At 71.1% G+C, this 453,853-nt stretch carries 438 protein-coding genes, 3 tRNA genes, 1 rRNA gene and 2 pseudogenes (1 of these 444 cut by a window edge); 180 read left to right on the top strand and 264 right to left on the bottom strand.

Going from position 1 to position 453,853, the window contains the following annotated elements; all coding sequences use genetic code 11:
• Together IEX69_RS02200 and IEX69_RS02195 are read left to right on the top strand one after the other, a co-directional pair.
• Positions 1-403, top strand: partial view of a 5-oxoprolinase subunit B family protein gene (locus IEX69_RS02200; RefSeq protein WP_085019503.1) — the 3' portion only. The gene continues 218 nt to the left of window position 1, outside the view; the window shows 403 of its 621 coding nt (coding positions 219-621); its start codon lies off the left edge, out of view; the stop codon is at positions 401-403.
• Positions 396-1,298 (top strand): 5-oxoprolinase subunit C family protein, encoded by a 903-nt coding sequence (locus IEX69_RS02195; RefSeq protein ID WP_085019502.1) that lies wholly within the window; start codon positions 396-398, stop codon positions 1,296-1,298. The genes IEX69_RS02200 and IEX69_RS02195 overlap by 8 nt, the downstream gene beginning before the upstream one ends.
• Positions 1,299-1,667: 369 nt before the next feature.
• On the opposite strand, the gene IEX69_RS02190 is transcribed toward IEX69_RS02195, so the two are convergent.
• Positions 1,668-2,693 (bottom strand): ATP-dependent 6-phosphofructokinase, encoded by a 1,026-nt coding sequence (locus IEX69_RS02190; RefSeq protein ID WP_085021435.1) that lies wholly within the window; start codon positions 2,691-2,693, stop codon positions 1,668-1,670.
• A gap of 141 nt (positions 2,694-2,834) precedes the next feature.
• On the opposite strand from IEX69_RS02190, the gene uvrB reads away from it, so the two are divergent.
• From uvrB to IEX69_RS02135, 11 genes are all read left to right on the top strand, one after another.
• On the top strand, positions 2,835-4,904 hold the full coding sequence (uvrB, locus tag IEX69_RS02185; protein WP_085019501.1) for an excinuclease ABC subunit UvrB: 2,070 nt from the start codon (positions 2,835-2,837) through the stop codon (positions 4,902-4,904).
• Positions 4,905-5,242: 338 nt separating this feature from the next.
• Complete coding sequence (gene uvrA, locus IEX69_RS02180; protein WP_085019500.1) at positions 5,243-8,134, top strand: excinuclease ABC subunit UvrA; 2,892 nt, start codon at positions 5,243-5,245, stop codon at positions 8,132-8,134.
• 3 nt (positions 8,135-8,137) lie between these two features.
• The gene (gene uvrC / locus IEX69_RS02175; RefSeq protein WP_085019499.1) at positions 8,138-10,027 is read left to right on the top strand and encodes an excinuclease ABC subunit UvrC; all 1,890 of its coding nucleotides are present in this window, start codon (positions 8,138-8,140) and stop codon (positions 10,025-10,027) included.
• Positions 10,028-10,168: 141 nt separating this feature from the next.
• Positions 10,169-11,044: an RNase adapter RapZ gene (rapZ, locus tag IEX69_RS02170; protein ID WP_085019498.1), complete on the top strand. Its 876-nt coding sequence runs from the start codon at positions 10,169-10,171 to the stop codon at positions 11,042-11,044.
• Positions 11,045-11,091: 47 nt separating this feature from the next.
• A complete protein-coding gene (gene whiA / locus IEX69_RS02165; RefSeq protein ID WP_085019497.1) occupies positions 11,092-12,069 on the top strand; it encodes a DNA-binding protein WhiA in 978 nt (325 codons plus the stop codon).
• 164 nt (positions 12,070-12,233) lie between these two features.
• Complete coding sequence (locus tag IEX69_RS02160; protein ID WP_085019496.1) at positions 12,234-12,860, top strand: superoxide dismutase; 627 nt, start codon at positions 12,234-12,236, stop codon at positions 12,858-12,860.
• Between the two features lie 97 nt (positions 12,861-12,957).
• Entirely contained in the window at positions 12,958-13,965 is a 1,008-nt protein-coding gene (gene gap, locus IEX69_RS02155; protein WP_085019495.1) for a type I glyceraldehyde-3-phosphate dehydrogenase, read from the top strand.
• Positions 13,966-13,978: 13 nt separating this feature from the next.
• Positions 13,979-15,190 (top strand): phosphoglycerate kinase, encoded by a 1,212-nt coding sequence (locus IEX69_RS02150; protein WP_085019494.1) that lies wholly within the window; start codon positions 13,979-13,981, stop codon positions 15,188-15,190.
• Complete coding sequence (tpiA, locus tag IEX69_RS02145) at positions 15,184-15,972, top strand: triose-phosphate isomerase (RefSeq protein ID WP_085019493.1); 789 nt, start codon at positions 15,184-15,186, stop codon at positions 15,970-15,972. The genes IEX69_RS02150 and tpiA overlap by 7 nt, the downstream gene beginning before the upstream one ends.
• A 97-nt stretch (positions 15,973-16,069) precedes the next feature.
• Positions 16,070-16,321: a preprotein translocase subunit SecG gene (gene secG / locus IEX69_RS02140; protein ID WP_085019492.1), complete on the top strand. Its 252-nt coding sequence runs from the start codon at positions 16,070-16,072 to the stop codon at positions 16,319-16,321.
• A gap of 58 nt (positions 16,322-16,379) precedes the next feature.
• Positions 16,380-16,742 carry an RNA polymerase-binding protein RbpA gene (locus tag IEX69_RS02135; protein WP_085019491.1) on the top strand — a complete coding sequence of 121 codons (363 nt, stop codon included), beginning with the start codon at positions 16,380-16,382 and terminating at the stop codon, positions 16,740-16,742.
• Between the two features lie 160 nt (positions 16,743-16,902).
• Here the strand turns inward: IEX69_RS02135 and pgl are convergent, their stop codons facing one another.
• Genes pgl through tkt form a run of 6 tightly spaced genes read right to left on the bottom strand, consistent with a single transcriptional unit; the run spans position 16,903 to position 25,068 of the window.
• Positions 16,903-17,676 carry a 6-phosphogluconolactonase gene (pgl, locus tag IEX69_RS02130; RefSeq protein WP_085019490.1) on the bottom strand — a complete coding sequence of 258 codons (774 nt, stop codon included), beginning with the start codon at positions 17,674-17,676 and terminating at the stop codon, positions 16,903-16,905.
• A 10-nt stretch (positions 17,677-17,686) separates the two neighbouring features.
• Positions 17,687-18,658 (bottom strand): glucose-6-phosphate dehydrogenase assembly protein OpcA, encoded by a 972-nt coding sequence (locus IEX69_RS02125; RefSeq protein ID WP_085021434.1) that lies wholly within the window; start codon positions 18,656-18,658, stop codon positions 17,687-17,689.
• Positions 18,655-20,196 (bottom strand): glucose-6-phosphate dehydrogenase, encoded by a 1,542-nt coding sequence (zwf, locus tag IEX69_RS02120; protein WP_085019489.1) that lies wholly within the window; start codon positions 20,194-20,196, stop codon positions 18,655-18,657. Before zwf ends, IEX69_RS02125 begins: the two co-directional genes overlap by 4 nt.
• 35 nt (positions 20,197-20,231) lie before the next feature.
• Positions 20,232-21,833 carry a phosphoglucose isomerase-related protein gene (locus IEX69_RS02115; protein ID WP_085019488.1) on the bottom strand — a complete coding sequence of 534 codons (1,602 nt, stop codon included), beginning with the start codon at positions 21,831-21,833 and terminating at the stop codon, positions 20,232-20,234.
• Positions 21,830-22,942 carry a transaldolase gene (gene tal / locus IEX69_RS02110; protein WP_085019487.1) on the bottom strand — a complete coding sequence of 371 codons (1,113 nt, stop codon included), beginning with the start codon at positions 22,940-22,942 and terminating at the stop codon, positions 21,830-21,832. Before tal ends, IEX69_RS02115 begins: the two co-directional genes overlap by 4 nt.
• 32 nt (positions 22,943-22,974) lie before the next feature.
• Positions 22,975-25,068: a transketolase gene (gene tkt / locus IEX69_RS02105; RefSeq protein ID WP_085021433.1), complete on the bottom strand. Its 2,094-nt coding sequence runs from the start codon at positions 25,066-25,068 to the stop codon at positions 22,975-22,977.
• Positions 25,069-25,386: 318 nt separating this feature from the next.
• Between tkt and IEX69_RS02100 the strand changes: the two genes are divergently transcribed.
• The 7 genes from IEX69_RS02100 to IEX69_RS02070 all read left to right on the top strand — a co-directional run bounded on the left by IEX69_RS02100 (position 25,387) and on the right by IEX69_RS02070 (position 31,538).
• A complete protein-coding gene (locus IEX69_RS02100) occupies positions 25,387-26,316 on the top strand; it encodes a heme o synthase (RefSeq protein ID WP_085021432.1) in 930 nt (309 codons plus the stop codon).
• Entirely contained in the window at positions 26,316-27,281 is a 966-nt protein-coding gene (locus tag IEX69_RS02095; protein ID WP_085019486.1) for a COX15/CtaA family protein, read from the top strand. The genes IEX69_RS02100 and IEX69_RS02095 overlap by 1 nt, the downstream gene beginning before the upstream one ends.
• Before the next feature lie 192 nt (positions 27,282-27,473).
• The gene (gene sufB, locus IEX69_RS02090) at positions 27,474-28,892 is read left to right on the top strand and encodes a Fe-S cluster assembly protein SufB (protein ID WP_085019485.1); all 1,419 of its coding nucleotides are present in this window, start codon (positions 27,474-27,476) and stop codon (positions 28,890-28,892) included.
• A 2-nt stretch (positions 28,893-28,894) separates the two neighbouring features.
• Positions 28,895-30,112: a Fe-S cluster assembly protein SufD gene (gene sufD, locus IEX69_RS02085; protein WP_085019484.1), complete on the top strand. Its 1,218-nt coding sequence runs from the start codon at positions 28,895-28,897 to the stop codon at positions 30,110-30,112.
• A complete protein-coding gene (locus IEX69_RS02080; RefSeq protein WP_085019483.1) occupies positions 30,109-30,438 on the top strand; it encodes a non-heme iron oxygenase ferredoxin subunit in 330 nt (109 codons plus the stop codon). Before sufD ends, IEX69_RS02080 begins: the two co-directional genes overlap by 4 nt.
• 1 nt (position 30,439) lies before the next feature.
• Positions 30,440-31,204 (top strand): Fe-S cluster assembly ATPase SufC, encoded by a 765-nt coding sequence (gene sufC / locus IEX69_RS02075; protein WP_085019482.1) that lies wholly within the window; start codon positions 30,440-30,442, stop codon positions 31,202-31,204.
• 4 nt (positions 31,205-31,208) lie between these two features.
• Entirely contained in the window at positions 31,209-31,538 is a 330-nt protein-coding gene (locus IEX69_RS02070; protein ID WP_085019481.1) for a metal-sulfur cluster assembly factor, read from the top strand.
• Between the two features lie 108 nt (positions 31,539-31,646).
• On the opposite strand, the gene IEX69_RS02065 is transcribed toward IEX69_RS02070, so the two are convergent.
• Positions 31,647-32,360, bottom strand: coding sequence for a beta-ketoacyl-ACP reductase (locus tag IEX69_RS02065; protein WP_157127444.1), 714 nt, complete (start codon positions 32,358-32,360; stop codon positions 31,647-31,649).
• Positions 32,361-32,491: 131 nt separating this feature from the next.
• Between IEX69_RS02065 and IEX69_RS02060 the strand changes: the two genes are divergently transcribed.
• Genes IEX69_RS02060 through IEX69_RS02050 form a run of 3 tightly spaced genes read left to right on the top strand, consistent with a single transcriptional unit; the run spans position 32,492 to position 33,917 of the window.
• Positions 32,492-32,830 (top strand): DUF3099 domain-containing protein, encoded by a 339-nt coding sequence (locus tag IEX69_RS02060; RefSeq protein WP_085019479.1) that lies wholly within the window; start codon positions 32,492-32,494, stop codon positions 32,828-32,830.
• Entirely contained in the window at positions 32,827-33,081 is a 255-nt protein-coding gene (locus IEX69_RS02055) for a hypothetical protein (RefSeq protein WP_085019478.1), read from the top strand. Before IEX69_RS02060 ends, IEX69_RS02055 begins: the two co-directional genes overlap by 4 nt.
• A complete protein-coding gene (locus IEX69_RS02050; protein WP_085019477.1) occupies positions 33,078-33,917 on the top strand; it encodes an SURF1 family cytochrome oxidase biogenesis protein in 840 nt (279 codons plus the stop codon). The genes IEX69_RS02055 and IEX69_RS02050 overlap by 4 nt, the downstream gene beginning before the upstream one ends.
• Before the next feature lie 23 nt (positions 33,918-33,940).
• On the opposite strand, the gene IEX69_RS02045 is transcribed toward IEX69_RS02050, so the two are convergent.
• Positions 33,941-35,539 carry an ABC-F family ATP-binding cassette domain-containing protein gene (locus IEX69_RS02045; protein ID WP_085019476.1) on the bottom strand — a complete coding sequence of 533 codons (1,599 nt, stop codon included), beginning with the start codon at positions 35,537-35,539 and terminating at the stop codon, positions 33,941-33,943.
• A 177-nt stretch (positions 35,540-35,716) separates the two neighbouring features.
• Between IEX69_RS02045 and IEX69_RS02040 the strand changes: the two genes are divergently transcribed.
• Positions 35,717-36,307, top strand: a complete 591-nt coding sequence (locus tag IEX69_RS02040; RefSeq protein WP_085019475.1) for a biotin transporter BioY — start codon at positions 35,717-35,719, stop codon at positions 36,305-36,307.
• An 81-nt stretch (positions 36,308-36,388) separates the two neighbouring features.
• Here IEX69_RS02040 and IEX69_RS02035 read toward each other — a convergent pair whose 3' ends face one another.
• From IEX69_RS02035 to glgC, 3 genes are all read right to left on the bottom strand, one after another.
• The gene (locus IEX69_RS02035; RefSeq protein WP_174604433.1) at positions 36,389-37,210 is read right to left on the bottom strand and encodes an endonuclease domain-containing protein; all 822 of its coding nucleotides are present in this window, start codon (positions 37,208-37,210) and stop codon (positions 36,389-36,391) included.
• Positions 37,211-37,487: 277 nt separating this feature from the next.
• Positions 37,488-38,120, bottom strand: a complete 633-nt coding sequence (gene serB / locus IEX69_RS02030; RefSeq protein WP_085019473.1) for a phosphoserine phosphatase SerB — start codon at positions 38,118-38,120, stop codon at positions 37,488-37,490.
• Complete coding sequence (glgC, locus tag IEX69_RS02025) at positions 38,117-39,361, bottom strand: glucose-1-phosphate adenylyltransferase (RefSeq protein ID WP_085019472.1); 1,245 nt, start codon at positions 39,359-39,361, stop codon at positions 38,117-38,119. Before glgC ends, serB begins: the two co-directional genes overlap by 4 nt.
• A gap of 50 nt (positions 39,362-39,411) precedes the next feature.
• Here glgC and glgA point away from each other — a divergent pair, with 50 nt between their 5' ends.
• The 3 genes from glgA (at position 39,412) to IEX69_RS02010 (ending at position 41,949) form a co-directional block, all read left to right on the top strand.
• Positions 39,412-40,596, top strand: a complete 1,185-nt coding sequence (glgA, locus tag IEX69_RS02020) for a glycogen synthase (RefSeq protein ID WP_085019471.1) — start codon at positions 39,412-39,414, stop codon at positions 40,594-40,596.
• 146 nt (positions 40,597-40,742) lie between these two features.
• A complete protein-coding gene (locus IEX69_RS02015) occupies positions 40,743-41,525 on the top strand; it encodes an ABC transporter ATP-binding protein (protein WP_085019470.1) in 783 nt (260 codons plus the stop codon).
• 172 nt (positions 41,526-41,697) lie between these two features.
• On the top strand, positions 41,698-41,949 hold the full coding sequence (locus IEX69_RS02010) for a type B 50S ribosomal protein L31 (RefSeq protein ID WP_085019469.1): 252 nt from the start codon (positions 41,698-41,700) through the stop codon (positions 41,947-41,949).
• A gap of 66 nt (positions 41,950-42,015) precedes the next feature.
• Here the strand turns inward: IEX69_RS02010 and IEX69_RS02005 are convergent, their stop codons facing one another.
• From IEX69_RS02005 to treS, 3 genes are read right to left on the bottom strand one after another with little or no spacing between them, the layout of a single operon-like run.
• Entirely contained in the window at positions 42,016-42,642 is a 627-nt protein-coding gene (locus IEX69_RS02005) for a hypothetical protein (protein ID WP_157127160.1), read from the bottom strand.
• Between the two features lie 22 nt (positions 42,643-42,664).
• On the bottom strand, positions 42,665-43,405 hold the full coding sequence (locus IEX69_RS02000; protein WP_085019467.1) for a 3'-5' exonuclease: 741 nt from the start codon (positions 43,403-43,405) through the stop codon (positions 42,665-42,667).
• 3 nt (positions 43,406-43,408) lie between these two features.
• Positions 43,409-45,127, bottom strand: coding sequence for a maltose alpha-D-glucosyltransferase (treS, locus tag IEX69_RS01995; protein ID WP_085019466.1), 1,719 nt, complete (start codon positions 45,125-45,127; stop codon positions 43,409-43,411).
• A gap of 141 nt (positions 45,128-45,268) precedes the next feature.
• On the opposite strand from treS, the gene IEX69_RS01990 reads away from it, so the two are divergent.
• Complete coding sequence (locus IEX69_RS01990; RefSeq protein WP_085021431.1) at positions 45,269-46,243, top strand: alpha/beta fold hydrolase; 975 nt, start codon at positions 45,269-45,271, stop codon at positions 46,241-46,243.
• Positions 46,240-47,331 (top strand): glycosyltransferase family 4 protein, encoded by a 1,092-nt coding sequence (locus IEX69_RS01985; protein WP_085019465.1) that lies wholly within the window; start codon positions 46,240-46,242, stop codon positions 47,329-47,331. Before IEX69_RS01990 ends, IEX69_RS01985 begins: the two co-directional genes overlap by 4 nt.
• Here the strand turns inward: IEX69_RS01985 and IEX69_RS01980 are convergent.
• Together IEX69_RS01980 and IEX69_RS01975 are read right to left on the bottom strand one after the other, a co-directional pair.
• Positions 47,258-47,884: a histidine phosphatase family protein gene (locus IEX69_RS01980; protein ID WP_085019464.1), complete on the bottom strand. Its 627-nt coding sequence runs from the start codon at positions 47,882-47,884 to the stop codon at positions 47,258-47,260. The two genes, IEX69_RS01985 and IEX69_RS01980, sit on opposite strands and share 74 nt — an antisense overlap.
• A 60-nt stretch (positions 47,885-47,944) precedes the next feature.
• The gene (locus IEX69_RS01975; protein ID WP_085019463.1) at positions 47,945-48,793 is read right to left on the bottom strand and encodes a Sir2 family NAD-dependent protein deacetylase; all 849 of its coding nucleotides are present in this window, start codon (positions 48,791-48,793) and stop codon (positions 47,945-47,947) included.
• A gap of 190 nt (positions 48,794-48,983) precedes the next feature.
• On the opposite strand from IEX69_RS01975, the gene IEX69_RS01970 reads away from it, so the two are divergent.
• The 3 genes from IEX69_RS01970 (at position 48,984) to IEX69_RS01960 (ending at position 52,741) form a co-directional block, all read left to right on the top strand.
• A complete protein-coding gene (locus IEX69_RS01970) occupies positions 48,984-49,802 on the top strand; it encodes a TrmH family RNA methyltransferase (protein WP_085019462.1) in 819 nt (272 codons plus the stop codon).
• A gap of 113 nt (positions 49,803-49,915) precedes the next feature.
• Entirely contained in the window at positions 49,916-51,460 is a 1,545-nt protein-coding gene (locus IEX69_RS01965) for an APC family permease (RefSeq protein ID WP_229756207.1), read from the top strand.
• Positions 51,461-51,481: 21 nt separating this feature from the next.
• Positions 51,482-52,741, top strand: coding sequence for a D-alanyl-D-alanine carboxypeptidase family protein (locus tag IEX69_RS01960; RefSeq protein WP_085019460.1), 1,260 nt, complete (start codon positions 51,482-51,484; stop codon positions 52,739-52,741).
• 10 nt (positions 52,742-52,751) lie between these two features.
• Here IEX69_RS01960 and IEX69_RS01955 read toward each other — a convergent pair whose 3' ends face one another.
• Entirely contained in the window at positions 52,752-53,555 is an 804-nt protein-coding gene (locus IEX69_RS01955) for an SGNH/GDSL hydrolase family protein (protein ID WP_085019459.1), read from the bottom strand.
• Between the two features lie 219 nt (positions 53,556-53,774).
• Between IEX69_RS01955 and IEX69_RS01950 the strand changes: the two genes are divergently transcribed.
• Positions 53,775-55,610: a DEAD/DEAH box helicase gene (locus IEX69_RS01950; protein WP_085019458.1), complete on the top strand. Its 1,836-nt coding sequence runs from the start codon at positions 53,775-53,777 to the stop codon at positions 55,608-55,610.
• A gap of 93 nt (positions 55,611-55,703) precedes the next feature.
• Positions 55,704-57,185: a peptide MFS transporter gene (locus IEX69_RS01945; protein WP_085019457.1), complete on the top strand. Its 1,482-nt coding sequence runs from the start codon at positions 55,704-55,706 to the stop codon at positions 57,183-57,185.
• A gap of 106 nt (positions 57,186-57,291) precedes the next feature.
• Here IEX69_RS01945 and IEX69_RS01940 read toward each other — a convergent pair whose 3' ends face one another.
• Together IEX69_RS01940 and IEX69_RS01935 are read right to left on the bottom strand one after the other, a co-directional pair.
• A complete protein-coding gene (locus IEX69_RS01940) occupies positions 57,292-57,813 on the bottom strand; it encodes a DUF1269 domain-containing protein (protein ID WP_085019456.1) in 522 nt (173 codons plus the stop codon).
• Positions 57,814-57,949: 136 nt separating this feature from the next.
• Positions 57,950-58,034, bottom strand: a tRNA-Leu gene (locus IEX69_RS01935).
• 94 nt (positions 58,035-58,128) lie between these two features.
• On the opposite strand from IEX69_RS01935, the gene IEX69_RS01930 reads away from it, so the two are divergent.
• From IEX69_RS01930 to mshC, 3 genes are read left to right on the top strand one after another with little or no spacing between them, the layout of a single operon-like run.
• Positions 58,129-59,439, top strand: coding sequence for a M20/M25/M40 family metallo-hydrolase (locus IEX69_RS01930; RefSeq protein ID WP_085019455.1), 1,311 nt, complete (start codon positions 58,129-58,131; stop codon positions 59,437-59,439).
• A gap of 57 nt (positions 59,440-59,496) precedes the next feature.
• Positions 59,497-60,351 (top strand): undecaprenyl-diphosphate phosphatase, encoded by an 855-nt coding sequence (locus IEX69_RS01925; RefSeq protein ID WP_085019454.1) that lies wholly within the window; start codon positions 59,497-59,499, stop codon positions 60,349-60,351.
• A gap of 35 nt (positions 60,352-60,386) precedes the next feature.
• On the top strand, positions 60,387-61,682 hold the full coding sequence (mshC, locus tag IEX69_RS01920; RefSeq protein WP_085019453.1) for a cysteine--1-D-myo-inosityl 2-amino-2-deoxy-alpha-D-glucopyranoside ligase: 1,296 nt from the start codon (positions 60,387-60,389) through the stop codon (positions 61,680-61,682).
• A 99-nt stretch (positions 61,683-61,781) separates the two neighbouring features.
• Here the strand turns inward: mshC and IEX69_RS01915 are convergent, their stop codons facing one another.
• Positions 61,782-62,675 (bottom strand): proteasome assembly chaperone family protein, encoded by an 894-nt coding sequence (locus IEX69_RS01915; RefSeq protein ID WP_085019452.1) that lies wholly within the window; start codon positions 62,673-62,675, stop codon positions 61,782-61,784.
• Between the two features lie 112 nt (positions 62,676-62,787).
• On the opposite strand from IEX69_RS01915, the gene IEX69_RS01910 reads away from it, so the two are divergent.
• The 10 genes from IEX69_RS01910 to lnt all read left to right on the top strand — a co-directional run bounded on the left by IEX69_RS01910 (position 62,788) and on the right by lnt (position 73,250).
• On the top strand, positions 62,788-63,516 hold the full coding sequence (locus IEX69_RS01910) for an HAD family hydrolase (RefSeq protein ID WP_085019451.1): 729 nt from the start codon (positions 62,788-62,790) through the stop codon (positions 63,514-63,516).
• On the top strand, positions 63,513-64,559 hold the full coding sequence (locus IEX69_RS01905) for a tRNA (adenine-N1)-methyltransferase (protein ID WP_085019450.1): 1,047 nt from the start codon (positions 63,513-63,515) through the stop codon (positions 64,557-64,559). The genes IEX69_RS01910 and IEX69_RS01905 overlap by 4 nt, the downstream gene beginning before the upstream one ends.
• Positions 64,560-64,627: 68 nt before the next feature.
• Complete coding sequence (locus IEX69_RS20775) at positions 64,628-65,575, top strand: FKBP-type peptidyl-prolyl cis-trans isomerase (RefSeq protein ID WP_229756206.1); 948 nt, start codon at positions 64,628-64,630, stop codon at positions 65,573-65,575.
• A 25-nt stretch (positions 65,576-65,600) separates the two neighbouring features.
• Positions 65,601-66,683 (top strand): helix-turn-helix transcriptional regulator, encoded by a 1,083-nt coding sequence (locus tag IEX69_RS01900; protein WP_229756205.1) that lies wholly within the window; start codon positions 65,601-65,603, stop codon positions 66,681-66,683.
• Positions 66,683-67,702, top strand: coding sequence for a helix-turn-helix transcriptional regulator (locus IEX69_RS01895; RefSeq protein WP_085019448.1), 1,020 nt, complete (start codon positions 66,683-66,685; stop codon positions 67,700-67,702). Before IEX69_RS01900 ends, IEX69_RS01895 begins: the two co-directional genes overlap by 1 nt.
• A 4-nt stretch (positions 67,703-67,706) precedes the next feature.
• Positions 67,707-68,063 (top strand): hypothetical protein, encoded by a 357-nt coding sequence (locus IEX69_RS01890; protein ID WP_085019447.1) that lies wholly within the window; start codon positions 67,707-67,709, stop codon positions 68,061-68,063.
• On the top strand, positions 68,053-68,325 hold the full coding sequence (tatA, locus tag IEX69_RS01885; protein WP_085019446.1) for a Sec-independent protein translocase subunit TatA: 273 nt from the start codon (positions 68,053-68,055) through the stop codon (positions 68,323-68,325). The genes IEX69_RS01890 and tatA (IEX69_RS01885) overlap by 11 nt, the downstream gene beginning before the upstream one ends.
• Before the next feature lie 45 nt (positions 68,326-68,370).
• Positions 68,371-69,126, top strand: a complete 756-nt coding sequence (gene tatC, locus IEX69_RS01880) for a twin-arginine translocase subunit TatC (protein WP_085019445.1) — start codon at positions 68,371-68,373, stop codon at positions 69,124-69,126.
• Positions 69,123-71,609 carry a DEAD/DEAH box helicase gene (locus tag IEX69_RS01875; RefSeq protein WP_085019444.1) on the top strand — a complete coding sequence of 829 codons (2,487 nt, stop codon included), beginning with the start codon at positions 69,123-69,125 and terminating at the stop codon, positions 71,607-71,609. Before tatC (IEX69_RS01880) ends, IEX69_RS01875 begins: the two co-directional genes overlap by 4 nt.
• Positions 71,610-71,630: 21 nt before the next feature.
• The gene (lnt, locus tag IEX69_RS01870) at positions 71,631-73,250 is read left to right on the top strand and encodes an apolipoprotein N-acyltransferase (RefSeq protein WP_085019443.1); all 1,620 of its coding nucleotides are present in this window, start codon (positions 71,631-71,633) and stop codon (positions 73,248-73,250) included.
• A gap of 88 nt (positions 73,251-73,338) precedes the next feature.
• Here lnt and IEX69_RS01865 read toward each other — a convergent pair whose 3' ends face one another.
• From IEX69_RS01865 to IEX69_RS01850, 4 genes are all read right to left on the bottom strand, one after another.
• On the bottom strand, positions 73,339-73,716 hold the full coding sequence (locus IEX69_RS01865) for an RNA polymerase-binding protein RbpA (protein WP_085019442.1): 378 nt from the start codon (positions 73,714-73,716) through the stop codon (positions 73,339-73,341).
• 88 nt (positions 73,717-73,804) lie between these two features.
• Positions 73,805-74,593 (bottom strand): glycerophosphodiester phosphodiesterase family protein, encoded by a 789-nt coding sequence (locus IEX69_RS01860; protein ID WP_229756204.1) that lies wholly within the window; start codon positions 74,591-74,593, stop codon positions 73,805-73,807.
• The gene (locus tag IEX69_RS01855; protein ID WP_085019440.1) at positions 74,571-75,770 is read right to left on the bottom strand and encodes an SPFH domain-containing protein; all 1,200 of its coding nucleotides are present in this window, start codon (positions 75,768-75,770) and stop codon (positions 74,571-74,573) included. Before IEX69_RS01855 ends, IEX69_RS01860 begins: the two co-directional genes overlap by 23 nt.
• The gene (locus tag IEX69_RS01850) at positions 75,767-76,243 is read right to left on the bottom strand and encodes an NfeD family protein (RefSeq protein WP_085019439.1); all 477 of its coding nucleotides are present in this window, start codon (positions 76,241-76,243) and stop codon (positions 75,767-75,769) included. The genes IEX69_RS01855 and IEX69_RS01850 overlap by 4 nt, the downstream gene beginning before the upstream one ends.
• Before the next feature lie 119 nt (positions 76,244-76,362).
• Here IEX69_RS01850 and IEX69_RS01845 point away from each other — a divergent pair, with 119 nt between their 5' ends.
• Positions 76,363-77,133 carry an SDR family oxidoreductase gene (locus IEX69_RS01845; RefSeq protein WP_085019438.1) on the top strand — a complete coding sequence of 257 codons (771 nt, stop codon included), beginning with the start codon at positions 76,363-76,365 and terminating at the stop codon, positions 77,131-77,133.
• Between the two features lie 7 nt (positions 77,134-77,140).
• Entirely contained in the window at positions 77,141-77,602 is a 462-nt protein-coding gene (locus IEX69_RS01840) for an NUDIX hydrolase (RefSeq protein ID WP_085019437.1), read from the top strand.
• 34 nt (positions 77,603-77,636) lie between these two features.
• Here the strand turns inward: IEX69_RS01840 and IEX69_RS01835 are convergent, their stop codons facing one another.
• Positions 77,637-78,245 (bottom strand): HdeD family acid-resistance protein, encoded by a 609-nt coding sequence (locus IEX69_RS01835; protein WP_085019436.1) that lies wholly within the window; start codon positions 78,243-78,245, stop codon positions 77,637-77,639.
• Between the two features lie 144 nt (positions 78,246-78,389).
• Between IEX69_RS01835 and IEX69_RS01830 the strand changes: the two genes are divergently transcribed.
• Both IEX69_RS01830 and IEX69_RS21180 read left to right on the top strand, forming a co-directional pair.
• The gene (locus IEX69_RS01830) at positions 78,390-79,424 is read left to right on the top strand and encodes a zinc-dependent alcohol dehydrogenase (protein WP_085019435.1); all 1,035 of its coding nucleotides are present in this window, start codon (positions 78,390-78,392) and stop codon (positions 79,422-79,424) included.
• Positions 79,425-79,444: 20 nt separating this feature from the next.
• Entirely contained in the window at positions 79,445-79,834 is a 390-nt protein-coding gene (locus tag IEX69_RS21180) for a pyridoxamine 5'-phosphate oxidase family protein (protein WP_188760930.1), read from the top strand.
• Here the strand turns inward: IEX69_RS21180 and IEX69_RS01820 are convergent.
• Both IEX69_RS01820 and IEX69_RS01815 read right to left on the bottom strand, forming a co-directional pair.
• On the bottom strand, positions 79,741-80,382 hold the full coding sequence (locus IEX69_RS01820; protein ID WP_085019433.1) for a response regulator: 642 nt from the start codon (positions 80,380-80,382) through the stop codon (positions 79,741-79,743). The two genes, IEX69_RS21180 and IEX69_RS01820, sit on opposite strands and share 94 nt — an antisense overlap.
• 72 nt (positions 80,383-80,454) lie before the next feature.
• Positions 80,455-82,197: a sensor histidine kinase gene (locus tag IEX69_RS01815; RefSeq protein WP_085019432.1), complete on the bottom strand. Its 1,743-nt coding sequence runs from the start codon at positions 82,195-82,197 to the stop codon at positions 80,455-80,457.
• Positions 82,198-82,342: 145 nt separating this feature from the next.
• Here IEX69_RS01815 and IEX69_RS01810 point away from each other — a divergent pair, with 145 nt between their 5' ends.
• Complete coding sequence (locus IEX69_RS01810) at positions 82,343-83,161, top strand: universal stress protein (protein ID WP_085019431.1); 819 nt, start codon at positions 82,343-82,345, stop codon at positions 83,159-83,161.
• A gap of 7 nt (positions 83,162-83,168) precedes the next feature.
• Here IEX69_RS01810 and IEX69_RS01805 read toward each other — a convergent pair whose 3' ends face one another.
• Positions 83,169-83,699, bottom strand: coding sequence for a hypothetical protein (locus tag IEX69_RS01805; RefSeq protein WP_085019430.1), 531 nt, complete (start codon positions 83,697-83,699; stop codon positions 83,169-83,171).
• Between the two features lie 110 nt (positions 83,700-83,809).
• Here IEX69_RS01805 and IEX69_RS01800 point away from each other — a divergent pair, with 110 nt between their 5' ends.
• Both IEX69_RS01800 and cydB read left to right on the top strand, forming a co-directional pair.
• On the top strand, positions 83,810-85,225 hold the full coding sequence (locus IEX69_RS01800; protein WP_085019429.1) for a cytochrome ubiquinol oxidase subunit I: 1,416 nt from the start codon (positions 83,810-83,812) through the stop codon (positions 85,223-85,225).
• Positions 85,226-85,234: 9 nt separating this feature from the next.
• Positions 85,235-86,233, top strand: coding sequence for a cytochrome d ubiquinol oxidase subunit II (cydB, locus tag IEX69_RS01795; RefSeq protein ID WP_085019428.1), 999 nt, complete (start codon positions 85,235-85,237; stop codon positions 86,231-86,233).
• A gap of 28 nt (positions 86,234-86,261) precedes the next feature.
• Here cydB and IEX69_RS20770 read toward each other — a convergent pair whose 3' ends face one another.
• Positions 86,262-86,567, bottom strand: coding sequence for a hypothetical protein (locus IEX69_RS20770; protein ID WP_229756203.1), 306 nt, complete (start codon positions 86,565-86,567; stop codon positions 86,262-86,264).
• A gap of 223 nt (positions 86,568-86,790) precedes the next feature.
• Between IEX69_RS20770 and IEX69_RS20765 the strand changes: the two genes are divergently transcribed.
• Together IEX69_RS20765 and IEX69_RS01785 are read left to right on the top strand one after the other, a co-directional pair.
• A complete protein-coding gene (locus tag IEX69_RS20765) occupies positions 86,791-87,222 on the top strand; it encodes a hypothetical protein (protein ID WP_229756202.1) in 432 nt (143 codons plus the stop codon).
• A gap of 31 nt (positions 87,223-87,253) precedes the next feature.
• A complete protein-coding gene (locus tag IEX69_RS01785; RefSeq protein ID WP_085019427.1) occupies positions 87,254-87,697 on the top strand; it encodes a MarR family winged helix-turn-helix transcriptional regulator in 444 nt (147 codons plus the stop codon).
• Between the two features lie 377 nt (positions 87,698-88,074).
• Here the strand turns inward: IEX69_RS01785 and IEX69_RS01780 are convergent, their stop codons facing one another.
• Together IEX69_RS01780 and IEX69_RS01775 are read right to left on the bottom strand one after the other, a co-directional pair.
• Positions 88,075-88,230: a hypothetical protein gene (locus IEX69_RS01780; protein WP_157127159.1), complete on the bottom strand. Its 156-nt coding sequence runs from the start codon at positions 88,228-88,230 to the stop codon at positions 88,075-88,077.
• A gap of 268 nt (positions 88,231-88,498) precedes the next feature.
• Positions 88,499-89,068 carry a hypothetical protein gene (locus tag IEX69_RS01775; protein WP_157127158.1) on the bottom strand — a complete coding sequence of 190 codons (570 nt, stop codon included), beginning with the start codon at positions 89,066-89,068 and terminating at the stop codon, positions 88,499-88,501.
• A gap of 370 nt (positions 89,069-89,438) precedes the next feature.
• On the opposite strand from IEX69_RS01775, the gene IEX69_RS01770 reads away from it, so the two are divergent.
• Positions 89,439-89,744: an SDR family oxidoreductase gene (locus IEX69_RS01770; RefSeq protein WP_085019425.1), complete on the top strand. Its 306-nt coding sequence runs from the start codon at positions 89,439-89,441 to the stop codon at positions 89,742-89,744.
• A complete protein-coding gene (locus IEX69_RS21040; protein WP_268235372.1) occupies positions 89,741-89,866 on the top strand; it encodes a hypothetical protein in 126 nt (41 codons plus the stop codon). Before IEX69_RS01770 ends, IEX69_RS21040 begins: the two co-directional genes overlap by 4 nt.
• A gap of 93 nt (positions 89,867-89,959) precedes the next feature.
• Here IEX69_RS21040 and IEX69_RS01765 read toward each other — a convergent pair whose 3' ends face one another.
• The 10 genes from IEX69_RS01765 to IEX69_RS01720 all read right to left on the bottom strand — a co-directional run bounded on the left by IEX69_RS01765 (position 89,960) and on the right by IEX69_RS01720 (position 100,725).
• The gene (locus IEX69_RS01765) at positions 89,960-90,499 is read right to left on the bottom strand and encodes an MOSC domain-containing protein (RefSeq protein ID WP_085019424.1); all 540 of its coding nucleotides are present in this window, start codon (positions 90,497-90,499) and stop codon (positions 89,960-89,962) included.
• A gap of 90 nt (positions 90,500-90,589) precedes the next feature.
• Positions 90,590-94,363 (bottom strand): GH92 family glycosyl hydrolase, encoded by a 3,774-nt coding sequence (locus IEX69_RS01760; RefSeq protein WP_217348686.1) that lies wholly within the window; start codon positions 94,361-94,363, stop codon positions 90,590-90,592.
• 163 nt (positions 94,364-94,526) lie between these two features.
• Complete coding sequence (locus tag IEX69_RS01755; RefSeq protein ID WP_085019423.1) at positions 94,527-95,396, bottom strand: CPBP family intramembrane glutamic endopeptidase; 870 nt, start codon at positions 95,394-95,396, stop codon at positions 94,527-94,529.
• Between the two features lie 92 nt (positions 95,397-95,488).
• A complete protein-coding gene (locus IEX69_RS01750; protein WP_085019422.1) occupies positions 95,489-96,145 on the bottom strand; it encodes a response regulator in 657 nt (218 codons plus the stop codon).
• Positions 96,142-97,347, bottom strand: a complete 1,206-nt coding sequence (locus IEX69_RS01745) for a sensor histidine kinase (protein WP_217348685.1) — start codon at positions 97,345-97,347, stop codon at positions 96,142-96,144. The genes IEX69_RS01750 and IEX69_RS01745 overlap by 4 nt, the downstream gene beginning before the upstream one ends.
• 87 nt (positions 97,348-97,434) lie before the next feature.
• Positions 97,435-98,013: a hypothetical protein gene (locus IEX69_RS01740; RefSeq protein WP_085019421.1), complete on the bottom strand. Its 579-nt coding sequence runs from the start codon at positions 98,011-98,013 to the stop codon at positions 97,435-97,437.
• A 44-nt stretch (positions 98,014-98,057) separates the two neighbouring features.
• Positions 98,058-98,447, bottom strand: a complete 390-nt coding sequence (locus IEX69_RS01735; protein ID WP_085019420.1) for a twin-arginine translocase TatA/TatE family subunit — start codon at positions 98,445-98,447, stop codon at positions 98,058-98,060.
• Between the two features lie 24 nt (positions 98,448-98,471).
• Positions 98,472-99,260 carry a twin-arginine translocase subunit TatC gene (tatC, locus tag IEX69_RS01730; RefSeq protein ID WP_174604432.1) on the bottom strand — a complete coding sequence of 263 codons (789 nt, stop codon included), beginning with the start codon at positions 99,258-99,260 and terminating at the stop codon, positions 98,472-98,474.
• Positions 99,257-99,547: a twin-arginine translocase TatA/TatE family subunit gene (gene tatA / locus IEX69_RS21140; RefSeq protein ID WP_085019419.1), complete on the bottom strand. Its 291-nt coding sequence runs from the start codon at positions 99,545-99,547 to the stop codon at positions 99,257-99,259. Before tatA (IEX69_RS21140) ends, tatC (IEX69_RS01730) begins: the two co-directional genes overlap by 4 nt.
• A gap of 170 nt (positions 99,548-99,717) precedes the next feature.
• Positions 99,718-100,725 (bottom strand): intradiol ring-cleavage dioxygenase, encoded by a 1,008-nt coding sequence (locus tag IEX69_RS01720; RefSeq protein WP_085019418.1) that lies wholly within the window; start codon positions 100,723-100,725, stop codon positions 99,718-99,720.
• Between the two features lie 203 nt (positions 100,726-100,928).
• Between IEX69_RS01720 and IEX69_RS01715 the strand changes: the two genes are divergently transcribed.
• Positions 100,929-103,493 (top strand): helix-turn-helix transcriptional regulator, encoded by a 2,565-nt coding sequence (locus IEX69_RS01715; protein WP_085019417.1) that lies wholly within the window; start codon positions 100,929-100,931, stop codon positions 103,491-103,493.
• Here IEX69_RS01715 and IEX69_RS01710 read toward each other — a convergent pair.
• Entirely contained in the window at positions 103,490-103,900 is a 411-nt protein-coding gene (locus IEX69_RS01710) for an arsenate reductase ArsC (RefSeq protein WP_085019416.1), read from the bottom strand. The two genes, IEX69_RS01715 and IEX69_RS01710, sit on opposite strands and share 4 nt — an antisense overlap.
• A gap of 202 nt (positions 103,901-104,102) precedes the next feature.
• On the opposite strand from IEX69_RS01710, the gene IEX69_RS01705 reads away from it, so the two are divergent.
• On the top strand, positions 104,103-105,305 hold the full coding sequence (locus tag IEX69_RS01705; RefSeq protein ID WP_085019415.1) for a serine hydrolase domain-containing protein: 1,203 nt from the start codon (positions 104,103-104,105) through the stop codon (positions 105,303-105,305).
• 11 nt (positions 105,306-105,316) lie between these two features.
• Positions 105,317-106,561, top strand: a complete 1,245-nt coding sequence (locus IEX69_RS01700; RefSeq protein WP_085019414.1) for a serine hydrolase domain-containing protein — start codon at positions 105,317-105,319, stop codon at positions 106,559-106,561.
• Here the strand turns inward: IEX69_RS01700 and IEX69_RS01695 are convergent.
• The 3 genes from IEX69_RS01695 to IEX69_RS01685 form a co-directional block, all read right to left on the bottom strand.
• Positions 106,555-107,229 (bottom strand): response regulator transcription factor, encoded by a 675-nt coding sequence (locus IEX69_RS01695; RefSeq protein WP_085019413.1) that lies wholly within the window; start codon positions 107,227-107,229, stop codon positions 106,555-106,557. The genes IEX69_RS01700 and IEX69_RS01695 overlap by 7 nt on opposite strands.
• On the bottom strand, positions 107,217-108,998 hold the full coding sequence (locus tag IEX69_RS01690) for a sensor histidine kinase (RefSeq protein ID WP_085019412.1): 1,782 nt from the start codon (positions 108,996-108,998) through the stop codon (positions 107,217-107,219). The genes IEX69_RS01695 and IEX69_RS01690 overlap by 13 nt, the downstream gene beginning before the upstream one ends.
• 76 nt (positions 108,999-109,074) lie before the next feature.
• Positions 109,075-109,494, bottom strand: coding sequence for a hypothetical protein (locus tag IEX69_RS01685; RefSeq protein ID WP_157127157.1), 420 nt, complete (start codon positions 109,492-109,494; stop codon positions 109,075-109,077).
• A gap of 36 nt (positions 109,495-109,530) precedes the next feature.
• Between IEX69_RS01685 and IEX69_RS01680 the strand changes: the two are divergent.
• Positions 109,531-109,860: pseudogene (locus IEX69_RS01680) on the top strand (alpha/beta fold hydrolase); the annotation flags it as partial.
• 50 nt (positions 109,861-109,910) lie between these two features.
• Here IEX69_RS01680 and IEX69_RS01675 read toward each other — a convergent pair.
• On the bottom strand, positions 109,911-110,582 hold the full coding sequence (locus IEX69_RS01675; RefSeq protein WP_085019409.1) for a GntR family transcriptional regulator: 672 nt from the start codon (positions 110,580-110,582) through the stop codon (positions 109,911-109,913).
• 147 nt (positions 110,583-110,729) lie between these two features.
• Here IEX69_RS01675 and IEX69_RS01670 point away from each other — a divergent pair, with 147 nt between their 5' ends.
• The 6 genes from IEX69_RS01670 (at position 110,730) to IEX69_RS01645 (ending at position 117,626) form a co-directional block, all read left to right on the top strand.
• Positions 110,730-111,779 (top strand): sugar ABC transporter substrate-binding protein, encoded by a 1,050-nt coding sequence (locus tag IEX69_RS01670; protein WP_085019408.1) that lies wholly within the window; start codon positions 110,730-110,732, stop codon positions 111,777-111,779.
• A 43-nt stretch (positions 111,780-111,822) separates the two neighbouring features.
• A complete protein-coding gene (locus IEX69_RS01665) occupies positions 111,823-112,911 on the top strand; it encodes a mandelate racemase/muconate lactonizing enzyme family protein (RefSeq protein WP_085019407.1) in 1,089 nt (362 codons plus the stop codon).
• 140 nt (positions 112,912-113,051) lie between these two features.
• Positions 113,052-114,089 (top strand): ABC transporter permease, encoded by a 1,038-nt coding sequence (locus IEX69_RS01660; protein ID WP_188760928.1) that lies wholly within the window; start codon positions 113,052-113,054, stop codon positions 114,087-114,089.
• On the top strand, positions 114,086-115,138 hold the full coding sequence (locus tag IEX69_RS01655) for an ABC transporter permease (RefSeq protein WP_085019405.1): 1,053 nt from the start codon (positions 114,086-114,088) through the stop codon (positions 115,136-115,138). The genes IEX69_RS01660 and IEX69_RS01655 overlap by 4 nt, the downstream gene beginning before the upstream one ends.
• Positions 115,135-116,655, top strand: a complete 1,521-nt coding sequence (locus IEX69_RS01650) for a sugar ABC transporter ATP-binding protein (protein ID WP_085019404.1) — start codon at positions 115,135-115,137, stop codon at positions 116,653-116,655. The genes IEX69_RS01655 and IEX69_RS01650 overlap by 4 nt, the downstream gene beginning before the upstream one ends.
• Positions 116,652-117,626, top strand: a complete 975-nt coding sequence (locus IEX69_RS01645; RefSeq protein ID WP_085019403.1) for an aldo/keto reductase — start codon at positions 116,652-116,654, stop codon at positions 117,624-117,626. The genes IEX69_RS01650 and IEX69_RS01645 overlap by 4 nt, the downstream gene beginning before the upstream one ends.
• A 75-nt stretch (positions 117,627-117,701) precedes the next feature.
• Here IEX69_RS01645 and IEX69_RS01640 read toward each other — a convergent pair whose 3' ends face one another.
• Positions 117,702-118,538, bottom strand: coding sequence for an alpha/beta fold hydrolase (locus IEX69_RS01640; protein ID WP_085019402.1), 837 nt, complete (start codon positions 118,536-118,538; stop codon positions 117,702-117,704).
• A 191-nt stretch (positions 118,539-118,729) separates the two neighbouring features.
• Between IEX69_RS01640 and IEX69_RS01635 the strand changes: the two genes are divergently transcribed.
• The 3 genes from IEX69_RS01635 to IEX69_RS01625 all read left to right on the top strand — a co-directional run bounded on the left by IEX69_RS01635 (position 118,730) and on the right by IEX69_RS01625 (position 121,473).
• On the top strand, positions 118,730-119,221 hold the full coding sequence (locus tag IEX69_RS01635; protein WP_174604431.1) for a MarR family winged helix-turn-helix transcriptional regulator: 492 nt from the start codon (positions 118,730-118,732) through the stop codon (positions 119,219-119,221).
• Between the two features lie 202 nt (positions 119,222-119,423).
• The gene (locus IEX69_RS01630) at positions 119,424-120,131 is read left to right on the top strand and encodes a VOC family protein (RefSeq protein ID WP_174604430.1); all 708 of its coding nucleotides are present in this window, start codon (positions 119,424-119,426) and stop codon (positions 120,129-120,131) included.
• 31 nt (positions 120,132-120,162) lie between these two features.
• Entirely contained in the window at positions 120,163-121,473 is a 1,311-nt protein-coding gene (locus IEX69_RS01625) for an MFS transporter (RefSeq protein ID WP_085019399.1), read from the top strand.
• 81 nt (positions 121,474-121,554) lie between these two features.
• Here the strand turns inward: IEX69_RS01625 and IEX69_RS01620 are convergent, their stop codons facing one another.
• The 6 genes from IEX69_RS01620 to IEX69_RS01595 form a co-directional block, all read right to left on the bottom strand.
• Complete coding sequence (locus tag IEX69_RS01620) at positions 121,555-122,766, bottom strand: cupin domain-containing protein (RefSeq protein ID WP_085019398.1); 1,212 nt, start codon at positions 122,764-122,766, stop codon at positions 121,555-121,557.
• 130 nt (positions 122,767-122,896) lie between these two features.
• Positions 122,897-123,868 carry an amidohydrolase family protein gene (locus tag IEX69_RS01615; RefSeq protein ID WP_085019397.1) on the bottom strand — a complete coding sequence of 324 codons (972 nt, stop codon included), beginning with the start codon at positions 123,866-123,868 and terminating at the stop codon, positions 122,897-122,899.
• A complete protein-coding gene (locus tag IEX69_RS01610) occupies positions 123,865-124,299 on the bottom strand; it encodes a cupin domain-containing protein (protein ID WP_085019396.1) in 435 nt (144 codons plus the stop codon). Before IEX69_RS01610 ends, IEX69_RS01615 begins: the two co-directional genes overlap by 4 nt.
• A gap of 50 nt (positions 124,300-124,349) precedes the next feature.
• Positions 124,350-125,645: an FAD binding domain-containing protein gene (locus tag IEX69_RS01605; RefSeq protein WP_085021428.1), complete on the bottom strand. Its 1,296-nt coding sequence runs from the start codon at positions 125,643-125,645 to the stop codon at positions 124,350-124,352.
• Between the two features lie 43 nt (positions 125,646-125,688).
• A complete protein-coding gene (locus tag IEX69_RS01600) occupies positions 125,689-127,056 on the bottom strand; it encodes an MFS transporter (RefSeq protein WP_085019395.1) in 1,368 nt (455 codons plus the stop codon).
• 37 nt (positions 127,057-127,093) lie between these two features.
• Complete coding sequence (locus IEX69_RS01595) at positions 127,094-128,590, bottom strand: aldehyde dehydrogenase (RefSeq protein ID WP_085019394.1); 1,497 nt, start codon at positions 128,588-128,590, stop codon at positions 127,094-127,096.
• A 158-nt stretch (positions 128,591-128,748) separates the two neighbouring features.
• On the opposite strand from IEX69_RS01595, the gene IEX69_RS01590 reads away from it, so the two are divergent.
• On the top strand, positions 128,749-130,494 hold the full coding sequence (locus IEX69_RS01590; protein WP_085019393.1) for a helix-turn-helix domain-containing protein: 1,746 nt from the start codon (positions 128,749-128,751) through the stop codon (positions 130,492-130,494).
• A 431-nt stretch (positions 130,495-130,925) separates the two neighbouring features.
• On the opposite strand, the gene IEX69_RS01585 is transcribed toward IEX69_RS01590, so the two are convergent.
• Positions 130,926-131,465 carry an MmyB family transcriptional regulator gene (locus IEX69_RS01585; protein ID WP_085019392.1) on the bottom strand — a complete coding sequence of 180 codons (540 nt, stop codon included), beginning with the start codon at positions 131,463-131,465 and terminating at the stop codon, positions 130,926-130,928.
• 214 nt (positions 131,466-131,679) lie between these two features.
• Here IEX69_RS01585 and IEX69_RS01580 point away from each other — a divergent pair, with 214 nt between their 5' ends.
• Both IEX69_RS01580 and IEX69_RS01575 read left to right on the top strand, forming a co-directional pair.
• Positions 131,680-132,732, top strand: coding sequence for a helix-turn-helix domain-containing protein (locus IEX69_RS01580; protein ID WP_085019391.1), 1,053 nt, complete (start codon positions 131,680-131,682; stop codon positions 132,730-132,732).
• 213 nt (positions 132,733-132,945) lie between these two features.
• On the top strand, positions 132,946-133,926 hold the full coding sequence (locus IEX69_RS01575; RefSeq protein WP_174604429.1) for a helix-turn-helix transcriptional regulator: 981 nt from the start codon (positions 132,946-132,948) through the stop codon (positions 133,924-133,926).
• Here IEX69_RS01575 and IEX69_RS01570 read toward each other — a convergent pair.
• From IEX69_RS01570 to IEX69_RS01560, 3 genes are all read right to left on the bottom strand, one after another.
• Entirely contained in the window at positions 133,818-134,369 is a 552-nt protein-coding gene (locus IEX69_RS01570; protein ID WP_085019389.1) for an MmyB family transcriptional regulator, read from the bottom strand. The two genes, IEX69_RS01575 and IEX69_RS01570, sit on opposite strands and share 109 nt — an antisense overlap.
• Positions 134,370-134,422: 53 nt before the next feature.
• Positions 134,423-135,403, bottom strand: a complete 981-nt coding sequence (locus IEX69_RS01565; protein WP_085019388.1) for a GlxA family transcriptional regulator — start codon at positions 135,401-135,403, stop codon at positions 134,423-134,425.
• A gap of 89 nt (positions 135,404-135,492) precedes the next feature.
• A complete protein-coding gene (locus IEX69_RS01560) occupies positions 135,493-136,296 on the bottom strand; it encodes a helix-turn-helix domain-containing protein (RefSeq protein ID WP_085019387.1) in 804 nt (267 codons plus the stop codon).
• 173 nt (positions 136,297-136,469) lie between these two features.
• Between IEX69_RS01560 and IEX69_RS01555 the strand changes: the two genes are divergently transcribed.
• Positions 136,470-136,736 carry a hypothetical protein gene (locus IEX69_RS01555; protein WP_085019386.1) on the top strand — a complete coding sequence of 89 codons (267 nt, stop codon included), beginning with the start codon at positions 136,470-136,472 and terminating at the stop codon, positions 136,734-136,736.
• A gap of 31 nt (positions 136,737-136,767) precedes the next feature.
• Positions 136,768-136,941 (top strand): hypothetical protein, encoded by a 174-nt coding sequence (locus IEX69_RS01550; RefSeq protein WP_157127155.1) that lies wholly within the window; start codon positions 136,768-136,770, stop codon positions 136,939-136,941.
• A 75-nt stretch (positions 136,942-137,016) separates the two neighbouring features.
• On the opposite strand, the gene IEX69_RS01545 is transcribed toward IEX69_RS01550, so the two are convergent.
• Together IEX69_RS01545 and dinB are read right to left on the bottom strand one after the other, a co-directional pair.
• The gene (locus tag IEX69_RS01545; protein WP_085019384.1) at positions 137,017-137,460 is read right to left on the bottom strand and encodes a hypothetical protein; all 444 of its coding nucleotides are present in this window, start codon (positions 137,458-137,460) and stop codon (positions 137,017-137,019) included.
• Positions 137,461-137,490: 30 nt separating this feature from the next.
• Entirely contained in the window at positions 137,491-138,684 is a 1,194-nt protein-coding gene (gene dinB / locus IEX69_RS01540) for a DNA polymerase IV (RefSeq protein ID WP_085021427.1), read from the bottom strand.
• Between the two features lie 158 nt (positions 138,685-138,842).
• Between dinB and IEX69_RS01535 the strand changes: the two genes are divergently transcribed.
• The 3 genes from IEX69_RS01535 to IEX69_RS01525 all read left to right on the top strand — a co-directional run bounded on the left by IEX69_RS01535 (position 138,843) and on the right by IEX69_RS01525 (position 142,142).
• Positions 138,843-139,745, top strand: a complete 903-nt coding sequence (locus tag IEX69_RS01535; protein WP_085019383.1) for a DUF808 domain-containing protein — start codon at positions 138,843-138,845, stop codon at positions 139,743-139,745.
• Positions 139,746-139,841: 96 nt separating this feature from the next.
• A complete protein-coding gene (locus IEX69_RS01530; RefSeq protein WP_174604428.1) occupies positions 139,842-141,230 on the top strand; it encodes an HNH endonuclease signature motif containing protein in 1,389 nt (462 codons plus the stop codon).
• 315 nt (positions 141,231-141,545) lie between these two features.
• A complete protein-coding gene (locus IEX69_RS01525; RefSeq protein WP_085019381.1) occupies positions 141,546-142,142 on the top strand; it encodes a GrpB family protein in 597 nt (198 codons plus the stop codon).
• Positions 142,143-142,218: 76 nt separating this feature from the next.
• Here IEX69_RS01525 and IEX69_RS01520 read toward each other — a convergent pair whose 3' ends face one another.
• A complete protein-coding gene (locus tag IEX69_RS01520; RefSeq protein ID WP_085019380.1) occupies positions 142,219-142,677 on the bottom strand; it encodes a MarR family winged helix-turn-helix transcriptional regulator in 459 nt (152 codons plus the stop codon).
• A gap of 72 nt (positions 142,678-142,749) precedes the next feature.
• Between IEX69_RS01520 and IEX69_RS01515 the strand changes: the two genes are divergently transcribed.
• Both IEX69_RS01515 and IEX69_RS01510 read left to right on the top strand, forming a co-directional pair.
• On the top strand, positions 142,750-143,118 hold the full coding sequence (locus IEX69_RS01515) for a VOC family protein (protein ID WP_085019379.1): 369 nt from the start codon (positions 142,750-142,752) through the stop codon (positions 143,116-143,118).
• 83 nt (positions 143,119-143,201) lie between these two features.
• Entirely contained in the window at positions 143,202-143,498 is a 297-nt protein-coding gene (locus tag IEX69_RS01510; protein WP_085019378.1) for a DUF2277 domain-containing protein, read from the top strand.
• Positions 143,499-143,531: 33 nt separating this feature from the next.
• Here the strand turns inward: IEX69_RS01510 and IEX69_RS01505 are convergent, their stop codons facing one another.
• The 6 genes and pseudogenes from IEX69_RS01505 to IEX69_RS01480 all read right to left on the bottom strand — a co-directional run bounded on the left by IEX69_RS01505 (position 143,532) and on the right by IEX69_RS01480 (position 148,973).
• On the bottom strand, positions 143,532-143,825 hold the full coding sequence (locus IEX69_RS01505; protein ID WP_085019377.1) for a hypothetical protein: 294 nt from the start codon (positions 143,823-143,825) through the stop codon (positions 143,532-143,534).
• 99 nt (positions 143,826-143,924) lie between these two features.
• Positions 143,925-144,725: pseudogene (locus tag IEX69_RS01500) on the bottom strand (SDR family NAD(P)-dependent oxidoreductase).
• A gap of 12 nt (positions 144,726-144,737) precedes the next feature.
• Positions 144,738-145,628, bottom strand: coding sequence for an SDR family oxidoreductase (locus IEX69_RS01495; RefSeq protein ID WP_276328904.1), 891 nt, complete (start codon positions 145,626-145,628; stop codon positions 144,738-144,740).
• 135 nt (positions 145,629-145,763) lie between these two features.
• Positions 145,764-146,891, bottom strand: a complete 1,128-nt coding sequence (locus IEX69_RS01490) for an ArsB/NhaD family transporter (RefSeq protein ID WP_085019375.1) — start codon at positions 146,889-146,891, stop codon at positions 145,764-145,766.
• Positions 146,892-147,024: 133 nt separating this feature from the next.
• A complete protein-coding gene (locus IEX69_RS01485) occupies positions 147,025-148,200 on the bottom strand; it encodes a zinc-dependent alcohol dehydrogenase (protein WP_085019374.1) in 1,176 nt (391 codons plus the stop codon).
• A gap of 71 nt (positions 148,201-148,271) precedes the next feature.
• Complete coding sequence (locus tag IEX69_RS01480) at positions 148,272-148,973, bottom strand: SDR family oxidoreductase (RefSeq protein ID WP_308420475.1); 702 nt, start codon at positions 148,971-148,973, stop codon at positions 148,272-148,274.
• A gap of 112 nt (positions 148,974-149,085) precedes the next feature.
• Here IEX69_RS01480 and IEX69_RS01475 point away from each other — a divergent pair, with 112 nt between their 5' ends.
• The 3 genes from IEX69_RS01475 to IEX69_RS01465 all read left to right on the top strand — a co-directional run bounded on the left by IEX69_RS01475 (position 149,086) and on the right by IEX69_RS01465 (position 151,477).
• On the top strand, positions 149,086-149,553 hold the full coding sequence (locus tag IEX69_RS01475; protein ID WP_085021426.1) for a winged helix-turn-helix transcriptional regulator: 468 nt from the start codon (positions 149,086-149,088) through the stop codon (positions 149,551-149,553).
• Positions 149,550-150,947, top strand: coding sequence for a dihydrolipoyl dehydrogenase (gene lpdA / locus IEX69_RS01470; RefSeq protein ID WP_085019372.1), 1,398 nt, complete (start codon positions 149,550-149,552; stop codon positions 150,945-150,947). The genes IEX69_RS01475 and lpdA overlap by 4 nt, the downstream gene beginning before the upstream one ends.
• A 68-nt stretch (positions 150,948-151,015) precedes the next feature.
• Complete coding sequence (locus IEX69_RS01465; RefSeq protein WP_085021425.1) at positions 151,016-151,477, top strand: DUF8821 family protein; 462 nt, start codon at positions 151,016-151,018, stop codon at positions 151,475-151,477.
• 17 nt (positions 151,478-151,494) lie between these two features.
• On the opposite strand, the gene IEX69_RS01460 is transcribed toward IEX69_RS01465, so the two are convergent.
• Positions 151,495-152,022 carry a DUF6790 family protein gene (locus IEX69_RS01460; RefSeq protein ID WP_085019371.1) on the bottom strand — a complete coding sequence of 176 codons (528 nt, stop codon included), beginning with the start codon at positions 152,020-152,022 and terminating at the stop codon, positions 151,495-151,497.
• 136 nt (positions 152,023-152,158) lie between these two features.
• On the opposite strand from IEX69_RS01460, the gene IEX69_RS01455 reads away from it, so the two are divergent.
• A complete protein-coding gene (locus tag IEX69_RS01455) occupies positions 152,159-153,250 on the top strand; it encodes an alpha/beta hydrolase (RefSeq protein ID WP_085019370.1) in 1,092 nt (363 codons plus the stop codon).
• A gap of 33 nt (positions 153,251-153,283) precedes the next feature.
• Here the strand turns inward: IEX69_RS01455 and IEX69_RS01450 are convergent, their stop codons facing one another.
• Positions 153,284-154,372, bottom strand: a complete 1,089-nt coding sequence (locus IEX69_RS01450; RefSeq protein WP_229756200.1) for a fatty acid desaturase family protein — start codon at positions 154,370-154,372, stop codon at positions 153,284-153,286.
• Between the two features lie 220 nt (positions 154,373-154,592).
• On the opposite strand from IEX69_RS01450, the gene IEX69_RS01445 reads away from it, so the two are divergent.
• Genes IEX69_RS01445 through IEX69_RS01430 form a run of 4 tightly spaced genes read left to right on the top strand, consistent with a single transcriptional unit; the run spans position 154,593 to position 156,815 of the window.
• On the top strand, positions 154,593-154,925 hold the full coding sequence (locus IEX69_RS01445) for a PadR family transcriptional regulator (RefSeq protein ID WP_085019368.1): 333 nt from the start codon (positions 154,593-154,595) through the stop codon (positions 154,923-154,925).
• The gene (locus tag IEX69_RS01440) at positions 154,925-155,287 is read left to right on the top strand and encodes a DUF1048 domain-containing protein (RefSeq protein WP_085019367.1); all 363 of its coding nucleotides are present in this window, start codon (positions 154,925-154,927) and stop codon (positions 155,285-155,287) included. Before IEX69_RS01445 ends, IEX69_RS01440 begins: the two co-directional genes overlap by 1 nt.
• The gene (locus IEX69_RS01435) at positions 155,284-156,045 is read left to right on the top strand and encodes an ABC transporter ATP-binding protein (protein ID WP_085019366.1); all 762 of its coding nucleotides are present in this window, start codon (positions 155,284-155,286) and stop codon (positions 156,043-156,045) included. The genes IEX69_RS01440 and IEX69_RS01435 overlap by 4 nt, the downstream gene beginning before the upstream one ends.
• Positions 156,042-156,815, top strand: coding sequence for an ABC transporter permease (locus tag IEX69_RS01430; RefSeq protein WP_085019365.1), 774 nt, complete (start codon positions 156,042-156,044; stop codon positions 156,813-156,815). Before IEX69_RS01435 ends, IEX69_RS01430 begins: the two co-directional genes overlap by 4 nt.
• A gap of 9 nt (positions 156,816-156,824) precedes the next feature.
• Here the strand turns inward: IEX69_RS01430 and IEX69_RS01425 are convergent, their stop codons facing one another.
• The 7 genes from IEX69_RS01425 to IEX69_RS01395 all read right to left on the bottom strand — a co-directional run bounded on the left by IEX69_RS01425 (position 156,825) and on the right by IEX69_RS01395 (position 162,437).
• Positions 156,825-157,124, bottom strand: a complete 300-nt coding sequence (locus tag IEX69_RS01425; RefSeq protein WP_085019364.1) for a hypothetical protein — start codon at positions 157,122-157,124, stop codon at positions 156,825-156,827.
• Positions 157,121-157,714, bottom strand: a complete 594-nt coding sequence (locus IEX69_RS01420) for a hypothetical protein (protein ID WP_085021424.1) — start codon at positions 157,712-157,714, stop codon at positions 157,121-157,123. The genes IEX69_RS01425 and IEX69_RS01420 overlap by 4 nt, the downstream gene beginning before the upstream one ends.
• Positions 157,711-158,268, bottom strand: coding sequence for an RNA polymerase sigma factor (locus tag IEX69_RS01415; protein WP_157127154.1), 558 nt, complete (start codon positions 158,266-158,268; stop codon positions 157,711-157,713). Before IEX69_RS01415 ends, IEX69_RS01420 begins: the two co-directional genes overlap by 4 nt.
• A gap of 140 nt (positions 158,269-158,408) precedes the next feature.
• Positions 158,409-158,915 (bottom strand): type II toxin-antitoxin system PemK/MazF family toxin, encoded by a 507-nt coding sequence (locus IEX69_RS01410; protein WP_085019362.1) that lies wholly within the window; start codon positions 158,913-158,915, stop codon positions 158,409-158,411.
• A gap of 23 nt (positions 158,916-158,938) precedes the next feature.
• A complete protein-coding gene (locus tag IEX69_RS01405; RefSeq protein WP_229756199.1) occupies positions 158,939-160,054 on the bottom strand; it encodes a thiamine pyrophosphate-dependent dehydrogenase E1 component subunit alpha in 1,116 nt (371 codons plus the stop codon).
• Positions 160,055-160,128: 74 nt separating this feature from the next.
• Positions 160,129-161,631 carry a glycosyltransferase 87 family protein gene (locus IEX69_RS01400; RefSeq protein WP_085019360.1) on the bottom strand — a complete coding sequence of 501 codons (1,503 nt, stop codon included), beginning with the start codon at positions 161,629-161,631 and terminating at the stop codon, positions 160,129-160,131.
• Positions 161,632-161,765: 134 nt separating this feature from the next.
• Positions 161,766-162,437 carry a hypothetical protein gene (locus IEX69_RS01395; RefSeq protein ID WP_085019359.1) on the bottom strand — a complete coding sequence of 224 codons (672 nt, stop codon included), beginning with the start codon at positions 162,435-162,437 and terminating at the stop codon, positions 161,766-161,768.
• Positions 162,438-162,588: 151 nt separating this feature from the next.
• On the opposite strand from IEX69_RS01395, the gene IEX69_RS01390 reads away from it, so the two are divergent.
• Both IEX69_RS01390 and IEX69_RS01385 read left to right on the top strand, forming a co-directional pair.
• Positions 162,589-163,803 (top strand): molybdopterin-dependent oxidoreductase, encoded by a 1,215-nt coding sequence (locus IEX69_RS01390; protein ID WP_085019358.1) that lies wholly within the window; start codon positions 162,589-162,591, stop codon positions 163,801-163,803.
• The gene (locus IEX69_RS01385) at positions 163,800-164,237 is read left to right on the top strand and encodes a hypothetical protein (RefSeq protein WP_085019357.1); all 438 of its coding nucleotides are present in this window, start codon (positions 163,800-163,802) and stop codon (positions 164,235-164,237) included. Before IEX69_RS01390 ends, IEX69_RS01385 begins: the two co-directional genes overlap by 4 nt.
• A gap of 95 nt (positions 164,238-164,332) precedes the next feature.
• Here the strand turns inward: IEX69_RS01385 and IEX69_RS01380 are convergent, their stop codons facing one another.
• The 7 genes from IEX69_RS01380 to IEX69_RS01350 form a co-directional block, all read right to left on the bottom strand.
• Positions 164,333-164,980, bottom strand: a complete 648-nt coding sequence (locus IEX69_RS01380; RefSeq protein WP_085019356.1) for a TIGR04282 family arsenosugar biosynthesis glycosyltransferase — start codon at positions 164,978-164,980, stop codon at positions 164,333-164,335.
• 201 nt (positions 164,981-165,181) lie between these two features.
• Positions 165,182-165,844 (bottom strand): glycosyltransferase family 2 protein, encoded by a 663-nt coding sequence (locus IEX69_RS01375; protein WP_085019355.1) that lies wholly within the window; start codon positions 165,842-165,844, stop codon positions 165,182-165,184.
• Positions 165,844-166,908 carry an NAD-dependent epimerase/dehydratase family protein gene (locus tag IEX69_RS01370; RefSeq protein ID WP_085019354.1) on the bottom strand — a complete coding sequence of 355 codons (1,065 nt, stop codon included), beginning with the start codon at positions 166,906-166,908 and terminating at the stop codon, positions 165,844-165,846. The genes IEX69_RS01375 and IEX69_RS01370 overlap by 1 nt, the downstream gene beginning before the upstream one ends.
• Positions 166,905-167,888 carry an anti-sigma factor gene (locus tag IEX69_RS01365; RefSeq protein ID WP_085019353.1) on the bottom strand — a complete coding sequence of 328 codons (984 nt, stop codon included), beginning with the start codon at positions 167,886-167,888 and terminating at the stop codon, positions 166,905-166,907. Before IEX69_RS01365 ends, IEX69_RS01370 begins: the two co-directional genes overlap by 4 nt.
• Complete coding sequence (locus IEX69_RS01360) at positions 167,885-168,487, bottom strand: sigma-70 family RNA polymerase sigma factor (protein ID WP_085019352.1); 603 nt, start codon at positions 168,485-168,487, stop codon at positions 167,885-167,887. The genes IEX69_RS01365 and IEX69_RS01360 overlap by 4 nt, the downstream gene beginning before the upstream one ends.
• A 193-nt stretch (positions 168,488-168,680) precedes the next feature.
• Positions 168,681-169,901: a chromate efflux transporter gene (chrA, locus tag IEX69_RS01355; protein WP_085019351.1), complete on the bottom strand. Its 1,221-nt coding sequence runs from the start codon at positions 169,899-169,901 to the stop codon at positions 168,681-168,683.
• A gap of 175 nt (positions 169,902-170,076) precedes the next feature.
• Complete coding sequence (locus tag IEX69_RS01350) at positions 170,077-170,856, bottom strand: alpha/beta fold hydrolase (protein WP_085019350.1); 780 nt, start codon at positions 170,854-170,856, stop codon at positions 170,077-170,079.
• A gap of 49 nt (positions 170,857-170,905) precedes the next feature.
• Here IEX69_RS01350 and IEX69_RS01345 point away from each other — a divergent pair, with 49 nt between their 5' ends.
• A complete protein-coding gene (locus IEX69_RS01345) occupies positions 170,906-172,255 on the top strand; it encodes a condensation domain-containing protein (protein ID WP_085019349.1) in 1,350 nt (449 codons plus the stop codon).
• 67 nt (positions 172,256-172,322) lie between these two features.
• Positions 172,323-173,291 (top strand): D-erythronate dehydrogenase, encoded by a 969-nt coding sequence (denD, locus tag IEX69_RS01340; RefSeq protein WP_085019348.1) that lies wholly within the window; start codon positions 172,323-172,325, stop codon positions 173,289-173,291.
• A 131-nt stretch (positions 173,292-173,422) separates the two neighbouring features.
• On the opposite strand, the gene IEX69_RS01335 is transcribed toward denD, so the two are convergent.
• A complete protein-coding gene (locus IEX69_RS01335; RefSeq protein ID WP_085019347.1) occupies positions 173,423-173,728 on the bottom strand; it encodes a hypothetical protein in 306 nt (101 codons plus the stop codon).
• 119 nt (positions 173,729-173,847) lie between these two features.
• On the opposite strand from IEX69_RS01335, the gene IEX69_RS01330 reads away from it, so the two are divergent.
• The 7 genes from IEX69_RS01330 (at position 173,848) to IEX69_RS01300 (ending at position 180,883) form a co-directional block, all read left to right on the top strand.
• Positions 173,848-174,894: a permease gene (locus IEX69_RS01330; protein WP_085019346.1), complete on the top strand. Its 1,047-nt coding sequence runs from the start codon at positions 173,848-173,850 to the stop codon at positions 174,892-174,894.
• Positions 174,887-175,657, top strand: coding sequence for a TIGR03943 family putative permease subunit (locus IEX69_RS01325; RefSeq protein WP_085019345.1), 771 nt, complete (start codon positions 174,887-174,889; stop codon positions 175,655-175,657). Before IEX69_RS01330 ends, IEX69_RS01325 begins: the two co-directional genes overlap by 8 nt.
• 87 nt (positions 175,658-175,744) lie before the next feature.
• Complete coding sequence (locus IEX69_RS01320; protein ID WP_085019344.1) at positions 175,745-177,181, top strand: hypothetical protein; 1,437 nt, start codon at positions 175,745-175,747, stop codon at positions 177,179-177,181.
• A gap of 50 nt (positions 177,182-177,231) precedes the next feature.
• Positions 177,232-178,254, top strand: a complete 1,023-nt coding sequence (locus IEX69_RS01315) for a metal ABC transporter substrate-binding protein (RefSeq protein WP_085019343.1) — start codon at positions 177,232-177,234, stop codon at positions 178,252-178,254.
• Between the two features lie 215 nt (positions 178,255-178,469).
• Positions 178,470-178,958 carry an FBP domain-containing protein gene (locus IEX69_RS01310; RefSeq protein ID WP_085019342.1) on the top strand — a complete coding sequence of 163 codons (489 nt, stop codon included), beginning with the start codon at positions 178,470-178,472 and terminating at the stop codon, positions 178,956-178,958.
• A 66-nt stretch (positions 178,959-179,024) separates the two neighbouring features.
• Entirely contained in the window at positions 179,025-180,314 is a 1,290-nt protein-coding gene (locus IEX69_RS01305) for an MFS transporter (RefSeq protein WP_085019341.1), read from the top strand.
• A gap of 92 nt (positions 180,315-180,406) precedes the next feature.
• The gene (locus IEX69_RS01300; RefSeq protein ID WP_085019340.1) at positions 180,407-180,883 is read left to right on the top strand and encodes a hypothetical protein; all 477 of its coding nucleotides are present in this window, start codon (positions 180,407-180,409) and stop codon (positions 180,881-180,883) included.
• Positions 180,884-180,949: 66 nt separating this feature from the next.
• Here IEX69_RS01300 and rlmN read toward each other — a convergent pair whose 3' ends face one another.
• Positions 180,950-182,149, bottom strand: a complete 1,200-nt coding sequence (rlmN, locus tag IEX69_RS01295; protein WP_085019339.1) for a dual-specificity RNA methyltransferase RlmN — start codon at positions 182,147-182,149, stop codon at positions 180,950-180,952.
• Positions 182,150-182,241: 92 nt separating this feature from the next.
• Between rlmN and IEX69_RS01290 the strand changes: the two genes are divergently transcribed.
• Both IEX69_RS01290 and IEX69_RS01285 read left to right on the top strand, forming a co-directional pair.
• Positions 182,242-182,841 carry an ArsR/SmtB family transcription factor gene (locus IEX69_RS01290; RefSeq protein ID WP_085019338.1) on the top strand — a complete coding sequence of 200 codons (600 nt, stop codon included), beginning with the start codon at positions 182,242-182,244 and terminating at the stop codon, positions 182,839-182,841.
• Positions 182,838-184,100, top strand: a complete 1,263-nt coding sequence (locus IEX69_RS01285; protein WP_085019337.1) for an MFS transporter — start codon at positions 182,838-182,840, stop codon at positions 184,098-184,100. The genes IEX69_RS01290 and IEX69_RS01285 overlap by 4 nt, the downstream gene beginning before the upstream one ends.
• A gap of 61 nt (positions 184,101-184,161) precedes the next feature.
• On the opposite strand, the gene IEX69_RS01280 is transcribed toward IEX69_RS01285, so the two are convergent.
• The 4 genes from IEX69_RS01280 to IEX69_RS01265 are packed head-to-tail and all read right to left on the bottom strand — an operon-like array spanning position 184,162 to position 187,961.
• Positions 184,162-185,928 (bottom strand): choice-of-anchor G family protein, encoded by a 1,767-nt coding sequence (locus IEX69_RS01280; protein WP_085019336.1) that lies wholly within the window; start codon positions 185,926-185,928, stop codon positions 184,162-184,164.
• Entirely contained in the window at positions 185,925-186,662 is a 738-nt protein-coding gene (locus IEX69_RS01275; protein WP_085019335.1) for an LPXTG cell wall anchor domain-containing protein, read from the bottom strand. Before IEX69_RS01275 ends, IEX69_RS01280 begins: the two co-directional genes overlap by 4 nt.
• Positions 186,663-186,673: 11 nt before the next feature.
• On the bottom strand, positions 186,674-187,261 hold the full coding sequence (locus IEX69_RS01270; protein ID WP_085019334.1) for a signal peptidase I: 588 nt from the start codon (positions 187,259-187,261) through the stop codon (positions 186,674-186,676).
• Between the two features lie 22 nt (positions 187,262-187,283).
• Positions 187,284-187,961, bottom strand: a complete 678-nt coding sequence (locus IEX69_RS01265; RefSeq protein WP_085019333.1) for a SipW-dependent-type signal peptide-containing protein — start codon at positions 187,959-187,961, stop codon at positions 187,284-187,286.
• Positions 187,962-188,367: 406 nt separating this feature from the next.
• On the opposite strand from IEX69_RS01265, the gene IEX69_RS01260 reads away from it, so the two are divergent.
• Positions 188,368-190,731 carry a helix-turn-helix transcriptional regulator gene (locus IEX69_RS01260; protein ID WP_157127151.1) on the top strand — a complete coding sequence of 788 codons (2,364 nt, stop codon included), beginning with the start codon at positions 188,368-188,370 and terminating at the stop codon, positions 190,729-190,731.
• Positions 190,732-190,810: 79 nt separating this feature from the next.
• Here the strand turns inward: IEX69_RS01260 and IEX69_RS01255 are convergent, their stop codons facing one another.
• From IEX69_RS01255 to IEX69_RS01235, 5 genes are read right to left on the bottom strand one after another with little or no spacing between them, the layout of a single operon-like run.
• A complete protein-coding gene (locus tag IEX69_RS01255; protein WP_085019331.1) occupies positions 190,811-191,791 on the bottom strand; it encodes a nucleoside hydrolase in 981 nt (326 codons plus the stop codon).
• A gap of 14 nt (positions 191,792-191,805) precedes the next feature.
• Positions 191,806-192,711 (bottom strand): ABC transporter permease, encoded by a 906-nt coding sequence (locus tag IEX69_RS01250; RefSeq protein ID WP_085019330.1) that lies wholly within the window; start codon positions 192,709-192,711, stop codon positions 191,806-191,808.
• A complete protein-coding gene (locus IEX69_RS01245) occupies positions 192,711-193,820 on the bottom strand; it encodes an ABC transporter permease (RefSeq protein ID WP_085019329.1) in 1,110 nt (369 codons plus the stop codon). Before IEX69_RS01245 ends, IEX69_RS01250 begins: the two co-directional genes overlap by 1 nt.
• Positions 193,817-195,376, bottom strand: coding sequence for an ABC transporter ATP-binding protein (locus IEX69_RS01240; protein ID WP_085019328.1), 1,560 nt, complete (start codon positions 195,374-195,376; stop codon positions 193,817-193,819). Before IEX69_RS01240 ends, IEX69_RS01245 begins: the two co-directional genes overlap by 4 nt.
• A complete protein-coding gene (locus tag IEX69_RS01235; RefSeq protein WP_085019327.1) occupies positions 195,373-196,425 on the bottom strand; it encodes a BMP family ABC transporter substrate-binding protein in 1,053 nt (350 codons plus the stop codon). Before IEX69_RS01235 ends, IEX69_RS01240 begins: the two co-directional genes overlap by 4 nt.
• A 160-nt stretch (positions 196,426-196,585) precedes the next feature.
• Between IEX69_RS01235 and IEX69_RS01230 the strand changes: the two genes are divergently transcribed.
• The 4 genes from IEX69_RS01230 (at position 196,586) to IEX69_RS01215 (ending at position 203,039) form a co-directional block, all read left to right on the top strand.
• The gene (locus tag IEX69_RS01230; RefSeq protein ID WP_085019326.1) at positions 196,586-197,491 is read left to right on the top strand and encodes a MetQ/NlpA family ABC transporter substrate-binding protein; all 906 of its coding nucleotides are present in this window, start codon (positions 196,586-196,588) and stop codon (positions 197,489-197,491) included.
• A 4-nt stretch (positions 197,492-197,495) separates the two neighbouring features.
• On the top strand, positions 197,496-198,539 hold the full coding sequence (locus IEX69_RS01225) for a methionine ABC transporter ATP-binding protein (protein ID WP_085019325.1): 1,044 nt from the start codon (positions 197,496-197,498) through the stop codon (positions 198,537-198,539).
• Complete coding sequence (locus tag IEX69_RS01220) at positions 198,539-199,198, top strand: methionine ABC transporter permease (protein WP_085019324.1); 660 nt, start codon at positions 198,539-198,541, stop codon at positions 199,196-199,198. The genes IEX69_RS01225 and IEX69_RS01220 overlap by 1 nt, the downstream gene beginning before the upstream one ends.
• A gap of 85 nt (positions 199,199-199,283) precedes the next feature.
• Positions 199,284-203,039: an SCO7613 C-terminal domain-containing membrane protein gene (locus IEX69_RS01215; protein WP_157127150.1), complete on the top strand. Its 3,756-nt coding sequence runs from the start codon at positions 199,284-199,286 to the stop codon at positions 203,037-203,039.
• Positions 203,040-203,138: 99 nt separating this feature from the next.
• Here IEX69_RS01215 and IEX69_RS01210 read toward each other — a convergent pair whose 3' ends face one another.
• From IEX69_RS01210 to IEX69_RS01190, 5 genes are all read right to left on the bottom strand, one after another.
• Positions 203,139-204,158, bottom strand: a complete 1,020-nt coding sequence (locus IEX69_RS01210; RefSeq protein ID WP_085019322.1) for an LLM class flavin-dependent oxidoreductase — start codon at positions 204,156-204,158, stop codon at positions 203,139-203,141.
• Positions 204,155-205,192, bottom strand: coding sequence for an ATP-grasp domain-containing protein (locus tag IEX69_RS01205; RefSeq protein ID WP_085019321.1), 1,038 nt, complete (start codon positions 205,190-205,192; stop codon positions 204,155-204,157). The genes IEX69_RS01210 and IEX69_RS01205 overlap by 4 nt, the downstream gene beginning before the upstream one ends.
• Before the next feature lie 219 nt (positions 205,193-205,411).
• Complete coding sequence (locus IEX69_RS01200) at positions 205,412-206,659, bottom strand: acyl-CoA dehydrogenase family protein (protein WP_085019320.1); 1,248 nt, start codon at positions 206,657-206,659, stop codon at positions 205,412-205,414.
• Positions 206,656-208,023, bottom strand: coding sequence for an O-acetylhomoserine aminocarboxypropyltransferase/cysteine synthase family protein (locus IEX69_RS01195; protein WP_229756198.1), 1,368 nt, complete (start codon positions 208,021-208,023; stop codon positions 206,656-206,658). The genes IEX69_RS01200 and IEX69_RS01195 overlap by 4 nt, the downstream gene beginning before the upstream one ends.
• Positions 208,020-208,985 (bottom strand): LLM class flavin-dependent oxidoreductase, encoded by a 966-nt coding sequence (locus IEX69_RS01190; protein ID WP_085019319.1) that lies wholly within the window; start codon positions 208,983-208,985, stop codon positions 208,020-208,022. The genes IEX69_RS01195 and IEX69_RS01190 overlap by 4 nt, the downstream gene beginning before the upstream one ends.
• 188 nt (positions 208,986-209,173) lie before the next feature.
• Here IEX69_RS01190 and IEX69_RS01185 point away from each other — a divergent pair, with 188 nt between their 5' ends.
• Complete coding sequence (locus tag IEX69_RS01185) at positions 209,174-210,466, top strand: LLM class flavin-dependent oxidoreductase (protein WP_085019318.1); 1,293 nt, start codon at positions 209,174-209,176, stop codon at positions 210,464-210,466.
• Positions 210,466-211,506, top strand: coding sequence for an LLM class flavin-dependent oxidoreductase (locus IEX69_RS01180; protein ID WP_085019317.1), 1,041 nt, complete (start codon positions 210,466-210,468; stop codon positions 211,504-211,506). The genes IEX69_RS01185 and IEX69_RS01180 overlap by 1 nt, the downstream gene beginning before the upstream one ends.
• Before the next feature lie 100 nt (positions 211,507-211,606).
• Here IEX69_RS01180 and nikE read toward each other — a convergent pair whose 3' ends face one another.
• The 6 genes from nikE to IEX69_RS01150 all read right to left on the bottom strand — a co-directional run bounded on the left by nikE (position 211,607) and on the right by IEX69_RS01150 (position 218,861).
• The gene (nikE, locus tag IEX69_RS01175; protein ID WP_157127149.1) at positions 211,607-213,349 is read right to left on the bottom strand and encodes a nickel ABC transporter ATP-binding protein NikE; all 1,743 of its coding nucleotides are present in this window, start codon (positions 213,347-213,349) and stop codon (positions 211,607-211,609) included.
• A complete protein-coding gene (locus IEX69_RS01170) occupies positions 213,346-214,251 on the bottom strand; it encodes an ABC transporter permease (RefSeq protein ID WP_085019316.1) in 906 nt (301 codons plus the stop codon). Before IEX69_RS01170 ends, nikE begins: the two co-directional genes overlap by 4 nt.
• Positions 214,251-215,204, bottom strand: a complete 954-nt coding sequence (locus IEX69_RS01165; protein WP_085019315.1) for an ABC transporter permease — start codon at positions 215,202-215,204, stop codon at positions 214,251-214,253. The genes IEX69_RS01170 and IEX69_RS01165 overlap by 1 nt, the downstream gene beginning before the upstream one ends.
• A 5-nt stretch (positions 215,205-215,209) precedes the next feature.
• Positions 215,210-216,799 carry an ABC transporter substrate-binding protein gene (locus IEX69_RS01160; protein ID WP_085019314.1) on the bottom strand — a complete coding sequence of 530 codons (1,590 nt, stop codon included), beginning with the start codon at positions 216,797-216,799 and terminating at the stop codon, positions 215,210-215,212.
• A 193-nt stretch (positions 216,800-216,992) separates the two neighbouring features.
• Positions 216,993-218,147, bottom strand: a complete 1,155-nt coding sequence (locus tag IEX69_RS01155; RefSeq protein WP_085019313.1) for an FAD-dependent oxidoreductase — start codon at positions 218,145-218,147, stop codon at positions 216,993-216,995.
• 117 nt (positions 218,148-218,264) lie between these two features.
• The gene (locus tag IEX69_RS01150; protein ID WP_085019312.1) at positions 218,265-218,861 is read right to left on the bottom strand and encodes a CDP-alcohol phosphatidyltransferase family protein; all 597 of its coding nucleotides are present in this window, start codon (positions 218,859-218,861) and stop codon (positions 218,265-218,267) included.
• Between the two features lie 132 nt (positions 218,862-218,993).
• On the opposite strand from IEX69_RS01150, the gene IEX69_RS01145 reads away from it, so the two are divergent.
• On the top strand, positions 218,994-219,173 hold the full coding sequence (locus IEX69_RS01145; protein WP_085019311.1) for a hypothetical protein: 180 nt from the start codon (positions 218,994-218,996) through the stop codon (positions 219,171-219,173).
• A gap of 72 nt (positions 219,174-219,245) precedes the next feature.
• On the opposite strand, the gene IEX69_RS01140 is transcribed toward IEX69_RS01145, so the two are convergent.
• From IEX69_RS01140 to dhaK, 4 genes are all read right to left on the bottom strand, one after another.
• Positions 219,246-219,554 (bottom strand): hypothetical protein, encoded by a 309-nt coding sequence (locus tag IEX69_RS01140; RefSeq protein ID WP_085019310.1) that lies wholly within the window; start codon positions 219,552-219,554, stop codon positions 219,246-219,248.
• A 132-nt stretch (positions 219,555-219,686) separates the two neighbouring features.
• Positions 219,687-220,403 carry a dihydroxyacetone kinase phosphoryl donor subunit DhaM gene (dhaM, locus tag IEX69_RS01135; protein ID WP_085019309.1) on the bottom strand — a complete coding sequence of 239 codons (717 nt, stop codon included), beginning with the start codon at positions 220,401-220,403 and terminating at the stop codon, positions 219,687-219,689.
• Positions 220,404-221,042, bottom strand: coding sequence for a dihydroxyacetone kinase subunit DhaL (gene dhaL / locus IEX69_RS01130; protein WP_085019308.1), 639 nt, complete (start codon positions 221,040-221,042; stop codon positions 220,404-220,406).
• Between the two features lie 4 nt (positions 221,043-221,046).
• Positions 221,047-222,048 (bottom strand): dihydroxyacetone kinase subunit DhaK, encoded by a 1,002-nt coding sequence (gene dhaK, locus IEX69_RS01125; RefSeq protein ID WP_085019307.1) that lies wholly within the window; start codon positions 222,046-222,048, stop codon positions 221,047-221,049.
• 306 nt (positions 222,049-222,354) lie between these two features.
• Between dhaK and IEX69_RS01120 the strand changes: the two genes are divergently transcribed.
• Positions 222,355-223,077 carry an MIP/aquaporin family protein gene (locus IEX69_RS01120; protein WP_229756399.1) on the top strand — a complete coding sequence of 241 codons (723 nt, stop codon included), beginning with the start codon at positions 222,355-222,357 and terminating at the stop codon, positions 223,075-223,077.
• Between the two features lie 119 nt (positions 223,078-223,196).
• Here IEX69_RS01120 and trpD read toward each other — a convergent pair whose 3' ends face one another.
• Positions 223,197-224,249 carry an anthranilate phosphoribosyltransferase gene (gene trpD / locus IEX69_RS01115; protein WP_085019306.1) on the bottom strand — a complete coding sequence of 351 codons (1,053 nt, stop codon included), beginning with the start codon at positions 224,247-224,249 and terminating at the stop codon, positions 223,197-223,199.
• A 123-nt stretch (positions 224,250-224,372) separates the two neighbouring features.
• Between trpD and ctaE the strand changes: the two genes are divergently transcribed.
• Genes ctaE through qcrB form a run of 4 tightly spaced genes read left to right on the top strand, consistent with a single transcriptional unit; the run spans position 224,373 to position 228,612 of the window.
• Entirely contained in the window at positions 224,373-224,987 is a 615-nt protein-coding gene (ctaE, locus tag IEX69_RS01110; RefSeq protein ID WP_085019305.1) for an aa3-type cytochrome oxidase subunit III, read from the top strand.
• 54 nt (positions 224,988-225,041) lie between these two features.
• Positions 225,042-225,836 (top strand): cytochrome bc1 complex diheme cytochrome c subunit, encoded by a 795-nt coding sequence (gene qcrC / locus IEX69_RS01105; RefSeq protein WP_085019304.1) that lies wholly within the window; start codon positions 225,042-225,044, stop codon positions 225,834-225,836.
• Positions 225,837-225,883: 47 nt separating this feature from the next.
• Positions 225,884-226,951 carry a cytochrome bc1 complex Rieske iron-sulfur subunit gene (gene qcrA / locus IEX69_RS01100; RefSeq protein WP_085019303.1) on the top strand — a complete coding sequence of 356 codons (1,068 nt, stop codon included), beginning with the start codon at positions 225,884-225,886 and terminating at the stop codon, positions 226,949-226,951.
• The gene (gene qcrB, locus IEX69_RS01095) at positions 226,948-228,612 is read left to right on the top strand and encodes a cytochrome bc1 complex cytochrome b subunit (protein WP_085019302.1); all 1,665 of its coding nucleotides are present in this window, start codon (positions 226,948-226,950) and stop codon (positions 228,610-228,612) included. The genes qcrA and qcrB overlap by 4 nt, the downstream gene beginning before the upstream one ends.
• A gap of 842 nt (positions 228,613-229,454) precedes the next feature.
• Here the strand turns inward: qcrB and IEX69_RS01090 are convergent.
• From IEX69_RS01090 to IEX69_RS01070, 5 genes are all read right to left on the bottom strand, one after another.
• Positions 229,455-229,871: a cytochrome c oxidase subunit 4 gene (locus tag IEX69_RS01090; protein ID WP_085019301.1), complete on the bottom strand. Its 417-nt coding sequence runs from the start codon at positions 229,869-229,871 to the stop codon at positions 229,455-229,457.
• 4 nt (positions 229,872-229,875) lie between these two features.
• Complete coding sequence (ctaD, locus tag IEX69_RS01085) at positions 229,876-231,600, bottom strand: aa3-type cytochrome oxidase subunit I (protein WP_085019300.1); 1,725 nt, start codon at positions 231,598-231,600, stop codon at positions 229,876-229,878.
• Between the two features lie 11 nt (positions 231,601-231,611).
• Entirely contained in the window at positions 231,612-232,514 is a 903-nt protein-coding gene (gene ctaC, locus IEX69_RS01080; RefSeq protein ID WP_085019299.1) for an aa3-type cytochrome oxidase subunit II, read from the bottom strand.
• 204 nt (positions 232,515-232,718) lie between these two features.
• Positions 232,719-233,084, bottom strand: a complete 366-nt coding sequence (gene erpA / locus IEX69_RS01075) for an iron-sulfur cluster insertion protein ErpA (RefSeq protein WP_085019298.1) — start codon at positions 233,082-233,084, stop codon at positions 232,719-232,721.
• A gap of 100 nt (positions 233,085-233,184) precedes the next feature.
• Entirely contained in the window at positions 233,185-234,606 is a 1,422-nt protein-coding gene (locus IEX69_RS01070; RefSeq protein ID WP_085019297.1) for a dipeptidase, read from the bottom strand.
• A gap of 40 nt (positions 234,607-234,646) precedes the next feature.
• Between IEX69_RS01070 and IEX69_RS01065 the strand changes: the two genes are divergently transcribed.
• Positions 234,647-235,222: a DUF3043 domain-containing protein gene (locus IEX69_RS01065; protein ID WP_085019296.1), complete on the top strand. Its 576-nt coding sequence runs from the start codon at positions 234,647-234,649 to the stop codon at positions 235,220-235,222.
• 101 nt (positions 235,223-235,323) lie between these two features.
• On the opposite strand, the gene IEX69_RS01060 is transcribed toward IEX69_RS01065, so the two are convergent.
• The 24 genes from IEX69_RS01060 to IEX69_RS00945 all read right to left on the bottom strand — a co-directional run bounded on the left by IEX69_RS01060 (position 235,324) and on the right by IEX69_RS00945 (position 262,090).
• Entirely contained in the window at positions 235,324-236,370 is a 1,047-nt protein-coding gene (locus IEX69_RS01060) for a quinone-dependent dihydroorotate dehydrogenase (protein WP_085019295.1), read from the bottom strand.
• A gap of 5 nt (positions 236,371-236,375) precedes the next feature.
• Positions 236,376-236,858 (bottom strand): transcriptional regulator NrdR, encoded by a 483-nt coding sequence (gene nrdR / locus IEX69_RS01055; RefSeq protein ID WP_085019294.1) that lies wholly within the window; start codon positions 236,856-236,858, stop codon positions 236,376-236,378.
• A gap of 43 nt (positions 236,859-236,901) precedes the next feature.
• Positions 236,902-238,212, bottom strand: coding sequence for a histidinol dehydrogenase (gene hisD / locus IEX69_RS01050; protein ID WP_085019293.1), 1,311 nt, complete (start codon positions 238,210-238,212; stop codon positions 236,902-236,904).
• Between the two features lie 68 nt (positions 238,213-238,280).
• Complete coding sequence (gene dnaE / locus IEX69_RS01045; protein ID WP_085019292.1) at positions 238,281-241,826, bottom strand: DNA polymerase III subunit alpha; 3,546 nt, start codon at positions 241,824-241,826, stop codon at positions 238,281-238,283.
• Positions 241,827-241,888: 62 nt separating this feature from the next.
• Positions 241,889-242,809, bottom strand: a complete 921-nt coding sequence (locus tag IEX69_RS01040) for an RluA family pseudouridine synthase (RefSeq protein WP_085019291.1) — start codon at positions 242,807-242,809, stop codon at positions 241,889-241,891.
• Positions 242,809-243,369, bottom strand: a complete 561-nt coding sequence (gene lspA, locus IEX69_RS01035; RefSeq protein ID WP_229756197.1) for a signal peptidase II — start codon at positions 243,367-243,369, stop codon at positions 242,809-242,811. Before lspA ends, IEX69_RS01040 begins: the two co-directional genes overlap by 1 nt.
• Positions 243,359-243,994, bottom strand: coding sequence for a DivIVA domain-containing protein (locus tag IEX69_RS01030; protein WP_085019290.1), 636 nt, complete (start codon positions 243,992-243,994; stop codon positions 243,359-243,361). Before IEX69_RS01030 ends, lspA begins: the two co-directional genes overlap by 11 nt.
• Positions 243,995-244,156: 162 nt before the next feature.
• Positions 244,157-244,462 carry a YggT family protein gene (locus IEX69_RS01025; protein WP_259422958.1) on the bottom strand — a complete coding sequence of 102 codons (306 nt, stop codon included), beginning with the start codon at positions 244,460-244,462 and terminating at the stop codon, positions 244,157-244,159.
• 48 nt (positions 244,463-244,510) lie between these two features.
• Positions 244,511-245,026 carry a cell division protein SepF gene (locus tag IEX69_RS01020; RefSeq protein ID WP_085019289.1) on the bottom strand — a complete coding sequence of 172 codons (516 nt, stop codon included), beginning with the start codon at positions 245,024-245,026 and terminating at the stop codon, positions 244,511-244,513.
• A 38-nt stretch (positions 245,027-245,064) separates the two neighbouring features.
• On the bottom strand, positions 245,065-245,739 hold the full coding sequence (locus IEX69_RS01015; protein WP_229756196.1) for a YggS family pyridoxal phosphate-dependent enzyme: 675 nt from the start codon (positions 245,737-245,739) through the stop codon (positions 245,065-245,067).
• A gap of 16 nt (positions 245,740-245,755) precedes the next feature.
• Positions 245,756-246,946, bottom strand: coding sequence for a cell division protein FtsZ (gene ftsZ / locus IEX69_RS01010; protein ID WP_085019288.1), 1,191 nt, complete (start codon positions 246,944-246,946; stop codon positions 245,756-245,758).
• A 127-nt stretch (positions 246,947-247,073) separates the two neighbouring features.
• Entirely contained in the window at positions 247,074-248,243 is a 1,170-nt protein-coding gene (locus IEX69_RS01005) for an FtsQ-type POTRA domain-containing protein (RefSeq protein ID WP_157127148.1), read from the bottom strand.
• Positions 248,240-249,643: a UDP-N-acetylmuramate--L-alanine ligase gene (murC, locus tag IEX69_RS01000; RefSeq protein WP_085019286.1), complete on the bottom strand. Its 1,404-nt coding sequence runs from the start codon at positions 249,641-249,643 to the stop codon at positions 248,240-248,242. The genes IEX69_RS01005 and murC overlap by 4 nt, the downstream gene beginning before the upstream one ends.
• A 31-nt stretch (positions 249,644-249,674) precedes the next feature.
• The gene (locus IEX69_RS00995) at positions 249,675-250,763 is read right to left on the bottom strand and encodes a UDP-N-acetylglucosamine--N-acetylmuramyl-(pentapeptide) pyrophosphoryl-undecaprenol N-acetylglucosamine transferase (protein ID WP_085019285.1); all 1,089 of its coding nucleotides are present in this window, start codon (positions 250,761-250,763) and stop codon (positions 249,675-249,677) included.
• Positions 250,760-251,959: a putative lipid II flippase FtsW gene (ftsW, locus tag IEX69_RS00990; protein ID WP_085019284.1), complete on the bottom strand. Its 1,200-nt coding sequence runs from the start codon at positions 251,957-251,959 to the stop codon at positions 250,760-250,762. The genes IEX69_RS00995 and ftsW overlap by 4 nt, the downstream gene beginning before the upstream one ends.
• Complete coding sequence (gene murD, locus IEX69_RS00985; protein WP_085019283.1) at positions 251,931-253,439, bottom strand: UDP-N-acetylmuramoyl-L-alanine--D-glutamate ligase; 1,509 nt, start codon at positions 253,437-253,439, stop codon at positions 251,931-251,933. The genes ftsW and murD overlap by 29 nt, the downstream gene beginning before the upstream one ends.
• Complete coding sequence (gene mraY / locus IEX69_RS00980) at positions 253,439-254,533, bottom strand: phospho-N-acetylmuramoyl-pentapeptide-transferase (RefSeq protein WP_085019282.1); 1,095 nt, start codon at positions 254,531-254,533, stop codon at positions 253,439-253,441. The genes murD and mraY overlap by 1 nt, the downstream gene beginning before the upstream one ends.
• Positions 254,530-255,954, bottom strand: coding sequence for a UDP-N-acetylmuramoyl-tripeptide--D-alanyl-D-alanine ligase (locus IEX69_RS00975; RefSeq protein ID WP_085019281.1), 1,425 nt, complete (start codon positions 255,952-255,954; stop codon positions 254,530-254,532). The genes mraY and IEX69_RS00975 overlap by 4 nt, the downstream gene beginning before the upstream one ends.
• Before the next feature lies 1 nt (position 255,955).
• A complete protein-coding gene (locus tag IEX69_RS00970; RefSeq protein ID WP_085019280.1) occupies positions 255,956-257,500 on the bottom strand; it encodes a UDP-N-acetylmuramoyl-L-alanyl-D-glutamate--2,6-diaminopimelate ligase in 1,545 nt (514 codons plus the stop codon).
• Between the two features lie 20 nt (positions 257,501-257,520).
• Positions 257,521-259,296, bottom strand: a complete 1,776-nt coding sequence (locus IEX69_RS00965; protein ID WP_229756195.1) for a peptidoglycan D,D-transpeptidase FtsI family protein — start codon at positions 259,294-259,296, stop codon at positions 257,521-257,523.
• Between the two features lie 35 nt (positions 259,297-259,331).
• Positions 259,332-259,967, bottom strand: a complete 636-nt coding sequence (gene ftsL, locus IEX69_RS00960) for a cell division protein FtsL (protein ID WP_157127147.1) — start codon at positions 259,965-259,967, stop codon at positions 259,332-259,334.
• A complete protein-coding gene (rsmH, locus tag IEX69_RS00955) occupies positions 259,964-260,920 on the bottom strand; it encodes a 16S rRNA (cytosine(1402)-N(4))-methyltransferase RsmH (RefSeq protein WP_188760926.1) in 957 nt (318 codons plus the stop codon). Before rsmH ends, ftsL begins: the two co-directional genes overlap by 4 nt.
• Before the next feature lie 106 nt (positions 260,921-261,026).
• Positions 261,027-261,458 carry a division/cell wall cluster transcriptional repressor MraZ gene (gene mraZ, locus IEX69_RS00950; protein WP_085019277.1) on the bottom strand — a complete coding sequence of 144 codons (432 nt, stop codon included), beginning with the start codon at positions 261,456-261,458 and terminating at the stop codon, positions 261,027-261,029.
• Between the two features lie 242 nt (positions 261,459-261,700).
• Entirely contained in the window at positions 261,701-262,090 is a 390-nt protein-coding gene (locus tag IEX69_RS00945; protein WP_085019276.1) for an SCO2097 family morphological protein, read from the bottom strand.
• 78 nt (positions 262,091-262,168) lie between these two features.
• Here IEX69_RS00945 and IEX69_RS00940 point away from each other — a divergent pair, with 78 nt between their 5' ends.
• Entirely contained in the window at positions 262,169-263,254 is a 1,086-nt protein-coding gene (locus IEX69_RS00940; RefSeq protein ID WP_085019275.1) for a polyprenyl synthetase family protein, read from the top strand.
• Between the two features lie 54 nt (positions 263,255-263,308).
• Here the strand turns inward: IEX69_RS00940 and IEX69_RS00935 are convergent, their stop codons facing one another.
• Positions 263,309-263,650, bottom strand: a complete 342-nt coding sequence (locus IEX69_RS00935; protein WP_085019274.1) for an Rv2175c family DNA-binding protein — start codon at positions 263,648-263,650, stop codon at positions 263,309-263,311.
• Between the two features lie 145 nt (positions 263,651-263,795).
• Here IEX69_RS00935 and pknB point away from each other — a divergent pair, with 145 nt between their 5' ends.
• A complete protein-coding gene (gene pknB, locus IEX69_RS00930) occupies positions 263,796-265,730 on the top strand; it encodes a Stk1 family PASTA domain-containing Ser/Thr kinase (RefSeq protein WP_085019273.1) in 1,935 nt (644 codons plus the stop codon).
• Positions 265,731-265,809: 79 nt separating this feature from the next.
• Here the strand turns inward: pknB and IEX69_RS00925 are convergent, their stop codons facing one another.
• The 3 genes from IEX69_RS00925 to IEX69_RS00915 are packed head-to-tail and all read right to left on the bottom strand — an operon-like array spanning position 265,810 to position 268,863.
• Positions 265,810-267,192: a class II 3-deoxy-7-phosphoheptulonate synthase gene (locus tag IEX69_RS00925; RefSeq protein WP_085019272.1), complete on the bottom strand. Its 1,383-nt coding sequence runs from the start codon at positions 267,190-267,192 to the stop codon at positions 265,810-265,812.
• A gap of 31 nt (positions 267,193-267,223) precedes the next feature.
• Positions 267,224-267,910 (bottom strand): lysophospholipid acyltransferase family protein, encoded by a 687-nt coding sequence (locus IEX69_RS00920; protein ID WP_085019271.1) that lies wholly within the window; start codon positions 267,908-267,910, stop codon positions 267,224-267,226.
• Positions 267,911-267,915: 5 nt separating this feature from the next.
• Positions 267,916-268,863 carry an ROK family glucokinase gene (locus IEX69_RS00915; protein WP_085019270.1) on the bottom strand — a complete coding sequence of 316 codons (948 nt, stop codon included), beginning with the start codon at positions 268,861-268,863 and terminating at the stop codon, positions 267,916-267,918.
• Positions 268,864-269,004: 141 nt separating this feature from the next.
• Here IEX69_RS00915 and IEX69_RS00910 point away from each other — a divergent pair, with 141 nt between their 5' ends.
• Positions 269,005-270,828: an AMP-dependent synthetase/ligase gene (locus IEX69_RS00910; protein ID WP_085019269.1), complete on the top strand. Its 1,824-nt coding sequence runs from the start codon at positions 269,005-269,007 to the stop codon at positions 270,826-270,828.
• Between the two features lie 97 nt (positions 270,829-270,925).
• Here IEX69_RS00910 and def read toward each other — a convergent pair whose 3' ends face one another.
• Together def and IEX69_RS00900 are read right to left on the bottom strand one after the other, a co-directional pair.
• Positions 270,926-271,417: a peptide deformylase gene (def, locus tag IEX69_RS00905; RefSeq protein ID WP_085019268.1), complete on the bottom strand. Its 492-nt coding sequence runs from the start codon at positions 271,415-271,417 to the stop codon at positions 270,926-270,928.
• Between the two features lie 31 nt (positions 271,418-271,448).
• Positions 271,449-274,862, bottom strand: coding sequence for a pyruvate carboxylase (locus tag IEX69_RS00900; RefSeq protein ID WP_085019267.1), 3,414 nt, complete (start codon positions 274,860-274,862; stop codon positions 271,449-271,451).
• 132 nt (positions 274,863-274,994) lie between these two features.
• On the opposite strand from IEX69_RS00900, the gene IEX69_RS00895 reads away from it, so the two are divergent.
• Complete coding sequence (locus IEX69_RS00895) at positions 274,995-275,804, top strand: ParA family protein (protein ID WP_085019266.1); 810 nt, start codon at positions 274,995-274,997, stop codon at positions 275,802-275,804.
• A 134-nt stretch (positions 275,805-275,938) separates the two neighbouring features.
• On the opposite strand, the gene IEX69_RS00890 is transcribed toward IEX69_RS00895, so the two are convergent.
• The 3 genes from IEX69_RS00890 to IEX69_RS00880 all read right to left on the bottom strand — a co-directional run bounded on the left by IEX69_RS00890 (position 275,939) and on the right by IEX69_RS00880 (position 277,837).
• On the bottom strand, positions 275,939-276,487 hold the full coding sequence (locus IEX69_RS00890) for a MerR family transcriptional regulator (RefSeq protein WP_085019265.1): 549 nt from the start codon (positions 276,485-276,487) through the stop codon (positions 275,939-275,941).
• A gap of 148 nt (positions 276,488-276,635) precedes the next feature.
• Positions 276,636-277,310: a transcriptional regulator FtsR gene (ftsR, locus tag IEX69_RS00885; RefSeq protein WP_229756193.1), complete on the bottom strand. Its 675-nt coding sequence runs from the start codon at positions 277,308-277,310 to the stop codon at positions 276,636-276,638.
• 44 nt (positions 277,311-277,354) lie between these two features.
• Positions 277,355-277,837: an FHA domain-containing protein gene (locus IEX69_RS00880; protein ID WP_085019263.1), complete on the bottom strand. Its 483-nt coding sequence runs from the start codon at positions 277,835-277,837 to the stop codon at positions 277,355-277,357.
• Between the two features lie 105 nt (positions 277,838-277,942).
• On the opposite strand from IEX69_RS00880, the gene IEX69_RS00875 reads away from it, so the two are divergent.
• Positions 277,943-278,770, top strand: coding sequence for a DUF1295 domain-containing protein (locus IEX69_RS00875; protein ID WP_085019262.1), 828 nt, complete (start codon positions 277,943-277,945; stop codon positions 278,768-278,770).
• A gap of 37 nt (positions 278,771-278,807) precedes the next feature.
• Here the strand turns inward: IEX69_RS00875 and IEX69_RS00870 are convergent, their stop codons facing one another.
• The 5 genes from IEX69_RS00870 to IEX69_RS00850 all read right to left on the bottom strand — a co-directional run bounded on the left by IEX69_RS00870 (position 278,808) and on the right by IEX69_RS00850 (position 284,035).
• The gene (locus tag IEX69_RS00870) at positions 278,808-279,638 is read right to left on the bottom strand and encodes an aldo/keto reductase (RefSeq protein WP_085019261.1); all 831 of its coding nucleotides are present in this window, start codon (positions 279,636-279,638) and stop codon (positions 278,808-278,810) included.
• Entirely contained in the window at positions 279,635-280,108 is a 474-nt protein-coding gene (locus tag IEX69_RS00865; protein ID WP_085019260.1) for a hypothetical protein, read from the bottom strand. Before IEX69_RS00865 ends, IEX69_RS00870 begins: the two co-directional genes overlap by 4 nt.
• Positions 280,109-280,161: 53 nt before the next feature.
• Positions 280,162-283,053: a helix-turn-helix transcriptional regulator gene (locus IEX69_RS21135; protein ID WP_085019259.1), complete on the bottom strand. Its 2,892-nt coding sequence runs from the start codon at positions 283,051-283,053 to the stop codon at positions 280,162-280,164.
• A 2-nt stretch (positions 283,054-283,055) separates the two neighbouring features.
• Positions 283,056-283,256 (bottom strand): hypothetical protein, encoded by a 201-nt coding sequence (locus tag IEX69_RS00855; RefSeq protein ID WP_085019258.1) that lies wholly within the window; start codon positions 283,254-283,256, stop codon positions 283,056-283,058.
• Positions 283,257-283,399: 143 nt separating this feature from the next.
• Positions 283,400-284,035: a PadR family transcriptional regulator gene (locus tag IEX69_RS00850; protein WP_085019257.1), complete on the bottom strand. Its 636-nt coding sequence runs from the start codon at positions 284,033-284,035 to the stop codon at positions 283,400-283,402.
• A gap of 151 nt (positions 284,036-284,186) precedes the next feature.
• Here IEX69_RS00850 and IEX69_RS00845 point away from each other — a divergent pair, with 151 nt between their 5' ends.
• The 3 genes from IEX69_RS00845 to IEX69_RS00835 are packed head-to-tail and all read left to right on the top strand — an operon-like array spanning position 284,187 to position 285,853.
• On the top strand, positions 284,187-284,723 hold the full coding sequence (locus tag IEX69_RS00845) for a hypothetical protein (RefSeq protein ID WP_085019256.1): 537 nt from the start codon (positions 284,187-284,189) through the stop codon (positions 284,721-284,723).
• A gap of 4 nt (positions 284,724-284,727) precedes the next feature.
• Positions 284,728-285,318, top strand: a complete 591-nt coding sequence (locus IEX69_RS00840; RefSeq protein WP_085019255.1) for a TetR/AcrR family transcriptional regulator — start codon at positions 284,728-284,730, stop codon at positions 285,316-285,318.
• Between the two features lie 10 nt (positions 285,319-285,328).
• Positions 285,329-285,853 carry a hypothetical protein gene (locus tag IEX69_RS00835; protein WP_157127146.1) on the top strand — a complete coding sequence of 175 codons (525 nt, stop codon included), beginning with the start codon at positions 285,329-285,331 and terminating at the stop codon, positions 285,851-285,853.
• Positions 285,854-286,021: 168 nt separating this feature from the next.
• Here IEX69_RS00835 and IEX69_RS00830 read toward each other — a convergent pair.
• The 10 genes from IEX69_RS00830 to rplU all read right to left on the bottom strand — a co-directional run bounded on the left by IEX69_RS00830 (position 286,022) and on the right by rplU (position 292,890).
• Positions 286,022-286,097, bottom strand: a tRNA-Ala gene (locus IEX69_RS00830).
• A 41-nt stretch (positions 286,098-286,138) separates the two neighbouring features.
• On the bottom strand, positions 286,139-286,525 hold the full coding sequence (rsfS, locus tag IEX69_RS00825) for a ribosome silencing factor (RefSeq protein WP_085019253.1): 387 nt from the start codon (positions 286,523-286,525) through the stop codon (positions 286,139-286,141).
• 5 nt (positions 286,526-286,530) lie between these two features.
• Positions 286,531-287,577 (bottom strand): hypothetical protein, encoded by a 1,047-nt coding sequence (locus IEX69_RS00820; RefSeq protein ID WP_157127145.1) that lies wholly within the window; start codon positions 287,575-287,577, stop codon positions 286,531-286,533.
• Complete coding sequence (gene nadD, locus IEX69_RS00815) at positions 287,574-288,167, bottom strand: nicotinate-nucleotide adenylyltransferase (protein WP_085019251.1); 594 nt, start codon at positions 288,165-288,167, stop codon at positions 287,574-287,576. Before nadD ends, IEX69_RS00820 begins: the two co-directional genes overlap by 4 nt.
• A gap of 12 nt (positions 288,168-288,179) precedes the next feature.
• Complete coding sequence (locus IEX69_RS00810) at positions 288,180-288,401, bottom strand: hypothetical protein (protein WP_085019250.1); 222 nt, start codon at positions 288,399-288,401, stop codon at positions 288,180-288,182.
• Between the two features lie 105 nt (positions 288,402-288,506).
• Entirely contained in the window at positions 288,507-289,787 is a 1,281-nt protein-coding gene (locus tag IEX69_RS00805) for a glutamate-5-semialdehyde dehydrogenase (RefSeq protein WP_085019249.1), read from the bottom strand.
• Positions 289,788-289,840: 53 nt separating this feature from the next.
• Positions 289,841-290,674, bottom strand: coding sequence for a glutamate 5-kinase (proB, locus tag IEX69_RS00800; protein ID WP_085019248.1), 834 nt, complete (start codon positions 290,672-290,674; stop codon positions 289,841-289,843).
• The gene (gene obgE, locus IEX69_RS00795; protein WP_085019247.1) at positions 290,671-292,206 is read right to left on the bottom strand and encodes a GTPase ObgE; all 1,536 of its coding nucleotides are present in this window, start codon (positions 292,204-292,206) and stop codon (positions 290,671-290,673) included. The genes proB and obgE overlap by 4 nt, the downstream gene beginning before the upstream one ends.
• Positions 292,207-292,311: 105 nt before the next feature.
• The gene (rpmA, locus tag IEX69_RS00790; RefSeq protein WP_085019246.1) at positions 292,312-292,569 is read right to left on the bottom strand and encodes a 50S ribosomal protein L27; all 258 of its coding nucleotides are present in this window, start codon (positions 292,567-292,569) and stop codon (positions 292,312-292,314) included.
• A 12-nt stretch (positions 292,570-292,581) separates the two neighbouring features.
• On the bottom strand, positions 292,582-292,890 hold the full coding sequence (rplU, locus tag IEX69_RS00785; protein ID WP_085019245.1) for a 50S ribosomal protein L21: 309 nt from the start codon (positions 292,888-292,890) through the stop codon (positions 292,582-292,584).
• Positions 292,891-293,048: 158 nt separating this feature from the next.
• Here rplU and IEX69_RS00780 point away from each other — a divergent pair, with 158 nt between their 5' ends.
• On the top strand, positions 293,049-293,348 hold the full coding sequence (locus tag IEX69_RS00780; RefSeq protein ID WP_085019244.1) for a DUF4031 domain-containing protein: 300 nt from the start codon (positions 293,049-293,051) through the stop codon (positions 293,346-293,348).
• A 139-nt stretch (positions 293,349-293,487) separates the two neighbouring features.
• On the opposite strand, the gene IEX69_RS00775 is transcribed toward IEX69_RS00780, so the two are convergent.
• Positions 293,488-296,274 (bottom strand): Rne/Rng family ribonuclease, encoded by a 2,787-nt coding sequence (locus IEX69_RS00775; protein ID WP_085019243.1) that lies wholly within the window; start codon positions 296,272-296,274, stop codon positions 293,488-293,490.
• 293 nt (positions 296,275-296,567) lie between these two features.
• On the opposite strand from IEX69_RS00775, the gene IEX69_RS00770 reads away from it, so the two are divergent.
• Positions 296,568-297,182 (top strand): vitamin K epoxide reductase family protein, encoded by a 615-nt coding sequence (locus tag IEX69_RS00770; RefSeq protein WP_085019242.1) that lies wholly within the window; start codon positions 296,568-296,570, stop codon positions 297,180-297,182.
• A gap of 33 nt (positions 297,183-297,215) precedes the next feature.
• Here the strand turns inward: IEX69_RS00770 and IEX69_RS00765 are convergent, their stop codons facing one another.
• From IEX69_RS00765 to IEX69_RS00740, 6 genes are all read right to left on the bottom strand, one after another.
• Complete coding sequence (locus IEX69_RS00765) at positions 297,216-298,457, bottom strand: alpha/beta hydrolase family protein (protein ID WP_085019241.1); 1,242 nt, start codon at positions 298,455-298,457, stop codon at positions 297,216-297,218.
• Between the two features lie 52 nt (positions 298,458-298,509).
• Positions 298,510-298,929, bottom strand: a complete 420-nt coding sequence (gene ndk, locus IEX69_RS00760; RefSeq protein WP_373284393.1) for a nucleoside-diphosphate kinase — start codon at positions 298,927-298,929, stop codon at positions 298,510-298,512.
• Between the two features lie 2 nt (positions 298,930-298,931).
• Positions 298,932-299,309 carry a DUF4233 domain-containing protein gene (locus tag IEX69_RS00755; RefSeq protein WP_217348684.1) on the bottom strand — a complete coding sequence of 126 codons (378 nt, stop codon included), beginning with the start codon at positions 299,307-299,309 and terminating at the stop codon, positions 298,932-298,934.
• On the bottom strand, positions 299,306-300,835 hold the full coding sequence (locus IEX69_RS00750; protein WP_085019239.1) for a bifunctional folylpolyglutamate synthase/dihydrofolate synthase: 1,530 nt from the start codon (positions 300,833-300,835) through the stop codon (positions 299,306-299,308). Before IEX69_RS00750 ends, IEX69_RS00755 begins: the two co-directional genes overlap by 4 nt.
• Positions 300,828-304,331: an isoleucine--tRNA ligase gene (locus IEX69_RS00745; protein ID WP_085019238.1), complete on the bottom strand. Its 3,504-nt coding sequence runs from the start codon at positions 304,329-304,331 to the stop codon at positions 300,828-300,830. Before IEX69_RS00745 ends, IEX69_RS00750 begins: the two co-directional genes overlap by 8 nt.
• A 243-nt stretch (positions 304,332-304,574) precedes the next feature.
• Positions 304,575-305,234, bottom strand: a complete 660-nt coding sequence (locus IEX69_RS00740; protein WP_229756192.1) for a TetR/AcrR family transcriptional regulator — start codon at positions 305,232-305,234, stop codon at positions 304,575-304,577.
• Positions 305,235-305,450: 216 nt separating this feature from the next.
• Here IEX69_RS00740 and IEX69_RS00735 point away from each other — a divergent pair, with 216 nt between their 5' ends.
• From IEX69_RS00735 to IEX69_RS00725, 3 genes are all read left to right on the top strand, one after another.
• Entirely contained in the window at positions 305,451-305,756 is a 306-nt protein-coding gene (locus IEX69_RS00735) for a hypothetical protein (protein WP_085019237.1), read from the top strand.
• A gap of 25 nt (positions 305,757-305,781) precedes the next feature.
• Positions 305,782-306,087 carry a hypothetical protein gene (locus IEX69_RS00730; protein WP_085019236.1) on the top strand — a complete coding sequence of 102 codons (306 nt, stop codon included), beginning with the start codon at positions 305,782-305,784 and terminating at the stop codon, positions 306,085-306,087.
• Between the two features lie 547 nt (positions 306,088-306,634).
• Positions 306,635-307,033, top strand: coding sequence for an endonuclease domain-containing protein (locus IEX69_RS00725; protein ID WP_174604426.1), 399 nt, complete (start codon positions 306,635-306,637; stop codon positions 307,031-307,033).
• A 1,189-nt stretch (positions 307,034-308,222) separates the two neighbouring features.
• Here IEX69_RS00725 and ispG read toward each other — a convergent pair.
• From ispG to IEX69_RS00680, 9 genes are all read right to left on the bottom strand, one after another.
• Entirely contained in the window at positions 308,223-309,371 is a 1,149-nt protein-coding gene (gene ispG, locus IEX69_RS00720; protein WP_174604425.1) for a flavodoxin-dependent (E)-4-hydroxy-3-methylbut-2-enyl-diphosphate synthase, read from the bottom strand.
• A 110-nt stretch (positions 309,372-309,481) separates the two neighbouring features.
• Entirely contained in the window at positions 309,482-309,817 is a 336-nt protein-coding gene (locus tag IEX69_RS00715) for an SHOCT domain-containing protein (protein WP_085019233.1), read from the bottom strand.
• A 93-nt stretch (positions 309,818-309,910) separates the two neighbouring features.
• Positions 309,911-310,579 (bottom strand): response regulator transcription factor, encoded by a 669-nt coding sequence (locus tag IEX69_RS00710; protein WP_085019232.1) that lies wholly within the window; start codon positions 310,577-310,579, stop codon positions 309,911-309,913.
• Positions 310,576-311,802 carry a sensor histidine kinase gene (locus tag IEX69_RS00705; RefSeq protein WP_085019231.1) on the bottom strand — a complete coding sequence of 409 codons (1,227 nt, stop codon included), beginning with the start codon at positions 311,800-311,802 and terminating at the stop codon, positions 310,576-310,578. Before IEX69_RS00705 ends, IEX69_RS00710 begins: the two co-directional genes overlap by 4 nt.
• A gap of 115 nt (positions 311,803-311,917) precedes the next feature.
• The gene (locus IEX69_RS00700; RefSeq protein ID WP_085019230.1) at positions 311,918-313,243 is read right to left on the bottom strand and encodes a M50 family metallopeptidase; all 1,326 of its coding nucleotides are present in this window, start codon (positions 313,241-313,243) and stop codon (positions 311,918-311,920) included.
• Positions 313,244-313,343: 100 nt separating this feature from the next.
• Positions 313,344-314,432 carry a 1-deoxy-D-xylulose-5-phosphate reductoisomerase gene (locus IEX69_RS00695; protein ID WP_174604424.1) on the bottom strand — a complete coding sequence of 363 codons (1,089 nt, stop codon included), beginning with the start codon at positions 314,430-314,432 and terminating at the stop codon, positions 313,344-313,346.
• A gap of 99 nt (positions 314,433-314,531) precedes the next feature.
• Positions 314,532-315,521 carry an FKBP-type peptidyl-prolyl cis-trans isomerase gene (locus IEX69_RS00690; RefSeq protein ID WP_229756191.1) on the bottom strand — a complete coding sequence of 330 codons (990 nt, stop codon included), beginning with the start codon at positions 315,519-315,521 and terminating at the stop codon, positions 314,532-314,534.
• 98 nt (positions 315,522-315,619) lie between these two features.
• Positions 315,620-316,993: a DHA2 family efflux MFS transporter permease subunit gene (locus IEX69_RS00685; RefSeq protein WP_085019227.1), complete on the bottom strand. Its 1,374-nt coding sequence runs from the start codon at positions 316,991-316,993 to the stop codon at positions 315,620-315,622.
• Positions 316,994-317,021: 28 nt separating this feature from the next.
• Positions 317,022-317,489 carry an OsmC family protein gene (locus IEX69_RS00680; protein WP_085019226.1) on the bottom strand — a complete coding sequence of 156 codons (468 nt, stop codon included), beginning with the start codon at positions 317,487-317,489 and terminating at the stop codon, positions 317,022-317,024.
• A gap of 51 nt (positions 317,490-317,540) precedes the next feature.
• Between IEX69_RS00680 and gabT the strand changes: the two genes are divergently transcribed.
• Positions 317,541-318,905, top strand: coding sequence for a 4-aminobutyrate--2-oxoglutarate transaminase (gabT, locus tag IEX69_RS00675; protein ID WP_085019225.1), 1,365 nt, complete (start codon positions 317,541-317,543; stop codon positions 318,903-318,905).
• On the top strand, positions 318,902-319,921 hold the full coding sequence (locus IEX69_RS00670) for an asparaginase (RefSeq protein ID WP_085019224.1): 1,020 nt from the start codon (positions 318,902-318,904) through the stop codon (positions 319,919-319,921). Before gabT ends, IEX69_RS00670 begins: the two co-directional genes overlap by 4 nt.
• 600 nt (positions 319,922-320,521) lie before the next feature.
• Here the strand turns inward: IEX69_RS00670 and IEX69_RS00665 are convergent.
• The 8 genes from IEX69_RS00665 to IEX69_RS00630 are packed head-to-tail and all read right to left on the bottom strand — an operon-like array spanning position 320,522 to position 334,892.
• Positions 320,522-321,133: an FHA domain-containing protein gene (locus IEX69_RS00665; protein ID WP_085019222.1), complete on the bottom strand. Its 612-nt coding sequence runs from the start codon at positions 321,131-321,133 to the stop codon at positions 320,522-320,524.
• Between the two features lie 17 nt (positions 321,134-321,150).
• The gene (locus IEX69_RS00660) at positions 321,151-323,559 is read right to left on the bottom strand and encodes a transglutaminase domain-containing protein (RefSeq protein ID WP_085019221.1); all 2,409 of its coding nucleotides are present in this window, start codon (positions 323,557-323,559) and stop codon (positions 321,151-321,153) included.
• Positions 323,556-324,731, bottom strand: coding sequence for a DUF58 domain-containing protein (locus tag IEX69_RS00655; protein ID WP_085019220.1), 1,176 nt, complete (start codon positions 324,729-324,731; stop codon positions 323,556-323,558). The genes IEX69_RS00660 and IEX69_RS00655 overlap by 4 nt, the downstream gene beginning before the upstream one ends.
• Positions 324,728-325,699, bottom strand: a complete 972-nt coding sequence (locus tag IEX69_RS00650; RefSeq protein WP_085019219.1) for an AAA family ATPase — start codon at positions 325,697-325,699, stop codon at positions 324,728-324,730. The genes IEX69_RS00655 and IEX69_RS00650 overlap by 4 nt, the downstream gene beginning before the upstream one ends.
• A gap of 2 nt (positions 325,700-325,701) precedes the next feature.
• The gene (locus IEX69_RS00645; RefSeq protein ID WP_085019218.1) at positions 325,702-331,602 is read right to left on the bottom strand and encodes an Ig-like domain-containing protein; all 5,901 of its coding nucleotides are present in this window, start codon (positions 331,600-331,602) and stop codon (positions 325,702-325,704) included.
• Positions 331,603-331,621: 19 nt separating this feature from the next.
• Positions 331,622-333,028 carry a serine/threonine-protein kinase gene (locus tag IEX69_RS00640; RefSeq protein WP_174604423.1) on the bottom strand — a complete coding sequence of 469 codons (1,407 nt, stop codon included), beginning with the start codon at positions 333,026-333,028 and terminating at the stop codon, positions 331,622-331,624.
• A gap of 2 nt (positions 333,029-333,030) precedes the next feature.
• A complete protein-coding gene (locus IEX69_RS00635; protein WP_229756190.1) occupies positions 333,031-333,813 on the bottom strand; it encodes a PP2C family protein-serine/threonine phosphatase in 783 nt (260 codons plus the stop codon).
• 26 nt (positions 333,814-333,839) lie between these two features.
• Positions 333,840-334,892 (bottom strand): FHA domain-containing protein, encoded by a 1,053-nt coding sequence (locus tag IEX69_RS00630; protein ID WP_085019216.1) that lies wholly within the window; start codon positions 334,890-334,892, stop codon positions 333,840-333,842.
• Positions 334,893-334,980: 88 nt separating this feature from the next.
• Here IEX69_RS00630 and IEX69_RS00625 point away from each other — a divergent pair, with 88 nt between their 5' ends.
• Positions 334,981-336,369: an aspartate aminotransferase family protein gene (locus IEX69_RS00625; RefSeq protein WP_085019215.1), complete on the top strand. Its 1,389-nt coding sequence runs from the start codon at positions 334,981-334,983 to the stop codon at positions 336,367-336,369.
• On the opposite strand, the gene IEX69_RS00620 is transcribed toward IEX69_RS00625, so the two are convergent.
• From IEX69_RS00620 to IEX69_RS00610, 3 genes are all read right to left on the bottom strand, one after another.
• Entirely contained in the window at positions 336,269-337,354 is a 1,086-nt protein-coding gene (locus IEX69_RS00620) for a DUF4192 family protein (RefSeq protein ID WP_157127143.1), read from the bottom strand. The genes IEX69_RS00625 and IEX69_RS00620 overlap by 101 nt on opposite strands.
• A gap of 139 nt (positions 337,355-337,493) precedes the next feature.
• A complete protein-coding gene (locus tag IEX69_RS00615; RefSeq protein ID WP_085019213.1) occupies positions 337,494-338,048 on the bottom strand; it encodes a YceI family protein in 555 nt (184 codons plus the stop codon).
• Positions 338,049-338,190: 142 nt separating this feature from the next.
• Entirely contained in the window at positions 338,191-338,688 is a 498-nt protein-coding gene (locus IEX69_RS00610; protein ID WP_085019212.1) for a hypothetical protein, read from the bottom strand.
• Positions 338,689-338,760: 72 nt separating this feature from the next.
• On the opposite strand from IEX69_RS00610, the gene IEX69_RS00605 reads away from it, so the two are divergent.
• Complete coding sequence (locus tag IEX69_RS00605) at positions 338,761-339,927, top strand: coiled-coil domain-containing protein (RefSeq protein ID WP_085019211.1); 1,167 nt, start codon at positions 338,761-338,763, stop codon at positions 339,925-339,927.
• Positions 339,928-340,006: 79 nt separating this feature from the next.
• Here the strand turns inward: IEX69_RS00605 and IEX69_RS00600 are convergent, their stop codons facing one another.
• Positions 340,007-340,972: a DNA-3-methyladenine glycosylase family protein gene (locus tag IEX69_RS00600; RefSeq protein WP_085019210.1), complete on the bottom strand. Its 966-nt coding sequence runs from the start codon at positions 340,970-340,972 to the stop codon at positions 340,007-340,009.
• Between the two features lie 146 nt (positions 340,973-341,118).
• The gene (locus tag IEX69_RS00595) at positions 341,119-342,024 is read right to left on the bottom strand and encodes an NUDIX domain-containing protein (protein ID WP_085019209.1); all 906 of its coding nucleotides are present in this window, start codon (positions 342,022-342,024) and stop codon (positions 341,119-341,121) included.
• Between the two features lie 80 nt (positions 342,025-342,104).
• Here IEX69_RS00595 and folP point away from each other — a divergent pair, with 80 nt between their 5' ends.
• The 3 genes from folP (at position 342,105) to IEX69_RS00580 (ending at position 344,510) form a co-directional block, all read left to right on the top strand.
• Positions 342,105-342,986, top strand: coding sequence for a dihydropteroate synthase (gene folP / locus IEX69_RS00590; RefSeq protein WP_085019208.1), 882 nt, complete (start codon positions 342,105-342,107; stop codon positions 342,984-342,986).
• 106 nt (positions 342,987-343,092) lie between these two features.
• Entirely contained in the window at positions 343,093-343,830 is a 738-nt protein-coding gene (locus IEX69_RS00585; protein WP_085019207.1) for a pyrimidine reductase family protein, read from the top strand.
• An 83-nt stretch (positions 343,831-343,913) separates the two neighbouring features.
• Positions 343,914-344,510: a trimeric intracellular cation channel family protein gene (locus IEX69_RS00580; protein WP_174604422.1), complete on the top strand. Its 597-nt coding sequence runs from the start codon at positions 343,914-343,916 to the stop codon at positions 344,508-344,510.
• A gap of 184 nt (positions 344,511-344,694) precedes the next feature.
• Here IEX69_RS00580 and IEX69_RS00575 read toward each other — a convergent pair whose 3' ends face one another.
• Together IEX69_RS00575 and IEX69_RS00570 are read right to left on the bottom strand one after the other, a co-directional pair.
• Positions 344,695-347,220: a DEAD/DEAH box helicase gene (locus IEX69_RS00575; protein WP_085019205.1), complete on the bottom strand. Its 2,526-nt coding sequence runs from the start codon at positions 347,218-347,220 to the stop codon at positions 344,695-344,697.
• Between the two features lie 18 nt (positions 347,221-347,238).
• The gene (locus IEX69_RS00570; RefSeq protein ID WP_085019204.1) at positions 347,239-348,210 is read right to left on the bottom strand and encodes a cation diffusion facilitator family transporter; all 972 of its coding nucleotides are present in this window, start codon (positions 348,208-348,210) and stop codon (positions 347,239-347,241) included.
• Positions 348,211-348,262: 52 nt separating this feature from the next.
• Between IEX69_RS00570 and IEX69_RS00565 the strand changes: the two genes are divergently transcribed.
• The 4 genes from IEX69_RS00565 to IEX69_RS00550 all read left to right on the top strand — a co-directional run bounded on the left by IEX69_RS00565 (position 348,263) and on the right by IEX69_RS00550 (position 351,848).
• On the top strand, positions 348,263-348,646 hold the full coding sequence (locus tag IEX69_RS00565) for an RNA-binding S4 domain-containing protein (RefSeq protein ID WP_085021413.1): 384 nt from the start codon (positions 348,263-348,265) through the stop codon (positions 348,644-348,646).
• A gap of 40 nt (positions 348,647-348,686) precedes the next feature.
• Positions 348,687-350,438 (top strand): coiled-coil domain-containing protein, encoded by a 1,752-nt coding sequence (locus IEX69_RS00560; protein ID WP_085019203.1) that lies wholly within the window; start codon positions 348,687-348,689, stop codon positions 350,436-350,438.
• 40 nt (positions 350,439-350,478) lie between these two features.
• The gene (locus tag IEX69_RS00555; protein WP_085019202.1) at positions 350,479-351,147 is read left to right on the top strand and encodes a TetR/AcrR family transcriptional regulator; all 669 of its coding nucleotides are present in this window, start codon (positions 350,479-350,481) and stop codon (positions 351,145-351,147) included.
• A gap of 71 nt (positions 351,148-351,218) precedes the next feature.
• The gene (locus tag IEX69_RS00550) at positions 351,219-351,848 is read left to right on the top strand and encodes a TetR/AcrR family transcriptional regulator (RefSeq protein WP_085019201.1); all 630 of its coding nucleotides are present in this window, start codon (positions 351,219-351,221) and stop codon (positions 351,846-351,848) included.
• Here IEX69_RS00550 and IEX69_RS00545 read toward each other — a convergent pair.
• The 3 genes from IEX69_RS00545 to IEX69_RS00535 are packed head-to-tail and all read right to left on the bottom strand — an operon-like array spanning position 351,739 to position 355,088.
• Complete coding sequence (locus IEX69_RS00545; protein ID WP_085019200.1) at positions 351,739-353,577, bottom strand: FAD-binding oxidoreductase; 1,839 nt, start codon at positions 353,575-353,577, stop codon at positions 351,739-351,741. The two genes, IEX69_RS00550 and IEX69_RS00545, sit on opposite strands and share 110 nt — an antisense overlap.
• A complete protein-coding gene (locus IEX69_RS00540) occupies positions 353,574-354,302 on the bottom strand; it encodes a lysophospholipid acyltransferase family protein (protein ID WP_085019199.1) in 729 nt (242 codons plus the stop codon). The genes IEX69_RS00545 and IEX69_RS00540 overlap by 4 nt, the downstream gene beginning before the upstream one ends.
• A gap of 6 nt (positions 354,303-354,308) precedes the next feature.
• On the bottom strand, positions 354,309-355,088 hold the full coding sequence (locus IEX69_RS00535; RefSeq protein ID WP_085019198.1) for an SDR family NAD(P)-dependent oxidoreductase: 780 nt from the start codon (positions 355,086-355,088) through the stop codon (positions 354,309-354,311).
• Between the two features lie 87 nt (positions 355,089-355,175).
• Here IEX69_RS00535 and IEX69_RS00530 point away from each other — a divergent pair, with 87 nt between their 5' ends.
• The 3 genes from IEX69_RS00530 to IEX69_RS00520 are packed head-to-tail and all read left to right on the top strand — an operon-like array spanning position 355,176 to position 359,224.
• Positions 355,176-356,081 (top strand): hypothetical protein, encoded by a 906-nt coding sequence (locus IEX69_RS00530; RefSeq protein ID WP_157127142.1) that lies wholly within the window; start codon positions 355,176-355,178, stop codon positions 356,079-356,081.
• Positions 356,078-358,405, top strand: a complete 2,328-nt coding sequence (locus IEX69_RS00525) for an SDR family oxidoreductase (protein ID WP_085019196.1) — start codon at positions 356,078-356,080, stop codon at positions 358,403-358,405. The genes IEX69_RS00530 and IEX69_RS00525 overlap by 4 nt, the downstream gene beginning before the upstream one ends.
• 24 nt (positions 358,406-358,429) lie before the next feature.
• Complete coding sequence (locus IEX69_RS00520) at positions 358,430-359,224, top strand: ferritin family protein (protein ID WP_085019195.1); 795 nt, start codon at positions 358,430-358,432, stop codon at positions 359,222-359,224.
• Between the two features lie 38 nt (positions 359,225-359,262).
• Here IEX69_RS00520 and IEX69_RS00515 read toward each other — a convergent pair whose 3' ends face one another.
• A complete protein-coding gene (locus IEX69_RS00515) occupies positions 359,263-359,640 on the bottom strand; it encodes a MerR family transcriptional regulator (RefSeq protein WP_085019194.1) in 378 nt (125 codons plus the stop codon).
• A 62-nt stretch (positions 359,641-359,702) separates the two neighbouring features.
• Positions 359,703-359,876 (bottom strand): hypothetical protein, encoded by a 174-nt coding sequence (locus tag IEX69_RS00510; protein ID WP_157127141.1) that lies wholly within the window; start codon positions 359,874-359,876, stop codon positions 359,703-359,705.
• Positions 359,877-359,916: 40 nt separating this feature from the next.
• Here IEX69_RS00510 and IEX69_RS00505 point away from each other — a divergent pair, with 40 nt between their 5' ends.
• The gene (locus IEX69_RS00505; protein ID WP_085019193.1) at positions 359,917-360,549 is read left to right on the top strand and encodes a DNA-3-methyladenine glycosylase I; all 633 of its coding nucleotides are present in this window, start codon (positions 359,917-359,919) and stop codon (positions 360,547-360,549) included.
• Positions 360,550-360,553: 4 nt separating this feature from the next.
• The gene (locus tag IEX69_RS00500; RefSeq protein WP_085019192.1) at positions 360,554-360,844 is read left to right on the top strand and encodes a GNAT family N-acetyltransferase; all 291 of its coding nucleotides are present in this window, start codon (positions 360,554-360,556) and stop codon (positions 360,842-360,844) included.
• A gap of 121 nt (positions 360,845-360,965) precedes the next feature.
• On the opposite strand, the gene IEX69_RS00495 is transcribed toward IEX69_RS00500, so the two are convergent.
• Both IEX69_RS00495 and IEX69_RS00490 read right to left on the bottom strand, forming a co-directional pair.
• The gene (locus IEX69_RS00495) at positions 360,966-361,346 is read right to left on the bottom strand and encodes a VOC family protein (RefSeq protein WP_085019191.1); all 381 of its coding nucleotides are present in this window, start codon (positions 361,344-361,346) and stop codon (positions 360,966-360,968) included.
• A 76-nt stretch (positions 361,347-361,422) separates the two neighbouring features.
• A complete protein-coding gene (locus IEX69_RS00490; RefSeq protein ID WP_229756189.1) occupies positions 361,423-362,184 on the bottom strand; it encodes a dienelactone hydrolase family protein in 762 nt (253 codons plus the stop codon).
• A gap of 84 nt (positions 362,185-362,268) precedes the next feature.
• Between IEX69_RS00490 and IEX69_RS00485 the strand changes: the two genes are divergently transcribed.
• Positions 362,269-363,234, top strand: coding sequence for an NAD(P)H-quinone oxidoreductase (locus IEX69_RS00485; RefSeq protein WP_085019189.1), 966 nt, complete (start codon positions 362,269-362,271; stop codon positions 363,232-363,234).
• A gap of 28 nt (positions 363,235-363,262) precedes the next feature.
• Here IEX69_RS00485 and IEX69_RS00480 read toward each other — a convergent pair whose 3' ends face one another.
• Together IEX69_RS00480 and IEX69_RS00475 are read right to left on the bottom strand one after the other, a co-directional pair.
• Positions 363,263-364,213: a DnaJ domain-containing protein gene (locus IEX69_RS00480; RefSeq protein ID WP_085019188.1), complete on the bottom strand. Its 951-nt coding sequence runs from the start codon at positions 364,211-364,213 to the stop codon at positions 363,263-363,265.
• Between the two features lie 35 nt (positions 364,214-364,248).
• On the bottom strand, positions 364,249-365,112 hold the full coding sequence (locus IEX69_RS00475; protein ID WP_174604421.1) for a universal stress protein: 864 nt from the start codon (positions 365,110-365,112) through the stop codon (positions 364,249-364,251).
• A gap of 124 nt (positions 365,113-365,236) precedes the next feature.
• On the opposite strand from IEX69_RS00475, the gene IEX69_RS00470 reads away from it, so the two are divergent.
• On the top strand, positions 365,237-366,232 hold the full coding sequence (locus IEX69_RS00470; protein WP_085019186.1) for an LLM class flavin-dependent oxidoreductase: 996 nt from the start codon (positions 365,237-365,239) through the stop codon (positions 366,230-366,232).
• A 984-nt stretch (positions 366,233-367,216) separates the two neighbouring features.
• Here the strand turns inward: IEX69_RS00470 and IEX69_RS00465 are convergent.
• Both IEX69_RS00465 and IEX69_RS00460 read right to left on the bottom strand, forming a co-directional pair.
• Entirely contained in the window at positions 367,217-367,726 is a 510-nt protein-coding gene (locus IEX69_RS00465; RefSeq protein WP_085019185.1) for a methylated-DNA--[protein]-cysteine S-methyltransferase, read from the bottom strand.
• The gene (locus tag IEX69_RS00460; RefSeq protein ID WP_157127138.1) at positions 367,723-369,633 is read right to left on the bottom strand and encodes an Ada metal-binding domain-containing protein; all 1,911 of its coding nucleotides are present in this window, start codon (positions 369,631-369,633) and stop codon (positions 367,723-367,725) included. The genes IEX69_RS00465 and IEX69_RS00460 overlap by 4 nt, the downstream gene beginning before the upstream one ends.
• A gap of 164 nt (positions 369,634-369,797) precedes the next feature.
• On the opposite strand from IEX69_RS00460, the gene IEX69_RS00455 reads away from it, so the two are divergent.
• From IEX69_RS00455 to IEX69_RS00435, 5 genes are all read left to right on the top strand, one after another.
• Positions 369,798-370,850: an NYN domain-containing protein gene (locus tag IEX69_RS00455; RefSeq protein ID WP_115364227.1), complete on the top strand. Its 1,053-nt coding sequence runs from the start codon at positions 369,798-369,800 to the stop codon at positions 370,848-370,850.
• Positions 370,851-370,894: 44 nt separating this feature from the next.
• The gene (locus tag IEX69_RS00450; protein WP_085019183.1) at positions 370,895-371,344 is read left to right on the top strand and encodes a nitroreductase family deazaflavin-dependent oxidoreductase; all 450 of its coding nucleotides are present in this window, start codon (positions 370,895-370,897) and stop codon (positions 371,342-371,344) included.
• Positions 371,345-371,353: 9 nt separating this feature from the next.
• Positions 371,354-371,701 carry a biopolymer transporter Tol gene (locus IEX69_RS00445; RefSeq protein WP_085019182.1) on the top strand — a complete coding sequence of 116 codons (348 nt, stop codon included), beginning with the start codon at positions 371,354-371,356 and terminating at the stop codon, positions 371,699-371,701.
• 10 nt (positions 371,702-371,711) lie between these two features.
• Positions 371,712-372,815, top strand: coding sequence for a spore photoproduct lyase family protein (locus IEX69_RS00440; protein ID WP_229756188.1), 1,104 nt, complete (start codon positions 371,712-371,714; stop codon positions 372,813-372,815).
• A 66-nt stretch (positions 372,816-372,881) separates the two neighbouring features.
• Positions 372,882-374,066, top strand: a complete 1,185-nt coding sequence (locus IEX69_RS00435; RefSeq protein ID WP_085019180.1) for an EAL domain-containing protein — start codon at positions 372,882-372,884, stop codon at positions 374,064-374,066.
• 39 nt (positions 374,067-374,105) lie between these two features.
• On the opposite strand, the gene IEX69_RS00430 is transcribed toward IEX69_RS00435, so the two are convergent.
• Positions 374,106-374,447, bottom strand: coding sequence for a YciI family protein (locus IEX69_RS00430; RefSeq protein WP_085019179.1), 342 nt, complete (start codon positions 374,445-374,447; stop codon positions 374,106-374,108).
• 42 nt (positions 374,448-374,489) lie between these two features.
• Here IEX69_RS00430 and IEX69_RS00425 point away from each other — a divergent pair, with 42 nt between their 5' ends.
• From IEX69_RS00425 to IEX69_RS00410, 4 genes are all read left to right on the top strand, one after another.
• A complete protein-coding gene (locus tag IEX69_RS00425; RefSeq protein ID WP_157127137.1) occupies positions 374,490-374,975 on the top strand; it encodes a GNAT family N-acetyltransferase in 486 nt (161 codons plus the stop codon).
• 62 nt (positions 374,976-375,037) lie between these two features.
• Positions 375,038-376,096 carry a M4 family metallopeptidase gene (locus IEX69_RS00420; protein WP_085019178.1) on the top strand — a complete coding sequence of 353 codons (1,059 nt, stop codon included), beginning with the start codon at positions 375,038-375,040 and terminating at the stop codon, positions 376,094-376,096.
• Complete coding sequence (locus IEX69_RS00415; RefSeq protein WP_229756187.1) at positions 376,083-376,391, top strand: protealysin inhibitor emfourin; 309 nt, start codon at positions 376,083-376,085, stop codon at positions 376,389-376,391. The genes IEX69_RS00420 and IEX69_RS00415 overlap by 14 nt, the downstream gene beginning before the upstream one ends.
• Complete coding sequence (locus IEX69_RS00410; protein WP_085019176.1) at positions 376,388-377,203, top strand: ABC transporter ATP-binding protein; 816 nt, start codon at positions 376,388-376,390, stop codon at positions 377,201-377,203. The genes IEX69_RS00415 and IEX69_RS00410 overlap by 4 nt, the downstream gene beginning before the upstream one ends.
• Here IEX69_RS00410 and IEX69_RS00405 read toward each other — a convergent pair.
• Positions 377,097-377,957 (bottom strand): oxygenase MpaB family protein, encoded by an 861-nt coding sequence (locus tag IEX69_RS00405; RefSeq protein WP_229756186.1) that lies wholly within the window; start codon positions 377,955-377,957, stop codon positions 377,097-377,099. The two genes, IEX69_RS00410 and IEX69_RS00405, sit on opposite strands and share 107 nt — an antisense overlap.
• A 22-nt stretch (positions 377,958-377,979) precedes the next feature.
• On the opposite strand from IEX69_RS00405, the gene IEX69_RS00400 reads away from it, so the two are divergent.
• Positions 377,980-379,122 (top strand): geranylgeranyl reductase family protein, encoded by a 1,143-nt coding sequence (locus tag IEX69_RS00400; RefSeq protein ID WP_085019174.1) that lies wholly within the window; start codon positions 377,980-377,982, stop codon positions 379,120-379,122.
• A 56-nt stretch (positions 379,123-379,178) separates the two neighbouring features.
• Here IEX69_RS00400 and IEX69_RS00395 read toward each other — a convergent pair whose 3' ends face one another.
• The 4 genes from IEX69_RS00395 to IEX69_RS20740 form a co-directional block, all read right to left on the bottom strand.
• Positions 379,179-379,808: a response regulator transcription factor gene (locus tag IEX69_RS00395; protein WP_085019173.1), complete on the bottom strand. Its 630-nt coding sequence runs from the start codon at positions 379,806-379,808 to the stop codon at positions 379,179-379,181.
• Positions 379,805-380,977, bottom strand: coding sequence for a sensor histidine kinase (locus tag IEX69_RS00390; protein ID WP_085019172.1), 1,173 nt, complete (start codon positions 380,975-380,977; stop codon positions 379,805-379,807). The genes IEX69_RS00395 and IEX69_RS00390 overlap by 4 nt, the downstream gene beginning before the upstream one ends.
• A gap of 7 nt (positions 380,978-380,984) precedes the next feature.
• Entirely contained in the window at positions 380,985-381,527 is a 543-nt protein-coding gene (locus IEX69_RS20745) for a hypothetical protein (RefSeq protein WP_229756185.1), read from the bottom strand.
• A gap of 101 nt (positions 381,528-381,628) precedes the next feature.
• A complete protein-coding gene (locus IEX69_RS20740; protein ID WP_229756184.1) occupies positions 381,629-382,885 on the bottom strand; it encodes a glycoside hydrolase family 5 protein in 1,257 nt (418 codons plus the stop codon).
• Between the two features lie 91 nt (positions 382,886-382,976).
• Between IEX69_RS20740 and IEX69_RS00380 the strand changes: the two genes are divergently transcribed.
• Positions 382,977-383,750 carry a hypothetical protein gene (locus IEX69_RS00380; protein ID WP_085019171.1) on the top strand — a complete coding sequence of 258 codons (774 nt, stop codon included), beginning with the start codon at positions 382,977-382,979 and terminating at the stop codon, positions 383,748-383,750.
• On the opposite strand, the gene mftF is transcribed toward IEX69_RS00380, so the two are convergent.
• The 12 genes from mftF to mftA form a co-directional block, all read right to left on the bottom strand.
• A complete protein-coding gene (gene mftF, locus IEX69_RS00375; RefSeq protein ID WP_085019170.1) occupies positions 383,751-385,166 on the bottom strand; it encodes a mycofactocin biosynthesis glycosyltransferase MftF in 1,416 nt (471 codons plus the stop codon).
• The gene (mftE, locus tag IEX69_RS00370) at positions 385,163-385,858 is read right to left on the bottom strand and encodes a mycofactocin biosynthesis peptidyl-dipeptidase MftE (RefSeq protein WP_085019169.1); all 696 of its coding nucleotides are present in this window, start codon (positions 385,856-385,858) and stop codon (positions 385,163-385,165) included. Before mftE ends, mftF begins: the two co-directional genes overlap by 4 nt.
• Before the next feature lie 5 nt (positions 385,859-385,863).
• Entirely contained in the window at positions 385,864-387,138 is a 1,275-nt protein-coding gene (mftD, locus tag IEX69_RS00365) for a pre-mycofactocin synthase MftD (RefSeq protein ID WP_085019168.1), read from the bottom strand.
• Between the two features lie 97 nt (positions 387,139-387,235).
• Positions 387,236-387,994: a vWA domain-containing protein gene (locus tag IEX69_RS00360; protein WP_217348683.1), complete on the bottom strand. Its 759-nt coding sequence runs from the start codon at positions 387,992-387,994 to the stop codon at positions 387,236-387,238.
• Between the two features lie 231 nt (positions 387,995-388,225).
• The gene (locus tag IEX69_RS00355; RefSeq protein WP_085021411.1) at positions 388,226-389,140 is read right to left on the bottom strand and encodes an AAA family ATPase; all 915 of its coding nucleotides are present in this window, start codon (positions 389,138-389,140) and stop codon (positions 388,226-388,228) included.
• Positions 389,141-389,161: 21 nt separating this feature from the next.
• Positions 389,162-390,004 (bottom strand): mycofactocin-coupled SDR family oxidoreductase, encoded by an 843-nt coding sequence (locus IEX69_RS00350; protein WP_085019166.1) that lies wholly within the window; start codon positions 390,002-390,004, stop codon positions 389,162-389,164.
• 1 nt (position 390,005) lies between these two features.
• Entirely contained in the window at positions 390,006-390,845 is an 840-nt protein-coding gene (locus IEX69_RS00345; RefSeq protein WP_085019165.1) for a mycofactocin-coupled SDR family oxidoreductase, read from the bottom strand.
• A 13-nt stretch (positions 390,846-390,858) separates the two neighbouring features.
• The gene (locus IEX69_RS00340) at positions 390,859-391,695 is read right to left on the bottom strand and encodes a mycofactocin-coupled SDR family oxidoreductase (RefSeq protein WP_085019164.1); all 837 of its coding nucleotides are present in this window, start codon (positions 391,693-391,695) and stop codon (positions 390,859-390,861) included.
• Between the two features lie 58 nt (positions 391,696-391,753).
• Positions 391,754-392,566 carry a mycofactocin-coupled SDR family oxidoreductase gene (locus tag IEX69_RS00335; RefSeq protein ID WP_085019163.1) on the bottom strand — a complete coding sequence of 271 codons (813 nt, stop codon included), beginning with the start codon at positions 392,564-392,566 and terminating at the stop codon, positions 391,754-391,756.
• Positions 392,567-392,578: 12 nt separating this feature from the next.
• The gene (gene mftC, locus IEX69_RS00330; protein WP_085019162.1) at positions 392,579-393,868 is read right to left on the bottom strand and encodes a mycofactocin radical SAM maturase; all 1,290 of its coding nucleotides are present in this window, start codon (positions 393,866-393,868) and stop codon (positions 392,579-392,581) included.
• A complete protein-coding gene (gene mftB, locus IEX69_RS00325) occupies positions 393,865-394,140 on the bottom strand; it encodes a mycofactocin biosynthesis chaperone MftB (RefSeq protein ID WP_085019161.1) in 276 nt (91 codons plus the stop codon). The genes mftC and mftB overlap by 4 nt, the downstream gene beginning before the upstream one ends.
• A gap of 6 nt (positions 394,141-394,146) precedes the next feature.
• Entirely contained in the window at positions 394,147-394,245 is a 99-nt protein-coding gene (gene mftA / locus IEX69_RS00320) for a mycofactocin precursor MftA (RefSeq protein ID WP_115364246.1), read from the bottom strand.
• Between the two features lie 92 nt (positions 394,246-394,337).
• Between mftA and mftR the strand changes: the two genes are divergently transcribed.
• The 5 genes from mftR (at position 394,338) to IEX69_RS00295 (ending at position 400,151) form a co-directional block, all read left to right on the top strand.
• The gene (gene mftR, locus IEX69_RS00315; RefSeq protein ID WP_217348681.1) at positions 394,338-394,994 is read left to right on the top strand and encodes a mycofactocin system transcriptional regulator MftR; all 657 of its coding nucleotides are present in this window, start codon (positions 394,338-394,340) and stop codon (positions 394,992-394,994) included.
• Positions 394,991-396,511, top strand: a complete 1,521-nt coding sequence (locus tag IEX69_RS00310; RefSeq protein WP_085019159.1) for a GMC family oxidoreductase N-terminal domain-containing protein — start codon at positions 394,991-394,993, stop codon at positions 396,509-396,511. Before mftR ends, IEX69_RS00310 begins: the two co-directional genes overlap by 4 nt.
• Positions 396,512-396,546: 35 nt before the next feature.
• The gene (locus IEX69_RS00305; RefSeq protein ID WP_085019158.1) at positions 396,547-397,299 is read left to right on the top strand and encodes a class I SAM-dependent methyltransferase; all 753 of its coding nucleotides are present in this window, start codon (positions 396,547-396,549) and stop codon (positions 397,297-397,299) included.
• Positions 397,296-398,711 (top strand): MFS transporter, encoded by a 1,416-nt coding sequence (locus IEX69_RS00300; RefSeq protein WP_229756183.1) that lies wholly within the window; start codon positions 397,296-397,298, stop codon positions 398,709-398,711. Before IEX69_RS00305 ends, IEX69_RS00300 begins: the two co-directional genes overlap by 4 nt.
• A gap of 66 nt (positions 398,712-398,777) precedes the next feature.
• The gene (locus IEX69_RS00295; RefSeq protein WP_085019157.1) at positions 398,778-400,151 is read left to right on the top strand and encodes an LssY C-terminal domain-containing protein; all 1,374 of its coding nucleotides are present in this window, start codon (positions 398,778-398,780) and stop codon (positions 400,149-400,151) included.
• Between the two features lie 32 nt (positions 400,152-400,183).
• Here the strand turns inward: IEX69_RS00295 and IEX69_RS00290 are convergent, their stop codons facing one another.
• Positions 400,184-400,396, bottom strand: coding sequence for a hypothetical protein (locus IEX69_RS00290; RefSeq protein ID WP_085019156.1), 213 nt, complete (start codon positions 400,394-400,396; stop codon positions 400,184-400,186).
• A gap of 53 nt (positions 400,397-400,449) precedes the next feature.
• Here IEX69_RS00290 and IEX69_RS00285 point away from each other — a divergent pair, with 53 nt between their 5' ends.
• Both IEX69_RS00285 and IEX69_RS00280 read left to right on the top strand, forming a co-directional pair.
• A complete protein-coding gene (locus IEX69_RS00285; protein WP_085019155.1) occupies positions 400,450-400,782 on the top strand; it encodes an STAS domain-containing protein in 333 nt (110 codons plus the stop codon).
• The gene (locus tag IEX69_RS00280) at positions 400,775-401,188 is read left to right on the top strand and encodes an ATP-binding protein (RefSeq protein ID WP_085019154.1); all 414 of its coding nucleotides are present in this window, start codon (positions 400,775-400,777) and stop codon (positions 401,186-401,188) included. Before IEX69_RS00285 ends, IEX69_RS00280 begins: the two co-directional genes overlap by 8 nt.
• A gap of 33 nt (positions 401,189-401,221) precedes the next feature.
• On the opposite strand, the gene IEX69_RS00275 is transcribed toward IEX69_RS00280, so the two are convergent.
• From IEX69_RS00275 to IEX69_RS00265, 3 genes are all read right to left on the bottom strand, one after another.
• Positions 401,222-402,388 carry a PP2C family protein-serine/threonine phosphatase gene (locus IEX69_RS00275; RefSeq protein ID WP_157127136.1) on the bottom strand — a complete coding sequence of 389 codons (1,167 nt, stop codon included), beginning with the start codon at positions 402,386-402,388 and terminating at the stop codon, positions 401,222-401,224.
• A gap of 18 nt (positions 402,389-402,406) precedes the next feature.
• Complete coding sequence (locus tag IEX69_RS00270; RefSeq protein WP_229756182.1) at positions 402,407-402,892, bottom strand: nitroreductase family deazaflavin-dependent oxidoreductase; 486 nt, start codon at positions 402,890-402,892, stop codon at positions 402,407-402,409.
• Between the two features lie 73 nt (positions 402,893-402,965).
• The gene (locus IEX69_RS00265; RefSeq protein ID WP_229756181.1) at positions 402,966-403,826 is read right to left on the bottom strand and encodes an aggregation-promoting factor C-terminal-like domain-containing protein; all 861 of its coding nucleotides are present in this window, start codon (positions 403,824-403,826) and stop codon (positions 402,966-402,968) included.
• Between the two features lie 244 nt (positions 403,827-404,070).
• Here IEX69_RS00265 and IEX69_RS00260 point away from each other — a divergent pair, with 244 nt between their 5' ends.
• Positions 404,071-404,775 carry an NAD(P)H-hydrate epimerase gene (locus IEX69_RS00260; RefSeq protein ID WP_229756180.1) on the top strand — a complete coding sequence of 235 codons (705 nt, stop codon included), beginning with the start codon at positions 404,071-404,073 and terminating at the stop codon, positions 404,773-404,775.
• On the opposite strand, the gene IEX69_RS00255 is transcribed toward IEX69_RS00260, so the two are convergent.
• Positions 404,753-405,247: an Lrp/AsnC family transcriptional regulator gene (locus tag IEX69_RS00255; RefSeq protein WP_174604420.1), complete on the bottom strand. Its 495-nt coding sequence runs from the start codon at positions 405,245-405,247 to the stop codon at positions 404,753-404,755. The genes IEX69_RS00260 and IEX69_RS00255 overlap by 23 nt on opposite strands.
• A gap of 89 nt (positions 405,248-405,336) precedes the next feature.
• Here IEX69_RS00255 and IEX69_RS00250 point away from each other — a divergent pair, with 89 nt between their 5' ends.
• Entirely contained in the window at positions 405,337-405,798 is a 462-nt protein-coding gene (locus IEX69_RS00250) for a DUF2000 domain-containing protein (protein ID WP_085019152.1), read from the top strand.
• Positions 405,799-405,803: 5 nt separating this feature from the next.
• Here the strand turns inward: IEX69_RS00250 and IEX69_RS00245 are convergent, their stop codons facing one another.
• Together IEX69_RS00245 and IEX69_RS00240 are read right to left on the bottom strand one after the other, a co-directional pair.
• A complete protein-coding gene (locus IEX69_RS00245) occupies positions 405,804-407,120 on the bottom strand; it encodes an LLM class flavin-dependent oxidoreductase (protein ID WP_085019151.1) in 1,317 nt (438 codons plus the stop codon).
• Complete coding sequence (locus tag IEX69_RS00240) at positions 407,120-408,430, bottom strand: O-acetylhomoserine aminocarboxypropyltransferase/cysteine synthase family protein (protein ID WP_085019150.1); 1,311 nt, start codon at positions 408,428-408,430, stop codon at positions 407,120-407,122. The genes IEX69_RS00245 and IEX69_RS00240 overlap by 1 nt, the downstream gene beginning before the upstream one ends.
• 114 nt (positions 408,431-408,544) lie before the next feature.
• Here IEX69_RS00240 and IEX69_RS00235 point away from each other — a divergent pair, with 114 nt between their 5' ends.
• Positions 408,545-409,609 (top strand): ATP-dependent DNA ligase, encoded by a 1,065-nt coding sequence (locus IEX69_RS00235; protein WP_085019149.1) that lies wholly within the window; start codon positions 408,545-408,547, stop codon positions 409,607-409,609.
• 16 nt (positions 409,610-409,625) lie between these two features.
• On the opposite strand, the gene ligD is transcribed toward IEX69_RS00235, so the two are convergent.
• Positions 409,626-410,654 carry a non-homologous end-joining DNA ligase gene (ligD, locus tag IEX69_RS00230; RefSeq protein ID WP_174604419.1) on the bottom strand — a complete coding sequence of 343 codons (1,029 nt, stop codon included), beginning with the start codon at positions 410,652-410,654 and terminating at the stop codon, positions 409,626-409,628.
• A 136-nt stretch (positions 410,655-410,790) separates the two neighbouring features.
• On the opposite strand from ligD, the gene IEX69_RS00225 reads away from it, so the two are divergent.
• A complete protein-coding gene (locus tag IEX69_RS00225) occupies positions 410,791-410,949 on the top strand; it encodes a hypothetical protein (RefSeq protein ID WP_157127135.1) in 159 nt (52 codons plus the stop codon).
• 2 nt (positions 410,950-410,951) lie between these two features.
• Here the strand turns inward: IEX69_RS00225 and IEX69_RS00220 are convergent, their stop codons facing one another.
• Positions 410,952-412,637 (bottom strand): cellulase family glycosylhydrolase, encoded by a 1,686-nt coding sequence (locus tag IEX69_RS00220; RefSeq protein ID WP_085019148.1) that lies wholly within the window; start codon positions 412,635-412,637, stop codon positions 410,952-410,954.
• Between the two features lie 175 nt (positions 412,638-412,812).
• Between IEX69_RS00220 and IEX69_RS00215 the strand changes: the two genes are divergently transcribed.
• On the top strand, positions 412,813-413,031 hold the full coding sequence (locus IEX69_RS00215; protein ID WP_085019147.1) for a hypothetical protein: 219 nt from the start codon (positions 412,813-412,815) through the stop codon (positions 413,029-413,031).
• 543 nt (positions 413,032-413,574) lie between these two features.
• On the opposite strand, the gene IEX69_RS00210 is transcribed toward IEX69_RS00215, so the two are convergent.
• A complete protein-coding gene (locus IEX69_RS00210; protein ID WP_085019146.1) occupies positions 413,575-415,185 on the bottom strand; it encodes an ABC-F family ATP-binding cassette domain-containing protein in 1,611 nt (536 codons plus the stop codon).
• A 276-nt stretch (positions 415,186-415,461) separates the two neighbouring features.
• Positions 415,462-416,424 carry an aldo/keto reductase gene (locus IEX69_RS00205; protein WP_085019145.1) on the bottom strand — a complete coding sequence of 321 codons (963 nt, stop codon included), beginning with the start codon at positions 416,422-416,424 and terminating at the stop codon, positions 415,462-415,464.
• 64 nt (positions 416,425-416,488) lie between these two features.
• On the opposite strand from IEX69_RS00205, the gene IEX69_RS00200 reads away from it, so the two are divergent.
• Both IEX69_RS00200 and IEX69_RS00195 read left to right on the top strand, forming a co-directional pair.
• Positions 416,489-416,644, top strand: coding sequence for a hypothetical protein (locus IEX69_RS00200; protein ID WP_157127134.1), 156 nt, complete (start codon positions 416,489-416,491; stop codon positions 416,642-416,644).
• Between the two features lie 32 nt (positions 416,645-416,676).
• A complete protein-coding gene (locus IEX69_RS00195; RefSeq protein ID WP_085019144.1) occupies positions 416,677-416,979 on the top strand; it encodes a hypothetical protein in 303 nt (100 codons plus the stop codon).
• Between the two features lie 46 nt (positions 416,980-417,025).
• On the opposite strand, the gene IEX69_RS00190 is transcribed toward IEX69_RS00195, so the two are convergent.
• From IEX69_RS00190 to IEX69_RS00160, 7 genes are all read right to left on the bottom strand, one after another.
• Entirely contained in the window at positions 417,026-417,760 is a 735-nt protein-coding gene (locus tag IEX69_RS00190; protein ID WP_157127133.1) for a hypothetical protein, read from the bottom strand.
• A 117-nt stretch (positions 417,761-417,877) separates the two neighbouring features.
• Complete coding sequence (locus IEX69_RS00185; protein ID WP_085021405.1) at positions 417,878-418,897, bottom strand: LLM class flavin-dependent oxidoreductase; 1,020 nt, start codon at positions 418,895-418,897, stop codon at positions 417,878-417,880.
• A complete protein-coding gene (locus IEX69_RS00180) occupies positions 418,890-419,816 on the bottom strand; it encodes a 5'-3' exonuclease (protein WP_085021404.1) in 927 nt (308 codons plus the stop codon). Before IEX69_RS00180 ends, IEX69_RS00185 begins: the two co-directional genes overlap by 8 nt.
• A 90-nt stretch (positions 419,817-419,906) precedes the next feature.
• The gene (locus IEX69_RS00175; RefSeq protein WP_085019142.1) at positions 419,907-421,193 is read right to left on the bottom strand and encodes a hypothetical protein; all 1,287 of its coding nucleotides are present in this window, start codon (positions 421,191-421,193) and stop codon (positions 419,907-419,909) included.
• Complete coding sequence (locus IEX69_RS00170) at positions 421,190-421,993, bottom strand: TIGR03943 family putative permease subunit (protein ID WP_085019141.1); 804 nt, start codon at positions 421,991-421,993, stop codon at positions 421,190-421,192. The genes IEX69_RS00175 and IEX69_RS00170 overlap by 4 nt, the downstream gene beginning before the upstream one ends.
• Entirely contained in the window at positions 421,983-423,062 is a 1,080-nt protein-coding gene (locus tag IEX69_RS00165) for a permease (RefSeq protein ID WP_229756179.1), read from the bottom strand. Before IEX69_RS00165 ends, IEX69_RS00170 begins: the two co-directional genes overlap by 11 nt.
• 145 nt (positions 423,063-423,207) lie before the next feature.
• Positions 423,208-424,134 (bottom strand): LysR family transcriptional regulator, encoded by a 927-nt coding sequence (locus IEX69_RS00160; protein ID WP_085021402.1) that lies wholly within the window; start codon positions 424,132-424,134, stop codon positions 423,208-423,210.
• A 78-nt stretch (positions 424,135-424,212) separates the two neighbouring features.
• On the opposite strand from IEX69_RS00160, the gene IEX69_RS00155 reads away from it, so the two are divergent.
• Positions 424,213-425,946, top strand: a complete 1,734-nt coding sequence (locus tag IEX69_RS00155) for an L-aspartate oxidase (protein WP_085019140.1) — start codon at positions 424,213-424,215, stop codon at positions 425,944-425,946.
• A 106-nt stretch (positions 425,947-426,052) separates the two neighbouring features.
• Complete coding sequence (locus IEX69_RS00150) at positions 426,053-426,538, top strand: YbaK/EbsC family protein (RefSeq protein WP_085019139.1); 486 nt, start codon at positions 426,053-426,055, stop codon at positions 426,536-426,538.
• A 24-nt stretch (positions 426,539-426,562) separates the two neighbouring features.
• Here the strand turns inward: IEX69_RS00150 and IEX69_RS00145 are convergent, their stop codons facing one another.
• A complete protein-coding gene (locus tag IEX69_RS00145) occupies positions 426,563-427,003 on the bottom strand; it encodes a MerR family transcriptional regulator (RefSeq protein WP_085019138.1) in 441 nt (146 codons plus the stop codon).
• Between the two features lie 85 nt (positions 427,004-427,088).
• On the opposite strand from IEX69_RS00145, the gene IEX69_RS00140 reads away from it, so the two are divergent.
• Positions 427,089-427,811, top strand: a complete 723-nt coding sequence (locus IEX69_RS00140) for an SDR family oxidoreductase (RefSeq protein WP_085019137.1) — start codon at positions 427,089-427,091, stop codon at positions 427,809-427,811.
• 90 nt (positions 427,812-427,901) lie between these two features.
• On the opposite strand, the gene IEX69_RS00135 is transcribed toward IEX69_RS00140, so the two are convergent.
• A complete protein-coding gene (locus IEX69_RS00135; RefSeq protein WP_085019136.1) occupies positions 427,902-428,372 on the bottom strand; it encodes a GNAT family N-acetyltransferase in 471 nt (156 codons plus the stop codon).
• Between the two features lie 51 nt (positions 428,373-428,423).
• On the opposite strand from IEX69_RS00135, the gene IEX69_RS00130 reads away from it, so the two are divergent.
• On the top strand, positions 428,424-429,029 hold the full coding sequence (locus IEX69_RS00130) for a TetR/AcrR family transcriptional regulator (protein ID WP_085019135.1): 606 nt from the start codon (positions 428,424-428,426) through the stop codon (positions 429,027-429,029).
• On the opposite strand, the gene IEX69_RS00125 is transcribed toward IEX69_RS00130, so the two are convergent.
• On the bottom strand, positions 429,026-429,703 hold the full coding sequence (locus tag IEX69_RS00125) for a FadR/GntR family transcriptional regulator (protein WP_085019134.1): 678 nt from the start codon (positions 429,701-429,703) through the stop codon (positions 429,026-429,028). The genes IEX69_RS00130 and IEX69_RS00125 overlap by 4 nt on opposite strands.
• Before the next feature lie 180 nt (positions 429,704-429,883).
• Here IEX69_RS00125 and IEX69_RS00120 point away from each other — a divergent pair, with 180 nt between their 5' ends.
• On the top strand, positions 429,884-431,626 hold the full coding sequence (locus IEX69_RS00120) for a 2-isopropylmalate synthase (protein WP_085019133.1): 1,743 nt from the start codon (positions 429,884-429,886) through the stop codon (positions 431,624-431,626).
• A gap of 157 nt (positions 431,627-431,783) precedes the next feature.
• On the opposite strand, the gene IEX69_RS00115 is transcribed toward IEX69_RS00120, so the two are convergent.
• Together IEX69_RS00115 and IEX69_RS00110 are read right to left on the bottom strand one after the other, a co-directional pair.
• Positions 431,784-432,704: an NAD(P)-dependent oxidoreductase gene (locus IEX69_RS00115; RefSeq protein WP_085019132.1), complete on the bottom strand. Its 921-nt coding sequence runs from the start codon at positions 432,702-432,704 to the stop codon at positions 431,784-431,786.
• Between the two features lie 225 nt (positions 432,705-432,929).
• A tRNA-Pro gene (locus IEX69_RS00110) sits at positions 432,930-433,003 on the bottom strand.
• Positions 433,004-433,280: 277 nt separating this feature from the next.
• Here IEX69_RS00110 and IEX69_RS00105 point away from each other — a divergent pair.
• The 3 genes from IEX69_RS00105 (at position 433,281) to IEX69_RS00095 (ending at position 436,361) form a co-directional block, all read left to right on the top strand.
• Positions 433,281-434,228, top strand: coding sequence for an ROK family protein (locus IEX69_RS00105; protein ID WP_085019131.1), 948 nt, complete (start codon positions 433,281-433,283; stop codon positions 434,226-434,228).
• Between the two features lie 191 nt (positions 434,229-434,419).
• Positions 434,420-435,031, top strand: coding sequence for a TetR/AcrR family transcriptional regulator (locus IEX69_RS00100; RefSeq protein ID WP_174604418.1), 612 nt, complete (start codon positions 434,420-434,422; stop codon positions 435,029-435,031).
• A 112-nt stretch (positions 435,032-435,143) separates the two neighbouring features.
• Entirely contained in the window at positions 435,144-436,361 is a 1,218-nt protein-coding gene (locus IEX69_RS00095) for an LLM class flavin-dependent oxidoreductase (RefSeq protein ID WP_085019129.1), read from the top strand.
• 246 nt (positions 436,362-436,607) lie between these two features.
• Here the strand turns inward: IEX69_RS00095 and der are convergent, their stop codons facing one another.
• The 18 genes from der to rrf form a co-directional block, all read right to left on the bottom strand.
• A complete protein-coding gene (der, locus tag IEX69_RS00090) occupies positions 436,608-438,158 on the bottom strand; it encodes a ribosome biogenesis GTPase Der (protein WP_085019128.1) in 1,551 nt (516 codons plus the stop codon).
• Positions 438,151-438,957, bottom strand: a complete 807-nt coding sequence (gene cmk, locus IEX69_RS00085; RefSeq protein WP_085019127.1) for a (d)CMP kinase — start codon at positions 438,955-438,957, stop codon at positions 438,151-438,153. The genes der and cmk overlap by 8 nt, the downstream gene beginning before the upstream one ends.
• Positions 438,954-440,036 carry a prephenate dehydrogenase gene (locus tag IEX69_RS00080; RefSeq protein WP_188760923.1) on the bottom strand — a complete coding sequence of 361 codons (1,083 nt, stop codon included), beginning with the start codon at positions 440,034-440,036 and terminating at the stop codon, positions 438,954-438,956. The genes cmk and IEX69_RS00080 overlap by 4 nt, the downstream gene beginning before the upstream one ends.
• Positions 440,037-440,038: 2 nt before the next feature.
• On the bottom strand, positions 440,039-440,836 hold the full coding sequence (locus IEX69_RS00075; protein ID WP_085019126.1) for a pseudouridine synthase: 798 nt from the start codon (positions 440,834-440,836) through the stop codon (positions 440,039-440,041).
• Positions 440,833-441,450, bottom strand: a complete 618-nt coding sequence (gene scpB / locus IEX69_RS00070; RefSeq protein ID WP_085019125.1) for an SMC-Scp complex subunit ScpB — start codon at positions 441,448-441,450, stop codon at positions 440,833-440,835. Before scpB ends, IEX69_RS00075 begins: the two co-directional genes overlap by 4 nt.
• The gene (locus IEX69_RS00065; protein ID WP_373284391.1) at positions 441,440-442,273 is read right to left on the bottom strand and encodes a segregation and condensation protein A; all 834 of its coding nucleotides are present in this window, start codon (positions 442,271-442,273) and stop codon (positions 441,440-441,442) included. The genes scpB and IEX69_RS00065 overlap by 11 nt, the downstream gene beginning before the upstream one ends.
• Positions 442,257-443,090 (bottom strand): ParA family protein, encoded by an 834-nt coding sequence (locus IEX69_RS00060; protein ID WP_085021401.1) that lies wholly within the window; start codon positions 443,088-443,090, stop codon positions 442,257-442,259. Before IEX69_RS00060 ends, IEX69_RS00065 begins: the two co-directional genes overlap by 17 nt.
• Before the next feature lie 183 nt (positions 443,091-443,273).
• Entirely contained in the window at positions 443,274-443,945 is a 672-nt protein-coding gene (deoC, locus tag IEX69_RS00055; RefSeq protein WP_085021400.1) for a deoxyribose-phosphate aldolase, read from the bottom strand.
• 74 nt (positions 443,946-444,019) lie between these two features.
• Positions 444,020-444,958: a site-specific tyrosine recombinase XerD gene (gene xerD, locus IEX69_RS00050; protein ID WP_229756178.1), complete on the bottom strand. Its 939-nt coding sequence runs from the start codon at positions 444,956-444,958 to the stop codon at positions 444,020-444,022.
• Position 444,959: 1 nt separating this feature from the next.
• Complete coding sequence (locus IEX69_RS00045; RefSeq protein ID WP_085021399.1) at positions 444,960-445,589, bottom strand: NUDIX domain-containing protein; 630 nt, start codon at positions 445,587-445,589, stop codon at positions 444,960-444,962.
• Entirely contained in the window at positions 445,586-447,283 is a 1,698-nt protein-coding gene (gene pyrG, locus IEX69_RS00040) for a CTP synthase (protein WP_085019122.1), read from the bottom strand. Before pyrG ends, IEX69_RS00045 begins: the two co-directional genes overlap by 4 nt.
• A 55-nt stretch (positions 447,284-447,338) precedes the next feature.
• Complete coding sequence (gene recN, locus IEX69_RS00035) at positions 447,339-449,051, bottom strand: DNA repair protein RecN (protein ID WP_085019121.1); 1,713 nt, start codon at positions 449,049-449,051, stop codon at positions 447,339-447,341.
• Positions 449,044-449,958 carry an NAD kinase gene (locus IEX69_RS00030; RefSeq protein ID WP_085019120.1) on the bottom strand — a complete coding sequence of 305 codons (915 nt, stop codon included), beginning with the start codon at positions 449,956-449,958 and terminating at the stop codon, positions 449,044-449,046. Before IEX69_RS00030 ends, recN begins: the two co-directional genes overlap by 8 nt.
• The gene (locus IEX69_RS00025; RefSeq protein WP_085021398.1) at positions 449,951-450,751 is read right to left on the bottom strand and encodes a TlyA family RNA methyltransferase; all 801 of its coding nucleotides are present in this window, start codon (positions 450,749-450,751) and stop codon (positions 449,951-449,953) included. Before IEX69_RS00025 ends, IEX69_RS00030 begins: the two co-directional genes overlap by 8 nt.
• An 11-nt stretch (positions 450,752-450,762) precedes the next feature.
• Positions 450,763-450,918: a hypothetical protein gene (locus IEX69_RS00020; protein ID WP_157127130.1), complete on the bottom strand. Its 156-nt coding sequence runs from the start codon at positions 450,916-450,918 to the stop codon at positions 450,763-450,765.
• A 43-nt stretch (positions 450,919-450,961) separates the two neighbouring features.
• Positions 450,962-451,978 carry an HAD-IIA family hydrolase gene (locus tag IEX69_RS00015; protein WP_085019119.1) on the bottom strand — a complete coding sequence of 339 codons (1,017 nt, stop codon included), beginning with the start codon at positions 451,976-451,978 and terminating at the stop codon, positions 450,962-450,964.
• Complete coding sequence (locus IEX69_RS20735; protein ID WP_174604417.1) at positions 451,947-453,674, bottom strand: hypothetical protein; 1,728 nt, start codon at positions 453,672-453,674, stop codon at positions 451,947-451,949. Before IEX69_RS20735 ends, IEX69_RS00015 begins: the two co-directional genes overlap by 32 nt.
• Positions 453,675-453,755: 81 nt before the next feature.
• Positions 453,756-453,853: ribosomal RNA gene (rrf, locus tag IEX69_RS00005) — 5S ribosomal RNA — on the bottom strand; the annotation flags it as partial.

Below are 453,853 nucleotides of genomic sequence, written 5' to 3'. Positions count from 1 at the left end.
GGCGCACGACCCGACCGCCGAGAGCGACGAGGTGGTGATCCCGGCGCACTACGACGGCCCGGACGTCGCCGTCGCTGCCGCCCTCCTCGACGTCAGCGTCGACGAGCTCGTGTCCCGCCACACGTCGCTGCTCTTCACCACCGCCTTCCTCGGCTTCGCGCCGGGCTTCGCCTATCTCGCCGCCCCCGGCGATCCCCTCGCGCTACCGCGCCGCGACACTCCTCGCACCTCCGTGCCGGCGGGCTCGGTCGCCCTCGGCGGACGCTACTGCGGCGTCTACCCGCGCGAGTCGCCGGGCGGCTGGCACCTCATCGGCCGGACCGACGCGGTCCTCTGGGACGAGAGTCGCCCCGAGCCCGCGCTCCTCGCTCCCGGCACTCGTGTGAGGTTCCGCCGTGCCTGACGACGCGGGAACGCCCGCACTCGAGGTGCTCACACCCGGGCCCCTCGCTCTCCTCCAGGACCACGGGCGGCCCGGGTACGCCCACCTCGGCGTCACCGGATCCGGCGCCGCCGACCGGGCCGCCTTCGACGCCGCGAACCGCCTGGTCGGCAACCTCCCGGGCGCGGTGGGCATCGAGACGCTGCTCGGAGGCTGGCGGATGCACGCTCTCCGCACGCTCCGGATCGCCGTCACCGGGGCGCCGGTCGCCGTCCGCGTCCGCCGCGGAGGACGCACCGTCGAGCATCCGATCGGATGCGCCCTGACCCTCGCTCGCGGAGACGAGCTCGAGTTCGGTCCTCCACCCCATCAGCTGCGGAGCTACCTCGCCGTCAGGGGCGGGATCGCCGCGCCCCACGTGTTGGGCAGCGGATCCACCGACACGCTGAGCGGCCTCGGCCCCGCGCCCCTGGAGGCGGGGGATGTGCTGAGTCTGGCCGCGCAGGCGGGGGAGTGGCCCGCGGCCGACGCCATCCCCACCCTCATCGGGAGGGAGCACCCGGAGGTCGTGGTCCTTCCCGTCGTGCTCGGTCCTCGCGATCGCCTTCTGCGGGGCGAGCCTCGCGCGGTGCTCGCCGCGGCGAGGTGGACGGTCAGCCCGGACTCGAACCGCGTGGGGGTCCGGCTGGCCGGGCCGCCGCTCCCCGCGGCCGAGGGCACGGCCCAGCTGCCGAGCGAGGGCGTCGTCGCCGGGAGCGTGCAGCTCCCGCCCGACGGCCGGCCCGTCCTCTTCCTCCGCGACCACCCCGTCACGGGCGGCTACCCCGTCGTCGCCGTGCTCACCGCCGCAGCCCTCGACGCCGCCGCCCAGCTGCGCCCCGGAGACCCCGTCCGCCTCGCTCCGCTCCGCCGCTGACGCACCACCTCCGCAGCAGGACGCACGGGCGCCGCCCTCGCGCCAGGACCGCTTTCGACGGCCATCCCCGCGCCGACCCCTCCGAGCTCACGCCCCGACGCCACCGCCACCCAGCGCTCACGCGCGGCGGACGCAGAAAGGTCGCCCCAGGGCCGACGCGCGCCCGTATAGGCGCCACGTCCGCTCTGAGGCGACCTTCCGACGGTCGCACCCGCGCCGGCCCCTCAGAGCCCGCGCCCCTGACGCCACCGGGCGACCCGGCGCTCAGGCGCGGCGGACGCAGAAAGGTCGCCTCAGAGCCCACGCACGCTCGTATGCGCGCCACGTCCGCTCTGAGGCGACCTTTCGACGGTCGCACCCCCGCAGGGCTCAGCCGAAGAGCATCGCCGCTTCGTCGTAGCGGTGCTGCGGTACGGTCTTCAGCGCGGTGAGCGCCTCCTCGAAGCCCACCCGCTCGATCTCCGTGCCGCGCAGCGACACCATGTTGCCCCACGCCTCGTCCTGCGCGAGGTCGCTGGAGGCCATGCCGAGACGGGTGGCGAGCACGCGGTCGTACGCGGTGGGCACGCCGCCGCGCTGGATGTGGCCGAGCGTCGTCGCGCGCGTCTCGATCCCGGTGAGCTCCTCGATCATCGGCGCGAGGCGCTCGCCGATCCCACCCAGGCGGGGGCGCCCGAACGCGTCGAGCCCGCGCTCGGAGTGCGCGTCGTCGGCGTGGTTCGGCACCCAGCCCTCCGCCACCACGACGAGCGGCGCGCGCCCGCGGTCGGCCGCGCTGCGCACCCAGGCGCCGATCTGCTCGAGGCTGGTCTTCTGCTCGGGGATGAGGATGGCGTGCGCTCCTGCCGCCATGCCGGAGTGCAGCGCGATCCAGCCCACGTGCCGGCCCATGACCTCCGCGACCATGCAGCGGCTGTGCGAGTCGCCCGTGGTGCGCAGCCGGTCCATCGCCTCGGTGGCGATCTCGATGGCGGTGTCGAACCCGAACGTGTAGTCGGTGCCGTTGAGGTCGTTGTCGATCGTCTTGGGCACGCCCACGATCTTGAGTCCCGCATCCGTCAACCGCTTGGCCGCCGCCAGGGTCCCCTCGCCGCCGATGGCGATGACCGCGTCGATGCCGAGGCGGTCGAGGGTGGCCTGGATGCGCTCCGGCCCGCCCTCGCCCTCGAACGGGTTGGTGCGGCTGGTGCCGATGATGGTGCCGCCCTCCTTCGCGATGCCGCGCACGGCGAGGCGGGGGAGGTCGATGATGTCGCCGGCGACGACGCCGCGCCAGCCGTCGCGGAAGCCCACGAACTCCTGGCCGTTGATCTCGGTGCCCTTGAGGACTGCGCCGCGGATGACCGCGTTGAGCCCCGGGCAGTCGCCGCCCGAGGTGAGGATGCCGATTCGCATGTGTGTGGTCACGCCCCTGTGGTGGTGGTCACGGGGTGTCGTCCGCTCGTGCGGCGTCGACCCCGCGGTGGTGGATGTGGCCGGGCTGAGTGGTCCACTGGCCCCCGGCCCGATGTCGGTGGCCCGACCTAAACTTATTGCATGGAACCGACCCGCTCCGTTCGGCCCTTCGAGGTCATCAGCGAATACGAGCCGAGCGGCGACCAGCCCAACGCGATCGCGGAGCTCGCCGGCCGCATCAACGCGGGTGAGACCGACGTGGTGCTGCTCGGCGCCACCGGTACCGGCAAGTCCGCCACGACGGCCTGGCTCGTCGAGGCCGTGCAGCGCCCCACCCTCGTGCTGGCCCACAACAAGACCCTCGCCGCGCAGCTCGCCAACGAGTTCCGCGAGCTGCTGCCCAACAACGCCGTCGAGTACTTCGTCTCGTACTACGACTACTACCAGCCCGAGGCGTACGTCCCGCAGACCGACACCTTCATCGAGAAGGACAGCTCGATCAACGCGGAGGTGGAGCGGCTTCGCCACTCCACCACGAACTCGCTGCTGTCGCGCCGCGACGTGGTCGTGGTCTCCACGGTGTCCTGCATCTACGGTCTGGGCACGCCCGAGCAGTACATGAACGCGATGGTGGCGCTGCAGGTCGGGCAGCGGGTCGACCGCGACTGGCTCATCCGCCGATTCGTGTCGATGCAGTACCAGCGCAACGACGTCGACTTCTCCCGCGGCAACTTCCGCGTACGGGGCGACACGATCGAGATCATCCCGGTCTACGAGGAGCTGGCCATCCGCATCGAGATGTTCGGCGACGAGATCGAGGCGCTGTACAGCCTGCATCCGCTCACGGGAGACGTGGTGCAGAAGCTCGATGCCGTCTCGGTCTTCCCCGGGTCGCACTACGTGGCCGACACCAACGTCATGCATCGGGCCATCGAGACCATCCAGGTCGAGCTGGAGGAGCGTCTCACCGAGCTCGAGCGGCAGGGCAAGCTGCTCGAGGCGCAGCGACTGCGCATGCGCACCACGTTCGACCTCGAGATGATGCAGCAGATCGGCTTCTGCTCGGGCATCGAGAACTACTCGCGCCACATCGACGGGCGGATGCCGGGGGAGGCCCCGCACTGCCTGCTCGACTACTTCCCCGACGACTTCCTCGTCGTGATCGACGAGTCGCACGTCACCGTGCCGCAGATCGGCGCGATGTACGAGGGCGACGCGTCGCGCAAGCGGACGCTGGTCGAGCACGGCTTCCGCCTTCCGAGCGCGCTCGACAACCGGCCGCTCAAGTGGGACGAGTTCAAGGATCGTGTCGGGCAGACGGTCTACCTGTCCGCGACTCCCGGCCGCTACGAGATGGGCATCGCGGATGGGGTGGTCGAGCAGATCATCCGCCCCACGGGCCTGGTCGACCCCGAGCTGATCATCAAGCCCTCGAAGGGTCAGATCGACGACCTGCTCGAGGAGATCCGCCTCCGCGCCGAGCGCGACGAGCGCGTGCTCGTCACCACGCTCACGAAGAAGATGGCGGAGGAGCTCACCGACTTCCTCACCGAGGCCGGGGTGCGTGTGCGCTATCTGCACTCGGATGTCGACACCCTCCGTCGGGTCGAGCTGCTGACCGAGCTGCGCGCGGGCGTCTACGACGTCCTCGTCGGCATCAACCTCCTCCGCGAGGGGCTCGACCTCCCGGAGGTGTCGCTGGTCGCGATCCTCGACGCCGACAAGGAGGGCTTCCTCCGCTCGTCGACGTCGCTCATCCAGACGATCGGTCGCGCCGCTCGCAACGTGTCGGGTCAGGTGCACATGTACGCCGACAAGATGACCGACTCCATGCAGCTCGCCATCGAGGAGACCGACCGTCGTCGCGAGAAGCAGATCGCGTACAACACGGCGAACGGGATCGATCCTCAGCCGCTGCGGAAGCGGATCGCCGACATCACCGAGGCGCTCGCCCGCGAGGGCGCCGACACCGCCGACCTCCTGCGCGAGCGCGCCGGCCGGGGCAAGAAGAGCCCCACGCCGAGCCTGCGCCGCGAGGGCCTCGCGGCGTCCGGCGCCAACGAGCTCGAGTCGATCATCGCCGACCTCAACTCACAGATGCTCGAGGCCGCCGCCGAGCTCAAGTTCGAGCTCGCCGCGCGCCTGCGCGACGAGGTCTCCGAGCTCAAGCGCGAGCTCCGCCAGATGGAGCGCGCCGGCCACGTCGCCTGACCTGGCGTGGGCGCTCGCCCGGAGCGATCAGTAGGGGATCGGAGTCGACGTCGAGCTTCACATCGGGGAGGTCGCCCGGATTCAGGAGCCGAAGCCGTTCTCAGGACGGATCGTCCTGAGAACGGTCGCTTCCGCCGTCGGATCCTGAGTCCGGCCGCCGCGTGGAGCCAACTCCGGATTCTCGAGGGGACACGCCGGGAGAAGTCCGGAGTCACCGCCGTCGGACGCGAATCTCCGGAGTTGGCCCCACCCATGGGCGACGCGCGGGACACCCCGCGGGAGGTGCGCCGGGGGCGAACGGCGGCGGCGGTGTCGGTGGTGGAACGTAGACTTTCGGGGTGTCGATTACGAGCGTGAACGCAGGCCAGAAGCTCACCGTCAGCGGTGCCCGGGTGCACAACCTCAAGGACGTCGACATCGAGATCCCGCGCGACTCGCTGGTCGTCTTCACGGGGCTGTCCGGGTCCGGGAAGTCGAGCCTGGCGTTCGACACGATCTTCGCCGAGGGGCAGCGTCGCTACGTCGAGAGCCTCTCCGCGTACGCGCGTCAGTTCCTCGGCCAGGTCGACCGGCCGGACGTCGACTTCATCGAGGGCCTGAGCCCGGCGGTGAGCATTGACCAGAAGTCCACGAACCGCAACCCGCGGTCCACGGTCGGCACGATCACCGAGATCTTCGACTACATGCGTCTGCTCTGGGCGCGCATCGGCATCCCGCACTGTCCCATCTGCGGTGAGCGCATCGCCGCCCAGACGGTGCAGCAGATCGCCGATCAGCTGATGGAGCTGCCGGAGCGCACCCGCTTCATGGTGCTGAGCCCGGTGGTGAGCCAGAAGAAGGGCGAGTTCGTCGACCTCTTCAAGGAGCTGTCCGGTCAGGGCTACTCGCGCGCCATCGTGGATGGCGAGATGATCCAGCTCACCGACGCGCCGAAGCTCAAGAAGCAGTACAAGCACGACATCTCGGTCGTCATCGACCGTCTGGTGGCCGGCCCCGACATCCTCACCCGCCTCACCGACTCGCTCGAGACGGCGCTGCGCCTCACCGACGGCATCGTGCAGGTCAACTACGTCGACGAGAACGGGCCGGAGGCGTGGCAGACCTTCTCCGAGAAGCTGAGCTGCCCCAACCAGCACCCGATCCAGCTCACCGAGATCGAGCCGCGCACCTTCTCGTTCAACGCGCCCTTCGGCGCCTGCCCCGAGTGCTCCGGGCTCGGCACGCGCATGTCGGTCGACCAGGACCTCCTCCTCGGCGACGAGGACCTCAGCATCCAGGACGGCGTCATCATCCCCTGGACCACCCAGGGCAAGGGCCTGTTCCAGTACTACGAGAAGCTGCTCGCCGGCCTCGCCCGCGACCTCGACTTCTCGCTCAAGACCCCGTGGAAGGACCTCACCCCGGAGGTGCGCGAGGCGATCCTCCGCGGCAACGACTTCGAGGTGAAGGTCCGCTGGAAGAACCGGTGGGGCCGCGAGATGAGCTACTCGTCGGGCTTCGAGGGCGTCATGCCCTACATCGAGCGTCAGTTCGCGCAGGCCGAGTCCGACTCCCAGCGCGCCCGCTGGGGCGAGTACCTCCGCGAGGTGCCGTGCCCGGTCTGCGACGGCAAGCGCCTCAAGCCCGAGGTCCTCGCGGTCACCGTCGCCGGCGCGAGCATCGCCGACGTCACGCAGTACTCGCTGACCGACGCCCAGGACTTCATGGCCGAGCTGACGCTGAACGACCGCGAGGCCATGATCGCGGCGCAGGTCCTCCGCGAGATCCGCGCCCGACTCGACTTCCTCATCGAGGTCGGTCTCGGCTACCTCGACCTGGCCCGCAGCGCCGGCAGTCTCTCCGGCGGCGAGGCGCAGCGCATCCGTCTGGCCACCCAGATCGGATCGGGCCTCACCGGCGTGCTCTACGTGCTCGACGAGCCGAGCATCGGCCTCCACCAGCGCGACAACCGTCGCCTCATCGACACGCTCGTCAAGCTCAAGAACCTCGGCAACACGCTGATCGTCGTCGAGCACGACGAGGACACCATCCGCACCGCCGACTGGATCGTCGACATCGGCCCCGGCGCGGGCGTCAACGGCGGCACGGTCGTGCACTCGGGCGGATACGAGGCGCTCCTCCGCAACACGAAGTCGCTCACCGGCGACTACCTCGCGGGTCGCCGCGAGATCGCCACCCCCACGAAGCGCCGCAAGATCGACAAGAAGCGCATGATCTCGGTCGTGGATGCGCAGGCCAACAACCTCAAGAGCGTCACGGCCGACTTCCCGCTCGGTGTGCTCACCGCGGTCACGGGCGTGAGCGGATCGGGCAAGTCCAGCCTCGTGAACGACATCCTCTACCGGGTGCTCGCCAACCGGCTGAACGGCGCCCGCAAGCTCCCGGGCAAGCACAAGCGCGTCACCGGCCTCGACCAGCTCGACAAGGTCGTGCACGTCGACCAGGCGCCCATCGGCCGCACCCCGCGGTCGAACCCGGCGACCTACACGGGCGTCTTCGACCGCATCCGCAACCTCTTCGCCGACACGGCCGAGGCGAAGGCGCGCGGCTACCTCGCCGGGCGGTTCAGCTTCAACGTCAAGGGCGGCCGCTGCGAGGCGTGCGCGGGCGACGGCACGATCAAGATCGAGATGAACTTCCTGCCCGACGTGTACGTCGCGTGCGAGGTCTGCGGCGGTGCGCGCTACAACCGCGACACCCTCGCGGTGCACTACAAGGGCAAGAACATCGCCGAGGTGCTCGACATGCCGATCAGCGAGGCCGCCGAGTTCTTCGAGCCGATCTCCGCGATCCACCGCTACCTCAAGACGCTCGTCGAGGTGGGCCTCGGCTACGTCCGCCTGGGGCAGAGCGCCACCACGCTCTCCGGTGGCGAGGCGCAGCGCGTGAAGCTCGCCACCGAGCTGCAGCGCCGCTCCAACGGCCGCAGCGTGTACGTGCTCGACGAGCCGACGACGGGCCTCCACTTCGAGGATGTGCGGAAGCTCCTGCAGGTGCTGGGCGGCCTCACCGACAAGGGCAACACGGTCATCGTCATCGAGCACAACCTCGACGTCATCAAGAGCGCCGACTGGATCATCGACATGGGCCCCGAGGGCGGCTCCGGCGGCGGCACGATCGTCGCCGTCGGCACCCCGGAGCAGGTCGCGAAGAACCCCGCGAGCCACACCGGGATGTTCCTCGACGAGATCCTGAACGGAGACCCGCAGCAGGCGAAGCGAGCATCCTGACCCATGGCAGACACCGTCCCGTACCGGCCGAAGGCGGGGGAGATCCCCACCCAGCCGGGTGTCTACCGGTTCAAGGATGCGCAGGGCAGGGTGCTCTACGTCGGCAAGGCGAAGAACCTGCGCGCGCGTCTGAGCAACTACTTCCAGCCGCTGCGGAACCTCCACGAGCGCACGCGCCGCATGGTGACCACCGCGTCGAGCGTGGAGTGGACGGTCGTCGGCACCGACATCGAGTCGCTGCAGCTGGAGTACACGTGGATCAAGGAGTTCAACCCTCCGTTCAACGTCAAGTTCCGCGACGACAAGACCTACCCGTTCATGGCGATCACCCTGGGCGACGAGGCGCCGCGGGTGATGGTGACACGCAACCGGCGCATCCCGGGGGCGAAGTACTTCGGGCCGTACCCGAAGATCTGGGCGGTCCGCGACACGATCGACCTCATGATCAAGGCGTTCCCCATCCGCACCTGCTCCGACTCGAGCTACAAGCAGGCCATGCAGTCGGGCCGGCCGTGCTTCCCCGGGCAGATCGGCCGATGCGGCGGGCCGTGCTCGGGCAGGGTCACGATCGAGGAGCACCGGGCGATCGTCGACGACTTCGTCTCGTTCATGAACGGGGGAGACCGGCGCTTCGTCACGCAGGCGACGAAGCGGATGAAGGATGCCGCCGAGCGCCAGGACTACGAGGCCGCGGCGAAGTACCGCGATCAGCTGCAGGCGCTGGAGGCCGTGCTCGAGAAGAGTGCGGTCGTGCTGCGCGAGGGCGTCGACGCCGACCTGTTCGCGGTCGAGCACGACGAGCTCGCGGCGAGCGTGCAGCAGTTCATCGTGCGGGGCGGCCGCATCCGCGGAGAGCGCGCGTGGACCGTCGACAAGGAGCTCGACCTCGACACCGGTGAGCTGGTCGACTCGATCCTGCAGGCGGCGTACGAGGGTCAGGATCCGCCTCGACGCATCCTCGTGCCCGCCCTCCCCGACGACGTCGACGAGCTCGAGTCGTGGCTGGCCGAGAGGCGGGGGCCGGGCCGCAAGGTGACGATCCAGACCCCGCAGCGCGGCGAGAAGGCCTCGCTCATGCAGACGGCGTCGATGAACGCGAAGAACAACCTCACGCTCTACAAGATGCGGCGGTCGTCCGACTTCGTGGCCCGGTCGCAGGCGCTCACCGACATCCAGGACGCCCTCGGCATGGACGAGGCTCCGCTGCGGATGGAGTGCTACGACGTCTCGCACCTGTCGGGGACCAACATCGTCGCCTCGATGGTCGTCTTCGAGGATGGTCTGCCCCGCAAGGACCAGTACCGTCGCTTCACGATCGCCGACTCCACCGACGACACCGAATCGCTGTACCAGGTGCTCACCAGGCGCCTCGCCTACCTCAAGGAGGACCGCGACGCGCCGCTCGAGCAGCCCGATCCCACGGCCGAGGGCGAGCAGCAGTCGCAGCGCCGACGGAAGTTCTCCTACCCACCGCAGCTGCTCATCGTCGATGGCGGCCAGCCTCAGGTCGCGGCGGCCAAGCGCGCGCTCGACGAGTCGGGGGTGGAGGGCATCACGCTCGCCGGCATCGCGAAGCGTCTGGAAGAAGTGTGGCTCGCCGACAGCGACTACCCGGTCATCCTCCCGAGGTCGAGCGAGGCGCTGTTCATGATCCAGCGCATCCGCGACGAGGCCCACCGGTTCGCCATCACCCACCAGCGCACGAGACGGAAGCGCGACATCACGAGCGTGCTCAGCGAGATCCCGGGGCTCGGCCCGTCGCGGGTGAAGGAGCTGCTGAAGCACTTCGGCTCGGTCACCGAGCTGAAGAAGGCGGATGCGGCGGCCATCGCCGAGGTGAAGGGGATCGGTCCGGCCCTCGCGTCCACGATCGAGACCACCCTCGCCGGGTAGGCCCACCCCCGCCGGCCAGAGCCCGCTCACCCAGTGGTGCCCAGCCACGCCGGGTAGGCTTAGCAGGACAGCACCCCGGCGCGGTGCCAGACCCGCCCGCGGCGGGCGCAGAACCGTCCGGGACCGAACGAGAATCGAGAGATGTCAGACGCCCCCCAGCAGCAGGAAGTCCTGATCGTCACGGGGATGTCGGGCGCGGGCCGGTCGACGGCGGCGAACGCCCTCGAGGACCTCGACTGGTACGTCGTCGACAACCTCCCGCCGCAGATGCTGCGGCCGCTCGTCGATCTGGCCGAGCACGCCGGCTCGACGCTGCCGCGCATCGCCGCCGTGGTGGACGTGCGCGGCCGCGACTTCTTCTCCGACCTGCAGGGCATGATCCAGTCGCTCCGCGAGGGCACCCAGCTGCGTGTGCTCTTCCTGGAGGCCACGGACGCCGCGCTGGTCCGCCGCTTCGAGGCGGTGCGTCGCCCGCATCCGCTGCAGGGCGACGGCACGCTCCTCGACGGGATCACCGCGGAGCGGGCGCGGCTGCGCCCCATCCGCGAGTCGAGCGACATCATCATCGACACCTCCGACCTCAACAACCACCAGCTCGCCACGGCGGTGCAGGAGCGGTTCCGGACCGCCTCCACCGCGGGCGTGCAGGTCACGGTCATGAGCTTCGGGTTCAAGTACGGCGCGCCGGCCGACGCCGACCTGATCGCCGACGGTCGCTTCCTGCCGAACCCGTTCTGGATCCCCGAGCTGCGACCGCACACCGGGCTCGACGACGATGTCAGCGAGTACGTCCTGGGGCAGAACGGCGCCCGGGAGTTCCTCGACCTCTACGCGCACGCGCTCGAGCCGGTGCTCGCGGGCTACCAGCGCGAGAACAAGCGGCACGCGACCGTCGCGATCGGATGCACGGGTGGCAAGCACCGCTCGGTGGCGCTCGTGCGGGAGCTGGCCGATCGGCTGGCGTCGTACCCTGGAGTGGTCGTCAGCGTGAAGCACCGCGATCTCGGGCGGGAGTGACCGGCGCTCCGCGCCGCCCCGCCAGCAACAGTTAGGAAGAACATCCCGTGGCCCTCACCGCCGAAGTCAAGGACGAGCTCGCCAAGGTCGTGGTCGGGAAGACCACCGTCCGAGCCGCCGAGCTCGCGACCGTCCTGCGATTCGCCGGGGGACTGCACATCATCTCGTCGCGCATCGCGATCGAGGCCGAGCTCGACACCCCCGACATCGCGCGCCGCGTCGTCCGGGACCTGGTCGAGCTCTACGGCGTGAAGGCCGACGTCTCGCGGCTCGCGCCGTCCGGGTCGCGTCGCGAGCCGTACTTCCTCGTGCGCGTGCTCGACGGCGGCGAGACGCTCGCCCGCCAGACCGGGCTCCTCGATGCGCGCCGTCGCCCGATCCGCGGCCTCCCCAACCGCCTCACGACCGGCGGCCGCGACGATCTCGCGGCCATCTGGCGTGGCGCGTTCCTCGCCACCGGCACCCTCACCGATCCCGGCCGGTCGGCCTCCCTCGAGGTGGCCGCGCCCGGCAACGAGGCCGCGATGGCGCTGGTCGGCGCCGCGGCCCGGCTCGGTGTACCCGCGAAGGCGCGCGAGGTCCGAGGAGTCCACCGCGTCGTCATCCGCGACGGTGAGGCGATCGCCGCCATGCTCACCGTCATGGGGGCGACCGAGACGGTGCGGGCGTGGGAGGAGATGCGTCAGCGCCGCGAGGTGCGGGCCACCGCGAACCGTCTCGTGAACTTCGACGACGCGAACCTCCGCCGGTCCGCGCAGGCCGCCGTGGCCGCCTGTGCGCGGGTCGAGCGGGCGATGGAGATCCTCGGGCCGGAGATCCCCGACCACCTCAAGTACGCCGGCGAGCTGCGCCTGTCGCACCGCAACGCGAGCCTCGACGAGCTGGGGCACTTCGCCGACCCGCCGATGACGAAGGACGCGATCGCCGGGCGCATCCGCCGTCTGCTGGCCATGGCCGACAAGCAGGCCGTCGACCGCGGCATCCCCGGCACCGACGCGAACCTCCCGCCCGACCTCGACGACTGAGCCTCGACGACTGGGCCTCGACGACTGAGCGCTCCCTGGCAGCGGGCTTCGCGAGACGTCATTCTTCGGTCCGGTCCCCGGCGCACCTCGATAGACTGTAGAGGTCACTCACAGCCGCCGTTCGGCTCTCGGTCGGCGGCCTCTACCACGAGGAGATCGATTTCATGGCTGAGTACACTCTGCCGGACCTGCCGTACGACTACGCGGCTCTCGAGCCGCACATCAGTGCGACGATCATGCAGCTCCACCACGACAAGCACCACCAGACGTACGTCACCGGTGCCAACACCGCCATCGCCCAGCTGGCCGAGGCTCGTGAGTCCGGCAACCTCGCCGCCGTGAACAAGCTCGAGAAGGACCTCGCGTTCAACCTCGGCGGTCACGTCAACCACTCGATCTTCTGGACGAACCTCTCGCCCGAGGGCGGCGACAAGCCGACCGGCGAGCTCGCGGCCGCGATCGACGACTCGTTCGGCTCGTTCGACAAGTTCAAGGACCACTTCACCGCCGTCGCGCTGGGCGTGCAGGGCTCCGGCTGGTCCGTCCTCGCGTGGGACGTCCTCGGTCAGCAGCTCACCGTGTTCCAGCTCTTCGACCAGCAGGGCAACGTGCCGTTCGGTCTCGTGCCGCTGCTCATGCTCGACGTCTGGGAGCACGCGTACTACCTCGACTACAAGAACGTGCGCGCCGACTACGTCAAGGCGTTCTGGAACATCGCGAACTGGGCCAACGTCCAGGCGCGCTTCGACGCCGCCCGTGAGAAGACCTCGGGCCTGCTGGTACTGTCGTAACGACGCCGGAGGGCGGGCCGTGCGCTCGCTCGGCTCGCCCTCTCTCCCTGGTCACCCACCACCTGCCCAGTCGGGCTGAAAAAACAGGAGCATCACGTTGTCCGTAAAGATCGGCATCAACGGGTTCGGCCGCATCGGTCGCAACTTCTTCCGCGCAGCACTCGCGAAGGGGAGTGACCTCGAGATCGTCGCGGTCAACGACCTGACCGACAACAAGGCACTCGCCCACCTCCTCAAGTACGACTCGATCACCGGCCGCCTCGACGCGACCGTGGAGCTCGACGGCGACAAGATCGTCGTCAACGGGAAGCCGATCATCGTGCTCGCCGAGCGCAACCCGTCCGACCTCCCCTGGGGCGAGCTGGGCGTCGACATCGTCATCGAGTCGACCGGCCGCTTCACCAAGTCGGAGGATGCGCGCAAGCACATCGAGGCCGGCGCGAAGAAGGTCATCGTGTCCGCCCCCGCCACCGGCAGCGACGTCGCGACCCTGGTGCTCGGCGTCAACGAGGGCACCTACGACCCGGCGACCCACGACATCATCTCGAACGCGTCCTGCACCACGAACTGCCTCGCCCCGCTGGCGAAGGTCCTCCTCGACAACTTCGGCATCGAGCGCGGTCTCATGACCACGGTCCACGCCTACACCGCCGACCAGAACCTGCAGGACGGCCCGCACAGCGACCTCCGCCGTGCCCGTGCCGCCGCGCTCAACATCATCCCCACCTCGACCGGTGCGGCGAAGGCCCTCGGCCTCGTCATCCCCGAGCTCGTGGGCAAGCTCGACGGCTACGCCCTGCGCGTGCCGGTGCCGACCGGTTCGATCACCGACCTCACGGTCGAGCTCACCAACCCCGCCACGGTCGAGGAGATCAACGAGGCGTACAAGAACGCCGCGGAGGGCGACCTCAAGGGCATCCTCAGCTACACCGAGGACCCGATCGTCTCGAGCGACATCGTCTCCGACCCGCACTCGTCGATCTTCGACGCGGGCCTGACCAAGGTGATCGGCAACCAGGTGAAGGTCGCCTCGTGGTACGACAACGAGTGGGGCTACTCGAACCGTCTCGTCGACATCACCGAGTACGTCGCCGAGCGTCTCTGATCCTCGTCGCCTCGTGACTCTGCGCACCCTCGATTCGCTCGGATCGCTGGCGGGCAAGCGGGTCGTCGTCCGGTGTGACCTCAACGTCCCTGTGAAGGACGGAGCGATCACCGACGACGGCCGCGCCCGCGCATCCGTACCGACCCTGTCCGCCCTGCTCGAGCAGGGCGCCCGTGTCGTCGTGATCAGCCACCTCGGCCGGCCCGACGGCGCTCCCGACGCGAAGTACACCCTCGAGCCGGTCGCGACGCGCCTGGGCGAGCTGCTCGATCGGGAGGTCGCGTTCGCGACCGACACGGTCGGCTCCTCGGCCGAGGAGACCGTCGCCGCCCTCGGCGACGGCGAGATCGCCGCCCTCGAGAACCTCCGGTTCAACGCGGGCGAGACCAGCAAGGACGCAGGGGAGCGGAAGGCGTTCGCCGAGAAGCTCGCCGCGTTCGGCGACGCGTTCGTCTCCGACGGGTTCGGCGTCGTGCACCGCAAGCAGGCGAGCGTCTACGAGCTCGCCGAGCTCCTGCCGAGCGCCGCGGGCCTCCTGATCGCCGAGGAGCTCGGCGTCCTGGAGCGCCTCACGGAGAGCCCCGAGCGGCCCTACACGGTGGTGCTGGGCGGCTCGAAGGTCTCCGACAAGCTCGGCGTCATCGGGCACCTGCTGCCGCGCGTCGACACCCTCCTGATCGGCGGGGGTATGCTCTTCACCTTCCTCGCCGCGAAGGGCTACCCAGTCGGCTCGAGCCTGCTCGAGAAGGACCAGATCGACACGGTCACCGGGTACATGGCCAAGGCGGAGGAGCTGGGCGTGAAGCTCGTGCTCCCCACCGACGTCGTGGTCGCCTCGAAGTTCGGTGCGGATGCGGAGACCGCCGTCACCGCGGCCGACGCCATCGAGGACACGCCGTTCGGCGCATCCGGACTCGGGCTCGACATCGGACCCGACACCGCGCAGGCATTCGCCGAGGCCATCGCCGGGTCGAAGACGGTGTTCTGGAACGGGCCCATGGGCGTGTTCGAGCTGGAGCCGTTCGCGGCCGGCACCCGCGCCGTGGCACAGGCGCTCACCGAGGTCGACGGCCTGTCGGTCGTCGGTGGGGGAGACTCCGCCGCCGCCGTCCGTGCACTCGGCTTCTCGGACGATCAGTTCGGCCACATCTCGACCGGAGGCGGTGCCAGTCTCGAGTTCCTCGAGGGCAAGCGTCTCCCCGGACTGGAGGTACTCGGATGGTGAGCACCCGTACCCCGCTGATCGCGGGCAACTGGAAGATGAACCTCGACCACCTGCAGGCGATCGCCTTCGTGCAGAAGCTCGCCTGGACCCTGGGCGACGCCAAGCACGACTTCGGCGACGTCGAGGTCGCGGTCTTCCCGCCCTTCACCGACCTGCGGAGCGTCCAGACGCTCATCGCGGCCGACAAGCTCGAGCTCGCCTACGGCGGGCAGGACGTCTCGGCCCATGAGTCCGGCGCGTACACCGGCGAGATCTCGGCGTCCTTCCTCAAGGCCCTCGACACCGGCTACGTGATCATCGGGCACTCGGAGCGTCGCCAGTACCACGCCGAGTCCGACGAGATCGTCGCGGCCAAGGTGAAGGCCGCCGTTGGCAAGGGGATCGTCCCGATCATCTGCGTCGGCGAGACCAGCGACGACCTCGAGAAGCACGGCGCCAGTGCGGTTCCCGTCGCCCAGCTCCGGGCCGCGCTCGAGGGCCTGCCGAAGGGCACCGACGTGGTCGTGGCCTACGAGCCGGTCTGGGCGATCGGCTCCGGGCAGGCGGCGACCGCCGAGCAGGCGGAGCAGGTCTGCGCCGCGCTGCGCGAGGTGGTCAAGGAGTCGCTCGGCGACGACGCGGCCGCGGCCACGCGCATCCTCTACGGCGGATCGGTGAAGTCGGGCAACATCGCCGGCTTCATGCGCGAGCCCAACGTCGACGGCGCGCTCGTCGGCGGGGCGAGCCTCGACGTCGACGAGTTCGCCGCGATCGTCCGCTACAAGAAGCACGTCGGGGTCTGACACCCGGCGAACGGGTTCGGGTTTCCCCGCGGCCGCGGGTTATACTGTTTCGGCTGCGGGGGCCCGTGCCCTCCTCTGCTCTCGAAAGGCCTCTTCTGTGGAAATACTCCAGGTCGTCCTCCAGGTGGTCCTCGCCATCACGAGCCTCCTGCTGACCCTGCTGATCCTCCTGCACAAGGGCCGCGGTGGTGGGCTGTCCGACATGTTCGGCGGCGGCATCACCTCGAACCTGGGCGCATCCGGTGTCGCTGAGCGAAACCTCAACCGCATCACGATCGTCCTCGCGCTGGTCTGGGTCGCGTGCATCGTCGTGCTCGGCCTGATCACGAAGTTCTCGGCCGGCATCTGAGCGTGACCGCACGACCTGAGCTCGCTCCGAGCTCGTTCTCGAAGGATTAGGGGATCCCATGGCTTCTGGTGGCAGTGCAATCCGCGGCTCGCGCGTCGGCGCGGGGCCGATGGGCGAGCAGGACCGCGGCTATCACGCCGAGCGTGTCGCCGTCTCGTACTGGGACGCTCTCGGCAACGAGACGGTCCGATACTTCGCGGCCAACGTGCCCGACGAGGAGATCCCCGAGACGATCGACTGCCCGGCCTCGGGCCTCCCGGCCGGCCGCGACAAGGCGAACCCGCCGTCGGTGGCCAAGCTCGAGCCCTACAAGACCCACCTCGCGTACGTGAAGGAGCGCCGCTCGCCCGAGGAGGCCGAGCAGCTCCTCGACGACGCTCTCCAGCAGCTCCGTGCCCGCCGCGGCACGGTCGCCAGCTGATCCAGCTTCGCTGAAACCCGAAGGGCCAGTCACACAACGGCGTGTGGCTGGCCCTTCGGCGTTCCCGGCGAGTCTCATCGTCGCTTCGACACCGGAAAGCGGAAAGCCCCGCTCAGGGAGCGGGGCTTTCGCGGATTCGGTGTCGAAGCGACACGAGAACTCAGTACGACGGCGCGATGAGGTTCTCGGGGACCTCGGCGGCGGCCTCGCGGTCGACGAAGAAGACCGTGCGACGACGGCCCTCGGCGCCCGCCACGGGGACCTCGTCGACGCTCGCGCCGGCCAGGGCCAGGCCGATCGCGGAGGCCTTGTCGGAACCGGCCAGCACCATCCACACCCGATCGGCCGACTGGATGACCGGGAGCGTCAGCGAGAGGCGCTCCGGCGGCGGCTTGGGGGAGTTGCGGACCGGCACGACCGTCGCATCCTTGATGCGGATCTCGGGGTGTCCGGGGAAGAGCGAGGCGATGTGCCCGTCGGGTCCGACGCCCAGGAACAGGATGTCGAACCGCGGATGCGTGGCGCCCTCCGGCGCCGCGGCAGCCAGCTCGTCGGAGTACGCCACGGCGGCCTCGTCGAGCGAGGCGATCTCGTCGGAGGACGGGAACGGGTGCACCTTCGCCGGGTCGACCGGCACATGATCGAGCAGCGCGTCGAAGGCCTGTTGATCGTTGCGATCCGGGTCGCCCTTGGGGACGAACCGCTCGTCACCCCACCAGAAGTGGATGCGGCCCCAGTCGATCGTGTCGGAGGCGGCGGAGGTGCGGATCTCGGTGAGGACCGCACCTCCCATGCCGCCGCCGGTGAGGACGACGTGCGCTTCGTCGTGCTCATCGAGGATGTCGATGATCTTCGTGATGAAGCGCGCAGCGACCGAACCGGCCAGGGCCTCCTTGTCGGGGTGGACCAGTACGCGGCGGTCGTTCGTCGTCATTGTCGCTCTCTCAGCTCGCGTCGCTGTCGACGCTCGTGTCGGTCTCGAGCATCTCCACGAGGCCCTGGGTGATCACTTCACCGTAGAGCACATCGGGGTCGAGTCGACGCAACTCCTCCGCGAGGCAGTCACGCAGGTTCCTGCGCGGAAGCGCGAGGGTGTGCGTGGGCTGGTTCGGCTCGGAGAGCGTGGCGACGTTCGGGATGTCGCGTACGAGCTCGATGGGGCCGCTGGCGCGCGTGAGGATCACGCCGTGGATCCCGCTCGAGCCGTTCGCCCGCGACCGCAGTCCGTACTTCACCGGCACCTTGAGCTGGTGACGGAGCCAGGCCGCGAGCAGGAGCGTCGACGGTGAATCGGAAGCGCCCGACACCTCGATGTCGGTCACCGGCTCGTAGGGCGGCTGGTCGAGCGCCGCGGCGAGCTGCGCACGCCACAGCGTGAGCCGCGTCCACGCGAAGTCGGTGTCGCCGGGGGAGTAGGAGCGCGACCGCGCCAGCAGGGACTCGACGGGGTTCGACTCGCTGGACGAGTCGGTGATGCGTCGCGTCGCGATGCGACCGAGGCTCGAGGCGGAGACGTCCTCCGGCGCGTGCATGGGCCACCACACGACCACCGGGGCGTCGGGCAGCAGGAGACCGGTGACGAGGCTCTCCTCGTCGCTCGCGACGGCTCCGTAGGCGCGGAGGAGGATGACCTCGCTCGCGCCCGCGTCGCCGCCGACGCGAATCTGGGCGTCGAGCCGCGCACCGCGACCGGTGCGACCGTTCTCGCCGGGCTCGGTCGAGAGCACGATGACGCGCATCGGGTGCTCGCGCGACGCGTCGTTGGCGGCCTCGATGGCGACCTCCTCCTCGCCCTGCGCCGTCACGATGATGAGGGTCAGCACGCGGCCGAGGGCCACGGCGCCGCCCTCCTCACGGATCTTGACCAGCGACTTCGAGATCTTGCTGGTGGTGGTGTCGGGAAGATCGACGATCACGGCCGCCTCCAGGTCCGGCCGTCGCGGGCGAGCAGGGCGTCGGCGGATGCCGGGCCCCACGTGCCGGGACGGTACTGCTCAGGCTGGCCGAGGGTCGACCAGTACTCTTCGATCGGGTCGAGGATCATCCACGACAGCTCCACCTCGCGCTGACGCGGGAAGAGCGGCGGGTCTCCGAGGAGCACGTCGAGGATGAGTCGCTCGTAGGCCTCGGGGCTGGCCTCGGTGAAGGCGTGCCCGTATCCGAAGTCCATCGTCACGTCGCGCACCTGCATGCCCGCTCCCGGCACCTTGGAGCCGAACCGGATCGTGACGCCCTCATCGGGCTGCACACGGATCACCAGCGCGTTCTGGCCGAGCTCGGCCGTCTGGCTCTCGGCGAAGAGGTATTGCGGGGCGCGCTTGAACACCACGGCGATCTCCGTCACCCGTCGGCCGAGACGCTTGCCCGCGCGAAGGTAGAACGGGACGCCGGCCCAGCGGCGCGTGCCGATGTCGAGACGGACCGCGGCGTAGGTCTCCGTGGTGGACTCCGGGTTCATCCCGTCCTCCTCCAGGAAGCCGAGCACCTTCTCGCCGCCCTGCCAGCCGCCCGAGTACTGCCCGCGCGCCGTGATGGTCGAGAGGTCGTCGGGCAGCTTCACCGCGGCGAGGACCTTCTCCTTCTCGGCGCGGAGGTCGGCCGCGTCGAACGAGATCGGCTCCTCCATCGCGGTCAGCGCCAGGAGCTGCAGCAGATGATTCTGAATGACGTCGCGCGCCGCGCCGATGCCGTCGTAGTAGCCGGCACGGCCGCCGACGCCGATGTCCTCCGCCATGGTGATCTGCACGTGATCGACGTAGTTCGCGTTCCAGATGGGCTCGTAGAGCTGGTTCGCGAAGCGGAGCGCCAGGATGTTCTGGACCGTCTCCTTGCCGAGGTAGTGGTCGATGCGGAACACCGAGTCGGGCGGGAAGACGCTCTCGACGACGTCGTTCAGCTCGCGGGCGGTCTTGAGGTCGCTACCGAAGGGCTTCTCGATGACGACGCGACGCCAGTAGCCGTCCTTCTGCTCCGCGAGCCCGGTGCGACGCAGCTGCTCGGTGACGAGCGGGAACGCCTTCGGCGGGATCGAGAGGTAGAAGGCGTAGTTGCCGTTCGTCCCGCGGTCGCGGTCGAGCTCCTCGATGGTCTGGCCGAGCTGCTCGAACGCAGCGTCGTCGCCGAACTCACCGGAGACGAACCGGATGCCCTCGGAGAGCTGACGCCACACGTCCTCGTCGAACGGGGTGCGGGCGTGATCGCGCACGGAGTCGTGCACGACGCGCTCGAAGTCCTGGTCCTCCCAGTCGCGGCGTGCGAACCCGATCAGGGAGAACCCCGGCGGGAGCAGGCCGCGACTGGCGAGGTCGTAGACCGCGGGCATGAGCTTCTTGCGGGAGAGGTCGCCGGTGACCCCGAAGATGACCAGACCGCTGGGACCGGCGATGCGGTTCAGCCTGCGATCGATGGGAAGCCGGAGTGGATTGGACTCCGGCGTGATGTCGACGGGGGGCATGCGAGATCTCCTTGCTTCAGCTCTCGTGCTGTCGGTCAGCGGACGACGTTCAGGAGCGCCTCGACCGCACCGCTGTCGGTGAGGTTGAGTCGCAGCACCGGGCGGCCGTGCTCGTGGAGCACGTTCGCGTCGCCGGCGGCCTGAGCCTGGATCAGCTGACCGTAGGTGAACGGGCGGTCGGGGATCTCGAGGTCCTCGCGCGGAACGCTCGTGATCTGGAGGAACACGCCGATGGCGGGCCCGCCCTTGTGGTACTGGCCGGTGGAGTGGAGGAAGCGGGGCCCCCATCCGAACGTCACCGGGCGCTTCGAGGTGGCCGCGAGAGCGTCGCGGGTCTCGGCCAGCTGGGGCAGCTCGAGACGGTCGACGTAGGCCTGCACGGCGATGTACCCGTCGGCGGGCACCAGCTCGATGAGACGGGCGATGGCACCGTCGAGCGTGGTGACGCCCTCGAGCACCTCGTCGGTGCCGCGCACCTCGATGCCGTCGGCGACGAACGCCGGGGCGACGGGCTCAGGACGCTGGTCGAGGAGACCGCGAGCGGCCGCCTTCGCCGACTCCACGTCGGGCTGGTCGAACGGGTTGATGCCGATCAGGCGACCGGCCACCGCCACCGCGTACTCCCACGTGAGCATCATGGCGCCGAGAGAGCCGCTGATGAGGATCTCGCCCGGGTGCTGCTCGCGCAGGTGGTGGTGGTTCGCGTCGTCGACCAGGCGGACGATCTGCACGTCGGGCAGGTTCTCCGTGAGCTCGGGGGAGTGCGTGTCGAGCACGACCGGCAGGATGCCCTTGCCGTCCTTGCCGGTGGACTCCGCGATGAGCTGCTCGGCCCAGTCGGCGAAGCCCTTGATGTGGGTGCCGTCGGACACGATGCCGAGCTTGTCGCGGAACGGGGAGGTGCCGCCGATGGCCGCGCCGAGGATGAGACCGAAGTTCTCGTCGTCGTCGGCAGACAGGTTGAGCTGGATGGCCTCGGCCTCGTCCAGCAGCTCGTCGATGTCGACGCCGGCGAGGCCGGACGGCACGAGTCCGAAGGCGGTGAGCGCCGAGTAGCGTCCACCGACGTTCGGGTCGGCGTTGAACACCGTGTACCCGGCCTCCCGAGCGGAGGCCTCGAGCGGCGAACCCGGGTCGGTCACGACCACGATGCGCTCGGCGGGGTCGATCCCGGCCTCGCGGAACGCGTGCTCGTAGGTGCGGCGCTGGCTGTCGGTCTCCAGCGTCGAGCCCGACTTCGACGACACCACGAGGGCGCTGGTCTCGAGCCGGTCGGAGACCGCCGCGCGGACCTGGTCCGGGTCGGTCGAGTCGAGGATGGTCAGCTCGACGCCGGCCGTGTTCGTGATGACCTCGGGAGCCAGGGACGATCCGCCCATGCCCGCGAGCACGAAGTGGTTCACACCCTTGGCCAGGAGCTGCTCGCGCAGCTCGTGGATGCGGGGGACCAGCGGACGCGAGACGGCGACCGCCTCGGTCCAGCCCAGACGCTTCGACGCCTCGGACTCGGCCTCGGGGCCCCAGAGGGCCGGGTCGAGCCCGGTGATGCCCGACGCGACCAGGTCGCGGACGAGCTGGGGGACGTGGGTCTCGACGGCCGTCTTGGCGTCGCCGGAGACGTGGATCGCGATGGTCACTTCGCCGCCTCCAGCTGCCCGGTGATCGCCTCGAGGAGCTCGTTCCACGACACGACGAACTTCTCGACGCCCTCGCGCTCGAGCTGCTCGGTGACGTCGGCGTACGACACTCCCTGCGCGGCCACCGCGTCGAGGACCTTGTTGGCCTCGAGGTAGGTGCCGGAGATGGTGTCGCCCTTGATCTCGCCGTGGTCGAAGGTGGCGTCGAGCGTCTTCTCCGGCATGGTGTTGACCACCTCGGGAGCGGCCAGCTCGACGACGTAGAACGTGTCGGGGATCGACGGGTCCTTCACGCCGGTGGACGCCCAGAGCGGACGCTGCTTGTTCGCGCCGGCGTCGAGGAGGTACTGGGCGCGCTCGGTAGTGAACGCCTGCTCGTAGACCTCGTAGGCGAGACGGGCGTTGGCCACGCCGGCCTTGCCCTTGAGCGCGGCGGCCTCGTCGGTGCCCACCGCATCCAGCCGCTTGTCGATCTCGGTGTCGACGCGCGACACGAAGAAGGAGGCGACCGAGTGGATCTTCGACAGGTCGTGACCCGCCTCCTTGGCCTTCTCGAGCCCGGTGAGGTAGGCGTTGATCACGTCGCGGTAGCGCTCGAGCGAGAAGATCAGGGTCACGTTGACGCTGATGCCCGCCGCGATGGTCTCGGTGATGGCCGCGAGGCCCTCGATGGTGGCCGGGATCTTGATGAGCACGTTCTCGCGGGCGACGCGGTCGTGCAGCTGCTTGGCCTGCGCGATCGTGCCCTCGGTGTCGTGCGCGAGACCCGGCTCGACCTCGATCGACACACGGCCGTCGAAGCCCTTCGACGACTCGTAGATCGGCAGGAACAGGTCGCAGGCGTTCGCGACGTCGTCCGTGGTGATCTCGAAGACGGCGCCGGTCGCGTCCTTGCCCGCCTTGGCGAGCTCGGCGACCTGTGCGTCGTACGCGTTGCCCTTGGACAGGGCGCCCGCGAAGATCGTCGGGTTCGTGGTCACGCCGACCACGTTCTTCTCGTCGATCAGCTTCTGCAGGCCGCCCGAGGTGATGCGGTCGCGGGACAGGTCGTCCAGCCAGATGCTGACGCCGACCTTCGACAGCTCGGCGGTGGGGGTGTTCTCCGTCATGGTCTACTCCTCTTGATTCGTCTTCGGCCGGCCTAGAGGGAGGCCAGGGAGGTCTTGGCGGCCTCGAGGGCCGCCTCGGTGGTGATGCCGAACTCGCGGAACAGCGTCTTGTAGTCGGCGGAGGCGCCGAAGTGCTCGATCGACACCGCGCGCCCGTGGTCGCCGATGTACTTGCGCCAGCCGAGCTCGAGTCCGGCCTCGATCGAGACGCGGGCCTTGACGGAGGCGGGGAGCACGTGCTCCTTGTACTCCGCGGGCTGCTCCTCGAACCACTCCAGGCACGGCACCGAGACGACGCGGGCGTTCACGCCCTCCTTCGCCAGCTCCTGGCGGGCCTCGACCGCGATCTGCACCTCGGATCCGGTGGCGAGGAAGATCACGTCCGGCGTTCCGTTCGGCGCCTCGGCGAGGATGTACGCCCCCTTCGAGACGTTCGAGGCGCTGGCGAAGGTGTCGCCCGATGCCTCGCCCTCGCCGCGCGGGAAGACGGGGATGTTCTGGCGGGTCAGCGCGATGCCGGCCGGGTCGCGGTGACGACGCAGCAGCTCGAGCCAGGCGTAGGCGACCTCGTTGGCGTCGCCGGGGCGGACCACCTCGAGGTTCGGGATGGCGCGGAGCGCCCAGAGCTGCTCGATCGGCTGGTGCGTCGGGCCGTCCTCGCCGAGCGCGACGGAGTCGTGCGTCCAGACGAAGATCGACGGCACGCGCATGAGGGCGGCCAGACGGACGGCGGGACGCATGTAGTCGCTGAAGATGAGGAAGGTGCCGCCGTAGGGGCGGGTCTTCCCGTGCAGCGTGATGCCGTTGATGATCGAGCCCATGGCGTGCTCGCGGATGCCGAAGTGCAGCACGCGGCCGTACTCGTTGCCGGTCCACTCGTGGGTGGAGTGCTCGCTGGGCACGAACGACGCCGCCGACTCGATGGTGGTGTTGTTCGACTCGGCGAGGTCGGCCGAGCCGCCCCACAGCTCCGGGAGCTTCTCGGCGAGGGCGTTGAGCACCTTGCCGGAGGCCGAACGAGTGGAGGAGTCCTTCCCCGCCTCGAACACCGGGAGCGCGCTCTCGATGTCGTCGGGCAGCTCACCGGCCTCGAGACGGTCGAACAGGGCCTTCTTCTCGGGCTTGGCCGCGGCCCAGGCGTCGAAGCCCTTCTGCCACTCGGCCTTGAGCTCGGAGCCGCGGGCGATGGCGCCGCGGGTGTGCTCGATGACGTCCTCGGCGACGACGAACGACTGCTCGGGGTCGAAGCCGACGACCTCCTTGAGGCCCTTCAGCTCGTCACCGCCCAGCGCCGAGCCGTGGATCTTGCCGGTGTTCTGCTTCTTCGGGCTCGGCCAGCCGATGATCGTCTTGAGGATGATGAGCGACGGCTTGCTGGTCTCGGCCTTCGCGGCCTCGATCGCCTCGTAGAGCGCCTGGACGTCCTCGACGTACTGGCCGGTCTTCTTCCAGTCGACGACCTGCACGTGCCAGTGGTACGCCTCGTAGCGAGCGCGGACGTCCTCGGTGAAGGCGATGTTGGTGTCGTCCTCGATCGAGATCTGGTTGGAGTCGTAGATGGCGATGAGGTTGCCCAGCTGCTGGTGGCCGGCGAGCGAGGAGGCCTCGCTCGTCACACCCTCCTGCATGTCGCCGTCGCCGCAGATGACGTAGGTGTGGTGGTCGAACGGGCTGGTGCCGGGCTCGGCGTTCGGGTCGAACAGGCCGCGCTCGTAGCGCTGCGCGTAGGCGAAGCCGACCGAGGACGCCAGGCCCTGGCCGAGCGGACCGGTCGTGATCTCGACGCCCTTGGTGTGGCCGTACTCCGGGTGCCCCGGCGTGAGGGAGCCCCAGGTGCGGAGCGCCTTGAGGTCGTCGAGCTCGAGGCCGTAGCCGGCGAGGTAGAGCTGCACGTACTGGGTGAGCGAGGAGTGGCCCACCGAGAGGATGAAGCGGTCGGCGCCGATCCACGTCGGGTCGGCCGGATCCTTCCGCATGACCTTCTGGAAGAGGAGGTAGGCGGCGGGAGCGAGACTGATCGCGGTACCCGGATGCCCGTTCCCGACCTTCTCCACGGCGTCCGCCGCGAGGATCTTGGCCGTCGTTACTGCCTTGTCGTCAATGGAGTCCCATTGCAGTGCTGCCACGAGTTCGTGCACCCTTCTGCGTCGCGGCCGGCAACGTGCGGGCCGCATCCTTGTCTACACAGCGAGACGATCCCGTCGAGGGCGAGGCCACTGCCTCCTGGGCCCCCGACGCGAAGCACGTGGGCTCACGAATCACCACGCCTGTGTCGCTGCTGACAAGTATATGGACGCATAACGTGCGGACTGCGTGAACATTCCCACAATGGCGGGGGATTGACTGCCCTCTCAGGGACACCCTCGAGATCCGGTCGGACCGGAGCACGTGTATACATCCCATAGACTGGGTTCCCGGGGACGATGAAGGACGGGATGAGGTCGATGGACGTAGCGGCACCCAGCCGGGTGGAGCGTCCCCCCGTCCGACCCGTCGACAAGGTCAAGGCCTACTTCGAGCTGACGAAGCCGCGGGTCATCGAGCTCCTGCTCGTGACGACCGTCCCGGTCATGATCCTCGCCCAGCGCGGGATCCCCGACCTGTGGCTGATCCTCTGGACGCTCGTCGGCGGCGCGCTCAGCGCGGGCAGCGCCGGCGCGTTCAACTGCTACATCGACCGCGACATCGATCGCGTCATGAACCGCACGTCGAAGCGCCCCCTCGTCACGGGAGTGCTCAGCGACCGCGAGGCGCTCGTCTTCGCCTGGACCATCGGCGTGCTGTCGATCGTGGTCCTCGGCGTGTTCGTCAACCTGCTCAGCGCTGCGCTCTCGCTCGGCGCGATGCTCATCTACGTCTTCGTCTACACGCTCTGGCTGAAGCGCCGCACGCCTCAGAACATCGTGTGGGGCGGTACCGCGGGCTGCATGCCCGTGCTCATCGGCTGGGCGGCCGTCACCGACTCGCTGTCGTGGGAGGCGCTGATCCTCTTCGGCGTGATCTTCCTCTGGACGCCGCCGCACTACTGGCCGCTGTCGATGAAGTACCGCGTCGACTACAAGGCCGCCGGGGTCCCGATGCTCGCGGTCGTGCGCGGCCGTGTGGTCGTGGGCCTCCAGATCATCCTGTACGCCTGGGCGATGGTGGCCTGCTCGCTGCTGCTGATCCCGGTGGGGCACATGGGCCTCATCTACAGCGCGACGGCGATCATCGCGGGCGCCTGGTTCCTCTACGAGTCGCACCGCCTCTACAATCGGTCGATCCGCGACCTCGAGGTGAAGCCGATGCGCGTCTTCCACGGGTCGATCACCTACCTCACCCTGCTCTTCCTCGCGGTCGCCATCGACCCGCTCGTGCCCTTCCTGCAGTTCTGATGACGACCCCCTTCGGCTGGCTCGCCGCGCGCGTCACGCTCGGCCCCCGTGCGCTCCGCTGGGGCACGACGGCGTCGCTGCTCGTGAGCATCCTGATCATCGTCACCGGTGGTGTGGTGCGCGTCACCGGATCCGGCCTCGGCTGCCCCACCTGGCCCGCCTGCGACACCGGCTCCCTGGCCACGACGCCCGAGCTCGGCATCCACGGCGTCATCGAGTTCACGAACCGTGCTCTGACGGGGGTGCTGATCCTCGCCGTGGGCTGGGCGATCGTGGCGGCACGGCTGCAGAAGCCGCGCGACCGCAGCATGACCCGGCTCGCCTGGTCGCAGTTCTGGCTCGTCATCGCGAACGCGATCGTCGGCGGCATCTCCGTGCTGGTCGAGCTCAACCCCTACGTCGTCGCGTTCCACTTCATCATGGCGACCGCCCTGCTGACCACGACCACGCTCACCTGGCACCGGGCGCATCGCGGCCAGTCGGCCGCCGTGCGCTTCCCCCGGCCGATCGGCTCCCTGTCCTGGATCCTCGTGGCCGTGACCGCCGTCCTCATCATCGTCGGGACCACGGTGACCGGATCCGGGCCTCACTCCGGCGACTCCGCCGACGTGCCCAGGATGGCGTTCGTCTGGGAGCAGGTGACGATCGTCCACGGCGTCCTCGGCGTGGCCACCCTGGTGCTCGGCATCGCGGTGCTCGTGCTGTGCCTCCGGGTGCCCGACGCCCAGCTGGCGGTGCGCCGGTCGGCGACGTTCGTCGCGATCGTGGTGCTCCAGGCGGGGCTCGGACTGGCGCAGTCGCTGCTCGGACTGCCCGAGTGGATGGTCGTGCTGCATCTCCTGGGGTCCGCCCTGGTCTGGGTGGGCGCGCTGCGCGTGCTGCTCGACACGCATCCGACCCTGTTCGCGCCGACGTCGCCGAGCGGGTCCCCGCTCCCTGAGACCCGGGTCACGGTTTCGCGCTGAGCGTCCGCTCGCCCCGCTTTCCCCTGTAGAATCATGGGGTTCTTCCAGGCCGTCTTGGCCAGGAGGACGATCGCCACCGATACCCGAATCGGCGCGGAAACCTCCGCAGACCCTGGGTTCGGCGGGCCTTCCCCGGCACGATGGAATGACCGACGCCTGCCGGCGGTTGAAGGCCAAGGAAGGGAGTCACTCATGTCAGACGTGCTCATCGACCGACCGGAGCTCGAGAACCTCGGGGTGTACGAGTTCGGCTGGTCGGACCCCGACGCCGCAGGTGCGGCGGCTGAACGTGGACTCTCCGAACAGGTCGTCACGCGCATCTCGAAGCTCAAGAACGAGCCCGAGTGGATGCTCAAGAACCGCCTGAAGGCGATGAGCATCTTCGAGCGGAAGCCGATGCCCACCTGGGGCGCCGACCTCTCGGGCATCGACTTCGACAACATCAAGTACTTCGTCCGCTCCACCGAGAAGCAGGCGACCTCGTGGGAGGACCTGCCCGAGGACATCAAGAACACCTACGAGAAGCTCGGCATCCCGGAGGCGGAGCGCCAGCGCCTCGTCGCCGGCGTCGCCGCCCAGTACGAGTCCGAGGTGGTGTACCACCAGATCCGCGAGGACCTCGAGGCCCAGGGCGTCATCTTCATGGACACCGACACCGCTCTCCGCGAGCACCCGGAGTTCTTCGAGGAGTACTTCGGCAGCGTGATCCCGTCGGGCGACAACAAGTTCGCCGCGCTGAACACCGCCGTGTGGTCGGGCGGCTCGTTCGTCTACGTGCCGAAGGGCGTGCACGTCGAGATCCCGCTGCAGGCCTACTTCCGGATCAACACCGAGAACATGGGCCAGTTCGAGCGCACGCTGATCATCGCCGACGAGGATAGCTACGTCCACTACATCGAGGGCTGCACCGCCCCGATCTACAAGAGCGACTCGCTGCACTCGGCCGTGGTCGAGATCATCGTGAAGAAGAACGCCCGCGTGCGCTACACCACGATCCAGAACTGGTCGAACAACGTCTACAACCTCGTCACCAAGCGCGCGATCGCGCACGAGGGCGCGACGATGGAGTGGATCGACGGCAACATCGGCTCGAAGGTCACGATGAAGTACCCGTCGATCTACCTGGCGGGCGAGCACGCCAAGGGCGAGACGCTCTCCGTCGCGTTCGCCGGTCCTGGCCAGCACCAGGACGCCGGCGCGAAGATGATCCACATGGCGCCGTACACCCAGTCGTCGATCGTCTCGAAGTCGATCGCCCGGGGCGGTGGCCGTGCCGGCTACCGCGGTGAGGTCCGCGTCGACGCCAAGGCGCACCACTCTGCGAACACCGTCCGCTGCGACGCGCTCCTCGTCGACACGATCTCCCGGTCCGACACGTATCCGGCCATCGACATCCGCGTCGACGACGTCCAGCTCGGTCACGAGGCCACCGTCTCGAAGGTCTCCGAGGAGCAGCTCTTCTACCTGATGAGCCGTGGCATGCCGGAGGACGAGGCCATGGCCATGATCGTCCGCGGCTTCATCGAGCCCATCGCCCGCGAGCTGCCCATGGAGTACGCGCTCGAGCTCAACAAGCTCATCGAGATGGGCATGGAAGGATCCGTCGGCTGACCATGGCTGAGGCAACACCCGCTACCCCCGCCCAGCACGGCGCTCAGGCGCACTCCGACGGAGGCTGGGCCCTGGTCCCCGTCCAGACGCGCTCCGAGCGCTTCACGTCGACCTCGGTCGACGACTTCGGAGCGGTCTCGGGCCTCGAGTTCGAGTGGAAGTTCGCGCCCGTCGCGCGCTTCTCGCAGCTGCTGTCGGGCACGCTCGACGGTTCCGAGCTCTCGGAGCAGATCACCAGCGAGCTCGCCGACGGCGTGACGCTGTCCTGGATCGACCGCGACGACGCCGCGATCGGCGGGGCAGGGGTCCCCGAGGAGCGCGCCTCGGCCAACGCCTGGTCGTCGTTCTCCCGTGCCCTGCACATCCGCGTGTCCGGGTCCGTCTCCGGCGACTCCGTCGTCCGGGTCTCCGGGCTGGGCACCGAGGCACGGGCGGCGCACACCGTCATCACCGCCGAGCCGCAGTCGTCCGGGATCGTGATCCTCGAGCACACCGGCGAGGCGAACCTCAGCGAGAACGTCGAGATCGTCGTCGGCGACGGCGCGAACCTCACCGTCGTGACCGTGCAGGAGTGGGACGACTCGGCGGTGCACCTCGCCAGCCACTTCGCTCGCATCGGCCGCGACGCCAGGCTGAAGCACGCGATCGTGTCGCTCGGCGGGGGCGTCGTGCGGGTCAACCCGTCGCTCCAGCTCGTCGAGCAGGGCGGGTCGGTCGAGTCGCTCGGCCTCTACTTCGCCGATGGCGGTCAGTACATCGAGCAGCGCCCCTACGTGAACCACGTCGCCGCCGACACCCGCAGCCGCGTCACCTTCAAGGGTGCGCTGCACGGCGCCGGCGCCCACACCGTGTGGGTCGGCGACGTTCTCATCGGCCCGCACGCCGACGGCACCGACTCGTACGAGCAGAACCGCAACCTCGTGCTCTCCGACGGCACCCGTGCCGACAGCATCCCGAACCTCGAGATCGAGACCGGGAACATCCAGGGTGCGGGGCACGCGTCGTCCACCGGTCGGTTCGACGACGAGCAGCTGTTCTACCTGCAGTCGCGCGGCATCTCCGAGGAGGAGGCGCGCCGTCTGGTCGTGCAGGGCTTCCTCGCCGAGATCGTGCAGCAGCTGGGCTCCGAGGCGCTCGAGCTGCGGCTGACCGCGGCCATCGAGCACGAGCTCGCCGCGATCCGCGCCGAGTCCGCCACTGCAGCGGAGAGTGCCGAGTGAGCGCCGAGAAGGTCTGCTCGCTCGACGACGTCCCCGTGAACCAGGCGCTGCGCGTCGTCGTCGGCGGCGCACCCATCGCGCTCGTGAAGGACAGCGCGGGGCAGTGCCACGCCATCGGCGACACCTGCACGCACGGCGACATCTCGCTCGCCGAGGGCTTCGTCGAGGACGACACCCTCGAATGCTGGGCCCACGGCTCCAAGTTCTCGCTCGAGACCGGCGTGCCGCTCACGCTGCCGGCCTACGAGCCCGTCCCCGTCTACGAGATCTCCATCGTCGACGGCGACGTCTACATCGACCCGACCAAGACGAAGGTGATCAACTGACATGTCCACTCTGAAGATCGAAGACCTGCACGTCAGCGTCGAGACCGACCAGGGGACCAAGCAGATCCTCCGCGGTGTCGACCTGACCGTGGGCGAGGGCGAGACCCACGCCATCATGGGCCCCAACGGCTCCGGCAAGTCGACGCTCGCCTACGCCATCGCGGGTCACCCGAAGTACCACGTCGAGTCCGGCTCCGTCACCCTCGACGGTCAGGAGCTGCTCGACATGAGCGTCGACGAGCGCGCTCGCGCGGGCCTCTTCCTCGCCATGCAGTACCCGGTCGAGATCCCTGGGGTGTCCAACGCGAACTTCCTCCGCACCGCCAAGACCGCGATCGACGGCCAGGCGCCGGCGATGCGTCCCTGGCTCAAGGAGGTCGACGCCGCGATGACCGGGCTCCGGATGGACAAGTCCTTCCGGGAGCGCAACGTCAACGAGGGCTTCTCCGGCGGCGAGAAGAAGCGCAACGAGATCCTGCAGCTCGAGCTCCTCAAGCCCAAGTTCGCGGTGCTCGACGAGACCGACTCCGGTCTCGACGTCGATGCGCTCAAGATCGTCTCCGAGGGCGTCAACCGCGCCAAGGAGAACACCGGCGCGGGCGTCCTGCTCATCACGCACTACAACCGCATCCTGCGCTACGTGAAGCCCGACTTCGTCCACGTGTTCGTGGCCGGCCGCGTCGCCGAGCAGGGTGGGCCGGAGCTCGCCGTCCAGCTCGAGAACGAGGGCTACGATCGCTTCCTCGCGGGCTCGAACGTAGGCTGACGTCATGGTCACCACACTCGAGCCCGCCCTCTTCGACAAGGTCGAAGAGGCCCTGAAGGATGTGATGGACCCGGAGCTCGGCGTCAACGTCGTCGACCTCGGGCTCATCTACGACCTGGGTTGGGATGACGAGCTCGACGCTCTCGTCATCAGCATGACCCTCACCTCGGCCGGCTGCCCGCTCACCGACGTGCTGGAGGAGCAGACCGGCGAGGCCCTCGACGGCATCGTCGAGCGCTTCCGCATCAACTGGGTGTGGATGCCGCCGTGGGGCCCCGACCGCATCACCGACGACGGCCGCGACATGATGCGCGCCCTCGGCTTCGCCATCTGAGGCCGAACGTCGGTCGCTTCGACACCGAATACAGGCAAGCCCCGCGAATATCGCGGGGCTTGCCGTGTTTCGGTGTCGAGGCGACGGTGTGTGTGGCCCTGTCAGGCCTCAGTGGCCCATGCCGAGCCCGCCGTCGACGGGGATCACCGCGCCGGTGATGTACGCGGCGTCGTCGCTCGCGAGCCACACGACCGCCTTCGCGACCTCCTCGGCCTGCCCGAAGCGGGCGACCGGGATGCTCTTCCTGTAGTCCTGCTGCTGCTCCTCGGGCAGGACGGCGGTCATCTCCGTCTCGATGAACCCGGGGGCGACGACGTTCGCGGTGATGCCGCGGCCGCCCAGCTCCCGCGAGAGCGAGCGGGCGAAGCCGACGAGGGCGCTCTTCGACGACGAGTAGTTGATCTGTCCGGGGGAGCCGTACAGGCCGACCACGCTCGAGATGAGGATCACGCGGCCGAAGCGCTGCTTCAGCATCCCCTTCGACGCGCGCTTCACCGTGCGGAAGGCGCCCGTGAGGTTCGTGTCGATCACGTCGGTGAAGTCGTCCTCCGTCATGCGGAGCAGGAGCGTGTCCTTCGTGATCCCCGCGTTCGCGACCACGACCTCGACCGGCCCGAGCTCCTGCTCCACCTGCGTGAACGCCGCGTCGAGCGAGGCCGCATCGGTCACGTCGGCGGCCACGGTGAGCGCGCCCTCCGGTCCGCCCGAGCCCGAGCGGGAGGTCACGGCGACCCGGTGGCCCTGGGCCACGAACTCCTCGGCGATGGCGTATCCGATGCCTCGGTTTCCTCCGGTGATGAGCACTGTCCTGGGGGTCACGATGACGCCTTTCGTTCGTTCGGGGTGATGCCGGTCGGCTCGCATCCGCGCGTCGGGGGCGACCGAGCCGCATACCAGCTTAGGAGCAGTGGAGCAGGCGTACTCTTGAAGGGATCCACTGACGAGAAGCGAGCATGAAGAAGCAGCAGCAGTCGGTGACGAGCCTTCCTCGCTCCCCGGAGGATGAGCGCCGCACCCGAATGATCAAGTACCTCATCGTGATGGGCATCCGCATCGTGTGCCTCATCGCGGTGTTCTTCGTGCTGCAGTGGTGGTGGGCGGTCGCGCTCTGCGCGGCCGGCGCCATCGTGCTGCCCTACATCGCGGTCATCATCGCGAACCAGACGATGAACACCGGCGTCGCAGGTCCGGAGCGGCCGGGTGCCATCCAGGTCTATCGGATGCCGCCGGCCGGCTTCACGCCCCCTCCCGCCGACGGCGGGCGGGACGATGACGAGCGGACGGCCTCGTGATCGGTCTCGGGGCGCCCCAGGCTACCCAGTGCTCCAGGGCTGGCTGCTCGGCGGATGCGTCGTGGCGTGTGGAGTGGCGCAATCCGCGCATCCACACCGAGGACCGCCGCAAGGTGTGGCTGGCGTGCGACGAGCACGTCGAGTACCTCCGGGGCTTCCTCTCGTCGAGGTCGTTCCCCGTCGAGGTCCTCGCGCTCGAGGCCCCCGCGTCGACGGCGCCGATCGGTGCCGCTGCGAGAGGGACGACGTGATCGGCTGGAGGTTCCTGCTCAGCAGGCGCTGGGCCGGCTATCTCGCGATCGCCCTGATCTTCGCGTCGGTCTGCGTCAGCCTCGGCTTCTGGCAGCTCGCACGGCGGGCGGAGGCGCTCACCGAGATCGATCGTGTCGCCTCGAACTTCGACGCCGACCCCACACCGCTGGCTGAGGCCCTGCCCGAGCTCGACACCTGGGACGACTCGCAGAAGTGGCTGACCGTGAGCATGACGGGCACCTACCTGGTCGATGACCAGCTGCTGGTGCGCAACCGTCCCCTCAACGGGAACCCGGGCTTCGAGGTCCTGACGCCGCTGCAGCTGTCCAACGGCGACGTGTTCGTCGTCGACCGCGGATGGCTGCCGACGGGACAGGACCAGGACGCCCCGGATGCGGTCCCCGCGCCTCCGTCCGGCACCGTCACGGTCGTGGTGCGCCTCAAGGCGGGGGAGCCGCACCTCGACTCCCGCGGGGCGACCCCCGGGCAGATCGCCACGATCGAGCTGCCCCTGATCGAGCAGCAGGTGGGGGAGCCCACGTACACGGGCGCGTACGGTCTCCTGGCCTCCGAGGATCCGGCGCCCGCCACCCGTCCCGTGGCCGTGGAGAAGCCCGTCCCCGACGAGGGGCCGCACCTGTCCTACGCGTTCCAGTGGTTCGTGTTCGCGCTGCTCGGCTTCGTCGCGCTCGGCTACATCGCGCGCCAGGAGTACCGGCAGCTCAACTCCGACGATCCCGACGAGCAGGAGCGCGCGGCCGAGCGGGCGCGGAAGCGCGCGAGCAGGCGCAGCGACGCCGACATCGAGGACGACATCCTGGACGGGCGGGGCTAGACCTCGGCGCCCGCGGGCCGGGCTCAGGCCAGGCTGATCAGGTCGGCGTAGTCCTTGTTCCAGTGGTCCTCGACGCCGTCGGGGAGGATGAGGACACGCTCAGGGTTGAGTGCCTCGACCGCGCCCTCGTCGTGGCTCACCAGGACGACCGCGCCCTCGTAGTGGGCCAGTGCATCCAGGATCTCGTCGCGGCTCGCCGGATCGAGGTTGTTCGTCGGCTCGTCGAGCAGCAGCACGTTCGCACCCGACACGACGATCATGGCCAGGGCCAGTCGGGTCTTCTCACCGCCGGAGAGCACCCCGGCCGGCTTGTGCGAGTCGTCGCCCGTGAACAGGAACGAGCCGAGGACGCGGCGCGCCTCCGTCTCGGTGAGGTTCGGCGAGGCCGACATCATGTTCTCGAGCACCGAGCGCTTGACGTCGATCGTCTCGTGCTCCTGCGCGTAGTAGCCGATCCGGAGACCGTGGCCCGGCTCGAGCTGCCCGGTGTCGGGCTTGTCGACGCCGCCCAGGATGCGCAGCAGCGTGGTCTTGCCCGCGCCGTTCAGCCCGAGCACGACGACCTTCGAGCCGCGGTCGATCGCGAGGTCGACCGCGGTGAAGATCTCGAGCGACCCGTAGCTCTTCGACAGGTTCGACGCCATGAGCGGCGTGCGACCGCAGGGGACCGGCGTCGGGAAGCGCAGCTTCGCGACACGGTCGACGGCGCGCACCTCCTCGAGCCCGGAGAGCATCTTCTCGGCACGGGCGACCATCTGGTGCGCGGCGGCGGCCTTCGAGGCCTTGGCGCCGAAGCGGGCGGCCTGCAGCTGGAGCTGGCTCGCCTTCTTCTCGACGTTGACGCGCTCCTTCTTGCGGCGCTCCTCGTCGGCCTCGCGCTGCTTGAGATAGTTCTTCCAGCCCATGTTGTAGACGTCGATGACCTGGCGGTTCGCGTCGAGGTAGAACACGCGGTTGACCGTCTCGCCCACCAGCTCGATGTCGTGGCTGATCACGATGAAGCCGCCGTTGTACCCCTTGAGGAACTCGCGGAGCCAGACGACGGAGTCGGCGTCGAGGTGGTTCGTGGGCTCGTCGAGGATCAGCGTCTCCGCATCCGAGAAGAGGATGCGGGCCAGCTCGATGCGGCGGCGCTGGCCGCCCGAGAGGGTCTTGAGCGGCTGGTCGAGGATGCGGTCGGGCAGGCTGAGGTTCGACGCGATCGACGCCGCCTCCGCCTCGGCCGCGTAGCCGCCGAGGGCCGTGAAGCGGTCGGTGAGGTTGCCGTACCGGCGCATGGCGCGCTCGCTCACGTCGGGATCGTCGGACGCCATCTCGAGCGACGCCTCCTGCATCCCGAGCACGAGGGACCCCAGCCCGCGGGCGTCGAGGATGCGCGTGCGGGCGAGCTCCTCCGGGTCGCCTGACCGCGGGTCCTGGGGGAGGTAGCCGAGCTCGCCGCTGCGCTGGACCTGCCCCTCGTTCGGCAGCAGGTCGCCCGCCAGCACCTTGGTCAGCGTGGTCTTCCCCGCGCCGTTGCGGCCGACGAGACCGATCTTGTCTCCGCCCGCGACGCGGAACGACACATCCTCCATCAGGGTGCGCGCACCCACTCTGATGGTGAGATCGGTGACGGCGAGCACAGGCGAAGTCCATTTCTTTCGTTGCGTTGCCACAACGGTGGGGAGGGGGATGCGCTCTAGTATATTTCGCAGGGCCGGCGCCACCGTGGATGCTCGCTCTCCGCGCAATCGACGCGCACCCGCTGCAGCTCGGCATCCCGGTCGCAGCGCCGCCGAATCTCGACGACAGGAGACCGCATGTCGACCGTCTCGCTCGCCTCCGGGCGTCCGACCATCGCCGACCGCCTCATCCGCCGCTCGCTGGCCACAGACATCGTGCTGGTCGCCGCCGGAGCCGGCCTGACCGGACTCCTCGCGCAGTGGGTGATCCCGATGTGGCCGGTGCCCTTCTCGGGCCAGACCCTCGCGGTGCTGCTCGTCGGCGCCTCGCTCGGAGCCGCGCGCGGCGCGATCTCGCTGGCGCTCTACGCCCTCCTCGGCGTGATCGGCGTCCCGTGGTTCAGCGACTGGTCGCACGGCCCCTCGGTCGTCTTCGGCCCCACGGGCGGCTACATCGTCGGCTTCATCGCCGCCGCTGCGCTCGTGGGCTGGCTCGCCCAGCGCCAGTGGGACCGCAAGGTCGTGGGCGCGGTCGTCGCGTTCCTCGCCGGCAGCGTCACCATCTACGCGATCGCCCTGCCCTGGCTCGCCGTCGTCACCGGCTTCGACCTCGCCACCACGCTGCAGCGCGGTCTCTACCCCTTCATTGTCGGAGACGTGCTCAAGGCCCTCGTCGCCGGCGCCGCCCTCCCGCTCTCCTGGAAGCTCGTCGCCCGCGCGAAGCGCTGACGTTGTCACCTGGACACCGATTCTCGGGAAGCCCCGCCCTATTGGCGGGGCTTCCCCCGTTTCGGTGCCGAAGTGACGCCCTTACAGCTCGACCAGCCCAGCGCGCCGGTGCCGCGCCGCCCAACGATGCTCCTGTCGAGCGACGAGTGATCGGAGAAGCGCCGCCACGCGGGGCCACTCGTACATCACCTGCGCGTACGTGAGCCGCAGCACGAGGTATCCCCGTTCCTTCAGCGCGAGGTCGCGGCGTCGGTCCGCTGCGAAGGCGGTGGCCGGCGCGTGGGTCTCACGGCCGTCGACCTCCACGACGAGTCGGTCACCGATGACGAAGTCGACTCGCCCCACGCCGCCGATCGGCACCTGGCTGCGCAGCGGGAGGTTGAGCGCTCTGCACCCCAGTCGAAAGCGCGTCTCGATCCCGGATTGGGCCCCGCCGTCGATGAGGCCCGCGTAGTCGCGGTAGCACTGCGGCAGCTCGGCGAGCACGTCGACCACCTCGCTGCGCCGCAGCAGCCGGAGGTTGACGACCGAGTCGAGCACGGCGACCGCATCGTCCCGCGACAGACAGCGCACCGCGATCGAGAGGGCCACGTCGATGCCGTCGACGATCGGGTCCTCCGGTCGCCCGACGTCGGAGCGGTGGATCGTCGCTGGGGTCGACGGCAGCCGGCGGGCGGTCGTGGGCACCCGGAGATGGGTGACGGGGCTGCCGGGCGTGTGCACCATCATCAGCGCCAGAGCACTGACGCAGGTGACTCGTCCACCCGAACGGGCCGCCGAGACGAGCATCGGATCCGCCTCGGGCAGAGCGATCCATCCGCGTCTCGGGTGGAAGACCTGCCCGCGACGAACGGCGCCGCGCACCTGCGCCGAGCTGCACCCCCGGGCAGCGAGCAGCGCCACCGGGGCCACACCTCCGTGACGTACGAGAGTCTCCACGACATCCATTCCGGTAGCCTCCCCGACGTCGGGGCGCGCCCGGCCGCCGCCACGAGATCTGTGGAGGAAGTCGGTTCACCCCGCGCTGTGCAGGAACCGGGGTCCAGGCTCCCGACGTCTATGTCCGTCGCCTCGACACCGATTCAGCGGAAGTGCGGCGAATAGCGCGGAGGTGCGCCGAATTCGGTGTCGAAGTGGCGGCGGCCGGGCGACGCGCGGGGCGCGGACGCCAGGGGGCGGGTCAGGCGCGGAGGCCGAGGAGGGGGAGGAGCTGGGAGAGGTCGCGGGTGTCGAGGCAGACGTCGGCGTGGGCGCGGACGAGGGGCTTCGCGCAGAAGGCGACGGCGAGGCCGGCCTCGTCCATCATGCGGAGGTCGTTCGCCCCGTCGCCGACGGCGATGGTGCGCGAGAGGGGGGTGCCGGACTCGGAGGCCCAGGTGCGGAGCGCCGCGGCCTTCGCCTCGGCGTCGACGATCGGGCCCGAGACGCGGCCGGTAAGCCGCCCGTCGGCGACCTCGAGGCGGTTGGCGCTCCAGTGGTCGAGCCCGAGCGAGGCGGCGAGCGGGTCGACGAGCTCGTGGAAGCCGCCCGACACCACGCCGATCCTGCCGCCCAACGAGTGCACGCCGTCGACGAGCTCCGGCACGCCGGCGGTCACGGTGATCCGGTCGCCCGCCTCCGCGAGGCACGACACGGGCAGACCCTGGAGGGTGGCGACGCGCTCACGCAGGCTCTCGGCGAAGTCGATCTCGCCGCTCATGGCGCGGTGCGTGATCGCCGCCACCTCGTCGAGGGAGCCCGCCGCCTCGGCGAGGAGCTCGATCACCTCGTTCTCGATCAGGGTCGAGTCGACATCGAGGACGACGAGGGTCATGGGACGACGCGAACTCCCTTTCCGACCACGGTGATGCCGGACTCGGTGACCGTGAAACCCCGTTCACGGTCGCGCTCGGGATCGACGCCGATCTGCGCCCCGGCGGACACGACGACGTTCTTGTCCAGGATAGCGCGGCGGATGACGGCGTCCGGCTCGACGTGGACGCGGTCGAAGAACACCGAGTTCTCGACCAGCGCGCCCGAGTCGACGGTGCACCAGGGGCCGAGGACGCTGCGCTCCACCCGCGCACCGGAGATGAGGCAGCCGAGCGACACGATCGACTCCACCGTCATGCCCGGGTTGCCCTTGGCGTCGCGCACGAACTTCGCCGGGGGCGAGTTGAGCTGCTGCGTGTAGATCGGCCACTCGTTGTTGTACAGGTTGAACACCGGCAGCGCGGAGATGAGGTCCTGGTGGGCGTCGAAGAAGGACTCGATCGTCCCCACGTCGCGCCAGTAGTAGCGGTCGCGATCGGTCGAACCGGGCACCTCGTTGCGGCTGAGGTCGTACACGGCGGCGTTCTGTCGCGACACGAAGTCGGGGATGATGTCGCCGCCCATGTCGTGGTTCGACTCGGGCCGCTCGCCGTCGCGGATCACGGCCTCGATCAGCTGGTCGGCGTCGAAGATGTAGTTGCCCATCGAGGCCAGGACCTCGCCCGGGGAGTCGGCGAGCCCGATCGGGTCCTTCGGCTTCTCGAGGAACTCGGAGATCCGGCGGGGATCGGAGTCGGAGAGCTGGATGACGCCGAACTGGTCGGCGAGCGAGATGGGCTGGCGGATCGCGGCCACCGTCGCCCCGGCACCCGACTCGATGTGGGCCTCGATCATCTGGCTGAAGTCCATCCGGTACACGTGGTCGGCGCCGACCACGACCACGATGTCGGGATCCTCGTCGCGGATGAGGTTGAGGCTCTGCAGGATGGCGTCGGCCGATCCGCTGAACCACCGCTTGCCGAGGCGCTGCTGCGCCGGCACGGAGGCGACGTACGAGTTCAGCAGCCCGTCGAGCTTCCAGGTCTGCGACACATGACGGTCGAGGCTGTGCGACTTGTACTGCGTGAGCACCACGATCTGCCGCAGCCCCGAGTTGACGAGGTTCGACAGCGCGAAGTCGATGAGACGGTAACCGCCTCCGAACGGGACGCCCGGCTTGGCCCGGTCGGCGGTGAGGGGCATCAGCCGCTTCCCTTCGCCACCCGCGAGGACGATGCCGAAGATCTTCTTCGATGCTGCCATGAGACCCACCCTAATGGTGTGCTGTACACCGGCGTACTAACGTTCGGGGTATGCGAGTCGACGTGCTGACCAAGGAGTATCCGCCCGCGATCTACGGGGGTGCGGGAGTGCACGTCACGGAGCTGGTGAAGGAGCTCCGCAGCCGGATGGACGTCGCGGTCCGCTGCTTCGGCGAGCCCCGCGACGAGCCCGGCGTCTTCGCCTACCGCACGCCGGCCGAGCTGGCGGGGGCGAACGGCAGCCTCGAGACGCTCGGCGTCGACCTGCAGATCGCGCAGGCGGTCGAGGGCACCGATCTCGTGCACTCGCACACCTGGTACGCCAATGCGGCCGGGCGTCTGGCACAGCTCCTCCACGGCGTGCCGCACGTCGTCACGGCGCACTCCCTCGAGCCGCTCCGCCCGTGGAAGGCCGAGCAGCTCGGCGGCGGGTACCGCGTCTCGTCGTGGATCGAACGCGAGGCGTACGAGTCCGCCGACCACGTCATCGCGGTCAGCGGCGGCATGCGCCGCGACATCCTGCGCTCGTACCCGGCGCTCGACGAGGAGAAGGTGTCCGTCGTCTACAACGGGATCGACCTCGAGAGGTGGCGTCCGGTCCATGACGCCGAGGTGCTCGCCCGCCACGGCATCGACGCCGACCGCCCGACCGTGGTGTTCGTCGGCCGGATCACCCGGCAGAAGGGGCTGCCCTACCTGCTCCGCGCCATCGACCGTCTGCCCGCGGACGTCCAGGTCGTGCTCTGCGCCGGTGCGCCCGACACCCCCGAGATCATGGCCGAGGTGACGAACGCCGTGCGTGCGCTCCAGGAGACGCGGACGGGCATCATCTGGATCGAGGAGATCCTCCCGCAGCCCGAGCTCGCAGCCGTGCTCACCGCCGCGACGGTCTTCGTCTGCCCCTCCGTGTACGAGCCGCTCGGGATCGTGAACCTCGAGGCGATGGCGTGCGAGCTGCCCGTCGTCGGCACGGCGACCGGCGGCATCCCGGAGGTCGTCGTCGACGGCGTGACGGGTGTGCTCGTCCCGATCGAGCAGGAGCAGGACGGGACGGGCACCCCGCTCGATCCCGACCGCTTCGTCGCCGACATGGCGGATGCGCTGACCCGCGTCGTCTCCGACCCCGAGTCGGCGAGGCGCATGGGCCTGGCCGGGCGCGCCCGCGCGGAGGCCGAGTTCAGCTGGTCGACGATCGCCGACCAGACGGCCGCCATCTACCGCTCACTCATCGGCTGAACGCGGGCGACCGCGACCGGTCGGACGCCTCATGAGGCGGCCGGTGCGGCCGTGCGCGCACCGGCCGTCGGCACAGGCCGAACTCCCAGGCGGCACCCCCTCCGACCGACCCTCGGGGCCTGCGGCGCACGGCTAGGCTGGGAGGCATGCCTGATGTGCTCGACCTCGAAGACGTCACCGTCGTCCGCGGCGACAACCGCATCCTGAACGATCTGACCTGGCGGGTCGACGGCGACCAGCGCTGGGTGGTGCTCGGGCCCAACGGCGCGGGGAAGACCACCCTGCTGCAGATCGCCGCGGCGATGAACCACCCGTCGAGCGGCAGCGTCCAGGTGCTCGACGGCAGGCTCGGCGAGGTCGACCTGTTCGAGCTGCGGCCGCGCGTCGGCTTCGCGTCGAGCGCGATGGCCCGTCGGTTCCCCGCCGACGAGAGCGTGCTGGACGTGGTGCTCACGGCCGCCTACTCGGTCACCGGCCGCTGGAACGAGACCTACGAGGACATCGACCTCCGCCGCGCCCAGCGCGTGCTGGCCGAGTGGCGCCTCGACCACCTCAGCGACCGCGCGTTCGGATCGCTGAGCGACGGCGAGCAGAAGCGTGTGCAGATCGCTCGATCCGTCATGACCGACCCCGAGCTGCTGCTCCTCGACGAGCCCGCCGCCTCGCTCGACCTCGGCGCCCGCGAGGAGCTGCTGCAGCTCCTCGGCGGCTACGCCCAGTCGCCTGAGGCCCCCGCGATCGTGATGGTGACCCACCACGTCGAGGAGATCCCGATCGGCTTCACCCACGCTCTGCTGCTCGCGCGCGGGGGAGTGGTGACCAGTGGCGAGCTGCGCGAGACCATCACCTCCGAGAACCTCACCGAGGTCTTCGGCCTCCCCATCACCGTGACGGAGGAGGACGGGCGCTACACCGCCCGCGCCGCCTGAGGTCCTGCGCAGCCGACCGCCGCGTCCACTCGCCAGATCGGACCGAGCCTGGTAGGATCGTGTGTTGGTTCGCCCGACGGCTCAGATGCCTCGACGGGCCCTCGCAGCCCGCCTGACACATCCTGGCCAGCCGGAACGCCCCCGCAAGCCAGACCACACCTGAGGATCCCCGATGAAGACTGACATCCACCCCGACTACGCCCCCGTCGTGTTCCGCGACCTCGCGTCCGGCGCGACCTTCCTGACCCGCTCCACCGTGACCGGCGAGAAGACGATCGAGTGGGAGGACGGCAACACCTACCCCGTCATCGACGTCGAGATCTCGTCCGAGTCGCACCCGTTCTACACGGGCAAGCAGCGCATCCTCGACTCGGCCGGTCGCGTCGAGAAGTTCAACTCGCGCTACAAGAACTTCGGCAAGTAGTCACTTCCCGAACACGCACAGCACGGAAGCGCCCTCGCCTCGGCGGGGGCGCTTCTGCGTGCGCCGTCAACGCCGTCGGGACCGGCGGCGGGCCTTGCGGAGCTCCGACATCGCCAGGCCGACCTTGATCCCCCAGTCGGCCGACTCCTTCGTGGTCGTCGCGATGTCGAGCGGGACGCCGGCGGCCGCCGCCTCGGCGCGGACGGCCAGCTCGAACGCGTCCGCGTCGGCGTAGGAGAGCGCGTTGTCGATCTCGACCGCCTCGGTGTCGTCGGCGAACGCGACGAGGTAGCCGAGAGTCGCGGCTCCCGTGCCGAGAGCGGTCCTCTGGGCGGCGCCCACGGGTCCCGGGGCCAGCACGCGCTGGTGCCGCATGTCGAGCAGGAGCAGAGCGCGGATCGTCGGCCACGGATGCTCGACGCCGTCGTAGAGCAACCCCTCGGGGCCGACCGCGACGAACGGCCGGAGCGCGAGCGCTCTCCCGAGCCGGCGACGACGACCGACGTTCTGGGTGAGGACCACCGCGGCCACGACGACGTAGATCAGCGCGAGCACCCCCGCCGGGATCCCGTTCCAGCCGAGCAGGATGAGCAGCGGCGACAGCGCGAGCACGAGGGCGCCGGAGATCCCGCACCGGCGGATGCCCCGCGCGGCCGCCGCGCGCTTGGCCTCGACCATGGCCGTGTCCGCCATGAACGCCGTACTCACGCCGCGCTCAGAACAGCGTCGGGTGGGCCGGGATCGGGATGAGCGGCCACCCGCGGCGGGCAGTGAAGTGAGGGTCGCACGTGCGCCGCATGTAGTCCTCGAACGAGGCGCACTGCTCGTCGTGCCAGTCGACCTGCGCGCGATGCAGCGAGGCCGCGTCGAAGGCGAGGTCGTCGGCGTAGCGCTCCGCGATGGCGAGGGCGACGCGGCCCGCGGCGATGGCGTCGGCGCCGGCGTTGTGGGCGTCGGTGAGGGTGACCCCGTAGTGGTCGGACGCCGCGGTGAGCGTGCGCTTTCCCTTGCGGTACCGGTCGACGCGCCGATCGATGACGAGCGGGTCGACCACCGCTCCGGGCTCGCCGAGGGGCCGGATCCCGTGCCGGGCGCACTCTCGGTCGAGCAGCGTGAAGTCGTAGGGGGCGTTGTAGACCACCACGGCGTAGGAGTCGGCGAGCACCGTGCGCAGGGTGAACACGACCTCGTCGACGACATCTGCCGCACGACGGCCGACCTCGCGCGCCTGCGCTGTGGTGATGCCGTGGACCGCGGTCGCGCCCTCGGGGATCTCGACCCCCGGGTCGGCGATCCAGTCATGCCGGTCGACGACCTGACCGTGCTCGTCGAGCATCGACACGTTGGCCGTCACGATGCGCGACGTCTCGACGTCGATGCCGGTGGTCTCCAGGTCGAAGACCGCGAGCCTCGTGGCCCACTTCGGGAGTGTCGCTCGAGTGACCTCGAGCGTCACGAGTCACCGCATGCGTTCGTCGGGTTTCGACACATGCAACCAGTAGAAGGCCTGCGTGCCGAAGGTCAGGTGCACCACGCCGTCGTCGTCGAAAGCGGGGAACTCGGCGTGCCCGAACAGGTCGTACAGCCGGCATCCCGCGTACTCCGGGGCGGTGATCGTGGTGGAGACGGGGTTGTGCGAGAAGTTGAAGACGCACAGCACGTCCTCGGGCTGATCGCCGAGCACGTCGTCCGAGCCCGCGTACGAGCGGATGAACGAGAGCACCGACTCGTTCGTGCTCTCGAGGACCCGCAGCGCGCCGAGCCCGAACGCCGGATGCGCCTTCCGCACGTGCACGACGTTCCGCACCCAGTGCAGGAGGGAGCGGGACTGCGCCAGCTGGCTCTCGACGTTGACGAGCGTGTAGTTGAAGACCAGCGACTGCACGACGGGCAGGAAGAGCTTCCCGGGGTCGGCCGTGGAGAAGCCCGCGTTGCGGTCGGGCGTCCACTGCATGGGGGTGCGGGAGGAGTCGCGGTCGGGCAGCCAGATGTTGTCGCCCATCCCGATCTCGTCGCCGTAGTAGAGGAAGGGGCTGCCGGGCAGCGCGAACAGCAGCGCGTGCACGAGCTCCAGCTCGGCCCGCGAGTTGTCGAGGAGGGGCGCCAGTCGGCGGCGGATGCCGATGTTGGACCGCATCCGCGGGTCGTAGGCGTACCAGCCGTACATCGCCTGCCGGTACTCCTCGCTCACCATCTCGAGCGTGAGCTCGTCGTGGTTGCGGAGGAAGGTGCCCCACGCCGCTCCCGGCGGGATGTCGGTCGTCTCGGAGAGGATCCGCACCAGCTCGTCGGCCTTCTGCGAACGGAGGGAGTAGTAGATGCGCGGCATCACCGGGAAGTCGAAGGCCATGTGGCACTCCGGCTCCTCCTCGCTGCCGAAGAACGCCGCCACCTCGCGCGGCCACTGGTTGGCCTCGGCGATCAGGATGCGGCCCGGGTAGTCGCGGTCGACCATCGCGCGCAGCTTCACGATGAACTCGTGCGTGAGCGGCTCGCCCTCGCCGTTGCCCTCGTCCGACTCGTAGAGGTACGGGATGGCGTCGAGGCGGATGCCGTCGACGCCCATGTCGAGCCAGAACCGCACCGTGTCGAAGATCGCCTCGTGCACGGCGGGGTTCTCGAAGTTGAGGTCGGGCTGGTGCGAGAAGAAGCGGTGCCAGAAGAACTGCCGGCGGACGGGGTCGAACGTCCAGTTCGACTCCTCGGTGTCGACGAAGATGATGCGGATGTTCTCCCACTTCTCGTCGGTGTCGCTCCAGACGTAGAAGTCGCCGTACGGGCCGTCCGGGTCCTCGCGCGACTGCTGGAACCACTCGTGCTGGTCCGACGTGTGGTTGAGCGGGAAGTCGATCACGATGCGCATGTTGCGCTCATGCGCCTTCGTGACGAGGTCACGGAACTCCTCGACCGTCCCGTACTCCGGCAGCACGGCCTTGAAGTCCGACACGTCGTATCCGCCGTCCCGCAGCGGCGACATGAAGAACGGGGGCAGCCAGAGCGCGTCCACGCCCAGCCACTGCAGGTAGTCGAGCTTGGAGATGAGCCCGGCGATGTCGCCGAACCCGTCGCCGTTCGAGTCGACGAACGACCGCACCATCACCTCGTAGAAGACCGCTCGTCGATACCACTGGGTGTCGAGTGTGAGACCTGGGGCCTGGATGGGGGCGGTGAAGCTCACGGGGCTCCTAACGAAGAGGGGCGGACGACCATCTTCACGATATCCCTGTGCTCGGCTTCGGCAACGGATGCACGGGGACGCTTCGGAAGCGAGCGGCCGCCTTCCAGGGTCGTGCTGGGGAGCGCCCCTAAGCTGGTGTCGATGTCCATCCCCTCGCCCTATGCCGCCCGGAGCGCCCTCATGCCCGCGACGGAACGTGTCCTCACCGTCCGGGGCAGCGAGACGCACCTGTGGGAGTACGGCGACCCTGACAGCGACACCGTGCTCCTCATCGTCCACGGCTACCGCGGCGAGCATCACGGACTCGAGCCGGTGGTGGTGCAGTTGGAGGGGCTGCGCATCCTCAGCCCCGACCTGCCCGGCTTCGGCGTCTCGACACCGCTCCTCGAGGGCGAGCACGACATCGCGGGCTACGTCGCGTGGCTGCACGAGCTGACGGGGCGGATGCGGGACGAGGTGGGGCGCGACCGCCGGTTCGTCATCGTGGGGCACTCGTTCGGCTCGATCGTGGTGTCGGCCGCGCTGGCGGAGGGACTCGACGTCGACGCCGCCGTGCTCATCAACCCCATCGCCGCCCCCGCCCTCAAGGGCCCGCGCGGGGTCATGACGCACGGTGCGATCGTGTACTACCAGATCGCGGCGGCCCTTCCCGAGCGTGCGGGGTTCGCCCTGCTGGCGAACCCGCTCATCGTGCGCGTCATGAGCGAGACGATGGCGAAGACGAAGGACAGGGCGCTGCGGCGCTGGATCCACGACCAGCACGATCGCTACTTCAGCGCCTTCGCGAACCGGACAGTCGTGCTCGACGCCTTCCGCGCCTCCGTGAGCCACGACGTCAGCGAGTACGCCGACCGGATCACGGTGCCCACGCTCATGATCGCCGCCGATCGCGACGACATCACGCCCATCGAGGCCGAGCACGCCGTGGCCGCGACCATCCCGGACGCCGAGCTCGTCGTGCTGCACGGCGTCGGTCACCTCATCCACTACGAGCGTCCCGTGGAGGCCGCGCGGGCGATCCGCTCGTTCCTCGCCCGGCTCGACGACGGCACGGTCGCGGAGCGCATCGACAGCACCGACAGCACCGCCGACGACGGCGCCATCGCGACCTCATGAGGGTCGTCTACGACTGCAGGTACGTCCGCGTCGGCCGACACGACGGCATCAGCCGGTACACGGCCGGGGTGGTGGGCGAGCTCCAGCACCTCGTCGACCTCGTGGTGCTGATCAGCGACGAGCGCCAGCTCGAGATGCTGCCGGCGGGGATCCGCTGGCGCCGGGTCTCCGGGCCGACGAGCGTGCTCGAGCCCCTCGTCGCGCTGCAGGTGAACCGGCTCCGGCCCGACGTCGTGATCACGCCGATGCAGACGATGGGCACGGCCTTCCGCCGCTACCGGGTGGCGCTCACGGTGCACGACCTCATCTACTACTCCAACCCCGAGCCGCCGCACGACCTCCCGGGCTTCGTCCGGGTGCTCTGGCGGCTGTACCACAAGGCCTGGTGGCCGCAGCGGATGCTGCTGAACGGCGGCGACGCCGTGGTGACGGTGTCGCACACCACCGAGGGGCTCATCGCCCAGCACGACCTCACCCGCCGGCCGGTCGTCGTGGCCCGCAACGCCGCCGACCTGCCCGATCCCTCGCTCGTCGCCACCGACCCCGACGCCCAGGCCGGGGCGCGGTCGATCGTCTACATGGGCTCGTTCATGCCCTACAAGAACGTCGAGACGCTCGCCCGCACCGCGGAGCTGCTGCCCGAGTACACGCTGCACCTGCTGAGCAGGTCGACACCGGCCGACGAGCAGCGGCTCCGCGACGCCGCCCCGCGAGCCCGGCTCGTGTTCCACCGCGGGGTGAGCGACGAGGAGTACCACGAGCTCCTCCGCCGCAGCACCGCTCTCGTGACGGCCTCGCTCGACGAGGGCTTCGGGATCCCGCTGGTGGAGTCGATGGGGTACGGCACCCCGGTCGTGGTCAGCGACATCCCGGTCTTCGAGGAGATCGGGGGAGAGGCCGCGCTCTACGCACCGGCGACCGACCCGGCGGCGTTCGCCGAACGCATCCGCTCGCTGGAGGATCCGGCGGAGTGGCGTCGTCGCAGCACGCTGTCGCGGGCGCAGGCCGAGCGGTTCAGCTGGGCAGAGTCAGCTCGAGCGATAGCGGGGCTCGCCGGCGAACTGACTCGTCGAGCGCGGAGCCGTTGAACTCCGACATCGACACCGAGCCGTCCTCGACGACGAAGTCGTGCGCCGACCCGTTCGCGATGAGCTGTCCCTGCTGAGGCAGCGCCTTCTCGGTGATGTAGCGCACGAGCGATCCGATCACGCCCCCGTGGCTGACCACGATCCACGACTCTCCGGGGTGCTCCTCGGCCAGGCGCTGGAGCGCCGGCAGCACACGAGCGACGACCGCCGATCGCCGCTCCCGGCCGGGAACCGGTTCGAGCGGATCGGGGAAGCGGGCGACGATCTGGTCGTGGTCGAGGCCCTCGACCTCGCCGTACGCGCGCTCGCGCAGATCGGGTTCGATCTCGAGGTCGCCGAGCCCGAGGCGAGCCGCGATGATCTCCGCCGTCTCGCGAGCCCGGCTGAGCGGGCTGGCGACGATGCCGTCCCACTCCCGGACCGCCAGCGCCTCCGCCGTGTCGCGTGCCTGGGCGCGCCCGGTGTCGTTGAGCGGGATGTCGGTCACCCCCTGGATGCGTCGCTGGAGGTTCCAGTCGGTCTCGCCGTGGCGCACGAAGGTGAAGGTCGTCATCTCCGTCAGTCTACGAAAGGCGAGCGACGTGCGGACGCACGCGGGCCGCGGAGGCGCGGGCTACGGGCGCAGCGCGGTCGCGATCGCCTCGAGGGTCTCGGTGGTGCCCGCGTCGATCTTCACCACCGCACGGCGATCGCCCTTGGTGGCGCCCCGGTTGACGATGACGATGGGGAGCCGCCGTCGTCGGGCCTGCTCCAGCAGACGGATGCCCGAGTTCACGACCAGGGACGAGCCCGCGATGAGCAGCGCATCCGATGCGCCCACCATCGCGCGGGCCTCGGCGAACTTCTCGACCGGGACGAACTCGCCGAAGAACACCACGTCGGGCTTGAGGACCCCGCCGCACACGGTGCAGGCCGGGACGCGGAAGGAGTCGAAGTCGGCGACCTCGGCATCGCCGTCGGGGTTGAGCCGCACGAACTCGGGCCGTTCGAGCCCCGGGTTCTCCTCTTCCATGCGGTGGGCGATGTCGACACGCGCGAACATCTGGCCGCACTGGAGGCACCGCACGCGATCGACCGACCCGTGCAGGTCGACCAGCCGGCGCGTCCCGGCCCGGGCATGGAGCCCGTCGACGTTCTGGGTGACGACGCCCGAGACGATGCCGTCGGCCTCGAGCTCGGCCAGCACACGGTGTCCGCGGTTGGGCGCCGAGGCGTCGAACATCCGCCAGCCGACGTGGCTGCCGGCCCAGTAGCGCTTCCGGAACGACTCGCTCGACCGGAACTGGTCGAACGTCATCGGGTTGCGCTTGGGCGCGCCCTCGCCGCGGTAGTCGGGGATGCCCGAGTCGGTGCTCACGCCGGCGCCGGTCAGCACGGCGATGCGGGCTCCGCGCAGCACCTCGACGGCCTGCTCGACGAGCACGTCGATCCCGGGCGCCGCCGGATCGTCGACCAGCTCCATGCCACCTCCGCGATCGCAGTCCTGCACTCCCCACGATTCTAGGTCCGCTGGTTTTCGGGAATGTCACGCGACCCTGGCAGAGTGACGTCTGCAGGGTGCGCAGACGTGGACGCACCCGCGCAGGGGCGGCCACGCAGCGACTGGCAGACTGGGGCGACTGGAAGACTAGGGCGACTGGCAGACTAGTCGGATGCCCGTCCTCCGCATCGACTCGCTCGACCGGCCCGAGCTCGCCGACTTCGCCGGTCTCACCGACGTCGCGATGCGGCGTCTGCTGGAGCCCGCGGGCGGGCTGTACCTGGCGGAGTCGTCGAAGGTGATCGAGAGGGCCGTCGCCGCCGGTCACGTCCCGCGCGCCCTGCTGCTCCAGGAGCGCTGGCTGCCCGACCTGCAGGGCGTGATCGAGCGCTTCCCCGACGTGCCGGCCTTCGTCGCCGACGACGCCCTGCTCACCGAGCTCACAGGCTTCTCGATGCACCGGGGCGCCCTGGCCTCGATGCACCGGCCGGTGCTCCCGGATGCGCGCGAGCTGCTCCGTGATGCCCGCCTGGTCGTCGTGCTCGAGGACATCGTCGATCACACCAACGTCGGAGCGGCGTTCCGGTCCGCCGCGGGACTCGGCGCCGACGCGGTGCTGATCTCGCCGCGCTGCGCCGATCCGCTCTACCGGAGGAGCGTCCGGGTCAGCATGGGCACGGTGCTGCAGGTGCCCTGGACACGCATCGGGGAGTGGCGCGAGGCCGGACCCCTGCTGCACGAGCTGGGCTTCACCATCGCGGCCCTCGCGCTCACCGAGGACGCCGTGCCCCTGCCGTCGTTCGCCGCGGCGGCGCCGGAGCGGGTGGCGGTGGTGATGGGCACCGAGGGGGATGGGCTGAGCCGACGCGCCCTGTCGGCCGCCGACGTGCGGGTGGAGATCCCGATGCTGCACGGCGTCGACTCCCTCAACGTGGCCGCCGCGAGCGCGGTGGCCCTGTACGCCCTGACGACCGCGCGCGGATCCCGCTGAGGACGGTCCTTCCGGGGGCGCACTGTGCGCCCAGCGCAGGAGAGGCCTCCCGCATCCGACGCCCCGCCGCTATGCTCGCCTCACCGATCCGAGGGAGGACGCACGTGAGTCAGGTGACGGCAGGGACAGGCGCGGCCCCCGGGGAGGGCAAGGGCCTCAAGGCGGGGAGCCTCGGGCTGTTCGGCTCGACGGTCATCGGTCTGGCCTCGACGGCACCCGTGTACTCGCTCGCCGCGACCATGGGGTTCGTCGTGCTCGCGGTCGGCGCGCAGGCCCCGATCGCGATGGCTCTGGCGTTCATCCCGATGTTCCTCACGGCGTCGGCCTATCGCGAGCTCAACCGCGCGGTGCCCGACTGCGGGACCGCGTTCACCTGGGGCACCAAGGCGTTCGGCCCGTGGGTGGGTTGGATGGCCGGCTGGGGGGTCGCCGTCGCGGGCATCATCGTCCTGGCCAACCTCGCCCAGATCGGCAGCTCCTACCTCTGGCAGCTCACCGGCAACCCCGACCTGTACGAGAACGAGGTGATCGTCACCGCCACGGGCGCGCTCTTCATCGCGGTGATGACGGTGATCAGCGTGCGCGGACTGCAGATCGGCGAGCGCCTGCAGAACGTGCTGCTCGCCGTGCAGTACCTGGCTCTCATCCTGTTCGTGGTCATCGCGTTCTGGAACGTGATCGCGGGGACGGCGCCCGAGGGATCGAGCCCGCCCGAGGCGTCGTGGTTCAACCCGTTCGCCTTCGAGTCGCTCTCCGGCTTCACGGAGGCGATCCTGCTCTGCCTCTTCATCTACTGGGGCTGGGACACCTGCCTCGCCCTCAACGAGGAGACGAAGGACCCCACGCGCACCCCGGGCCGTGCGGCTCTGCTGTCGACGGTCATCCTGCTGATCACCTACGTGGGCGTCACCGTCGCGGCGATGTCGTACGCCGGTCTCGGCGAGACGGGCCTCGGTCTCATGAACGCCGACAACGCGGAGGACGTGTTCTTCGCCCTGAAGGACGCCCTCTTCGGACCGTGGGCGTGGCTGCTCGTGATCGCGGTGGCCGTCTCGGCGATCTCCTCGACGCAGACCACGATGCTGCCCACCGCCCGCGGCACCCTGTCGATGGCGGTCTACCGCGCGCTGCCGGAGCGCTTCGGTCGTGTGCACCCGAAGTTCGGGACACCCGTGTTCTCGACCGTCTTCATGAGCGTGGTCGCGATCGCCTTCTACGTGGGCATGACGATCATCAGCGACAGCGTGCTGCAGGACACGATCCTCTCGATCGGTCTGGCCATCGCGTTCTACTACTCGATCACGAGCTTCGCGTGCATCTGGTACTTCCGGAAGGAGATCTTCACGAGCGGCCGGAACTTCATCTGGAAGGGCCTGTTCCCGTTCCTCGGCGGAGTGATGCTCGTGGCCGCGTTCGTGCAGTCGGCGATCGACATGTTCGCCACCGACTACGGCAGCACGGTGCTGTTCGGCATCGGCGGCGTCTTCGTCATCGGCGTCGGCTCGCTCGCGCTGGGCGTGGTCGTCATGGTGATCTGGTTCTTCTTCCCCGGGGCCAAGCCCTTCTTCCGGGGCGAGAGCCTGAACCGCGACACCGCCGTCCTCGTCCCCGACGAGGACGTACCCCTCGTCCGCTCGGTCGACGGCGGGCTGATGTAGTGCTCCACTAGACTCCGTCGGGTGCCCCGCCCCGCCTCTCCCGCCGTCTACCGGCGTCGGCGCATCCTCGTCGGGAGCATCCTCGGGGTGCTCGTCGTCCTCGGGCTCTACGTCCCCGCGGTGGCCCTCGCTCCGCTCCCGGCCGCCGCGCTGACGGTGTCCGCCGACCCGGCGCCCAGCACGGTGGCGACCACGCTGTCGACGCCGGCCGCGGGGCGCAGCGCGATCTCGATCGCCGGGACCGACCAGGTGCTGGGCTCCAGCGGCGACGACGCCTCCGTGCCGATCGCCAGCGTGACGAAGACCATCACCGCCCTGGTCGTGCTCGACGCGCATCCGCTCACGCCCGGGCAGGACGGTCCGGACATCGCGATCACCCAGGCGGACGCCCAGATCCTGGCCGACACCATTGCGGTCGAGGGGTCGTGGGCCCCGGTCTTCCCGGGGCAGACGCTCAGCGAGCGGCAGGTGCTCGAGGTGATGCTCCTCGAGTCGGCCAACAACTACAGCGTGACCCTGGTGAACTGGGCGTTCGGGTCGGTGTCGGCCTATCTCGATGCCGCCGACGCGTGGCTCACGGCGCAGGGGCTGTCGAGCACCGCCGTCGTCGACTCGTCCGGCCTCGACCCCGGCAGCCGCAGCAGCACGTCCGACCTCCTGCGCATCGGCGCCCTGGTCATGGCCGACCCGGTGCTGGCTCAGATCGTCGGCATCGCGACCGACGTGCTGCCCCAGATCGGCGAGATCCAGAACACCAACCGCGCGCTGGGCCAGCTCGGCGTGAACGGGATCAAGACCGGCACGACCGACGAGGCAGGGCGCTGCCTGCTCTTCTCCGCCCCGTACACCGCACCCGATGGCGAGACCCGCGACCTCATCGGCGTCGTCCTCGGCGCACCGGATGAGGACACGCTGTACGCGTCGGTGCTCGCCCTGCTCTCGAGTGCCGAGGCAGGGTTCCAGCAGCTCGACATCGTCGACCAGGGCTCGGTCGTGGGCACGTACACGACGGAGTGGGGTGCGTCATCCGACGTGGTGACGAGCGAGGGCCTCTCGGCCTCGGTCTGGTCGCAGGTCACCGCGACCCGGAGCGCCGAGCTCGACCAGGACGTCACGACGGGGAGCGCGGGGGAGACGGTCGGCACGGCGCGCTACACGCTCGACGGCGGGCTCTCCTTCGGAGGCGACGAGGAGCTGACCGTCCCGCTGCAGCTCGCCGGCGACCTCGACGGGCCGGACCTGTGGTGGCGCCTCACGCATCCGGCCGCGCTGGTCGGCTGACGCTCGATCCTCAGTCCGGGGTGCCCCGGAACACCGGCTCGGGCACGGGTCGCTTCGGCGTGATGCCGTCTCCCGACGACCGGTGTGTGAGCCGGCGGATCACCCAGGGCACGAGGTGCACACGGGCCCAGACGAGGTCCTCGGCGCGCGCCTGACGCCAGGTGCGCAGCGGGAGCGGCTCCGGCTCGCCCCTCTGCAGCTCGTTGGGCACGTTGAGGGCGGCGAGCACCATCCGTGCCACCTCGTGATGACCGAGCGAGTTGGGGTGCAGGCGGTCCTCCGACCACATCCGCGGGTCCTGGATCTCCTTGAGGCCCCACTGGTCGGCGACGACCAGACCGTACCGGTCGGCGATCACCCGGAGGTTCTCGTTGTAGATGGCCACCTTGCCGCGGATGCCACGGAACACGGGCGACCACCCGGTGTCCATGCCCGTGAAGATGACGACGGTCGCCCCGTCGGAGGTGAGCCGGCGGATGCCCGCCTCGAACCGGGCCGCGATGTCGTCGGGGTCGGTGCCGGGGCGGATGATGTCGTTGCCGCCTGCGGAGATGGTGATGAGGTCGGGCTTCAGCTCGAGCGCGACGTCGATCTGCTCGTCGACGATCTGCTGCAGCAGCCGGCCGCGGATCGCGAGGTTGGCGTAGGAGAACTCGCCGTCGGCCTTCTCGGCCAGGACCTCGGCCACACGATCGGCCCAGCCGCGGTGTCCGCCCGGACTCAGCGGCTCGGGGTCGCCGATGCCCTCCGTGAACGAGTCGCCGAGCGCCACGTAGCGCCGCCACGGATGCGTCGCCGCCTGATCCTCCGCCATGCTGCTCCCTCTCCTCCCTCGGAACCCATCCACCCTACGCCCGCCCCCTGCGACGATCCTCGGCGCCCCCTCTCCCCGTGAGCCAACTCCGGACTTCCGGCGCCGCGCGAGCCGACTCCGGACTCTCAGCGGCGTGTCGCCCCGGATCTCCGGAGTTGGCTCACGGCGGCGGCACCAGCATGCCTCGAGCGTCGTCGGGGCGGGGTAACCTCGTACGTCGTGACGAACCTGCCGCTCTTCGAACCCGCTCCCGGGACGAGTGCAGCAGGACACCTCTCACCGAGCTTCCCGGCTCGCGCTCCGTGGGGCACCGCGGGGAAGCTCCGGGCCTGGCAGGAGGAGGCGCTCACCGCGTACTTCGACAAGGAGCCGCGCGACTTCCTGGCCGCCGCGACCCCCGGCGCGGGAAAGACCACGTTCGCCCTCCGGCTCGCCTCCGAGCTGCTCCACCGCCGCACGGTCGACCGCGTCATCGTCGTCGCCCCCACCGAGCACCTCAAGAAGCAGTGGGCGGATGCGGCGGGCCGGGTCGGCATCCGGCTCAACCCGTTCTTCAAGAACAGCGAGTCGCGCTTCGCGCGGCACTACCACGGCATCGCGATCACCTACGCGCAGGTGGCCATCCGGGCGGCACTCCACCGCGAGCTGGTCCAGGGGGCCGACACGCTCGTGATCCTCGACGAGGTGCACCACGGCGGCGACGCGCTCAGCTGGGGCGACGCGGTGCGGGAGGCGTTCGAGCCCGCGAAGCGCCGGCTCTCCCTCACCGGGACGCCGTTCCGCTCCGACACCGCGCCCATCCCGTTCGTCGACTACCTCCCCGACGAGCACGGCATCCGGGTCTCGCGCACCGACTACGACTACGGGTACGGCCGCGCCCTCGCCGACGGCGTGGTGCGCCCGGTGCTCTTCATGGTCTACGCCGGCCACATGCGCTGGCGCACCAAGGTCGGCGACGAGATGGAGGCGCGGCTCGGCGAGGGCAACACCAAGGACATCACCTCCCAGGCGTGGCGCACGGCGCTCGACCCGGCGGGGGAGTGGATCCCCCAGGTGCTGGGCGCGGCCGATCGTCGCCTCAGCGAGGTGCGCCAGCACGTCCCGGACGCGGGCGGCCTCGTGATCGCGACCGACCAGACCACGGCCCGCGCCTATGCCGCGATCCTGCACGGGCTCACCGGGGAGATGCCCACGGTCGTCCTCTCCGACGAGGACGAGGCGTCGGAGCGCATCGAGACGTTCTCGGCCGGGACGAGCCGGTGGATGGTGGCCGTGCGCATGGTGTCGGAGGGCGTCGACGTGCCGCGCCTCGCGGTCGGCGTCTACGCCACGAGCGCCTCGACGCCGCTGTTCTTCGCGCAGGCGATCGGGCGCTTCGTGCGCGCCCGGCGCCGCGGGGAGACCGCGTCCGTCTTCCTCCCGAACGTGCCGGCGCTCATGGCCCTCGCCTCCTCGATGGAGCTGCAGCGCGACCACGCGCTCGACCGCCGGGACGACGGCTCGCAGGAGGGCGACCTCTACAACCCGGAGGACGCCATGATGGCGGCCGCGGAACGCGAGGACCGCGCCTCGGAGACGCTCACGGAGGAGTTCTCGTTCCAGCCGATGGGCTCCGAGGCGACCTTCGACCGCGTGGTCTACGAGGGCGGCGAGTACGGCTTCGAGGCCATGGTCGGCAGCGAGGAGGAGCTCGACTTCATCGGCATCCCAGGGCTCCTCGAGCCCGAGCAGGTGAAGGAGCTGCTCCAGCACCGCGCCGCCCGTCAGGCCAAGCGCCAGAAGGGTCGCCGGGTCGAGGGCGAGCTGCCGCCCCAGGACGACCGGCACGAGGGCGCCGTCCCGGCTCCGCTCTATCGCGACCTGAAGGAGCAGCGGAGCCTGCTCAACAGCCTGGTCGGGCTGTGGTCGAAGACGTCGGGCGAGCCGCACGGGCTGATCCATGCCGAGCTGCGTCGCATCTGCGGCGGGCCGGCGGTGGCGCAGGCCAGCGTCACGCAGCTGCAGTCCCGCATCGTGACCGTGCGGAAGTGGCTCGGCGGCACCCGCTCGAGCTGAGCGTCGCGCCGCCACTCACGACCGGTGTGTCGCCCCATTCGGGGGCGGTCCCGGATCCCGGCGGACGTCGTGTCCTCTGCCACTATGAGACCCATGACGACATCGACGCCGGACGCCGGCGCACCCGCGCGACGCGAACGCACCTTCTTCGGGCAGCCCTGGTCGCTGGTGCACATCTTCGGTGTCGAGATGTGGGAGCGGTTCTCCTTCTACGGGATGCAGGCGGTCCTCGCGTTCTACCTCGTCTACTCCGTCTCGGAGGGCGGGCTCGGCCTGCCTCAGACCGCGGGAGCGAACATCCTCGGCGCCTACGGCGGAGCCGTCTACCTCGCCACGGTCCTCGGCGGGTGGCTGGCCGACCGCATCCTGGGGTCGGAGCGGGTGCTCTTCTTCAGCGCCATCGTGGTCATGCTCGGGCACATCGCCCTCGCCGTGCTGCCCGGCTTCTCCGGAGTGATCGTGGGCCTGCTGCTGGTCGCCGTGGGATCCGGGGGCATCAAGGCGAACTCGACCGCCATCGTTGGCACGTTGTACGCCGAGAAGGACCCGAAGCGCGACGCCGGCTTCTCGTTGTTCTATCTCGGCATCAACCTCGGCGCCTTCCTCGGCCCCATCCTGACCGGCGCGCTGCAGACGTCCCTCGGATTCCACTACGCCTTCGGAGCGGCCGCCCTGGGCATGGCGATCGGGCTCACCCAGTACGCCATCGGCCGCCGGAGCCTGCCCGACAAGGCCCACGAGGTGCCCAACCCGCTGGGCCTGCGCGGCAGGCTCCTGATGCTCGGCGCCGTCGTCGTCGCGGTCATCGTCGTGGTCGCGCTCGTGCTGCTGGGCGTGCTCAACGACTCGACGATCGCCCTCGCCGTGGTCGTCGTCACGGCTGCGGCCGCCCTCGCGTACTTCGTCGTGATCCTCACGAGCTCGCGCACCGACCGCACCGAGCGCCGCCGGGTGCTCTCGTTCATCCCCATGTTCCTGACCTCGGTGGCGTTCTGGTCGCTGTACCAGCAGCAGTTCACGGTCATCCCGTTCTACGCCGACGACCTGACGAACCTCGACGTGTTCGGGTTCCAGGTGCCCGCGGCCTGGGTGCAGTCGATCAACCCGATCTTCATCATCATCCTGTCCGGCGTCTTCGCCGCCCTGTGGACGAGGCTCGGCGACAGACAGCCTGCCACGCCCTACAAGTTCGGTGCGGCCGTCATCATCATGGGCGTCGCCTTCCTGCTTTTCCTGCCCTTCGCGAACGCCGGCCAGAGCGGGACGCCGCTCCTGGCCCTCACGGGCATCCTGCTGGTGTTCACGATCGCCGAGCTGCTGCTCTCCCCGGTCGGGCTGTCGCTCTCGACGAAGCTGGCGCCGCAGGCGTTCCGGACGCAGATGGTCGCGCTGTTCTACCTCTCGGTGGCCCTCGGCTCGGCCATCTCGGGGCAGCTCGCCACGTTCTACGGCACCGGGACGCCGAGCGACCAGGTGCCCTACTTCGGGATCTCGGGCATCGTCGCCATCGCGGTGGGTGTGGCGCTCATCATCGCCACGCCGTGGGTCCGCAAGCTCATGAGCGGCGTGAAGTAGGCCGTCACCACGACACCGAGACGGCGGAAGCCCCGCCGTAGGGGCGAGGCTTCCGGGGATCCGGTGTCGAGGTGACGCGTCACCGCGACATGGGGCGTGGCGCTGCTCAGGCCTGGGCGGGAGCGGCGGGCGCCGACTCGGCGCCGCCGAGGTCGTGGATGAGCGTCTTCTCGTCCTCGGCCGAGAGGGAGGTCTTGATGACGGTGCCGTGGAAGGGCGCGAGCGCGGCCGCGAACTTGTCCTCGGTCAGCTTCGTCGCGTAGAGCACGACGGCCGACTTGCCCGCCGAGACCGAGTCCTTCACCTGCGCGCGGAACTCGGCGTTCAGCCCCGTGCGGTCCAGGCCCGCGAACAGCGCGCCGAAGAGGCCGCCGAAGACGAGGCCGATGAACGGCACGAAGAAGATGATGCCGATGAGTGCGCCGAACAGCGCCCCGCCGGCGGCGCCGAGACCCACGTTGCCCACACCACCGGGGTATGAGACGTGCGTCTTGCCCTCCTGGTCGACCTTGACCAGCGCCAGGCCCGCGAGCTCGACGATGAGGTCGCCCTGGAGCTCCTGGACCTTCTCGTACGCACCCTCGGCGTCGTTCTCGGTGTCGAACGCGATGACAATCAGATCGGCCATGTGCCGTCCCCTCTGCTCTGCGATGGGACAACCCCATCGGACGAGAGGATAGCGCCCGCAGACAGACGGAAAGAAGGTCGAAAGACTCCGGAGGAAAGAGAAGAGGCCCGACCGCCTGGTCGAGCCCCTTCGTGTGTGTCCGAGGGGGGACTTGAACCCCCACGCCCTATACGGGCACTAGCACCTCAAGCTAGCGCGTCTGCCATTTCCGCCACCCGGACGAGTGTCGCCGGCCGGGGATCTCTCCCGGCCAGGAATAGACGATAGCACGACTCGGAGCGGGGTTCCGACCACATCCCGCAGTAGCGTGGACGCATGACCGAGCCCGCCGACGACCTCCTCGAGCCGACCGCACGGATCGCCCGGGATCTCATCCGCTTCGACACCTCCAACTACGGCGAGGGGCGGTCGAACGGAGAGACCCCCGCGGCCGAGTACCTGGCCGCGCACCTCGAAAGGCTGGGGCTGACCGTGCAGTCGTTCGACGCCGCCCCCGAGCGCACGAGCATCGTCACCCGCGTGCCGGGCCGCGACTCCTCGAAGCCCGCCCTCGTGGTGCACGGGCACACCGACGTGGTGCCCGCGATGGCGGAGGACTGGTCCGTCGATCCGTTCGGCGGGGTCGTGCGCGACGGCATGCTCTGGGGCCGTGGCGCGGTCGACATGAAGAACATGGATGCGATGATCGTCGCCTCGCTCGACCGCATCCTCTCGTCGGGCCGGCAGCCCGAGCGCGACCTCGTCGTGGCGTTCTTCGCCGACGAGGAGAACGGCGGCGTGTTCGGCTCGCACTTCCTGGTCGACGAGCACCCGGAGCTGTTCGCGGGCGCGACCGAGGCGATCAGCGAGGTGGGCGGGTACTCCGTCGACCTGCGCGGGCAGCGCGCCTACCTCGTGCAGACGGGCGAGAAGGCGCTGCTCTGGCTGAAGCTCGTCGCGCGCGGCACGGCCGGCCACGGCTCCCAGATCAACCGCGAGAACGCGGTCACGCGACTCGCCCGCGCCGTCGCGACACTGGGGGAGCAGGAGTGGCCGCTCCACCTCACGGCCACCACCCAGCAGCTGCTCGAGCGTGTCGCCGAGCTCCTCGGCGAGGACCTCCAGGCCGCGGGTCCTGAGGCGGTGGCCATCGCCACGGGCACCGCATCCCGCTTCATCTCCGCCACGCTGCGCACGACCACCAACCCCACCGGCCTCACCGCCGGCTACAAGCACAACGTGATCCCCGACCGCGCCGAGGCCATGATCGACGTGCGAGTGCTGCCGGGCCACGAGGACGAGGTGCTCGCCCGCATCCGCGAGCTGATCGGCGACGACGTCGAGATCGTGGTCTCCCACCGCGACATCGGCCTGGAGACGACCTTCGACGGTCCGCTCGTCGACGCGATGGTGGCGAGCCTCCAGCGGCACGACCCGGGCGCGGAGGTGCTGCCGTACCTGCTCTCCGGCGGCACCGACAACAAGGCGCTGTCCGAGCTGGGGATCCGCGGGTTCGGGTTCGCGCCGCTGCGCCTCCCGGCCGACATGGACTTCCCTGCGATGTTCCACGGCGTGGACGAGCGCGTGCCCCTCGACGCGCTAGTGTTTGGCACGGACGTCCTGACGGACCTCCTCCTGCGCTACTGATCGCGCCCCGCCCCTCTCCGCCGGCCCGCTCCGCGCCGGCCCGGCACCTAGGGAGCCATGGACCTTCTCAACGCCGTCATCCTCGGATTCGTCCAGGGTCTGACCGAGTTCCTCCCCGTCTCCTCGAGCGCGCACCTGCGCATCGTCGGCGAGTTCCTGGGCACGGGGGCCGACCCCGGCGCGCGGTTCACGGCGATCACGCAGCTGGGCACCGAGACGGCCGTGCTGATCTACTTCTGGCGCGACGTCACCCGCATCATCGGCAACTGGTTCAAGTCCCTGTTCGGACGCATCCCGCGAAACGACCCGAACGCGAAGCTCGGCTGGTTCATCATCATCGGCAGCGTGCCGATCGGTGTGCTCGGCCTGCTCTTCCAGGACCAGATCGAGACGGTCTTCCGCTCGCTCTGGGTGGTCGCCACGATGCTCATCGTCTTCGGCATCCTCCTCGGCGTGGCGGATGCGGTGGGCGCCAAGAAGCGCCGTCTCCGCGATCTGAACGTGGGCGACTCGCTGATCTACGGCGGGGCGCAGTCGCTCGCGCTCATCCCCGGCGTCTCCCGCTCCGGCGGCACGATCACGGCCGGTCTCTTCCTGGGCTACGAGCGCCGCGCCGCAGCGCGCTACGCGTTCCTGCTCGCGATCCCCGCCGTGTTCCTCAGCGGCTTCTACCAGCTCTACAAGGGCCTCACCGACGCGTGCGTCGATCCCTCGACCGGGTGCGTCCCGGAGGTGTTCGGCCCGGTCGAGACCGCCGTGGCGACGCTGATCGCGTTCGTCGTGGGCTTCGTCGTGATCGCGTTCTTCATGAGCTACATCTCCAAGCGCAGCTTCCTGCCCTTCGTGATCTACCGCATCGTGCTCGGCCTGCTCCTCTTCGTCCTCCTCGGGCTCGGGCTCATCCGGGCGTGACGGCCGCCGCCTCCCAGCGCGGCTAGGCTGATCCGGTGCGTTCCTGGTCGCGACCCGAGATCCCGAAGCTGCCCGCATCCGACGCCGAGTCGGTCGTGCACCTGCACGACGACGCGACCCGGGGGCTCGTCGAGGCGCCCGGTCGCGACGGTCGCGCCGACCTCTACGTCTGCGGCATCACGCCCTACGACGCCACCCACATCGGACACGCGACCACCTACCTCGCGTTCGATACCCTCGTCCGCACCTGGATCGACGCCGGACTCGAGGTGCGGTACACGCAGAACATCACCGACGTCGACGACCCGCTGCTCGAGCGCGCTGCGGCGACCGAGGTGGACTGGCGCGAGCTGGCCGCCGAGCAGGTCGAGCTGTTCCGCACCGACATGGCGGCGCTGCGGGTGATCCCCCCGGACTCGTACGTCGCCGTCACGGAGCGGATCGACGAGATCGCGGCGGGCGTGGCCACCCTGCGCGACCGGGGGCTCGCCTATGCGGTGCCGACGCCCGACGCGGAGGTTCCCGGCGCCGAGGACCTCTACTTCGACATCGCCGCCGCCGAGACCACGACCGGATGGACGCTGGGGTCGGAGAGCGACCTCGAACGACCCGAGATGGAGACGCTGTCGCGGCAGCGCGGCGGCGACCCCGACCGTCCGGGCAAGCGCGACCCTCTCGACCCGCTGCTCTGGCGGGCCGCGCGAGCCGACGAGCCGTCCTGGGACTCCGTGGTCGGCCGCGGTCGTCCCGGCTGGCACATCGAGTGCGCGGTCATCGCGCTCGACTCGCTCGCGCATCCGCTCTCCGTGCAGGGCGGCGGGGGAGACCTCGTCTTCCCGCACCACGAGTTCAGCGCCGCCCATGCCACCGGGATCGCCGGGGGACGCTTCGCGGAGATCAACGCCCACGGCGGGCTGGTCGCCTACCAGGGCGAGAAGATGAGCAAGTCGCTCGGGAACCTCGTGCTGGTCTCGCGGCTGCGCGCGGAGGGCGTCGAGGCCTCCGCCATCCGCCTCGCCGTGCTCTCGCACCACTACCGCGACGACTGGGAGTGGTTCGACGGCGACGAGGCCGTCGCCGCAGAGCGCCTCGCGCGCTGGCGCACGGCTCCGACGATCGTCGACGACGCGCTCAGCGGCGTCGTGGCGGAGGACACCGACGAGGCCGACGCCGCGGTGCTCCGCTCCCGGGTGCGGACGCACCTGCGCGACGACCTCGACACCCCGTCCGCCCTCGCGGAGTTCGACGCGTGGTTCTCCGTGCCGCGCACCCCGCGCGCCCGCGCCCTCGCCGCGGAGGTCCTCGACGCCCTCCTGGGCATCCGCCTCTAGCCTCCCTTTCGGCGGGTTTCGCCATACCAAGGTGGTTTCGCCATACCGATCGACGTGGCGAAACCACCTCAGTGTGGCGAAACGGGGAGATCAGTACCGCTAGTCGCGGCGCCAGGGCTCGTCGCCGCCGGCGCGACCCTCACCCCGAGCGTCGCCGCGGCGACGGAGGTAGCGCTCGAACTCCTGGGCGATGGCCTCGCCGCTCGCCTCGGGCGAGTCGACCGTGTCGCGCGCCTGCTCGAGCTGCTGGATGTACGCGGCCATGTCGTCGTCCTCGCCGGCGAGGGCGTCGATGCCCGACTCCCAGGCGCTCGACTCGTCGGCGAGCTCGCCGCGGTCGAAGTCGAGCCCGGTCAGCTCCTCGACCTTGTCGATGAGCGCGAGCGTCGCCTTGGGGGACGGAGCGTTGTGAACGTAGTGGGGAACGGACGCCCACACGGAGATCGTCGGGACGCCCACCGTCTCGGCCGCCTCGGCGAGCACGCTGAGGATGCCCACGGGACCCTCGTAGCTGGAGCGCTCGATCTCGAGCTCGGTGCGCACGATCGGGTTCTCGCTCGACGCGAACACCGAGATGGGGCGGGTGTGCGGCACGTCGGCGAGCATCGCCCCGAGGAACACCACGCTCTCGATCTCCTCGGTGAGGACGGTCGCGATGATCTCCCGGGTGAACCGCTTCCAGCTGCGCGAGGGCTCGGTCCCGAGCAGCAGGTACACCCCGTCGGACGAGGTGGAGCGGGCGTCGCGCGGGCCGTAGAGCACCGCGCCGGGCCAGACCAGTCCGCGCTTGCCCTCGTCGTCGGCGGTGACGGTGGGACGGTTGAACTGGAAGTCGAAGTAGTCCTCGGGGTCGACCTCGAAGATGGGGAGCAGGTCGAGCTGGTCCTTCAGCACGCGCACCGCACCCGTGGCCGCCTCGCCGGCATCGTTCCATCCCTCGAACGCGACCAGCAGGATCCTGCCCCGAAGGAAGGTCTTGTCAGTAGCCGTGATGAACCTCTTCCGTCGTCGGCGCGATCCCGTCGTCTAGCGGATGCGGGGCGCCGTCATCCAAGGATAGGCCGTCACCGGGGATGCGGAACCTCGCCCGCTAGACTCGTGGCCCGTGACCGCACCCCTTCCCGCCGCCGTCCTCTGGGACATGGACGGCACGATCGTCGACACCGAGCCCTACTGGATGAGCGTCCAGGGCGAGATGGTGAAGGCCCATGGCGGGGTGTGGACCGCCGAGGCGGCGAAGACGCTCATCGGCCAGGGCATGGACCACAGCGCGAGGCTCCTGCAGGAGTTCGGCGTCGACCTCCCGCAGGAGGAGATCATCCAGGCGGCCACCGACGGGGTGATCGACCACATCCGCTCCGAGGTGCCGTGGCGGCCCGGCGCGGTCGAGCTGCTCCGGGAGCTGCGCGACCGCGGCGTGCGCACCGCGCTCGTGACGATGTCGATCGGCCGCATGGCCCGCGAGGTCGCCGACAGCATCCCGTTCGAGGCGTTCGACCTGGTGGTCTCCGGCGACGAGGTCGAGCACTCGAAGCCGCATCCGGAGCCGTATCTCGCCGCGGCGAGGGCGCTCGGCGTCGACGCGGCCGACTGCGTGGCCATCGAGGACTCGGTGGCCGGCGTGACGTCGGCCGTCGCCGCGGGCGCCGCGACCGTCGGCGTGCAGCACATGCTGAACCTCGACGACACCGGAGCGACCGCGATCTGGACCACCCTGGCCGGCCGCACCGTCGACGACCTCGCCGACGTGCTGGCCGAGCATCGCGCGGCTCGGGGAGCGGATCCCCGCACCCGGACCGATGCACCCACCCCGATCGTCGAGGAGACCCCGTGACCGTGTACAGCGGACCCTTCCGTGAGGGCGACCGAGTGCAGCTGACCGGCCCGAAGGGCAAGCTCAACAGCATCACGCTGTCGGCGGGCAAGGTCTTCCACACGCACCGCGGCGCCATCGAGCACGACTCGCTGATCGGCCTGCCCGACGGCAGCGTCGTCACGAACACCGTCGGCGTCGAGTACCTGGCGCTCCGTCCGCTCCTCAACGACTTCGTGATGTCGATGCCGCGCGGCGCGGCGATCGTCTACCCGAAGGATGCGGCGCAGATCCTGCAGCTGACGGACGTCTTCCCGGGCGCCACCGTGGTGGAGGCCGGCGTCGGCTCCGGCGCGCTCTCGCTCTGGCTGCTGCGCGCCATCGGCCCGACCGGCCGCCTGTCGAGCTTCGAGCGCCGCGACGAGTTCGCCGACGTCGCGACCGCCAACGTCACCTCCTACTTCGGCGAGACCCCGGAGAACTGGACGGTCACGGTCGGCGATCTCGTCGAGGCGCTGCCCGAGGTGCACGGAGAGGCATCCGTCGACCGGGTGGTGCTCGACATGCTTGCCCCGTGGGAGTGCATCGACGCGGTGTCGGCCGCGCTGAAGCCCGGGGGAGTGCTGCTCTGCTACGTCGCCACGGTGACGCAGCTCTCCCGCGTGGTGGAGGCGATGCGCGACAGCGGGAACTTCACCACTCCGCAGCCCTCCGAGACCATGGTCCGCACTTGGCACGTCGAGGGCCTCGCGGTCCGGCCCGACCACCGGATGATCGGCCACACCGGCTTCCTGGTGACCGCGCGCCGTCTCGCGCGGGGAGCCGTGCTCCCCGAGCTCAAGCGGCGAGCCTCCAAGTCGGAGTACACCGACGAGGACGTGGAGGCCTGGACGCCGGGCGCGCTCGGCGAGCGCTCCGCCAGCCCGAAGGCTCTGCGGAAGCGCGTCCGCGAGGCGAATGCGACGGCGCAGGCCGCGCTCGACCGCGAGGCGCGGGAGGCCGACGCCGTCGATCCGGCCGCATCCGACGCCGATGAAGCGCCCAGCGGCGGTGCACTAGGCTAGGTCCGCTCGGAGCGACCGCCTGCGGCCGACCGCTCGACGCCCCTGCTCGTCCCTAGGAAAGAGGATCCGTGCGCAAGTCCCTCGCGCTTGTCCTGTCAGCGGGCCTGCTCGTCGGCCTCGCGGCCTGCAGCTCGCCCTCGACGCCCGACTGCACGGGCGCGGCGACCTCCGGTCCCGCCAGCGAGGGCATCGACGTGACGGGCGACTTCGGGAAGGCTCCCACGGTCACCTTCGGGACGCCCCTGGACTCCACGGATGTGCAGCGCACGATCCTCACGCAGGGCGACGGCCCCCAGACCGGCGAGGGCGGGACGGTCCTCGTCGACTACTCCGTCTACAACGCCGAGACGGGCGAGCAGGTCGCCGGGACGTCGTACCAAGAGGGCGCCCAGCAGCTATGGACGCTCACGCAGCAGGGCGCGCCGGCACCCGGCCTCGACTCCGCGCTGGCCTGCGTCAACGCGGGATCCCGCGTGGCTCTCACGCTCCCTGCCGACAGCGACGCTCAGACGCCGGCGTTCGTCCTGGTCGTCGACGTCGACGCGACCTACCCGCGTGCTGCGTCCGGCGGCGATGTCCCGGCCGTCGCGGGCTTCCCGAGCGTGGTGCACGACGACACCGGCCGACCGGGCATCACGGTGGTCAGCGGCACCGATGAGACGACCTTCCGGTCCACTGCACTGAAGAAGGGCGACGGCCCCGAGGTCCAGGACGGCGACACCCTGCTGGTCCAGTTCACCTCCGTGAACATGGACACGAAGAAGGTCGCAGCCTCGACGTGGGAGAAGGGCAGCACTCAGGCCCTCTCCGCGAAGTCGAACGACGACCCCTCCATCTCCGGCGTCGAGAAGATCTCCGATGCGATGGTGGGAGCGAACGTCGGCGACGAGATCATCGCCGTCGTCCCGGCAGACGCAGCGTCCTCGTCGGCCAACGCTTCGCAGGCGGCCAGCGTGTACGTCATCGACATCCTCGGCATCCTGCCCGCCGGTCTGCAGATCCAGCAGCAGCGCTAGACCTGCGGCGAATAGACTTCTGGGCGTGGCGCCGCAGAACACTTCCCCTGCGCCTGTCCCCGTGGAGGAGAGGCTGTTCAGCCTCGTGCTCGCGCTCATCGCGACCGAGTCGGGGCTGACCAAGACCGAGATCCTGTCGACGGTGCAGGGCTATCGGCAGCGCTACGACTCGACGGGCGACAACACCAGCCTCGAGCGCCAGTTCGAGCGCGACAAGGACGACATCCGCGACCTGGGTGTGCCGCTCGAGACGATCGAGTCGCCGAACGACCCCGGCAACAACCAGACGCTGCGATACCGCATCCCGCGGGCCGCGTACGACCTCCCCGCCGACATCACCTTCTCCCCGGCGGAGCGCACCCTGCTCAACCTCGCGGCGATGGCGTGGCGCGAGGGCTCGCTCTCGCGGGAGTCGCAGCGCGCCCTGCTCAAGATGCGCTCGCTCGGGGTCGAGTCGACCGAGCCGGTCATCGGGTACGCCCCGCGCATCCGCACCCGCGACGTCTCGTTCGAGCCGCTCACCGACGCGCTGACGAAGGGCGTCCGCGTCACCTTCCCCTACCTCAAGCCGGGCTCGGGCGCCGCGAGGGAGCGGACGGTGTCGCCGCTGGCGCTTGTGCAGCATCAGGGTCGCTGGCACCTCAAGGGCTACGACCACGGTGTCGACGGCGAGCGCACGTTCCTGCTCTCCCGCATCACCGGGCCGGTGCGGGTGACCCGCCAGCCGATCGAGCGGCGCGAGGGCACCTGGGCGGCCGACGCGCTCGACGAGCTCGACGCCATCTGGTCGGCGAACGTCACCGAGATCGAGGCCGTCGCGGGCAGCGACGCCGACGTCCGGCTCCGGCAGCGGCGTGGCGCGGAGCCCTCCGGCGACGACCGCATCCGTCTGCACTACACCGACCCGGAGCTGCTGGCCGACGAGCTGGCCGGCTTCGGACCCGAGGTGCGTGTCCTCTCGCCCGATTCCCTGGTGATGGCGGTCGTCGCGCGCCTCCGCCGCGCGCAACGGATGCACGCCCCCGCCACCCATGAGCAGGCGCCGGCCCACGAGCAGACCCAGGCCGAGGACGAACAGACGCAGGCCGAGGACGGAGAGGAGAGCTGATGGCCGCCCCCGGACGCCAGTCCTTCTCCTACGCGCAGGACAAGCTCACGTTCCTCCTCGCCCTCGTGCCCTACCTCGTCGACGCCGGCCGCGTGTCGGTCGCCGAGGCGGCGGAGCACTTCCAGGTCTCCGAGAAGCAGATCCGCGACGCCGTCTCGCTCATCGCGGTCTCCGGCGTCCCGGGCGACACCCTCTCGTACCAGCACGGCGATCTCTTCGACATCTCGTGGACCGACCTCGAGGAGCACGACGAGATCGTGCTGACGCACCTGGTCGCGCTCGACGACTCGCCGAGGTTCTCCGCGCGCGAGGCGGCGGCGCTCATCGCGGGCCTCCAGTACCTCCAGTCGTTGCCGGAGAACGTCGACAGCGGGCTCTACTCCTCCCTGATGGACAAGCTCGCCCGCGGCGCCTCCGACGCCCCCAGCCAGGTGGCCATCGCCTCGACCGACGCGACCGCGAACCTCGCCGAGGTCCGCCGGGCCGTCTCCGGACGGGTGCAGCTGGAGTTCGACTACCTCACCGCGAAGGGGGAGAGCCAGCGCCGACTCGTCGACCCGCTCCGCATCGACTCCGACAACGAGGACTGGTACCTCCGCGCGTGGGATCACACCCGCCGCTCGGTCCGCACGTTCCGCCTCGACCGGATGTCGTCGCCCCGGGTGACCGACGTCCCCGTCGCCTTGCACGACGATGTCGCGATCGGCGACAGCCTCTTCCAGGGCGGGGACGCCGACCTGACGGTCACCATCGCGGTCGACCCGAGCGCGCTCCCGCTCCTCGGCGAGTACACCTCGACGCTCGACCGACTCGGCGAGCCGGGCCCCGACGGCCGAGTGAGGGCCCGCATCCGCGTGGCCCACATCCACAGTCTCAAGCGGATGGTCACCGGGCTCTCCGCCGCCGTCTCGATCATCGATCCACCGGAGGCGCGCGACGCCGTCGCCGCCTGGGCGACCGCGGCCCTCGACCGCTACGAGCTGATCACCCCGCGGCCGGCCACCGACCCCGTAGGCTGAGACGATGCAGTGGTGGGCGTGGCTGATCATCTGGGTGGTGCTGGTGCTCGCCCTGCTCGGCACCGTCGCTCTCCTCGGCTACCGCCTGTTCCGCAAGCTCATGGCGGCGTACCGCGAGCTCGCCCTCCTGAACGACAAGGTCGCCACCCTGATGGCCACCGTGGAGCAGCTGGAACCCGACGTCCCGGAGCGGGCGATCGCCGTCGGGTATCCCGAGGTCGCACGACGCCACGACGCCCGCTCCTCCCGCCGTCAGGAAGCGAAGGAGGCTCGCAGACAAGCTCGACTGACGCGAGGTAGACTGCTCGTCAGTCCCGAATCTCTCGAGCACCTCAGGAAGTGGGCAGACAATGTTCGGTAATGCGTTCGGATGGCCGCATCTGATCGTCATCCTGCTCGTCGTGCTCCTGCTGTTCGGAGCGACGCGTCTTCCCGCCCTGTCGCGCAGCCTCGGTCAGTCCATGCGGATCTTCCGCAAGGAGGTCAAGTCGATGAAGGACGACGACCAGCCGTCGTCCACCGGGACGACCCCCTCGGCGAGCACCGAGACCTCCACGCCTCGTGCTGACGACACGGCGCACGTCACCTCGGTCGCCGAGAGCCAGAACAACCCGAAGTCGTAACGGGTCGTGGCCTCCACCACGCAGAGGCGCCCACGCGACGGCCGGATGTCCCTCGGCGCCCATCTGGTCGAGCTTCGCCGTCGGCTCTTCATCGCCGCACTCGCCGTCCTCGCGGGCATGGTCTTCGGGTACATCCTGTCCGACTGGGTCCTCGGCGCTCTGCGGGCGCCGATCACCGAGCTCGCCGCGGCGCAGGGACGCGACGCGAGCCTCAACTTCACCGACGTGTCCGCGGCGTTCGACCTGCGCCTGCAGATCTCCTTCACCGTGGGCCTCGTCGTGTCCTCGCCGATCTGGCTCTACGAGATCTGGGCGTTCGTCATGCCGGGCCTCAAGCGGCATGAGAAGCGCTACGCCGTCGGGTTCGTGCTCACCGCGGTGCCCCTCTTCCTCGCCGGATGCGCGGCGGGCTGGTTCGTCCTGCCCCACATGGTGAGCCTCCTCACCGGGTTCGCGCCTGAGGGGTCGACCTCGGTGCTGAACGCGCGCGACTACATCGACTTCGTGCTCAAGCTCATGGTCGCCATCGGCATCGGCTTCGTCCTGCCGGTGTTCCTCGTGCTGCTCAACTTCGCCGGCGTGGTGAGCGCCGCATCCATCCTCAAGTCGTGGCGCTGGGCGGTGCTCGCCATCACCCTGTTCACCGCGATCGCCACCCCTGCCGCCGACATCGTCTCGATGTTCCTGCTCGCGATCCCCATGGTGCTGCTGTTCTTCGGGGCCGCGTTCATCGCCTGGCTGCACGACCGGCGCGTCCGCCGCACGCAGCAGCAGTTCGATCTGGAGCTTCCCGCCACATGACCCCTCCGCCCGAAGAGACGCTCAGCCCCGCCGAGCGCTACGCCGCCAGCCGCAGCCGCGCCGGCCACCCATCGGTGAACCAGTTCCGCGACGGCCTGGCCTTCGACCTCGATCCGTTCCAGATCGAGGCCTGCGGCGCGATCGAGGACGGTCACAGCGTGCTCGTCGCCGCCCCCACCGGAGCCGGGAAGACCGCCGTCGCGGAGTTCGCCGCGTTCCTGGCCATGCAGTCGCCGGGCGACAAGCTCTTCTACACCGCACCTATGAAGGCGCTGAGCAACCAGAAGTACCAGGAGTTCGTCGCTGAGTACGGGCCCGACGAGGTGGGCCTCCTCACCGGAGACACCAACGTCAACTCGGATGCGCGCATCGTGGTCATGACCACCGAGGTGCTCCGCAACATGCTCTACGCCGACTCCGACCTCCTCACCGGGCTGGCCTTCGTGGTGATGGACGAGGTGCACTACCTCGCCGACCGCTTCCGCGGCGCCGTGTGGGAGGAGGTCATCATCCACCTGCCGCGCTCCGTCAGGCTGGTGTCCCTCTCGGCGACCGTGTCGAACGCGGAGGAGTTCGGCGACTGGCTCCAGGCCGTCCGAGGCGACACGCGGGTCATCGTCTCCGAGGAACGACCGGTGCCCCTCGACCAGCACGCGCTGGTGAAGACGAAGCTCGTCGACCTGTTCGACTCCACCGGGCGGGCGGCCAGCAACCGGGTCAACCCGGAGCTGGTGCAGCTGGCCCGCAACGCCTCCTGGAACCAGGTGCCCGGCCGGGGGAGGGGGCCGCACGGCCGCGGTCGCCAGCAGGGCGGCCGACAGCAGCGAGGAGCGGGGCGCCCGCGCGGCCTCGAGCGCATGGACCGCCCCGACGTGGTGCGCCTGCTCGACGAGCACCACCTGCTGCCCGCCATCTTCTTCGTCTTCAGCCGGATGGGGTGCGATCAGGCCGTGAAGCAGGTGCTCCGTGCCGGAGTGCGGCTCACCACGGCCGAGGAGCGCGACGAGATCCGCCAGATCGTGGAGGAGCGCTGCCGCACCCTCCTCGACGAGGACCTCGCGGTCCTGGGCTACTGGGAGTGGACGGAGGGGCTCCAGCGCGGGGTCGCCGCCCATCACGCGGGGCTCCTGCCCGCCTTCAAGGAGGTGGTGGAGGAGCTCTTCCAGAAGAAGCTCGTCAAGGTGGTCTTCGCCACGGAGACGCTGGCGCTCGGCATCAACATGCCCGCCCGCTGCGTCGTGCTCGAGCGGCTCGAGAAGTTCAACGGCGAGGCGCGCGTGCCGATCACCTCGGGGGAGTACACGCAGCTCACCGGTCGCGCCGGTCGCCGCGGGATCGACGTCGAGGGCCACTCCGTCATCCAGTGGACGGATGGGCTCGACCCGCACGAGGTCGCCTCGCTGGCCTCGCGCCGGACGTACCCGCTGAACTCCAGCTTCCGACCGACCTACAACATGGCCGTCAACCTCATCGACCAATTCGGACGCACGCGCACCCGCGAGGTCCTCGAGTCCTCCTTCGCGCAGTTCCAGGCCGACCGTGCGGTGGTCGACCTCGCCCGCAAGGTCAAGCAGCAGGAGGAGTCGCTGGCCGGCTACGAGCAGGCGATGGCCTGCCACCTCGGCGATGCGCGCGAGTACTTCGGCATCCGCCGCGAGCTCACCGCGCTCGAGCGGGCCGGCGCGGCCGCGGGGAGGAACGGCGGCGATCCGAGGCCGCACGCGGAGCGCGAGAGACGGCAGCGGCGCATCGCCGAGCTCCGGAAGCAGCTCCGCGCGCATCCCGTGCACGGCTGCGCCGAACGCGAGTCGCACGCCCGTTGGGCCGAGCGCTGGTCGACGCTGAAGAAGGACACCGATCGTCTGACCCAGCAGATCCAGTCGCGGACGAACGTCATCGCGAAGCTGTTCGACCGCGTCACCGACGTGCTCGTCGAGCTGGGATACCTCACCACCGACGACGCGGGCGAGACCGTGCTCACCCCTCACGGCCGGACGCTGAAGCGCATCTACGGCGAACGCGACCTCCTCGTCGCCGAGTGCCTGCGCCGGCAGGTGTGGCGCGACCTCGACCCCGCCGGCCTGGCCGCCCTCGCCTGTGCCCTGGTCTACGAGCCGCGGCGCGAGGAGCCGGAGGGCTACGACCGGCGTCTGCCGCGCGGGGCGTTCCGAGCTGCGCTCGACAAGACCCAGGAGCTCTGGGCCACGGTCGACGACATCGAGCGCGAGCACCGGCTGCCCGGCAGCGAGCCCCTCGCGACCGGTCTCAGCGCGGCCATGCACCTCTGGGCTCGCGGCGCCTCCCTCGACGTGGTGCTGGGCGAGGCCGACATGGCCGCCGGCGACTTCGTCCGGTGGGCGAAGCAGACCATCGACCTGCTCGACCAGCTCCAGGGCACCGCCGACGGCGCGGTCGCCCGCACCGCACGGAGTGCGCTCGATGCGGTCCGCCACGGCATCGTCGCCTACAGTTCGGTGGCCTGAGCAGAGGAGGATGCCGACCCGATGACGACCCTCGCCCGCGACCCCTCCGTGCGCCGACGCTCGGCGACGCTCTCCTCGCCCGCCCGCCGTCCGCGTCTGGATGAGAGCCTGGATCGGGCTCGCTTCGTCCGCCCCGTGATGCCCCTCTGGCTCGCGGTCCTCGCTGCCGCCGCGGCGGGGGTGGCGCTCGACGCCGGGTTCCCCGACAAGGGGTGGTGGCCGTTCACGCTCGTGGGCGTCGCCGTGGTGCTGCTCGCCTTGATCGGTCGGTCCTGGTGGCAGGCTCTCCTCATCGGCTTCGTGGCGGGAGCTGTCTTCTGGGGTGTCGACATCTTCTGGCTCACCCTCTACCTCGGCCCGGTGCCCTGGCTGGGTCTCGCCGGCTTCATGGGCCTGTACTTCGCCGCCGGGTCGCTCCTCATCGCGCTCGTATACCGTCGCGCCGACCGGGCATGGCCCAGCCGCTGGGGCAGGCTCGGCGTCCTCCCGCTCGTCATCGCCGGACTGTGGATCCTCCGCGAGGGCGTCTCCGCGGTCTGGCCGTGGGGCGGCTTCTCGTGGGGACGTGTGGCGATGTCGCAGTCGGAGAGCCCGACGTCCGACCTCGTCGCGTGGGTGGGGATCTCCGGGCTCTCGTTCGTGCTCGTCTGGCTGGTCGCCTTCCTCATCCAGGTCGCCCGGGAGTCCCCGCTGCGGCCCGGCATCCGCGTCCTCACCGCGGGGATCGCGATGGCGGCCGTGCTCGCGGTGCCGGCCTGGCCCGCGCCAACTCAGGGCACCTCCCGCATCGCCGCGGTGCAGGGAAACTCGGATGCCGGGCTGTTCTCCCAGCACTCGCCCGGCGACATCCTCAGCGACCACGTCGCCGGATCGCTGACGCTCGCCGGGCAGGATCCCGACATGGTGGTCTGGCCCGAGAACGGCTCCGACCTCGACCCGGCGCGTTACCCCTACGCCGCCGCCGCGCTCGACGAGGTGAGCGCGACCCTCGGAGGCGCTCCGATCATCGCCGGCACCATCCAGGTGCGTGGCGACAAGGTCTACAACACGTCGCTGCTCTGGCAGGACGGTCGGGTGCAGGACTTCTACGACAAGCGGCATCCGGTGCCGTTCGCGGAGTGGATGCCGGCCCGCGACTTCTTCCACGCCCTGGCGCCCGACCTCGTCGACCTGGTGACCCGGGACTACGAGTTCGGGTCGACCGACATGACGTTCGACGTGAACGGGATCATCGCCGGCATCTCGATCTGCTTCGACATCACCGATGACGCCGTGATGCGCGAGACCACGCTCGAGGGCGCCCAGGTGCTCCTCTCGCAGACGAACAACGCCGATTTCGGCCGGACCGACGAGAACCTCCAGCAGCTAGCGATCGCCCGTCTGCGCGCGATCGAGCTGGGTCGGAGCGTGGTCAACATCTCCACGGTCGGGACGAGCGCGATCATCGCCCCCGACGGCTCCACGATCGAGGAGATCCCCGCCTTTCAGCCCGGCACGATGCTCGCCGACGTCCCGCTCGCGACGACCCTGACCCCGGCGAGCGTCGTCGGCGGCCAGCTCGAGTGGCTCGGCGCGGGCTTCGGCCTCCTCGGGCTCGCGGTCGCCCTCACCGCGCGCCCGCTGCGCCCCCGTCGCCCCTGACCCGCCGGGGGCCGAGGTCCGCGCGGATACACGAAAGCGCCGCACGGGTCTCGCCCGTACGGCGCTGTGTGTGGGGAGCTCCCCGGGGTCAGGCCCCGATCTTCTCCGTGGCCTTGCCGCCACCGCGACGCGCGCGCAGGTACTGCAGGCGCTCCTCGAGCAGCTCCTCGAGCTCGTCGCGCGTGCGACGCTCGAGCAGCATGTCCCAGTGGCTGCGCGGTGTCTTCTCGTTGCTGCGGTCGATCTCGACAGGCTTGTCGCCGACCATCAGCGTCGCCTCGTGACCGCAGGACTTGCACTCCCAGGTCTCCGGCGCCTCCGCGTCGGCGGCGAACACCATGTCGGTGTCTCGTCCGCAGTTCTCACAGTGGTACGTGTAGTTCGCACGGGCGGAGAAGACGACGCCTTCTTCGCTCTGCAGGCTCTGTCCGCCCAGTCGCATCCCGCGCAAGCTGCGATCCGCCATTGTGTGGTCTCCTCTCGCATTGCTTCCACAGTTCTAAACCGCGCACCTCCGCGTAACCTTTCCGGGGGCCGCTATTGTCAGTACTCTCTCAGCGAACAGGCTTGAACTCGGCGGCGAGGGGAACGAGGATGTCGGCCCGGTCGGTGACGAGGCCGTCGACGCCCCTCACGAGGAGGTCCCGCGCCACCACCGGGTCGTTGATGGTCCAGACGTGGATCTCGACCCCGGCGCGGTGCAGGACGTCGATGGTGCGCGGCGTGACGGTGCCGATGCGGGAGACCTGCGGAGGGATCTGCACCGCATCCACGTTCCGCAGGATGCGACGGACCGCCCAGGCCCAGCCGAGCTTCGCGAACGCGAGGGCCGGGCCGAACTCGGCCGCGGACGCCGAGGTCGCCACGCCGGGCAGCGCGCTGGCGGTCAGTCTCTTCCGCCGGACGTCGAACGAGGTGATGAGGACCCGGTCGATCGCCCCCGCTGCCCGGACCGCCTCCGCCGTGGGGCGACAGGCGTCGTCCGCCTTCACGTCGATGTTGAAGCGGGCCTCCGGGAAGGCCAGGAGCGCCTCGGAGAGCGTGACGAAGGTCTCCCCGCCGCCGAGGTCGATCGAGCGCAGCTCCGCCAGGGTGAGGTCGGCCACCCGATCGGGCCGACCGGCGACCCGCTCGAGCGTGGGATCGTGGCTGATCACCGCCACCCCGTCGGAGGAGGCGTGCACGTCCGTCTCGAGATGGACGGCGCCGACGGCGAGGGCGGCGCGGAACGCACCGAGCGTGTTCTCCGGGACGTCGAGCGCCAGACCCCTGTGCGCGAAGATGCGGGGGAGCGGGGGAGCGAAGTACGCTCCCCGCGCTCTACTGGGGCGCGGGCCCGGCACCGGCGTCGCCTGAGCCGGTGGCCGCATCGCCTCCGATGGTGGCGGAGCCCTCGGGGTCTGCCGGGGCCGGTGGTGTCGAGGCGGGAGGCGCCGGCGGGGCCGGGGATGTCGTAGGGGCGGCGGGCACGCGAGGAGTGCCGCCGCCCGGCGCTCCGGATCCGGCTGGCCCAGAACCGGCAGGCGCGGCAGCACCGGCCGCCCCAGAACCAAATGGCCCAGAACCAACTGGCCCAGAACCGGCAGGCCCTGCCACACCGGCAGCACCCGGAACACCGCCGGCCGCGGCCGCGCCACGGTCGCCGAACGCCTGGCCGATGCCCTTCAGCGCCTCAGTCAGCTCGCTCGGGATGACCCACAGCTTGTTCGCGCTGCCCTCGGCCAGCTTCGGCAGTGTCTGCAGGTACTGGTAGGCCAGCAGCAGGTTGTCGGGGTTGCCGGCGTGGATGGCCCCGAACACCGTGGTGATCGCCTGGGCCTCACCGTCGGCGCGGAGGACCTGGGCCTTGGCGTCACCCTCGGCGCGGAGGATCTCGGCCTGCCGGGTACCCTCGGCCTCGAGGATCTGCGCCTGCTTCGTCCCCTCCGCGGTGAGGATGACCGCGCGGCGCTCACGCTCGGCGCGCATCTGCTTCTCCATCGAGTCCTGGATGGAGGTGGGCGGGTCGATCGCCTTCAGCTCGACGCGTGAGACTCGGATGCCCCACTTGCCGGTGGCCTCGTCGAGCACGATGCGGAGCTGCCCGTTGATCTCGTCGCGGCTGGTGAGCGCCTCCTCGAGGTTGAGCCCACCGACCACGTTGCGCAGCGTCGTGGTGGCCAGCTGCTCGACCGCCCCGAGGTAGTTGGCGATCTCGTACGTCGCGGCACGCGCATCCGTCACCTGGAAGAAGACCACGGTGTCGATCGAGACGACCAGGTTGTCCTCGGTGATGACCGGCTGAGGCGGGAACGAGACCACCTGCTCCCGGAGGTCGATCAACGGGCGGAGCCGGTCGATGAAGGGGACGATCACGTTCAGGCCCGGCATGAGCGTCTTGTGATAGCGCCCGAGGCGCTCGACGATGCCGGCGTTGGCCTGGGGGATGATGCGGATCGACTTCGCGATCACCACGATCACGAAGATGACGACGATGAGCAGGACGGCGACCACGATCACCTGAGTGACGACGTCGTTCATACGATGGGCTCCTTGCTCTGAGAGGGTGCGACCAGGGCGGTGGCGCCGTCGATCGCGGCCACCTCGACGCGCTCGCCGCGCACGAGGTCGGTCACCGTGACGCCGGGGGCGAGACGAGCGGTCCAGGTGTCTCCGTTCGCGAGCTTCACCTGACCGGCCAGCGCGGTCACGGTCGACAGCACGACGCCGTCGAGCCCGAGGAGCGCGTCGACGTTGCTCCTGGCCGGGTCGGCGCCCCGTTTCAGCCGCCGCAGCAGCGGGGGCCTGAGCAGCAGGATGAGCAGCACGCTCAGGACCGCGGCGATCACGACCTGGAGGTACCAGGGGGTGCCGAGGAGCCCTGAGGCCAGACCCGCGACACTGCCGACGGCGAGCATCAGGAACGTGAACTCGAGCGTGAACATCTCGATGATCACGAACAGCAGGATCAGCCCGAGCCAGAAGATCCAGGCGTACGTCTGGATGAAGTCCATGACGCGACCTCCTCCCTGCGGTGTCACCTCCGACGCTACCAGTCAGCCCGCTCAGCGGGCCGATCCGCGGCGAGTTGCTAGTCTCGGATGGTCCTTCCCGAGTCTTTGAGGAGTCGCACGTGTCCAACCCCCTCGCCGCAGGTTCGCTCGACGGGAAGCGGGTGCTCGTCACCGGCTCGTCGCGGGGCATCGGAGCCGACACCGTCGGCTACTTCGCCGAGGCCGGCGCCTCCGTCGTCATCAACTACCGCAACAAGGAGGCGCGCGCGGCGAAGATCGCGAACGCGATCCGCGAGAACGGGGGACAGGCCCTCATCGTCGGCGCCGACCTCACCGACCCCGAGAGCGTCCAGGCGATGTTCGACCGCGTGAACGCCGAGCTCGGAGGGCTCGACGTGCTGGTGCTCAACGCCTCGGGCGGCATGGAGTCCGGCATGGGCGACGACTACGCGATGACCCTCAACCGCGACGCCCAGGTGAACGTGCTGAAGGGGGCGCTCGCCCTCCTCGAGCCCGGCTCGCGCGTGGTGTTCGTCACGAGCCACCAGGCGCACTTCATCCGCACCACGCCCACGATGCCCGAGTACGAGCCCGTCGCGCGCAGCAAGCGCGCCGGAGAGGATGCCCTGCGCGCGATGCTGCCCGAGCTCGACGCCGCCGGCATCGAGTTCGTCGTGGTGTCGGGCGACATGATCGAGGGCACCATCACGGCGACGCTCCTCGAGCGGATGAACCCCGGCGCTATCGGATCCCGGCGCGAGTCGGCGGGCAAGCTGTACAACGTCAGCGAGTTCGCCGCCGAGGTCGCGTCCGCCGCGATCGACCCCATCCCCGCGAACCACACGCGCTACGTCGGCGACATCTCCGACTTCGACCAGAGCGAGGAGTGACCCGGCCGTGACCTCGTCCGCGTCGCCGATCATCCTGAAGTCCCGTGTGATCGTCGCGGCGGGAGATCGCACGCTGCTCTTCTACACGGCACCCGACGTGCCGTCGAACCCCGTGCGCTGGCTGACGCCCGGCGGCCACCTCGAAGCGGGGGAGACGCACCTCGACGGCGCCGTCCGCGAGCTGTTCGAGGAGACCGGACTCGTCGTCGAGCCCGGGGGGCTCGGCTCGCCGGTCTGGGCGCGCGACTTCGTGGGCGAGCCCTCACCCGGCGTGCTGCGCGACTACCACGAGGAGTACTACCTGCTGAGGGTCGACGAGCCGTTCGACCCGATCGCCGACAACTGGACGCCCGAGGAGGTCGTCGACGTGCAGGCGTGGCGCTGGTTCACGCTCGCGGAGCTGTCCTCCTCGGACGACGCGGTCGAGCCCGACGACCTCGCCGCCGTGCTCGCCCGCGTCCTGTCGTAGAGCCGCTGCAGGGAGTGCCCCGGGCTCGGGCGGTCTACGCGGCGGTCCTGGGGCCGCGGCCGAGCATGAGCGCGGTCACCGCCGACATGATGGCGGAGACGATGAGGAAGACGCCGGCGAAGAGGATCAGCACGGAGATCGACTCGAGCGGCAGGAAGATCACGACGATGCCGGCGAGCAGGGAGAACACGCCGAGGACGGTGCCGAGCCACTTCGAGGAGTCCTTCGAGGTCTCCATGATGGCGAGGATGCCCTCGAAGATCCAGGAGAACCCGACCACGAAGGCCAGGACGAGCAGGGAGACGACGGGGTTCCGGATCGCGATGACGCCGGCGATCACGAGGAGCACGCCGAGGATGATGTTGAGCGCCCGCATCCCCCCGGAGTAGTCCTTGTTGACGATGCCCTGGACGATGCGCACGAGGCCGACCACCCAGAAGTAGATCGCGAAGAGCAGCGCGATGGTCCAGGCGATCGCGTCGGGGTTGTTGAAGGCGAGCACCAGGATCACCACGCCGAGCAGCAGCGAGAGCACCGCCCTGACCCAGAGCCCGGTCTTGAGCCAGCGCCGCCCGGCGTCGGTGATGTCTCCGGCGAACAGCCAGAAGCCGCCGGGCTGGTCGGTCTGCGTGGGTGTGGACATGGAGGGCCCCCTTCGTGATGTCTGGTGCACAATCTAGCGGTCTCCGAGGCGTCGGTGAGAGACCCCGCGGGACCTTCGACCCGTGGGACGGTCGCGCGCACCGGAAGAGTGGGCGCTGTCCACAGCGAACACGAGGAGCACAGGATGCGCGCAGCAGTCGTCACAGCGTTCGACGAACCGGTGGTGGTCGAGGATCGTGCCGTGCCGAGGCCCGGACCCGGACAGGTGCTGGTGCGCCTGGAGGCATGCGGTCTGTGTCACACCGACATCCACGCCATGCGCGGCGACTGGCCCGTCCGACCGTCGCTGCCCTTCGTCCCGGGGCACGAGGGCGTCGGCATCATCGAGCGGCTCGGCGACGGGGTGGAGACCCGGTGGGTCGGTCAGCGGGTCGCGATGCCCTGGCTCGGGCACGCCTGCGGCGAGTGCCGATACTGCGTGAGCGGTCGCGAGAACCTATGCGAGAAGCAGGACGACACCGGCTACTCGATCGACGGAGGGTATGCCGAGTACGCGGTCGCGGACGCGAGGTTCGCGACCCCGGTGCCCGAGGGGATCGATCCGGTCGAGGCCGCTCCGCTCACCTGCGCCGGCGTCACGACGTACGCGGCGATCAAGAACGCCCACGTCGTCCCGGGGGAGACGGTGGTGGTGTTCGGGATCGGCGGGCTGGGTCACCTGGCGGTCCAGTACGCCCGCCTCGTCGGCGCGAAGGTCGTCGCCGTCGACGTCGCCGACGAGAAGCTCGCCCTGGCCGCCGAGCTCGGGGCCGACCACGTGGTGAACGCAGCGCTGACCGATCCCGTCGCGGCCCTCGCCGAGCTCGGCGGCGCCGACGTCGCGGTCGTCCTGGCCGTCGCGCCCGCGGTGTCCCGTCAGGCGTTCGACTCCCTGAACCGCGGCGGACGACTCGTCCTCGTCTCGCTGCCTGCCGCGGGCGAGCTCACGGTCCCGGTGTTCGACACGGTCCTCAAGGGGATCAGCGTCATCGGCTCCATCGTCGGCACCCGCCAGGACCTGGCCGAGGTGTTCGATCTCCACGCGGCAGGCCGGACCAGGGTGTTCACGCAGACCCGCGCCCTCGACGAGGTGAACGAGGCCGTCGACGAGGTACTCGCCGGATCCGTCCCCGCCCGGCTCGTGTTCACCTACCCGAGCCCGCCCGTCACCGCACCCTGAGCGCACCCACGGAGGAGACCATGCCCCACGACTACCCGTTCCCACCCGAGGACCCTCACGCGGACGACGTCCACCCGCTGACCGAGCAGGACTGCTGGGCACGCCTGAGTCGGAGCGGCCTCGGACGTCTCGCCGTCATCGATCCGCAGGGTGCCGACATCTTCCCCATCAACTACCTCGTGCATGACAGTCAGGTGCTCTTCCGGAGCGCGCCCGNGGGGGGGGGGGGGGGGGGGGGGGGGGGGGGGGGGGGGGGGGGGGGGGGGGGGGGGGGGGGGGGGGGGGGGGGGGGGGGGGAGCACCAGCGCCGGCCCGTTCAGCCCCGCTTGTCGAGCCGGTGCTGGGCCTCGAACACGGCCGCCTGGGTCCGACGTTCGAGGCCCAGCTTCTCGAGGAGGCTGGAGACGTAGTTCTTCACCGTCTTCTCCGCCAGTCCCAGCTGCTCTCCGATCTGCCGGTTCGTCATCCCCTGACCGATGAGGGCGAGGATCTGCCGCTCCCGGAGTCCGAGGGACCCGAACCTCGGATCCGCGGACTCCGGCTGCGACAGCGTGGACTCGAGCTTCGTGACGGCCGCGGCGTGGAGGAGCCGTCGACCGGCGGCGACCTGGCGGACGTCACGAGCGAGGTCCGGCCCCCGCACGTCCTTCAGCACGTATCCCGCCGCTCCCGCCATCACCGCGCTCATCGTGGCCTCGTCGTCGTCGTAGGCGGTGAGCATCAGGCACCGCAGCTCCGGGTGCTTCGATCGGATCTGCCGGCAGAGGTCGATGCCGCTGCCATCGGGCAGACGGACGTCGAGGATCGCCACGTCGGCCATGACGGCGTCGAGCCGTGCGAGAGCCTGCGCGATGCTCCCCGCCTCGCCGACGATGGTGAGGTCGTCCTCGACCTCGAGCATGTCGGCCACCCCACGGCGCACGAGCTCGTGGTCATCGACGAGGAAGATCCGGATCATCGCAGTCCTCTCAGATCGACGTTCGTGGCGGAGGGTTCTCGGGGTCACAGCGGCGCGGTCCCGGCGCGGTGGTCACGGCACGGGCACGGTCCATCGGACCGTCGTCGCACCGGGGGCGCTCGTGACCGAGACGTCCCCGCCGCGGGCATGGGCACGATCACCGAGGTTCTTGAGCCCGCCGCTGCGACGGGTGGAGTCGAAGCCCACGCCGTCGTCGCGGACGGTGACGTCGATCCGGGTCTCGCCGACCGTCACCGACAGGTCGACCGTGGTGGCACGAGCGTGCCGGACGACGTTGCTCAGCATCTCCCGGGCCGCGGCGGTGACGTCGTTCAGGAGCTCGCCGGTGATGATGATGTCGACGGGCCCGGCGAAGGCGACGTCGACCGATCGCGGGACCAGCTTCGACGCCTCCGCTGCGAGGTCGACGAGGAGGTGCCGAGCGAGGGGCGCGCCGTGCTGGGCAGGCGGGTTGATGGCGAAGACGATCGTCCGGATCTTCGTGATGCTCTCGTCCAGGCGCGAGATCGACTGCTCGAGCAGAGCCGTCTCGGCCGGATCGTGCGGCCGCGCGGCCAGGTTGTGGAGGTCGAGACCGGTCGCGAACAGCAGCTGGATGACGTGGTCGTGCAGGTCGCGGGCGATCCGGGCGCGGTCCTCGAGCAGCAGACCGCGCTGCTCGGCCTCACGGGCACGAGCGAGCTCGAGGGCGAGGCTCAGCCGCGCGGCGACATCCGACACGACCGTCCTCTCGACCTCGCCGTACTGTCCCGCGCGGGGAGCCCTCGCGATGCCGAGGACGCCCCAGGTCCGATCCCGGGTGGTGAAGGGCACGAACACGGTGGCGCCGATCTCGCCTCCCGAGACGAGGGCGAGCGGATCGGCCGGTCCGCTGAGCCTTCCTCCGACTGACAGGCGCGATTCGCCGCTCTCCAGCACGATGCCCGCCACCGTCGACGCGGCGGGGACGACCTCGTCGAGCAGGGCGTCCTCCCCGACGCCGCGGACGGCAGCGACCCGGACGGTGAGCGGATCCGGGCCGGGCACGAGCAGGACGACACGCTCCGCGCCGGACTCGGCGAACAGCTCGTCGACGATCAGACCGAGCGCGTCGTCCTCCTCGGCGCCCAGCAGCATCGGAGTCAGCCGCGCGGTGACCCGCATCCATTGCTCGCGCAGGTGCGTCTCGCGGAACAGGCGGGCGTTGCGGATCGCGTTCCCGGCCGTCACCGCCAGCGCGGAGACGAGCTCCTCGTCCTCGGCGGAGAAGCCGCCCCCGCGCCGGTTCCCGAGGTACAGGTTCCCGTAGACGGTGTCGCCGACCCTCACGGGCACCCCGAGGAACCCGTGCATGTCTGGGTGGTGGGCGGGGAAGCCGGAGGAGCGCGGGTCGGACGCGAGGTCATCGAGACGGATGGGGCTCGCCTCCTCGATGACCGCGCCGAGCAGGCCGTGTCCTTCCGGCAGGTGCCCGATGCGGGCCACCAGGTCGGCGGACATCCCGGTGTGGATGAAGGACTCCAGTCCGCCGGTGGGGGAGATGACACCGAGAGCGGCGTACTCCGCGTCCACGAGCTCGGCCGCGGAGTCGACGATCTGCTGCAGGACCGCGGTGAGGTCGATCTCGGCGCTCACCGCCGCACTCGCGCGGAGAAGCGATCGGAGCCGCTCCTGCGCCCGGAGCACCTGCTCCGCACGGTCGACGACGTCGTGCGCACGAGTGCCGGCGTCAGGACGACGGTGCTGCGAGCGGCCCCCGACCCCTGGCGACCGGGACCCGTGCCCGTGGGGATCGAGAGAGGTCTCGTCGCTCATCGCGGCCCTCCCACGCTCACGTCGTCGACCAGGCTAGCACCGCCCCGCGCACCCCTCAGGGGGCTCGAGCGCGAGGCGACGGGACCTACGACCCACGACGGCGGCTCCGATCGGGCGAGCATCGGAGCGGACTCGAGGAGGTGCGATGGGCGGCACGATGCTGGTCGGAGTGGACGGCACGCTGGCCGGTCGGACGGCGCTCGGATGGGCGCTGGGCTGGGCGCGGACGCACGGGCAGAGCGTGGAGCTGGTGCACGTGGTCGACGACGACCGGGGCCGGCTCGGAGCGAGCGTGCTCCGCGACCGGCGCGAGCGGGCCGCTGGCCTCCTCGCCCGCGAGACGGAGCACGCGCGCACGGGCCCGACCGAGGTCGAGGTGGCGTGCCGCCTGCTCCACGGCCACCCGGTCACCCGGCTGGCCGAGGCCGCCCGGTCGGCATCCGCTCTCGTCGTGGGCACGCACAAGACCGGATTCGCCCAGGGACGGGTGTTCGGATCGCTCGGTCTCCGGTTGGCCCCGCTCGTCACGAGACCGCTCATCGTCATCCCGACGGAAGGCCGGCGCCAGCGCCGCCGAGTCGTGGTGGGCCTCGGAGATGCCGGGGAGACGGCGGCGGTGGAGTTCGCCGCACACGCGGCCTCCCACTCCGGTCACGAGCTCGTCGTCCTCCGCGCCGGGTCCGGACCGGACGACGTGGAGGAGTCGCGACGTCTGGAGGGTGCCGTCGCGATCGCGCGGAGGACGATGCCCGGACTCACCGTGCGCGCACGGCGGACGTCGGCCCCGGCGGGGGAGAGCCTCGCCGTGGCGTCGGAGTCCGCCGAGCTCACGGTGGTGGGGCGACGGCGCGACGACGCGCCCCTTCCACTCGGCGCCACGGGCATGGACCTGCTGATGAACCCGGGCGGGCCGGTCGCGGTGATCCCGTTCGACGCTCCACGCGAGAGGGCCGCGCGGCCCTGAGGTCCTCTCACGCCGTCGGACGGACGACCCGCGCCAGGGTCCGCAGTCGGGCGCGCGTCGCCGCGGACAGCTCTCCTGCCCAGGCCGCGGCGTCGGCCAGCTCGGCCGAGGAGGGCGCCGAAGGATTCGCGAGCGAGAAGCTCCGAGCGGGCAGCACCGGCCTCATGCCCTGACGGAACAGAGCGGTGTCGACCTTCTCGCTCAGCGTCCAGAGGGTGGGCAGCAGCGACCACCTCCGGGTATCGAACGCGCCGTACCAGTGCCCCTCGACACCGCGCGCCGTGAGGCCGGCGACCGATCCGATCACGGCCGCGACCGGATCTCCGCCCGCCTCCGGACGGCCAGACCCGGAATCCCGGTGGGCCCGCCCGGAACGCCTCCGCACGCCCGCCCCGACGATGAGCAGATCGCACCGCAGGGAGGCCGCGCGGTCGATGTCGAGCACGGTGACGTCGGCGCCGGGGATGGCCTCGGCCATCGCCCGAGCGAGCGGCTCCGTGGGAGGGGAGGCGGCGTCGAAGAGGATCACGCAGTCCATGTCTCGACCCTGCCGACGTCGGGCCCGTCAGGAGGTGACATAGGTCCCGTCGGATCCCCGCAGGTCTTTGGTCCCGTCCGCGCGGTCACCGGACCGACATCCTGATCCTCGTGACCGACCTCCTCGATCCTCTTCTCCTGTCGCGTTGGCAGTTCGGGCTGACGACGATCTACCACTTCCTCTTCGTCCCTCTCACGATCGGCCTGGCGACCACGGTCGCGCTGTTCCAGACGGCGTGGGTGCGGACCGGGAAGGCGCGGTACCTGCAGATCACGCGGTTCATCGGGAAGCTGTTCCTGATCAACTTCGCGATGGGCGTCGTGACGGGGATCGTGCAGGAGTTCCAGTTCGGCATGAACTGGTCCGACTACTCGCGGTTCGTCGGAGACATCTTCGGAGCGCCCCTGGCGATGGAGGGCCTCCTCGCCTTCTTCCTCGAGGCGACCTTCATCGGCGTGTGGATCTTCGGCTGGGACAAGCTCCCGAAGCGCGTCCACCTGGCCTCGATCTGGCTCACCGCGGCTGCGACGGTGCTGTCGGCGTACTTCATCCTCGCGGCCAACGCCTTCATGCAGAACCCGGTGGGCTACCAGCTCGACGAGGCCCGGGGGAGGGCCGAGCTGACGGACATCGGCGCCGTCCTCACCAATCCGGTCTCGCTCGCCTCGTTCCCGCACACGATCTTCGGCGCGTTCATGGTCACGGCGGCCCTGCTGATCGCCGCCGCCTGCTGGCACCTGGCGAGGAACCGAGGCGAGGACACCATGCGCCCGATCCTCAAGGTGGGCCTGTGGATGATGGTGATCGCGGGCGTCGGGACGGTGCTGTCGGGGGACCAGCTGGGGCTCGTGATGGTCGACACCCAGCCGATGAAGATGGCGGCGGCGGAGGCCCTGTACAACACGGCCTCCGGCGCGAACGCCTCCTTCTCGCTGTTCACATGGGGCACTCCGGACGGATCCAGCGAGCTGTTCTCGATCCGCATCCCCTACCTGCTCTCGTTCCTGTCGACGCACACCCTGGACGGGACCGTCGAGGGGCTCAACGACCTCCAGGCGCAGTACGTGCAGCTCTACGGGCCCGGGGACTACATGCCCACCGTCTGGATCACCTACTGGGCCTTCCGGTGGATGATCGGGCTGGGCGTCGTCTCGATCCTGATCGCGATCGCGGGGCTGTGGCTGACCCGTCGGGGGCGGGCTCCTCGCCGGACCTGGATATGGCGCATCGGAGTGTGGGCCTTCCCGCTCCCGCTGGCCGCGATGTCGGTCGGCTGGATCTTCACCGAGATGGGTCGGCAGCCCTGGATCGTCTTCGGACTGCTGAAGACCCAGGATGCGGTGTCGCCCGGCATCAACGGATGGGACGTGGTGGCGTCGCTCGTCGCCTTCACCCTGGTCTACGGCGCGCTCGCCGTCGTGGAGTTCCGGCTCATCGTCAAGGCCATCAGGAAGGGTCCCGGTCCGGATCCGTCGGACGACGACGCCTCGCAGGACAGCCCCTCGCTCACGACCACGGTCTACTAGGAGACACCCATGGATCTCGCCACCCTCTGGTTCTGGATCGTCGGATTCTTCTTCATCGGCTACTTCGTGCTCGACGGCTTCGACTTCGGCGTCGGGATGTCGCTGCCCTTCCTCGGCAGGGACGACACCGACCGTCGTGTGCTCATCAACACCATCGGCCCGGTCTGGGACCTCAACGAGACCTGGGTCATCGTCGCCGGCGCGTCGCTCTTCGCCGCGTTCCCCGAGTGGTACGCCACGCTGTTCTCGGGCTTCTACCTGCCGCTGCTCCTCATCCTGCTCGCGCTCATCGCCCGTGGGGTGTCGTTCGAGTACCGGCATCAGGGCAAGGGCCTGAGGTGGACGCGGTGGTTCGACGGGATGATCGTGGTCGGGTCGGCGGTGCCGGCCCTGCTCTGGGGTGTCGCGTTCGCGAACATCGTGCAGGGCGTGCCGATGGATGCGGACCACACCTACCTCGGCACGCTCCTCGACCTGCTGAACCCCTATGCGCTCCTCGGCGGGGCGACGACCCTGCTGCTGTTCTTCACCCACGGCGTGGTGTTCGTCGCGCTGAAGACGGACGGCGAGATCCGGAGCCGAGCGCGGCGCCTCGCCACCCGCGCCGGCCTCGTGACGATCGTCGCGGCCGCGGCGTTCCTCCTCTGGACGGATCTCGCCCACGGCACGCTCGCGTCGTGGCTGCTCTCGGCGGTCGCCGCGGTCCTGCTCATCGCCGCGGTGCTCGCCAACGCCCGGGCCGCGGAGCGCACCGCCTTCGGCTTGACCGCGGCGACGATCGGCGTGGCGGTGCTCGCCCTGTTCTCGGCCCTGTTCCCGGACGTCATGCCCGCGTCGAACGACCCGGCGAACTCGCTGACCATCGCGAACGCGTCGAGCACCCCGTACACGCTCACCGTGATGACCTGGGTGGCGGCCATCGCCCTGCCGGTCGTCCTCGCCTACCAGGCCTGGACCTACTGGGTCTTCCGTCGCCGGATCACGAGGGAGCTCATCCCCGCTACCTGATCCCGGGTCTCCGGGCCACCTCCCGCGCCTAGGGGACCAGGACCGTGCGGGCCGCGGCCGATCGGGGACCGGACCACTCGCTCTCCACGTCGCGGAGCGGCACGGCTCGGGCCGAGACGTGGGGCGTCCCGGACATGATGAACTCGGCCAGCGAGGGGAGCTCCGCCACGATGTCGCGCGTGCTCACCGAGCCCTGTCCGCTCCCGACGATCCGCAGCCCGGACGCCCGCAGCGCTGCGGAGGGGATGGGCGCCTCGGCGCCCGCGACGGAGCCGATCTGGACCCAGGAGAACGCTGCTCCACGGTCGGGGCGGGCCTGGACGATCGCCTTCATGGCGCCCGCCGCGGGAGCACCCCCACACGTAGTCGAGCACGACGTCGGCGGAGGAGATGGTCGAGCTCTCCTCGAACGTCACCGTGTCGTCGGCTCCGAGGGCACGGAGGTCGTCGAAGGACGCGACGTCGCGAGCGACGGCGGAGACGCGGGCCGCTCCCAGATGCCGCGCGACCTCGATGGCCAGCCGTCCGGCGCTCCCTGACGCTCCGAGGATCGCGACGTGCGCCTCGGCGGGGAGGACGATGCGGCGACGGAGGGCGATCCACGACGACATCGCCGGGTTCATGGCCGCGGCCACGCGGACCGGGTCGATGGCGGGGGAGAGGACGACGCTCGCGCGCCGATCGATCACCGCGCGTTCGGCCATGGCACCCCCGTCGACGACGAAGTAGAGCAGACGGCCCTCCGCATCCCGCCCCACGCCGTCGATCCCGGGCACGAAGGGGAGGGGGAGGGTCTCGGTGTAGTGCGACCCGTCCGCCTGGGATCGGACGCGCGGATGCAGCGCGGAGGCGAGCACCTCGACGACGGACTGCTCCGGGCCGGCGGGCTCCGGATCGGGCGCGTCGAGGTACTGGGGGACCTGATCGAGATCGGTGACGACGGCGGCGTGCATGGCTCCTCCTGGTATAGTTGGTATCACGAACTATAGTAATTCGTAGTGCGAACTACAAGGAGGATCGATGCAGGAATCGTCGCCCGCCCAGGACGAGGACCAGGATGCTCTCGTCGACGCCCTGGCCCAGACGGCGTTCGTGCTCACGAGCGCGCTCAACCGCATCGCAGCCGACAACGACCTCTCGATCACGCAGCTGCGTCTCCTGGGAACGCTCCGCGGACGTTCTCCCCAGATGAAGCGCCTGGCCGACCACCTGGGCCTGGAGAAGTCGACGCTGTCGGGCCTGATCGATCGCGCCGAGCGCCGAGGCGTCGTCCAGAGGCGTCCGAGCGAATCCGACAAGCGTGTCGTCGAGGTCACACTGACACCCGACGGCGAATCCGCGGCCCGCCGCATCGAGAACGACGTCCGCCTCGCCGTGGAGCCGATCATCCGACGACTCGACGCAGCAGATCGCGACGCGCTGCGCGTCCTGCTCGAGCGGATGCTCGGTCCCGCGCCGCTCTGATCCGCCCGCCCGCGGCCGTCGCCGAAGCGCTGATAATGCACATTATGTCAACAGCCGCATAATCGACTTCTCCCGGACCCTGATATCGGCCCAAGAAGCGGCCCTAAGCAGCCCACGCGGGACAACACGCTGCGAGCACTGAAGTTCGGGAACTTGAGTGGCTTTGGTTGCCTGGATGAAACCAGGCTCCGCGGATGTGTGCTGACTTGAGGACGTCGCCGAATTCCAGGCCGAGCTCGTCGCAGACCAGCCGCGCTCAACGAGCTGAAGATGCGTCAGGCCTTGTGCCCAAGCATCGTTCGAGGGCTCTCGCTCGTTTCTGCTCGTGCGCCGTGGCGCTACGTCCGATGCCACTCCCCCACTCCAGCACCAGGGCGTCAGCGACCCTCGCAGCTCTCAGAACTGCCGATGTCGACTCCAAGCTTCTGAGACAGGTTGGACTGGGCGCTGATGCTGGAGGGGCCCTGAGAGATCGCGATCTGCGACGGGCAGTAGATGTCGAGGAAGTAGCCGGCCACCTGATCGCTCGCCATAGCGGTTCGCTCCGGCTCCGGCGTTCCTCCGAACGTCACGGTGCACCCGGTAAGCAAGGGCAGCACCGCCGCCGCCCCTACGATCGCGCCTGCGGCCGCACTCCACCTGGTCTTGCTTACCTTTGCACCGATCAACGTTGTCACTCCCCCAGAGCGCCCGTCCCACGGTGGACGGGCTTGACGAGATCGTACAGGTCGTGAGAGACGCGGCCGGGACATCCCGAGCCGCCGACGAGGGCGCGCACTCCTGTGGTCCCTCGCCGGAGCATCAGGGAACGTAGGAGAGGATGACGCTTCCAGGACGGACGTTCGGGTCGATCGAAAGGCCCGCGTCGATGCTGGCGACGACGACCCCGTCTCCTTCGATGTTGTAGCTGGCCTCATCGGCGGTCTTCTCATACCCGGCGTAGCCGTCCGTGTAACCGGCCGACAGGAACGGGCCGCCGATCGCTGCATGTTCGATGGAGTCCCATCCGAGATTGATCTGCGTGGCGCCGTTGCCGAGGGTGATGCGCATCGCGCAGTCGGGAGCAGGAAGCGCAACCCCGCCCACCGTCGCCACCGACGACGTGTCTTCGATGCTCTCGGGCTGCAGCGCGGCGATCTTCATCTGAGCCGGGAAGTAGTACCCGCAGACCGTGTCAGCGTCGGTCTCCGCTTCGGTCTCCTCGGCGACGACCTCCTCCTCGACGGGCGCCGTCGTCCCTGTCGGGTCCGCAAGGGATGTCGCCTCAGCAGCCATCGGGTCCTCCGCACCACCGCTGGCGCATCCTCCCAGCGCAAGAACGAGGACACCTGCCGTCCCCAAGACGCAGGCTGCCCTCACGACGTGCTTCATCGACTCTTCCCCCGGGGTTCGACGCGGATCTACGGGATCACCCTAGCGGAAAGCGCGTGCGCGGCTCGGCGGCATCTCTGCGATGAGAGTTCGGAGCGGCGGCGTCCGGCAGGCCCTCGACGCGCAAGAGCCCCGCCTTCGCGCTCGAGCAGCATCGTACGGGCGACGGCGTCGCCTTCACCGCCTTGGACGGCGGCGAGGTGCGCGCCGTGGTGAACGTCAACGTGCACGGCGGCCGCGTCACCGACGTGCGGCTGCAGGTCGATCCGCAGAAGCTCACCGCCTGGCTCCCCGCGCACTGACCTCACACCCGGCGAACCTGCATCGTCATCCCTGTGACCGGCACGAATCGGCCAGGGAAGGGACAGTCATGGAGATCCTCATCGTCGGCGGCAACGGACATGTCGGACGCCGCCTCGGCGCGAGACTGCGGGAACTCGGGCACACCCTGCGGATCGGCTCGCGGCAGAACGGTGTCGATGCGGTGACGGGCGAGGGCCTCGGCGAGGCGATGTCCGGAGCGGATGTGGTCGTGGACGTGCTCAACACGGCCGAGATGGATGCCGCGGCCGCGACGGCGTTCTTCCGGGGCACCACGGAACGGATGCTGGCGGCCGAGCAGACCACGGGTGTCGGCCACCACGTGCTGCTGTCGATCGTGGCCTCGACCACGTGACCCCGGCCGACGGCACCGCCCAGGTCATCGTGCTCGCCGTCGCCGCGCTGCTGGGACTGGGCATCGCCATCCCACCCCGCCGCACCGCCCCGAAGCCCCAGACAGGAACACTGCGGGGGTGACTGACGTCGTGCCAAGAGCAGCGCCCTCTGCCGTGATGCACCGCAGTCACGAGGTCTCGACTGCGGCATCACGCACGCAGCCTCCTAGCACGCTCAGACGCGGGTCAGCGGGAGATGCGGTTCCGGGGGCAGCTGCACGTCGATGGGGTCTCCGGCGGCTGCCCGCCCGCCACGAGAGACGATCCCCATGACGCCGGCGAGGCGGACGACGCGCCCGTCTCCCTCCGAGCGCACCACGTGCTTGAGCAGGCCGGGCTGGAACTCGTTGATCTGCTGGCAGGGGTTCCGCAGTCCTGTGATCGTCACCACCGCGGTGCCGAGGGTCAGTCGTGCGCCCACCGGAAGCGAGAGCAGATCGATGCCGCGTGTCGTGATGTTCTCCCCGAGGTCCCCGGGCGCCACCGAGTACCCGCTCTCACGGAGTGCGTCGAAGAGCTCTTCGTGGATGAGGTGCACCTGCCGCAGATTGGGTTGCGACGGATCGGCGGCGACCCGCGACCGATGCTGGACCGTCACCCCACAGTGGGCATCGCCTTCGACGCCCAGCCCCTCGAGAAGCGTGACCGAACCGCGCGTCGTCTTGCTGAAACCATGCGAGGCGCTGCGGTGGACCGCGACGATCAGGGCCGACATGCTTCCATCGTTCCACGACGCCGGCGGCCCGGCCGCCCCTTCCTCTCCCCTACCGGCGCCGCGCGATCCGCCGTCATGACGACCGCACCGTCAGGCGCGGCGCCGGCGGGTCGCGACGAGCACGGCCGCGCCCGCCGCAGCCAGCAGGGCGGCGAACCCGCCCAGGGCCAGGAGCGGCGCGCCATCCGTGCCGGTGGCGGCGAGGCCGGCCTGCCCCGAGGTGCTGGACCCCGAGCCCGCGCCAGGCCCACCCGCGCCAGGCCCCCCGGGCGTCCCAGGGTTCCCCGGCGTCCCCGGCGTCCCCGGCGTCCCCGGCGTCCCCGGCTCACCCGGCGTCCCCGGGTCAGCCGGCGCGACGACCACCACGAGCGGCTCCGACACCGACGCATCGAACGCATCCGGATCCGTCGGCGTGAAGCGAGCCGTGTACACGTGCGAGCCCTCCGCCTCCGGCACGACGACGAGCTCAGCCGCGCCGGCCGCCGCCGCGACGCGCGACGTCGGATCCGCGACCAGCGACGCCGGCGCCACTGCACCGATCACGACGGCCCCCATCCGCTCGTCTCCGTCGAAGAACTCGACCGTCCCCGCCGCCTGAGCCGGCGTCACCGATGCCGACAGGGACAGCTCCGATCCCACGGTCGGGTCGACCGTGCGCGACGAGAGCACCACCGAGGTGGGCTCCGGGGTCGGAGCCACTCCGTCGGTCGCCAGCGCGAACAGTCGCATGCGCTCCTGCTGCGGCAGGGTGACGGACACGATGGTCCGGCCCGTGGGCACCGTCCAGATCGGGCTGGCGAAGACGTAGGCGCCGTGCACGCTGGAGTTCGCGTTGCGCTCGGCCATCTTCGCGACCACCGAATCGCCGTAGACCGGGCTGCCGTCGGACGACGGGAGCACCCAGTCCCCGAGGCCGACGTGCACGACCTCGACCGATCCGTCGTCCAGCGTGACGGTCGCATCCCCCTCGGAGCCGCCGTCGCGCGAGGCGCCGATGAAGCTCAGCTGCGTGGGCGAGTACGGGACGGTGATCTCCTGCCCAGCCGGGATGACCGCATCCGGAAGCCCGACGGGCGATGACGGCCAGGTGAACGCCGTGGATCCCACCGGGATCGACGCGCCCGGCGTCACGCCGTGCAGCGCGAGCTGCTCACGGGAGTAGCTGTTGCCGGCTCCGTCGAAGTCGGCCACGGCGGCGTCCGCCTCCGGAGCAGTCCCGACGACGTCGTAGTACGACGCCAGACCACCCGGACGCGAGGTGTCGACGATCACCGTCGACACCCTCTCCACGCCCGCCGCTGAGACGGTGACGTCGACCGGGTAGAAGCCGTCCGGCACCGAGGAGTCGACGTTCACGGAGATCGCCGCGTGACCCGAGCCGGTGGCGTCGACCGACCCGGCGGCGGTGCCGACGGTGATCCCCGGCTGAACCGAGGTTCCGGATGCGGTGAAGTCGGTCACTCCGCCGCGCATGGCCTGCACGTCCACGTCGAGTGCGCCGGAGGCACCCGGTGCGACGGCGAGGTTCGACGGGGAGGCGTTGGCGGTCACCGGGGTCCCGCGGTCGCTCCACGACGGCGGGGCGGCCGAGACCTCGGTGCCCCAGGTCGTGTCGGGGGTGCCGGAGAGCGTGAAGTCGACCGAGCCGCCGGTGGTGACGATCGAGGCCGGCAGCGAGGTGCCGGTGGGCGCGCCGTCGACGGAGAGGCCCGCGATGTAGCGGGCGCAGTCGGGGCCGGACGCTCCGGGAGCGGAGATGTCGATCGTCGCGCCGTCGCCGAGGCTGATCCTGGCCTGATCGAACGCGGGGGTGTTGACCGCGAGCACGGTCGTGCCCGGTGTGGCCGGGTAGAGGCCGAGGGCCGCCCAGACGTACCAGCTCGACTGGGCGCCGAGGTCGTCGTTGCCCGGTTCGCCGTTGGGCGTCGGGGCGAACAGCTCGGTGCGGATGCGGTCGACGAGCTGCTGCGTCTTCCACGGCTGGCCGAGGTAGTCGTAGAGCCAGGGAACCCCGAAGTCCGGCTCGTTGCCCGCCCACAGGTAGGGCTCGTTCGGGCCGACGTTGAGCTTCGTGACGAAGTCGTCGAGCCGCGCGGCTGCTGCGTCGCGGCCGCCGAGGGCGGTGACGAGGCCGGACACGTCCTGCGGCACGAGCCAGAGGTACTGGGCGGCGTTGCCCTCGTCGAAGCCGTCCTGCCCGAAGCCCGAGGTGGGTTCGACGAAGCCGGGGCCGTCGGGGAACGCGCCCGCGGCGCTGCGCGGCGAGATGTATCCGGTGGTGGGGTTGAAGAGGTTCTGCCAGTACTGCGCCCGGTCGGCGAACGCATCGGCCGTGGCGTCGTCGTCCAGCGCGGCCGCGAACTGCGAGATCGCGAAGTCGTCGATCGACCACTCGAGCGTGATCGAGGCGCCGACGACACGATGGTCGCCACGGAACTCCTGCGTCTGGGGCGCGTATCCGCGCTCGAGGTAGGACGCGATGCCCGGCCGTTCCACGTACCCGTTCAGACCCGCGCCGCCCTCGGTCGCGCTCTTCACCATGTACTGCAGGGCGGTGTCGAGGTCGAAGTCGTCGGCACCGAAGGCGTGGAGGTTGGCGATGAGCGGCACGACGCTGTCGCCCGTCATCTGCCCGGTCGCCGAGTTGGCGAGGCCCCAGCGCGGGTACGACCCGCTCTGCACGGCATCGTTCACGAGCGACTGCGCCATATCGCTCGCCTGGGCCGGGAAGAGCATCCCCTGCAGAGGTGCGAGCGAGCGGTAGGTGTCCCAGTCGGAGAAGTTCGCGTACTGCGAGTGGCCCGGCTCGACCGAGTGGATCGCGCCGTCGAAGCCGATGTAGCGTCCGTCGGCGTCGTCGAAGGTGTTCGGATGCAGGAGCGAGCGGTAGAGCGAGGTGTAGAACGTCTCGAGGTCACCGGCATCCGTTCCCGCGACCGCGATCCGCGAGAGCGCGTCCTTCCACTGCGTGGTCGCCGCGGCGCGTGCGGCGTCGAACCCGCTGGTCTCGGCATCGAGGTTGGCGATCGCGCCGTCGACGCTGACGTAGGAGAGCGCCGTCTGCACCTCGACGTCGCTGCCGGACGCGAACTCGACCCAGCCGCCGCTGCGGTTGCCGTCTGCGGCACGGGCTCCGGGCGTGACCGTCTGCCCCTCCCACGTGCCGAACGCCTGGACCGGCTGCGAGAACCGCATCGCGAAGTACACCGTGTAGGTGTTGCCCTTGCCGCAGAAGTTGCCGGTGGTGGCCGACCCGGTGACCGTGCCGTCCTCGGCGATGGCGATGCTCGCGTCCGAGTTGCCGGCGAGAGAGCCGGCCGAGCGGATGTGGAGCAGGGCCGGGCGGCCGTCGTCGGGGTAGTCGAAGTCGCCGATGCCCGTGCGGGTCGTGGACGTCAGCTCAGCCGAGACTCCGGTATCGGGGAACCGGACGGTGTAGTAGCCGGCGGTGCCGACCTCGGTGTCGTCGTGCGCGATGCGCTCCGACGCGCTCCACGGGTCGGAGCCGATCGGCGTGGTCGTCGGCAGCATCGGGATGTCGCCGAACGCACTGCAGCCGACGGAGGCGTGGGTCATGCTGAACCCGGTCGAGCGGTCGTTGTCGTGGTGGTAGCCGGCATAGGTGCTGGTCGTATCGGGCGAGTACTGCACCATCCCGAACGGCACGGTGGCCCCGGGAAAGTTGTTGATCGACCCCACCGACTCCCCTCCGGTGCCCGTGCCGTTGAGCGTGTCGACGTACTGCACCGGGTCGTCCACCAGGGCTGGCTCCGCGGCCACGGCGCTCGTCATCGGCACGAGTGCTGCTGCACCGCCGAGCACGGCGGCGGCGAGCGCGCCGATCAGCGTGCGGGATCTCATCATCGAGGCATCTCCAGATCGGTGTCCCGTCGGCAGTCCTGCCAGCGGGTTCATGACAACGTTGTCAGATGACCGGCGAAAACGCAATCATCATTCCGCCGCCCTGCGGGCCGCGAGCCGCGTGAAGGGTTCGCCGGTCCCCCGCCCGACCGCCGGGCGGGGAGCGTCAGCTGCGCGTCGCCCTCGTCGCGATGAGCATCGTGGCCAGCGCGGCCAGGGCAGCGACCGCCCAGGTGATGGCCTGCATCGCCCAGAACGGCCCGTCGGCGAGCTCCCGTGTCGGGGTGGTGAGGGCGGACTCCGCGAAGACCAGCGTCGAGTTCATGAGAGCGTGGGCCCACGCGGCCGGCCACATCGACGAGGACATGATCCGCGCTGCGGAGAGCACGAAGCCGATGATGAGCAGATCGATGCTCGTCGCGCCGACCTCGCGGAGTGCGAGGTCGCCGCTCGAGGCGTACCCGAGGGTGAGCGGGAGGTGCCACACCATCCAGAGCAGCGCGATGACCGCGCTCGCGCGGAACGCTCCCCACGGCGCGAGGGTCGACTGCAGCGCCCCGCGCCAACCGATCTCCTCGCCCGTGACGGTGAGCAGGCCGAGGAGCGCGAAGGGCAGGATGAGCGGAACCAAGCTCCACGCGTCGGCCGAGGGTTGCCAGGCGACGACGCCGGTGGCCACGCCGAGGCCGGTCGACGCGGCCGGGATGACGAGGAAGACCCCGAGCATGAGGGCCCACGTGCCCAGGATGCGCCGAGACGCGAAGGGGCGGATCGCGGCCCACCTGATGAAGGATGCGCGGCGACGGGCGAGCAGGTGAGCGGCGAGGGCGGAGAGCGCGGGGGCCCAGGAGAGTGCGGGCACCACGGCGTTGAACGTGTCGGCGTCGGCTCCGGTCAGCCACAGCGGCGCCAGCACCGCCGTGGTGAGGGCAGCCAGCACACCCAGGAACCAGGCGAACGCGCGGCGATCGACGAGACCGAGACGGTCGCTCGTGACGGCCGCCGATGCTTCGGCGGTGCGGACTGGGTCGTTCACGGTGGCTCCTCGGGCTGAACGGCGCGCGTCGCCGCGACTGAAGTCTTTCGCGCGTGATCGCGGCAGGCATCGCCCGCCCGAGGGGTTCTGGGTCACCCCCGAGGGTGAGGGACGAGGCCGTGCTCGTAGGCGAAGATCACGGCGTGCACGCGGTCGCGCAGCCCGAGCTTCGTCAGCACGGCCCGCACGTGCGTCTTCACGGTGTCGTAGGCGAGGTGCAGTCGCTCGCCGATCTCGGCGTTGGAGCATCCGGCGGCGAGGAGGTCGAGCACCTGGACCTCACGCGGAGACAGCGACGCGAGCACGTCCAGGTCGGGCGTCGGCCGTCGACGTGCGTGTTCGATGACTGCGCTGACGACCTGCGGAGCCAGGACCGACGTCCCGTTCGCCACGTCGCAGAGGGCCCCGACGAGCGCCTCGGGCCGGGCGTCCTTCGTGAGGAACCCGCTCGCGCCGGCGCGGAGCGCGCCCATCACGAGGTCGTCCGCGTCGAAGGTGGTGAGGATGAGGACCCGGGTGGAGGGCCACAGTCGCGCGATCCGTCGTGTCGCCTGGATGCCGTCGAGCCCGGGCATCCTGATGTCCATGAGGGCGACGTCGACACGGTGCGAGCGGAGGATCTCCAGCGCCTCGAACCCGTCCCCCGCCTCGCCGACGACGTCGATCCGGGGGTCGGCGCCGAGCACCGTCGCCAGCGAGGTGCGCAGGAGGGCCTGATCGTCGACGATCAGGACTCGCACCGGTGTCATGACGAGTCCGCCGTCACCGCCGAGCTGGTCCGCGCGGGCACCGTGGCGCGCAGACGCCAGCCGGCGGCGTCGCGCTCGACGTCGAACGTGCCGCCTGCGGCGGCCACTCGTTCGGCGAGGGCGATCAAGCCCGAGCCCGCGCCGACGCTCGGCTGGTGCCCGACTCCCCCGTCGTCGTGCACCTCGAGCGTCGCTGCACCGGCTGACCACGTGAGTCGGACGGCCACGGTCACCGGAGCGAGGAGATGCCGGAGCGCGTTCGTGATCCCCTCCTGCGCGACACGCACGAGCGCCAGCTCGGCGTCGGCCGCGACCGCGCCGCGCGTGCCGGCCTCGACGAACGTCACCGCGTGCATCGGCGTCGATGCCGCGTCGACCAGGGAGGGGAGCGTCTCGAGAGAGGGGACGGTCGAGGTGCCGAGCGAGGTCGCGTCGAGCATCGGCAGCATCGCGCGGAGCCCCGCGAGAGCCCCGCGCCCCGTCTCCGCGATCTGCCCGATCGACTCCCGAGTGGCCTCGTCGCGGGCTCCGATGCGGGCGGCCTCGGCCTGAGCGACCATCAGAGCGAGCGAATGCCCGATGACATCGTGGAGATCCCGCCGGATGTTCGCCCGCTCCGCCCGCCTCGCTGCGTCGACACGAGCCCGCTCGTCCGCCTCGATCGCGTCGGCTCGAGCCCGGCTGCGACGCGCGGCCGCCCAGACGCCGGCGACGATCGTCAGGAGCGTCAGCGCTTCGAGCAGCTGCACGCCGTCGACGCGGGCGTCGGTGAGGCGCGCGACCGCACAGCACTCCGCCAGGACGACACCGGCGATCCCGACCACGAGGGTGAGGACCGGCCACGGCGGCGCGGCCGTGGTGACCAGCCGCCAGCCGACGAGCAGGAAGCACCCTGCGGAAGGAAGCAGGACCCCGGTCGACCAGCCGGGCATCGGCACGATCGCGAGGCCCACCATCGCGACGGAGGCGATGACGAACGCCAGCACCACCCGCCGAGCCGCGACGTACAGCGCGACGTGGAGCGCCACCGCCATGACCACGACGACGCCGATCATCGCGACCGGCGATCCCGCTTGCACCATCGCGACGACCACGAGCGCACTCGCCACGACCAGGACGGGCTGGGAGACGACGGCGACCCTCCGCCACGCGTCCCAGCGACCGACCACTCCCCCATCGTGCCAGCCGTCCGCCGCAATCACGTCACCCTGCAGGGTGAGTGCGTCAGTCGCCCCTCCTATCGGCGCGCAGCCGGGCCCGGAGAGCCTTCCGGCCGGCCGAGCCCTGCATCACGGACTGAACACCCACCTCGACCAGGGGGCGTAGAGCGGGGATGCCGCGTCATCGTCGCGTGCGACCGCGGGTAGCGCGATGCCGCCGTACTCGTTGTCGAAGAACTCGCGCAGCGATCGTCCGTAGAGGATCATGTCGTCGTCGACGATCGAGAAGACGGGCGAGTGCTCGCCGCCGATGTGTTCCGGAACGTAGCGGCGTCCCACGAGCGGGACGAGCCGGGCCCAGCCCGCGCTCTCGGACCTGGCCACCTCGTTGCGCTCCGCGGTGGTCTCGGGACGGACTCCCCACTCGGGTGACCAGAAGACCCCGTCGTTCACCGATCTCAGGATGTCGTCGACGGGACGGGAGATGGCCTGCCGCAGGGCCGGTGTGTCGGATCTCCAGTCCCACCACCCGCGCCCCCGAGGTGAGATCTGCGAGAGGAACCACCGATGTTCAGGGTTGAACGTGACGCCATACCGTCGTTCCGACGCACTGAGCTCGTTCGCAGACAGCCCCGGCTCGACCACCACACCGAACCGGCGGAGCCGTCCCACGATCTCCGGGATGTCCAGCGGAGCACTGTCGGTCATCCTCCACCCCCGGAGGTCGAGCCTACGCCGCGAGACATCCCCGCTCAGAGCGGCGTGCGGAGGGCCCTGCCCGCGCTGTCGTAGCGCGGGCGGCGCGGCACGGACGGCGCGATCGCGTCTGGGGGCGTGGCACTCTCGCGCGACGTATGCGGGTCCGCGGGGGTGCCTCCGGCCGGGGCGGTGTCGTCGGCGAGGGCCTCGCGCACGAGGGAGCGGGGATGGTACCTGCGCGGGTCGAGTCGACGCCACTCGTCGAGGGAGAGCTCGCCGCCGATCTCGGCCCGAGCGCTGTCCCGGGCGACGTCGAGGAGGTCGCGCAGCGACCGTACGAGCTCGCCGAGGCGGTGCGCATAGTGCGGCAGACGGTGCGGGCCGAGGACGAGGGCGGCGATGAGGGCGAGCACGACGAGCTTCTCGAGGCTGAGTCCGAACACGGCGTGTCCTTTCGGGGAGGGCGGTCAGCGGGCGAGGCGGCGCACGATCGCCCGGTCGTGCAGGTGGGCGACGACCGCTGCGGCCGCGAACAGCAGGGTCATCGGTGCCGCGAGCAGCAGCATCGACACGACGTCGGCGGACGGCGTGGCGATCGCGCTGAACAGCACGATCGCGAGCAGGATCCAGCGCCATCCGGCCCGGATGCGGACCGCCGGGAGGACGCCGGCGAGGTTCAGCAGCACCACGAGTGCGGGGAGGACGTAGGCCACCCCCGCCGCGACGACGAGCTTCAGCACGAAGTCGACGTAGTCGGACGCCTGCAGGATGCTCGTGTCCTCGCTCGGGACGAAGCCGGCCAGCAGCTCGACCATGTGCGGGAAGATGCTGAGGCCCGTGGCGCATCCGGCGAGGAACAACGGCAGCGCGGCGAGGGTGAACCCGAGCGTGTAGCGGCGCTCGCGGCGGGTGAGCCCGGGCATCACGAACGCGAAGACCTGGTGCAGCCAGACCGGAGCCGCGAGCACGACGCCCGTGAGGAGCGCGACGCGCATCCTCAGCTCGAACGCGCCGCTCACGCTGTCGTAGTTGAGACTCGCCGAGCGCGTCCCGGCCAGCGCGGTGATGGGAGCCCGCAGCACGTCGAGCACCGGATCCGCGAGGAACCAGCCCGCGACCACTCCGGCCGCGATCGAGATCGCCGCGACCAGGAGGCGCCGCCGCGCCTCGCGGAGGTGTGATCCGAGCGGCATCCGCCGACCGGCGGGAGCGCTCGGCGGCGCCCCGGCCTCCGCCGGCGCGGGGGCGGCGGTCATGCGGATGCGCTCCCGCCGCCCAGCGCCGCCGCGTCACGCCCCTGCCGGGTGGCGGGGGCGGATGCCGACGGCGAAGTGGCGACCACCCCGGTCTCGGTCTCGGCCTCGGACGCCTCGCCCGGGTGCTTCCCCGAGGCATCGGGATCCTTGATCTCGGAGCGGAAGATCCGCATGGACTGGCCGGCGCTCCGGGCGAGGGCGGGTAGCTTGGCGGCGCCGAAGAGCAGCAGCACGACGGCGAGGAGGATGAGCGCGTGCCATCCCGTGAGGTTCTGGAAGAAGCCCATGATGTCCTTTCGAGGCGGGTTCGCAGCCCATCCGGCAGCGGACCCGAGGTGAGGTGAGGTGAGGTGAGGTGAGGTGAGGTGAGGTGAGGTGAGGTGAGGTGGGGCGGAGTGAGGTGGGGGTGGGGCGGAGTGAGGTGGGGGTGGGGCGGAGTGAGGTGGCAGCGGCTGGATCAGCGCTGGGGCGGCGTGCCGCCCGGACCGGTGCCGCCACCGCCGGGTCCCCCGGAGGGGGCGGCGCCTGCGGTGGGGGTGGTGGCGGTGTCGACGCGGACCGCGAGCGACACGAGGTAGCCGGCGCCGGTGTCGCCCGAGACGGTGGCGAGCTCGAGCGCGCCACCGTCGTCGCCGAAGACGTTGTCGCTGTCGAGGCTCACCTGCGCGAGGTTCGACGACGAGCCGGAGTACTCCGACAGGGCGTAGACGTCCTCGCAAGTGCTCTGCGGCAGGGCCACCTGCGAGGTGGCGATCGCCTTGGTGGAGTCGGTGATCGAGCCGACGTCGGGGTACACCTCGAAGTGGATGTGCGGCCACCGTCCCGAGTAGCACGCCGGGAAGACGGAGGTGAAGGAGACCTGGCCGTTCGCATCCGCCACCTGCACGCCGCGCAGGTAGGTCTCGCCCTCGATCTCCTCCGAGTACATCGAGTAGCGGCCCTGGGCGTCGCAGTGCCAGACGTAGACCGCGACCCCCTCGAAGGGCGCGTCGCCGTTCGCCATGTCGGTGAGGGTGAGCGTGAGGGTCATCGGCACTCCTGTCGCGGTGGCGCCGCCGTCGAGACTGGATCGGATGTCGCTGCGGACGATGCCGGACTGCTCCAGGACGTCGGGGCCGTTCGATCCGTCGCCCGGGTAGGGCCCGGCCGTCTCGTCGGGGATCTCACCGGCCGGGAGCGTTGACGAGCCGCCTCCCGTGGACGGAGTCGCCGTCCCCGTCGAGGTGCCCCCGGCCGATCCGCCGCTGCCGCTCGAGGATCCGCCGGTGGTCGTGGAGGTGCACGCTGCGAGGGCCACCGCGCCGACCCCGAGACCGACGAGGCTCAGCACGCCGCGCCGGCTGATGAGGGTGCGGATGTCGAAGGCGGCGCCTTGATCGACCACCGGCTCGTCTGCGTGGTCGAGCAGGCGACCCTCGTAGGCGGGGCCGTCGGGTGTCGGCTCCGGGTCGGGGATGCGCTTCATGGGAGACCTTTCGTCGGATTTCGTGGGGTGACGACATCGACTGTCTCCGGCGGATCCCAGCGCCGGCTAGGACTCGTCCATGGGCAGTCCATGAAGCCCTGTGCATCCCCTATGACACCCGCGTCCTCCACCCCCGGCTGAGGAGTCCGTATCCTGGCGTGGATCCCATGAGCTGACGAGGGTGCGGGTGGTCAGGCGGAACGATGAGTGACATCGAGCTCGACGTCGATCGCGACGAGTCGGTTCGAGTGGTCCGGGAGGCCCTCGAGTCGGGCCGCGGGATCGTGGTCTCCGGCCCGCCCGGATCCGGTCGGTCCCACCTCGTGCGCACGGTAGTCGCGGGCCTGGCCGAGCCGGTGCGTCGTCGGATCCGGGTCCACGATCAGGATCGATCCACGGACGCCGCCGGCCGCCGTCGCGCGGCCGAGGCCGTGGCCCGGGGACTGGTCGTCCCCGTCGTCATCGAGTCGACGAGCACCCCGCTCGACGGGTGGCTCCGCCGCCTCGTCGACGAGAACGGACTCGCTCGCGTCCGTCTCGCTCCGTGGGGACGGGAGGCGATGCTGAGGCTGAGCCACCGCTTCCTCGGCGGGCCGCTCGATCCCCAGATCGTGCCGGCGTTGATACCGGCTCGGGACGGGGGTGATCTCGTCGTGCTCCGAGAGGCCCTGCACGACCTGCAGGCCGTGGGATCCCTCGTCGACCGTGACGGACAGTGGAGGCTCGAAGCGCCCATCCCCCCGATCGAGAGCCTCCGCCGACTCATCTTCTCCCGGATGGGCTTCGAGGACCCCGTCGATCCGGTCGAGACGGTCATCGACGTGGTGGCCCTGGCGCCTGAGCTCGGGACGGACCGCACACGGATCGTGCTCGAGCAGATCCTCGGCATCGACCCGCGCCCGACGATCGAGATGCTCGCAGAACGGGGCCTCCTCGACATCGTGGATCACCCGGACGGCGCGGTCTCCCGGGTCCATGATCCCGTCAGCGAGCTGATGCTGGTCCGCAGCATGGCGCGCCTTCGACGTCGGCGGCTGAGCAATGCCATCGTCGCCGACCTGACGACGCGGTCGCCCGGCGACGCGACGGACGCCGAGCTCGTCTGCCTCGCGCGGCTCGCCCTGCCTCTCGGGTGGGAGCTCGACGGGACCACCCTCGCCCGAGCAGCGGAGACCGCGTTGCGTGCCTCTCGCACGCGCCTCGCCGAGCATCTGGCCACGGCGGCGCTCATGAAAGGGGCGCCCGTCGAGGCCACGTTCGTCCTGGCGGTCGCGGAGTCCCAGTCGGGACGGTCCGCCGTCGCCCTGAAGCGGCTCGAGGAGCTCGATCCGTCGCGGCTGCTCCCCCGACACGACCGCACCCTTCGCGAGCTGGTCCGGCTGCTCCGAGCACGGCGGGACGATCCCACGTCCCAGTGGAACGTCCCGTCCCTCGCCGCACAGGAGCGGGACGGCGTCGAGGGCGCTCCGGCCGACGACGCCGAGCTGGCCGCGCTGTCCCGGCCGGATCCGCCGATCGGTGCGGGCGTGTGGGCCGATGAGGCGATCGTCCTGCGTGGTGAGCGGATGGGGTTCGACGCCGCCGTGATGGCGATGAAGGGACGCACCGGCGCCGCGGTCGATCTGCTCGTCGAGGCCGAGGGGATGCTGCGCGACGCGGGCGCCGACACCTTCCGAGTGCGCTGGGGCCGGATCTACACGCGGATGTGGGACCAGTCCTTCGACCGCACCCTCCTCGAGCTGGAATTCCTGGGCGATGAGGCCGCCAGTCTCGGACGGTCGGACCAGGAGGCGCTCTGTCGCTGGTGCACCGGCCTGGGGCTTCAGCACTCCGGTCGGGTCTCCGAGGCCATCCCCGTGCTGCGCAGCGCCCTGGCAGCGCTCGAGCAGCAGGGATTCGCCGAACCCGCCCTGCTCGCGCACGTGTCACTCGCCAAGGCGCTGGCCCTCGCCGGCCACCACGCCGCCGCGACCGACGTCCTCGCGCCCGTGCTCGAGGCAGGAGGCGGCCCTCTCGTGGCCGGCTGGCTGGACGACGCGAAGGGCTGGATGCAGCTCAGCGCCGGTGAGCCCGAGGCCGCGGCCCGGTCGTTCATCGACGCCGCCGCCGTCCACGCGGGATACGGCTATCCGCTGTTCCAGATGATCGCCCTCAGCGGGGCCGCGCGCGCGGGCGCGGCCGCACGGGTCATCGATCAGGTCGACGAGCTCGCCGGCCTCGTCGAGGGCGAGTGCATCGCCCTCCTGGTGCGGCAGGCACGGGCCCTCGCGCGCCGTGAGACCGGAGCGACGGAGGGCCTCGTCGCCGAGTTCGAGGCCATCGCCGACACCGCCGTCCGGCTCGGGATGCGCGGGCACGCCGCCCAGTCGTACGCGACCGCCGCCGAGCTGCACACGGCAGCTGGAGACGCGCGAGCGGCGGCCGCGGCGAGCAGGCTCGGAGCGGAGCAGACGGCTCTCTGCGGCAGCGAATGGTTCGGCACCCGCCACGACGCGACCCGCGAGCTCTCGGACCGCGAGCTCGAGATCGCCGAGCTGGCCGTCCTGGGCCTGTCCAACCGCGAGATCGCGGACCACCTCGTCATCTCGGTCAGGACCGTCGAGACGCACCTCCTCCGGGTCTTCCGGAAGACCGGGATCCGCCAGCGTGCCGACCTGCGCCGGGCCATCGGTGACAGCGCGAGACCGGCGCCCGGCCCGCTGCACGACGCATCGCCGCGGATCGCCACCCCCGCACGACGGGAACCTCCGGCGACCGGGCGACCCTAGCGGGGCGCGATCTCCGAGATGAGCTCCTCGACACGCGCGCGGATGTCGTCGCGGACGGCGCGGACGACCTCGACGGGCTGGCCGGCGGGGTCGGTGAGCTCCCAGTCCTCGTACCTCTTGCCCGGGAAGATCGGGCAGGCGTCGCCGCATCCCATCGTGATCACCACGTCGGCCTGTCGCACGGCGTCGGTGGTGAGGATGCGGGGCGTGGCGCCTGCGATGTCGATGCCCTCCTCCGCCATGACGGCGACGGCGGTCGGGTTGACCTCATCGCCGGGCTCGCTTCCGGCGGAGAACACGTCGACTCGATCGCCGGCAAGGGCTGTGAGGTAGCCCGCGGCCATCTGGGAGCGTCCGGCGTTGTGGACGCAGACGAAGAGCACGGCGGGTCGTTCGGTAGTGGTCATGGTCGCTTTCCGGGTGGGGCGGACGGAGACGATCGTAGAGGGTCGCGGTGAACGATCCGCTCCGCGCGTGAACTCCCCGACCCGACGATGGGGACCCAGGTCTATTGCCCGGGGATGGGCGCCTCGGTCAGCCTGGTGACCGAGGCGTGCTCCACCGTGCCCGTCTCCGGCCGCACCCGCGGCACGTGGGGAATGAGGAACGATGCCGCACCGTCCACCGCAGATCCCACGACGTTCGCGGCTCCTCCTCGTCCTCGCGGCGGCGTCGACCGTCCTCCTCGCCGGGTGCACGAGCGCCGGCGGCGAGGGCGGCTCGAGCCCGTCGGCGCCACCCTCGGCCGCCCCCGCGCTGACGCGACCGGCGGCCCCCGAGGGCGAGCTGCCGACCGAGCTGCAGACGCGGCTGCAGAGCGCCGTGGAGGGGGTCATGGCCGAGTACGACGTCCCGGGGGCGGCAGCCGGGGTGTGGATCCCCGGGAAGGGCTCGTGGACGACGGCGATCGGCGTGGCCGACGTGGCCGGGAACGTGCCGGTGACCACGGACATGAGCTGGCCCATCCGGAGCGTCACGAAGTCGTACACCGTCTCCCTCATCCTCCGACTCGCCGACGAGGGGAGGCTCTCGCTCGACGACACGATCGACCAGTACGTCGACGGCATCACGGACGGCGACCGCATCACCCTGCTCGAGCTGGCGAACATGTCGAGCGGCAATGCCGACTACGTTGGCGAGGCCTTCCTCGACGACTTCCAGAAGGACCCCGGCAAGGTGTACACGCTCGACGAGCTCAACGCCTTCGTCGTCGGGCAGCCCGCCCAGTTCGAGCCGGGTACCGACTACCTGTACACGAACGCCAACACGAACCTGCTCGGCGCGGTGATCGAGAAGGTCACCGGGCAGCCCTACGCAGACGCCCTGCGGGAGCGGATCCTGGACCCGCTCGGCCAGACCGGGACCCGGTACATCACCGACGTCGACGACTGGACGGGCCCCCATCCGACCGGTTACGTCCAGGCCGACGGGACGCTCCAGCCGCAGCAGGAGAACCCGTCGATCCTCGGCCCGGCGGGGTCGCTGTTCTCCACCCTCGACGACGGGCGGGTGTGGGCCGACACCCTCGGCTCGGGCGCCCTGGTGAAGCCCGAGACCCAGGAGCTCCGCGAGGTCGGCCACGAGATCCCCCGACCGCCCTACGACCTGTACGCCGTGGGCATCGGAGAGACGAACGGCTGGTGGGGCCACAACGGCGAGGGCGTCGGGTTCACAGCGGCCACCTTCTACGACCCCGAGACCGGCGCGAGCATCGTCGTCTACATGAACGAATCGAACATCCCTGGGGTCCATCCCGCCGACGCGGCCTTCCGGGCACTGGCCGCGGTGCTCACGGACGCCGCCACCTCGTGAGGAGAAGACGGATGCGGTCACGGACGATCACGACCATCGCGACAGGCGGGTTGCTGCTGGCCATGGTGGGCCTCTCCGCCTGCACCGGCCAGCCCGCGCCGGCACCCACATCCACCTCCTCGGACGTCCCCTCCGACGCGGCGGAATCGCCCACCATGGGGCCGATCGACGAGGCGGCGCTGACCGCGCTCTTCGAGCAGAAGGCGGCGGAGTACGGTCAGCCGGGTGCGGTGATGCTGCTGCGCTCCCCCGCGGGCGAGATCACCGCGACCTATGGGGTGACCAGCCCGGGAGGCTCGACGCCGGTGTCGGTCGACGACCACATCCGCATCGGCTCGAACACGAAGACCTGGACGGGCACGGTCATCCTGCAGCTCGTCCAGGAGGGGAGGATCGCGCTCGACGACCCGGTGTCCACCTACCGCCCGGACGTCCCGAACGGCGACGACATCACCATCGAGCAGCTGCTCATGATGCGCAGCGGGCTCGCGAACTACACCGAGACGTACGAGCTCAACGCGGGACTCGACGCCGATCCTCAGCGGGTCTGGCAGCCCGAGGAGCTGCTCGCCATGGGTCTCGCGCTGCCGCCCGACTTCGCGCCGGGAGAGGGCTACCACTACTCGAACACCAACACGGTGCTGCTCGGCCTCATCGCCGAGCAGCTCGACGGCAAGCCGCTCGCCCAGATCTACCAGGACAGGCTGTTCACCCCCCTCGGCCTCACCGAGACCTCGTTCCCCGCGCTCGACGACAGCAGCCTGCCGGCGCCCTACTCCGACGGGTACTACTGGTGGACCAACGTGGGGACGCTCGGCTCCTCGAAGCTCCCTCCCGACCTGCTGGCCGGCGCGGAGGACGGCTCCTTCTCCCCCACCGACGGCACTCTCGACAACCCGTCCTGGGCCTGGTCCGCAGGCGCGGGCATCTCGACGGCCGGTGATCTCGCCGACTGGGTGGAGGCGCTCGGCGGCAAGGGAGGGACCCTGCTCAGCCCCGAGCTGCAGCAGGAGCGCCTCGACAGCGCCGTGCCGACCGATCCCGACGACCCGTCCTCCGCCGCCTACGGCTGGAACATCGCGAGGTTCGGCGCCTTCTACGGGCACAGCGGCGAGCTCCCGGGCTACAACTCCTTCATGGGCTACGACCCGACCGACGACGCCACCCTCGTCGTGTGGGCGAACCTCGCGCCCGCGGCGAACGGCCAGGGTCCGGCGGCGGAGATCGCGAAGGCGCTCATCATGAGCCTCTACTGAGGGGGCGCGCCGCCGTTGCCCGCGGCCGCCAGGTAGCGGATGACCGCGAGCACCCGCCTGTGGTCGTCGGCGGCGACGGGCAGCCCGAAGGCGTCGTAGATGCGGGAGGTGTGCTGCACCACCGCCTTCTCCGAGGTGCCGAGCCGGGCGGCGATGTGCGCGTTGCTGCGTCCCTCGGCCATCAGTCCGAGCACCTCGAGCTGACGCGGGGTGAGACCGCTCAGCGCCTCTCCCGCCTTGCTCGCGCGCGAGACGAGCACGGCGACGACGTCCGGGTCGAGCGCGGTGCCGCCCTGCTGCACCCGCCGGAGGTCGGCGGTGAAGGTGCGTACGTCGGCGATGCGCTGCTTCAGCAGATAGCCCACCCCGCCGTCTCGCTGCTCGAGCAGCTCGGTGGCATAGCGGCGCTGCACGTACTGGGAGAGCACCACCACCGCGACGGCCGGGTGGGCCTGTCGGATGCGGAGGGCGGCGAGCAGACCCTCGTCGGTGTGCGAGGGCGGCATGCGGATGTCGGTGACCACCAGATCGGGGCTCAGGCGGTCGACCTCCGTCTCGAGCTCGACCGCCGTGCCGACGGCAGCCACCACCTCGATCCCGTCCTTCTCGAGCAGGTGCACGAGCCCCTCGCGCAGCAGCACCTCGTCCTCGCCGATCACGACCCGCACGGCAGCTCCACTCTCACCTCGGTGCCCCCGCCCACCGGAGACGTGACGACGAAGGATCCGCCGAGGGCGTCGACGCGATCCGCGAGGCCCTTCAGCCCCGTGCCGTTCTCGAGCGACGCCCCGCCCGCTCCATCGTCGACGACACGGACCCCGAGGGCGGTGTCCTCCCGTCGAAGCTCCACCGCGACCGATCGCGCCCGCGAGTGCTTCACGGCGTTGGTGAGCGCCTCGGCGACGATGAGGTAGGCCGACTGCGCGAGGGCGGGTTCGAGGGCGCGGTCGTCGACGTCGCTCGTCAGGGTCGCGGGGATGTCGAGCCGGTCGACGAGGTCCTCGGTGGCGGCCGTGAGCCCGCGCTCGACCAGCGCCGACGGGAGCACCGCGTGGACGAGTCGACGCAGCTGAGCGGCCGCCTCGTCGATGCGATGGCGGAGCGCCGTGGCGGCCTCGGTCGTGGACGGGTGGGCATCGTCGGCGTTCGCGATCTGCTGGGCCTCGAGGGCGAGCAGCACCAGCTGCACCTGGAGACCGTCGTGGAGGTCGCGGGCGATGCGTCCGCGCTCCCGGTCGGCGGTCTCGACGAGACGGAGCCGCGAGCGCAGCAGCGCCTCGTTGCTCGCGAGCAGCGCCGCGGTGAGCCGCTCCCGGTCGAGGGCGATGCCGAGCACGCGGCCGGCGCGGCGCACCGACTCGCGGTCGCCGATCATCCGCCCGTCGTAGCTGATGGCGCCGACGAGCCTCGACTCCACCCGGACCTCCTCCCACAGGCGGGGAGGGAGCTGGTCGCGGACGTCCGTGGGCTCACCGTCCTCGTCGATGAAGAGCTCCCGCTCCTCCGACCAGTACGCGACCCGCAGCGAGTCGTCGCCGAGCGACCGGGAGAGCACCGACCCGACCGAGGTCCTCGTGGGAGTGGCCGTGCCGAGCCAGGCGCTCAGCACATCCACGTCGGCCGTCTGGGCGTAGCCCCCGAGCAGCACGCCCGCGAGGAAGGCGACGGGCACACCCGCCAGGACGACGAGCTGCACGACGCCCACCGCGCTCGAGTCGCCGCCCAGGAGACCGAGGAGGTTCGCGGAGAGCGGGATGAGCAGCACGGCGAGGATGCCGTAGGCGTAGAGCGGGAGGAGCACCCGCAGGTTCCTCGGGTCGGCCGAGCGCAGCCGCCGCGCGAGCACCACGGCGGTCACCACCATCACCGCGAGGCCGGTGATGCTCTGCACCCACTGGGCGGCGATCCGCAGCCCGGATGCGTCTGGTGGGAGGAGGTAGAGCGGCATCTGCAGCAGGAACGTGACGCCGTAGCCGACTGCGACCGTCGTCACGGAGAGCGCGCCGTGCAGCCTGCCGCTTGGGAAGGCGTGGAGCAGGTGGACGGTCACGCCCAGGATCGCGGTGGCGAAGACCGTGCTCAGCTCGACGAGCCCGGGGAGGCCGAGGTTGCCGGCGCCGCCCAGGAAGACGGCCAGCGCGCCCACGAGCAGGAGCCCGCCCGTCCCGCTCAGCGGACGCCGCCACCAGGCGATGATGCCGGCCGCAGCCCAGATCGAGTACACGAGAGTGAAGGCGAGCGGCACCCAGTACGGCACCGGAGCCAGCGTCCCGGCGGCGAGCTGCAGGGCGCCGAACGCGAGCGCGAACACGGCGAGGAGGAGGAGGGCCGGCCCCAGCCCGCCGGTCCGGCGGGCCTCGGGGCTCGCCGACCCGGGCGGACGGTCCGGGCTCGTCGGAGGGCGCCCGCCTGTGCTCGCCTGCGCCGTCCGTGCCATCCGCCCGCTCACCTCAGCCCGAGCCTAGGGTGCACGCGTCACGACGCTCAAGGGACCTGGGTCCACCGCCTCGGCGTCAGCCCGCCCCGTCGGCGCGGACGATCCGCGGGGCGATGCCCAGCAGCGCCAGCACCGCGATCACCTGCAGCGCGCCGAGAGAGAAGTAGAGGGTCTGCAACCAGGAGTACTCGCCGATGATCGCCAGCTCGGCGAAGATCCAGATCAGCATCCCGAACCCGGCGACGGCCGACGCCATCAGCGCCGATCGCGCCCGCCGGATCAGCGCCAGCGCCGCGATGGCCTGCGAGCCGCCGACGACGACACCGAGGATCAGCCCGGGCACCAGGTAGCTGGTGAACAGACTCCCCGTGAGGTACTCCACCGGGACCCCCGCCCCGTCGAACAGCACTCCCATCACGGCGCCGAGGAGGGCGGAGGCCGTTCCGAAGACCAGCAGCGCGATCAGAACGATCCGGAGAGGGCGGGACGAGATCATGGTCACCAGCGTCCAGGCCCGCGGGGCCCGGGAGACGGACCTAGGTCCCGCGGCCCTCCGGCGACGAGACCCCGGAGACGGCCGGCCAGAGCCATCCAGCAGTCCAACGGGCGGGCCATGGCGACGCTGGCGGGAAGGGCCATGAGCGACCCGACGCTTCTCGCCCGTCTGGGGGCGGTGGACGTGCCGGCTCTCGTCCTCTACGGCGAGAGCGATCGCGTCGTCACCCCCGACTACGGGCGAGCGGTCGCCGACGCCATCCCGGGCGCCCGGTTCGTCCTGATCCCGGCTGCGGGGCACCTGCCGCACCTCGAGAACCCCGACGCCACCTGGTCGTCCATCGACACGTTCCTCGCCGAGATCTGAGCCCCGAGCGTCGCGGGCCCCGCGGATCCGACACTCGCCCGCGTGGGCGCTCAGGCGAAGACGTCGAGCACGCGGGCGAGGGACCGGTCGAGGTGGTCGCGCATCGCTGCCTCGGCGGCGAGCGCGTCACCGGCCTCGATCGCCTCGACGACGACCGCGTGCTCGTCGACGGTGTGGTGCCCGTACGTCCCGGAGTACGAGAGGCGGAAGATGTGCAGGTGGCAGTGGGTCCGCCCGTAGGTCCGGGTGATCAAGCCGTTGCCGGCCCCCTCGAAGATCAGCGTGTGGAGCCGCTCGTCGTGGGCGGACAGCTCGATCGCGGGAAGCGGCGCGGGACGTGTGGCCATGGTGGCCAGCTCCTCCCCCAGCGCCTGCACCGAGCCGGGGTCCCGTCTGCGCGCCGCCGCGGCGGCGGCGTGGGGTTCGAGGACGTTCCGCAGCTCGTAGAGCTCGACGAGCTCGTCCCGCGTCAGCAGCTCGGTGGTGCGGTACCCCCTGAGCGGCACCTTCACGACGAGCCCCTCGGATTCGAGGCCCGCCAGGGCCTCGCGGACGGGCGTGGGTGAGACACCGAGCTGACGGGCGGCGTCCTCGATGTTGATGCGCTGCCCGGGCGGGATGACCCCCGCCATGATGAGCGCGCGCAGTCGCTGATGGGCCTCCGTGGGGCGCGGGCCGTCGAGGGCCGGCTGCAGGGCCCCGATGAAGCTGCCTTCGAGCATTCGCCTCCCTGCGCCGATTGACACGACCCAATCTATCGTGCACGATGTGGAAAATCCTATAGGGAAATCCAATAGGATCCTGACCCGCCACCATTCCGGGCGTCACGATTCCCGGCGCCACGACTCCTGGCTCAGAGAGGCTCAACGATGAGACGCAGCACCTTCCTCCCCTTCGCGATGGCCACGGTCGCCACCGCGGCACTCCTGCTCAGCGGATGCACGCCGCAGAGCGACACCTCCGGCGGCGGACAGGCCGCGAGCATGGACACCGTGAAGGTGGCCCTCGTCCCCGGTGGACCGCACCCGTACTTCCAGCCCTGGATCGCCGCCGGCGAGGAGGCGAAGAGCACCTTCGGCCTGGGGGACGTCACCTTCAACGAGACCGCCGGCTGGGACCAGACGAAGCAGAACGACGTCATCAACTCCCTCGTCGCCAACGGCTACACGGGCTTCGGCGTGTTCGGGGTGAGCCCCACGGACATCAACTCCACCTTCCAGAACCTCAAGCAGAACGGCATCGCCACCGCGGCGCTGGGCTCGTGCCCGGCCGGCGACACGAACGACGCCGACTTCTGCCTCTCCACCGACACGGAGGAGGCGGCCTACAAGGCGGCGAAGGCGACCATCGAGGCCATGGGCGGGAAGGGCGTTCTCGCCCACCTCACCGGCATCAACGTCGACTCGAACACCCAGCGCCGCATCGCCGGGGTGAAGAAGGCCGTCGCCGAGACGAACGGCGCCGTCACGCTGCTGCCCGACGTCACCGACATCGACACCGACCTGACCACGGCTCAGAAGGCAGTCGCGGACCTCCTCGCCTCGCAGGGCAGCCAGATCACCGGCATCGTCTCGACGGCGTACAACCCGGCGGTGGCCGCGGCGACCGCCGTCGCCGAATCGGGACTCCCCATCAAGCTCGTCGCCATCGACGACGACGAGACGATCATCAAGGCGATCCAGGACGGCACGGTCTACGCCACCGTCGCCCAGAACCCGACCGGTCAGGCCTACGTGGGCAGCTACGCCTTGGCGAAGCTCGCCAGCAAGGAGTGCACCATGTCCGACCCCGGCGTGGTCGTCGACTCCGGCTCGTTCATCGTCACCAAGGACAACGTCGCCACGTACGACGACGAGCGGAAGGCGGCGAGCGATCAGCTCCTCAAGGACTTCGACGACGAGTACCTCACCTGCTCGTAGAACGTCCCCCAACACCCGCTCGTCACGAACCCAGGAGACCGCCTTGCCCACCATCACCCACGCCCGCGCTTCGCTCGTCGACCTCGAGGTCGAAACCGTCCGCACCGACGCCGTCCAGAGCTTCGTCAAGCAGGAGACGATCTTCGTCGAGATCACCACGGACGACGGGCTGGTGGGCACCGGCTACTCCTACACCATCGGGACCGGTGGTCGCGCGGTGCTCTCCATGCTGCGCGACCACCTGCTCCCCCTGCTCCCCGGGCAGGATGCGGAACGCATCGAGTCCGTCTGGATGACCTTGTTCGCCTCGACCCGGGCGACGACCACGGGGGCGATCACCTCGCTCGCGCTCGCGGCCGTCGACACGGCCCTGTGGGACCTCAAGGCCCTCCGCGCCGACGCCCCCCTGTGGAAGACGGCGGGCGGGTTCCGACGCGAGGTCCCGCTGTACGACACCGAGGGCGGATGGCTGCACCTGTCCGTCGACGAGCTCGTCGCGGGCGCCCGCCGGTCGGTGGACGAGGGCTGGGGAGGCCTCAAGATCAAGGTGGGCTCCCCGCGCATCGCCGACGACGTCGAACGCCTCAGAGCCGTCCGCGACGCCGTCGGGGACCGGGTGGACGTCATGGTCGATGCGAACCAGTCGATGACGGGCGCCGAGGCGGTCCGGCGTGCTCGCGCCTTCGAATCGCTCGACCTCGCCTGGTTCGAGGAGCCGCTCCCCGCCGACGACATCGCCGGGCACGCCGCGCTCGCTCGGTCCACGTCCATCCCGGTCGCCGTGGGAGAGTCGATGTACTCGATCGCGCAGTTCCGCGAGTACCTCCAGCGGGGCGCTGCCGGCATCGTGCAGGTCGACGTGGCCCGCATCGGCGGGATCACGCCCTGGCTGAAGGTGGCGCATCTGGCCGAGGCCTTCAACGTCTCGGTGTGCCCCCACTTCCTCATGGAGCTGCACGTGAGCCTGGCGGCCGCCGTGCCGAACGGACGCTGGGTCGAGCACATCCCTCAGCTCCGGGCGATCACCCGCACGGAGATGGAGATCGTCGACGGCCATGCCCTCGCGCCCCAGCGGCCCGGGCTCGGGATCGAGTGGGACCGGGACGCGATCGATGCCCGCGTGGTCGCATGAGCGCATCACGTGATCCCGGGCGTCCGCCGAGTGATCCGATGAACCCGGGCAGACGTGTCACGGCGTCGGCCACTGGCGTCAGCACACCGGCTGGACACGGCCCCTCGCTGCTCAGACGCTCCGTCGCGACACCGCGCTTCGTGCTCGTCGTCATCATCGCGGTCCTCGTCGTGGTGCTGGTGCTGGTGAAGCCCTCGTTCCTGAACGGCCCGTTCGTCATCGCCCCGCTGCTCACGAGCATCTCGATCTTCGCCGTGGTCGGGGTGGCGCAGATGGTCGTCCTGTCCATCGGCCACATGAACATCGCGGTGGGCAACATGGCCGCGTTCGGGGCGATGATCACGGGCATCACGTTCGACCTCCTGTCCTTCCCCCTCGTGCTCGGGATCGCGGCCGGGCTCGTCGGCGGTGCGCTCATCGGGGCGTTCACGGGCTGGATCATCGCGAGGACGGGCGTGAACTCGTTCATCGTGACGCTGGCGATGAGCTTCGCCCTCCTCGGCCTCGTGCCCACGGTCTACGCCGCCCTCAGCACCGGATCCGCGTTCACGGTCAAACCCGACGGATTCGACGTCCTCGGCCGGAACACCTTCGCCCAGGTCTGCCTCCTCGGCTACTGCGGTCCCTCCGCGATCCCGATCATGGTCGTCCCCGTCCTGATCGTGCTCGCCGCCGTGGGCGTCCTCTACTCCAGGACGCGGTACGGCCGGGAGTTCCTGCTCACCGGCAGCAACGTCAAGGCGGCCGAGCTCTCCGGCATCCCCACCGCCCGCCGGATCGTGCTCGCGCACACCCTGTCGGGTCTGCTCGCGACCGCCGCCGGGATCCTCCTCGCCTGCAGCATCGGCTCGTTCACCCCCGCCATCGGGGACGAGTTCATGCTGCAGTCGTTCGTCGGTCCGATCCTCGGCGGCACCCTGCTCGCCGGCGGGTACGTCTCCGTGGTCGGGACGGTCCTCGGCATCACCCTGACGCTGGTGATCAGGAAGGGCCTCGAGCTGTTCGGGGTGGGCATCGAGACCCTGAACGTCCTGCTCGGCATCATCCTGCTGGTGGCCCTGTCCGCCGATCGGGTGCGGGAGATCCGGCTCCGTCGAGGCAGGACCCCGGACACCTCGACCGCCGTGGTCGACACCCGCGACGACGTCGAGACCGAGTCCGAGGGGGTCCGCGCATGACGCACCTGACCAGGCGGCTCCTCCGGTCGCAGAGCACCACGCTGGTGCTGATCATCGTGGCGGGCACCGTGGTGCTGGGCATCGTCTCCGGTGGAGACCTCTTCTCCCCCGTCGGCCTCCGCACGTTCTTCCAGTTCCTCGCCGTCCCCATCCTCATCGGCCTGGCGCAGATGATCACGGTCGCGGTCGGTCAGCTCAACCTCGCGGTCGGCGCCATCGGAGGCGTCGCCTCCGCTCTGTCCGCGGTCCTCATGGCGGATGCCGGCCTGCCCGTCTGGCTCGGCGCCCTCGTCCCGCTGGTCGTGGGAGCCCTGGCGGGACTCGCGAACGGCTGGCTCGTGGTCCTCACCCGCATCAACGGCTTCATCGTCACGTTGGCGACCATGACCATCCTCCTCGGCGCGCAGTACGCCCTCGTCAACACACGGACCGTGGCGCCCACGTCCTGGGCCCCGCTCGCCGACCTCGGCAGGGCCAGCGTGCTGGGCATCCCCGTGATGTTCCTCCTCGCGGTCGTCGTGGCGATCGCGGTCGCCCTGGCGTTCCGCTACACGGTGACCGGACGACAGCTGCTGGCCAGCGGCGACAATCCCGAGGCCGCTCGCCTGGCCGGGATCTCGAACGACCGCAGCGTGATCGTGGCGCACACCGCGTCCGGCCTGCTGTGCGGAGTGGCCGCGCTCGTCAGCGTCGCGTCGCTGCCCGGCATCAACCAGAGCGTCGGCGGCGACTGGCTGCTCCCGAGCTTCGCCGCTCCGATCATCGGCGGGGTCTCGCTCACCGGGGGCACCGTCGCCGTGCTCGGCACCGTCCTCGCCGCGACCGTCGTGCGGCTGGTGGACACCGCTCGCGCCGAGTTCCAGCTGGCACCCGCGTGGGTGAACTTCGTCATCGGCGCGGTCGTGCTCGGCACGGTCGCACTCGACCGCGTGCGGCACACGCGCGCCGAGCGACGCCGGGGAGCCGACCGCGCCCGCGCCGCCGGTCGCCCACCGACCGCCGCCCGAACCCCCTCCGGAACCGAGACCACCGTGGAGGCGGCCCGATGACCATGCTGCTGGAGGCCGTCGGCCTCACGAAGACGTTCCCCGGCGTCAAGGCGCTCGACTCGGTGTCGCTCCGCCTCGAGTCCGGGACGGTGCACGCCCTCCTCGGCGAGAACGGCGCGGGGAAGTCGACTCTCATCAAGGCGCTCACCGGGGTGCATCAGCCGGACTCGGGACGCATCCTCGTCGCCGGCACGCCCCTCTCGCTCGACTCCCCGGCGGACGCACGGGACGCGGGCATCGGGGTCGTGCACCAGGAGCGCAACGTCATCCGCGGCTTCACCGTCGGGGAGAACATCGTCCTCGGTCGGATGCCCCGGCGGGCCGGACGCATCGATTGGGGCGGCGTGAAGCGCGAGGCCGCCCGCTGCCTCGACATGCTGGACGTCGACCTGGACCCGTCGACGCCCATCAGCGAGCTCTCCTCCGCGCAGATGCAGCTGGTGGAGATCGCTCGAGCCCTCTACACCGAGACGAAGGTCCTGCTCCTGGACGAGCCGACCGCCTCCATCAGCGCCGCCGAGGGCGACCGTCTGTTCCGCGTGGTGGATCGGCTCCGCGAGGAGGGCGCCGCGGTGCTGTTCGTCAGCCACAAGCTCGAGGAGGTCTACGCGCACTGCGACACGGTGACCGTGCTCCGCGACGGCCGTTCGGTCCTGGAGTCGCAGCCGCTGTCCGAGCATCCCCACGACGAGATCGTCGACACCATGGTGGGCCGTGCCCTCGGATCGCTCACGGTCCCGTCCAGGGCGTCGCGCCCGGACAGCGCACCGATCCTCGAGCTCCGGGGAGTGACCACCGCCGCCGGTCACCGGGATGTCTCCCTCGCCGTGCGCCCCGGTGAGATCGTCGGGCTCTACGGGCTCGTCGGGGCGGGACGGACCGAGCTGGCACGCTCCATCGTCGGCCTGGAGCGGATCACGGAGGGCGAGCTCCTCGTCGGCGGCGAGCCGGCCCGGATCCGATCCGTGCGACAGGCCCTGCACCGCTACCGCCTCAGCTACGTCACCGAGAACCGCAAGGAGGAGGGCGTCTTCCTCGAGCAGGACATCGCCCGGAACATCGCGGTGACCGTCTGGTCCACCCTCACCCGCGTGCCGGGCCTCGTGAGCGGACGACGCGAGCGTGCGCTGTCCCAGCGCTGGGTCGACGAGCTCGACATCCGGATCTCGTCTCACGAGCAGCTGGTCGGCCGTCTCTCGGGCGGCAACCAGCAGAAGGTGTCGCTGGCCAAGTGGCTCGCGGCGGATCCGCGCATCCTCATCATCGACGAGCCGACGGTGGGCATCGACCTGCGGACCAAACGATCGTTCTACGAGCTGATCTGGCGGCTCGCCGAGCAGGGCATGGCCATCCTCCTCATCTCCAGCGACCTGGCCGAGATGGTCACGCTCGCCGACCGCGTCGCCGTGATGGACCGGTTCGTCATCACCGGAGAGCTCGCGAACTCCCACGACTACGACCGGATGAGCCACGAGATCATCCGGCTCATCCACTCGGGAGAGGAGGTCCCCGCGTGAGGCATCGCGCGCTCCGCACGGGAGAGAGCCTGACCGAGATCGGCTTCGGCGCCGCGCAGCTGGGCAACCTGTTCCGGGAGACGGACGACGCGACCTCCCAGGCGGCGGTCGACACGGCCTGGGACGCGGGGATCCGGTACTTCGACACCGCCCCGCACTACGGCCTGGGCCTGTCGGAGCGGCGACTGGGCCACGCGCTCCACGCGAGACCCCGCACCGAGTACGTGCTGTCCACGAAGGTGGGGCGCCTCCTCGAGCCGGACCCGTCGGGGTCCGGCCGCCAGGACGACGAGGGGTTCGTGGTGCCCGCGACCCTCCGGCGGCGGTGGGACTTCAGCCGCGACGGCATCCTCCGATCGCTCGAGGGCAGCCTCGAGCGACTGGGCCTCGACCGCGTGGACGTCGTCTATCTCCACGACCCCGACGAGCACTGGGACGCCGCATCCACGACCGGTGTCGACACGCTCGTGGAGCTCAGGGACCAGGGGGTCGTCGGCGCCATCGGGGCGGGCATGAACCAGGCGGCGATGCTCACCGAGTTCGTCCGGCGCACCGACGTCGACGTCGTCATGGTGGCGGGCCGGCTGACGCTCGTCGATCAGACCGCGCTGCAGGAGCTGCTCCCCCTCGCGCTCGAGCGAGGGGTGAGCGTGGTCGCCGCTGCGGCCTACAACTCGGGCCTGCTCAGCTCGGCCGTCGTGCCGGACGATGCGGTGTTCGACTACGGACCGGCGCCGGCCTCCGTAGTCCAGCGTGCGCGGGCGGTCGCCCGCGTCTGCGACCGTCACGGCGTCACCCTGCCTGATGCCGCGGTCCAGTACGCCCTCCGTCACCCTGCGGTCGCCTCGGTCGTGCTCGGCTGCCGCACCCCGGACCACGTCCGGAGCACGGTGTCGCGCGCCGCGACCGAGATCCCGGAGGAGATGTGGCGGGAGCTCGACGACGAGGGCCTCGTCCCCGACCCGCGCTGACGCGGCTCCCACGACGAACGGCGCGGCAGGAGGGTCTCTCCTGCCGCGCCGCTTCGGTTCGTGGGTGGTCTGGTCCTAGGCCTGGATGAAGGCGAGGAGGTCGGGGTTCAGGACATCGGCGTGGGTGGTGAGCATGCCGTGGGGGTAGCCCTCGTAGATCTTCAACGTCGAGTTCTGCAGCAGCTCGTGCTGCTTCAGCGACGCGTCCTTGTAGGGCACGATCTGGTCATCATCACCCTGCGTCACCAGCACCGGCACACTGATCGCCTTCAGATCCTCGGTCTGATCGGTCTCCGAGAACGCCTTGATGCCCTCGTAGTGCGCCAGCGCACTCCCGGTCATGCCCTGACGCCACCAGTTGTCGATCACCGGCACCGACACCTCCGCACCCTCCCGGTTGAACCCGTAGAACGGACCCGCCGCGACATCACGGAAGAACTGCGCCCGGTTCGCCGCCAACGCGCTGCGGAACCCGTCGAACACCGAGATCGGGGTACCCTCCGGGTTCGCGTCGGTCTGCACCATCAGCGGCGGCACCGACGCCACCAGCACCGCCTTCGCCACCCGACCCTGCGGCTCCCCGTACTTCGCGACATACCGGGCGACCTGACCGCCACCGGTGGAGTGGCCGATGTGGATCGCGTTCGTCAGGTCCAGGTGCTGCACGACCGCGTCGGCGTCGCTGGCGTAGTGGTCCATGTCATGCCCGGTGTCGATCTGCGACGACCGGCCATGCCCACGACGATCGCTGGCGACCACACGGTACCCGTGCTGCAGGAAGAACAGCATCTGCGCATCCCAGTCATCCGACGACAACGGCCAACCGTGATGGAACATGATCGGCTGGGCATCCTTCGGGCCCCAGTCCTTGTAGAAGATCTCAGCGCCGTCTTCCGTGGTGACGAATGGCATGGTCGGCCTCCAGTTCGGTGTCGAGCCGGGGCGTGCCCGGACGACGATCAGGTGGTGTGCTCCCCGCGGGTGAGGCGAGCCCGTTCACAGTAGCCGGATGACGGAGCCCGATCCTCAGACATTCGTCCAGTCCCTGCCGGCCGCGCCGCCGGTGGGTACCATGTCGTGGAGCCGACGAGCGGGAGGACACCGTGGCTGAGAAGCTGAGCCCTACCGAGCTCGCCCTGTTCGAGCGACTGATCGACGTGGGGAAGCTGCTGGAACGTCGCGCGGACCGAGCGACTCGCGAGCACACGGGGATCAAGTACTCCCAGTACGAGGTGCTGATCCGTTTGCGCAACGCCGGCGGGGAGATCCGGATGACGGAGCTGGCGAACAAGCTGGTCAGCACCCCGAGCGCCCTGACCTACCAGGTCTCGCAGCTCGAGAAGGCCGGTCTGGTCACCCGTGTCGTCGCCCCGGATGACGAGCGGGGAGTCCTGGCCCGCATCACGGACGAGGGCAGGCAGATGCTCCGCGACGTCTCCCAGACCCAGAACGACATGATCGTCGAGGCCACCATCGCGCCGTTGTCGCGGGCGCAGGTGGAGGCGACCTACCGGGCGCTGGGTGCGCTCCAGATCCACCTGCGCGGCGAGGAGACCGGCGGCATGACCCCGGATCTCGCGCCGCCCGCTTCCTGACGGGCGCCCGAGTCGCCGACCTCGCCTAGGGCGAGGTCTCCCTCGCGTCTTTACAAATTTGAAACAAAAGACGCGTTCTGCGGTAACGTGTGGGTTCTATCTTCGAATTTGAAATAAGTCGGAGACCCGGGCGTCGATGCCCTCCCCTGCCGAGGACAGCGTCGAGGCCGGATCTGCGACTTCCGCATCAGAGGGAGCATGCATGATTGCACTCGACCACATCGCGATCTGGTCCGGGAACCTGTACCGCACGACCGTGGAGCTCAGCCGCGAGACCGGCATCGGAAGCGCGGACGGGGGCTGGTTCCCGGGTCTCGGTCTCGGCCAGAAGATCCTCTCGCTGGGTGGCACCGTCTACGTCGAGATCGAGAGCATCGTCGACCACCGGAACATCCTCGACGGCCACCCGGTCGCGCTCGAGCTGGAGCGCCAGACCGCAGCCGGGGACTGCTTCGCGGGCCTCTGCCTGCGCAGCGACGACATGGCCGAGATCGAGGCGTTCGCCGCTCACCGGGGAGTGGAGGTGTCGACGGAGATCGCCGGCGGCAAGGTGCTGATGGTGCCCGGCCAGAAGCGCGGCAAGGCCGCCCACGCCCCGGACTTCCTCCACTCCTGGCTCCTGGGCAAGCCGAACATCTACTACGTCTCGGATCTCGACAGCCACTCCAGCCTGCTGGCGCCTCAGCCGGGCACCGGCGAGGTCGAGGGGCTCGGAGTCACGTCCCTGGAACTCGGCGGCACGGAGGACGACCTCCGCGACTGGCTGGGCGACATCGACATCTCAGGGCTCGGCGTCGACCTCCGCTTCAACGGGCGAAGCGACGGACTCTACGCCGTCGGCTTCGACTCCACCGCCGGTCCGCAGGAGATCCGGCTCTCCCCCATCACCCTTCAGCCCCAGTTCTCGTGACCGGCGCCCTACCATTCCCCTTGGAGATCACATGTCCGCCATCCTCGACGCCGACACCGTCATCACGGCCCGACGGAGAGTCCGTCGTGCCGCCGTCTCGGGCTTCTTCGGAAGCGCGCTGGAGTACTACGACTTCCTGGTCTACGGCTCCGCGTCCGCGCTGATCTTCGGGAAGCTGTTCTTCCCCGAGTCGGGCGCGGCCGCCACGTTCCTCTCCATCGCGACGTTCGGTGTCGCCTACGTCGTCCGTCCGCTCGGCGCGGTCCTGTGGGGACACATCGGCGACCGGTTCGGTCGTCGCCGAGCGCTCGTGCTCACCATCGCCCTGATGGGGATCGCGACGTTCCTGATCGGAGCGCTCCCGACGTTCCAGGCCATCGGCTACGCCGCATCGGCCCTCCTCGTCCTCCTCCGACTGGTCCAGGGGCTGTCGGCGGGAGGGGAGTCGCCCGGCTCGACGTCGCTGACGGTCGAGCACGCCCCCGAGGGCAGACGAGCCTGGTACACCAGCTTCACCATGAGCGGCATGCAGTTCGGCATCGCCCTCGGCAGCCTGGTGTTCATCCCGGTGGCCCTGCTGCCCGAGGAGGCGCTGTACAGCTGGGGATGGCGCATCCCGTTCCTGATCAGCGGCGTCTTCACCGTCGTGGCGTATCTGCTGCGGCGCAAGCTCGACGAGCCCGACACGTTCACTGCCATGAAGGCGGACGAGTCCCGCGCCAAGCTGCCCATCGCCGTGCTCCTGAAGGACCACTGGCGCACCACCGTGCGGGTGCTGTTCCTCAGCACCGTCAACATCGTCGGCACCATCTTCAACGTCTTCGCCCTCGCCTACGGCACGCAGAACGGGATCCCCAGCGCCGTGATGCTCGCCGTGGTGTCCCTCGGGAACCTCGTCGCCGTCGTCGCCGCTCCCCTGTCGGGGCTGCTCTCCGACCGGTTCGGACGCCGGCCGCTGTTCATCGTCGGATCTCTCGGCGCGAGCGCATCCATGGCCCTGCTGTTCGTCGCGATCGACGCCGGGAACATCCCGATGGTGTACCTGACCGGGGTCATCGGCATCGGCATCTTCTACTGCATCCCCATCACCGTCGGGGCGACCTGGTACCCGGAGCAGTTCCCCGCGCAGGTGCGGTACACGGGCATGGCGGTCGGCCTGATGCTCGGCATCCTGCTCGCCGGGTTCGCACCGGCGATCGCGCAGGGCTTCGGTGCCGGCGGGACGAACTGGTGGCCCGCGATCCTGCTCTGCGGCGGAGCGTCGATCGTCTCCTCCCTGGTGGCGGTGTTCGCGCCCGAGACCTTCCGCACGACCAAGGCCGCCCTCGGCGTGAAGGCCTGAGCACCCCGAAGGAGAAGGGTCCCGAGCACCGCACCGGGACCCTTCTCCGTCACGTCACTGCCGTCAGCCGAGTCACCGCCGTCAGCGGATCGGCGTGATGCCCTGGGCTCCGCGCGGGAACGTCGCGATCACGTCCTCGGGCACGTTCAGGTGCGCGGCCACGAGCGACGGCGGGACGTGCGACAGCCAGTTCGCGAGCGAGACCTCCTCGTACCTGTCGGCCTTGAACACCTCGAGGAACTGCAGCACGTCATCGCCGGTGTTCTCGACGTAGTGACCGTAGTTGCGCTTCACGACACCGACGTCGCCGGCGCGGAAGTCGGTCGTGTTGGCGTGCGGTCCGGTGTTGAAGACGGTCATCCGCGCCGACCCCCGGAGGTAGTACTGCCATTCGTCGGCGTTGGGGTGCCAGTGCAGCTCTCGCATCGATCCCGGCTCGATTGTCACCAGCGCCGCCGCGACGGTGCTGGAGAGCGGGAAGTTCGTGCTGTCGGCGATGCGGATGCTGCCGCCGCTGTTGGAGTGCACGGGCTGCGACCGCGAGAGCCGGAAGATGATCGGCTCGGCCGCACCCCAGGTCACGTTCGCGTCGGCCTGGTCCTTCTCGAGCTCACCCGGCTCGTCGCCGGGGAAGATCCACAGGTTGTGGAGCGGGATGTCCTTGAACGTCTCCTGCGCCACCCCGAAGTTCTTCGCCAGCACCTCCGGCGGCGTGTGGGCGAACCAGTCGGTGAGCAGCAGCGTGTTCGACTCCGACTGCGCGCCGTCGTCGAACGCCAGGACGAACTCGGCTCCGTCCGGGCCGAGACCCTGCAGCGAGTGAGGCGTCCCCGCGGGGAAGTACCAGAGGTCGCCCTCCTCGACGTCCTCGACGCTGGGCAGCCCCGCGCGGCTGATCGTCGTCACCCGGCACCTCCCCCGGGTCATGACGGCCCACTCCGCGGTCTGGTGCCAGTGGAGCTCGCGGATGCCGCCGCTCTCGAGGTACATGTTGACGCCGGCGATCTCATCCGAGATCGCGAAGTCGGCCTTGGTCAGCTCCCTGGCCCACCCTCCGCGCTGCACACGACGGGGCGAGATGTTGAAGGAGGACCAGAAGAACGCCTGGGTGCTGATGTCGGTGCCGGGAGCGTCGATCTGGTTGGGGAACTGGCTCGCGATGACGGGGTTCTGCGGTCCCGTCATCGTCAGGGCCGCCTGGTCGTCGACGGTGTTCGACTCGCCTTCGGGCGGCAGGTCGGGGTCACCGAACGTCGGTGTCTCGTGGTGTGGAATGGTCTCGTCGCTGTCCATGGCTTCTCCTCCGACCGTGTCATCGCCGACGGCGTTCACCTCTGATGACACAGCACGCCGGAGGTCGAGTGCAATCGACAATCGTCCAGATCGGTCCGACACCGCGGCGCTCGCCTGCCCGCGACCCCTGCTACAGGCCGAGGAGCTCCCTCGCCGCTCTGGCGAGTGCGGCCTCGTCCGCACCCCACGACAGCGCGTGGGCGACCGGGTCACCGTCCGCCATGTCGAACGGATAGTCGCTGCCGAGCACGATCCGGTGCTCGCCCGCCTTCTGCGCCAGCAGGCGGAACGCATCCTCGTCGTGGGTGACGGTGTCCAGGAAGATCCGCGTGAACCCCTCGCTAGGCGGTGTGCTCGAGGAGCGGGAGACGTCGGCGCGGGCCCGCCAGGCGTGATCCCATCGGCCGAGCAGGTCCGGGGCGCATCCGCCGCCGTGCACGAAGCAGATCCTGAGATCCGGGAGCCTCTCGGCGATCCCGCCGAGGAGGAGGGACGCGATGGCGGTCGCGGTCTCGACGGGGTTGCCGAGGAGGTTGACCAGGTAGTGCGCGGCGAGGGTCGGCGACGGCAGCTGCATCGGGTGCACGAGCACCGCCAGGTCGTTCTCCGCCGCGGCCGCCAGCACCGACACCAGCGGTTCGGAGTCGAGCGACGAGTCGGCGAGGACGGGCGGGATCGCGATCCCGTAGATGCCCTCCGAGGCGGCGAGCACCTCGATCTCGCGACGCGCGACGTCGGGGTCGGCGAGGGTGACGGAACCGAATCCGCCGAACGCTCCTCCGCCGTCGCGCACGACGCGGGCCAGCGCGTCGTTGAAGGAGGCCACGTAGTCGGTCGCGCCGTCGAGGTCGTCGCGAGCGAACGCGAACGGCGGGGCCGAGAGCACCCGCGCTCCTATCCCCGCCCTGTCCATGTCCACGCGGATGGCGTCGACGTCGCTCATCAGGCGCGTCTGGATGGACAGCGGCGTCTCGCCGACGTGGAGCTCGCCGTCGCGGTCGGTGATGGCCCCGAACGGCGCGCCGGGCGGGAGTCCGAACAGCTCCCTCGGCAGCCAGTGGGCATGCACGTCGACCGGGCCCGGACGGAGGGTGAACGTCATGAGCGCTCCAGCGGGAGCGGCTCGTTGTCGCTGTCGAGGTGCTCGACGGTGGTGAAGATCAGCTCGGTGTCGCCGACGTTCTGGATGTCGTGCAGGAGGTACTCGCCGGGGCCGAAGTGGAAGTACCGGGTCTCGCCGGCGTGGTAGGACACGTCGCGGGTGGTCCCGTCGAACGTGTGCTGGCGGCTGGTGCCAGCGTTGATCGCCGTCCAGAAGTAGTCCAGCACATGCCGGTGGGCGTGCCAGCGCTCCCCGGGCGCGAGCCGGATCTCCCAGATCCGTGCGCGGGGCGTCTCGCTCAGCAGCCGGGATCCGACGGCGCCGTCGAAGGCGTGGTCGGCGAACTCGTCCTTCAGCTCGTCGGACCAGCCCTCGAACCCGGTGGCGATGAGGGTGCCTGCCAGGGGCAGGTCTGCGAGGAAGTCGCTCATGGTGTTCTCCTGTCGGTGTTCTGTGGTGTCTGCCGCGAGATCGGTGCCGGTCAGGCGGTCGCGGCCAAGGCGGAGTAGTCCGGCTGGGTCTCCGGCTCGGTGATCCCCGACCCGTAGAGGCCGAACCGGAGGGTCGGGTCGCCGGGGTACCAGGTCCCCAGGAACTGGGACCGCTCCCCCATCTCGACCACCCTGGTCAGCAGGGCCTCGCTCATCTGCAGCTGCGGCGGCTCCCAGACACGGAGAGCCCCGGGGATGTCTCCATCGGCGGCCAGGAGCGCGTCGCGGAGCGCCCAGGCGTCGGCGGCCGCCTTCGCCGTGCCGGCGGCGGCATGGGGTCGAGCGCTGCAGGCGGCGTCGCCGAGGAGCACCGAGGTCCCGACCACCATCCGCGACGACCGGGTGTCGATGACGACCTGCAGGTACGGATCGGCGGTCTTCACCACGACCTCCGCGGCGGCGGGCGCGAGCTGGTCGAGGGCGGTCGCACGCAGTTCGGCGAGGAACGCCTCCTGCACCTGGCCGGGCGGGACCGACACCGTGCCGGTCCGTCCGGTCCGGGTGGTGAGCAGCTCGTTCAGCGCAGCGCCCTCCTCCACGTTCCGGTACCAGACGTAGTTCATCAGCTGCTCGTCCGGCCCTGTCCCGTCCTCGCCGGGGATCGGATAGAGCGTGATGTGCGAGTGGGGGACGACCGAGTAGCTGATGGCGTCGCTCATCAGGTCCCTCGTGCCGTCGGACAGATCGCGGAGGGGCACCGTGCCCCGCCAGCCGACATAGCCCGAGTACCGGCTGAGCGCCTGCGGATCGAAGCGGTCGCGGGCGATCGATCCGATGCCGTCGGCGAACACGACGAGGTCCGCGGTCTCGGAGTGCCCGTCCGCGAACACGACGGAGGACTCGGTCGGACCGGGGGTGAAGTCCACGGCGGCAGCATCGAAGTGGTAGTGCTCGGTGCCGAAGTCGGCCAGCAGGGCGCGATAGAAGGTGCCCCAGGAGGTGTACTGCCACGTCCGCTGATCCCGCGAGAGGATGCGGTCCTCCCGGTCGAGGTACTGCACCCACGAGGTCGAGGTGGCCAGGGCCGAGGGATCGGCGTCGCTGCGCTCCACGAACCAGCGGAGGGTGTCCGGCTGCAGGACGATCCCGCTCCCGCGACCGTGCAGAGCGGTGCCGGCCCGCTCGTACACGTCGACGTCGAAGCCGATGTCGCGCAGGAGCAGCCCCGCGGTCAGGCCGCCGATGGAACCGCCGATGACGACGGCGCGCCTGCCTCGGTAGGTGTCGCTCGCGGGGGCCGCGGTGCGGGGACGGGTGGTGCGGGGGTGCGTCGTGCGGAGTGTCATGGTGTCGTCCTGTTCTTCGTGCTCTGCCGTGAGGGAGTCCACGTCACGCCGTGGTGGCCGGGATCGGCTGCGCCGAGGGCTCGTCCGTGGGCAGCGGGCTCCCCTTGGTCTCCCGGGCGAACGCGACGCCGACGAGCCCGATGATCCCCAAGGCCGAGATGACCGTCGTGGCGATGCCCAGGTCGCCCGCGAACCACGAGGCGGCGATGACCCCCGCGACCAGCGGCCCGGCCGCGGTGAAGATCCGGCCGACGCTGTTGCAGAACGCGATGGCGGTGGCGCGGACGCTGGTGGGGAACAGCTCGGGGCTGTAGATGAACGCGCCGGACAGGGATCCGAACAGCGCGAACCCGAGGACGGGCATCACGATGGCGTAGACCGTGAACGTGTGGGCGAACGGGAAGAGGAAGCCGATCGCGACGGCCGCGACCCCGAAGGTGAGGAGGAACGTGGGCCTCCGCCCGATCCTGTCGGCGATGAAGCCCCACGCCGCGTATCCGACGACACCGCCCGCGTTGAACAGCATGGAGGCGAGCGCGACGTTCTGAGCGGTCTGCGCGTCGGTCCACGACTCGGCCGTGCCCATCTGCCGGATGATCTGGGGGTACCAGGTCGTGACCGACCAGAACACGATCAGGGCTCCCGTGGCGATGGCCGTGCAGACGAGCGTCGGTCGAAGCAGCGGCTTCATGAACAGCCGCCGGAGGACGAAGGCGTCCTTGCTGCTCCGGATCCCGGCACGCTTGCGCTCGCGGCGGGCGCGGATGGCCTCCTTCGACTCCGGCGGCTCCTTCACGAACCGGCGGATGAACCACACGAGGATGGCGGGGAGCACCGCGAGGCCCATCATGAAGCGCCATCCGAGCCCGCCGAGGAGGGCGAAGGCGAGGGCGGCGGCGAAGAACCCCGCCGCATAGCCCGACATCATGATGCCGCCGGCCCGGGCGCGGTAGCGGTTCCGCCACGACTCGGCGATGAGGGCTGCACCCACGGGCGCCTCGACGCCCGAGCCGAGCCCCGCGATGAACCGCAGGATGCCGAGCTGCCACCAGGTGTCGGCGAAGGCCGCCGCGGCCGTGAACACCGCGTAGACCAGGACGCCGACGGCGAGGATCCTGGTCCGGCCGAGGTAGTCGGCGAGCACCCCGAAGAGGATCCCGCCCACGGCCCAGCCGGCCAGGAACAGCGCCACCGTGAGTCCGCCGTAGAGCCCGATCGTCGCGGGACCCACCTCGATGCCGCTGTGCGGCAGCAGCTCCCCCATCGCCGGTCCGAGGACGAGCGTGTAGAGGCTGCCCGCGAAGCCGTCCAGCCCCCAGCCGAGCATCGTGCCGGCCAGGACCAGCCACTGCGCCCTGGTGATCTCCTGCCGCCATCCCACCCGGGGTGCGGTGCGGATCTGCGTCGCCATTGACGTGTCCTTCTTCCTTGTCTCGTCGTGTGCGTGGTCAGTTCAGTCGCTCGTCGGCTCCGCCGTACCAGTCGACGCTGGTCTCGGAGATCCGGGTGACGACGGTCTTGAGCCAGGAGAACTCCTGGAAGGACTCGATGCCGGCGTCCTTCCCGATCCCGGACTCCTTGATGCCGCCCCAGGGCAGCGACGGCTCGAGACGGTGGTGATCGTTGATCCACACCATCCCCGCCCTGATGCCGTTCGCGACCCGATGCCCCCGAGCGATGTCGCGGGTCCACACACCGGCTCCGAGACCGTAGGGGTTGTCGTTGGCCATCGCGAGCACCTCCGCCTCGTCGTCGAACGGGATGACGACCGCGACGGGGCCGAAGATCTCCTCGCGCGCGACCCGCATGTCCATGTTCGCGTCGGCGATGACGGTCGGCGCGTAGAAGAACCCGTCGGACAGCGGCGCGGGCAGGTCGGGCACCACCCCACCGGTGGTGATCGTGGCCCCCTCCTCACGGGCTGAGTCCACGAGCGCGGCCACCTTGGAGCGCTGGCGCTCGCTGATCAGCGGGCCCATCTGGGTGGCCGCCTCGCTCGGGTCGCCGAGCCGGATCGCGGAGGCGATGTCGGTGAGGTGGGCGACGAACCCGTCGTACACGTCGCGCTGGACGAGGAACCGGGATCCGGCGACGCAGGACTGGCCGGCGGCCACGAACGCGGCGAATGCCGCACCCTCGGCGGCGACCTTCGCGTCGATGTCGTCGAAGACGAGGAGGGGGGTCTTCCCGCCGAGCTCGGCGGTCATCCGCGCGAAGCGTCGTGCGGTGGCCACGGCAGCCGATCGGCCCGTCTCGGTCCCGCCGGTGAGGGTGATCTTCGCGACCAGAGGGTGCTCCGTCAGCCGCTTGCCCGTCTCGGCGGCGCCCGTCACGACGGACACGACACCATCGGGGACCCCGGCGCGCTCCAGGATCGGCATCAGGGCGAGGGTGGTCAGCGGGGTGAGCTCGCTCGGCTTGATGACGACCGTATTGCCGGTGGCCAGAGCCGCGGACAGGCTGCGGGCGAGGATGAGCATCGGATGGTTGAAGGGCGTGATGATCCCGCACACGCCCAGCGGCGCTCGGCGCTGGTACGTGAGGTAGGGGCCGTCGCTCGGCAGCACGGAGGTGCGTTCCGCCGCGAGCAGGCCCGCGTTGTAGCGGAACCACTCCGGCACCCGGGACAGCTGGGCCCGGGTCTCGGTGACCGGACGCCCGTTGTTGGCCGCCTCCAGACGGTAGAGCTCCTCCGTGGACTGCTCGATCTCGTCCGCGATCCGCAGGAGGATGCGCGCCCTCTGCGTGGGCGTCAGGGCCGGCCACGCCCCGGTCTCGAACGCCCGCGCGGCACGCTCGACGGCGACGTCGACGTCCGCCGCGGTGAACTCCGGGACGCTCTCGATCGTCGCGCCGGTCGAGGGGTCGACGATGTCGCGGACGAGGCGCCCGTCGCGCTCGTACGGCTGGCTCGTGTCGACGGAGGCGGGTGCGGTGACGGTCATCGGGGGATCACTCCTTCGTGAGGTCGAGTCGTGTCGTCTCGATGCGATCGTCCGATCGAGCGACGTCTCTTCAGCCAGTGTGCCGGGCCATCATCGGTCGCTCAATGTCTCTGAGGACACACTTGACCTCGTGAGATGTGCGCGCGCACACTGTCAGGATGACGGACGAGCTCACGGTGTGGCTGGACCGCCTGAGGATCCTGAGCGACGTCGCGTCGGGAGGCATGCCTCTCGCGGAGGCCCTCACCCTCGTCGCGGAGACCGCACGGACCCTCCTCGGCTTCGACTTCTGCGGTGTCCTGGTCCCCGACACCGACCGACAGGCGCTCGTGCTGGCGGGGTGGAGCGGCCTCTCCGACGAGTACGTGGACGGCATCAACCGACGGAACCCGGTCGGGCTGGCCAGCACGGCGCCGTCCAGCCGGGCGTTCCACGCCGGCGCCCCCGTCGCCGTGGCCGACATCGAGACCGAGCAGGGATTCGCCCCCTGGGGCGGTGTCGCCCACGAGCAGGGCTATCGGTCCATGATCTCGGTCCCGCTGCGCGGCCCCGACAGAGCCCTGGGCACGCTCAACGGCTACCACTCGCGGGCGCACGACCACACGGCGGAGGAGATCGAGCGGATGACGCTGCTCGCCAACCACGCCGCCGCGGCCCTGGCCTCTGCGGGGCTGGTGGAGCAGCTGCGCCTGGCCAACGCGTCCCTCCGGGAGCAGCGCGACCGCCTGGAGCGCAGCCAGGCGATGCACCACAGCCTCCTGCAGGTGTCGCTGGAGTCACGCGGCATCGGCGGGGTGCTCGAAGCCACGCAGGGACTCATCCACCGGCCGCTGCGATTGCTGGACTCCCAAGGCGAGATCATCGGCGAGGCAGGCACATGGCAGACCCAGGGGCGGGAGCTCGCCACGCCCGTGCGGCTCGAGGCGGAGGTCGTCGGGACGCTCGTCGTCTGCGATCTCGACGGGATGCGGCTGGATGAGCTGGACGAGCTCGCCATCGGTCACGCGGTGGTGGTCCTGGCGCTCGAGCTGCTGCGGGAGCGGACGGCCCTCGAGGCGGAGTTCCGCCTGCACGGGGACCTGCTGAGCGATGTCCTGCTGTTCGGGGTGACCGAGCAGAACGTCCGACGCGCCGAGGCGCTCGGGCGAGACCTGCACCGCATGACCTGCGCCGTCGTCGCGACGTTCGAGCTCGCCCCGGCAGGCGAGCCCCACGCCGACGACATCGCCGGCCGGGAGCGGGAGGACGTGCCGATGAGCGACGGCCGGCTCCTCTCGGCGCTGTCGATGCTGTCCCGGACCCAGGTGACGGTCGACGGCGTCACGGTCACGCCGCTGGTCGCGATCCACCGGGGCCTCCTCGTCGCGATGTGGCCGGACACCGTCGACGCCGACACGGCGGCCAAAGCCTGCCACCGCACGTTGACGGCGGGCCTGCCCTCTCGTCAGGTGCTGGTCGCCTCCTCCGGGAGCGCGCGCCGGTCGCTGCCCGAAGCCGTGCGGATCGCCCGGGGGACCCACGCGTTCGTCCGCGCCTCCGGCCGGAGCGTCGACGCCCCCGTCGCCCCGGCGTCCCTCGGAGTCGTCGGTGTCCTGCTGCAGGTGGAGAACACCTCGGCCCTGAGGGAGTTCGTGACCGATCAGGTGGGCGCCGTGCTGGACTACGACGCGCGGCGCGGGTCGGATCTCCTGCGCACCCTGCACGTCCACCTGGACAACGGGCTGGACCGGACGGCCACCGGAGCCGTGATGCGCGTCCATCCGAACACCGTGAACCAGCGCCTTCGGAGGATCGAGCAGCTGACCGGGAGGTCGTTGACCGACCCCGCCTCCCTGCTGGGGTTCAGCGCGGCGGTGGCGATGCTGACCATGCTGCCGCCCGGCGAGGGTGCGGTCACCGGATAGCGGCCACGGCCTCGGCCTCGGCCTCGCGAACGGCCGTCCCGACTGACCCCCGGGCACTGCCCGCGAATCATGCCGAGGATCCCCCGTCGCCGGCATCTCGGCGACTCGCTACCGTGGGTGAGGACGCCGCGTGGACGCCGGCGCCCAGGAGAGGAGCACGACATGACCATCCCCTACGACAGCAACCCGAACGGCGACGGCTTCGACGTCGCCGGGGCGGCCGAGGCTGCGGACGACGACGCGGCCATCGAGGACGAGACGGCCGCACCCGAGGAGTGACCCCCCTCCGGCCCTCCCGCCCGAGTGCCCGGGGGGGGCGGCCAGCGTCACCGTTCGTCCCGGGCTGCCCTACCGTGGCCGCCATGAGCAACCCGCAGCACGGCCTCGGACGGACGTCGAGACCGACTGCGACGAGTCGAGCAGGCTCGGTGTCAGGCCTCCGACGCCCCTGAGGCGATCTCCGCCAGCTCGGCGAGCGCCGTCCGGGACGGCTCGTCCGCCGGTCGCCAGACGACGAGGGTGAGGTCGAAGTGACGGGGGATGCTCAGCTGCTGATATCCGAGGGTCAGCGCTCCCACGATGTCGTGAGGGAAGGTGAAGGTGTCCTGCTCGCCTGGCACGGCCTCCTCGTCGTTCCACGCCGCAGCGAACTGCGTGCTCGCGGCCGACAGCTCCTCGACGATCTGCTCGAAGTCGCCGTCGGACTCGTGCCGGGACAGGGACTCCCGCAGGGTCCCGGCGACGTGCTCGGCGATCAGCCGGGGGTGCGGACTCGTGTGCAGGACGTCGGAGTCCAGGAACGTGCTGCGGACCAGGTTCACACCCTCATGGAACGACGGGGAGACGCTCCGCGCGAGCCCGTTCGCGGCGACCACCGTGAGGTAGCGGTCGCGGATGAACGCCGGGATCGCCGCCCACGAATCGATCATCTCCTCGAGCTCCGGGGGCACACCGCGGGGCTTCGCACTCATGGCGCTCACGATAGCGGGCTGATCGCTCCTCCAGAGTGGGGACGGCAGGGGCACTCACCCCCTCACGGCGCACGGCGGCACGCGCATCGACCCCTCGCTCGCGCCTCTTCCCCGTGATGGGCGGAAGGAAGGAGGTCTCGCCCGGGTCATCCACCGGGAACCCTGCATCCACGAGACTCGGAACCATGGACTCGACTCGGGGAGGGGACTCCCGGTGAACCTGCAAGACGTCGTGGACGAGCTCGCCCAGATGCTGGGCCGCAGCGTCGTCATCGATCGGACCGATGACGTCACCGTCGCGGCGAGCGGTCCCCGCGATGCGCAGCGCACCCTCGCCGTCCCCATCCGGGACGAGGGCGGGCAGCTCGGCACCCTGTGGTTGGCGGAGGAGGACCAGCGGCCGCTGACCTCCGCGCAGTACTCCGCCATCGACGTCGCGACCGGAGCCGTCCGGCAGATCCTGGCCCTGGAGAGCGGAGGCGTCGAGGACACCTCGCACGCCGCCACCATGGCCCGCCTGCTCTCCGAGGATCCCGCCGCGCGCCGTCGCGCGTTCTCGGCCGCGACCATGCGCCACTGGCTGGAGCGAGGTGAGAGGTCCCTCGTCCGGGCGGTCTCCGTGGACACCAGGACCGGCGTGCTCGACCGGCTCTCGTTCGGCCGCCACCTCGGCTCCTCGCGGCGGGTTGACCTCACCTTCCTCGGCCAGAGGGACGGCATCCTCTACTTCGTCGGCCGGACTCCGACCTCCCAGGGCACGGATGGGCACGCTGACGATGTCGCCGAGGTCATCAGACGCGAGGCGCGCGCTCGCGGGCTTCCCCTCCTGGGGATCGGGTCCGCGCGCCTGGATCGACGGGACGACGACCTGGCCGTGGCCGCCGAGCAGGCCAGACGGGCTGCGGAGATCGTGACCTGGCTGCCGCATTTGGACGGCCTCGCCGACATCTCCCAACTCGGGGCCTGGGTGCTCCTGGACTCCATCGCGGGCGACGGCAGCATCGTCGGCACCTTCTCCCCCGCCGCCATCACCCTCTGGCAGGACGGCAACGCGCTGCAGCTGGAGACCGTCGAGACGTTCCTGGATGCGTGCGGGCGCGTCCGGGACGCCTGCGAGAAGCTCCACATCCATCGCACCACGCTCTACTACCGCCTGGACAACCTGCCTCCGGTCGTGCGGTCCGCGCTGGAGGACGGGATGTCCCGCAGCGCCCTGCACATCTGCCTCAAGCTCCTGCGCTTCTGGGAGGCGACCGGCCGCATCTGATCCGGCGATCGTCGGGCCGGGTGTCGACGCCCCGCCCGGCTCGCCGTGGAGCTTGTCGAGGTCGGGTCGGCGGACCGTCCGCGGGTCGAGCTCGACGGGATCACGAACATGTCCTGAAACGGCGCACGGACGGCGGGATCCGTCCCGTGCCGGCGGAGGCCGCCGCGCAGAATGGGAGGAGAGCCTTGGCCGCGACCCGCGAGAGGACCTGAGATGCCCGCGACCCGGAGGAGCACCCCCCTAGGGGAGTTCCTCCGCGCTCGACGCGAGCAGGTGAAGCCGGAGCAGGTCGGCATCGATCCCCAGCCCGGCAGGCGGGTCCCCGGCCTCCGACGCGAGGAGGTGGCCTCGCTCGCCGGCGTCAGCCCCGACTACTACCTCCGCCTCGAGCAGGGGCGGGATCAGCGTCCGTCGGAGCAGGTCCTGACCGCCTTGGCCCGCGCGCTGCTCCTCGACGAGGACAGCCGGCAGTACCTCCTGAAGCTGGCACGACCCCGACCGTTCGTGCGCCGCCTGCCCGCGCAGGGCTCGGTCGCCCCGAGCGTGCTGCAGCTCCTGGACCAGTGGTCGAACACCCCCGCCTACGTCTCCGACGGGCAGCACGACGTCCTCGCGGTGAACCCGCTCATGGCGGGCATCGCGCCGGGGATCGCGGTGCCCGGGACGAACATGCTCGTCTCGGCCTACGCCGGCTATCACGCCTACCTCGCCGGGGTCGCGGATCAGCGCCTCCTCGATGCGCACCAGCTGAGCGAGTGGGAGGGGACGCTGCGCGAGCTGACCGCCTCGCTCCGCTTCCACGCGGATCCCGACGATCGGCGACTCCACGAGATCGTCGGCATGCTCTCCGCCCGGTACCCGCTGTTCCGCACCGTCTGGGCGGAGCATCTCGCCCGACCTCAGCTCCACGGCACGAAGCGGGCCTACGTGGAGCCGCTCGGGTGGATCGACTTCCGGTTCCAGACGCTGGAGGTCCCCCGCTCGGCCGGCCAGTTCATCACGGCTCTGTTCGGTGAACCGGGCTCCCCCGCCGCCAGGGCGATCGCCTACATCGCCGCGCGGCCCGCGGCCCCGGCGTCGTGGAGTCAGGGTGCCGCGACCGCATTCACGGCCAGATCCGACCTCAGCCGGTCCAACGCCGTCCGCGAGGCCTCGTCGGACGGCACGAACACCATCAGGGCGCTGTCGTCCTGATCCAGGACGCTCAGCATCTGATAGCTCATCCGCAGGTCCCCCGCTCGCGTGCCCTCGAAGGCGATGTCCCCCCTCGTGCGGGCGACCGTCTCGGGCGACGCCCAGACCTCCGCGAAGTCCCGCGACTTGCTCGACAGCTCGCCGACGATGCGCTGGGAGCCCCGGTCCTCGTCGCGCTCGTCGAGCGACTCCCGGAGGAGTCCCGCGACGACCGCCGACATCTCCTTCCACCGCGGATCGGAGGCGTCGCGGTCGGGCGAGAGGAAGCTGAACAGGGCCAGGTTCTCTCCCGGTCGGAACGCCTCCGACAGGGCCTGCGCCAGCACGTTGGAGTCGAGGACGTCCAGGCGGTGGTCGACGAGGATCGTGGGCACGGTCTCCCAGAAGGCGAGGGCCCGACCCTGGCGGGCTCGTCGCTGCGGCGAACCTGCGCTGGCATCCATGGTGCAAGGCTAGGCTCTGCGGCTTCCGCGGGGAAGGCCCTTGCGGGCGCCGGTCAGCCCGCCGAGCGGCTGGTCTGGAATCGCCTCTGGTACTCCGACGGCGTGATCCCGTACCGGGAGACGAACGCTCGCCGCAGCGACACGGGCGAGCGGTAGCCCGTCGCGCGAGCGGCCTCCGACACGGTCGTGCCGGATTCAAGGTGACCGATGACGAGGTCCAGACGGATGGCGCTGACGTACTCCGACGGCGACGCATCCAGCTCCTCCCGCATGAGGCGGGTCAGGTGCCGGGGGCTGACGTTGACGCGGCGGGCGAGCTCCTGCACGGAATGGTCTCGCGTCGGGTCGGCGTGGATGTGGTCGGTGATGGAGCGGGCCAGGGTCGACCGCGGGGCCGGGCCCTTGAGCGACGCCGAGAACTGGGACTGCGAGCCCGATCGCTTCATGTAGACCAGGAGCAGCTGGGCGACGCTCCTCGCGACGTCGGCGCCGTAGTCCTCCTCGAGCAGGGCGAGCGCCAGGTCGATCCCGGCGGCGACACCCGCCGAGCTGTGCAGACGTCCGTCCTTGACGAAGATCGCATCGCTCTCGACGCGGACACGCGGGAACGCCGCGGCCAGGGTCGCGGCGAACTTCCAGTGCGTGGTCGTCTTCCGACCGTCGAGCAAGCCGACCGAGGCCAGCGCGAACGCGGCCGTGCAGATCGACGCCACGCGATCGGACCGAGCCGCGAGCGTGCGGACGGCATCGAGCACCGGAGGGGTGAACACCTCGACGGCCCGCTCGGACCCGGGGACGACGAGGGTGTCGAGGGCATCGATCTCCTCGACCGAGTGGTGCACGCCGATCCTCACGCCCATCGAGGAGGTGACGTCGTGTCCGTCCACCGAGACGGCGACGAGCTCGTAGCCGGGACAGCGTTGGGACGCCTCGTGGAACACCTCGGCCGGACCGACGAAGTCGAGGAGCTTGACCCCGTCGAAGACGAGGATGCCGACGCGGGGTCTGGGCGCCTCTGCCGTCCGTCCCGTCATCGCCGCCCTCCCTTTTCTGGAATGCTACCTCCATTATTCGTGCCCGGGTCGCCGGACGTCCGACGCCGCCGCGTCGGGATCGCGTCGGGTCAGCGCGCGGCGAGGTAGGCGAACACGGCCGCCGCCGGGGAGTCCGCCGGAGGGAACATGATCGTGAGCACGTGACGGGGACGGCCGGGGACGACGAGGGTCGTGAACTCCACGTCGAAGGTCCCGAACTCCTCGACGTGCATCTGCGTCCTGCCGTCGGCGACGGGCCAGGCGTCGTGCCGCGGCCAGAGTCTCGCGAATGTGGGGCTGGATGCGGTCAGCTGATCGACGATCTCCTGCAGCCGGGGACTGAGGGGATCGCTGTGGAAGCGCAGCGACGCCGCGGTGTTCGCCGCACCGTGCTCCCAGTCGACCGTGACCTCGCGGACCTCATCGGAGAAGTAGGCGACGACGCTGTTGTCCCCCACCTCGAGCATCCCCTGGCCGAGCTGCTGGGCGAGACGGTTCACCGCGACGATGTCGTGGTTGCCGTCGCTGACGATCACCGCGCTGTGACTCCAGTGCTCGAGGAGCTCGGTGATGCTCTCCTCCGCCAGGGGGTCCACGGCGGGCGTCCCCTCCGCGGCGTAGGCGACTCTGAATAGGTAGTCGAGCGCGTACTCGTCGAGTTGGAGGGCCCTGCCGAGCGCGAGGAGGACCTGCTCCGAGGGTCGCTGGTCGTGGCCCTGTTCGAGCCGGAGGTAGTACTGCTCGCTGACGCCGGCCAGCGTCGCGACCTCGCTGCGCCGGAGTCCTGCGACCTTCCTGCCGGGCTCCACCGGGATGCCCACGGTCACCGGCGACACGAGATGACGGCGCGCTCGCAGGTAGTCGCCGAGTGCCTTGGCACGCGTGACCGGCACTGCACCTCCTCAGGTGAGATCTCCTTCAAGTTCGAAATGCTACTTGGTCGAACTATCCCCGTCGATCTTGCTCCGTCGCGCGCCCTCGACCCGCTGCAGGAGCTTCGACAGACGTCCTAACCTCGTGGCCCGCACCGTCGGTAGCCTCTGTATCCCCAGAGGAGAGTGAGAGCATGCGACTTCCCGAAGACCTCAGCGCGGCCGCACGACGGACGCTGGACCAGATCCGCTTCCATCCGACGACGCACGGGGTTTCGTGGAACGAACTGCTGGCGATGCTCGGAGAGATCGCGGACGTCGAGGAGAGCGGCGGAGGCGCCAAGGCGACCATCCGGATGGGAGACGACCGCGTCGACCTGGAACGTCCGCGCAGCGGTGTCGTCGCGGAGGCACCGATCCTCGAGCTCCGGCGGATGTTCAAGGACCAGGGGCTGCTCTGAGCGGCTGATGGACGGGATCGAGGAGGGCACCTTGGAGGACCTGAGCGGCTCGGCGGACGAGCGGATGCAGCGGCTTCTCGAGCTCGAGGCGGAGGGGACGCTTCCCCCGCAGTGGGTCAGGGACCAGCTGACACTCGCACTGAAGGCATGGGCCGAGGCGGAGACCCGGCTGGGCATCGAGGACGAACGCCGCGAGGACTACTGACCCCACGGCGTCGACCGACCCCGGTGGACCGTTTCCCGATGACCGCGTGGGGGCCCGCGGCGCCGGGGGCTGGCGTCAGGGGGTCTCGTCGGAGCGGTCCGTGACGTCGACGACAGCGACGTAGAGGGCCTTGCGGAGGTCGAGGACGGGGTCGCGCAGGAGGGTGTTGTCGACGACGTAGGCGAGCCCGGCGGCGAGGCCCCGCATCCCGGCGTGGAGCTGCTCGCCCTGCACGCGGGCGGCGAGCACCAGGCCGAACACGAGGAGGTCGACCGCTCCGTCCTCGTCCACCTTGATCATCTGCGGATCCGCGGACGCGGGATCGACCCCTGCCGCGCGGAGCTGCTCGAGGGAGGTCCGGTGCCGGAGCGGCCGGTCCGCCACGGCGAGGCAGTAGTCCGGGCGATCCGGGCCCGCGATGACCCGGACGAGACGCGCGCGGACAGGCAGCTGCGCCGGCAGGTCATCCGGGCCGACGTCCATCCGATCGATGCTGAAGAGGGGTCCGTTCTCGCTCACTCCCCCATCCTCCCTCGGCACGCCCCCTCCCTACTCGTGCTCGGGGAGCACGGGTGTGGACCACCCGGGGTCACGGCCGAGCTGTGCGGCGCGGGAGAGCGACTCGGCACCGAAGCGCTGACGGACGGAGTCGAGGACCGTGTCGAGCCCGGCGTCGTCGCCCCACTCGATCGGCAGCTCGGGGTGGAGGCCGTCGGCCGGGGAGAGCTGGGCGAGGGAGAGCCCGATGAGGGTGATGCCCCGTTCCGCGATCTCCGGACCTGCGGCGGCGAGGAGCGTGCGTGCGACGTCGAGCACCACGGAGGTGCGGTCGGTCGGTCGGACCGTGTGGGACCTCGTCGCCTTCACGAAGTCGCCGAAGCGCAGACGCAGGACGACGGTGCGGCACACCCTCCCGCCCTCGCGGAGGCGACGCGCCAGCCGATCGACGATCTGGGTCAGGATGAGGTCGAGCTCGTCGGCCGTGCGGGGACGGCTGCCGAGGGCGCGCTGCGAGCCGATCGACCTCCGGCGGCGGGTCGAGTCGACCGGTCTCGGGTCGCGCAGCCGCGCCAGGGCGTGCAGATGGGCTCCGGCGGCGCGCCCGAGCAGACGCTCCGCGGTGGCGGCCTCCAGCTCGGCGAGCTCGCCCACGGTGCGGATGCCGAGCCGATGCAGCTTCTCGGCGGTCACCGCGCCCACGCCCCAGAGGCGCTCGACAGGGAGCGGGAGGAGGAAGGACTGCTCGCGATCCGGCTCGACGATCAGGAGCCCGTCGGGCTTGCTCACCGCGCTCGCCACCTTGGCGAGGAACTTCGTCCGTGCCACGCCGACCGAGATCGCGAGGCCCACCTCGGCGCGGACCCGCTGCCGCAGTCGCACCGCGATCTCCTCGGGAGTGCCGGAGAGCCGGCGGAGCCCGCCGACCTCGAGGAACGCCTCGTCGATGGAGAGCCCCTCGACGTGAGGTGTCGTGTCGCGGAAGATCGCGAAGACCGCTCGGCTCGCCGCCGAGTACGCCTCCATCCGCGGGGGCACCACGACGGCGTCGGGACAGAGGTCGCGGGCCTGCCTGCCGCCCATGGCCGTGCGGACCCCGCGGGCCTTGGCCTCATAGCTCGCGGCGAGCACCACCCCTCCCCCGACGATGACGGGTCGCCCGCGCAGCTCGGGTGCGTCGCGCTGCTCCACCGAGGCGTAGAACGCGTCAAGATCGGCATGGAGGACGGTCGCCTCACCCCTCATGCGTCGCCTCCCGGTGTCGATGACACGGATCGTCGCAGCGACCACCGACACGGGCCCCCCGGCAGCGCGTCGGCGCGGGCGCCGACCCCGGTACTGTGGAACCGTCGCCCGAGGTGACGAATCCCCCCCCCCTGTCCCCAGCGCTCGAGGAGTCCATCATGTCGGTCGGCCTGCTCGCGGTGGTGGATGACATCCTGACCGCAGCCCTCAAGGCGAGCGCGAAGACGGCGGGTGTCGTGATCGACGATGCCGCGGTGACCCCCCAGTACGTCCAGGGTCTCTCCCCGGCGCGCGAGCTGCCCGTGGTGCGCAACATCGCGCTCGGGAGCCTGTTCAACAAGTTCATCATCATCATCCCGGTGGCGCTGCTGCTGACCGCGTTCGCGCCGTGGGTGCTGCCCTTCCTCCTGATCATCGGCGGGACGTACCTCTGCTTCGAGGGCGCGGAGAAGGTGCTCGAGTGGTTCGGGCTGCACCACGGACCCGGGGAATCGGAGGAGGGTGCGCGCGACGAGCGCAAGCTGGTCTTCGGAGCGATCCGCACCGACCTCATCCTCAGCACCGAGATCATGCTGATCGCGCTCGACAGCCTCGACACCGGACTCGGGTTCTGGGGGACGCTGGGGGCGCTCGCCGTGATCGCGCTCGGCATGACCGCCCTCGTGTACGGCGCCGTGGCCCTCCTCGTGAAGATCGACGACATCGGCCTGCAGATGATGAAGAACCCCGCGCGGAAGGTGCGCCGTACCGGCGTCCGCATCGTCGCCTCGATGCCCGCCGTGTTCCGCGTGATCAGCGTGGTGGGAACCGTGGCGATGCTCTGGGTGGGTGGTCACCTCGTCGTGGCGAACCTCGCCGAGACCCTGTGGACCGGACCCTACGACCTGCTCCATGTCGTGACCCACGCGATCGAGGCCACCGGTCCCGTCGTCGTCTGGCTCGCGGACACCGCCTACTCGGCGGTGTTCGGGATGCTGCTCGGGCTCGTCATCGTCGGGATCGTGCTCGGGATCTCGCGACTCGTGCGCGGTCGCTCGGCCACGACCACCGCCGCCCACTGACGTCGGCGCGGGCCGCGTCGCCCGCCCTCCTCGACGTGTCGCCGTCGGGTGCGGCTGGTGTCGGTGGTGGGTGGTTGAGTTTCTCTCATGGAAGCGATGAGCAGTGAGCTCGGCCGAGGGCCCCGGTTCGAGGCTCCGCGCGCCTTCCATCCGGGCGTGGTCCAGGTCCGGCGCGGGCAGGAGCGACTCCTCAGGCGGCTGGAGGAGCTGCACCGCGAGGCCGCCGCCCTCGAAGCGGAGCGGATGCGGGTGCTGGCCGAGTACGCGACTCTCACCGATCGGGGTGCGGTCCTCCTCCACCCCGACCGACCGGTGGAGGGTCGGGCGATGGAGCGCCGCTCGATGGCAGCGGAGATCGCGACGGCGCTGCGTGTGTCGGAGAGGAGCGTGCACGCCGACGTCGACGACGCCGAGACCCTCGTCCGCGAGCTCCCCACCACCCTGGAGGCTCTGAGCGCCGGCGCCGTCTCGCGCCAGCACGCCAGGAAGATCGTCGCCCAGGCCTGCTCCCTTCCCGAGGGGGCCGCCCGCACCGCGTTCGAGGCCGCCGTGCTCCCCCTCGCGGAGACGCTCACCCCTGCTCGGTTCCACACGACGGCCACCCGCCTCCGCGAGCGTCTTCACCCCGAGTCGATCACCACCCGGACCCGACAGGCGTTCGGGGAACGCTCCGTCTGGCTCGAGCCGGGCTGGGACGGGATGGCATCGCTGCACCTGACCACCTCTGCCGAGAACGTCTACGCCATCGAGCAGCGACTCGACGCGCACGCCCGCGCGCTGAACACGGTCGACGAGCCCCGTACGATCGGGCAGCTCAGGGTCGACGTCGCGGTCGACATGCTGCTCGGCGGTCCCGCCGCCACGCTGGGCACGGTCCCCGTCGCCCTCCTGGTCACGGTGCCCGCCCTCACGCTCGCAGACTCGGACCCCGCCGCGGCCGCGCCCGACGGGGCCCGCAGCGCCGGCGCCGGCGGCGGCGTCGAACAGGAGCCCGGCACCCTCAGCGGATACGGCCCGATCTGCCCCGACACCGCTCGCCGACTGGCCGGTCTCGCCCCCACCTTCACGCGGATCCTCACGAGACCCGACACGGGCGAGATCGTCTCCGTCGGCCGCGACTCCTACCGGGTGCCCGCCGCGATGCGCCGGCGCCTCCGCCTCGAGGATGAGATCTGCCGCTTCCCCGGCTGCGGTCGTCCCGCCTCCGCGTGCGACGCCGACCACACGCTCGACTGGCAGTACGACGGTGAGACCGCGACCACCAACCTCAGCCACCTCTGCCGCGGCCACCACCGGCTGAAACAGGCCACCGGATGGGACGTCACCCAGGAGGACGACCGCACCCTCACCTGGACCAGCCCCCTCGGCCGCACCAGCACCACACATCCCGCCGCCCGAGCCCTCCTCGACGGCACCCGGCGCGCCCAGGAGACCCTCGCGCGCATCCGCGACACCCCACCACCGACCGGCCCGCCACCCTACTGACCCGCCCGCCCTTCGGGCGCCGCCCTGCCGACCCGTGGCGCAGGCACTCCGCCGCGCCCGAATCCATGCACCAGCCCCGGAAGCCGATTCAGGTGCGAAGACCATGTACGTCCGCACGGCCGCCGCGCGTACACACTGCACACAGGTCGACCCACCATACAGAGCCATCCGTTCCCCGCATCCTGCGTCACGAACCCGACCCGACGGCGACCACCCTCCCGACCCAGCCATGACCCGGAGAGGAAGCACGAGACGCGACGCCCCGCAGCCATCCGTCTCCGGCATCAGCACGACGCCGCACGCGAGAATGGAGACGTGAGCCCGAACCGCACCCCGCGCCGCCCCGACGTCACGGACGTCGACATCATCGGCGGTCCGGAGCGCCTCGAGCTCCAGCTCCACGAGTACGACGAGCGCTGGCCGGTGATCTTCCGCCAGCACCGGGAGCGCATCCGCGGAGCACTGGGCCAGGCGGCGCTCGGCGTGGAGCACATCGGATCCACGGCCGTTCCCGGACTGGCCGCGAAGCCCATCGTCGACATCGTCGTGTCGGTCGACGACATCACCGCGGAGGAGGACTACCTCGCTCCGCTGCTCGAGGCGGGGTACCTGCTCCGAGTCCGCGAGCCCCGTCACCGACTCGTGCGCACAGCGGCTCGCGACGTCCACGTGCACGTCTACGAGCACGACGATCCCGCGGTGGAGGAGTACCTCCTCCTGCGCGATCGCCTGCGCTCGCACGCGGCCGATCGCGCGCTCTACGAGGAGACGAAGAGGGCGCTCCTCGAGAGGCGATGGGACGACATGAACGACTACGCGGAGGCGAAGACCGAGGTCATCGCCGGCATCCGCGCCCGCGCGCGTGCCGCCTCACGCGAGACCGGCTCCGCCGCCACCCCCTCGCCGCGCTGACTCAGCCGCGGCGCCCGCCCAGCGCTCGAGCGCACCGATCCCCTCGCGGAGCCCTGTCCCACGCGACGCTGCGCGGTCAAGACGCCGGTTCGCGCTGCCTCAGGGAGCCGGCCATGCCCCTCAGGATCCGCAGGGCCTCGGATCGCTCGGCGACGCTGAGGCCGCTGAGCATCCTGTCCTCCACTGAGCGCACGGCGGCGGAGGCCTTCTCGAGACTCCGGCGGCCCCGCGGCGTCAGCCGCGTGGGGAGGACCTTGCCCACCGCGGGCTCGGATGCCCGCGTCACGATCCCGTCGCGCTCCAGCGACTGGAGCAGCACGTTCATCGACTGCCGTGTCACGAACGTCCCCCGCGCGAGCTCCGAGTTCGACAGGCCGGGCCGTTGCGCCAGCAGCTCGAGGCACGAATAGTGCGTCACCGTCATCCCGAGCGGACGGAGGACCTCCTCCATCTCGGCACGGAGGACGCTCGACACCTCCTTGAGGAGATATCCCAGCGACGTCTCGAGCTCGATCCCTGGTCCGTCTTGCACCATGTCAGTATTCTGACATAGAGTCCTCATGTCAGGAATCTGACACAGCAGGCGCATCGACACGAGGAGATCCCCATGCCCGTCACCGGCCCCGACTTCATCTCGCTGCAGGTCCGTGACCTCGCCGCCTCGCAGGCGTTCTACGAGCAGTACCTGGGTCTCGTGCGCTCCCCCGCGGGCCCGCCCCACGCCGTGGTGTTCCAGACGGCCCCGATCGCCTTCGCCCTCAGGGACATCGTCCCCGGAACGGATCTGGACGCGGTCGACCGTCCGGGGATCGGCGCGGCGATCTGGCTCCACGCCACCGACGTCCAGGAGATCCACGACGCGCTCGTCGCGGACGGCCACCCCATCGTCGCCGCCCCGATCGACGGTCCCTTCGGGCGCACCTTCACATTCGCGGACCCTGACGGCTACCACGTGACGCTCCACGACCGGGGCTGACAAGAGCCGCGCCTGACGAGCGTCGCCCCTGGCGAGCGCAGAGCCTGGGAGACACCGAAGCACGCGGCGGTATCCTCTGCCGCATGTGCAGGAACATCCGAGTGCTCCACAACTTCGAGCCGCCCACGAGCGACGACGAGGTACGGGAGGCCGCTCTGCAGTTCGTCCGGAAGGTGAGCGGGTCGACGCATCCCTCGCGCGCGAACGCCGCCGCGTTCGACCAGGCCATCGACGAGATCGCCGCAGCGACACGGAGGCTCCTCGACGGGCTCGTCACGAACGCGCCGCCACGCGACCGCGAGCGGGAGGCCGTGAAGGGTCGCGAGCGCCACGAGAAGCGCATGGAGCGCGAGGTCCGCATCCGGACCGCGACGGCCTGATCGAGCGGATCGCCCGGCGGGAAGGGCGGCCCGTCAGGCGGCGTGACGGCCCGGTCGGGAGAACGCGGCGACGGCCACGGGCGCCTTGGCGAGCGCCTCGTCGGCACGCTCCTCGCTGACGCCGAGCCGCTCGACGAGCACTCGGCGAGCCGGGGTCACGTCGCCCGCCTTCAGAGCACGCCAGGCCGCGTCGGCCTCTGCGGAGAACTCGGGCCCGGGCGGAGTGCTCACGCCGAGGCTGTCGGCGAGCTCCTGCACCGTGGTCGCCCCGTAGGCCTCCGCGACGGCGGCGGGCAGACCCTGCGCCCCCAGCTCTCCCAGCTCCATGCGTGCTCCTGTCTCCTGACCCCCGATCACGGGGTGGCTTTCGCCAGTGTGCCACAGCCGCGGCACCGGATCCTCGAGGCACTCGGATCGACGACAGGGTCAGATCGTGGCGACGGACCCCGCATCCACGCGGTAGTTCGATCCGTTCACGAAGGAGGCGCGGTCGGAGCAGAGGAAGACGATGACGTTCGCGACCTCCTCCGGCTCGCCTCGACGCTTGAGCTCCAGGTACGGCCGCTCCTCCTCGAGGAACGACTCGACCGCCTCGTCGACCGTCACGCCGAGCTGCTCGCTGCGCTTCTGCATCATCGCGTCCGTCATCGGAGTGCGGATGAAGGCCGGCGACACCGCGTTGACCAGCAGCCCCTCGAGGGCATAGGACCTGGAGAGGCCCTTCGCCAGCGCGAGCACCCCGGCCTTGGCGGAGCAGTAAGGCAGCTCGTCGTCGTACGGCTACACGGCGTCCTCCGACACGAGATACACGATGCGGCCCCACCCGCCGGAGCGGAGATCGGGCAGGAACTCGCGGGTGAGCCTCACCGGGCCCATCAGATCGGTCTCGATCGTCGACGTCCATCCCTCGTCGTCGATCTCGTGGAAGAGCCCCTGCGCCCCCGTCACGCCGGCGGACTGCACGAGGATGTCGATGGCTCCGACCGCCTCCGTCACACGGCGATGCAACTCGGCGAGCGCACCGACGTCAGTCACGTCGGCGGCGAACGCGAACAGCCTCCCGTCGGGCGCCCGCAGCTCGGCCGCCGCCGCGTCGAGCCGCGACTGCTCCCTGTCGGAGAGGACCACGGTGGCCCCCTCCGACAGCAGCAGTCGAGCGGTGTGCCAGCCGATGCCGGAGTCACCGCCCGTGACGAGGGCGACGCGACCGGAGAGTCCGAGGTCCACCGTCCGCTCCCGTCAGTGGGTCGGCGTGCCGCCGGTCACGGCGATCGTCTCGCCGCTGATGTAGCTCGCCTCCTGGGAGGCGAGCAGCACGAACGGCGGGGCGAGCTCCGCGGGCTGGGCCGGACGGCCGTACGCGGCCTCGCTCCCGAAGGACTCGATCTTCTCGTTCGGCACGAACGCGGGCTGCAGAGGCGTCCACACCGGCCCCGGCGCGACGCCGTTCACACGGATGCCGCGCTCCGCGAGCTGCTGGGCCATGGCCCGGGTCCAGTTGACGATCCCGGCCTTGGACACGGCGTACTCGGCGAGCTGCGGCGAGGGGACGTAGCCCTGGATGCTCGCACAGGTGATGATGGCCGCACCGGGCTGGAGGTGCGGGGAGGCCGCCTTCGTCGTCCAGAACAGCGGGTAGATGTTCGTCTTGAGGACGTGGTCGAGCGTCTCGGTCTCGAAGTCGTCGATGCTGTCGACCGTGGGCATGGCGCCCGCGATGAGGGCGAGGATGTCGACGCCGCCGAGCTCCTCGACGGCGGTCTCGACGAGTGCGACGTTCGCCTGCTCGTCCTGCAGGTCGCCGGGGACGAGGACGGCCTGCCGACCGGCATCGCGCACCAGCGCGGCGACCTCCTCGGCCTGATCCTGCTCCTCGGGCAGATAGGAGAGGACGACGTCGGCGCCCTCGCGGGCGTACGCGATGGCGACGGCTCGTCCGATGCCGGAGTCCGCTCCGGTGATGATGGCCTTCCGGCCCTCGAGCCGCCCCTTGCCGACGTAGCTCTGCTCGCCGTGGTCGGGCGCGGGGTCCATCTCGTGGATGTCGCCGGGGCCGCTCTGCTGCTGCGCGGGGAACGGCGGGCCGGGGTACTGGTGGATGGGGTCCTGGGCGTCGTACATCGAAGGCATGCGACTCACCGTACGTCGGCGTCTCACGACCGGCCATGGAGGGCGGGAAGCCTGCGAATCCGCCGCATCCGCAGGCAAGACCCTTGCCGGGATCCGACATCCGGGCTCCCGGCGCGAGCCGTCGCCCGATCGACGTCAGTGGACCAGCGCGAGGAGGATCGTCGCGAGCGGGATCATGATCGCGACGGCGACCAGCCCCATCAGCGCGAAGCGGCCCCAGCGCACCGTCACTCCCAGCGACACCACGCGGTCGTGCCACAGCAGCGTCGCGAGGGACGCCCACGGACTGACGAGCGGGCCGAGGTTCACACCGATGAGCAGCGCCATCAGCCGGAGCGGCTCGCCCGCCGCCTGCGGCTCCAGGACGAGGTAGGCGGGCAGGTTGTTGATGCCGTTCGCGCCCAGCGCGCCGAGCGCCGCCAGACGCAGCAGGTCGAGCGGGCCGGTCCCCGTTCCCGCGACGCTGGCGAGGAGGTCCTCGAGGCCGTGGGCGTGCGCCGTCTCGACCAGGGCGAAGAGCGCCAGCGCGATGCCGATCGCGTTCCACGGGACCAGGCCGACGCGGATCGCCGACCGGCGCCTCACCGCGAAGAGCACGAGGAGCACGACGGCCGCGATCGACGCCGGGATCCACACCTCGGTGGTGATGACGAGCATCGGGAGGAGCACGAGGGTGACGACGGCCGAGACGACGAGCAGCACCCGATCATCGCTGCGCTCCACCGGGGCGACCGTGTACGACCCGGTCAACGACCGGCGGTAGAGGATGCTGAGGATGATGACGGGCACCGCGATCCCCACCAGGGCCGGCGCCCAGCTGAGCGCCAGGAAGGCACCCGCTCCCCCGCCGATCCTGTCCGTTGCGAGCAGGTTGGTCAGGTTCGACACCGGCAGCAGGAGGGATGCGGTGTTCGCGAGCCACACGGTGGCGAGCGCGAACGGGATCGGGGAGATCCCGACGCGCTGGGCGAGGAGGACCACCACCGGCGTGACGAGGACCGCCGTCGTGTCGAGCGACAGGAAGGCGGTGCTGAGCACGGCCAGCACGATCACCGAGGCCCACAGGGCCACGACACGTCCACGACCCCACCGGCCCATCCGCTCGGCGAGCGCCTCGAAGACGCCCGCCTCGCTCCCGAGCTCGGCGACGATCGTGATCGCCACGACGAAGCCGAGCACGGGCGCGATGCGTGCCAGCAGCGCCCCCGTGTCGGCGGGCGGGAGGAAGCCGGTCGCTACGCAGACGACGGCGAGGACGAGCAGCCCGATCGTGATGAAGGGGCCGACTCGACGGGGGGCAGGTCGGGTCTCTATATCGCGATTCTAGGTCGAAGGCGCTTCCCTCGGATCACAGCCGGCTGCGTGGTTCCCTGCGCCGCTCCGATCGCGCAGCCCCTCAGGGGGTGAGCACCACCTTGATGCACCCATCCTGCTTCTCCTTGAACACGTCGTACATCCGCGCTGCCTCCTCGAGGGGCACGCGGTGGGTGACGAGGTCCGTGACGCCGAGCGGATCGGCCGGATCCACCACGAGGGGAAGCAGTTCGTCACGCCAGCGGTGCACGTTGCACTGCCCCATCCGGATCGTGAGGCCCTTGTCGAACATCGTCATCAGCGGCATCGGATCGGCCGCGCCGGCGTACACGCCGCTCAGCGAGACCGTCCCTCCGCGACGCACCGAGTCGAGGGCGAGCATGAGCGCCGCGAGGCGGTCGACCCCGACGGTGGTGGCGGCCTTCTTGGCGAGCGGATCGGGCAGCAGCCCGGCCGCGAACTGGGCGAACGCGGCGCCGGGGTTGCCGTGCGCCTCCATCCCGACGGCGTCCACCACGGCGTCGGGCCCGCGACCGTCCGTCGCCTCGCGGAGCCGGTCGAGCACGTCGTCGGTGAGATCGAGCACCTCGACGCCGTGACGCTCGGCCATCGCCCGACGCTCGGGCACTGGATCGACCGCGATCACGCGATGCCCGAGGTGGACGCCGATGCGGGCCGCGAACTGGCCGACCGGGCCGAGTCCGATGACGGCGAGCACGTCGCCGGACTCCAGGCCCGCGTACTGGACCCCCTGCCAGGCGGTCGGGAGGATGTCGCTGAGGAACAGGTACCGCTCGTCGGGGAGGTCGTGGCCGACCTTCTGCGCGTTGAAGTCCGCGAACGGCACCCGCAGGCGCTCCGCCTGACCGCCCGGCACCGACCCGTAGAGCTCCGTGTAGCCGTAGAGCGAGGCGCCGGTCCCGCTGGAGCGGTTCTGCGTGGTCTCGCACTGCGTGGTCAGCCCGCGCTGACACATGTAGCAGTGTCCGCAGGCGATGACGAACGGGATGACCACCCGGTCGCCGGGTGCCAGCGTGGTCACGCCCGGGCCCACCTCCTCGACGATCCCCATCGGCTCGTGCCCCAGGACGTCGCCTCGGGACAGGAACGGCCCGAGGACGTCGTACAGGTGGAGGTCCGACCCGCAGATCGCGGTGGAGGTGATCCGGATGATCACATCACCCGGATCCTGGATCACCGGATCCGGGACATCCTCCACGCGGACCTTCATCGTTCCCTGCCAGGTGAGAGCTCTCATCCTCCCGGCCTACTCCGGCCCGGCTCAGGCCGCGAGCAGGTTGTCGGGCCCTCTCCCGAGGGGTAGGGGCGTCAGTTCGCCAGGAGTTGCGCGTACAGCGAGCGGACGGGACCGGAGAGCGCCGCCCTCACATCGCGGCTGACCTGGTCGGCGAGCGCCTCGTCCTCGTCGGCGGCGACCGCGTCCCAGATGCTCGCCACCACCTCGGCCGGGTCGTTCTTCTCCGCGTCGACGTCGGCGATCATCGGGGTGTCGGTGTATCCGAGGTGCGCCCCCACCACCAGGGTGCCCTGAGGGGCGAGCTCCACACGGAGCGAGTTGGTGAGGGACCAGAGCGCCGCCTTCGACGCGGAGTACCCGCCGGCGATCGCGAGCCAGCTGAGCACCGAGTGCACGTCGACCAGCGCTCCTCCCCCGCGCGACGCCAGCACGGGAGCGAAGGCCTTGGCGACACGCAGCGCCCCGAAGACGTTGGTGGCGAAGACGCGCTCGACGTCCTCGACGCTCGAGGCGAGCAAGGAGGACGCGCCGCCGACGCCGGCGTTGTTGATGACGATGTCCACGTCAGGGGCTGCGACGACGGCGGCCGCGACGCTCGCCTCGTCGGTGACGTCGAGGGCGAGCGGCTCCACCCGTGCGTCCTCCCACTGCCGAGGCCTCCGCGCGGTGGCGTAGACGCGGGAGGCGCCGCGGGCGAGCGCCTGCTCGACGAAGTTCCGGCCGAGACCGCCGTTCGCACCGGTGACCAGCACCGTCGTTCCGGAGATGTCCATGATCTGCTCCTTACGGGATCCGTGCCGCGCTCTCGCGGGCCTCGTAGCTGAGTTCGGAATCCAGACTCTAATGCACCGCAGTTCACTTGTCGAACTCAGCTACACTATGAGCATGCTCGGCATCCTCGGCGGCGACGACCGCTGTCCCATCGCCCGCTCCCTCGACGTGCTCGGAGAGAAGTGGACGCTGATGATCGTGCGCGACGCCCTCGCCGGGGCCACGCGCTTCGGTCAGTTCCACGACTCCCTCGGCATCCCCCGAGAGGTGCTCACCGCTCGTCTCGGCAGCCTCGTCGAGGGCGGGGTGCTCGAGCGGCGCTCCTACAAGCCCGAGACCGGCCGGACGCACGAGGAGTACGTGCTGACGGAGGCCGGCCGCGACCTCGCCGTCGTGCTGCTCGCCCTCGGTGGATGGGCGGACCGCCACCACCCGAGCCCGAGGAAGCCGCTGCTGAGCTTCGTCGACGCCGAGTCCGGGAGCCCGCTGGCGGCCGCTGCGGTGGCCGACGGCGAGACCGTCGTGCCGCGCGACCGCATCGCCGCGCGGCTGACCCGCGAACCCGAGGGGAGCATCCGATGACGCACCACGACCTGGTGATCCTGGGCGCGGGCCCTGGCGGCTACGTCGCCGCCGTGCGAGCGGCCCAGCTCGGACTCGACGTCGCCGTCGTCGAACGGAGGTTCTGGGGCGGGGTCTGCCTCAACGTCGGCTGCGTCCCCGCGAAGACGCTGCTCCGCAACGCGGAGGTGGGGCGCATGGTCACCACCGAGGCGAGCACGTTCGGCATCTCGGGCGACGTCTCTCTCGACTACGGCGCCGCCTTCGACCGCAGCCGGTCGGTGAGCGACGCCCGCGCGAAGGGCGTCCGGTTCCTCATGCGCAAGAACGGGGTGACGCAGTACGACGGCGAGGGGACCTTCACCGGGCCCGGGTCGATGTCAGTCACCCTGACGGACGGGACCACGACGGAGCTGACGTTCGACGACGCGATCATCGCGACCGGCTCCACCACGCGGCTCCTGCCCGGCGTGGAGCTCAGCGAGAACGTCGTCACGTATGAGTCGCTCATCCTCACCCGCGAGCTGCCCGACGACATCGTCATCATCGGCGCCGGCGCGATCGGGCTGGAGTTCGCCTATGTGATGTCCGCGTTCGGCGTCGACGTCACCGTGATCGAGTACCTCGACCGTGCGCTTCCGAATGAGGACGCCGACGTGTCGAAGGAGGTGGCACGGCGCTTCCGCGCGCTCGGGGTGCCGATCCTCACCTCCACCCGCGTGCTGTCGGTCGAGGACGACGGGGACCGGGTCACGGTCGGCTACGTCGATCGTGATGGAAACCCCGGCTCGATCACCGCCGCCAAGGCCCTGATCGCCGTGGGCTTCGCTCCGAACGTGGAGGGCTACGGGTTGGAGACCACGGGAGTGCGGCTGACCGAGCGCGGCGCCATCGAGATCGACGACCGGATGCGCACCACGACCCCGGGCCTCTACGCCATCGGCGACGTGACGGCCAAGCTCCAGCTCGCGCACGTCGCCGAGGCGCAGGGCATCGTGGCCGCGGAGACCATCGCCGGCGCCGAGACGATGCCCCTCGGCGACTACCGCATGATGCCGAGGGCGACCTACTTCCAGCCCCAGGTGGCCAGCTTCGGGCTGACCGAGCAGCAGGCGCGCGAGGAGGGATACGACGTGGTCGTGGCGACGTTCCCGATGTCCGCGAACGCGAAGGCGCACGCCCTGGGCGACGCGGGCGGCTTCGTGAAGCTCGTGGCGGACCGGCGGTACCTGGAGCTGCTGGGCGGGCACCTCGTCGGACTCGACGTGTCGGAGCTGCTCCCCGAGCTCACGCTGGCCCAGAAGTGGGACCTCGGCGTGCACGAGCTGGCGCGCAACGTGCACACGCATCCCAGTCTGTCGGAGTCGCTGCAGGATGCGTTCCACGGCCTCGAAGGCGCCTTCATCAACCTGTGATCGCCCGGGCCGACGACGCCCTCGGCACGGCCTGGCGGACGAGGTCGCGGATGCCGGAGGATGGGGGCATGGCTCACACGGTCGACTTCACCAGCGTCTCGACGGCAGGGCTCGAGTCCTCGCCCGTCGTCGAGGCGCTCGCCGGGCTCCGCGCCAACGAGGCCCGCTACTTCAAGAACAAGTACGACCACGACTTCGCCGTCGTGCCGGCGTCGGAGGCGCCCGAGATCGTCGAGTGGGTGCACGGCATCCTCGACGACGAGCGCGGCCTCGAGATCGCCTCACGGCCGCTGGAGGTCACCGAGTTCGTCGTCGACGGCATCCGCATGGCGTACGTGTTCTACGAGAGCGGACTCTCGATCAACGTGATGTACACCCTCGAGGAGGGCGGGAAACGGGCCGTGGGGTTCAAGCTCTCCGACGGCATGGAGGTGCCGGAGGAGCTCGCGGCCTTCACGTTCGCTCGCCAGAGGTCCAAGCTCGCGGGAACCATCCGCGGCTCCTACTTCGTGATCAAGCGCGAGCACTGACGCCGCAGGAGCGTCGCTCAGGAGAGCGTGAGCCAGAGCCACAGTCCGAGGGCCACGAGCGGCATCAGGAAGTCGAGCACCAGGATGGGCCCCGCGTTGTTGACGGCGAGGTTGTGGTTCTTCACGATCTCGCGGATGTGGCCGACTCCGGCCAGCACGAGGAACACCAGGTCGACGATGATCACCGCGAGCCAGAACTCCGGCCCGAAGAAGCCGCCCGTGACACCCGCGATGCCGATGGCGAGGTTCGCGGCCCCCACCTCGTACTGGAACGGTCCTGGGGTCCACCCGATCGAACGGGCGATCGCCGGACCGAAGAAGAGGTGGGCGATCCCGTTCCCGATCCCCGAGGACCCGATGAGGAACAGCACCGCGTTCTGGGTCGTGCTGTAGAGCAGGTCGCCCGTTCCCGAGACCGCGATCGTCACGATCTCGGCGATGAGGAAGAGCACGACGCCCGCGAACGGCAGCAGGCCGACGACGCGGTTCGGCACCTCCTGGGCCCCCGCGCTCCCCGGGCCTGCCTTCGGCGTGTCCCCCGTCATCCTGACCCCCTCCGTGCTCGTGGAGCGACCATAGCGGATGCGGCGAGCCGCAGCCAGGGCCTCTCCTCCTCCGGCTCCACTCCGGTAGCGTGGCGTCCGCGCGACGCCAGAGACGGGCGCGGGGAGGGTGGGGACCATGGCCGCAACGGAGCAGGGCGCCGAGCCCTCCGATCCCCACATCGACACCTCGCTCCTCGCGATCCCCGACGGCTCATACGACGTCACCGCCGTCCGGCCGATCGACGGGCTGTCCTTCTTCACCACCGACGACCCCGCGATGCCGTCGTACCGGGTGATCGCGAACAACCGCCAACCGGTGGCGCTGCGCGACCTCATGATCGCCCCGGTGCGGAGCGGGTACATCGGTGACAGCCACGCCCGGCCCGATCCCGCTCTCACACCGCGGTCGGGCGCGGAGGCGGTGCCCGGGGTGCGCTCGACGGTGGTCTACCTTCCGGTGCGCGACGGCGTCGCGCGAGCCCGGGTGTACCGGCCCGTCGGACTCGAGGGCCCGCACCCCGTGGTGCTCTACGTCCACGGCGGCGGCTTCACGGTCGGATCGTGCGACGACACCGACTACATCACCCGCCGCATCGCCCGGGACGCCCAGGTCATCGTGGTGTCGACGGACTACCGCCTTGCCCCCGAGCACCCCTTCCCGACCCCGCTCGACGACGTCGCGGATGTGTACGAGTGGCTCTGCACCTCGGCGGGCGCCCTCGGGGGCCGCACCGACGTCGGGGTCGTGGCGGCCGGCGACTCAGCCGGGTCGAACTTCGCCGCCGCCCTCCCCCTGGTCGCCGCGAGACGGGGCCTGCGGGCCCCGCGTGCCGTCGTCATGCTCGGGGCGTTCGTCGACTTCGCCCAGGAGCGATGGGATTCATTCCAGCGCCTGGCACCGCGCGGCATCGTCTACGACAGCGCCTTCTTCGGGTTCATCCGAAGCGCGTATCTCCCCACGACGGCGTGGGACGATCCACTGGCGAGCCCGCTCGAAGCGGATCTGACGGGATACCCTCCGACGTTCCTCACCGCCGGGACTCACGACCCGATCGTCGACTCGGCCAAGGCGTTCGCCGAGCGACTCGCCTCTGCGGGCGTCGAGGTGGAGGGCTACTGGCCGGAGGGCATGCCGCACGGGTACTACTTCTTCCCTGACGTCCAGTCGCCGGAGGGCGACATCGTCTTCGACCTCCTCCGCGACTTCCTCGCTCGTCCCGGACGGTGAGTGCAGCGGTCCCGTGGTGAGACCGCCGCGCACTCAGCGTCTGCGGTACGCGTTCACCAGTGGACAGTCGAAGGGGTCGCGGGCCGCGAGCCCGACGCGGTTCAGGTACCCGAGGACCTGCCGATAGGCGACCACGAGGTTGGTCTCCGTGTACGGGATGCCGTTGGCGGTGCAGTGCGCGATGACCATGTGCCTCGCCCGCGCGAGCGCGGGGCGCGACATGCTCGGAAACAGGTGGTGCTCGACCTGGTAGTTGAGGCCGCCCATGAGCGCCGTCATCGGCAGTCCGCCGGAGATGTTCCGCGAGGTGAGCACCTGCTTGCGCAGGAAGTCGATCCTCGAGTCGGCCGGGATGATCGCCATGCCGACATGGTTGGGGGCGAACGAGGCGCCCATGTAGAACCCGAACACGGCCAGCTGCACACCGAGGAACGCGAAGGCCATGCCGACCGGGAGCACCCAGAAGATCACGCCGATGTAGAGGCCCAGGCGGAGGAGGATCGTCGACAGCTCCAGGACCCGCCCGTCGACGGGGCCGCGGCGCAGGAGCGACCTGACGGACAGGTAGTGGAGGTTGAGGCCTTCGAGAAGCAGCAGCGGGAAGAACAGCCAGGCCTGCTTCCGGGTCACCAGGGCCATCAGGCCGTGCTGACGGGCGGCATCCGACTCGAGGAAGGAGACGGTGTCGACCTCGATGTCGGGATCCTTGCCCACCCGGTTCGGGTTGGCATGGTGCTTGGTGTGCTTCGTCATCCACCACTGGTAGCTCATGCCGACGAACGCGGTGCCGAGGACCCGTCCCGCGCGGTCGTTGCGACGGCCGTCGGCGAAGATCTGGCGGTGCGACGCCTCGTGGGCGAGGAACGCGAACTGCGTGAAGATGATGCCGAGCGCCGCGGCGATGAGCAGCTGGAACCACGACTCCTGCAGGAGGACGAACCCGGCGATGGCGCCGCCGAGGGCGAGGACCAGTCCACCGAAGACCGCCCAGTAGAAGCCGGGCCGGTGCCGCAGCAGACCGGCTTCGCGGACGCTGGCGATCAGCGTGGTGTAGCTGCTCGTGATCGAGGGACGATCTCGACGCGGGGTGGTGGTGCGGACGGCGGACGACGCAAGGCTCACAGAGTTCCTGACCGATCGGGTTCGACTTCCCAGCCGTCGTGATGAGGAGCTCCTCGAGGATGCGACCCACGCTACGCGCCGAACCTGGCAGCCCGCCCACCGGCACCCGGGCATCCTCTCGACGATCCGTCCCGCCGCCCCTTGACGGATCACTATTCAGCGATACTATGTACTGGTAGTCAACGACACTGAATACCAGCGACGCTGAGTAGGAGGCCACGTGCCGAAGCAGATCACCGAGATGCTGAAGGGGACTCTCGAGGGCATCGTCCTCGCCATCCTCGCCAGCCGAGCCGCCTACGGGTACGAGATCACCGCGTGGCTCCGCGAGCAGGGCTTCAGCGAGATCGCCGAGGGCACCGTGTACGCCCTGCTCGTGCGGATGGAGCAGAGGAAGCTCGTCGACGTCGAGAAGGTGCCCTCTGAGAAGGGCCCTCCCCGCAAGGTGTACACGCTCAACGCGGCCGGGCGCGCCTACCTGGACGAGTTCTGGAGGAACTGGAGCTTCCTCGCAGAACGCATCGATCGGCTCCACCGAGAAGGAGAGAACTGATGTCGCTGTCGAACATCGCCGCGAAGATCATCGGCGAGAAGAAGCGCTGGCGGGCCTACAAGGCGCGCACGAAGGCGCTGCCCCAGCCGTACCGGGCCACCGTGGACGCGGTGGAGCGGTACCTCATGAACTCCGGCGAGACGCCCACCGACGGACGGCAGCTCGTCCTGCTGTTCGAGGACCTGGCCGACCTCTTCGAGAGCGCTGCCGCCGACGGCACCCCCGTCCGGGACCTGGTCGGGGCCGACCCGGTCGAGTTCGCCGAGACCTTCGCCAGGACGTACTCCGACGGCGGATGGATCGCGAAGGAGCGTGCTCGACTGACGAGGACCATCGACGACCTCGCCGGTGACGGGTCATGAGCACCGCGGCGATCGACGTCCGAGGCCTGCGCAAGTCGTTCAAGGACGTCGCCGTGCTGGGCGGAGTCGATCTCCGCGTCGAGTCCGGGAGCGTGTTCGCGCTCCTCGGGTCCAACGGCGCGGGGAAGACGACGCTCGTCAGGATCCTGAGCACCCTGCTGAGAGCCGACGCGGGCACGGCGACGGTCGCCGGGCGTGACGTGGACCGCGACGCGAGCGGGGTCCGGGCGGCGATCAGCCTCACCGGACAGTTCGCCGCGGTCGACGGCAGGCTCAGTGGCCGGGAGAACCTGGTGCTGATCGCGCGACTTCGCCACCTGCGCAGCCCCGGGGCGGTCGCGGACGAGCTCCTCGAGCGCTTCTCCCTCACTGAGGCGGGATCCCGACGGGCCGACACCTACTCCGGCGGCATGCGCCGCAGGCTCGACATCGCGATGAGCCTGATCGGCGATCCCCGGGTCGTCTTCCTCGACGAGCCCACGACGGGACTCGACCCCGAAGCCCGGCAGGAGGTCTGGCGGGCCATCACGCGGCTCGCCGCGGACGGCACCACCGTCCTGCTGACCACCCAGTACCTGGAGGAGGCGGAGCATCTCGCCGATCGCATCGCGATCCTCCACGAGGGCCGCATCCTCGTCGAGGGCACCCTGGCGGACCTGAGGTCCCTGCTCCCTCCGGCGCACACCGAGTACGTGGTGAGGCAACCCTCCCTCGAGGAGGTCTTCCTCGCCCTGACCCAGAAGGACACCGCATCATGACGACGCACTTCGTCGACGACACCGTCACGCTCACCGGCCGCTCGCTCACCCACGTCCTGCGCAGCCCCGACACGATCATCACGACGGCGGTCATGCCGGTCGCCCTGCTGCTCCTCTTCGTCTTCGTGCTCGGTGGAGCCGTCGACATCGGCGGCGGAGCCGGGCAGGGCTCGTACGTCGACTACCTGCTGCCGGGCATCCTGCTGATCACGATCGCCTCCGGGATCTCCTACACCGCGTATCGGCTGTTCCTCGACGTCCAGGGCGGCATCGTCGAGCGCTTCGAGTCGATGCCCATCGCTCGCTCCTCGGTGCTCTGGGCCCACGTGCTGACGTCGGTCGCCGCGAACCTGATCTCCCTCGCCGTCGTCGTGGGCGTCGCCGTGCTCATCGGGTTCCGCTCCTCGGCGAGCGTGCTCGACTGGCTCGCGGTCACCGGCATCCTCGTGCTCTTCACCCTCGCGCTCACCTGGCTGGCGGTGATCGCCGGGCTGACCGCGAAGACCGTCGACGGCGCGAGCGCGTTCTCCTATCCGCTCATCTTCCTGCCGTTCCTGAGCTCGGCGTTCGTGCCCACCGGGTCGATGCCCGGCCCGGTGCGGTGGTTCGCCGAGAACCAGCCGGTGACGGCGATCGTCGACTCGCTGCGCGCCCTGTTCGCCGGGCAACCCGTGGGCGGGCAGCTCTGGGTCGCCCTCGCGTGGTGCGTCGGCATCCTGCTCGTCACGTGGGCTGCCGCCGTCGTGCTCTTCCGCCGCCGGGTGCGCTGAGGTCGGGGATCAGAGGATCCGGCACACCCGCAGCGTGACGTCGCGCTCGACGACGCCGTCGGATCGCAGCTGAGCGACGACCGCGTCGGCCGCCTCGACGAGCGTGGCGCACGCTGGTCGGGCCGTGGTCACCCCGAGGTTCGCCACGACGACGGTCGAGTCCTCCGACGTGCTCACGCTCGCGGTCGGCTCGCCGCGCGTCACGATCGCCTGCAGGCCGCCCAGCGCGCCGGTGCGGTAGAGGCGCGAGACGCCCTCGACCTCCGAGAGCCTCCCGGTGAGCGCCTCGCTCAGGATGGAATCGTTCATCGCAGCTCCTCGGGAAGTCCATGGATATCGGTGACGGTCACCTCGATGTCGTCCACGTCGAGCACGACGTGGTGCAGGAGCGCCGCCCGCACGGCCGCCCGCAGTGCCGCCACGACGACGGGGATCTCGAACCCGTACGCCACGGTCACCGTGATCTGCAGCCCCACGGGCGCTCCCAACGTCTCGACGTCGCCCTGCAGCCGCACCCGACCCACGAGCAGCCCGTCCTGGGCATCACCTACGGACCGGACCAGCTCGCGGACGGCGCCCTCCGTGATGGCGAGACGCACCGTGGGGTCGGGATACGGGATGGGGATGTCACGTCCGGCGTGGGCGTCCAGGGCGATGTCGGCCATCACCCCGCGGATCCAGCCCTCGTCGTGGGGTGTGGCGCTCTCGGCGGCGTCGAGCGCGCTGAGGGACGTCGCCCGGAGCCGCTCGAGGGCCGAGAGCGCGATCTGGCAGCCCGCCGAGTCGTCGATGGAGGGATCCGCCGGCTGGCGCCCCGCATCCAGGTAGTCGGAGAGCTCCTCGACGGTGTGCCCGTCGAGCCGGTCCTCGTCGAAGAGGTCGCGCTGGTCGTCAGTCATCGCCATCCCTCCATGTCGGTCATCAACGTCCGCCTGCTCCGGGCCAGAAGACCCCGCACCGTCGAGGGTGCGATGCCCAGGGCGTTCCCGATCTCGTCGTAGGACGCTCCACCCCACTCTCGCATGATCCAGGTCTGGCGCTGGAGATCGGGCAGTCGGCTGAGGGCGGCGTCGAGGTCTCCGAGTGCGGCCGCGGCCTCCGCCCGGCGTTCCGGCAGGTCGACCGAGGGGGCGGAGACGGTCCAGCTCTCCTCCAGCACGAGGTGGTCCTTCCTGCGGCGGATGCGGTCGAGGCACTTCGTCGTCACGATCCGCATCAGCCAGCTCCGGAGGACCGAGCCGTCCTCGAGGGTGTCGATGCGGTCCCATGCGGCGATGAGGGCGTCCTGCACGGCGTCGTCCGACTCGAGGGACGAGCCCATCATGCGAGATGCGTAGGCACGGAGCCGGCGGCTGTAGCGACGGACGATCACCTCGAACGCGGAGACGTCGCCGTCTCCGGCGCGAGCGACGAGCAGCGCGTCGGGCGCGTCGTCGAGCGGGTGCCTGGTCATCCCTCTCAGTGACATCCGGAGTCGGGTTCGCCGCAACACCTCTGAGCATTCCTCCAGCCGTCCCCGGGTTCCCTCTCGGGCGATGAACCCTGACCGAACGGCGGACGGACGGAGGAGACCCTGGGGCGGACGGAGCCCGGTCAGGCGCGACCGAGGAGGCGGGACAGCAGGCCGCGCAGGCCGCGGCGGCGGGGACGGACGGCGGGCCAGCCGTGCCGCCGCGCGAGCTCGGCGCTCACGGCGCGGAACCGAGCGGCGTCGAGAGCCACGCCGGCACGCCGCAGTCCGGCCTGGTGGAGCAGGAACACCCGGTCGAGCCTGACCCAGCTGGGTCGGCCGCTGGAGTCCCAGGCGCCGGGTCCGATGCCGATCGTCCACCGGTCGTCGTGCGGCTTGGAGGTCAGCTGCACGCCGACCAGCGAGGAGTCCGGCAGCGAGGCCACGACCAGGACGGGCCTGTCCTTGCCCCGTCCGTCGTGCTCCTCGTAGGGCACCCACGTCCAGACCACCTCGCCGGGGTCGGCCCGGCCGTCGGTCCGCGGCGAGTAGAGGATCGAGAGTCCGCGGAGCGTCTGCGGATCGACCTCCGTCGTCGCCCACCGGCCGGATCGGCCGGGGCTGTCGTCACCCTCGCGTGGAGCCCTCACCCCTCGACCCTAGGGGAACGGGATCAGGCCGCGCCGTACGAGGACTCGTAGCGCGCGAGCCAGTCCTTCTGCTCGACCATCACCGGGTGGGGCTCGCTGTAGACGTGGTCGAAGAGCGCCGAGGCCTCCGGGACGGGCAGCTCGTGCGTGCGACGCCGGATGTCGGCGGCGTGGTCCTCGGCCTCGACGTCGATCGACTCGAAGGTCGCCCCGTCCACCCCGAGCGACTCGAGGTACCGACGGAGCCGGGGCACCGGATCCTTCGCCTGCCACTCGGCGAGCAGCTCCGGCGCCTGGTACTTCGTCGGGTCGTCGGAGGACGTGTGGGCGCCGAGCCGGTACGTGAGGGCCTCGATCATGCGCGGTCCCTCCCCCGCCCGAGCCGCGTCGAGGTGCATTCGCGTCGCGGCATACGAGGCGAGGACGTCGTTGCCGTCGATCTGGGTGCTCGGGATGCCGAACCCCCGCGGTCGCTCGACGAGCGGCACCCTCGACTGGGTCGTGACAGGGACGGAGATCGCCCACTGGTTGTTCTGCACGAAGAAGACCACGGGAGCCTGGCTGCTCGCGCTGAAGACGAACGCCTCGCTGACGTCGCCCTGGCTGGTCGCTCCGTCGCCGAAGTAGCAGAGCACCGCGGTGTCGTCCTCGGTACCCGTGCCCACCATGCCGTCGAGCGCCACGCCCATGGCGTAGCCGGTGGCGTGGAGGGCGTGCGAGCCGATGACCAGCGTGTAGTTGTGGACGTTCCCGTTCGTCGGATCGGTCGCGTCCCATCCACCGTGGGTCAGTCCGCGCAGGAGCGCCACCACCCCGATGAGATCGACCCCGCGGGCGTAGGCGACCGCGTGCTCGCGATACGACGGGAAGAGGTGGTCCTGCCGCCGAGCGGCATGCGCCGACCCGATCTGCGCGGCCTCCTGACCCTGGGAGGGCACCCACAGGCCGAGCTGGCCCTGGCGCTGGAGGTTGTGCCCCTCCTGGTCCATGCGACGCACGACGACCATCTCACGGTAGAAGCCGACGAGATCGTCGGTGGTCAGGTCGTCGAGGTAGGCCGCGAAGGGCTGCGCCGCCTCGCTCGGCTCGTAGGCGCCGTCGACGCTGAGGAAGCGGACGGTCTCGTCGTTGGGGAGCACACGGGCCTTCCATCGGGCGTCGGGGCGGACGTGATCAGTATGGATGCCAGTCCATGCCGCTAGAGGAATTCTTCTCAGGAGGTTGACAACGGGCGGAATGCGTCGGGGAGCGCTCTGCGCATCGACCATCCCGCCAGGACGACGAGGACCGCGACGAGCAGGCTCAACCGGGTGAAGAGCACCGACTGGGCGATCATGTCGAGCGAAAGGGCGAGCGGGACGACGAACCACTCCCAGCGCCTGCTCAGGACGACGAACGGGATGAGCAGGAGGGCGTACCAGCCGTAGCGAGGGCTGACGACGAGGAGCGTGGTGCCGATGAAGACGGTCTGGGCGACCCAGGGCGCGGTCGGGTCGGCGTGACGGATGCACAGCACCGCGGTCACGGCGAGGATCGCCGCCGCGGGGAGGACGGCCACCGGGCCGGGGAGGACGAGGGACAGCAGGGCGAACGCGCTGCCGTCCTGATAGCCCTCCTCGCCGAGGTACCCGGGCAGGTAGCCCAGCACCCCCGGACCGGACTGGGCGACGAACGGGACGTAGAGGGCGGCGAAGGTCGCGAGCGACGCCGCCACCACGAGCCACGCTCCGCGCACCCTGAGGAGCGGGGGCATGACGATCGCCGGGACGAGCTTGGTGGCCACCGCGGCTCCGAGGAGGACGCCGCCCGCGACGAGCCGCAGTCTCCGGCCCCCGCGGCTCTCGCGGGCGGCCGCGTCTCCGCGGTCGCGGCGCGTGCGCCGACGCGCGGCGGACACCACGACGAGGCTGCCCGCGAGCGCGAGGGCGGCGCCGAGCACGTCGACGTGCGAGTTCGTGACCGCCTCGGTCGCCACGAACGGGCACCATCCCCAGGCGGCCGCCCAGCGCGCCGATCGCCAGCGGTCCCCCGCACCGCGTCGCCGCAGCGCCAGCAGCAGCATGGTCGTCACGGAGAGCGAGACGAGCAGTCCGCCCACCTGGAACGGCCAGTACTCGGCGTCCACCGGGACGACCGCCCGGACGCCGGCGAAGTACAGCTCGGCTGACGGCGGATAGATCGTGGGCACCTGAGGGCGGTTGATCGCCGTGCAGAGCGGCTGGTCGTCCGGCACGGTCCTGGTGCCGTCGATGCGCAGTCCCGCGCACTCGAGCGTGCCGTTCTCGAAGACCCTCGTCGTCGGGAAGAGCCAGTCGGTGCGATACGGAGCGAGCGCATCCGCCGCCGGCACGTCGGCATAGGGCGAGAGGCCCTCGTTCTGGAGGATCCCGTCCCAGCTGTACCGCGCGGAGTCGGTGCTCGTGTTGGGCGGGCCGGCCAGGGCAGCCCCGCCGACCAGCACGGCTCCGAGGAGCACCACGGCCGGGACCGCGCGGTCGGGGACCCGCCCGAGCAGCGCCATCGAGACGCCGAAGAGGAGCCAGGCCAGGAGGGTCATGACGACGAAGGCGGGCGCCTGCGAGCCGTCGAAGAGCTGCATGCGCGACGCCATGACGCCGATCACGACGGCGACCGCGAGCGCTCCGACGAGCGCGGCCAGCGCGGCGAGCGCGGCCATGCTGCGGCGTCTCCGCGGATCGCGGCTCGGCTCGGTCACGCGGGTGCTCCTGTCACGCGGGTGCTCCTGACTGGATGGGTGGTGTCTGCCCGGGGTCGGCCGTCGTCCCCGGACGACGACAGCGCCGGGGGTGTCGCTCCTTCGAGCTGACACCCCCGGCGCCGTGACGGGCACTACTTGGTGTTGACGGTGATCTTCGCGACGCCGACGAGCAGGCCCTCCTTGACCGCGTCGGTGTTGAAGGTCTTGTTCAGCAGGGCCGCAGCGTCCGCCGAGACGTGCACCGTGGTGCCCTCGAGGATCGCGGTGTCGCCGGAGGTCTGCAGCGGCTTCAGGGTCGACCCGTCCAGGTCGAACAGGAAGGCCTGCTGGACGACGGGCGAGCCGTTCGCGGACACGTCGCCGTACAGCTTCGAGGTGCCGGGGTCGATCGTGAAGTTCGTCAGCTCGACGGTGGTCCCACCGGCGCTGAGCGAGAGGCCGGAGCCCTCGTGGTCGATCTCACCCTGGACGTACGGGCGGTAGGGCTGGTTCGGGTCGTAGTAGTCGACGTTGCCGCCCGTGATCGGGAAGCTCAGCACGCCGTCGGTGAGCGTCGCGGTGCCGACCACCCCGGGGGTGAGCCCGAGGGAGGTGAGGGCGTCGAGGAAGCCCTTGTCGACGGTGACCTGCGTCATCTTCCCGGTGAGCTCCGGGATCGACGCCACGGGCGTCGGGGTCGACGACGCGGACGGGCTGGACGCGCTCCCGGTGTCGGACGAGCTGGATCCCGAGCAGGCGGCGAGCGAGAACGCGAGGGCTCCCGCGGCAGCGGCTCCGATGACGGCCTTCGTGAAAGTACGCATTGTTGTCATTCCTCACTTCGTGTGGCGATTGCCGGACACCGGGGGTTCGCCGCCGTCGGTCCGTCAGAGGGGTCGGACCCGACATTTCCCAGCCCGTTTTCAGGTTGGGATCCGAATCCGTTCTGCACCGAACCGACGAGAGGGGGCGGACATGCGCGAACTGCTCCATCGCACGCGGATCGCACTCACGACGCCGTCGAGGACGCCTCGGATGGCGGTCGTCATCGGCAGACTGCTGGGAGCGGCGTTCCTGATCTGCTTCGCGACAGGTCTCTACAGCCACTTCCTCCAGGAGCCCCTGCCCGGGATGCGCTTCTCCCCCTCGCCGTCCTGGCTGTATCAGGTGACCCAGGGCATCCACGTGACGGCGGGCATCGCCTGCGTCCCGCTGATCCTCGGAAAGCTCTACGCGGTCTACCCGCAGCTCTTCCAGACTCCGCTCGTGCGCGGACCGCTGCACCTGCTCGAGCGCGCCTCGATCGCGCTGTTCGTCGGAGCCTCGCTGGTCGAGGTCGCGATCGGGCTGGTGAACACCTTCCAGTGGTACCCGTGGCCGTTCGGCTTCCGTGAGGTGCACTTCGCCCTCGCGTTCGTCGTGATCGGCTCGCTGGCGGTGCACATCGGCGTGAAGCTGCCCGTGATCGCCCGCTACTGGACGAGGCGGCGGGCGGAGTCCGCGGACGACGTGGAGCAGCCGACGGCGCCGGCTCGCGGCCTCACGGGGCGGGTCTTCCGCTGGATCGATGAGACCCCGCGCCGCTCCCCCGAGGTCTCACGACGCGGCTTCCTCACGGCGGTCGGGGCGTCCGTGGTGGGCGTCGTCGCGCTCACCGCCGGCCAGTCCTTCCGCGTCCTCGACCCGGTGAACGTGTTCGCCCCGCGCAAGCAGGGGTACGGGCCGCAGTCCCTCCCGGTGAACCGGACGGCCGAGCAGGCGCAGGTGAGCGCATCCGCTCTCGACCCGGGCTGGGCGCTCGTGGTCACCGCCGGCGCCACCACCAGAGCGTTCAGCCGAGCCGAGCTGCTCGCCCTCCCGCAGACCACCGCCGAGCTGCCGATCGCGTGCGTCGAGGGATGGAGCCAGACCGCCACCTGGACCGGCGTCCCGGTCCGCGTCCTGCTCGACGAGGTGGGCGCCGGCCCGGATGCGCCGGTGACGGTGACGAGCCTGGAGACCGAGGGCGCCTACCGGCAGACCCGGATGGGCGGCGAGTACTCCTCCGATCCCTCGACGCTCGTCGCTCTGCGACTGGGCGGAGCCGACCTCGACCTCCAGCACGGCTACCCGGCCCGCATCATCGCTCCCGGAAGGCCGGGAGTGCTCCAGACGAAGTGGCTCTCGCGGATCGAGGTGGACCCGGCATGAGGTGGGCGAGACGGATCCTCATCGCGGCGGGCGCCGCTGTCATCGCACTCGGAGCGGTGGTGCTGGCCGCCGAGCAGACGGTCCCGCAGATCGTCGGCGTGGGCGCGTGGCTGCTCGCCGCCATCGTGCTCCACGACGGCGTGCTCGCGCCCGTCGTCTTCGGCCTCGATCTGCTGCTGAGGCGCACGGGGCGACGGATCCGCCCCGTGTACCTCGTCGTCGCCCAGGTCGCCGTGGTGGTCGGGGCCGTGCTCACCCTCGTGATCGTGCCGGAGATCCGGGCGACCACGATCGGCAACCCCAACCCCACGGTCGTGCCGTTCGACTACGCCGCGCGACTGGCGTGGATGTGGGTCGCGCTCGCCGCGGTGACGGCCCTCGTCTGCCTGGCGATCGCCATGAGCACGCGGATAGCGTCCCGCCGCAGGCCGTGAGGGGCCCCCGACTCTCGCTGCCTTTGTGACCTCTCGCGGAGGCAAGGGCCACGCGAGAGGTTCAGGCAGCGAGGACGCCGGGCTGCTGTTCTCGCTCAGGCCGTGACGGGGATCTCGACGGCGCCGATCTCGCCGAGGGCACCCCGGAGGGCGGCCGCGAACCGGGTGCGGGGAGCCTCCGCCGCGATGCGGAGGGCGTCGTCGACGGTGTCGACGTCGTCGAGCTCGGGCAGCATCCGCACCCGGTGACCCGCAGTGCGGAGCCGCGCCAGCTGAGCCCGGCCGGTGAAGTCCTGCGACATCGGCACGCCGCGGATGAGGTCGCCGTCCGGCTCCCTCATGCCGAGCGCCCAGAACCCGCCGTCGAGCGCCGGACCGAACACGGAGTCGGCATCGTCCGGCCACCCGCGCAGGAGCGGCACCAGGTGTCTCGCCGAGACCTGCGGCGTGTCCATGCCGATGAGCACCATCGGCTCCCCGACGGCGTCGAACACGTCGCCGAGGCGGAGGTCGAGGGTGCCCGACGTCTGCGGCAGCACCTCCCAGTCGGCCGAGACGGGGGCGTTCTCCCCCGCGTACGCGAGGATCCGCCGAGTGAACGGGAGGCTCGTGATCACGTCGACCGTGTCCGCCAGGCTCGCGGCAGCGACCTCGGCCGCCTGCTCGAGGCTCAGCGGCGGGTTGAGTCGGGTCTTCACCCGGCCCGGAACGCACTCCTTGGCGATGACGACTGCGGCGACCACGGCGACCTCCTCGATGACTCCTGCATGGGTCATTCGCGGCGGAGGCCGAGTCGGATGGGGCGGAGGGCGATTCTGTTCAGCGTGCTCCCAGGAACCAGGAGCGTCCCCCGCGGACGACCGGTCCTGCTCAGCCCGCTCGGAGGAGCCGGGACATGTCGCGCACCGCTCCGATGGTCGGAGCCGCAGGGCCGACCGGCTCGCTCAGCCCGCCCTGAGGAGCCTCGACATGTCGCGCACCGCTCCGATCGTGCCGCGAACGGTGCCGGTGACCTTCGAGCGCCCCACGCGGGGCGCGTACGAGGTGTCCAGCTCGACGACACGCCATCCCGCCCGCGAGGCGCGCAGCAGCATCTCGAGCGGGTAGCCGCTGCGCCGGTCGAGGAGGTCGAGGCTCAGCAGGTCCTCCCGGCGCGCCACGCGCATCGGACCGAGGTCGTGCAGGCGCAGCCCCGTGGCGCGACGGATCAGACCCGCGAGACCTCGGTTGGCCACCCGAGCGTGCGGTGGCCAGGCGCCCCGCGCACTCGGTCGCCGGCGCCCCAGGACCAGGTCGGCGCGCCCGCCGGAGACGTACTCCACCAGGCGGGGCAGCTCAGCCGGGTCCATCGAGGCGTCCGCGTCGCAGAACGCCACGAGCGGAGCGGTGGCGGCGACGAGCCCCGCGTGAGCCGCCGACCCGAACCCCCTCCGGGTCTCGGTGACCACGGTGGCGCCGCGCTCGGCCGCCACCTCGGCGGTGCCGTCGGTGGACCCGTTGTCGACGACGATCGCGCGGTATCCGACGGGGAGCCTGCCGAGGACCCAGGGCAGCGCTCGTGCCTCGTCCAGCGCCGGGAGAATGACGTCGACGGTCGCGTCGGCCATCAGGCCGCCACCACCGCGGAGCGCAACGGCGCGCTCGCGAACTCGCGCATCCCGTCGTCGAAGGGCTCGGTGGCCGCCCAGCCGAGGTCGTCGGCGATCCTCTGCGATGAGGCGGTGATGTGGCGCACGTCGCCGAGGCGGTAGTCCCCCGTCACGACGGGCTCCGGTCCGCCGGCGGCCGCACTGAGCGCCGCCGCCACCTCGCCCACCGTGTGCACGTGACCGCTGCCGACGTTGTACGCCCGGAACGCGGCGGACGGGTGCCGCACGGCGTCGAGGGCGGCGACGTTCGCGCGGGCCACGTCACGGACGTGCACGAAGTCGCGCCGCTGCGCCCCGTCCTCGAACACACGTGGAGCCTCTCCCCGCTCGAGGGCGGACCGGAAGAGCGACGCCACTCCCGCATACGGCGTGTTCTGCGGCATGCCCGGACCGTAGACGTTGTGGTAGCGGAGCGCGATCACGGTACCGCCGACGGACCTGGCCCACGACGACGCCAGGTGCTCCTGGGCCAGCTTCGTGGTCGCGTACACGTTGCGGGGATCGAGCGGCGCGCTCTCGTCGACGAGGGTCGGCACGAGCGCGATCCCGGTCTCCGGGTCGCGCGGGTCGAAGCGCCCGGCGTCGAGATCGGCGACCGCCCGCGCGGGAGGACGGACCAGGCCGCGCGGACCGAGGTAGGCGCCCTCGCCGTAGACCACCATCGACGACGCCACGACGAGCGCGCGGACGCCCGCCTCGGCCATGCCGGCCAGGACGACGGCCGTGCCGGTGACGTTGCTCCCGGCGTAGTCGGGCGCATCCGAGAAGTCGACGCCGAGGCCGACCTTCGCGGCCTGATGGGACACCACGTCGACCCCGGCCAGGGCACCGGCGACGTCGTCTGGGTCGGTGACCGAGCCGACCACGAGCTCCGCCCGCGGGTCGACCGCGGGGAGCGCGGGGCCGTGCACGTCGGGGCGGAGGGAGTCGAGGATGCGCACGTCCCAGCCCGCGTCGAGGGCGGCGGTGACGATCTCCCCGCCGATGAAGCCCGCGCCGCCGGTGACGAGCAGCCTGGTCATGCGCTCTCGACCACCAGGATCGGGACGGACGTCGGCTGGTCCGATCCGCCGGCCGGCTCGACGGTCACGGCGATGGCGGCGCCGTGGGTCATCGAGCCGTCGAGCACGTGCCAGGTGGTGCCGTCGCCGGCCTGGAAGGTGCCCGCCGGAACGACCTCGTCGGAGCCGACGTACCAGGCCTCGTAGGTCCGGTCGCTCGGCAGGGCGCTCAGCCCGTCGACGAGCACGGCCGACTGCGCCATCGAGTCCGACCACACGACGGTCGCGGTGCTGCCGTCCTCCATGGTCGATCGGGCCGTCTTCGAGTCGGGTGCCGAGGTGATGGCGGCGAGCTGCTCCGCCGACGCCGTCACCGCGGACGTGTCGGTGACGGAGCTCGTGATCGCCGCACCCGCCACACCGCCGACCAGCAGCGCGGCCGCGGCGGCGACGCCGCCGAGCAGCAGCGCCGGACGCGAGAACCACCTGCGCTCCGCCCGGCGCTCAGCCTGGGAGGGCGATCCCGTGCGGGAGGACACCGTGGTCTCGTCCTCGATGCCGCCGGACGGCTCGGCGGCAGGCTCTCCGCCGAGCCGGGGGTCGTCCGCCTGGAGCGGGACGGAGTCGACGAGGCCCAGCCGGGCCAGGCCCGCGTCGGCTGACGGGGCGTCGGCTGCAGGGCTGTCGGGCTTGGGATCCCTCGACGCGTCCTCCGCCGCCGCGACCTCACGATCCGCGACCGGACGGTCCTGGGGCGTGAGGGCGATCTTCGCCATCAGGTCCGACTTGAGCGCCGCCGACGGCTCGACGGGAGCCGCGGCGAGACCGAGCATCCCCGCCGTCTCACGGAAGGCGTCGAGCTCCTCGCGCGCCACGGACGACCGGTCGGCGGCCCGCTCGACGGCGGCGGCCTCCTCGTGGTCGGTCGCGTCGAGCGCGTGCGCGGCGGCCGCGGCCGACCGGTCGAGGTCGTCACCGGGTCGCAGTCCATCGCCGGTCATGCCGTCACTCCCATCGCATCCCTGAGCCTGATCATCCCGTCGCGCAGCCGGGTCTTGACCGTGCCGACCGGCACGGAGAGCGTCGCGGAGATCTCGGTGTGGGTGAGACCGCCGTAGTAGGCCATCTCGATCGCCTGCCGCTGCAGCTCGGTGAGCTGCGCGAGCGCCCGCTTCACGCGCTCGTTCTCGATCCGGATCTCGGCCGACTCGGCGACGACGTCGTAGCCGCTCTCGAGATCTCGGATGCCGATGCGCTCATCGCGATCGTGGCTCGACTGGGAGGAGCGGATGCGGTCCACCGCCCTGCGGTGACCCATCGTGAGCAACCACGACATCGTGCTGCCGCGCGTCGCGTCGAAGCGCGGCGCGGTGCGCCAGACCTCCAGGAACACCTCCTGCGTCACCTCCTCCGATTGCGCGTGGTCGATCAGCAGACGCTGGACCAGGCCGAGCACCCGGGACGCCGTGCGGTCGTAGAGAGCGCTGAACGCCTCCTGGTCGCCCTGGGCGATCCCGGCCATCAGATCCTCGAGCGGCACCGCCACCGGATCCTCTGTCTGGCCGGGCGGTGGTTCTTCGCTGCTCACGATCCTCAGCATTGCAGGAAACCCTCCTGACCGTCGCGACCGGGTCGTGCTCCCGCGTCTTCATCAGGAGGTTCGGAGCGAGCCGCCCGGCGGATTGGTCACGGTCGGGGCCGGCGTGAGCCGGGCGGGCCGGGGCGCGAGCCGGCAGGCCGGGGTGCGGGCCGGCAGGCCGGGGCGCGTGCCGGCAGGCCGGGGTGCGGGCCGGTCAGGGAAGGAATGCGAGCACCACCCCGCCGGCCGCTCCGACGAGCACCACCGCCCACGCGGGCAGCCGGAAGGCGATGAGCAGCACGAAGCACACCAGGCCCAGGCAGAACTCCGCCGGTCCGACGATCGCGGTGGTGAAGACGGGCGAGTACAGCGCCGCGGCGAGGATGCCCACCACCGCCGCGTTCGCCCCGCGCATCAGCGCCTGAGCCCAGGTGCGCCGGCGGAAGCCGTTCCAGAACGGCAGCACCCCGGTGAGCAGCAGGAACCCGGGCAGGAAGACTCCGACGAGGGCGATGGCCGCACCCGCGACTCCCCCCGGACCCACGTCCGAGAGCGCCCCGAGGTAGGCCGAGAACGTGAACAGCGGACCCGGCACCGCCTGCGCTGCCCCGTATCCGGCCAGGAATTGGCCGTCCGAGACCCACCCCGTGTCGACCACTCCGGCCTGCAGCAGCGGCAGCACCACGTGTCCGCCGCCGAAGACGAGGGCGCCCGCCCGGTAGAACGCGTCGAACAGGTCGAGACCGCCCGACCCGGTCAGGGCGACGACCGCGGGCGTGCCCACGAGAAGCACCACGAAGAGCACCAGGCACGTCACCCCCGCCCACCGGGCGACGGGGAAGCGGACGAGATCGTCGGCCTCCGCGGGCGCCGCTCGGCACAGCAGGAGACCGGCGACCGCACCCACTACGATCGCCCCGATCTGCCCGAGGGAGCCGGCGAGCGCCGTGGCCAGGACCGCGGCGACGACGGCGATGCCGGCGCGCCGGGCGTCCGGCGTGAGCGTCCTCGCCATCCCCCAGACGGCCTGGGCGACGATGGCGACGGCGACGATCTTCAGGCCGTCCAGGATGCCGGCGCCCACCGGTCCCTCGAACAGCGCGGCGCCGTAGGCGAACGCGACCATCAGGATCGCGGACGGGAGCGTGAAGGCGAGGAACGCCGCGAGCGCGCCGAACGGACCCGCGCGCAGCAGGCCCAGTCCGAAGCCCACCTGGCTCGAGGCCGGCCCGGGCAGGAACTGGCAGAGGGCGACGAGGTCGCCGTACTCGCGATCGCCCAGCCACCGGCGCCGGGTCACGATCTCGTCGCGGAAGTAGCCGAGATGGGCGATTGGGCCGCCGAACGACGTGACCCCCAGGCGGAGGAAGACGCGGAAGACCTCCCACGGCGTTCCGGCGCGGGAGGCGGGGATGTCGTCGACGGCCGAGCTCACGCGCGAACCCTACCGGGTGGAGGTGTCCGGCCGGGGCTGATGTCGGCGTCGGGGGTGCGCGCCCGGGCCACGACCCGAGACGGCGCGCGCGCGAGCACCGCTACTCGTGCAGGGTGACGTGCTCGGCGAAGAGGCCCGGCCACGCCATGACCCCGTACGGCGTGCGCGAGCACCGCTACTCGTGGAGGGTGACGTGCTCGGCGAAGAGGCCCGGCCACGCCATGACCCCGTACGGCGTGCGCGCGAGCACCATCCGGCTGTGCGGCAGCAGCTCCGCCAGCGTGTTCGCCGTCTTGACCGGATGCGTGCGGTCGCCGGTCCAGGCCAGGATGAGCGTGGGCGTCTCGATCCTCTTGATCGCCTTCTTCGGCGGGAAGTCCGTCTTCGCGGCCCCTCGGAGCACGGTGGGCAGCAGATCCTCGGCCACGGTAGGGCGCGTGAGCGGCGCGTCGGCGAGGGCCGGCGGCACGGGCGCGGTGCTGCCCGACTCCACGAGCGCGACGGTCCCGAGGCGCTCGACCTGATCGGCGTTCCGGAGGTACACGGCCGCCTGCTCCTTGCGCCGCTTCCACGCCGTGGGCGGGGTCACCAGCGTGAGGGTGGCGAACCGCTCGGGATCCTGGACGGCCGCGTGGAGCAACGTGCCCGTGCCCATCGAGGGCCCGACCCCGTGCACCCGCTCCCCCGGAGCGATGTGGTCGAGGAGGGCGAGGAGGTCGCCCGCGAGGGCCTGCCATCCGTAGTCGCCCTTCGACGTGGACCCCGTCGAGCGTCCGTGCCCTCGGGCGTCGTAGCGGAGGATGCGATGGGCCCGCAACGAGCGGCCGAGGTCGAGCCCGAGCAGCGCGTCCCGTGTGCGACTGGACGTGAGTCCGTGCAGCTGCACCACGAGGGGCCCTTCGGATCCCTCGATCTCGTAGTCGATGGTCGCGCCGCGGACGTCGAGTACCGGCACACCGCCTCCGCAATCTGTTCGAAACCGTGGATCCCTACACTACGACGCCATGCGCCTCACCACCGTCGCCCAGATGTCGCTGTCGACCGGTCGACTGCACAGCCTGCGCCTCCGGGCGGTCGGCGATCCGGTCCGGGAGGTGCCCGTGTCGTTCGATCAGGGACGCCATGTCGGCGCCGGCGACCGGCCGGGGTCGTGGATGGCGCTGGCGTTCCGACTCCCCCGGCCGACGACCACGGCCGAGCTCGAGGCGGCGTGGCTGGAGGTCGTCGCCCGCCACGGCACCCTGCGCACGGTCTTCTCGCGGAGTGACGACGGCGCCCTGCGGCTCCACGAGACCGAGGTCGCCTCGGCAGGCTGGTCCGAGCATCCGGTCGGCGCCGGCGAGGACGCCCGGGCGGTGCTGCGCGCGGTGCTCGACACGGAGTGCCGGCCCTTCGCCGCGCCGTCCCACCTCGTGTGCCTCGTCGAGCCCGGGGACGGCGAGGCCGACCGCCGGCCGATGTGCGTCATCGCGTCGGACCACGCCCACGTCGACATGTGGTCGCTCGCCGTGCTCGGCCGCGATGTCCTGGGTCTGCTCGACCGGACGCTCCCTGCATCCGGCGAGGCGGGCGCCGCATCCGGCGAGGCGGGCGCCGTCCGGGACGACGGCCCGCCCTTCCCCGCCTTCGCGGAGCACACGGCGGCGCTCGAGGCGATGCCCCCGGCACCGGACGAGGTGCGACGGGACTGGGCCGCCGCGCTCGAGGACACCGGGGGCGTCATGCCCGCCTTCCCGCTCCCGCTCGGGACGCTGGCCGAACCGAGGGAGGCCGTGGTGGAGATCCGCGACGTGCTCGGTCCGGAGGAGCTGTCGCGGTTCGAGGCAGCTGCCCGGGCCCGCGGGGTCCGGGCGCTCTCGCTCGCCACCGCCTCGCTCGCCTCCGTCACCCGGCGCCTGGCCGACGCGCCACTGCGCGCGGTGTTCCCCGTGCACAGCAGGTTCGAGGAGCGCTGGCGCCACTCCGTCGGCTGGTTCATCACGAACTCGATCCTGGAGTGCGAGGACGCGGATCCCGTCGCCTGCGCGGCCGACGTCGCCCGGGCGATCACGCTCGGCGGGTACCCGCTCGCTCCGCTGCTGGCCCCGTACGGCGGGATGGTGGAGCCGCGGGGGATGTTCGCCCTGTCGTGGCTCGACGTCCGACGCCTGCCGGTCGCCCTGCCCGCCGAGCTCGAGGCGCAGTACGTCTCCGCGGTCATCTCGACCGACGCCGTCATGATCTGGTTCATCGTGAACACCTCCGGCATGCACCTCCGCTGCCGCTACCCCGACACCGAGGAAGCGCGCGACAGCCTCGGCCGCTGGCTCGACGCGCTCGAGACCGACCTGAAGGAGCACGCATGCGCATCCTGATCACCGGCGGCTCCGGCTCCCGCGGCACCCACCTCACCCGACGGCACACCATCCCCCTGGAGCACGCATGCGCATCCTGATCACCGGAGGCTCCGGCTTCCTCGGTACGCTCCTCGCCCGACGGCTCCTCTCGTCCGCCGTGGGCGTGGGCGGCGCGACGCCCGACGCGGTGTCCGGGCTCGTGCTGCTCGACGTGGTCCCGCCGCAGCCCGACCTCGCCGACGACCCGCGCGTCACCGCGGTGGTCGGGTCGCTCGACGATCCGGACGTCCTCGCGACGATCGGCGAGTCGGACGCGGTGGTCCACCTCGCGGGCGTGGTCAGCGGAGCGGCGGAGGCCGATCTCGACGCGGGGCTCCGCAGCAACCTCGACGGGCTGCGCGCCCTCCTCGACGCGGTGCGGACCTGGCGCACACCGCCCGTGCTGGTGTTCTCGAGCTCGCTCGCGGTGTTCGGGCGCGACCCCGCCCTGGCTCCGCTCGGCGTGATCGCCGACGACACCCTCCCGACCCCGCAGTCGAGCTACGGCATCCAGAAGCTGATCGGCGAGCACCTCGTGACCGACTACACCCGGCGGGGACTGGTGCGGGGGCGGAGCGTTCGTCTCATGACCGTGGCCGTCCGGCCCGGCAGGCCGAACGCAGCCGCGTCGAGCTTCCTCTCCGGGATCATCCGCGAGCCGCTCGCCGGGGTCCGGGCCGCCTGCCCCGTCGACCCCGACATGCCCGTCGCCCTGTCGTCGCCCTCCGCGACCCTCTCCGGGATACTGCGCGCCCTCGAGGTGACCGACGCCGAGTGGGGCAGCACGACGGCGATGTCGCTGCCCGCCCTGACGACGACCCCGCGCGAGATGGTCGCCGCGCTCGGCCGCATCGCCGGGCCCGAGGTCGCCTCCCTCGTCGACTGGATCCCGGACCCGGCCATCGAGGCGATCGTCGGCACCTGGCCCTCGCGCTTCTCCACCCCCCGCGCCGCGTCACTCGGCCTCTCCCCTGTCCCCTCCTTCGACGACGTCATCACGGAGTTCCTCTCCTGACGGCGCCGCCCTCCGTTTGCCTGGCCGAGCAGCCTGACGCCGCAGGCATCATGTCGCCACAGTCCCCGAACCCGCGAACATCCAGACCCCGATCCGCGAACGCCGAGCGTGCAGCAGGGTCCAGAGGGCAGCTACCGGCGCCTCCGGGCGTCCCACGCCACACCTTCGACGACCAGACAGCCCACGAATCCGACGACGCCGCTCACGAGGAGGAGTTTCGACCACGTGGCGCTGGACCGCGTCCATGCCGCAGCGGCGTAGGCGGCGGAGTCCGCGTACCCCAGGGTCCAGTCGGTCGACGCCGTCGATGCGGCGAACTCGAGGAGCATCCCGCCCACGATGCCGGAGATCGCGACCGCAGCGAGAGCGATCGAGAACGGATTGAGACGCGGACGCCTCCGTTCCGGAGCCGGCATCGGACCGTCGGACATCGTCATGCGGTCACGCTAGCGGAGCGGAGCTCGTCTCCGCCGCAGGGAGTCCCGCGTCCCCCCTCTGCGCGATCCGCTCACCGGAAGCGGAGGGTGCGCCGAGGCGGGGCCCGTACGATGTGCCCGTGACCGGCGACCTCCTCACACGCCGCGGGCCATCGCCCGCGGGTACGGCACGCCCTGGGCGCCGCAGCAGCCTGCTCGGCCTCGGCGTGGGGGTCGCCGCCCTCGCGGCCCTGATCGCGATCCGGACGGTGACCGCGGGCTGGGACGACCTGTCCCTGCCCGAGGCGCTCCGCGACTTCGTGACGCTGTCGACGAGCGTCATCATCGAGTCGCTGCCCTTCGTGTTCCTCGGCGTCCTGCTGTCGGTCGTCGTGCAGATCTGGGTGCCCGACCGGGTGATCCACCGCATCCTGCCCCGCAATCGCACCGCCCGCCGCGCCGTCCTCTCCCTTCTCGGCGTGCTCCTGCCCGTCTGCGAGTGCGGCAACGTGCCCCTGGCGCGCGGACTCGTGATCAAGGGCGTCGGCGTCCCCGAGGCGGCCACGTTCCTGCTGGCCGCCCCCATCCTCAACCCGGTCACGATCGTCACGACGTATCAGGCGTTCGGCTGGAACGACGGCATCCTGGCCGGGCGCATCGTGGGCGGCTTCGTCATCGCGAACCTCGTCGGCTGGCTGTTCAGCCGCCACCCCGAGCCCGAGCGGCTGCTCACCCCGGAGTTCTCGGCCTCGTGCCGGGTGCACCGCGACCATCCGGTCAGCGGCCGTCGGATGCGCCGCGCCGTCGCCGGCTTCGCGGAGGAGACCGCGACCATGCTGCCGGCTCTCGTGATCGGTTCGCTGATCGCCGGCGCCATCCAGGTCGGGGTCTCCCGAGACGTGCTCGGGGCGCTCGGCGCGAACCCGATCTGGTCGGTGCTGGCGCTCATGGCCCTCGCGTTCATCGTCGCGATCTGCTCCAACGTCGACGCCTTCTTCATCCTCGCCTTCGGCGCGACGTTCACGCCGGGATCGATCGTCGCGTTCCTCGTCTTCGGCGCGATGGTCGACGTGAAGATGATCGCGATGATGCGCACGACCTTCACGACGAGAGCCCTCGTCGTGCTCGTCAGCGTGGTGGCGCTCACCACGCTCGTCCTCGGATTCGGGGTGAACCTGCTTGTCTAGACTGCTCGACCGCTGGCGCGGCGTCGTCATCAGCCTGCTGGGCGTGGCCGCCATCCTCTGGCTCGCCGTCGACGGGAGCCTCGGCCTGTACATCCATCCCCGGTACTTCGTCTTCACGGTCGTCATGGCGGTGATCGCCGGCGTCGCCGTGATCGCCGCGTTCGCCCTCGTGCCGGCCCGCGGCGACGCCGACGACGAGCACGGGCACGACCACGAGCACGACCACGGCACCGGCGGTCGATCCCCCGTCCGGCGCGGACTGACGGCGGCGGGCACGCTGGTCGCCGTGGCGGTCGCCGCCGTCGTGCTCGTGGTGTTCCCGCCCTCGACGCTGTCGACGACCTCGGCGAGCACCGCCCAGCTCGACAACGCCACGACCGTGTCCGCCCCCTCGACCGAGCTGCTCACGGGCACCGACACGGCCACCTTCAGCGTGAAGGACTGGGCGTCGGTGCTCCGCCAGGGCGGCGACTTCGCCGACGGCCGGACGGCCGACCTGACCGGGTTCGTGATGGCCTCCCCCGACAGCCCCGACCTTCTCTACGTGGCGCGCTACGTGATCACCTGCTGCGCGGTCGACGCCCAGCCCGCGGGCGTGCCGGTCTACAGCCCGGGATGGCAGGACACCGTCCAGGAGGGAGCCTGGGTCCACGTCACCGGCGCCTTCTCGCCCAACCCGGTGTCGGCGAGCACCGCCGCCTACACGCTGACGCCGACCGTGCTCGAGCCGATCGACGAGCCGAGCGATCCGTATGACTACTGACCTCGTGACTACTGACCTCGTGACTACTGACCTCGCACGACCGCTGATCCGAGCCGCTGGACCGCGGACCCGCAGGGGCTGGTCGGGATGACCGCCGAGGAGAGGACGAGCAGACGCGGTTCCCGTGCCCCTCGGGGGCCGCACTTCACGACGACGGTCCTCGCGACGATCGGCATCCTGGCCGTGCTCGCGGCGGGGCTGGGCGTGGCGTCGGTGGTGCGCGGGCCCCGCGTCTCGTCCGGATCCGTCAACGAGACCGCCGCGGTGTCCCGAGCCGGCCAGCGGCTCACCCTCGACGTCGACCAGCGCACCGACGCCGTCACCCCCGACGACATCACCATCACGCCCGACGTCCCGTACTCGGTGGCGTCCGACGGGTCCAGCGTCGTCGTCACGTTCGACGGCATGCTCCGCTACGCGACGGAGTACACGGTGTCGGTGGCGCTGCGCGGCTCCGACACGGGCACCGAGGCGACGTCCTCGTACTCGTTCACCACTCCCGACGCCGACGTCTACACGCTGGTGCGCGACTACCGGCACGACGCCTCCGACGTGAAGATGCCGGACTCCATCGTGCGGAGCACCGTCGTCGACCCCTCCGGCTCGGGCGCAGCGCCGGCCACCGCGGAGCGCATCGAGGAGTTCGCGGCGACCGACAGCATGATCGCCACCGTCGAGTCCGCAGCGGACGGATCCGACTCGCTCGTCCTCCACGGCACCGACGGGGCGGGGCCGTACCCGGTGTTCACCCCGGACGGAGCGATCATCACCACCCTGCGCTCCGCGCCCTCGGCGGGCCTGTTCGGCTACACCGTCAACGGCGGAACCGCCGACGATGGCAGCACCTACCGCAGCGCCCTCCTCGTCTACGACCCCACGGCCTCCTCCGGACGACCCGTGGTCGTGACCTCGCTCGACGGCCAACCGCTCTACGTGGTGTCCTGGGCCTTCGTCCCGGGCACGTCGAGCCTGGTGGCCCAGGCCCAGGACCAGCAGCTCTACCTGGTCGACGGGCTCACCGGGACCTCGTCGCCGATCGGGCGCCACACCGAGATCCGCGGCTTCCTGCCGGGGTCCGCCACCCTCATCGTCGGCGACCCGGAGGGAGACTCCGCGATCGACCTCACCGACGGCGCCACGACGCCCTGGACGAGGACGCCGATCCAGGCCGAACCCGACGAGTATCCCGGGAAGATCGTCCCCACGGGGGCCGACCAGTACGTGCAGCAGCTGGATCGGGTCGACTACGCGCAGTCCACCGCGCCGCTCGGGTCCAGGTTGGTGTCCGCCGGCCCCGAGGGCGTGCGCACCGTGTTCGCCCCGCCCACGGAAGGATCGCGCATCACCGACTTCTGCGCCTCCCCCAACGGCCAGTACCTCGCCGTCGAGGTGGTGTCGAAGGACGCCCGCGTCGACACGTACACCGTGACGGGCTACGAGAACGTGCTGACGTACTTCGTCGACCTGACCACGGGCGACTCCTCGCGCTCGGTGAACGGCTTCATGCCGAGCTGGTGCACCTGAGATCCGTCCTCGATTTGAGAACGGTTATCATTACCGTCTAGGCTGACGGCATGAAGTCTCGTCCCGTCGTCGTCGCCACCGGCGCGCTCGCCGCCATCGCCCTGCTGTCCGCCTGCTCGTCCACCCCCTCCTCGACGAGTCCGTCCGCGTCCGCCGGGGCCGGAACCCTCAGCGTGGTCGCCTCCACGAACGTGTACGGCAGCATCGCCCAGGCGATCGGGGGCGAAGACGTCCAGGTCACGAGCATCATCGACGACCCGGCCCAGGACCCCCACGAGTACGAGGCCACGGCCCGCGACCAGCTCGCCCTCTCCGAGGCCACCGTGGTGATCGAGAACGGCGGCGGATACGACCCCTTCGTCGACTCCATGCTGTCCTCGGCGGGGAACACGGGGGCGGTCGTCCTGAACGCCGCCGAGATCTCGGGCCTGATGCCCACCGAGGGCGCGGACGCGGGCGACGACGCCTCCCACACCGACGATCCCTCCCACACCGAGGATGCCGACCACACGCACGGTGCCGACGACGGTGACGGCCACGATCACGTCGAGGGGTTCAACGAGCACGTCTGGTACAGCTTCCCGGCCATGGACGCGCTCGCCAAGCAGCTCGCGCAGGCGCTGAGTGACGCCGACCCCGCCGACGCGGCGACGTTCCAGGCCAACTACGAGACCTTCTCCGGGCAGCTCGCGACGCTGACGACGAGCGTCGAGGACATCAAGGCCAAGCACAGCGGTGAGGGAGTGGCGATCACCGAGCCCGTGCCGCTCTACCTGCTCGAGGCCGCGGGCCTGGTCAACAAGACCCCGGAGGAGTTCAGCGAGGCCATCGAGGAGGGCACCGACGTGCCGCCCCTCGTCCTGCAGGAGACGATCCAGCTCATGACCGACAAGGCGGTCGCGATGCTCGCCTACAACGAGCAGACCGTCGGGGGCGAGACCCAACAGGTCGCCGACGCCGCGACCGCGGCGGGCATCCCGGTGGTCGGCTTCACCGAGACGCTTCCCGACGGGGACGACTACATCTCGTGGATGACCGCCAACGTCAAGGCCGTCGCCGACGCCCTGACGTAGCGCGGCGCTCCACCCCTGCCGCCTCCCGATGCGGCAGAGGCCACGGACCTCCCTCGCGGCGTAGGCTTGACTCGTGCACATCTCCGAGACGAAGCCCTCGCGGCAGAGGGAGGTCTTCGGCGCGTTCGGCGCCGACCCGAGGTAGTCCCGTCTGACCCTGAACCCCGCCCGCTCCTGGAGCCAGGCGCGGGCTTCTTCCAGACGCAAGGAACCTCATGCACACCCTCACCGAGCGCGACATCCGCGCCAGTCTCATCAACGTCTCCCAGCGCGAGCGCGCCTCGCTGCTCCTGCCCGCCCTCGACGAGCTCCCGTGGGATCGCCTCGACTACCTCGGATGGCGCGACCGCAAGCAGCCGATGGTCGGCTGCGTGATCACCCTCCTCGACGACGAGCCCACCGGGATCGTCCTCCGGCAGTCGGAGGGACGCATCCGAGCGCGCCCGCAGTGCTCGTGGTGCGAGGACGTCACCCTCCCCAACGACGTGGTCATGTTCAGCGCCCGACGCGCGGGCAAGGCGGGTCGCAACGGCGACACCGTCGGCACCCTCGTCTGCGCTGAGTTCCAGTGCCCGGCGAACGTGCGCAGGCCGGCGCCTCCCGCGTACATCGGGTTCGATCAGGCGGCCGAGCGCGAGCGCCGCATCCAGGCGCTCCGCGTGCACGTCGACAACTTCGTGCGCGACATCCGCGACTCCGCCTGAGGCATCCCCGGTCGGTCGCGGTGTCGGACCGGCCCGGTTGTCGGGGGTCATGTGTACGCTGTTCACATGACCCCCGACGACGAGCGGGCGACCGCGGATCCGCCCACCGCGCCCGCGATCGCACCCGCGTGGAAGGGCAACGTCGGGCTGTTCCTGAGCGGGCAGACCGTCTCACTGTTCGGCTCCATGATCGTCCAGTACGCGGTGATGTGGTACGTCACGCTCGAGACGAAGTCGGGCCTGGCGGTGGCGCTCTACGCCCTCGCCGCCTTCGCCCCCCAGGGCGTCGTCTCCCTCTTCGGCGGCACGCTCGCCGACCGGATGAACCGGCGCGTCCTCGTGATGCTCTCCGACGGGGCCATCGCCGTCACCACGCTCGCCCTCGCCCTGCTCATGCTCGCGGGCGTCACCGATCTCTGGATCATCCTGCTCGCCGTCGGCGTGCGCTCGGTCGGCGCCGGGTTCCAGACCCCCGCGGTGCAGGCGATGATCCCGCAGATCACCCCGCCGGATCAGCTGATGCGCGTGAACGGCCTGTTCGGGACGATCCAGTCCGCGATGACCCTGCTCGCGCCTGCCGCGGCCGGGGCGGTGTTCGGGTTGTTCGGCATCGTCCCTGCCTTCTTCATCGACGTCGTCACCGCGGCGATCGGCATCGGACTGCTCGCCCTCGTCCGGGTCCCGACCCTGGAGCGGGTCGCCGAGCGCCGGACGTCGTACCGGACCGACCTCGTGGAGGGCATGCGCTTCATCTGGAGCAACGGCGTCGTGCGCTGGCTCCTCGTCGTGTTCGCCATCATCTTCCTCCTGACGGTCGCCCCGTCCTTCATCACCCCGCTCATGGTCGCGCGCACGTTCGGCGAGGAGGCGTGGATGCTGACCGTGCTCGAGCTCGCCTTCGGGCTCGGCATGCTCGCGGGTGGCGTTCTGGTCTCGACGGTGCTCGCCAAGCGCCCGCCCATGACGCTCATCCTGATCTCGACGTTCGGGTTCGCCGTCCTCACCGTCGGCATGGGGCTCAGCCCCACGCTCCTCGTGTTCTACGTGCTGATGTTCCTGTTCGGGTTGCTGGTGCCCTGGTTCTCGGCCCCCTTCATGACGCTGATCCAGGAGACGGTGAGGCCCGAGATGCACGGCCGGGTGTTCAGCTACGTCAGCATCGTGATGGCCCTGGCCACCCCGGCCGGCATGCTGGTGTTCGGGCCGGCCGCCGATGTCGTCAGCGTCCAGACGCTGCTCGTCGTCGCCGGGGCGCTGACCATCGTCACGGTCGTCATCGCGATCCTGCTGCCCTCGGGCCGTGCGGCGCTCCGAGCCGCGCGCGCCGCCCCGGCCGGGTCGGGCGACGGGGCGTAGCACGCCGCGTCGGGTCCAGCTCCTCGTCGGACAGCGCTGCTAGGGTGACCCCGACCGACCCGAGCCCGACCTGACGAGAAGGATCCCTTCACGTGACCTCAGACACCATCGGCGAGACGGTCGTGCTCGACGAGGTGGTCCGCATCCAGGACTACTTCGTCACCCGCACCACGCTCCTCATCGCCTCGCGGGCCGAACCGCGCGAGTGGCAGGCGGTCTTCGAGGCGGCTCAGCGGGCGTCGGGCGACGACTGGCGCTCCCGCGACGGTCTGCTGTTCGACGTCACGCTCGCGCGCTGGGTGATCGCGACCCAGCGCATCACCGGTGAGGGGTGGAAGGGCGCGCGGACCGCGGCCACCGCGTTCACGGAGGCGGTCTCCGCAGGCGCGGCGCCGGCCGCGCGGTCGATGTGGAAGGCCGAGTTCCTCGCCGGGCCGACGAGGCTCACGATCAGGCTCCTCGAGCAGATCTACTTGCTCGACGCCGCCTCGCACGCCACGCCCGCGCTCGAGCAGCTCCCCGCGGCGTACCCGTCGGTGGTCACCCCGGGCGACATCCCCGAGGACTGATCCGCGCCGCGAGCGGCGGGCGTCCCGTCGCCGTCCCTCCGCGCCCGCGACGCCACGGGGACGGCGTCAGTCCGCGGCCGCGAGCTGACCGCAGGCGCCGTCGATCTCCTTGCCGCGGGTGTCGCGGATGGTCGTCGGCACCCCCGCATCCACGAGCCGTCGAACGAACTCGGCCTGAGCGGCGGGCTCCGAGGCGGTCCAGATCGACCCGGGAGTGGGGTTGAGCGGGATGGGGTTGACGTGCACCCAGCCGCGGCCGCGGGCGTTCAGCTTCTCCGCGAGGAGCTCGGCGCGCCAGCCGTGGTCGTTCATGTCCTTGATGAGCGCGTACTCGATGGAGACGCGACGGCCGGTGGCGTCGAAGTAGGCGCGGGCCGCATCCAGTGCCTCGTCGACCTTCCAGCGCGAGTTCACCGGGATGAGCTCGTCGCGCAGCTGGTCGTCGGGCGCGTGGAGGGAGAGGGCGAAGGTGACCGGGATGTCCTCCGCGGCGAGCTTCTTGATGGCCGGGACGAGGCCCACCGTGGAGACGGTGATCCCGCGGGCGCTCATCCCCAGCCCCTCGGGCTGGGGGGCGATCATCGTGCGCACGGCCTGGACGACGCGAGCGTAGTTGGCCAGCGGCTCCCCCATCCCCATGAAGACGATGTTGCTCACGCGCTCGGGCGTCGTCTCGCCGCGCTTCTTGCCCCCGAGCTCGCCCGCCGCGAGGGCGCGGTTGGCACGCACGATCTGGTCGACGATCTCCGCCGTCGACATGTTGCGCGTGAGACCCGCTTGGCCGGTGGCGCAGAACGGGCAGTTCATGCCGCATCCGGCCTGCGACGAGATGCAGAGCGTGATGCGGCCCGGGTAGCGCATGAGCACCGACTCGACCAGCGCTCCGTCGTGGAGGCGCCAGAGGAACTTGATCGTGTCGCCCCGATCGGTCTCGAGCCGCCGCACCTCGGTGAGGAGCGGCGGGAGGAGCCCCGCGACGAGCTCCTCGCGGCCCGCCGCCGGGAGGTCGGTCATGTCGTCGGGATCGGAGGTGTAGTGCGTGAAGTAGTGGGTGGCCAGCTGCTTGGCCCGGAAGCCGGGCAGCCCGAGCTCCTTGATGCGCTCCACGCGCTCGGCGGCGGTGAGGTCGGCGAGGTGCACGGGCGGCTTGCCGCGCTTGGGCGACCCGAACTGCAGGAGGGGGCGGCCCTCGGCATCGAGCTTCTGCGACCACCCCTCGGTGGCCGGGCGCACCTGGCGCACGGGCGTGGAGGTGATCTCGGTCATGCTCTCGAGGGTACGCGATGCAACCCGCGCATCAGCTCCATCGCGTATGCACAGAACTTGTGCACACTTTCTCTGCATGACAGGGTGGAGGCATGAGCGACACCGACTACACCGGCATGCGGCTGGACGAGAAGGCGGTGCGCGTGCTCGCGCACCCTCTGCGGTCGCGGCTCCTGGGCTCACTCCGCCTGCACGGACCGGCGACGGCGACCGAGCTGGCCGAGCAGCTCGGGACGAACACGGGGGCCACGAGCTACCACCTCCGCGCGCTCGAGGGTGTCGGGCTGGTGGTCGACACCGACGAGGGTGTGGGCCGGCGTCGCCTCTGGCGAGCCAGCACCGACTTCCACTCCTGGACCGAGTCCGACTTCGCCGACGACGAGGATGCGCGCACCGCCCTCGGCTGGCTGCAGCGTGACTGGGTCAGGCAGCTCGCCGGGCGCGCCGAGCGGTGGCTCGACGCCGCCGACGCCTGGCCCGCCGACTGGGTCGACGCGATGGGCCTCGACGACAGCGTGGTCCTCGTCGACGACGCCGCTGCGGCGGAGCGCCTCCGTGCCGAGCTCGGCGCCATCCTCGACCGGTACCGGAGCAGTGAGAACCCCGAGGCGCGGCGCATCCACGTGCATCAGTTCCTCAGCCCGATCGACCTCGATCCGCCGATCGAGTCACCGCAGCCGCGCGACCGATGAGCGCCCTCTCGGCCCGATCGCTCGAACGCCGGTTCCTCCTCCTCACCAGCACACGGTGGCTGCAGGTGGGCGTCGTCTTCGGTCTGACGATCCTGCTGGCGCTGCAACGCGGGCTCTCCATCGCCGAGGTCGGCGTGCTGCTGTCGATCCAGGGCTTCGTCGTACTCGCGCTCGAGCTCCCGAGCGGCAGCCTCGCCGACTCCCTCGGGCGGCGTCCGGTGCTGCTCCTCGCCGCGATCGCGGCGATCGCCGCCACGGTCCTCGTCGTCATCGCGACCGACTTCGTCGGCTTCGCGCTCGCCCTGCTGGTGCAGGGGGTGTTCCGCGCTCTCGACTCCGGCCCCCTCGAGGCCTGGTTCGTCGACGCCCTCGGCCCGGACGTCGCGCCGGTCCGCGTCGCACGGTCCCTCGGCCGGGGATCGACGGTGCTCGGTGCGTCGATCGCCGTCGGCTCCGCGGCCGGCGGGCTGCTGGTCTGGTGGGCCCCGGTACCGGGGCTGGACCCGCTCGTCCTCCCGTTCCTCGTCGCCCTCGCGATCGAGACCGTCCACCTCGTCCTGCTGGCCGTCCTGGTGGACGAACCGCGCGTCCGGCGAGCACGACCTGCACCGCCGGCCCGAACGGATCACCTCCCGAGCGGCCGCGCGTCGCCGTGGACGACGCTGAGGGCCGCGATCCGAGTGGTCGCCCGCGACCGTGTGCTGCGCTGCCTCGTCCTGGTCGAGGTCGCCTGGGCCCTGGCGATGATCGGGTTCGAGACGCTGACGCCGATCCGGCTCGCCGAGCTGACCGACGCCGTCGATGCCGCCGCGATCTTCGGACCGGTGTCGGCCGTGGCCTGGGGTGTCTTCGCCGCGGGGTCGGCGCTCTGCGCGTTGCTCGTCCCGCGCCTGGGCGTGGTCCGGGTCGCCATCGCGGCGCGCATCCTGAACGGCGTCTTCGTCGCCGTGATGGGACTCCTGGCCGGCGTCGTCGGACTGCTGGTCGGGTACTGCCTCGCCTACCTCGCGCACGGTGCAGCCGGACCGGCCCACAACGCTCTCCTGCACCAGCGGGCGGATGCCCGCACCCGGGCCACCGTGCTGTCGGTGAACTCCCTTGTGGCGGGAGGCAGCACGAGCCTGCTGCTGCTCGTCGTGCTGCCGCTCTCCGAGGGTATCGGGACGGCACCGGTGCTCGTGGCCGTGGGTCTGGCGAGCACGCTGGGCGCGCTGCTGTACCTGCCCGCGCGGGAGAGGGCCGGGCGGCGCGGCACGTGAGTGCCGGCCGCCCGACCGTCGGATCGTCCGCGGTGGGGAGGACGGACGATCCCCGCCGCGGTCAGGGGGCGGTGACCGGACCGGCGGAGGCCCTACCGAACTCCACCGCGCCCACGGTACCGAGCGCATCGAGGAGGCCGAGCCGGAGCGCGGTCACCGCGTACTCCGCGGTGGAGTCGCCGGACTGCGGGATGTAGTCCCCGGGATCCGGTGCGCCGGGCTGGTCCGGTTGCACGTTCACCGTGATGGAGAGGACACCCGGCAGCGGCGCGAGCACGGCTGCCAGGGCATCCACCACCTGCGTGACCCTCCCGGCGAGCGTCGATCCGAGCGTGGTGATCGTGCCGAGCACGGCATTGGCGATCACGGTGGCCACGGGCGAGACCAGGCTCGTCTTCAACCCCGTGATCGCGGTGTTCAGCAGCCCCTCGACGAGGCTCAGCGCGAGCTCCGCCGCGGACGACAGGCCCGACAGCACGTTCAGGCTGACGCCGAAGGTCGCGGTCCCGTCGAACAGCGCCGCAAGCGTCGTGTTCAGCGTCACGGCCACGTTCGCGACCTGCACCGGCGACCCGAGCACGACCAGTCTCAGGGGTGTCGAGAGGTTCACGGTGAGCGTCGCCGCCCGGATCGCCGTGGTGATCGCGTTCGTGATCTGCTGCACCCTGGTGTCGAGGAGGTCGCCCACCCGGTCGACGATGTTGTCGACCACCGCGGCGTTCAGGAGCAGCTCGGTGTTCGGACCGAGGCCGTTGAGCCCGCTCGGACCGTTCAGGAGCGCGGCCAGGTCGACGTCCACCGTTCCGGCGGAGAGGTCGATCGACACGTACGGGTCGTTCAGAGGAGCCGTGAGCAACGGGGTCACCGCTCCGGTGATGTCGAGACCCGACAGCGTGACGGTCCCGGTGGTGGCGCCGAGGGAGACCCCGGTGATCGATCCCAGGCCGACGTTCAGCTGCCCGTTGATCGCGGTCGCGATGCCTCCGCTCGGACCCAGCAGACCGTTCAGTGCGGCGTTGATGCTCGTCACCGCCGTGTTCGTGTCGGTGATGATCGCACCCAGGACGGCGCTCTCGAGAGCGAGGTCCAAGCCGGCGATCCCGTACTCGCGATCGGCCTCGACCGCGGGTCCGTCGTTCCAGAGGATCGACCGCAGGGCCGCGCAGCCGTCGAGCTGCGAGCTGGCGCCCACCGCTCCGACCTCGAGCTCGGGATCTGCGATCCCTGTCACCGCCGGGAGAAGCGAGGAGAGCGAGATCGTCGCGGGCTCCGGCAGGGTGTCGTCGGCCGCGTACTGCGACACGAGCACGCCGCCCGAGTCGCTGACGAGACCCGCGGCACCGGCGGCGGTGCCGAGGCCGGATGCCTGGGCGTACTGGTTCACGGCACCGGCCGATCCGACCGGGAGACCGACCTCGAGACCGGTCAGGTCGAGCCCCGCGATCCCTCCCAGAAGCGAGATCTCGAGGGGATCGGTGTACGTGTACGTCGGCGGCGTGGAGCCCTGATCCAGGGCGTCCGCGGGGTCGACGGTCGGAGTGCCCGCCGCATCGACGCTGGTCCTCACGCCCTCGAGCGCGAGGATCGTGTCGAGGTCGGTCCCCAGGAGCTCTCCCGAGAGGAATCGGCCGGACGCGGTCGAGGCGAAGCCCGTCGTCGTCCCGCAGTCGAGCGTCTGCGTCCCGAGGGGTGCGCCGTGCACCCACTCGCTGTCGGGCCAGGATGCCGTCGTCGCCGAGACGCCGAGCGGCACCACCACGACGGCGACGGCCGCCACGGAGACCCCGGCGAGCACCTGGCCGAGGGAGAGGGATCTCGTCCTCGTCATCGCTCCTCCTCCTTTCGAGAGATGCGGAATGCGGTGCCGATGCCGAGCAGGCCCGCGGCGAGAGCACCGACGGCGCCGAGGGCCCAGAGGTTCCCGCCCGTGTTCGGGAGCGTCCCTCCCCCACCACCGCCCGGTCGGACCGGCACGTCGTCGAAGGCGCTGGCGGTGAGTCCCACCGCCATGTCGCCCGTGAGCCCCATGAGCGTCTGGTCCGCGCGCGCCTCGGGAGAGTCCTCGACGGCGAGGGTGATGAGAAGGTACTCGGGAGCCGCCGCCGTCAGGGGCTCGAGGTCGAACGTGGGGCTCGACGTCGCGTAGTCGTCCTCCGGCGTGGCCACGGTGATCCGCTCCGCTCCCGTCGGGCAGACGGGCATCGAGTCCAGGCCCGTCCACTCGACGGCGCAGACGTCGACCGTCATGGACAGACCGCGCGGATGCTCGACGAGGTCGCCCGACTTGCGCAGCTCGAGGGACAGGGTCGCCTTGGTGGCGCCCTCGATCCTGGCTCCGACCTCCCAGTACCCGGCGTCGCCCGGCGAGAGGTCGAGGAACTCCGCCGGGTAGGGATCCGACGACAGGACGAGCCGACCCGGCTGCCCGGTCGGTGGCACGTCGATGAGCGCGGCGTGCGCCGCCCCTGCCAGGGCGACTCCCCCCGCCGCCAACGTCAGGGACGAGGCGCCCGCCATGACGCCGGCGGCGACGGCGCGAGCGAGCCGAGATGTGTGATGCACGAGATGTCCTCCTAGGAGTCGGTGCGCTGGCGCGACGGCCACAGCGCCCAGGCGATCGCGAGGGCCACGGCGAGAGTGATCGCCACCATCGCGACGGGGGTCTTCGCACCGATGACCAGCCATCCGAGCCCCGGTGCGCCCGCGATCACCCGCTGGGCGCCCGTCACGGTGTAGGTCACCGGATCGACGATGTCGTTGGCATCGCCCTTGAGGGTCAGGGCACGCTCGTCCGGCGAGCCCTCGACGACGGCCATGTCGACGATGCGGTGGGTGACCGGGATCCCGCTGTCGGGCTTCGGAACGGTGACGACGTCGCCGATCCGGAGCTCCGAGGCCTCGACCTGCTGCACGATCGCCGCGGACCCGGTCGGGAGCGTCGGGGTCATCGACCCGGTGACGAAGACGATGACCGAGAGGTGGAACGCCCCTGCCGCGACGAGCCAGAGGACGGACACGATCCCGATCAGTCCCAGGACGGTGAGCACCGCATCCTTCGCCGTGCCGGTCCGGGCCTCCGGGGCGGCACGGTGGGAGGCGCCGCGGGTCCGCGCGTGATGCACGGGCCCGCGGCGGGGTGCGGCGGTGGTGATGGAGTGCATCGTGATCAGCCGCCGCCCGCGATCACGAGGAGATCGCCGAGAACTCCCAGGCGGGAGCGACGGTGCGGCCCATGAAGTCGTCCGCGCCACCGGGAGTGACCGGGAGCGGGTCGGGCAGGAGGATCTGGAAGCAGTAGTACTGCGTGGATCCACCGGCGGCGAGCAGAGCCTGCGAGGGCGAGCCCCCGGTGCTGTCCAGGTCGCCCGCACCGATGAGGGTCGCCGGGCTGCCGGGCGCGAAGGCGGCCGCGTTGCAGGTGAACGGGGCGTCATCGGTGACGATCGCCACGTCGAGCGTGTCGAAGAGCAGACCGGCGGGGTCGTCGGTGACGATGCCCGTCGCCGCGACGGCCGGGAGCAGGCTCACGTCGCCCGCCACGGAGTCGGCGGAGGTGCGCAACGCCACGCCGGCGTAGATCGAGTCCCCGGGAGTGAGGTTCAGCGCGTCGGGGGTGAAGACGATCTCGCCGCCGGGGTTGTCCGGCTCGTCGCTGAAGGTCGCGCCCCCATCCGTGCTCTGCTGCACGGAGAAGGTCGACGTGCCGATGCCCGGCCCGCCGCTCCCGTCGCCGCCGAACACCCATTCGCTGTCCGTCCAGGCCGCGAGCGTCGCCGTGGCCCCGATCCCGATCGCCGCACAGCCTGCCGCGATCGCGAACACCTTGCGCCTGGTGAGGCCGCGCTTGGTCTGAGTTTCCATGTCCGTTCCACCCCATGTCGTTGGCGGGAGGCGGGAGGCTCCGTCGCCTCCTCGCCGGATCCGTCGTCGGATCTGCCTGGACGTTAAGGGCGGACTCCCGGCGCGGTCACGGGCTGATGCGGGAACCCGGTAGTGGGACCAGCGATTCCTCCGTGTGCCGCTCTCGACCGCTCGCCGGGCGTGCCCTCTCGGTAGCGCTCTCAGTAGTCCGTCCGTCCGATCTCGGTAGTCGCTCGGTACCACTACGCAGGACATCCACCGGGGCGCTCGGTAGCGTGAGGCGGGACGCTGCGGTCGGGGCGGTTCCGCGGGGTCGATGGGGAGGACCCACCGCCTGGGGGTGAGCATGACCGGATCTGTGGAGCACCCGTCCGCTGGGGCGGACGTGATCGGATCGGATCGCGACGTGAGCGCGATCAGCACGGCGGTGCTGAGCGGGCGCAGCGTGGTGGTGTCGGGTGCGGTCGGAACGGGGAAGAGCCATCTCCTCGACGCGATCATCGCGGAGATCCGACGACGGGGCACCCGCGCGGTCCGCCTGCGGACGGGGCGGGCGATCTCCCGGGTCCCCAGGGCCGCGCTCGAGCACTGCGGAGACGATCGGATGCGCGCCGCACTGTCCGGACAGCCGGTCGAGGCGCGCCTCGTCATCGTCGTGGACGACGTCCAGGAGCTCGACGGCCACTCCGCCACCGCGCTGGCCACCCTCGTCTACGCCGACCGTGCCAGCCTCCTCCTCGGCGTCTCGACGGCGCGGGCCGGCGAGCGCTCCCCGGGCCGCGACCTCGCGTCGGACCTCTGGCTCCACGGCGTGGCGGACCGCTGGGATCTCCACGAGCTCGACCGCCAGGACGCCGCGACGTTCCTCGACGCGCTGCCCGGTTCAGCCCGCCTCGACTCCGTCACGAGAGCGGCCATCATCGCCTACTCGGCGGGCTCGAGGAGACTCCTCCTCGAGCTGGCGGCCGAGGCCGGCTCGGCGCTGCAGAAGGGATGCGAGCCGCTCACGGCGATCGCGGATCCCGCCCCGGGGAGCCGTCTCGCGGCGGCCGCGGACGCCGCCGTCGCCGACCTCACCGACGAGGAGGCCGAGGCCGCGGCCTTCCTCGGACGCCTGCCCGGACTCGGACGCGCTCACGCGTCCCGCTTCCTCGACGGCGGCGTGATCGACCGGCTCCTCGCGCGTCATGTCCTCGTCGACGACGGCACACCGCTCCGGAACCTCTCCGCCGATCCGCTGCTCGCCCGCGCCGCGGGACGCCGCGCCGACGCCGAGGCCGTGGAGGGCATGCTCGGGCGCGCCTGCACGAGGATGCTGCGGCCGGACACCCCGTGGTGGAGCGAACCGCTCGCCACCTACGTCGCCGAGCGGTGGCACAGGGGCCTCGAATCGGATCCCCCGGCGAGCGAGCTCGGCTCGGACCTGCGGGCGAGAGTCCTCGCCTCCGCCGCGAAGAGGGAGAACGACCACGGCAACGCCGCCCTCGCCGTGGACTACGCCGACCTGCTCCTCCCCGCCGAGCGGACCGCCGAGTCGGAGCTGGAGGCCTGCCGGGCCCTGTCGCAGCTCCGCCGCGAGGACGCCGCCGCCCACCGTCTGATGGGGATCGATCTCGCGACGGTCGATCCGCAGATGCTGACGAGGATCATCCGCTGGTGGGAGGCGCTGTGGATGGCCGGAGCGCACGACTACAGCGTCGACGTCCTCGAACACCGCCTGCTCGCGGCGGGCAGGGTGGAGCGGGCCGCCACCCTCGGCGCGGCCCTTCTCCGCGCCGAGCGCGCGGCCCTGGCCCTGCGCTGGGACGAGGCGCGGGATCTGGCAGGGGCGATCGCCGACGACGAGCAGGCGGATCGCCGGACCCGGCTGGCCGCTCACCTCGTCGTCGGCCTGGCGAGCGCTCACCTGAGCCGGCCCGACCAGGCACGGGCGGCCTTCGCCCAGGCGGAGCGGACCCGCCTCCGGACCGCCTCCCCCGAACCCGCGGCGGAGCTCTGGATCCTCTGCTTCGAGGTGCTGGCCTCCGCGGTGGAGGAGAGCGAGCCGGACACGCTCGCCGACCGCGTCACGACCGCCCTCGCCGGGGCGGTACGGGGCGGGGATCCCCTGGCCCTCGCGCTGGCGGGGATGTGCACGGGAGTCCTGGCGGCCGGCCGAGGCGACCACGAGACGGCGGTGCTCGACCTGTCCTCGACCGGGAGACGGGCATCCCTGCTGGCGGTGGGTCGATGGCTGCCGCTGCTGCACTTCACCCTGGCTCCCGCCCTCGGCTTCGTGGGACGGGATCGAGACGCCCGGACCGTCCTGGAGAGCGTCGACAGCGCCGTCGTCGACCGCAGTGCGATGTTCCGCCTCGCCCGGACGAACGCGGAGGCGTTCGTCCGCCTGGCCGAGGCGGACGAGGCCGGGTCCCGCAGGGGACGTGTCGCCGTGCTGGAGCTGACGAGGCCGCACAGGAGCCGCGCGGCCTCGACCCGTCTCGCGTCCGGCTTCGGGTCAGCGCCGCAGGAGGACGCGCGGCACGTCGACCGGCTCGGCCGACGTGCGCCGCGGTACGTCGCCGACGACCTCACGCGTCGCGAACGCGAGATCGCCCTGCTGGTCGAGCAGGGGCTGTCGAACCGGGAGATCGCCGTCCGGCTCTTCCTCTCGGTCCGCACGGTGGAGTCGCACGTCTATCAGGCCCGCACGAAGGTGAACGCAGGTTCGCGGCGCGAGCTGGGACGCCTGGTCGCCGACGACCTGCGACGGCGACGGCACGGCGCCTGACGGAGGTCGGCGGGCGGCTCGCCTCAGCGACCCGTGCTCACCCCAGCGCCCCCGCTCGTCTCAGCGACCGCCGCCCACCTCAGCGACCGCTGAGGACCCGCACGAAGTCGGCGAGGAACGCCTCGCGGTCGACGTCGAGCACCACGACGGTGTCGGGTGCGTCCTCGCTCGCCCAGCTGACCGGGAGACCGGTCGACGTGCGCATGAGGTGAGCGCGCGTGGCGAAGCCGTCGCTCGTGATGTTCACGGGACCCGTGGCCTCGGCGGTGATCCACTCCGGCTGCACCAGCAGGGCCGCGGCGAGGCCGTCGTGGGCGGGCGAGACACGCCGGCCCCAGGCGTACTGGTAGAAGTCCATGTACGCCTCGAGCACCTGGGCCGAGAACGTACCCCACTCGGTGCCCGCGCGATGCAGGGCCTGCACCGCCTGCTCGTCCACGATCGTGCCCGCGGTGACGTTGACCCCCACCATCACGAGCCGGTTCCGCGGCGCGGCGAACACCCGCCGAGCGGCCTCGGCGTCGTTGTGGATGTTCGCGTCCACCATCTGCACCGTTCCGAGCGGCGGGAAGGGACCGGATCCCCCCATGATGACGACCGAGCGGTAGAGGGTCAGCAGGTCGGGCTCGATCTCGAGCGCGAGGCCGAGGTTCGACAGCGGTCCGACGGGCAGCAGGTCGTAGTAGCCCGGGCGCGACCGGCCCAGCTCGACCAGGAGCTCGGCGCTCGAGAGCGGGGAGAGGTTCTTCGGGGCGATCGGCTCGCTCCAGAGGTCGCCCAGCCCGTCATGGCCGTGCACGTGCGACGCGATCCGTGCCTCGCCGGTGATCGGCCCGGCCGCTCCCCTCGCGACGAGGGTGTCCTCCAGGCCCGCCACCGCGAGCACGCGTGCGATGTTGGTCAGGGCCGACTCGACCGGGGTGTTGCCGTACACGCTGGTGATCGCCGACAGCTCGACGTCGTCGCGTCCGGCCAGGTAGAGCAGGGCGAGCGCGTCGTCGATGCCGGTGTCGGTGTCGAGGACGACGTGCCGGGTCTCACGGGGGGCGTCGGAGGTCATGGCGGCCTTTCGGGTCAGGAGCTGAGGACGGCGTCGCGGCGCCGGGTGAAGCGGATGCGGGTGAGCACGAGCACGACGAGCGTGATCGCGTAGGGGGCGGCGTCGGTGAGCTGCTGCGGAGCGCCGATGCCCTGGAGCCGGAAGCCGAGGGCCTCGGCCGCGCCGAAGCCGAGGCAGGCCAGCGGCAGCCAGAGCGGCCGCGACGACACCAGCATGACGGCGGCCACGGCGATCCAGCCGCGCCCTGCGGTCATGTTCTCGGTGAAGACCGTCACGTTGCCGAGCGAGAGCTGCGCCCCCGCGACCCCGCAGAGGGCGCCGGCGACGATCACGGTCCACATCCGGTACGACGAGACGCCGATGCCGAGCGTCGTGGCCGCCTCCGGATGCTCGCCCACGCCCCGGAGCCGGAGGCCGGCCGGCGTCGACCTCAGCCAGAGGCCGACGGCGACGATCACGACGAAGGCGAGGGGCACGAGGACGGTCTGCCCGGCGAAGATCGGTCCGATCACGGGGACGTCGGCGAGGAAGGCCATCTTCGGCAGACCCTGCAGCCCCGTCGGGGCGAAGGTGCCCGAGACGCCGAACAGCACCCGGAGCAGGAACCCGGTGAGGCCCACGGCGACCAGGTTCGCGCCGATTGCGATGATGATGGGGTCAGCGTTCCAGCGGGCGGCCCCGACGGCGAGCACGACCGACGAGATCGCCGTGGTCACGATCGCCAGGGCGAGCCCGCCCCAGGCGCTGCCGGTGAGGTAGCTGCCCGCGACGCCGGCGAAGGCGCCCCAGAGCATCTGCCCCTCGAGGGCGATGTTGAACACGCCCGCCTGGGCGGAGATCGCGCCGGCCAGGGAGGCGTACAGGATCGGGGTGGCCGCGAGGAGGACGGCGGCGACGAATCCGAGCTCGAAGACGTGCATCAGGCGCTGCTCCTCTCGGTGCGGCGCTGGTCGATGATCGTGCGGAGCGCGAGCACCACGATGACGACGCCCTGCAGGACGTCGGAGAGCTGGCGCGGCACGTCGGCCGTGCGCTCCATCGCGGCCCCGCCCACCTGGAGGACGGTGAACAGGATGCTCGTGACCGGGATGAGCGCGGGACGCCCTCCCGCGAGCAGTGCGGCCGCGAGCCCGGCGAACGTGTAGCCGGGAGAGGTGAGCGCTCCGTCGATGAGGCGGTACGGCGGCGAGAGCACGATGATCGCGCCGACGAGACCCGCCGCGGCGGCGCCGGTGGCCATCGCGCCGAAGGCGAGCCGTCCCACCCGCACTCCGCCGTAGGAGGCGAACCGCCGGTTGGCGCCGACCGTCCTCAGCTCGAACCCCACCGCCGCCCGGGAGTCGACGAGCCAGAAGATCACCATGACGGCGATGATCAGGATGAGGCCCCACGTGGAGTAGGAGAAGTCGCCCAGCCCGGGCATCCGCGCGTCGGCCGGGAGACGGGGCGTCTGCGCCACCGCGGAGCCCTGCTCGGCCAGCGGATACCGGACGAGGTAGGACACGACCGCCACGGCGACCGGGGAGAGCAGGAGCGTCGAGATGATGATCGGGATCCCGAACCGCGTCGCGAGCGGGGCCGACAGGGATCCGAACGCACCGGCGACGACGACGGCTCCGACGACCGCCAGCGGGACGGCGAGGATGCCGGGCAGGCCGAGCTGACCGGCGATGACGGCGGCCGTCACACCGCCGAGCACCATCTGGCCGTTGCCGCCCATGTTGAACTCCCCCATCCGCAGCGGGATGGCGGCGGCGACGGCCATGCCGCAGATGAAGCCCCACACCGAGATGGTGTAGTCCAGCGAATCGGGGTCGAGCGCTCCCGTGAGCACCGCGGAGTAGGCCTCCAGCGGGTTCAGACCCGCGCTGAGCATGATGACCGCGCCGATGAGGAGGGCGACGATGACCGCGCCGACCGGGACGACGACGGGGTGGCGGAGCGCGACGCCGAGCGCTCTGCGAAGGCCCCTGTCCTGGGAGCCGGCGGGCTCGACCGTGGGCGGGAGGGGTGTGGGGGCGATGGTCACGGTGTCACTCCCGCCATGGCGGCTCCGATGCGGTCGGTGGTCGCGTCGTCGCGGTCGAGCTCGGCGACGATCCGCCCCGCGTACATGACGAGCACGCGATCGGCGAGGGCCTGCAGCTCGCTGATCTCATGCGAGATGAGGAGCACGGCCCGGCCCGCGTCGCGGTACTCGAGGAGACGGGCGTGGATCGACTCGATCGCGCCCACGTCGACGCCCTGCGTGGGCTGCTCTGCGACGAGGAGCGGTGCACCGTGCGAGAGCTCGCGGGCGACCACGACCTTCTGCGCGTTGCCACCCGACAGGGCGCCCACGGGCAGCTGCTCCCCCGCGGCGCGCACGCCGTAGTCGGCGATGAGCTGCCGCGCCCGCTCTCGTTCCGCGCGGAGCGACATCCAGCCGCGCCCCCAGCCGCGACGACGGCCGACGGGCGCGTCCCGATGATGGCCCAGGGTGAGGTTCTCGGCGACCGACATCGTCACCGCCGTGCCCTCCGCCCGTCTGTCCTCCGGGATGAGCGCGATGCCCCGCTCACGACGGTCGCGCACCGACGAGCGGCCGAGGTCGTCGCCGTGCAGGCGGATGCGGCCCCGATCCGTGCCGAGGGTCCCGAGGATCGCCGCGGCGAGCTCGTGCTGGCCGTTGCCGGAGACCCCGGCGACGCCGACGATCTCCCCCGCGCGCACCTCGAGCGAGACGTCGTCGAGCACGACGGTCCCCCGCTCGTCGAGCCCGAGGCCCTCCACGGCGAGCACGACGTCGCCGGGCTCGCCGGATCCGGGGTTGCGGACGACGGTGACCTCCCGGCCCGTCATGGCGGTGACGAGCTGGTCGGCGGTGGCGGCACGCGCGTCGAAGCGCCCTGTCACGCGGCCGTCTCGGAGCACCGTGACGTCGTCGCTGATCGCGAGGACCTCGTGGATCTTGTGGGTCACCAGCACGACCGTGGAGCCGGCGTCCGCGGCGCGGCGGATGACCGCGAACAGCGAGTCGACCTCCGCGGGCGTGAGCACCGCCGTGGGCTCGTCGAGGATCAGGATCCTGGCGTCGCGGTGCAGCGCCTTGAGGATCTCGACACGCTGGCGCGCGCCGGCCGAGAGGCGGCCGACGACCGCGTCCGGGTCGGTGTCGAGCCCGTACCGCTCGCTGAGCTCGAGCACACGCTCCCGGGCGGCACGCCGATCGATCAGGCCGCGGCGGCGGGGCTCGGCCCCGTACACCACGTTCTCTGTGACGGTCATCTTGTCGAAGAGGCGGAAGTGCTGGTGCACCATCCCGAGGCCCGCGGCGATGGCGTCGAGCGGACCGGCGAACCTCCGCGGTCGGCCCTCGACCAGGATCTCGCCGGAGTCGGGCTGCTCGAGCCCGAAGAGGATCGACATCAGGGTCGACTTGCCCGCGCCGTTCTCCCCCATGACGGAGTGGACGGTCCCGGTGCGCAGCACGAGGTCGACGCCGTCGTTCGCGACGACGGCGCCGAACCTCTTGCCGATCCCCCGCAGCTCGACCGCCGGCAGCGGCCCGACCACGGAGGCGGTGACGTCTGGGGACGTCGTCATCCCGCGGTGAGCGGGTCCGTCACGGTGAGCGAGCCGTCGACGATCTGGTCGCGCACCTCCTTGACCTTCTCGATGACGTCCGGGTGGTCGGCGATGAGGCACTGCGAGTCGGCCACGCCGTCCTCGAGGCCGGTGAGGCTCACGCCGCCCTCGGCGAGACCGTAGGAGGTGAAGCCGCCGGTCTTGCCGTCGAGGATGTCGCCGACCGAGTTCACGAGCGCGACGTCGACGCGCTTGATCGCGTTGTCGACCACGTTCCCGGGCGAGTCGAGGCACTGGTTCGTGTCGACGCCGAACGCCTTGAACCCGTTCTCGGCCGCGGCCTCGAACACGCCGGTGTTGCCGCCGGACGCGGCCGCCTGGATGTAGTCGGCCCCGCCGTCGGCGAGGATCTGCGCCTGCGCCTTGGCGCGGGCCTGGTCGCCGAAGGGGTTGTCGCCGCCCACGTACTGCACGGCGGTCTTGATGGTCGGGTCGATGCTCTGGGCGCCGGCGAAGAACGGGTCCACCCAGCGGTGCAGGAACGGCGTGTCGAGCGAGGCCACGACGCCGACGTCCTTCTTCTGGCTGAGGAGCCCGGCCTCGACGCCGGTGAGGTAGGTCGCCTCGTACTCCTTGAAGACCGCGGCGGTGAGGTTCGGGGTGGGGTCGTCGGCCGAGGTGTCGATCAGCAGGAACTGCTGGTCCGGGTTGTCGGCCGCGGCCTCGGTGATCTGGTCGAGCACGCTGAAGCTCACGCCGATGATGATGTCCGGCTTCTCGCGCAGCGCCGCGTCGATGTTCTGCTGGATGCTCGTCGGGTCCTCGCTCTCGAAGACGTCGACCTTGGCGCCGTACTTCTCGCCGGCCTCCTTCGCGCCGTCCGCGGCGAGCTGGAGGAAGTTGTTGGCGCCGATGGGGGTGGGCGTGATCAGCACGATCGACTTGTCGCCGTCGGCCGACGACGTGGAGTCACCGCTCGAGGACCCCCCGGAGGAGCAGGCGGCGACGGAGGCGAGCAGACCGGCGGCGACGACCACCGCTCCTGCTCGACGCGCGAATGCGGACATGGTGGTACCTCGGTTCGGGTGGGTGCTGTGGGGATGCTGCTCTACAACGGTAGCCAATCCCGCGCCCAACTCCCGACACTGTTACCTCCGCTTACCCCGAGGGCCTCGCCTCCCGATGCCTCCTCCTACGGTCGTCGATGCACCACGGAAGGAATGCACCATGACCATCAGGACCAAGCTCCTCGCCGCCGCAGCGGCACTCCCCCTGCTCGCCGTCCTCGCGGGCTGCGCCGGTTCCGGCACCGCCTCCGGAAGCGGTGACGCGGGCACCGGCGACCCGGTGAGGATCGGGGTCGTCGGCGCCAGCGACCCGTACTGGGAGACGTACAAGCAGGCGGCGGCCGACGCGGGCATCGCGGTGGACATCGTCGACTTCTCGGACTACGCGCAGCCGAACCCGGCGCTCAGCGAGGGCGAGCTCGACCTCAACCAGTTCCAGCACATCGTGTACCTGTCCCAGTACAACGTCTCCAGCGGATCCGACCTCGTGCCGATCGGCGCGACGGCGATCTACCCGCTCGGCCTGTACTCGACGAAGTACGACTCGGTCGCCGACATCCCCGCCGGCGAGACCGTCGCGGTGCCCAACGACGAGTCGAACCTGGCACGAGGACTCCTCGTGCTGCAGTCGGCCGGCCTCGTGAAGCTGAAGGACGGCGGGAGCATCTTCGCCACGCTCGACGACATCGACGAGGCGGGCTCCAAGGTGAAGGTCACGACGCTCGAGGCCTCGTTGACCCCGACGTCGCTGCCGGACGTCGCCGCCGCGATCATCAACAACGACTTCGTCGAGGACGCCGGCCTCACCGCGGCGGACGCCATCGCCAAGGACGACCCGTCCGACCCCAACGCCCTGCCGTACGTGAACGTCTTCGCCGCTCGAGCGGAGGATGCGGACGACCCGACCTACCAGAAGCTGGTCGAGGTCTACCAGGACACGCAGTCCGTGCTCGACGGCGTGCAGGAGGCCTCGGGCGGCACCGCCGTCTTCCTGAAGACCCCGGTCGACGATCTGCGGGCGTCGCTCGAGAAGGTCGAGGCCGACACCCGCGCCCACCAGGGCTGACCGGATGGCGCTGATCACCCTCGAGAACGTCACGAAGCGGTACCCCGCCCCCACCCGGGGCGGGGTACCGCTCGTCGCCGTCGATGACGTCTCGCTCGAGATCGAGCAGGGCGACGTCTACGGCATCATCGGCTACTCGGGTGCGGGCAAGAGCACCCTGGTCCGTCTGGTCAACGCGCTCGAGCCGGCGTCCACGGGCCGCATCCTGATCGACGGCCGCGACATCACGGCACTGCCGGAGCGCGAGCTGCGGAAGCTCCGGCTCGGCATCGGGATGATCTTCCAGCAGTTCAACCTGTTCTCCTCGCGCACGGTCCGCGGCAACATCGCCTATCCCCTCCGTGTGGCCCGGCGTCCGGCCCGGGAGATCGGCTCGCGCGTCGACGACCTGCTGTCGTTCGTGGGCCTGACGGACAAGGCCGACGCCTATCCGGAGCAGCTGTCGGGCGGCCAGAAGCAGCGGGTGGGCATCGCGCGGGCGCTCGCGACCGGTCCGCGCATCCTGCTCGCCGACGAGGCCACCAGCGCGCTCGACCCCGACACCACGCAGGAGGTCCTCGCGCTCCTGCGGCGCGTGAACGAGGAGTTCGGGGTGACGATCCTCGTGATCACCCACGAGATGGACGTCATCCAGAGCCTGGCCACCAAGGTGGCCGTGATGGACCGAGGACGGGTGGTCGAGCACGGCGACGTGTTCGACGTCTTCTCCCGGCCGCGCGAGGACGCCTCCGAGCGCTTCGTGTCCACGGTGGTGCGGGGAGTCCCCTCGCCGGTGGAGCTCGCGGCACTGAGGGAACGGCATCCGGGCCGGATCGTTACCTTCTCGTTCCGGGACGGGACGCGCTCGCAGGCGTCGGTCTTCGTCACCCTCGCCGAGTCCGGGGTCGGCTTCGAGCTCGTGTACGGCGGGATCAACGACATCCGCGGGAGGGCGTTCGGGCATCTGACGCTCGCTCTGACCGGACCGGACGCCTCCATCGACGCGGCGCTCGACCGCATCCGGGAGAGCACGGACGTGACCGAACCCGGGCGAGACGGAGGAGCCTGATGGACGACCTGATCCGTCTCCTCCCCCAGCTGTGGGAGGCGACCTACGAGACCCTCTTCATCGTCGGGCTGAGCCTGCTCTTCGGCGGGATCGGCGGGCTGCTCCTCGGCATGGCCCTCTACGTCACGCGCGCGGGGAACCTCTACGCGAACCGGCCCGTGTCCGCCGTGCTCAACGTGCTGGTGAACGTCTTCCGCCCGATCCCGTTCATCATCTTCCTGGCGGCGGCCCAGCCGCTCGCGAGGCTCGTGGTCGGGACCGGGATCGGCAACACGGCGATCATCTTCACCCTGTCGCTGGCGGCCGCCTTCGGCATCAGCCGGATCGTCGAGCAGAACCTCCTCACCGTCCAGCCCGGCGTGATCGAGGCGGCACGCTCCATGGGGGCGGGCCGGATGCGCATCCTCGCCACCCTGGTCGTGCCCGAGGCACTCGGTCCGTTGATCCTGGGATACACGTTCGTCTTCGTGGCCCTGGTCGACATGTCCGCGGTCGCCGGCTACGTCGGCGGGGGCGGTCTCGGCACCTTCGCCATCCAGTACGGCTATCGCCAGTTCGAGCCCGCCGTGACCTGGGCCGCGGTCCTCGTCATCATCCTGCTGGTGCAGCTCGTCCAGCTCCTCGGCAACCGCCTCGCCCGCGCCGCCCTCCGCCGCTGAGCACGCTGTCCTGCACATCGAGCGGCCATCTCGGGGGTCGAGCAGTTCTCAGGTTCGTCGCAGCAGTTCCCGGGACACTCGGCCCATGGCTGAACCGTGGACCGCCGAGACCAGACACAGGCTCCTCGACTCCTCCCGCTGCCCGCGCTGCGGAGCGCCGATCCAGGGTCGGGTGGGCTGCGAGGCCTGCGGGGCCGTGCTGGGCGGCGCGGCGGGGGTCTCGGTGTGGCGCTCGGCGGTGAACGCGTCGCGAGCGCTGATCGAGTTCGAGCAGGCCCTCGCCGCGCTGTCGTCGCCCGCGCCCGCACCGCTCGATCAGACGATCCCGGCGAACACGCGCCCCGCCCTCGATCTCCCGTCCGCACCACCCGGTCGGGGCGGCTACGTGAGCCTCCCCGTCGACGTCGACGCCGTCCCACCGTCTCCGAGGCCCGACACCGTGCCGGTCGCCGTGATCGCCGATGCCCGCACCGGCACTCCGGTCTCGAGGCCGGAGTCCCCGGTCAGCGTGCAGTCCGTGCTCGCCGTGGCGGGCGCAGGGCTGGTCGCGGTGGCCGCCATCGTGTTCACCTTCTTCAACCCGGACCTGCGCGACGAGGGGCTGCGTTCGCTCATCGTGGGCGGCGTCACGGTCCTCTTCGCCGGCGCATCCCTGCTGCTCACGCGGGCTCGGCTGCGCTTCTCGGCCGAGGCGGTCGGGATGCTCGCGCTGGTGTTCGTGCTGATCGACGTGCAGTCCGTCGCCGCGCTGGGCGGGAGCGTCCCCGAGAGGTGGCTGCTCGGCGCCGGGAGCCTCGCCATCGTCGCGGCTCTGCTCCTCGTCGCGGGTGCACGGGTCCGGCTCCGGGGCTGGTTCGGAGCCGGACTGATCGCCGCGACGACAGCACCGGTCCTCGCTGCCGCGGCGTCGTCGTCCCCGTGGATCGTCGCCGGCGGGCATCTCGCCGCGGCCGCCATCGCGCTCGGCGGGTCGGCGATGCTTCGGCGCGATCGCTCGGGACGACTGGACAGGCGACCCGAGCGCGTCCTCCTGCTCGCGCTGCAGCTGCTGTGGTCGTCGGCCGCTGTCCTGGGAGCGCTGTGGGCGATGGGCTCGACCGGAGCCCCGCTCCTGTGCGCCGTGCTGGCGGCGTCCGCCGCCATCGCACTGGCGTCGGTGCGCGTCGCGCCGCGCCTGTGGAGCGCCGTGTTCGCTGCCGACCTCGTGGCCTCGGGCGCTCTGCTCCCCCTCGTTGTCGCTCAGGATCCGGACGGCGACCCGAGCGTCCTCGTCGCCGCCGTCCCGCTCGGGGCGCTCCTCGCGTGCGTGCTCGTCTCGGCGGCGCTTCGCCTGGTCCCCGGCACCCGTGCTGCCGCGGCGGCGATCGCCGCCGCCGGCATCCTCACGGCCACGGCCCTGCCTGCCCTCGTGTTCGGTCTCGTCCTGATCATGGCCGTGCCGTTCGCGCTGCTCGGGAGCGTCGTCGGCTTCGCCCCGCCGCAGCCGATCGGGACCCCGCTCCAGATCGCGTCCCTCGCCGGTCTCGCTGCGGCGACGGCTGCCTGGGCATCCCTCGGGTGGGCCCTCCGCGGCGGGCACGCGCGGCTCTCGAGGGCATGGACGACGACCACCGGCTGGCTCTTCGCCACCGCTCTCACGAGCCTGGCGGCGCTCGTCGTGCTCCCCCTCGGAGTCAGGGCGTCGGTCGCCCTCGGCGTGGCTCTCGCCTCGTCGGGCGCGGTCCTCGCGACCACCCGGGTCAGGCCGCTTCCGGAGTCGCTCCGTGCGGCGCTCGCCACCGCAGCGCATCTCGCGCTCCTCATCGCCGCGGCGTGGGTGCTCCTCGCCACCGGACCGCTCCTCGCCCTCGCCGTGCCGGTGCTCCTGGCCCTCGTGCCCGTCGCACTCCTCGTCCCCGCCCACCTCCGGCATCTCCACCTCGCGGTCGGTCTGGCCTTCGCCCTGCTCGTGACGGCGCGTCTGCTCGCGCTCACGGGACTCGAGTCAATCGCCGTGCTCGCCCTGACGACGTGCGCCGCGTCCGTGGTGGCGCTCGCCACGACCCTCCTCCGTCGGGTGCCGACCCGCTGGTGGTACGCCGTGCTCGTCGTGACGACCGTGCCCTTCCTCGCGGGGGTGGCGTCCGTCCTGGCGGTCCGAAGCGGGTGGACGGCCCTGTCGACGACGCTCATCCTGCTCCTCGCGGTCGCGCTGGTCGCCACGCCGCGTGCCGGGCTCGCCCGCGCCATCCGCGTCGGAGCGGCCGCCCTCGTCGTCCCGGCCCTCGCCGTCATCGTGATCTGCCTGGGCGCCCAGGTGCTGGCGATCAGCGCCTCCCCGGTGACCCTGCCGGTCATCGCCGCGGTGGTCGCCGTCGCGCTGCCGAGCGCGCCCGCGCTCCGACGACTGCTCACCCGGGTTCCGCTGTCCTCGGCCGACGTCCGGTGGTGCACGAACGCGCTCGAGGCCTCGTCGCTCGTCACCGCCGCGCTCGCCGTGCTGCTCGCACTCGCCCGCACGGCGGCCGGCTTCGGCACATCCGCTCTGGTCCTCGGGATCCTCGGCGTCGGGCTCCTCGTGTCGGCGCGGGTCACCGGCCGCCAGTACGCCGCGCCGCTCGCGGGAGCCGCGTTCGCCGGCGCGCTCTGGTCGCTGCTCGCGATGGCCGAGGTCGGCGTGCTCGAGGCCTACACCCTGCCCCCTGCCCTCGTCGCGACCGGCATCGGGCTCGGACTCGCTCTGAGGGGCGCCGATCGGCGTGGACTCGGTCTCGCTCTCACGGCGGGCGGACTGGCCGCGGCCGTGACACCCTCGCTCGTGCTGCTCGCGGCGGGCGTGGGTGCGGGTGGTCCGGTCCGGCTCGGGGTCCTCACGGCGGCCTCGGTCGTCGCCCTCGGCGCAGCGGCACTCCTGTGGCGGCGAGAGCTGCACGGCGAGGTGACGGCGATCCTCGCCGTGACCGCGATGGTGACCGGGAGCGCACCCGCGATCCAGTCCGTGCGATGGGGTCTCGGCCTCGACCCGTCTCCTGCGGGCAGCGATCCATCCGCCGTGATGGCGGTCTGCGCGGGTGTCTCCCTGCTGTCGGCGCTGCTCGCCCTCGCGGCGTCGATGCCGCTCCGCCGAGATGTCGGGCCGGCCGGCCGGCGATGGCTGTCGGCGCCCGTGCTCGCTCTGCTCGCCGTGGGCCCGATCGCCGCACGGGGAGAGAGCTGGTTCGCGATCGGCCTTCTCGCCGCTCTCTCGCTCGGGGTGCTCGCGCTGATGGTGGCGACGGCGGCTCGCCTCCGCGATATGCGACCCACGGCTCTTCCTCCGGTGTGGTTCCAGTTCCTCACGGCGTGGTGCCTCGCGGTCGCGAGCTGGAGCGAACGCGAGCTGCGCGTCGAGGCCTACTCGGTGCCTCTCGGCGTCGCGCTCCTCGCCGCGGGGGTGCTGTGGCTGCGCCGCCCGGCGACGGAGGGCGCCCCTTCCTCCTCCCTCGACTCGTGGCCCGCCCGGTTCACGGGATCCTGGGCGCTCCTCACCCCGGGCCTCGTCGTGCTGCTCCTGCCGTCGATCCTCGCGACCGGGACGGATCCGCTCACCTGGCGGGCCATCCTCGTGATCGCCCTCGCGATCGGGGCGGTGCTCGTCGGATCGCTGCGGAAGCTGGCGGCCCCGTTCATCCTCGGCATCGTCGTGCTGCCCATCGAGAACGCCGTGGTGTTCCTCGTGCAGATCGGGGAGTCGATCAGCGCCGCGCCCTGGTGGATCACCCTGGCCACGGCCGGAGCCGTGCTCCTCGTGATCGCAGTGACCTCCGAGCGCCGCACCGGCCGCGACCGCGGCGTCGCCGCCCGACTCCGCGACCTCGCCTGAGCTCGGAGGCCCCCCGACTGCTCACGGTCAGCGCGATCCCGTGCGTGATGCCGCGCATCGTGAGCACTCGGAGCGCCGCCGGCCGCGCAGCCGCCGGAGCTACCGCAGCCGCGGGATGACGTCGCGGGCGAAGCGCTCGAGCTCGGAGAGAGCGGGCGAGAACTGGAGCAGGAGGGTGTCGACGCCGACGGCCTCGAACTCGCGGATGCGCGCCGCGACCTGGTCGGGCGTCCCGATGAGCTCGGGGCGGAGCCCGCGGTTCGAGACGGAGTAGTCGCGGAGGCTCACCGCCGTGTCGAGGTGCGAACGGCTGACGAACTGCTGGTACGACTCGTAGGCCGCCCCCTCGCGCACGTCCGTGATGCGGTCCAGCTCCGCCTGGGCCTCCTCCTCGGTGTCGCGCACGATCGCGTACGCCGCCATGCCGAAGTGCTGGAACGGCTCGCGTCCCGCCTCCTCGCGGCGCCGGCGCATGTCGTCGATCTTCACCCGCAGCTCCTCGACCGTGCCGCCGTGGGTGAGGTACGCGTCCGCGAAGGAGGAGATCGCGGTGCGTCCGGCCTCGCTCTCGCCGCCGGCGTAGATGAGCGGCAGCACCGAGGGCTTCGGTTCGAGGTAGGTCTCGCTCAGCTGGAACGACGACCCCGCGTGGGAGTACGGGGTCTCGGACCACAGTCCGCGCAGCACCTCGACGTACTCCGTGCTCACGGCATAGCGGTCGTCGTGCTCCTGGAAGGTCACGCCGTACTGCCTGGCCTCCTCCTCCCACCACGCCGAGACGACGTTGAGCGTGAACCGCCCGTTCGCGATCGCCTGGATGGTCGCGGCCTGCTTGGCGGTGAGCGCCGGCGGGTGGAAGCTCGGCCGCAGCGCCGTCATGATCTCGATGCGGCTCGTCACTGCGGCGACGGCGGCCGTCGTGGCCCACGCGTCGAAGGTCGGCCCGTCGAGTCCCTTGATGTCGTTGAGGTTGAGCTCGGGGATCAGCGTGACGTCGAAGCCGACCTCATCCGCCGTCCGTGAGATCTCGGCGATGTGCTCGAAGGTGAGCGGGGTCTCCTCGTCGTCGACGTTCCGCAGCCAGCCGCCGAAGACCGGGGTCCAGTAGCCGAACCTCATGCGCTCACCGCCGCGTAGTCGGCGGCGAGGGCACGGCCGAGGTAGGCGGCCACGGCCGCGGCACCGGCGGCGCCGGTCGCTGACTCGACGTCCGGGCTGTAGTTCGTGTTCGTGTTGATGTCGTAGGGCACGAGCCGCCCGTCGGCGGTCTCGAAGTACTCCACGCCCGCGACCTCGACGCCCTGAGCGGCGAGGAACGCGCCGAGCCGCTCGATGAACGGATGCGCGGCGTCGACGTCGTCGCGCACGGAGAACAGCGACGCGCCGGGCACATCGCAGGCCGCTGCGGCGAACCCCTGCACGAGGACCGGGGCGACCGGGTTCCCGAGGAGTCCGGCCACGGTGGCGGGGCCTCCCGGGACGTCCGCAGCCGGGACGGCGCAGGCCTCGGCCGGGCAGAGCTCGAACGACCCCGCCGACGTGTCGACGCGCACGGCGTACACGAGATCGCCGCCGACGAACTCGGCGCGCGTCACGAAGGGCTCCGCGGTCTGCACGTACTCCTGGAGCAGGGTGATCCCGTCGACGGGCTGCTCGAACTCACCACCCGCGATGTAGGCATCGAACTCCTCGTAGGAGTCGAAGCGGCGCACCCCCAGCCCCTTCCCGCCCTGGTTGTGCTTGGTGATGAAGGGCAGGGGCAGCTCGCGGGCACGCGCGCCGAGGTCGGCGGTGCCGAACACCGCGATCGTGCGCGGCACGTCGAACCCCGCGGCGGCGAGCGCGGCGTACTGCGCCACCTTGCTCACCTCGAGCTCCACGACCCGGCTGCCGTTCACCACGCGCCGGCCGTGGGCCTCGAGCCAGCGGTAGACGGCGCGGGCGTACTCCTTCGCGTGCTCGTGGTCGCGGGTGTGCGACGACGCGCTGAGCCTCGACCAGAACACGCCCTCGGGCGGGGTCGAGGCGAGGTCGATCGACCCGCCGTCGAGTCGCCACTCCTCGAACGGGACGCCGGCGGCCTCGAGCGCCGCACGCAGGGGCGGCAGCCAGTCGTCGTTCTCGTGCAGGATGTGGATGCGGGGTGCTGTCACCGCGACGTCCCTTCCGTCCGGGCCGCGCTCGCGCGCCCTGTCATTCGCTGATGTTCATTCTCACGCACGCTGCGCCGTCTCACGCACGCTGCGCCGTCTCACGCACGCTGCGCTGCTGTCTCCCATGCGCGGTGCGCGTCTGTCTCCCACGCACGCTGCGCTGTCCCTGCACGATGCGTCGTCCCTCCGACGCACGCCGACCTCGTGTTCTCAGCGCCGTCATGCGCCCTGGCCCCCCGCGCTCGCGCGCAGCTCGCCGTAGACGTCGGTGGGATCGGTCCCCCGCACGAACCAGTCTCCGAGGATCCGCTCCTTGTAGACCCGGGGATTGTGGGAGGCCAGGGTCCGCGCGTTCCGCCAGTGGCGATCGAGGGCGAGGTCCTTCGACACCCCGGACGAGCCCAGCGCGTCGAACACGATGGTCGTCGCGGTGAGCGCGGCCTCGATGATCGCCACCTGCGCCTGGGTCGTCTCCACGGTGGCGAGGACCAGCGCCCGCTGCTCCGCCTCTGCATCGCCGCGGGCGTGAGCGGCGGCGATGGGGTCGAGCGTCGCACTCGATCGCTGCACCGCCGCCTCGGCGGAGAACGCCAGGGCGGAGATCCGTCCGATGACCTGCAGCAGCTGCGGATCGTCGGCGGCGGTGCCGGCGAGGCCGTGCGAGTAGGTGCGGGCCCTGGCCTTCAACGCCGCGATCCCGTCGCGCTGCGCGGCCTTGGTGATCCCGGCGAGGATGGCGAGGAGCGAGGTCTGGTAGAAGAGGTTCTGATAGCTGAAGCGGTCTCCGGCCTCGAACACGTCGATGTCCTCGACCCTGGCACCCCGGTAGTTCGCGCTGCCGCTGGCCGTCGTCTGCTGACCGAACCCCCGCCAGTCGTCGACGAGCTCGACACCCGGCTGATCCCGCCGGACCAGCGCGGTGATGAGACGCCCGTCCTCCGTGCGTCCGAGCACGTCGAGCCAGTCGGCGTAGAGGCTCCCCGTGGCGTAGAACTTCGCACCGGTGAGCCGCCACCCGTCGCCGTCTGGCGTCAGCACGGTCTTGAGGTCGCTGAACGAGCCGTTGTTCGCCTCCGTCCAGCCGCCGCCCACGAACTGGCCGCCGAGGATGCGCTCCAGCCACAGGTCGTTGGCGGGCGAGGGCGGCGCGTTCAAACGGTCCTCGACGAAGGCGAGGTGGTTGCGGAACACGTGCGCGATGTTCGGATCGGCCGCCCCGAGGTCGGTGAGGAGCTGGAAGGTCTGCCGCAGCGAGGCGCCCCCGCCGCCGAGCGCCTCCGGGATGCGCAGACGTCCGAGACCCGCGGCGACCAGGCGTCGCACGTCGTCGTAGCCGAACACACGTCCCTTCTCGCGCTCGAGGTTGCCGGCGGCGATCTCCTCGAACAGCGGCGCGAAGCGGGCGGCGAGCTCCGCGTCGTCCGCGGTGGGCGGGGCCAGAAGATCCTGGCTGATGGTCGTGGTCATCGGTGTCCTCCTACGAGTACGTGGTCCTCGGTTGCGGCGAGCCCGGCGGCCGCCACAGCGTCAAGGCCGTGGCGGAGATCCGCGATCAGGTCGTCGAGGGTCTCGATCCCGATCGAGAGCCTGATGAGGCCCGGGGGGATCCCGAGCCGGGCACGACGCTCGTCGTCGAACGAGAGGTGGGTGGTGGTCCCGGGGTGGATGGCCATCGACCGGGTGTCGCCGATGTTGGTCATGCGGGAGAACACCTGCAGCCGGTCGATGAGGATGCGGGCGCCGTCGAGGCCCCCGGCGACGGTGAACGCGAAGACGGATCCGGTGCGCCCTCCGTAGAGGCGCTCGGCGAGGGCGTGATCGGGATGGCCGGGCAGACCCGCGTAGTCGACGCTCTCGACCTCGGGCTGGTCCGCGAGCCAGCGCGCGACGGCGACCGCGTTCTCCAGGTGACGCTCCATCCGCAGGGAGAGGGTCTCGATGCCCTGCTGCAGGAGGAAGCCGGTGAACGGCGACAGGGCCGGGCCGAGGTCGTTCACCGCGGTGAGCCGCAGGTAGCCTGCGAACGCATGGCGGGGGCCGAGCCGATCGAGGAACGACGGTGCGCCCGGTGACTGCGGATCGGTGAGCAGCGGATACGCGCGAGGGCTGCCCCGCCAGTCGAACGTCCCGCCGTCGACCACCGCACCCGAGATGCCGGCGCCGTGCCCGGCGAGGAACTTCGTCGAGGAGTGGACGACGATGCTCGCTCCGAGCTCGAGGGGGCGGACGAGGTACGGCGTCGCCACGGTGTTGTCGACCACCAGCGGGATGCCGGCGTCCGCCGCGATCCGGGCGACGAGCTCGACGTCGACGATGTCGTTCTTGGGGTTCGGGATCGTCTCCGTGAACACCGCCTTCGTCGACGGCCCGATCGCGGCCGCCCATTCGGCCGGATCGTGCCAGTCGTGCACGTAGTCGACGCCGATGCCCAGGCGCTTGAGGGCGCGATCGAACAGGATCTGGGTCCCGCTGTAGATGCTGGCCGTCGACACGAAGCGGTCGCCCGCCTCGAGCAGGGCGATGAGCGTGGTCGAGATCGCGGCCGTGCCCGATCCCACCACGACCGCGCCGGCGCCGGCCTCGAGCGAGGCGATGCGGCCCTCGGCGACCGCGTTCGTGGGGTTCAGATGCCGCGAGTAGAGCTGCCCCTCGTCCGTGCCGGCGAAGCGTCCGTGGGTCTGATCGAACGACTCGAAGCGGAAGGCGTTGGCGAGGTGGATGGGGGTCACGCGCGACCCGTGCCCGGGCTCGGGCTGCTCGCCGGCGTGCACCTGGCGGGTGTCGAACCCGAACCCCTCCCAGTCGTAGTGCGGGGGCCACACCCCGCTCACGAGGCTCGCCTCTCGGGGGCGCGGGCGAAGGCCGGCCGAGCACCCTCGAGCACCGCGAGCGCCGGGCCGAGGCCGATCCGCTCGCGCAGGGTGCTGCCCGTCGAGGGTTCGACCACGCCCCGGTCCAGGAGGTCCCGGGCGATCCCGATCACGGCGTCGAGCGGTGTGCCGGGATCGGGCAGGAGCAGGAGGTCCGCACCGTCGAGGCCCCCACCGTCGGGTCCCGCTGCGTCCTCGAGGCGGACGGGGCGGTAGACCACGGGAGCCGCCTCCACCGGGACGAGCTCCGCCGTGCCCACCACCAGCTCGGCCAGTCTCACGGCCGCGGCCGCCTCGGCGGCGGTACCGACGGACCAGCCGAGCACGGGCGTCCCCTGCGGCGTCGTCGGGACGGTGAGCGGACCGGCGACGTCGAAGACCCCGTGATGGTCGATGTGCACGATCCGATCGGCGTCGGCGTACACCCTGGTCTCCCGGTCCGCGACGATGGCGTCGATCGGGAAGCTCTGCCAGAGCGCACGGAGGACGAGGGCGGTGTCCCGTGTGGTCTCCGGCCCGAGCGGTGCTCCGCCGGACAGGCGCGCTCCGCCCCACGCCTCGCGGCCGGGTGCGTCGAGCGGCGCGGACGCGTCGCGCTCGGCGAGGAGCACTCCCACGCGCCCACCGGACAGGTGGTCGAGCGACGCGATCCGACGAGCGAGGTTGTAGGGGTGGTCGCGCTGAGGCGCCCCGACGACGAGGAGCGGAGTCGCCGTCGCCGCCGCGAGCGCTGCGGCGGAGACGCTCGGGTCGAGGGTCGTGCGACCCGGCTCTCCCGTGGCCCGGTCGGTGCCGAGGGCCAGGAAGGCGGCACCGAGCCCGTCGAGCCCCTCGAGGGCGGGCGAGCCCGAGTCCGCGACCAGCTGCACGAGGTGCGTCCCGGTCAGTCCCACCGCGAACCGCGGCCGTCGCTGCGTGCCCATGCGGATCCTCCTTCAGTCGTTGCGTCCCCGGCCACGCTAGGAACCGCCTCCGGCCGCAGGACGCCCCGCGGTCACACGGCGTCACACATCCGGGGCTCCGGCGCTTGTGTTGAGCAGTGTGTCGCCGTCCCCGCCCCGATCCGGTGACCGCTCTAACGTCGGGCGGACGACGATGAGAAGGAGTCGACATGGCAACCGGACGCGACGGACACGTCATCCTCGGGATCAACGTGCTGACGCTGGGGTATCTCCCGGCGGCATGGCAGACCGATCTCCTGACGCCGCTCTCTCCCCTCGAGCCCGCCTACTGGCGTCGCATCGGGGAGCTGGCCGAGCGCGGCACGCTCGACGCGATCTTCCTCGCCGACGGGTCGCAGCTCGGCGATCCGACCTACGACGGCAACGCGCCGCGCCTCGATCCGACGATCGCGTGGTCCTGGGTGGCGCGATCCACCCGCCGCGTGGGCCTCATCGCCACCGCCTCGACGACGTTCAACGATCCGTACGAGCTGGCCGAGCGTCTCCTGAGCTTCGACGTCGTCTCCGGCGGCCGGGCTGCCTGGAACGTCGTCACGTCGCGCGATCAGGGCTCGGCGAACAACTTCGGGTTGACGGACGTGCTGGGACGGGAGGAGCGCTACGACCGCGCCTCGGAGTTCGTCGACCTCGTGATCGAGCTGTGGAACTCGGCCGCCTCGGGTCGCGACGTCACGCATCACGGTCGCTTCTTCGACGTCGAGGGCCGTCTCACCGTCCCACCCTCGAAGCAGGGCCGTCCGGTGCTGTTCCAGGCCGGCGGATCGCCGCAAGGGCGCGCGCTCGCCGGGCGCGTCGGCGAGGGGGTGTTCGCGGCCGAGTTGACGCTCGAGAGCGCCCTCGAGCACTACCGGGAGGTCAAGCAGAACGCGATCGACTTCGGGCGTTCGCCCGACGACGTGAAGATCCTCCCGGGGCTGCTGCTCACGCTCGGCAGCACCGAGGAGGAGGCCCGCCGGCGCAGCGACGAGCTGCACGACCTCGGTCCGGCGAGCTACTCCACGCAGTGGCTCTCGCAGGCGATCGGCTTCGACGTGTCCACGCTGCCACTCGACGAGCGGTTCCCGGACGAGCTCCTCGACGGACCCCTCGACACGACCACGTTCCGGGGCAGCATCGGCTTCCGGCAGTCGATCTTCGAGCGGATCCGCCAGACGCGGCCGACGGTCCGCGAGTACCTCCGCGAGACCCGGTACACCGGGTCGGGCCATGGCGGCTTCGTCGGGACTCCCGAGCAGCTCGTCGACCGCATCGAGCACTGGTTCCGCGCCGGCGCGATCGACGGCTTCAACCTGCAGCCCGACCGGCTGATCGACGGCCTCGAGGTCATCGCCGACGAGGTCGTGCCGCTCCTGCGCCGCCGCGGGCTGTTCCGCCACGAGTACGAGACGGAGACGCTGCGCGGTCACTTCGCCGCCTCCTCCGCCACCCCGGTCCTGCGCTGATGTCCGCGCTGGCCGGTCTCGGGATCGCGTTCAACCTGGGTCTGGCCGACCGCAGCGTCGCGGCCACCGCCGCGCTCTACGACGACGTGATCGCCACGATCCGCTACGCCGAGAGCGCGGGCGTGGACGGCGTCTGGATCGGACAGCACCACTTCGACGTCACGCCCGGCCCGATCCCGTCGCCCCTCGTGCTGCTCGCCGCGGCGGCGCGGGAGACCAGCCGGATCGCGCTCGGGACGGGGATCGTCACGCTCCCCCTCGAGGACCCGATCCGTCTCGCCGAGGATGCGGGCGTCCTCGACGTCCTCTCGGGCGGCCGGGTGCACCTCGGCGTCGGCACCGGCGGCGCGAACCTCCCGGGGTTCGCAGCCTTCGGTCTCGACTCCGAGCGGAGGCACGCGCTGTACGACCGACGGATCGCGAGGCTCGACTCGGCCCTGCGCGGGGAGCCTCTCGCAGACGCCGGATCCCCGAGGATCCAGCCCTTCGTCCCCGGGGTCACGCGTCGCGTCTGGGAAGGGGTCACCAGCGAGGAGCGGGCTCGCGCCGCCGCGCGGAGGGACCACGGCATCCAGCTCGGGGCGTTCTTCGATCCCGCGGGCAGCGGTCAGCACCCGAAGTCGGCTGCCTACGTCGACGAGCTGCGTCGCGCCCACCCGGAGAGCGAACCCCGAGTCGCGGCGTTCCGATTCCTCTACGTGGGCGACAGCCGCGACGATGTCGTCGCCCGGCTGCATCCGACGCTCGCCGCGCGCGTGGGCACGCTCGGCGAGCGCGCTCAGCTGAGCGGCAACCCGAGCCTGGCCGGCGTGACACCGCGGGAGTACCTGGAGCGCGTGGCGCTCTTCGGCTCCCCCGACGACGTCGTCGAGGATGCCCGCCGCGACCCCGTGCTGCGCGACCACGCCACTCACCTGGTCGCCAACTCCTCGTATCACGAGACCTTCGACGCTGCCCACGCGCGCGCCACCATCGACGCCCTCGTCACCACGATCGCCCCCGCTCTCGGCTGGTCCCCCGCGACCCACGCCCTGGCCTGAACGAGCTCGAACGGCGAGAAGACGCCCCCTGCGGAACGCAGAAGGGGCGTCTTCTCGCCGTTCGACCCGCATGCCGCCGGGCTGACCCGCGGACGCGCGCTCAGCGGGGCGGGAGGATCGCCGCGAGCAGGTCGCGCGTCACGGGCGAGCGCTCGGCGGCGAAGAGGTCGTGGGCGTCGAAGACGTCGACCAGCCTGCCCTGCTCGAGCACGCCGATCCGATCGCAGAAGAACTCGATGATCGCGAGGTTGTGCCCGATGAAGAGGTACGTCAGCTCGAGCCGGTCGCGCAGGTCGAGCAGCAGGTCGATGATCGTGGCCTGCGTCGAGACGTCGAGAGCCGAGGTGGGTTCGTCGAGGATGAGCAGCTCCGGTTCGAGCGCGAGGGCCCGGGCGATCCCGATGCGCTGGCGCTGGCCGCCCGACAGCTCGTGCGGGTACCGCCCGAGGTGCTCGTCGCCGAGACCGACCAGCAGGGCGACCTCCGCCGCCCTGGCGCGAGCGTCGGCCGTGCTCGCCGCCTTGCCGAACCTCAGCAGCGGCCGGGTGATCTGCTCGCCCACCCTCACTCGCGGGTTCAGCGACGCCGTGGCGTCCTGGAAGACGTACTGGATGCGCGGGCGCTGTGCCCGGAGCGCACGCCCGGACAGCCGGGTGATGTCGACGTCGTGCACCGTGATCGTCCCCTCGCTGACGGGGACGAGCCCCCCGGCGAGGCGGGCGAACGTGGACTTCCCCGAACCCGACTCGCCGATCAGCCCGAACACCTCGCCGCGACGGATCTCCAGCGAGACGTCGTCGACCGCGCGGAAGCTCCGGCGCGGCTGCCCCGTGCCCAGGCCGCCGACGACGAACTCCCTGCCCGCCGCATCCGACCGCAGCGTGACCGCGTCGGTGACGCGTGCCGCTCCGCCCGACGCGGCGGCGGGGGCCGCAGCGACCCGACCCTCCTCCCGGCGCCGCAGTCTGCGGGGCAGTCCCTCCGCTTCGAGCACGAACCGGGCGCCGACGGTCGGCACGGCGTCGATGAGGCTCCTCGTGTACTCCTCCTCCGGGTGGTCGAGCACGTCGTCGCGGAGGCCCTGCTCCACGATCCGGCCGTCCTTCATGACGGCGACCCGGTCAGCGAGGAAGGAGACCACACCGAAGTCATGGGTGATGATGAGCAGCGACGTGCCGGTCTCGGCGACGACGCTCCTCAGCAGGTCGAGGATCTGCTTCTGCACGACCGCGTCCAGGGCCGTCGTCGGCTCGTCGGCGATGAGGAGGTCCGGGCCGGAGAGCATGGCGATCGCGATCATCACCCGCTGCCGCATCCCGCCGCTCAGCTCGTGCGGGTAGGAGGCGAGCACGCGGTCCGCATCGCGGATCCCCACCCGGTCGAGCCACTCCCGCGCCACCACGTCCTGCTCGCGGCGCCCCGCGTCCGGACGATGCAGGCGCACCACCTCGCGGATCTGGTTCCCCACCCGAAACGAGGGATCCAGCGACGACAGCGGGTTCTGGAACACCATGCCCGCGCGCCGACCGCGGAAGGACCGCAGGCGCGCCTCGCTCAGGCCGACCACCTCCTCGCCCGTCAGGCGGATCGAGCCGCCCGCGACGACCGCGTCGTCGGGCAGCAGACCGAGGATCGACGAGGCCGTGATGCTCTTGCCCGAGCCCGACTCCCCCACCAGCGCGAACGTCTCGCCCGGCAGGATGCGGAGCGACACCCCGTCGACGACCCGACGCGCGTCCTGCCCGCGGCCGAACTCGACCACCAGGTCGCGGACCTCGAGGACCGGTCGGCCGGAGCCGGGCCCGTCGACGAGCGGGCGGTCTTCCACGATCACATCGGTCACGAGCGCGACCTCCTCTTGTGCGGATCGAACAGGTCGTTGAGCCCGTCGCCGAGCCAGTTGAACGCCAGCGCCACGACGAGCACGGCGAGGCCGGGCAGCAGGGCCGGGACCACGTTGCCGGAGATGATCACCTTCGCGCCCTCCGAGATCATGCGCCCCCAGTCGGCCGCGGGAGGCTGGACGCCGATGCCCAGCGCGCTCAGGCTCGAGGAGAACACCACCATGCCGCCGACGAGACCCGTGGCGTAGACCACGATCTGACCCGCGACGTTGGGCAGCACCTCCCGGAAGAGGATCGACCAGAAGCCCGCCCCGAGCGAGACGGCGGCCTCGACGTACTCGCGACCGCGATGCCGCTTCACCTCCGCGAAGATCACGCGCGTGACGTAGGGCGTCGCGAGGAACGCGATGGCGAGCACGACCACGCCGATGCCCGGTCCCAGGATGATCGCGAAGGCGAGCGCGGCGATGATGACCGGGAAGGCGAACATGACGTCGATCGTGCGCATGATGATCCCCGACACCCGATCGCCGGAGAAGCCGGCGATGAGGGCCAGCACGCTGCCCGCGAGCGTGGAGGCCGCGACGGCGAGGATCGCGACGAGCAGCGAGGTGCGCCCGCCCCAGATGAGGCGGGACAGGATGTCTCGCCCCTGCTCGTCGGTGCCGAACGGGTGGCCCGGCGCACCGAACGGCAGGTACTTCAGGGCCGCATCCCCGTTCTCGGGGTCGTAGGGCGCCAGCACGGGCGCGAGCAGCGCGACGAGGACCAGCACGGCGATGATCGCGAGCGCGATCACGACCTGAGCGTTGACGCGACCCCGGTTCCGGCGGCGTCGGCGTCGGGCAGGCCCGCGGAGCGAGGTCAGCGCGTCGCCGGTCGACGTGGGCAAGACGGCCATCAGAGCCTCCTCAGGCGCGGGTTGAGAGCGTCGACGGCCACGTCGGTGACGAGGTTGACGACGAGGTAGCACAGCGCGATGAGCACGACGCCCCCCTGGATGAGCGGATAGTCCTTGCCGTTGACGGCATTGAGCAGCTGGGTGCCGATCCCCGGCCAGTTGAAGACGCTCTCGACGAAGATGACCCCGGTGATCAGCGTCCCGATCTCCAGGCCGATGATGTTCACCACCGGCGGGAGGATGTTGCGCCCGATGTGCTTGCCGTACAGCCGCCAGCGCCCCGCACCCTGGGAGGCGAACGTGCGCACGTAGTCGGAGTGCGCCTCCTGCACGATGCCCACCCGGGTGAAGCGGGCGAGGACGAGCATCGAGATGAGCGCGGCCGAGATCGCGGGGAGCACGAGGTGCAGCAGGAGGTCCGAGAACCCCCCGCCGTTCCTCGACTGCATCCCGCTCACCGGCAGCCACTTCAGCTGGAGGGCGAACACCCAGATCAGGATGAGGCCGAACCAGTAGACCGACAGGTTGCTGCCCACCTGCACGATGAGCATCGAGAAGCGGTCGAGGGCGCCGCGGTGGTTGACCCCGGCGATGACGCCGATCGCGATGCCGGCCACCGCGCAGACCACCACGGCGGCCGCGGCCAGCACGAGGGTGTTGAGGAAGTTCGGCCACAGGATCCCGAACACGGGCGCGTTCTGCACGATCGACTGACCGCCGCCCGCCGTGAACAGGTCCACGAGCCATTTCAGGTACTGCTGCCACAGGGGCAGGTCGAGGCCGTAGGCCTGCCTGAGGGCCTCGATCTGCTCCGGGCTGAGGGTACGCGCGTACTGCCCCTGGATGGGGTCCCCCGGGGTGAGCCTGCCGATGAGGAAGGTCAGCACCGAGACGATGAGGAGCACCGGCAGCATGGTGAGCAGCCGCCAGGAGATGTGCTTGAGCGTACCCATGGGTGTCAGTCCGCCAACCAGACCTTGGTGAGGTCGTACCAGTTGGTGGAAGGCCAGACGAACCCGCGGACGTTCGGGCCGAGCGCGTAGTACTTCGTCAGGTTGACCGTGGGGATCACGACGGCGTCGTTCCGGAGCGTCTCCTCCGCCTGCTTCCACAGGTCGATGCGTGCCTCCGCGTCGTCGGTGTGGAGAGCCGCATCCAGTGCCGACGTGATGTCGGGGAACTGCGACTTGTCGAGACCCTTACCGGTGAGTCCGTTGAAGCCCTGGTAGAGCCACTCGGCGTAGGTGCCGCCGTACTCGTCCAGGCTGAGGCCGTCGTTCGGCTCGGGGCTGTAGGCGCGGGCGATGTAGCTCGTGCGGTCGAGGCTCACGATGTCGACGTCCACGCCGATCTCCTTGTACTGCGACTGCAACCACTCCGCGGTGTTCTGGTTGGCCACGTCGACGACGATCGTGAAGCTCAGGTCTCCGGCGCCGTAGCCCGCCTCCTTCAGCAGCTCGACCGCCTTGTCCGGGTCGTACTCGAAGTCGCGCACCTCCGGGTCGAACGCCTCGTTCCCCGGCGGCTCGAAGGAGTACTGGGGCTGGGCGTACCCGTTGTAGAGCTCGTCGGACAGCTTCTGCCGGTCCAGACCGTAGATCAGGGCCTGGCGCACCCGTTCGTCCGCGAAGGCCGGGTTCTTGAAGTTGTACGAGATGTAGAGCAGCGACGAGCCGGTGCCGTCCGGGACCTGGAAGCCCTGGCTCTCGAGGGTCTGGACGTCCTCGGGCTGCACGTAGCTGATCAGGTCGACCTCGCCGCTGATCAGGGCGGCGAGCCTGGTCTGGTTGTTCGGGATGATCCGGAAGGTCAGCGAGTCGAGGTACGGCGCATCCCCCCAGTAGTCCGGGTTCTTCTTCAGCACGATGCGGTCGCCGACCGTGCGCGACTCGAACAGGTAGGGACCCGTGCCGTCCGGGTGGTCGGCGAACCCGTCGTTGCCGTACTGCTCCCAGACCGCCGGGTTGCCGATGGTGAGCGTCGCCATCGACTGCGCCAGGATTCGCGGGAAGCCGAGGAACGGCTGCGAGAACGAGAACTGGTAGGTGTGATCGTCGATCACGGTGCCTGCCGTCAACGTCGAGAACCAGACGGAGAGCGACTTCGCGCTCTTCTCGTCGTAGTACTCGTACGTCGGATCGCTGATGCGGCGCACGTTCTTGTCGAGGGCCTCCGCGTCGAACGGGCTGCCGTCGCCGAAGGTGACCCCCTCGCGCAGGGTGAAGGTCCAGGTGCGACCGCCGTCGGGGGTGGTCCAGTCGGTGGCGAGCGACGGCTGGATCTCGGTCGGGTCGGTCGCTCCGCTGGTGTCCTCCTTGGTCAGCCCCTCGAAGATGTTGCGGCTGACTCGATAGGTCTCCCAGTAGCCCTGCCGGTGGGGGTCGAGGGCGAGCGGCTCGAGGTACAGCCCGACCACGAGGTCTCCGCCGTACTGGGGGTCGCCGTCGGCGCCCGAGCCGTCCGTTCCCGATGCCGGGGCGGAGCAGCCCGCGAGGGCCACCACCGCTGCGAGCGCTGCGGAGAGCGCCCACCACCTCTTTCTTCTCATCTGACGGATCCCTTCGTGTGATGGCTGTCTCTGGATGCAGGGCCGGTGCCCCGCCGCCACGCTAGGGGCGCGCGGCGGGGGTGTCGCGTCCAGCCGGTCACCGCCGACCCGATGCGTAAAGTGCGGCTCCGAGCGCGTGTTCTGTGACGAACGTTGACGCTGCGGATGCGCCCCGGCGCGGCTCGTGCTGGGGCTAGCTGGCGACCCTCTGCTCGGCGCGCAGTGAGAACAGGGCCGGTGCCCTGCGACCCTCCACGAGGTCGGCCAGCAGGCGCCCGACGACGGGCGTGAACTTGAAGCCGTGTCCGGAGAAGCCCGCGCCCACCACGAGCGGGCCGATCCGGTCGACGATGAAGTTGGAGTCGGGTGTGGTGGTGTACGTGCAGCCGTCCTCGACGAAGACGTCGGGATCCGCTCCCGGCAGCCACTCGCGGACGTAGCGCTGCAGGGCGACACGCTGCCGGGGATCCGGTCGGGGGTTGAGCGAGTCGGGATCGACCACACGTCCGGCCGCGTTCCATCCGGCCTTGACCCCGCCGCCCTCCGGACCGCCGTAGACGACGCCGCGCCATCCCCGATAGCGTCGGCCGCCCTCCTCGGGCCAGTGGTTGAACCCGGGCCACCTCGCGGTGCCGACGGCGTCGAAGACCATCGGCTGCTCACGGGTGACGACGAGGCTCGGCAGGGAGACGAGCCGTCCCACCAGCCTGCTCGTCCAGGCTCCCGTGGCGACCACCACGCTCGACGCCTCGACGCTCTCGACCGCCCCCGTGACCTCGTCGTCATCGTCGACCGGCACGACCTCCACGGCGGCGCGATCGTCGCCGAGCACCCGGATGCGCTGCACCTTCGCGTGGTGGCGGATCACCGCGCCGTGACGGACGGCGCTGCCCTGGAGCGCGGAGAGCGCGGAGGCCGCGCGGAGCCTCCCCGCGTCGGGGATGTGCAGGACCTCCCGGTCGAACCGCATGCCCGGCCAGCGATCGGCGGCCTCGTCCGGCGCGAGCCGCTCCACCTCGAAGCCGAAGCGCGGCAGCCGCTCGGCGGCACCGTCGAGGTCCGGGTACGCGCCGTGGTGCACGATCCCGTTCCGTTCCAGCAGGGTCAGTCCGCTCTCCGCCTCCAGCTCACGCCAGAGCGGCAGCGACTCGCGGAGCATCCCGAGGTACGTCTGGTCCACGTAGCCGGGGTTGAAGTTGCGGCTCTCGCCGTGGGAGGCGCGGCGGGGGCTGTCGGGCGCGAAGCGCTCGAGGAGCAGCACGTCGTGACCCCTGCCCGCGAGATGCCAGGCCGCGGCCGACCCCATCGCTCCTCCGCCCACCACGATGACGTCGACGCGTGTTGCCATGCCTCGACGGTAGGGAAGGCTCGACGACACCCGCTCGGGGGCCGACACAGGACGTAAGACTGCGTCGGTTTGCGCGTCGTGTCCGTCAGTCGGCGCTCTCGGCGGGGTGGCGTCGCTTCAGTCGACCTGGGGATGCGCATCCGGATGCGCGTGCGCCGTCCCGCGCAGGAGCGACCAGACGTAGACGAGGTTGGCGATCGCGTGGAGCACGACGCCCACGCCCACCACGCTCAGCGCGGTCAGCCGCAGGGCCTCGCTGCCGGGCCAGAACGCCTCGACCAGCAGCACGAAGGGCAGTCCCACCATCAGCAGGGCGGTGCGGATCCGTCCGATCCAGCGCACGGGCACGATCCCCGGCTTCCGGATGAGGATCACGATGCCGAGGAGCAGGTCCGTCACCAGGATGACGAGCGCCATCCACACCGGGACGAGCCCGGCGACGACGAGGGTGGCGCAGACCGTGAACTGGCTGATCCGGTCGGCGACCGGGTCGAGCTTCTTCCCGAGATCCGACACCTGGTGGAACCGTCGGGCCACCTGACCGTCGACCCAGTCCGTGCCGCCCAGGACGACGGCGACCACCAGCGCCCAGAAGGGCGAGTCGACCACGAGGAGGAGCACCACGAACAGCGGCGTGAGAAGGAGGAGCCTCGCCACGGTGATGACGTTGGGCACCGTGACGATCCGCGCGGCGGGATCCTCGGTGCGCACCATGCGGTCAGCCTAGCCGTGCGGCATCGGCCCGACAGGAGTCCGACACGGGGGTGTGCTGCGTCGTGCCCGCTCGATACTGTTGCACCAGGCGCCGGCCCCGGCGACGCGACGACGACACGAAGGAGTCCTCAGATGGCCGATCTCGAAGCGGAGGGTTTCCTCTCCAACGCCCGTGAGTACGCGAACCTCGCCAGCTTCGACATCCAGAAGCTGCCGGAGGACTCGGTCGAGCGCCAGGCGCTCCACAACCTGCAGAACGCCCTCGACTCGCTCATCCAGGCGGTCGACGCGCTGAACGACGAGGTCGACTGAGGCGCGCCGATCGATCCGCGCGGGCCGATCCGCTCGAGCGACTCGGGTCGGCCCGACTCGCCTCAGCCGGGCTCAGCGACCGCCGGGCTCGTCGAAGTACGACAGACCGGTCGCGTTCCGCTCGCGGGCAGCGCGGGCGCGCTCCTCGCGGGCCTGGGCGATGCGCTCCTGGCGGGCCTTGAGCTCCTCGGGGTCGACCTCGACGCGCGAGACCTTCATGCCGCCCTTGGTCGCCGGCGAGGCGTCCTTCGCCTTGGCGGTGCCGGACCGGGACGATCCGCCCGCTGCCCGGGTCGACGGGGCGCGGACCGCGACGGGCGCGGGCGCCTGACCGCTGCCCTCGCACCGGGCGCCGTGCTTGTCCTCGTGCTGGACGAGCATCCCTGAGACGATTCCGACGGCTACGGCCTTGCCGCAGACCGGACACTTCGTTGAAGCCACAGCGGCCCCGACCTCCTCCACGTGACGACGTACGCTCCAGTGTCGCACGCCCGGCGGGGTGGTCGGACTGTGCTATGCCTCGCCGAACCCGCCCTCGATGAGGTCGGCGAGGGCATCGACCGCCTCGCGTCCGGCGGGATCGTCGGTCGCCACCACGGCGTCGGTGCCCCGGGTCAGCCCCATCGACATGATCCCCAGCAGGCTCTTCGCGTCGGTGCCGTTCACCGTGACCTTCACCGGGAACGTGGTGGCGAGCTTCACGAACTCGGCGGCCGGCCGGGCGTGGAGGCCGTCCTTGTTGACGATCGTCACCGACCGCCGGTACCCGACCGGCTCCTCGGTCCCAGAATCGTCCGCAGCGACCGCCGCACCCTCGGCGGAGGCGCCGTCCGCGGCTTCCTCGTGGTCCCACGCCGTCAGGGCCGCAGCGACCACGGCGTCGAGCGCGGCACCCGACTCGGCCTCGACGGCGGCGGCCACGGCGCCCTCGACGAGAGGGGCCTGGACGATGCGCGCGGAGGCACGGGCCTCGTCGTCGAGGAAGTCGAGCGCGGTCTCCGCGGTGAGGTAAGCGGAGCCGAGGTCGCAGAGCACCACGACGCCCGATCCCGACTCCGCCTCCGCCAGCGCAGCGCTGACACGGTCGAAGCTCGTGCCGATCCCGCCGTCGTCGGTCCCCCCGGCCGGCACCAGCGTCGTCGACGGCGCCATCTGACCCGCCAGCGCGGCAAGGCCCTCGGCGATCGCAGCGCTGTGCGAGACGAGGACGAGGCCGACGCGCTCGGTCATTCAGTCGCCCCGAGCAGCATCGGCGGCGGCCCGCAGGATGAGGGCCGTCGACTGGGCGCCCGGATCCCGGTGCCCCACGGCGCGCTCGCCGAGGTAGCTCGCGCGGCCCTTCCGAGCCACGAGCGGCTCGGTCGCGGCGGCGCCCTCGGCGGCGGCCGTCGCGGCGGCGTCGAGGATCTCGGCCTCGCTCCTCCCCGCCTCCTGCGCCGCTGCCGCCGCGTCGACGGCCGGAGTCCAGGCGTCGACCATGGTCTTGTCGCCCACCTCGGCCTTGCCGCGGAGGACGATGCCGTCGCGGGCCGCGGTCAGGAGCGCCACCACCGCGGAGCCGTCGAGCTCGTTCGCCTGACCGACCGCGCCCGCGGCCTTCAGGTACGCGGTGCCGAACAGCGGGCCGGATGCGCCGCCGACGGTGGAGATCAGGGTCGTCGCCACGAGCTTCAGGGCATCACCCGGAGCCGCCTCGGGCGACAGCCCGTCGAGCTTGGCCAGGACCGCGGTGAACCCCCTGTCGAGGTTCTCGCCGTGGTCGCCGTCGCCGATCTCGCGGTCGAGCGTGATGAGCTCGACCCGGTGCTCGCCGATGACCTCCGCGGTCCTCCGGATCCAGTCCGTCGTCCAGGTGATGCCCAGGCTCATGCTCCTACCTCCCCCACCGCAGGGCGGCGGTCTGAACGGGTGCGTCGTACAGCTCGATCATCTCGTCGTCGAGCCGCAGCACGCTGATCGACATGCCCTGCATCTCGAGCGAGGTGGTGAAGTTGCCGACGAGGGTGCGGAGCACGCTGATGCCCTTCTCCTCCAGCACCTGGCCGACACGACGCAGCGCGATGTACAGCTCGATGAGCGGGGTGCCGCCCATCCCGTTCACCAGCACCGCGACCCGGTCGCCCGAGGCGAAGGGGAGGTCGGAGAGGATCGGGTCGAGCATCCGGTCGACGATCACGTCGACGGGCTCCAGCTTGATCCGTTCGCGGCCGGGCTCCCCGTGCAGGCCGATCCCGATCTCGATCTCGTCCTCGGGGAGGTCGAAGCTCGGCACCCCGGCGTGCGGGACGATGCAGGCCGTGAGCGCGACGCCCATCGTGCGGACGTTCGCGTTGACACGCTGGGCGAGCTCGACGACGGCGTCGAGGTCGGCGCCCTGCTCGGCCGCCGCTCCCACGATCTTCTCGACGAAGACCGTGCCGGCGACCCCGCGGCGGCCTGCGGTGTACGTGGAGTCCTGCACCGCGACGTCGTCGTCGATGATGACGGACTTCACCGTGATGCCCTCGGCCTCGGCGAGCTCGGCCGCGGTCTCGAAGTTGAGCACGTCACCGGTGTAGTTCTTCACGATGTGGAGCACGCCCGCGCCGCCGTCGACGGCCTTCGTCGCCTCGACGATCGGGTCGGGAGTGGGCGAGGTGAAGACGGCGCCCGGCACGGCGGCGCTGAGCATGCCGTAGCCGACGAAGCCGCCGTGGAGCGGCTCGTGCCCGCTGCCGCCGCCGCTCACGATCCCGACCTTGCCCTGGACCGGGGCGTCAGCGCGCACGATGAAGTCGGGGTCGCGGTGCACGCGCAGGATGTCGCCGTGCGCGAGCTCGAGGCCGTCGAGAGACTCGGCGACGACGTTCTTCGGATCGTTGATGAGCTTCTTCATTGAAAGTCCCCTTCGACCGGGCGTGCGCCCATGGCGGAAGCCCGGGTCGGGTCATCCGGGATCAATCTACGCCGTCGCGCGAGCGTGACGGAAGAGCCCTTGTGCGCGCCTGTCCGGACAACTTCCGACGCCCGACACGGCCTTCTCGAAACGCTCCCTTAGCGCTTCAGTCTGGGAAGTCTCTGGGTCTATGCTCGCCTCAGCGCCCGTCACGGCGCGATCGCAACGTGTGGTCGAACTGTGAGAAGGAAGGTCATCGTGGACAATCTCGGAATCGACTTCTTGTCGGAGCTGGTGGGCACGGCGATGCTCGTGCTCCTCGGCTGTGGTGTGGTGGCGAACGTCGCCCTGATCCGGACCAAGGGCTTCAACGGCGGGTTCCTCATGGTGAACGTCGCCTGGGGTCTCGCCGTCTTCGCCGGTGTCATCGTCTCCTACGCGTCCGGCGCGCACCTCAACCCCGCAGTGACGCTGGGCCTGGTCGCGAACGGCGCGAAGACGTTCGGATCGGCGGCCACGCAGGTCGACGTCACCTTCCTCTCCGTCATCGCGTACATCGGGGCGCAGATGATCGGTGCGATCATCGGTGCGGTACTGGTGTGGCTGGCCTACAAGCAGCACTTCGACGAGGAGCCCGAGCCGGCGAACAAGCTCGGCGTGTTCTCCACCGGCCCGGCCATCCGCTCCTACGGCTGGAACCTGGTGACCGAGATCATCGGCACCTTCGTGCTCGTGTTCGTCGTCATCGGCTTCGGCGGCGGACGCCAGGGCGACGGCGGCCTCGCCGCACTCGGCGCGCTGCCCGTGCGGCTGCTCGTGATCGGCATCGGCGCGTCCCTCGGTGGACCCACCGGCTACGCCATCAACCCCGCCCGTGACCTCGGACCGCGCATCGTGCACGCCATCCTGCCGATCAAGGGCAAGGGCTCGTCCGACTGGTCCTACTCGTGGGTCCCGGTCGTCGGCCCCATCATCGGCGGCGTCCTCGCCGGCTTCGCCGCGATCCCGCTGCTCCCCATCCTCACCTGATCCGGGGCACGCCCCACCTGGCTTCGTCCAGCTTTCCGTCGTGATCTCGCCGATCCGCGACGGAAAGCTGGACGAAGCCGCTTAAGCGGCCCGTGCGGCCCGTGCGACGAGGGCGGCGCTCAGGCGCGCGAGGCGGCGACCCACTCCGCGAGCTTCGCCGACGCGGCCCCCGAGTCGATCGCCTGCGCGGCGACGGCCATCTTCTCGCCGATGCGGTCGACCATCGTCCGGTCGATCTGCTCCGGATCGGCGGCCAGCTCGAACGCCACCAGCCCCGCGGCCGCGTTCAGCAGCACCATGTCGCGGATGGGCCCGGTCTCGCCCTCGAGGGTCGCCCGCACCACGGCCGCGTTGTGCTCACTGTCGCCGCCCTTCAGATCGTCGATCCGGGCGATGCGGATCCCGAGGTCGCGGGGGTTGAGGTCGTGCTCCTTGACGGATCCGCGCGAGACCTCCCAGATGTGGCTGTGCCCCGTCGTCGTCAGCTCGTCGAGGCCGTCGTCGCCGCGGAACACCAGGGCGGTCGCGCCACGGGTCTGGAACACCCCGACGATGAGCGGCACCCGGTCCAGATGGGCCACACCCACCGCCGAGGCCTCCGTCCGCGCCGGGTTGCACAGCGGGCCGAGGAAGTTGAAGACGGTGGGAACGCCGAGCTCTCCGCGCACGGCGGCCGCGTTCTTGAAGCCCGGGTGGAACTTCGAGGCGAACGCGAACGAGATCCCCGTCTCGACGAGCACCGAGGCCACCCGGTCGGGCTCGAGGTCGAGGTCGACCCCGAGCGCCCGGAGCACGTCGGAGGAGCCGGACTTGGAGCTCGCGGCGCGGTTGCCGTGCTTGAACACGGGGACACCCGCCGCGGCCGCCACGATCGACGCCATCGTCGAGACGTTCACGGTGCCGAACCGGTCACCGCCCGTGCCCACGATGTCCAGGGCCATCGGGTCGATCGAGATGGGCAGCGCGTGGTCGAGGATCGCGTCGCGGAAGCCGACGATCTCGTCGACCGTCTCGCCCTTCGCCCGGAGCGCGACCAGGAACCCGGCGAGCTGCGCCTCGGTGACGTCGCCCTCCATCACGGCGTCCATCGCCCACGTCGCCTCGGAGATGGAGAGGTCCTCTCCGGCGAGCAGTCGGGCGATGGTCTCGGGCCAGGTGAACGAGTGCGCCATGCAGCGATCCTATTGGGGACTCCCAGACACGCCGGGACGGTCCGCGGATACAGCGCGGAGGTACGCCCATTGCGAAAACCAGCTGTGAATATCGGACATAATGGATCTGTGACGAGCAGCTCTATGACCAGAACTCCGGGAGTCCCGCTGGTGCAGCGGCCCAACACCGTGGCGGTCGGAACGATCGTGTGGTTGGGCAGCGAGGTCATGTTCTTCGCCGGCCTGTTCGCCATCTACTTCACGCTGCGGTCGACGAACCCGCAGGCGTGGGGCGAGATGGCCAACACCCTGAACGTGCCGTTCGCGCTCGTGAACACGATCATCCTGGTGATCAGCTCGTTCTGGTGCCAGTTCGCCGTCTTCGCCGCCGAGCGCGGCCAGGTCAAGCGCACCAGCTGGAAGCCCTGGAACTGGGGCCTCACCGAGTGGCTGTTCCTCACCTACGTCTTCGGCGCGATCTTCGTCTGCGGCCAGGTGCTCGAGTACGCCACGCTGGTCAGCGAGGGCATCACCATCGACGGCAACGCCTACGGCTCGGCCTTCTACCTCACCACCGGCTTCCACGCCCTGCACGTCACGGGCGGTCTGCTCGCGATGCTCCTCATGCTCGGCAGCGTCTTCGCCGTGAAGAACTTCGGCCACAAGGAGGCCACCCGCATCATCGTCGTGTCCTACTACTGGCACTTCGTCGACGTCGTGTGGATCGGCCTCTTCCTGGTCATCTACGTCTTGAAATAGCGCGTCGGCTCCACCCACCGCGCACCCGAACGCAGTCCAGAGAGAGTAGAGAGAATGGCTCGCACGAGCAGGAAAGCCGGCAGACGCCACCCCCTGGCGACGGTCGTGCTGATCGCGATCGGACTCGTCGTCACCGGAGGCGGGTACGCGCTGTTCAGCAACACCTCCAGCGCCTCGGCCGACACGAGCTCGACGAGCCAGGAGACCATCGACGAGGGCCAGAAGCTCTTCGCCGCCAACTGCGCCACCTGCCACGGCCTCTCGCTCGAGGGCACCGACAACGGTCCCGCCCTGCTCGGCGTCGGCTCCGCCGCCGTCGACTTCCAGGTGGGCACCGGCCGCATGCCGATGGCCATGCAGGGTCCCCAGGCCATGGAGAAGCCGGTCCAGTTCACCGACGACCAGATCGCCGCGCTCGCCGCCTACGTCTCCTCGCTCTCCCCCGGACCGTCGATCCCCGATGAGAGCCTCCTGCAGGCCGACGGCGACGCCACCCACGGTGGCGAGCTGTTCCGCATCAACTGCGCCATGTGCCACAACGTCGCCGGCGCGGGCGGTGCGCTCACCGAGGGCAAGTTCGCCCCCGAGCTCACCGGCGTCCTGCCGCAGCACATCTACGAGGCCATGCTCACCGGCCCGCAGAACATGCCCGTCTTCAACGACAACAACATCTCGCCGGAAGACAAGCGCGACATCATCACCTACCTGAAGTACATCCAGAACAACCCCTCGCCCGGCGGCTTCGAGCTCGGGAACCTGGGCCCGGTCGCCGAGGGTCTGTTCATCTGGATCTTCGGTCTGGCCGCCGTCATCGGCATCATGGTCTGGCTCACGGCGAAGTCCAACTGAGACCGCATCCGTGGACAACGACACAGCAATCTTCGAAGGGGTAGGCAATGGCACATGACGAGCTGAGCGAAGTGGACTCCACTTCGGGATCGTCTGCCGTCGACACGAGGGACCGCGCGTCCGCAGGGACCGCCGTCGCAGGCTCCGACTTCCAGAACCCGGGCGAGCCGCCGCACCGCCTCCGCGTCACCGACACCGATCCGAAGGCCAACAAGCGCGCGCAGCGCCAGGTCTACACGATGTTCTACCTGTCGATCGCGGGCAGCATCTTCGCGATCGCGGCGTACATGGCGTTCCCGATCGAGGACGGCAGCACCGAGGCGCTCCGCCTCAACACGCTGTTCATCGGCCTCGGCTCCGCGCTGGCGCTGTTCGGCATTGGGCTCGCCGCCGTCCACTGGGGCAAGGCCCTGATGGCCGACAAGGAGGGCATCGACATCCGCCACCCCGTCCAGGGTTCGGCGGAGACGCGCGAGCGCGCGGTCGAGATCTTCAAGGAGGCCGACGAGGAGTCCGGGTTCGGCCGTCGCACTCTCATCCGCAACAGCCTCATCGGTGCGCTGCTCGCGTTCCCGCTGCCGGGCATCGTGCTCTTCCGCGGACTGGCGCCGCAGAACGAGAACCCGGTCGAGCTGCTGAGCCACACGATGTGGAAGAAGGGCACCCGCCTCACGCTCGACCCCACCGGTGCGCCGGTGAAGGCGTCGGATGTGACCATCGGCTCGGTGTTCCACATCATCCCCGAGGGCCTCAACGAGGAGCACGACCGTCTCGAGCAGAAGGCCAAGGCCGCCGTCCTGCTCATGCGTCTCAACCCCGCAGACCTCAACATCAGCCCCGGACGCGAGAACTGGTCCTACCAGGGCATCGTGGCCTACTCGAAGATCTGCACGCACGTCGGCTGCCCTGTGGCGCTGTACGAGCAGCAGACGCACCACCTCCTCTGCCCGTGCCACCAGTCCACGTTCGACGTGAAGAACGAGGCTGCGGTCATCTTCGGGCCCGCGAAGCGCCCCCTCCCCCAGCTGCCGATCGAGGTCGACGCTGAGGGATACCTCGTGGCGCAGAGCGATTTCCACGAGCCCGTCGGACCTAGCTTCTGGGAGCGTTCATGACCAGCACCATCGAGAGGCCCTCGAGCACGGGCGACGCACCTGCGGCGCCCGGTTCCTCGATCCGCCCTCCCGCGAAGCCCGGCGGGTTCGTCGGCGCAGCAGCCAACTACCTCGACGAGCGGACCACCATCTCGGCGGTCGTCAAGGAGTTCGGGCGCAAGATCTTCCCCGATCACTGGTCGTTCATGCTCGGCGAGGTCGCGCTCTACAGCTTCGTGGTGATCGTGCTCTCCGGCACGTTCCTGACGTTCTTCTTCCAGGCCTCGATGGCCGAGGTCGTCTACAACGGACCCTTCGTGCCGCTCAAGGGCATGGAGATGTCCTCCGCCATGGACTCGGCCCTGCACATCTCGTTCGAGGTGCGCGGCGGTCTGCTCGTGCGTCAGATCCACCACTGGGCGGCTCTGCTGTTCATCGCGGCCATCGGCCTGCACATGCTGCGCGTGTTCTTCACGGGTGCGTTCCGCAAGCCGCGTGAGCTCAACTGGATGATCGGCTTCGTGCTGTTCGTGCTGGCGATGGCCGAGGGCTTCACCGGCTACTCGCTGCCCGACGACCTGCTCTCCGGAAACGGTCTCCGCATCATCGACGGTCTGATCAAGGGTCTGCCGTTCGTCGGCACCTGGATCTCGTTCCTGCTGTTCGGCGGCGAGTTCCCGGGCACCGCGATCGTCGGCCGCCTCTACACGCTGCACATCCTGCTGCTCCCGGCCATCCTGGTCGCGATGCTGGCGCTGCACCTCGTGTTCGTCGTCGTGCACAAGCACACGCAGTACGCGGGGCCGGGCAAGACCGAGAAGAACGTGGTCGGATACCCGATCCTCCCCGTGTACGCGGCGAAGGCCGGTGGGTTCTTCTTCCTGGTCTTCGGCGTCATCGTGCTCATCGCGTCGCTGTTCACGATCAACCCGATCTGGAACTACGGACCGTACGACCCGTCCCCGGTGTCGGCGGGTACGCAGCCCGACTGGTACATCGGCTTCGCGGACGGCGCTCTGCGTCTGATCCCGCCGGGCCTGGAGTTCGTGTGGCTCGACCACACCTGGTCGTTCAACATCATCATCCCGGTGATCGCGCTCGTCCTGCTCCTCGCTCTGGTCGCCATCTACCCGTTCGTCGAGGGCTGGGTCGCGGGCGACAAGCGCGAGCACCACATCCTCGACCGTCCGCGGAACGCTCCGACCCGTACCGCCATCGGCGCGGCCGGCGTGACCTTCTACGCGGCACTGTGGGGCGCGGCCTCGTCCGACCTCATCGCCACGCACTTCCAGCTGTCGATCGAGGGCGTCATCCACGTCTGCCAGGCGTGGGCGGTGCTCGGACCGTTCGTCGCGTACTTCATCACGAAGCGCGTCTGCCTCGCGCTGCAGAAGAAGGACCGCGAGATCGTGCTGCATGGCTTCGAGTCGGGCCGCATCGTCCGCCTCCCGGGCGGCGAGTACATCGAGGTCCACGAGCAGCTCGACGAGTACGAGCGCTGGCGCCTCACCGACTACGAGGTGTACCAGCCGCTCATGCTGCGTCCGAACGCCCAGGGCAAGATCACGGGCGCCCAGCGCTTCCGCGCCGGCATGTCCCGCTGGTTCTTCGAGGACCGCATCGCCCCCGTCACGAGCAAGGAGCTCGAGTCCGGCCACGGCGACTCGCACGGCACCCACTAGCGTCCCGCCCGTCCGTCCCGCCAGAGGGGCCCCGCAGCACCGCTGCGGGGCCCCTCTGCTTGTACGTGTGGCACTCCGTCTGTCGTCCCGCGCCGAGCGCACGCAGAGGCCGGCCCAGGTCCGCACGCGACGACGCATCCGCACCTCCGCAGAGCTAGCTCCGGACTTTCGCCCTCCCCCCGAGCCAACTCCGGAAATCCGGCGGCGTGTCACCCCAAATCTCCGGAGTTACCTCCAGCCCGGACGACGGCGGCATGAACCAGCCGCGCAACGCCCCCGCAATGCCCGTCGCGCGCGCCTCGACACAGCCGCGCTTCCGCTACGCCAACTCCGGACTTTCGCCCTCCCCCGAGCCAACTCCGGACTCCTGACGGCGTGTCGCCCCGAACATCCAGAGTTGCCTCGCCGAGCAGACTAGGACGGCGCGCAACACCGGCTCAGTCCCCTCCGAGCGTGGCGACCAACCGTACGGAGCCATCTCGCATCCGCAAGCAGCGCGCGGGTCAGCCTCGGCGGTGACCATCCACGCAGGCCCGACCACGACCCCCAGAGGCGTCGCGTAGCGACGTAGCAGCCAGACGCACACACGCGCCCCACCCACCCGCACACCGGGCACGCCCGCAGCGACCTCCGTATTCAGGACGCATGTGCTCATCCGGCCCTTTTCAGGACGAAGCGTCCTGAAAACAGGCGTAGCTCCTGAATACGGACGCAGGCGCACCGCACCCGCACCGCACGGCACCGCGCCGGACCGACCACGCACGCGCCCGGGGCGACGTCGCGCACACAACGCGAAGGGCCCCCACGCGGAGCGTGAGGGCCCTGAGGCGCGAGCGCGGGGCTCAGCGGGCGAAGTGCCCGCGGTAGTACTCGTACGTCCAGCCGACGATCGCGACGATCAGCACGACGACGCCGATGAAGGCGATCCACACGACGACCGCGAGGCCGAGGACCAGCATGGCGCAGGAGAAGCCGAGCACGAGCGGCCACCAGCTCCACGGGCTGAAGAATCCGACCTCGGGGTCGCCGTCGTCGATGTTCGCGTCGAGGCGGTCCTCCGGCAGCTCGCTGCCCTGCGACCGGTGCACCAGGCGCAGGTAGAACGCCAGGAACGCGGAGAGGATGCCGGTCAGGAAGATCGCGACCGTGCCGACCCACTCGACGGCGCCCGTCTCGAGGACGGACCACGTCGTGTAGACGGCCCCGGCCAGGATCATGAAGACCGTGAGGATCCAGAAGAGGTTGGTGTTGACGCGCATGGCGCTACTTCACCTCGCCTTTCGCGATGTCGTAGGTCGGGGCATCGGGAGCGTCCTTCGCCGGGCCCACACCGACCGGGATTCCGGCTTCGGGGTGGTTGAGGTCGAACGCCGGCGACTCCGAGCGGATGCGCGGGATCGACGTGAAGTTGTGACGCGGCGGCGGGCACGACGTGGCCCACTCGAGCGAGCGGCCGTAGCCCCACGGGTCGTTGACGGTCACCTTGGGTGCGCGTCGCGCGGTGATGTACACGTTCAGGAAGAACGGGATCAGCGACACGGCGAGGATGAACGCACCGATGGTCGAGAGCTGGTTCATCCACGTGAACCCGTCCTCGGGCTGGTAGGTCGCGTAACGACGCGGCATGCCGATGACGCCCAGCCAGTGCTGGATGAGGAACGTCGTGTGGAAGCCGATGAACAGCAGCCAGAAGTGCCAGTGGCCCAGACGCTCGTTGAGCATCTTGCCCGTCCACTTGGGCCACCAGAAGTAGAAGCCCGAGAACATCGCGAACACGACCGTTCCGAACACCACGTAGTGGAAGTGCGCCACCACGAAGTAGGTGTCGGACACGTGGAAGTCGAGCGGCGGCGACGCGAGGATCACGCCGGTCAGACCACCGAAGGTGAACGTGATGAGGAAGCCGATCGCCCAGATCATCGGCGTCTCGAAGGTCACCGAGCCACGCCACATGGTGCCGATCCAGTTGAAGATCTTCACACCCGTCGGCACGGCGATGAGCATCGTCATGAGCGCGAACCACGGCAGCAGCACGGATCCCGTCACGTACATGTGGTGCGCCCACACGGTGACGGAGAGCGCCGCGATCGAGATCGTCGCGTAGATGAGGGTCTTGTATCCGAAGATCGGCTTGCGGCTGAAGACCGGGAAGACCTCGGAGACGATGCCGAAGAACGGCAGCGCGATGATGTACACCTCGGGATGGCCGAAGAACCAGAACAGGTGCTGCCACAGCAGCACACCGCCGTTCGCCGCATCGTAGATGTGCGCCCCGAAGACGCGGTCGGCGCCGAGAGCGAAGAGCGCGGCGGCCAGCACCGGGAACGCCATGAGCACGAGGATCGACGTCACCAGGATGTTCCAGGTGAAGATCGGCATGCGGAACATGGTCATGCCGGGAGCACGCATGGTGATGATCGTGGTGATGAAGTTCACCGCGCCGAGGATCGTGCCGAAGCCGCTGAGGCCCAGGCCGAACACCCAGAGGTTCCCTCCGTCGCCCGGTGTGAACGTCGTCGACGACAGGGGCGCGTAGGCGAACCATCCGAACGAGGCCGCACCCTGCGGGGTGAGGAAGCCGGCGACCGCGATCAGCGATCCGAACGAGAAGAACCAGAAGGCCAGGGCGTTCAGTCGCGGGAACGCGACGTCGGGCGCACCGATCTGCAGCGGCATGATCACGTTGGCGAAGCCCGCGAACAGCGGGGTCGCGAACATGAGCAGCATGATCGTGCCGTGCATGGTGAACAGCTGGTTGTACTGGTCCTTCGTGGCCACCAGCTCGAGCCCGGGCTCGAACAGCTGCGCGCGGATGACCAGCGCCATCACGCCGCCGAGGCAGAAGAACAGGAACGAGGTGATCAGGTACAGGTACCCGATGGTCTTGTGGTCGGTGGTGGTGATCCACCGCACCACGACGCCGCCCTTGCGTTCGCGGCCCGGGCGGGCGCTGACGCCCGCCGGCGATACGGCTACTGTCGCAGTCACTGCTGCCGCTCCTATCCTGCGTTCGAGACCGCAGCGGCCTCGGGGGTCTCTTCCTTCGCCGGCGTACCGATCCCGGGGAGGTTGTCGTTGCGGTTGTACTCCGGCCCGAGGATCCCGGTCTGACCGGCGTCCTTCAGCGACTGGATGTAGTCGTCGTACTCCTGCTGCGAGACGACCTTCACGTTGAAGAGCATCATCGAGTGGTACTCGCCGCAGAGCTCGGCGCACTTGCCCGCGAAGGTGCCCTCACGCTCGGGGGTGACGTACATGTAGTTCGTCTTGCCCGGCAGCATGTCCTTCTTGTAGAGGAAGTCGATCACCCAGAAGGAGTGGATGACGTCGCGCGAGTCGAGCTGGATCTCGATCTTCTTGCCCACGGGCAGGTACAGGGTCGGGATCTCGGACTCGACGAGCGAGCCGTTCGCGTCGTCCGGGTCGGGCTGGCCCTGGATGCCGGGCGAGTAGACGTCCTGGCTGACGTAGTTGAAGTCCCACGCCCACTGCTTGCCGTAGACCTGGATGACCTCATCCGGGTTGTCGTACTTCGCCTCGATCGCGCTCTGGTCCTGGGCGGTGAAGGCGAAGAAGCCGAGCACCAGGATGAGCGGGACGATCGTGTAGAAGATCTCGATCGGCATGTTGTAGCGCAGCTGCGCCGGCAGACCGGTCTGGCCCTTGCGACGGCGGTAGACCACGATCGCCCAGATGGTGAGGCCCCAGGTGACGACACCGACGACCAGCAGCACGATCCACGACGTGACCCAGAGGCCGATCACACGATCGACGTTGTTCGTGGTGCCCGGCTCGGTCGGCAGCCACCCCTGCATCTGCTCCTGCGTACATCCGGCAAGGATGAACGCCATGACCGCTGCAACCGGGATCGCAGCCCATCTGAGACGTCGTTTCGAGCGCACCAGTGACCTTTCGGGAAGCTACACCAGAAGTGTATGTGACCTCCGACAAGCCTACTGGTTCGTCGAAGGGGTCGCAGTCACGGCCACGCGGGTGCTACAGTCCGCGATCGTCCCGGGATCGGCCGAGATCCCCGTCGTTCCGCGGCAGGATGCGAAAAGGCCGCCTCCCGAGGGAGACGGCCTTTCGCCGAAGATAAAGTTCGCTCAGTGGAACGAGTCGCCGCAGGCGCACGAGCCGGTCGCGTTGGGGTTGTCGATCGTGAACCCCTGCTTCTGGATCGTGTCCTCGAAGTCGATGGTCGCGCCGTCGAGGTACGGGACGCTCATCTTGTCGACGATGACCTCGACGCCGTCGAAGTCGACGACGCCGTCGCCGTCGAGCATCCGCTCGTCGAAGTAGAGCTGGTAGATCAGGCCGGAGCAGCCACCGGGCTGGACGGCCACGCGGAGGCGGAGGTCGTCGCGCCCCTCCTGCTCGAGGAGGCTGCGCACCTTGTCGCCGGCGGTCTTGGTCAGCTGCACGGCGTGGGCGGGCGCGGCCACGTCGGTGGTGAGGGTCGTGTCGCTCATCGGGACGTCCTTCCGGTCGAAGCGTAGATGAAGTCTAAACCCGACAACCGGGGCGTCCGCCGGAGAATTCCCGACCCGCGGACGGAGCCCGTCGCGGCGCTCATCCGCGTGCTCCGGACGCGAGTCGGTGCAGCAGCAGCGCCTCGGTGGTGATCGCGCGCTTGAAGACCCCGAGATGGAGCGACTCGTTCGGGCTGTGCGCCCTGGTGTCAGGGTCCTCGACACCCGTGACGAGGATCTGCGCCTGCGGGAACACGCGCACCAGGTCGGCGATGAAGGGGATCGACCCGCCCACGCCCACCTCCTTCGGCGACGCACCCCAGGCATCCGCCATGGCCTGCTCGGCGAGGGCCACCGCCCAGCCCGAGGTGTCGACGAGGAACGGCTGCCCCGTGCTCACCTCGGTGATCTCCGTGTGCGCACCGAACGGCGCGTGCGAGCGGATGTGGGCGGCGAGCGCCTCGTAGGCGTCCTGGGCGTCCTGGCCCGGGGCGACGCGGCAGCTCACGCGCAGGGAGACCGACGGGAGGAGCGTGTTGGAGGCGTTCACCACATCCGGGGCGTCGATGCCCGTGACGGTGAGCGCGGGCTTCGCCCACAGCCGTTCGAGCACCGGTCCGGTGCCGACGGAGCCGACACCCTCGAGCAGTGCGGCGTCGGCGGCGAACTGCTCCTCCGTCACCTCGGGCACCTCCATCGGATGCGCCGTCAGCCCGTCGACCGCGACGGCCCCGTCGGCGTCGTAGAGCGAGTCGATGAGGCGAGCCGCGGCGAGCATGGCATCGGGGGCCGCTCCCCCGTACATGCCGGAGTGCGAGGCGTGGCCGAGGGTGGAGACGGTGAGCCGGAAGGTGACGTTGCCACGCAGGCTCACGGTGAGGGACGGTGTGGACGTGTCCCAGTTGTCGGAGTCGGCGACCACGATGACGTCGGCGGCGAGGCGGTCGCGGTTCTCCTCGAGGAACGCGGCGAAGGAGGCCGAGCCGAACTCCTCCTCCCCCTCGATGAAGACCACGACGCCGAGGTCGGATGCGGCTCCCCCGGTCTCGACGAACGCACGCACGGCGGCCACGTGCGCCATGACGCCCGCCTTGTCGTCGGCGGCTCCCCGGCCGTACAGCCGGTCTCCGCGCACGGTGGGCTCGAAGGGCGGGGTGTCCCAGTCCTCGTCGCGGCCGGGCGGCTGCACGTCGTGGTGCGCGTAGAGCAGCACCGTCGGCGCGTCGCCGCGCGCGGGACGGGACGCGAGGACCGCCGGCTGCCCGAGCTCGCCGGACGGAGTCGGGGCGCGGAGCACGTCGACGCTCTCGAAGAAGCCCGTCCCGTCCAGCAGCCCCGCGACGGCGTCGGCGCTGCGCTGCACCTCCGCCGGATCGAAGGCCGACCAGGAGACCGAGGGGATGCGCACCAGTCCGCCGAGGTCGGCGATGCTCTGCGGCAGTGCCGCCTGGACGGCCTCGACGACCGCCTGCTCGCCCTCGGACAGCGCCGCGGGATCCTTCCTGGGAGTGCTCAGTGTCATGCGGGTAATCTTAAGAGACCGCACAGGACGAGGATTCGAAGTGGCTAAGACGAAGACGAGCGTCGACGAGACGATCGAGACCCCGGCAGAGACGCCGGGCGCGGGCAAGGGGCACGCCACCCCGAGCCGCAAGGAGCGCGAGGCCGCCAACAAGCGCCCCCTCGTCCCCGGCGACCGCAAGGAGGCCGCGAAAGAGGCCCGTCGCAAGCAGCAGGAGCTGCGCGACCGGGCCCGCGTCGGCATGGCGAACGGCGAAGAGAAGTACATGCCGGTCCGCGACCGCGGCCCGCAGCGCCGGTTCGTGCGCGACTGGGTCGACGCGCGCTGGAGCCTGGGCGAGTTCCTCATCCCGGTGATGTTCCTCGTGCTGATCGCCACGATCGTGCCGATCCCCGACCTGCAGGCGTACACGATGCTGGCGCTCTACGCGTTCATCGCCATCGTCATCCTCGACTGCCTCTTCCTCGGCTGGCGCGTCATGAAGGCGCTGCGCGAGAAGTTCGGCGCCGGCAACGTGGAGCGCGGCCTGCGCTGGTACGCCACCATGCGGTCGCTCCAGTTCCGCCGCCTGCGCCTGCCGAAGCCGCAGGTCAAGCGCGGCCAGTACCCGAGCTGAACCCGTTCTCGCTGCCTCTCTGACCTTTCGCGGGCCCACTGACCACGCGAAAGGTCAGACAGGCAGCGAAAACGGAGACGGACGGGCGCGCGGACGGCGCGTCAGCGCTCGACGCGGGTGCGGGCGAGACGGGCGAGCCCGACGTTGATCTGCTTCGCCCACAACGGGCCTCGGTAGAGGAACGCCGTATAGCCCTGCACGAGCGTCGCCCCGGCGAGGAGACGCTGCTCGACGTCGTACGCGGTGTCGACGCCACCCACCGAGATCACGCAGAACTCCGGCGGCAGGACCGTGCGGAGGCGCTTCAGCACGGCGAGCGAGCGCTCCGCCAGCGGCGCGCCCGACAGGCCGCCCGCCCCCAGCGCCTCGACGTGCGAGGCCGGGGTCCGCAGACCCTCGCGGGACAGGGTGGTGTTCGTGGCGATGATGCCGTCGAGGCCGAGAGACACGGCGAGCTCCGCGATGCGGTCGAGCTGCTCGTCGGTGAGGTCGGGGGCGATCTTGACGAGCAGGGGCGTGCTCCGCGCCTCCGCCTTGACCGCCTCGAGCAGCGGTGCGAGCAGATCCAGCTCCTGCAATCCGCGCAGGCCCGGCGTGTTCGGCGAGGACACGTTGACCACGAGGTAGTCGGCGATCGGCGCCAGCGCTCGCGCGCTCTGCACGTAGTCGGCGATCGCGTCGTCGACCGAGACCACCCGGCTCTTGCCGATGTTCACGCCGATGACGGCGCGTCCCGCTCCGCTCCGCTTGGTCCGGGCCAGTCGCAGCGCGGCGGCGGCAGCACCCCGGTTGTTGAACCCCATCCGGTTGATGACCGCGCGATCCGCGATGAGCCGGAACAGGCGCGGGCGGTCGTTGCCCGGCTGCGGACGGGCGGTGATCGTCCCGACCTCGACGTGTCCGAAGCCCAGGGCGGCGAGGCCGTCGATGGCCGTCCCATCCTTGTCGAAGCCGGCGGCGACGCCGAACGGCGTGGGGAACGTGAGCCCGAGCGCCTTCACCGACAGGTCGACGTCGGCCGAGGTGAAGCGGTGCACGAGGCGGTCGAGCCGCAGCCGCGGGATGAGGCGGATGACCCGCATCGCGAGGTGGTGCGCATCCTCCGGGTCCATCCTCGACAGGACGGTGCGGAACAGCAGCTCGTACACGGGCGCTACTCGGCGAGCCCGGCCGAACGCTGGGCGCGGTCGGCGTGCTCGGCGCGGAGCAGGGTGATGGCCGCCTCGAAGTCGTCGAGCGTGTCGAAGCCCTGGTACACGCTGGCGAAGCGGAGGTAGGCGACCTCGTCGAGCTCGCGGAGCGGCTGCAGGATCGCCAGCCCGATGTCGTTCGCGTCGATCTGCGCCGCGCCGCTCTGCCGCACGATCTCCTCGACCCGCTGCGCGAGCACGGCCAGGTCGCCGTCGGTGACCGGGCGGCCTTGACAGGCCTTCCGCACGCCGCTGACGATCTTCTCGCGGGAGAACGGCTCGACCACACCGGAGCGCTTGATCACGCCGAGGCTGGCGGTCTCGGTCGTGCTGAACCGGCGGCCGCACTCCGGGCACTGACGGCGTCGGCGGATGGCCTGACCGTCATCGGTGGTGCGGGAGTCGACGACTCGCGAGTCGGGGTGGCGGCAGTAGGGGCAGTACATGGCACCTCCAGGGTATCGGGTGGCGACACCCCCTCGGTCGGGCTCAGCCCTGGGCGAAGCGGACCGCCACGGCGTCGCCGTGAGCGGGGAGGTTCTCGGCGTCGGACAGCGAGCGGATGTCGCGGGCGACCGCCTCGAGCGCCTCGCGTCCGTAGCGCACCACCTGCTGGGGGCGCAGGAACGTGTAGGCGCCGAGGCCCGAGGAGAACCGCGACTGTCCGCCGGTGGGGAGGACGTGGTTCGACCCGGCCAGGTAGTCGCCGAGGCTCACCGGCGAGTAGGCGCCGAGGAAGATCGCGCCGGCGTTGTGGATCGACGCGAGCGTCGCATCCGGGTCGGCGGTCTGGATCTCGAGGTGCTCGGGTCCGTAGGCGTCGCTCACCGCCGCCGCCGTGGCGAGGTCGTCGACGAGGATGATCGCCGACTGAGGGCCGCCGAGGGAGATGCCCACGCGCTCGGCGTGCGTGGTCGAGGCGGCGACCGAGCGGAGCTCGTCGATCACGCGGTCCGCGAGCTCCGCGGAGTCGGTGACCAGCACGGCGGCCGCGAGCTCGTCGTGTTCGGCCTGGCTGACGAGGTCGGCGGCGACGAAGCCGGGGTCGGCGGACCCGTCCGCGATGACGAGGATCTCGGTCGGCCCGGCCTCGGAGTCGATGCCGGCGGTGCCGCGCACCACCCGCTTCGCCGCGGCGACGTAGACGTTGCCGGGGCCGGTGATGACCTGCACGGGCTCCAGCCCGATCTCGGCCACACCGTGGGCGAGCGCGCCGATCGCGCCCGCACCGCCCATGGCGTAGACCTCGTCGATGCCGAGCAGGCCCGCGGCGCCGAGGATGGTCGGGTGCACCTGACCGCCGAAGTCGCGCTGCGGAGGCGACACCAGGGCGATGCTGCCCACACCCGCGGTCTGCGCGGGCACGACGTTCATCACGACGCTCGACGGGTACACGGCCTTGCCCCCGGGGACGTAGAGGCCCACGCGCTCCACGGGCTGCCAGCGCTGCTCGACGACGGCCCCGTCGCCCAGCTCGGTGCGCGCGGGCGGGGGCACCTGCGCGGCGGTCGCACGGCGGACCCGGGCGATCGCCTCGTCGAGCGCGAGACGCACCTGCGGCTCGAGCGCGGCGACGGCGGCGCGGATGTCGTCGGCCGACACACGCACGGATCCGGGCACCACCCCGTCGAACCGCTCGGCCTGCCGCTGCAGGGCGCCGAGGCCACCCGACCGCACCTCCTCGACGAGCTCGGCAGCCGCCGCATGCGCCACCGACACGTCGGTCGCGGCGCGCGGCACGAGCCGGGCGAGATCGCTGCGGGAGGGCGTCTGCCCACGGAGGTCGATGATGCGGATCACGGCATCCAAGCCTAGTCCGCCCACCTGACCCGGCCCTCCGGACACCCATCCAGGGACGACGGGCGGCGTCAGGTGAGGCAGTGGGGGCCGAGGAGCGACTTGAGCTCGCCGAAGAGGTCGGCGGTCACCGACACCGGATAGGGGACCTCGAACACGCGGACGTTGTCGGCCTTCACGAGTTTCAGCCTCACCTCGGTGTCGCCGGCGTGGCGGATGAGGACGTCGCCGAGCGCTTGCACGGTCTCCGTCGTCGCCCGCGCCTCCGACATCGAGATCTGCAGCGGACCGCTCGACCCGCGCTCCCCGAGGTTCGGCTGGAACAGGCTGTAGGCGTGGAGGTTCATGCCGTCGTCGCGCATGCTCACCCGACCGCGCACGACCACGATGGTGTCGGCGGTGAGCGCGGGGCCGAACTCCTGGTAGGCCTTGCCCATGAACATCGCGGTGATCTCGCCCGCGAAGTCCTCGATCTGGATCATGCCGTACTGGTTGCCGCTGTTGCGAGCCACGCGGTGCTGCACGCTCGTGATGAGGCCGGCGACGGTGACCTGGTCTCCGTCCTGGGTGTGCTCGCTCTCGAGCAGGTCAAGGATCGAGGTCGACGCCTGCTTCGCCAGCTCGAGCTCGAGACCCGCGAGCGGATGGTCGGAGACGTAGAGCCCCAGCATCTCGCGCTCGAACGCCAGCTTGTCGCGCTTGGCCCACTCCGGCCGCTCGGGGATGGCGTGCTCGGCCTGCGGCTCGTCCCACAGGTCGGCGAAGTCGAAGCCGACCTGGCCGTTCGCCTCGGCACGCTTCTCCCCCACCGCGGCGTCGATCATGCCCTCGTGCACCTCGATGAGCGCACGCCGCGTGGCGCCGAGGGAGTCGAACGCCCCGGCCTTGATGAGCGATTCCACCGTCCGCTTGTTGAGGGCGGTCAGCGGCAGCTTCTTCAGGAAGTCACCGAACGACTCGAACGCGCCCTTCTGCTCGCGGGCCTCGCGGATGGACGCGACCACGTTCGTCCCGACGTTGCGCACGGCTCCGAGGCCGAAGCGGATGTCGGCCCCGACGGCGGCGAAGAAGCCGATGGAGGAGTTGACGTCGGGCGGGAGGACCTTGATCCCCATCCGACGGCACTCGTTGAGGTACATGGCGAGCTTGTCCTTGGCATCGCCCACGCTGGTGAGGAGGGCGGCCATGTACTCGGCCGGGTAGTGGGCCTTGAGGTACGCCGTCCAGTACGAGAGCACGCCGTAGGCGGCCGAGTGGGCCTTGTTGAAGGCGTAGTCGGAGAAGGGCAGCAGGATGTCCCACAGCATCTTGATCGCCTCTTCGGAGAACCCGTTCGCGATCATCCCGCCGGAGAAGCCCTCGTACTGCTTGTCGAGCTCGGACTTCTTCTTCTTGCCCATCGCGCGGCGGAGGATGTCGGCCTGTCCGAGGGAGAAGCCGGCGACCCGCTGCGCGATCGCCATCACCTGCTCCTGGTAGATGATGAGGCCGTAGCTGGTGTCGAGGATGTCCTTCAGCGGCTCCTCGAGCTCGGGGTGGATCGGCGTGATCTCCTGGAGGCCGTTCTTGCGCAGCGCGTAGTTCGTGTGCGAGTTCGCGCCCATGGGGCCCGGACGGTAGAGGGCGATGACCGCGGAGATGTCCTCGAAGTTGTCGGGCTTCATCAGGCGCAGCAGCGATCGCATGGGCCCGCCGTCGAGCTGGAACACTCCGAGCGTGTCGCCGCGGGAGAGGAGCTCGTAGGCCTTCTCGTCGTCGAGCGAGAGGTCTTCCAGCACCGGTCGGAAGCCGCGGTTCGACTCGATGTTGTCGAGCGCGTCGTCGATGATCGTCAGGTTCCGCAGCCCCAGGAAGTCCATCTTGATCAGGCCGAGGGACTCCGCGGCCGGATAGTCGAACTGGGTGACGATCTGGCCGTCCTGCTCCCGCTTCATGATCGGGATGATGTCGATCAGCGGGTCGCTGGACATGATGACGCCCGCCGCGTGGACGCCCCACTGCCGCTTGAGGTTCTCGATGCCGAGCGCGGTGTCGAAGACCGTCCGCGCCTCCGGGTCGGTCTCGAGGATGGCGCGGACGTCGCCCGCCTCCTTGTAGCGCGGGTGCTCCTTGTCGACGATCCCGGACAGCGGGATGTCCTTGCCCATGATCGCGGGCGGCATCGCCTTGGTCAGCTTCTCCCCCATGCCGAAGGGGAAGCCCAGCACGCGGGACGAGTCCTTCAGCGCCTGCTTGGCCTTGATCGTGCCGTAGGTGACGATCTGGGCGACGCGCTCCTCGCCGTACTTCTCGGTGACGTACTTGATCACCTCACCGCGACGACGCTCGTCGAAGTCGACGTCGAAGTCGGGCATGGAGACGCGGTCGGGGTTGAGGAACCGCTCGAAGATGAGGCCGTGCTGGAGCGGATCGAGATCGGTGATCTTCATGGCATACGCCGCCATGGAGCCGGCGCCGGAGCCACGGCCCGGGCCGACGCGGATGCCGTTGCGCTTGGACCAGTTGATGAAGTCGGCCACCACGAGGAAGTAGCCCGGGAACCCCATCTGGGTGATGACACCCTTCTCGTAGTCCGCCTGCTTGCGGACCGCGTCGGTCACGCCGTCGGGGTAGCGCTCGAGGAGGCCCTTCTCGACCTCCTTGTCGAACCACGACGCCTCGGTCTCGCCCTCGGGGACGGGGAACCGCGGCATGTAGTTGGCGCTGGTGTCGAACTTCACGTCGCAGCGCTCGGCGATGAGGAGGGTGTTGTCGCACGCCTCCGGGTAGTCGCGGAACAGCGAGCGCATCTCGGCCGGGGTCTTCAGGTAGAACTCGTCGGCGTCGAACTTGAAGCGGTTCGGGTCGGAGAGGGTCGACCCGGACTGCACGCAGAGCAGTGCCGCGTGGCTCTTGGCGTCGTGAGCGTGCGTGTAGTGGAGGTCGTTCGTGGCCACGAGCGGGAGGTCGAGCTCCTTGGCCAGCCGGATGAGGTCGGTCATGATCCGGCGCTCGATCTCGAGGCCGTGATCCATGATCTCGCAGAAGAAGTTCTCCTTGCCGAAGATGTCGCGGAACTCCGCCGCGGCCTTCTTCGCCTCCTCGTACTGCCCGAGACGGAGCCTCGTCTGGATCTCGCCGGAGGGGCACCCCGTGGTCGCGATGATCCCCTTGCCGTACTGGGAGAGCAGCTCGCGGTCCATGCGCGGCTTGAAGTAGTAGCCCTCGATCGACGCCAGCGACGACAGGCGGAAGAGGTTGTGCATCCCCTCGGTGCTCGCCGAGAGGAGCGTCATGTGCGTGTACGCGCCGGCGCCGGAGACGTCGTCTCCCCCGCCGTTGCCCCAGCGCACACGCGTCTTGTCGGTCCGGTGCGTGCCCGGTGTGAGGTAGGCCTCGGTGCCGATGATGGGCTTGATGCCGGCCTCGGTCGCCGTCTTCCAGAAGTCGAAGGCGCCGAACATGTTGCCGTGGTCGGTGACGGCGACGGCGGGCATGCCCTGCTCGACGGCGGCCTGGATCAGGGGTTTGACGCGAGCCGCTCCATCGAGCATCGAGTACTCGCTGTGGACGTGCAGATGCACAAAGGAATCGGTCGACGAAGGCACGTGATCTCCGGCTCGTGTTGTCGGTCGCATCAGTCTAAACGCCCCGACGACGGTGTGGTCGGGGCCGCGCCGAAGGCGGCCCCGATGGGCGCTCAGTCGGCCGAGATCACGTCGAGCGCGTGCTGCAGATCGGCCGGATACCCGGTCTCGAACTCGACGTACTCCCGGCTCGCGGGGTGGATGAATCCCAGGCGCTTGGCGTGCAGCCACTGCCTCGAGAGCCCCACCCGCTCGGAGAGCACGGGATCGGCGCCGTACATCGCGTCGCCGACGCACGGGTGGCGCTGAGCCGCCATGTGCACCCGGATCTGGTGGGTGCGCCCGGTCTCGAGGTGCACCTCGAGCAGGGTCGCGGCCCGGAACGCCTCGAGAGTCTCGTAGTGAGTGACCGACGGCTTGCCGTCGGCGACGACGGCGAACTTCCAGTCGGATCGCGGGTGCCGACCGATGGGGGCATCGATGGTGCCCGCCGTCGGATCCGGATGACCCTGCACGAGCGCGTGGTAGACCTTCTCGACCGTCCGGTCGTGGAATGCCCGCTTCAACCAGGTGTAGGCGGTCTCCGACTTGGCGACGACCATCAGTCCGCTGGTGCCCGCATCGAGCCGGTGGACGATGCCCGCACGCTCGGGCGCACCGGACGTGGCGATCCGGTACCCGGCACCGGCGAGGGCGCCGAGGACCGTGGGACCCTCCCAGCCGACCGACGGATGCGCGGCCACGCCGACCGGCTTGTCGATCACGATGATGTCGTCGTCGTCGTACACGACGTCGAGCTCGGGCACCACCACTGGGACGACCCGGGGCTCCTCCCGGGGGCTCCACTCGACCGACAGCCACCCGTCGCGCCGGAGCCGATCGGACTTGCCGACCGTGCGGCCGTCCAGGCTCACGCCACCGGCGTCGGCCACCTCGGCCGCGAACGACCGGGAGAAGCCGAGCAGCTTGGCCAACCCGGCGTCGACGCGCTGACCGTCGAGGCCGTCGGGAACCGGCAGGGTCCGTGACTCCATCAGACCTGCTCGTCGGCGGGCTGCTCCGAGTCCGCTCCCTCGTGCTTGCGCTCGCTCGCCCTGCGGCCGTCGAGACCGACGCCACGGATCGTGAGGATGATGAACAGTCCCATCGCGCAGCAGATCGCCACGTCGGCCAGGTTGAAGATCGCGGGCAGCAGCGGGATGGTGATGAAGTCGACCACGTGTCCGACGCCGAAGCCCGGCTCGCGGAACAGCCGGTCGTAGAGGTTGCCCAGCGTGCCGCCCAGGAGCAGACCGAACACCAGAGCCCAGGCGAACGAGCGGATGCGCCGGGCGAACCAGATGATGAACACCGTCACGGCGGCGGCGAGGATCGAGAAGATCCACGTGTACGCGTTTCCGATCGAGAAGGCGGCACCCGAGTTCTTCACGAAACGAAATTGGATGAGGTCGCCCACCACAGGGACGACCTCACCCAATTCGAGGTTCTGTACGACCAGGTACTTCGCGAGCTGATCGAGCGCCAACGCGCCGAGGGCGACGAGGACGAGGACGATCAGGACCCGGGGACGCCCTTTCGAAGCGTCAGCCTCCAAAGCCGCTGAAGCTGGAGGAGGGCGCCGGGCTCTTGTCGGCGTCCTTCGAGGTGAGCTCGTTGAGCTGCTCCTCGATGTAGGACTTCAGGCCCGAGCGGTAGTCCTTCTCGAACGTGCGCAGCTCGTCGATGCGGTGCTCGACGGCGGCCTTCTCCTGGTTCAGGCGCGCCATCTCGTTGCGCTGCTTGGTCTCGGCCTCGGCGACGATGCGCGCCGCGGTGGCGTGGCCCTCCGCGATGAGCGCGTCGCGCTTCTCAGCACCCTCCTTGACGTGCTCGTCGTGCAGACGGCGCGCGAGCTGGAGGAGGTTGGTGGTGCTGACCGACTCGTCGTCGGCCTCGGCGGCCGGAGCGGCCGGCACGGGCACGGGCGCCGGCACCGGCGCGGGGGTCTCGGCCGCAGCCGCGACGGGAGCAGGAGCGGTCTCAGCGACAGGCGCCTCGGCGGGGGCTCCCTCGCCGGCAGCGGCCAGGCGGGCCTTGAGCTCCTCGTTCTCCTGCGTCAGGCGACGCAGCTCGACGACGACCTCGTCCAGGAAGTCGTCGACCTCGTCCTGGTCGTAGCCCTCACGGAACTTGGTCTGTGAGAATCGCTTGTTGACGACATCTTCCGGAGTCAACGCCATGGTCTTCCACCTTCAGTACTTGACGAACAGGGTGCCTGTCGGAACAGTGATAACGCGTTGCTAACCGTAGCAACATTCACGACAAACGTCTTGTGAACGGCCTGACTGCAGGGCCGTCCTGTTCCTTCAGGATACATGGGCTCCTCGAGGGCCCACGGGTCCTCACACGCCCCGGAGGAACCCCGCGACCGACATCAGGATGATCACGATCAGCATCACGATCGACCAGCCGAAGTCGAGCGCGACCCCGCCGAGCCGAAGCGGCGGGATGATCCGGCGGAAGAACCGGATGGGCGGGTCGGTCACGGTGTAGACCACCTCGGCGACCACGAGCAGCGCACCGCGGGGTCGCCAACCGCGCCGCACCGTCCGCACGAGGTCGAGGACGAATCGTCCCCACATCGTGAAGAAGTACAGCAGGAGGAGGAAGTACGCGACGGTCGCGATGATGGCGACGAGAGAACCCACCTGGTGATTATCTCGTGTCTAGGACGGCACGTCGCGCGAGCAGCAGGATCAGGCCTGCTGCACGAAGAAGGACGACTCGGTGCGAGCCTCCTGGCCGCTGTCGCCGGAGACGGCGACGTGGGCCGGGGACAGCAGGAACACCTTGCTCGTCACACGCTCGATCTTCCCGTAGAGCCCCTGCGAGAGGCCGCCGGCGAAGTCGATGAGCCGGCGCGCATCCGCATCGGTCATCTGCGACAGGTTGATGATCACCGGGATGCCCTCGCGGAAGTTCTCGGCGATGACCTGGGCGTCGCGGTACTGCTTCGGGTGGACGGTGAGGATCTCGTTCATGTCTGCCGGGGCCGCATTCTTCTGGTGAGAGTGGGAGTGCGCGTTCTTGCGGAGGGGGGTCACGGGCGCACGCGTCTGCGCGGGCGCCGCGGTCGGGGCGGCCTGCGCCTGAGGCTGCGGCTGCGGAACGGGAGCGACCGGCGCCGCGGCGGGGGCGGCAGGGGTCTCGTACTCGAGTTCTTCGTCGGCGAGACCCAGGTAGACCATGGTCTTGCGGAGCGGGTTGGCCATGTGAACCTCCGGTTGCGTAAGTCGGCTTGACCGCAAGATTAATCGCGGGTCGGCCGGTTTCCCGTGATTGCCGTCCCGATCCGGAGGTGTGTCGCGCCCGCGGCGATCGCCTCGGGGAAGTCGTGCGTCATGCCCGCCGAGATCTTGGACGCGCGCGGGTCGAGTGTGCGGACGTCGTCCGAGAGGCGCCGGAGACGTTCGAACGCCCGGGCGGGCTCCTCGTCGAGCGGCGCCACGGCCATCACCCCGAGCAGGTCGAGACCGGGGGCCTCGAGCACGGACTCGGCGAGCGGCAGCACGCCCTCGGGACGGACTCCCCCGCGCTCGGGATCGTCGGTCAGGTTCACCTGGACGAAGCAGCCGACGGTCGACTCGTCCGAGGCGAGCGCGGAGACGAGCTCCGCGCGGTCGACGGAGTGGATGACGGACGCGTACTCCCTCACCTGCTTGGCCTTCTTGCGCTGCAGCTGACCGACGAAGTGCCAGGTGATGTCGAGGTCGGCGAGCTCCGCCGCCTTCTCGCGCGCCTCCTGGTGCCTGTTCTCGCCCATGTCGTGGAGCCCGAGCGAGACCAGGTCGCGGATCAGCTCGACCGGGTGGAACTTGGTCACGGCGATGAGCGTGATCTCGACGGGATCGCGCCCGGCGCTGCGACAGGCGTCGTGGATGCGGTCGGCGATGTCGTCGAGCCGCTCCGGGAGTCCGGGGGTCACCGATGCGACCTCGAGGTCACTTCAGGAAGTCGGGGACGTCGAGGTCGGCGTCGTCGTCCTCCGACGCCGGGTCGAGTGCCACCGCGCTGGTGTACCCCAGCTCGGGCGACGCGGACGACCACGGGGCCTTCTCGTCGTTCGCCTGCTCGGTGCGCTGCTCGCGGCGAGGCGAGCTCGACACCGACGACTCGGCTCCGTAGGAGTCGGTCGAGTCGTCGCTGGCCACGAAGCTGCGGCGCCCCTCCACGACGGGCTGCGGCTCGCCCCCGTCGAAGCCCGCGGCGATGACGGTGACGCGCACCTCGTCGCCGAGGGTGTCGTCGATCACCGCACCGAAGATGATGTTCGCCTCGGCGTGCACCGCATCCTGCACGAGCTTCGCCGCGTCGTTGATCTCGAAGATGCCGAGGTTCGATCCGCCCTGGATGGAGAGCAGCACGCCGCGCGCACCGTCGATGCTCGCCTCGAGCAGAGGCGAGGCGACGGCGAGCTCGGCCGCCTTGATGGCACGGTCCGCGCCCCGCGAGGAGCCGATGCCCATGAGGGCGGAGCCGGCGCCCTGCATGACCGACTTGACGTCGGCGAAGTCGAGGTTGATGAGGCCCGGGGTCGTGATGAGGTCGGTGATGCCCTGGACACCGGCGAGGAGCACCTGGTCGGCGGTGGAGAACGCCTCCAGCATGCTGATGCCGCGGTCGCTGATCTCGAGGAGGCGATCGTTCGGCACGACGATGAGCGTGTCGACCTCGTTCTTCAGCGTGGCGACACCCGCCTCGGCCTGGGCCTGGCGGCGCTTGCCCTCGAACCCGAACGGCTTCGTCACGACACCGATCGTGAGCGCGCCGATCGACTTCGCGATGCGCGCGACCACCGGCGCGCCACCCGTGCCGGTGCCGCCGCCCTCCCCCGCGGTCACGAAGACCATGTCGGCGCCGGCCAGCGCCTCCTCGATCTCCTCGGCGTGGTCCTCGGCGGCACGGCGGCCGACCTCGGGGTCGGCGCCGGCGCCCAGGCCGCGCGTGATCTCGCGGCCCACGTCGAGCTTGACGTCGGCGTCGCTCATGAGCAGAGCCTGGGCATCCGTGTTGATGGCGATGAACTCGACGCCCCGGAGGCCGAGCTCGATCATCCGGTTCACCGCATTGACGCCGCCGCCCCCGATGCCGACGACCTTGATCACAGCGAGGTAGTTCTGGTTTGAAGTCACGTCCGGCCTCCGCAGCAAACCTTAAAGTTCAGGTAGAAACTTAAAGTTATTCCGAGTAGATAATTCTTACGGATGACGGTAGGTCACCCGGGACGCAGACGCCCACAACCCGCCCGCGTGTCGGCGATCATCCGCCTCGGATCACCGGGCTCTCCGGACTCGAGACGTCGTACTCGACGGCCCGGGCCGGATCCTGGGTCGCGATGAGGCGCTGCAGGATCAGCGTCTTCAGCGCGGACTGCTCCGCGCTCCCCCACACGACGCGCTGACCGGCGGCGCCGAAGGTGAACGTGATGCTGTCGGGCGTGGCCGCCGTCGCGTTCGTGACCTGGGCGAGCAGGTCGGCGGGCAGAGCGGCCAGAGCCGTGCCCGCCGCCGTGAAGGCGGCCCCGCCCAGCTGCGTCCCCGCCAGGTCGTAGACCGGGTAGCCGGGCACCTGCTGCGGCGACGACTGCACGACCACCCCGGCGGGGTCGACGACGTTCCAGCCCTCCGGGGTCTGCACCTGCGCCACGGGCGTGCGCTCCACGATCCGGATGCCGAGGCCCGACGGGGGCAGCGCCTCGATCGCGAACGACTTGATCAGGGGGAACTGCGAGAGCTCCTCGCGGATGGCGCCCTCGTCGACGAGCGCGAGCGGCCGGCCCAGCTGGTCGGACACCGCCGCCTCGACGGTCGCGGCGTCGAGGCGCGACGTGCCGGTCACCTCGATGGTGCGCACGCTGAGCAGCGGCGAGTACGCCGCGAGCAGGACCACGACGACGAGGCCCACGGCGACTCCGAGCCCGACGAGCCAGGAGATCCGGCGCCGTCGGCTCCACTGCGTGAAGCGTCGCGCCTCCTGCCGCTCGTAGCGGCGCCGCGCGCGCACGGCCCGCCGCAGCTCCGAGGCGCTGCCGCGCCCGCTGCGACGCCCGTCCGAGTCGCGCCCGGCCGTGTCGCGCCCGTTCGTGCCACGCGCGTCCGTGTTGGAGCGGCCCGACCGGGTGGGCTCGGAGGAGGTCCGGGCGGGCTCGGAGGGCGCCGCCGTCCGTCCGCCGCCCCGCAGCGCGGTGCGGTCGAGGAGGATCGGCTCGGTCAGATGCTCGTCCGCGTCGCGGGGCGGACTCGGATCGGCCGGACGCGAGCGTCCCTTCCGCGCCGTCGTCGCCGCCTCCCGCGCCTCCGACGAGGAGGCGTCGGGCGTGGACCGCGCCCGCTTCGTCGCCGACCTCGTCGTCGACGATGCGGGCGACGACGGCGGGGTCGGCGGCGGAGGCGGCGCCGGCGGCGGGGTCAGGCCGGGCGGACGTCTCACTGCCCGCTCGCGGCCTTCGCCAGCGAGGCGAGCAGCTGGGGGACGATGAGGTTCACGTCGCCGCACCCCAGGGTCACCGCGAAGTCGCCGGGCTTCGCGTAGGCGGCCAGCACATCCGCCGCCCGCTGCCAGTCGTCGACGTACACGACCTTCTCCGGATCCTGGAAGCGCTCCGACACCAGCTCGCCCGTCACGCCGGGGACCGGGTCCTCGCGGGCGCCGCAGACGGCCAGCACGATCGTGTAGTCGGCCGTGCGCTCGAGCGTCTCCGCGAACTCCCCGGCCATGAGCTTGGTCCGGCTGTAGAGATGCGGCTGGTGGACGGCGATGATGCGCCCGTCGCCGACCACGGTCCGGGCCGCCGTGAGCGCGGCGTCGACCTCGGTGGGGTGGTGGGCGTAGTCGTCGTAGACGCTGACGCCGCCGACGGTGCCGTGGAGCTCGAACCGGCGCCCGGTGCCGCCGAAGTCGGCGACGGCGTCGAGGGCCTCCGCGAGGCCGAACCCGAGGCCGATCAGCACGGCCACGGCGCCGGCCGCGTTGATCGCGTTGTGGCGGCCGGGGACGGCGAGGGTCGTCGAGGCGGTCGCCCCCTGGTGCACGAGCGTGAACGCGACGGGACCGTCCGTCACGACGTCGACCACCCGGACGTCGGCGTCGGCCGCCTCGCCGAAGGTGATGACGTGCGGATGCGCCATCCTGGCCCGCACCCGCTGCGCGCCGGCGTCGTCGCTCGAGATCACGACGAGCTCGGAGGCCGCGTCGGCGAAGCGCACGAAGGCGTCCTCCACCGCCTCGACCGACCCGTAGTGGTCGAGGTGATCGGGATCGACGTTGGTGATGAGCGCCACGGCCGTGTCGTAGAGCACGAACGAGCCGTCGGACTCGTCGGCCTCGACGACGAAGAGCTCGCCGCTGCCCGCGGCGGAGCTCGTGCCGAGCGCGGAGATGGTGCCGCCGTTGACGAAGCCCGGGTCCTGGTCGAGCCCGAGCAGGCCCGTGACGACCATCCCCGTCGAGGTGGTCTTGCCGTGCGCGCCGGCGACGGCGACGAGCCGCCTCCGGTTCGCCAGCCAGGCGAGGGCCTGGGACCGGTGCAGGATCGTGAGCCCACGTTCCTTCGCGACGAGGTACTCGGGGTTGTCGGGCCAGAGCGCCCCGGTGAAGACGAGGGTGTCGGCGTCGCCGACGTTCGCGGCATCGTGGCCCACGGCGACCGGGATGCCGAGCGCGCGCAGCTTCTCGGCATACGCGGAGTCGGTGCGGTCGGAGCCGGTGACCGTCATGCCCGCGGCCTTCATCAGGCGGGCGATGCCGTTCATGCCGGAGCCGCCGATCCCCACGAAGTGCACGGCCCCGAGGTCGTCGGGGATGGGGAGGTCGAGGTCGGGCTTGATCACGGGTGGCGCTCCCTCAGGGCTTCGTGGCGGTTCACGCGTCGTGCGCGGCCGACCGGATGATCTCCGCGAGTCGTCTGTCGCCGTCGGGGATGCCGACGGAGGAGGCCCGGACGGCCATGCCCTCGACCCTGTCGCGATCGGCGAGGATCGGGAGGACCACCTCCCGGAACCGGTCGGCGGTGAACTCGGAATCGGCGACGATGCTAGCACCGCCCGCTGTGACCAGGTCGCGGGCGTTGAACCTCTGCTCCCCGTTCCCCACCGCGTACGGGACCAGCACGGCGGGCAGCCCGACGACGGCCAGCTCGCACACCGTCGACGCCCCGGCGCGCGAGACGGCGAAGTCCGCGAGGGCGAGGGCGAGGTCCATGCGGTCGCAGTAGGTCATGAAGGCGTAGCCGGGGATGCCGGGATCGTCCACCTCGGTGCGGGCCCCGGCGATGTGCAGGACGTTCCATCCGGCGTCGACCAGAGCACGTGCATTGGCGTGGACGGCCGCGTTGATCCGCCGGGCTCCGAGAGAGCCGCCCGTCACGAGGAGCGTCGGTCTCCCGGCGTCGAGTCCGAAGGCCGACGCCGCCTCGCCCGCGGCCGCGGACTTGACGGCGGGATCGCTGAGCGCGGTGACCTCGCGACGCAGGGGCATGCCGACCAGGGTGGCGTGCGGAAGCGGCGTGTTCGAGAACGTCGTGGTCACGTGCGGCGTGTAGCGGGCGCCGAGGCGGTTCGCCAGGCCGGGACGGGCGTTCCCCTCGTGGATGACGAGGGGACGCCGGGTGGATCGAGCGCCGAGGTAGGCGGGAGCGGAGGCATACCCGCCGAAGCCCGCGACGAGGTCGACGCCCCGGTCCTCGATGAGCCCTCGAACGCGACGGAGCGTCTCGCGGAACCGGCCGGGGAACGCGACGGCCGCGCGGTTCGGTCGCCGCGGGAAGGGCAGCTTCGGGATCGTGAGCAGCTCGTACCCGCGCTCGGGCACCAGACGGGCCTCGAGACCCTCGGCGGTGCCCAGCACGAGCACCTCGGCGTCGGGCTCCGCCGCACGCAGGGCGTCGGCGGTGGCGAGCAACGGGTTCACGTGGCCCGCCGTGCCTCCGCCGGCGAGCAGGTACGTCGTCATGCCTCGAGCCCCACCCGCGTGTCGCGGCCGACCTCTCGCGCGATCGAGAGCACGATCCCGATGGCCGCGAGGGTCGTCAGAAGCGCGGATCCTCCCGAGGAGATGAGGGGCAACGGGACGCCGAGGACCGGGAGGAGGCCGAGCACGACCGCGATGTTGACGAATGCCTGCCCGATCAGCCACACCATGACCGCGCCGGTGACGACGCGGGCGAACATGTCGTGGGTCGAGCGGATGATCCGCACGAACGCGATGGCGAGAGCGACGAAGAGGAGGAGCACGACGACAGCGCCGACCAGCCCCAGCTCCTCGCCGATGATGGCGAAGATGTAGTCGTTGTCGGCCGCCGGGAGCCACGACCACTTCGCCTTCGAGTTCCCGAGCCCGACGCCAAAGAGGTTGCCGCCCGCCAGCGCCCACTCGCCGTGCTGGGTCTGCCAGTCGACGCCCTGGTAGTCGGCGTTCGTCCCGCTGAGGAAGGAGAAGATGCGGTCGGAGCGGCTCTGGCTGGAGAACGCCACGACGACCGCGATGGTGGCTCCGACCAGGATCGGCACGGCGAGCATCCGCAGCTTGACGCCCGCGAAGAAGAGGCCGCCCAGGACGAGCCCGGCCATGATCATGACGGTGCCGAGGTCGCCACCGATGAGCACCAGGCCGAGCGCGAGGGCCGTCACGGGGAACACCGGGATGACCAGGTGACCCCAGCGCGAGAGCAGGGCCTCCTTCTTCGCCATGATCGTGCCCAGCCAGATGACGAGCGCGAGCTTCACGAGCTCCGACGGCTGGAAGGTGTACCCGCCGATGGCGACCCAGTTGAGGTTGCCGCCCACCTCGTCTCCGAGCGGGGTGAACACGAGCATCTGCACCGCCAGCGCGACCGCGAGGCCCACCCATGCCCAGCGCTTCCAGAACCGCGTGGGGATGCGCGACACCACGAGCATGAGCGGGATGCCGATGAGCGCGAACAGCCCCTGCTTCCAGAACACGCCGAAGAAGCCCTGGCGCGCCGTGTACGAGTCGATGGAGCTGGACGAGAGCACCATGACCAGGCCCAGCAGGACGAGGAACAGCGTCGTGCCGAGGAGCAGGAAGTAGTTGCCGGACTCCGCCGTGACGACCTCGCCCAGACGGATGCGCGCCGTTCGAGCGCGACCGCCGCCCGCGCTATTCGAGGGGAGGCTCTCCGACGTCATCCTGCAGGCCTCCCGGGTGGTTCTCGGTGTGCGCCCTCACCGCGGCGGCGAAGCGGTCGCCGCGATCGGCGTAGTCGGCGAACTGGTCCATGGACGCCGCTGCCGGTGCGAGGAGCACCACGTCGCCCGGGGCCGCGGCTGCGGCTGCCAGGGCGACGGCCTCGGCCATCACATCCTCAGTCTCATCGTGAGCGACCTCGAACACGGGAAGGCCGGGCGCGTGTCGTGCGAATGCGGAGAGCACCTCCTGGCGCTCCACCCCGATGACCACGGCGGCGCGCACCCTGGCGGCCGACGCGGCGATCAGAGGATCGATGTCGACACCCTTGAGCAGGCCCCCCACGATCCAGACGATCGAGGGGTAGGCGGTGAGCGAGGCGCCGGCCGCGTGCGGGTTCGTCGCCTTGGAGTCGTCGACCCAGGTCACGCCTCCCGCCGTCACGACGTGCTCGATCCGGTGACGGTCGAGCGTGAAGGCGGCCAGCGCCTGACGGATGGCGTCGATCGGCACGCCGTAGCTGCGGGCCAGCGCGGACGCCGCCAGCACGTCGGCGACGGTGTGCGGTGCACCGAGTCCGCGGGCGCGCAGCTCGTCGACCGTGACGATCTCGAGCGCGGAGTCGCGGCGCTCGGCGAAGAACGCCCGGTCGCAGAGGATCCCGTCGACGACGCCGAAGTCGCTCGGGCCCGGGACGCCGAGGTCGAACCCGACGGCCCGTGCCCCCTCCACCACGTCGGCCTCCTCGACCATGCGGAGGGTGCGCTCATCGGCCTTGTTGTAGACGCACGCCACCTGGGTGCGCTCGTAGACCTTCGCCTTGGCCGCGGCGTAGGCGTCCATCGAGCCGTGCCAGTCGAGGTGGTCCTCGGCGATGTTGAGGCACACCGCGGCGTAGGGCGACATCGAGTGGAGCGAGTGCAGCTGGTAGCTCGACAGCTCCACGACGAGCACGTCGAAGCCCTCGGGATCGCGGATGGCGTCGAGCACCGGGATGCCGATGTTGCCGCACGGCGCGACGCGCTTGCCGCCGGCCAGCAGCATCGCCGCGGTGAGCTGCACCGTCGTCGTCTTGCCGTTGGTCCCGGTGACCGCGATCCAGTCGGCGGGCCGGCCGACCTTGTCGCGGAGCCGCCAGGCCAGCTCGACGTCGCCCCAGACGGGGATCGCCCGCTCGTCCGCCCAGACCAGCAGCGGGTCGTCGGGGTGGTAGCCGGGCGAGGCGACCACGAGATCCGGCTCGAAGGCACGCAGCGCGTCCGGCACCTCCCCCGCCGGGGCCAGCTCGAGGCGGGCGCCGATGACGGGGATGAGGTCGACGTACTCCTGCTTCGCGCGCTCGGCGACCACGAGGACGTCGGCGCGCAGCTCCGTGAGCGTGTCGGCCACGGAGAACCCGGTGACGCCGAGACCGAGCACGGCGACCTTGAGTCCGCTCCAGTCGGCGTGCCAGCTGGTGAGCTCGTCGAGGGACGCCGCCATCAGCTCGACAGCCACTCGAGGTAGAACGACCCCACCGCGGCGGCGACGAAGAGGCCGGCGATGATCCAGAACCGGACCACGATGGTGACCTCGGCCCACCCCTTCATCTCGAAGTGGTGATGGAGCGGGCTCGCCCGCCAGATGCGCTTGCCCTTCGTGAGCTTGAAGTACGTCAGCTGCACCGCGACCTGACCGGCGACGAGCACGAAGATGCCGCCGATGAAGATCAGGAGCAGCTCGGTCTGGGCGAGGATCGCCAGTGCGGCCAGCGCGCCGCCGAGGGCGAGCGACCCGGTGTCGCCCAGGAAGATCTGGGCGGGGTTGGTGTTCCACCAGAGGAAGCCGATGAGGGCTCCGACGACGGTGGCCGCGACGACCGCGAGGTCGAGCGGGTCGCGTACGTCGTAGCACTTGTAGAGCACGTCGGGGTCGATGTTGACGTTCGAGCAGGACTGGTTGAACTGCCAGAAGCCGATGATGATGAACGACCCGATGGCGAGGATGCTCGAGCCGGGTGCGAGGCCGTCGAGGCCGTCGGTGAGGTTCACCGCGTTCGAGGTCGAGATGACGATGAGGCCGATCCAGATCACGAACGCGATCACACCGATGACCACGCCCCACGACAGGAAGTCGAACGGCAGGTCGCGGATGAAGGAGATGCTCGTCGAGGCCGGCGTCTCGCCCCGGGAGTTCGGGAACTGGATCGCGAGCAGCGCGAACGCCACGCCGACGACCACCTGGCCCACGATCTTGGCGATTGGGCCGAGGCCGAGGCTGCGCTCCTTCCGGACCTTCAGGAAGTCGTCGATGAAGCCCACCACGCCGAGGCCCGTCATGAGGAACAGCACCAGCAGGCCCGACACGGTCGGGGGCTCCTGCGTGACCATGGCCGACACGAAGTAGCCGAACAGCGTGGCGATGATGAGGACGATGCCGCCCATGGTGGGCGTCCCGCGCTTGACGTAGTGCGACTCGGGGGTGTCGACGTTGATGAACTGCCCCCAGGCGAACCGCTTGAAGAGGCGGATGAACACCGGGGTCATGAACAGGGAGAACGCCAACGACAGCGAGCCGGCGAGCAGCAGGGTGATCACGAGTGCGCCTCCGCGAGACGATCGCCCAGGAAGCGCAGCCCGGCCGAGTTGGACGACTTGACCAGGATCACGTCGCCCTCGCGCGCATCCGCCTGGATCAGGTCGAACGCCTCGTCGGCGGTGGCCGCGAAGACGGCCTCGCCGTCCCAGGAGCCCTCGTGATTGGCCGCGAGGTGCAGGGCGCGGGCTCCCTCGCCCACGACGTAGAGCCTGGCGATGTTGAGGCGCACCACGAGGCGGCCGATGCGGTCGTGCTCCTCCACGGCGTAGGGGCCGAGCTCGCTCATCTCGCCGAGGACGGCGACCGTGCGCTGATCGGGTCGGGCGATCTGCGCGAGGGTCTTCAGCGCCGAGGCCATCGAGTCGGGGCTGGCGTTGTAGGCGTCGTTGATGACCACCACCCCGTCACCGCCGCCCATGACCTCCATGCGCCACCGCTCGGCGCGCGTGACCGACTCCAGGCCGGCGACGATCACGTCCAGGGGCACGCCGAGCTCGTGGGCGGAGGCCGCCGCGGCCAGGGCGTTCATGACGTGATGCTCGCCGAGCACGCCGAACCGCACCGGCGACGACGATCCGTCGGGCAGGTGCAGCGTGAACGAGGTGCCGATCGCGCTCGCGTCGATGTCGGTCGCGCGCACCTCCGCGCGCTCGCCGAGCCCGAACCAGACCACTCGAGCAGCGGTCTTGTCGGCCATGCTCGCGACGCGGTGGTCGTCGACGTTGAGCACGGCGACGTCGGTGGGCTCGAGATCCTTCACCATCTCGGTCTTCGTGATCAGCGTGGTCTCGATGCCGCCGAACTCGCCCGCGTGAGCCAGCCCGACCATGAGCACGACCCCCACGTCGGGCTTCGCCATGCGGACCAGCCGGGTGATCTCGCCCTTCCCGCTCGCACCCATCTCGGCGACCAGGAATCGGGTGCTCTCGGTGAGCTTGAGCATCGTCAGCGGGGCGCCGACCTCGTTGTTGAACGAGTCGCGCGGAGCGACCGTCTCGCCCACGCGCTCCAGGATCGACCGCAGCAGGTTCTTCGTGGTGGTCTTGCCGTTGGATCCCGTGACGCCGACGATCTTCAGCCGGCCGAGGGCACGGACCCTGCGCACGACCTCCGTCGCGAACGCGCCGAGCGCGTCGACGCTGTCCGGCACGACGATCTGCGGCACGGCGACGTCGGACTCGCGCTCGACGATCACGAGCGCCGCACCGGCCTCGACGGCGTTCGGCACGAAGCGGTGGCCGTCGTCGGACTCGCCGCGCTTGGCGACGAACACGTCGCCCTCGCCGATCAGGCGCGAGTCGGTGTCGACGGTGCCGGAGACCACGGACTCGGGAGCCCATCCCGCGGCGACCGCGGAGTCGGTGAGCACCAGACGTCCGCCGAGGATGTCGGTGATGTCGGTGAGGGTCAGATCGAGCATGTCAGAGCCAGCCTCGTTCCTGCAGCGCGCGGCGTGCGTCGTCGCGGGCGGAGTACGGGATCCGCTCCCCCGCGACCTCGTGGTAGTCCTCGTGCCCGGGACCGGCGTAGAGCACGATGTCGTTCTCGGCGGCGAGATCGAGAGCGGCGCGCAGCGCGGCCTTCGGATCGGCGATCTCGTGGATCTCGCGGTCGGGCACCGCCGCGGTCGCGCCGGCGATCAGGGCCCGCCGGATGGTCGCCGGATCCTCGTAGCGGGGGTTGAAGTCGGTGATGACCACGACGTCCGCGAGCCTGGCCGCGATCGCGCCCATCTCCTCGCGCTTCGTGGTGTCGCGGTCGCCGTCGGCGCCGAACACCATGATGACGCGTCCCGTGGCGACACGGCGCATCGACTCGAGCATCACGGTGAAGCCGTCGGGTGTGTGGCCGTAGTCGACGTAGACCGTCGGACCGCGGTCGCCCGAGACCTTCTCGGCTCGTCCGGGGATGTAGACGTCGATGCCGCCGTCGCGCTCCAGCACGTGGGCGATCGCGTCGAGGTCGAAGCCGGCCTCGACGAGCATGACCAGGGCCAGTGCGGCGTTCGAGGCCATGAACGCGCCCAGCAGGGGCACGCTCGTGGAGAGCGTCCGGCGGTCGGGGGCGACGAGCGTGAACGACGTCGCGTCCTCCGCCTCGTCGTCGACCGTGAGCGACCACTCGGCCTCGACGTCGTCGCGGGTGCCGATCGTGGCCATCGGGATGCGGGACTCGTCCGCGAGACGACGGCCGTACTCGCCGTCGACGATCGCCACGCCGCGCCGCGCGCGATCGGGGTCGAAGAGCGCGCGCTTGGCCTCGAAGTACTTTTCCATCGAGGAGTAGTCGTCGAGGTGGTCGTGGGTGAGGTTCGTGAAGCCCACGACGTCGAAGACGATGCCGTCGACACGGTGCTGGGTGACGGCCTGCGCCGACACCTCGAGCACCACCGCGCGGACGTCGGCCTCGCGCATCCGCGCCAGCATCGCGTGGATCTCGGTGGCCTCGGGCGTGGTGAGCTTGCTGGCGATCGTGTCGTCGCCGATCCGCCGCTCCGCGGTCGTGGACAGGCCCGCCACGACGCCGAGCTGACGCAGCACGGCCTCGACGAGGTACGCGACGCTGGTCTTTCCGTTGGTGCCGGTCACCCCGAAGATCGTCGGAGGGTCGATGCGGGTGCGGTACACCCACGCGGCCACCTCGCCGAGCGCGGCCCGGGGCTCGGGGGTGACGAGGAGCGGAAGCCCGGACTCGGCGGCCAGGACGGCGCCCGCCGGGTCGGTGAGCACGGCGACGGCGCCGGAGGCGGCCGCGTCGGCGGCGAAGCTCGCACCGTGATGGCGCACACCCGGCAGCGCGGCGTAGAGGTCGCCGGGAGCGACGTCCTTCGACGACAGCGAGACCCCCGTCACCTCGACGTCGCCGGTGAGACCGGAGGCGTCGAAGCCCGCCTCCTCGACCAGCTGCGAGAGCGACCGTGGGATCGGATGCTCGGGCCGGAGCGCCGAAGGGATCCGATCGGTCATGGTCTCCTCGAGTCGCTCGGTCAGTAGGTGGTGGGGAGGTCGGGCGCCGGCACGGTGGACGGCTGGACCCGGTGCTCCTTCAGGACCTGCGACATGATCTTCTGGAAGACCGGCGCGGCTGCCAGAGCAGACTCCACGGTAACAGGCTTGGCGATGGTCACCGAAACGACGTACTGGGGGTCGTCGGCGGGAGCCAGACCGGCCAGAGACGTGATATAGCTCGACCCGTAGGCGCCGTTGCCGTCGCTCATCTGGGCGGTTCCCGTCTTCGCGGCGACGCGGTAGCCGGGGATCTGGAGGTCCTTCGACGCGTATCCGCCGGTGACCACCGTCTCGAGCATGTTGACGGTGTCGGTGGCCGCCTGCGCCGAGACGACCTGCTCGCCCGAGCCCGAGGGGACGTCGGTCATCGAGCCGTCCGCCTGCTTGCAGCCCTCCACGAGCTGGACGGGCAGGCGCACCCCGCCGTTGCCCAGAGCCTGGTACATGCTGGCGACCTGGACCGCGGTCGTCGACAGGCCCTGACCGAACGTGGTGGTCATGTTCGTCTGGTCGTCCCACTCGTCCCAGGGGTGGATGATGCCGCCCGACTCGGCGGGGAAGCCCACCTCGCTGGCCTCGCCGAGGTGGAACTTCATCATGTAGTCGTAGCGCTGCTCGGGGCTCATCTGCTCGCCGAGCATCGCGGTCCCCGTGTTCGACGACTCCTGGATGACCCCGGCCAGGGTGAGGCGGAGCGGGTCGGTGTGGAACTCGCTGTCCTTCGTCGAGGCGCCGTTGGCGTCGGTGTAGACGTACGGCGCCTCGACCTGGGTGCCGACGTTCGCCGTGCCGGAATCGACCAGCGAGGCGGCCGTGAGCGCCTTGAAGGTCGAGCCGGGCTCGAACGGCGCCTGGAACGCGATCGAGCCCCGGTTGGCCGGATCCGTGCCGTCGACGTTGTTCGGATCGACGCTCGGGTAGTCGGCGACGGCCAGGAGCTTGCCCGTCTTCACCTCCTGGACCACGACGGTGCCCCAGGCGCCCTGGACCTCCTGCACCCGCGCGGCGAGGGTCTGCTGCGCGAAGTACTGCAGGTCGCTGTCGAGGGTCAGCACCACCGTGCCGCCGTCCTGCGCCTGGACGGTGGTCTCGGTGCTGCCGGGGATGGCGACCCCGCCGTTGTCGCCCGAACGGAGGTACGTCTGCACTCCGTCCGTGCCGGCGAGGCACGTCTGATCGAGCTGCTCGACACCGGCCTGGCCGGTGCCGTCGCTGCCCACGAAGCCCACCACGCTGCCGGCGACCGCACCGTTGGGGTACGTGCGCTTGGGCACCGAGGAGTAGTACAGCCAGTCGACGCCGAGGTCGCGGATGGCGCGGAACTGGTCGACGCTGATGCCCTTCACCACGTACGCGAAGTTCGACGTGGGATCGGAGGTGAACGCGGCGTAGACCTCGTCGGCGGACTGCCCGGTGATCGCGGCGATGCTCTCCGCGATCTGCCGCGGGGTCACCGTCGTCGTGGTGCCGGCGTCGTCGGTCTTCTCGAGGTCGACCACCTGGTTGGGAGCGACCGTCACGTCGTACGTGAGGACGGTGGTGGCCAGCACGGTGCCGTCGGAGTCGGTGATGTCCCCGCGCAGGCCGTAGGTCTCGGTCTGGGCGGAGAGCTTGTCGAAGGCCTGGGCGTTGAGCTCGTCGGCCTGCACGATCTGGATCGACACCAGGCGCACGATGAACACCCCCACCAGCGCCACCACAGCGAGCACGGCGAGGGCCGTCCTCCTTCTCGTGGAGCGGCTGACAGCGATCACCTGGATCCTCCTGGGGACGTGCGGACGGGAGCGGGTCAGTGGGTGGTCGGCGACGGCAGCGTTCCGGACCACGGTACGTCGGCGGAGCCGGAGGTCGCGGGCGGCGCGCCAGCGTCCGTCGTCCCGGTCGGAGCCGTCGGCGGCGACAGCAGCGAGTTCGCGATCAGGTTCCCCCCGCCGGTCACCGTGCTGGTGGCCGCGGCCGGTGCCGGCGAGCCGAGCACCGCGCCGTCGGAGAGACGCAGGTAGACGGGAGCGCTGTTCGAGACCATGCCGAGCGTCTCCGCCTGCGAGGCGAGGTTCTGCGGGGACGACAGCTTGTCCATCTGCTCCGACAGCGTCTGGTTCGTGCGGTCGAGCTCCTTCTGCGACGACTGGAGCGATTCGATCTCGTAGGCACCCTGCGAGAGGCCGACGGAGAGGGTGAGCTGGGCGATGACGATGGCCAGCACCCCCGCGATCACGACGGCGGCGTAGGCGATCTTCGGGCGGCGCCGACGCTGGGCCCGCGAGGGGACGATGGTGAACCGGGGCCGCGGTGTCGCCGGTCGCCCGTCGGCACGACGGGTGGTGCTGGGCGACTCCGGCTCGAGCTCGTCGCCGAGCACCGGCGCCGCCGAACCGCGGAGAGCGGCGGGCCGGACCATGTGGCTTCGGGCGGGCTGGCTCATGCGGCTCTCCTCAGACGCTCCGCTGCGCGGAGCCGGACGGGGGTGGATCGGGAGTTGCGGGCGCGCTCCTCGTCATCGGCCAGCTCGGCGCCGCGGACGAGCAGCTTCAGCTCGGGCCGATGCTCGGGGAGCTCGATGGGGAGGCCGGCCGGCGCGGTGGAGGTCGATCGCCGCTGCAGCTCGCGCTTGACGATGCGGTCCTCGAGGGACTGGTAGGCGAGCACGACGAGGCGACCGTGGACGGCCAGGGCGTCGACCGCGGCGGGGATCGCCCGCTCGAGCACGGACAGCTCCTGGTTGACCTCGATCCGCAGAGCCTGGAAGACCCGCTTGGCAGGATGCCCCGCGTCACGGAGGCGGGCGGGGGTGGCGGCGCTCAGGATGTCGACCAGGCGCCCGGAGCGGTCGAGAGGCGCGGCCTGGCGCTCGTTCACGATGGCCCGGGCGTACCGGTCCGCGAGGCGCTCCTCGCCGTAGTCGCGGAAGATGCGCTTGAGATCGCCCTCGGAGTACGTGGCGAGCACCTCGGCGGCGGTGGGGCCGGTCGTCGGATCCATCCGCATGTCGAGTGGGGCGTCCTTCGCGTAGGCGAAGCCGCGATCCGCCTCGTCGAGCTGCATGGAGGACACGCCGAGGTCGAAGAGGATGCCGTCCACCTCCTCGATGCCGAGCTCGTCGAGCACGTCGGGCAGCTCGTCGTACACCGCGTGCACGAGGTCGGTGCGTGCCGAGAACCGCTCCAGCCGACGCCCGGCGAGCTCGAGCGCGGCGGTGTCGCGGTCGAGGCCGACGAGGTGGACGTTCGGATGCGCCTCGAGGAGCGCCTCGGAGTGTCCGCCCAGACCGAGCGTCGCGTCGACCACGACAGCGCCCTCGCGCTCGAGCGAGGGGGCGAGCAGCTCGAGCGTGCGCTCGAGGAGAACAGGGGTGTGGATGCGGGAGAGATCGTCCATGGTGCGCCCTAGGGTCCGGCCGCCTGCCCTGATCCCCATCCGTCCGGGACCTGGCGCTGGGGAAGTGCGTCAGGGCGTCGAACAGCTGGGAGTCACGACATGCGGATCAGAACAGTCCGGGGATCACCTCCTCCTCGGTGGACGAGAACGCGGCCTCCTGCTCGGCCAGGTAGGCGTTCCAGGCGTCGGCGTTCCAGATCTCGGCTCGGGTGCCGGCGCCGATGACCACGAGCTCGCGGTCGAGGCCGGCATAGGCCCGCAGGGGTGCGGGGACGGTGATGCGGTTCTGCTTGTCGGGCGTCTCGGCGCTGGCGCCGGAGAGGAAGACGCGGAGGTAGTCACGGGCCTGCTTGCTGGTGACCGGCGCCTGACGGATCTTCTCGTGCAGGTTCTCGAACTCCCGGGTGGAGAAGACGTAGATGCAGTTCTCCTGCCCGCGGGTCATGACCACGCCCCCCGCCAGCTCGTCGCGGAACTTGGCAGGGAGGATGATCCGCCCCTTCTCGTCGAGGCGTGGGGAGTACGTACCAAGGAACACGTCTCCCCTCACATCTCTCCGGCCAGGACTGGTGGGCTTGGCCTCCACTTTACTCCACTACCCTCCACAAACACCACAGCAGGCCGCCGATTGGCGATTTCGGCGTGTCGAGATCCGCGTGATTGCAGGGAAGAAGGCGGGTGGAGGGAAGTGGAGGAAGCGGGTCCAAGAACGGGGTTCGGAGAGCACAAAAAAAGACCGGCCCGAAGGCCGGTCTGATCCGTGTGGAGCGGTGTGGAGGGTTACTCGCCGCGGTCGTCGCCCTCTCGGCGCTCCCAGCGGTCGCCGAGCTTGTCCATGAAGCCGCGCGACCCACCCTGCGTCGCCGAGGGGGTGGGAGTGGAGGGGAAGGGAGTGCTCGACGCCTTGCCCACGCGCTTGGTGCGACGCAGCGACAGCAGCACCCCGCCGAACATGGCCACGAAGCCGAGCAGCCCGATGAGCGGCTGCTGGAGGATCACGCCGGCGATGACCACGCCCAGGCCGACGATGGCCACCAGGATGCCCAGCACCAGGGCGCCGTAGTTGACCCGGCCTCTGCCGCTGACCGCCGAGACGAAATCGGCGTCGTTACGGTAGAGACTGCGCTCCATCTCATCGAGGAGTCTCTGCTCTTGCTCGGAAAGCGGCATCGTGCGTTCACCTTCAGGCTCTTGACCGGTGCGTGATACTCGCGATTGTAGTGCGCACGGTCTGGCTAGGCTAGGCGCGTGAACCAAAGCTCGCGCCTGGTCGATCAGGTCGACGCACGAATCGTGGGATTTCTCGAATCGCGCTCTCTCATCCTCCGTCAGATCGCCCCCGAGCTCGCCCCGTTCGAGACCTTCTCCCGGGATCTTCTCAGCGGTGGGAAGCGCTTCCGAGCGCTGTTCTGCTACTGGGGCTGGCGGGCGGCCGGAGGCCTCTCCGCCGACCTCTCCCCCGCGATCGTCGACCTCTGCACGGGGCTGGAGCTGTTCCACGCCGCGGCGCTCGTGCACGACGACATCATCGACCGATCCGACACCCGCCGCGGGATGCCCGCGGCCCACCGCCGGTTCGAGTCGCTCCACCTCGACGAGTCCTGGGAGGGCGAGGCAGCGGGGTTCGGCGAGGGCGCCGCCATCCTGCTCGGCGACCTGCTCCTGGCCTGGAGCGACGAGCTCGTCTCCGGCGCGCTGGCGCTCCTTCCCGATACGCACGCGCGCGCCACTCGCCAGGCCTTCGATCTCATGCGCACCGAGGTCACGCTCGGCCAGTACCTCGACATCATGGAGGAGCGGGCGTGGCGGGCGCCGAGCGAGCTCTCCCCCGTGCGGCGTGCCGAGCGCGTGATGGTCTACAAGTCGGCGAAGTACAGCGTCGAGGCGCCCCTGGCGATCGGCGCCTCCGCGGCGGGCGGGCGGAGCTCCCTCGTGGAGGGCCTGCGCGATGTCGGCCTGCCGCTGGGCATCGCCTTCCAGCTGCGCGACGACGTGCTCGGGGTCTTCGGCGACGCGGAGGTGACGGGGAAGCCCAGCGGCGACGATCTCCGCGAGGGCAAGCGGACCCTGCTCGTGGCCTATACGCGCTCCCGCCTGTCGGAGTCGGCCAAGCGGCTCGTCGACGAGCTCCTCGGCGATCCGGACCTCGACGAGTCCCAGGTCCGGATGCTGCAGCAGACCATGCGCGAGGCCGGCGCGCTCGACGAGGCCGAGCGCCTGATCGAGGGCAACGTGGCGCTCGCGCTCGAGAACCTCGACGACCTCGCGCTCGACGACGAGTCGCGCGAGGCTCTGGTCGGCCTGGCCCGGCGCATCACGGACCGCGCCGCGTGACGCGCCTGTCCCGGGAGGGGCTGCGGTGAACGCAGGGCGTGAGGCCCGGACGGATCAGAGCGCGAGCGCCTGAGCCACCCGCCGGACCTCGGTCTTCCGACCGGCACGCAGGGCCTCGATCGGCGGCACGCCGATCGTGTCGTTGTCGGAGAGCAGCCAGTCGACGATCCCCTCGTCGTCGAAGCCGCTGTCGGCGAGCACCAGCACGGTGCCCTTGAGCTCATGCAGCGGCTCGCCGTCGCGGAGGAACAGCGCAGGGACGACGAGCTTCCCGTCGCGCCGGACGGCGACGAGCGCGCGCTCCTCGATGAGGCGGCGCACGCGGCTCTGGGTGAGCCCGAGCTCCTCCACGAGGTCGGGAACGGTGAGCCAGGACGAGGTGGACGGTTCGGTCACGAGTACAGACAATCACGCCGGACCCGGGACCCGAGAATCCTCTTGCGTCACGAAACGATAAAGAATGGATGGAAGAACCCTCCGCAGAGGCGACCTTCCGGGGTCGTTCCCGGGTTCCGGCCGGCCTGGAACCTAGACTTCCAGCGTGACGAGCGCGACCACCGACCCCATGCTCGGCCGACTCATCGACGGCCGGTACCAGGTGAAGTCGCGCATCGCCCGCGGGGGCATGGCCACCGTCTACGTCGCCACCGACCTCCGCCTGGACCGCCGGGTCGCGATCAAGGTGATGCACGGCCACCTGGCCGATGACGAGGTCTTCCGGGAGCGCTTCGTCCGTGAGGCGCGCTCGGCGGCGCGACTGGCGCATCCGAACGTGGTGAACGTGTTCGACCAGGGCCAGGACTCCGACATGGCGTACCTCGTCATGGAGTACCTCCCCGGCATGACGCTCCGAGACCTGCTCCGCGAGCGGGGACGCCTCGGGATCGAGCAGGCCGTCGACGTGATGGATGCGGTGCTCGGCGGCCTCGCAGCAGCGCACAAGGCCGGGATCGTCCACCGCGACCTCAAGCCGGAGAACGTGCTGCTCGCCGACGACGGGCGCATCAAGATCGGCGACTTCGGCCTCGCGCGGGCCGCGAGCGCCAACACGGCCACCGGCCAGGCGCTCCTCGGCACGATCGCCTATCTCTCCCCCGAGCTCCTCACCCGGGGCGTCGCCGACACCAGGAGCGACGTCTACGCCGCCGGCATCATGTTCTCGGAGATGCTCGTCGGGGCGCAGCCGTTCACGGGCGACCAGCCGATGCAGATCGCCTTCAAGCACGCGAACGAGCCGATGCCCGTGCCCAGCTCGGCGAACCCCGAGGTGCCCGAGGGGCTCGACGACCTCATCCTGTGGGCGACGGTCAAGGATCCCGAGGAACGGCCCGCCGACGCGAAGGAGATGCTCGACCGGCTGCGCGAGGTGGAGGCCGGGCTCGGCATCGTCCGCCACGCCGGCACGGCGTCGCAGCGCACGATGCTGCTGCCTCCTGAAGCGCTCGGCCCCTCGCCGGACGACCGCTCCACCACGGTGTTCACCGCGCCCTCCGTGCCCGCCGAGGAGGCGGCCGCCGAGGCCGCCGGTCCCGAGGCCACGGTCCAGCTGGTCGCCCGGAAGGCCCGACGGCGTCGTGCACGCGGGTGGTGGCTCCTGGTCGCCGTCCTCGTCGTCGCCGCCGGCCTGGGCGGCACGGGATGGTGGTACTCCGCCGGGCCCGGCTCGATGACCACGATCCCGACCCTGGCCGGATCCGCACCCGACAGCGCACTGGCGCAGCTGCAGGAGATGGGGCTGAAGCCCGACCAGCGTCAGCAGACCAGCCCGACGGTCGCCGCCGGCACCGTCATCGACACCGACCCGCCTGGCGGCACGAGCATCCGCAGCGGATCGGCGGTCACGGTGATCGTCTCGAGCGGGCCCGCGATGCTGGCCGTGCCGACCCTCGCCGGTCTCGCCGAGGCCGACGCGCGCGCCGCCATCACGGCCGCGGGGTTCACCGCGGGCACGTCGACCACCCAGTTCTCCTCCGACGTCGCCTCCGGGGTCGTGATCGCCGCCACCGACCCGTCCGGCACGGCCCTCGGATCCGAGTACGGCGAGCAGCAGACCATCGACCTGGTCGTGTCGCTCGGAGCGGTGCCCGATGTCACCGGACAGACGCTCGACGAGGCGAAGGCCGCACTCGGGGCCGTCGGCCTCGTCGCGACCGAGGGCGCGCAGGACTACAACGAGGACGTCCCGGAGGGATCCGTCTACCAGGCCACCGTGCAGACCGACCCGGTTCGCCCCGGCGACTCCGTCGTCCTCGACGTGTCGCGCGGGCCGGCGCCCGTGCCCGTCCCCAACGTCGAGGGCCTGACCCGCGACGAGGCGAAGCAGGCGCTGCAGGCGGTGGGTCTCGTGCCCGTCTACTCGGTGTTCTGGGATGCGATCCCCAACGCGCTGACGAAGGTGCAGTCGGTCTCGCCCTCGGTGGGCACCTCGGTCAAGAAGGGCACGAACGTCAACCTCGGGATCACCGCCTCCGGCTGATCGAGCGCTCATGCAGGAAGCGGCCCGCCCCCGAGGGGACGGGCCGCTTCCTGCATCCGGTGGGAGCGCGCGGACGCGCTCAGCGCGTGCTGCCGGTGGCCTTCAGCTCCTCGGCGACGAGGAAGGCGAGCTCGAGCGACTGCATGTGGTTCAGGCGGGGGTCGCAGAGCGACTCGTACCGGGTGGCCAGCGTCGCCTCGTCGATCTGCTCCGATCCGCCCAGGCACTCCGTGACGTCGTCGCCGGTGAGCTCGACGTGGATGCCGCCCGGGTACGTGCCCGCGGCACGGTGCGCCTCGAAGAAGCCCTTCACCTCGTCGACCACGTCGTCGAAGCGTCGGGTCTTGTAGCCGTTCGGCGTCGTGAGGCCGTTCCCGTGCATCGGGTCGGTGACCCAGAGCGGCAGCGCGTCGCTGCCCTTCACCGCCTCCAGCAGCGGGGGCAGGGCGTCGCGGATCTTGCCGGCGCCCATGCGCGTGATGAAGGTGAGACGGCCGGGCTCGCGCTGCGGGTCGAGCTTGTCGATGAGTCGGAGCATGTCGTCGGCCGTGGTGGTGGGCCCGAGCTTGACCCCGATCGGGTTGCGGACGCGCGACAGGAAGTCGACGTGCGCGCCGTCCAGGTCGCGGGTCCGCTCGCCGATCCACACGAAGTGGCCGCTCGTGTCGTACGGGAGGCCCGTGCGGGAGTCGATGCGCGTGAGCGGCCGCTCGTAGTCGAGCAGGAGCGCCTCGTGGCTGACGTAGAACTCGGTGCGCTTCAGCGCCTCGAAGTCGGCCCCGCACGCCACCATGAACTTCACCGCGCGGTCGATCTCACCGGCGAGCTGCTCGTAGCGCACGTTCGCGGGGTTCGAGGTGAAGCCCTTGTTCCAGGTGTGGACCTGTCGGAGGTCGGCGAACCCGCCCTGCGTGAACGCCCGGATGAGGTTCAGCGTCGAGGAGGCGACGTGGTAGCCCTGGAGCACACGACCGGGATCGGCGGCTCGGGACTCCGGGGTGAAGTCGTAGCCGTTGACGACGTCGCCGCGGTACGCGGGCAGCGTCACGCCGTCTCGCGTCTCGGTGTCGCTCGATCGGGGCTTGGCGAACTGCCCCGCCATGCGCCCCATCTTGATGACCGGCATCGAGGCGCCGTAGGTGAGCACGACCGCCATCTGGAGGATCGTCTTGACCCGGTCGCGGATCTTGTCGGCCGTCGCTCCGGCGAACGTCTCGGCGCAGTCTCCGCCCTGGAGGAGGAAGGCCTGTCCGCGCGCGGCCTCGCCGAGCCGGGACCGCAGGTTGTCGGCCTCGCCCGCGAACACCAGAGGGGGCATCGTCGCGAGCTCGCGGGTGACGGCCTCCATGGCGGCCGTGTCGGGCCACTGCGGCTGCTGCTTCACCGGGAGGGAGCGCCAATAGTCGAGACCCTCGATCACTGCCTCATCTGCTTCGACGATGATCTCGGTCGGATCTACCACTGTCTCTGTTCCCGTTCCCTGTGTTCTGTCGTCAACGCTTGCGCGCGCGCTTCTCCTTCACTGAAGAAGCGTAGACGTCGGAGTATTCCTGCCCGCTCATGCGATGCAGCTCGTACATGATCTCATCGGTCACGCTCCGCAGGATGAACCGGTCCGACTCGAGGCCCTCGAAGCGGGAGAAGTCGAGCGGCTTGCCGATGATGATCCCGATGCGGCGGATGCGCGGCAGCTTGGAGTGCAGCGGCATCACCTTCTCGGTGTCGACCATGACGATGGGGATGATGGGGACGTGCGCCTCGAGCACCATGCGGGCCACGCCGGTGCGGCCCCGGTACATCTTCCCGTCGGGGCTCCGGGTGCCCTCGGGGTAGATGCCGAGCAGCTCGCCCTGGGCGAGGACCTTCAGTCCGGTGTTCAGCGACGCCTCGGAGGCCTTGCCCCCCGACCGGTCGATGGGGAGCTGCCCTGCGGCGTTGAAGAACAGGCGCATGAGGAGTCCGGCCGGCCCGCGCTTGGTGAAGTAGTCGCTCTTGGCCAGGAAGGTGACGTGCCGGTCGAGCATCGTCGGCAGGAACACCGAGTCGCTGAACGAGAGGTGGTTGCTGGCGAGGATCGCCGCGCCCTTGGTGGGGATGTTCTCGTAGCCGATGACCCAGGGGCGGAAGAGCGTCTTCAGCACCGGACCGGCGAGCAGCAGCTTGACGAGGAAGTAGAACATCGTGCTCAGTGCACCTCGGCCAGGCCGCGCGCGAGGTCGGCAGCGCCCACGACCCCGGCGTCGTTCACCAGCTCGGCGATCCGGAACTCGGGCTCGGGGTGGTAGCCGCGGGCCGGGAGCGCCTCGAGGAACGCGAGGCGGATGGGGTCGAGCAGGAGATCGCCCGACTGGGCCACCCCGCCGCCGATGACGAACATCTGCGGGTCGAGCACGGCCGCCAGGCTCGCCGCGGCCTGGCCGATCCAGCCGCCGAGCTGACGGAGGGCGGCGAGCGCCCCCGGATCGCCGGCCTGGATCAGCTCCGCGATGTCGACGCCGTCGAGGGTCCCGTGCCGGGCACGTCGGGCCGCGAGAGCCTGACCGATGCCTCCCGCGTCGGCGAGCTCGTTCGCCATGCGCTGCAGCGCCCGGCCGGAACCGTACTGCTCGATGCAGCCGTGCGCGCCGCAACCGCAGGGCAGTCCGCCGGGCACGACCCGGAGGTGCCCGATCTCCCCCGCGGCGCCGAAGCCGCCCCGGAACAGACGGTCGCCGGACACGATGGCCCCGCCGACACCGGTGCCGATCGTGAGGGTGACCATGTCGCTGACCAGCCGACCGGCTCCGAAGCGGAACTCGGCCCATCCGGCGGCGTTGGCGTCGTTCTCGATGAGGATGTGCTTGTTCAGTCGGGCCTCGAGCTTCTCTCGGAAGGGCTCGTGCCGCCAGTTGATGTTGGGCGCGTAGTAGACGACCGACTGGGCCGCGTCGATGAAGCCCGCCGCGGCGACGCCGACGGTCTGGATGTCGTGGCCCAGTTCGAGCGTGCGCACCATGTCGACCACCGTGTCCTCGATGACCTGAGGGTCGGAGGCGCTGGTGGGGCGACGATCCTGGGCGAGGATGTTGCCGAGCTCGTCGACGACGGCTCCGGCGATCTTGGTGCCCCCGATGTCGATCCCGATCGCGCGCATGCCACTCCTTGTTGCTTCCGGACGGTCGGGGGCGCTCAGGGGGCCCACTCGCTGTAGATGGGCTCCGCCCAGGAAACAGGGCCCGAGCACGCCAAGTAGAGTGTAAGGGAATTGATCGACGACGGTACCGAAGGAGCTGCCGTGAAGGAGTATTCGACTCCGGCCGTGGTGACGGCCGACCCGGAGGCCAACTGCACCGACCTGCTGGTCGAGCGCGTGCGCCTCTCCCCCGAGGCCCCGCTGTTCGCCGTCCCCGACGGAACGGGATGGCGCGACATCACGTCCGCCGAATTCCTCGCTCGCGTGACGGCGGTGGCCAAGGGCCTCATCGCGTCAGGCATCCAGCCGGGCGACAAGATCGGCCTGATGTGCCGCACGCGCTACGAGTGGTCGGTGATCGACTTCGCGACCTGGTTCGCGGGCGCCGTCCTCGTCCCGATCTACGAGACGTCCTCGCCGACCCAGGTGGCCTGGAACCTGAGCGACTCCGGAGCCACGGCGATCATCGTCGAGACGGCCGAGCACTTCGCCCGATTCGACGAGGTGCGCGCCGACCTGCCCGCCGTCACGACCGTCTGGCAGGTCGACCTCGGCGACCTCGACAAGCTGGCGTCCTCGGGCATCGACGTCCCCGATGAAGAGGTCGAGCGGCGCCGTCGGCTCGCCAAGGGGTCCGACCTCGCGACGCTGATCTACACCTCCGGCACCATGGGGCGTCCGAAGGGCTGCATCCTCACGCACTCGAACTTCGTCGAGCTGTCGCGGAACGCCGCCGTCGCCATGTCGGACGTCGTCAAGCCCGGCGCCTCCACCGTGCTGTTCATCACGACGGCGCACGTGTTCGCCCGCTTCATCTCGGTCATGAGCGTGCACGCCGGCGTGAAGGTGGGCCACCAGGCCGACACGAAGAGGCTGCTCGAGGCGCTCGGCTCGTTCAAGCCGACGTTCCTCCTCGCCGTGCCGCGGGTGTTCGAGAAGGTCTACAACTCGGCCGAGCAGAAGGCGGAGTCCGGCGGCAAGGGGAAGATCTTCCGGAGGGCCGCCGAGACGGCGGTCGCGCACTCCGAGGCGCTCGACGCGGGTCGGGTGCCGCTGGGTCTCAAGCTCCGGTTCGCCCTGTTCGACAAGCTCGTCTTCGCGAAGCTCCGCGCGGCGCTCGGCGGCCGTGTCGAGTACGCCGTCTCCGGGTCGGCCCCGCTCGGCCACCACCTGGGCCACTTCTACCGCAGCCTCGGCGTCAAGATCCTCGAGGGCTACGGCCTCACCGAGACGACCGCGCCGGCCACGGTGAACCTCGCCGACCGGTTCAAGATCGGCACCGTCGGCCCGGCGCTCCCGGGCGTCGGGCTCCGCCTCGCCGACGACGGCGAGATCCACGTCAAGGGCATCAACGTCTTCGGCGGGTACTGGCAGAACCCCGAGGCGACGGCCGAGGTCATGGACGGCGAATGGTTCAAGACCGGCGACCTCGGCTCGATCGACGAGGACGGCTTCCTCACCATCACCGGGCGCAAGAAGGAGATCATCGTCACCGCCGGAGGGAAGAACGTCGCTCCGGCCGCGCTCGAGGACCCGATCCGGTCGAACCCGCTCGTCGGTCAGGTGGTCGTCGTCGGCGACAAGCGTCCTTTCATCTCGGCGCTCGTCACCCTCGACACCGAGATGCTGCCGGTGTGGCTCGGCAACAACGGTCAGCGGGCCGACATGACGGTGACCGAGGCGGCGCAGAACCCCGCCGTGCTCGCGGAGATCCAGCGAGCCGTCGACGAGGCGAACAAGAACGTCTCGCGGGCGGAGTCCATCCGCAAGTTCGTCATCCTCGAGAACGACCTCACCGAGGCGAGCGGGCACCTCACGCCGAAGCTCTCGATCAAGCGGGCCGTCATCGTGAAGGACTACGCCGCCACCATCGACGCCATCTACGACGCCGCCCCCGCCACCCAGGGCCAGTCGCTCGTCCTCTAGCGGTTCCCCCGTTCCGTCACTCTCCTGACCTTTCGCCACATGCATGCGCGTGGCGAAAGGGCAGCAGGGTGGCGGAACGGGAGGACGGGAGCCGGGGTCAGAACCAGGAGGACTCGCGGACCTGGCGCATCGCCTCCCGGCGGGTGGGCTTGTCGAGACGGTCGAGGTACAGCAGGCCGTCGAGGTGGTCGGTCTCGTGCTGCAGCGCCTGGGCGAGCACACCCGTGCCCTCGACCTCGATCTCGTTGCCGTCGAGGTCGATGCCGCGCACCTTCGCGTACGGATGGCGGCTGGTCTTGAACCAGAGGTCGGGCACCGAGAGGCAGCCCTCGTCCATCAGCTCCGGCTCCCCCGAGGTCTCGACGAGCACCGGGTTGATGACGTAGCCGACCTTGCCGTCGACGTTGTAGCTGAAGGCGCGGAGGTTCACGCCGATCTGCGAGGCCGCGACCCCGGCCCTCCCGGGCACCTTCACGCTGTCGAGGAGGTCCTCGACGAGCTGCCGGACGCCCTCGTCGATCTCCTCGACGGGGGCGGACACCGTCTTGAGAACGGGGTCGCCGAAGATGCGGATCTCACGGACGCTCATCGCGTTCGCTCCTTGCTGTGCTGAGGCGCGGTCAGGCGCTGGGGGTGATGACGACGAGGAGGTCGCCGGCGTCGACTTGCTGGGTGGTGGGGATGGCCAGACGTGAGATCGTACCCGCAACCGGGGTGGTGATGGCTGCCTCCATCTTCATCGCCTCGATGGTGGCGATGGCCTGGCCGGCGGCCACGGTGTCTCCGACGGCGACCTTGAGGGTGACGACGCCGGAGAACGGGGCGGGGACCTGTCCGGGCTGAGCGGGGTCGGCCTTCTCCGCCGCCTTGGTCTCGACGGTGACGGAGCGGTCGCGGACGAACACGGGGCGCAGCTGCCCGTTGAGGGTGGTCATGACGGTGCGCATGCCCTTGTCGTCCGGCTCGGAGATGGCCTCGAGGCCGACGTAGAGCTTGACGCCCTTGTCGATGTCGACGACGTGCTCCTCGCCCTGGCGGAGGCCGTAGAGGTAGTCGACGGTGTCGACCACGGACAGGTCGCCGAACAGGTCCCGGTTGGAGTCGAACGCGCGGGTGGGGGCGGGGAACAGGAGCCGGTTCAGCGCCTGCCGGCGCGTCGCGGGCTCGGCGTCGGGAGCGAGGTCGGCGCGGTCGGTGTCGCTGAGCGGGGTGACCCCGACCTTGACGTCGCGGCCCTGGAGGACCTTGGTGCGGAACGGCTCCGGCCATCCGCCGGGGAGCTCGCCGAGCTCGCCCGCCATGAACCCGATCACGCTGTCGGGGATGTCGTAGTTCTGCGGGTTCTCGGCGAAGTCCTTCGGGTCGGCCTTCACCGCGGCCAGGTGCAGGGCGAGGTCGCCGACGACCTTCGAGGAGGGCGTGACCTTGGGGATGCGGCCGAGGATCTCGTTCGCGGCGGCGTAGAGGTCCTCGATCAGCTCGAAGTCGTCCGCGAGGCCGAGGGCGATGGCCTGCTGCCGTAGGTTCGACAGCTGCCCGCCCGGGATCTCGTGTCGGTAGACGCGCCCGGTCGGGCCGGGCAGGCCGGACTCGAACGGGGCGTAGACCTTCCGGACCGCCTCCCAGTACGGCTCGAGGTCGGACACGGCCTGCAGGTCCAGGCCGGTGTCGCGGTCGGTGTGAGCGAGCGCCGCGACCAGAGCGGATGCGGAGGGCTGCGACGTGGTCCCCGACATCGGCGCCGCCGCGACGTCGACCGCGTCCGCGCCCGCGGCGCTGGCGGCGAGGAGGGTCGCGAGCTGCCCGCCGGCGGTGTCGTGAGTGTGCACGTGCACGGGCAGGTCGAAGCGGTCGCGGAACGCCGACACCAGCGTCGCGGCCGCGGCGGGACGCAGCAGCCCGGCCATGTCCTTGATGGCGAGGATGTGCGCGCCGGCGTCGACGATCTGCTCGGCCAGGCGTAGGTAGTAGTCGAGGGTGTAGAGGTCCTCGCCCGGGTCGAGGAGGTCGCCGGTGTAGCAGACCGCGACCTCCGCGACCGTCGTCCCGGTGGCCAGGACCGCGTCGATCGCGGGACGCATCTGCGACACGTCGTTCAGGGCGTCGAAGATGCGGAACACGTCGATCCCCGTCGACGCCGCCTCGGCCACGAACGCGTCCGTCACCTCCGTCGGGTACGGGGTGTAGCCGACGGTGTTCCGGCCGCGCAGCAGCATCTGGATCGCGATGTTCGGCAGCGCCTCACGCAGCGCGGCGAGCCGCTCCCACGGATCCTCGGCGAGGAACCGCAGCGCGACGTCGTAGGTCGCACCACCCCACGCCTCCATGCTCAGCAGCCCCGGGGTCATCCGCGCCACGTAGGGTGCGACCGCGACGAGGTCCTTCGTGCGCACCCGAGTGGCCAGGAGGGACTGATGCGCGTCACGCATCGTCGTCTCCGTCACCGCGAGAGCGGTCTGCGCGCGGAGCGCCGCCGCGAAGCCCGCGGGGCCCAGCTCGAGCAGGCGCTGCCGGGACCCGGCGGGGGCCGCGGCGGTGAGGTCGATCTCCGGGAGCTTGTCGACCGGATGCACCGTCGTCGCCGGGGCGCCGTTCGGCTGGTTCACCGTGACATCGGTGAGCCAGTTCAGGATCTTCGTCCCCCGGTCCTTCGACGCCCGGCCCCGCACCAGCCACGGCCGCTCCTCGATGAACGACGTCGACAGGTCCCCGGCCGCGAACGCGGGATCATCCAGCACGGCCTGCAGGAACGGGATGTTCGTGGACACACCCCGGATCCGGAACTCGGCCAGCCCGCGCCGGGCCCGCCGGACCGCGGACGGGAAGTCGCGGCCACGGCACGACATCTTCGCCAGCATCGAGTCGAAGTGCGGGCTGATCTGCACACCCACCTCGACCGTGCCGCCGTCCAGCCTCACCCCCGCACCACCCGGCGACCGGTACGCGGTGATCCGGCCGGTGTCGGGACGGAAGTTGTCCGTCGGATCCTCCGTCGTGATCCGGCACTGCAACGCCGCCCCATGCAGACGGATCGTGTCCTGCGACAACCCCATCTCCGCCAGGGTGCTGCCCGACGCGATGAGCATCTGCGACTGCACGAGATCCACGTCCGTGACCTCCTCGGTCACCGTGTGCTCGACCTGGATGCGCGGGTTCATCTCGATGAACACGTGCTCCCCGGCACGCTCCCCCGCCGTGTCGACCAGGAACTCCACCGTCCCCGCGTTCACGTACCCGATCGACCGGGCGAACGCGATCGCATCCCGGTGCAGCGCCGCACGCAGCTCCTCCGAGATGTTCGGCGCCGGCGCGATCTCCACCACCTTCTGGTTGCGGCGCTGCACCGAGCAGTCCCGCTCGAACAGGTGCAGGGTCGTGCCCGCCGCATCCGCCAGGATCTGCACCTCGATGTGCCGCGGACGCAGCACCGCCTGCTCCAGGAACATCGTCGGATCGCCGAACGCGCTGTCCGCCTCCCTCATGGCGGACTCCAGCGCGGGGCGGAGCTTTTCACGGGTCTCGACCCGGCGCATCCCGCGCCCGCCGCCACCGGCGACGGCCTTCGCGAAGATCGGGAACCCGACCTCCTCCGCGCCCGCCAGCAGCTCCTCGATGTCGCGCGACGCCGGAGTCGACCTCAGCACCGGCACCCCGGCCGCGATCGCGTGCTCCTTCGCCGTGACCTTGTTGCCCGCCATCTCGAGCACCGTCGATGCCGGACCGATGAACGTGATCCCGTTCGCCGCCGCAGCCGCCGCCAGCTCCGGGTTCTCGCTCAGGAACCCGTAACCCGGGTAGATCGCATCCGCGCCCGACAGCAGCGCCACCCGGATGATCTCCGACACATCCAGATACGCCCGCACCGGATGCCCCGGCTCACCGATCTGGTACGCCTCATCCGCCTTCAACCGGTGCATCGAGTTGCGGTCCTCATAGGGGAACACCGCCACCGTCGCCGCACCCAGCTCGTTCGCCGCCCGGAACGCCCGGATCGCGATCTCACCGCGATTGGCCACAAGGATCTTCGAGAACATCTGTACCTCTTCGTCAGGGATGCGTCGATCCGTCGGCGACGCGTCGGGCCGAGAGTGATCACCGCCGCCGCACGGACCACGTCCAGCGAACGGTTAGGTTCTCCAAGCCTAGTGAAGGTAACGTAAAGGACTGTGCATGTACTCAGCGTCTCCTCCCTCAAGGGGGGTGTGGGCAAGACCACGGTGACGCTCGGACTGGCATCTGCAGCGTTCAGCAAGGGTCTCCGCACTCTCGTCGTCGACCTCGATCCCCAGTCGGACGTCTCGACCGGAATGGACATCCGCACCTCCGGGCACGGCAACATCGCCGATGTCCTGGCTTCTCCCAAGGAGAAGGTCGTGCGCTCCGCGATCGCCCCGAGCGGGTGGACGAAGGACCGCGGCGGCAAGATCGACGTCCTCATCGGCAGCCCCTCCGCCCTGAACTTCGACGGACCGCACCCGAGCATCCGCGACATCTGGAAGCTCGAGGAGGCCCTGGCCACCGTCGAGTCCGAGTACGATCTCGTGCTCATCGACTGCGCCCCGTCGCTGAACGCGCTCACCCGGACCGCGTGGGCGGCGTCCGACCGCGTGTCGGTCGTGACCGAGCCCGGGCTCTTCTCGGTGGCCGCCGCCGACCGCGCGCTGCGCGCGATCGAGGAGATCCGCCGCGGTCTCTCGCCGCGACTCCAGCCGCTCGGCATCATCGTCAACCGCGTGCGGTCGCAGTCCCTCGAGCACCAGTTCCGCATCAAGGAGCTGCGCGACATGTTCGGCCCGCTCGTCCTCTCCCCTCAGCTGCCCGAGCGCACCTCGCTGCAGCAGGCGCAGGGCGCGGCGAAGCCGCTGCACGTGTGGCCCGGCGAGGGCGCTCAGGAGATGGCGCGCAACTTCGACCTCCTCCTCGAGCGCGTCATGCGCACGGGCCGCGTGGGCGAGTACGCCGACGCGAAGGCCTGACCCGCCCGGGTCCCTCCTGCTTTCGCTGCCTCTTTGGCGTTTCGCGCGCCCAATGACCTAGCGAAACGCCAAAGAGGCAGCGAAACGCGGGATGGCTGTCGGACGAGAGTCCGCGGCGGCCGGCGCGGCGCGCGCTAGGAGATCTTGCGGGCGGCGCGGCGAGCGGCGAGCTCGTCCATCGGGTCGGCGACGCCCGGCTCGATCTGGACCAGGCTGGTCTCGACCTCGCGGAGCACCTTGCCCACGGCGATGCCGAACACACCCTGCCCGCGGCTGACGAGGTCGATGACCTCGTCGTTCGACGTGCACAGGTAGACGCTCGCACCGTCGCTCATGAGCGTGGTCTGCGCCAGGTCGTTGATGCCCGACTCGCGGAGCTGGTTGATGGCGGTGCGGATCTGCTGCAGCGAGATGCCCGTGTCGAGCAGACGCTTCACGAGCTTGAGCACGAGGATGTCGCGGAAGCCGTAGAGACGCTGCGTCCCCGACCCTGCGGCACCGCGGACGGTCGGCTCGACGAGCCCCGTGCGCGCCCAGTAGTCGAGCTGGCGGTAGGTGATGCCCGCGGCACGCGCCGCGACGGCGCCGCGATATCCACTGGCGTCATCGAGGTCGGGAAGGCCGTCGGTGAAGAGCAGGCCGAGATCGTAGCGAGAACCGTCGCTCTGGGTTGACTCGCTCATCAGCGCCTTCCGTCATCCGGCCGTCGTGAACGACCCGCATCCGTCGATGTGTCTTCCCCCACGGTAGCTTCCGCGGCACCCCGGAGCAAAGACATCCGCCGGAGTGCGTCCGGCGTGTCGCGCCGCCCGCGCGAACAGCCCACGCGGCTCAGGGGACGATGCGGCCCAGCGCCGCACGGATGAGCGAGCTCCGCACCACCTCGAGCTGACCCGCGATCTCGAGCGCCAGCTCGGCGACCTTCGCTCGGCTCTGCGGATCGCGTCGCTTCGCGACGGGCATGAGGGCGCTCTCGATGAGCGACAGCTCGCGCTCGGCGGCCTGCCGGAACCCCCGCAGGTGCCGAGGCTCGATGCCGCTGCGCTGCAGCTGCACGAGCGCCTTGAGCACCGCCAGGGTGTCCTCGCCGTAGGAGTCGGCGGGCACGATGACGTTGGCCGTGAACGCATCCTGCACCAGCATGGGCGTGGCGCCCGCCTCGCGGGTGAGCTCGTCGCGGCTGAAGCGCCGGCCACCGGGGAGGATGGAGGCGCCGGCGGGGAGGACCGCACCGGGCATCGGCGGGTTGAGCCCCGCGTCGACGTCGGCGAGGTAGTCCTTGATGACCGCCAGCGGCAGGTAGCAGTCGCGCTGCAGGCTCAGGATGAGACGCAACCGGCTGACGTCGGCGGCGGAGAACTTGCGGTACCCCGACTGCGTCCGCGCCGGATGCACGAGACCGCGCTCCTCGAGGAAGCGCAGCTTCGAGCCCGAGACGTCGGGGAACTCGGTGGAGAGCTTCGCGAGCACCTGCCCGATCCCGAGGAGAGGCCCCTGCGAGGGCACGGACGTGCTGCGCCCAGCGGTGCTGGGACGTGCTGCGGCGGGCACTACTCTCCCGCGGCGGCCACCACGTCGATGCGCGATGGGTAGAACGTGAGCCGGAACTTGCCGAACTGGACCTCGGCGCCGTCTTCGAGGAGAGCCTCGTCGACGCGGACGCCCTCCACGTACGTGCCGTTCAACGAGCCCAGGTCGCGGACGCGGAAGCCGTGCCCCTGCCTGATCAGCTCGGCGTGACGGCGCGACACGGTCACGTCGTCGAGGAAGATGTCGGCGTTGGGGTGCCGACCGACGGTGGTGGTGTCGGTGTCGAGGAGGAATCGGGCGCCCGAGTTGGGGCCGCGCCGCACGATCAGCAGCGCGCTGCCCGACGGCAGGGCCGCGATGGAGTCGAGCTCCTCGTTGGAGACACCGCCCTCGAGCGCGGCCAGCTGGGCGGCGAACTCGTCGGACAACGACAACGTCGTGTCGCCCGTGATGGGCGCGACGGGGATGCGCGTCGTCTTCTCGTCGTTCGCGTCGTCTGCCATGGTCGTCGCCCTCCTTACGCTCCCGTCCAGCGTAGTCGATCGAGGATGCGCCCGAACCGCGAATTGTCCGCGCGCACGCCGAGAGTCGCACCTAGACTGCGGACCATGGATGCGCTCCTCGTGTGCCTGTGGATCTGCGCCGGGACCTGCCTGGCCGTCTGGCTGCTGTCGCTCATCACCCGCGACACGTCGTGGGTCGACCGGGTGTGGTCGATCGTGCCAGTGGCCTACCTCTGGGTGTTCGCCGCGTTCTCGGGCATGGACCCGCGCCTCGTGCTCATGGCGGTGCTCGTCACCCTCTGGGGAGCGAGGCTGACCTTCAACTTCGCCCGGAAGGGCGGGTACGCGCCGGGGGGCGAGGACTACCGGTGGGCGGTGCTGCGCGCACGGATGCGTCCGTGGCAGTTCCAGGTGTTCAACCTGCTCTTCATCACGGTGTACCAGAACGTGCTGCTGCTCCTCATCACGCTGCCCGCCTTCACGGCCCTGCAGCACGCGGGCACGCCGTTCGGAGCGCTCGACGTCGTGCTGGGGGTCGTCTTCCTGGCACTCCTCGCGGGCGAGACCATCGCCGACCAGCAGCAGTGGGAGTTCCATCGGTGGAAGGCGGCGGAGACCGCGGCGGGCCGCACCCCGCATCCGCGCTTCCTGCAGACCGGGCTCTTCCGCCTCTCCCGTCACCCGAACTTCTTCTTCGAGCAGGCCCAGTGGTGGGTGGTGTTCCTGTTCGGCGCCGTCGCTGCAGGCACCGTGCTCGACTGGACGGTGATCGGCGCGGTGCTGCTGACCCTGCTCTTCATCGGGTCGACGGCGTTCACCGAGGGCATCTCGCTCTCGAAGTACCCGGAGTACGCCGACTACCGCCGCACGACCTCGGCGATCGTGCCCTGGCTCCCGCGGCGGCGGGAGCACTCCCCCGCCGCCGCGAGCTGACCGGGACCGACCGGGTCGTCGGTCGGGACCGACCGGGTCAGTTCACCTCGAGCGGGTGGCTGCCGTTGCGGCCGTCCTCGCCGCGGTCGAGGCCGGCGATGGTCGCCAGCTCGTCGTCGCTGAGCTCGAAGTCGACCACGTCGATGTTCTGCGCCATGCGCTCGCGCTGGTTGCTCTTCGGGATGACGACGTTCCCGATCTGCAGGTGCCAGCGGAGGATGGTCTGCGGGACGCTCTTGCCGTGAGCCTCCGCGATCGCGGCGAGCTCGGGCGAGTCGTTGATCTTGCCCTGCCCGAGCGGCCCCCAGGCCTCGGTCGCGATGCCGTGGGCGGCGTGGAACTCGCGGAGCTCTCGCTGCTGGAAGTCGACGTGGAGCTCGATCTGGTTCACGGCCGGGACCACCTCGGTCTCGTCGAGGAGGCGCTGGAGGTGCTCGACCTGGAAGTTCGACACGCCGATCGCCTTCGCACGACCGGAGGCCGCGATGCGCTCGAGGGCCTTCCAGGCGTCGACGAACCGATCCTGCTGCGGGCTCGGCCAGTGGATGAGGTACAGGTCGACGTAGTCGAGGCGCAGCCGCGCGAGGCTCTTCTCGAAGGCGCCCTCCGCATCCGCCTGGTCGGTGTTCCAGAGCTTCGTGGTGATGAAGAGCTCGTCGCGGGCGATGCCGGACTCGGCGATCGCGTGGCCGACGCCCTCCTCGTTCTGGTAGATCTTCGCCGTGTCGATGTGGCGGTAGCCGACCTCCAGCGCGTCGGTGACGATGCGCGAGGTCTTGTCGGGGTCGACCTTGAAGACGCCGAACCCCAGCTGGGGAATGGCGGTGCCGTTGTTGAGAGTCAGTTCGGGGATTGCTGGAACGGTCATGCTTCCAGCCTAGGCGGGAGCACCGACTCCGGCTCCCCCACAAGGCTCTGCACGATGAGGTCGAGAAGGGCCTCGCCGTAGGCATCCTCCGCGGTCGCCGCGACGAAGACCCGCTCGACACCGAGGAGGCTCGCCCGCACCTCGTACGCCTCGGGCTCCAGCTCGTCGCGGACGACCCGCAACGACAGGAAGCCGTCGCGCAGGAGCGCGCGCAGCTGATCCTCGCGGGGCAGCCAGAGGGTGTCGCCCAGGTCGACGGAGTCGAGCGCCCACTCGGTGGTGCCGTTGAAGCCGATCTGGCTCCCCGTAGGGAAGTGGTGCACGTCGACCGTCATCTCGCTCACCGTGAAGACGTCGGCGCCGGCGCCGGGATCGGCCGCGCTCGACTCGATCAGGAACCGGTCGCCCGAGACGGGATGCCACCGCAGTCCGGCTGTCCGGAGCGCGCGGGCCAGTTCGATCGAGATCATGCGTTCATCCTGTCGTGCCGAGCGGCTGCTGTGCGAGGACGCGGAGGCATCGCTCAGCGCCGCCGACCGGCCAGGTAGACCGCTTCGGTGCGGGAGGCGGCTCCCGTCTTGCGCAGGATGTTCGACACGTGCACGCTGACGGTCTTCGCGCTGATGAACAGACGCGCGGCGATCTCCCGGTTGCTCGCTCCCTGGCTGAGCAGTTCGAGCACGTCGTGCTCGCGCTCCGTCAGCGCGTCGGGATCGGCCGAACCAGACGATCCGCTGCGAAGACGCGTCCGCAGCGCGGCCATCTCGGATGCGATCCTCGTCATCCCGGCGCGCGCGGCCAGCTCCGCGGCCGCCTCCGCGCTGGTCACCGCAGCCGCGCGGTCGGCTCCCCCGGCTCCCCTCGCCTCGAGGGACGCGAGCCTGGCATGGGCTCTCGCCCGCTGCTGGAGGGGGGACGTGGGAGCGTCGACGGCCGAGGCGGCCGTCCGCCACAGATCGATGTCGTCGAACGCGATCTCGGCGGCGGCCAGTGCCCGATGAGCGGACGCCGTCGGCCACCACTGCAGGTCGTCGATGAGGGCCAGCACGCGCTCGGCGGCGTCGGGCGGCGAGACGGCGACACCGCGAGCGGACGCCTCGCCGAGGATGCGCGCCGCGACGAGTGCGAGAGGCAGGTCGAACGCGGGGAACGGTCGATGCTCCGGCTGGAAGAGGATCCGGACCTCGCGCCACGCCGACGGCAGGTCGCCGCCCTCGAGCGCGACCTCACCCGCGATGGCCGCGAGCTCGAGCCGGGACTGCGCATCGATGCGCGCCTGCAGATCGAGCTGGGCACGAGAGGCGCTGAGCATCGCCGCAGCCTCCTCCACCCGCCCGCGCCACACCATCAGCTGCAGCGAGTGGCGGATGAGGTGAGCCGAGAAACCGATCGGCGGATCGAGCTCCATGGCTCGGGACAGCGCCCGCTCGGCCTCCTCGACCCGACCGGTGGCCACGAGCGGAGCGACCGTGTTCGCGAGGAGGATCACGCCGGACGTGCGCTCCACGCCTCGAGCCCGCGCGCCCAGCACCCCCTCCTCGGCGATCCTGAGCGCGTCGTCGTAGCGCCCCAGCACGTTGTAGGCGTCGGACAGGTTGACCCAGAACCGGATGCGCGCCGAGTCGGCGGTCTCCCGCTCGGCCAGCCGTCCGGCTTCGAGCAGGTCGGCGATGCCGAGATCGATCTCGCCGAGCGCCAGACGCGAGTTGCCGCGGATGTTCGAGGCGACCGACATCCGCGCGGGCGACTCGACGGCGGCAGCGTCGTCGTACGCGCGCTGCGCGATCCGCACCGCCTCGTCGAAGCGGGCGGCGAGCATCAGCCGTGCGGCGAGCTCGCCGAGGACGTTCGCGCGCACGACGCTGGCCGGCCGGTCGGCCACGAGACCGACCGCCCGTTCGAGCAGGTCGATCGAGCCCGGCTGACCCAGGTTGGCGAGGAAGGACGCCTTGTCGCGGAGCAGCCGCGACATCCGTTCCGGCTCGGCGTCGCGCGAGCAGGAGATCGCCTCGTCGATCAGGGCGAGGGCGCGTTCGCTCTCACCGGCGTTGCGGTGGATGTACGCGGTCTCGGCGAGCAGCTGCTCCCGGCTCCGCCCCGCCCGCTCCTCGGCGTCGGGAACCGTGTCCCACAGATCGAGCGCGCGCTCGCCCATGCGGGCGGCGGCGGCGAAGGCGAAGGCCGCCCTGGCACGGGCCATGGCCGCGACCGCGGCGGAGAAGGCGGCGGGAAGGTCGTGGGCGGCCAGCCAGTGGTAGGACAGCGCGGTCGGATCCACGTCCCGCTCGGCCGCGATCGCCTCGAGGGCCCGCGCGTAGGCGGTGTGGAACCGCACACGCTCTCCGGGGAGCAGCTCGCCGTGGACAGCCTCGCGCACCAGCGCGTGGCGGAAGGCGTACGTGTCGCCGTCGATCTCGACCAGGCCGGACGCGACCGCCTCCCTGACGGCGGCGTCGACGAGCTCGGTGTCGGCGAAGCCGGGCCAGACCGCCAGCACGGTGTCGAGCACGTCGTGCGCGACGCGGTCGCCGCCGGCCGAGAGCACGCGGACCAGCCGCTGCGTGGAGTCGGCGAGGGTCGCGTACCGGGCGAGGAGGACATCCCGGAGGGTCTCCGGGAACTCCGACTGCGCATCGAACGTGCCGGAGCAGACGAGCTCCTCCACATAGAAGGGGACGCCCTCGGAGCGCTCGTACACCCGGGTGACGTCGCTCGACGACAGCGGAGCGGGACGCAGGGACTCGGCCAGCTGCCTCACCTGGCGTCGTGAGAGACGGGAGAGCGTGCGTCTCCTGACGCTCGGCAGCCGCTCGAGGTCGGCGAGCCAGCCTCGCACGGCGCCCGCGCTTCCGAGCTCGTCGCTGCGCACGGTGACCACCAGCAGGACGCGCGCCGCCTCCCCCGCCCGGACCAGGTACCGGAGCAGGGCGAGCGACGCCTGATCGGCCCAGTGCAGGTCTTCGACCACGACCACCAGCGGGCGTTCCGCCGAGAGGGTGGTCAGCAGCACCGCGACCGCGTCGAAGAGACGGTCGGCGCCGTCGGCCGTCGCGACCGACGCCTGGTCGGCCACCTCGGGGACGAGGAGCGCCAGCGCACCGACGGACGGCCCGGCAGCCTCGAGGACCGCCTCGCGCCCGACTCGGGCGAGGAGCGATCGCAGCAGCGACCGCACGGGCGCGTAGGGAGGAGCGTCGCGGTCGAGATCGATGCACTGCCCCCGGACGACGATCGCCTCCCGCCCCTGCTCTCCATCCTCGAGGAGCTCGCTCACCAGACGGGTCTTCCCGATGCCCGCCTCGCCGGCCAGCACGAGGACCTGGACAGGACCGGGCGGCCCCTCGAGGGCGGCCACCATCGAGCGCAGCGCGTCGAGATCGTCCTCCCTCCCGATGAGGGCTCGGCTGGTCTGCATGTCTACATCGTGCCACCGGGGTGCGACAGCAGACGCCGGAGCGTGCTCGCTCGACGGGAGGCGCGACGGGCGGACGTTCCCTCCGTACCCGCCCCGGACTCGGCCGCCCTCTCCTCGGCGATCCGTCGCCACTCGAGCTCGCGCGTGAACTGCTCCTCCTCCGCCTGGTAGAGGTGCGGGAACGAGTACTCGCCGATCTGCATGGTCGTCTCCTCCGTGTGATCCGGTGCCGGTTCCTCCGACACGGTCGACGATGGTCTCTGAGGAGGGCAGAGGGCATCGGGAGAAGTGCTTAAAGCAGTGCACCCCGGACCGGCCGGGGTGCACTGCGTCGGGACGCCGGACGTCAGTCGGCGAGGATCAGGTAGAGGGCGCGGCGCGCCTCGTCCATCTTCTCGACGGCGGCGGTCCGCTGCTCGTCGCTGGCGGCGAACCGGAACTGCTGGACGACGCCGAACAGCTTGCCGACGCTCTCGTGGAACGCGGCGTCGGCGGCCGAGCGGCCGGCCGAGGCCTGCTCCCAGGCCTGCTTCAGCTCGTCCGCGTGCTCGCTCACGTAGGACCTGCCGGTCTCGGTGAGCTCGAACTCGGTGCGACGGCCCTCGCCGCGCGCCTCGATGAGCTCCTCGTCGACGAGCTGCTGCAGCGTCGGGTACACCGAGCCGGGGCTCGGACGCCAGACGCCGTCGGTCTTCTCGGCGATCGCCTTGATGAGGCCGTAGCCGTTCGAGGGAGCCTCTGCGAGGAGGGACAGGATGGCGGCGCGGACGTCGCCGCGGCCGGCACGACGCGGGCCACGCGGGCCGAAGCCGGGTCCGCCGGGTCCGAAGCCGCCGGGGCCGAAGCCCGGGCCGCCGGGACCGAAGCCGCCCGGGCCGAAGCCGTGGCCGTGACTGCGCGGGTCGCGCTCGGGGAAGGACGGCCCTCGGCCGTGCTGACGACGACCGAAGCCGCCGAACTGGGGATCGTGGATGCTACGCATGGTGGCATCTCCTTTCGAGTGATGTGTCGAAGTTCTGAACATCGCGATCGTGTCGCGATGTAGTAACGATATATCGCTACTGTTCTTCTGTCAAGACAGGTCGCGCCCGTGACTTCTAGTGAGTACAGTCGTACTAACAAAGGAGCTGCCGATGGTGCTGATCGCGATCGTGGCGTGCGAGACCGGGTTCTGGCTCGCTGTCCTGGCCGGACTCGGCGCTCGGTACGTCCTCAGAAGGCGCCGGCTGGGTGCAGCACTGCTGATCGCCGCGCCGGTGATAGACGCGGTCCTCCTGACACTCGTGACCGTCGATCTCCTCGGCGGGGGCACGGCCTCCTGGCATCACGGGCTGGCGGCGCTCTACATCGGGATCTCCGTGGCGTACGGCCACCGCATGATCGCCTGGGCGGACGCTCGCGTCGCCCACCTCGTCGACAAGGTCCCTCTGCCGCCCAAGCTCACCGGCTGGGCGTACACGCGAGCATGCTGGCGCGATGTCGCGCGGACGATGCTTGCGGCCGCCATCGCCGGAGGCATCCTTCTGGCTCTCGTCTGGCTCGTCGGCGATCCCGAGCGCACGTCCGAGCTCGACGGGCTCTTCCCCGTCCTCGGCTTCCTCGTGGCCATCGACGCCCTGTGGGCCATCAGCTACACGATCTGGCCGCGCCGCACGCCAGCGGAGGCCTGACCCGATGCCCCGCCTGATCGACCACGACGAGCGCGATCGAGTGATCGCCGCCGCCGCGTTCGCCGTGCTCGAGCGAGACGGGCTCGCCGCGCTGTCCGTGCGCAGGGTCGCTGCCGAGGCCGGGCTCGCCGTGGCGTCGCTGCGTCGGGCCTTCCCCACCCAGCACGCTCTGCGTGTGCACTGCTTCGAGCTCATCCGATCGCGCGCGACGGACCGCGTGCGGAGCCTGTCCGGCTCGGGCATCCCGCTCGGCGTCGCCGTCCTCAGCGAGCTGCTCCCCCTCGACGCCCCACGCCGACTCGAGCTCAGCGCCCAGCTGCAGCTCATGATCCTGGCACTGACGGATCCCGGACTCCGCAAGACGGCGTCGACGCTGCACGGCGACGTCCGGCGAGCGTGCGACGCCGTCGCCGTCGAGGTCGGGCTCACCCGCCCGCCGGCGGAGCTCCATGCCTTCCTCGACGGCCTCGCCCTGCACGTGCTCACGGAACCGACCGCCGTCACGCCGGAGGAGGCGGTCGCCCTGCTGGAGCGCTACCTGACCGAGAACTCGACCCGACGGGACGGGCTCGACGACGGGCCTCACGGGCCGTAGGTTACGGGTGATGGATGTGTTCTTGACGGCCCGGATGAAGCCCGCCGCCGACTTCTACGCGATCTTCGACCCGGCGCGCGTCGGCGAGCTCACCGCCGACGGTCGGAGTCTCGTGATGATGGCGCTCGGCAACAAGGACCTCGCCTCGCGATACGAGGTGTCGAACGACCTCCTCGACCGAGGGTGCCCGCTCGGCGGTCCTGGCGCCGACGGGGCGACCGTGCTCCACGTGCTGTTCGGCCAGGTCAAGCACGACGTCGCGGCGGATGCGCTGCTCGCCCGCCGCCTGATCGAGCGGGGCGCCGACGTGAACGCCCTCGACGACGCCCGCCGTCTGCCGTTCCTCGAGGTGCTCGCGATGAAGTACACGGATGAGGACCTCGCCCCGATCTACGACCTCTGGTTCGAGCAGCCCGACCCCGACTTCACCACGGAGTCGATCCACGGCCTCTCCCCGGTGAAGGCCGCCGCGAAGCTCCCCTTCCGCGCCGCGATCCTCGCGCGCATGCAGCACCACCTCGCTTCCCGCCCCTGACCGCGCGAGCGCGCCCGACCGCCAGCACGCGTTTCGCCACACTCATGGCGTTTCGCCATGCTCATGCGTGCAGCGAAACGCCAAGGGCGTGGCGAAACAACGCGGGAGACCAGAAAAGCAGAAACCCCGTCCGAGATGTTCTCTCAGACGGGGCTTGACGTGGACTTCTGGTGGACCTGAGGGGATTCGAACCCCTGACCCCCTGCATGCCATGCAGGTGCGCTACCAACTGCGCCACAGGCCCATTCTCTGCCCCGAACCTGCCGGAGCAACCCTGATAGCTTACTACACCTCGGACTCGGATTGCGAACCGGCGGCGACGTGCAGCGGGATCACCGGGCAGTCCTTCCAGAGGCGCTCCAGGGAGTAGTACATCCGGTCCTCCTCGTGGAAGACGTGGACGACGATGTCGCCGAAGTCGAGCAGGACCCAGCGGCCCTCGCTCAGCCCTTCGCGGCGGATCGCCTTCACGCCGGCCTCGGCCAGACGGTCCTGGATCTCCTCGGCGATGGCGGTGACGTTGCGCTCGTTGCGCCCCGAGGCGAGCACGAAGACGTCGGTCAGCGGCAGCGGACCGGAGACGTCGAGGGCGACGAGGTGGTCGGCCTGCTTCGAGTCGGCTGCCTCAGCGGCGAGTCGTGCGAGCTCTATCGAGGTGGGGGTGGCTGTCACGGGGTTCAGAACAGCTTGAAGACGAAGACGGAGAGCAGCAGCCCGATCACGCCGACCGCGAGGACACCCGCGGTGACCGCGAGGACCACCGGCGCGTTCGCCCGGGCCCGCTTCGGCGGTGTGATGAGCGAGGTCGCCCCCGTGTTGGTGCTGATCGCGCGAGCGGCGCTGACCGGCGCCACGTCGGAGCGGTGCTGGTCGGCCTCCGCCCTGTCGATCAGGGAGTCGAGGTCGTGGGCCTCGATGCCGGAGGCGGGCGCCCCCATCGAGCCGAAGCTCGGCGGGAGGTCGATCGAGCCGGTGATGATGACCTCGCCGGTCTCGTCGAGCGCCGTGCCCACGTCGGAGCTACCGGGCACCGCGGGCAGCACGAGGGCGCTGGTCGTCGAGATCGAGTTCGCCGCGGCGGCGTTCCGCGCGGAGATGAGGTCGTCGAACGCGGGCTGATCGGGGGTCGGCGCGGGCCGCGAGGCGGTGCCGCCCTGGAACCGAGGGGCCAGCTCGTCCTCGCCGTCGACGCTGTCGAGGTGGGCCGCGGCCTCCTGGGCGGGGTCGACGGTCTCGGCGATCGGGACGTCGATCACCATCTCCTCGACCACGGGCTCGCGGTCGCGCGGGGACTCGTCGACCGTGAGGGGCTCGACCACGATCGGCTCGGAGATCGCCACGACGTCGATGACGGGCTCACCACGATCCGACGGCTCGGAGTCGTCGACGCTGTCGTCGGGCGACGAGACGATCTCGGGCACGACCGGCTCGTCGTCGGCCTGGGCGGCGACGGGCATCGCGACCGTGGCCGACTCGGGCTCCTGCGCGGCGCTCTGCTCGGGCTCCTGCGCGGCGCTCGGCGCGGACTCGGACGCAGCGCTCTGCGCGGGCTCGGCCTGCTGAGCAGCGCGCTCCTGCGCCTCCTGCTCGGCCTGCGCCTTGCGAGCGGCCTCCGCCTCCTCGGCGGCGCGCGCATCGGCCTCGCGTTCCTTGCGAGGCTTCTGGCGCTCCATCTCGCGCAGCTGACGCCGGGTCAGCGGCTGCTCATCGTGCGGCAAACTCATTCAACACTCCGATATAGGTGGTGCTTGGTGATGTACTGAACGACACCGTCGGGTACCAAATACCACACCGGAAAATTCCGGCCAACCCGGGCTCGACAGTCTGTCGAGGAGATGGCGAGCGCCGGAACTTCCAAATAGCTTACGTCGTGCTCGGGCAAAGACGAAATGGCGAAGGTGTGACCGGGCCGGGAGACCGCCACGAAACGGGCGAGTCCCCAGAGCTCGTCGGAGTCCTTCCAGCTGAGGATCTGAGCGATCGCATCGGCCCCGGAGATGAAGTACAGCTCCGCGTCGGGGCGCTCCGCCTGGAGGTCGCGCAGGGTGTCGATCGTGTAGGTGGTGCCGCCTCGGTCGATGTCGACCCGGCTCACCGTGAAGCGCGGATTGGAGGCGGTGGCGATCACCGTCATCAGGTACCGGTGCTCTGCCGGGGCGGCGGGCTCCTTGTGCCACGGACGCCCCGTGGGGACGAAGACGACCTCGTCGAGATCGAGTCCGGTGGCGACCTCGCTGGCCGCCACGAGGTGACCGTGATGGATCGGGTCGAACGTGCCGCCCATCACACCGATGCGCGGCCTGCGGGCCGTCATGCGCTCAGAGCGTCAGTGGTCGGCACCCGTGCGGTCGGGCTGGCCGTGCACGTCGTGCGTGGCCGCCCACTTCGCCGCCTTCGCGGAGTGACGGTTCGCGACGTCGCGGTAGCTCCAGGTGATGAAGCCGGCCACGGCGAAGAAGACCACCGCGATCAGCGCGAAGACGATGGGCGGGAAGGGCAGCTCGACGTGACCCTCGGTCGCCGCGAGCACACTGGCCAGAACAGACATCGACTCTCCTGCTGTCGTCTTCGCCGCCCGCTGTCGCGGACGCCCTCTCTACGATACCGTGTGCGCCGTCCCCGCCGTGCAGACCACGACGTACCGGGGGGGGGGCTAGGCCCTCGACTGACCGGACCCTCGCACGAGCCACTTCGTGCTGGTCAGCTCCGGCAGGCCCATCGGACCACGGGCGTGCAGCTTCTGCGTGGAGATGCCCACCTCGGCCCCGAACCCGAACTCGCCGCCGTCGGTGAACCGGGTGGACGCGTTGACCATGACGACGGCCGAGTCGACCTCCGCGAGGAAGCGCTCGGCGTTGCGCAGGTCGTTCGTGATGATCGACTCGGTGTGATGCGTCGAGTAGGTCCGGATGTGGTCCATGGCCTCGTCGATGTCGCGCACCACCCGCACGGCGAGGTCGAGGCTCATGTACTCGGTCGCCCAATCCTCGTCGTCGGCGGGGACCGCGTCCGCGAAGCGAGCGCGGACGGCGTCGTCTCCGTGGATGGTCACGCCCGCCTGCCGGAGCCGGCCCAGCACGGGGGCGAGCAGGCGATCGGCGGCGGCCTCGTGCACGAGGAGGGTCTCGAGCGCGTTGCAGACGCTCGGGCGCTGCACCTTCGCGTTGTGGACGATGTCGACCGCCCAGGACTCGTCGGCCGACTCGTCGAGGAAGACGTGCACCACGCCGGCGCCGGTCTCGATGACGGGGACGGTCGACTCGGTCACGACGGTCTCGATGAGGCCGGCGCTGCCACGCGGGATCAGGACGTCGACCGCTCCGCGGGCGCGCATGAGGGCCCGCGCCCCGTCGCGTCCGAACTCGTCGACGGTCTGCACGCTCCCGCGGGGAAGCCCTGCCGACTCCACCGCGTCCTGGAGGAGCTCGACGAGCACACGATTGGTGTTCTCGGCCGCGGAGCCGCCGCGCAGCACGGCGGCGTTGCCGCTCTTGAGCGCCAGGGCCGCGATGTCGACGGTGACGTTGGGGCGGGCCTCGTAGATCGCGCCGACGACCCCGAGCGGCACGCGGACCTGGTCGATGCGGAGCCCGTTCGGGAGGGCACGGCCGCGGACCGACTCCCCCACCGGGTCGGTCAGCCCGACGACCTCGCGCACGGCGGCCGCCAGCGAGATCAGGCGCGTCTCGTCCAGGCGCAGACGGTCGAGCAGTCCCTGCGACAGGCCGTTCTCGCGGCCGTTGGCGAGATCGAGGTCGTTGGCAGGGACGATGCGGTCGGCCGCGGTCTCGATCGAGGCGGCGATGGCCTCGAGAGCGGCGTCCTTCTGCTGGGTCGTCGCGGTCGCCAGCACACGGGAGGCGGCACGCGAGGCGGCGAGCTTGGCGTCGAAGGCGGCGACGTCGACGGGGGCGAGCACGGAAGCGTCGGGCATCCTCGAATTCTACGACGCGCGCCGCGGGTCACGGCCGACCCCGGCCGACGCGCTCAGCGCACGAGCGACACGGACCCCGACATCGGAGGCGCGGGGCGCTCGCCCGGCTCGAACCACGTCCCGATGTCGGCGCCGGAGAGCGCCTCCGCGACGAGCGCGGTCGAGGTGACGAGCACGCCCGTCCCCGACGCGGCCGCGAGACGGGCGGCCGAGACCTTCGTGCCCGCTCCCCCGGTGCCCACGCCCGCCGCCCCGGCCTCGCCGAACGTGACGCCGGCGAGGTCGTCGCCGAAGGGCACGTGCTCGATCTTGATCGCGCCCGGCTCGTGGGGAGGACGGGTGTAGAGGGCGTCGACGTCGGAGAGCAGCACCAGCACGTCGGCGCCGATCAGCTGCGACACCAGCGCCGCGAGACGGTCGTTGTCGCCGAAGCGGATCTCGTGCGTCGCGACCGTGTCGTTCTCATTGACGATGGGCAGGATGCGCAGCCCGAGCAGGCGCTCCATGGCGCGCTGGGCATTGCTGCGGTGGGTGGGGTTCTCGAGGTCGCCCGCGGTGAGCAGCACCTGGCCCGCGACGATGCCGTAGCGGCGGAGGCTCTCCTGGTACCGGTAGATCAGGACGTTCTGCCCCACCGCGGCCGCCGCCTGCTGCGTGGCGAGGTCGTCGGGCCTGCCGTCGAGCTGCAGGTACGGGATGCCCGTCGCGATCGCGCCCGAGGAGACCAGGACGACCTCCGTGCCACGTCCGTAGGAGGCGACCAGCGCATCCACCAGGGGTTCGATCTGGCCCACGTTCGGCCCCGAGATCGACGAGGAGCCCACCTTGACGACGACCCGGCGCGCCTGCGCGATGCCGGACCGGAGCCGCACGGGCTCGCGGGTCACCGTCCGGTCTCCTCGTCACGGTCGTCCGCGAGGTCGTCGTCGGCCCAGAGACCGGCCTCCTTCTCGCGGACCAGCTCAGCTCGGGCCTCGGCTCGAGCATCCATGAGGTCGTGGTAGTCCTCGCGGCGCTGTGCGTTGGTCCGGCGCCGGTTGTCGTCGAGTCGGGCGTCGCTTCCGCGCGGGCTCGTGATGAGCTCGGCCGTGGAGGTCAGCGTCGGCTCCCAGTCGAAGACGACGCCGTTGCCCTCGCCGATGACGACGGTCGACCCCGCCTGCGCGCCCGCGCGGAACAGCTGGTCCTCGACCCCGAGCTTGTTGAGGCGATCGGCGAGGAAGCCGACGGCCTCGTCGTTCGCGAAGTCGGTCTGCGCGACCCACCGCTCGGGCTTGGCTCCGAGGATGCGGTACACCGGCCCGTACGTTCCGCCCTCGACCCGGACGGTGAAGCCGGCGTCGTCGACGGCCTTCGGCCGGAGCACGATCCGCGGACGCTCGGGCTGCTCGGCCGCCACGACGCGGGCGGCCTCGACCACCTCGGCCAGGGCGAACGACAGCGGTTTGAGGCCCTCGTGGCTGACGGTCGAGATCTCGAAGACCCGGTATCCGCGAGCCTCGAGATCGGGGCGCACCATGTCGGCGAGCTCGCGCCCCTCGGGCACGTCGATCTTGTTGAGCGCGATGAGCTGCGGGCGCTCGAGGAGCGGCACCTGCCCCTCGGGCACCGGGTACGCGGCGAGCTCGGCCAGGATGACGTCGAGGTCGCTGATCGGGTCACGGCCCGGTTCGAGGGTCGCGCAGTCGAGGACGTGCAGCAGCGCGCTGCAGCGCTCGACGTGGCGCAGGAACTCCAGGCCGAGGCCCTTGCCCTCGCTCGCGCCCTCGATGAGACCGGGCACGTCGGCGATGGTGTACCGCACGGAGCCGGCCTGCACGACGCCCAGGTTCGGGTGCAGCGTCGTGAAGGGGTAGTCGGCGATCTTCGGCTTGGCCGCCGAGAGGGAGGCGACGAGGCTCGACTTCCCCGCGGACGGGAAGCCCACGAGGGCGACGTCGGCCACCGTCTTCAGCTCGAGGACGAGGTCGCCCTGCCAGCCCGGCGTGCCCAGCAGCGCGAAGCCGGGGGCCTTGCGCTTGGGGTTCGCCAGGGCGGCGTTGCCGAGACCGCCGTGCCCGCCCTCGGCGGCGACGAAGCGCATCCCCGGCTCGGACAGGTCGGCGATCTCCTCGCCGGTCGGCGACTTCACCACCGTGCCCACCGGGACGGGGAGCTCCACGAGCTCGCCGTCGGCCCCGCTGCGGTTGTCGCCCATGCCGAACCCGCCGCTCGGCGACGTGCGGTGCGGATGCCGGTGGTAGCCGAGCAATGTCGTGGTCTGCGGGTCGCTGACCAGGACGATGTCGCCCCCGTTGCCGCCGTTGCCGCCGTCGGGGCCGGCCAGGGGCTTGAACTTCTCGCGGCGGACGGACACGCAGCCGTTGCCGCCGTCTCCGGCGCGAAGGTGCAGCGTCACGGTGTCGACGAAGGTGACCACGGTCGTTCCTCTCGGGTGGCGGTACGGGATGGGGAGGGGCGGAGACGACGACGAGGGGCGGGCATCACGCCCGCCCCTCGTCTCGCATGCTCTGCTGCGCTGGACCTACTCGGCCGCAGCGACGATGTTGACGACCTTGCGGCCGCCCTTCGCACCGAACTCGACGGAGCCGGCGGCGAGGGCGAACAGCGTGTCGTCGCCACCACGGCCGACGTTCACGCCGGGGTGGAAGTGGGTTCCGCGCTGGCGGACGATGATCTCACCGGCGTTGACGACCTGGCCGCCGAAGCGCTTCACGCCCAGACGCTGGGCGTTCGAGTCGCGACCGTTGCGAGTGGAGCTCGCACCCTTCTTGTGTGCCATCTGCCCTGTTCCTTACTTGATTCCGGTGACCTTGACGCGGGTGAGCTCCTGGCGGTGGCCCTGGCGCTTCTTGTACCCGGTCTTGTTCTTGAACTTCTGGATGACGATCTTCGGGCCGCGGAGGTCGCCCAGGACCTCGGCGGTGACGACGACCTTGGCGAGCGCAGCGGCGTCGGAGGTGATGTTCTCACCGTCGACCAGGAGCACCGCGGGGAGCTCGATGGTGCCGTTCTCTCCGGCCTTCACACGGTCGAGGGTGACGACCGAGCCGACCTCGACCTTTTCCTGCCGGCCGCCGGCGCGCACAACTGCGTAAACCACTTCACGTACCTCACTGTTGGGATTTCTCGAAGCGCTCACGTGCGGCGCTTGGAAGACATTGGTGTCTGGCGGGCGAAGGGTCGCCCGCGCACACCAGCGGTCAACTCTACCTGATGGCGGAGGACCGGTCAAACGCGGCCGATGGGATACTGGGCACTGTGACCGTGCTCATCGACCGTCCCTCCTGGCCCGCGCACGGACGGCTGTGGGGCCACCTCGTGAGCGACGTCTCGCTCGCCGAGCTGCACGCGTTCGCGGCACGCCTGGGCCTGCCTCCTCGGAGCTTCGACCTGGATCACTACGACGTGCCCGAGGAGCGCTACGACGAGCTCGTCGCCGCGGGAGCGCATCCGGTGGGCTATCGCGAGCTGGTGGTCCGCCTCCGCGCGAGCGGACTGCGGGTGCGAGGACGCGACCGCGACGCCGTGCGGCACGCCGGGACGCGCCCAGCCCGCTGACGGGCGGACCCGGCCCGCTGACGGGCGCGCGCGGCTCGCGCGGGAGCACACGGGAAGCACAGAAGCACCCCGAGCAGCGAGAAGCGACCCTTCCCCAATCTCGGGAAGGGCCGCTTCTCGCTGATCGACGTGGGTGCCGTCAGTCCTGCTGCTCGGCGGGCGCCGTGACGGCGGCCGTGCTCACGCGACGGCTCCGTCCACGGCCCTGACCGGGCTGCTTCGGCGCCGGCAGGGCCTCCAGCACGGCGTCGAGGAGCTGGCTCGCCTCGGCCGGATCGGTGCGCGGAGAGCGCTCCGACTTGGGCAGCGGGATGTCGAGGATCGCGACCTCGACCTCCTCGACGACGACCTCGGTCTCCTCGACGACGATCGCGGTGGCGGAGCCTCCGGTCGGCTCCTCCGCACGCTCCGGCGCGGAGTCGGCCGTGGACGACTCGTCGATGCCCTGAGGAGCACGATCCTCGGAACGCTGTCCGCGGCCGCGACGGCGGCGGGAACGGCCGGGCGCCTCCGATGTGCCCTGCTCGGACGAGGACCGGTCACCGGCGGGGGCGTCCGTCGCCGCCTGTCCGGCGGACGCCGACGCCGACGCCACCTCGGGCGAGGCCTCAGCGGCGACACCCTCGTCGGGCTGATCGCTCCCTGCGGCGTGGCCCAAGGTGGACGCGGCGATCTTGGCCAGCGCGTTCTTCGCACCCGGCGTGATCGTGTGCGTGCCGCCGTTGCCCGAGGCGTTGCCGCCCGACGACGAGCCCGTGGAGGACCCCGAGCCCCCGTTGCCGGAGCCGCCACGACCACGGCGACCGCCACCGTTCTGGCCGCCGCCGTTCGAGCCGCTGCCGTTGCCGTTGCCGGACTGCCGGTGCTTCAGGACCGGGTCGTGGTGCACGATGATGCCGCGACCGGCGCAGACGTCGCAGGGCTCGCTGAAGGACTCGAGGAGTCCGAGACCCAGCTTCTTGCGCGTCATCTGCACGAGGCCGAGCGAGGTGACCTCGGCCACCTGGTGCTTGGTGCGGTCGCGCGACAGGCACTCGACCAGTCGCCGCAGCACGAGATCGCGGTTCGACTCGAGGACCATGTCGATGAAGTCGACGACGATGATGCCGCCAATGTCGCGCAGCCGGAGCTGACGCACGATCTCCTCGGCCGCCTCGAGGTTGTTCTTCGTGACGGTCTCCTCGAGGTTGCCGCCCGATCCGACGAACTTGCCCGTGTTGACGTCGACGACCGTCATCGCCTCGGTGCGGTCGATGACCAGCGAGCCGCCGGAAGGCAGCCACACCTTGCGGTCGAGGGCCTTCTCGATCTGCTCCGAGATGCGGTACTCGTCGAACGCGTCCTTCTCGCCCTCGTAGCTCTCGACCCGGTCGAGGAGGTCGGGGGCGACGGCGCGGAGGTAGTTCTCGATGGTCGCCCGCGCGTCGTCGCCGGCGATCACGAGCTTGTGGAAGTCCTCGTTGAAGACGTCGCGGATGATCTTGATCAGGAGATCGGGCTCGGAGTGCAGCAGCGCCGGAGCCTGCTGCTTCGCGGAGCGGGCGCTGACATCCTCCCACTGGGCGATGAGGCGGTTGACGTCGAGCGTCAGCTGCTCCTCGGTGGCCCCCTCGGCCGCCGTGCGGACGATGACGCCCTGGTTCTCGGGGAGGACCTCCTTGAGGATGCGCTTCAGCCGCGCCCGCTCGGTGTCGGGGAGCTTGCGCGAGATGCCGTTCATCGAGCCGTTGGGCACGTAGACGAGGTAGCGACCGGGCAGCGAGATCTGGCTGGTGAGGCGCGCGCCCTTGTGACCGACGGGATCCTTGGTGACCTGGACGAGCACGGTGTCGCCGGACTTCAGCGCGAGCTCGATCCGGCGGGGCTGGTTGCCCCCGGCGCCCGCGTTCTCGGCCGCGGCGTCCCAGTCGACCTCGCCCGAGTAGAGCACCGCGTTGCGGCCCCGGCCGATGTCCACGAAGGCGGCCTCCATGCTGGGGAGCACGTTCTGCACCTTGCCCAGGTAGACGTTGCCGATGAGCGACGCCTCCTGCGAGCGGGCGACGTAGTGCTCGACGAGCACACCGTCCTCGAGGACGCCGATCTGGATGCGGTCGGCCTTGGAGCGCACCACCATCACGCGGTCGACGGCCTCGCGGCGGGCGAGGAACTCCGCCTCGGTGATGACCGGGCGGCGACGGCTCGCGTCGCGGCCGTCGCGGCGGCGCTGCTTCTTGGCCTCGAGGCGGGTGGAGCCCTTGACCTTCTGCGGCTCGGTGATCAGCTCCGGCTCGCGCTGCGGACGCTGGCGCGGCTCACGGGGCTCGCGCGGTTCGCGGTCGCGCTCGCCCTCGCCGGTGCGGCCCTCGTCGCCGGAGCGACGACGGGAACGGCGCCGCACGCCGGGTTCGCGGTCGTCGTCGGCCTCGGGCCGCGGCGGGAGGTCGGGCAGGTCCGGCAGGTCGGGCGCCTGGAAGATCAGGGAGGTCGTGCTGATCGCGCGCGGGACGGCGGGTGCCGCCGTCGGCGCCGAGTGGCCGCCCGGGATGAACGGGTCGAGGCCCGGCTCGTCCTCGTGCTCGTCGAACACGACGTCCGCTGCAGCGGATGCAGATGCGGATGCGGGATCGGCGGGCGCGGCGTCCTGGGGCGCGCCGTCGGCCGACACGCCGCTCGCCGCATCGTGGGTCGCCGACGCCTCGGGCGCGCTCCCCTCGCTCGCCGACGCCTCGGGCGCCGGGGACGTGGTGGCCTCAGCGGAAGCGGCGCTGTCAACGTCCGCTCCGACCTCGCGGTCGTCCTGCGGATCGGATGCGGGGATCGCGTCGGCCGTCAGGCCGGGCTGCTGCACACGACGCGTGTTGCGCCGCACGCCGAAGAGCCTCCGCTTCCTCCCCTTCTCCTCCGACTGTCCTGAATCACCGTTGTTCGAATCGTTCTCCACCATCTCTGGTGCACTCCTCACCAGCCGCGAGGTCACGCCTCACCGGCAGGTACTCTCTGGCGGAGCCGAAGTTCCCGGCTCCATTCGCCGGCCTCGTGGCTCCGAACTCTCGTTGTTTCGTGTCGGGCATGTCACCCGGACGATCCGGATGCTCGGCCCGATAAGCCTCGTGGGACGGCCCCTGTAGAGGCCCTGCGTCCCGCGCCCCCATTATCGCACGCATTCCCTCCGGCACCGTGAAGCGACCGACCGGGCGCGCTCAGTGGGCTCGCGAGACGGCGTGCCATAATCGCGGCGTGCCCGCATCCCCGACCGTCTCCCGTCGCCCGATCGGACTCGCGATCTTCCTGATCGTCACCGGCGTGATCGGGTTCTACGCGGCATTCGACCTCACGCTCGAGCGGATCCAGACGCTCATCGATCCGTCGTACACGCCCACCTGCAACATCTCGCCGCTGGTCACCTGCGGACCCAACATGGCGAGCTGGCAGGGGTCGCTGTTCGGGTTCCCGAACCCGGTGATCGGCGTGGCGTGCTTCGTGGCGCCCATCGTCGTGGGGATGGGGATCCTCGCCGGGGCACGCTACGCCCGGTGGTTCTGGCTGCTGTTCAACCTCGGGTTCGCCCTGGCGCTGACGTTCGTGATCTGGCTGATGATCCAGAGCATCTACGTCCTCGGCACGCTCTGCCCGTACTGCATGCTCACCTGGTCGGTCGTCATCCCGATGTTCTTCTACGTCACGGCCTACAACATCAAGGAGGGCCACTTCGGCAGGCTCGGAGCCTTCCAGAACGCCGTGCGGGTCTTCTACCCGTGGACCTGGACGCTGGTGCTGCTGAGCTACCTGGCGATCGTCCTCATCGCCCAGCTGCGACTCGACGCCATCACCACGATCCTGCTCTACAGCTGACCTGCGGCGCGTCGCCCCGTCGCGCTCCCGTGGTCAGGCCAGGCGCTCGTCGAGCCAGTCGTACATGCGCTGATCGGTGAGCTGACGTGCGAGGGGCTGGCAGTGGTGGTCGCCGCCCTCGGCGCTGGTGAAGCGGCAGAGGGTCGACACCGTCGACGTGAGCTGGGCGAGCCGCTCGGACTGACCGGGCCAGAACTGCTCTCCCTCCGGCGCGGTGATGAAGAGCGGCGTGGTGATCTTCGCGGCGAGCTCGTCGGTGATCGTGTATCTCCGCACCTCGGTCATCGTGTCGAAGTAGCCCTGCGTGCCGTAGGGGCGGGCACGGAACGACCAGCTGGCGGCGAGGCCGCCGGCGAACCGCATCCCCAGCTCCATCTCGTGGTCGAACCTCTCCTTCTCGCCTCTGTCGAGCAGGGAGACCATGCTCTTCGGGAAGTGCGACAGCCACGACTCCGAGACGTCGACGACACCCGGGTCGGCGATCGCCGCGGCGAAGCGGTGCTCGAAGGCGAGCGTGCGCGGCACCCAGTACCCGGCCTGGCTGATCCCGTAGAGGGCGAGCCGCTCGGGGTCGACGTCGCTGCGGTCGAGCAGCAGGTCGACGATCGGGGTCACGACCGCCTCCCAGTCGGGACGGAACGGGATGCCCTGCTCGAAGAGGAGGGTCTGCTGCCCTGGTCCGTCGAAGACGAGCACCCGGTAGCCGCGGGCGAGACCGCCGGCGAGCCCGGACGCCCAGAGGTCGCTGGTGGCTCCGTCGCTGCCGTTCACCATCACGAGGGTCGGCCGGCGCGCACCGTCGTCCCCGCTCGGCGAGAACAGCACCGCGGGCATCGTGATGTCGCCGAGTGGGATCGAGAGACGCTCCGTCGTGACCGACGTGGTGTCGATGAACGCGTTCCACGCGGCCTGCTGCGCACGGAAGACGGGAAGCAGCACGGACTGGTCGGCGAGCGCGTCGACGCCATGCAGCGCCGTGCCCAGGTAGGACGCCGCGCGCAGGTGGAGGCGCGAGGCGCTCTCGGAGTGCCCGGCAGCCGCGGCCGCCTCGGCGGCGACCGTCAGACGTCGTCCGAGGTCGTTCCACGCGTCGAACCAGCCCTGGTGGTCGCCGTCCGACACGTCGGCGATGGTCGCGAGGACCTCGCCCGGCTCGGTGGCCCCGTAGGCCGCCATGCCGAGCAGGATCCGGACGTCGAAGTCGTGGTCGTCGCCGCGGTAGAAGCCGACCCGGTAGGCCTCGTGAGGTCCGGCGAAGCGGTCGAGCAGTGCCATACGGTCATCCTGCCCGACCGCTCGCGTCAGGACCAGCCTGGGCCGAGGCCGCTCAGAACCAGAGCGCGAGCTCGCGCGCAGCGGACTCGGGCGAGTCGCTGCCATGCACGAGGTTCTGCTGCACCTTCAGGCCCCAGTCGCGGGCGAGGTCGCCGCGGATCGTCCCGGGCGCCGCCGTGGTGGGGTCGGTCGTGCCGGCGAGGGAGCGGAAGCCCTCGATGACACGGTTGCCCGCCACGCGGATCGCCACGATCGGACCCGACTCCATGAACTCCACGAGGGGCTCGTAGAAGGGCTTGCCGACGTGCTCCTCGTAGTGCGCGGCGAGGAGGTCGCGATCGGCCTGGACGACCTTGATGTCGACGAGCTGATACCCCTTCGCCTCGATGCGGCGCAGGATCTCCCCCGTGAGGTTGCGGGCCACGCCATCCGGCTTGACCAGGACGAGGGTCTCTTCAGCACTGACGTTCACGTTCATCCTTCCTCCACCGACTCCGGCGGATGCTCCACATCGACCCTAGCCGCCTTCTGCCTGTCGATACGGGCGCCCACGACCATGACGTAGACCCAGATGCCGATGAAGATGACGGCGACCACGCCCATCAGGGGCACCAGGACCGTCGTGGCCGCGATCACACCCTGCATCACCCAGCCGAGCCAGTAGCCCCACCGGTAACGCACGAGCACGGCGTTCAGGAGGAGGGCCACGCAGACGGCCGCGCCCCCGATGAGCGCCGGGGCAGGCGGGAGCGCCTTCAGGCCGAACACGACCAGGGCCGCGAAGAAGAACATCACGGCCTCGAACCCGAGCACGATCGAGGCCAGCATCTGCCTGACCGAGTCGGATCTCACGGCTTCCAGCCCCCGCGCTCCGCGATCGAGATGGCGTCTCCGACGAGCGTGATCGAGCCGGTCACGAGCACCGCACCCTGCTCGGCGTCGTCGGCGAGGTCGCGCGCCTCGTCGAGCGCGGACTCGAGGTCGGGCTGGACGCTGACACGATCGGCGCCGACGATCCGCACGACCGCGGCGGCGAGCTCGTCGGGGTCGATCGCGCGCTCGCTCGCGGACGAGGTGATCACGAACTCGGCCGCGATCGGGTCGAGCGCACGCACGATCCCCTCGACGTCCTTGCCCTGCAGCACCGCGAGCACGACGATCACGCGTCCGAAGGTGAAGTACTCCCCCACGGCCTGCGCGAGCGCCTCGGCGCCTCCGGGGTTGTGCGCGGCGTCGACCAGGACCGTCGGCTCGGTGCCGACGAGCTGCAGCCGACCGGGCGACGTCACCTGTCCGAGGCCCTCGGCGATCACGTCATCGGCGAGCCGCTGCGACCCGCCCCCGAGGAAGGACTCGACCGCGGCCACCGCGACGGCGGCGTTGTGACCCTGGTGGGTGCCGTACAGCGGCAGGAACACCTCGTCGTAGCGGCCGGCGAGACCGCGGATGCTGACCAGCTGACCGCCGACGGCGACCGACGACTCCTCGAGGGCGAAGCGGTCGCCCTCGAGCGCGAACGTCGACTCGGTGAGCTCGGCGGCCCGGCGCAGCTCGGCGAGCGCGTCGGGATGCTGGGCGGCGGACACGACCTGCGCCGCGGGCTTGACGATGCCCGACTTGGTGCGGGCGATCTCGGCCACCGTCGTGCCGAGGCGGTCGGTGTGGTCGAGGGAGATCGGCGTGAACACGGCGACCTGGCCATCGGCCACGTTGGTCGAGTCCCACTCGCCGCCCATCCCGACCTCGATCACGGCGACGTCGACCGGGGCCTCCGCGAAGGAGGCGTAGGCGAGGACGGTGAGCGCCTCGAAGTACGTCAGCGGCGACTCACCGGCCGCGGCGAGCTCTCCGTCGACGATCGCCAGGAAGGGCTCGACGTCGCGCCAGTTCGACGCGAGCGCCTCGTTCGAGATGGGCTTGCCGTCGATCACGATCCGCTCGTTGACCCGCACCAGGTGGGGGCTGGTGAACAGGCCCGTGCGCAGGCCCAGGGCACGGAGGAGGCTCTCGGCGATGCGACTCGTCGAGGTCTTCCCGTTGGTGCCCGTGATGTGGATGATCGGGTACGCCCGGTGCGGGTCTCCGAGCAGCTCGACGGCCCGTCGGGTGGCGTGCAGGCGCGGCTGCGGGGCGGCCTCGCCGAGGCGCGCGAGGAGCGCGTCGTAGACGGCGTCGCCCTCGTCGACGAACTCGTCGGGGGCGTCCTCGCCGGCCTCCTCGAGACGAGCCGCGACCCGTTCGGCCTCGCCCTCCTCCGCCAGCTCGGCGAGCTCCTCGGGATCGAGCTCCTCGAGGTCGTCGGGGCCGATCTCCTCGGGGCCGATCTCCTCGGGGTTGGGCTGCTCGTCCTCGTTCTCGTCGAATCCGTGATCAGACATCGGCGCTCCTGTTCACACGGCCCACGGCGACGACGAACTCGCCGGTGTTCGCGTAGGTGTTCTCGGGGATCCTCACGAAGTGCTCGGGGGCGAAGGCCACGAGGCCGGGCAGCCACTCCGAGGCCAGCGCCGACGAGTGCTCGCGCAGGGCCGGCACCTCGTCGGGCGAGTAGACGGCGTAGTTCGTGGCGAGCGTCTCGCCCGCCACGTCGACGACGCCGGACGCGCTGGTGACGGCACGCGCATCCGCCTCGTCGAAGAAGACGAGGTCGAGCACGATGCGGTCGCTCACGTCGAAGCCGGCCGACTTGCGGGCGTCCTGGACGGCGCGGATGACGTCGCGCGCGAGGCCCTCGGCCTCGAGCTCGGGCGTGGTCGCGGTGTCGAGCAGCACGAACCCTCCAGCGGGCAGCAGCGCGAGGGCCGAGCCGCCCGAGGCGGCGCCGGTCTCGAGCACCAGGTCGTACTCGCCCTCCTGCAGCTCGATGCCGCCGGCCGAGACGACCCCGTTCTGCTCGGTCCACTCGCCGTCGCGAGCCGCCTTGATGGCCTGCTGCACCTGCTTGCCGAGCCGGGGGCCGGCGGCGCGCGCGTTCACGGTGAGGCGCGACGTGATGCCGAACTCGGCGGCGCTCGTGTCCTGCAGCTCGACGAGTGTCACGTCCTTGACGTTGAGCTCGTCGCGGAGGATGCCCTCGAACTGCGCCAGGCTCGCCGCGTTGTCGACCACGACCGTCAGTCGGGCCAGCGGCAGACGCACGCGGAGCCCGTGCTGCTTGCGCAGCGACAGCACGGTCGAGGAGATGCCGCGCACCGCATCCATCGCGTGCACGAGACCCGGATCCGCGGGGTACGCGTTCTCGTTCGGCCAGTCGGCGAGGTGCACGCTCCGGCCGCCGGTGAGGCCCTTCCACATGTGCTCCGCCACGAGCGGCACGAGCGGCGACGCCACCCTCAGCACGGTCTCGAGCACGGTGTACAGCGTGTCGAACGCCGCCGTGTCGGCGCCCTCCCAGAACCGCTCGCGCGAGCGGCGCACGTACCAGTTGGTGAGCACGTCGGCGAAGTCGCGCAGCTTGGCGGAGGCGAGCGTCGCATCCAGCCCCTCGAGGTCGCGGGTCACGTCGTGCACCAGCTCGCGGGTCTTCGCCAGGAGGTACCGGTCGAGCACGTCGGTGGAGTCGGTGCGCCACTGCGCCTCGTAGCCCCGGTGCCCCTCGCCGGCGCTGTTCGCGTAGAGGGTGAAGAAGTAGTACGTGCTCCACAGCGGCAGCAGCAGCTCGCGCACGCCCTGGCGGATGCCCTCCTCGGTGACGATGAGGTTGCCGCCGCGCAGCACGCTCGACGACATCAGAAACCAGCGCATCGCATCCGACCCGTCGCGGTCGAAGACCTCGTTGACGTCGGGGTAGTTGCGGAGCGACTTCGACATCTTCTGCCCGTCGCTGCCCAGCACGATGCCGTGGCTGATCACGTTCTTGAACGCGGGCCGGTCGAACAACGCGGTCGAGAGCACGTGCATCACGTAGAACCAGCCGCGCGTCTGCCCGATGTACTCGACGATGAAGTCGGCCGGGCTGTGGGTGGCGAACCACTCCTCGTTCTCGAACGGGTAGTGCACCTGCGCGAACGGCATCGAACCCGAGTCGAACCAGACGTCGAAGACGTCCTCGATCCGGCGCATGGTCGACTTCCCGGTCGGGTCGTCGGGGTTCGGGCGGGTCAGCTCGTCGATGAACGGGCGGTGCAGGTCGGGCTCGCCGTCGCGGTTGCGCGGAAGCGTGCCGAAGTCGCGCTCGAGCTCCTCGAGCGAGCCGTACACGTCGACGCGGGGGTGGTTCGGGTCGTCGCTCTTCCACACCGGGATGGGCGAGCCCCAGTACCGGTTGCGCGAGATCGACCAGTCACGGGCGCCGGAGACCCACTTGCCGAACTGCCCGTCCTTGACGTTCTCGGGGACCCACTCGATCTCCTGGTTGAGCTGCTCCATGCGGTCGCGGAACTCGGTGACACGCACGAACCAGCTCGAGACGGCCTTGTAGATGAGCGGATTGCGGCAGCGCCAGCAGTGCGGGTAGCTGTGCTCGTAGCTGGCCTGACGGATCAGCCTGCCGTCGGCCTTGAGCATCTGCGTGAGCGGCTTGTTGGCGTCGAAGACGTGGATGCCCTCGACGTCTCGCACCGTGCTGAGGAAGCGGCCGCCGTCGTCGACGGAGATGATGACGGGGATGCCGGCGGCCTCGCAGACGCGCTGGTCCTCCTCGCCGTAGGCGGGGGCCTGGTGCACGATGCCGGTGCCGTCGGTGGTCGACACATAGTCGGCGACGAGGATGCGCCACGCGTTCTGCGTGCCCCACCTCTCGACGTCGGCGTAGTAGTCCCAGAGGCGGGCGTACTCGACACCCTCGAGCTCACGACCGAGGATCGTGCGGCTGACGGCGGCGCGCGCCTCGTCGGCGGAGTCGTAGCCGAGGTCCTTCGCGTAGCCGCCGACGAGGTCGGAGGCGAGGAGGTACTCGGCGGCCAGCACCTCGGTGTTCTCGCCGAACCGACGAAGCACAGCTTCGTCGGCGCTGGCGTCGCGGCGACGATCCACCGGATCGTCGCTCCCAGCTCCAGCGCGCGAGTGGACCTCGGCGTCGGGGGTGCCGTTCGGGCCGCTCGGCACGACCGAGTACTCGATGTCGGGGCCGACCGCGAGCGCCAGGTTCGTGGGCAGCGTCCACGGCGTCGTCGTCCACGCCAGGGCGCGCACGGCGGTGAGGCCGAGCGCCTCGGCCTTGGCGCCGATGAGCGGGAACGTGACCGTGACGGTCTGGTCCTGGCGCATCTTGTAGACGTCGTCGTCCATCCGCAGCTCGTGGTTCGAGAGCGGGGTCTCGTCCTTCCAGCAGTACGGCAGCACCCGGTAGCCCTCATAGGCGAGCCCCTTGTCGTAGAGCCGCTTGAAGGCCCAGAGCACGCTCTCCATGAAGGTGATGTCGAGCGTCTTGTAGTCGTTGTCGAAGTCGACCCAGCGCGCCTGACGGGTGACGTAGTCGCGCCACTCGCGGGTGTACTGCAGCACCGACCGGCGCGAGGCGGCGTTGAAGACCTCGACGCCCATCTCCTCGATCTGGCTCTTCTCGGTGATGCCGAGCTGCTTCATCGCCTCGAGCTCGGCGGGCAGGCCGTGCGTGTCCCAGCCGAAGCGGCGGTCGACGCGGTGCCCGCGCATCGTCTGGAAGCGTGGGAAGACGTCCTTCGCGTAGCCCGTGAGCAGGTGCCCGTAGTGGGGCAGTCCGTTCGCGAACGGCGGGCCGTCGTAGAACACCCACTCGTCGCGGCCCTCGCGGTTCGCGATGGAGGCGCGGAAGGTGTCGTCCTTGCGCCAGAACGCGAGCACACCGTCCTCGATGGTCGGGAAGTGCGGCGACGGCACGACGGTCGACGCGAGCTCGCTCGCCTCGCCGTGCTCGGGGGCGAAGTCTGCAGGGTCGGACTTGGGGTAGACCATGGTTCTCCACTGGAAGGCTCTTCCACGAGGACGAACCCGGAGCTGCGCTCCGCATCCGCGGTACCACCTCGCTTGCCAGTGCGTCTGCGTGGTGCATGTGCTTCCGCGTGGTGCGTCTGCTGCTTCTGCGTCTGGCCGCTCGTCTGGGCTGTGTCGGGCCCGCCCGCCCGGTTCTACTGAGCTCTCGCCGTTCTTCCGGAGACTCCCCGGTGATGGCCGGATCGACGTCGTCGAGAGGAGATTCTACAGGCCTTCCCGGCTGCTATGGGGCGCTGTTTCGGCGGGCAGGGCCCCGTCGGCTGCCCGGTACCCGGCCAGCACCGGGTGCACCGCCGCGATCGCGTAGCTGCCGGGGCCGGTGCGGTCGGGTCCCGCGGTCGCCCACTCGCCCACGGCCGCTGCGGCGGCGCCCACCACCGCGAGGGAGACCGCTCGGGCCGAGGGCGCCTCGGGGCCCAGGCGCGATGCGAGGAAGCGCTCGATCACCTCGGCGTGACGGAGGGCCCTCGTGAGCCCGCCGGCGCGGAGGTCGTCGTCGACGCCCATCACCTCGTACTGGGTGAGCACCAGCGGCGCGGGCCCGCGCGCCAGCCCCTCGAGCGTCTCGGCGACGGCGCGCTCGACCGCCTCGTAGGGGTCGATCGGATGCGTGGACGCCTCTGCGAGACGCTCCGCCAGGAGGTCGACCCCGTCGTCGAGCCTGGCCCACAGCAGGTCGCTCTTGGACGCGAAGTAGTTGAAGAACGTGTTGCGGCTCACCCCGGCGCGCTGAGCGATCTGCTCGATGGTCGTGCGCTCGTAGGTGTTCTCGACGAACAGCTCCGCCGCGGCCTCCTCGAGCATCTCCTTCGACGACGCGCGCGGCCTGCCGGCGGGCCGTCGAGGGGAAGGGCGATTCGACACGCTGCCATTGTCGCACCGGTGCTCGCATCGCGCCCGGCGAGAGATGAGCTATAGTCACCTTCGATCAGATGTCGGCCGTTCGACGTCGGTCTCGATGAGGCCCCTCGGAGGCGGCCTGGATGAGGCCGGTCGAAGACGGTCCGGTTGAGGCCGGTCGGAGACCGCCCGGTTGAGGCCGGTCGAAGACGGCCCGGATGAGATGGAGGAGACCCAGTCATGTCCCAGGACCAGTACGCACCCATGCCCCCGGCGCCGCCCTCGCCGTCGCCTGGAGGGTCCGTCGCCGACGACCCGGGCCGCACGCTCAGCATCGTCGGGCTGATCCTCGCGTTCGTCCTGCCGCTCATCGGTCTGATCCTCAGCATCGTGGCCCTGAACCAGTCGAAGCGCGCGGGCTACCGCAACGCTCTCGCCCGATGGGGTGTCATCGTCGCGATCATCGTGATGGCGCTCAGCCTGGTGATCGGCATCGTCTCCGCCATCGGCGGCGCCCTCTCCGCCTCCTTCTCCTACGGCTACTGAGCCCCGGCATCGAGAGGAGATCGCCATGGAACGCTCCAGCGAGGTCATCGAAGTCTCGGAGCCGAGAGGGACCGCCACGCTCAGCGTGGTGGGTCTGTCGCTCGCTCTGGTCGCCCCCGTCCTCGGACTCGTCGTCAGCATCGTCGCTCTCGTGCGGGCGAAGACGCGCGGCTCGGCCGACGCCGTCGCGCCCGCGGGCGTGGTCGTCTCCGCGGGGGCGATCGTCTTCGCGGTCGCCTGTCTGTGGGCTCTGTCGTCGATGGGCCTGATCGGGTTCTCGTTCAGCATGTGCGTGCAGGGCGTCGACGGGTGTCCCGTCCTCCCGTCGTGAGCTGAGGGCACTCCCGGGCGTCGTCGGCTCGTCCACACTGGGCCGACGACGCCGCGTTGTCCACAGAGAGCGTTTGAGAGCCCCGCGGCGACGAGGGGAGCAGCATCCTGTGACGATGCTCCTCGACTCGGTTCTCCGCCTCGGCGGGATCGCCCCTCGCGCCGCCCTCATCAGCGAAGGGCACGGGCCGCGATCCATCGACGACGCCGTCAGGCGCGGGTCGCTCGTCCGAGTCCGGAAGGGGTGGGTGGCGCTCGAGAGCGCTGACCGAGAAGCGGTCGCGGCCGTACGCGCAGGCGGGCGGCTCAGCTGTCTGAGTCTGCTCCGCAGGTCCGGTGTGTGGGTCCTCTCCGACGACGGGATCCACCTGCGGACCGCAGCGAAGCGCGACCGGCTCGAGGCTGAGGGGATGCGCGTGCATCGGCTTCCGCTGGCCCTCCCGATGGCCGCCGCCGATACGATGCCCGCCGCAGTCGCCTGCGCAGTCCGCTGCCAACCGATGCTCGACGCGGTGGCCACGCTAGATTCGGTCCTCAACCGTCGCCTGATGACGCCTTCGGAACTCTCCGACGCTCTCGCCGTCCTCCCCGAGAAGCACAGAGCCCTCCTCGCGCGGACCGACGGCTCGGCCCAGTCAGGACTCGAGACGAAGGTCCGTCTCGGCCTGCGGAGCCGGCGAGTGCGCGTCCGTCCACAGGTCTGGATCCCGGGCCTCGGGCGAGTGGACCTGCTTGTCGGAGACCGTCTCATCATCGAGGTCGACGGCTACCAGACGCATGGAACACCGACGGGGTTCAAGGAGGATCGGCGCCGAGACCGGGAGGCCGCGGCGCAGGGATACCTCGTCCTCCGCTTCACCCACTGGGACGTCTGCTACGACTGGGCGCGCTGCCTCCAGTCCATCCTCGACATCGTCCGCCGCGGCGAGCACCGTCGGTCCCACTGACGACGGCGCGGATTGCGCCCTCCGGCAGCGCGCACGCCGCCTCCCGGCCGCCGTCGCAGCGCCGAGCGGGCGGAACCCGCGACCACCATCATCGTGCCGAACGAACGGAACCCGCGGACCACCATCACCACGCCGAGCAAGCGGAACCCGCGGACCACCATGACCAGGCCGAGCGAGCCGAACCCCCGCGGACCACCATCAGCACGCCGAGCAAGCGGAACCCGCGGACCACCATCACCACGCCAAGCAAGCCGAACCCACGGACCACCCTCACCACGCCAAGCAAGCCGAACCCACGGACCACCCTCACCACGCCAAGCAAGCCGAACCCGCGGACCACCCTCACCACGCCAAGCAAGCCGAACCCACGGACCACCCTCACCACGCCAAGCAAGCGAAACCCACGGACCACCCTCACCACGCCAAGCAAGCGAAACCCACGGACCACCCTCACCACGCCAAGCAAGCGAAACCCACGACCACCATCATCACGCCGAGCGAGCGGAACCCGCGGACCGCCATCACCGCGTGAGTCGAGCCGGACCCTGGGCCACCATCGCGGCTTGAGTCGGGCGGAACTCCGCGACCGCCGCCCCCTTCGGCTCGGCAGCGAGCTCCGGCCGCGGGCCAGGCCCGGACCGTGGCCGGGTGAACGGGATCACGCGGATTGCGCCTTCCGGGAGCCGGCTTAGCGCGGCATCGCCGTCGACGGCGCGCTGGGCGGGCGGAACCCGTCTCGGGCCGGCCCGACTAGCCAGCCAGCGTCGAGCGGCGGGACCCGAGATGGCTCGCCTCGGCTGGGTCCATGCGGGTTGCGCCCCCTCAGAGCTGATGAGCCGCCGCAGGGGCGATTCCCACGTGCTGAGCGGGCGGAACCCGCAGCAGGAGGCGCGGTCGGCGGAAGGTGCCGCGTGGTGCCCTCACCAGGGCGGTGGGACGGGCCCGCCAGCTGACAGCGGGTTGCGCCCGCTACACAGCGACAGAGGGCCGTATCGGCGGCGTCGGCACGCTGCGAGGGCGGAACCCGCAGTGCCGCCGCGAGCCGGACGCCCGCGCGGACCACCGCGAGGCGGGGGCGCCGGAGGCGTGCCCCGGACACCCGCGCGGACCACCGCGAGGCGGGGGGCGCCGGAGGCGTGCCCCAGACGACCGCGCGGCGGGGCGCCGGGGGCGAGCCCCGGCGGGCGGGTCAGGCGGTGACGACCTCGGGGGTGCCGACGGCGGAGGCGGGCATCTCGGCGGCGAGGCGGTTGGCCTCGGCGATGAGGGTCTCGACGATCTCGGCCTCGGGGACGGTCTTGATGACCTCGCCCTTGACGAAGATCTGGCCCTTGCCGTTGCCGGAGGCGACGCCGAGGTCGGCCTCGCGGGCCTCGCCCGGGCCGTTCACGACGCAGCCCATGACGGCCACGCGCAGCGGGACGGTCATGCCCTGGAGGCCCTCGGTGACGTCGTTCGCCAGGGTGTACACGTCGACCTGGGCGCGGCCGCACGACGGGCAGGAGACGATCTCGAGCTTGCGCTCGCGCAGGTTGAGCGACTGCAGGATCTGCAGTCCCACCTTCACCTCTTCCGCCGGCGGGGCCGAGAGCGAGACACGGATCGTGTCGCCGATGCCCTCCGAGAGCAGGATGCCGAACGCGGTCGCGCTCTTGATCGTGCCCTGGAACGCCGGGCCGGCCTCGGTGACGCCGAGGTGGAGCGGCCAGTCGCCCCGCTCGGCGAGCAGGCGGTAGGCCTTGACCATCACGATCGGGTCGTTGTGCTTCACGGAGATCTTGAAGTCGTGGAAGTCGTGCTCCTCGAACAGCGACGCCTCCCAGACCGCGCTCTCGACGAGGGCCTCCGGCGTGGCCTTGCCGTACTTGGCGAGGAGCGACGGCTCGAGCGACCCCGCATTGACGCCGATGCGGAGGCTGACGCCCGCCGCCTTGGCGGCCGCGGCGATCTTGCCGACCTGGTCGTCGAACTTGCGGATGTTCCCCGGGTTCACGCGGACGGCGGCGCAGCCGGCGTCGATCGCGGCGAACACGTAGTTGGGCTGGAAGTGGATGTCGGCGATGACCGGGATCTGGCTCTTCTTGGCGATGATCGGCAGCGCCTCGGCGTCGTCGCGGGAGGGCACGGCCACGCGCACGATGTCGCAGCCGGAGGCGGTGAGCTCGGCGATCTGCTGCAGGGTGGCGTTGATGTTCGTGGTGGGCGTGGTGGTCATCGACTGCACGCTCACGGGCGCGTCGCCGCCGACGAGGACCTTGCCGACCCGGATCTGACGGGACTTGCGACGAGGAGCGAGGGTCTCGGGGACCTGGGGGATCCCGACGTTGATTGCAGCCACGTCGCCAGTCTAAGTCCGTTCTCTGGGCGAGCGGTCAGCGCCCGATCAGCGTCCATCCGGCACCGGGTCGGGCGGATGCGGGCCGGCGGCAGCCCGCATCCGCTCTGCCGTCAGGAGGGCCGGTTCGCCCTGAGGACCTCGAGGCGGGCGCGGTACTCGACCTCGTCGATGTCCCCCTGGGCGAAGCGCTCGGCGAGGGTCGACTCCGCGCTCCGACCGGGTCCGGCCCAGCCCTGGGGTCCGTAGCCGGCCTCGCCGTAGCCCGGCCCGAACGCCGAGCCGGGTGCGGATCGCCGCCAGCGTCGCCGACCGACGAGCGCGAACACGAGGCCGAGGACGAGGAACCAGAACAGCGGGATGAGGATGAACAGCCACGGGCCGGGTCCGAAGCCCCAGGGGTGGGCGACGGGCCCCGCGGCGGAGACGGTGGCGAGCAGTGCGGACACGATGGATCCCTTCGACGGTGCGGCCGGAGCGACCGCACCACCACACTCCCCGGCGATGGCCCTCCGCGAATCCGCCGCCAGGACGAATCCGCGCTACTCCCCCGGGCGCATGCCGGGACGCACCAGACCCGACTCGTACGCCGTGACGACCAGGTGCACCCTGTCGCGGGCACCGAGCTTCGACATGATCCGCGACACGTGCGTCTTGGCGGTCAGCGGGCTGAGGAAGAGCCGGGCCGCGACCTCCTCGTTGGTGAGCCCCTGGCCGACGAGGGCGAGCACCTCGCGCTCCCGGTCGGTGAGCTCGGTCAGCAGGCCGTCGGTCATCGGAGTCAGCGCCGGCGCCACGCGCTCGAGGAGGCGCCGGGTGACGCTCGGCGAGAGCAGGGCGTCCCCCGACGCCACCACCCGGACGGCGCGGATGAGCTCGACCGGTTCGGTGTCCTTCACCAGGAACCCGGAGGCTCCCGCGCGGATGGCGTCGACGACGTACTCGTCGAGCTCGAACGTGGTCACGACGACGGTGCGGGTGGCGGCCAGGGCGGGGTCGGCGGTGATCGCCGCCGTCGCCTCGATCCCGTCCCCGTCGGGCATCCTGATGTCCATGAGCACGACGTCGGGCCGGGTGGCCCTGACCACGTCGACGGCGGAGCGCCCGGTCGACGCCTCCCCCACGACGGTCATGTCGGGCTCGTTCTCGAGCAGTGCGCTGAAGCCGCCGCGGATGAGGTGCTGATCGTCGGCGATCACGACTCGGATCATGGCCGTCTCCTCGGGATCGTCGCGCGCACCGTGGTTCCTCCGCCCTCCGTCGGTCCCACGTCCAGCGTCCCGCCGAGCAGTTCGGCGCGCTCGCGCATGCCGAGCATGCCGCGGCCGGGCTCGGTGCGCTCGAGTCCGACGCCGTCGTCGGAGACGGTGAGCTCGACCGCACCCGGAAGCGGTTTAAGCCGGACGACCACTGCGGAGGCCTGCGCGTGGCGCACGGCGTTCGTCAGCGACTCCTGCGCGATGCGGTAGAGCGCTGACTGCGTGGCCGGCGGAAGGTCGAGATCGATGTCGCCCTCGAGCGAGGTCGTCATCGTCGGGGTCGCGACCGAGTCGACGAGACCCGGGAGGTTCGAGAGACCGGGCTGCGGCGTCCGCCCGGCACCGGGCAGGTCTGCAGCGCCCACGGTCGCAGAACGGGACGGGTCGTCGGAGCGGAGGACGCCGAGCACGCTGCGCACCTCGTCGAGCGCGGTGCGGCTCGTGACCCGGATGCTCTCCAGGGCGGATCGCGCCAGCTCCGGCTGGGCGTCGAGGAGGTGGAGCCCGACGCCCGCCTGCACGCTGATCTGCGACAGGGAGTGCGCCAGCACGTCGTGGAGCTCGCGCGCGATGCGCACACGCTCCTCGGCGGCGGCGTCCTCGCGTCGGCGCTGCCACAGCAGCTGCCGCTCGCGGATGCGCAGCCGCCGGGTGCGGAGGAACTCGCCCGCGCCGAGCGCGACGATGAGGCCGACCGTGGTGGCGACCAGGCGCGGCGGCGGCCACTCCTCTCCGATGAGGGACAGCCCCGCGAGCCCGGCGAGCCAGGCTCCGGCGACCGAGGCGAAGGTCCACACCCTCGCTCCCCGCGCCAGGGCGAGGACGATGGCGAACGCCGCCGCGGCGAACGGGGCGACGACGTGCGGCTGGACGAGGACGTCGGCGACGGTGACCGCCAGCACCGCGGCCACCGTCGGGCCCGGGTACCGTCGTGCGGCGAGGAGGAGCAGCGGACCCGCGACCGCGAACGCGAGGGCGACGACCGGATGCCAGGTCGCGAGCCCCCACATCCGCAGCCCGCCGAGCTGGAAGACGGTACCGCCCACCCCGATCACCAGGGAGACCACCACGGGGAGCAGCAGCCTCGCGCGCGGTGGCAGCGGACCCCTGCCGCTGAAGGGTCCCTCCGCGCGGCCCCACCCCTCGGGCGCGGAGGGGTGATCGGCGGGACGCATGTGCCGATCGTAGCGACGCGTCACCGTGCGGTCGTCGCCCGGGAGGGGGTCTCGGGCGTACTCCCCGGGGAGTACGCCGGCCGAGTGACTCGGCGGGATGCGCCGGGTGAGCGCGTCAGCCGAGGATGTTGATGGGCTTCACGATGTCGGCGTAGATGAGCAGGGCCGACATGCCGACGAACACGATGACGACGGCGAACGTGAGCGGCATGAGCTTCGCCGCGTCGACGGGGCCTGGGTCCGGCTTCCGGCGCAGCTTGGCGAAGCCCCGCTTGATGGCCTCCCAGATCGCGGCCGCGACGTGTCCGCCGTCGAGCGGCGTGAGAGGCACGAGGTTGATCACGCCCAGCGCGATGTTGAGCGAGCCGAGCATGCCGAAGAAGGTCGCCGCCTTGCTCGCGAGCGGGATCTCGTCGATCGTGGCGATCTCGCCCGCCACGCGGCCGACGCCGACCACGCTGATGGGTCCGTTGGGATCGCGCTCACCCGATCCGAAGGCGGCGTTGGCCACGTCGACCAGGCGCTGCGGGAGGTTGAGCACGAGGTTGACCGTGTTGCCGATGGTCTGCCCCATGAGTGGGAACACGGCGGTGATGGGCTGCTGCACGAGCTGGCTGGCGGGACCGATGCCGACGAAGCCCACCTCCTGCGTCAGCGGTTGGCCGTCGGAGCCCTTGGCGATGGTGCCGTCGTCGTTCGTGACGTAGCGCTCGGTGAGGAGCGGCGTGACGGAGAGGGTGACCTGCTGTCCGTCGCGCTCGACGACGACGGGGACGGTGTCGCCCGCCGAGCGCTGGATGATCGAGGTCGACTGGGCCCAGCTGTCGATGGGGGTACCCGCGACGCTGAGGAGGCGGTCGCCGGGCTTGATGCCGGCGGCGGCGCCGGGTGCCGGGGTGTCGCCGTCCTCACAGGTCTGGCGCTCGCTCGTGGCAGGCAGCACGCAGGTGTTGACGCTGCCGATCGTGGTCGAGGACTGGACGGTGCCGAACACGCACACCGTGATCGCGAAGAAGACGATGGCGAGCACGAAGTTCATGAAGGGGCCGCCGAGCATGACGATGATGCGCTGCCAGACGGGCTTGCGGTAGAAGGCGCGGTCGAGGTCGTCGCCCACCGACTCCGCCGACTGCTGACGCGCATCCTGGATCATCGACTGGAAGAAGCCGGTGCTCTGGGCGGTGGCCGCGCCGCCCTTCCGGGGCGGGAACATGCCCACCATGGCGACGTAGCCGCCGAGGGGGACGGCCTTGAAGCCGTACTCCGTCTCGCCCCTGCGGCGCGAGAAGATCGTCGGCCCGAAGCCGACCATGTACTGCGTGACCTTGATGCCGAACAGCTTCGCCGGCACGAGGTGGCCCACCTCGTGGAGACCGATCGACAGGGCGACGCCGACGGCGATGATCGCGACGCCGAGCACGAACTGGAGGACGGTTTCCACACGAGGACGATACAGTCCGCCCCCGTCACCACGCTGACCGGCGGCTGGACACCGGCCAAGGACGCCCTAGGAGACCGAGGCTCCCTCGAGGATTCGCTCCCTAGTCGGCCGAGTCGATGAGGCGGTCCGCCTCCCGGCGCGCCCAGGTCTCGGTGGCCAGGAGCGACTCGCGGGTGATCTCCCCGCCGTCCTCGCTGTGCTCGTCGACCACACGCCGCACGGTGTCGAGGATGTCGAGGAACCCGATCCGCTCGTCGTGGAAGGCCCGCACCGCCTGCTCGTTCGCCGCGTTGAAGACGGCGGGGAAGCCGCCGCCCGCGCGTCCGACCTCCTTCGCCAGCGCGACCGAGGGGAACGCCTCGTCGTCGAGCGGCTCGAACGTCCAGCTCTGGGAGGTGGTCCAGTCCAGGGGCGTGCCCACGCCGGGCACGCGGTGCGGCCAGTCGAGGCCGAGCGAGATGGGAAGCCGCATGTCGGGCGGCGAGGCCTGCGCGATGGTCGAGCCGTCGGTGAACTCCACCATCGAGTGCACGATCGACTGCGGATGCACGGTGACGGCGATGTCGGCGTACGGCACGTCGAAGAGCAGGTGCGCCTCGATCACCTCGAGGCCCTTGTTGACGAGGGTCGCGGAGTTGGTGGTGACGACGAGACCCATGTCCCAGGTCGGATGCGCGAGCGCCTGCGCCGGGGTGACGTCGCGGAGCGACTCACGGCTGCGGCCGCGGAAGGGGCCGCCGGACGCGGTGAGCACGAGCCGGGACACCTCGCCGTGCGTGCCGGAGCGGAGGGCCTGCGCGATCGCCGAGTGCTCGGAGTCGACGGGCACGATCTGGCCGGGACGCGCCAGACGCGTCACGAGGTCGCCGCCGACGATGAGGCTCTCCTTGTTCGCCAGCGCGAGGGTCGCGCCCACCTCGAGCGTCGCGAGGGTGGGACCGAGGCCGATCGAGCCGGTGATGCCGTTGAGCACGACGTCGGCCTCGACCGACCGCACGAGCCGTTCCGCGTCGTCGGCGCCGAGAGCGGTCTCGTCGACCGAGAACTCCGCAGCCTGTTCGTCAAGCAGCTCGCGGTTGCGCCCCGCGGCGAGCCCGACGACCTCGAACCGCTCCGGGTTCGCCCGGATGACGTCGAGCGCCTGCGTCCCGATCGACCCCGTGGACCCGAGAATCACAACCCTCTGCATGCGGACCATCCTCTCCCGTTTCGCCATGCTGGCGCCTTTTCGCCACAGGCATGAGCGTGGCGAAAGGCCACCAGCTTGGCGAGACCGGGGAAGGGCGGACTAGGTGCGGGGGGTGTCGGCGGCGAGGATGTCGACGACGAAGACGAGCGTGTCGGTGCCCTGGATGCCCGCGGCGGAGTTGCCCTGGTCGCCGTATCCGAGGGCCGGCGGGATCACGACGAGCACCTGCGAGCCGACGGTCTGGCCGACGAGCGCCTGCTTGAAGCCCGGGACGACGCCGGAGGTCTGGAACGAGGTGGGCCCGCGGCCCCAGCTCTGGTCGAACACCTCGCCGGTGCGCCAGATGGTGCCCTGGTACTGGACCGTCACGGTGTCGCCGTCGGCGACCGTCTTGCCGTCGCCCTTCTTCAGCACCTCGAGCTGGAGATCGGCGGGAGCGTCGGCCTGCGGGATGGAGACCGTCGGCTGTCCGGAGTCGTCGAGGGTGACGGTGGGGAATCCGTCCTGAGCGGGCTGGTCGGCGCCGTCGGCGCGCGACGGGACGAGCTGCTCGATGTCGGCCACCATGACCATGGAGTCGGTGGCGCCGATCCCCAGGGAGCTGTTGCCGTTCGTGCCGAAGCCGTCCGCCGGCGGGATGACCGCGGCGACACGGGAGCCCACGGGCGCGCAGTTGACCGCGCGCACCACTCCGACGATGAACTGGGACTCGTCGACGGTCAGCTGGAGCGGGGTGGCGCCCTGGTCGAAGGTGGAGAACACCTTGTCACCGGTGCTGCCGTTGTAGATCGTGAAGTCGACGGTGGCCATGTCGCCCGCGGCCAGCTCGTCGCCGTCGCCCTGGGTGACGATCGTGCGCTCGGTGGTGTCGATCGTGTACGGGCCGGTGAACGCGGTCGTCGGTGCCGCGCCGAAGTCGCCGGTGACGGTGACCGAGTTGGACGCGCTGCCCGAGTCGGCGCAGCTCGCGGCGCCCGGCGTCGGCGCGGCGGCGGTCGCGGAGGAGTCGGACGGATCGGGGCTGGACGAGCATCCCGCCAGGAGCAGGGCGGCCGCGGCCGCCGTGGCGAGAGTGGCGGTCAGTGTCACGGGAAGGCGGCGCATGAGTCCTCTGGTCGTCTGGGGAGGGGGTCTGCGACAGACTACGTGATCCGCCGCCGCGACAGTCTCGCCGCTGCGCCTTGCCGTCAGCTGGCCGCCGCCTGGGAACGGGGGTTCCGGATCCCGACCAGCGAGATCACCCCGCCCGCGGCGAACAGGGCCGCGGTGACGATCGCGACGCGGTGGAAGCCGTCGAGGTCGAGCTGCGAACCGACGATGAGGCTGGTCAACGCGATAGCGATGAGCCCCGCCACGCGGGACACCGCGTTGTTCACCGCCGAGGCGATGCCCGATCGGCCCGAGTGCACCGCACCGAGGATGGCGGAGGTCAGCGGCGCCACCGTGATCGCCATGCCGAGACCGGTGACGGCGATGGCGGGGAGCACCTGCGTGAGGTAGTCGGCGGAGGCGTCGACCCGGAGCATCAGCAGGTAACCGACCCCGGCGATGAGCGGTCCGACGGTCATGAAGAGCCGAGGGCCGAGGCGACCGGACAGCGTCCCGAACAGCGTCGAGAGCGCGATCAGCAGCACGGTCGACGGGATGGCCGCCAGCCCCGCGAACGTCGCGCTGTAACCGGCCACCTGCTGGAGGAAGACGGCGACCACGAAGAAGCCGAGCGACAGGGCGCCGTAGATGAAGAACGTCGCGAGGTTGCCCGCCGAGAAGTTGCGCGCGCGGAAGAGGTCGAGAGGGAGCATCGGCGCCTTCGCCCGCGACTCCCACACGAGGAACGCGGCGAACGCCGCCAGCCCCACGACGAGAGGCAGCCAGACGACGGGTGACCCCCATCCGAATCGCGACTGCTCGATGAGGGCGAACACGGGCAGACCCAGTCCGACGACGCCGAGGACGGCACCCGTCACGTCGACGCGGCTGCCCGCCTCGCGCGGCCGGTCGGCGGGGAGCCGGTGCAGCAGGATGAGGGTGAGGGCGATGGGGAGGATGTTGATCGCGAACACCAGCCGCCAGGAGAGGAGATCGACGAGGACGCCGCCGAGCACGGGACCGGCGAGGTTCGCGGTGCTCGTCCAGGCGGTCCAGGTGCCGATCGCCCGCGACTCGGCCGGCCCCTCGAAGGTGGCGATGATGATGGCCAGAGAGCTCGGCACGAGCAGCGCGCCCGCGATCCCCTGGAGTCCGCGCGCCACGATCAGCACCTCGATCGTCGGCGCGAGCGCGCACACCACCGAGGTGACGCCGAACCCGATCAGGCCCGCGGCGAGCACCTTGCGGCGCCCGAACACGTCGGAGAGGCTGCCCGCGAGGAGGATCACGGCGCCGAGCGTGAGGAGGTAGGCGTCGACCACCCACTGCTGCGCCGCGAGGCCTCCCCCGAGCTCGCGGTCGATGGCGGGCAGGGCGACGTTGACGACCGTCCCGTCGAGGAAGGAGACGAACGACGCCAGGATCGCGACGACGAGGACGAACCTCCGCTGGGCTGCTGTGGGCGTGCTCATGCGCTCTGCTCCTCGTCGCCCCGGGCGGTCAGCGCCGGACCAGGGACGGCTCGTGCTCGACGGGGAAGTTCATCGAGTTCGCGATGAAGCACTTCTCCGCGGCCTCGTGGTGCAGGCGCTCCATCTCCTCGTCGGTGACCTCGGAGGAGACCTCCACCACGGGATGCAGGGTGGCCGAGACGAACCGGCCGCCCTCGCCCTCCTGGACCATCACGCCCTCCGCGTGATCGGTGTACCCCGTGACCACGACGCCGTGGAGGACCGCGACGTGCAGGAACGAGAGCATGTGGCACTCGGCGAGCGCGGCGAGGAGGAGCTCCTCGGGATTCCAGCGATCCGCGTCGCCGTGGAAGATACGGTCGGCCGAGGCCTCGATCGGATGCTTGGCCTCGGCGCGGACGACGCTGCTGCGTCCGTACTCGCGGTACGCGGATGTGCCCGTTCCCCTATTGCCAAGCCATTCCGCATCGACGCTGTAGTGATGTTCACGGTTCACGCGCTCAGACTAACCCGCGGTGCGGAGGGCGCCCGACTACGATCGATCCTCATGACAGACACCATCGAAGCCCCCGTCGCCGCGGTCACGCAGGAGCGGAAGATCGTCACGGCCGTGCCCGGCCCCCGGTCGCAGGAGCTTCACGCCCGACGTCTGGCCGTCGTGCCCCCGGGCGTGGGTGCCGCGCTGCCGATCTACGTGGCGAAGGCGGCCGGAGCGATCCTGGTCGACGTCGACGGCAACCAGTTCATCGACCTCGGCGCCGGCATCGGCGTCACCACCGTCGGTCACGCGGAGGAGCACGTCGTGGCGGCCGCCGCGGCTCAGCTGCAGGACGTCATCCACACCCTCTTCACCGTCACCCCGTACGAGGAGTACGTGCGGGTCGCCGAGCTCCTCGCCGAGAAGACGCCCGGCGACTTCGCCAAGCGCACCGTCCTCGTCAACTCGGGGGCTGAGGCCGTGGAGAACGGGGTCAAGATCGCCCGCAAGCATACCGGCCGCAGCGGGGTGGCCGTGCTCGACCACGCCTACCACGGACGCACCAACCTCACGATGGCGATGAACTACAAGGCCATGCCCTACGGCGCCGGGTTCGGTCCGCTCGGGGGCAGCGTCCACCGCGCCCCGAACTCCTACCCGTACCACGACGGGCTCTCCGGCGCCGAGGCCGCGGCCCGCACGATCGGCTACCTCGAGAAGACGGTCGGCGCCGCCGACCTGGCCTGCCTCGTCGTGGAGCCCATCCAGGGCGAGGGCGGCTTCGTCGTCCCCGCGGAGGGCTACCTGCCGGCGCTCCAGGAATGGTGCACCGAGAACGGCATCGTGTTCATCGCCGACGAGATCCAGAGCGGCATGGCGCGGACCGGCCGGTGGTTCGCCAGCGAGCACTTCGGGCTCGTGCCCGACATGGTGCTGTCGGCGAAGGGCATCGCCGGAGGCCTCCCCCTCGCGGGCGTGACCGGTCGGGCCGAGATCATGGACTCGGCGCAGCCCGGCGGACTGGGTGGCACCTTCGGCGGCAACCCGGTCGCCGCCGCGGCGGCCATCGCCGTGTTCGAGCAGATCGACGCGGGGAACCTCCTCGCCGAGGCCGACCGCATCGAGCGTGTGCTGAAGAGCCGGCTGGGCGCCCTGCAGGAGCGCCACGAGATCATCGGCGACATCCGCGGCATCGGAGCGATGGTCGCGATCGAGCTGGTGAAGCCGGGCACGTCCGAGACGACACGAGAGCCGAACCCGGATGCGGTGAACGCGCTGGTCGCGCACGCCGCCGCTCACGGTGTGCTCATCCTCAACGCGGGCACCTACGGCAACGTCCTCCGATTCCTCCCTTCGCTCGCGGCGACCGACGCACTGCTGAACGACGCCCTGGACGTCCTCGAGGAGGGGTTCGCCGCCCTGGACCGCGCATGACCGGCCGGCACGCCGACCCGGTCGTCGACAGCGGAGCGCCCCGCGCCCTCGGCACGGCGACGGTCGAGGAGTCGGTCGAGCTCGCCGTGCTGGAGCGCAGCGGGTTCATCGAGTCGCGGCACGCCGGCTCGGCCGTGGTCGTCGCGCCCGACGGGTCCGTGCTGACCGAGCTCGGCTCCCCCGGCATCGCGGTGTACCCCCGTTCGTGCATGAAGCCGTTCCAGGCCATCGCCGCGCTCGACACCGGGATCGAGCTCGATCCCGTGCAGACGGTGCTCGCCACCGCGTCGCACGCGGGGACGCCTCAGCACGTCGAGGTGGTCGAGTCGGTCCTCCGGCTGGCCGGACTCGACGAGGACGCCCTCGGCTGCCCGCCCGACTGGCCCGGCGACTCGGCCGCCCGATCGGCGGCTGCCCTCGAGGGCGGACCTCGGCGCGTCTTCATGAACTGCTCGGGGAAGCACGCGGCCATGCTGCTCGCGTGCGTGCACTCGGGGTGGGACGTCGGGTCGTACCTCGAGCTCGACCACCCGCTCCAGGAGCGCGTGCGCGAGACCGTCGTCGACTTCACCGGCGAGCCGATCGTGCACACCGGCATCGACGGCTGCGGCGCTCCGGTGCACGCGATGTCGCTGACCGCCCTCGCGCGAGGGATCGGCCGCGTGCGGTCGGCCCGCGAGGGATCGGCCGCGCGCCTGACGGCGAGCGTCCTCGCGAACGGCTGGGCCATCGACGGACACGGTCGCGCGAACACCGTCGTGATCGACGAGCTCGGCGTGCTGGCGAAGCTCGGCGCCGAAGGCGTCATGGTGATGGCGGCGGAGGACGGCACGGCGGTGGCGGTGAAGATGCTCGACGGCAGCCTCCGGGCCGCCTCGCTCGTGGCGTTGACCCTGCTCGAGCGTCGTGGTGCGGTCGCCTCGGATGCGGTGGCCCGCGTGCGCGACGGCCTCGACCTCGTCGTCACAGGCGGCGGTCTCCCGGTGGGCACCATCCGCGTCTCCGACGCGGTCTGAGGGACCGGATCCGCCGCTCGCAAGGCCTCGCTCAGAGGCGACCGCGGCGGGGTGAACCACCCTGCCGCGGCGGGCGCCGAGAGGAACTCGCACTCCGCCGTCAGCGACGCGGAACCGCGCCTCCGGACCTCAGCCAGGGGTGGGGCGACGAGGACGATGACGGTGCACGCCGGATCGGCGTGCACCACCTCGACCGGGGCGAGCTCGACGGTGAGCTCAGCAGACCCCTGCGGGTCGAGCACGGTCACGCGCTCGCGGCTCGAGGCTCGACGAGCGGAGATCGAGAGTCTCGCATGGTCGAACCACGCGTGCGGCGCATCGGTCTCCACGACGGCCGTGCCGCCCAGGGCGATGTGGCGTACGAGCCGCGCCCGCAGGAAGGCCCGGGCGACGGCCGCCGCCGCGAGGAGGAGGACGTGCTCCCCCGCACGCATGGTGAGCGCGCTGTGCGCGGAGGAGGCGAGGAATCGGGAGCGCAGGACCGAGGTGGAGAGCATGCCTCGAGTGAAGCCGATCGAGCCGCCTCGCACCCGGCCGACGGCCGATCTGTGGACTGATTCGCGCATCCGAGCGGGTGTGCACGAACGGCGTGCACCTGGGTCAGTGCAGGTCGAAGTACTGGTCGCCGAGCTCGACGCGCAGCCCGCGGTAGATGACCACGCGGAGGCCCGGGTCGAGGTCGACCACCTCGTCCCCCTCGACGATGCGGGTGCCGTTGGCCGATCCGCGGTCGAGGATCCAGAAGCCGTCCTCGGCCACACCGAACTCGAGGTGGGTCTTCGACATGCTCCGGTCGGGGTCGACGATCTGGACGAGGTAGTCGAACGACTCCCCTTCCGCGGGCGTCGGGTTCCGGCCCACGAGACCGTGGCCGGAGACGCGGACCGTGTCGCCGGTGCTGAAGGCCAGGCTGAACACCCGAGGATCGACCGCGTCGGCGGAATACGACGGAGACGAGGCTGACGGAGCCGGAGCCGCCGGCTCCCGTGTCCGCTCGACCGTGGGGATCGCGGTGGTCGGCAGCTCGGCGTGCCGGGGCCCGCCGGCCGCGGGCACGACGCCTGCCGCTCGGCCGGCCTGGGCCGCCTGGGCCGCGATCGAACGACGCAGGGCACGACGGTCGTAGCGGGCGGTGTCGCCGAGCGTCGGCGCGGGTGCGAGGGCGGAGGTGCCGCATTCACCGCAGAGGAGCGCGCCCTCGGTCAGGGTCATGCCGCAGGTCCTGCACTTCACTCGCTCGTCCGCCTTCCGCCCTTGCCATGATACGTGCGCAACGATCGGAGCGAGATCGCCGCTCGCAGGCGGGACCACCGGCCACCCGTGCGCATGATCCGCGTCCGCTCCTCGTCGGTCTGCGCCCAGATCCGGTCGAGGTCGGCCGGCAGGGGGACGGTCGGGGCGAACTGCGCGCGGTCGACGAGCACCGCGATGTCGCGCGCGGCCGGGCTGTCGAGCGCCGACGCGGTCTCGGCCCTGGTCGACGCGGGCGCGGTCGACGTGCGCCGGGGCAGGAGACGGGCGTCGACCCCGGCGTCGCGGATCTCGGACCAGGCCTGCGCGGCCCTGTCCCGCGGGTCGCCGCGTCGTCGGCGGCGAGACCTGCGCACGACCTTCGCCGCGATGACCGCCAGGAAGGGCGAGAGCAGCACGGCGAGGACGGCCGCTCCGAGCCCGGTCCAGATCGCCACCGCCCGGAGCAGCTCGGCGAAGGGATCGCGCTGCGGCTCGTCCCGGTCGGTCGGCTGCGTGGTCGTCGTGTCGGGCGGGATGTTCTCGTCGCTGGAACGGGGCGGCAGGACCCGCGGGGGCTGCACGGTCGTCGACTGCTGCTCGTCGACGTCGTCGGGCACGGGTCGCTCGAGCGGGGTCACATCGATCGCGACCCAGCCGCGTTCGGCGTCGAGCACCTCCACCCACGCGACGGTGTCGCGGCCCGTGACGGCGATCGGATCGGCGCCGTCCTGGTTCGACGGCACCCGGTAGCCCAGTGCCACACGGGCCGGGAACCCCACCTGCTGCGCCAGCAGGGCCCCGGCGACCGCGTACTGCTCGTCGTCGCCCAGCATGGGTGCGTCGGTGAGGAGCTCCGCGATCCGATCGGCGCCGTGCCCGGAACGGCTGAACGGCTCCCCCGGTTGGCCATGGCTCACGTAGCCCTGTCGGAGCGCATCGACCAGGGAGGCCAAACGTTCTGCAGGGTCGGCATCCGCATCCGCATGGTCGGCCGCCCACGCGGCCACCTCTGGCGGCGCGGTCGGGGACGGCGCGGCGGCCGCACCGGGGACGAGGTCGGCGGGCTCGGCGATCTCGTCGATCAGGGTCGAGCGCACACGATACGAGGTCCCGGCGACGAGCCCGGTGCTGACGGCCGCGGTCTCGAGCGGACGGCTGTAGAAGAGGTCGTCCTGCGGATCGACGCCCGCGGCGCCGGACGGGCTCGTCGACTCCGTTCCGGATCCCGCGCCCGCGTCGAACTCGATCGACGACGGTGCGCCCGGGAGGGGCAGCCAGACGCCGCCGGCGGCCTCGACGGTGAGGGAGTACTCGCTCTCGCCCGGGAGGGCGGGGCCGATCGACTGCGGCACCCGAGAGAACAGGGAGGAGGCCTCGGTCGAGTCGCCCGCCCGGTAGACCACCCCGTCGTACGAGTCCATCCTCGCGATCGACACGAGCCGTCCGGCCAGCGAGGACGGGACGTCGAGCCGCACGGCATCCGCCTCAGGGCCGACGATGTCGGCTCTGAAGCCGCTCAACGGGCTGTCGAGCCTGCGGGGATCGAACGGCTGCGACACGGCGTCGCGGACCGCCGCCCGGGAGCCGCCGACGACCAGTGCTCCCGCGCCGAGACCGGCCGCGACCGTCATGAGCACCAGGAGCCCGGCCACGAGGGTCCGGCTGATCGACGCGCTCCCCAGCAGAGCCAGGGCGAGGAGGGCGAGGAGGGCGAAGGCGCCGCCGAGCGCGAGGGGCGCCAGGGGCTCCCCGTCGCCGAACGCGAGGCCGGCGAGGAGGACGACGACGGGGGGCAGCAGCGAGAGCGCGGGCCGCGCCGATCGGAGCGCGAGCGACACCGTCGAGGCGCTCGCCGCCAGGACGAGGACGAACAGGGGGACGAGGAGCGCCTGGAAGTCGCCGACCGGGGGGTCGATCGTGAGCAGTGCGCGCCATCCGGTCGCGGAGGTCGTGATCAGGTCGACGAGCCCCTGCGGCGTGGGGAGCACCCCCCAGAGCGCCTGGGAGGGGACCGCGAGCGGGACGCCGAGCAGGAGCCAGGCCCCCGCAACGGCGAGCAGCACCACGTGCGGCCTCCACCGGGCGACCGCTCCGGCCCCCGCGAGGGCGACGCCGGCGAACAGCGCTCCTCCGGCGCAGACGAGGAACCACGGCGAGGCGTACACCGGCCACCACGCCGCGGCACCGATCACCACGAGTCCCACCGCGGCGAGGGCGAGGAGTGCTCGGCGCCGTGCGGACGGAGACGACCGGTCGGGCACCGACGGTCCGCCCGACCGCGTCGCCGACGACCGGAGCGGCGGCCCCGGCGACCGCGCCGCGGACGGTGTCCACGCGGATCGCGCGGGTGAGGCGGACGAGGTGCCGCGCGGGGCGCGGGTGCCTCCCGGGCGGAGGACGCTCACGTCGCCGCCATCCTCACCAGGGCGCGCACGAGGTCGTCCAGGTAGCCGATGCGGGCCACGCGGATGCCGTCGAACGGCACGATCGACGCGCTCGCCTCCGGGTCGGCGACGAGCCCGATCACCTCGACCTCCGGCGGCAGGGCCGCCGCGGCCGACCTGAGCTCCCGCGTGGCCACCGCCGATCCGCACACGAGGAGGACCACGGAGGCACCGCTCCCCGACTCGGCGATGCCCCGGGCGAGCCGTGCCGGCCCCGGGGCCCCGGGGACCGGGTGCACCACGCTCAGATCGTCGAGGAGGTCACGCGGGGTACGGACGCTGAGGGACGTCGTACGCTCGGAGCCGCTCGAGGCGAGGACGCTCACCGTCGTGGCGTCGCGGACCGCGCGCACTCCGATCGACGCCGCGATGCTCACCGCGAGCTCGAACTCCTCGTCACCGGCGTAGTCTCCCGGACGCGTCGACAGCGCGACGACGAGATGGCTGCGCCGCGTCTGCTCGAACTGGCGCACCATGAATGAGCCCGTCTTCGCCGTGCTCCGCCAGTGGATGTGACGGCGATCGTCGCCCGGCACGTACTCGCGGAGGGTGTGGAACGCCATGTCGCTGTCGGTGAGGTCGCGCGACGAGAGGCCCTCGAGATCGCGCAGCAGGCCTGTCGACGCCACGGCGAGATCGACCGTCCGCGGATGCACGTAGAGGTCCCGCGCATCCGATCGGGACACCTCGCGGCGTGCAAGACCGAGGGGATCGCGGCGGACCACGCGCACCGGGCCCAGTCGCAGCACACCACGACGCGGGGTCTGCACGACGACCGTGGCCGACACCTCCCCTCCCGGGCGGACTCCGGGAAGGTCGAGCGACTCGATCCGAACTCCCACCGGCAGCTCCGCCTCGGTCGCGCGGAGACGCCGCGGGGTGGAATTCTGCACGGAGACCGAGACGGTGGCGTGAGCACCGGCGACCACATGCCGCTCGGCGACGGAGATCTCCATGCGCCCTGCCCGGCGGCCGAGCAGGAGGAGGGCGCAGACGAGCGCGGTCACGAGGCACGCCACGCCGATGACGACGAGCTCGGTCCAGCCCAGGGCCAGACCCGCGACGAGCGTCGCGATCCCGCCTCCGAGGACCGTCCATCCCCCGGCGGAGACCGCCACCGGGAGCGTCCTCATGCGGCCGTCGGCTCTCCGGGTGGTGCCACCTCGAGCAGGATCTGTCCGACCAGGCTCGACGCCGAGACTCCGTCGAACTCCGCCTCGGGGTCGAGCAGGAGCCGGTGGGCCAGCACGGGCTCGGCGAGGGCCTTCACGTCGTCGGGGACGACGTAGTGGCGCCCTGACGACGCCGCGTACGTCTTCGCCGCCCGCGACAGAGCAAGCGCCGCGCGAACGCTGGCGCCGAGCCTCGTCTCGGGGGCGTCACGGGTGGCCTGCACCAGTCGGACGATGTAGTCGTTGATCGACGCGTCGACGTGGGCCGTGCGGGCCTCCGCGGCGAGCACGGTCACCCCCTCGCTCGTGATGATCGGCGGGAGCGCCGTCGAGTGCGCGCGTTCCGTGGAGCCCTCCAGGATGCGGAGGGTCGTGGCGTGGTCGGGATACCCGATCGAGGTCTTGATGAGGAAGCGGTCGAGCTGCGCCTCGGGGAGACGGTAGGTGCCGGCCTGCTCGACGGGGTTCTGCGTCGCGATCACCATGAACGGCTCCCCCACCGGATGCGACCGGCCGTCGACCGTGACCCGTCCCTCCTCCATCACCTCGAGCAGGGCGGACTGGGTCTTCGGCGAGGCCCGGTTGATCTCGTCGGCCAGGAGGACGGTGGCGAAGACGGGGCCGGGACGGAACTCGAAGGCGCGCGCGCTCTGGTCGTACACGGAGACCCCCGTGATGTCGCCGGGCAGCAGGTCGGGCGTGAACTGGATCCGGCTCGCGGTCCCTCGCACGCTCTGCGCGATCGCGCGCGCCAGAGAGGTCTTCCCGGTCCCCGGCGCATCCTCGAGCAGGAGGTGCCCCTCCGAGAGCAGGGCGACGAGGGAGAGCCTGACGACGTGGGGCTTGCCCTGCAGCGCCTGCTCGACGCCCGCGGCCAAGCGGGCGAACACGTCGGCGAAGCGGGTGGCCTGCTCGGGTGTCATGGTCATGCTCATCCCTTCGATCCGGAGACGGTGTACGAGTGTCCGGCCACGGTGACCTCGAGCCAGGGGGCTCCGTCGCCCGGCGGGACGGTGCAGGTCGGTCCGGTGGCCGTGGCGGTCGCCGCCGATCCGCTGCGACCGCAGACGAACGCAGCGGGGAGGCCGCCGTTGGCCGGCGGGTTGACCCAGGAGAACGTGTCGCCGACGAGCTGCGGATCGGGATCCAGGTCGAAGGTCAGGGACGGCTCCGGGGCCGCATACGGCGTGGACCAGTCGCCGCACAGCTGCACCGTCGACCAGACCGAGCAGGCCTGGAGCCGGAAGCGGAGCACGTCCCCGAACGCACCGCCGACGAGCGCTCGAGGGAAGCCCGCGCCGGAGAAGTCCGCCGGATCCCCGACGGGGGCGCCGCCGTCGTCGACGCGCTGGATGCGGTACCGCGATCCGTCGCCGCTGACCGAGACGTAGGCGTCCCACGTCGACCCGTCCTGCACCATGGTCACGGTCGCCGTGGGCACACCGGGTCGGGGATAGACCGACACGGTCTGCACCGCCGACGGCGTGCATCCTGCCGCGTTCCACCCCCACACGACGACCGAGTAGTCGGCGCTCGAGGCGTCGAGCGAGGCGAAGCGCACCGCTCCCGGACCACCGGTCTGCTGCTGGGCGAGGACGTCGCCGCCGACGCTGGGGAGGGAGACCCTCCCCTCCGACACCGAGCACGCCTGCGCCCCCTGGGGTACGCCGGATCCCGCGCGCAGGAGCTGGGCGACGTATCCCGCCACCGGGTTCCCGTTGTCGCCGAAGCCCGACCAGCCCACCACGACGTCGCGTCCCGCGGCGCCCGTCTCGGCGACGGCCGACGCTCCCGAGGCGATGGGGGCGCCGAAGGGGGTGGTGGTGCCGCTCGCCTCGCTGCCGGACCACACCGCCAGGGCCGGGTACGCGTCGTTCTTCGCCGTGACGACGACGGTGGTCGACACGCCGTTCGCGACTCCCCCGAGGGTGGTGGCGCAGGCGGACGAGCAGGCGGGCAACGTCTGCACCAGTCGTCCGTCGACGCGCACCTCGTAGGCGGACACCGGCGAGCCGCCGTCGAGGACGACCGCCGGGCTCCACGAGGCTCGGATCGAGCCGTCACCCGGAGTGAGCGTCAGTCCGGTCGGCGGGCCGGGCAGCACGTCGGACCAGACCAGCGGGCCGAGCGGCGTGGGATCGGATGCGCCGATGCCGTTCTGCGCCGAGACCGTGATCCTGACCGCGGACGCCGATCCGTTCCCCGGGGTCCGCACCGTGCAGCGCGTGGTCGCGCAGGTGGTCGTGACCGACGTTCCGGAGGCCGTCGTCGCCGTGGCGAGGAAGGCCGAGATCGCCGAGTTGTTGGCCGCGCCCGGAGCGAACGACACGTCCACCTCGCGATCGCCGAACCCGGCGACCACGAGACCCGTCACCGGCGCCGGTCTGTCCTGGACCGAGACGCGGACCGTGCCCCAGACGTACCGCGAGGAGTCCTGTGTCGCATCCGCCACCTGGTACTGCAGGGTGAGGTCGCCTGGAGCCGCGTCGCCCGCGACCGTCACCGAGAGCGACGCCCTGTCGGCCGACGTGGCCACCGACACCCCGGCGGGGAGCGTCGCGGAGTCGGTTCCCCGGACGGCGACGACCTGGAGGGGCACGTCGGGGAACGGGTTGCCCGCCCGGTCGTTCGCGAGCACGTCGACCGTGGTGGTGCCTCCGCGCGGCGCGATCACGGAGTCGGTGCCGAGGACCGCCAGCGGCCTCGTCGACGCGACGACCGACACGTCGATGCGGCCGGAGCGGCCCTCGCTCTGCTTGTCGGCGACGCCGATCGAGAGGGAGCCCGTGGCCCCGCGCCGGGTCGACGGGTCGGCCGTCATCGTCAGGGTCGTGCCGTCGAGGGAGAAGGCGAAGCCGGAAGGCGCCTCCCCCAGCACCCGGTAGCTCAGCAGGTTCCCCGCGCCCGGATACGGGTAGGTCGTCAGCTTCGTGAGGTCGATGTTCTTCTGCTGACCGGGCTCGAACTCGATCACGGCACCGTCGAAGACGGGGGGCTGGTTCGTGGCGGGTCTGACCGTGATGGGGAGCACGAGCGTGGCCCGCCGGGCATCCGGTCCGGCGCCGTCGGCGACCTCGAACGAGATCGAGGCCGGGCCGTAGTAGTCGGCCGCACTGCGGTAGACCAGGGTCGTGTCGCCGGACACCAGCGAGGACCCATCGGCGTGCGTGGCACGGACGGTGTTGGGATCGGAGATGCGGGGCGTCCCGTCGCCGGCGACCACGACCTGATCGGCGAGGGGGATCCGCAGCTCGGCTCCGCTCTGCACGACGAGGGCCGGTGCACCGGAACGCAGCTGCGGAAGCGCATCGCGTGTGCCCGGCACCCAGACGAACCCGGACGCCGTGATGGTCGGATCCTCGGGGTGGGCGACCGTGAACGGGATGATCTGCCGGCCCTCGCGGACCTCGACGCGCAGCCGGTGCTCGGGCGTGACCGAGGCCGCGGACGAGTACCCGTCGCCGACACGGAGGTCGAGCTGCGACGCCGGCCCCTCGGCGAAGAAGACGTTCTCGAGCACGTCGACGTCGACGCTGTCGCGGCCCGCGATGTCGTCGAGGGTGAGCACGGTGTCGGAGACGACGGGCCGGGCGAGCGGCGCATCCGGGGTGACGTCGGCGGTGACGAAGGTCGAGCTCGTCCCGCCTCGCTGGTTCTCGATCTCGTAGACGAAGCCGTAACGCCCGGGCGTCGACGGTGCCGTGATCGCGACGAGGTCGCCCGACACGGCGGCGGTGGCCGCCCCGTCCTGCGCGGAGACCCGGACCAGGCTGAGCGGGCTGCCGTCGGGGTCGGAGTCGTTGGCGAGGACGGGGACGAGGACGGTGCGCCCCGGACGGACCACGACCTCGTCCGGCGTCGCGACGGGCGGGCGCGCTCCGTCGGCCCGGGGCGAGATGCCGACCCGGATGGTCCCGCTCGCCCGGGCTCCGAGGCTGTCGACCACGGTGTAGCCGAACGTGTCCGTCCCGGCGGAGTAGTCGCCCGCCGTGTACTCGAGCCAGGAGACGCCCGTGGCGGAGATCGTGCCCTTCTCCGGCGCGGAGTCGACGCCGGCGAACTGCACCGAGTCGCCGTCGGGGTCGATCCCCGTGAGCGGGATGGGGATGCGGACGGTCTCGCCCGAGAGGACACGGGCGGTGACCCGCGCGGGCACGGGCGCGGAGTTCGACGCGGCGTCGGCCTCGCGCACGCGGATCGTGACCTGCGCCGTGGCCCACTGCCCGTCGGGTGCGTCGACCCGGTACTCCGCCGTGTACTCCCCGGGCGTGGCCGGAGCGAGGTAGCGCAGCACGGAGCCCGAGGCGAACAGGAGCCCCGACCCGGCGGACAGCGGGCGGGCGAGGTCGGCATGGAGGCTGAGCTGGTCGCCGTCGGGCTGGCTGTCGTTGTCGAGCACCGGGATGTCGACGACGTCGCCGACGCGGACGGACGCGACATCCGCCACCGCGACCGGGGGCTGCCTGATGGCGGGAGGCGTCACCTCGACGACGGTGACCGAGCCCGCCGCCGAGGCGAGTCCGTTGCTGACCGTGTAGGCGAAGGAGGTCGACCCTCCCGCGAGCGGCCCGGTGAGCGTGACCCTGATCGTCCTCTGCTCGAGGACCTCCACCTGGACACCCGGATCGGCGGCGGAGCCGGCGGAGGTCACGATGAGCACGGCGCCCGCGGGATCGTAGTCGCCGGCCAGGACGTCGATCTCGACGCTGCTGCCCTGACGCACGAAGGTGGTGTGGGGCACCGTGACCGGAGCGCTGTTCGCATCCGGGACGGCGGTGACCTCGAGGCGCATCGTGCCCGTCGCTGTCCGAGATCCGTCGGCGACGGAGTAGTCGATCAGATAGGTGCCGGCCGACGACGCCGTCAGGCGCACGGCGCCCTGGACGTAGTCGGCGTCGACGGTCACGCCGTCTCGCACGCCGACCGTGGTCAGCCGCAGCGCCTCCGTCCCGCCCCTCACATGCGGAAGGGGCTCGACCGTGTCCTCGACGCCCGCGTTCAGCGACACCACGAAGCCGTCCGCGACGAGCGGGACGTCGGCGGGGTCGTGCACGACCACCGGGATCGTCCCCGCCGTGGTCGAGGCTCCGTCGCTGACGACGAGCGAGATGTCGCGCGGACCGGCGGACGTCCCGGAGTCGAGGTACGTCACCTGGCCCTCGGGACGGAACGTGACCGAGTCGGGCGGCGGGGTCCCGGCCGAGGCGAGGTAGAACGGGTCCGCGTCAGGGTCGTACCAGTCGCTGCGCACGTCGGTGGTCGCTCGCGCCCCGAGCGCCACGTCGAGCGTCGACCGCCTGACCTGCACGGGAGGGGAGTTCTCCCCGGGGGCGCGGATCGTGACGGCGACCGTCGCCCGGGCGCTCCCGCCCCGGCCGTCGGAGATCCCGTACCCGAACGTGAGCGTCCCGGTCGCCGTGCCCGGCAGGGTGAGCTGCAGCTGCTGGCCGTCGTCGATGACGTCGACCCGCCAGTCCACGCCGTCGGGGACGGTGACGTCGTCGATGACGAGGGTGTCGCCGTTCACGTCGTAGTCGTTGAGCAGCACCGGCAGCGCCTGCGCGCGACCCGCCCGGGCCCCGAGGTCGTCGTCGACCGCCACCGGCGGCTGCTGCACCGGGTCCGGCGTGTCGGGGGCGTCGGTGGCGGCGTCCTCCTGCTGAGGGTCGGTCGTCGTGGTGTCGAGCAGCTGGTCCCAGTCGTCGATCACCGCGTTGTCTCGTGCGACGTCCCAGGCACGTCCGGACGTCCGGTCGTTGAGGAGGACTCCCCCGTCGCCGTTCGTGCGGAAGACGAGGCGCGACTCCGATCCCATCCCCTCGAACGTCGTCTCGCCGGCCTCGCCTGCCTCGCCGGCCTCGCCGGAGGTCGCTCGCCCGGGGTCTGCCGTCGACGCGCAGTCGGTCCACCCCGTGCCGTCGGACCACGCGGCGTAGCCGCATCCGTCGATCTCGATCGGAGCGGCGGGAGCACCGGAGTGCCCCTCGGACAGGGAGCGCGTGGAGCCCGTCGTCGGGTCGATCAGGACCAGACCGCTGCGGGTGGCGAGGAGGACGCCGTCCCGGCCCTCGCCGGGCTGCTGGAGCACGGCTCCGGCGGGGTCGTCGAGGGAGACGGGGACGGCGCCCGAGGCGCTGATCACGCGGCTGGTGCTGCGGTCGAACACGATCCAGCCGGCGTCGGTCGCCGTCATCGTGACGTCGGCGTCGGCGGCGAGGTCGACGGCGAGGGAGGTCTGCGCCTCGCCGCTCGACAGCGAGTACACCGAGCCGGTCGCAGGCGACACCGCGTAGAGACGCCCCTGCCAGGCGGCCATCGCCCCCGTCGGGCCGACGGTCACGTCGGCGGCGGCGTCGGGGTCGAAGGCCGGGAGGGCGGGGACCGTGGTCGACCAGGCCGAACCGGACTCGGGCGACCAGACGATGGCGCGGTCGCCGCTCAGCACGATCGACGCCTCGCCCGCGGGAAGGGGGAACGACTCGTCGGCGGTCATCGACGCGGTGTCGACCAGGCGGCCCTCACCGTCGCCCCGGTCGGCCACCACGACCGTCGACCCGCTCTGGTCGACGTCGAGGGATCCGGCGCCGAGCGGCACGAGACCGTTCAGCTCGCCGACCACCGGGTTCGCGCGGCCGGCGGCGTGATGCAGGTCGCTCGTCACCCAGACGGTGCCGTCGTGGAGGTCGACCTGCTGCGCCACGAAGCCCGTGGAGACGACGGAGACCACGGCGACGAGCGCCGCCACCGCGCCGCCGCTGACGAGCGTCGCGGCGGCCGAGCGGTGAGCGGCGACCCACCCGCCGATCCGACCCGTGCCCAGTGCGCCCTTCACGACGCGCTCACCGACCTGCTCACGGCACCGAGGCGCACTTCTCCGCGCTCGGCTCGCCGGCCCGTCCCGCGCGGAGGACGGCGACGGAGATGCAGACGCTGCCGCCCGCGGTGGCGTCGGCCGAGAACTCGGCGGTGCGCTGGACAGAGGTCACCCCGTCGCGGGTGGCGACGCGGTAGCTGTCCTGCGAGGTGAGGCCCGGGTCGGCCCAGCTGAACACGAGCCGGTCGCCCTCGACCCGCGCGGTGATCTCCCCCACCTTCGGGATGGACGGCTGGGCGGCCTGCTGCGCGAGGATCAGGCCGCCCGCGCCGAGAGCCACCACCGCGAGCGCCCCTGCTCCGAGGAGCAGCGGTGCACGGCGGGAGCGCGGGGCGGCTCCGCCCCGGGCGACGTGGGTCCGGTCGGAGTCGTGCGAAGCGGACTGAGCCACGGCGCCCACCGAGGGCGCGGTCGGATGGCGGCGTCGCCGCCGAGACGGGACGGTGCCGCCGGCCGGTGGGGTGCTGAGGACGGTGCGATCGTCGGTGTCGCGGGCGTAGTCGGTCGCCCATTCCGCGACCGCCACCTCGGCCGCGGTCTGGGTCAGCCCCAGCGAGGTCTCGATCCCTTGCAGCTCGCGCAGCAGTTCGAGGGCCGAGGCGGGACGAGCGGCGGGGTTCTTCGACAGGGTGCGGGCGAGACAGCGCGCCAGCGCCTCGGGGACGTCGTCGCGACCGATCCGAGCCGGCTTGGCTCGGGTGATCCGCCGCACGAGCTCCCCCGGGGGCAGGCTGCGTCCCGGTTCCTCGAACGGCGACCGCCCGGCCAGCAGGGAGTACAGCGTGGCGCCGAGCGACCACACCTCCGAGGCGACGGTGCCCGTGGTCTCCTCCGACACCACCTCCGGAGCCGACCAGGGGATGGACAGGCCGACGGTCTCCCCCGGGTGCGACGCCCGCGTCGTGGAGGCGATCCCGAAGTCGGAGAGGACGGGCGCGCCGTAGGCCGTGACGAGGATGTTCGACGGCTTCACGTCGCGGTGGAGGATGCCCTCCTGGTGAGCGGTGTGCAGCGCACCGGCGATCTTCACCCCGATGCGCAGCACCTCGGCCACGGGGAGCGGGGCCGTGCGGTAGCGCTGACCGAGCGAGGAGGAGCACAGCTCCATCACCAGGTACGGCCGGCCGTCGCCGGAGACCCCGGCCTCGTAGACGGTGAGGATGGACGGATGCGCGCTGAGCCTGGCCATGAGGTCGGCCTCCGCCCGGAACATGCGGCGGACCGCGTCGTCGACCGTCTCGGGGAGCATGACCTTGACGGCGACCTGTCGTCGGGGCATGGTCTGCTCGAACAGGTAGACGTCAGCGAAGCCGCCCGAGCCCAGCACCCGCACCGACGTGAAGCCGGGGAGCGTCGGCGGCGGCGACGGGAGTCTCCTGGCCACGGTCAGTCCCGCGGCGGCTCGGCGTCGCCCATCGCCTCGTCCGACTCGACGTCGATGACCACCACGGTCACGTTGTCTCGGCCGCCGTTGGCCAGCGCGGCCGCCACCAGCTCCGACGCGGCGCTCTCGGCGGTCTTCGCCGTCGAGAGGTAGTGGCGGATGCCGTAGTCGGTGAGCTCCTTGGTGAGTCCGTCGGAGCAGAGCAGGAGCCGCTGCCCCGCCACGATCGGCACGGTGACGTAGTCCGGCACCGGCTTCTCGTGGAAGCCGATGGCACGCGTGATCACGTTGCTGTCGGGGTGGTGCTCCGCCTGGTCGGGCGTGATGAGCCCGGCGTCGATGAGCTCCTGCACGACGGAGTGGTCGCGGGTGATCTGCTCGAGCAGGCCCTCCCGGAAGGAGTACACCCGGGAGTCCCCGATGTTGAAGACGACCCACTCGAGGCCCTCGTCGCCGTCTGCGAGCGCGACACCGGTCACCGTGGTCCCGGTCCCCAGTGCGGACTCGTCGCCCACACGATCGATGTCGGTCAGCGCCAGGCCCAGGGCGCCCTCGATCTGCACCGGGGTGACCACCGACTCGTGGAGCTCCGAGAGGCGCTCCACGACAGCCTTCGAGGCGACGTCTCCGGCCGAGTGACCGCCCATGCCGTCGGCGACGGCGAAGATCGGCAGGCCCGAGATGACGCTGTCCTCGTTGACCTGGCGTTTGTTGCCGGTGTCGGTGAGGGCCGCCCAGGACAGCACGAGCCGCCTGGGCTGAGCGCCGTCCTTCGTGACGCTCACGCGAGCGGTGCTGCGGCCGATCTGGGTCACGTGGTGAACTCCCGGGAAGCTGTCTGGGGATCTGGGGGCGTCCGCCCCGGCGACGCCTCATCGATCGGGGTGATGCGGAGGATGACTCCATCGCCGATGTCGACACTAGCCGACCCGGCGACCGCGACCGAGTCGCCCTGACGCAGTCGCAGGCGCGTGCCGTCGCCGAGGGTCACCCCGGTGCCGTTGGTGGACCGTAGATCGGTGACGACGGCGGTCGATCCGGCGCGGGCGATCTCCACGTGACTCGAGGACACGACGCCGCTCGGAGACGCCACCGTCACGAGCTCGACGGCGTCGGTCGCCGCGGGATCCGATCCCGGGCGGACCCTCGGACGCCGTCCGACGATCACCGGACGGACGAGCTCGCGGTCGCCGTCCGGGAAGGACACGCGGAACCGCACGGCCGGTCGAGGCGGCTCCTGCTCGAGCACGGTCTCGACCGGGGCGGACTCGGGGCGCGGCCGGGTGCGCGTGATCACCGTCTCGTCGTCGACTCCCCCGAGGGACTCTGACGCCGGCCCAGCCGTCCAGAACACCGTCGAGGCGGACACCACGACCCGGCCGACCGGATGAGCGGTCGGCGGCACCACGGGGTGGGACTCGGGCAACGGCGGCAGTCGGCCCGCGACGAGGGACTCGACGTCGTCGAACTCCGCCATCCGCCAGGGCAGCGCCCCCGCCGAGCCGAACCGGCGGGCGCCGCCGGGAGACCGGATGTCGGCTGCCGCCGAACCGCGGGCGACAGCGATGACCCGGCAGGGCGCCGAGGGCGGCGCGGAGGGCCCGGCCGGCGAGGACGGAGGCCCGGAGGGCCGCGCCGGCGAGGACGGCTCGTCCTCGAGCCAGAGCACGAGGAACGAGTCGACGGAACCCCTCGTCGGGATGCTCGAGACGACCCGCTCGAGGGTGGCGTCGGCGGCCGTGCACGCCCGCCAGACCGCCTCGACCACGGATCCTTCCGCGTCGCCGGGCAGGAGGACCACCGCGGGGACTGCGGCGACCACCGTGTATCCCGCCTCGGCGGAGAGGCACCTCAGCTCCCCCATCCGGCCACGGTACACCGTGCGCCGGGCTGCGGACGCTTGAGCCCTGACCGCCCGGCGGGCAGAATCGCTGGCGACGACGGGAGAGCACATGACCCAGGCCGAGGACGACACCGGGACGCTCCGCGCGAAGGCGCGCGACCACCTCTGGATGCACTTCGCGCGGCAGTCCGCGTTCGACTCCGAGACGGGGGTGCCGATCATCGTGCGCGGCGAGGGCCACCACATCTGGGACTCGACGGGACGGCGCTACATCGACGGGCTGTCGGGCCTGTTCGTGGTCAACGCCGGACACGGCCGGCGCAGGCTCGCCGAGGCGGCGGCGCGTCAGGCCGAGCAGCTGGCGTTCTTCCCGATCTGGTCGTACGCGCATCCGGCCGCGATCGAGCTCGCCGAGCGACTGGCGCACTACGCCCCGGGCGACCTCGACCGCGTCTTCTTCTCGACCGGAGGCGGCGAGGCGGTCGAGACGGCGTTCAAGCTCGCCAAGCAGTACTGGCGGCTGGTCGGCCGCCCAGGGAAGCACAAGGTCATCTCGCGCTCGGTCGCCTACCACGGCACGCCCCACGGCGCGCTCGCCATCACGGGCATCCCCGCGATGAAGCAGCCGTTCGAACCCGTCGCACCGGGGGGCTTCCGGGTGCCCAACACGAACTTCTACCGGGCCGCCGAGTCGGGGTACACCGGCACGATCGACGACTACGGACGCTGGGCCGCCGATCGCATCGAGGAGATGATCCTGTTCGAGGGCCCCGACACCGTGGCCGCGGTCTTCCTGGAGCCCGTCCAGAACTCCGGCGGGTGCTTCCCGCCCCCGCCGGGCTACTTCCAGCGCGTGCGCGAGATCTGCGATCGGCACGACGTGCTCCTCGTCAGCGACGAGGTCATCTGCGCCTTCGGGCGCATCGGCGAGTGGTTCGCCTGCGACGCCTACGACTACGTGCCCGACATGATCACCTGCGCGAAGGCGATGACGAGCGGCTACTCCCCCATCGGCGCGACCATCGTGAGCGAGCGCGTGTACGAGCCCTTCGCGACCGGCCAGACCTCGTTCGCCCACGGGTACACGTTCGCCGGCCACCCCGTCTCGGCCGCGGTCGCCCTGGAGAACCTCGACATCTTCGAGGAGGAGGACCTGAACGGCCGGGTGCGGGAGCTCTCGCCCGCCTTCCGGCAGACGCTCGAGCGCCTGCACGACCTGCCGATCGTCGGCGACGTCCGGGGCGACGGGTACTTCTTCGGCATCGAGCTGGTGAAGGACAAGACCACGCGGGAGACCTTCGACGCCGACGAGTCGGAGCGCCTGCTGCGCGGGTTCCTCTCGAGAGAGCTGTTCGAGGCGGGCCTGTACTGCCGTGCTGACGACCGCGGTGATCCGGTCATCCAACTCGCTCCTCCCTTGACGATCGGGCAGCCGGAGTTCGACGAGATCGAGCAGATCCTCCGCGACGTGCTGACCCGGGCGTGGCAGGTGCTGTGAGAGCCGGCCACCGGTCGGGATGCGGCACCTGGCCCGCCGCCGCGAGTCGGGAGACGAGGCCCGCGAGCGCGTAGTCGCGATCCTGCTCCAGAGCGGCGCCGAGGAGGACCCGCGCGCTCGCCACACGGCCGAGCGCCAGCTCGACGAGCGCGATCACCGTGAGCACGGACGGCAGGAGGCTCTCCGGCGCGAGCGACGCGGCCCGTCTCAGCAGCGGGACCGCTGCGCCCAGGCGGGCCGTCACCCCGGGCCCCGGAGTCGGACGGGCGCCGAAGATCCACCCGTCGGGACGAGCGCCGAGGACACCCGCCACGACATGGTCGCGCAGGACGGGATCGTCGAGAGCATGGGCGACGGCGACGAGCTCGACGTCGGAGACCGCCGGCGCTCCCGTCTCTCCGGAGGCGCTCGGCGACGGCGGGTCGAGTGAGCGGAGGAGCCGTCCGAGAGCGTGGTCTGCCGTCGGTGGGGCGGCCGCCAACCCGGCCCAGGCAGCCCGCTGGCGGGCCAGCGGTGCGGGACGCGGGACGACGGGCCCGGACACGTCGCCCTCGGCGAGGACGCCGTCGCCCTCCCGCAACGGCCGCCAGCGGACGCGGTCGAGCGGCGACCACTCCTCGCCCGCGACGACGAGACCCGGAAGCACGACGAAGCCGGCTCGACCGAGATGGACCGCGACGCGGTCGGCCGTGGCCCCGTGCTCCCAGGCGTCCTCGGCATCGTCGAGGGCCGGTGCGAACACCACGGGCACGACCCGCTCGGCGAAGCGCTCGCGCGCCAGCAGACCGGCGAGGGCTCGGCCGAGCTCCTCTCCCGCGTCGCCGGTGCTCCTCGGCAGATCGACGCGCACCAGGCTCCCGAGGCCCCGCTCCACCGCGAGCACGAGGCTGCCCGTGGGGCGGTAGCCGAGCTCGCGCTCGATGCCGAGCGGGAGCTCGCGGCCGGTTCGCTGGAGGGCGGAGGGGAGCAGGAGGGCGCTGGTCATGGCGACGAGTGTGCCCGTCAGCTCGCCCGGACGCAGCGAAGCGGCGGCTCCTGTGGATGCGGCCCCGGATGGGGTCACATGTGCAGGAGTCGCCGCCTCGTCAGATCTCCGCGGCGGGGCCGCGGGAGCAGAGCCCGGGTCAGGCCTGGAGCGCCGCCTGGATGTCGAGCGTGATGGTGACCTCGTCGCCCACCAGGACGCCGCCGGCCTCGAGCGGAGCGTTCCAGCTCACACCGAAGTCGTTGCGGTTGATCTTGGTGGTGGCCTCGAAGCCGGCCTTGTAGTTGCCGTACGCGTCCTGGCCGAAGCCGCCGAACTCGAAGTCGAACGTGACGGGCTTGGTGACGCCCTTGATGGTCAGGTCGCCGTCGACCTTCCAGTCGTCGCCCACCTTGCGCACGCCGGTCGACACGAAGGTCAGCTGCGGGTGGGTGGGGGCGTCGAAGAAGTCGTTCGTGCGGAGGTGCCCGTCGCGGTTCTCGTCCTTGGTGTCGATCGACGCGACGTCGGCGGTTGCGGTGACCTTCGTGTCGAGCGGGTTCTCTCCCGTGACGAAGGTGGCGCTGAAGGTCTTGAAGTGGCCCTTGACCTTGCTGATGAGCAGGTGACGGACGCTGAAGGACACCTCGCTGTGCGAGGGGTCGACGGTCCAGGTGCCGGCCTTGTAACCGGGGATCTCGATGGTGTCGGTCATGGTGTCTCCTCCTGTGTTCTGGAATGGGACGTGGCCGTCCTCATGTATGCGAATGCATCCAGATCCACCATTATTCCGTTGTAGGTGACATTTTCTGTGTCACAGAAGGAAAGACATCCCGAGAGTCGACCGGGAACCACCGTCAGCGCAGGATCTCGACCATGAGCACCCAGGCGTTGAGGATCGCGACGACGAACATCAGGAGGAACCCTCCGGCGACCCAGTACATCCCAGCGGACTGACCGACGCACACCAGCAGGGCGCCGAGGAGCAGGGGGACCAGCTGCCCCACGGTCAGCGCGACCTTCGCGGAGAGCGATCCGCGAGGACCGTGTTCCCCGTGGCGCAGCAGAGCGCGCGCCGCCTGCAGCTGGAAGGCGCCGCAGAACAGGGTCACCGCGAGCAGCTCGAGGCCGAGTGCGACCGCGGGCTGGGCCGGGAGCAGGACGAGCAGGGATCCGATCATGATGGCCACCACCGACGCCACCGTCGCGCCCGCCCGGACGGGAAGGACGGCCTCGGCGATGATCTCCTTGATGTTGACCGAGATCGCCACGATCAACAGGCCCGCGAGCGCGCCTGCCGCTCCCGCCGAGGCCACCGCGAACTCGCTCCACCCCATGACGATCCCCTCGCTCATGACTGGATGCTAGTCGTGTGACGCGCGGGAATGTCCCCACATCCTTCACTCTCGTCACATACCATCGAATGCATGAGAGCCCGTGTCGCCCGACTCGGAGTGGCCGCTGCCGTCGCCGCGGCCCTCGTCGCGAGCCCCTTCGCGGCCGCCGGCGCCGTGCAGCCGAGCGCTCCGCGGGCCGACTACCCCAGCTGGGACGAGGTCCAGGCGGCGAAGGCCAACGAGGCCTCGAAGCAGGCCGAGGTCGACAACATCACCTCGCTCATCTCCGGGCTCGAGACCCAGACCGCGCAGCTCCAGCAGGAGGCCTTCGCCCGCGGACAGGAGTACCTCAAGGCCCAGGCCGACCTGCAGTCGGCGACCTCCCTCGCCGACTCGCTGCAGACCCAGGCCACGGCCGCCGCCGCCAAGGCCTCGCAGGCCAAGCTGCAGGTGGGTCAGCTCGTCTCGCACCTCTACCGCCAGGGCGGCGACTCGACCATGAGCCTCCTCCTCGACGGGTCCGCGGGGAGCGACGACCTGCTCTACCAGCTCGGGACGATGAGCCAGCTCACCCAGACCACCACGGGCATCCGCAACGCCGCCGTCGCCGCCGAGAACACGTCGCAGGCGCTCACCGAGCAGGCGTCGGTGGCCGAGGCGGAGCGGTCGCGTCTGGCCGACGAGGCCTCGACGCGCTTGCAGTCGGCCCAGGACGCCCAGGCCGCCGCCGAGTCGAAGCTGGCCGAGGCCGAGGCGACGAGCAACACGCTCTACGCCCAGCTCGCGACGCTCAAAGACACCAGCGCGCAGACCGAGAAGGACTACCGCCAGGGTGTCGCCGACGCTCAGGCTGCAGCCGCTGCTGCCGCGGCAGCCGCAGCGGCCGCCGGCGGGTACGACGAGGATCCGGGGTCGGCGTGGGTGCCGGACAGCGGCTCCATCATGAGCCCGGCCGAGGCGCAGGCCTATGCCAGCAGCCAGATGGGCGCGTGGGGCTGGGGCGGCGATCAGTTCAGCTGCCTCGTCTCGCTCTGGACCGGCGAGTCCGGATGGCGGGCCAACGCGCTCAACGAGTCCAGCGGGGCCTACGGCATCCCGCAGTCGCTGCCGGCGACGAAGATGGCGACCGCGGGCGCCGACTGGCAGACCAACGCCGCGACCCAGATCAACTGGGGCCTGTCGTACATCTCGCGCGCCTACGGCACGCCCTGCGCCGCGTGGTCGAAGTGGCAGTCGCGTTCGCCCCACTGGTACTGAGCTCGCGCGCTGAGTTCAGCCCGCGCCTCGGTGAGCCCACATCGGGCTAGGCCGGACTGCGGCGTGAACCTCGGGGAGGTCAGTGCCCTCGGTGGTCCTGAATGGTGATCCGCGCGCCGTGGCGCGGCCGGGTGATGCCCGTCGCGAGCACCAGCCGCACCACCCGCTGGCGCTGACCGGACCACGGCTCCAGGAGCTCGGCGAGTCCGTCGTCGTCGAGCTCCTCCCCCACCAGGGCGAAGCCGATCGTCTTCGAGAGGTGGTAGTCGCCGAAGCTCACCGCATCCGGATCGCCGTGGGTGCGCTGCACGATCTCGGCGCTCGTCCACACGCCGATGCCGGAGAACGTCTCGAGGAGCCGCCTGGCGTCCGCGCCCTCGCGCCCGACGAGGCGCTGGAGCGCCGACCCTCGGGCGGTCGCCTCGACCACCGTGCGGGAGCGGCGCGGATCGACCCCCGCCCGATGCCAGTCCCACGACGGGATCCGTCGCCAGCCCTCGGCCGACGGCGGGACCCGCATGTGGTGCGGAGCAGGGCCCGGAGCCGGGTCGCCGTGCTGGGTCACGAGCACCCTCCAGGCGCGGAACGCCTCGGTGGAGGTGATCTTCTGCTCGATCACCGCCGCCGCGAGCGCGTCGGTGACGCGCTGCGACCGCGTGAGGCGGAGACCGGGGTGGCGATGCCTGGCGTCGGCGAGCAGCGGATGCGCGGACACGTCGAGCTCGGACCAGTCGTCGTGGGCGCCCAGCAGAGCGGGGATCGAGTCGAGCGCCTGGCCGGCCCCCGGCCCCCACGCCTGCATCCGGATCCCGGACGTGCGGCGGGTCAGCCGCACGGTCGCGGCGCCCTCCTCGGTGCGGAAGGCGAGCCAGACCCCGTCGTCGGCGAAGACGGTGGCGGGGTCGTGCCTGCCGCGCCGATGCGGGTGGAGCGTGCCGAGCAGGTCGACCTCGTGCTCGGGACGGTACTCGTGCTCGAGCGCAGGCGCGGCCGCGCCCGCGTGCGCTCCCGCGTGCGCGGCGACCGGATCGAGCGAGAGGGTCATGGTCCAGGCAGACTACGCGACCCCGACGACGCCGGCGTCGTCGTCGAGCGTCTGTCGCTCATCACGTGATCCGCTCGAGCGAGGCCGTCTGAGGCGAGACCTCGCCGTATTCCGTGATGGACGACGGCGTCCGACCCGAGGCGACCTCAGTGCGCCGCGTCGAGCGCGTCCAGGACCTCGAGCAGCGCGCCCGGCCCCATGACACGTGCCCCGGCAGCCTCCACACGGCCGGCGAGCTCGCGATCGGCGGTCACCACGACGGTACCCGGCGCCTCGGCCGCGACGTCGACGATGGTGTCGTCGCCTGCCCCCGACGCACGCACCACCCGGATGGCCGGAACCGGCGCGGGCGGCTCCTCGGGATCCGCCGCCGCCGATGCCTTGCCCTCGAGCACCACGACGATGCGGGCCCAGATCGATCCTGGTTGCGACTCCCCCAGCGTGCCGGCAGGGAGTCCCTGCTCGGCCAGCCGGCCCAGCCTCGCGAGCAGGCGTTCGGCGGCACCCGGCCGATCCCGCCACCAGCCGTCGGGCCGGGAGCCGACCACGTTAGCCGCATCGACGACGAGGGTCGTGGGAGGCGCGAGCCTCGGTGCGAGGGCGGGCCAGGAGGCCGCGAAACCGGGATGCAGCGGGAGGGCGTCGACCTCGTCCACGGCCACCCAGCGCAGCTCGAGGCTCTCCGCATCGCCGATGGTGGGTTCGAACTGCTCCACGGCCTCGACCGCGACCGTCACGTACGACCAGAAGCCCAGATCGAGGACGGAGCTGAAGGAGAGCCGGACCTCGTCGACCGGGACCCCCGCCTCCTCGTGCGCCTCGCGCAGCGCGCCGGTGACGGCGCTCTCACCCTCGTGACGGGCCCCGCCCGGGAGCCCCCAGGTGCCCCCGTGGTGGCTCCACTCCGCACGGTGCTGCAGGAGCACGCCACCCCGAGGGTGGTGCACGAGGAGACCCGCCGCGCCGAACCGTCCCCAGAAGCGACGACCGTCGGGCCCCTCCACCCACGCGTCGCCGGGATCACGAGGGAGGCCTGCCGGCAGGGTCACCATGGTCCCAAGCCTCTCACGCCGATGTGAGGTGTCCCATCACCTCGTCACGCAGGGACACCGCGATCGGCGAGAATGACCCCATGCTGCTCCCTCCGCTCAGCCATCCCGTCCGCCGGATGGGCCGGAGGACGATCGACTTCTCGCGGCGGATCGCCGTCATGGCGATCGTGAACCGCACCCCGGACTCGTTCTTCGACCAGGGGGCCACGTTCGCGCTCGACGCCGCGGTCGAGGCGGCGCTGTCCGCGGCCGAGCAGGGGGCGGACTGGGTCGACATCGGCGGAGCGAAGTTCGCTCCCGGTCCGGAGATCCCCGCCGCGGAGGAGCTCGACCGCGTGCTGCCCGTGGTCGAGCGGGTCGCCGCGCGATCCGACGTGGTGATCTCCGTCGACACGTTCCGCGCCGAGGTGGCCGAGGCGTGCATCCGGGCAGGGGCCGCGGTGGTGAACGACACCACCGGCCTCAGCGATCCCGACATGGCCGCGGTGGTCGCCGCATCCGAGGCGTCGCTCGTCGTCACGCACAGCCTCGCGGCGCCGCGCACCGAGTACCCGCGCCCCCACTACGACGACGTGGCCGGCGAGGTCCGTCGGTTCCTCGAGGAGAGGGTGCAGCGCGCGGTCGACGCGGGCATCCCCGAGTCGAGGCTGTTCGTCGATCCGGGGCACGACCTCAACAAGAACACCGTGCAGACGCTCGAGCTCACCCGGCGGATGGACGAGATCACCTCGCTCGGCATCCCCACCCTGGCCGCGGTGTCGAACAAGGACTTCGTCGGCGAGAGCATCGACGCGCCGAAGTCCGAGCGGCTCGAGGGCTCGCTCGTGGCCGCGACCGTCTGCGCGATGCTCGGCGCCCGGGTCCTCCGGATGCACGACGTTCGCGCCTCCGTCGCGGCCGCGCGCATGATGGAGGCCCTGCTCGGGGTGCGCGAGCCCGCGAACCCCGTGCACAACGTGTGAGCGCCGTCCCATCCGTCTCGCCCGCCGTCCCGATCCGCCGCCCGTCCCGATCCGCCGCCCGTCACCCCGTCCCGTCCGACACGATCCACGAGAGCCAGGAGCCGCCATGACCGACATCGTCCCGCTCGAGCCGTCGGGATCCGCGCTCGATCACGCCGGGATCATCGCCCGCTACGCGCCCGCGGACCGCGGCCGCACCACCGTGCGCGTCAACTTCATCGCGAGCGTCGACGGCTCCGCGACGGTGTCAGGGCTCTCCGGAGGGCTCGGCGGCGACGCCGACAAGACGGTGTTCGACACCCTCCGCGGCCTCGCCGACGTGGTGCTGGCCGCCGCCGGCACGGTGCGCAAGGAGGGCTACGGTGCGCTCGTCACGCCGGACCCGATGCGGGAGTGGCGCTCGGCGACCGGGCTGGCCGCGCATCCGGTCATGGCCGTGGTGAGCGGCTCGCTCGATCTCGACCCGGACGACGACCTCTTCGCGAAGGCCCCCGAACGTCCGATCGTCTACACCGTGGAGTCGGCGCCGGCGGATGCGGTGGAGCGGCTCGCCGAGGTCGCGGACGTCGTCGTCGCGGGCGACGAGCAGGTGGACCCCGAGCGGGTGGTCGCCGACCTCGCCGCCCGGGGCCTGCACCAGATCCTGTGCGAGGGCGGACCGTCGCTGTTCGGTGCGTTCATCGACGCCGGAGCCGTCGACGAGCTCTGCCTCACGGTGTCGCCGCTGCTCGAAGGCGGCGCCGGCCCGAGGATCGCCCGTGGGAGCGCGGCGCCGACGCCCCTGCGGCTCGCGCACGTGCTGGCGGCGGACTCGGTGCTCCTCACACGCTGGGTCCGGGCGTGACTGCCGCCGCGTCGGCCGGCTCTGCCGGTGCGACGTCCCGGCCGCCCGCTTCTCGGAGCCGTGCGGCGACGACCGCGTTCACCGTGGCCGACATCGTCGCGACGCTGCTGTTCGCCTTCGAGGGAGCGCGTCTGGCGGCCCTGGCCGGGCTCGACGTGTTCGGGATCGTCGTGGTCGGCCTCGCCTCGAGCACGGTCGGCGGCATCCTCCGTGACCTGCTGCTCGGCGACACGCCGCCGTTCGCGTTCCGGTCGCCGTCGCGCCTGGTCGCCGCGCTCGGCGGGTCAGCGCTCGCCCTCGGCGTCGTCGGCTCGGGCACGGAGCTGCCGGAGGCCGTGATCTCGGTGGCGGATGCGCTCGGGCTGGCCCTGTTCGCCGTCACCGGGGCGGAGAAGGCGGTCGACCACGGATCGAACGGGCTGGTCACCGTCATCCTCGGCACGCTCACCGCCGTCGGCGGAGGGATCACCCGCGACCTCCTCACGGGCGTCGTGCCCACTGTGCTCACCTCGAGCGTCTACGCGTCGGCGGCGGCGCTCGGGGCCCTCGGCGTGTGGGCTGTCTGGCGGATGCGCGCACCCATGATCGCCGCGATGGCCGTCGGCTTCCTCCTCACCGCCGGCCTCCGCATCGCCGCCCTCGCCTGGGACTGGCAGCTCCCCCACCTCGTCACCCCCTGACCTCGTCTCCCCCTGACCTCGTCTCCCGCGCCCGCCCGGGCCGCCGGCGCGGGCTCGCCCCCGAGCCAACTCCGGAGATTTAGGCCGACACGCCGCCAGAACTCCGGAGTTACCCAGCCAAAGCCCGAAAGTCCGGAGTTGGCTCACCGGCGGCGCCGGAAACCGCCAGCCGGACGCGCCGGGCTCAGACGCGGGAGACGGAGGTGATGCGGAGGGCGGCGGAGCCGAGCTCGTCGCTCTCCGCGAGGTCGACGGTGCCCGAGATGCGCCAGTCGTGGTCGCCCTCGGGATCGTCGAGGATCTGCTGCACCCGCCACATCCCCGGCTCCTCGTCGATGACGAGCAGCGCCGCCGACCGTGCGGCCGGGCCCGTGCCGATCGTGTCGTACTCGTCGAAGTAGTCGGCGAGCGCGTCCTCCCAGCGGTCCGCATCCCACCCCGACGCGGAGTCGAGCTCGCCGAGCTCGCCCCACGCCTCCCGCGCCGCCAGCTGCACGCGGCGGAACAGCTCGTTGCGCACCAGGATGCGGAACGCACGCACGTTCGACGTGAGCGTGCGCGGCGCCGGCGGCACGATGGGCGCGTCGCTGCGGGCGCTCGGCGCGGCGAGCCCGGCCGCGAGCGCCTCCCACTCGTCGAGCACGCTCGAGTCGGTCTGGCGGACCAGCTCGCCGAGCCACTCGATGATGTCGCGCACCTCCTCGGTCTTCGCGTCGTCGGGCACCGTCTGCCGGAGGACGCGATAGGCGTCGGAGAGGTAGCGCAGCACGAGCCCCTCCGATCGCGAGAGGCGGTAGTACGCGACGTACTCGCCGAACGACATCGCCCGCTCGTACATGTCGCGCACGACCGACTTCGGCCGCAGCTCCGTGTCGCCCACCCAGGGCTGCGAGCGGCGGTACGTCTCGAACGCCGCCGAGAGCAGCTCAGCGAGGGGCTTCGGGTACGTGATCCCCTCGAGCAGCGCCATCCGCTCCTCGTACTCGATGCCCTCGGCCTTCATCGCGGCGACCGCCTCGCCCCGTGCCTGCGCCTCCTGGGCGCCGAGGATCGGCCGCGGATCCTCGAGGATCGACTCGACCACGCTCACCACGTCGAGGGCGTAGCCCGGCGCCTCGGGGTCGAGCAGCTCGACCACCGCGAGCGCGAACGGCGAGAGGACCTGGTTCAGCGCGAAGTCGGGCTGCAGGTCGACCGTGAGCCGGACGATCGTCTCCCCCGTGTCGGGGTCGACGACACGCTCGACGACGTCGGCGGCGAGGAGGGTGCGGTAGATCGCGAGCGCCTGCCGGATCAGCTCCCGCTGCCTGGCCCGCGGCTCGTGGTTCTCCTCGAGGAGGCCCCTCATCGTGCCCACGACGTCTCCGCCGCGCGCGATCGCGGAGAGCACCATCGCGTGCGTGACCGTCATCGACGAGGTCAGGCGCTCGGGAGCTGCGTCGATGAGCTTCTCGAAGCTCGGCTGCCCCCACGACACGAACCCCTCGGGCGCCTTCTTGCGGATGAGCTTCCGCCGCTTCTTCGGATCGTCGCCGATCTTCTGCAGCGCCTTGAGGTTCTCGGTCTCGTGCTCCGGGGCCTGCACCACCACGAGGCCGGCCGTGTCGTAGCCGGCCCGGCCGGCGCGCCCCGCGATCTGGTGGAACTCGCGGGCGGTGAGCTGGCGCATCCGCGTGCCGTCGAACTTCGACAGTCCCGACAGCAGCACGGTGCGGATGGGGACGTTGATCCCGACGCCGAGCGTGTCGGTGCCGCAGATCACCCGCAGGAGCCCCTGCTGCGCGAGCCGCTCCACGAGACGGCGGTACTTGGGCAGCATCCCGGCGTGGTGCACGCCGATGCCGAGGCGCAGCAGCCGAGAGAGGGTCTTCCCGAACGCCGTCGTGAACCGGAACGGTCCGATGATCTCGGCGATCTGCTCCCGCACCGACTTCGGGGCCACCGTGATGCTCGACAGCGCCTGCGCCCGCTCGACCGCGGCGAGCTGCGAGAAGTGCACGATGTACACCGGGGCGAGGTCGGACTGCAGCAGGCGCTCGACCGTCTCCTGGATGGGGCTGGTGGCGTAGTCGTAGGTGAGCGGCACGGGACGGTCGACACCGGTGATCACCGCGGTCTCGCGCCCCGTGCGGCGGGAGAGGTCGGCGGCGAGCCAGTCGACCTCGCCGAGCGTGGCCGACATGAGCACGAACTGGGCGCGCGGCAGGGCGAGGATCGGGACCTGCCAGGCCCAGCCCCGGTCCGGGTCGGCGTAGAAGTGGAACTCGTCCATGACGACCTGTGCGACGTCGCTCGACTCACCGTGGCGGAGGGCGAGGTTCGCCACAATCTCGGCGGTGGCGCAGACGATGGGCGCATCCGGGTTGACCGCCGAGTCGCCCGTGACCATGCCGACGTTCGCGGCCCCGAACACGTCGACGAGAGCGAAGAACTTCTCCGACACCAGCGCCTTGATCGGGGCGGTGTAGTACGTGCGCATCCCCTGGGCCAGCGCGACCGCGTGGGCCGCGAGGGCGACGAGCGACTTGCCCGTGCCGGTCGGGGTGGAGAGGATGACGTTCTCCCCCGACACGATGGCGACGAGGGACTCCTCCTGCGCCGGGTACAGCGGACGTCCGCCGGCGGCGGCCCACTCCGAGATCGCGTCGAACGCCCCGTCGGGGTCGAACGGATGCGGCAGCTGCGGCGCCGTCTCGGGGAGCGTGGTCATCGGCTGCACCGCCTCAGCCTACGCGGCGCCCCCGCGCTCGCCGTCGGCGGGAGCGGGAGCGGGAGCGGTGGCGTCGCCGAAGGCGAGGTCGCGGTCGTCGGGGGCGGAGAGGGTGAGCACGGCCGTCTCGACCGCCTCGTCCTCCTCGATCCTCCGGGCGAGGCGCGCGAGGGCCACGGCCACCTGCGGCTCCGGGCTGTCGCCCACGATGTCGACCGCGGCGACCAGGTAGACGCGCTGCGGTCCGACGAACTCCAGGTGCAGGTAGGTGACCCGCTGGATCTCGGGCTGCGACAGGAGCAGCCGCCCCATCCGCTCCAGGAAGACGGTGCCGGGCTGCCATCCGATGAGGAGCCGGAAGTTGCGGTTGATGAGCACGATCGCGACGGCGCCGAGGAGCACCCCGATGAGGATCGAGCCGGCCGCATCGAACGCGGCGATCCCGGTGACCTGGTGCAGCATCAGCGCCAGCGCGGCGATGCCGAGGCCGATCAGCGCGGCGAAGTCCTCGAAGAAGACCGCGCGCAGCGTGGAGTCGGAGCTGTTCAGCACGTAGTCGATCGGCCGTCGCCGTGTCCTCCCCGCCCCACGGCGCACCTGGACCACGGACTGGAGGAACGACGTGCCCTCGAGCAGCGCGGAGACGCCCAGCACGATGTAGCCGAGGAGGTACGCCGAGGGCGCCTCGGGCTCGGGCTCGAAGAGCTCCTGCACCCCGTGCATCACCGACACCACGGCGCCGACCGTGAAGACGCCGACGGCCGCGAACAGCGACCAGAGGAACGCCTCCCGGCCGTACCCCAGCGGATGCGCGCCGTCCTTCGGCCTGACCGATCGCCGGTCGGCCACCAGGAGGAAGATCTCGTTGCCCGCATCCGCCCAGGAGTGCGCGGCCTCGGCGAGGAGGGAGGCGGAACCCGTGACGACGGCCGCGAAGGTCTTCGCGACGGCGACGAGGAGGTTGGCGAGGAAGGCGATGACGACGGTCACATGTCCTCCCTACTCCGCGTTCCTCCAGGCTGCTGTGCCTAAGCTGTCGGGCATGTCCGGGAGCGTGCGCATCGACAGCTGGCTGTGGGCCGTGCGCGTCTACAAGACCCGGTCGCTCGCGACGCAGGCGTGCCGAGCCGGGCACGTCAGGCTGAACGGCCAGAGCGCGAAGGCGGCGCAGGCGATCCGTGTGGGCGACGAGGTCCGCATCCGGATCGAGGGCTTCGACCGCGTGCTCATCGCTAAGGAGCTCCTCGTCAAGCGCGTCTCGGCCCCGCTGGCCGCCGCGGCCTACGACGATCGCTCGCCCGAGCGCCCGCCGCGCGAGTTCGCCGGGCTCCTGGGTCTCCGCGACCGCGGCGCGGGACGACCCACCAAGCGCGACCGGAGAGAGCTCGAGCGACTACGCGGCAGAGCGCTGCCCCCGGTACCCTGAGAAGACGACCTCACCCGACGCCCACCTGGCCTGGAGGATCATGTCCGACGCCACGTCGAACGACTACGAAGCACTGGGGATCACCCCCGACGGCGAGCCCGACCGGCCCGCTGCCGTGGCGGTCGCCCCTGCGCCCGACCAGGGCGGCTCGACCGGCCCCACCACCGGCGGGACGGCCGACGGTCCGCAGCCGCATCCCGAGGCCTACACGCTGACGGGACGCGATCGCACCGCTCTGTCGTTCGTCGGCGCGTCGCTGAAGATCGGGACCCCGGAGTTCCGGGCGCGGTACGAGAGCGTGATCGACGACCTCTACCGCCACCACTTCGTCGACCCCACGGCCCGCCCGGCGTACGAGCCGCCGGCTCCGATCGACGAGGTGGAGTCCGAGGACCCCCTCGAGATCATCCGCTCCCAGCTCGGACTCGTGTTCGACGACCGCCGGTCGCGCGACGGGGCACGCGAGGAGGCCGAGCAGCGCCTGGCGCAGACCCAGGCCGTGCTCGACGACACCGCGGCTCGCCTGGCCGACACGGAGCAGCGCCTGGCGGCCACGTCCGCCTCGCTCGCCCAGCGCGAGGCCGAGCTGAGCGAGCTCCAGACCCGGTACGACGCCGACACCGCTGCCCTCCGAGCCCAGCTCGAGGCCGACACCACCGCTCTCCGCGACCACCTCGCGTCGGAGACCGAGCGGCTCGAGAGCCAGCGGCTCGTGGAGGTCGACGCCCTCCGGACCGAGCACGCGACGACCGTCGGACGGATGAGCGACGAGAGCGCCGCCCGCATCGCCGCGCTCGAGACCGAGATCGCCGGACTCCACGCGGCTCACGCCGCGACCCTCGAGGCCACCGCGGCCGAGCACGCCGCCCTCCTGCTGTCGACGCAGCAGGAGCACGCCACCGCCTCCGAGAGCGCCGCCGCCGGGTACGCCGACGAGGTCGAGCGCCTGCGCGCCGAGCACGCCGACGCCCTCGACCAGCTCGCGGCCTCGCACGCGGCGGAGCTCGAGGCCGAGCAGACCACGGGTGCGGCGAGGCTGGCCGAGATGCAGGGGTCGATCGAGGCGCTCCGCACCGAGTACGACCAGAAGCTCGCCGATCTCGAGGCCCGGCACGAGACCGAGGTCGGCAGCATGCGCGCCGGCCACGAGGCCCAGCTGCAGCAGATGCGCACCTCGCACGAGGCCCAGCTGTCCGCGCTGCGCTCGAGCGGTGGCGCGAGCGCCGACCCGGGCACCGCCGACTCCGGCACCGCGGAGGCCGCCGCCTCCGCCGAGGCCGCGCCGGCCGCTCCCGTCCCCGCCATCTCCGACGAGGACCTCGAGGGCATCGACGCGACCGACCTCGTCGGGTCGGTCGACGGCATCGTCCCCGTCCGTGCCTCGTCGCACGTCTCGGCCGACGTCGCCACGGGCATCGCCGACCCGGATGCCCTCGCCACGGCCAAGTCGCGGATCGCCGACCTCGAGGTGCAGCTGCAGGAGGCGCGCGCCGAGATCGGCACCCTCGCCGACGAGCGCGACCGCGCGCTGTCCGACTCCGCGATCTCGCTCGAGGACCGCGAGCGGCTCAGCGACTCGCTCGTCGCGGCGCAGGCCGAGCGGGGCGTGCTGATCGCCGAGCTCGAGATGCGGCTGCAGCGCGCCCGCGCTCTGGTCTCCTCTATCGAGGAGATCGCGACAGGCCAGCTCTGCTCCGAGGACGAGACGAACGAGTACGCGATCGGGGCGAACGACTCGGCCGTGCTGGTGCTCAACGCGATCGCCGACTCCGAGTCCGACGTCGCGGCGTGATCCGCCGACCGCCGCGGCACGTCATGTGTACGCTGTTCACATGACCGACGGGGGCGACGGACCTCGCAGCACCTACCGGCACGGCGACCTGCGGGGAGCCCTGCTGGCTGCGGGGGTCGACATGGCTCGCGAGGGCGGGCCGGATGCGGTGGTGCTGCGCGAGGCCACCCGCCGTGCCGGGGTCTCCCCGAACGCGGCCTACCGGCACTTCGCCGATCGGGAGGCACTGCTCCACGCCGTCTCCGACGTCTGCCTCGGACTGGTCGCCGATCGGCTCGAGGCCGAGGTCGCGGCCCGGACCTCGCACGAGGCGCTCGGCGCGGGCGCCGACGACGAGCGGATCCGGGCCCGGGTCGAGCTCTCGGCCGTCGGATACGGGTACGTCGCGTTCGCCCGCGAGCAGCCCGGGCTGTTCCGCGCCGCGTTCACGGTGCCCGACGACCTCGCCAAGGCCCAGGACCCGGCCAAGGCGGGGGCGACCGGGCTCACGCCGTTCCAGATCGTCGGCCGCGCCCTCGACCGGCTCGTCGAGGCCGGGGTGATGCCGGCCGAGCGGCGCCCGGGCGCGGAGTTCGTCGCCTGGGCGACCGTGCATGGCCTGGGGATGCTCGTCATCGACGGCCCCCTCCGCGGGCTCGACGACCAGATGGTCGACTACGCCACCGACCGTGTGCTGGAGATGGTCGACCGAGGCCTCGCCACGGCCTGACGTCCTCCCTCGGCCGATCCGGCCCGCCTGACGCGCCGGATCCCGTGCCGGTCGGATGGCATGATGGGTGCATGCAGGGTCGGGATCCGCGAGACGCCGATGTCCGGATCGTCGAGTCGACGCTGGCGCTGCTGCGCGACCGTGGCCCCTCGGCGGTCACGGTCGAGTCGGTCAGCCACGTCTCCGGGGTCGCGAAGACGACCATCTACCGCCGCTACGAGGACCGCGAGGCGCTCCTGGCGGCCGCGATCGACGCCGCCACCACCGAGGTCACGCTCCCGACCGGGCTGTCCACGTACGACACCCTGCACTGGCTGCTCGGCCAGGCCCGCGTCCGCGTGCAGGACATCGTGGGCCGGGGCACCGTCGCCGCGATCCTCGTCGACGACGACGCCCCGTTCACCGAGCAGCTGCGGCTGATGATCAGGATGCGCAGCCACACGCTCGTCGCGTTCCTCGAGGAGCGTGTCGCGGCCGGCGACCTGCGTCAGGGACTCGACGTGAAGTTCGTGGTGAGCGTGCTGCTGGGGTCGGCCGTCGGCCAGGTCATCCGTGGGCGCGAGCCGGATGAGCGCTGGGCCGACGACCTCCTCACTCTGCTGTGGCCGGCGCTGACTCCGGGGCCGACGTCGACTCAGGTGCCGACTCCTTCGCCGCGGCGGACCGCTTCGCCGCCGCAGGCTTCCGAGCCGGAGCGGTAGCGGCCGGAGCGGCAGCGGCCGGGGCGGCAGCGGCGGACGCCTGCTCCTCCGGCGCGGCGTGGAAGCCACGGCTGAGGATCTTGCCCGGGTTGAGGATCCCCTGCGGGTCGGCCGCATCGAACAGCGCCTGCATCAGGTGCACGCCGCCGGTGGAGATGTCCTCCTCCATCCACGGCGCGTGCTCGAGGCCCACGGCGTGGTGGTGCGACAGCGTCGCGCCCGAGTCGACGAACGCCTGCTGGATCGCGTCCTTCACGACCTGGTACTGCGCCACCGGGTTCTCGTCGTGCTTGAACGCGAAGGTGAAGTACAGGCAGGCGCCCGAGTGGTACGAGTGCGAGAGGTGGCACATGATCCAGCCGTGCACGCCCAGCTCGTCGTAGGCGCGGTTCGCGGCGGCGATCGTGTTGTCGTAGACCGACTTGAGCTTCGACCAGGGAGCGGCGGTCTCGGACACGTCGGCGGCCGCGCCCCGGTCGAGCAGGAAGTCGCGGAGGTAGGGCGTGTCGAACTTCTTCTGGTCGTAGAGCGCGCCCGGTCCCTTGCCCACCCCGATGCCGCCGTGCTTGCGCACGATGGAGCCGACCAGACGCTTCTCGTAGGACACGTGCTTCGAGGTGCCCTCGTAGCCGATGAACGACAGGCACATGTCGTCGAGGTTCCAGCCGCGGCGCTTGAGCACGTTCATGAGGGTGTTCTGCGCCACCGCGCTGAAGCCCTTCGACTCCTTGCGCGTGGCGAGCGAGAACCCGCTCTCGCGGGCATCCGACACGCGCGTGATCGAGGGCGAGGCGTCGCTCTCGGCGATCTCGTGCATCGCGGCGAGGCCGGCGTCCCAGGTGGGGAAGAAGTAGGCCTGCACCTCACGCACCGCGGGCTGCCGGTGCACGTTCACCCAGACCTCGGTGATGACGCCGAGGCGCCCCTCCGAGCCGATGATCATCTCGCGCACGCTCGGACCGGTCGAGGTCGAGGGCAGCGGCCGCAGCACGACCAGCTCGCCCGGCCGCACCATGCGCAGGCCGCGGGCGATGTCGGCGATGTCGCCGTACTTGTCGGACTGCATGCCCGACGAACGGGTGGCGACCCAGCCGCCGAGCGTGGAGTGCGTGAAGCTGTCGGGGAAGTGACCGAGCGTCCAGCCCTTCGAGTTCAGCTGCTCCTCGAGGTCGGGGCCCTGGGCGCCCGCCTGGATGCGCGCGAGACCCGAGTACTCGTCGATCTCGAGCACGCGGTTGAGGCGGCCCATGTCGAGCGAGATCACCGTGCGCTGCTCGCCCGGGATCGGCTCGAGGCTGCCGGCGATGTTGCTGCCGCCGCCGAAGGGGATGATCACGGCGCCCGCCTCTGCGGCGGCGTCGACGACGCCCTGCACCTGCGCCTCGTCGGCCGGGTAGACCACGATGTCGGGCACCCGGCCCAGCTCGTTGCGGCGGATGCGGAGGAGGTCGCGGATGCTCTTGCCGAAGGTGTGCACCACGCGCGACTCGTCGTCGGTGAGCGCGTAGCCGAGCCCGACGATCCGCTCGAGCGTCTCGCGGAGCTCGTCGGCGAGGATCGGCGCGGGCACGGTGAGGTCCTCGAAGGCGATCGGCTTCGACGGCGGCACCTTCACGTCGAGGGCCACGGCCTTCTGCACGAACGGGCGGAACGCGGGCTTGTCCTGCCAGTGGAAGCCGACCCCCTCGACTCCCCAACCCCACCACTTCATGTGCTTGACGCCGGTCATGCGGCTCCCTTCTCGGAGGTGTCGTAGCCGAGGTCGCCGCTCGGGGTGCGCGACGCGTGCAGGCGGCGCACCTCCTGGGCGACCCGGGCGGAGAACTGCTCGGCGTTCTCGCCGGGCGCAGCGGACATCGGAGCACCGAAGACCACGGTGACCGGAGGACGACCGGGCTTGGGCCAGTTCCGCCCGCGCGGCATCGCGTCGCTGGCGCCCACGAGCGCGATCGGGATGATCGGCACGTCGCAGAGCATGGAGAGGCCGGCGGCGCCGGGCTTGAACTCGCCCATCTCGCCGGTCTTGGATCGGGTCCCCTCGGGGAACACCAGAAGCGGGACGCCGCGGCCGAGCAGCTTCTTGGAGACGCCCTTGCGCTCGGCGGTGCCGGTGCGGTCGATGGGGAACGCGTTGAAGAACAGGGCTGTGAGCCCGCGCCGCCACCACACGTCGAAGAAGTAGTCGGCGGCCGCGCCGGCTGCCAGGTAGCGGGCGAGCCGCTGCGGGAGCGAACCCATGATGAGCGGCGCGTCGAGGTGGCTGGAGTGGTTCGCCACCACGACGAAGGCGCCGTTGAAGCCCTTCAGCTGCTCCCTGCCGAGCACGGTCACGTCGGTGATCGACCAGACCACGGGCTTCAGCAGCATGCGCTGAGCGACGAACCGGAACCCTGCCATCACCCCGGAGGTGAAGCGGTCCTTCGGCAGACGGAGCAGATGGGAGTACTTGCTCATGCGACCTCAGCCTCCCACAGGACGGCTGCGGCTGCGCGAGATGTTGCCCGAGATCCAGCGGATCGTCGCGCGCGGCAGATGCCTCGTGAAGAACAGGAGCAGCTTGAACCGCGCCGACGGCACGGAGATGACCTTGCCCTTCGCGACGTCGCGGAGCGCCTCGTCGACGAGGTCGTCGGCGTCGAGCCAGAGCTGCTCGGGGATGGACGTGGTGCGGATGCCGGCCCGCTGGTGGAACTCGGTGCGCACCCAGCCGGGCAGGAGCGCCGTGACCTGCACGCCGGTGCGCTTGAGCTCGACGGCCAGGCCCTCGGCGTAGGCGGTGGTCCAGGCCTTGACGGCCGAGTAGTTGCCGGTGGCGATGGTGCCCGCCACGCTGGAGACCACCACGATGGTGCCCCGGTGCCGCTTCGTCATCGCGCGGGCCGCCGCGCCCCCGAGCACGAGGACGGCCAGGCACATCACGGCGAACGCCTGCTCGTGCACGCTCACGTCGCGGTCGATGAGCGACGAGTGCAGCCCGAAGCCCGCGTTGTTGACCAGCATGTCGACCGGACGATCCTCGTCCTCCAGACGAGCGGCCACTCGATCGACGTCGGCGCGCACGGCCAGATCGGCCGAGATCGTCTCGACGGAGACCCCGTACGCCTCGAGCTCGAGGGCCATCGCGGCCAGCCGCTCCTCGTTCCGGGCGACGAGCACCATGTCGTATCCGCGGAGCGCGAGCGCCCTCGCGAACGCTGCGCCGATGCCCGACGTCCCACCCGTCACCAGAGCCGTCGCCATGGTCCTTAGGATACGCTACGGAGTGCGTAGCGTCGTTCGCTCCTGCGCGAACTCCCCCCATGCCGACCGCCGCTGCAGAGGACCGAAGTGCCTGACGAGACCGCTCCAGTCATCCCCATGGATGCCGACGGCGACTTCGACGTGCGCGAGTTCGCGCGCACCGCGGTGGGCACCCACCGCCCGTCGATCGACCTGACCGCGTTCGAGCAGCGGGCGCTCCTGCCGCGCACCGTGCAGATGCTCTCCTACCTCCGCGAGGTCGAGCGCGCGACGCTCAGCTACCTGCGGAACGTGCTGGTCACGCCCACCCACAAGGACGCGCGGGTCACCGCCTTCCTCACCACCTGGGCGTTCGAGAAGTTCTGGATCTCCGACGCCCTCGGCGCGGTCGCCGAGGCGCACGCGGTCGATCCCCGCGACCAGCTCGACCACGCCCCCGGGCGTGCGGTGCTGCGCGAGCTCGGCGAGCGGGCGACGCCGATCGTGGAGTCGTTCCGCGCGAACGCCATCGGACCCGACGTGGTCGGCGTCCACCTCGCGACCGTCGCGGTCGACGACCGGCTGGGCGAGGCCGCGTACCGGAACCTCGCCGCGGCGGATCCGCATCCGCAGCTGCTCTCGCTGGTGGAGCGAATCCTGGCGGTGAAGCGGCGTCACCTCGTCTTCGTGGAGAAGGACGCCCACGACCGCCTGTCCCGCTCGAAGCGCGCTCGTGCCCTCGCCCGCCGCGCGCTCTCGCGCCTGGACTGGCCGATCGGCGCACGCGACCTGCGGCCCGAGTCGACGGCGACGTTCTTCGACTCGGTGATCGACTCCCCCACCGCCGCGGAGCTCGACGCCCGCGTCGACCTCCTCCCCGGGCTCCAGGGCCTCGGGCTCATCACCCATGCTCGTGTCCGCGCGGCGACCGGCGGGACCGGCCTCGTGCCCACCGCCGCCCGCTCCCTCGGCCGCGCGGCCGCCTCCCTCCGACACGGAAAGAACCACGGATGACCGACGACACCTCCCCGGGCGCCACCCTCGGCTCCGCACACGTCCTCCTCACCGGAGCCACCGGCTTCGTCGGCCAGGCGGTCCTGGAGCGCCTGCTCTCGAGCCACCCCGACACACGCATCTCCCTCCTCATCCGACCCAAGTCGCGCACCACCGGCGAGACGCGCCTGGCGACGCTGCTGAAGAAGCCCGTGTTCCGGACCTGGCGCGAGCGCGTCGGCGAGGAGGAGGCGGCACGCCTCGTCGCCGAGCGGGTCACCGTCATCCCCGGCGACCTCGCGAACCCCGGCACCCTGCCCGGCGACATCGACGTCGTGCTGCACAGCGCCTCGACCGTCTCCTTCGACCCGCCCATCGACGAGGCGTTCCAGACCAACGTCGACGGCGCCACCGGTCTCTACGGCGCACTCCTGGCCAGCGGATCCGACCCGCACGTCGTGCACGTGTCGACCGCGTACGTGGGCGGGATGCGCAAGGGCATCGCGCCGGAGCGCAAGCTCGAGCACACCATCGACTGGCGCGCCGAGAACGACGCCGCCAAGTCGGCACGCCGTCGGGTCGAGATGGCCTCGCGTCAGCCCGAGGTGCTCCGCGGCTTCCTCGCGAAGGCCCGCGCCCAGCACGGCAAGGTCGGCCCCCAGGCCGTGGCGAAGGCGGCCGAGGAGGCCCGCATCGAGTGGGTGACCAAGCGCCTGGTCGACCACGGCCGCATCCGCGCGGAGAGCCTGGGCTGGACCGACGTCTACACGCTCACGAAGGCCTTCGCCGAGCGCGTCGCCGAGGAGACCTGGGGCGAGGCCGGCCACCGTCTGTCGCTCGTGCGCCCGTCGATCATCGAGAGCGCGCTGCGTCACCCGTACCCCGGCTGGCTCGACGGCTTCAAGGTCGCCGACCCGCTCATCCTCGCCTACGGCCGCGGCCAGCTCCCGGAGTTCCCCGGCGTCCCCGACTCCGTGCTCGACGTCATCCCGGTCGACTTCGTGGTGAACGCGATCATCGCCGCGGCCCAGCGCCCCGCCGAGATCGACGAGCCGCGGTACTACCACGTCACCTCGGGCGGCCGGAACCCGCTGCCGTTCCACGAGATGTACGAGAACGTCAACGAGTTCTTCACCAAGAACCCGATGCCGAGCGAGAACGGCGACATCGCCGTGCCGTCGTGGAACTTCCCGGGCGGTCGCCGGCTGGAGCGCAACCTCCGCCTGCAGGAGCGGCTCACGAGCACTCTGGACGACACCGTCGCCCGGCTCCCGTCCACCAAGCGCACCCGCCGCTGGACCGCCTCGCTCGACAAGCGGCAGCGCGGCCTCGACCTGCTGCGGTACTTCTCCGACCTGTACCGCGCCTACGTGCAGACCGAGCTGATCTTCGACGACCGCAACACCCGCGATCTGCTCGACTCCCTCCCGGAGGGCACGCCGGAGGACGCCCGGTTCGACGTCGCCGAGATCGACTGGCACGACTACTTCCAGAACGTCCACTTCCCGTCGATCACCGGGCTCACCAAGGCGTTCGCGGTGCGCAAAGGAGCACGAGAGCGCACCAAGCGCGCGCTCCCGGTCCGCAGCGACGTGCTCGCCGTCTTCGACTTCGAGGGCACCGTCGTGGAGTCGAACCTCGTCGAGCAGTACCTCTGGATCCGGTCCGGCCTCATCCCCAAGGCGGCCTGGCCGGGCGAGTTCGCCAGCCTCCTGCTCGCCGTGCCGAGCTACCTCCGCGCCGAGCGGCGGGAGCGCGGCGAGTTCATCCGCACCCTCATGCGCCGCTACCGGGGCATCCGCGTCGACGACGTCCAGCGCCTCGTCGACGGCAGCTTCGGTGAGGCGATGCGCAGCCGGGGCCTGTCGGATGCGCTGGCTCGCGTCGCGCAGCACCGCGCGGCCGGCCACCGCACCGTGCTCGTCACGGGGGCCGACGAGTCCGCCGCGGCGCCGTTCGCGCAGTACTTCGACGACGTCGTCGCGGGGAGGATGCACTCGGTCGACGGTGTGCTGACCGGCTACCTCGAGCGACCGCCGCTGGTCGACGAGGCGCGTGCCGCCTGGCTGCGCGAGTACGCCCGCGAGCACGGCATGAACCTGACCCAGTCGTACGGCTACGGCGACAGCCACGCCGACGTCGCCTGGCTCCAGCTGCTGGGAAACGCCCACGTGGTCAACCCCGACACCGAACTGTATCGCCACGCGCAACGAATGAAGTGGACGGTGGAGGACTGGAACCGCACGTTCACCAGGTCGCAGGCACGCGCCGGTACCCTGAGCATGATGCCCGGCCACCCCACCGACGCATCGGAACCCGAGAAAGGAGATCGGACCCGCGCCTGACGAGCGCGAGGCCCGACACCGCGCATGGCCTTCGACATCGACCGCTACACCACCACGTCCGAGAAGGTGACGTGGCAGGACCTCGACTTCGAGTCGTTCCGCGACGACCCGCTCCCCGAGTCGACCCTGCGCAGCCTCCGCTACATGTGCGACATCGAGTACCACACGGTCTGCTACCTCCGCGACCTGCTGGTCACCCCCTCGCACAAGGACGTCGACGTCACCGCCTTCATGACGATGTGGAACCGCGAGGAGTTCTGGCACGGTGAGGCCCTCGCCGCGGTGCTCAAGGTGCACGGCATCGTCGTCGACTACGACGAGCTCAAGTCCACCCGCCTGAAGCTCGGCTGGAAGGACCGCCTCGACCCGGTGAAGCAGGCCCTGCTCGGCAACCTCATCGGCAAGGACTTCATCGCCGTGCACATGGTGTGGGGCGCTGCGAACGAGTGGTCCGCCGTGGCGGCCTACAACCGGCTCGCCGATCTCGAGGGGCACCCCGTGCTCGCCGAGCTGCTGCGCCGGATCGCGAAGCAGGAGTCGCGCCACGTGGCGTTCTACGCCACGCAGGCGCGCGACCGTCTCGCCAAGAGCAAGAAGGCGCAGGTCATCGCGCGGTTCGCCCTGTCGAAGGCGTGGGGTCCGGTCGGGTCGGGCGTCATGACCGACGACGAGGTGTTCCACGTCATGAGCCACCTGATGGGCGGCACCGACGGCCGCAAGGAGGCCGCCAAGATCGACGCGCACATCGCGAAGATGCCCGGGCTGTCCGGCCTCACCATCGTGCAGGACGCCCTCGACAAGCGCGGCATCGCCGCCTGAGCGCCTCGAGCGCCTGAGCGACTCGAGCGATCGAGCGCCTAGAGCGACTGCTCGTAGTGGTCGATCTTGGCGTCGATCACCTCGAGCGAGTGCCGGATCTCCTCCAGCTGCGCCACCACCTCGGCGCGGTGGGAGCGCAGCAGGTCGAGCCGCGCCTCCGTGGTGTCGTCACCCTGACGCGCCAGCACCGTGTACTGCTTGATGCGCGCGATCGGCATCGCCGAGGCCCGCAGCCGGGTGATGAAGCGGAGCCAGCCGATGTCGTCCTCGTCGTAGCGACGGTGCGTGGCGGAGGATCGCGCGACCGGGTCGCGCATCAGTCCCTCACGCTCGTAGTAGCGGAGGGTGTGCGTTGAGACGCCGATCAGCTCCGCCGCCTCGGCGATGGACAGCGTGCTCGGGGTCGTCAGGGTCATGCCGACACTGTAGAGCTTCGAGTGCGCTCGAAGTCAAAGCCCGGCGACGCTCCGGATGGGGGCTACGGCTGCTGCTTCTTGTGGCGCTGGGCCGGGATCACGCTGATCGCGATGAAGAGCGCGAGCGACACCAGGAGGATGCCGCCGAAGAACGTGAACGCGTCGGAGAACAGGCCCATGAGGTACATGCCTCCCAGGAACAGGATCACGCATCCGATCGCCGCGATAGCCAGCATGAGCAACCCTCCTGTCAGTGGACCCTTCCATACTATTGCCATGACGGACGCCGCCCCGACCCCCTCCCCGCTCGTCCTCGGTGACGACGGGCTCGCCCGGCCCGCCTGGGCGGCCGTCGATCCGCTCCTCCGCGAGTACTACGACACGGAGTGGGGCATGCCGGTCCGCGACGAGCGGGGCGTGTTCGAGCGTCTCAGCCTGGAGGCGTTCCAGTCCGGCCTGTCCTGGGCGACCATCCTGCGGAAGCGTCCCGCCTTCCGCGAGGCGTTCGACGACTTCGACCCCGACACGGTCGCGCGGTACGACGAGGACGATGTCGCGCGGCTCCTCGGAGATGCGGGCATCGTGCGCAATCGCGCCAAGGTCCTCGCCACGATCACGAATGCCCGGGCGACCGTGGCGCTCCGCGACCGAGGGGGCCTGGCCGACCTCGTGTGGTCGTTCCGACCCGCGACCACGCCGGCACCCGTCTCGTTCGCCGAGATCCCGACCACGAGCCCCGAGTCGACCGCGCTGGCGAAGGCGCTCCGCGCGGAGGGGTTCGTGTTCGTGGGCCCGACGACGATGTTCGCGCTGATGGAGGCGATCGGCATCGTCGACACCCATCTGCTGGGTAGCCATCGACGGGCCACCTCCGGGGTGTGGCCGGCCGACGAGCCCGTCGTAGGCTGAGCGCATGAGTCGCGAGGTCGAGCACGAGCCCGAGAGGCACCGGTACGTCATCACGGTCGACGGGGCGGATGCCGGCACGGCGTACTACGTCGACGCCGAGGGATCGCGTGTGTTCACGCACACCGTCGTCGACCCAGCCTACGAGGGGCAGGGCCTCGGCAGCGAGCTCGTCGCCGCCGCGCTGGCCGACACCCGGGATGCAGGGCTCCGCATCACGCCGCAGTGCCCCTTCGTGGCCGCCTGGGTGAAGCGGCACCACGAGTACGACGACATCATCGACGCCGCCGCCGACTGAGTCCACGTCGTCCGCCGGGACGGTGCGCCCGACGGTCTGGCCGGGTCAGGCGCCGGGACGGTGCGGGCGGCGGTCCCGCCGGGTCAGGCGCCGGGACGGTGCGGGCGGCGGTCCCGCCGGGTCAGTCGCCGATCACGGCGAGCACGTTGCCCGCGGGGTCCGTGAACCACGCGATGTCCGGTCCCCTGCCGGCCGCCCGGCCGCGCATCACACCCTTCTCGTCCTGCGGGAGTCCGTCGTAGCGCTCCAGCGCGACACCGGCGGCGGCCAGCTCCTCGACGGCACGATCGATGTCCGGGACCGCCAGGTTGAGGATCGTGAACGTCGCCGGCTCGTGGTCCTCCTTCGCGTACACGAAGACGCTCCTGCCCCCGGGGAGCGTGATCTCGAGGCCCATGTCGCCGAGCACCGCCTCGAAGCCGAGACGGTCTGCGTAGAACATCCGAGCCGCCTCCAGGTCGTCGACGCTGAACCCCTGGAACGTGTCCGTGACCGTGAGCATCCGTACTCCTCTCGAGGTGAACAGTGTCCACCCGCGCGGGGCCGTCCCGCGACCCCCGGGGCGGGCTCGGCACGCGTCAGGCCATCACCTCGTCGAGGAATGCGCGCATGGCCGCCCAGCTGCGCGCATCCGCGACCGGACGATAGGCGGGCGAGCCCGGCCGGGTGAACGCGTGCGGCGCGCCGCTGTAGGTCACCACCTGCCAGTCGAGGTCGTCCCGTGTGCGCAGCTCGTCCTGGAACGCGATGACGGCACTGTCCGGGACCACCGGGTCGGATCCGCCGGTGAGCACGAGCAGCGGCGAGGCGACGCGCGCCACGTCGGCGGGTGCGTGCGTGATGAGCGATCCGTGGAACGACACCGTGCCGCGCACCTGCGCTCCGGTGCGTGCGAACTCGAGCGCCGCGGATCCGCCGAAGCAGTACCCGATCACCGCGATGCGCGTCGGGTCCACCCTGGCGTCGTCGCGCAGCACGTCGTAGCCGGCCGCCACGCGGGCCCGCATCAGCGGGAGATCCCGGTAGAACGACTGGGCCGTCGTCGCGGCGGCGTCGCCCTCGGGACGGACGCCCACGCCGTACACGTCGGCGGCGAACGCCACGTAGCCGAGCCTGGCCAGCATCTGCGCCCGGACCCGGACGTACTCGCCCTCGCCGTTCCAGTCGTGCACGATCAGCACCGCGGGGCGAGGCCCGTCCGCGCCGGCATCCCAGGCGAGGAACCCGTCGAGAGCCGTGCCGTCGTGATCGTACGGAACCCGCTCGGCGCGGATGTCGGCGTCAGCGGGCGCGGGGACGGTGTCGAGCAGGGCCGTGAGCGAGGCGTCGAGGGAGGTCATGGTCATCGGTCTAGCACCACGGGCTCCCCGGGTGCTGGATGCGCTCCGCGCGGCCGGGCCGAGCACGGTCGTAACGTAGGACAGGTGAAGGCCGTCGTCGTCGTATCCCCCGGAACCCCCTCCGCTCTCGAGCTCGCCGAGGTCGAGCGCCCGGATCCGGGCGAGCACGACGTGGTGATCGCCGTCGCCGCCGCGGGGGTCAACCGCGCCGACGTGCTCCAGCGCAAGGGCCACTACCCGTCGCCCGAGGGAGCACCGCACTGGCCGGGGCTCGAGGTCTCCGGCACCGTCACCTGGGCGGGCGACCACTCGGGCCACGCCGTGGGCGACGAGGTCTGCGCCCTGCTCCCCGGCGGCGGATACGCCGAGGAGGTCGTGGTGAACGGGTCCCTGGCGCTGCCGATCCCCGAGCGGGTCGGGCTCGTCGACGCCGCCGGGCTCATGGAGACGGTGTGCACCGTCTGGTCGAACGTGTTCCTCCTCGCCGCCCTCCGCGCCGGCGAGACGCTCCTCGTGCACGGCGGGTCGAGCGGCGTCGGCACGATGGCGGTGCAGCTGGGTCGCGCCTTCGGGGCGACGGTCGCCGTCACCGCGTCGAGCTCCGAGAAGCTCGCCGCCTGCCGGGGCCTGGGCGCCGACATCCTCATCGACTACACGATGGAGGACTTCGTCGAGCGGATGACCTCGGAGGGCGGGGCCGACGTCGTCCTCGACCTGGTGGGCGGCTCCTACCTCGCCCGCAACATCGCCGCGCTCCGCGTGAACGGCCGGATCGCGAACATCGCGAGCGCCGGATCCGGCCCGGCCGAGCTCGACTTCGGCGCGCTCATGCGCAAGCGCGGCACGATCCGGTCGACGAGCCTGCGAGCCCGACCGCTGGCGGAGCGAGCCGAGATCGTGGCGAGCGTGGCGGAGAACGTCTGGCCGCTGTTCGAGAGCGGGGCCGTCCGCCCGGTCACCGGCGCCCGGTTCCCGCTCGCCGACGCGGCGGAGGCGCACCGCCTGATGGAGTCGTCCTCCCACATCGGGAAGATCCTGCTGACGACCTGAGGCGCGCGGTCGCCCAGCGCGACGCCGCTCAGGCCAGCCGGAGGGACTGCTGGAGCCGGGTGCGGAGGTCGAAGACCCGATCGATGCTCTCCCGATCGGCACCCGTGCCGTCGCGGAGGAGCTGGGGCAGCGCCGCTCGACGGACCACCGCGGATCCGGCGAGCCGACCGCGCTCGACCACGGCGGCGTGCACCTCGAGGTCGTCGTCGGGAACCACCACGACGAGGCCGGTGAAGCGGACGCCGAGCGACCGCCCGAGCGAGCGGGCGGCGCCCCGGAGCTGATGGAGCGGCTCGTAGCCGGCGGGGATGCCCTCACCGACCAGATCGTCCTTCTTCAGCCTCACCGGGGTCCCCCAGTCCTCGGACTGGACCGCGTACAGGCCGGAGGGCCCGAGCACGACGTGGTCGATCGTCTCCCCCACACCGTCGATCGAGCGGCCCGTGAGGACGTTGTTCCAGATCGTGAAGCCCACGCCGAGATCGCCGACGATGGCGGAGGTCGTCTCCTCGGCGATCGCCTTCGCCAGCCAGCCGCGGATCTCCCGAGGAGCCCGCTGCACGAGACCGGGATCGTAGGGGTCGTCGAGGTGGACGCCGCGCCCGACCCACTCGCGCATCAGGGCGAGGTACATCTCCCGTTCCTGGCCGCCCGGGTGGCCGTACGTGCGGGCGCGGACCGTCGAGCTCGCGGGACGCCGAGCCGTGCTTCCGCTCCCCCGCGCACCGGCGGCGTAGCTCGCGGGCTCGGGCGACGAGGTGCGCGATGCGGAGCCGCGGTCGTAGGCGGCGCGGAGCTCGGGGGTCCCGATGCGCTCCCACGCCCGCTGCACGAGCACGAACCGAGCCGCGTCGCCACCGGTGTCGGGATGCGTCTCCCGCAGCAGCCGCCGGTACGCGCGCCTGAGCTCGTCGTCGGATGCGCCTGCGGCCACGCCCAGCACCTCGTAGGGCGTCTGGGCGGCGGGACTCTCAGGCACCCGACGACGATACCGGGTTCCGCTGGGCTCGCGCCTCAGACCGCTTGGAGAGCCGCCGAGCGCAGCACGAGCAGCGGGCTCGTGGCGTGGAGGACGACGTCGTGCGTGACCGAGCCGAGGAGGAAGCGGCTGAGGCCGTGCCTGCCGTGCGTGGCGAGCACGAGGAGCGACGCGTCCTTCGCGGCACGCGTGAGCGCGGTGACCGGAGCGTCGAGCTCGACGCCGCCCGAGACCTCCAGGGACGGATGCGTGATCCGCACCGCCGCGACCGCCTCGTCGACGATCTCCCGGGCCCGCGCCTCCAGCGCGTCGTAGAGGTCGGTGGTGTCGGTGAACTCCGGCGTCGACATGGGCGGGAGCGTCCACGCGCTCACCACCCGCAGAGGCTCGCCGAGACGCTCCGCCTCGACGGCCGCGGCCTCCACGAGGCGACCGCTCGGCTCGGCCCCGTCGATGCCGACGACGACGCCCCGCCGCGAGCCCGGCGAGGTCTGCGGCACCACGACGACGGGCACGCTCGCGCCCGCGACCACCTTGACGCCGACGGCGGAGGTGGTGAGCCGCTCGTACGCATCCTTGCGGTAGGTGCCGACCACGAGCATCGCCGAGTCCTTGGAGGCCTCCGTGAGCACGTCGACCGGGTGTCCGGTGAGCACACGGCTCGTCACCGCCACGTGGGGAGCCTTGGAGAGGGCGTGGAACGAGTCGGACGCGAGGACGATCTCGCCCTGGCTCTTCAGCCGCTCGGCCGCGGTGAAGGACGGCGAGTCCCATGACGTGTCGGCGACGTAGACCACGTCGACGTCCAGACCCGCCCGCTCGGCGTAGCGCAGGGCCCAGTCGAGCGCGACGCGCGCGGCGTCCGATCCGTCGTACCCCACCGTCACGATGTCCGCCATCGTCGCTCCCTCCGTCGGCACCATTATGGTCGACGGGCTCGCGGGAATCGCGGGGACCGCATCCGGGTTACGGTTACATGCAGGTGCATGAAATGTGCATCGCTCGGGACAGATCGGGGAGACCATGGACATCGAGCTCGGGCTCGACACGTTCGGAGACGTGACGTTCGACGCGGCCGGCGAGCCGCTCAGCCACGCACAGGTGCTGCGCAACCTCGTGGAGCAGGCCGTGCTGGCCGACTCCGTCGGGGTCGACTTCATCGGGATCGGCGAGCACCACCGCGAGGACTTCGCGGTCTCGAGCCCCGAGGTGGTGCTGGCCGCGATCGCGGCGCGCACCGAGCGCATCCGCCTCGGATCGGCGGTCACCGTGCTCAGCTCCGACGACCCCATCCGCGTCTTCCAGCGCTTCTCGGAGGTCGACGCGCTCTCCAACGGGCGAGCCGAGGTCATCCTCGGCCGCGGGTCGTTCACGGAGTCGTTCCCGCTCTTCGGGTTCGACCTGGCCGACTACGAGCGCCTCTTCGAGGAGAAGCTCGACCGGTTCGCGCGCGTGCGCGACGGGCAGCCCGCCGTCTATCCCCCGATCGAGCACGGCCAGCTGCGCACGTGGATCGGCGTCGGCGGCAGCCCGGAGTCGGTGGTTCGGACGGCGCGCTACGGCTTCGGCCTCATGCTGGCGATCATCGGCGGCGCCCCCGCCCGCTTCGCGCCGTACGTCGACCTCTACCACCGGGCCGTCGAGCAGCTCGGCGGCGAGGCGCTCCCCGTCGGCGTGCACTCCCCCGGGCACATCGCCGAGACGGACGAGCAGGCCCGCGAGGAGCTGTGGCCGTACTACGAGCGCCACTTCGGCAAGCTGGGCGCCGAGCGCGGCTGGCCTCCGGTGACCCGCGCGCACTACGACGAGGAGGCCACGACGGGCTCGCTCTACGTCGGCTCGCCGGAGTCGGTCGCGCAGCGGATCGCCGCGACCGCGCGGACGCTCGGCCTCGGCCGCTTCGACCTCAAGTACGGCAACGGCGGTCTGCCGCACGAGGCGCTGATGCGGAGCATCGAGCTCTACGGCACGGTCGTCATCCCGCGCGTGCGCGAGCTGCTCGCCGCCGACCCGGCCTGACGCCGCGCCGCGCCGCGCCCCTCTCCTCGTCGACCGGCGAGCTCCCGCCCTCGTCTCCACGACGAAGGGACGGGTTCTCGCCGCTCGGCGTGGCGGACGCTGGCAGGGCGCAGGCGGGCCCCACGCGGGTTACGCCCGCCCAGGGCGCACTGCCCGCCCAGCGAGGTCCAACGCACTGCGCAGCGGGCGCAACCCGCGGCGACCGCCTTCGCCCTCGCCGACCGGCGACATCCCGCCCTCTCCTGCGCCCGGGGGGGCGGTATCTCGCGACTCGGCCCCTTCTCGCACCGCCGCCCGTATGCCCGGGAGCCCCATCGCGGGAGGCGCCAGGCGGATTGCGCCCGCCCAGCGCGCACTCACCCCGCCCGACAGGGACAACGCGGTCCCCGGCGGACGCAACCCGCAGATGGCCGCCTTCGCCTCCGCCGAACGGCGACGTCCGGACCACTCCCGAACCCGGAAGGGGCGGATTCACGCCGGTCGGCGTCGCGGACGCTGCCATGGCGCAGTCGGGCGCCACGCGGGTTGCGCCCGCCCAGCGCGCACTGATCCCGCCCGAGAGGGACAACGCAGTCCTCGCCGGGCGCAACCCGCAGACGGCCGCCCTCGCCTCCGCCGAACGGCGACATCCCAACCTCTCCCGCGCCCGGAAGGGCGGATTCACGCCGGTCGGCGTCGCGGACGCTGCCACGGCGCAGTCGGGCGCCACGCGGGTTACGCCTGCCCAGCGCGCACTGACCCCGCCCGAGAGGGACAACGCAGTCCTCGGCGGGCGCAACCCGCAGGCGGCCGCCTTTGCCTCCGCCGAACGGCGACGTCCGGACCACTCCCGCCCTGGAAGGGGCGGATTCACGCCGATCGACGGAGGAGCAGGGCATCCTCGCGCCGGGCGGCGACATTTCGCCCTCCGGCACGCGCTGTGGGGGCGGATCCTCGCCACTCGGCGGAGGAGCAGGATGTAAGCCGGGCGGCGGAGGACGGGGGCTAGGCGCGGGCGCGGGCGGCGGCGGCCTCGCGAGCGAGGAGCGAGCGCTTGACGGGGACGCCCCAGGCGAAGCCGCCCATTGTGCCGTCGGTGCGGAGCACGCGGTGGCACGGGACGAACAGGGCGGGAGCGTTGCGGGCGCACGCGCTCGCCGCGGCACGCACCGCGGAGGGGCGTCCGAGGGCGGCCGCGAACTGCGCGTAGGTGAGCGGGCGGCCGGGCGCGATCTCGCGGAGGCCCACCCACGCCTGCAGGTGGAACGGGCCGCCGCGTTGCGCGACCTCGACGGCGTCGATCGCGGCGACCTCGCCCGCGTAGTACGCCTCGACCGCGGAGGCCGCCGGGGTGACGCCGGCGACCACGGCCGAGTCCCGCGCTGCCGGCGCCAGGCGGATGAGCAGGGCGTCGGTCTGGTCCGTCCACCCCGAGGCGACCACCCGCCCGTCCTCGTCGGAGAGGATGCCGAACGCTCCGTCGGGTGTGTCGACGAACTGGCTGATGAGGGTCATGACGACTCCTTCGTGAGGGGGCGGGTGGTCCGCGGATGCGGGGACGCCGGATGCGGGTCGCGTCGCCTCCCCGGCGCCGGTGCCGGGGCAGACGCCGGCGCGCGGCCAGGGGGCGGTGCGCTCGGCGTCGGGAGGCGGTCCGGGGAGGGGGCCGGCGAGGGCGTCGGAGCGGCATCCGGGGAGGGGGCCGGCGAGGGCGTCGGAGCTGGGGCCCGCGAGGGCGCCGACGAGGTGGCCGACGAGAGGGCCGGAGCGGGGGCCCGCGAGGGCGCCGGAGCGGCGGACGGCGAGGGCGCCCGGGTGGCGGACGGCGAGGGCGCCGACGCGGCGGACCCAGAGGGCGCCGACGCGGCGGACGGCGAGGGGGCCGGAGCGGCGTCCGGGGAGGGCGCCGGCGACGGGGGCTCGCTCTCGCCGGGTCGGCGCGGAGCGGCGGAGCCCGTCAGCGCCGCACGCCAGAGGTGGAGCGACAGGTACGACCGCCACGGTGCGAAGTCCTCCGCCCAGCGGGCGAGCTCGCGGGGCGCGGAGGGCGCGCCGAGCACGGCCGCGCCCGTGCGGAGGGCGACGTCGCCCGTCAGGAGCACGTCGGGCGCGCCGAGCACGCGCATCGAGACGTAGCCCGCCGTCCACGGTCCGATCCCGGGCATCGCCAGGAGCGCGGCCCGCTGCTCGGCGGCGGCATCGCCGCTGGTGAGCACGAGCGAGCCGGACGCCATGGCCTCCGCCGCGCCCCGCAACGCGGCCAGGCGCGCACGCGGGCCGGTGACCGCCTCCGCGTGCTCGGCGATGGCCGCCGGGTCGGGGAAGAGCAGCTCGGGACCGCCCTCCATGGCCAGCGGTCGTCCGGCGACCGCGGCGAGCCGGCTGAGGTGGGTCCTGGCCGCGGCCACGCTGATCTGCTGCCCCACCATCGCCCGCACGAGCATCTCGGCGGGGTCGACGGTGCCCGGCAGGCGGATGCCCGGGTTCGAGCGCACCGCCGCCGCGAGCGCCGACCCGCTCGACGCCCGATCAGCGCCGTCGGCGAGCGCGCCGTCGACGAGTGCGGCGTCGACGGCGACCGGATCGGCGTCGAGGTCGAACAGGCGCCGCACCCGCGCGACGAGGGTCGACAGGTCGGAGAGGGTCGAGAGGTGCGCCTCGAGCGCCACACCGCCCGCGGTCGCGCTCACGGTGAACCACGCCGGTCCCCCGGGCAGCGTGAGCGACCGCGTGTACGAGTCGGCGGACGCGATCTCCACCCCGGGGACGGCGCGTGCGGCGAGCCACGCGAAGACACCCGCGGCGTCGAACGGCTCGCGGGCCGGCAGCGAGAGCCGCACGCTCCCGCCCGGCTGGTCCCCCGTGGCGGAGTACCGTGCCCTCAGCTGCGAGGGGGTCTGCTCGAAGACCTCCGACACCGTGTCGTTGAACTGGCGGATGGACGCGAAGCCCGCTGCGAACGCGACCTCGGCCATGCTGAGCCCGGTGGACGTCAGGAGCGTCCGCGCGGCCTGGGCCCGGTGCGCCCGGGCGAGCGCGAGCGGCCCCGCCCCGAGCTGCTCGGTGAGCACCCGGGCCACGTGGCGCTCGGAGTAGCCCAGCCGACGCGACAGTCCGCCGACGCCCTCGCGCTCGACGACGCCGTCGGCGATCAGCCGCATGGCCCGCCCGGCGAGATCGTCGCGCAGGTTCCAGGCCGGCGTGCCGGGCACCGCCTCGGGAAGGCAGCGCTTGCATGCCCGGTAGCCCGCCTCGTGGGCCGCGGCGCTGGTCTCGTAGAACGTGACGTTCGCCTCCTTCGGCGTCCGCGCGGGGCAGCTCGGGCGGCAGTAGATGCCGGTGGAGCGAACGGCGGTGATGAACTGCCCGTCGAATCGCGCATCCCGCGACTGGATGATGCGGTACCGCTCCGAGAAGTCCATGCCTGCATCCTCACATGTCCCACCGACCTCCTCTAGCGGGAATCGGACACGACGGTGGAGCCCGCGACGCGGCCCGGCGAGACGAGGGATTGGCGCCGCGCGACCCGACGCACCAGACTGGGAGCGACGACAGGGCGCACCCGACGCCGGCTGAGGAGTGCACGATGACCGAACCCACCGACGCCCGCGTGGGCCTCTACATCGACTTCGACAACATCGTCATCTCGCGGTACCAGCAGCTCCACGGACGCAACGCGTTCCAGCGCGACGGCGTGCGCGACTTCCGTGCCTCCGACCCGGACGCGGACAAGGAGGTCGCGGCCCGGGTGCGCGCGGCGACCGTCGACTTCAGCGCCATCATCGACTTCGCCGCCTCGTTCGGCACGATCGTCGTGAACCGGGCGTACGCCGACTGGTCCGCATCGGTCAACTCCAGCTACCAGCGCCAGCTGATGTCGCGGGCGGTCGACCTCACGCAGCTGTTCACGACCACGACCCGCGGCACGAAGAACGGCGCCGACATCCGGCTCGCGGTCGACGTCGTGGAGGACCTCTTCCGACTGCCCGACCTCACGCACGTGATCATCGTCGCGGGCGACTCCGACTACATCGCCCTCGCGCAGAAGACCAAGCGTCTCGGACGCTTCGTGGTCGGGATCGGCGTCGCGGGGTCGACGAGCACGTCGCTCGCGGCCGCCGTCGACGAGTTCGAGGACTACGACTCCCTCCCGGGCGTGGAGAAGGTCGCGGCGACCACCGCCGCCGCCACCGCGGCACGACGCGGCGGGCAGGGCGGCGGAGACGCCGGGACCGAGGCCGAGGCCGACCGGGAGCCGAACGACGCCTCCCGCTCCAAGTCGGGCGGCAAGCGCAAGCCGCCGGCGGTGCCCCTCTTCTCGCACGCCGACGACACGGCCGACGACGAGCCCGAGCCGGCCGACGACGTCGATCCGCAGACCGTAGCGACCGAGCTGCTCGTGCGCGCGCTGCAGATCGGGCACGCGAAGGGCGACGCCGACGAGTGGCTGAACACCGGCGCGGTGAAGAACCAGATGCGCAGGATGGACCCGTCCTTCAACGAGAAGCCCCTCGGCTACCGCTCCTTCACCGACTTCCTCACCTCGCGAGACGACGTCGCGGAGCTCGACGAGGACGGTCCGCAGCGGCTCATCCGTCTCCGCCCCGAGCCGCCCGCTCGCGGCGGACGCAAGCGCTGACCGTCGCGCGCCCGTCTTCCGGCCGGAGCGCCTAGCATCGAGTCATGCCACTGACTGGAGAGTACGCACCCGGGACGAGCGACTGGGCCCGCAAGCAGGCCGAGGAGTACGAGGCGTCGGGAGGCACCAGGGCCACCGATCTGCGCGGGATGCCCGTGATCGTGCTGACGACGGTCGGAGCCCGGTCGGGCAAGCTGCGGAAGACCCCGCTCATGCGCGTCGAGCACGACGGCGAGTACGCCGTCGTGGCGTCGCTCGGGGGCGCGCCGAAGAACCCGGTCTGGTACTACAACATCGTCGCGAACCCCCACGTCGAGCTACAGGACGGCGCCGAGCGCCACGACTACCTCGCGCGTGAGATCTCCGGGGAGGAGAAGGCCCTGTGGTGGGACCGCGCCGTCGCCGCCTACCCGGACTACGCCGACTACCAGCTCCGCACGGAGCGGGACATCCCGGTGTTCGTGCTCACGCGGACCGACGACGACGCCGCGTAGCCTCCGCGGATGACCGCGTCGGCCGACGACGAGCGCTGGATCGTCGTGGACGGGCGCCGCTGGCGGCGCACGGATCCGCTCCTGCCCGACGACGTCGCCGACGCCCTGCGATCGCACCTCGGACGGGCGAGGTCGGCCGTCGGCGTCGCATCCCGTCACGGCGACGCGGAGGCGGCGGCCGCCGCGCGCCGCAGGGTCGGCCTGGCCAAGCACGGGCTCGGCGAGCGGGGTCCCGCCTGGTGGGATGAACCGGAGGCGGACCGCATCCGGCGGGCGCGCGAGGCGCTGGAGGCGCTGGAGGCGCTGGACGAGCTCGCGCCGAAGACGGGGCGACCCGGTGTCGGGGGCGGAGCGTAGCGTCGTCACCGTGCGCCCCGCCTCGAGCCCTCACCCCGCCGGCGCCACCCGTGGGCCGCGCCCTCTGCTCGAGGTCCGCCGCATCTACGCCGAGGAGGCCGCGCTCGTCCTCCCGCGAGGGCAGGAGATCGTCGGCCGCTGGCCCGAGGCCGAGATCGTGCCCGTCGCGTCGCACTGGCAGATCCCCGAGCTCCATGGCGACGAGGCGAACGCCTGGCGATGGGTGCGCATCAAGACCGAGGCGCTGGTCCTCGGCGTGAAGAAGAGCCTCGTCACCCGACCGAACGGGCGCTCGGCCGACTTCATCGCGCCGTCCACGGCCAACGGCTGCGCCATGGCGTGCGCCTACTGCTACGTGCCCCGGCGGAAGGGCTACAGCAACCCGATCACGGTGTTCGCGAACATCGAGCAGATCACCCGTCACGTGGCGCGCCACATCGCGAAGCAGGGACCGAAGCGGGAGCCCGATCAGTGCGACGCGGAGTCGTGGGTCTACGACATCGGCGAGAACAGCGACTGCTCCGTCGACGCCCGGGTGAGCGACAACGTCCGCGATCTCTGCGACCTGTTCCGGATGAGCCCGACGGCGAAGGCGTCGTTCGCCACGAAGCACGTCAACCGCGACCTGCTCGAGTGGGATCCCCTGGGCCGGGTCCGCATCCGCTTCTCGCTGATGCCGGAGGAGACCGCGCGGGTCACCGACATCCGCACGTCGAGCATCCGCGAGCGCATCGCCGCGATCGACGACTTCGTCGAGGCGGGCTACGAGGTGCACCTGAACCTCTCCCCCGTCATCCTCACCCCCACCTGGCGGGAGGACTGGACCCGGCTGCTGAGGGAGGTCGACGACACGATCGGGCCCGCCGCCAAGGCCCAGCTCAAGGCCGAGGTCATCCTCCTCACCCACAACGCAGCCCTGCACGACGTCAACCTCCGCTGGCACCCTCGAGCCGAGGACCTGCTCTGGACGCCGGACCGCCAGGAGACGAAGGTCTCCGAGAACGGCGCGGTGAACGTGCGGTACGAGCGGGCGCTCAAGGCCTCCGCCGTGGCGGAGCTGCGCGCGATCGTCGCGCGGGAGCTGCCCTCGTGCACGATCCGCTACGCGTTCTGAGCGCCGAGACCGGACGGACCCGCACCCGGTGACGGGAGCGTCGTCGCGACGTGTCATGATCTGAGGATGCTCGACGCGACGCTCTCCACGGTCTTCCAGCCCGTCGTCGACCTGTCGACGGGCGAACCGGTCGCGTACGAGGCGCTGAGCCGGATGCAGAGCGGCGACTTCCTCATCCCGCCGCACAGGTTCTTCGAGGACGCCAGGACGGGCGGCGACCTGCTCGAGCTCGATGCCGACTGCTGGGCGACCAGCCTCGCCACCGCCAGGGAGCAGGGCTTCCGGCGGGCGCACTCCCTGCTCATCAACATCGAGCCCGCGTCGTTCGAGGCGGGGCTCATGCTGCGGATCCCGCCCGAGCAGCCCGTGGTGATCGAGCTGACGGAGCGCGCGCTGCTGGCTCGTCCGGGTGAGCTCCTCGCGATGGCCGATGCCGCCCGAGCCGCGGGGCACGCCATCGCGGTCGACGACCTCGGCGCCCACGCCGCCTCGCTGGCCCTGCTGCCGCTGCTCGATCCCGACATCGTCAAGCTCGACATGCGCCTCGTGCAGGACCGTCCGAGCGCCGACCTCGCGCGCATCATGGGCGCCCTCGACGCGCATCTCGCCGGGCGCGACGTCGTCGTGATCGCGGAGGGCATCGAGACCGACGAGCATCTCGTGACGGCCCGTGCGCTCGGGGCCACGCACGGCCAGGGGTGGCTCTACAGCGCGGCGATGAGGGACGTCCCCCACGCGGGCAGGCTCTCCGGGGTGCCCCTGCGGTCCTCGCACGTGACGAGCGCCCCGCTCGCCCGCACGCCCTACGAGGTGGTCAGCGCGCGCGTCGAGACGAAGCCCTCCCATCGGGACCTGCTGGTCCAGATGAGCGTGTTCCTCGAAGCCCGCGCACGCACGAGCGGCGACTCCGCCGTGGTCCTCGCCACGTTCCAGGAGTCGACCAACATCAGCCCTGCCACCTTCGAGAGGTACACCGAGCTCGCCGCCGAGTGCGGTCTCGTCGTCGCCTACGCGAAGGGCGTCTCCCCGGCTCTCCTGGCCACCGGCGCCCGGGTCCACGAGATCGGGGAGGGCGATCCGCTCCTCGAGGAGTGGGACATCGTCGTGCTGACCGCCGACTTCGCCGCCGCGCTCGTCGCGCGCGAGAGCGATCCCTCGCATCACGAGAAGGGCGACTACCGGTTCGCCCTCACGCACGAGCGGGCACTCGTCGTCGAGGCCGCACGGAGCCTCCTGGCCGACCGGGCCTGACACGCGGACCGCGCTGCGACGAGATCGCCGCGGTGCCGGTCAGACCTCGGGCGGCGCCCCGACCGGCCTGACCTCGACCGCGCCCGACCAGTGGGCGATCGAACGGCCGATCTCCACGGCACGCTCCTCGGTCGCGACGTCGACGAGCCAGAACCCGATGAGCGGCGACCCGTCGGCCAGCGGTTCCCGGGTCACGGCGTCGGCGGTCACGGTGAAGCCGGGACGGTCGAAGCCCGCGTCGGCGACGAGCTCCCCCGACGCACGCAGATCGACGTCGATTTGCTTCATGAACGCGATCATGGCCCGCATCCATTCGGCATCGGGCTGCGGCGTGGGCGGGGGCACCCGCGGCGAGGCGTACATCGCGATCAGGAAGCGCATGCCCCGAGCGTACGCTCGAGACCGGATGCCTAGGCTGGTCGGATGATCCACGTGCGCCCGGCCGACCTCTCCGGCGTCGATGCTCGCGCCGTCGGCGTCCTCGTGGGCGCCTATCTGCGCCAGACCGAGCAGGAGAAGGCGGACCGCGGCCTCGCCGACCCGATCGGTCCGGACGATCCGCTGCCCCCGCGCTACGCCGCTGAGGCCGACGACCCCGCTCTCGCCTTCGCCGGGGACGAGGTCCTCCTCGCCGTCGACGACGAGCGCCCCGTCGGGGTCGTCGTCTCGCGTGCCGTCCCGGAGGGCACCGAGATCAAGAGGCTGTGGGTCGATCCGGGCCACCGCGGACGACGGATCGCCGACGCGCTGCTCTCGGCCGTCGTCGACGGCGCCCCGGGCGACGTCCGGCTCTCGGTGTGGGAGTGGCGCGCTCCGGCCCTCGCGGTCTACCGGCGCCTCGGGTTCGCCGACGTGCCGTCGTGGGATGCGCGCCCCGGCCTCCTCTGCCTCGTGCGGTCCGCCGTCTGATCACGGCGATGGCGGAGACGACGGCGGAGGCGATGTCGGCAGGCCGTCGTAGAGTCGCGGGCATGCGCCGCCACATCGTCCCGCCGTACCTGCTGGCCCGCCTCGCCCGCGCCGACGACACCGGGCTCGACCGCGCCGTCGTCGCGGCGAGGAGGGCCCTCGCCGAGCTGCCACCGCTCCACGAGGAGCGCCGGCGCAGCACGCTCGTCGCCCCGCCGAGGGGCCAGGAGACCGCGACCGCCGCCGGGCCGCGCCGGACGATCGCCGACGCCCGGGGAAGCGAACGGCTCCCCGGCACGGTCGTGCGCCGGGAGGGCGACCCCGCCACGGGCGACGTCGCCGTCGACGAGGCGTACGAGGGTCTCGGCGCCACGCACGCCTTCCTCCTCGACGCCTTCGGTCGCCCCTCCATCGACGGCGAGGGCCTGCCCCTCGACGCGACGGTGCACTACGGCGACGACTACGACAACGCGTTCTGGGACGGCTCCCGCATGGTGTTCGGCGACGGCGACGGCGAGGTGTTCGGCCGCTTCACCGCCTCGCTGTCGGTGATCGGGCACGAGCTCGCTCACGGGGTCACCCAGTTCACCTCGGGGCTCGTGTACCAGGGGCAGGCGGGCGCGCTCAACGAGTCGTTCTCCGACGTGATCGGTGCGATGGTCGAGCAGCACGCGCTCGGGCAGACGTCCTCCGAGGCCTCCTGGCTCATCGGCGAGGGCCTGTTCACTCCCGCGGTCGAGGGCCGCGCCCTGCGCTCGATGCTCGCGCCCGGCACCGCCTACGACGACGACGTCCTCGGCCGCGATCCCCAGCCCGCCGACATGGCGCACTACGTCGAGACCGCCGACGACAACGGGGGCGTGCACCTCAACTCGGGCATCCCCAACCGCGCCTTCGCGCTCGCCGCGATCGAGCTGGGCGGCCCGTCCTGGGAGACGGCCGGAGCGGTCTGGTACGACACGGCGACGCGAGGCGGCCTGCCGGCCACCGCGGGCTTCGACGACTTCGCCGCGGCCACCGTCCGAGCGGCGGCGGCCCGCTTCGGCAGCGGCTCCGCGGTGGAGCGAGCTGTGCGAGGATCGTGGGAGAAGGTGGGTGTCGGCGTGGATGAGCGTTCCTGAGTCGTTGACGATCACCGTCCGGCGTTCGGGCGGTGTGGCGGGCCTGAGCCGGACGTGGACGGTGTCGGCGTCGGACGGGTCGTCCGTCGCGGCGTGGTGGCCCCTCGTCGAGTCGTGCCCCTGGGATGCGTCGGACGAGGCCGCTGCGCCGGAGGGCGCCGACCGTTACGTCTACGCCATCCGAGTCGAGACGACCGCCGGCTCGTCGTCCGAACGCGACGCGAGGGTCGCCGAGGCCCGGCTGAGCGGCCCGTGGAAGGAGCTCGTGACCCGGGTGAGAGAGGGATCCGCATGACCGAGGTGCTCCGGCTCGACGACGTCCGGTTCGTGCGGCAGGGGAAGACGATCCTGCACGGAGTCGACCTCACCGTCGAGGCCGGCCAGCACTGGGCTCTCATCGGCCCGAACGGCGCCGGGAAGAGCACCCTGCTGAGCCTCTGCGGCGCGCGCCAGCATCCCACCAGCGGAACCGTGCACGTCCTCGGCCGCCGGCTCGGCCGGGTCGAGCTGCAGGCGCTGCGTCGCGACATCGGTCACGTCGACCCACGCCATCCGCTCACGTCGGCGCTGCGCATCCGCGACGTCGTGCTCACGGGCGTGACGGGCACCATCGAGTCGGTGATGCGCTGGGAGCCGAGCGCGGAGGAGCTCGCGAGGTCCGCCGATCTGATCGACCTGCTGGGCCTCGCCGGCAAGGCCGACGAGCCGTGGACGACGCTGTCCCAGGGTGAGCGCGGGCGCACCCTCATCGCGCGCGCCCTGATGAGCGACCCGAAGCTCCTCCTCCTCGACGAGCCGTCGACCGGTCTCGACGTCGCCGCCCGCGAGGACCTGCTCGAGACCCTCGACGAGGTGCGGGAGGCCCACCCGAGCATCGCCTCGGTGCTCGTGACGCACCACCTCGAGGAGCTGCCGATCACCACGAGCCACGCGGCGCTGATCGCGCACGGCCGTCTGCTCGCGCAGGGCGAGGCCGACTCGGTGCTCACCACGGAGCTGGTCAGCGAGGCGTTCGAGCATCCGATCGCGATCGAGCGGCGTGAGGGCCGCTGGTCGGCGCGGTCGCTCGGGCGGCGTGACCGGGCCGCCATTCGCGGTCGCGTCTGAGCCCGGCGAGGTAGCGCCTCTCCGGGAGCTGACGCACGGCGGTGGGCAGCGCGCGGTAGACCGGCGCGATCCCGTCGATCAGCCGATCGAACCGGCGCTGGCGCCGGTCGGTCCACTGGAAGCCGTACGGCGCGCGGAGACGGTCCGGGAGGAGCCCCGCGGTCACGAAGCGCACGAGCGGCATCGCGGCGCGCACCGGTGCGGGCGCGTTCCTCGCGGTGAGCAGCGCATCCGAGACCCGTCTCGCGTCACGACCGACCTCGAGACGCTCCAGCCGATCCGCCCAGTAGACCGCGAAGTCGGCCCGGGTCGCCGGCCACGACCCCTCGGGCATCTGCAGCGTGGTGCCGAGCACGGCGTACTCGCGGTACACGCGCTCGGCCTCGGCGTCGCCGAGCGCGCCGAAGACCCTCTCCCAGAGCGAGACGGCGCTGTCGTAGAGCGTCGCCGTCACCCAGAGCTGCGACTCGGGGTCGAAGGCGTCGTAGGCGGGGGTCTCCCCCGGGGCGCTCCGCACCGGCGCGTGCGCCCGGTTGACCGCGCGGCGCACGGCGGCGACATCCTCGGCGTCTCCGTTCGAGAGGGCGTAGATGTAGCTCAGCGTCGCGGTGAGCCTCCGCATCGGATGGGCCACGAAGTGCGAGTGCGCGGCCACCCCGCGGCCGACGGCCGGGTCGGCGATCTGGAGGAGGATCGCCCGGCCCGCACCCGCGAGGAGGATGCCCTCCGGTGCGATGTCGGCGAGCGAGCGCATGCCGGGACTATAGCCTGTGCTCATGGACTCCGACCGGCCCTGGGACGTGATCGTGGTCGGTGCCGGTCCGGCCGGCTCCTCCGCCGCCCGGGCTGCCGCGCTCGGGGGCGCTCGCGTGCTCCTGGTCGATCGCTCCGACTTCCCCCGGTACAAGACCTGCGGCGGCGGACTGCTCGGCGTCTCGCGGAACGAGGTGCCCGCCGAGGCGGCCCACACGGTGCAGACGCACATCCGCCGAGCGGCCTTCACCCGGCGCCGGGGCTCGGGCACCGTCGTCGAACGGTCGGAGCCGTTCCTCGGCATGACGCACCGCGAGCCCTTCGACGCCGCCCTGCTCGCGGCCGCGGTCTCGGCCGGGGCCGAGTTCCGGGCGGGGGTGAGCGTGCGGGAGGTCCTCGACCCGGGTGACGGCACGGTGGCGCTCCGCACCGCGGGAGACACCCTCGTCGGGCGCATCGTGGTCGGATGCGACGGCGCCGGCGGGAGGATCGGACGCCATGTCGGCGTGCGAGTGCGCGAGGTCGACCTCGGCCTGGAGGACGACGTCGAGACACCGCCCGGATGGGACGGCGATCCCGAGGCGGTGCTCCTGGACTGGGGCGAGCAGCCGGGGTCCTACGCGTGGCTCTTCCCCAAGGGCGACCGGTTGGCGGTCGGCGTCATCGCGCGCCGAGGTGCACCGGAGGAGACGAGGGAGTACCTCGCCCGGTGGAAGCGTCATCTCGGTCTCGTCGACGCACCGACGGCCCACTCGTCCGGGCACCTGACTCAGTGGCGAGAGGCGGGCTCGCCGGTCGTGCGGGGCAGGGTGCTCGTCGCCGGCGACACCGCGGGGCTCCTCGAGCCGTGGACGCGGGAGGGGATCTCCTATGCCCTCCGGTCGGGCCGCTGGGCGGGCGAGGCCGCAGCCGCCGCCTCGCGAACCGGACCGCAGGCTCTCGAAGGCTACGCCCGACTCGTCGAGAGCGTGCTCGAGCCGGAGCAGCGCGGCGGTGCCGCTCTGCTGGCCGTGTTCGAGCGGTGGCCCGCGCTGATCCACTGGATCGTCTCGCACACCCGCTGGGGGGCGCGCTTCTTCGTGCGCTTCTGCGCCGGCGAGGCGAGCCTGGCCTCGATCGGCCGGCGCGGCTGGGTGATGCGCGTGCTCGCGGTGCTCAGCCGGTGAGGGCCGCGTCGGCCGGTTGCTCTCGGCCGCTGGGGACGTTCCGCCCCTGACCGCGCTCAGCCGTGGAGGGCCGCGGCCACCGCCTGCGCCCGGGTCTCCACGTGCAGCTTCGCGAACACCGAGTTCACATGGCTCTTGACCGTGGCGACCCCGAGGAAGAGCTGCGCCGCGATCTCGCCGTTCGTGCGCCCCTCGGCGACGAGCGCGAGCACCTCGGCCTCCCGTTCGGTGAGCGTCGGGAACCGCTCCCGCAGGCGGAGATCGCGGGCCGTCGGAGCCAGACCGAGCACCGCGTCGCGGACCTGAGGCGACAGCGTGGTCTGCCCCGACGCCACCGCCCGCACCGCGGCCTCGAGCTGCTCTCGCCCGGCGTCCTTGGTGAGGTAGCCCCGGGCGCCGGCGCGCAGCGCCCCCGCCACCGAGACGTCGTCGGCGAACGTGGTGAGCACGAGCACCGCGACCTCCGGATGGTCGCGGACCACCCGCTCCGTGGCCGCGACGCCGTCGAGCCTCGGCATCCGCAGGTCCATCAGCACCACGTCGGGACGAGCGTCCGGGATCAGCTCCAGGGCGGCGAGGCCGTCCTCCGCCTCGCCCACGACCTCGAAGCCCTCGATGAGACCGAGCACCGTGACCAGCCCGTCCCGGACGATGGCCTGGTCGTCCACCACCGCGATCCGGATCACGAGACCGGCACCTCCATCCGCACGATGAAGCGCCCGTCGAGCTCGCCGACGCGCAGCGTCGCACCCGGAACGGACGCGATCCGCTCGCGCATGCCCGAGATCCCCCTCTGGGAGCCCGAGGAGGCCAGCGGATGCGCGGGGTCGCGGAGCCCGGTGAGGGTGTTCGACACCTCGAGCACCAGGGTCGTCGCGGTGCCCGACAGCGAGACCTCCACGGGACGGCCCGGGGCGTGCTTCCTGGCGTTCGTGAGGGCCTCCTGTGCCGCTCGGCGCAGCGCCTCGGCCGCCGCGGGCTCGAGTCGGAGGCCGCCGCCGTCGAGGGTCGCCGTGACCGCGGCGCCGAGTCCGCGTTCGCGGTCCACGAGGTCGGCGATCGCCTGCTCCACCGACGGACCGTCGACCGGACCCGCCGGCTCCTCACGCAGCGTCTGGACGGCGCGGCGCGCCTCGACGAGTCCCTCGGCCGCGAGCGAGCGAGCGGATCGAGCGCGGGCGAGCACCTCCTCCGTCCGCCCGGCCTCCGCGAGCGCCTCCACGGCGTCGAGCTGGACGACCAGGGCTCCGAGGGAGTGCGCGAGCGTGTCGTGCAGGTCGCGCGCGATCCGCGCGCGCTCGTCGAGCGCGGCCGACCTCGCGCGCTCCGTCTGCGTCGCCAGCCGCTCCGCGGCGAGCGTCGACTCCGCGATCCTCGCGGTCACCTGCTGCCTCCGCGTGACGCCGATCAGCGATCCCAGGGCGATGCAGGCCACCGCGCCGACGATCACCCCGGGCGGCGGCGGCGCGGCGAGCGTGACACCCGCGAGGAGGGTCGCCGCCACGAGCGCGGCGACGAGTCCCGCCCACCAGGCCAGGGCGACGTCGGCGACGATCCCGACCAGTCCGACGACGAGCGGCACCGCACCGACGACCTGGGTGGGGACGGCCGCGAGCGCGCCGGACAGGATCATGACCGCGAGCGCCGCGCGGCGCACCACCCTCGGGCTGCGGGCGGGGAGGAACGCGAGCAGCGCCCATCCGGCCAGTCCCGTGATCGCGGCGAGGAGCGCCCATACCGGGGTCGCCTGCGCCCGAGCCACCAGGACGACCGCCACGGCCGCCACGCCGACGAGCGACAGGGCCCTCGAGAGAGGGCTCCTGCCGCCGGGCGGGGCCGGGAGTGCGATGCTCACTCCTGCATCATGCCCGAGTCGCGGTGAGCACTCGAGGTGCACGCCACAGGATGACGGCGGAGCGGACCACGCGGTTGGCGGCGAGGAGGAGCAGGATCACCCCGCCCGCCTGCGCCAGGTGTCCCCCGGTCGAGGACTCCCAGACGGTGAACGCGATGCGCGCGGCGATCAGGGCGAGCCAGAGGGTGAGCCCGAGCCACCCGTTCCTGGCCTCGAACCGCGGCTCGGTTACCCCAGGCCGCCGGGCGTTCCGCGCCTCCCACGTCCGGCGTCCCTCCTCCGAGAGCGGGCGGAGGTGCGCGACGAGACCGATGACGGCACCGACGGCGGCTCCGACGGCCAGCTCCAGGACGAGGAGCGCGATGTCGGTGGCGTCGAACGAGGCGGCCTGTCCGTTCGAGACGATCATGACGGCTCCGACGATGCCCAGGATGACGGGGCCGCGGAACAGGCGATCGGGGCTCACCGGCGACCAGGTGGTCTGCCGGATGCTGAGCCACACGAGGGCGGCGAGGACGAGGACGATGCTGACGAGGTTCTGCGGGACCATGTCTCCACGATCGTCGTCGGCCGCTGCCTGGCCCACCACCCCAGGGTGGAGACGGGGTGGAGACCGGGTGGAGATCGCTGTCAGGAGCGGGCAGGAGTGCCCTACACATGACCCCTGATGGTGCGGAGGACGACCGCGCCGCGGATGCTGCCCCGCGCGGCGGGCGGTGCGTATGGGCCGAGGAGGGGCTCGAGCGCGGCGAGCTTCGCCGTCTGAGGGGTCTTCCAGTCATCGGCCACGAGGCCCCCGGTGTCCCCGCTGTCGGGGTTGAACGACCAGTACCCGAAGCTGGTGCCTGTGCTCGCGAGGTACTGGACGAACGCGGCGAGCCACTGCTGGTCGCTCGCCGTGGCGAGACCGGTGCCGAACTCCCCGACGAACACCGGGGCGATGCCGTCCTCGACGAGGTAGCCCCAGCTCTGGTTCCAGATGCCCGGGAGGTTCGCGGGGTAGTCGGGGTCGGAGAACCACGGCTGCGGGTACACCGAGGCCGGGTACTCGTGGGGCGAGTAGACCACCCGGTGGGGCACGTCGAGGGTCACCGGATCGTCGCCGGCGTCGTCGAGCGAGCCGCCCCACCACGTGAAGTCGCCGGACTCCGACCGCGCCACGCCCTCGACGATGATGAGCAGGTCGGGGTTCGCCGCCAGCACGGCGTCGCCGCCGCGTTCGGCGGCGGCCCGCCAGTCGACGGCCGGGTCGCCGCAGCCCCAGCACGCGGCGTCGTGGGGCTCGTTGTGGAGGTCCGCGCCGATGACGGTCGGGTTCCCGGCGTACCGGGCGGCGAGCATCTGCCAGTCCGCGATCCAGGTCGACTCCGGGAACCGGTCGGTGTACCAGAGGCCGGACTGGGCCTGCGAGTCGGGGCGATGGCGGTCGAGGATGACGGAGAGCCCGTGGCTGCCGGCGGAGGCGACGACCGCATCGAGGAGCTGCAGTGGCGACAGGTCCGCGAGGCCGGGATTGAGCTCTCGCCCGATCGAGGTCGTGACGGTGCCCTCGATGCACTCGTTCGAGAACGGCACCCGGACCGTGTTGAACCCCATCGACGCCAGGTGCGCCATCCCCTCGTCGAGGGTGATCGCCCAGAGCCCGTGCGGCGAGCAGGTCGAGGTCTCCATGCCGAACCAGGAGGCGGCCTTGATCACGAAGGGCTGGCCGTCGGCGGTGAGGATGGTCGAGCCCGAGGTGTGCAGCGCACCGACCGGAGCGACCGACGGGACGGCCGCGGACGCCTGGCCGGAGGCGAGCACTCCACCCGGCACGGCTCCCGGGACACCGCCGATCAGGAGTCCGAGCAGCACCGTGAACACGACGAGGAGACCCCCGACGCGCGAGGCTGTGGGGCGCCGGGTCACGCTCCCATTCCAGCACACTCGGCCCTGCCGCACAGGGGGCGGGCCTCACCGCCACCAGAATGGAGCACGACCCCGACCTCGAGGAGCGTCCGTGCCCCGCATCCTGCCCGATCTGCGACCCGAGACCATGAAGCCCGACGTGCGGCGCTGGACGGGCATCTCGGCCATCGCGGTGGCCGTGCTCACGATCGCCGAGTTCCTGGTGCAGACCACCACCATCGGCACGCGTCCCGAGCTCGACGACGAGGCGGCGTTGGGTCCGTTCACCGCCGAGACGGCCGACGCCACCCTCACCGTGATCTTCATCGACACGTTCCTCATGGCGGCGCTCGTGGTCTTCCTCGCCAGCTTCCGCCAGCTGATCACGCACACCCGCCACGACATGCAGTGGATCGCCGACCTGTCGTTCGGCGCGGGCCTGGTCTTCGTCGCGGTGACGCTGGTGGGCGACGCGATGGATGCGGGCAGCGCGCTCGACACGATCGGCGCGACCCCCGACCCCTCCGCGATCAGGGCGCTCACCGAGGGACACCTCGTCATGTTCGGTTCGATCGGATGCGTGCTGACGGCGCTCGTCGTCGCCGCCGCGGGCTACGTCAGCTTCGCCTCGGGCGCGCTCCCCCGGTGGACGGCCTGGGTCGCCTGGGCGTGCGCCGCCACGAACGTGGCCGTGGTCCCCTCGATGTTCGGCGGCACGAGCGCCAGCGCCCCGTTCTCGTCCGGTGGGCCAGGAGTCACCGCCTTCGCCACCTTCCCGTTCCTCGTCTGGGTCACGATCGCCGGCCTCGTGACGATCCGCGGCCACGCGCACCACCTCCGGCGCCTCGAGGCGCACCGCGCCCGCAAGGCGGCGACCGCCGCCTAGTCAGCCCCGGGGGCGGGAACGGAACGAGGGCCGCAGCGCCGCCGTGGACCGGCCGCGCAGCGCGCTCCACCACACGCCGGCGCCGTAGGCGAGGTCGTCGAGCCGCCGCAGCACGGCGAATCGCACCGGGCCGAGCGACGAGCGGGTACGCCGCCACTCGATCAGCGAGTCCACCAGCGCGGCCACGGCGACGGCACGCCTGACCCGGCGCGAGACGACGGCCGCCATCGCGACACCCGGCCACCAGTGCCGCAGCAGCAGGGCCATGGCCTGCACCAGCGCGGCACCCACCCCGTCGGCGGTCAGCCTCGACGCCGTGGCGAGCGGATGCGCGCTCTGCGGCAGCCGGCGCGACAGTCGCACCACGGTCACCGCTGCGATGGCGAGCGCGACCGGGACCGACCAGCGCCGTTGGGCGAGGAGCGCGAGGAGCATCGCCGCGCTCCACGGGGCGAGGACGGCCGGCGCGACCTCCTCGGGATGTCTCACGGCCAGCGGATGCGCACCCGTGCCGTAGAAGGCCTTCCTGGCCAGCCAGGGCACCAGCGTCGCTCGGTGCTCGTGACGCACGATCGCGGCCGGCTCGTAGCGGACCCGGTGCCCCTCGGCGTCGAGGCGCCACGCGAGATCGACGTCCTCGGCCACCCGCATCCCGTCGCCGAACCCCTCCCCGAGCAGCTCGACCCGCCCGACGAGACAGGTGCTGGAGACCCACGAGACCCACGACCGCGGACGGACGAGCGCGGGCTGCTCCCCGAGGTCGAGCGACGATCGTGCGTCCTCGTACCGCTCCACCGCGGTCGGCCGCGGATGAGGGAGGGCGAGGATGCGCGGGGCGACCAGCGCCACGCGCGGATCGGCGAAGTGCCGGAGCAGGAGATCGAGCGCGCCGGGCTCGGGCACGGCATCGGAGTCGACGAAGGCGACGAAGGGTGTGGTCACGAGCCTCAGGCCGTGGTTGCGGGCCCCGGCGGGTCCGACGTTGACGGCGAGCACCTCCAGACGAGCGCCGTGCGCGTCGGCCACCCGCCGCACCGCCGCGGGGTCGCGCGAGGCGTCGTCGACCACGATCACCGTCGCGCCCTCCCCCAGGGCACCGAGGAGCCGGTCGAGCTGCTCCGGCCGATCACGCACCGGGACGACCCACGTCACCTCGGACTCGGAGAGCGGACCGGGCGTTCCCTCCGAGACGACGGGATCGGCCAGCCCCGCACCCAGCAGGACGTCGGCCAGCGCCGCCGTCTGCGCATCCGTCACCGTCAACCGGCGCCCGCGCAGGAGGGGCACGGCGGCGGGCTTGAGGTACATCACACGGAGCGGTGCACCGCCGACCAGGGCGCGACCGTCGTCCTCGACGCGGACGCGGTCGCCGAGGCGCACGACCATCCCGTCGGGGAGACGCGCCGGTGGCCTCATGCGTCCGCCAGGCAGCCGTCCGGACCCACGACGTCCGCGTGCAGCCGCCGGACGGCCGAGGCGCAGATCGCGTCGAAGACGTCGGCGCCCTCCTCGGCGGAGGAGCCGCGCGGATCGCCCAGCACGCCGTTCGGAGAGACGGCCGCGACGCCGCCGCTCCTGAGCGCGGGCAGGAGGTCGGCCAGATGGCCGGCCGCACCGGGCTCGAGCCGATCGAGGCGCACCGCGGCGGGGTGGAGGTGCAGCATCAACGAGGTCTCGGTCCGTCCCGCGTGGGCGTCGCCTCCGGGCAGGCCCGCCGGCAGCCAGGCGACCCGGTGGGTCTCCCGACGCATCCTCGGCACCACCTCGCGCAGGGTCTGCACGTTCCCTCCGTGGCCGTTCACCAGCACGATCCGACCGGCCCAGGTCGAGAGCGAGCGGATGAGCTCCACGACGAGCGAGGCCAGCGCCTCGTGGCCGATCGAGACGGTGCCGCGGAAGCTCTGGTGCTCTCCGCTCGCCCCGTAGGCCAGGGGCGGCGCGACCACCGCTCCCGATCTCTCCGCCAGCTCGACGGCCACCGCCTGGGCGATGACCGTGTCGGTGGTGAACGGCAGGTGGGGCCCGTGCTGCTCGGTCGAGCCGACCGGCACCAGGACCAGCCCGGCCGGAGGCACCTCCGGCCAGGCGAGGTCGGCGAGGTCCGCCACGGGTGTCAGGCGCTCTCCGCCTCGGCCTTGGCGAGCGGCTTCTGGGTGCGCTGACCGGCTCGCGCCTGGCCGGTCTTCCGTGCCGGTGAGGCCGGGCTCTCGTCGGCTCCTGAGGCCCCCAGCGTGCGTGTGAAGCCCGGGGGGATCACGAGGTCCTCGGGTCCGAGCTCCTTCACGCTCGTGTGCCCGGTCCCGAGCACGGCCGAGTCGAGACCTCCGCGCAGGATGTCGAGCACGTTCTCCACCCCGCCCTGGCCGTTCGCGGCGAGCCCCCAGAGGTAGGCGCGGCCGATCATGACCGCACGGGCCCCGAGCGCGACCGCCTTGGCGACGTCGCTGCCGCGGCGCACCCCGCCGTCGAGGAGCACCTCGATCTGGTCGCCCACCGCCTCGGCGACGCTCGGCAGCATCCGGATCGTCGCCGGGGTGGTGTCGAGGTTGTTCCCGCCGTGGTTCGACACCGAGATGGCGGTGACCCCGGCGTCGACCGCGCGCTTGGCGTCGTCGACGCGGGTGACGCCCTTCAGCATGAACGGGCCGCCCCACTCCTTCGCCAACCAGGCCACGTCCTCCCAGGTGGGAGGCGGGGTCTGCATCCACTCGTAGTAGGCGCCGAAGAACGTGGGCGCCTCTCCGCCGGGCGCCTGGAGGTTCGGCGTGGTGAGGTCGGGCAGACGACCCGACTTGGCGAACGTCCACAGCCATCTCGGATGCGGCAGCACGTTGGGGGCGAAGTCGACCATCGTCTTGAGGTTGAGCTTCTCCGGGATGGCCGGCGACCCCCAGTCGCGGCCGTTGGAGAACGACCAGTCGAGGGTGGCGATGAGCCCCTTCGCGCCGGCCTTCCGTGCGCGATCCATGCGCTGGATCATCGCCTCGCGCGTGCCCGTCCAGTACATCTGGAAGAACGTGTTCGGGTTCGCCGCCACGACCTCCTCGACGGGCTTCGAGGCGAACGACGACAGCCCCATGATGGTGCCGCGCGCGGCTGCGGCCCGGGCCACGGCGACCTCGCCGTCCGGATGGACCGCCTGGACCCCGGTCGGCGAGATGATGACGGGGAAGGAGATGTCGATGCCCATCACGCTCGTGGTCAGGTCGCGGTCGGCCTTGTGGCCCGCGACGTGCGGGGCGAACCCCAGCTCGCTGAACGCCGCGAGGTTGTCGTCGATCGTCACCCCCTTCTCGCTCCCGGCGACCAGCGCGCCGTACACCGAGGAGGGCAGCCGCTTCTTCGCCCGACGCTGCGCCTCCGCCACCGTCTCGAACCACGGGTTCATGACCTACCTGCCTTTCGAGGCCTCATCGCCTTCGTCACATCGTCATGGGGTTTTGACACCCTGTGCCAAAAGACCGTACTCCATGCACGATCCGTTGTCACGCCTCCCGGAAGAGGTCGCTCAGGGCGGGCGCGACGTCGCGGTGCGTCCGCACTGCTCGCAGTGAACCACGACCGAGGGCCGCCAGCTCGCGGCCGAGGTCCAGGTCCTTCTCCCCCGTCGTGTCGAGCAGCACGTCGAGCCTCGGCAGCCGCGCCGCGAACGGGCGCGGATCCGGGCCCGCGTTGTGGACGCAGTCGCTGAGGAGCACCACCCGGGCGTCCCTGGCGGGCACCCGCGCCAACTGCCCCGCCGCCAGCTCGAGCGGGAAGGCGATGTTGGTCAGCCCCCGAGCCGGGATGCGCAGCATCGTGTCGAGCAGCTCCATCGGCTTCACCTCGTGACCGACCGGCAGCAGGATGGCGGCGTCCGACCAGAACGCGATCACGCCGAGGGCGTCGCGGTGCAGCTCCGCCGCCAGCGCGCCGACCGTGGCGGCCGCGGTCTGCACCCGCTCGCCCTTCATCGACCCCGAGACGTCGACCGCCAGCACGACCGCGCGCCGGGTGAGCACGCGGTCCCGGACGATGATGTCGTCGTCCTCGGGGACCGGCCGCTCGGCCAGCACCTCGATGGTGCGGTCGAGGTCGATCTCGTCCGACGCGCCGCGGTACGGCACGCTGGCGAGCGCGCCCGCGCCGTGCCGGGCGGTGTGATCGCTGCGCGGCCTCGGCACCGACAGGCGCGCGGCGATCTGCCGGGCACGACGGCGGACGACGGGATCCACCTCCGCCTGCTCGAGCTCGCCGGCGAGCACCAGCTCGCCCCGCTCGTCGGTCTCCCCGGGAGCCGCGGTCCCCGGTCTCGTCGTCGCACGCGCATCCGGTCGCTCACGCTGAGCGGTGAGGACCGACCCGCCGCTGCCGGGCTTGGCCTCGAAGAGGGTGGGAAGCGCGTCGAGCTGCTTGGGCTTCCGCTTCAGGGGCGTCGACGCCCTGCTCTCACGCTCGCGTCGCCGGGTGACCGGCGAATCCGCCTCGACCGCTCTTCAGCCGGGCTCGGCCACCGCCGGGTTCAGGATGAAGCGGTCCTCCCAGATCTGCCGCAGCACGAGCTCGGGTGTGGTCTCCGCCGCCTCGTCGGGGTGGATGCGCCCCGAGAGCGACACGACCATGGCGTCGTAGAACAGCGGCGGGTACCCCTCGTCGGCCGGATCCGTGAGCCCGCGGATCTCGGCCAGCTCGCGCGCCACGAGGAGGCAGTCGATCGCGCCGCGGACGCTGGAGCCCTGACGGATGTCGGGATGCTCGCGCGTCGCGCGGGTCACGGCGACCGCATCCGACACCATCCGATCGCCGAGCGGACCCGAGGCCCCCGTGCGCAGACGCACGATCCCCTCCTCCGCCTCCGCGTCCTGGTAGCCGACGGCGAGCCGGTTGAGCCGGTCGGACACGCTCGTCGACAGCCGCGTGGTGCCGACGTTGTCGAACGGGTTCATCGACGCGATCACGCGGAAGGTCGGCTCCGCCACGATCAGCCCCACCCGCGGCACCTCGATGCGGCGGTCGGCCATCGCGGTGAGGAGCGTGTTGAGGGTGTCCTCCGGTGCGCGGTTGAACTCCTCGATGTAGAGGAACCCGCCCTTCTGCATCGCCTCCACGAGCGGACCCGCCACGAAGTTGTCGGGGCTGTAGTCCTCCCGGAGCACCCGGGCCGGATTGTGGTGGCCCACCAGCTTCGCGGGCGTGAGGTCGGCGTTCCCCTCGACGAACAGCAGCGGGATGCCCCATTCGTCGGTGATCGCCTTGAGCATGGTCGTCTTGCTCGTGCCGGGAGGGCCCTCCAGCACGATGTCGCGCCCCGCCGCGACGGCCGCGAACGTGAGCTCGAGCTCCCGCTCGCGGCCGACGAGGTGAGAGGCGATCCGACCACGGGTGGCCGCCAGATCGGTCGTGTCCTGCATGGTCACCTGTGGTCCTCGTCCCTACTTGATCGTGTACCCGGCGTCGATCTTGAGCTCGGTCCCCGTGACGTACCGCGCCTCGTCCGAGGCGAGGAACAGCACGGCGTTCGAGATGTCGACGGGCTCCACCCAGGGCACCGGCAGGGCGTTGGTCGACTCGAAGATCGGCGCGGCCTGCTCCTGGGTCGGGTGCTCCACATCCGGCATGAACAGACGGAACGTGGCCTCGTTGAGGATCATGTTCGTCGCCACCCCCGTGGGATGCACGGTGTTCACCCGGATGCGGTGCGGCGCCAGCTCGAGGGCGAGCGTGCGCATGATGCCCACCACGGCGTGCTTCGACGCCGTGTACGCCACCACGTTCGGGGTGCCCTTCAGCCCCGCGGTCGAGGAGGTGAGGATGATCGACCCGCCCGTCCCCTGCTCGATCATGTGCGGGATGACGGCCTTCGCGGTGTGCCAGACGCCCTTGGAGTTGATGTCGTTGACGAGCTCCCACTCCTCGTCGGTGACCAGCTGCGACTGCTCGCCGAACGTGAACACGCCGGCGTTGGCCGACACGACGTCGACATGGCCCAGCTCGGCCACACCCTCGTCGAGCGCGGCCTTGAGCGCGTCGTAGTCGCGGACGTCGGCCTTCCTCGCGACGATGCGCCGGTCCAGCGCCTCGACCTGCCGCACCGTCTCCTCGAGGTCGGCCTCCGTCGCCCCGGGATAGAACCGCTCCATCCCGGGCAGCGGCTCGGCGACGTCGACGGCGATGATGTCGGCGCCCTCCTGGGCCAGGCGCAGCGCGTGGCTGCGTCCCTGCCCGCGCGCCGCGCCCGTGATGAATGCGACCTTGCCCTCTACACGTCCCGCCATGTCACTTCACCAGGGCGCCGGCGTCGACGGGCAGGGTGACGCCCGTGACGTACCGGGCCTCGTCGGAGGCGAGCCAGAGCAGCGCGTTCGAGATGTCGACCGGGTCCACCCACGGGATGGGGAGAGCGTTGATGCTCTGGAAGCGCGGCTTGAGCACATCCGGCGTCCGCTCCTCCGGCGGCAGGTCGGGCGCGAACAGCTCGTAGCAGGCCGCGTTCTGGATCATGTCGGTGTTGACCGTCGTCGGGTGCAGGCTGTTGACTCGGATGAAGTCGGGCGCCAGCTCGAGCGCGAGCGTCCGCATGAGACCGACGACGCCGTGCTTGGCCGACACGTAGTGGCCGATGTTCGCCATGGCGAACAGACCCGCATCCGAGCTGGTGAGGATGATCGCCCCGCCGCGTCCGCCCGCCTTGAGGTGCGGGATGGCCGCCTTGGCGGTGTGCCAGACCCCGGTGAGGTTCACGGCGATCATGTCGTCCCAGTACTCGTCGCTGAGCTCCTCCATCGTGCCGAAGCTGAAGATGCCCGCGTTGGCCGAGACGATGTCGAGGCGGCCGAGCTCGGCCACCCCCTCGTCGACCGCGGCCTTGAGCGCGCCGTAGTCGCGCACGTCGGCCTTCTTCGCCACGATGCGGCGATCGAGCGCCTCGACCTGGCGGACGGTCTCCGCCATGTCCTCCTCGGTGCCCATGCCGTACGGCACCGAACCGATCTGCCCCTGGATGTCGACCGCGATGATGTCGGCGCCCTCCTGGGCGAGCCGGAGCGCGTGGCTGCGCCCCTGTCCCCGAGCGGCACCCGTGATGAAGGCGACCTTGCCTTCGACTCTTCCTGCCATCGTCCTCTCCCCGCTACTTCGTCGTCGAGCCGGCGTCGACCGGCAGCATGATGCCCGTGATGTACCGCGCCTCGTCGGAGGCCAGGAACAGCACGGCGTTCGAGATGTCGACCGGCTCCACCCACGGGATGGGCAGCGCGTTCATCGCCTGGTATCGGTCGGCGAGGCTCTCCTTGGTCCGGGCGCTCGCCTCCATGTCGGGCGCGAACAGCTCGTACATGGCCGCGTTGTGGATCATGTCGGTGTTCACGCTCGTGGGATGCACCGAGTTCACCCGGATGAAGTCCGGCGCGAGCTCGACGGCGAGCGTCCGCATGAGCCCCACGACCCCGTGCTTGGCCGAGGTGTAGTGCGAGAGGTTCTCGTACGGCTCGATCCCGGCGGTCGAGCTCGTGAGCACGATCGATCCGCCGTTCCCTCCGGCTCGGATGTGCGGGATCGCCGCCTTGGCCGCGTGCCAGACGCCCGTGAGGTTGACGTCGAGCATGTCGCGCCAGGTCTCCTCCGACAGCTCCTCCGAGCGGCCGAAGCTGGCGATCCCGGCGTTGGCCGCGACGATGTCGAGCCTGCCGAGCTGAGCGACGCCGTCGTCGACCGCGGCCTTGATCTGGTCGAAGTCCCGGACGTCCGCCTTCGTGGCGACGATCCGCCGGTCGAGCGCCTCGATCTGGCGCACCGTCTCGGCCATGTCGTCGGGTGTCGCCATCCCGTACGGGACCGAGTCGATCTGGTCCTCGATGTCGACGGCGATGATGTCGGCGCCCTCCTGCGCCAACCTGAGGGCGTGGCTGCGCCCCTGTCCTCGTGCCGCGCCCGTGACGAACGCGACCTTCCCTTCTACACGCCCCATCGCGTGCTCCTTCCCTGTTCGGTTCTCGATACTCGGGTCGGCTGGCCGCGGGTGGCGGTCAGTACTGGGTGTTACCGGCGTCCACCGTCATCGTCAGGCTCGTGACGTACCTCGACTCGTCGGAGGCGAGGAACAGCACGGCGTTGGAGATGTCGACCGGCTGGGTGATCTCGACGGGCAGCAGGTTCGCGAGCATGCCGCCGAGCTTCGGGTGCGCCTCGAGCAGCGGACCGAAGTTGCCGCCGCCGAGGGTCCCCATCGGGGTGTCGACCCCGGTCGGGTGCACGGAGTTCACCCGGACGTTGTACTCGGCGAGCTCCGTGGCGTAGGCCCGCATCAGGCCGACCACGCCGTGCTTCGCGGCCACATAGGCCGAGAGGAACGGCAGCCCCTTGAGGCCCGCCGCGGAGCTCGTCATGATGATCGATCCGCCGCCGGCGTCGATGAGGTGCTGCGCGGTGAGCGACACCGTGTTCCAGACGCCCGTGAGGTTGGTGCCGATCGTCTGGTCCCACACCTCCGCCGACGTGCCCTTCCAGTCGTCGATCACGCAGATGCCGGCGTTCGCGACGACGATGTCGAGGCGACCGAGCTGACCCACCCCGCTCTCGATCGCCAGCCGCATGGCGTCGCGATCGCGGACGTCGGTCTTCGTCGCGACGATGCGACGGTCGAGCGCCTCGACCAGACGGACGGTCTCGGCGAGGTCCTCCTCGGTGGAGGACGGGTAGTCGATGTTCGGGATCGGTGAGGCGAGGTCGACGGCGATGATGTCGGCCCCCTCCTCGGCGAGGCGCAGCGCGTGACTGCGCCCCTGGCCTCGTGCTGCGCCGGTGATGAAGGCGACCTTGCCTTCGACACGACCTGCCATGGGATGCGCTCCTTACATATCGGGTGTGAAGCCGGCGAGGGGGTTCTCCTCGCAGGCGGAGACCGGCGGCGCCGTCGGTCGGGTCATCGAGATCGTGATCGCGGTCTTCCGGCTCTTCCCGGTCGTGATCACACCGGTGTTCCGGGGTGCTCGGGTCGTGCGGTGGGAGTGGTCGCCGTCGGGGCGGGGCGCGAGGTCGTCCTGCTTCCGCTTGGCCAGGGCGTCCTCGCCGAAGCCGCGGACGCACTCCGGGTCGGGACCGTCGAGCGGCAGGCCCGTGAAGAACTTCGCCGCCATGCAGCCGCCCTTGCAGGTGTCGAAGAACTGGCACGACGAGCACGCGCCGCCCGACTGCGGAGCGCGCAGGCACTGGAACAGCTCGCTCTGCCGCCACACCCCCGTGAAGCCGCCCTCCTCGCGCACGTTGCCGGCGAGGAACTCGGAGTGGATCGCGAACGGGCACGCGTAGACGTCGCCGACCGGATCGATCAGGCACACCACCCGGCCCGCCCCGCACAGGTTCAGGCCCGGCAGCGCCTTCCCGTAGGCGGAGAGGTGGAAGAAGGAGTCGCCCGTGAGCACCCCGTCGCCGTGGGCGACGAGCCAGTCGTACAGCTCCCGCTGCTGGTCCTTGGTCGGGTGCAGGTCGTCCCACGTGTCGGCGCCACGACCCGAGGGCCGCAGGCGGGTCAGGCGCAGCTGCGCCCCGTACCGGTCGGCGATGGCCTTGAACTCGTCGAGCTGCGGGATGTTGTAGCGGGTGCAGACGACGGACAGCTTGAAGTTCTTCATGCCCGCATCCGACAGGTTCTGCATCGCCCGCATCGCCGTCTCGTACGAGCGCGGTCCGCGGACGTAGTCGTTGACCTCTGCGGTCGCCCCGTCGAGGGAGATCTGCACGTCGACGTAGTCGTTCGCGGCCAGGCGCTCCGCGGCGGCTCGATCGATCTTGACCCCGTTCGTGGAGAACTTCACGCCCACGTGATGCGCGGTGGCGTAGTCGAGCAGCTCCCAGAAGTCGCTGCGGACGGTCGGCTCGCCGCCGCCGATGTTGACGTAGAACACCTGCATCCGCTCGAGCTCGTCGATCACCGCCTTGCACTCCTCGGTGGAGAGCTCCCGCGGGTCACGACGTCCGGACGACGACAGGCAGTGCACGCAGGAGAGGTTGCACGCGTAGGTCAGCTCCCACGTCAAGCAGATCGGGGAGTCCAACCCGTACTCGAACAGGTCGACGAGCCGGCCCGGAGACGGGGTCGACCCGGCGGGGGTGGACGAACGGGGTGCATCGAGCAGCGTCATCGTTGCCTTTCCACGACCATCGACGACGCCACCAGCGTGCCGAGGGCCTGCGCGTATCGCGGGAGGTCGGAGTCGGAGACCCCGGCCGAGGTGCACGCCTCCCTGGCGGTGGCCGCCTCGTCGAGCGAGGTCACCACCGCCAGGAGGGTGCGGTCCTTCAGGAACGAGAGCTTCCTCGTCCCGAAGTGGTACAAGAGGGCGCCGAACGGCTCAGGCCGCACCGAGACCTGCGGATGCAGCTGCCATCCGGCATCGAGATCGAGCGCTACCATGGCGGATCAGTAGACGCCGCACATCCCGTCGATCGAGACCTCTTCCACCAGGGAATCCGCCTCGACCAGGGTCTCGACCTCGGCGGTTGTTTCGCGTTCACTCATGGGAGTCCTCCTCATGGCTTCGGGCCGTCGTCGTCGACGGCTCGCGGTGTGGACGATACTAATGACACCGAGTGCCGAATGAAAGGTCTGGCGTGGAACTCATACCGGGCGCACAACCGGAGCCCGCGGCTGAGCCGCCCCGGGTCGGCCGGAGCCCCTCGACCTCGCAGGCCGAGCTGAGCCACATCGCGCTCGAGCTCTTCGTCACTCGGGGCTTCGACGAGACGACGGTCGACGACATCGCCGCCGCAGCAGGGATCGGCCGCCGCACCTTCTTCCGCTACTTCCCGTCGAAGAACGACCTGCCGTGGGGCGACTTCGAGGGCCTGGTCGAACGGATGCGCGTCACCCTCGACGCCGTGCCGGACGAGGTCCCCCTGCTGACGGCGCTGCGCAGCGCCGTCATCGAGTTCAACCGGTTCCCCGAGATCGAGGTGCCGTACCACCGGCGCCGGATGGAGCTGCTCCTCACCGTCCCGACGCTCGTCGCCCACTCCACCCTCCGGTACGCCTCCTGGCGAGCGGTCGTCGCCGAGTTCGCCGCACGGCGCCTCGGCCAGCCGGTCGACGCAATGGAGCCCCAGGGCATCGCCTGGACCTACCTCGCCGTCTCGATCGCCGCCTACGAGCAGTGGCTGCAGCACGAGGGCAGCGACCTCGCCGAGGTGATGGAGCGCACGTTCGCCACCCTCGACACCGCCTTCGGCGGAGGGCAGGCCGGCGGCGGCTCCGGCGCCGCCGACGGATGATCCGCGCCGACGTCGTGGTCGTCGGCGCCGGCGGGTCCGGCGCTCCGCTCGCCGCTCGGCTGGCCGAGGGCGGCATCGACGTCGTGCTCGTCGAGGCGGGCCGCGTCCCGTCCGATCGAGGGCACTTCGGGGACGACCTCCTCGACGCCGGGCGGCTCCGCGGTGCCGACCCCTCCCATCCCGACACGTGGGCGCATCCCGCCCGACTGACCACGGGGCGCGACTACACCGTCATCCGCGGCCGGGTCGCCGGAGGTTCGACGACGACCAACGGCGGGTACTTCGTGCGCCCCACCGCCGCGGACGTCGCCCGATGGACCGCGCGCGCTCCCGAGTGGTCGCCCGAGGTGGTGCGGGCGGCGATGATCCGGCTGGAGCGCGACCTCGACTTCGGAGCCGCCCCGGGTCACGGCGACGCGGGGCCCATGCCGGTCTCGCGGCCGGACCCGACGCATCCGGTCTCGCAGGCGTTCGTGCGCGCGGCTCTCGCCCAGGGGATGCGGTGGATCCCCGACGCGAACGTCGACGACGGGGAGGGCGTGGGGCCGCTGCCGATGGACGTCGTCGACGGGGTGCGCTGGAACACGGCGCTCGGCTACCTCCTCGGCTATGCGCCCTCCCGCGCCGGGAGGAGGGGGCGGCCGCGGGTCGTCCAGGGCACCGTGCGACACGTCGTCCTCCGGGCGGGGCGGGCGCACGGCGTCGAGCTCCTCCGCGACGGCGGCGCCGAGCGGGTCGAGGCCGACGAGGTCGTGCTGAGCGCGGGGGCCTTCGCCTCCCCGCAGCTCCTGATGCGGTCCGGGATCGGACCGGCAGCCCTTCTCGAAGCGGCAGCCCTCCCGGTCGTGCACGACTCCCCCGGGGTCGGAGCCGCGTTCAGCGACCACCCCCAGATCCCGCTCGACTGGTGGCCGGAGGTCGCTCTGCCCACCGACTCCCCTACCGCGATGGCCGTGGTGGCGCACACCGGGACGGCGGAGATCCTGCCGCTCCTGGCCCCCGTGCCGGTCCTCCTCGGTGGTGCCGGCTCCGCCCGGCCCCACCCGTTCACGACGCTCGTCTCGCTCTCCCGTGCGCGGTCGCGCGGCACGATCAAGCCCGCCGCCGGGCGGGGCGGTGAGGGATTCGCCATCGACTACCGCTACCTCGAGGACCCTCTCGACCGTGCCGACCTCCGCGAGGCCGTGCGGGCGACGTCCGCCCTGCACGAGTCCGCCGCCTTCACGGAGGTCTCCGCCGGTGCCACGGACCTGCCCGCTCGCACCCTCGACGGCGACACCGCTCTCGACGCCTGGATCCTCGATCACCTCGGCACGAGCGTGCACGCCTGCGGCAGCGCTCCGATGGGCCCGCCGACCGACCCGGGCTCGGTGGTCGACGGACTCGGGCGGGTCTACGGTGTCAAGGGGCTGAGGATCGCCGACACGTCGATCCTGCCCGAGGCGCCGTCGCGAGGACCGGCGTACAGCGCGGTGGTCATCGGCGAGGTCCTCGCGGCCCTGATGCTCCGGGGCTGAGCCCCCGCATCCGCCGACCCGACCGAGGAGGAGCCATGGCTCGAGACCCTGAGCACGCGATCACGTTCGGACAGGCGGTCGACGCCTACGATCGCGGCCGCCCGGGGTATCCCGCCGAAGCGCTCGACCTCATCGTCGAGTCGGCCTCCAGTCGGCTCCGGCGGCGGATCGTCGACGTCGTCGACGTCGGGGCCGGCACGGGCAAGCTGACGTCCGCCCTCGCCGCCAGGTTCGACCGGGTGCGCGCGGTCGAGCCCGACGACGCCATGCGCGCGCGGCTCCTCGCGAACGTCCCCGGGGTGACCGCGTTCCCCGGGACGGCGGAGAGCATCCCCCTCCCCGACGCCGACACGGACCTGGTCACGGTCGCCCAGGCGTGGCACTGGGTCGACCCGGTCCGCGCCACGGCCGAGGTGGCGCGGGTCCTGCGGCCGGGCGGCACCCTGGCGCTCGTCTGGAACATCCGCGATGAGAGGGTGCCGTGGGTGCGCGATCTCGGCGAGCTGATGGGGGCCTCCCCCGGCGTCGACGAGAACGACAGCGCCGATCCGCCCCTCCCCGGTCCCCTGCTGCGCTACGACCACGTCGAGCTGCCGTTCTCGACGTCCCTCACCCGGGAGCAGCTGACCGACCTCGTCTTCTCGCGCAGCTATGTCATCGCGCTCGACGACGAGCGCAAGGCCGACCTCCGTACGCGGCTGCGCGACTTCCTCGACGCCACTCCGGAGCTCACCGGCGAGCGCATCGAGCTGCCCTACGTGACCCGCGTGACCCTGGCCGCCGAGTGACCGCCGTCGCCGCCGACGGCGTCGGCTTCCGCTCCACGCGCGGACCGGTGCTCCTCGCCCTCATGGTGAGCACCGGACTCGTCGCCATCGACTCGACCATCCTCGCGACGGCGGTGCCGTCGGTCGTCACGGACCTCGGCGGGTTCGCGCAGTTCCCCTGGCTGTTCTCGATCTACCTGCTCACCCAGGCCGTGGCCGTGCCGATCTACGCCAAGCTCGCCGACACGGTCGGCAGGAAGCCGATCATCCTCCTCGGGGTCGCCCTCTTCCTCGTCGGCTCCGTGCTCTGCGGGGTGGCGTGGAGCATGCCCGCCCTCATCGCCTTCCGCGCCCTGCAGGGGCTCGGCGCGGGAGCCATCCAGCCCATGGCGATCACGATCGCCGGCGACATCTACACGGTGGCCGAGCGCGCCAGGGTGCAGGGGTACATCGCGAGCGTGTGGGCGATCTCGTCCGTCGTCGGCCCGACGCTCGGCGGGATCTTCTCCGAGTTCGTCTCGTGGCGATGGATCTTCTTCGTGAACGTCCCCCTCTGCCTACTCGCGGGGTGGCTCCTCCTCCGCCGCTTCCACGAGAGCGTCGAGCGCAGCAGTCACCGCATTGACTACGCCGGCTCCGCCCTGCTGGCCCTCGGCGTCTCCGCCCTGATCCTCGGCCTCCTCGAGGGCGACCAGGCCTGGGCCTGGATCTCCGTGCCGGGCATCGCCGCGTTCGTCGTCGCCCTCCTGGCCCTCGTCGCCTTCGTGGTCGTCGAACGCCGCGCTCCGGAGCCGGTGCTGCCCCTCGCGATCTTCTCGCGTCCGCTCATCACGACGACGACGCTGATCTCGCTCGGGATCGGCGCGATGCTCCTCGGCCTCACGTCGTACGTGCCGACCTACCTGGAGGGCGCGCTCGGGGTGTCCCCGCTCCTGTCCGGTCTCGCCCTGGCGTCCTTGACCATCGGCTGGCCGATCAGCGCCTCGCAGTCCGGCAGGCTCTACCTCCGGTTCGGCTTCAAGCCCACCGTCCTGCTCGGAGTCGCCATCGCGGTGGTCGGAACGCTCCTGCTCGCCGCCACGGCCTCGACGCCCTCCCTCCCGGTGGTGGCCGTCGCCTGCTTCGTCACCGGCCTCGGGTTCGGCCTCGCGGCCTCCCCGTCGCTCATCGCCGCCCAATCGAGCGTGGGGTGGGAGGAGCGCGGTGTGATCACCGGCACGAACCTGTTCGCCCGCTCGGTCGGCAGCGCGGTCGGCGTCGCCGTCTTCGGCGCCCTCGCCAACTCCGTCTTCGCCGCCTCCGCCTCGAGCGATCGCAATCCGGCGGCGGTCACCAGCGCCTCCACCGTGGTCTTCGTCGCCGTCGCCTGCTGCTCCGTGATCACGATCGCCGCGAGCCTGGCCATGCCGGCCGTGCGCCCCTCCGAGGACTGAGCGCCTCGCGGGTCCGGCCCCACGACACGGACGATCGCGGCGTCGACGTGCCGCTATCGTGGGCACATGGCCGACCCGGCGATCCCCTCACCGCGACGACGACGGCGCTGGTCGGTCAACGCCCTGCTCGACAACGTCTTCTTCGTCGTGGCGGGGGCGGCCTCCGTGTGGCTCGCCTCTCTCGTCCTCACCCAGGGCTTCTCGACCGGATGGGCGCAGATCTGGTTCTACCTGCTGTTCTGGCTCATCGTCGCCTACATCGCCCTGCCGAGGCTGCACCGCATCCTCACCGACATCTACGTGCCGAACTACTTCATCGGCCGCACCCGGACCAGCGACGGACTGCTCGGCGACCCGGTGAACCTCGCGCTGCTCGGCGATGAGGCGCAGCTGCACAGCGCGATGATCCGGGCCGGGTGGACCCGGGCCGACGACCTCACGGTGAGGAGCGCGGGCAGGATCGTCGCCTCCACCCTGCTGCGCCGCAGCTACGACGAAGCCCCGGTCAGCCCGCTGATGCTGTTCGGACGGAACCAGGACTTCGCCTACCAGCAGGAGGTCGCGGGAAACCCGGCGAAGCGGCACCACGTGCGCTTCTGGCGCTGCCCGGACGGCTGGCTGCTGCCCGGCGGCCATCGGGTGGACTGGCTGGCGGCGGGCACCTACGACCGCGCGGTCGGCTTCTCGCTGTTCACCCTGCAGATCACGCACAAGATCGAGGAGAACACCGACATCGAGCGCGACCACATCGTCGCGACGCTCACCGAGGCCGACCCGGCGGTGGCCGTCGAGGTGCTGGAGGACTTCGCGACCGGCTACCACTCCCGGAACGGCGGCGGCGATCAGATCGTCACCGACGGCGACCTGCCCGTCATCGATCTCGCCCGTGTCGCCACCAGCCAGGAGGGCGCCGCGCAGGTGACGCTCCCCGTCCCCACCCCGGGGACGGATGCCACCGCCGGGACGCCCGACAAGCGGGTGCGGCGCCCCGCGCCCACCACCTTCGGCGGCGTGGTGGTCATCCTCGAGTCGGTCACCCCGCTCCTGACCCTGATCGGGGCGTGGCTGGACTGGGGCGGGTTCCGCGACGCCTTGGTCGTCGAGATCGACCAGGAGTCGGATCCTCAGACGGTCCAGGTCGTGCTGTGGATCCTGCTCGGCGTGTTCGCGGCCTTCTTCGTCGTCGAGCTCACCCTCGGCATCCTGGTGCTGGCCGGCAGCAACATCGCCCGCATCGCCGTGATGAGCGTGAGCGTCCTCGTCATCGTGCAGGCGGCCGTCGCCGCGATCACGACGGGCGCCGTCATCGACCTCGCGACGAACCTGGTGTCGCTGTCGCTGTCGATCCTCATCCTCGTGGCCCTCTCGAGCCAGCGGTCGCGCGACTACGCCCGACGACCGCGCGAGCGGAAGGCCTCGCGGATCGCGGTCACCGCCTGACGGAGCGGCAGCGCCCGCGCCCCGCTCAGTGCTCAGTCGGGAAGGGCCTCGGTGGTGATGACGCTGCCCTTCCACGAGGAGTGCGCCGCGATGAAGGGGGTGAACTCCGCGTTGACGTAGAGCGTGCCGCCGTCAGGACCGTCGGCGTGGTAGTACGCGTCGTTGAACACCGCGTCGCTGAGCACCACGCGCACCGAGGGATAGCGCGTGAGGATGCCGTCGACGGCGCGCTCCGCGGGGGTCATGACGGTCCTTTCGCCTGGTTCCGCCCTAGTCTATTCGGGGAGAGGTGGGGCTTATGCAGTTCACGACGGAGGACGCCGGCGACGACATCGCGATCGTGCGAGGCGACGGAAGGCTCAACATGGTGTCGGCGCCGACGCTGCGCGAGACGGTGAAGCGGGCGATCGACTCGGGTCGACCGAGGATCGTCGTCGACATGAGCCGGGTGCAGTTCATGGACTCGTCGGGCCTGGGGGCGCTGATCGCCTGTCTCAAGAGCGCCCGGCAGGCCGACGGCGACCTCAAGATCGTGGCGCCCTCCTCCCAGGTGCAGATGGTGCTGGCGCTCTCGAACGTCGACCAGGTGCTGCCTCCGCACGCATCGGTCGCGGAGGCGTACGGTGACTGACCGCTACGATCTCGAGTTCACCTCGCCGCCCGACGACGTGGACGGCGTGCAGGACTTCGTCGAGCGCGTCTGGGCCGCGTCGCCCCATGTGGGCGACAGGGATCGCATGGCGTTCGAGACCGCGCTGATCGAGCTGGCGTCGAACGTGATCCAGCACGCGGGCGAGGGCCAGGGGGTGACGTGCGTGCTCACGCTCTCGACCGTGGGCGGGCGGATCACGGCCACGCTCTCCGACACCGCCGAGAAGGGTCGCGTCTCGCTCGTGGTCGGCGAGATGCCCGATGCGTTCGCGGAGTCCGGTCGCGGCCTGCCGATGGTCGAGGCGCTCGTCGACGACCTCACCTTCGAGCGGATCGACGCCCGCAACGTGTGGACGATCACGAAGGCGATCACCCCGGCAGGCTGAGGGACCTTGCTCCGCGGCGCCGCCGCCGCGCGGTCAGACGACGCGGCGTCGGAGCACGAGGGCGGTCACATCGTCATCGACCGACCGGGCCTCCTGCACACGAGCCACCAGCTGCCCTGCGGCGTCGCTCGCCCCCGGGGCCGAGCTCACCAGAGCCAGCACGTCGTCGAGCGCACCGAGCGTGCCGTCGCCGATCTCGAGGGCGCCGTCGGTGACCGAGACGAGGGTATCGCCCGGTGCCAGCTCGACGGACTCGGTGCGCCAGCCGCCGCCGATGGAGATGCCGAGCGGCAGCCCGGTCGCGGCCAGCCGCTCCGTGCCCCCGGCCCGCACGATCGCCGAGAGGCCGTGACCGGCATCGGCGTAGGTGAGCACGCCGCTCGACAGGTCGAGTCGCCCCGCCACCGCCGTGGCGAAGGTCCCGGTGCGGTCGAAGTCGCCGGCGAGCTGAGAGTCGACGGCGGCCAGCAGCTCGGCAGGGGGCGCGTCGCCCACCGCGATCGCGGTCGCCCGCACGGTCGCGGCCATGATGGCCCCGGCCGCTCCCTTCCCCATGACGTCCGCTATGAGGAAGTCGAGGCGGTGGTCGTCGCTCCGCCAGGTGTAGAAGTCGCCCCCGACCCCGAGCGAGGGCAGGTTCACGGCGGCCAGGTCGTAGCCCGGCCACTCCCGCTCCTCCCCGGGCAGCAGAGCGCGCTGCACGAGCACGGCACGGTCGAGCTCCGCCGTGGCACGCAGCTCCCGCTCGACCCACGATCCCATCTCGTCGAGGACGCGCTGCTGCTCGGCGGTGAACTCCCGCGGTCTGGTGTCGACCAGGCACAGCGTGCCCACCCGGGCCGACGAGTCGACGGAGATCGGCCGACCGGCGTAGAAGCGGATGTGCCGGGGGCCGGTCACGGTGGTGCGCGAGGAGAACCTGTCGTCCTTCGTGGCGTCGGGGACCACGATCAGGTCGGGCTGCTGCACGGTCACGTCGCAGAACGACTCAGGTCTCGGGGTGTACTGCGTGGCGTCCGGGTAGTACGGGGACTTCGTGAACTGCGTGTCCTCGTCGAGGAAGTTGATCTCGGCGACGGGCATGTCGAAGATCTCGCGCGCCAGGCGGGTGATCCGGTCGAAGCGCTCCTCCGGTGGGGAGCCGATGATCTCCAGCCGCCTCACTGCGGCGACACGCTCCAGCTCGCTCTCCCCGACCACGTCTCCAGCGTAGCGGGCTCAGCGCGGCGTCAGACGGAACATCCGCAACGTGCGTCCGGACGACGTCTCGTACCCGCGATAGCCCGGCCACTGCCGCTCGATGTACCGCCAGGTGGCCTCGCGCTCGTCGTCGGGCACGAGAGCGGCGCGCACCGGGATGCGGCGCCCGCGGACGCTCACCGCCGCGTCCGGGTGCGCCAGCAGGTTGCCGCTCCACGCGGGATGTCCGGCCGCCGCGAAGTTGCTGCCGGTGACGAGCATCGTGCCACCGGGCTCGGGCACGTACATCAGCGTCGCGTCGCGCTGCTGCCCCGAGCGGGCGCCGACCGTGTGCAGCACGAGCGACGGGACGAGCAGGCCGCTCATCTGCACCCTGCCCCGGGTCAGCCACGCCATCCCGCGCTCGAGCGGGGGCATCACGTGGGGCCCCACGCGGCGGAAGAACCGCGTCCGCGAGAACCAGGCGACGGCGGTCCGGATGCGGAGCACGACGGGGGAGGTCACTCCCCCATCGTGGCCCGTGTCCGGGCTCGGGCACCACTCGGCGCCGGCGCGGTCCGGCGCGACCCAGGCTGGATCAGTACCAGTTGACGGACTGCGAGTGCGACCACGCGGCGCACGGGGTCCCGTAGCCGCGGGAGATGTAGTCCAGGCCCCAGGCGATCTGAGTCGAGGCGTTGGTCTGCCAGTCGTCGCCGAAGGAGGCCATCTTGCTCCCCGGCAGGGACTGCGGGATGCCCGCGGCTCCGCTCGAGGCGTTCTCGGCCTGGTAGTTCCAGCCCGACTCCTTCTGCCACAGGTTCACCAGGCACTGGAACTGCGAGTCGCCCCAGCCGTAGGTGGAGGCGGCCAGCTCACGGGCCGTCTCCTTCGCGCCGTCGGGCGTGTTCGCGAGGGCGAGCGCCTCGGCGGCGGCTGCGGCGTCGGCGGCGGCCTGAGCCGCGGCCTGGTCCGCGGCCTGCGCGCCCGACTGGGCGGCGGCGGTCGTGGCCAGGGCCGTCGTCGCGAGCGTGTTCACGGTGGTGGCGTCGAGGTACTGGTAGCTCGAGAGCGCGTTGATCGACGCGACGAGAGGGGCGGTGTCGACCTTGCCGGTCACGCTGGCGAGGACGGAGGTGCCGCGGTCGACCGCCAGGGAGGCGCGGGCGTCGGCCGTCTCCTTGGCCTTCGCCGAGAGGTCGACAGTCGGGCCCACATCCGGGGTCGTGTAAATCTGCGTGCCGACCGTCGCGGTCGACGCGTTGGTCGTCACGACCTCGCCGCCGCGCGCCTGAGCGGACACGGGATGGACGAGGGACGCCACTGTGACCAGGAGCGCGGCACCGGCGACGCCGGTGACGGCGGCCGTGAGGGTCTGCCTGCGGCGACGCCTGTGACGGCGTGCGTCGGCGCGGTTCAGGGCGGGCAGGGTGGACGGGTCGAGTCGGGTGTGGTGCATCGTTCCTCAGTGATCACGCCGTCGAGGGGGGCACCCTGACCTGCGTGGGCACGCCGCGATGGGGGCGCGCGAGGCGGTCGACGAGGGCGGGGCCGCTGCGTCGGGTGCGGTGACGGTCGATGTCGGGTCGTGAAGCCGTCACGGCTTCTCTCGAGCCGGGAGCCCGTGGCGTGCCCGGCGATCAGTTGCACCATCAAGTATGTTTCCCCTGTCTGGGAGGTTCCTGGCGAGGGGAGTCGGACACGTGCGCGGATACAGCGCGGAGCAGATCAGGGGCGCGGAGCGTGCCCATCTCGAGGCCGGCGAGCCGCTGATGGCCCGGGCCGCGGAGGGGCTGGCCGACGCCGTCGAAGGGCTCGTCACCCGGCCGGGTCGCCCGCTCCGCACCTCGCACGTCTGCGTCCTCGCCGGGTCGGGCGACAACGGCGGCGATGCCCTCTACGCGGCGGCCGCGCTCGCCGCCCGCGGCTCCTCCGTGACGGTCGTGCCGGTCGGCAGCCGTTTGCACGAGGGCGGGCGCACGGCCGCCGAGGTCGCGGGAGCGACCGTCCTCGACAGGACGAGCGGGTCGGACGAGGACCTCGTCCGACGGGCGGTCGAGGCCGCGATCCGGTCGGACGCCGTGGTCGACGGGATCATCGGCACCGGCACGTCGGCCGACCCGTCACTGCGCGGCCTGGGCCGCGCCGTGGTGGTCGCTCTGCTGTCCGAGCCGCGCTGGGCCGGATCGGGTGCCGCCGTCGTCGCGGTCGATCTGCCGAGCGGTGTGCATCCGGACACCGGAGCCGCCGACGACGCCGTCCTCCCGGCCGACCTCACCGTGACCTTCGGCGGCGCCAAGGCGGGCCTGCTCCAGGGCACGGGGGCGCGTCTGGCCGGGCGGATCGAGGTCGTCCCGATCGGCATCGAGGAGGACCTCGAGGCGCTCACCCCCGTCGTCGAGACCTGACCGTCTCCGAGACCACCGGCTCGATCTCGCGGTTCGCGAGGTGCTCGTAGACCACCGACGTCCGCACGTCGGCCACCTCGGGGCGCTCGGTGAGGCGGTCGATGACGAACGCGTACAGGCTGTCGTTGTCGGGCACCGCCACATGCACGATGAAGTCCTCCGCCCCCGACGTCACGAAGACGCCGACCACGTCGGGGAGCGTCGCCGCCCAGTCCCGGAACGACTCGATGTTGCGCCTCGACGGCGGGCGGATGCGCACGGCGATGAGCGCCTGCACGCCCCGCCCCACGGCGGCCAGGTCGACCTCGAGGATCGCGCCGCGGATGATGCCCCGCTCCCGGAGCGCGCGGGTGCGGTCGAGAGCGGTGGTGGGCGACACCCCGGCTCGGGCGGCGACCTCGCGGTTGGTCATCCGTGCATCCGACCTGAGAAGGCGGAGGATGGCGAGGTCAACCTCGTCGATGTCAGGCATATCGGCCTTCCTCCCGGATTAAGTGCGGACGGTTTGATGAACCCCCGCCGGTCTGCCTAGTCTCTCATCGCATCGACGGAAGGATGACCATGAGCACGATCGGCTTCTCGCCCGAGGAGATCGACACCGCCGCCCCCACCCGGTCGGCCCGCCTCAAGTGGGTCGTCGTGGTGTCGTCGGCCCTGCCCGCCGGGCGCGCGGCGAACGCCGCGATCTGCGTCGCGGCGGTGACGGCCCGCGAGGTCGGCGGCCTCCTCGGCCCCGACGCGGTGGACGCCGACGGCTCCACGCACCCGGGCCTGCCGTGGGCGGGATGCAGCGTGCTGGCCGCCGACGCCGACACCCTCGCCATGATCCGGACGAAGGCCGACGCCTCCGACGGGGTCTTCGTGGCCGGCATGACCGAGCTCGCCCAGTCGACCCGGGTGTACGACGAATGGCTGTCCGGGATGTCGGAGTCGCACGCGGCCGACCTCGAGTACTACGCGGTCAGCGTGGTCGGGCCGAAGAACCGGGTCGACAAGATCGTCGGCCGGCTCCCCTTGCTCTGAGCCGTCTAGAACTCGCGCAGCGCCGCTCGCGCGCCGCCGGACGGGTAGTCGCGGCGCAGGACTCCCCGACGACGCAGGATGGGCACGAGCTCGTCGAGCGTGCGGTGGATCGTCACCGGATGCAGGTCGCCCGAGAAGATGAACCCGTCGTTGTCGGCCTCGTCGCCCAGCCGCTCGATGAAGTCGGCCACTTCGTCCGCGGTGCCGACGAACCCGGAGCCGTCGGAGATCCGGCCCTTCCGCGCCTTCGCCGTGGCGAGCTCGCGCAGGGTGGCGTCCGCGAACGACTCGTACGGGCCGAGAAGGCCCCGGATCGACCCCTGCGACACGTGCTGTCCGAAGATGGCCGGGTCGATCGGGCGGTCGGGGTCAAGCACCGAGAGGTCGGTCTCGAGGTCGCTCGACTGCCCGAGGACGATCGCGGCGAGCTGCTCGTCGGTCGGATGCGCCGACGCGGCGACCACCCGCTCCGCCTCCTCGGCGCTGGAGACGATCTCGGGCTTGAACACGAACAGCACCTTGATGTGGTCGGCATCGCGGCCGGCCGCCGCGGCCGCCCCTCGGACGCGCTCCCGGTAGGCCCGCACGCTCTCCGGGTTCAACGGGGCGAGCGCCAGCTGCACGTCGGAGTGGGCCCCCGCGAACCCGAGGCCCCGTCCCGAGCCGCCGGGCGACACGATGAGAGGGGACTCCTCGGCGGGCAGGGCGTTCAGCGGACCGGTGACGTCGAAGTACTCGCCACGATGCTCCGTGGCCCGGATCAGGCTGCCGTCCGCGAACCGTCCGGTGGCAGCGTCGCCGATGTAGGCTCCGTCGCCCCAGCTGCCCCAGAGCTGCTCGATCGCGGCCAGCCACTCCTCGGCGCGGTCGTAGGCGGCATCGTGCGCGATCTCCTCCAGCCCGAAGTGCCGAGCGCTCTTCACGTCGGTGACGACGTTCACGCCGAACCGCCCCGAGCTGAGGTGCTGCAGCGTGGAGAACTGGCGAGCGGCCAGATAGGGCGGGGTCGCGCCGGCGTTCACCGTGGGCGCGACCGCGATCCGTTCGGTGGCGGCGAACAGGTACGGCGTGAGCAGGAGCGGATCGTGCTTGGGCCCGCCGTACGCCGAGCGCACCCGGAGGTCGACGGTCTCGGGCGTGCCGATCGAGAGGGCGTCCTCGACGATCACCAGGTCGAGGCCGGCCTGCTCGAGCTCACGGATCGAGTGCTGGTAGAGACGCGGTTCCGTCCACCTGTAGCCCCAGTCCCACGCCGGGGTGCCCCACGCCTGGGGGCCGAAGCCGCGTGCGAAGAACCAGCCGAAGTGCTGCGGTCTCGTCATCACGCCACCTCGAGCCGGGCGCGGCGGGACGCCGCGAGCGCCTGTGCCAGGTCGCGCAGCAGGTCGTCGACGTCCTCGATGCCGATCGAGAGCCTGAGCAGGCCCGGATGGATGCCGTTCGCCCGCAGCTCGTCGCCGGTGAGCAGCGAGTGGGTGGTCGTCGCCGGGTGCAGGATGAGGGACCGCACGTCGCCGAGGTGCGTCATGCGGGAGAACAGCGTCACCGCATCGACGACGGCCCGGGCGGCCGGCTCACCGCCCGTGAGGGTGAATCCGAACACCGAGCCCTGGCCGCGCGGCAGGTAGCGCTTGGCGAGGCCGTGGTACGGGCTCGACTCGAGGCCCGAGTAGTCGACGCTCGCCACCTCGGGCTGCTCCTCGAGCCACCGCGCCACCTGGAGCGCGTTCTCGGAGTGCCGCTCGATGCGGAGGGAGAGGGTCTCGATCCCCTGCTGGAGCAGGAACGCGTGCAGCGGCGAGAGGGTGGGCCCGAAGCGGGACGCGATCACCGAACGGGCGTACTCCGCGTAGGCGCGGTCGCCGAAGCGCTCGACGTAGCTGCGTCCGCCGAGTCCGGCCGACGGCGAGGTCAGCTGGGGGAAGAGCTCCGGCCGGGCCGCCCAGTCGAGGCGGCCGCCGTCGATGACGGCACCGCCGAGCGACGCCCCGTGCCCGGCGAGGAACTTGCTGGTCGAGTGGACGACGACATCGGCCCCGAAGTCGATCGGCCGCACCAGATAGGGCGTGGCGAGCGTCGAGTCGACGACGAGCGGGAGGCCGTGATCGTGGGCGACGTCGGCCACTCCCGAGATGTCGAGCACGTCGTTCTTCGGGTTCGGGATGGACTCCCCGAACAGCACGCGCGTCTCCGGGCGGATCCGCGCGCGCCACTCCGCGAGGTCGTGCGGATCGTCGACGAAGTCGACGCCGATGCCGAGGTTCGCGAAGTTCTCGCGGAAGAGACCCCGGGATCCCTCGTAGATGCTCCGCGAGGCCAGGATGCGGTCGCCCGCTCGGAGCAGGGCGAGCAGGGCCACCGTCACGGCGGCCTGACCGCTCGCGACCGCGATCGCGTCGACCCCGTGCTCGAGCGCGGCGAGCTTGCGCTCGACCGCCGCCGTCGTGGGGTTGCCCAGGCGCGTGTAGGTGAATCCCTCCACGTCTCCGTGGAAGCGGTCGCGCGCCTGGTCGAAGTCGTCGAACACGAACCCCGCGGTGAGATGGATCGGCGTGATGCGCGCCCCGGCGTCGCCGTCCAGCCGCTCGCCGGCGTGCACCTGCTGCGTCGCGAATCCCACCTCGTCGGCCATCGCCGCTCCTCCCGTGCTCTCTGCTCCGTCGCTGTCCCGACGGTCCACTGTCGCAAAGTGCCGCACCTGCCCGCACGAGTGCGACGGATTGTTACCCCGTGCCAGGATCGGAGCATGCTCGTCTCGGCGTCGAACCAGGTGGCCCCCATGCTCGCGAAGGCCGTCGAGGGAGTGCCCGCGCCGGACTCCGTCGCGGGCGGGCTCTCGTACGAGCCGAAGTGGGACGGCTTCCGCGGCATCGCGTACGTCGACGGCAGCGGCGACCCCGGCGGGGTCGAGATCGGCAGTCGCGGGTCGAAGCCGCTGACCCGGTACTTCCCCGAGCTGACCGCCGCGCTCGCCGAGCAGCTCGACGTGGCGTGCGTCCTCGACGGAGAGATCGTCGTCCGCACCGGCGAACCCGGCTCGGAGCGGCTCGACTGGGAGGCGCTGTCGCAGCGCATCCATCCCGCGGCCAGCCGCGTCACCCGGCTGGCGGCCGAGACCCCGGCGATCTTCGTCGCGTTCGACCTCCTCGCCCTCGGCGACGAGGATCTGGCCGCCCGCCCCTTCGCGGAGCGCAGGCAGGCCCTCGAGTCGCTCTCGAGCAGGCTGACGCATCCGCTCCACGTCTCGCGCACCACCGACGACGTCGAGACCGCGCGGCGGTGGCTCGTGGAGTTCGAGGGCGCCGGTCTCGACGGGGTGGTCGCGAAGCCGCTCGCCAGTCCGTACGCTCCGGGCAAGCGCGTGATGCTGAAGACGAAGCACCATCGCACCGCCGACGTCGTGCTGATCGGGTACCGGGTGCACAAGAGCGGCTCGGGGGTGGGCTCGCTCCTCCTCGGGCTCTACGACGCCGACGGGGAGCTGAGGGGCGTCGGCGGGGCATCGGCGTTCAGCGACAAGCGACGGCAGGAGCTGGTCGACGAGCTCGAGCCGTACGTCGAGCGGGACGAGTCGGGCGAGGCCGTCAAGGGCGAGACCGACCGCAGCCGCTTCTCGGCGAGCAAGGACGTCTCGTACGTCCGGCTGCGGCCGGAGCGGGTGCTCGAGGTGCGGTACGACCAGATGGAGGGCATGCGCTTCAGGCACACGGTGCAGTTCGACCGGTGGCGGCCCGATCGGGAGCCGCGGTCGTGCACCTTCGAGCAGCTCGACCGTCCCGTCGCCTACGACCTGTCGAAGGTGCTGAGCTGACGGCGTCGCCGCGCGATCAGTCGGCCGGGGTCTTCTTGGCCCGGCTCGGCTGCACCCGGGGCGGCTCGCCGGGCATTTTCGGGTAGTCGGGCGGGAACGGGAGCTCGCCGAGCCCGTTCTCGAGATCGCGCTCCCACCAGGAGAACAGCGTGTCGATGGAGCCCGGCTCGTCGGAGAAGCCCGCCCACGGATCGCCGACCGTGCGGAGGCGTTCGGGCACGGTGAGGATCGTGAACGACCTCGGGTCGACGCTCTCGAGCTCGTCCCAGGTGATCGGGCAGGACACCGACGCGTGCGGCAGCGCCCGCGGACTGTACGCGCCCGCGATGGTGCGATCACGGTTGGCCTGGTTGAAGTCGACGAAGACGCGCTGTCCGCGCTCCTCCTTCCACCACGCAGTGGTGACCCTGTCGGGCATCCGGCGTTCCAGCTCGCGGGCGGCGCCGATCACGGCGTGACGGACGTCGAGGAACTCGCGCACGGGCTCGATGGGGGCGAACACATGGAGGCCCCGATTGCCGGAGGTCTTCACGAACGCGGTGAGCCCCGCCTCGGCGAGCACCTCCCGCAGTGCCAGGGCCGCGGGGATGGCCTCGTCGATCCCGGTCCCGGGCTGGGGGTCGAGGTCGATCCGCAGCTGATCCGGGTTGTCCGGGTCCTCGGCGCGGGAGGGCCACGGGTGGAACACGATCGTGTTCATCTGCGCGGCCCAGACGGCCGCGGCCGGCTCGTCGATGACGAGCTGCGGATGCGAGCGCGCGCTCGGGTAGGTGACCGTCACGGAGCGGACGTAGTCGGGTGTGCCCCGCGGCGGGTTCTTGGAGAAGAAGTCCTCCCCGTCGACGTTCTCCGGGAAGCGTTGCAGCGAGACCGGCCGGTCGCCGTTCGCCCGGACGAACGCCTCCCCCACATTGACCAGGTAGCGGGCGAGGTCGAGCTTGGTGATGCCGAGCTCGGGCCAGAGCACGCGTGACGGACTCGAGATCCGCACCTCGCGCGGTCCGTGGGGGCCGTCGACGGTCAGCACGGTGGCTTCGCTTGCCATGGGTCCAACCTATCCGTGGCCGATGACACCGCGGAGGAATGAGGCCAGATCGCCCAGATCGGCATCTTGAGTCCGACGGAACGGTCCGATTGGATCCTTGCTATAGGGCCAGTTCGGCGGAGGAGAGGAGATCGGCATGGTGATGATCGTGATCGGAGGGCTGATCGTCGCCGCCCTCGGCGTGGTGGGCAGCCTGCTCTCGTGGCGGGACGACGGGTACGGAGCCGCCGCAGCGCGGGCCGACTACGACAGCCGTCGCCCGCATCCGTCGGACACGGGCGGCGGACGCCGCTGACCTCAGCGGGCGGTGATGGTGAGCTTCGGGGAGGCGGGCGCCTTCGGGGAGGCCACCTGCAGCCCGACGCGCACCGTCTGGCCCGGCTGGAGGGGTCCGGCCCAGTCCTTGCCGGTGCAGGTGATGCTCGTCTTCGGCTTCACGGTGCAGTCCATGCCCCACGAGTTCACGACGGAGGTCGCGGCGGTGTCGGGCCAGGTCACGGTCCAGCCTGCGGTCTTCGCGGCGGCGGTGAGCTCGATCTCCGCGACGTAGCCCTCACCCCAGGAGCTCTGGAGGGTCCACTTCCCGGTCACGGGAGTACCCGTCGGGGGTGTCGTGGGCTTCGGCGTCGGGGTCGGGGTCGCCGTGGGCTTCGGCGTCGGCGTCGCGGTGGGCTTCGGCGTCGGGGTCGGAGTCGCGGTGGGCTTCGGCGTCGGGGTCGCCGTGGGCTTCGGCGTCGGGGTGGGGGTCGCCGTGGGCTTCGGGGTCGGCGTGGCGGTCGGCTTCGGGGTCGCGGTGGGCGACGGGGTCACCGAGCCGCCCGGGCCGAGGAGAGGCGCGAGCGCCTCGAGCTTGGCGGACTGCTTCGTCGTCCAGTCGTCGGTCACCAGACCACCGGTGTCGCCGCTGTTGGGGTTGAACGACCAGTAGGCGAAGCTGATGCCCTTCTTCCCGAGGTACCCGACGAGCGACTTCAACCAGGCCAGATCGCTGGCGCTCTCGTACTTCGTGCCGAACTCTCCGAGCAGGACGGGCGCCACGCCCTTCGTCACGAGGTAGCCCCAGTTCCTCTCCCACACCCCCTCGAGGTTGGCGGGGTAGTCGGCGGCCTGGAACCAGGTCTGGTTGAACACGGTCGAGGGATAGTCGTGGGGCGAGTAGACGACGCGCCCGGCGACCTTCAGCGACACCGGCTTGGCCCCGGCATCCGACAGCCCTCCGCCCCACCAGGTGGAGGATCCGTCGCCCTGACGCTCGACGCCCTCGACGACGATCAGGAGCTTCGGGTTCACCGCGAGCACCGCGTCGCCCGCTCGTGTCGCCGCCGCCTGCCAGTCACGAGCCGGATCGCCGCACCCCCAGCACGCCGGGCCGTGCGGCTCGTTGTGGAGGTCGACGCCGATGACCGTCGGGTCGCTCTTGTAGCGGCTCGCCAGCATCGTCCAGTCGGCGATCCACTGCTTCTCGCTGTAGCGGTCGGTGTACCAGAGCTCGGACTGCGCACCCGAGTCGGGTCGATGGCGGTCGAGGATGACGTTCAGGCCGTACGACCTCGCCTTGGCGATGACGGTGTCCATGAGCTGCAGCGGGGAGAGCGAGACCAGGTCGGGGTTGGCGTTCTGGTTGATCGAGGTCGACGACGCCTGCGCGAGGCACTCGTTCGAGAACGGCAGGCGGATGGTGTTGAAGCCCATCGAGGCGATGGACGCCAGTCCGGCGTCGAGCGAGATCGACCAGAGCCCGTGCGGGGCGCAGTTCGACGTCTCCATCCCGAACCAGGCGACCGCCTTGATCGTGTAGGTCTGCCCCGCCTCGGTCTTGATCGCGGCGCCCTCGGTGTGCAGCCATCCGGACGTCGCCGCGACGGCGGGCGCCGGTGCCTGCGCGACGGCCAGCGCGGTCGCGGGCAGGAGTGCCGCCAGGGCCACGGCGCCGAGGCGGAGCAGCCGGCGTGCGCGCCCGCCGATCGTCGCCGTCGCGCCCATCGCTCCCCCACCTCCGGCCCGCCTGGCGCGAGCTGATGTCGGCCATGGTAATCGAACTCCGGGCCGGCTCTCGTCGTCATGCGAGGAAACACGACGGGGACTCCGAGCGAAGACGTAGCCGACGGCCAGCAGACGGACCTACGGTCGTCTCACCCCTGGACGGAAGGATCACCTGATGACCACCACGACCTGGACCCGCGACCTCATCCTCCGCCGGCGTCACCTGCACGCCGCCATCGACGCCGCGGCGGAGAGGACCCCGAACGAGGCCGCCCGCCTCCGCCTCGACCTCTACACGATCACCCACGACTTCGACGTCCACGCCGTCGACGAGTCCGAGCTCGCCACCGGCTTCGACCTCATCGAGCTCGACCTCACCCGCGCCGCCGCCTGAGCTGATCGGATCGCTGCCTGACCTGGACCTGCGACGACAAGTCCCGGTCATCCTGCGGCAGAGCGTGCAGCTCCCCGAACGGGATCCCAGCAGTGCTCGAGTTGCGGGTTGCGCCCGCTCAGCGGTGCGGCGAGGCCCCGGGAGCGGTGACGGCGCGCTCCGCGGGCGCAACCCGCACCATGCCCGCCAGATTGCCGACCCCGACGCGGCCCGCCTAGCGTGCCCCGCTCACCCACCCGGGCGACCTCGAGAGCCAGACGCGCGGGTTGCGCCCGCCCAGCGGCGCGGCGAGGCCCAGGGAGCGGTGACGGCGCGCTCCGCGGGCGCAACCCGCACCATGCCCGCCAGAATGCCGACCCCGACGCTGCCCGCCTGGCCTACCCGGCCCACCCCCACGCGGGCGACCTCGAGAGCCGGACGCGCGGGTTGCGCCCGCTCAGCGGTGCGGCGAAGCCCAGGGAGCGGCGACGGCGCGCTCCGCGGGCGCAACCCGCACCATGCCCGTCCGAACACCGGCTCGACCACTCCCCCGGCGGGCCGGCGTCACCCGTCGCCCGGGCGGACCTCGCGGAGCCCGTCGGGGGTGAGCTCGAGCCAGGTCGTGATGCCGAGGCGGTCGAGCACGGCGTCGTCGTGGCTCACCACGAGGAGGGCACCGCGATAGGCGGCCAGAGCGTCGACGAGCACGTCGATGCTCGCGAGGTCGAGGTCGTTCGTGGGCTCGTCGAGCACCAGCAGCCGGCTCGGCGGATCGGCCACGAGGAGTCCCGCGAGCGCCACCCGGAACCGCTCTCCCCCCGAGAGCGTGCCGACCGCGCGATCGACGACGTCCCCGCGGAGCAGCAGCCTGGCGAGCATCGCCCGCATCTCTCCCGGCGGCCGGCCGGGAGCATGGCGGCGCACGTTCTCGAGCACGCTGTCGGCGTCGACGAGCCCGTCCCGTCGCTGCGGCAGGTACCCGATCCGATCGGTGTCGGCGCGCGCGGCGACCGCCGCATCCGGGTCTGCCTGCCCCGACACGAGCGACTCGAGCAGGCGAGTCTTCCCCACCCCGTTCCGGCCGACGAGCGCGATCCGCTCGGGCCCCCGCACGATCGTCTCTCGACCGGTCCGCACATCCCTGAAGGTGGCGATGCTCCGCGAGGCGGGGACCCCGGGATCGGGGAGATCGATGCGGATGCGGTCGTCGTCCCGCACCCGAGCAGCCTGCTCGTCGACGGAGCGCCTCGCGGCGTCGACCCGGTCGTCCAGGTCGCCGCGGAGCTTCCCGGCCGAGACCTGCGCGAAGCTCTTCCGCCCGTTCATCACGATCTTCGGCATCCGCTTGTTCTCGTAGTCGGTGCGGGCGTACCGCGCCCGGCGCGACAGCGCGGTCTCGGCCTCGATGCGCTGGCGACGCTCCACGCGCAGCGTCTGCTCCGCCCCGCGGAGTGCTCGCTCGGCCGCCTCCTGCTCCCGCGCCAGGTGCTCACGGAACTCGGAGTAGCCGCCGCCGAACACCTCGATCCCGCCCGCACGCAGCTCGGCCGTGTCGTCCATCCGATCGAGGAGCGCGACGTCGTGGCTGACCACGATCATCGCGCCGGGCCAGCCCTCGAGGCTGTCGGCGAACCGCCGACGCGCCTCGCGGTCGAGGTTGTTGGTCGGCTCGTCGAGCAGCACGACCGGATGCGCGGCGAGCCTCAGGCCGGCGAGCGCCGTGAGCACGGCCTCGCCGCCGCTCAGCTCGCCGACGCGGCGGTCGAGGTCGGTGGGCACACCCACCGCGTCGAGCGCGGCGGTGGCGCGCGCCTCGACGTCCCAGTCGTCGCCGACGGCGTCGAACAGGGTCTCCGAGACGCCGCCGGCCTCGATGGCCCGCAGCGCGGCCAGCGTGCTCTCGACGCCGAGCAGCGCCGCGACCGTCTCCCCCGTGTCGAGTGTGAGCCGCTGCGGGAGCACCCCGACGGATCCCGTCGTGGTCACGCTCCCGGAACCGGGCCGGAGCGTCCCCGCGATGAGGCGCAGCAGCGTGGACTTGCCCGAGCCGTTGTCGCCGATCAGGCCCGTGCGGCCGGACCCGAAGGCGACCGTGAGGTCATCGAGGACGATGTCGCCGTCGGGCCACGCGAAGGACACGTGGTCGAGGACGACGGAGGGGTGATGGGTGGACATGGGGCTCCTCGGATGTCAGCGGATGCGCTGACAACGGAGCCGGAGATCGAGTCGACGTCGGTCAGCGCGGGATGCGCGGTGTGAACCGGTCGACGATCTTCACTGGAGCCTCACTCATCGGATGGACGCCGACGATCCTCACACGAACCCGCCGCGAGCGCAACCGTCCCCGCCCATCCGCACGCCGCATCCCCTCCGTTTCGCGCCCTGTTTGACCTTTCGCATGCCCAGTGGGCGCGCGAAAGGTCAGACAGGGCGCGACAGCAGCGGTGGAGCTCAGGTCCAGGAGCGGGCGGAGCGCTCCGCCCAGTACTCCGCGGGGTCCTCGGCGAGCTCGGCGAGCCGCTCCTCCGGCAGTGCGGGCACGCGTGCGCCGAGGTTCTCCCGCAGCTGCTTCCGCGTGACCGCGCCCGTGAGCACGATGTCGGCCCACGCGTGCGAGACCGCGGCGCCGATCGCGAGCCCGTCGAGGGGCTGTCCGTCCTCCGCCGCGAGCGCCGCGGCGGCCGGCTCGTCGCCCCGGGGCGTCAGCCGTCCGTTGGCGAGGGTCTCCTTCACCACGACGAGCCAGCGGGCGTCGTTCGCGGCGGCGAGGGCGTCGCCGGCCGACTGCTCGAGCAGGTTCCACGTCGTCTGCACGGCGCTGAACGGCAGGTCGGGGCGAGCGAGCGCCGTACGCAGGACGTCGCCCTGCGCCGGCCCGGAGGTCGAGAACCCCACCCGGACTCCCCCCTCGGCGATCTCGGCGAGCCGGGTCAGCAGCGCGTCGTCGCCGAGGGCGGGGCTGTCGGGGGTGAGCGAGTGGACGAGGTACACGTCGGGCTCCGTGCCGAGCGCCTCGACGGTCTCGGCCCACTGTCGCTCAAGCAGGGCGAGGCTGTGCTCCTTGCGCTCGTGCACCTCGGCATCCATGCGCCAGTCGCCCACGTACTCGTAGCCCCACTTCGACCCGATCGTCAGCTCGTCGCGACGGCCCGGATGCGCGGCGAGCCACGACCCGAGGAACTCCTCGGCGTGCCCGTACGAGCGTGCCGCGTCGATGTAGCGGACGCCGAGCCACCACGCGGCGTCGAGGAGCGCGTGCGCGCGTTCCCGCATCCCCTCGATCGACCGGTCGGCGCCCTGGCCGAGGTCGTCGTCCCGCCCGACCGTGATGTACGCCGGCCGGCCGATCGCCGCGAGCCCGAGTCCGAGTCGGGAGGCGAGGGGGCTGGTGTCGTCGGCACTGCTGTCGGTCATGTCTCCAGCCTAGGTCGCGTCTGCATCGACGAGCCGGCGTAGGGTCTCACCCGGAGGTAGGATGATGGATGCTCAACAGTGGTGGGGAGATCTCCCCACCTGGATCACGACCGCGGCGGTGGCGATCGCCGTGCTCCAGTTCATGGCGGACCGTCGACGGCGGCGCGCCGAGGAGGACCGCGAGTCGAAGGTGCAGGCCACCGGCTCACCTCCTGGGTAACCACGAACGACGCACGGGACTTCTACGGCGTCGTGATCGCCAACACGTCCGGCGCCACGTTCCACGACGTCGTCATCGAGGTCGCTCTGAAGGGCTTCCCGAGCGCACGACCGATCACGCTCCGCATCCTGCCGCCCGGCACCTACCTCGTGAGGCACAAGTCGTCGGGCGACCCGTTCGAGTGGGCCTTCGCGCGCGAGCTCCGCGAGGCCGACCAGCCGCTGCAGCCCTTCATGAACACGGCGGAGTGGGCGGTGACCGCGATCCGCTTCTCCGACAACCTGGGCCAGCGGTGGACGGCCGACGAGCGCGCGATCCTGACCCGCGAGGCGTAGCCGGACGCTCGACGGCGATGCTCAGCCCAGGCGGTGCGCCCGGCGCTCAGCCCCAGGCGGCGGCGGGCGCGGTGTACAGCGGCACGGGAGACGACGACCAGTGCGCCCCGTTCGCGTAGTGGCTGCTCGCCCAGGGCGACGCCCAGATGGCGGCCTCGATCTGCGAGGTGGGCGCGGACGACTGGAACCCGGCGAGGATGGCGGAGTAGCCGGAGTTCTCGTGCAGGGCCTCGGCGCAGTTCTCGGCCGCGATGACGAGGTTGTCGTAGCTGCCGAGTCCGCTCCCGCCGCCCGAGCCCCAGCCGTTGTTGAGCGGGTTGTTGCGCAGCCACCAGTCGTCGGGGCCGTTCTCCTGCCGCATCCAGCGGAGCATCACGGTGATGTTGGACTCGGTGCGCGGGAATCCGCCGAAGATCATCACCAGCTCGGCCCAGTCGCGGTTCGTGCCGCTCTGCCGGAGCTTCTCGAGCGCGGTCGTCCCCGAGTACCCGTCACGCGAGACGAGCACCTGCGCGACGCTCTGCGGCACCGAGATGGTCTGCTGCCCCGGCCCGTCGCCCACGCCGATCACGACGTCGCGCTGGTCCGCTCCGGCGGCCGCGACGGACCCGGCGGCGAGGTCGGACACCGCACCGGGCGCCTGCCCGGGCGGAGCGATGGCGGTGAGCGACACGAGGGCGAACGCCGAGGCCGCCGCCGCCACGACGACGATCGTGCGGACCCGGCGGGTGCCGCTCGAGAGCCGGTCGGAGCCGGAGGGTCGGTGGAAGGGGAAGCTCATGGTCGGGATGGCGAGTCGGCCGCACCTGTCGCGGACCACCCGCGCCGGGCAGTCGACCGCCGGGATCTCAAGCTACCAGCGGATGCTCGACACGGCCCGCGTGCGCCCGGCGCACTCTCAGGCTGCGGGACGCCAGCCGAGGAGCGGACCGAGCACACCGGCGATGTCGTTCAGCAGCTGGACGTAGTCGTCCCGGTCGAAGCTGAACGGCAGCGCGAACGCCACCTCGTCGGTGAGGAGGTACCCCTCGTGGGACTGCAGCCGCTCGGCGATCTCGGCCGAGGAGCCCACGATGTCGGCAGCGAAGAGCATCCCCCGCGGCCCCTGGGGCACACCCACCCGCGCGTTCCGCGACTCGGCGTACGCGCGGTAGCGCTCCACCTGCGACGCGGTCGCGGAGTCGGTGGGGATCACCACGAGCCCCTGCGACACCCGTGCACGGGCGGGGTCGGGATGCGCGTCGCGGTACGCCCGGATCTGCGCCGCCTGGTTGGTGGCGAAGTCGGTGCCGTGCTCGCTCGAGACCACGCTGGAGGTGAGCAGGCCGAAGCCGTGCTCCCCCGCCCAGGTCGCGCTGCGTGTGCTGCCGGCGCCGTACCAGAGACGGTCGGCCAGGCCCGGCGCGTGCGGCTCGACGCGGGACGAGTACTCCTCGATGCCCTGTCGGCCGGAGAACGGGCTGACCTCGTCGCCCCGCAGGAACGACCGCAGGCGGAGCAGCCGGTCGTACCCGAGGTCCTCGACCTGCCAGGTGTCGGGGTAGATCGCCTCCTTGTAGTCGTCGAATCGCATGGGCGGCCCCGAGCTGAAGCCGGGCGTCAGCCTGCCGCCGGTGAGCACGTCGACGGTGGCGAGGTCCTCGGCCAGCCGGAAGGGGTTCTCGGCGCCGATGGGTGTGACCGCCGTGCCGAGTCGGATGCGGGACGTCCGCTGCGAGGCCGCCGCCATCACCGCGACGGGCGAGGAGATGCCGTACTGGAGGTGGCGATGGCGCAGCCACGCCGAGTCGAACCCGAGCTGCTCGCCCAGCTCGATGAGCTCGAGCGTGGTCTCATGCCCCGACCGCGGGTCGTCGCGGTCGAACAGCCCGATGGTGAGGAACCCGAGCCCTTCGAGAGGCCTTCCCCGCTCAGGCATCCGCGGCTCCGTCCAGCGCGGCGACCGCACGCTCGACCGACGAGCCGAGCCCCCAGCGCTCGGCGAGCGCCGTGACCGCCGCTCTGGCCTCGACGCCGAGGCCGCGGAGCCGACCGTCGCTGCCTGTGACGTCGAGGTCGAGGTCGCGGGCGACCTTGACCACCGTGGGCGCGACGAGGAGGTAGTCGGCCGCGGCGTCGATCTTCGCCCGCTGCGCCTTCGTCAGGCTCGAGGACGGATCCGCGGCCGCGGCCACGAGCCCCTCGAGGTCCTGGTACTCCCGCAGCAGCGCGGCGGCGGTCTTCTCGCCGATGCCGGCCACCCCCGGGAGTCCGTCGGACGGGTCGCCGCGGAGGGTCGCGAAGTCGGCGTACTGGCGGGCCCTGATGCCGTAGCGCTGCTCGACCACCGCCTCCGTCACCAGCTCGATGTTGCTCATGCCCCGGGCGGTGTTGATCACGCGGACGCCTCGTTCGTCGTCGACGAGCTGGAACAGGTCGCGGTCGCTCGTGACGATGTCGACCGGGCCGGTGGCCGTCGTCGCCAGGGTGCCGATCACGTCGTCGGCCTCGTACCCGGTGGCGCCGACGATCGGGATGCCGAGCGCGGTGAGCGCCTCGACGATCACCGGCACCTGGGGGCTGAGGAGGTCGGGCACCTCCTCGACGTCGGGGCCGGCCGCGACCAGCTCCACCACCCGATGCGTCTTGTAGGACGGGATGAGGTCGACGCGCCAGGCCGGGCGCCAGTCGTCGTCCCAGCAGGCGATCAGGCGGGTGGGCCGGTAGGTGGTCACGAGCTTGGCGATGGCGTCGAGCAGTCCGCGGACGGCGTTGATGGGCGACCCGTCGGGCGCCTTCACGCTGTCGGGGACGCCGTAGAACGCACGGAAGTACATCGCCGCCGTGTCGAGCAGCATCGTCCGCTCATCCGCCTGGTCGTTCTCGCTCGGGCTCATGCTCCCATCCTGGCGCACACTCCCGACAGGGCGCTTCCGGCGGGGGGCCCGTCAGCACCAGCTCGGATCGGTGCCCTCCGTGGTGAGGAGGACCGACCCCTCCGAGAGCGACACCACCTCGGTCTCTCCGCCCTCCGTCGTGACGACCGCGTACAGTCCGTTCCGCGACGAGCACAGCGCGGCGATCCCGTCGCCCGCCGCGGGCAGCACGGTCGAGGTCTCCCCCGACGCGGAGCGGAGCACCAGCGCGCCCTGCGCCGAGGCCGAGAGCGTCGCCCCCTGGTCGTCGACCACCACCTGCATCGGCGAGGTCCCGTCGAGCCGCCACGGCACCGGCGCGAGGGCGTCCGCGGTCACGACGGAGAGCGACCCCGCGTCGTCCACGACCACTCCTTGCGCGCCGGGCAGCGTGCCCCGGAGGGCATCGGCGGCGCCCACGTCGGTGGCGACGGCCTGCCCGGTGAACGCGTCGACCGCATCCACGCGGAGGAGCCGCCCGGTGGGGGTGAGCGCGAGCAGCTGAGCGCTGCCGGGTACGAACGTCCAGTCCACCGCCGAGATCTGCTCGCCGTGGTCGTCGGGCACCAGCTCGGGCAGCCCGCCGCCGCGGGCCAGGTCGTACGTGAACAGCAGGTCGGAGCCCGCGGCGGTGAACGCGGTCTGCGGCTGCGTGTAGGTCAGCCCGAGCATCGAGCCGTCGGGCGACGCGCGCAGACTGGTGACCGTGCCGGCCGCGGGGAAGGCCAGGACCGTGGGGTCGCCGCCCTGACGGGGCACGACCGTCACGACGTCCGACCCGGTGCTCGGGTCGCGCTGCACGATCGCGAGATCGGAGGCGGTGCCCGCGAACGCGACGATCCCCTCGCCCCGGTACGCGACCTCGTCGTCCCGGCGCGCTCCGACGGACACGACCTCGTCCTCCCCGGCCCCGTGACGGAGGACGAGGAGGTCGGAGACGTCGGGTGTGCTGAAGCGCTCGGTCCAGTCCGACCGTCCGCCGCCCACCGCACCGGCGACTCCGCGCACCGAGACGGTGTAGTCCGTGTCGTAGGCGAGCGCAGCCTCGAGCTGCACCGTCACCGCCGTGCCCTGCACCGACACCGTGACGGGAACGGCCGGCTCCACTGTCACGGTCGGCGCGACGGTCTCGTCGAGCGCCTGGTCGGAGGCGAGGACGAGCCTCTGACCCGCACCCGCCTCCGCCGCCCTCAGGTTCACCTGAGATCCGGTGAGGGCGGGCCCCTTCACCACGCCGACCACGACCAGCGCACCGGCGATCACGGCGAGCGACCCGAGCACGGCGGTCATCGCGACCGCGAAGCGGCGATCCCGTCTCACTGCAGGTACGGATCCGACGGCTCGTCGACCGGGACGACCGACGAGGGCAGGAGGGCGACCGACGACATCGAGAGCACGCTCGGGTTCGCGGCGAAGGTCCCGTCGACCGTCGCCCAGTCGCCGACGCGGAGAGACGAGGACCAGCCCGGCGAGTAGACGGTCACGCTCGTGGGCCGCGCGTCGACCGCGCAGCAGGTGATGACGAAGCGCGACAGCGCGAAGGAGTCGGGATCGTCGGGATCGGCCTGGACGAACCCCGTGAGCTGGGTGCGCTGTCCGATCACCTCGTCGTCGCGGCCCTGGCGCAGGAGGTTCGACCAGTCCTTGACGGTGTAGCCGGAGGGGTCGCCCGACGGGTCGGACGCGCCCTGCACGGCCCCGACGACGGAGTCGGCGCGCGCGGCGGCGGCGCTGACGGAGAGCGTGCGGGGCGGAGCCAGGACGAGCGCGGCGATCGAGACCGCGACGAGCACGGCGGACCCGGTCGCCACCGCGATCCTCGTCACCGCCCGCCGACGCGGACCATCGCCGCCGTGGTCGTCCCCGTGCAGGTGCCCGTCGTGCGCGTGCCCGTGCCCGCCGTGGCCGTGCGTGCGCGCCTCGTCGCGGAACGACAGCAGCACGGCGGCGGCGATCGCGGCCGCGAGCGCGAGCAGCGCCATCACCACGACGAACACCGTGTACCGCGGATGCACGTAGAGGTCGAGACGTCCTGTGGTCGCCAGCCAGAGCGTCGCCACGGCGGTCACCGCGACGAGGACGAGGCCCACCCACCGGGAGGCGAGACGATCAGCCGACACCGTTCATCACCAGCCCGATCACGGCGACGGAGGCGGCGACGAGCGCGGTCACCCCGAGGAGCAGGCGGGGCGAGAACGTGGTGCGCATGAGCGCGAGCATCTTCACGTCGATCATCGGCCCGAACAGCAGGAACGCGACGATCGCCCCGGGCATCGCGGCGGTCCCCAGCGAGAGGGCGAAGAACGCGTCGACGTTGGAGCAGATCGCGACGACGAACGCGAGCGCCATCATGGCTGCCACGCTGAGCACGGGGTTGGTGCCCACCGCGAGCAGCACCGACCGCGGCACCACGACCTGGATCGCGCCCGCCACGGCGGATCCCACGAGCAGGGCGGGGAGCGTCGACGACGACTCGGCGGCGAACATCCGCAACGACCGACCCGTCCGTGAGCCGGACTCGGCCGCGGGCGCGTCGCAGAGCATCCGGAAGCGCGAGGACAGCAGGCGCTCCGGGCGGGCGTGGAGGCTGTAGATCCAGCCGACGAGGTTGGCGATCACGAGTCCGCCGACGATCCGGGTGACGAGGATGCCGTCGGACCAGCCGAACGCCTCGTAGGTCGTGATGATCGTGATCGGGTTCACGATCGGCGCCGCCAGCAGGAAGGTGACGGAGTCGGCGACGGCGACACCGGAGAGCATGAGACCGCGACTGAGCGGGAGGTTCCCGCACTCGCACACCGGCATCAGCACCCCGAGGAGCGACAGGCACAGCCTGCGGAGCACCGGGTTCCGCGGCAGGCGTCGCGCGAGGAGGCCCTGCGGCAGCCAGACGCTGACGAGGATGGAGAGCAGGATGCCGAGCACGACGAACGGCACCGACTCGATGACGACGCTGAGGGCGAGGGTGACGCCGTCGCCGAGCTGGTCGTCCATCCAGGAGAACCAGTCGGCCGGCGCGACGGCCCGCGCGAGGGCGAGCGCCGCGAGGACGCCGAGGACGACGAGGAGTCGCGTGCGGAGCCGTGCGCGCCGCAGCCGGACGGCCTCGGGGGCGCGCGACGACGTGGCGACGCCTGCCACCGGCGTCGTCGTCGCGGCATCGTCGAGCAGCTCGGGTGCGGTCGACACGCGACGACACTAGATCCGCGCCCGCGGGACGGCCGCGACCCCGCGCCGCGAGTCGCCGAGGACTCAGCGATGTCCCAATCCGTCACTGTCGGCTAGTGCGCGGCGTTCTCACCCTCCAAAAGTGACGGATCAGGGTGGCGACCGGTCAGGAGGCGAGACGCATCGTCGCCCCGGCACTGGCGGCGAACGCCCGGGCCGTGCTGGCGACCGTGCGCTGCATCACCGCCACCGCCGCGGTGGGCTCGACATCCGCGGGGCGCGCGAGGCTGATGGTGCGGCCGAGCTTCGGATCCCGGAGGCGCACCGATCGCAGCCCCGCCCGATCGTGCAGCACCATGGCCGGGACGATGGCGACGCCGAGCCCGCGCTCGACGAACCGGAGCACCGCATCCATCTCGGCGCCCTCGAGCACCACCTCGGGGGTCAGGCCCGCCGCGGCGAAGGCGGCATCGGTCGCGCCGCGGAGGTCGTACGTCGAGCTGAAGACGATCTGCGGCAGCGCCGCCACCTCGGCCAGCGAGATGCTCGAGGCCTTCGTCACCGCGGGCGCGGACGCCGCCGAGACGACGACGAGCTCCTCGACCAGCAGCGGAGCGACCGCGAAGCGCTCCGCGGTGGCCGGATCCGAGGTGGTGATGAGCGCGAGGTCGAGCTCCCCCGCGGCGAGCTGGTCGAGCAGACGCCGCGAGCCGTGCTCCGACAGGTGCAGCTCGATGGCCGGATGCGCGGCATGGAACGCGCTCAGGACCTCGGCGACGAGGCTGATGCAGAGCGTCGGGGTCGCCCCGAGCCTCACCCGCCCTCGGCGCAGCCCCGCGAGCTCGGCCAGGTCGTGCCGCACCGTGTCGGCGTCGGCGAGCATCCGCCTCGCCAGGGGCAGCAGCGCCTCGCCGGCGGCGGTCAGCCGGCTGCCGGCCCTGTCCCGGGTGAGGAGCGGCGCGCCGAGGTCGCGTTCGAGGGCGGTGATCTGGCGGCTCAGCGAGGGCTGGGCCAGATGCAGCTCCTCGGCCGCGCGGGTGAAGTGGCCGGTCCGCGCGACCTCCACGAAGCTCCTCAGCTGCTCCAGGTTCATGATCGATAGCATATGCACATCGAGTTGACTCCAAAGATGCATTGGAGTCATCGTTCGCGGACGCCTAGCGTCGTCCCCATGACCCCACACGAACGGCAGACCTCCACCAGCGTCCTCGTCATCGGGACAGGCGGCTCCGGCCTCCGCGCGGCCATCGAGCTCGCCGAGGCGGGCGTCGACGTGCTCGTGCTAGGCAAGCGTCCTCGATCGGATGCGCACACCTCCCTCGCGGCCGGCGGCATCAATGCGGCGCTCGGCACCATGGACGAGGAGGACTCCTGGCAGCAGCACGCCGCCGACACCATCAAGGAGAGCTACTTCCTCGCCGACCCCCGCACGGTCGAGATCGTCACCTCGGGCGCGGCCCGCGGCATCGAAGACCTCGAGCGCTACGGCATGCCCTTCGCCCGCGAGGAGGACGGCCGGATCTCCCAGCGCTTCTTCGGGGCGCACACCTACCGCCGGACGGCCTTCGCCGGCGACTACACCGGGCTCGAGATCCAGCGCACGCTCGTGAACCGCGCCGCGCAGCTCGAGATCCCGATCCTCGACAGCGTCTACGTGACCCGCATCCTCACGAACGACGACGGCGCGGTGTTCGGCGCCTACGGCTTCGACCTCACCGACGGCACCCGGCACCTCATCCACGCGGACGCGGTCATCCTCGCCGCCGGCGGTCACAACCGGATCTGGCGACGGACCTCGTCGCGGCGCGACGAGAACACGGGCGACTCGTTCCGGCTCGCCGTCGAGGCGGGCGCGCGCCTGCGCGATCCGGAGCTGGTGCAGTTCCACCCGTCGGGCATCATCGAGCCCGAGAACGCCGCCGGGACGCTCATCTCCGAGGCCGCCCGCGGCGAGGGCGGCATCCTCCGCAACGGCCTCGGCGAGCGCTTCATGCAGCGCTACGACCCGGAGCGGATGGAGCTGTCGACGCGCGACCGCGTCGCGCTCGCCTGCTACACCGAGATCAAGGAGGGACGCGGCACCCCGAACGGCGGGGTCTGGCTCGACGTGTCGCACCTGCCCCGCGAGACCATCATGAGGCGGCTGCCCCGCGTGTACCAGACGATGCTCGAACTGCAGATGCTCGACATCACGAAGGAGCCGATCGAGATCGCCCCCACCGCGCACTACTCGATGGGCGGCGTGTGGGTGCGCCCGGAGGATCACCGCACCGATGTGCCGGGCCTCTACGCGATCGGCGAGGCCTCGAGCGGTCTGCACGGGGCGAACCGTCTGGGAGGGAACTCGCTCATCGAGCTCCTCGTGTTCGGTCGCATCGTCGGTCGGGCCGCCGCGGCGTACTCGGCGGGACTCAGCTCGCAGAGGCGCTCGGCGGCCGCCGTCGACCTGGCCCGCCAGGAGATCGCCGACCTCCTCGCCGCGGACGGGGAGGAGAACGTGCGCGCGCTGCAGCGCGCCATCCGCGACACGATGACGGAGCACGCGGGCGTCGTCCGCGACGAGGCGAGCCTGCTCGCCGGCCTCGCCGAGCTCGACGCGATCGAGCAGCGGATGCGCGACATCGGGGTCCACCCCGACATCGCCGGCTACCAGGACCTCGCGCATGCGTTCGACCTCCGCTCGTCGGCGCTGGCGGCGCGGGCGACCCTGCAGGCGGCTCTCGAGCGCCGCGAGACGCGCGGCTGCCACAACCGCTCGGACTACCCCGATCTCGACCCGGAGCTGCAGGTGAACCTGGTGTGGTCGGCCGACGGCACGGTCACCCGCGAGTCGATCCCGCCGGTCCCCGCCGAGATCGCCGCCCTCATCCGCGACGTCTCCGTCGCCGGCAAGCTCGTCGAGTAGCAGGGCCGCGGAGAATGCAGGGGCTGAGGGCCCTCGTCCATCCATGGTGGATGAGGGGCCTCAGCCCCTGCATTCTCCGACGCACCCCGTTCGATAGCGTGGCAGCATGACCGACGACACCCTCCCCGAGCGCAGCCGTCTCGTGCAGGAGCAGCTGCGCGCCGCCGGACTCGCGGCCGAGATCCGCGAGCTCCCGGACTCCACCCGCACGGCGGCGGAGGCCGCGGCGGCCCTCGGCTGCGAGCCGGGCGCGATCGCCTCGAGCCTCGTGCTGCTCGCCGACGAGGAGCCCGTGCTCGTGATGACGAGCGGCCGGCACCGCGTCGACACCGCGCTCCTGGCCTCACAGCTGGGCGCCGCGACGGTGTCGATGGCCCCGGCGAAGCTGGTGAAGACGCTGACGGGTCAGCCGATCGGCGGAGTCGCCCCGGTCGGCCATCCGGCGCCGATCCCGACCGTGGTCGACGAGTCGCTCGCCGACTACGACACCCTGTGGGCCGCGGGCGGCACTCCGCACACCGTCTTCCCGCTGGCCTACGCCGAGCTGCTCGCGCTCACCGGAGGCCGACCCCTGCGTGTCGCCGAGGACTGAGAGGACCGGGCCGAAGGCGGCCCGTCAGACCAGGGCCGGGCGCGGGTCCGCGGCATCGGCGCCCGCAGCCGCTGCATCGTACGGCGCCCAGGCCGGCTCGCGCAGCGCCGGGCAGTGCTCCGCCGTGGGATGCACGGCCATGTCGATGACGCGGTCGAGCGCGTCACGCGCGGCGGCGAGGTCGGCCATCGCGGCGGTGATGCGGTCGCGCTCGGCGGCGAGCAGCTCGAACGCCTCGGACGAGCCGACGCCGACCTCGATGCACGGCATCAGCTGCACGATCGTGCGGCTCGACAGCCCCGCGGCGAAGAGCTGCTGGATGAGCTGCACCTTCTCGACGGCGGACTCCGGGTACGTGCGCTGGCCGCTCGGCGTGCGCTCGGACGCGAGGAGCCCCTGCTCCTCGTAGTACCGCAGCGCCCGCGTGCTCACGCCGGCCCGCTCCGCGACCTCTCCGATCCGCATCCGCTCGCCCTCTCCTCGTCTCCACACGCCGTCGCGACGCCTCGACTTGCCCTTGACGTCAACGTCAACTCTTAGCGTAGCAACCATGAACATCACCGATCAGATCGCCCTCGTCACCGGAGCCAATCGAGGCATCGGACGCCAGACCGTCCTCGAGCTCCTCGACCGCGGCGCCGCGAAGGTCTACGCCACCGCCCGTCGGCCCGAGACCCTCGACTTCGACGACCCCCGGGTGGTCCCCCTCCCGCTCGACCTCCTCGACCACGACTCCATCACCGCAGCGGCCGCGTCCGCCGGCGATGTCACGATCCTCGTGAACAACGCGGGCATCTCGACCGGGGCGGGCCTCGTGACGGGCGAGCTCGCCGACATCCGTCGCGAGCTCGACACGCACTTCTGGGGCACGCTCGACGTCATCCGCACCTTCTCCCCCGTGCTCGCCGCGAACGGCGGCGGCGCGATCGTGAACATCCTCTCCGCCCTCTCCTGGTTCTCCGCCCCGCGTGGGGGCGGGTACGCCGTGGCGAAGGCGGCGGAGTGGAACATGACGAACGCCGTCCGTCTCGAGCTCGCCGCGCAGGGCACCCTCGTGCAGGGCGTCCACCTCGGTGCGGCCGACACCGACATCTTGGCCGGCTACGAGGGCCCGATGATCCACCCTCGCGAGGTCCCGCGCGCGGCCCTCACGGGCCTCGAGTCCGGCGCGATCGAGGTCGTCGTCGACGACTGGTCTGCGATGGTGAAGTCGTCGCTCGCGGGGAATCCCGCCCCGTTCTACGAGAAGGTCACGTCACTCCTCGGCGCCTGACGTCGGCGCGAGCACACCCAGAAGGCGCGGACGCGGAGACGCGGAAAGCGCTGTTCCTGGGTGTGCTCGAACCCGCCGGGACGCGGGGCCTCACAGATCCCGCCCGAAGCAGACGGAGTACTCCGATCCCTCGTACGAGCCGAAGAGCGGGATGGAGGCGTACCCCTCGCGCTGGTAGAAGCGGATGGCGTCGGGCTGGGCGGTCCCGGTCTCCAGGACCAGGCGGGTCGCCCCGAGCAGACGCGCCTCCTCCTCGAGCGCCCTGAGCACGGCCGTGGCGACGCCGCTGCCGCGAGCGCCCGGCACGGTGTACATCCGCTTGATCTCGACCGTCCCGGGGCCGAGCACCGACTCGGGCAGCGGACGTAGGCCGCCGCAGGCGATCGGAGCTCCGTCGTCGTCCCTGGCGATGAGGAACACGGGCACGTCGGCGGCCGACGGCGGGACGCCCGGTTCGTGATCGCTCACCCCGTACCTCGCGTCGAGCTCCTCGCGCTGGGCGCGGCGGAGCCGGTCGGCGTCCGGGTCGTCGAACGGGGTCGTGGCGATGGTCCAAGGCATGGCGATCCTCTCGGTAACGAATGTTACCGTAACATCTGTTACGCTTCCGATGTGCCACGGACACGAGACGAGTCGGCCCAGAGGGCACGCCTCTCGGAAGCGGTCTTCACGACGCTCGCAGAGGCCGGCCCGACCGGCCTCACGCTCCGCGCGGTCGCGACTCGCGCCGGCTGCAGCACGGGTCTCGTCCTGCACACGTTCCCCGACAAGCGAGCCCTGCTCCTCCACGCCCGAGACGTGCTGCACGAGCGCACCCGCGCCCGCGCGGATGCCGCCCAGGCCGGCGCACCCGATCCGGCGGAAGCCGTGCGGGCGGTGTCGCTCGGCGCCCTCGCGCTCGACGCCGAGCGCCTCGCCGAGGCCCGCGCGTGGGTCGCGTTCCTCGCCGCGGCGCTCGGCGACCCCGTCCTCCGCGAGCGCCACGTGAGGAACAGCCGCGCCTTCGTCGACCGACTCGCTCGTCTGCTCGCGGAGGCGGTGCCGCTGCCGCCGGGGACCGCGGAGCTCCGCGCCTCCGCGCTCGCCGCCTCCGTCGAGGGGATCACGGCCCTGGCCGCCGGCGACCCGGAGCGCTGGACGCCGGAGGCTCAGCGGTCCGCTCTCGAGCTCGCCCTGTCGACAGCGCTGCAGCACTCGCAAGCCCGCTCCGAGGGCTAAGCGGATCCGCTGACGCTCGCCTTGAGTGCATCCAGGTGCGCCCGGCTCACCCGAGCGGCGACGTCGGAGCGGCGTTCGGCGATCGCCTCGACCACCTCCGCGTGGAGGTCCTGGTCGGCGGCCTCATCCGGGACCGGGCGGATGCCGAGCATGTCGACCATCGCGCGGCGGACCCGCGGGACGAACCCGTCGAACAGCTCGAGGAGGACCTCGTTGTGCGAGGCGACGACGATCGCCCGATGGAGGGCCATGTCGGCGTCCACATGCTCCTCCACGCTCTGCGCCGGCGTACGGCGCGCACCGAGGGCTCGGCGGAGGGCGCGCAGGTCGGAGGGCGTGCGGCGGACCGCGGCGAGCGTCGTGGCCTCCACCTCGATCGCCGTGCGCGCCTCGAGGACCGTCACGATGTCCGCTCGCCGGAGCACCTCGTCCCACTCCTCGGGCGCGTCCAGCGCCGTCACGTAGACACCGGATCCCTGCCGCGAGTCGAGGACGCCCCGGCCGGCGAGCCGACGGATCGCCTCCCGGACCGTCGACCGCCCCACGCCGAGCTGCGGAGCCAGCGTCGTCTCGCCGGGGAGCCGAGCGCCCAGGGGCCACTCCCCCGCCCGGATGCGCGCGAGGAGGACGTCCGCCGCCTGATCCGCGAGCGGGATGCGTCTGAGCTGAACCATCGCCGGGTGCCCTTTCTCGCTGCACACCTCTACTTGTCTGAGGAGTCGTGCTACGGTCATCCTATGTCCTCCCTCGGTCTCCTCCTCCTTCGCCGCCACGGCGGGGCGTAGCCGGACCGGCTCCCCGCCGTGGAGCCGAAGACGCGCCGGTCCTCCTCCACGGACCCAGAAGGAACCGACATGACCACCCCCGCCTGGAATCGGCAGCGCCCCTCCGGCATGCCCTCTCATCGCTACACCGACGTCTACTCGCGCGTCGACGTCCCCCTCCTCGACTCCGAGCGGCAGTGGCCGACTCGACGGATCACCCGAGCTCCTCTCTGGGTCCCGGTCGACCTGCGCGACGGCAACCAGGCCCTCGCCGAGCCGATGGATCCGCTCCGGAAGCGGCGCTTCTTCGAGCTGATGGTGCGGATGGGGTACACGGAGATCGAGGTCGGCTACCCGTCGGCCTCGCAGACCGACTACGACTTCGTCCGCCTGATCGCCGAGACCGACCTCGCCCCCGACGACGTCACGATCGTCGTCTTCACCCCGGCCCGACGGGACCTGATCGAGCGCACGGTCGAGTCGATCCGTGGGATCCGCAACGAGGTCGTGATCCACATGTACACGGCGACGGCGCCGACATGGCGGGACGTGGTGCTCGGTCGCGGCCGCGACGACCTCCGCGAGCTGATCCTGTCGGCCGGGCGAGACGTGCTGGAGCTCGCCGGCGATCTGCCGAACGTGCGGTTCGAGTTCTCCCCCGAGGTGTTCAACCTCACCGAGCCCGCCTACGTCCTCGAGATCTGCGACGCCATCACCGAGCTGTGGGATGCGAGTCCGGAGCGCCCGGTGATCCTCAACCTGCCCGCGACCGTGGAGGTCGCCACGCCGAACGTGTACGCGGACCAGATCGAGTACATGCACCGGAACCTCGCGCGACGCGACTCCGTCATCCTCTCCGTGCATCCGCACAACGATCGCGGCACCGGCGTCGCCTGCGCCGAGCTGGCCGTCCTGGCGGGGGCGCAGCGCATCGAGGGCTGCCTCTTCGGCAACGGCGAGCGCACCGGCAACGTCGACCTCGCGACGCTCGCGCTCAACCTGCACGCCCAGGGTGTCGATCCCATGATCGACTTCTCCGACATCGACGGAGTGCGCCGCGTCGTCGAGGACTGCAACCGCATCGAGATCCACCCGCGGCATCCCTACGTCGGCGACCTCGTGCACACCGCCTTCAGCGGCACGCATCAGGACGCGATCAAGAAGGGCTTCGCCGAGCATCGGGCACGGGCCGCCGCGGAGGGCCTCGCCGAGCGAGAGGCGGCCTGGCGGGTGCCGTACCTGCCGATCGACCCCACCGACCTCGGCCGCAGCTACGACGCCGTCATCCGCGTCAACTCGCAGTCGGGCAAGGGCGGGATCGCGTACCTGCTCGAGAGCGAGTACGGGCTGGAACTGCCCCGACGGCTGCAGATCGACCTCTCCCGCCACGTGCAGCGCCACACGGACGCGACCGGCGACGAGGTCACCGCCCAGCAGATCTGGGGGATCTTCTCCGCGGCCTACCTGGCCGACGATGGCGACCCGGCCGTGCGGGTCACCGCGCTGAGGATCGACGAGGCCGAGGGGCGGACCGAGGTCGTGGTGGCCCTGGACGGCGTCGAGCACCGGGCCGCCTTCGAGGGGACCGGCCCGGTCGAGTCCGTCGTCGCCGCGCTGGCCTCACTCGGGATCGAGGTCGAGATCCTGTCGCTGCACCAGACCTCGATGCGCTCCGGGGCGGATGCCGAGGCCCTCACGGTCCTCGAGTACCGCTCCCCCGACGGCCCGGCGTGGGTCGCCGGACGCGACCGCTCGACGCTGTCCGCGACGGTGGACGCCGTCGTGCGCGCTGCGGGGGCGCTGGCGGCCACGCGGGAGCTCGCCGCGGGCTGAGGCGCTGCGGGCCCCGCGGGGCAGGTCCGCGGGCCCCGCGCAAGTGAGGTCCTCGCGTGGAGCGCGGAGCGTGTCGGCGTCGACGGCGGTGCCGACACGTTCCCGGCGCGGCGGACGCGGCCCGGCGGATCTTCACGCGATGGCCGCACGACGACGTTCAGAGCCCGGGCTCCTCCACGCCCTCACCGGACCCGCGCGCCGAGCTCGCCCTCTCGTCGAGTGCAGCGATCACGCCGATCATGTCGAGCGCCCCGAGGCCCGCCGCCGCGGCCTCCTCGTACAGCTCCCGACTCGCGGTGATGAGCGGATGCGCGGAGCCGGCCGCGCGGGCGGCGTCCTCGGCGAGGACGGCGTTCTTGAGGACGTCGGCGACCGCCGCCTGCGCCGACAGGTCGCCGTCGGTGAGCTTCTGCGCCTTGCCCCGCGAGACGACGGACGCCATGGGCCCGGCGGCCAGTACGTCGCGCAGGACATCCACGTCGGCGCCGGCCTGGGCGGCGAAGTGGAACGTCTCGGCGAGCCCGGTGACCATCGTGACGAGGAACGTGTTGACCGCGAGCTTCATCGTCAACGCGGAGGGGATCTCGCCGCACCGGAACGTCTGCACGCACAGCGCCTCGACGACGGGCTCGACGTGCGCGACGGCCTCGGGGGAACCGGCGAGCATGCCCACGAGCTTCCGCTCGATGGCCGGCCCCCGCGATCCCGACACCGGCGCCTCCACGTACCGCCCGCCCGCCGCCTCGACCTCGTCGGCGAGCGCCCGCGAGAACGAGGTCGTGAACGTCCCCATCTGCACCACGGTGTGATCCTCGACCAGCGTCGTGAACGCGGCCGTTCCCCGTGCGAGCACGGCGTCGACGGCGCCCTCGTCGCGCAGCATGAGGATGACGGTCTCGGCCGCGTCGAACACTCCCCGCACGTCGTCCGCCGCCCGCGCACCCAGCGCGACCAGCTCCGCCACCGGCGCCGCGGCCCGCGCCCACACGACGACGTCGAACCCGTCCTCCACGAGGTTCGTCGCCATGGGCACCCCCATGATCCCGAGGCCGATGAACCCCACCGTCCGCCCGCTCATCCCTCGTCCTCCTCGGTGCTCGATACGCCGGAGACCGGCGTCGATGCTCAGCGTCCCGGCGCTCGTGCTCCGTGCTCTGCTTCCATCATGGGCGACCCCTCCATGTCGCTGAACGCGACCCGCGGGGCCTCCGCGCGGCGTAGGCCCACGTGCAACTCCCGCCTCCAGACAGCGCGCCACAACGACGGAAGGGCCGCCCTGATGGGCGGCCCTTCCGTCGTTCTGTCGGGCTGACAGGATTTGAACCTGCGACCCCTTGACCCCCAGTCAAGTGCGCTACCAAGCTGCGCCACAGCCCGTGACTTTCACCCGACTCTCGCCGGACAACTTGACCATGATAGCGCCTCCGCGAGCCGCTCATCGACACGCGCCGGATGCACGCCCACCGAGCGACGAGATTCGACACCGAGTGTCTCAACACGATAACGACGCGCCGAGGGTGAGCCCCCTCGATTCGAACTCAACCCATGAGTCTGCATAGAATCCCACACGAGATGCGCCGCGGGGATGTACCCGAACGGCCTCCGCGGCGCTCTCCTCACATGTCATCGATGTCATCTGTGATGGAATAGCGCAGTGACGAAGACGCCCCAGCTCGCTCTCGCAGTCGATGTCGGAGGTACGAAGGTCGAGACGGCCCTCGTGCGCGCTGACGCGACCCTCGTCGAGGGAACACGACACCGCCGCCCCACCGGCGCGGGATCCGACGCCGACCAGCTCGCCGCATCCGTCGCCGAGGCCATCCGGGCGACGCTCGCCGAGGCGGAGCGCGCGCACGGCATCACCGCGACCGACCTCGTCGGCGCGGGCGTCGGCAGCGCCGGCCCGATCGACCTCGACCGCGGCGCCGTCTCCCCCATCAACCTCCACGCCTGGCGCGGGTATCCGCTCGCCGACCTCGTCGCCGAGACCAGCGGGCTGCAGACCACCCTCCGCCTTGACGGCACCTGCATCCTCCTCGCCGAGCTGTGGGCCGGGGCCCTCCAGGGCCGCCGCAACGCCATGGGCATGATCGTGTCGACCGGGATCGGCGGGGGCCTCATCCTCGAGGGCAAGCTCATCGCCGGACGCACCGGCAACGCCGGTCACATCGGACAGGTGCAGATCCGCACCCACGAGCAGGCGGGCCGCGACCTCAGCGTCACGCTCGAGGGCGTCGCCTCCGGCACGGCCACCGTCGCGTTCGCGCGGAGCCTCGGCTGGACGGGCGACCGCGGCGAGGACCTCGCCCGCGATTACGCCGAGGGCGACGCCCGCGCCGTCGCCGCGGTCGAGCGCTGCGCCGACGCGATCGGCGAGGCGATCGCGTCCGTCTGCGCCCTCGTCGACCTCGAGGCGGTCGCGATCGGCGGCGGCTTCTCGCGCGTCACGCCCGACCTGTTCGAGCTCATCCGCTCGCGGATCGACGAGGTCGCCCCCTTCCCGACGATCTGCGGCGTCGAGGTCGTCCCCTCCGCCCTCTCCGACGAGGGCCCCCTCATCGGCGCCGCCGGCCTCGTCCACCGCGCCGACCTCCTCCCCTGACCCGTCCTTCCCTCGTTTCGCCACACCCTTGGCCTTTCGCCATCCGCATGCATGTGGCGAAAGGCCACCAGGATGGCGGAACTCCAGAGGGATGGCGGAAGCCACGCGCGCTCGCTGCGAAACCCCTGGAGCCGGCGTGACCCACGAACGAGGTGCTCGCCCCGCACCTCGGCGCACGGCATAATCGAGCAGTGAGCAGCGCTCGACAACGGAACCCCCAGGAGCCCCGGGCGGCCCGCACCTCGCGGGCGTTGCAGGAGGCCCTCTTCACCCTCCTGGCCGAGCACGACCTCGCCGACATCACGGTCTCGCAGCTCTGCCGCGAGGCCGACGTCCACCGCACGACCTTCTACGGGCACTACCCCACCATCGAAGCGTTCGCGTCCGACGTGTTCGCCGACATGCTCGACTCGCTCGCCGACGTCGGCGGCTCGCCCGAGGCCTTCGACGACGTCGACGCGGATGCGGTCTCGAGCGCGTACGACGTCGCCCTCATCGACGAGCTCCAGCACATCCTCGAGAACCGCGCCGTCTACCGCCGCCTCTTCGCCCTCACCAACGACGCCGGCTTCCGCCGGACGTTGAGCAAGCGGATGCGCGCCAGGGCCGACCTCGCCGTCGAGGTCTGGCGGCGCCACGATCTGGCACTGGCCAGCGACCCCGCCGTGCTGGCCGCCCACATCGCCGGCGGCCTGGTGGGCGCCCTCGAGTTGTGGGCCACCTCCGACCGGACGGACGTCGAGGTGTTCGCGGCCGCAGTGGTCGACACGATGCCGCCCTGGTGGCCCCGGGTCAGCCGATGAGGGCGCTGCGAGCCGCCGAGAAGACACCGAGATCCCGTGGGAATACCTAGCCTGCTACCCTGGTTGCAACGAGTACATGCAAATGCATGAATCTGGAGCGAAAGGCTAGACCATGCAGTTCGGGATCTTCACCGTCAGCGATGTGACCACCGACCCCACCACCGGACGCACGCCCGACGACACCGAGCGAGTGAAGTCTCTGCTGACCATCGCGCAGCACGCAGACCAGGCGGGCCTCGACGTCTTCGCGACCGGAGAGCACCACAACCCGCCGTTCGTCGCGTCCTCCCCCACGACCATCCTCGGCTACCTCGCGGGCACGACTGAGAACATCATCCTCTCGACGAGCACCACGCTCATCACGACCAACGACCCGGTGAAGATCGCCGAGGACTACGCCATGCTGCAGGTCATCTCCGACGGCCGCATGGACCTCATGATGGGCCGCGGCAACACCGGCCCCGTCTACCCGTGGTTCGGACAGGACATCCGCAACGGCCTCGAGCTCGCCGTCGAGAACTACGCGCTCCTCCGTCGCCTCTGGGACGAGGAGGTCGTGGACTGGTCGGGCAAGTTCCGCACGCCCCTGCAGGGCTTCACGGCGACCCCGCGTCCGCTCGACGGAGTCGCGCCGTTCGTCTGGCACGGCAGCATCCGCAGCCCGCAGATCGCGGAGCAGGCGGCGTACTACGGCGACGGCTTCTTCCACAACAACATCTTCTGGCCCATCCGGCACACGAAGCAGATGGTGAACTTCTACCGTCAGCGCTTCGAGCACTACGGTCATGGCGCCGCCGACCAGGCGATCGTCGGACTCGGCGGGCAGTTCTTCGCCCGCAAGAACTCGCAGGCCGCGGTCGACGAGTTCCGTCCGTACTTCGACAACGCGCCGGTGTATGGTCACGGCCCGACCCTCGAGGACTTCAGCACCGAGACCCCGCTCACGGTGGGCAGCCCGCAGCAGGTCATCGACCGCTACGCGTCGATGCGCGAGCAGGTCGGCGACTACCAGCGCCAGCTGTTCCTCATCGACCACGCCGGCCTGCCTCTCAAGACGGTGCTCGAGCAGATCGACATCCTCGCCGAGGAGATCGTGCCCGCCCTCCGCAAGGAGAACGAGTCGAAGCGCCCCGCGCACGTGCCCTCGAACCCGCCCACCCACGCCGAGATGGTCGCCGCCGCTCGCGCGAAGGGCGAGCAGCACGAGCACGTCGTGGCCGAGGACCGCTGGACCGGCAAGACCGCCGAGGACGACGCGGAGGCGGCCGCCGCCGCGACTCCCGCCGGCGCCGGCACTCCCGCCCGCCAGGGCGCCGCGTTCGGCCTCTGACCCCGCCCGTCGGCGGCCCGAGGACGGCCGCCGACGCCCGGTCACCGCAGAAAGGTCGCCTGAGAGCGAGCACGCCGCCATATACGGCGCGTGTCAGCTCTCAGGCGACCTTTCTGCGTTTACCCGCGCGTCCGCGGCCCTGCGCCGTCCCGAACTCCCCCGGCCTTGTCCACGTTTCCGTCGCGATCTTCGCGTTTCGCGACGGAAACCTGGACAAAGCCCACCAAGGGGGCAGGACGAGAGACGTCAGCGGCGCGGGCGCTTCTCGCGGACGCGCATGTTCGTGATGATCGGCGTCCCCTGGAAGCCGTACACCTCGCGCAGGCGCCGCTGGATGAAGCGGCGATACCCCGGGTCGAGGAACCCGGTGGTGAACAGCACGAAGGTCGGCGGCCGCGTCGCGGCCTGGGTGCCGAACAGGATGCGGGGCTGCTTGCCCCCGCGGACCGGGTGCGGATGCGCCGCCACCAGCTCGGTGAGGAACGCGTTGAACTTGCCCGTGGGGATCCGGGTGTCCCACGAGTCGAGCGCGGTCTCGAGGGCCGGCACGAGCTTCTCGAGGTGCCGCCCGGTGCGCGCCGAGATGTTGACGCGCGGAGCCCACGTGACGTGGTGGAGGTCCTGCTCGATCTCGCGCTCGAGGTACCGGCGACGCTCGTCGTCGAGCAGGTCCCACTTGTTGAAGGCCAGCACGAGAGCGCGGCCCGACTCGAGGACCAGGTCGATGATGCGGAGGTCCTGCGTGCTGATCGGCTCGGTCACGTCGAGGACGACGACCGCGACCTCCGCCTTCTCGAGCGCGGCGGCCGTGCGGAGCGACGCGTAGAAGTCGGCGCCCTGCTGCAGGTGCACGCGCTTCCGGATGCCGGCCGTGTCGACGAACGTCCACACCTTGCCGGCGAGCTCGATCTGCTCGTCGACCGGGTCGCGCGTGGTGCCCGCGAGCTCGTTGACGACGACGCGCTCCTCGCCCGCCGCCTTGTTGAGCAGCGACGACTTGCCGACGTTCGGCCGACCCAGGATGGCGACGCGCCGGGGCCCGCCCACCTCCTGCTTCGCCACGGCGGACACCTCGGGCATCTTCGCCATGATGACGTCGAGCAGGTCGGCGACGCCGCGGCCGTGCAGGGCCGACACCGGGTAGGGCTCGCCGAGGCCGAGCGACCACAGCGCTGCCGCGTTGGGCTCCTGACGGGTGTCGTCGACCTTGTTCGCCGCGAGGAAGACGGGCTTCTTGGCGCGGCGCAGCAGGCGCACGACGTGCTCGTCGGTCGCGGTGGCGCCCACGTTGGCGTCGACCACGAAGAGGACGACGTCGGCGAGGTCGATCGCGACCTCGGCCTGCGCCGCGACGGCCGCGTCGATGCCGCGGGCGTCGGGCTCCCAGCCGCCGGTGTCGACCAGCGTGAAGCGGCGGCCCGCCCACTCGGCCTTGTACGAGACGCGGTCTCGCGTCACACCGGGCACGTCCTCGACGACGGCCTCGCGGCGGCCGAGGATGCGGTTCACGAGCGCCGACTTGCCGACGTTCGGCCGCCCGACGATCGCGAGCACCGGGAGCGCGGGCAGGAAGAACTGCCCGTCCGGGAAGTCCTCGGTGAGCTCGAGGAGGTCGTAGTCGCCCTCGTCGAGTTCGTACTCTTCGAGCGAGGCGCGCAGGGTGGAGGCGCGCGCCTCGGCGAGCTCGTCGTCGACGTCGGCGAGAGCGCCGACCAGGTCGTCGTCGACTCCGTCGTCGAAGTCCGGTCCGTCGCCGAGGTCCGGGTCAGAGCCGGCCGGGGTGGTGTCGTCAGCCATCGGTTGTCCTTGAGGTCGTGGTCGTCACGAGCTCGACCACCGCAGCCACGGTCTGGTCGAAGTCGAGGTCGGTCGAGTCGAGCGTCGTGACCCCGTCGGCCGCGGTCATGAAGTCGACGACGCGGGAGTCCGCTCGATCGCGGGATCGGAGCGCCTCGCCCACCGCCTCGGGCGATTCGGAGGTCAGCTCCTTCGAGCGACGACCCATTCTAGCCTCTTCGGATGCGGTGAGCAGGATCCGCACCGGCGCATCCGGCGCGACGACGGTGGTGATGTCGCGTCCCTCCACCACGATCCCGTCGAAGGGCGTGGAGCGGATGATGCCCCGGAACCTCCGCGTGAGCCAGTCGCGCACCTCGGGCACGCGGGCGATGAGGCTCACCACCCCGGTCACCCGAGGCTCGCGGATCGCCTGCGTCACGTCGACGTCGCGCACGAGGACGAAGTAGTTGCCGGGGTCGGTCCCGATGGAGAAGTCGAAGGAGTCGAGTCCGGCGACGACGTCGGCGGCGACCGCCGCGTCGATCCCGGAGTCGAGCACCGCCCACGACAGCGCGCGGTAGCAGGCTCCGGTGTCGAGGTAGCCGTAGCCGAGGGCCTCGGCGGCGGCCCGGCTCACGCTCGACTTCCCGCTGCCCGCGGGCCCGTCCACCGCCACCACGACCGGCGTCGGTCCACCGGGCACCGCCGCGGCGCCGTCCGAAGCCGGCACAGAAGCCGAAGCCGGCACCGAGTACGAAGCCGGCACCGAGCCAGAAGCCGAAGCAGAGGCCGAGACCTCTCTCGATCCGTCCGTCATCCCGCGATCCTCCATCCGCGTCGTTGAAGCTCCTCGACCACGGGGTCGAACGCCTCGGGCACGACGAACACCTCCGCCAGACCCACCTGCGCCTCCGGCGAGTGCTCGAGCCGGAGGTCCTCGATGTTGACCCCGATCTCGCCCAGCTCGCCGAACAGCCTGCCGAGCTCTCCCGGCTTGTCGTCCACCATCACGATCATCGACGTGTACCGCCGGTTCTGTCCGTGCTTGCCGGGCAGCCGCGCGACGCCGGCGTTGCCGCCCGCCAGTTGCTCGGCGACCACGCGGCGCGATCCCGGGGCGTCGGGCTCGTCGAGCGCCTCGATCATCTGGTCGAGGTCGTCGCGCAGCTCCCGCAGCACCGACGCGACCTGGCGGCCGTTGGCGCCCAGGATCTGCACCCACAGCGTCGGATCGGACGCCGCGATGCGGGTGAGGTCGCGGATGCCCCCGCCCGCGAGGTCGACCGCCTCGTCGGGAGCCCCGGCGAGACGGCGGGCCATCAGGCTCGACACCACCTGCGGCGCGTGCGAGACGAGCGCGACGGCGGCGTCGTGCGTCTCGGCGTCGAGCTCGATCAGCGTCGCCCCGAGGTCGAGGATCAGGTCGTCGACCGCCGCGGCGGTCTGATACGAGATGGCCGGGTGACCGGCGACCACCCACGGCCGGTTGAGGAAGAGGTCGGCGCGCCCCGCCGTCGGCCCGCCCCGTTCGCGGCCGGCCATCGGGTGGGAGCCGACGTACCGCGTCAGGTCGCCGCCGGCGGCCGCGACGGCGTCGAGGATGGGCTTCTTCACGCTGGCCACGTCGGTGACGATCGCGCCCGGGTACGCCGACAGCTCGCGGACGATCACGTCGGCGGTCACGTCGGGCGGCACGCACACGACGATCAGCTGCGGCTCGTCGAGCTCTCCCGCCGCGCGTCCGGCGCCGTAGTCGATGGCGATGCGCACGTTCGTGGGCGACGCATCCGACAGGATGACGTCGACCCCGCGAGCGCGGAGCCCGAGGGCGATGCTCGTGCCGAGGAGCCCGACTCCGACGACTCGTACCGGACCCGTCAGGCGGCTGTCGACCACACCTACTCCTCGTTCGTCCCGGCTCGCGAGAGACTGAGCAGCTCGCCGACCTCCACCTTAGTCAACTCGCGCATCCCACCCGCCTTGAGGGTGCCGAGGTGCAGCGGCCCGAACGAGCGCCTCACCAGCTCGACGACCGGGTGCCCGACCGCGTCGAGCATCCGGCGCACGATGCGGTTGCGCCCGGAGTGCAGGGTCACCTCGACGATCGAGCGCCCCCGTGCATCCTGGTCGAGGAGTCGGGCGCGGTCGGCCGCGATGGGCCCGTCCTCGAGCTCGATCCCCTTGGTGAGCTGCGCCAGCGTCTGCGGCGTCACGCGCCCCTCCACCTTGGCGATGTAGGTCTTCGCGACCCCGAACGACGGATGCGCGAGCACGTGGGCGAGCTCTCCGTCGTTGGTGAGGATGAGGAGTCCGCTGGTCTCGGCGTCGAGCCGGCCGACGTTGAAGAGCCGCTCCTCGAACTGCGAGGTGAACCGGGTGAGGTCGGGACGACCGCGCTCGTCGGCCAGCGAGCTCACGACGCCGACGGGCTTGTTGAGCATCACATAGCGCTTGCCGGGATCGAGCTGCACGGCGACGCCGTCGACCGCCACCTGGTCGGTGAGCGGGTCGATGCGGGTGCCGAGCTCGGTGACGACCGTGCCGTTGACCTCGACCCGCCCGTCCTGGATCATCTGCTCCGATACGCGCCGCGATGCGACGCCGGCCGCGGCCATCGCCTTCTGCAGGCGCACGCCCTCCTCCGACGGCGAGGAGCCGGACGAGGAGCCGGTAGCGGAACCGGACGACGGGCTCATCGCGCCACCACCTCGTCGAAGCCCGCACTGCCGTCGTCGAGCAGGGGTGCGATCTGCGGCAGGTCCTCGAGCGAGTTCACGCCGAGCTGGGTCAGCAGCAGATCAGTCGTGCCGTAGAGGATCGCCCCCGTCTCGGCCTGCGTCGAGACCTCGGTGATGAGCCCGCGGCTCAACAGGGTCCGGACCACCGAGTCGACGTTCACGGCGCGGATGGAGGCCACCGCTCCCCTGCTGATTGGCTGCTTGTAGGCGATCACGGCGAGCGTCTCGAGCGCCGCCTGCGACAGCTTGGAGGGGTTCTGCGTCAGCACGAAGTCGCTGACGAGGTCGTCCCACTCGCTGCGGACGTACAGGCGCCAGCCACCGCCCACCTCGCGGAGCTCGAAGCCACGACGCACCGTGCCGGGCGCCGTGCCGTCGTAGTCGTCGACCAGGCGCTCGATGGCCTGCCGCACGACGGGCACGGGCCGCGAGATCGCGGTCGCGAGCGCGACGAGGCTCTGCGGCTCGTCGGCGATCATGAGGATCGCCTCGATCGCGCGGTCGACGTCGAGCACGGCCGGCGCCGCGGCGCCCGCTCCGGGCTCGGACGCGTCGAGGTCATCACTTGTCATAGTCGGCTCCCAGGTTGGCCAGGTTCTCGTCCTTCCAGTGCGGCGCGCTCCACCGCAGGGTGAGCTCGCCGAGCGGCTCCAGCTGCTCGAACGTGATCGCCGCATGCCGGTACAGCTCCAGGACGGCGAGGAACCGCGCCACGACCACGCCCTTCTCCACCACACCGGCGATCAGCTCGCGGAAGCTCGTCTGCTCGCCCGACCGCAGCACCGCCACGATGTGCGCCGCCTGCTCGCGGATGCTCACCAGCGGCGCGTGCAGGTGCGCCAGCCCCACGACGGGCGGCTCCTTCGGCGTGAGCGCCAGCACGGCCAGCGCCGCGAAGTCGTCGGGCGTGAGAGTCCACACCAGCTCCGGGGTCCGCGCGCGGTAGCGCTCGTCGAGGCGCACCGACCGAGGACGCCTGGTCGCCTCGGCCTCGAACCCCGCGGCGAACCACTGCGACACCTCCTTGAACGCGCGGTACTGCAGCAGTCGGGCGAACAGCAGGTCGCGGGCCTCGAGGAGGGCGACGTCCTCCGCGTCGACGAGCTCCCCCTGGGGCAGGAGGCCCACGATCTTCAGGTCGAGCAGCGTCGCCGCCACCACGAGGAACTCGGACGCACGGTCGAGCTCCTCAGCCGAGTCGAGGCCCTTGAGGTAGGAGATGAACTCGTCGGTCACCTTCGACAGCGACACCTCGGTGATGTCGAGCTCGTGCTTGGAGATGAGCGAGAGCAGGAGGTCGAACGGGCCCTCGAAGTTGTCGAGGGTCAGGGAGAACCCGGGCGCGGCCGGTTCGTCGAGCGGGATCGGCCGCGAGGGGCTAGGCGACCGCGCCACGGAAGACCAGCTCGCGGGCGAGCTGCTGGTAGGACTTCGCCGCCTGGTGCTCCGGCGCGAACTGCGTGATCGGGCGCGCGGCGACCGTCGCATCCGGGAACTTCACCGTGCGGCCGATGACGGTCTCGAACACCTTGTCGCCGAACGTCTCGACGACGCGCTCGAGCACCTCGCGAGAGTGCAGCGTCCGCGGGTCGTACATCGTGGCGAGGATGCCGTCGAGCGTCAGCGCCGGGTTCAGCCGGTCGGTGACCTTCTCGATGGTCTCGACCAGGAGCGCCACACCGCGGAGCGCGAAGTACTCGCACTCCAACGGGATCAGCACGCCGTGGCTGGCCGTGAGGGCGTTGACCGTGAGCAGGCCGAGCGAGGGCTGGCAGTCGATCAGGATCACGTCGTAGCGGTCGCTGACCTTGCGGAGCACGCGTGCCAGGATCGACTCGCGCGCCACCTCGTTGATGAGGTGCACCTCGGCCGCCGAGAGGTCGATGTTCGCCGGGATGATGTCGAGCCCGGGCACGCTCGTCGGGACGATCGCCTCCGCCGGGTCCTTCACGGTGCCGAGGAGCAGGTCGTAGATGGTGGGCGTGTCGTGGGGGACGACGCCGAGCCCCGCCGACAGCGCACCCTGCGGGTCGAAGTCGACGGCCAGCACGCGGCGGCCGTACTCCGCGAGCGCGGCACCCACGTTCACGCTCGTCGTGGTCTTGCCCACGCCGCCCTTCTGGTTGCAGAGGGCGATGATGCGGGCCGGTCCGTGCGACGACAGAGGCGCCGGCACGGGGAACTCACGGAGGGGACGACCGGTCGGGCCCATCCTGGGCACGTCGGTGCCGGGGAGCGCGTCGGGCCGTGAGCCCTTCGCAGTCGCGTTCTGTGCCGCCACGGGCGATGCTCCTCATCCGCCCCGCCGTGCTCGGCCGGGCTGGAACGATTGTATCGAGGGGGTGCTGTTTCGGGCGCGAGCCCGTCGGCGCTTCGCCGGCTGGGTGTCTCGGGCTCAGTACCCGGAGCCGGACGCCGCCGGTGCGGCACCGCTCAGCACCTGGCGCGACGACGAGACGCCGAGCCGGGTGGCGCCCGCGGCGATCATGCGCTCGGCGTCCTCGGCCGAGCGGATGCCGCCCGACGCCTTCACGCCGAGCTTCCCCTCCACGGTCTTCGCCATGAGGGCGACGGCCTCGACGGAGGCCCCGCCGGCCGGGTGGAAGCCCGTCGAGGTCTTCACGAAGTCGGCCTGCGCCGCCACCGCCGCACGGCTGGCGCCGACGATCTGCTCGTCGGTGAGGGCGGCGGACTCGATGATGACCTTGAGCACCGCGCCGGGGATGGCCTCGCGCACGGCGCGGATGTCGGCCTCGACCGCGTCGAACCGACCCTCGCGAGCGGCGCCCACGTCGATGACCATGTCGACCTCGTCGGCCCCCTGCGCCACCGCGAGCGCGGCCTCGGCGGCCTTCACCGACGAGTGGTGCTTGCCGCTCGGGAACCCGCAGACCACCGCGAGCTTGAGCTGCGACCCCTCCGGGAACGTCAGCGGGAGCATCGACGGCGAGACGCACACGGAGTAGACGCCCAGCTCATCCGCCTCGCGGATGAGGGCGGCCACGTCCTCGCGGGTGGCCTCGGGCTTCAGCAGCGTGTGGTCGATGAGGCGGGCGATCTCGGTCATCCGTCCATTCTCCCAGATCTCCCCGTGGCCGACCTCGGAGAGGATCGTCCCGGGCTGCCTCGGCGCAGCGGGCGTCACCGGGCCCGCGGATGCGCGGTCTGGTACATGTCGATCAGCGAGTCGGCGCTGACGTGCGTGTAGATCTGCGTGGTCGCGACCGAGGAGTGCCCGAGGAGGTCCTGCACCACCCGGACGTCGGCTCCGCCCTGCAGGAGATGCGTCGCGAACGAGTGCCGGAACGTGTGCGGCGACACGTGCGCCTCGAGGTCCGCCTTGCGGGCTGCGGCCTGGATCACCAGCCACGCGCCCTGGCGGGTGAGCCGCTGGCCCCGGATGCCGAGGAAGAGCGCCGGCGTCGCCCGCCCGCGGGTCGAGAACTCGGGCCGCACACGCACGAGGTACGTGTCGAGGGCCTCGCGGGCGTACCGTCCGACCGGCACCAGCCGCTGCTTGCTCCCCTTGCCCGTGACGCGGATGATGTCGCCGCCGTCCACGTCGTCGACGTCGAGCCCCACGAGCTCCGACACCCGGGCGCCGGTGGCGTAGAGCATCTCGAGCAGCGCGCGGTCGCGGATGCCCACCGGCTCGTCGGACGACGGCGCCTGCAGCAGCCGCTCCATCTGCTCGATCGAGATCGCCTTCGGCAGGCGCATCCCGAGCTTGGGCGGCCGCACCTCACGCGTCACGTCGGCCTCGACGGCGCCCTCCTCGGCGAGGTACCGGTGCAGGGCTCGCACCGACGACAGGATGCGCGCCACGGACGCGGCGCTGAGCGTGCCGCCCTCGGGCGTACGGAGCCACTGGGCGAAGAGCCCCACGTCGCTCTCGGAGACGTCTCCGGGCGCGGCGATGCCCGCTCCGGCGAGCCACTCGCGATAGCGGAGGAGGTCGCGCCGGTACGCCGTGACCGTGTTCGCCGCGAGGCCCCGCTCCACGGTGATGTGCCGCAGGAAGCCGTCGACCGCCCGGTCGAACCCGAGCGCCGGGCTCGCGGCCGGCACGGCGCCGGACACGTCAGCCGCGCCTGTCCTCGAACGCCGGCCACGGAGCATCCGCGGGACGCAGCGTGGACCAGTCACGGCGACGCGCGGCGTCGAGCGCGAGCACGCCGACGACCAGCGACGGGTTCTGGACCCGGCTCGCGAGCACGGCGTCGAGGACGTCCTCCAGCGGGTGCCAGGCGAGCTCCATGTCGGCCTCCTCGCCCTCCCTGGCGAACGCCTCACCAGTCGGCGAGAGCGATCGGGCGAGGAAGACGCGGATGACCTCGTTGTTCCCGCCGGGGCTCGTGACGTAGTCGGACAGCACGTGCCACTCGTCGGCCTTGAGGTCGGCCTCCTCGCTCAGCTCGCGCTGGGCGGCGTGAAGCGGCGACTCCCCGGGCTCGTCGAGCAGGCCCGCCGGCGGCTCCCACTCGCGCGTGCGGATGGGATGGCGGTACTGCTTGATCAGGAGCACCCGGTCGCGCTCGTCGAGGGCGATGATCGCCACCGCACCGGTGTGGTCGACGTAGTCGCGGCGGAGCGTCGACCCGCCGTACTCGAACTCATCGCTGCGCACATCCCAGACATGGCCGTGGAAGACGAGCTCACTCGACGTGACGCGAGCCGGGTCGGGGGTGTCGGTCAGCTCGTCCACGATCAGGCGTCCTGGACCGGGAACAGGCGGGTCGACTCCTGGCGGTCGAGCGCGGCGCCGACGAGGCCGCGGAACAGCGGATGCGGGCGGCTCGGCCGTGAGCGGAGCTCGGGGTGCGCCTGGGTGGCGACGTAGTAGGGGTGCACGTCGCGCGGCAGCTCGACGTACTCCACCAGATGCCCGTCGGGCGAGGTGCCGGAGAACCACAGGCCGGCCTCGGCGATCTGCTCGCGGTAGGCGTTGTTCACCTCGTAGCGGTGACGGTGGCGCTCCGACGCGGCGGGCGCTCCGTAGACCTCCTCGACGATGGAGCCCTCGGCGAGCTTCGCCTCGTAGAGACCGAGGCGCATGGTGCCCCCGAGGTCTCCGCCGGCGATGATGTCGACCTGCTCGGCCATGGTGGCGATCACCGGGAACTCGGTGTCGGGGTCGAACTCGCTCGACGACGCCCCCTCGAGGCCCGCGACGTTCCGGGCGTACTCGATGACCATGCACTGGAGGCCGAGGCACAGGCCGAGCGCGGGGATGCCGTTCTCCCGCGCGAATCGCAGCGCTCCGAGCTTGCCCTCGATGCCACGGACGCCGAAGCCGCCGGGGACGCAGATCCCGTCGACGTCACCGAGCTCCCGCGCGGCGCCCTCGGGCGTCTGGCACTCGTCGGAGGGGATCCACTTGATCTTCACCTTGGTGCTCTGCGCGAAGCCGCCGGCGCGCAGCGCCTCGGTCACCGAGAGGTAGGCGTCGGGCAGGTCGATGTACTTGCCGACCAGGCCGATCGTGACCTCGTGCTTGGGCTCGTGGACCGCGGTGAGGACCGGCTCCCAGCGGCTCCAGTCGACGTCGCCGGCCTCGAGGTCGAGGTGATCGATGATGTACGCGTCCAGGCCCTGGTCGTGCAGCATGCGCGGGATGTCGTAGATGCTCGGCACGTCGACCGCGTTGACGACGCCCTCGACGTCGACGTCGCACATGAGGGCGATCTTCCGCTTGTTGCCCTCGGACACCGGCCGGTCGCTGCGCAGCACGAGCGCATCCGGCTGGATGCCGATGGAGCGGAGCGCGGCGACGGAGTGCTGCGTGGGCTTGGTCTTCTGCTCGCCCGAGGCGTTCATGTAGGGCACCAGCGAGACGTGCACGAAGAACACGTTCTTGCGGCCGAGCTCGTGGCGCACCTGGCGGGCCGACTCGATGAACGGCTGGCTCTCGATGTCGCCGACGGTGCCGCCGATCTCGGTGATGATCACGTCGGGCGCGTCGTCGGTGACGGCCTGCAGGCGCATCCGCCGCTTGATCTCGTCGGTGATGTGCGGGATGACCTGAACGGTGTCACCGAGGTACTCGCCGCGGCGCTCCTTCGCGATCACGCTGGAGTAGATCTGACCCGTCGTGACGTTCGCCGCCTGGCTGAGGTCGATGTCGAGGAAGCGCTCGTAGTGGCCGATGTCGAGGTCGGTCTCGGCGCCGTCGTCGGTGACGAACACCTCGCCGTGCTGGAACGGGTTCATGGTGCCCGGATCGACGTTGAGATACGGGTCGAGCTTCTGCATCACGACGCGCAGACCCCGCGCGGTGAGGAGGTTGCCGAGGCTCGCGGCGGTGAGCCCCTTGCCGAGGCTGGAGACGACACCCCCCGTGACGAAGATGTGCTTCGTCAGCGTCGGTCGGTTCTTCGAGCTGCCCGTGTCGAGATCGTCTTCCACGGGGTTCCATCCTAACAGTCGGTCGAGGGGGTCAGGGCGTCCGCAGGTCCGTGTCTCACCCGGCGAGGGAGCGTGCCGTGTCGATGAGCTCGGAGGCGTGCGCGAGCCCGGATTCGGAGTCGGGCAGGCCCGAGAGCAGCCGTGCCATCTCTGCGAGGCGCTCGTCGCCCTCGAGGCGGCGGACGTTGCTGGCGGTGATCGGCCCGTCGGAGTCCTTCTCGACCCGGAGGTGGTTGGTCGCGAACGCCGCCACCTGAGCCAGGTGGGTGACGACGATGACCTGCGAGGTCCGGGCCAGCTCGGCGAGCCGGCGGCCGATCTCGATCGCCGCCGCTCCTCCGACGCCGGCGTCGACCTCGTCGAAGACGAAGGTGGGCACCGGATCGGCCTCGGCGAGCACGACCTCGATCGCCAGCATCACCCGCGACAGCTCTCCGCCCGACGCGCCCTTGCCGAGAGCCCGCGGCTCGGTGCCCTGGTGGGACTGGAGGAGGAACGAGATGACGTCCTTCCCGCTCGACCCCGGCTCCTCGCGCTCGGTCACCTCGACCACGAGACGGGAGGCGCCCATCGCGAGCGCGCCGAGCTCCTCCGACACGCGCTCGCCGAGGAGCGCGGCGGCGCGGCGGCGCTCCTCCGACAGCACGGCGGCACGGCGATCGAGCTCGGCGACCTCGTCGTCCACGAGCGACGACAGCTGCTCGATGCGGTCGCTGTCGCCGTCGAGCTCGAGCAGCCGCGGCTGCCCCTCCTCGGCGAAGCGGAGGACATCGTCGAGCTCCGGCCCGTACTTGCGCTGCAGCGCCGTCAGCTGCGCGCGGCGCTCCTGGATGCGGTCGAGCTCTCCCGGATCGTCGGTCTCGAGCGCGGTGGCGTAGCTGGCGAGCTGGGTCGACAGGTCGGAGAGCAGGTAGCTCGCCGAGTCGAGGCCCTCGACGATCGGGGCCAGGGCGGAGTCGTGCTCGACCACGTGAGAGAGGCTGCGGCGCGCCGAGTCGATGAGCGAGACCACATCGGGTCGCTCGTCGAAGGCGTCGCTCGACAGGGCGTCCCGCGCCGACGTAGCCGCCACGCGCAGGTCCTCGACGTTCGTGAGGCGGCCCGCGACGTCGGCGAGCCGGACGTCCTCGCCCGGTTCCGGGGCGACGGCCTCGATCTCGTCGAGCGCCTCGCGCAGCTGCTCCGCCTCGCGGAGGCGCGCGGCGCGTTCGGCGACCAGCGTCTCCAGCTCGGCGCTGTGGGCCTGCCAGCTGCCCCACACCTCACGGTAGGAGGCGAGCGCCGTGGCGAGCGAGGCGCCACCGAACGCGTCGAGCGCCTCACGCTGGGCGCTCTGACCGCGCAGGCGCAGCTGATCGGACTGCCCGTGCACCACGATGAGACGCTCCGCGAGGTCGCCGAGCACCCCGACGGGCGCGGACCGCCCGCCGACGACGGCACGGCTGCGTCCCTCGGCGGCGACCGAGCGTGACATCAGCAGCTCGCCGACTCCCCCGCCCGCGGACTCGACGTCGCCGCCGGCCTCGCGCACGCGCTCGGCGACGGGACCCTCCTCCGGGACGAGGAGCCGTCCTTCGACCCACGCCTGCGCCGCACCCGAGCGGACGGTGCCGCTGTCGGCGCGCGCGCCGAACAGCAGCCCGAGGGCGGTCACCACCATGGTCTTGCCCGCTCCGGTCTCACCCGTCACGGCGGTGAAGCCGGGGCCGAGCGGGAGCACGGCCTCGTCGATCACGCCGAGGTCGCGGATCGCGATCTCCTCAATCACGGTCGACCGGACCCCTCCAGCCGTTCACCGGCAGATCGAACTTGCGCACGAGCCGGTCGGTGAAGGGCGCCTCGTGCAGGCGCGCGAGCCGCACGGGGATCGCCGAGCGGCGGACGACGACGCGCGCGCGCCGCGGCAGCTCCTCCATGCGGCGTCCGTCGCTCCACAGCACGGCGCCGCCCTGGGTGCGGTCGAGCACCTCGACGGCGAGAGCCGAGTCGGGCCCCACCACGAGCGGGCGGGCGAAGAGCGCGTGCGCCGACAGCGGCACCAGGAGGAGCGCGTCCACGCTCGGCCACACGATCGGGCCACCCGCGGAGAACGAGTACGCGGTCGAGCCGGTGGGGGTCGACATCACGATGCCGTCGCAGCCGAAGCTCGACAGCGGACGCCCGTCGACCTCGACGACGACCTCGAGCATCCGCTCGCGACTGGCCTTCTCGACCGTCACCTCGTTGAGCGCCCACGACTCGTAGACGACCTCGGAGTCGACCTTCACCCGGACCGACAGCGTCGCGCGCTCCTCGACCTGGTAGTCGCGGCGGAGCGCGGTCTCCACGGTGTCGACGAGGTCCTCGCGCTCGGCCTCCGCGAGGAAGCCCACGTGTCCGAGGTTGACGCCCAGGATCGGCACGGGCGTGCCGCGCACGAGCTCGGCGGCCCGCAGGATGGTGCCGTCACCGCCCAGCACGATGACGAGCTCGATGTCCTCCACGGCCACGCCGTGACCGATCACCACGCACGGCCCGAGTCGCTCGAGGGCATCGCTGTGGGCATCGTCTCCGAACGGCGAGATGACGGGGACCACACCCGCGTCGCGGAGGAGGCCGACGACCTGCTCGGCCGCCTCGATCGACTCCTCGCGGCCGGTGTGGAGCACCACGAGGAAGTAGCGTGCGTCAGCCACGGGCTGCTCCTGTCAACTCGTTCACGGTGTCCATCCATTCTGTCGGATGCGTCCCCGCCCCGCGGCTGAACCTCACGAGGTACTCACGGTTCCCCGCGCCGCCGGCGATGGGCGACTCGATCAGCCCCGCGGTGCGCAGGCCGAGGTCGTGCGCCGCCCAGAGGACCCCGGCGACGGCGTCGGCACGCAGCGCGGCGTCGCGCACGATGCCCTCGCGCACCCCGGTGCGCCCCACCTCGAACTGGGGCTTCACCAGCAGCACGAGATCGGCGTCGGGTGTGGCGAGCGCGAGCAACGGCTCGAGCAGCTGGGTCAGGGAGATGAACGACAGGTCGCCCACGACGAGCGAGGGCCGCTCCTGCACCCGGGAGGATGCGGCGAGCTGCTCGGCGGTGGCGTAGCGCAGGTTGACTCCGGGGAGGTCGCTCACCCGCTCGTCGCGACGCAGGATCGGGTCGAGCTGGCCGGTGCCCACGTCGACCGCGAGGACGTGACGGGCGCCGCGCTCGAGGAGCACCTGGGTGAACCCGCCCGTCGACGCGCCGGCGTCGAGCACCACCCGTCCGGCCGGGTCGACCCCGAACGCGTCGAGCGCGGCGATGAGCTTGTGCGCGCCCCGGCTGACGTAGTGGTCGACGCCGTCGACCGTGACCAGGTCGTCGTCGTCCACCGGATGCGAGGCCTTCAGCACCGGAGTGCCTCCCACCCGGACGTATCCGTCGGCGATGAGCCGCGCGGCCTGCGTGCGGGAGCGCGCGAGCCCGCGGGACGCCAGTGCGGCATCGAGACGCATCGACACCGTGATCAGCCGTCTGCGCGCGCGTCGCCGCCCTCGAGGCGGGCCGAGAGCTGGTCGTGGAGCTGACCGTAGGCGGCGGCACGCTGGTCGAGCGGCTGCTCCTCGATCACCTTGAGGCGCGACAGAAGCGAGCGGCTCTCGTCGGGGTCGTCCATCGTCACCCGTCCAGGCTACCCCGGCCCGCCGACGTGGCCCCGGATCCGCTCAGCTGTAGAGGCGCGAGTCGACGTCGAGCACGTGGATGCTGATGCCCGAGCCCCAGATGACCGCGCACCCCGCGCGCACGAGGTCGAGAGGAGAGGCACCCTCCTTGACCACGGCGATGCGCTGGCCGTCACGCTGCACGACGGAGCCGCCCACCGTGGCCCTCAGGCCGTCCTTCGACAGCTGCACCGCCGGGTACGGCGCGAAGAGCTCGCGCAGGTCGCCGAGGATGTAGTCGGGACGCGAGTCGGCGGGGGCGGCGAGCAGCTGCTTCGCGCGATCGATCCCCGTCATCACGTGGACCGCCCGGATCCCGGCCCGCTTCGCACCCAGGATGTCGGTGTCGAGCCGGTCGCCGATGAACATCGGCGTCGTCGCGCCGAACCGGGCCACCGCGGCCTCGAAGATGGGCGTCTCGGGCTTGCCCGCGACGACGGGCATCCGACCCGTGGCGGTGTGCACCGCCGACACGAGCGTGCCATTGCCCGGCGCGATGCCGCCCTTCACCGGGATGGTCCAGTCGGTGTTCGTGGCGACCCAGGGGATCCCCGTGCTCACCGCGAAGCTCGCCTGGGCGAGCTGCTTCCAGCCCACCTCCGGCGCGAAGCCCTGCACGACGGCGGAGGGCTCGTCGGCCGCCTCGCTCACGACGGAGAAGCCGGCCTTCTCGACCTCGCTGGTGAGCCCCACCCCGCCGACGACCAGGATGCGCGACCCCGGTTCCACGAGACCGGTCAGGATGCCCATCGCGGCCTGCGGAGACGTCACGACGTCGTGCGGGGCGACGGTGAGGCCGAAGCCCGAGAGCTGCTCCGCGACCTGCGCGTCGGTCCGGGACGCGTTGTTCGTGATGTAGCCCACGGTGACACCCGAGGCCTGCGCCCGCGACAGAGACTCGGCCGCGAACGGGATCGCATCCGGCCCCTGGTAGACGACCCCGTCGAGGTCGGCCAGGACGACGTCGACGCCGTCGAGCGGCGTCGCCTCAGTCGTCGAGCTCCGGCTGAACAGTCCCATCGGTCTCCTCTTCGGTCTCCGCGTCGAGCTCGTCTGCGAACTCCGCTTCGATCTCCTCTTCGAACACATCGACCGTATCGTCTTCGCCGGTGAGGGCGCGCTCGGCCGTCTCGGCCCGCTCGCGCCACTGGTCTGCCTCGCCCTCGCGGCCGAGCTCCTCGAGCACCTCCGCGTAGGCGTGGAAGAGGTCGGGGCTCCAGCTGTACGCCATGTTCGGATCCAGCTGCGGGATCTCCAGCTCGTGGAGCGCTCCCTCGGCGTCGCCCAGGTCGAGCCGGGCTCCGGACATCGCGATCGCGACGGCGACCTGCGCCGTCGTGCTGAGCGTCGACCGATCGACCGACCGGCCCTCCTCGAGCGCCTTGTCGGGCCTGCCCAGCCCGCGTTCGCTGTCGATCATCAAGGCGAGCTGCTCGTTCGAGCCGGACAGCCGACGGTACGTGCGCAGCTCGCGCAGCGCCATGGCGTACTCCCCGATGCTGTAGGCGGTGATCGCCACGGTCTCACGGACGACCGCGATGCGGCCGGCCCGGCGCGAGGCGGAGATCGCGTGCCGGTGCGCCAGCTGCGGATCCTCCTCGATGAGGCGGCCCGTCATGACCAGGTGGCGCGCCACAGCCTCGGCGTTCTCCTTGTTCAGCGTCTTCAGCTCGTTGCGAGCGACGTTGTCGAGGTCGCGGGGCGTGACGTCGTCCGGGATCTCGGGATCGTCGTGACGGGTACGCACGGAACGGAGCGCCCGCGCCTCGAGCTCGGCCTCGGTCAGCTCACGGGGTTCGAAGCGCGAGGCGCTGCGGTCACCGCGGGCGGGGTTGCCGCCTCGAGTCCACAGCCGCTGCTCGTCGCGTCCGCCACGACCGCGGTCACCGCCGGGACGCCCCTGTCCCTCGCGCGGTGCGCGGTCACGATCGCCGTAGCTCGGGCGGCGCTCACCGTCGCGGGGACGCCGGTCACCGTATCCCCCACGCCCCTGGCCATCGCGCGATCCGCGGTCCCGATCGCCATAGCTCGGACGGCCCTGACCCTCACGCGACCCGCGGCCCTGCCCCTCACGCGACCCGCGGTCGCGATCGCCGTAGCTCGAGCGACCCTGACCCTCACGCGACCCGCGGTCGCGGTCACCATAGCTCGGACGGCCCTGACCCTCACGCGACCCGCGGTCGCGGTCACCATAGCTCGGACGCCCCTGCCGCTCACGAGGGCCACGGTCGCCGTAGCTGGGACGGCCCTCGCCGTCACGCGGTCGCCGGTCGCCGTAGCCGCCCCGTCCCTGGCCGTCACGCGGCCCGCGGTCGCGGTCGCCGTAGCTCGGACGTCGGTCGCCGTCGCGCGGTCGCCGATCGCCATAGCCGCCCCGACCCTGGCCGTCACGCGACCCGCGGTCGCGGTCGCCGTAGCTCGGACGGCCCTCGCCGTCGCGGGGACGCCGATCCGAGTCACCCGGCCGGCCCTCCCCGTCGCGCGAACGACGCTGAGCGGAGCCTGCGCCGAAGCGCGGCTTCGACGCCGCCGACGGTCGTCCTGTGGCGGGGCGCCCTCTCGAGGGACGCGAGTCATCGCCTGCGGAGTCCGAACGGCCCTGCCGCCCTGACGCCGGACGCTTGTCGTCGCGCGCCTGACGGGCCCGCTCCGGAGGGACGGAGTGCCTGCGCTTCGAGCCGTCGCCCTCGGCGGGCTCGGTGGTGTCCTCGGCCATGCGCATGTCCTCCTGTTGCCCTCGAACGGGCCCTTAAACGTGAATGGCCACCCAGCTCTGGGTGGCCATTCAACGAAGTAAGTCCGGCGGTGTCCTACTCTCCCACAGGGTCGCCCCTGCAGTACCATCGGCGCTGAGAGGCTTAGCTTCCGGGTTCGGAATGTTGCCGGGCGTTTCCC

This window comes from Cnuibacter physcomitrellae, from assembly GCF_014640535.1.
Taxonomy (GTDB): Bacteria; Actinomycetota; Actinomycetes; order Actinomycetales; family Microbacteriaceae; genus Cnuibacter; species Cnuibacter physcomitrellae.
The sequence above is the reverse complement of the archived record's forward strand: the minus strand, read 5'-3'. Positions and strand labels throughout refer to the sequence as shown.

Bases quoted from the DNA above. Each gene is read 5' to 3' on its own strand.
- IEX69_RS00855 (WP_085019258.1), bottom strand. From the start codon at position 283,256: ATGCAGATCGGCGAGTACTCGTTCCCGCACCTCTACCAGGCGGAGGAG.
- IEX69_RS00145 (WP_085019138.1), bottom strand. From the start codon at position 427,003: ATGCGGATCGGAGAGGTCGCGGAGCGGGCCGGCGTGAGCACGCGGGCG.
- IEX69_RS00505 (WP_085019193.1), top strand. From the start codon at position 359,917: ATGACGGACGCCGCCCCGACCCCCTCCCCGCTCGTCCTCGGTGACGAC.
- IEX69_RS01605 (WP_085021428.1), bottom strand. From the start codon at position 125,645: ATGACACTCCGCACGACGCACCCCCGCACCACCCGTCCCCGCACCGCG.
- IEX69_RS00835 (WP_157127146.1), top strand. From the start codon at position 285,329: ATGGATGTGTTCTTGACGGCCCGGATGAAGCCCGCCGCCGACTTCTAC.
- IEX69_RS01370 (WP_085019354.1), bottom strand. From the start codon at position 166,908: ATGACCAGGCTGCTCGTCACCGGCGGCGCGGGCTTCATCGGCGGGGAG.
- IEX69_RS00015 (WP_085019119.1), bottom strand. From the start codon at position 451,978: ATGGGACTGTTCAGCCGGAGCTCGACGACTGAGGCGACGCCGCTCGAC.
- IEX69_RS01385 (WP_085019357.1), top strand. From the start codon at position 163,800: ATGAGGTGGGCGAGACGGATCCTCATCGCGGCGGGCGCCGCTGTCATC.
- IEX69_RS01310 (WP_085019342.1), top strand. From the start codon at position 178,470: ATGCACACCCTCACCGAGCGCGACATCCGCGCCAGTCTCATCAACGTC.
- IEX69_RS01805 (WP_085019430.1), bottom strand. From the start codon at position 83,699: ATGGACTGCGTGATCCTCTTCGACGCCGCCTCCCCTCCCACGGAGCCG.
- tatC (WP_085019445.1), top strand. From the start codon at position 68,371: ATGTCCCTCGGCGCCCATCTGGTCGAGCTTCGCCGTCGGCTCTTCATC.
- IEX69_RS01600 (WP_085019395.1), bottom strand. From the start codon at position 127,056: ATGGCGACGCAGATCCGCACCGCACCCCGGGTGGGATGGCGGCAGGAG.
- dnaE (WP_085019292.1), bottom strand. From the start codon at position 241,826: ATGCGACCGACAACACGAGCCGGAGATCACGTGCCTTCGTCGACCGAT.
- der (WP_085019128.1), bottom strand. From the start codon at position 438,158: ATGGCTGACGACACCACCCCGGCCGGCTCTGACCCGGACCTCGGCGAC.
- IEX69_RS01090 (WP_085019301.1), bottom strand. From the start codon at position 229,871: ATGCGCGTCAACACCAACCTCTTCTGGATCCTCACGGTCTTCATGATC.
- IEX69_RS01980 (WP_085019464.1), bottom strand. From the start codon at position 47,884: ATGACGACCTTCACCTTCGTGCGCCACGGCGAGACCGACTGGAACCTC.
- IEX69_RS00945 (WP_085019276.1), bottom strand. From the start codon at position 262,090: ATGCCGCTTTCCGAGCAAGAGCAGAGACTCCTCGATGAGATGGAGCGC.
- IEX69_RS01435 (WP_085019366.1), top strand. From the start codon at position 155,284: ATGAGCACCGCGGCGATCGACGTCCGAGGCCTGCGCAAGTCGTTCAAG.
- IEX69_RS00095 (WP_085019129.1), top strand. From the start codon at position 435,144: ATGCAGTTCGGGATCTTCACCGTCAGCGATGTGACCACCGACCCCACC.
- IEX69_RS00535 (WP_085019198.1), bottom strand. From the start codon at position 355,088: ATGGCGACGGCTCTGGTGACGGGTGGGACGTCGGGCATCGGCGCAGCG.
- IEX69_RS01710 (WP_085019416.1), bottom strand. From the start codon at position 103,900: ATGACCACTACCGAACGACCCGCCGTGCTCTTCGTCTGCGTCCACAAC.
- IEX69_RS00290 (WP_085019156.1), bottom strand. From the start codon at position 400,396: ATGACCCCCGCGGAGCGCGCCGTCGACGGCATCCTCACGCGCTATCCC.
- IEX69_RS00455 (WP_115364227.1), top strand. From the start codon at position 369,798: ATGACCGAACCCACCGACGCCCGCGTGGGCCTCTACATCGACTTCGAC.
- IEX69_RS01460 (WP_085019371.1), bottom strand. From the start codon at position 152,022: ATGACGGGGGACACGCCGAAGGCAGGCCCGGGGAGCGCGGGGGCCCAG.
- erpA (WP_085019298.1), bottom strand. From the start codon at position 233,084: ATGAGCGACACGACCCTCACCACCGACGTGGCCGCGCCCGCCCACGCC.
- IEX69_RS01785 (WP_085019427.1), top strand. From the start codon at position 87,254: ATGCAGGAATCGTCGCCCGCCCAGGACGAGGACCAGGATGCTCTCGTC.
- IEX69_RS00515 (WP_085019194.1), bottom strand. From the start codon at position 359,640: ATGACCCTGACGACCCCGAGCACGCTGTCCATCGCCGAGGCGGCGGAG.
- IEX69_RS01700 (WP_085019414.1), top strand. From the start codon at position 105,317: ATGCGGTCACGGACGATCACGACCATCGCGACAGGCGGGTTGCTGCTG.
- IEX69_RS01520 (WP_085019380.1), bottom strand. From the start codon at position 142,677: ATGGTGCAAGACGGACCAGGGATCGAGCTCGAGACGTCGCTGGGATAT.
- IEX69_RS00495 (WP_085019191.1), bottom strand. From the start codon at position 361,346: ATGCTCACGGTCACGGACACGTTCCAGGGGTTCAGCGTCGACGACCTG.
- IEX69_RS00460 (WP_157127138.1), bottom strand. From the start codon at position 369,633: ATGGACTTCTCGGAGCGGTACCGCATCATCCAGTCGCGGGATGCGCGA.
- IEX69_RS00340 (WP_085019164.1), bottom strand. From the start codon at position 391,695: ATGGGGCGTGTAGAAGGGAAGGTCGCGTTCGTCACGGGCGCGGCACGA.
- IEX69_RS01290 (WP_085019338.1), top strand. From the start codon at position 182,242: ATGAGCGACACCGACTACACCGGCATGCGGCTGGACGAGAAGGCGGTG.
- IEX69_RS00415 (WP_229756187.1), top strand. From the start codon at position 376,083: ATGAGCGTTCCTGAGTCGTTGACGATCACCGTCCGGCGTTCGGGCGGT.
- IEX69_RS00970 (WP_085019280.1), bottom strand. From the start codon at position 257,500: ATGACCGATCGGATCCCTTCGGCGCTCCGGCCCGAGCATCCGATCCCA.
- IEX69_RS01510 (WP_085019378.1), top strand. From the start codon at position 143,202: ATGTGCAGGAACATCCGAGTGCTCCACAACTTCGAGCCGCCCACGAGC.
- IEX69_RS00840 (WP_085019255.1), top strand. From the start codon at position 284,728: ATGCCCCGCCTGATCGACCACGACGAGCGCGATCGAGTGATCGCCGCC.
- IEX69_RS00540 (WP_085019199.1), bottom strand. From the start codon at position 354,302: ATGAGCAAGTACTCCCATCTGCTCCGTCTGCCGAAGGACCGCTTCACC.
- IEX69_RS00565 (WP_085021413.1), top strand. From the start codon at position 348,263: ATGTCCGGGAGCGTGCGCATCGACAGCTGGCTGTGGGCCGTGCGCGTC.
- IEX69_RS00650 (WP_085019219.1), bottom strand. From the start codon at position 325,699: ATGACCATGACACCCGAGCAGGCCACCCGCTTCGCCGACGTGTTCGCC.
- IEX69_RS00620 (WP_157127143.1), bottom strand. From the start codon at position 337,354: ATGACCAGCGCCCTCCTGCTCCCCTCCGCCCTCCAGCGAACCGGCCGC.
- IEX69_RS00510 (WP_157127141.1), bottom strand. From the start codon at position 359,876: ATGCTGGCTATCGCGGCGATCGGATGCGTGATCCTGTTCCTGGGAGGC.
- IEX69_RS00710 (WP_085019232.1), bottom strand. From the start codon at position 310,579: ATGATCCGAGTCGTGATCGCCGACGATCAGCACCTCATCCGCGGCGGC.
- IEX69_RS00610 (WP_085019212.1), bottom strand. From the start codon at position 338,688: ATGAGCGAGGGGATCGTCATGGGGTGGAGCGAGTTCGCGGTGGCCTCG.
- IEX69_RS02190 (WP_085021435.1), bottom strand. From the start codon at position 2,693: ATGCGAATCGGCATCCTCACCTCGGGCGGCGACTGCCCGGGGCTCAAC.
- IEX69_RS02010 (WP_085019469.1), top strand. From the start codon at position 41,698: ATGAAGACTGACATCCACCCCGACTACGCCCCCGTCGTGTTCCGCGAC.
- IEX69_RS00630 (WP_085019216.1), bottom strand. From the start codon at position 334,892: ATGGGGGAGCTGAGGTGCCTCTCCGCCGAGGCGGGATACACGGTGGTC.
- IEX69_RS00445 (WP_085019182.1), top strand. From the start codon at position 371,354: ATGACCGCGTCGGCCGACGACGAGCGCTGGATCGTCGTGGACGGGCGC.
- dhaM (WP_085019309.1), bottom strand. From the start codon at position 220,403: ATGACCGAGCGCGTCGGCCTCGTCCTCGTCTCGCACAGCGCTGCGATC.
- dhaK (WP_085019307.1), bottom strand. From the start codon at position 222,048: ATGAAGAAGCTCATCAACGATCCGAAGAACGTCGTCGCCGAGTCTCTC.
- IEX69_RS01485 (WP_085019374.1), bottom strand. From the start codon at position 148,200: ATGAGAGCTCTCACCTGGCAGGGAACGATGAAGGTCCGCGTGGAGGAT.
- IEX69_RS00295 (WP_085019157.1), top strand. From the start codon at position 398,778: ATGGCCGACCCGGCGATCCCCTCACCGCGACGACGACGGCGCTGGTCG.
- IEX69_RS20745 (WP_229756185.1), bottom strand. From the start codon at position 381,527: ATGGTCCCGCAGAACCTCGTCAGCATCGTCCTCGTCCTCGCCGCCCTC.
- IEX69_RS00605 (WP_085019211.1), top strand. From the start codon at position 338,761: ATGAGAGCCCGTGTCGCCCGACTCGGAGTGGCCGCTGCCGTCGCCGCG.
- IEX69_RS01180 (WP_085019317.1), top strand. From the start codon at position 210,466: ATGTCCGCGCTGGCCGGTCTCGGGATCGCGTTCAACCTGGGTCTGGCC.
- IEX69_RS00205 (WP_085019145.1), bottom strand. From the start codon at position 416,424: ATGACCGACAGCAGTGCCGACGACACCAGCCCCCTCGCCTCCCGACTC.
- IEX69_RS00310 (WP_085019159.1), top strand. From the start codon at position 394,991: ATGATCCGCGCCGACGTCGTGGTCGTCGGCGCCGGCGGGTCCGGCGCT.
- IEX69_RS01895 (WP_085019448.1), top strand. From the start codon at position 66,683: ATGGCCGCCCCCGGACGCCAGTCCTTCTCCTACGCGCAGGACAAGCTC.
- IEX69_RS00450 (WP_085019183.1), top strand. From the start codon at position 370,895: ATGCCACTGACTGGAGAGTACGCACCCGGGACGAGCGACTGGGCCCGC.
- IEX69_RS01535 (WP_085019383.1), top strand. From the start codon at position 138,843: ATGTCGGTCGGCCTGCTCGCGGTGGTGGATGACATCCTGACCGCAGCC.
- IEX69_RS01190 (WP_085019319.1), bottom strand. From the start codon at position 208,985: ATGGGCACGCAGCGACGGCCGCGGTTCGCGGTGGGACTGACCGGGACG.
- IEX69_RS00725 (WP_174604426.1), top strand. From the start codon at position 306,635: ATGACGCCTTCGGAACTCTCCGACGCTCTCGCCGTCCTCCCCGAGAAG.
- dinB (WP_085021427.1), bottom strand. From the start codon at position 138,684: ATGAGGGGTGAGGCGACCGTCCTCCATGCCGATCTTGACGCGTTCTAC.
- IEX69_RS01875 (WP_085019444.1), top strand. From the start codon at position 69,123: ATGACCCCTCCGCCCGAAGAGACGCTCAGCCCCGCCGAGCGCTACGCC.
- IEX69_RS01690 (WP_085019412.1), bottom strand. From the start codon at position 108,998: ATGGCACGGACGGCGCAGGCGAGCACAGGCGGGCGCCCTCCGACGAGC.
- IEX69_RS01575 (WP_174604429.1), top strand. From the start codon at position 132,946: ATGCCCGCGACCCGGAGGAGCACCCCCCTAGGGGAGTTCCTCCGCGCT.
- IEX69_RS00490 (WP_229756189.1), bottom strand. From the start codon at position 362,184: ATGACCTCCCTCGACGCCTCGCTCACGGCCCTGCTCGACACCGTCCCC.
- IEX69_RS01570 (WP_085019389.1), bottom strand. From the start codon at position 134,369: ATGGATGCCAGCGCAGGTTCGCCGCAGCGACGAGCCCGCCAGGGTCGG.
- glgC (WP_085019472.1), bottom strand. From the start codon at position 39,361: ATGGCAGCATCGAAGAAGATCTTCGGCATCGTCCTCGCGGGTGGCGAA.
- mftF (WP_085019170.1), bottom strand. From the start codon at position 385,166: ATGAGGCCACCGGCGCGTCTCCCCGACGGGATGGTCGTGCGCCTCGGC.
- IEX69_RS01715 (WP_085019417.1), top strand. From the start codon at position 100,929: ATGAGTGACATCGAGCTCGACGTCGATCGCGACGAGTCGGTTCGAGTG.
- IEX69_RS00185 (WP_085021405.1), bottom strand. From the start codon at position 418,897: ATGCCTGAGCGGGGAAGGCCTCTCGAAGGGCTCGGGTTCCTCACCATC.
- IEX69_RS01760 (WP_217348686.1), bottom strand. From the start codon at position 94,363: ATGATGAGATCCCGCACGCTGATCGGCGCGCTCGCCGCCGCCGTGCTC.
- IEX69_RS01315 (WP_085019343.1), top strand. From the start codon at position 177,232: ATGAAGTCTCGTCCCGTCGTCGTCGCCACCGGCGCGCTCGCCGCCATC.
- IEX69_RS01740 (WP_085019421.1), bottom strand. From the start codon at position 98,013: ATGACCGACAGTGCTCCGCTGGACATCCCGGAGATCGTGGGACGGCTC.
- IEX69_RS00595 (WP_085019209.1), bottom strand. From the start codon at position 342,024: ATGGTGACCCTGCCGGCAGGCCTCCCTCGTGATCCCGGCGACGCGTGG.
- IEX69_RS01155 (WP_085019313.1), bottom strand. From the start codon at position 218,147: ATGGCAACACGCGTCGACGTCATCGTGGTGGGCGGAGGAGCGATGGGG.
- IEX69_RS01020 (WP_085019289.1), bottom strand. From the start codon at position 245,026: ATGGCCAACCCGCTCCGCAAGACCATGGTCTACCTGGGTCTCGCCGAC.
- IEX69_RS02100 (WP_085021432.1), top strand. From the start codon at position 25,387: ATGGACGTAGCGGCACCCAGCCGGGTGGAGCGTCCCCCCGTCCGACCC.
- IEX69_RS01495 (WP_276328904.1), bottom strand. From the start codon at position 145,628: ATGCCTTCGATGTACGACGCCCAGGACCCCATCCACCAGTACCCCGGC.
- IEX69_RS02040 (WP_085019475.1), top strand. From the start codon at position 35,717: ATGTCGACCGTCTCGCTCGCCTCCGGGCGTCCGACCATCGCCGACCGC.
- IEX69_RS00870 (WP_085019261.1), bottom strand. From the start codon at position 279,638: ATGACCGTTCCAGCAATCCCCGAACTGACTCTCAACAACGGCACCGCC.
- IEX69_RS02135 (WP_085019491.1), top strand. From the start codon at position 16,380: ATGGCTTCTGGTGGCAGTGCAATCCGCGGCTCGCGCGTCGGCGCGGGG.
- IEX69_RS00470 (WP_085019186.1), top strand. From the start codon at position 365,237: ATGGACATCGAGCTCGGGCTCGACACGTTCGGAGACGTGACGTTCGAC.
- IEX69_RS02060 (WP_085019479.1), top strand. From the start codon at position 32,492: ATGAAGAAGCAGCAGCAGTCGGTGACGAGCCTTCCTCGCTCCCCGGAG.
- ligD (WP_174604419.1), bottom strand. From the start codon at position 410,654: ATGGCAAGCGAAGCCACCGTGCTGACCGTCGACGGCCCCCACGGACCG.
- IEX69_RS00850 (WP_085019257.1), bottom strand. From the start codon at position 284,035: ATGCGTAGCATCCACGATCCCCAGTTCGGCGGCTTCGGTCGTCGTCAG.
- uvrC (WP_085019499.1), top strand. From the start codon at position 8,138: ATGGCAGACACCGTCCCGTACCGGCCGAAGGCGGGGGAGATCCCCACC.
- IEX69_RS00215 (WP_085019147.1), top strand. From the start codon at position 412,813: ATGACCACCACGACCTGGACCCGCGACCTCATCCTCCGCCGGCGTCAC.
- IEX69_RS00255 (WP_174604420.1), bottom strand. From the start codon at position 405,247: ATGCCTGACATCGACGAGGTTGACCTCGCCATCCTCCGCCTTCTCAGG.
- IEX69_RS01420 (WP_085021424.1), bottom strand. From the start codon at position 157,714: ATGACTGACGACCAGCGCGACCTCTTCGACGAGGACCGGCTCGACGGG.
- IEX69_RS01455 (WP_085019370.1), top strand. From the start codon at position 152,159: ATGGCCGCAACGGAGCAGGGCGCCGAGCCCTCCGATCCCCACATCGAC.
- IEX69_RS00575 (WP_085019205.1), bottom strand. From the start codon at position 347,220: ATGACCACGCTCCCCGAGACGGCGCCGCAGCTGCCGCATCCGTTCGAC.
- ftsL (WP_157127147.1), bottom strand. From the start codon at position 259,967: ATGAGCCAGCCCGCCCGAAGCCACATGGTCCGGCCCGCCGCTCTCCGC.
- IEX69_RS01360 (WP_085019352.1), bottom strand. From the start codon at position 168,487: ATGCTGAGGATCGTGAGCAGCGAAGAACCACCGCCCGGCCAGACAGAG.
- IEX69_RS01210 (WP_085019322.1), bottom strand. From the start codon at position 204,158: ATGAGGTTCGGCTACTGGACCCCGGTCTTCGGCGGCTGGCTGCGGAAC.
- zwf (WP_085019489.1), bottom strand. From the start codon at position 20,196: ATGCCCCCCGTCGACATCACGCCGGAGTCCAATCCACTCCGGCTTCCC.
- dhaL (WP_085019308.1), bottom strand. From the start codon at position 221,042: ATGAGCCTGGGCATCACCTGGACGACGGACTGGATCCGGAGGACCGCG.
- IEX69_RS00975 (WP_085019281.1), bottom strand. From the start codon at position 255,954: ATGCTCGATCTGACCCTCACCGACATCACCGACATCCTCGGCGGACGT.
- IEX69_RS00585 (WP_085019207.1), top strand. From the start codon at position 343,093: ATGACCGACATCGTCCCGCTCGAGCCGTCGGGATCCGCGCTCGATCAC.
- IEX69_RS01345 (WP_085019349.1), top strand. From the start codon at position 170,906: ATGCGCCTCACCACCGTCGCCCAGATGTCGCTGTCGACCGGTCGACTG.
- IEX69_RS00245 (WP_085019151.1), bottom strand. From the start codon at position 407,120: ATGACGAGACCGCAGCACTTCGGCTGGTTCTTCGCACGCGGCTTCGGC.
- IEX69_RS01640 (WP_085019402.1), bottom strand. From the start codon at position 118,538: ATGCCATTCGTCACCACGGAAGACGGCGCTGAGATCTTCTACAAGGAC.
- IEX69_RS01830 (WP_085019435.1), top strand. From the start codon at position 78,390: ATGCGCGCAGCAGTCGTCACAGCGTTCGACGAACCGGTGGTGGTCGAG.
- IEX69_RS00335 (WP_085019163.1), bottom strand. From the start codon at position 392,566: ATGGCAGGTCGTGTCGAAGGCAAGGTCGCCTTCATCACCGGCGCAGCA.
- IEX69_RS01185 (WP_085019318.1), top strand. From the start codon at position 209,174: ATGGCAACCGGACGCGACGGACACGTCATCCTCGGGATCAACGTGCTG.
- IEX69_RS01440 (WP_085019367.1), top strand. From the start codon at position 154,925: ATGTCGCTGTCGAACATCGCCGCGAAGATCATCGGCGAGAAGAAGCGC.
- IEX69_RS01235 (WP_085019327.1), bottom strand. From the start codon at position 196,425: ATGTCCGCATTCGCGCGTCGAGCAGGAGCGGTGGTCGTCGCCGCCGGT.
- mftA (WP_115364246.1), bottom strand. From the start codon at position 394,245: ATGAGTGAACGCGAAACAACCGCCGAGGTCGAGACCCTGGTCGAGGCG.
- IEX69_RS01215 (WP_157127150.1), top strand. From the start codon at position 199,284: ATGGCTGAACCGTGGACCGCCGAGACCAGACACAGGCTCCTCGACTCC.
- IEX69_RS01820 (WP_085019433.1), bottom strand. From the start codon at position 80,382: ATGATCCGGATCTTCCTCGTCGATGACCACGAGCTCGTGCGCCGTGGG.
- IEX69_RS00810 (WP_085019250.1), bottom strand. From the start codon at position 288,401: ATGTCTGTTCTGGCCAGTGTGCTCGCGGCGACCGAGGGTCACGTCGAG.
- tpiA (WP_085019493.1), top strand. From the start codon at position 15,184: ATGGTGAGCACCCGTACCCCGCTGATCGCGGGCAACTGGAAGATGAAC.
- IEX69_RS00285 (WP_085019155.1), top strand. From the start codon at position 400,450: ATGCAGTTCACGACGGAGGACGCCGGCGACGACATCGCGATCGTGCGA.
- IEX69_RS00545 (WP_085019200.1), bottom strand. From the start codon at position 353,577: ATGACCGGCGTCAAGCACATGAAGTGGTGGGGTTGGGGAGTCGAGGGG.
- IEX69_RS01145 (WP_085019311.1), top strand. From the start codon at position 218,994: ATGGCCGATCTCGAAGCGGAGGGTTTCCTCTCCAACGCCCGTGAGTAC.
- IEX69_RS00200 (WP_157127134.1), top strand. From the start codon at position 416,489: ATGGATGCTCAACAGTGGTGGGGAGATCTCCCCACCTGGATCACGACC.
- IEX69_RS00220 (WP_085019148.1), bottom strand. From the start codon at position 412,637: ATGGGCGCGACGGCGACGATCGGCGGGCGCGCACGCCGGCTGCTCCGC.
- rpmA (WP_085019246.1), bottom strand. From the start codon at position 292,569: ATGGCACACAAGAAGGGTGCGAGCTCCACTCGCAACGGTCGCGACTCG.
- IEX69_RS01170 (WP_085019316.1), bottom strand. From the start codon at position 214,251: ATGGCCGTCTTGCCCACGTCGACCGGCGACGCGCTGACCTCGCTCCGC.
- sufD (WP_085019484.1), top strand. From the start codon at position 28,895: ATGGCTGAGGCAACACCCGCTACCCCCGCCCAGCACGGCGCTCAGGCG.
- IEX69_RS00400 (WP_085019174.1), top strand. From the start codon at position 377,980: ATGGACTCCGACCGGCCCTGGGACGTGATCGTGGTCGGTGCCGGTCCG.
- IEX69_RS00250 (WP_085019152.1), top strand. From the start codon at position 405,337: ATGAGCACGATCGGCTTCTCGCCCGAGGAGATCGACACCGCCGCCCCC.
- IEX69_RS01555 (WP_085019386.1), top strand. From the start codon at position 136,470: ATGCGACTTCCCGAAGACCTCAGCGCGGCCGCACGACGGACGCTGGAC.
- IEX69_RS00235 (WP_085019149.1), top strand. From the start codon at position 408,545: ATGCTCGTCTCGGCGTCGAACCAGGTGGCCCCCATGCTCGCGAAGGCC.
- IEX69_RS01815 (WP_085019432.1), bottom strand. From the start codon at position 82,197: ATGAGCGACGAGACCTCTCTCGATCCCCACGGGCACGGGTCCCGGTCG.
- IEX69_RS00600 (WP_085019210.1), bottom strand. From the start codon at position 340,972: ATGACCCTCTCGCTCGATCCGGTCGCCGCGCACGCGGGAGCGCACGCG.
- IEX69_RS01765 (WP_085019424.1), bottom strand. From the start codon at position 90,499: ATGTCGGCCCTGATCGTCGCGGTCCACCGCAGCGCCTCGCATGGTTTC.
- cmk (WP_085019127.1), bottom strand. From the start codon at position 438,957: ATGACGGACGGATCGAGAGAGGTCTCGGCCTCTGCTTCGGCTTCTGGC.
- IEX69_RS00225 (WP_157127135.1), top strand. From the start codon at position 410,791: ATGGTGATGATCGTGATCGGAGGGCTGATCGTCGCCGCCCTCGGCGTG.
- IEX69_RS01625 (WP_085019399.1), top strand. From the start codon at position 120,163: ATGTCCGCCATCCTCGACGCCGACACCGTCATCACGGCCCGACGGAGA.
- IEX69_RS01515 (WP_085019379.1), top strand. From the start codon at position 142,750: ATGCCCGTCACCGGCCCCGACTTCATCTCGCTGCAGGTCCGTGACCTC.
- lnt (WP_085019443.1), top strand. From the start codon at position 71,631: ATGACGACCCTCGCCCGCGACCCCTCCGTGCGCCGACGCTCGGCGACG.
- IEX69_RS01940 (WP_085019456.1), bottom strand. From the start codon at position 57,813: ATGGCCGATCTGATTGTCATCGCGTTCGACACCGAGAACGACGCCGAG.
- IEX69_RS01675 (WP_085019409.1), bottom strand. From the start codon at position 110,582: ATGCTCGAAGGCAGCTTCATCGGGGCCCTGCAGCCGGCCCTCGACGGC.
- glgA (WP_085019471.1), top strand. From the start codon at position 39,412: ATGCGAGTCGACGTGCTGACCAAGGAGTATCCGCCCGCGATCTACGGG.
- IEX69_RS01705 (WP_085019415.1), top strand. From the start codon at position 104,103: ATGCCGCACCGTCCACCGCAGATCCCACGACGTTCGCGGCTCCTCCTC.
- IEX69_RS00025 (WP_085021398.1), bottom strand. From the start codon at position 450,751: ATGCGTCTCGATGCCGCACTGGCGTCCCGCGGGCTCGCGCGCTCCCGC.
- IEX69_RS01200 (WP_085019320.1), bottom strand. From the start codon at position 206,659: ATGACCACGACCATCAGCCAGGATCTTCTGGCCCCGCCCACCGCGGAC.
- IEX69_RS01230 (WP_085019326.1), top strand. From the start codon at position 196,586: ATGACCATCAGGACCAAGCTCCTCGCCGCCGCAGCGGCACTCCCCCTG.
- IEX69_RS00520 (WP_085019195.1), top strand. From the start codon at position 358,430: ATGGCCTTCGACATCGACCGCTACACCACCACGTCCGAGAAGGTGACG.
- IEX69_RS00115 (WP_085019132.1), bottom strand. From the start codon at position 432,704: ATGAGCGGGCGGACGGTGGGGTTCATCGGCCTCGGGATCATGGGGGTG.
- IEX69_RS01320 (WP_085019344.1), top strand. From the start codon at position 175,745: ATGACCGCCGAGGAGAGGACGAGCAGACGCGGTTCCCGTGCCCCTCGG.
- IEX69_RS00305 (WP_085019158.1), top strand. From the start codon at position 396,547: ATGGCTCGAGACCCTGAGCACGCGATCACGTTCGGACAGGCGGTCGAC.
- IEX69_RS01930 (WP_085019455.1), top strand. From the start codon at position 58,129: ATGACCGAGCCCGCCGACGACCTCCTCGAGCCGACCGCACGGATCGCC.
- IEX69_RS01565 (WP_085019388.1), bottom strand. From the start codon at position 135,403: ATGACGGGACGGACGGCAGAGGCGCCCAGACCCCGCGTCGGCATCCTC.
- IEX69_RS01990 (WP_085021431.1), top strand. From the start codon at position 45,269: ATGTCCATCCCCTCGCCCTATGCCGCCCGGAGCGCCCTCATGCCCGCG.
- IEX69_RS00845 (WP_085019256.1), top strand. From the start codon at position 284,187: ATGGTGCTGATCGCGATCGTGGCGTGCGAGACCGGGTTCTGGCTCGCT.
- IEX69_RS00665 (WP_085019222.1), bottom strand. From the start codon at position 321,133: ATGACCCTGACCGAGGGCGCGCTCCTCTGCGGTGAATGCGGCACCTCC.
- IEX69_RS02005 (WP_157127160.1), bottom strand. From the start codon at position 42,642: ATGGCGGACACGGCCATGGTCGAGGCCAAGCGCGCGGCGGCCGCGCGG.
- IEX69_RS01945 (WP_085019457.1), top strand. From the start codon at position 55,704: ATGACGACATCGACGCCGGACGCCGGCGCACCCGCGCGACGCGAACGC.
- tatC (WP_174604432.1), bottom strand. From the start codon at position 99,260: ATGACCGCCGCCCCCGCGCCGGCGGAGGCCGGGGCGCCGCCGAGCGCT.
- IEX69_RS00550 (WP_085019201.1), top strand. From the start codon at position 351,219: ATGCAGGGTCGGGATCCGCGAGACGCCGATGTCCGGATCGTCGAGTCG.
- IEX69_RS00775 (WP_085019243.1), bottom strand. From the start codon at position 296,274: ATGGTGGAGAACGATTCGAACAACGGTGATTCAGGACAGTCGGAGGAG.
- gabT (WP_085019225.1), top strand. From the start codon at position 317,541: ATGACAGACACCATCGAAGCCCCCGTCGCCGCGGTCACGCAGGAGCGG.
- IEX69_RS00120 (WP_085019133.1), top strand. From the start codon at position 429,884: ATGACCACCCCCGCCTGGAATCGGCAGCGCCCCTCCGGCATGCCCTCT.
- IEX69_RS00210 (WP_085019146.1), bottom strand. From the start codon at position 415,185: ATGTCCACCCATCACCCCTCCGTCGTCCTCGACCACGTGTCCTTCGCG.
- IEX69_RS01630 (WP_174604430.1), top strand. From the start codon at position 119,424: ATGATTGCACTCGACCACATCGCGATCTGGTCCGGGAACCTGTACCGC.
- mftC (WP_085019162.1), bottom strand. From the start codon at position 393,868: ATGACGCTGCTCGATGCACCCCGTTCGTCCACCCCCGCCGGGTCGACC.
- qcrA (WP_085019303.1), top strand. From the start codon at position 225,884: ATGGCACATGACGAGCTGAGCGAAGTGGACTCCACTTCGGGATCGTCT.
- mftB (WP_085019161.1), bottom strand. From the start codon at position 394,140: ATGGTAGCGCTCGATCTCGATGCCGGATGGCAGCTGCATCCGCAGGTC.
- ctaE (WP_085019305.1), top strand. From the start codon at position 224,373: ATGACCAGAACTCCGGGAGTCCCGCTGGTGCAGCGGCCCAACACCGTG.
- IEX69_RS00865 (WP_085019260.1), bottom strand. From the start codon at position 280,108: ATGATCTCGATCGAACTGGCCCGCGCGCTCCGGACAGCCGGACTGCGG.
- IEX69_RS01070 (WP_085019297.1), bottom strand. From the start codon at position 234,606: ATGACACTGAGCACTCCCAGGAAGGATCCCGCGGCGCTGTCCGAGGGC.
- IEX69_RS01140 (WP_085019310.1), bottom strand. From the start codon at position 219,554: ATGCTCGTCCAGCACGAGGACAAGCACGGCGCCCGGTGCGAGGGCAGC.
- IEX69_RS00615 (WP_085019213.1), bottom strand. From the start codon at position 338,048: ATGACCGACACCATCGAGATCCCCGGTTACAAGGCCGGCACCTGGACC.
- IEX69_RS01985 (WP_085019465.1), top strand. From the start codon at position 46,240: ATGAGGGTCGTCTACGACTGCAGGTACGTCCGCGTCGGCCGACACGAC.
- IEX69_RS00685 (WP_085019227.1), bottom strand. From the start codon at position 316,993: ATGAGCACGCCCACAGCAGCCCAGCGGAGGTTCGTCCTCGTCGTCGCG.
- IEX69_RS01865 (WP_085019442.1), bottom strand. From the start codon at position 73,716: ATGGCGGATCGCAGCTTGCGCGGGATGCGACTGGGCGGACAGAGCCTG.
- IEX69_RS01430 (WP_085019365.1), top strand. From the start codon at position 156,042: ATGACGACGCACTTCGTCGACGACACCGTCACGCTCACCGGCCGCTCG.
- IEX69_RS01650 (WP_085019404.1), top strand. From the start codon at position 115,135: ATGACCATGCTGCTGGAGGCCGTCGGCCTCACGAAGACGTTCCCCGGC.
- trpD (WP_085019306.1), bottom strand. From the start codon at position 224,249: ATGGCGCACTCGTTCACCTGGCCCGAGACCATCGCCCGACTGCTCGCC.
- IEX69_RS00150 (WP_085019139.1), top strand. From the start codon at position 426,053: ATGACCGACGACACCCTCCCCGAGCGCAGCCGTCTCGTGCAGGAGCAG.
- IEX69_RS00135 (WP_085019136.1), bottom strand. From the start codon at position 428,372: ATGCCTTGGACCATCGCCACGACCCCGTTCGACGACCCGGACGCCGAC.
- mftD (WP_085019168.1), bottom strand. From the start codon at position 387,138: ATGAACCCGTGGTTCGAGACGGTGGCGGAGGCGCAGCGTCGGGCGAAG.
- IEX69_RS00915 (WP_085019270.1), bottom strand. From the start codon at position 268,863: ATGCGCGCGATCGGGATCGACATCGGGGGCACCAAGATCGCCGGAGCC.
- IEX69_RS01160 (WP_085019314.1), bottom strand. From the start codon at position 216,799: ATGAGAAGAAAGAGGTGGTGGGCGCTCTCCGCAGCGCTCGCAGCGGTG.
- tal (WP_085019487.1), bottom strand. From the start codon at position 22,942: ATGACGGAGAACACCCCCACCGCCGAGCTGTCGAAGGTCGGCGTCAGC.
- IEX69_RS00180 (WP_085021404.1), bottom strand. From the start codon at position 419,816: ATGCTGCTCGACACGGCGGCGATGTACTTCCGTGCGTTCTACGGCGTC.
- IEX69_RS00355 (WP_085021411.1), bottom strand. From the start codon at position 389,140: ATGCAGGACACGACCGATCTGGCGGCCACCCGTGGTCGGATCGCCTCT.
- IEX69_RS01530 (WP_174604428.1), top strand. From the start codon at position 139,842: ATGAGCAGTGAGCTCGGCCGAGGGCCCCGGTTCGAGGCTCCGCGCGCC.
- tatA (WP_085019419.1), bottom strand. From the start codon at position 99,547: ATGGGCTTCTTCCAGAACCTCACGGGATGGCACGCGCTCATCCTCCTC.
- IEX69_RS00875 (WP_085019262.1), top strand. From the start codon at position 277,943: ATGGATGCGCTCCTCGTGTGCCTGTGGATCTGCGCCGGGACCTGCCTG.
- IEX69_RS01270 (WP_085019334.1), bottom strand. From the start codon at position 187,261: ATGCACTCCATCACCACCGCCGCACCCCGCCGCGGGCCCGTGCATCAC.
- IEX69_RS01375 (WP_085019355.1), bottom strand. From the start codon at position 165,844: ATGGCCGACGCGACCGTCGACGTCATTCTCCCGGCGCTGGACGAGGCA.
- IEX69_RS01250 (WP_085019330.1), bottom strand. From the start codon at position 192,711: ATGCACGTCTTCGAGCTCGGATTCGTCGCCGCCGTCCTCCTCGCGGCC.
- IEX69_RS01890 (WP_085019447.1), top strand. From the start codon at position 67,707: ATGCAGTGGTGGGCGTGGCTGATCATCTGGGTGGTGCTGGTGCTCGCC.
- IEX69_RS01150 (WP_085019312.1), bottom strand. From the start codon at position 218,861: ATGGTGCGCACCGAGGATCCCGCCGCGCGGATCGTCACGGTGCCCAAC.
- IEX69_RS00560 (WP_085019203.1), top strand. From the start codon at position 348,687: ATGTCCGACGCCACGTCGAACGACTACGAAGCACTGGGGATCACCCCC.
- IEX69_RS01970 (WP_085019462.1), top strand. From the start codon at position 48,984: ATGCCCGTCCTCCGCATCGACTCGCTCGACCGGCCCGAGCTCGCCGAC.
- uvrB (WP_085019501.1), top strand. From the start codon at position 2,835: ATGGAACCGACCCGCTCCGTTCGGCCCTTCGAGGTCATCAGCGAATAC.
- IEX69_RS01775 (WP_157127158.1), bottom strand. From the start codon at position 89,068: ATGAAGCACGTCGTGAGGGCAGCCTGCGTCTTGGGGACGGCAGGTGTC.
- IEX69_RS01855 (WP_085019440.1), bottom strand. From the start codon at position 75,770: ATGAACGACGTCGTCACTCAGGTGATCGTGGTCGCCGTCCTGCTCATC.
- pgl (WP_085019490.1), bottom strand. From the start codon at position 17,676: ATGACGACGAACGACCGCCGCGTACTGGTCCACCCCGACAAGGAGGCC.
- qcrB (WP_085019302.1), top strand. From the start codon at position 226,948: ATGACCAGCACCATCGAGAGGCCCTCGAGCACGGGCGACGCACCTGCG.
- IEX69_RS01770 (WP_085019425.1), top strand. From the start codon at position 89,439: ATGGAGATCCTCATCGTCGGCGGCAACGGACATGTCGGACGCCGCCTC.
- IEX69_RS01225 (WP_085019325.1), top strand. From the start codon at position 197,496: ATGGCGCTGATCACCCTCGAGAACGTCACGAAGCGGTACCCCGCCCCC.
- qcrC (WP_085019304.1), top strand. From the start codon at position 225,042: ATGGCTCGCACGAGCAGGAAAGCCGGCAGACGCCACCCCCTGGCGACG.
- IEX69_RS00140 (WP_085019137.1), top strand. From the start codon at position 427,089: ATGAACATCACCGATCAGATCGCCCTCGTCACCGGAGCCAATCGAGGC.
- IEX69_RS01835 (WP_085019436.1), bottom strand. From the start codon at position 78,245: ATGTCCACACCCACGCAGACCGACCAGCCCGGCGGCTTCTGGCTGTTC.
- IEX69_RS00425 (WP_157127137.1), top strand. From the start codon at position 374,490: ATGATCCACGTGCGCCCGGCCGACCTCTCCGGCGTCGATGCTCGCGCC.
- sufC (WP_085019482.1), top strand. From the start codon at position 30,440: ATGTCCACTCTGAAGATCGAAGACCTGCACGTCAGCGTCGAGACCGAC.
- IEX69_RS00265 (WP_229756181.1), bottom strand. From the start codon at position 403,826: ATGCACCACACCCGACTCGACCCGTCCACCCTGCCCGCCCTGAACCGC.
- IEX69_RS00240 (WP_085019150.1), bottom strand. From the start codon at position 408,430: ATGGCCGACGAGGTGGGATTCGCGACGCAGCAGGTGCACGCCGGCGAG.
- IEX69_RS00555 (WP_085019202.1), top strand. From the start codon at position 350,479: ATGACCGACGGGGGCGACGGACCTCGCAGCACCTACCGGCACGGCGAC.
- IEX69_RS00730 (WP_085019236.1), top strand. From the start codon at position 305,782: ATGGAACGCTCCAGCGAGGTCATCGAAGTCTCGGAGCCGAGAGGGACC.
- IEX69_RS01415 (WP_157127154.1), bottom strand. From the start codon at position 158,268: ATGACCAGGCACCCGCTCGACGACGCGCCCGACGCGCTGCTCGTCGCT.
- IEX69_RS01615 (WP_085019397.1), bottom strand. From the start codon at position 123,868: ATGACGTTCACCCTCCGTCCGGGCCCGGTCGACGTGCATGCCCACTGG.
- murD (WP_085019283.1), bottom strand. From the start codon at position 253,439: ATGGCGGCGTCCCTCGACGAGCTCACCAGCTGGCACGCCGACTGGAGC.
- IEX69_RS01595 (WP_085019394.1), bottom strand. From the start codon at position 128,590: ATGACCGTCACCGCACCCGCCTCCGTCGACACGAGCCAGCCGTACGAG.
- rapZ (WP_085019498.1), top strand. From the start codon at position 10,169: ATGTCAGACGCCCCCCAGCAGCAGGAAGTCCTGATCGTCACGGGGATG.
- IEX69_RS01030 (WP_085019290.1), bottom strand. From the start codon at position 243,994: ATGGCGTTGACTCCGGAAGATGTCGTCAACAAGCGATTCTCACAGACC.
- IEX69_RS01305 (WP_085019341.1), top strand. From the start codon at position 179,025: ATGACCCCCGACGACGAGCGGGCGACCGCGGATCCGCCCACCGCGCCC.
- IEX69_RS20735 (WP_174604417.1), bottom strand. From the start codon at position 453,674: ATGGCCGAGGACACCACCGAGCCCGCCGAGGGCGACGGCTCGAAGCGC.
- IEX69_RS01120 (WP_229756399.1), top strand. From the start codon at position 222,355: ATGCTCGTGCTCCTCGGCTGTGGTGTGGTGGCGAACGTCGCCCTGATC.
- IEX69_RS01685 (WP_157127157.1), bottom strand. From the start codon at position 109,494: ATGATCTCGTCCCGCCCTCTCCGGATCGTTCTGATCGCGCTGCTGGTC.
- IEX69_RS01220 (WP_085019324.1), top strand. From the start codon at position 198,539: ATGGACGACCTGATCCGTCTCCTCCCCCAGCTGTGGGAGGCGACCTAC.
- IEX69_RS01955 (WP_085019459.1), bottom strand. From the start codon at position 53,555: ATGGCGGAGGATCAGGCGGCGACGCATCCGTGGCGGCGCTACGTGGCG.
- IEX69_RS01475 (WP_085021426.1), top strand. From the start codon at position 149,086: ATGCTCGGCATCCTCGGCGGCGACGACCGCTGTCCCATCGCCCGCTCC.
- IEX69_RS01335 (WP_085019347.1), bottom strand. From the start codon at position 173,728: ATGACGATGTCCGACGGTCCGATGCCGGCTCCGGAACGGAGGCGTCCG.
- IEX69_RS01255 (WP_085019331.1), bottom strand. From the start codon at position 191,791: ATGACCTCCGACGCCCCCCGTGAGACCCGGCACGTCGTCCTCGACACC.
- IEX69_RS00920 (WP_085019271.1), bottom strand. From the start codon at position 267,910: ATGTTCTACTTCCTCGTCAAGCTGCTGCTCGCCGGTCCGGTGCTGAAG.
- scpB (WP_085019125.1), bottom strand. From the start codon at position 441,450: ATGACAAGTGATGACCTCGACGCGTCCGAGCCCGGAGCGGGCGCCGCG.
- IEX69_RS00900 (WP_085019267.1), bottom strand. From the start codon at position 274,862: ATGTTCTCGAAGATCCTTGTGGCCAATCGCGGTGAGATCGCGATCCGG.
- IEX69_RS02095 (WP_085019486.1), top strand. From the start codon at position 26,316: ATGACGACCCCCTTCGGCTGGCTCGCCGCGCGCGTCACGCTCGGCCCC.
- IEX69_RS01280 (WP_085019336.1), bottom strand. From the start codon at position 185,928: ATGACGAGGACGAGATCCCTCTCCCTCGGCCAGGTGCTCGCCGGGGTC.
- IEX69_RS01425 (WP_085019364.1), bottom strand. From the start codon at position 157,124: ATGAACGATTCCATCCTGAGCGAGGCGCTCACCGGGAGGCTCTCGGAG.
- IEX69_RS00745 (WP_085019238.1), bottom strand. From the start codon at position 304,331: ATGGTCTACCCCAAGTCCGACCCTGCAGACTTCGCCCCCGAGCACGGC.
- IEX69_RS00435 (WP_085019180.1), top strand. From the start codon at position 372,882: ATGCTCGACGCGACGCTCTCCACGGTCTTCCAGCCCGTCGTCGACCTG.
- nrdR (WP_085019294.1), bottom strand. From the start codon at position 236,858: ATGTACTGCCCCTACTGCCGCCACCCCGACTCGCGAGTCGTCGACTCC.
- rsmH (WP_188760926.1), bottom strand. From the start codon at position 260,920: ATGGACGATCTCTCCCGCATCCACACCCCTGTTCTCCTCGAGCGCACG.
- IEX69_RS00765 (WP_085019241.1), bottom strand. From the start codon at position 298,457: ATGGCACTGCTCGACCGCTTCGCCGGACCTCACGAGGCCTACCGGGTC.
- IEX69_RS01365 (WP_085019353.1), bottom strand. From the start codon at position 167,888: ATGACCGGCGATGGACTGCGACCCGGTGACGACCTCGACCGGTCGGCC.
- deoC (WP_085021400.1), bottom strand. From the start codon at position 443,945: ATGACCGAGATCGCCCGCCTCATCGACCACACGCTGCTGAAGCCCGAG.
- IEX69_RS01720 (WP_085019418.1), bottom strand. From the start codon at position 100,725: ATGAAGCGCATCCCCGACCCGGAGCCGACACCCGACGGCCCCGCCTAC.
- IEX69_RS01390 (WP_085019358.1), top strand. From the start codon at position 162,589: ATGCGCGAACTGCTCCATCGCACGCGGATCGCACTCACGACGCCGTCG.
- IEX69_RS20770 (WP_229756203.1), bottom strand. From the start codon at position 86,567: ATGAAGGCGATCGTCCAGGCCCGCCCCGACCGTGGAGCAGCGTTCTCC.
- IEX69_RS00705 (WP_085019231.1), bottom strand. From the start codon at position 311,802: ATGCGTCCCGCCGATCACCCCTCCGCGCCCGAGGGGTGGGGCCGCGCG.
- IEX69_RS01265 (WP_085019333.1), bottom strand. From the start codon at position 187,961: ATGGAAACTCAGACCAAGCGCGGCCTCACCAGGCGCAAGGTGTTCGCG.
- IEX69_RS01585 (WP_085019392.1), bottom strand. From the start codon at position 131,465: ATGAGTGCGAAGCCCCGCGGTGTGCCCCCGGAGCTCGAGGAGATGATC.
- IEX69_RS01240 (WP_085019328.1), bottom strand. From the start codon at position 195,376: ATGACGACGTCCCCAGACGTCACCGCCTCCGTGGTCGGGCCGCTGCCG.
- IEX69_RS00405 (WP_229756186.1), bottom strand. From the start codon at position 377,957: ATGCGCTCGCTCGCCGACATCGCACCGGAGGGCATCCTCCTCGCGGGT.
- IEX69_RS01165 (WP_085019315.1), bottom strand. From the start codon at position 215,204: ATGGGTACGCTCAAGCACATCTCCTGGCGGCTGCTCACCATGCTGCCG.
- IEX69_RS00525 (WP_085019196.1), top strand. From the start codon at position 356,078: ATGACCGACGACACCTCCCCGGGCGCCACCCTCGGCTCCGCACACGTC.
- IEX69_RS00190 (WP_157127133.1), bottom strand. From the start codon at position 417,760: ATGAGCTTCCCCTTCCACCGACCCTCCGGCTCCGACCGGCTCTCGAGC.
- IEX69_RS21135 (WP_085019259.1), bottom strand. From the start codon at position 283,053: ATGCAGACCAGCCGAGCCCTCATCGGGAGGGAGGACGATCTCGACGCG.
- def (WP_085019268.1), bottom strand. From the start codon at position 271,417: ATGAGCGTCCGTGAGATCCGCATCTTCGGCGACCCCGTTCTCAAGACG.
- IEX69_RS00805 (WP_085019249.1), bottom strand. From the start codon at position 289,787: ATGCCCGACGCTTCCGTGCTCGCCCCCGTCGACGTCGCCGCCTTCGAC.
- IEX69_RS01810 (WP_085019431.1), top strand. From the start codon at position 82,343: ATGGGCGGCACGATGCTGGTCGGAGTGGACGGCACGCTGGCCGGTCGG.
- IEX69_RS01655 (WP_085019405.1), top strand. From the start codon at position 114,086: ATGACGCACCTGACCAGGCGGCTCCTCCGGTCGCAGAGCACCACGCTG.
- IEX69_RS00750 (WP_085019239.1), bottom strand. From the start codon at position 300,835: ATGTCTGATCACGGATTCGACGAGAACGAGGACGAGCAGCCCAACCCC.
- IEX69_RS00625 (WP_085019215.1), top strand. From the start codon at position 334,981: ATGACCCAGGCCGAGGACGACACCGGGACGCTCCGCGCGAAGGCGCGC.
- IEX69_RS00465 (WP_085019185.1), bottom strand. From the start codon at position 367,726: ATGACCCTCATCAGCCAGTTCGTCGACACACCCGACGGAGCGTTCGGC.
- IEX69_RS01975 (WP_085019463.1), bottom strand. From the start codon at position 48,793: ATGGAGCTGGTCGACGATCCGGCGGCGCCCGGGATCGACGTGCTCGTC.
- IEX69_RS01285 (WP_085019337.1), top strand. From the start codon at position 182,838: ATGAGCGCCCTCTCGGCCCGATCGCTCGAACGCCGGTTCCTCCTCCTC.
- IEX69_RS01620 (WP_085019398.1), bottom strand. From the start codon at position 122,766: ATGGACAGCGACGAGACCATTCCACACCACGAGACACCGACGTTCGGT.
- IEX69_RS00430 (WP_085019179.1), bottom strand. From the start codon at position 374,447: ATGCGCTTCCTGATCGCGATGTACGCCTCGCCGCGGGTGCCCCCGCCC.
- IEX69_RS00695 (WP_174604424.1), bottom strand. From the start codon at position 314,432: ATGCAGAGGGTTGTGATTCTCGGGTCCACGGGGTCGATCGGGACGCAG.
- rlmN (WP_085019339.1), bottom strand. From the start codon at position 182,149: ATGACCGAGATCACCTCCACGCCCGTGCGCCAGGTGCGCCCGGCCACC.
- tatA (WP_085019446.1), top strand. From the start codon at position 68,053: ATGTTCGGTAATGCGTTCGGATGGCCGCATCTGATCGTCATCCTGCTC.
- IEX69_RS00655 (WP_085019220.1), bottom strand. From the start codon at position 324,731: ATGAGGACGCTCCCGGTGGCGGTCTCCGCCGGGGGATGGACGGTCCTC.
- ftsW (WP_085019284.1), bottom strand. From the start codon at position 251,959: ATGACGTCGGAGAGCCTCCCCTCGAATAGCGCGGGCGGCGGTCGCGCT.
- IEX69_RS00075 (WP_085019126.1), bottom strand. From the start codon at position 440,836: ATGAGCCCGTCGTCCGGTTCCGCTACCGGCTCCTCGTCCGGCTCCTCG.
- IEX69_RS01925 (WP_085019454.1), top strand. From the start codon at position 59,497: ATGGACCTTCTCAACGCCGTCATCCTCGGATTCGTCCAGGGTCTGACC.
- IEX69_RS00820 (WP_157127145.1), bottom strand. From the start codon at position 287,577: ATGAGTTTGCCGCACGATGAGCAGCCGCTGACCCGGCGTCAGCTGCGC.
- IEX69_RS01670 (WP_085019408.1), top strand. From the start codon at position 110,730: ATGAGACGCAGCACCTTCCTCCCCTTCGCGATGGCCACGGTCGCCACC.
- IEX69_RS02015 (WP_085019470.1), top strand. From the start codon at position 40,743: ATGCCTGATGTGCTCGACCTCGAAGACGTCACCGTCGTCCGCGGCGAC.
- IEX69_RS00155 (WP_085019140.1), top strand. From the start codon at position 424,213: ATGACCCCACACGAACGGCAGACCTCCACCAGCGTCCTCGTCATCGGG.
- IEX69_RS01395 (WP_085019359.1), bottom strand. From the start codon at position 162,437: ATGCGTACTTTCACGAAGGCCGTCATCGGAGCCGCTGCCGCGGGAGCC.
- IEX69_RS01465 (WP_085021425.1), top strand. From the start codon at position 151,016: ATGGCTCACACGGTCGACTTCACCAGCGTCTCGACGGCAGGGCTCGAG.
- IEX69_RS01480 (WP_308420475.1), bottom strand. From the start codon at position 148,973: ATGGACATCTCCGGAACGACGGTGCTGGTCACCGGTGCGAACGGCGGT.
- IEX69_RS00890 (WP_085019265.1), bottom strand. From the start codon at position 276,487: ATGAGCGAGTCAACCCAGAGCGACGGTTCTCGCTACGATCTCGGCCTG.
- IEX69_RS01780 (WP_157127159.1), bottom strand. From the start codon at position 88,230: ATGGCGAGCGATCAGGTGGCCGGCTACTTCCTCGACATCTACTGCCCG.
- IEX69_RS00995 (WP_085019285.1), bottom strand. From the start codon at position 250,763: ATGACGACGTACCTGCTCGCCGGCGGAGGCACGGCGGGCCACGTGAAC.
- IEX69_RS00475 (WP_174604421.1), bottom strand. From the start codon at position 365,112: ATGGCGGACATCGTGACGGTGGGGTACGACGGATCGGACGCCGCGCGC.
- IEX69_RS01040 (WP_085019291.1), bottom strand. From the start codon at position 242,809: ATGGAGTCACGGACCCTGCCGGTTCCCGACGGCCTCGACGGTCAGCGC.
- IEX69_RS01610 (WP_085019396.1), bottom strand. From the start codon at position 124,299: ATGAGCGACTTCCTCGCAGACCTGCCCCTGGCAGGCACCCTCATCGCC.
- IEX69_RS02160 (WP_085019496.1), top strand. From the start codon at position 12,234: ATGGCTGAGTACACTCTGCCGGACCTGCCGTACGACTACGCGGCTCTC.
- folP (WP_085019208.1), top strand. From the start codon at position 342,105: ATGCTGCTCCCTCCGCTCAGCCATCCCGTCCGCCGGATGGGCCGGAGG.
- IEX69_RS00670 (WP_085019224.1), top strand. From the start codon at position 318,902: ATGACCGGCCGGCACGCCGACCCGGTCGTCGACAGCGGAGCGCCCCGC.
- nadD (WP_085019251.1), bottom strand. From the start codon at position 288,167: ATGACGGCCCGCAGGCCGCGCATCGGTGTGATGGGCGGCACGTTCGAC.
- IEX69_RS00350 (WP_085019166.1), bottom strand. From the start codon at position 390,004: ATGGCGGGACGTGTAGAGGGCAAGGTCGCATTCATCACGGGCGCGGCG.
- IEX69_RS00160 (WP_085021402.1), bottom strand. From the start codon at position 424,134: ATGAACCTGGAGCAGCTGAGGAGCTTCGTGGAGGTCGCGCGGACCGGC.
- IEX69_RS01850 (WP_085019439.1), bottom strand. From the start codon at position 76,243: ATGGACTTCATCCAGACGTACGCCTGGATCTTCTGGCTCGGGCTGATC.
- cydB (WP_085019428.1), top strand. From the start codon at position 85,235: ATGGATCTCGCCACCCTCTGGTTCTGGATCGTCGGATTCTTCTTCATC.
- IEX69_RS00410 (WP_085019176.1), top strand. From the start codon at position 376,388: ATGACCGAGGTGCTCCGGCTCGACGACGTCCGGTTCGTGCGGCAGGGG.
- IEX69_RS00880 (WP_085019263.1), bottom strand. From the start codon at position 277,837: ATGGCAGACGACGCGAACGACGAGAAGACGACGCGCATCCCCGTCGCG.
- IEX69_RS00125 (WP_085019134.1), bottom strand. From the start codon at position 429,703: ATGGTTCAGCTCAGACGCATCCCGCTCGCGGATCAGGCGGCGGACGTC.
- IEX69_RS00735 (WP_085019237.1), top strand. From the start codon at position 305,451: ATGTCCCAGGACCAGTACGCACCCATGCCCCCGGCGCCGCCCTCGCCG.
- IEX69_RS00060 (WP_085021401.1), bottom strand. From the start codon at position 443,090: ATGGGCCCGACCGGTCGTCCCCTCCGTGAGTTCCCCGTGCCGGCGCCT.
- lpdA (WP_085019372.1), top strand. From the start codon at position 149,550: ATGACGCACCACGACCTGGTGATCCTGGGCGCGGGCCCTGGCGGCTAC.
- sufB (WP_085019485.1), top strand. From the start codon at position 27,474: ATGTCAGACGTGCTCATCGACCGACCGGAGCTCGAGAACCTCGGGGTG.
- IEX69_RS00420 (WP_085019178.1), top strand. From the start codon at position 375,038: ATGCGCCGCCACATCGTCCCGCCGTACCTGCTGGCCCGCCTCGCCCGC.
- IEX69_RS02070 (WP_085019481.1), top strand. From the start codon at position 31,209: ATGGTCACCACACTCGAGCCCGCCCTCTTCGACAAGGTCGAAGAGGCC.
- serB (WP_085019473.1), bottom strand. From the start codon at position 38,120: ATGACCCTCGTCGTCCTCGATGTCGACTCGACCCTGATCGAGAACGAG.
- IEX69_RS00345 (WP_085019165.1), bottom strand. From the start codon at position 390,845: ATGGCAGGAAGAGTCGAAGGCAAGGTCGCCTTCATCACGGGTGCCGCT.
- IEX69_RS01505 (WP_085019377.1), bottom strand. From the start codon at position 143,825: ATGGAGCTGGGAGAGCTGGGGGCGCAGGGTCTGCCCGCCGCCGTCGCG.
- IEX69_RS00500 (WP_085019192.1), top strand. From the start codon at position 360,554: ATGAGTCGCGAGGTCGAGCACGAGCCCGAGAGGCACCGGTACGTCATC.
- IEX69_RS01590 (WP_085019393.1), top strand. From the start codon at position 128,749: ATGACGGACGAGCTCACGGTGTGGCTGGACCGCCTGAGGATCCTGAGC.
- IEX69_RS01750 (WP_085019422.1), bottom strand. From the start codon at position 96,145: ATGACACCGGTGCGAGTCCTGATCGTCGACGATCAGGCCCTCCTGCGC.
- denD (WP_085019348.1), top strand. From the start codon at position 172,323: ATGCGCATCCTGATCACCGGAGGCTCCGGCTTCCTCGGTACGCTCCTC.